The sequence below is a fragment of the Actinopolymorpha pittospori genome (genome assembly GCF_014873875.1).
Lineage (GTDB): Bacteria > Actinomycetota > Actinomycetes > Propionibacteriales > Actinopolymorphaceae > Actinopolymorpha > Actinopolymorpha pittospori.
Genome location: NZ_JADBEM010000001.1, coordinates 1 through 455,153 on the forward strand (window position 1 = coordinate 1; position 455,153 = coordinate 455,153).

At 67.8% G+C, this 455,153-nt stretch carries 426 protein-coding genes, 35 pseudogenes and 1 CRISPR repeat array (1 of these 462 running past the window's edge); of the genes and pseudogenes, 196 read left to right on the top strand and 265 right to left on the bottom strand.

The features are described from left to right. Positions 1–119: 119 nt before the first annotated feature. The 6 genes and pseudogenes from HEB94_RS00005 to HEB94_RS00030 all read left to right on the top strand — a co-directional run bounded on the left by HEB94_RS00005 (position 120) and on the right by HEB94_RS00030 (position 7,334). Positions 120–2,486: a glycoside hydrolase family 2 protein gene (locus HEB94_RS00005; RefSeq protein ID WP_192748043.1), complete on the top strand. Its 2,367-nt coding sequence runs from the start codon at positions 120–122 to the stop codon at positions 2,484–2,486. Positions 2,487–2,511: 25 nt separating this feature from the next. Further along, positions 2,512–3,324 (top strand): SDR family NAD(P)-dependent oxidoreductase, encoded by an 813-nt coding sequence (locus HEB94_RS00010; RefSeq protein ID WP_192748044.1) that lies wholly within the window; start codon positions 2,512–2,514, stop codon positions 3,322–3,324. Between the two features lie 169 nt (positions 3,325–3,493). Then, positions 3,494–3,817, top strand: a pseudogene (locus tag HEB94_RS54085) (GntR family transcriptional regulator); the annotation flags it as partial. A 73-nt stretch (positions 3,818–3,890) separates the two neighbouring features. Next, positions 3,891–4,181: pseudogene (locus tag HEB94_RS00020) on the top strand (FCD domain-containing protein); the annotation flags it as partial. After that, entirely contained in the window at positions 4,162–5,289 is a 1,128-nt protein-coding gene (locus tag HEB94_RS00025; protein ID WP_192748045.1) for an enolase C-terminal domain-like protein, read from the top strand. The pseudogene HEB94_RS00020 and the gene HEB94_RS00025, both read left to right, overlap by 20 nt. Before the next feature lie 77 nt (positions 5,290–5,366). After that, complete coding sequence (locus HEB94_RS00030; RefSeq protein ID WP_192748046.1) at positions 5,367–7,334, top strand: ABC transporter substrate-binding protein; 1,968 nt, start codon at positions 5,367–5,369, stop codon at positions 7,332–7,334. Between the two features lie 61 nt (positions 7,335–7,395). On the opposite strand, the gene HEB94_RS00035 is transcribed toward HEB94_RS00030, so the two are convergent. From HEB94_RS00035 to HEB94_RS00060, 6 genes are all read right to left on the bottom strand, one after another. After that, positions 7,396–8,553 (bottom strand): low temperature requirement protein A, encoded by a 1,158-nt coding sequence (locus HEB94_RS00035; protein ID WP_192748047.1) that lies wholly within the window; start codon positions 8,551–8,553, stop codon positions 7,396–7,398. Between the two features lie 296 nt (positions 8,554–8,849). Next, entirely contained in the window at positions 8,850–10,265 is a 1,416-nt protein-coding gene (locus HEB94_RS00040) for an aldehyde dehydrogenase family protein (RefSeq protein ID WP_192748048.1), read from the bottom strand. Further along, positions 10,262–11,368, bottom strand: a complete 1,107-nt coding sequence (locus HEB94_RS00045) for a tartrate dehydrogenase (RefSeq protein WP_192748049.1) — start codon at positions 11,366–11,368, stop codon at positions 10,262–10,264. The genes HEB94_RS00040 and HEB94_RS00045 overlap by 4 nt, the downstream gene beginning before the upstream one ends. Next, positions 11,365–12,201 (bottom strand): DeoR family transcriptional regulator, encoded by an 837-nt coding sequence (locus HEB94_RS00050; protein WP_192748050.1) that lies wholly within the window; start codon positions 12,199–12,201, stop codon positions 11,365–11,367. The genes HEB94_RS00045 and HEB94_RS00050 overlap by 4 nt, the downstream gene beginning before the upstream one ends. Next, positions 12,201–13,112, bottom strand: a complete 912-nt coding sequence (locus HEB94_RS00055; RefSeq protein ID WP_192748051.1) for an aldolase — start codon at positions 13,110–13,112, stop codon at positions 12,201–12,203. Before HEB94_RS00055 ends, HEB94_RS00050 begins: the two co-directional genes overlap by 1 nt. Positions 13,113–13,131: 19 nt before the next feature. Then, positions 13,132–14,046, bottom strand: coding sequence for a PfkB family carbohydrate kinase (locus HEB94_RS00060; protein ID WP_192748052.1), 915 nt, complete (start codon positions 14,044–14,046; stop codon positions 13,132–13,134). A 179-nt stretch (positions 14,047–14,225) separates the two neighbouring features. Here HEB94_RS00060 and HEB94_RS00065 point away from each other — a divergent pair, with 179 nt between their 5' ends. From HEB94_RS00065 to HEB94_RS00080, 4 genes are all read left to right on the top strand, one after another. Continuing rightward, on the top strand, positions 14,226–15,158 hold the full coding sequence (locus tag HEB94_RS00065) for a carbohydrate ABC transporter permease (RefSeq protein ID WP_192748053.1): 933 nt from the start codon (positions 14,226–14,228) through the stop codon (positions 15,156–15,158). After that, entirely contained in the window at positions 15,158–16,084 is a 927-nt protein-coding gene (locus tag HEB94_RS00070) for a carbohydrate ABC transporter permease (RefSeq protein WP_238361365.1), read from the top strand. The genes HEB94_RS00065 and HEB94_RS00070 overlap by 1 nt, the downstream gene beginning before the upstream one ends. Positions 16,085–16,140: 56 nt before the next feature. Beyond that, positions 16,141–17,496 (top strand): ABC transporter substrate-binding protein, encoded by a 1,356-nt coding sequence (locus HEB94_RS00075; protein WP_192748054.1) that lies wholly within the window; start codon positions 16,141–16,143, stop codon positions 17,494–17,496. Positions 17,497–17,562: 66 nt separating this feature from the next. Continuing rightward, entirely contained in the window at positions 17,563–18,579 is a 1,017-nt protein-coding gene (locus HEB94_RS00080; RefSeq protein WP_192748055.1) for a zinc-dependent alcohol dehydrogenase, read from the top strand. A gap of 42 nt (positions 18,580–18,621) precedes the next feature. On the opposite strand, the gene HEB94_RS00085 is transcribed toward HEB94_RS00080, so the two are convergent. After that, on the bottom strand, positions 18,622–18,933 hold the full coding sequence (locus HEB94_RS00085; protein WP_192748056.1) for a hypothetical protein: 312 nt from the start codon (positions 18,931–18,933) through the stop codon (positions 18,622–18,624). Positions 18,934–19,096: 163 nt separating this feature from the next. Between HEB94_RS00085 and HEB94_RS00090 the strand changes: the two genes are divergently transcribed. Further along, the gene (locus HEB94_RS00090; protein ID WP_192748057.1) at positions 19,097–19,426 is read left to right on the top strand and encodes a hypothetical protein; all 330 of its coding nucleotides are present in this window, start codon (positions 19,097–19,099) and stop codon (positions 19,424–19,426) included. Continuing rightward, positions 19,423–20,427: an IS3 family transposase gene (locus HEB94_RS00095; RefSeq protein ID WP_192748058.1), complete on the top strand. Its 1,005-nt coding sequence runs from the start codon at positions 19,423–19,425 to the stop codon at positions 20,425–20,427. The genes HEB94_RS00090 and HEB94_RS00095 overlap by 4 nt, the downstream gene beginning before the upstream one ends. Here HEB94_RS00095 and HEB94_RS00100 read toward each other — a convergent pair. From HEB94_RS00100 to HEB94_RS00110, 4 genes and pseudogenes are all read right to left on the bottom strand, one after another. Then, positions 20,424–20,918 carry a GSU2403 family nucleotidyltransferase fold protein gene (locus HEB94_RS00100; protein WP_337917399.1) on the bottom strand — a complete coding sequence of 165 codons (495 nt, stop codon included), beginning with the start codon at positions 20,916–20,918 and terminating at the stop codon, positions 20,424–20,426. The two genes, HEB94_RS00095 and HEB94_RS00100, sit on opposite strands and share 4 nt — an antisense overlap. Positions 20,919–20,952: 34 nt before the next feature. Then, positions 20,953–21,240 (bottom strand): hypothetical protein, encoded by a 288-nt coding sequence (locus HEB94_RS49965; protein WP_238363309.1) that lies wholly within the window; start codon positions 21,238–21,240, stop codon positions 20,953–20,955. Positions 21,241–21,471: 231 nt separating this feature from the next. Beyond that, positions 21,472–21,831: pseudogene (locus tag HEB94_RS54090) on the bottom strand (helix-turn-helix domain-containing protein); the annotation flags it as partial. Then, positions 21,828–22,064, bottom strand: coding sequence for a nuclease-related domain-containing protein (locus tag HEB94_RS00110; protein ID WP_192748061.1), 237 nt, complete (start codon positions 22,062–22,064; stop codon positions 21,828–21,830). The pseudogene HEB94_RS54090 and the gene HEB94_RS00110, both read right to left, overlap by 4 nt. Before the next feature lie 566 nt (positions 22,065–22,630). Between HEB94_RS00110 and HEB94_RS00115 the strand changes: the two genes are divergently transcribed. The 4 genes from HEB94_RS00115 to HEB94_RS00130 all read left to right on the top strand — a co-directional run bounded on the left by HEB94_RS00115 (position 22,631) and on the right by HEB94_RS00130 (position 28,240). After that, a complete protein-coding gene (locus HEB94_RS00115; protein ID WP_192748062.1) occupies positions 22,631–24,700 on the top strand; it encodes a helicase domain-containing protein in 2,070 nt (689 codons plus the stop codon). Positions 24,701–24,848: 148 nt separating this feature from the next. After that, positions 24,849–25,376, top strand: coding sequence for an SPFH domain-containing protein (locus HEB94_RS00120; protein WP_192748063.1), 528 nt, complete (start codon positions 24,849–24,851; stop codon positions 25,374–25,376). A 127-nt stretch (positions 25,377–25,503) separates the two neighbouring features. After that, positions 25,504–27,393, top strand: coding sequence for a rhamnogalacturonan lyase (locus HEB94_RS00125; RefSeq protein WP_202896019.1), 1,890 nt, complete (start codon positions 25,504–25,506; stop codon positions 27,391–27,393). 55 nt (positions 27,394–27,448) lie between these two features. Further along, positions 27,449–28,240: an SDR family NAD(P)-dependent oxidoreductase gene (locus HEB94_RS00130; protein ID WP_192748064.1), complete on the top strand. Its 792-nt coding sequence runs from the start codon at positions 27,449–27,451 to the stop codon at positions 28,238–28,240. Between the two features lie 123 nt (positions 28,241–28,363). Here HEB94_RS00130 and HEB94_RS00135 read toward each other — a convergent pair whose 3' ends face one another. The 10 genes from HEB94_RS00135 to ilvY all read right to left on the bottom strand — a co-directional run bounded on the left by HEB94_RS00135 (position 28,364) and on the right by ilvY (position 41,074). After that, on the bottom strand, positions 28,364–29,146 hold the full coding sequence (locus tag HEB94_RS00135) for a helix-turn-helix domain-containing protein (RefSeq protein ID WP_192748065.1): 783 nt from the start codon (positions 29,144–29,146) through the stop codon (positions 28,364–28,366). Positions 29,147–29,191: 45 nt separating this feature from the next. After that, complete coding sequence (locus tag HEB94_RS00140; RefSeq protein WP_192748066.1) at positions 29,192–29,950, bottom strand: ABC transporter permease; 759 nt, start codon at positions 29,948–29,950, stop codon at positions 29,192–29,194. A 9-nt stretch (positions 29,951–29,959) separates the two neighbouring features. After that, positions 29,960–30,808, bottom strand: a complete 849-nt coding sequence (locus HEB94_RS00145; protein ID WP_192748067.1) for an ABC transporter ATP-binding protein — start codon at positions 30,806–30,808, stop codon at positions 29,960–29,962. 65 nt (positions 30,809–30,873) lie between these two features. Beyond that, positions 30,874–31,770 (bottom strand): DUF6454 family protein, encoded by an 897-nt coding sequence (locus HEB94_RS00150; RefSeq protein ID WP_192748068.1) that lies wholly within the window; start codon positions 31,768–31,770, stop codon positions 30,874–30,876. Positions 31,771–31,860: 90 nt separating this feature from the next. Continuing rightward, positions 31,861–32,811, bottom strand: a complete 951-nt coding sequence (gene ligD, locus HEB94_RS00155) for a non-homologous end-joining DNA ligase (protein WP_192748069.1) — start codon at positions 32,809–32,811, stop codon at positions 31,861–31,863. A gap of 393 nt (positions 32,812–33,204) precedes the next feature. Beyond that, positions 33,205–34,728 (bottom strand): alkaline phosphatase D family protein, encoded by a 1,524-nt coding sequence (locus HEB94_RS00160; protein ID WP_238361366.1) that lies wholly within the window; start codon positions 34,726–34,728, stop codon positions 33,205–33,207. Continuing rightward, positions 34,637–36,421 carry a pyridoxal phosphate-dependent decarboxylase family protein gene (locus tag HEB94_RS49970; RefSeq protein ID WP_238361367.1) on the bottom strand — a complete coding sequence of 595 codons (1,785 nt, stop codon included), beginning with the start codon at positions 36,419–36,421 and terminating at the stop codon, positions 34,637–34,639. Before HEB94_RS49970 ends, HEB94_RS00160 begins: the two co-directional genes overlap by 92 nt. A 228-nt stretch (positions 36,422–36,649) precedes the next feature. Continuing rightward, complete coding sequence (locus HEB94_RS00170; RefSeq protein WP_192748071.1) at positions 36,650–38,626, bottom strand: ABC transporter substrate-binding protein; 1,977 nt, start codon at positions 38,624–38,626, stop codon at positions 36,650–36,652. A gap of 242 nt (positions 38,627–38,868) precedes the next feature. After that, a complete protein-coding gene (locus HEB94_RS00175; protein WP_192748072.1) occupies positions 38,869–40,128 on the bottom strand; it encodes an IS701 family transposase in 1,260 nt (419 codons plus the stop codon). Positions 40,129–40,189: 61 nt separating this feature from the next. Beyond that, positions 40,190–41,074 (bottom strand): HTH-type transcriptional activator IlvY, encoded by an 885-nt coding sequence (gene ilvY / locus HEB94_RS00180; RefSeq protein WP_192748073.1) that lies wholly within the window; start codon positions 41,072–41,074, stop codon positions 40,190–40,192. 74 nt (positions 41,075–41,148) lie between these two features. Here ilvY and HEB94_RS00185 point away from each other — a divergent pair, with 74 nt between their 5' ends. Continuing rightward, positions 41,149–41,865: a class I SAM-dependent methyltransferase gene (locus tag HEB94_RS00185; protein ID WP_192748074.1), complete on the top strand. Its 717-nt coding sequence runs from the start codon at positions 41,149–41,151 to the stop codon at positions 41,863–41,865. 69 nt (positions 41,866–41,934) lie between these two features. Here the strand turns inward: HEB94_RS00185 and HEB94_RS00190 are convergent, their stop codons facing one another. Both HEB94_RS00190 and HEB94_RS00195 read right to left on the bottom strand, forming a co-directional pair. Further along, a complete protein-coding gene (locus HEB94_RS00190) occupies positions 41,935–42,303 on the bottom strand; it encodes a cupin domain-containing protein (RefSeq protein WP_192748075.1) in 369 nt (122 codons plus the stop codon). 152 nt (positions 42,304–42,455) lie between these two features. Beyond that, positions 42,456–43,574, bottom strand: a complete 1,119-nt coding sequence (locus HEB94_RS00195) for a Gfo/Idh/MocA family protein (RefSeq protein ID WP_337917403.1) — start codon at positions 43,572–43,574, stop codon at positions 42,456–42,458. Between the two features lie 109 nt (positions 43,575–43,683). On the opposite strand from HEB94_RS00195, the gene HEB94_RS00200 reads away from it, so the two are divergent. Continuing rightward, positions 43,684–45,162, top strand: a complete 1,479-nt coding sequence (locus HEB94_RS00200) for an aminotransferase class I/II-fold pyridoxal phosphate-dependent enzyme (protein ID WP_192748076.1) — start codon at positions 43,684–43,686, stop codon at positions 45,160–45,162. 28 nt (positions 45,163–45,190) lie between these two features. Here the strand turns inward: HEB94_RS00200 and HEB94_RS00205 are convergent, their stop codons facing one another. Further along, on the bottom strand, positions 45,191–46,303 hold the full coding sequence (locus tag HEB94_RS00205) for a hypothetical protein (RefSeq protein WP_192748077.1): 1,113 nt from the start codon (positions 46,301–46,303) through the stop codon (positions 45,191–45,193). Between the two features lie 182 nt (positions 46,304–46,485). Here HEB94_RS00205 and HEB94_RS00210 point away from each other — a divergent pair, with 182 nt between their 5' ends. After that, positions 46,486–47,610: a sigma-70 family RNA polymerase sigma factor gene (locus tag HEB94_RS00210; protein WP_192748078.1), complete on the top strand. Its 1,125-nt coding sequence runs from the start codon at positions 46,486–46,488 to the stop codon at positions 47,608–47,610. 31 nt (positions 47,611–47,641) lie between these two features. Here the strand turns inward: HEB94_RS00210 and HEB94_RS00215 are convergent, their stop codons facing one another. Both HEB94_RS00215 and HEB94_RS00220 read right to left on the bottom strand, forming a co-directional pair. Next, positions 47,642–48,238 carry a protein kinase domain-containing protein gene (locus HEB94_RS00215; protein ID WP_337917404.1) on the bottom strand — a complete coding sequence of 199 codons (597 nt, stop codon included), beginning with the start codon at positions 48,236–48,238 and terminating at the stop codon, positions 47,642–47,644. After that, complete coding sequence (locus tag HEB94_RS00220) at positions 48,217–48,504, bottom strand: protein kinase (RefSeq protein ID WP_192748079.1); 288 nt, start codon at positions 48,502–48,504, stop codon at positions 48,217–48,219. The genes HEB94_RS00215 and HEB94_RS00220 overlap by 22 nt, the downstream gene beginning before the upstream one ends. 192 nt (positions 48,505–48,696) lie before the next feature. On the opposite strand from HEB94_RS00220, the gene HEB94_RS00225 reads away from it, so the two are divergent. The 4 genes from HEB94_RS00225 (at position 48,697) to HEB94_RS00240 (ending at position 51,329) form a co-directional block, all read left to right on the top strand. Continuing rightward, positions 48,697–48,891: a sigma factor gene (locus tag HEB94_RS00225; RefSeq protein WP_192748080.1), complete on the top strand. Its 195-nt coding sequence runs from the start codon at positions 48,697–48,699 to the stop codon at positions 48,889–48,891. Between the two features lie 149 nt (positions 48,892–49,040). Then, complete coding sequence (locus tag HEB94_RS00230; RefSeq protein ID WP_192748081.1) at positions 49,041–49,760, top strand: hypothetical protein; 720 nt, start codon at positions 49,041–49,043, stop codon at positions 49,758–49,760. A gap of 268 nt (positions 49,761–50,028) precedes the next feature. Next, the gene (locus tag HEB94_RS00235; RefSeq protein ID WP_192748082.1) at positions 50,029–50,646 is read left to right on the top strand and encodes a TetR/AcrR family transcriptional regulator; all 618 of its coding nucleotides are present in this window, start codon (positions 50,029–50,031) and stop codon (positions 50,644–50,646) included. Next, complete coding sequence (locus HEB94_RS00240) at positions 50,643–51,329, top strand: nitroreductase (RefSeq protein ID WP_337917406.1); 687 nt, start codon at positions 50,643–50,645, stop codon at positions 51,327–51,329. The genes HEB94_RS00235 and HEB94_RS00240 overlap by 4 nt, the downstream gene beginning before the upstream one ends. Here HEB94_RS00240 and HEB94_RS00245 read toward each other — a convergent pair. Continuing rightward, entirely contained in the window at positions 51,326–51,901 is a 576-nt protein-coding gene (locus HEB94_RS00245; RefSeq protein ID WP_192748083.1) for an SDR family NAD(P)-dependent oxidoreductase, read from the bottom strand. The genes HEB94_RS00240 and HEB94_RS00245 overlap by 4 nt on opposite strands. 204 nt (positions 51,902–52,105) lie before the next feature. Between HEB94_RS00245 and HEB94_RS00250 the strand changes: the two genes are divergently transcribed. Further along, positions 52,106–53,059 (top strand): MerR family transcriptional regulator, encoded by a 954-nt coding sequence (locus HEB94_RS00250; RefSeq protein WP_202896020.1) that lies wholly within the window; start codon positions 52,106–52,108, stop codon positions 53,057–53,059. Here HEB94_RS00250 and HEB94_RS00255 read toward each other — a convergent pair. Next, positions 53,033–53,722, bottom strand: coding sequence for a TetR/AcrR family transcriptional regulator (locus HEB94_RS00255; protein ID WP_192748085.1), 690 nt, complete (start codon positions 53,720–53,722; stop codon positions 53,033–53,035). The two genes, HEB94_RS00250 and HEB94_RS00255, sit on opposite strands and share 27 nt — an antisense overlap. Positions 53,723–53,830: 108 nt before the next feature. Here HEB94_RS00255 and HEB94_RS00260 point away from each other — a divergent pair, with 108 nt between their 5' ends. Beyond that, positions 53,831–55,030 carry a cytochrome P450 gene (locus HEB94_RS00260; protein ID WP_192748086.1) on the top strand — a complete coding sequence of 400 codons (1,200 nt, stop codon included), beginning with the start codon at positions 53,831–53,833 and terminating at the stop codon, positions 55,028–55,030. A 58-nt stretch (positions 55,031–55,088) separates the two neighbouring features. Here HEB94_RS00260 and HEB94_RS52045 read toward each other — a convergent pair whose 3' ends face one another. Together HEB94_RS52045 and HEB94_RS52050 are read right to left on the bottom strand one after the other, a co-directional pair. Continuing rightward, on the bottom strand, positions 55,089–56,315 hold the full coding sequence (locus HEB94_RS52045; protein ID WP_192756154.1) for an AMP-binding protein: 1,227 nt from the start codon (positions 56,313–56,315) through the stop codon (positions 55,089–55,091). Beyond that, entirely contained in the window at positions 56,225–57,007 is a 783-nt protein-coding gene (locus HEB94_RS52050; RefSeq protein WP_192748087.1) for an AMP-binding protein, read from the bottom strand. Before HEB94_RS52050 ends, HEB94_RS52045 begins: the two co-directional genes overlap by 91 nt. A 456-nt stretch (positions 57,008–57,463) precedes the next feature. Between HEB94_RS52050 and HEB94_RS00275 the strand changes: the two genes are divergently transcribed. Together HEB94_RS00275 and HEB94_RS00280 are read left to right on the top strand one after the other, a co-directional pair. After that, positions 57,464–58,306: an NAD-dependent epimerase/dehydratase family protein gene (locus tag HEB94_RS00275; RefSeq protein ID WP_192748088.1), complete on the top strand. Its 843-nt coding sequence runs from the start codon at positions 57,464–57,466 to the stop codon at positions 58,304–58,306. Positions 58,307–58,383: 77 nt separating this feature from the next. Continuing rightward, a complete protein-coding gene (locus HEB94_RS00280; RefSeq protein ID WP_238361834.1) occupies positions 58,384–59,400 on the top strand; it encodes a sigma-70 family RNA polymerase sigma factor in 1,017 nt (338 codons plus the stop codon). A gap of 123 nt (positions 59,401–59,523) precedes the next feature. On the opposite strand, the gene HEB94_RS00285 is transcribed toward HEB94_RS00280, so the two are convergent. From HEB94_RS00285 to HEB94_RS00295, 3 genes are all read right to left on the bottom strand, one after another. After that, on the bottom strand, positions 59,524–60,117 hold the full coding sequence (locus HEB94_RS00285; protein ID WP_192748090.1) for an isochorismatase family protein: 594 nt from the start codon (positions 60,115–60,117) through the stop codon (positions 59,524–59,526). After that, positions 60,114–61,493, bottom strand: coding sequence for an MFS transporter (locus tag HEB94_RS00290; RefSeq protein WP_192757176.1), 1,380 nt, complete (start codon positions 61,491–61,493; stop codon positions 60,114–60,116). The genes HEB94_RS00285 and HEB94_RS00290 overlap by 4 nt, the downstream gene beginning before the upstream one ends. 71 nt (positions 61,494–61,564) lie before the next feature. Beyond that, positions 61,565–62,044, bottom strand: coding sequence for a MarR family winged helix-turn-helix transcriptional regulator (locus tag HEB94_RS00295; protein WP_192748091.1), 480 nt, complete (start codon positions 62,042–62,044; stop codon positions 61,565–61,567). Between the two features lie 413 nt (positions 62,045–62,457). On the opposite strand from HEB94_RS00295, the gene HEB94_RS53215 reads away from it, so the two are divergent. After that, positions 62,458–62,922, top strand: a complete 465-nt coding sequence (locus tag HEB94_RS53215) for a cell division protein SepF (RefSeq protein WP_192748092.1) — start codon at positions 62,458–62,460, stop codon at positions 62,920–62,922. Between the two features lie 11 nt (positions 62,923–62,933). Here the strand turns inward: HEB94_RS53215 and HEB94_RS00305 are convergent, their stop codons facing one another. The 7 genes from HEB94_RS00305 to HEB94_RS00335 form a co-directional block, all read right to left on the bottom strand. Beyond that, positions 62,934–63,392 carry a YbaB/EbfC family nucleoid-associated protein gene (locus tag HEB94_RS00305; protein ID WP_192748093.1) on the bottom strand — a complete coding sequence of 153 codons (459 nt, stop codon included), beginning with the start codon at positions 63,390–63,392 and terminating at the stop codon, positions 62,934–62,936. Between the two features lie 19 nt (positions 63,393–63,411). Further along, a complete protein-coding gene (locus tag HEB94_RS00310) occupies positions 63,412–63,912 on the bottom strand; it encodes a WXG100-like domain-containing protein (RefSeq protein WP_192748094.1) in 501 nt (166 codons plus the stop codon). Then, positions 63,912–64,256, bottom strand: a complete 345-nt coding sequence (locus HEB94_RS00315; protein ID WP_192748095.1) for a hypothetical protein — start codon at positions 64,254–64,256, stop codon at positions 63,912–63,914. Before HEB94_RS00315 ends, HEB94_RS00310 begins: the two co-directional genes overlap by 1 nt. 5 nt (positions 64,257–64,261) lie before the next feature. Continuing rightward, complete coding sequence (locus tag HEB94_RS00320) at positions 64,262–64,750, bottom strand: YbaB/EbfC family nucleoid-associated protein (RefSeq protein WP_192748096.1); 489 nt, start codon at positions 64,748–64,750, stop codon at positions 64,262–64,264. 23 nt (positions 64,751–64,773) lie between these two features. Then, complete coding sequence (locus HEB94_RS00325) at positions 64,774–65,331, bottom strand: hypothetical protein (RefSeq protein ID WP_192748097.1); 558 nt, start codon at positions 65,329–65,331, stop codon at positions 64,774–64,776. Positions 65,332–65,350: 19 nt separating this feature from the next. Next, positions 65,351–65,812: an AHH domain-containing protein gene (locus HEB94_RS00330; protein WP_192748098.1), complete on the bottom strand. Its 462-nt coding sequence runs from the start codon at positions 65,810–65,812 to the stop codon at positions 65,351–65,353. A gap of 621 nt (positions 65,813–66,433) precedes the next feature. After that, entirely contained in the window at positions 66,434–66,871 is a 438-nt protein-coding gene (locus tag HEB94_RS00335) for a PPOX class F420-dependent oxidoreductase (RefSeq protein WP_192748099.1), read from the bottom strand. Positions 66,872–67,135: 264 nt separating this feature from the next. Here HEB94_RS00335 and HEB94_RS00340 point away from each other — a divergent pair, with 264 nt between their 5' ends. The 7 genes from HEB94_RS00340 to HEB94_RS00370 all read left to right on the top strand — a co-directional run bounded on the left by HEB94_RS00340 (position 67,136) and on the right by HEB94_RS00370 (position 76,130). Then, entirely contained in the window at positions 67,136–67,468 is a 333-nt protein-coding gene (locus tag HEB94_RS00340; protein ID WP_192748100.1) for a putative quinol monooxygenase, read from the top strand. Positions 67,469–68,252: 784 nt separating this feature from the next. Further along, positions 68,253–69,710, top strand: coding sequence for an ABC transporter substrate-binding protein (locus tag HEB94_RS00345; RefSeq protein WP_192748101.1), 1,458 nt, complete (start codon positions 68,253–68,255; stop codon positions 69,708–69,710). Continuing rightward, positions 69,707–70,678 (top strand): carbohydrate ABC transporter permease, encoded by a 972-nt coding sequence (locus tag HEB94_RS00350; RefSeq protein WP_192748102.1) that lies wholly within the window; start codon positions 69,707–69,709, stop codon positions 70,676–70,678. Before HEB94_RS00345 ends, HEB94_RS00350 begins: the two co-directional genes overlap by 4 nt. Continuing rightward, positions 70,675–71,553, top strand: a complete 879-nt coding sequence (locus HEB94_RS00355) for a carbohydrate ABC transporter permease (RefSeq protein ID WP_192748103.1) — start codon at positions 70,675–70,677, stop codon at positions 71,551–71,553. The genes HEB94_RS00350 and HEB94_RS00355 overlap by 4 nt, the downstream gene beginning before the upstream one ends. Before the next feature lie 16 nt (positions 71,554–71,569). Beyond that, positions 71,570–73,051: a sulfatase-like hydrolase/transferase gene (locus tag HEB94_RS00360; RefSeq protein ID WP_192748104.1), complete on the top strand. Its 1,482-nt coding sequence runs from the start codon at positions 71,570–71,572 to the stop codon at positions 73,049–73,051. Beyond that, complete coding sequence (locus tag HEB94_RS00365) at positions 73,048–74,931, top strand: glycoside hydrolase family 2 protein (protein ID WP_337917409.1); 1,884 nt, start codon at positions 73,048–73,050, stop codon at positions 74,929–74,931. The genes HEB94_RS00360 and HEB94_RS00365 overlap by 4 nt, the downstream gene beginning before the upstream one ends. 173 nt (positions 74,932–75,104) lie before the next feature. Next, positions 75,105–76,130, top strand: a complete 1,026-nt coding sequence (locus HEB94_RS00370) for a substrate-binding domain-containing protein (RefSeq protein WP_192748105.1) — start codon at positions 75,105–75,107, stop codon at positions 76,128–76,130. A 17-nt stretch (positions 76,131–76,147) separates the two neighbouring features. On the opposite strand, the gene HEB94_RS00375 is transcribed toward HEB94_RS00370, so the two are convergent. Further along, complete coding sequence (locus HEB94_RS00375; RefSeq protein ID WP_192748106.1) at positions 76,148–76,891, bottom strand: NAD-dependent epimerase/dehydratase family protein; 744 nt, start codon at positions 76,889–76,891, stop codon at positions 76,148–76,150. Positions 76,892–76,977: 86 nt separating this feature from the next. Continuing rightward, positions 76,978–78,096, bottom strand: coding sequence for a GNAT family N-acetyltransferase (locus tag HEB94_RS00380; protein ID WP_192748107.1), 1,119 nt, complete (start codon positions 78,094–78,096; stop codon positions 76,978–76,980). 365 nt (positions 78,097–78,461) lie between these two features. On the opposite strand from HEB94_RS00380, the gene HEB94_RS00385 reads away from it, so the two are divergent. From HEB94_RS00385 to HEB94_RS00410, 6 genes are all read left to right on the top strand, one after another. Next, positions 78,462–79,742 carry an enolase C-terminal domain-like protein gene (locus HEB94_RS00385; protein WP_202896021.1) on the top strand — a complete coding sequence of 427 codons (1,281 nt, stop codon included), beginning with the start codon at positions 78,462–78,464 and terminating at the stop codon, positions 79,740–79,742. Positions 79,743–79,744: 2 nt separating this feature from the next. Continuing rightward, positions 79,745–80,656 (top strand): dihydrodipicolinate synthase family protein, encoded by a 912-nt coding sequence (locus HEB94_RS00390; protein ID WP_192748109.1) that lies wholly within the window; start codon positions 79,745–79,747, stop codon positions 80,654–80,656. Positions 80,657–80,862: 206 nt separating this feature from the next. Beyond that, positions 80,863–81,069, top strand: a complete 207-nt coding sequence (locus HEB94_RS00395; protein ID WP_192748110.1) for an excalibur calcium-binding domain-containing protein — start codon at positions 80,863–80,865, stop codon at positions 81,067–81,069. A 126-nt stretch (positions 81,070–81,195) separates the two neighbouring features. Then, positions 81,196–81,837 carry a tetratricopeptide repeat protein gene (locus tag HEB94_RS00400; protein WP_192748111.1) on the top strand — a complete coding sequence of 214 codons (642 nt, stop codon included), beginning with the start codon at positions 81,196–81,198 and terminating at the stop codon, positions 81,835–81,837. Positions 81,838–82,058: 221 nt separating this feature from the next. Further along, a complete protein-coding gene (locus HEB94_RS00405; protein ID WP_192748112.1) occupies positions 82,059–82,622 on the top strand; it encodes a hypothetical protein in 564 nt (187 codons plus the stop codon). A 287-nt stretch (positions 82,623–82,909) separates the two neighbouring features. Further along, positions 82,910–83,428 carry a class F sortase gene (locus HEB94_RS00410; RefSeq protein ID WP_192748113.1) on the top strand — a complete coding sequence of 173 codons (519 nt, stop codon included), beginning with the start codon at positions 82,910–82,912 and terminating at the stop codon, positions 83,426–83,428. Between the two features lie 177 nt (positions 83,429–83,605). On the opposite strand, the gene HEB94_RS00415 is transcribed toward HEB94_RS00410, so the two are convergent. Continuing rightward, on the bottom strand, positions 83,606–83,803 hold the full coding sequence (locus HEB94_RS00415) for a hypothetical protein (RefSeq protein WP_192748114.1): 198 nt from the start codon (positions 83,801–83,803) through the stop codon (positions 83,606–83,608). On the opposite strand from HEB94_RS00415, the gene HEB94_RS00420 reads away from it, so the two are divergent. Next, positions 83,785–84,105: a hypothetical protein gene (locus HEB94_RS00420; RefSeq protein WP_192748115.1), complete on the top strand. Its 321-nt coding sequence runs from the start codon at positions 83,785–83,787 to the stop codon at positions 84,103–84,105. The genes HEB94_RS00415 and HEB94_RS00420 overlap by 19 nt on opposite strands. Positions 84,106–84,179: 74 nt before the next feature. Next, a complete protein-coding gene (locus tag HEB94_RS00425) occupies positions 84,180–86,327 on the top strand; it encodes a glycosyltransferase (protein ID WP_192748116.1) in 2,148 nt (715 codons plus the stop codon). Between the two features lie 47 nt (positions 86,328–86,374). Here the strand turns inward: HEB94_RS00425 and HEB94_RS00430 are convergent, their stop codons facing one another. Beyond that, the gene (locus tag HEB94_RS00430; protein ID WP_192748117.1) at positions 86,375–87,712 is read right to left on the bottom strand and encodes a hypothetical protein; all 1,338 of its coding nucleotides are present in this window, start codon (positions 87,710–87,712) and stop codon (positions 86,375–86,377) included. 356 nt (positions 87,713–88,068) lie between these two features. Here HEB94_RS00430 and HEB94_RS00435 point away from each other — a divergent pair, with 356 nt between their 5' ends. Next, on the top strand, positions 88,069–88,773 hold the full coding sequence (locus HEB94_RS00435) for a hypothetical protein (RefSeq protein ID WP_192748118.1): 705 nt from the start codon (positions 88,069–88,071) through the stop codon (positions 88,771–88,773). 260 nt (positions 88,774–89,033) lie between these two features. Continuing rightward, on the top strand, positions 89,034–89,693 hold the full coding sequence (locus tag HEB94_RS00440; RefSeq protein WP_238361838.1) for a class F sortase: 660 nt from the start codon (positions 89,034–89,036) through the stop codon (positions 89,691–89,693). A 37-nt stretch (positions 89,694–89,730) separates the two neighbouring features. Here HEB94_RS00440 and HEB94_RS00445 read toward each other — a convergent pair whose 3' ends face one another. The 10 genes from HEB94_RS00445 to HEB94_RS00490 all read right to left on the bottom strand — a co-directional run bounded on the left by HEB94_RS00445 (position 89,731) and on the right by HEB94_RS00490 (position 101,883). Continuing rightward, positions 89,731–90,291: a YceI family protein gene (locus tag HEB94_RS00445; RefSeq protein ID WP_192748120.1), complete on the bottom strand. Its 561-nt coding sequence runs from the start codon at positions 90,289–90,291 to the stop codon at positions 89,731–89,733. Positions 90,292–90,419: 128 nt separating this feature from the next. Then, positions 90,420–91,874 (bottom strand): exopolysaccharide biosynthesis polyprenyl glycosylphosphotransferase, encoded by a 1,455-nt coding sequence (locus tag HEB94_RS00450; protein WP_202896022.1) that lies wholly within the window; start codon positions 91,872–91,874, stop codon positions 90,420–90,422. 318 nt (positions 91,875–92,192) lie between these two features. After that, positions 92,193–93,572, bottom strand: a complete 1,380-nt coding sequence (locus HEB94_RS00455; protein WP_192748121.1) for a tyrosine-protein kinase domain-containing protein — start codon at positions 93,570–93,572, stop codon at positions 92,193–92,195. Continuing rightward, positions 93,569–94,891 (bottom strand): hypothetical protein, encoded by a 1,323-nt coding sequence (locus tag HEB94_RS00460; protein ID WP_192748122.1) that lies wholly within the window; start codon positions 94,889–94,891, stop codon positions 93,569–93,571. Before HEB94_RS00460 ends, HEB94_RS00455 begins: the two co-directional genes overlap by 4 nt. Beyond that, complete coding sequence (locus tag HEB94_RS00465; RefSeq protein WP_192748123.1) at positions 94,888–96,138, bottom strand: oligosaccharide flippase family protein; 1,251 nt, start codon at positions 96,136–96,138, stop codon at positions 94,888–94,890. Before HEB94_RS00465 ends, HEB94_RS00460 begins: the two co-directional genes overlap by 4 nt. Further along, positions 96,135–97,175 carry a CgeB family protein gene (locus tag HEB94_RS00470; protein WP_192748124.1) on the bottom strand — a complete coding sequence of 347 codons (1,041 nt, stop codon included), beginning with the start codon at positions 97,173–97,175 and terminating at the stop codon, positions 96,135–96,137. The genes HEB94_RS00465 and HEB94_RS00470 overlap by 4 nt, the downstream gene beginning before the upstream one ends. Then, a complete protein-coding gene (locus tag HEB94_RS52055; protein ID WP_192748125.1) occupies positions 97,172–98,272 on the bottom strand; it encodes a glycosyltransferase family 4 protein in 1,101 nt (366 codons plus the stop codon). Before HEB94_RS52055 ends, HEB94_RS00470 begins: the two co-directional genes overlap by 4 nt. Beyond that, positions 98,269–99,549 carry a glycosyltransferase gene (locus HEB94_RS00480; protein WP_192748126.1) on the bottom strand — a complete coding sequence of 427 codons (1,281 nt, stop codon included), beginning with the start codon at positions 99,547–99,549 and terminating at the stop codon, positions 98,269–98,271. The genes HEB94_RS52055 and HEB94_RS00480 overlap by 4 nt, the downstream gene beginning before the upstream one ends. Next, positions 99,546–100,616: a glycosyltransferase gene (locus HEB94_RS48835; protein WP_337917413.1), complete on the bottom strand. Its 1,071-nt coding sequence runs from the start codon at positions 100,614–100,616 to the stop codon at positions 99,546–99,548. The genes HEB94_RS00480 and HEB94_RS48835 overlap by 4 nt, the downstream gene beginning before the upstream one ends. 586 nt (positions 100,617–101,202) lie before the next feature. Further along, positions 101,203–101,883, bottom strand: a complete 681-nt coding sequence (locus HEB94_RS00490) for a maleylpyruvate isomerase family mycothiol-dependent enzyme (RefSeq protein ID WP_192748127.1) — start codon at positions 101,881–101,883, stop codon at positions 101,203–101,205. A gap of 320 nt (positions 101,884–102,203) precedes the next feature. Here HEB94_RS00490 and HEB94_RS00495 point away from each other — a divergent pair, with 320 nt between their 5' ends. Together HEB94_RS00495 and HEB94_RS00500 are read left to right on the top strand one after the other, a co-directional pair. Next, a complete protein-coding gene (locus tag HEB94_RS00495) occupies positions 102,204–102,950 on the top strand; it encodes a methyltransferase domain-containing protein (protein ID WP_192748128.1) in 747 nt (248 codons plus the stop codon). A gap of 783 nt (positions 102,951–103,733) precedes the next feature. Next, positions 103,734–104,186: a DsbA family oxidoreductase gene (locus HEB94_RS00500; RefSeq protein WP_192748129.1), complete on the top strand. Its 453-nt coding sequence runs from the start codon at positions 103,734–103,736 to the stop codon at positions 104,184–104,186. Here the strand turns inward: HEB94_RS00500 and HEB94_RS54095 are convergent. From HEB94_RS54095 to HEB94_RS00515, 3 genes are all read right to left on the bottom strand, one after another. Next, positions 104,133–104,618: a DNA-processing protein DprA gene (locus HEB94_RS54095; RefSeq protein ID WP_192748130.1), complete on the bottom strand. Its 486-nt coding sequence runs from the start codon at positions 104,616–104,618 to the stop codon at positions 104,133–104,135. The genes HEB94_RS00500 and HEB94_RS54095 overlap by 54 nt on opposite strands. Positions 104,619–104,946: 328 nt before the next feature. Then, positions 104,947–105,423, bottom strand: coding sequence for a VOC family protein (locus tag HEB94_RS00510; protein ID WP_192748131.1), 477 nt, complete (start codon positions 105,421–105,423; stop codon positions 104,947–104,949). Between the two features lie 96 nt (positions 105,424–105,519). Continuing rightward, positions 105,520–106,176, bottom strand: a complete 657-nt coding sequence (locus HEB94_RS00515) for a dihydrofolate reductase family protein (protein WP_192748132.1) — start codon at positions 106,174–106,176, stop codon at positions 105,520–105,522. A 211-nt stretch (positions 106,177–106,387) separates the two neighbouring features. On the opposite strand from HEB94_RS00515, the gene HEB94_RS48840 reads away from it, so the two are divergent. After that, a complete protein-coding gene (locus HEB94_RS48840; protein ID WP_273377550.1) occupies positions 106,388–106,735 on the top strand; it encodes a Tn3 family transposase in 348 nt (115 codons plus the stop codon). Here HEB94_RS48840 and HEB94_RS00525 read toward each other — a convergent pair. Continuing rightward, the gene (locus HEB94_RS00525) at positions 106,652–107,092 is read right to left on the bottom strand and encodes a MarR family transcriptional regulator (RefSeq protein WP_192748133.1); all 441 of its coding nucleotides are present in this window, start codon (positions 107,090–107,092) and stop codon (positions 106,652–106,654) included. The two genes, HEB94_RS48840 and HEB94_RS00525, sit on opposite strands and share 84 nt — an antisense overlap. 87 nt (positions 107,093–107,179) lie before the next feature. Between HEB94_RS00525 and HEB94_RS00530 the strand changes: the two genes are divergently transcribed. Beyond that, a complete protein-coding gene (locus tag HEB94_RS00530; RefSeq protein WP_192748134.1) occupies positions 107,180–107,593 on the top strand; it encodes a nuclear transport factor 2 family protein in 414 nt (137 codons plus the stop codon). Positions 107,594–107,810: 217 nt separating this feature from the next. Continuing rightward, positions 107,811–108,164 (top strand): hypothetical protein, encoded by a 354-nt coding sequence (locus tag HEB94_RS00535; RefSeq protein WP_192748135.1) that lies wholly within the window; start codon positions 107,811–107,813, stop codon positions 108,162–108,164. Positions 108,165–108,286: 122 nt separating this feature from the next. Here the strand turns inward: HEB94_RS00535 and HEB94_RS00540 are convergent, their stop codons facing one another. Together HEB94_RS00540 and HEB94_RS00545 are read right to left on the bottom strand one after the other, a co-directional pair. Beyond that, entirely contained in the window at positions 108,287–109,681 is a 1,395-nt protein-coding gene (locus HEB94_RS00540) for an amidase family protein (protein WP_192748136.1), read from the bottom strand. Between the two features lie 457 nt (positions 109,682–110,138). After that, complete coding sequence (locus HEB94_RS00545) at positions 110,139–110,996, bottom strand: hypothetical protein (protein WP_192748137.1); 858 nt, start codon at positions 110,994–110,996, stop codon at positions 110,139–110,141. Between HEB94_RS00545 and HEB94_RS00550 the strand changes: the two genes are divergently transcribed. Continuing rightward, complete coding sequence (locus tag HEB94_RS00550; RefSeq protein WP_192748138.1) at positions 110,983–111,777, top strand: hypothetical protein; 795 nt, start codon at positions 110,983–110,985, stop codon at positions 111,775–111,777. The two genes, HEB94_RS00545 and HEB94_RS00550, sit on opposite strands and share 14 nt — an antisense overlap. Before the next feature lie 250 nt (positions 111,778–112,027). Continuing rightward, positions 112,028–113,488 (top strand): hypothetical protein, encoded by a 1,461-nt coding sequence (locus HEB94_RS00555; protein ID WP_192748139.1) that lies wholly within the window; start codon positions 112,028–112,030, stop codon positions 113,486–113,488. Positions 113,489–113,631: 143 nt separating this feature from the next. Here HEB94_RS00555 and HEB94_RS00560 read toward each other — a convergent pair whose 3' ends face one another. Next, positions 113,632–114,705: an aldo/keto reductase gene (locus HEB94_RS00560; protein WP_192748140.1), complete on the bottom strand. Its 1,074-nt coding sequence runs from the start codon at positions 114,703–114,705 to the stop codon at positions 113,632–113,634. A 179-nt stretch (positions 114,706–114,884) separates the two neighbouring features. Between HEB94_RS00560 and HEB94_RS00565 the strand changes: the two genes are divergently transcribed. Then, complete coding sequence (locus HEB94_RS00565) at positions 114,885–115,739, top strand: helix-turn-helix transcriptional regulator (protein ID WP_192748141.1); 855 nt, start codon at positions 114,885–114,887, stop codon at positions 115,737–115,739. 34 nt (positions 115,740–115,773) lie between these two features. Here HEB94_RS00565 and HEB94_RS00570 read toward each other — a convergent pair whose 3' ends face one another. Beyond that, positions 115,774–116,601 (bottom strand): helix-turn-helix transcriptional regulator, encoded by an 828-nt coding sequence (locus tag HEB94_RS00570; RefSeq protein WP_192748142.1) that lies wholly within the window; start codon positions 116,599–116,601, stop codon positions 115,774–115,776. A 102-nt stretch (positions 116,602–116,703) separates the two neighbouring features. Here HEB94_RS00570 and HEB94_RS00575 point away from each other — a divergent pair, with 102 nt between their 5' ends. The 5 genes from HEB94_RS00575 to HEB94_RS00595 all read left to right on the top strand — a co-directional run bounded on the left by HEB94_RS00575 (position 116,704) and on the right by HEB94_RS00595 (position 121,160). After that, a complete protein-coding gene (locus tag HEB94_RS00575; RefSeq protein WP_192748143.1) occupies positions 116,704–117,321 on the top strand; it encodes an SDR family oxidoreductase in 618 nt (205 codons plus the stop codon). 68 nt (positions 117,322–117,389) lie between these two features. Beyond that, the gene (locus tag HEB94_RS00580; RefSeq protein WP_192748144.1) at positions 117,390–118,169 is read left to right on the top strand and encodes an SDR family NAD(P)-dependent oxidoreductase; all 780 of its coding nucleotides are present in this window, start codon (positions 117,390–117,392) and stop codon (positions 118,167–118,169) included. 141 nt (positions 118,170–118,310) lie between these two features. Next, positions 118,311–119,900 carry an alkaline phosphatase D family protein gene (locus HEB94_RS00585; RefSeq protein ID WP_192748145.1) on the top strand — a complete coding sequence of 530 codons (1,590 nt, stop codon included), beginning with the start codon at positions 118,311–118,313 and terminating at the stop codon, positions 119,898–119,900. A gap of 213 nt (positions 119,901–120,113) precedes the next feature. Further along, positions 120,114–120,554 carry a DUF402 domain-containing protein gene (locus tag HEB94_RS00590; RefSeq protein WP_192748146.1) on the top strand — a complete coding sequence of 147 codons (441 nt, stop codon included), beginning with the start codon at positions 120,114–120,116 and terminating at the stop codon, positions 120,552–120,554. Between the two features lie 96 nt (positions 120,555–120,650). Next, positions 120,651–121,160, top strand: a complete 510-nt coding sequence (locus HEB94_RS00595; protein ID WP_192748147.1) for a DinB family protein — start codon at positions 120,651–120,653, stop codon at positions 121,158–121,160. A 15-nt stretch (positions 121,161–121,175) separates the two neighbouring features. Here HEB94_RS00595 and HEB94_RS00600 read toward each other — a convergent pair whose 3' ends face one another. After that, a complete protein-coding gene (locus HEB94_RS00600; protein ID WP_337917416.1) occupies positions 121,176–122,912 on the bottom strand; it encodes a tyrosine-protein kinase domain-containing protein in 1,737 nt (578 codons plus the stop codon). A gap of 191 nt (positions 122,913–123,103) precedes the next feature. Here HEB94_RS00600 and HEB94_RS52060 point away from each other — a divergent pair, with 191 nt between their 5' ends. Beyond that, the gene (locus HEB94_RS52060) at positions 123,104–123,232 is read left to right on the top strand and encodes a hypothetical protein (protein WP_273374641.1); all 129 of its coding nucleotides are present in this window, start codon (positions 123,104–123,106) and stop codon (positions 123,230–123,232) included. 42 nt (positions 123,233–123,274) lie between these two features. Here the strand turns inward: HEB94_RS52060 and HEB94_RS00605 are convergent, their stop codons facing one another. Both HEB94_RS00605 and HEB94_RS00610 read right to left on the bottom strand, forming a co-directional pair. Then, the gene (locus HEB94_RS00605; protein WP_192748149.1) at positions 123,275–123,859 is read right to left on the bottom strand and encodes a sugar transferase; all 585 of its coding nucleotides are present in this window, start codon (positions 123,857–123,859) and stop codon (positions 123,275–123,277) included. After that, a complete protein-coding gene (locus HEB94_RS00610) occupies positions 123,856–125,019 on the bottom strand; it encodes a DegT/DnrJ/EryC1/StrS family aminotransferase (RefSeq protein ID WP_192748150.1) in 1,164 nt (387 codons plus the stop codon). Before HEB94_RS00610 ends, HEB94_RS00605 begins: the two co-directional genes overlap by 4 nt. Positions 125,020–125,148: 129 nt before the next feature. Between HEB94_RS00610 and HEB94_RS00615 the strand changes: the two genes are divergently transcribed. The 8 genes from HEB94_RS00615 to HEB94_RS00650 all read left to right on the top strand — a co-directional run bounded on the left by HEB94_RS00615 (position 125,149) and on the right by HEB94_RS00650 (position 134,148). After that, the gene (locus HEB94_RS00615; RefSeq protein ID WP_192748151.1) at positions 125,149–126,396 is read left to right on the top strand and encodes a glycosyltransferase family 4 protein; all 1,248 of its coding nucleotides are present in this window, start codon (positions 125,149–125,151) and stop codon (positions 126,394–126,396) included. Positions 126,397–126,407: 11 nt separating this feature from the next. Continuing rightward, positions 126,408–127,427 carry a polysaccharide biosynthesis protein gene (locus tag HEB94_RS00620; protein WP_192748152.1) on the top strand — a complete coding sequence of 340 codons (1,020 nt, stop codon included), beginning with the start codon at positions 126,408–126,410 and terminating at the stop codon, positions 127,425–127,427. After that, positions 127,424–128,533: a polysaccharide biosynthesis C-terminal domain-containing protein gene (locus tag HEB94_RS00625; protein WP_192748153.1), complete on the top strand. Its 1,110-nt coding sequence runs from the start codon at positions 127,424–127,426 to the stop codon at positions 128,531–128,533. The genes HEB94_RS00620 and HEB94_RS00625 overlap by 4 nt, the downstream gene beginning before the upstream one ends. Continuing rightward, the gene (locus HEB94_RS00630) at positions 128,530–129,150 is read left to right on the top strand and encodes a GNAT family N-acetyltransferase (protein WP_192748154.1); all 621 of its coding nucleotides are present in this window, start codon (positions 128,530–128,532) and stop codon (positions 129,148–129,150) included. The genes HEB94_RS00625 and HEB94_RS00630 overlap by 4 nt, the downstream gene beginning before the upstream one ends. Before the next feature lie 8 nt (positions 129,151–129,158). Next, entirely contained in the window at positions 129,159–130,304 is a 1,146-nt protein-coding gene (gene wecB / locus HEB94_RS00635) for a non-hydrolyzing UDP-N-acetylglucosamine 2-epimerase (RefSeq protein ID WP_192756158.1), read from the top strand. 47 nt (positions 130,305–130,351) lie between these two features. Then, positions 130,352–131,512, top strand: a complete 1,161-nt coding sequence (locus HEB94_RS00640) for a glycosyltransferase (protein WP_192748155.1) — start codon at positions 130,352–130,354, stop codon at positions 131,510–131,512. A gap of 76 nt (positions 131,513–131,588) precedes the next feature. Then, entirely contained in the window at positions 131,589–132,953 is a 1,365-nt protein-coding gene (locus HEB94_RS00645; RefSeq protein WP_192748156.1) for a hypothetical protein, read from the top strand. 7 nt (positions 132,954–132,960) lie between these two features. Next, positions 132,961–134,148 (top strand): glycosyltransferase family protein, encoded by a 1,188-nt coding sequence (locus HEB94_RS00650; RefSeq protein ID WP_192748157.1) that lies wholly within the window; start codon positions 132,961–132,963, stop codon positions 134,146–134,148. Here HEB94_RS00650 and HEB94_RS00655 read toward each other — a convergent pair. After that, entirely contained in the window at positions 134,115–135,326 is a 1,212-nt protein-coding gene (locus tag HEB94_RS00655) for an oligosaccharide flippase family protein (RefSeq protein WP_192748158.1), read from the bottom strand. The two genes, HEB94_RS00650 and HEB94_RS00655, sit on opposite strands and share 34 nt — an antisense overlap. A 197-nt stretch (positions 135,327–135,523) precedes the next feature. Here HEB94_RS00655 and HEB94_RS00660 point away from each other — a divergent pair, with 197 nt between their 5' ends. Next, positions 135,524–136,276, top strand: coding sequence for a methyltransferase domain-containing protein (locus HEB94_RS00660; protein ID WP_192748159.1), 753 nt, complete (start codon positions 135,524–135,526; stop codon positions 136,274–136,276). Between the two features lie 187 nt (positions 136,277–136,463). On the opposite strand, the gene HEB94_RS00665 is transcribed toward HEB94_RS00660, so the two are convergent. Beyond that, the gene (locus tag HEB94_RS00665) at positions 136,464–136,823 is read right to left on the bottom strand and encodes a nuclear transport factor 2 family protein (protein ID WP_192748160.1); all 360 of its coding nucleotides are present in this window, start codon (positions 136,821–136,823) and stop codon (positions 136,464–136,466) included. 284 nt (positions 136,824–137,107) lie between these two features. Here HEB94_RS00665 and HEB94_RS00670 point away from each other — a divergent pair, with 284 nt between their 5' ends. Together HEB94_RS00670 and HEB94_RS00675 are read left to right on the top strand one after the other, a co-directional pair. Then, positions 137,108–139,216 carry a HelD family protein gene (locus HEB94_RS00670; protein ID WP_202896025.1) on the top strand — a complete coding sequence of 703 codons (2,109 nt, stop codon included), beginning with the start codon at positions 137,108–137,110 and terminating at the stop codon, positions 139,214–139,216. A gap of 93 nt (positions 139,217–139,309) precedes the next feature. Beyond that, a complete protein-coding gene (locus tag HEB94_RS00675) occupies positions 139,310–140,542 on the top strand; it encodes an FAD-dependent monooxygenase (RefSeq protein ID WP_192748161.1) in 1,233 nt (410 codons plus the stop codon). A 40-nt stretch (positions 140,543–140,582) separates the two neighbouring features. Here the strand turns inward: HEB94_RS00675 and HEB94_RS54100 are convergent. Together HEB94_RS54100 and HEB94_RS00685 are read right to left on the bottom strand one after the other, a co-directional pair. Continuing rightward, positions 140,583–140,684, bottom strand: a pseudogene (locus tag HEB94_RS54100) (hypothetical protein); the annotation flags it as partial. 224 nt (positions 140,685–140,908) lie between these two features. Further along, a complete protein-coding gene (locus HEB94_RS00685) occupies positions 140,909–141,460 on the bottom strand; it encodes a TetR/AcrR family transcriptional regulator (RefSeq protein ID WP_192748162.1) in 552 nt (183 codons plus the stop codon). 120 nt (positions 141,461–141,580) lie between these two features. Here HEB94_RS00685 and HEB94_RS00690 point away from each other — a divergent pair, with 120 nt between their 5' ends. The 3 genes from HEB94_RS00690 to HEB94_RS00700 all read left to right on the top strand — a co-directional run bounded on the left by HEB94_RS00690 (position 141,581) and on the right by HEB94_RS00700 (position 144,743). After that, a complete protein-coding gene (locus HEB94_RS00690; protein WP_192748163.1) occupies positions 141,581–142,579 on the top strand; it encodes an aldo/keto reductase in 999 nt (332 codons plus the stop codon). A 579-nt stretch (positions 142,580–143,158) separates the two neighbouring features. Beyond that, positions 143,159–144,253, top strand: a complete 1,095-nt coding sequence (gene hemE, locus HEB94_RS00695; RefSeq protein ID WP_202896027.1) for a uroporphyrinogen decarboxylase — start codon at positions 143,159–143,161, stop codon at positions 144,251–144,253. Between the two features lie 208 nt (positions 144,254–144,461). Next, the gene (locus tag HEB94_RS00700; RefSeq protein WP_192748164.1) at positions 144,462–144,743 is read left to right on the top strand and encodes a DUF6221 family protein; all 282 of its coding nucleotides are present in this window, start codon (positions 144,462–144,464) and stop codon (positions 144,741–144,743) included. Between the two features lie 41 nt (positions 144,744–144,784). Here the strand turns inward: HEB94_RS00700 and HEB94_RS00705 are convergent, their stop codons facing one another. Continuing rightward, positions 144,785–145,060: a hypothetical protein gene (locus HEB94_RS00705; RefSeq protein ID WP_192748165.1), complete on the bottom strand. Its 276-nt coding sequence runs from the start codon at positions 145,058–145,060 to the stop codon at positions 144,785–144,787. Between the two features lie 395 nt (positions 145,061–145,455). After that, positions 145,456–145,632 (bottom strand): annotated as a pseudogene (locus HEB94_RS00710) (ATP-binding protein); the annotation flags it as partial. Positions 145,633–146,262: 630 nt separating this feature from the next. On the opposite strand from HEB94_RS00710, the gene HEB94_RS00715 reads away from it, so the two are divergent. Continuing rightward, positions 146,263–147,150: a phosphotransferase gene (locus tag HEB94_RS00715; protein ID WP_192748166.1), complete on the top strand. Its 888-nt coding sequence runs from the start codon at positions 146,263–146,265 to the stop codon at positions 147,148–147,150. Between the two features lie 601 nt (positions 147,151–147,751). On the opposite strand, the gene HEB94_RS00720 is transcribed toward HEB94_RS00715, so the two are convergent. Beyond that, positions 147,752–148,369: a TetR/AcrR family transcriptional regulator gene (locus HEB94_RS00720; RefSeq protein WP_192748167.1), complete on the bottom strand. Its 618-nt coding sequence runs from the start codon at positions 148,367–148,369 to the stop codon at positions 147,752–147,754. Between the two features lie 130 nt (positions 148,370–148,499). Between HEB94_RS00720 and HEB94_RS00725 the strand changes: the two genes are divergently transcribed. Together HEB94_RS00725 and HEB94_RS00730 are read left to right on the top strand one after the other, a co-directional pair. Further along, the gene (locus HEB94_RS00725; protein WP_192748168.1) at positions 148,500–149,651 is read left to right on the top strand and encodes a cytochrome P450; all 1,152 of its coding nucleotides are present in this window, start codon (positions 148,500–148,502) and stop codon (positions 149,649–149,651) included. A gap of 5 nt (positions 149,652–149,656) precedes the next feature. Further along, the gene (locus HEB94_RS00730) at positions 149,657–150,307 is read left to right on the top strand and encodes a class I SAM-dependent methyltransferase (RefSeq protein ID WP_202896028.1); all 651 of its coding nucleotides are present in this window, start codon (positions 149,657–149,659) and stop codon (positions 150,305–150,307) included. Here HEB94_RS00730 and HEB94_RS00735 read toward each other — a convergent pair. Continuing rightward, entirely contained in the window at positions 150,288–150,929 is a 642-nt protein-coding gene (locus HEB94_RS00735; protein WP_202896029.1) for a class I SAM-dependent methyltransferase, read from the bottom strand. The two genes, HEB94_RS00730 and HEB94_RS00735, sit on opposite strands and share 20 nt — an antisense overlap. 118 nt (positions 150,930–151,047) lie before the next feature. Next, entirely contained in the window at positions 151,048–151,365 is a 318-nt protein-coding gene (locus tag HEB94_RS00740) for an antibiotic biosynthesis monooxygenase family protein (protein ID WP_192748169.1), read from the bottom strand. A gap of 189 nt (positions 151,366–151,554) precedes the next feature. Between HEB94_RS00740 and HEB94_RS00745 the strand changes: the two genes are divergently transcribed. After that, entirely contained in the window at positions 151,555–152,568 is a 1,014-nt protein-coding gene (locus HEB94_RS00745) for a sigma-70 family RNA polymerase sigma factor (protein ID WP_337917419.1), read from the top strand. A gap of 267 nt (positions 152,569–152,835) precedes the next feature. On the opposite strand, the gene HEB94_RS54110 is transcribed toward HEB94_RS00745, so the two are convergent. The 8 genes from HEB94_RS54110 to HEB94_RS00785 all read right to left on the bottom strand — a co-directional run bounded on the left by HEB94_RS54110 (position 152,836) and on the right by HEB94_RS00785 (position 158,544). Beyond that, complete coding sequence (locus HEB94_RS54110; RefSeq protein ID WP_192748170.1) at positions 152,836–153,060, bottom strand: DnaB-like helicase C-terminal domain-containing protein; 225 nt, start codon at positions 153,058–153,060, stop codon at positions 152,836–152,838. Continuing rightward, on the bottom strand, positions 152,963–153,202 hold the full coding sequence (locus tag HEB94_RS55045; RefSeq protein ID WP_192757177.1) for a hypothetical protein: 240 nt from the start codon (positions 153,200–153,202) through the stop codon (positions 152,963–152,965). The genes HEB94_RS54110 and HEB94_RS55045 overlap by 98 nt, the downstream gene beginning before the upstream one ends. A gap of 110 nt (positions 153,203–153,312) precedes the next feature. After that, entirely contained in the window at positions 153,313–153,630 is a 318-nt protein-coding gene (locus HEB94_RS00760) for a hypothetical protein (protein ID WP_192748171.1), read from the bottom strand. Between the two features lie 154 nt (positions 153,631–153,784). Further along, positions 153,785–154,582: an SDR family oxidoreductase gene (locus HEB94_RS00765; RefSeq protein WP_192748172.1), complete on the bottom strand. Its 798-nt coding sequence runs from the start codon at positions 154,580–154,582 to the stop codon at positions 153,785–153,787. Positions 154,583–154,618: 36 nt separating this feature from the next. Continuing rightward, positions 154,619–155,794, bottom strand: a complete 1,176-nt coding sequence (locus HEB94_RS00770) for a DUF418 domain-containing protein (RefSeq protein WP_192748173.1) — start codon at positions 155,792–155,794, stop codon at positions 154,619–154,621. Beyond that, complete coding sequence (locus tag HEB94_RS00775; protein WP_192748174.1) at positions 155,791–155,991, bottom strand: hypothetical protein; 201 nt, start codon at positions 155,989–155,991, stop codon at positions 155,791–155,793. Before HEB94_RS00775 ends, HEB94_RS00770 begins: the two co-directional genes overlap by 4 nt. Positions 155,992–156,058: 67 nt before the next feature. Beyond that, positions 156,059–158,065, bottom strand: a complete 2,007-nt coding sequence (locus HEB94_RS00780) for a multicopper oxidase family protein (protein WP_192748175.1) — start codon at positions 158,063–158,065, stop codon at positions 156,059–156,061. After that, complete coding sequence (locus HEB94_RS00785) at positions 158,062–158,544, bottom strand: DUF6220 domain-containing protein (protein WP_192748176.1); 483 nt, start codon at positions 158,542–158,544, stop codon at positions 158,062–158,064. Before HEB94_RS00785 ends, HEB94_RS00780 begins: the two co-directional genes overlap by 4 nt. A gap of 264 nt (positions 158,545–158,808) precedes the next feature. Here HEB94_RS00785 and HEB94_RS00790 point away from each other — a divergent pair, with 264 nt between their 5' ends. Continuing rightward, complete coding sequence (locus tag HEB94_RS00790; protein ID WP_192748177.1) at positions 158,809–160,062, top strand: sensor histidine kinase; 1,254 nt, start codon at positions 158,809–158,811, stop codon at positions 160,060–160,062. Further along, entirely contained in the window at positions 160,059–160,754 is a 696-nt protein-coding gene (locus HEB94_RS00795) for a response regulator (RefSeq protein WP_192748178.1), read from the top strand. Before HEB94_RS00790 ends, HEB94_RS00795 begins: the two co-directional genes overlap by 4 nt. Positions 160,755–161,355: 601 nt before the next feature. Here HEB94_RS00795 and HEB94_RS00800 read toward each other — a convergent pair. From HEB94_RS00800 to HEB94_RS00815, 4 genes are all read right to left on the bottom strand, one after another. After that, positions 161,356–161,811: a class F sortase gene (locus tag HEB94_RS00800; protein WP_192748179.1), complete on the bottom strand. Its 456-nt coding sequence runs from the start codon at positions 161,809–161,811 to the stop codon at positions 161,356–161,358. Positions 161,812–162,106: 295 nt separating this feature from the next. Then, on the bottom strand, positions 162,107–162,868 hold the full coding sequence (locus tag HEB94_RS00805; RefSeq protein ID WP_192748180.1) for a hypothetical protein: 762 nt from the start codon (positions 162,866–162,868) through the stop codon (positions 162,107–162,109). Between the two features lie 642 nt (positions 162,869–163,510). Then, on the bottom strand, positions 163,511–164,764 hold the full coding sequence (locus tag HEB94_RS00810) for an IS110 family RNA-guided transposase (RefSeq protein WP_337917421.1): 1,254 nt from the start codon (positions 164,762–164,764) through the stop codon (positions 163,511–163,513). Positions 164,765–165,033: 269 nt separating this feature from the next. Continuing rightward, positions 165,034–165,588 (bottom strand): TetR/AcrR family transcriptional regulator, encoded by a 555-nt coding sequence (locus HEB94_RS00815; protein WP_192748181.1) that lies wholly within the window; start codon positions 165,586–165,588, stop codon positions 165,034–165,036. Between the two features lie 63 nt (positions 165,589–165,651). Here HEB94_RS00815 and HEB94_RS00820 point away from each other — a divergent pair, with 63 nt between their 5' ends. The 4 genes and pseudogenes from HEB94_RS00820 to HEB94_RS00830 all read left to right on the top strand — a co-directional run bounded on the left by HEB94_RS00820 (position 165,652) and on the right by HEB94_RS00830 (position 169,133). Next, a complete protein-coding gene (locus HEB94_RS00820; RefSeq protein WP_192748182.1) occupies positions 165,652–166,500 on the top strand; it encodes an alpha/beta fold hydrolase in 849 nt (282 codons plus the stop codon). 77 nt (positions 166,501–166,577) lie between these two features. After that, positions 166,578–166,817 (top strand): annotated as a pseudogene (locus tag HEB94_RS54115) (alcohol dehydrogenase catalytic domain-containing protein); the annotation flags it as partial. A gap of 295 nt (positions 166,818–167,112) precedes the next feature. Further along, complete coding sequence (locus HEB94_RS52065; protein ID WP_192748183.1) at positions 167,113–167,448, top strand: zinc-binding dehydrogenase; 336 nt, start codon at positions 167,113–167,115, stop codon at positions 167,446–167,448. Positions 167,449–167,996: 548 nt separating this feature from the next. Beyond that, positions 167,997–169,133 carry a class I SAM-dependent methyltransferase gene (locus HEB94_RS00830; RefSeq protein WP_192748184.1) on the top strand — a complete coding sequence of 379 codons (1,137 nt, stop codon included), beginning with the start codon at positions 167,997–167,999 and terminating at the stop codon, positions 169,131–169,133. Between the two features lie 80 nt (positions 169,134–169,213). On the opposite strand, the pseudogene HEB94_RS00835 reads toward HEB94_RS00830, so the two are convergent. Next, positions 169,214–169,754, bottom strand: a pseudogene (locus tag HEB94_RS00835) (transposase family protein); the annotation flags it as partial. Between the two features lie 168 nt (positions 169,755–169,922). On the opposite strand from HEB94_RS00835, the gene HEB94_RS00840 reads away from it, so the two are divergent. Continuing rightward, the gene (locus tag HEB94_RS00840; protein WP_037810084.1) at positions 169,923–170,126 is read left to right on the top strand and encodes a LapA family protein; all 204 of its coding nucleotides are present in this window, start codon (positions 169,923–169,925) and stop codon (positions 170,124–170,126) included. A 6-nt stretch (positions 170,127–170,132) separates the two neighbouring features. Here the strand turns inward: HEB94_RS00840 and HEB94_RS00845 are convergent, their stop codons facing one another. Together HEB94_RS00845 and HEB94_RS00850 are read right to left on the bottom strand one after the other, a co-directional pair. Then, on the bottom strand, positions 170,133–171,143 hold the full coding sequence (locus tag HEB94_RS00845) for an aldo/keto reductase (protein WP_192748186.1): 1,011 nt from the start codon (positions 171,141–171,143) through the stop codon (positions 170,133–170,135). 310 nt (positions 171,144–171,453) lie between these two features. Next, entirely contained in the window at positions 171,454–172,224 is a 771-nt protein-coding gene (locus tag HEB94_RS00850; RefSeq protein WP_192748187.1) for an alpha/beta fold hydrolase, read from the bottom strand. A 140-nt stretch (positions 172,225–172,364) separates the two neighbouring features. Here HEB94_RS00850 and HEB94_RS00855 point away from each other — a divergent pair, with 140 nt between their 5' ends. From HEB94_RS00855 to HEB94_RS00865, 3 genes are all read left to right on the top strand, one after another. Continuing rightward, positions 172,365–173,219, top strand: coding sequence for an MmyB family transcriptional regulator (locus HEB94_RS00855; protein WP_192748188.1), 855 nt, complete (start codon positions 172,365–172,367; stop codon positions 173,217–173,219). Positions 173,220–173,393: 174 nt separating this feature from the next. After that, positions 173,394–173,951 (top strand): dihydrofolate reductase family protein, encoded by a 558-nt coding sequence (locus HEB94_RS00860; protein ID WP_192748189.1) that lies wholly within the window; start codon positions 173,394–173,396, stop codon positions 173,949–173,951. Between the two features lie 148 nt (positions 173,952–174,099). Continuing rightward, positions 174,100–174,954, top strand: a complete 855-nt coding sequence (locus HEB94_RS00865; protein WP_192748190.1) for a sulfotransferase — start codon at positions 174,100–174,102, stop codon at positions 174,952–174,954. A 427-nt stretch (positions 174,955–175,381) separates the two neighbouring features. Here the strand turns inward: HEB94_RS00865 and HEB94_RS00870 are convergent, their stop codons facing one another. After that, complete coding sequence (locus HEB94_RS00870; protein ID WP_192748191.1) at positions 175,382–176,116, bottom strand: response regulator transcription factor; 735 nt, start codon at positions 176,114–176,116, stop codon at positions 175,382–175,384. A 258-nt stretch (positions 176,117–176,374) separates the two neighbouring features. On the opposite strand from HEB94_RS00870, the gene HEB94_RS00875 reads away from it, so the two are divergent. The 4 genes from HEB94_RS00875 (at position 176,375) to HEB94_RS00890 (ending at position 179,942) form a co-directional block, all read left to right on the top strand. After that, a complete protein-coding gene (locus HEB94_RS00875) occupies positions 176,375–177,766 on the top strand; it encodes a ferredoxin reductase family protein (RefSeq protein WP_192748192.1) in 1,392 nt (463 codons plus the stop codon). Positions 177,767–178,157: 391 nt separating this feature from the next. Then, positions 178,158–178,406, top strand: coding sequence for an FMN-binding protein (locus HEB94_RS48845; protein ID WP_273374657.1), 249 nt, complete (start codon positions 178,158–178,160; stop codon positions 178,404–178,406). A gap of 7 nt (positions 178,407–178,413) precedes the next feature. Then, positions 178,414–179,217 carry an FAD:protein FMN transferase gene (locus HEB94_RS00885; protein WP_192748194.1) on the top strand — a complete coding sequence of 268 codons (804 nt, stop codon included), beginning with the start codon at positions 178,414–178,416 and terminating at the stop codon, positions 179,215–179,217. After that, on the top strand, positions 179,214–179,942 hold the full coding sequence (locus tag HEB94_RS00890) for a response regulator transcription factor (protein WP_192748195.1): 729 nt from the start codon (positions 179,214–179,216) through the stop codon (positions 179,940–179,942). Before HEB94_RS00885 ends, HEB94_RS00890 begins: the two co-directional genes overlap by 4 nt. Before the next feature lie 473 nt (positions 179,943–180,415). On the opposite strand, the gene HEB94_RS52070 is transcribed toward HEB94_RS00890, so the two are convergent. Then, the gene (locus HEB94_RS52070) at positions 180,416–180,541 is read right to left on the bottom strand and encodes a hypothetical protein (protein ID WP_273374660.1); all 126 of its coding nucleotides are present in this window, start codon (positions 180,539–180,541) and stop codon (positions 180,416–180,418) included. Between HEB94_RS52070 and HEB94_RS54120 the strand changes: the two genes are divergently transcribed. The 4 genes from HEB94_RS54120 to HEB94_RS00910 all read left to right on the top strand — a co-directional run bounded on the left by HEB94_RS54120 (position 180,482) and on the right by HEB94_RS00910 (position 184,255). After that, a complete protein-coding gene (locus HEB94_RS54120) occupies positions 180,482–181,210 on the top strand; it encodes a sensor histidine kinase (protein ID WP_420481567.1) in 729 nt (242 codons plus the stop codon). The genes HEB94_RS52070 and HEB94_RS54120 overlap by 60 nt on opposite strands. Before the next feature lie 67 nt (positions 181,211–181,277). After that, entirely contained in the window at positions 181,278–181,814 is a 537-nt protein-coding gene (locus HEB94_RS00900; RefSeq protein ID WP_192748197.1) for a DUF2231 domain-containing protein, read from the top strand. A 221-nt stretch (positions 181,815–182,035) separates the two neighbouring features. Next, positions 182,036–183,199, top strand: a complete 1,164-nt coding sequence (locus HEB94_RS00905; RefSeq protein WP_202896032.1) for a Dyp-type peroxidase — start codon at positions 182,036–182,038, stop codon at positions 183,197–183,199. A 27-nt stretch (positions 183,200–183,226) separates the two neighbouring features. After that, on the top strand, positions 183,227–184,255 hold the full coding sequence (locus HEB94_RS00910) for a YVTN family beta-propeller repeat protein (RefSeq protein WP_192756165.1): 1,029 nt from the start codon (positions 183,227–183,229) through the stop codon (positions 184,253–184,255). A gap of 99 nt (positions 184,256–184,354) precedes the next feature. On the opposite strand, the gene HEB94_RS00915 is transcribed toward HEB94_RS00910, so the two are convergent. Further along, positions 184,355–185,089, bottom strand: a complete 735-nt coding sequence (locus HEB94_RS00915) for a maleylpyruvate isomerase family mycothiol-dependent enzyme (protein WP_192748199.1) — start codon at positions 185,087–185,089, stop codon at positions 184,355–184,357. Positions 185,090–185,295: 206 nt separating this feature from the next. On the opposite strand from HEB94_RS00915, the gene HEB94_RS00920 reads away from it, so the two are divergent. The 3 genes from HEB94_RS00920 to HEB94_RS00930 all read left to right on the top strand — a co-directional run bounded on the left by HEB94_RS00920 (position 185,296) and on the right by HEB94_RS00930 (position 187,341). Beyond that, positions 185,296–186,105 carry a metalloregulator ArsR/SmtB family transcription factor gene (locus tag HEB94_RS00920; protein WP_202896033.1) on the top strand — a complete coding sequence of 270 codons (810 nt, stop codon included), beginning with the start codon at positions 185,296–185,298 and terminating at the stop codon, positions 186,103–186,105. A 32-nt stretch (positions 186,106–186,137) separates the two neighbouring features. Further along, entirely contained in the window at positions 186,138–186,731 is a 594-nt protein-coding gene (locus tag HEB94_RS00925) for a TIGR03086 family metal-binding protein (protein ID WP_192748200.1), read from the top strand. A gap of 451 nt (positions 186,732–187,182) precedes the next feature. After that, positions 187,183–187,341, top strand: coding sequence for a hypothetical protein (locus HEB94_RS00930; RefSeq protein ID WP_192748201.1), 159 nt, complete (start codon positions 187,183–187,185; stop codon positions 187,339–187,341). A 522-nt stretch (positions 187,342–187,863) separates the two neighbouring features. Here the strand turns inward: HEB94_RS00930 and HEB94_RS00935 are convergent. Together HEB94_RS00935 and HEB94_RS00940 are read right to left on the bottom strand one after the other, a co-directional pair. Beyond that, positions 187,864–188,028 carry a hypothetical protein gene (locus HEB94_RS00935; RefSeq protein WP_192748202.1) on the bottom strand — a complete coding sequence of 55 codons (165 nt, stop codon included), beginning with the start codon at positions 188,026–188,028 and terminating at the stop codon, positions 187,864–187,866. A 309-nt stretch (positions 188,029–188,337) separates the two neighbouring features. After that, positions 188,338–190,083, bottom strand: a complete 1,746-nt coding sequence (locus HEB94_RS00940; protein WP_192748203.1) for a helix-turn-helix domain-containing protein — start codon at positions 190,081–190,083, stop codon at positions 188,338–188,340. 756 nt (positions 190,084–190,839) lie between these two features. On the opposite strand from HEB94_RS00940, the gene HEB94_RS00945 reads away from it, so the two are divergent. After that, positions 190,840–191,988: a serine/threonine-protein kinase gene (locus HEB94_RS00945; RefSeq protein WP_192748204.1), complete on the top strand. Its 1,149-nt coding sequence runs from the start codon at positions 190,840–190,842 to the stop codon at positions 191,986–191,988. 29 nt (positions 191,989–192,017) lie between these two features. Continuing rightward, positions 192,018–192,593, top strand: coding sequence for a hypothetical protein (locus HEB94_RS00950; protein WP_192748205.1), 576 nt, complete (start codon positions 192,018–192,020; stop codon positions 192,591–192,593). A 587-nt stretch (positions 192,594–193,180) separates the two neighbouring features. Here the strand turns inward: HEB94_RS00950 and HEB94_RS00955 are convergent. From HEB94_RS00955 to HEB94_RS01030, 17 genes are all read right to left on the bottom strand, one after another. Further along, positions 193,181–194,356, bottom strand: a complete 1,176-nt coding sequence (locus HEB94_RS00955; protein ID WP_192748206.1) for an SRPBCC family protein — start codon at positions 194,354–194,356, stop codon at positions 193,181–193,183. 14 nt (positions 194,357–194,370) lie between these two features. Next, positions 194,371–195,156 (bottom strand): hypothetical protein, encoded by a 786-nt coding sequence (locus HEB94_RS00960; protein ID WP_192748207.1) that lies wholly within the window; start codon positions 195,154–195,156, stop codon positions 194,371–194,373. 90 nt (positions 195,157–195,246) lie between these two features. Beyond that, positions 195,247–196,005: a GvpL/GvpF family gas vesicle protein gene (locus HEB94_RS00965; protein ID WP_192748208.1), complete on the bottom strand. Its 759-nt coding sequence runs from the start codon at positions 196,003–196,005 to the stop codon at positions 195,247–195,249. Next, the gene (locus HEB94_RS00970; protein WP_192748209.1) at positions 196,002–196,472 is read right to left on the bottom strand and encodes a gas vesicle structural protein GvpA; all 471 of its coding nucleotides are present in this window, start codon (positions 196,470–196,472) and stop codon (positions 196,002–196,004) included. Before HEB94_RS00970 ends, HEB94_RS00965 begins: the two co-directional genes overlap by 4 nt. A 37-nt stretch (positions 196,473–196,509) precedes the next feature. Further along, on the bottom strand, positions 196,510–196,893 hold the full coding sequence (locus HEB94_RS00975; protein ID WP_192748210.1) for a gas vesicle protein K: 384 nt from the start codon (positions 196,891–196,893) through the stop codon (positions 196,510–196,512). Beyond that, on the bottom strand, positions 196,890–197,105 hold the full coding sequence (gene gvpJ / locus HEB94_RS00980; protein ID WP_192748211.1) for a gas vesicle protein GvpJ: 216 nt from the start codon (positions 197,103–197,105) through the stop codon (positions 196,890–196,892). The genes HEB94_RS00975 and gvpJ overlap by 4 nt, the downstream gene beginning before the upstream one ends. Further along, positions 197,098–197,874: a GvpL/GvpF family gas vesicle protein gene (locus HEB94_RS00985; RefSeq protein ID WP_238361373.1), complete on the bottom strand. Its 777-nt coding sequence runs from the start codon at positions 197,872–197,874 to the stop codon at positions 197,098–197,100. Before HEB94_RS00985 ends, gvpJ begins: the two co-directional genes overlap by 8 nt. A 41-nt stretch (positions 197,875–197,915) precedes the next feature. Then, the gene (locus HEB94_RS55050) at positions 197,916–198,284 is read right to left on the bottom strand and encodes a gas vesicle protein (RefSeq protein ID WP_238361374.1); all 369 of its coding nucleotides are present in this window, start codon (positions 198,282–198,284) and stop codon (positions 197,916–197,918) included. An 11-nt stretch (positions 198,285–198,295) separates the two neighbouring features. Next, on the bottom strand, positions 198,296–198,616 hold the full coding sequence (locus tag HEB94_RS00995) for a gas vesicle protein GvpO (RefSeq protein WP_192748214.1): 321 nt from the start codon (positions 198,614–198,616) through the stop codon (positions 198,296–198,298). A gap of 837 nt (positions 198,617–199,453) precedes the next feature. Then, a complete protein-coding gene (locus HEB94_RS01000; protein WP_192748215.1) occupies positions 199,454–199,747 on the bottom strand; it encodes a GlsB/YeaQ/YmgE family stress response membrane protein in 294 nt (97 codons plus the stop codon). A gap of 910 nt (positions 199,748–200,657) precedes the next feature. After that, positions 200,658–200,864, bottom strand: coding sequence for a hypothetical protein (locus HEB94_RS01005; protein ID WP_192748216.1), 207 nt, complete (start codon positions 200,862–200,864; stop codon positions 200,658–200,660). 283 nt (positions 200,865–201,147) lie between these two features. Then, on the bottom strand, positions 201,148–201,276 hold the full coding sequence (locus HEB94_RS52075) for a hypothetical protein (RefSeq protein WP_273374668.1): 129 nt from the start codon (positions 201,274–201,276) through the stop codon (positions 201,148–201,150). 149 nt (positions 201,277–201,425) lie between these two features. Further along, positions 201,426–202,067: a hypothetical protein gene (locus HEB94_RS01010; protein WP_192748217.1), complete on the bottom strand. Its 642-nt coding sequence runs from the start codon at positions 202,065–202,067 to the stop codon at positions 201,426–201,428. Positions 202,068–202,189: 122 nt separating this feature from the next. Next, on the bottom strand, positions 202,190–203,179 hold the full coding sequence (locus HEB94_RS01015) for an ATP-dependent DNA ligase (protein ID WP_202896034.1): 990 nt from the start codon (positions 203,177–203,179) through the stop codon (positions 202,190–202,192). A 276-nt stretch (positions 203,180–203,455) separates the two neighbouring features. Beyond that, positions 203,456–205,813 carry a glycoside hydrolase family 65 protein gene (locus tag HEB94_RS01020; protein WP_192748218.1) on the bottom strand — a complete coding sequence of 786 codons (2,358 nt, stop codon included), beginning with the start codon at positions 205,811–205,813 and terminating at the stop codon, positions 203,456–203,458. Positions 205,814–206,884: 1,071 nt separating this feature from the next. Beyond that, positions 206,885–207,511, bottom strand: a complete 627-nt coding sequence (locus tag HEB94_RS01025; protein ID WP_202896035.1) for a hypothetical protein — start codon at positions 207,509–207,511, stop codon at positions 206,885–206,887. 109 nt (positions 207,512–207,620) lie between these two features. Then, on the bottom strand, positions 207,621–208,193 hold the full coding sequence (locus tag HEB94_RS01030) for a hemerythrin domain-containing protein (protein WP_192748219.1): 573 nt from the start codon (positions 208,191–208,193) through the stop codon (positions 207,621–207,623). 431 nt (positions 208,194–208,624) lie between these two features. On the opposite strand from HEB94_RS01030, the gene HEB94_RS48850 reads away from it, so the two are divergent. Together HEB94_RS48850 and HEB94_RS53220 are read left to right on the top strand one after the other, a co-directional pair. Beyond that, positions 208,625–208,849 (top strand): DUF6766 family protein, encoded by a 225-nt coding sequence (locus tag HEB94_RS48850; RefSeq protein ID WP_202896036.1) that lies wholly within the window; start codon positions 208,625–208,627, stop codon positions 208,847–208,849. Next, positions 208,764–209,188 (top strand): annotated as a pseudogene (locus HEB94_RS53220) (DUF6766 family protein). Before HEB94_RS48850 ends, HEB94_RS53220 begins: the two are co-directional and overlap by 86 nt. A gap of 410 nt (positions 209,189–209,598) precedes the next feature. Here HEB94_RS53220 and HEB94_RS01040 read toward each other — a convergent pair. From HEB94_RS01040 to HEB94_RS01055, 4 genes are all read right to left on the bottom strand, one after another. Continuing rightward, entirely contained in the window at positions 209,599–210,114 is a 516-nt protein-coding gene (locus tag HEB94_RS01040) for a hypothetical protein (RefSeq protein WP_192748220.1), read from the bottom strand. A gap of 1,114 nt (positions 210,115–211,228) precedes the next feature. Beyond that, positions 211,229–212,449: an IS110 family RNA-guided transposase gene (locus HEB94_RS01045; protein ID WP_192748221.1), complete on the bottom strand. Its 1,221-nt coding sequence runs from the start codon at positions 212,447–212,449 to the stop codon at positions 211,229–211,231. A gap of 1,051 nt (positions 212,450–213,500) precedes the next feature. Then, on the bottom strand, positions 213,501–213,821 hold the full coding sequence (locus HEB94_RS01050) for a GYD domain-containing protein (RefSeq protein ID WP_192748222.1): 321 nt from the start codon (positions 213,819–213,821) through the stop codon (positions 213,501–213,503). 256 nt (positions 213,822–214,077) lie between these two features. Beyond that, positions 214,078–215,163, bottom strand: coding sequence for a carboxymuconolactone decarboxylase family protein (locus tag HEB94_RS01055; RefSeq protein WP_192748223.1), 1,086 nt, complete (start codon positions 215,161–215,163; stop codon positions 214,078–214,080). A 113-nt stretch (positions 215,164–215,276) separates the two neighbouring features. On the opposite strand from HEB94_RS01055, the gene HEB94_RS01060 reads away from it, so the two are divergent. Continuing rightward, positions 215,277–215,903 (top strand): winged helix-turn-helix transcriptional regulator, encoded by a 627-nt coding sequence (locus tag HEB94_RS01060; RefSeq protein WP_337917430.1) that lies wholly within the window; start codon positions 215,277–215,279, stop codon positions 215,901–215,903. On the opposite strand, the gene HEB94_RS01065 is transcribed toward HEB94_RS01060, so the two are convergent. Together HEB94_RS01065 and HEB94_RS01070 are read right to left on the bottom strand one after the other, a co-directional pair. Beyond that, positions 215,806–216,420, bottom strand: a complete 615-nt coding sequence (locus HEB94_RS01065) for a hypothetical protein (protein WP_420481507.1) — start codon at positions 216,418–216,420, stop codon at positions 215,806–215,808. The two genes, HEB94_RS01060 and HEB94_RS01065, sit on opposite strands and share 98 nt — an antisense overlap. Positions 216,421–216,584: 164 nt before the next feature. Further along, positions 216,585–217,786 (bottom strand): annotated as a pseudogene (locus HEB94_RS01070) (IS110 family RNA-guided transposase). A gap of 250 nt (positions 217,787–218,036) precedes the next feature. On the opposite strand from HEB94_RS01070, the gene HEB94_RS01075 reads away from it, so the two are divergent. Further along, complete coding sequence (locus HEB94_RS01075; RefSeq protein ID WP_192748225.1) at positions 218,037–218,867, top strand: hypothetical protein; 831 nt, start codon at positions 218,037–218,039, stop codon at positions 218,865–218,867. Positions 218,868–219,155: 288 nt separating this feature from the next. Next, on the top strand, positions 219,156–219,719 hold the full coding sequence (locus HEB94_RS01080) for a hypothetical protein (RefSeq protein WP_192748226.1): 564 nt from the start codon (positions 219,156–219,158) through the stop codon (positions 219,717–219,719). A gap of 18 nt (positions 219,720–219,737) precedes the next feature. On the opposite strand, the gene HEB94_RS01085 is transcribed toward HEB94_RS01080, so the two are convergent. Beyond that, positions 219,738–220,610: a hypothetical protein gene (locus tag HEB94_RS01085; protein ID WP_192748227.1), complete on the bottom strand. Its 873-nt coding sequence runs from the start codon at positions 220,608–220,610 to the stop codon at positions 219,738–219,740. Positions 220,611–220,873: 263 nt separating this feature from the next. Continuing rightward, positions 220,874–222,049 (bottom strand): MFS transporter, encoded by a 1,176-nt coding sequence (locus tag HEB94_RS01090; RefSeq protein ID WP_192748228.1) that lies wholly within the window; start codon positions 222,047–222,049, stop codon positions 220,874–220,876. Positions 222,050–222,134: 85 nt separating this feature from the next. Here HEB94_RS01090 and HEB94_RS01095 point away from each other — a divergent pair, with 85 nt between their 5' ends. Then, a complete protein-coding gene (locus HEB94_RS01095; protein ID WP_238361375.1) occupies positions 222,135–222,593 on the top strand; it encodes a winged helix-turn-helix transcriptional regulator in 459 nt (152 codons plus the stop codon). Between the two features lie 15 nt (positions 222,594–222,608). Here the strand turns inward: HEB94_RS01095 and HEB94_RS01100 are convergent, their stop codons facing one another. Further along, positions 222,609–222,821, bottom strand: a complete 213-nt coding sequence (locus HEB94_RS01100) for a hypothetical protein (RefSeq protein ID WP_192748230.1) — start codon at positions 222,819–222,821, stop codon at positions 222,609–222,611. A gap of 66 nt (positions 222,822–222,887) precedes the next feature. Here HEB94_RS01100 and HEB94_RS01105 point away from each other — a divergent pair, with 66 nt between their 5' ends. The 3 genes from HEB94_RS01105 (at position 222,888) to HEB94_RS01115 (ending at position 224,496) form a co-directional block, all read left to right on the top strand. Next, positions 222,888–223,484, top strand: coding sequence for a Chromate resistance protein ChrB (locus HEB94_RS01105; protein WP_192748231.1), 597 nt, complete (start codon positions 222,888–222,890; stop codon positions 223,482–223,484). Between the two features lie 36 nt (positions 223,485–223,520). Next, complete coding sequence (locus HEB94_RS01110; protein WP_337917431.1) at positions 223,521–224,021, top strand: YkvA family protein; 501 nt, start codon at positions 223,521–223,523, stop codon at positions 224,019–224,021. A gap of 70 nt (positions 224,022–224,091) precedes the next feature. Beyond that, positions 224,092–224,496 carry a hypothetical protein gene (locus HEB94_RS01115; RefSeq protein WP_192748232.1) on the top strand — a complete coding sequence of 135 codons (405 nt, stop codon included), beginning with the start codon at positions 224,092–224,094 and terminating at the stop codon, positions 224,494–224,496. Here the strand turns inward: HEB94_RS01115 and HEB94_RS01120 are convergent. After that, positions 224,493–225,116 (bottom strand): phosphatase PAP2 family protein, encoded by a 624-nt coding sequence (locus tag HEB94_RS01120; protein WP_202896037.1) that lies wholly within the window; start codon positions 225,114–225,116, stop codon positions 224,493–224,495. The two genes, HEB94_RS01115 and HEB94_RS01120, sit on opposite strands and share 4 nt — an antisense overlap. 44 nt (positions 225,117–225,160) lie before the next feature. Between HEB94_RS01120 and HEB94_RS01125 the strand changes: the two genes are divergently transcribed. The 4 genes from HEB94_RS01125 to HEB94_RS01140 all read left to right on the top strand — a co-directional run bounded on the left by HEB94_RS01125 (position 225,161) and on the right by HEB94_RS01140 (position 230,678). Then, on the top strand, positions 225,161–225,535 hold the full coding sequence (locus HEB94_RS01125) for a BlaI/MecI/CopY family transcriptional regulator (RefSeq protein ID WP_192748233.1): 375 nt from the start codon (positions 225,161–225,163) through the stop codon (positions 225,533–225,535). Next, positions 225,532–226,536: a M48 family metalloprotease gene (locus HEB94_RS01130; protein WP_192748234.1), complete on the top strand. Its 1,005-nt coding sequence runs from the start codon at positions 225,532–225,534 to the stop codon at positions 226,534–226,536. Before HEB94_RS01125 ends, HEB94_RS01130 begins: the two co-directional genes overlap by 4 nt. After that, positions 226,533–227,021, top strand: a complete 489-nt coding sequence (locus tag HEB94_RS01135) for a DUF2127 domain-containing protein (RefSeq protein ID WP_192748235.1) — start codon at positions 226,533–226,535, stop codon at positions 227,019–227,021. The genes HEB94_RS01130 and HEB94_RS01135 overlap by 4 nt, the downstream gene beginning before the upstream one ends. A 903-nt stretch (positions 227,022–227,924) precedes the next feature. Next, positions 227,925–230,678: an alkaline phosphatase family protein gene (locus HEB94_RS01140; RefSeq protein ID WP_192748236.1), complete on the top strand. Its 2,754-nt coding sequence runs from the start codon at positions 227,925–227,927 to the stop codon at positions 230,676–230,678. A 176-nt stretch (positions 230,679–230,854) separates the two neighbouring features. On the opposite strand, the gene HEB94_RS01145 is transcribed toward HEB94_RS01140, so the two are convergent. After that, positions 230,855–231,835, bottom strand: a complete 981-nt coding sequence (locus HEB94_RS01145) for an alpha/beta hydrolase (RefSeq protein WP_202896038.1) — start codon at positions 231,833–231,835, stop codon at positions 230,855–230,857. Positions 231,836–231,940: 105 nt separating this feature from the next. On the opposite strand from HEB94_RS01145, the gene HEB94_RS01150 reads away from it, so the two are divergent. Genes HEB94_RS01150 through HEB94_RS01160 form a run of 3 tightly spaced genes read left to right on the top strand, consistent with a single transcriptional unit; the run spans position 231,941 to position 233,763 of the window. Further along, positions 231,941–232,612, top strand: coding sequence for a TetR/AcrR family transcriptional regulator (locus HEB94_RS01150; RefSeq protein ID WP_202896039.1), 672 nt, complete (start codon positions 231,941–231,943; stop codon positions 232,610–232,612). A gap of 38 nt (positions 232,613–232,650) precedes the next feature. Next, positions 232,651–233,310 carry a hypothetical protein gene (locus HEB94_RS01155; RefSeq protein WP_192748237.1) on the top strand — a complete coding sequence of 220 codons (660 nt, stop codon included), beginning with the start codon at positions 232,651–232,653 and terminating at the stop codon, positions 233,308–233,310. A gap of 33 nt (positions 233,311–233,343) precedes the next feature. After that, a complete protein-coding gene (locus HEB94_RS01160) occupies positions 233,344–233,763 on the top strand; it encodes a hypothetical protein (RefSeq protein ID WP_192748238.1) in 420 nt (139 codons plus the stop codon). Positions 233,764–233,911: 148 nt separating this feature from the next. Here HEB94_RS01160 and HEB94_RS53225 read toward each other — a convergent pair whose 3' ends face one another. The 3 genes and pseudogenes from HEB94_RS53225 to HEB94_RS54135 form a co-directional block, all read right to left on the bottom strand. Further along, the gene (locus HEB94_RS53225; RefSeq protein WP_337918594.1) at positions 233,912–234,076 is read right to left on the bottom strand and encodes a hypothetical protein; all 165 of its coding nucleotides are present in this window, start codon (positions 234,074–234,076) and stop codon (positions 233,912–233,914) included. Positions 234,077–234,467: 391 nt separating this feature from the next. Beyond that, a pseudogene (locus tag HEB94_RS54130) lies at positions 234,468–234,911 on the bottom strand (ABC transporter substrate-binding protein); the annotation flags it as partial. Next, a pseudogene (locus HEB94_RS54135) lies at positions 234,854–235,297 on the bottom strand (AfsR/SARP family transcriptional regulator); the annotation flags it as partial. The pseudogenes HEB94_RS54130 and HEB94_RS54135, both read right to left, overlap by 58 nt. Before the next feature lie 512 nt (positions 235,298–235,809). Here HEB94_RS54135 and HEB94_RS54140 point away from each other — a divergent pair. After that, positions 235,810–235,917 (top strand): annotated as a pseudogene (locus HEB94_RS54140) (DnaB-like helicase C-terminal domain-containing protein); the annotation flags it as partial. 186 nt (positions 235,918–236,103) lie between these two features. Here the strand turns inward: HEB94_RS54140 and HEB94_RS01175 are convergent. Continuing rightward, the gene (locus tag HEB94_RS01175; RefSeq protein WP_238361377.1) at positions 236,104–236,445 is read right to left on the bottom strand and encodes an SbtR family transcriptional regulator; all 342 of its coding nucleotides are present in this window, start codon (positions 236,443–236,445) and stop codon (positions 236,104–236,106) included. A 51-nt stretch (positions 236,446–236,496) separates the two neighbouring features. Further along, positions 236,497–236,628 carry a TetR family transcriptional regulator gene (locus HEB94_RS50000; protein ID WP_238361378.1) on the bottom strand — a complete coding sequence of 44 codons (132 nt, stop codon included), beginning with the start codon at positions 236,626–236,628 and terminating at the stop codon, positions 236,497–236,499. A 256-nt stretch (positions 236,629–236,884) separates the two neighbouring features. On the opposite strand from HEB94_RS50000, the pseudogene HEB94_RS53235 reads away from it, so the two are divergent. The 8 genes and pseudogenes from HEB94_RS53235 to HEB94_RS52100 all read left to right on the top strand — a co-directional run. Then, positions 236,885–236,974: pseudogene (locus tag HEB94_RS53235) on the top strand (hypothetical protein); the annotation flags it as partial. A gap of 92 nt (positions 236,975–237,066) precedes the next feature. Beyond that, positions 237,067–237,249 (top strand): NmrA family NAD(P)-binding protein, encoded by a 183-nt coding sequence (locus HEB94_RS53240; RefSeq protein WP_337917432.1) that lies wholly within the window; start codon positions 237,067–237,069, stop codon positions 237,247–237,249. Next, on the top strand, positions 237,234–237,635 hold the full coding sequence (locus HEB94_RS52085; protein WP_337917433.1) for an NmrA family NAD(P)-binding protein: 402 nt from the start codon (positions 237,234–237,236) through the stop codon (positions 237,633–237,635). The genes HEB94_RS53240 and HEB94_RS52085 overlap by 16 nt, the downstream gene beginning before the upstream one ends. A 559-nt stretch (positions 237,636–238,194) precedes the next feature. Next, positions 238,195–238,338 (top strand): annotated as a pseudogene (locus HEB94_RS50005) (transposase); the annotation flags it as partial. Positions 238,339–238,986: 648 nt separating this feature from the next. Continuing rightward, the gene (locus HEB94_RS53245) at positions 238,987–239,859 is read left to right on the top strand and encodes a reverse transcriptase domain-containing protein (RefSeq protein ID WP_202896041.1); all 873 of its coding nucleotides are present in this window, start codon (positions 238,987–238,989) and stop codon (positions 239,857–239,859) included. Then, positions 239,763–240,248, top strand: coding sequence for a reverse transcriptase domain-containing protein (locus HEB94_RS52095; RefSeq protein ID WP_273377564.1), 486 nt, complete (start codon positions 239,763–239,765; stop codon positions 240,246–240,248). The genes HEB94_RS53245 and HEB94_RS52095 overlap by 97 nt, the downstream gene beginning before the upstream one ends. A gap of 920 nt (positions 240,249–241,168) precedes the next feature. Beyond that, positions 241,169–241,759 (top strand): class I SAM-dependent methyltransferase, encoded by a 591-nt coding sequence (locus HEB94_RS01195; RefSeq protein WP_337917434.1) that lies wholly within the window; start codon positions 241,169–241,171, stop codon positions 241,757–241,759. A gap of 328 nt (positions 241,760–242,087) precedes the next feature. Further along, the gene (locus tag HEB94_RS52100; protein ID WP_273374680.1) at positions 242,088–242,219 is read left to right on the top strand and encodes a hypothetical protein; all 132 of its coding nucleotides are present in this window, start codon (positions 242,088–242,090) and stop codon (positions 242,217–242,219) included. A 341-nt stretch (positions 242,220–242,560) separates the two neighbouring features. Here the strand turns inward: HEB94_RS52100 and HEB94_RS01200 are convergent, their stop codons facing one another. From HEB94_RS01200 to HEB94_RS01225, 6 genes are all read right to left on the bottom strand, one after another. Beyond that, positions 242,561–243,364 carry an ABC transporter ATP-binding protein gene (locus tag HEB94_RS01200; protein WP_337917435.1) on the bottom strand — a complete coding sequence of 268 codons (804 nt, stop codon included), beginning with the start codon at positions 243,362–243,364 and terminating at the stop codon, positions 242,561–242,563. A gap of 52 nt (positions 243,365–243,416) precedes the next feature. Continuing rightward, on the bottom strand, positions 243,417–244,487 hold the full coding sequence (locus HEB94_RS01205) for a FecCD family ABC transporter permease (protein ID WP_192748242.1): 1,071 nt from the start codon (positions 244,485–244,487) through the stop codon (positions 243,417–243,419). Then, positions 244,484–245,416 carry a FecCD family ABC transporter permease gene (locus HEB94_RS01210; protein WP_192748243.1) on the bottom strand — a complete coding sequence of 311 codons (933 nt, stop codon included), beginning with the start codon at positions 245,414–245,416 and terminating at the stop codon, positions 244,484–244,486. The genes HEB94_RS01205 and HEB94_RS01210 overlap by 4 nt, the downstream gene beginning before the upstream one ends. 112 nt (positions 245,417–245,528) lie before the next feature. Next, a complete protein-coding gene (locus HEB94_RS01215; protein WP_192748244.1) occupies positions 245,529–247,262 on the bottom strand; it encodes an ABC transporter ATP-binding protein in 1,734 nt (577 codons plus the stop codon). Next, the gene (locus HEB94_RS01220) at positions 247,259–249,061 is read right to left on the bottom strand and encodes an ABC transporter ATP-binding protein (protein WP_192748245.1); all 1,803 of its coding nucleotides are present in this window, start codon (positions 249,059–249,061) and stop codon (positions 247,259–247,261) included. Before HEB94_RS01220 ends, HEB94_RS01215 begins: the two co-directional genes overlap by 4 nt. Before the next feature lie 7 nt (positions 249,062–249,068). Then, complete coding sequence (locus HEB94_RS01225) at positions 249,069–249,953, bottom strand: TroA family protein (protein ID WP_192748246.1); 885 nt, start codon at positions 249,951–249,953, stop codon at positions 249,069–249,071. 1,082 nt (positions 249,954–251,035) lie between these two features. Here HEB94_RS01225 and HEB94_RS01235 point away from each other — a divergent pair. Then, complete coding sequence (locus HEB94_RS01235) at positions 251,036–251,215, top strand: hypothetical protein (protein ID WP_192748247.1); 180 nt, start codon at positions 251,036–251,038, stop codon at positions 251,213–251,215. Between the two features lie 132 nt (positions 251,216–251,347). Here the strand turns inward: HEB94_RS01235 and HEB94_RS01240 are convergent, their stop codons facing one another. Further along, positions 251,348–252,244, bottom strand: coding sequence for a DUF72 domain-containing protein (locus HEB94_RS01240; protein ID WP_192748248.1), 897 nt, complete (start codon positions 252,242–252,244; stop codon positions 251,348–251,350). Between the two features lie 1,209 nt (positions 252,245–253,453). On the opposite strand from HEB94_RS01240, the gene HEB94_RS01245 reads away from it, so the two are divergent. Next, on the top strand, positions 253,454–254,170 hold the full coding sequence (locus HEB94_RS01245) for a class I SAM-dependent methyltransferase (protein ID WP_192748249.1): 717 nt from the start codon (positions 253,454–253,456) through the stop codon (positions 254,168–254,170). On the opposite strand, the gene HEB94_RS01250 is transcribed toward HEB94_RS01245, so the two are convergent. From HEB94_RS01250 to HEB94_RS01270, 5 genes are all read right to left on the bottom strand, one after another. Further along, on the bottom strand, positions 254,132–255,676 hold the full coding sequence (locus HEB94_RS01250) for an ABC transporter ATP-binding protein (RefSeq protein WP_192748250.1): 1,545 nt from the start codon (positions 255,674–255,676) through the stop codon (positions 254,132–254,134). The two genes, HEB94_RS01245 and HEB94_RS01250, sit on opposite strands and share 39 nt — an antisense overlap. Continuing rightward, entirely contained in the window at positions 255,673–256,500 is an 828-nt protein-coding gene (locus HEB94_RS01255) for an ABC transporter permease (RefSeq protein ID WP_192748251.1), read from the bottom strand. Before HEB94_RS01255 ends, HEB94_RS01250 begins: the two co-directional genes overlap by 4 nt. Further along, positions 256,487–257,422, bottom strand: coding sequence for an ABC transporter permease subunit (locus tag HEB94_RS53250; RefSeq protein ID WP_192748252.1), 936 nt, complete (start codon positions 257,420–257,422; stop codon positions 256,487–256,489). Before HEB94_RS53250 ends, HEB94_RS01255 begins: the two co-directional genes overlap by 14 nt. Before the next feature lie 25 nt (positions 257,423–257,447). Continuing rightward, positions 257,448–259,019 carry an ABC transporter substrate-binding protein gene (locus HEB94_RS01265; RefSeq protein ID WP_192748253.1) on the bottom strand — a complete coding sequence of 524 codons (1,572 nt, stop codon included), beginning with the start codon at positions 259,017–259,019 and terminating at the stop codon, positions 257,448–257,450. Positions 259,020–259,125: 106 nt separating this feature from the next. Next, the gene (locus HEB94_RS01270) at positions 259,126–260,094 is read right to left on the bottom strand and encodes an ATP-binding protein (protein WP_192748254.1); all 969 of its coding nucleotides are present in this window, start codon (positions 260,092–260,094) and stop codon (positions 259,126–259,128) included. A gap of 867 nt (positions 260,095–260,961) precedes the next feature. Here HEB94_RS01270 and HEB94_RS01275 point away from each other — a divergent pair. Continuing rightward, positions 260,962–261,606, top strand: coding sequence for an FAD-dependent oxidoreductase (locus HEB94_RS01275; protein ID WP_202896042.1), 645 nt, complete (start codon positions 260,962–260,964; stop codon positions 261,604–261,606). 1,050 nt (positions 261,607–262,656) lie between these two features. Then, positions 262,657–263,505 carry a methyltransferase domain-containing protein gene (locus tag HEB94_RS01280; RefSeq protein WP_202896043.1) on the top strand — a complete coding sequence of 283 codons (849 nt, stop codon included), beginning with the start codon at positions 262,657–262,659 and terminating at the stop codon, positions 263,503–263,505. Positions 263,506–264,828: 1,323 nt separating this feature from the next. Here the strand turns inward: HEB94_RS01280 and HEB94_RS01285 are convergent. The 4 genes from HEB94_RS01285 to HEB94_RS52105 form a co-directional block, all read right to left on the bottom strand. Further along, a complete protein-coding gene (locus HEB94_RS01285) occupies positions 264,829–265,122 on the bottom strand; it encodes a lysozyme family protein (protein ID WP_192748256.1) in 294 nt (97 codons plus the stop codon). Between the two features lie 240 nt (positions 265,123–265,362). Further along, positions 265,363–266,250: a fructose bisphosphate aldolase gene (locus HEB94_RS01290; RefSeq protein ID WP_192748257.1), complete on the bottom strand. Its 888-nt coding sequence runs from the start codon at positions 266,248–266,250 to the stop codon at positions 265,363–265,365. Between the two features lie 356 nt (positions 266,251–266,606). Further along, a complete protein-coding gene (locus tag HEB94_RS01295) occupies positions 266,607–266,999 on the bottom strand; it encodes an SCO5389 family protein (RefSeq protein ID WP_192748258.1) in 393 nt (130 codons plus the stop codon). 586 nt (positions 267,000–267,585) lie between these two features. Then, positions 267,586–267,708: a hypothetical protein gene (locus HEB94_RS52105; protein ID WP_273374688.1), complete on the bottom strand. Its 123-nt coding sequence runs from the start codon at positions 267,706–267,708 to the stop codon at positions 267,586–267,588. Positions 267,709–268,125: 417 nt separating this feature from the next. Between HEB94_RS52105 and HEB94_RS01300 the strand changes: the two genes are divergently transcribed. Genes HEB94_RS01300 through HEB94_RS01310 form a run of 3 tightly spaced genes read left to right on the top strand, consistent with a single transcriptional unit; the run spans position 268,126 to position 270,952 of the window. After that, positions 268,126–268,932, top strand: coding sequence for a transcriptional repressor (locus tag HEB94_RS01300; RefSeq protein ID WP_202896044.1), 807 nt, complete (start codon positions 268,126–268,128; stop codon positions 268,930–268,932). Continuing rightward, a complete protein-coding gene (locus tag HEB94_RS01305; protein ID WP_192748259.1) occupies positions 268,929–269,921 on the top strand; it encodes a CobW family GTP-binding protein in 993 nt (330 codons plus the stop codon). Before HEB94_RS01300 ends, HEB94_RS01305 begins: the two co-directional genes overlap by 4 nt. After that, the gene (locus HEB94_RS01310; protein WP_192748260.1) at positions 269,918–270,952 is read left to right on the top strand and encodes a WD40 repeat domain-containing protein; all 1,035 of its coding nucleotides are present in this window, start codon (positions 269,918–269,920) and stop codon (positions 270,950–270,952) included. Before HEB94_RS01305 ends, HEB94_RS01310 begins: the two co-directional genes overlap by 4 nt. Positions 270,953–271,165: 213 nt before the next feature. On the opposite strand, the pseudogene HEB94_RS54150 reads toward HEB94_RS01310, so the two are convergent. The 8 genes and pseudogenes from HEB94_RS54150 to HEB94_RS01350 form a co-directional block, all read right to left on the bottom strand. Then, positions 271,166–271,267, bottom strand: a pseudogene (locus HEB94_RS54150) (camphor resistance protein CrcB); the annotation flags it as partial. A gap of 480 nt (positions 271,268–271,747) precedes the next feature. Then, positions 271,748–271,897, bottom strand: coding sequence for a glycoside hydrolase family 15 protein (locus tag HEB94_RS01320; protein ID WP_192748262.1), 150 nt, complete (start codon positions 271,895–271,897; stop codon positions 271,748–271,750). 203 nt (positions 271,898–272,100) lie between these two features. Next, entirely contained in the window at positions 272,101–272,877 is a 777-nt protein-coding gene (locus tag HEB94_RS01325) for a hypothetical protein (protein WP_192748263.1), read from the bottom strand. Next, a complete protein-coding gene (locus tag HEB94_RS01330) occupies positions 272,826–274,853 on the bottom strand; it encodes an NEW3 domain-containing protein (protein WP_192748264.1) in 2,028 nt (675 codons plus the stop codon). The genes HEB94_RS01325 and HEB94_RS01330 overlap by 52 nt, the downstream gene beginning before the upstream one ends. A 455-nt stretch (positions 274,854–275,308) precedes the next feature. Next, positions 275,309–275,970, bottom strand: a pseudogene (locus HEB94_RS53255) (DUF6069 family protein). Positions 275,971–276,065: 95 nt separating this feature from the next. After that, the gene (locus HEB94_RS01340; RefSeq protein WP_192748265.1) at positions 276,066–277,064 is read right to left on the bottom strand and encodes an RNA polymerase subunit sigma-70; all 999 of its coding nucleotides are present in this window, start codon (positions 277,062–277,064) and stop codon (positions 276,066–276,068) included. Positions 277,065–277,280: 216 nt separating this feature from the next. After that, positions 277,281–277,970, bottom strand: a complete 690-nt coding sequence (locus tag HEB94_RS01345) for a response regulator transcription factor (RefSeq protein WP_192748266.1) — start codon at positions 277,968–277,970, stop codon at positions 277,281–277,283. Continuing rightward, a complete protein-coding gene (locus HEB94_RS01350) occupies positions 277,967–279,085 on the bottom strand; it encodes a sensor histidine kinase (protein WP_337917436.1) in 1,119 nt (372 codons plus the stop codon). Before HEB94_RS01350 ends, HEB94_RS01345 begins: the two co-directional genes overlap by 4 nt. A gap of 115 nt (positions 279,086–279,200) precedes the next feature. Here HEB94_RS01350 and HEB94_RS01355 point away from each other — a divergent pair, with 115 nt between their 5' ends. Next, complete coding sequence (locus tag HEB94_RS01355) at positions 279,201–280,772, top strand: DUF1349 domain-containing protein (protein ID WP_202896046.1); 1,572 nt, start codon at positions 279,201–279,203, stop codon at positions 280,770–280,772. On the opposite strand, the gene HEB94_RS01360 is transcribed toward HEB94_RS01355, so the two are convergent. Together HEB94_RS01360 and HEB94_RS54155 are read right to left on the bottom strand one after the other, a co-directional pair. After that, complete coding sequence (locus HEB94_RS01360) at positions 280,703–281,431, bottom strand: helix-turn-helix transcriptional regulator (RefSeq protein ID WP_420481568.1); 729 nt, start codon at positions 281,429–281,431, stop codon at positions 280,703–280,705. The genes HEB94_RS01355 and HEB94_RS01360 overlap by 70 nt on opposite strands. After that, positions 281,428–281,613 (bottom strand): annotated as a pseudogene (locus HEB94_RS54155) (AraC family ligand binding domain-containing protein); the annotation flags it as partial. The pseudogene HEB94_RS54155 and the gene HEB94_RS01360, both read right to left, overlap by 4 nt. Positions 281,614–281,786: 173 nt before the next feature. Here HEB94_RS54155 and HEB94_RS01365 point away from each other — a divergent pair. Further along, a complete protein-coding gene (locus HEB94_RS01365; RefSeq protein WP_192748269.1) occupies positions 281,787–282,920 on the top strand; it encodes a glycosyltransferase WbsX family protein in 1,134 nt (377 codons plus the stop codon). Positions 282,921–282,980: 60 nt separating this feature from the next. On the opposite strand, the gene HEB94_RS53260 is transcribed toward HEB94_RS01365, so the two are convergent. Together HEB94_RS53260 and HEB94_RS01375 are read right to left on the bottom strand one after the other, a co-directional pair. After that, complete coding sequence (locus tag HEB94_RS53260; protein ID WP_192748270.1) at positions 282,981–283,925, bottom strand: tetratricopeptide repeat protein; 945 nt, start codon at positions 283,923–283,925, stop codon at positions 282,981–282,983. Next, a complete protein-coding gene (locus HEB94_RS01375; protein WP_192748271.1) occupies positions 283,922–286,396 on the bottom strand; it encodes a tetratricopeptide repeat protein in 2,475 nt (824 codons plus the stop codon). Before HEB94_RS01375 ends, HEB94_RS53260 begins: the two co-directional genes overlap by 4 nt. 495 nt (positions 286,397–286,891) lie before the next feature. Between HEB94_RS01375 and HEB94_RS54160 the strand changes: the two are divergent. Then, positions 286,892–287,398: pseudogene (locus tag HEB94_RS54160) on the top strand (phosphotransferase); the annotation flags it as partial. A 678-nt stretch (positions 287,399–288,076) separates the two neighbouring features. Here HEB94_RS54160 and HEB94_RS54165 read toward each other — a convergent pair. The 10 genes and pseudogenes from HEB94_RS54165 to HEB94_RS01430 all read right to left on the bottom strand — a co-directional run. After that, a pseudogene (locus HEB94_RS54165) lies at positions 288,077–288,214 on the bottom strand (IS256 family transposase); the annotation flags it as partial. Positions 288,215–288,288: 74 nt separating this feature from the next. Next, complete coding sequence (locus HEB94_RS01390) at positions 288,289–288,705, bottom strand: DUF6098 family protein (protein ID WP_192748273.1); 417 nt, start codon at positions 288,703–288,705, stop codon at positions 288,289–288,291. A gap of 634 nt (positions 288,706–289,339) precedes the next feature. Continuing rightward, the gene (locus HEB94_RS01395) at positions 289,340–290,338 is read right to left on the bottom strand and encodes an SDR family NAD(P)-dependent oxidoreductase (protein ID WP_192748274.1); all 999 of its coding nucleotides are present in this window, start codon (positions 290,336–290,338) and stop codon (positions 289,340–289,342) included. Positions 290,339–290,410: 72 nt separating this feature from the next. After that, the gene (locus HEB94_RS01400; protein WP_192748275.1) at positions 290,411–290,638 is read right to left on the bottom strand and encodes a DUF2188 domain-containing protein; all 228 of its coding nucleotides are present in this window, start codon (positions 290,636–290,638) and stop codon (positions 290,411–290,413) included. Positions 290,639–290,694: 56 nt separating this feature from the next. Beyond that, positions 290,695–291,876 (bottom strand): zinc-dependent alcohol dehydrogenase, encoded by a 1,182-nt coding sequence (locus tag HEB94_RS01405; protein ID WP_192748276.1) that lies wholly within the window; start codon positions 291,874–291,876, stop codon positions 290,695–290,697. Between the two features lie 14 nt (positions 291,877–291,890). Next, positions 291,891–293,357, bottom strand: coding sequence for an Orn/Lys/Arg family decarboxylase (locus HEB94_RS01410; RefSeq protein ID WP_192748277.1), 1,467 nt, complete (start codon positions 293,355–293,357; stop codon positions 291,891–291,893). A 49-nt stretch (positions 293,358–293,406) separates the two neighbouring features. After that, complete coding sequence (locus HEB94_RS01415) at positions 293,407–293,574, bottom strand: hypothetical protein (RefSeq protein WP_192748278.1); 168 nt, start codon at positions 293,572–293,574, stop codon at positions 293,407–293,409. A gap of 317 nt (positions 293,575–293,891) precedes the next feature. Further along, a complete protein-coding gene (locus HEB94_RS48865) occupies positions 293,892–294,167 on the bottom strand; it encodes a Rho termination factor N-terminal domain-containing protein (RefSeq protein WP_202896047.1) in 276 nt (91 codons plus the stop codon). A 172-nt stretch (positions 294,168–294,339) separates the two neighbouring features. Further along, the gene (locus HEB94_RS01425; protein ID WP_192748279.1) at positions 294,340–294,672 is read right to left on the bottom strand and encodes a plasmid stabilization protein; all 333 of its coding nucleotides are present in this window, start codon (positions 294,670–294,672) and stop codon (positions 294,340–294,342) included. Between the two features lie 562 nt (positions 294,673–295,234). Next, complete coding sequence (locus tag HEB94_RS01430; RefSeq protein WP_192757178.1) at positions 295,235–295,513, bottom strand: DUF6328 family protein; 279 nt, start codon at positions 295,511–295,513, stop codon at positions 295,235–295,237. A 439-nt stretch (positions 295,514–295,952) separates the two neighbouring features. On the opposite strand from HEB94_RS01430, the gene HEB94_RS01435 reads away from it, so the two are divergent. Then, positions 295,953–296,174: a hypothetical protein gene (locus tag HEB94_RS01435; protein WP_192748280.1), complete on the top strand. Its 222-nt coding sequence runs from the start codon at positions 295,953–295,955 to the stop codon at positions 296,172–296,174. Between the two features lie 157 nt (positions 296,175–296,331). Continuing rightward, positions 296,332–296,427 carry a DUF2171 domain-containing protein gene (locus HEB94_RS53265; RefSeq protein WP_192748281.1) on the top strand — a complete coding sequence of 32 codons (96 nt, stop codon included), beginning with the start codon at positions 296,332–296,334 and terminating at the stop codon, positions 296,425–296,427. Positions 296,428–296,964: 537 nt separating this feature from the next. On the opposite strand, the gene HEB94_RS01445 is transcribed toward HEB94_RS53265, so the two are convergent. Further along, entirely contained in the window at positions 296,965–297,831 is an 867-nt protein-coding gene (locus HEB94_RS01445; RefSeq protein ID WP_192748282.1) for an alpha/beta fold hydrolase, read from the bottom strand. 41 nt (positions 297,832–297,872) lie between these two features. Beyond that, on the bottom strand, positions 297,873–298,079 hold the full coding sequence (locus HEB94_RS01450) for a hypothetical protein (RefSeq protein ID WP_192757179.1): 207 nt from the start codon (positions 298,077–298,079) through the stop codon (positions 297,873–297,875). A gap of 770 nt (positions 298,080–298,849) precedes the next feature. On the opposite strand from HEB94_RS01450, the gene HEB94_RS52120 reads away from it, so the two are divergent. Then, a complete protein-coding gene (locus HEB94_RS52120) occupies positions 298,850–298,984 on the top strand; it encodes a hypothetical protein (RefSeq protein WP_273374702.1) in 135 nt (44 codons plus the stop codon). Between the two features lie 209 nt (positions 298,985–299,193). On the opposite strand, the gene HEB94_RS52125 is transcribed toward HEB94_RS52120, so the two are convergent. After that, positions 299,194–299,328, bottom strand: a complete 135-nt coding sequence (locus HEB94_RS52125) for a hypothetical protein (protein WP_273374704.1) — start codon at positions 299,326–299,328, stop codon at positions 299,194–299,196. A gap of 354 nt (positions 299,329–299,682) precedes the next feature. Here HEB94_RS52125 and HEB94_RS01455 point away from each other — a divergent pair, with 354 nt between their 5' ends. After that, positions 299,683–301,269 (top strand): Na+/H+ antiporter, encoded by a 1,587-nt coding sequence (locus tag HEB94_RS01455; protein WP_192748283.1) that lies wholly within the window; start codon positions 299,683–299,685, stop codon positions 301,267–301,269. A 162-nt stretch (positions 301,270–301,431) separates the two neighbouring features. Here the strand turns inward: HEB94_RS01455 and HEB94_RS01460 are convergent, their stop codons facing one another. From HEB94_RS01460 to HEB94_RS01470, 3 genes are all read right to left on the bottom strand, one after another. Further along, the gene (locus HEB94_RS01460; protein WP_192748284.1) at positions 301,432–302,139 is read right to left on the bottom strand and encodes a transposase; all 708 of its coding nucleotides are present in this window, start codon (positions 302,137–302,139) and stop codon (positions 301,432–301,434) included. A gap of 24 nt (positions 302,140–302,163) precedes the next feature. Continuing rightward, positions 302,164–302,454, bottom strand: a complete 291-nt coding sequence (locus tag HEB94_RS01465) for an SDR family NAD(P)-dependent oxidoreductase (protein ID WP_337917437.1) — start codon at positions 302,452–302,454, stop codon at positions 302,164–302,166. Positions 302,455–302,588: 134 nt separating this feature from the next. Beyond that, the gene (locus HEB94_RS01470) at positions 302,589–303,512 is read right to left on the bottom strand and encodes an NAD(P)H-binding protein (protein ID WP_202896049.1); all 924 of its coding nucleotides are present in this window, start codon (positions 303,510–303,512) and stop codon (positions 302,589–302,591) included. A 478-nt stretch (positions 303,513–303,990) separates the two neighbouring features. Between HEB94_RS01470 and HEB94_RS01475 the strand changes: the two genes are divergently transcribed. From HEB94_RS01475 to HEB94_RS01485, 3 genes are all read left to right on the top strand, one after another. Further along, positions 303,991–304,245 (top strand): hypothetical protein, encoded by a 255-nt coding sequence (locus HEB94_RS01475; RefSeq protein WP_192748285.1) that lies wholly within the window; start codon positions 303,991–303,993, stop codon positions 304,243–304,245. 365 nt (positions 304,246–304,610) lie between these two features. Next, positions 304,611–304,940: a hypothetical protein gene (locus HEB94_RS01480; protein ID WP_192748286.1), complete on the top strand. Its 330-nt coding sequence runs from the start codon at positions 304,611–304,613 to the stop codon at positions 304,938–304,940. Continuing rightward, positions 304,937–305,941: an IS3 family transposase gene (locus HEB94_RS01485; protein WP_192748287.1), complete on the top strand. Its 1,005-nt coding sequence runs from the start codon at positions 304,937–304,939 to the stop codon at positions 305,939–305,941. The genes HEB94_RS01480 and HEB94_RS01485 overlap by 4 nt, the downstream gene beginning before the upstream one ends. A 254-nt stretch (positions 305,942–306,195) precedes the next feature. Here HEB94_RS01485 and HEB94_RS48870 read toward each other — a convergent pair whose 3' ends face one another. Next, positions 306,196–306,498, bottom strand: a complete 303-nt coding sequence (locus HEB94_RS48870; RefSeq protein WP_202896050.1) for a hypothetical protein — start codon at positions 306,496–306,498, stop codon at positions 306,196–306,198. 1,759 nt (positions 306,499–308,257) lie between these two features. On the opposite strand from HEB94_RS48870, the gene HEB94_RS01495 reads away from it, so the two are divergent. Next, a protein-coding gene (locus tag HEB94_RS01495; protein ID WP_420481508.1) for an IS3 family transposase occupies positions 308,258–309,555 on the top strand; the annotation gives its coding sequence in 2 pieces (ribosomal slippage) (positions 308,258–308,552 and positions 308,552–309,555; 1,299 coding nt in all). A 344-nt stretch (positions 309,556–309,899) separates the two neighbouring features. Next, a complete protein-coding gene (locus tag HEB94_RS01500) occupies positions 309,900–310,319 on the top strand; it encodes a hypothetical protein (RefSeq protein WP_192748288.1) in 420 nt (139 codons plus the stop codon). Here HEB94_RS01500 and HEB94_RS54170 read toward each other — a convergent pair. Continuing rightward, the gene (locus tag HEB94_RS54170; protein ID WP_192748289.1) at positions 310,247–310,591 is read right to left on the bottom strand and encodes a transposase; all 345 of its coding nucleotides are present in this window, start codon (positions 310,589–310,591) and stop codon (positions 310,247–310,249) included. The genes HEB94_RS01500 and HEB94_RS54170 overlap by 73 nt on opposite strands. A gap of 140 nt (positions 310,592–310,731) precedes the next feature. Between HEB94_RS54170 and HEB94_RS01510 the strand changes: the two genes are divergently transcribed. Continuing rightward, complete coding sequence (locus tag HEB94_RS01510) at positions 310,732–311,814, top strand: IS630 family transposase (RefSeq protein ID WP_202896051.1); 1,083 nt, start codon at positions 310,732–310,734, stop codon at positions 311,812–311,814. A gap of 96 nt (positions 311,815–311,910) precedes the next feature. Here the strand turns inward: HEB94_RS01510 and HEB94_RS01515 are convergent, their stop codons facing one another. Further along, a complete protein-coding gene (locus HEB94_RS01515; protein WP_192748291.1) occupies positions 311,911–312,687 on the bottom strand; it encodes an MBL fold metallo-hydrolase in 777 nt (258 codons plus the stop codon). A 374-nt stretch (positions 312,688–313,061) separates the two neighbouring features. On the opposite strand from HEB94_RS01515, the pseudogene HEB94_RS54175 reads away from it, so the two are divergent. Together HEB94_RS54175 and HEB94_RS52130 are read left to right on the top strand one after the other, a co-directional pair. Then, a pseudogene (locus tag HEB94_RS54175) lies at positions 313,062–313,583 on the top strand (HemK2/MTQ2 family protein methyltransferase); the annotation flags it as partial. Positions 313,584–313,818: 235 nt separating this feature from the next. Then, positions 313,819–313,941, top strand: coding sequence for a hypothetical protein (locus HEB94_RS52130; RefSeq protein WP_273374710.1), 123 nt, complete (start codon positions 313,819–313,821; stop codon positions 313,939–313,941). 158 nt (positions 313,942–314,099) lie between these two features. On the opposite strand, the gene HEB94_RS01525 is transcribed toward HEB94_RS52130, so the two are convergent. The 4 genes from HEB94_RS01525 to HEB94_RS01540 form a co-directional block, all read right to left on the bottom strand. Continuing rightward, positions 314,100–314,768 carry a hypothetical protein gene (locus HEB94_RS01525; protein WP_192748292.1) on the bottom strand — a complete coding sequence of 223 codons (669 nt, stop codon included), beginning with the start codon at positions 314,766–314,768 and terminating at the stop codon, positions 314,100–314,102. Between the two features lie 2,768 nt (positions 314,769–317,536). Continuing rightward, a complete protein-coding gene (locus HEB94_RS01530) occupies positions 317,537–318,202 on the bottom strand; it encodes a DUF3618 domain-containing protein (protein ID WP_192748293.1) in 666 nt (221 codons plus the stop codon). Then, entirely contained in the window at positions 318,172–318,600 is a 429-nt protein-coding gene (locus tag HEB94_RS01535) for a phage holin family protein (protein ID WP_192748294.1), read from the bottom strand. Before HEB94_RS01535 ends, HEB94_RS01530 begins: the two co-directional genes overlap by 31 nt. Then, on the bottom strand, positions 318,597–318,812 hold the full coding sequence (locus HEB94_RS01540) for a hypothetical protein (protein ID WP_192748295.1): 216 nt from the start codon (positions 318,810–318,812) through the stop codon (positions 318,597–318,599). The genes HEB94_RS01535 and HEB94_RS01540 overlap by 4 nt, the downstream gene beginning before the upstream one ends. 128 nt (positions 318,813–318,940) lie before the next feature. Between HEB94_RS01540 and HEB94_RS01545 the strand changes: the two genes are divergently transcribed. Then, the gene (locus HEB94_RS01545; protein ID WP_192748296.1) at positions 318,941–320,200 is read left to right on the top strand and encodes an IS701 family transposase; all 1,260 of its coding nucleotides are present in this window, start codon (positions 318,941–318,943) and stop codon (positions 320,198–320,200) included. Positions 320,201–320,332: 132 nt separating this feature from the next. On the opposite strand, the gene HEB94_RS01550 is transcribed toward HEB94_RS01545, so the two are convergent. The 4 genes and pseudogenes from HEB94_RS01550 to HEB94_RS52135 form a co-directional block, all read right to left on the bottom strand. Then, positions 320,333–320,635, bottom strand: a complete 303-nt coding sequence (locus tag HEB94_RS01550) for a hypothetical protein (RefSeq protein WP_192748297.1) — start codon at positions 320,633–320,635, stop codon at positions 320,333–320,335. A 235-nt stretch (positions 320,636–320,870) separates the two neighbouring features. Further along, positions 320,871–321,932, bottom strand: a pseudogene (locus HEB94_RS50030) (IS1380 family transposase); the annotation flags it as partial. Between the two features lie 140 nt (positions 321,933–322,072). Next, positions 322,073–323,273, bottom strand: a pseudogene (locus tag HEB94_RS01565) (IS110 family RNA-guided transposase). Positions 323,274–323,469: 196 nt separating this feature from the next. After that, complete coding sequence (locus HEB94_RS52135; protein ID WP_337917438.1) at positions 323,470–324,552, bottom strand: iron-containing redox enzyme family protein; 1,083 nt, start codon at positions 324,550–324,552, stop codon at positions 323,470–323,472. A 730-nt stretch (positions 324,553–325,282) separates the two neighbouring features. On the opposite strand from HEB94_RS52135, the pseudogene HEB94_RS53270 reads away from it, so the two are divergent. Next, positions 325,283–325,639 (top strand): annotated as a pseudogene (locus HEB94_RS53270) (NAD(P)/FAD-dependent oxidoreductase); the annotation flags it as partial. Positions 325,640–325,758: 119 nt separating this feature from the next. Further along, positions 325,759–326,016, top strand: coding sequence for a hypothetical protein (locus tag HEB94_RS53275; RefSeq protein WP_337918595.1), 258 nt, complete (start codon positions 325,759–325,761; stop codon positions 326,014–326,016). 48 nt (positions 326,017–326,064) lie between these two features. On the opposite strand, the pseudogene HEB94_RS54180 reads toward HEB94_RS53275, so the two are convergent. From HEB94_RS54180 to ku (HEB94_RS01600), 4 genes and pseudogenes are all read right to left on the bottom strand, one after another. Then, positions 326,065–326,304: pseudogene (locus tag HEB94_RS54180) on the bottom strand (methyltransferase domain-containing protein); the annotation flags it as partial. Then, positions 326,288–326,698, bottom strand: a complete 411-nt coding sequence (locus HEB94_RS01590) for a Dps family protein (RefSeq protein ID WP_337917439.1) — start codon at positions 326,696–326,698, stop codon at positions 326,288–326,290. The gene HEB94_RS01590 and the pseudogene HEB94_RS54180, both read right to left, overlap by 17 nt. 1,264 nt (positions 326,699–327,962) lie before the next feature. Further along, positions 327,963–328,109 (bottom strand): hypothetical protein, encoded by a 147-nt coding sequence (locus HEB94_RS01595; protein WP_192748300.1) that lies wholly within the window; start codon positions 328,107–328,109, stop codon positions 327,963–327,965. Between the two features lie 468 nt (positions 328,110–328,577). Beyond that, positions 328,578–329,609, bottom strand: a complete 1,032-nt coding sequence (gene ku / locus HEB94_RS01600; RefSeq protein WP_192748301.1) for a non-homologous end joining protein Ku — start codon at positions 329,607–329,609, stop codon at positions 328,578–328,580. A gap of 630 nt (positions 329,610–330,239) precedes the next feature. Here ku (HEB94_RS01600) and HEB94_RS01605 point away from each other — a divergent pair. The 5 genes from HEB94_RS01605 (at position 330,240) to HEB94_RS01625 (ending at position 335,153) form a co-directional block, all read left to right on the top strand. After that, entirely contained in the window at positions 330,240–330,833 is a 594-nt protein-coding gene (locus tag HEB94_RS01605) for a TetR/AcrR family transcriptional regulator (RefSeq protein ID WP_192748302.1), read from the top strand. A gap of 5 nt (positions 330,834–330,838) precedes the next feature. Then, complete coding sequence (gene gap, locus HEB94_RS01610; RefSeq protein WP_192748303.1) at positions 330,839–331,849, top strand: type I glyceraldehyde-3-phosphate dehydrogenase; 1,011 nt, start codon at positions 330,839–330,841, stop codon at positions 331,847–331,849. Between the two features lie 378 nt (positions 331,850–332,227). After that, entirely contained in the window at positions 332,228–332,740 is a 513-nt protein-coding gene (locus HEB94_RS01615) for a P-loop nucleotide/nucleoside kinase family protein (protein WP_202896052.1), read from the top strand. A 230-nt stretch (positions 332,741–332,970) separates the two neighbouring features. Then, positions 332,971–334,893 (top strand): ABC transporter substrate-binding protein, encoded by a 1,923-nt coding sequence (locus HEB94_RS01620; RefSeq protein WP_192748305.1) that lies wholly within the window; start codon positions 332,971–332,973, stop codon positions 334,891–334,893. 113 nt (positions 334,894–335,006) lie between these two features. Continuing rightward, positions 335,007–335,153, top strand: a complete 147-nt coding sequence (locus HEB94_RS01625) for a hypothetical protein (RefSeq protein WP_192748306.1) — start codon at positions 335,007–335,009, stop codon at positions 335,151–335,153. Here HEB94_RS01625 and HEB94_RS01630 read toward each other — a convergent pair. The 4 genes from HEB94_RS01630 to HEB94_RS01645 all read right to left on the bottom strand — a co-directional run bounded on the left by HEB94_RS01630 (position 335,143) and on the right by HEB94_RS01645 (position 338,036). Next, entirely contained in the window at positions 335,143–335,628 is a 486-nt protein-coding gene (locus HEB94_RS01630) for an RDD family protein (RefSeq protein WP_192748307.1), read from the bottom strand. The two genes, HEB94_RS01625 and HEB94_RS01630, sit on opposite strands and share 11 nt — an antisense overlap. A 149-nt stretch (positions 335,629–335,777) precedes the next feature. Further along, entirely contained in the window at positions 335,778–336,077 is a 300-nt protein-coding gene (locus HEB94_RS01635; protein WP_192748308.1) for a hypothetical protein, read from the bottom strand. A gap of 55 nt (positions 336,078–336,132) precedes the next feature. Then, positions 336,133–336,759 (bottom strand): hypothetical protein, encoded by a 627-nt coding sequence (locus HEB94_RS01640; RefSeq protein WP_192748309.1) that lies wholly within the window; start codon positions 336,757–336,759, stop codon positions 336,133–336,135. An 887-nt stretch (positions 336,760–337,646) separates the two neighbouring features. Next, positions 337,647–338,036: a YybH family protein gene (locus HEB94_RS01645; protein ID WP_192748310.1), complete on the bottom strand. Its 390-nt coding sequence runs from the start codon at positions 338,034–338,036 to the stop codon at positions 337,647–337,649. A 547-nt stretch (positions 338,037–338,583) separates the two neighbouring features. Here HEB94_RS01645 and HEB94_RS01650 point away from each other — a divergent pair. The 3 genes from HEB94_RS01650 (at position 338,584) to HEB94_RS01660 (ending at position 342,323) form a co-directional block, all read left to right on the top strand. Continuing rightward, positions 338,584–338,802: an MDR/zinc-dependent alcohol dehydrogenase-like family protein gene (locus HEB94_RS01650; protein ID WP_238361381.1), complete on the top strand. Its 219-nt coding sequence runs from the start codon at positions 338,584–338,586 to the stop codon at positions 338,800–338,802. A 56-nt stretch (positions 338,803–338,858) separates the two neighbouring features. Then, positions 338,859–339,731, top strand: a complete 873-nt coding sequence (locus tag HEB94_RS01655; protein ID WP_192748311.1) for an alpha/beta fold hydrolase — start codon at positions 338,859–338,861, stop codon at positions 339,729–339,731. 996 nt (positions 339,732–340,727) lie between these two features. Continuing rightward, entirely contained in the window at positions 340,728–342,323 is a 1,596-nt protein-coding gene (locus HEB94_RS01660) for a S1C family serine protease (protein ID WP_192748312.1), read from the top strand. A 226-nt stretch (positions 342,324–342,549) separates the two neighbouring features. Here the strand turns inward: HEB94_RS01660 and HEB94_RS01665 are convergent, their stop codons facing one another. From HEB94_RS01665 to HEB94_RS01680, 4 genes are all read right to left on the bottom strand, one after another. Further along, entirely contained in the window at positions 342,550–343,170 is a 621-nt protein-coding gene (locus HEB94_RS01665; protein ID WP_192748313.1) for a dihydrofolate reductase family protein, read from the bottom strand. Next, positions 343,170–343,676, bottom strand: coding sequence for an SRPBCC family protein (locus HEB94_RS01670; protein ID WP_192748314.1), 507 nt, complete (start codon positions 343,674–343,676; stop codon positions 343,170–343,172). The genes HEB94_RS01665 and HEB94_RS01670 overlap by 1 nt, the downstream gene beginning before the upstream one ends. Before the next feature lie 4 nt (positions 343,677–343,680). Then, complete coding sequence (locus tag HEB94_RS01675) at positions 343,681–344,022, bottom strand: ArsR/SmtB family transcription factor (protein ID WP_192748315.1); 342 nt, start codon at positions 344,020–344,022, stop codon at positions 343,681–343,683. Positions 344,023–345,901: 1,879 nt separating this feature from the next. After that, positions 345,902–346,459: a hypothetical protein gene (locus tag HEB94_RS01680; RefSeq protein WP_192748316.1), complete on the bottom strand. Its 558-nt coding sequence runs from the start codon at positions 346,457–346,459 to the stop codon at positions 345,902–345,904. A gap of 283 nt (positions 346,460–346,742) precedes the next feature. Between HEB94_RS01680 and HEB94_RS01685 the strand changes: the two genes are divergently transcribed. Continuing rightward, positions 346,743–346,982: a hypothetical protein gene (locus HEB94_RS01685; RefSeq protein ID WP_192748317.1), complete on the top strand. Its 240-nt coding sequence runs from the start codon at positions 346,743–346,745 to the stop codon at positions 346,980–346,982. 87 nt (positions 346,983–347,069) lie between these two features. Here the strand turns inward: HEB94_RS01685 and HEB94_RS01690 are convergent, their stop codons facing one another. Beyond that, entirely contained in the window at positions 347,070–347,510 is a 441-nt protein-coding gene (locus HEB94_RS01690; protein WP_192748318.1) for a hypothetical protein, read from the bottom strand. A 708-nt stretch (positions 347,511–348,218) separates the two neighbouring features. Here HEB94_RS01690 and HEB94_RS01695 point away from each other — a divergent pair. Then, entirely contained in the window at positions 348,219–349,127 is a 909-nt protein-coding gene (locus HEB94_RS01695) for an alpha/beta fold hydrolase (protein ID WP_238361382.1), read from the top strand. Positions 349,128–349,755: 628 nt separating this feature from the next. Here HEB94_RS01695 and HEB94_RS01700 read toward each other — a convergent pair. Beyond that, on the bottom strand, positions 349,756–349,962 hold the full coding sequence (locus HEB94_RS01700; RefSeq protein ID WP_192748320.1) for a hypothetical protein: 207 nt from the start codon (positions 349,960–349,962) through the stop codon (positions 349,756–349,758). 9 nt (positions 349,963–349,971) lie between these two features. Between HEB94_RS01700 and HEB94_RS01705 the strand changes: the two genes are divergently transcribed. After that, on the top strand, positions 349,972–350,394 hold the full coding sequence (locus HEB94_RS01705; protein WP_192748321.1) for a hypothetical protein: 423 nt from the start codon (positions 349,972–349,974) through the stop codon (positions 350,392–350,394). A 303-nt stretch (positions 350,395–350,697) separates the two neighbouring features. Here the strand turns inward: HEB94_RS01705 and HEB94_RS01710 are convergent, their stop codons facing one another. After that, a complete protein-coding gene (locus HEB94_RS01710; protein WP_192748322.1) occupies positions 350,698–350,991 on the bottom strand; it encodes an Imm31 family immunity protein in 294 nt (97 codons plus the stop codon). A 242-nt stretch (positions 350,992–351,233) separates the two neighbouring features. Between HEB94_RS01710 and HEB94_RS01715 the strand changes: the two genes are divergently transcribed. Together HEB94_RS01715 and HEB94_RS01720 are read left to right on the top strand one after the other, a co-directional pair. After that, entirely contained in the window at positions 351,234–351,425 is a 192-nt protein-coding gene (locus tag HEB94_RS01715; RefSeq protein WP_202896053.1) for a hypothetical protein, read from the top strand. Between the two features lie 191 nt (positions 351,426–351,616). Next, positions 351,617–351,772 carry a hypothetical protein gene (locus HEB94_RS01720; protein ID WP_192748323.1) on the top strand — a complete coding sequence of 52 codons (156 nt, stop codon included), beginning with the start codon at positions 351,617–351,619 and terminating at the stop codon, positions 351,770–351,772. Here HEB94_RS01720 and HEB94_RS01725 read toward each other — a convergent pair. Further along, positions 351,735–353,195, bottom strand: a complete 1,461-nt coding sequence (locus tag HEB94_RS01725; RefSeq protein WP_202896054.1) for a serine hydrolase — start codon at positions 353,193–353,195, stop codon at positions 351,735–351,737. The genes HEB94_RS01720 and HEB94_RS01725 overlap by 38 nt on opposite strands. On the opposite strand from HEB94_RS01725, the gene HEB94_RS01730 reads away from it, so the two are divergent. Next, positions 353,185–354,066: an AraC family transcriptional regulator gene (locus HEB94_RS01730; protein ID WP_238361383.1), complete on the top strand. Its 882-nt coding sequence runs from the start codon at positions 353,185–353,187 to the stop codon at positions 354,064–354,066. The genes HEB94_RS01725 and HEB94_RS01730 overlap by 11 nt on opposite strands. A gap of 765 nt (positions 354,067–354,831) precedes the next feature. On the opposite strand, the gene HEB94_RS01735 is transcribed toward HEB94_RS01730, so the two are convergent. From HEB94_RS01735 to HEB94_RS01750, 4 genes are all read right to left on the bottom strand, one after another. Then, positions 354,832–354,993, bottom strand: a complete 162-nt coding sequence (locus HEB94_RS01735) for a hypothetical protein (protein WP_192748324.1) — start codon at positions 354,991–354,993, stop codon at positions 354,832–354,834. A gap of 798 nt (positions 354,994–355,791) precedes the next feature. Beyond that, the gene (locus tag HEB94_RS52140; protein ID WP_273374739.1) at positions 355,792–355,923 is read right to left on the bottom strand and encodes a hypothetical protein; all 132 of its coding nucleotides are present in this window, start codon (positions 355,921–355,923) and stop codon (positions 355,792–355,794) included. A gap of 493 nt (positions 355,924–356,416) precedes the next feature. After that, positions 356,417–356,893: a hypothetical protein gene (locus HEB94_RS01745; RefSeq protein ID WP_192748325.1), complete on the bottom strand. Its 477-nt coding sequence runs from the start codon at positions 356,891–356,893 to the stop codon at positions 356,417–356,419. A 545-nt stretch (positions 356,894–357,438) separates the two neighbouring features. Beyond that, positions 357,439–357,576, bottom strand: a complete 138-nt coding sequence (locus HEB94_RS01750; protein ID WP_192748326.1) for a hypothetical protein — start codon at positions 357,574–357,576, stop codon at positions 357,439–357,441. Between the two features lie 488 nt (positions 357,577–358,064). Here HEB94_RS01750 and HEB94_RS01755 point away from each other — a divergent pair, with 488 nt between their 5' ends. Next, positions 358,065–358,364 carry a hypothetical protein gene (locus HEB94_RS01755; protein ID WP_192748327.1) on the top strand — a complete coding sequence of 100 codons (300 nt, stop codon included), beginning with the start codon at positions 358,065–358,067 and terminating at the stop codon, positions 358,362–358,364. Positions 358,365–358,552: 188 nt separating this feature from the next. Here HEB94_RS01755 and HEB94_RS01760 read toward each other — a convergent pair whose 3' ends face one another. The 6 genes from HEB94_RS01760 to HEB94_RS01785 all read right to left on the bottom strand — a co-directional run bounded on the left by HEB94_RS01760 (position 358,553) and on the right by HEB94_RS01785 (position 364,654). Then, the gene (locus HEB94_RS01760) at positions 358,553–358,777 is read right to left on the bottom strand and encodes a hypothetical protein (RefSeq protein WP_192748328.1); all 225 of its coding nucleotides are present in this window, start codon (positions 358,775–358,777) and stop codon (positions 358,553–358,555) included. Positions 358,778–358,788: 11 nt separating this feature from the next. Then, positions 358,789–359,736 carry a sulfotransferase domain-containing protein gene (locus HEB94_RS01765; protein ID WP_192748329.1) on the bottom strand — a complete coding sequence of 316 codons (948 nt, stop codon included), beginning with the start codon at positions 359,734–359,736 and terminating at the stop codon, positions 358,789–358,791. Positions 359,737–359,794: 58 nt separating this feature from the next. Beyond that, a complete protein-coding gene (gene istA / locus HEB94_RS01770) occupies positions 359,795–360,613 on the bottom strand; it encodes an IS21 family transposase (protein WP_238361384.1) in 819 nt (272 codons plus the stop codon). Between the two features lie 510 nt (positions 360,614–361,123). Next, complete coding sequence (locus HEB94_RS01775; RefSeq protein WP_192748330.1) at positions 361,124–363,010, bottom strand: phosphoenolpyruvate carboxykinase (GTP); 1,887 nt, start codon at positions 363,008–363,010, stop codon at positions 361,124–361,126. 419 nt (positions 363,011–363,429) lie between these two features. After that, the gene (locus HEB94_RS01780; protein WP_192748331.1) at positions 363,430–363,714 is read right to left on the bottom strand and encodes a hypothetical protein; all 285 of its coding nucleotides are present in this window, start codon (positions 363,712–363,714) and stop codon (positions 363,430–363,432) included. Between the two features lie 523 nt (positions 363,715–364,237). After that, positions 364,238–364,654, bottom strand: coding sequence for a CBS domain-containing protein (locus tag HEB94_RS01785; RefSeq protein ID WP_202896979.1), 417 nt, complete (start codon positions 364,652–364,654; stop codon positions 364,238–364,240). 473 nt (positions 364,655–365,127) lie between these two features. Between HEB94_RS01785 and HEB94_RS50040 the strand changes: the two are divergent. Then, positions 365,128–365,319 (top strand): annotated as a pseudogene (locus HEB94_RS50040) (transposase); the annotation flags it as partial. 235 nt (positions 365,320–365,554) lie between these two features. Then, a complete protein-coding gene (locus tag HEB94_RS01790; protein WP_192757180.1) occupies positions 365,555–365,848 on the top strand; it encodes a hypothetical protein in 294 nt (97 codons plus the stop codon). Between the two features lie 46 nt (positions 365,849–365,894). Here HEB94_RS01790 and HEB94_RS01795 read toward each other — a convergent pair whose 3' ends face one another. Further along, positions 365,895–368,168, bottom strand: a complete 2,274-nt coding sequence (locus HEB94_RS01795; RefSeq protein ID WP_192748333.1) for a bifunctional polysaccharide deacetylase/glycosyltransferase family 2 protein — start codon at positions 368,166–368,168, stop codon at positions 365,895–365,897. Between the two features lie 365 nt (positions 368,169–368,533). Continuing rightward, positions 368,534–369,553 (bottom strand): LCP family protein, encoded by a 1,020-nt coding sequence (locus HEB94_RS01800; protein ID WP_202896055.1) that lies wholly within the window; start codon positions 369,551–369,553, stop codon positions 368,534–368,536. 63 nt (positions 369,554–369,616) lie between these two features. On the opposite strand from HEB94_RS01800, the gene HEB94_RS01805 reads away from it, so the two are divergent. The 4 genes from HEB94_RS01805 (at position 369,617) to HEB94_RS01820 (ending at position 373,310) form a co-directional block, all read left to right on the top strand. Continuing rightward, positions 369,617–370,354, top strand: a complete 738-nt coding sequence (locus HEB94_RS01805; RefSeq protein ID WP_192748334.1) for a hypothetical protein — start codon at positions 369,617–369,619, stop codon at positions 370,352–370,354. Positions 370,355–370,585: 231 nt separating this feature from the next. Further along, positions 370,586–370,801, top strand: coding sequence for a hypothetical protein (locus tag HEB94_RS01810; protein ID WP_192748335.1), 216 nt, complete (start codon positions 370,586–370,588; stop codon positions 370,799–370,801). Positions 370,802–370,831: 30 nt separating this feature from the next. Next, positions 370,832–372,415 (top strand): GNAT family N-acetyltransferase, encoded by a 1,584-nt coding sequence (locus tag HEB94_RS01815; protein ID WP_192748336.1) that lies wholly within the window; start codon positions 370,832–370,834, stop codon positions 372,413–372,415. Positions 372,416–372,551: 136 nt separating this feature from the next. After that, the gene (locus HEB94_RS01820) at positions 372,552–373,310 is read left to right on the top strand and encodes a class I SAM-dependent methyltransferase (protein ID WP_192748337.1); all 759 of its coding nucleotides are present in this window, start codon (positions 372,552–372,554) and stop codon (positions 373,308–373,310) included. 743 nt (positions 373,311–374,053) lie between these two features. On the opposite strand, the gene HEB94_RS01825 is transcribed toward HEB94_RS01820, so the two are convergent. Beyond that, complete coding sequence (locus HEB94_RS01825) at positions 374,054–375,349, bottom strand: glycerophosphodiester phosphodiesterase family protein (RefSeq protein WP_192748338.1); 1,296 nt, start codon at positions 375,347–375,349, stop codon at positions 374,054–374,056. Between the two features lie 292 nt (positions 375,350–375,641). Between HEB94_RS01825 and HEB94_RS01830 the strand changes: the two genes are divergently transcribed. Continuing rightward, positions 375,642–376,457 carry an IclR family transcriptional regulator domain-containing protein gene (locus HEB94_RS01830; RefSeq protein ID WP_192748339.1) on the top strand — a complete coding sequence of 272 codons (816 nt, stop codon included), beginning with the start codon at positions 375,642–375,644 and terminating at the stop codon, positions 376,455–376,457. A gap of 135 nt (positions 376,458–376,592) precedes the next feature. Here HEB94_RS01830 and HEB94_RS01835 read toward each other — a convergent pair whose 3' ends face one another. The 4 genes from HEB94_RS01835 to HEB94_RS01850 all read right to left on the bottom strand — a co-directional run bounded on the left by HEB94_RS01835 (position 376,593) and on the right by HEB94_RS01850 (position 380,582). Next, complete coding sequence (locus HEB94_RS01835) at positions 376,593–377,780, bottom strand: mandelate racemase/muconate lactonizing enzyme family protein (protein ID WP_192748340.1); 1,188 nt, start codon at positions 377,778–377,780, stop codon at positions 376,593–376,595. A 231-nt stretch (positions 377,781–378,011) separates the two neighbouring features. After that, on the bottom strand, positions 378,012–379,169 hold the full coding sequence (locus tag HEB94_RS01840) for a Gfo/Idh/MocA family protein (RefSeq protein ID WP_192748341.1): 1,158 nt from the start codon (positions 379,167–379,169) through the stop codon (positions 378,012–378,014). Positions 379,170–379,537: 368 nt separating this feature from the next. After that, entirely contained in the window at positions 379,538–379,864 is a 327-nt protein-coding gene (locus HEB94_RS01845; RefSeq protein ID WP_202896056.1) for a TetR/AcrR family transcriptional regulator C-terminal ligand-binding domain-containing protein, read from the bottom strand. A 286-nt stretch (positions 379,865–380,150) separates the two neighbouring features. Beyond that, positions 380,151–380,582 carry a hypothetical protein gene (locus HEB94_RS01850; protein ID WP_192748342.1) on the bottom strand — a complete coding sequence of 144 codons (432 nt, stop codon included), beginning with the start codon at positions 380,580–380,582 and terminating at the stop codon, positions 380,151–380,153. Here HEB94_RS01850 and HEB94_RS01855 point away from each other — a divergent pair. From HEB94_RS01855 to HEB94_RS01870, 4 genes and pseudogenes are all read left to right on the top strand, one after another. Next, a complete protein-coding gene (locus HEB94_RS01855) occupies positions 380,543–380,737 on the top strand; it encodes an alpha/beta fold hydrolase (protein WP_192748343.1) in 195 nt (64 codons plus the stop codon). The genes HEB94_RS01850 and HEB94_RS01855 overlap by 40 nt on opposite strands. 141 nt (positions 380,738–380,878) lie before the next feature. After that, on the top strand, positions 380,879–381,568 hold the full coding sequence (locus HEB94_RS01860; protein WP_192748344.1) for a TetR/AcrR family transcriptional regulator: 690 nt from the start codon (positions 380,879–380,881) through the stop codon (positions 381,566–381,568). Between the two features lie 20 nt (positions 381,569–381,588). Then, the gene (locus tag HEB94_RS01865) at positions 381,589–382,038 is read left to right on the top strand and encodes a hypothetical protein (RefSeq protein WP_192748345.1); all 450 of its coding nucleotides are present in this window, start codon (positions 381,589–381,591) and stop codon (positions 382,036–382,038) included. Positions 382,039–382,065: 27 nt separating this feature from the next. Continuing rightward, positions 382,066–382,656, top strand: a pseudogene (locus tag HEB94_RS01870) (alpha/beta fold hydrolase); the annotation flags it as partial. A gap of 344 nt (positions 382,657–383,000) precedes the next feature. On the opposite strand, the gene HEB94_RS01875 reads toward HEB94_RS01870, so the two are convergent. After that, positions 383,001–384,590, bottom strand: coding sequence for an MFS transporter (locus HEB94_RS01875; RefSeq protein WP_202896057.1), 1,590 nt, complete (start codon positions 384,588–384,590; stop codon positions 383,001–383,003). Between the two features lie 25 nt (positions 384,591–384,615). Here HEB94_RS01875 and HEB94_RS01880 point away from each other — a divergent pair, with 25 nt between their 5' ends. Further along, positions 384,616–385,182 (top strand): TetR/AcrR family transcriptional regulator, encoded by a 567-nt coding sequence (locus tag HEB94_RS01880; RefSeq protein ID WP_192748346.1) that lies wholly within the window; start codon positions 384,616–384,618, stop codon positions 385,180–385,182. Between the two features lie 118 nt (positions 385,183–385,300). On the opposite strand, the gene HEB94_RS01885 is transcribed toward HEB94_RS01880, so the two are convergent. Further along, complete coding sequence (locus HEB94_RS01885; protein WP_192756182.1) at positions 385,301–385,531, bottom strand: Tn3 family transposase; 231 nt, start codon at positions 385,529–385,531, stop codon at positions 385,301–385,303. Positions 385,532–385,675: 144 nt separating this feature from the next. Beyond that, a complete protein-coding gene (locus HEB94_RS01890; protein ID WP_192748347.1) occupies positions 385,676–385,987 on the bottom strand; it encodes a hypothetical protein in 312 nt (103 codons plus the stop codon). A gap of 64 nt (positions 385,988–386,051) precedes the next feature. On the opposite strand from HEB94_RS01890, the pseudogene HEB94_RS50045 reads away from it, so the two are divergent. From HEB94_RS50045 to HEB94_RS01900, 3 genes and pseudogenes are all read left to right on the top strand, one after another. Then, positions 386,052–386,227, top strand: a pseudogene (locus HEB94_RS50045) (transposase); the annotation flags it as partial. A gap of 504 nt (positions 386,228–386,731) precedes the next feature. Then, positions 386,732–387,763, top strand: coding sequence for a non-homologous end joining protein Ku (gene ku, locus HEB94_RS01895; RefSeq protein WP_192748348.1), 1,032 nt, complete (start codon positions 386,732–386,734; stop codon positions 387,761–387,763). Positions 387,764–388,179: 416 nt separating this feature from the next. Continuing rightward, positions 388,180–388,752 (top strand): SDR family NAD(P)-dependent oxidoreductase, encoded by a 573-nt coding sequence (locus HEB94_RS01900; protein ID WP_192748349.1) that lies wholly within the window; start codon positions 388,180–388,182, stop codon positions 388,750–388,752. A 615-nt stretch (positions 388,753–389,367) separates the two neighbouring features. Here the strand turns inward: HEB94_RS01900 and HEB94_RS01905 are convergent. The 21 genes and pseudogenes from HEB94_RS01905 to HEB94_RS02000 all read right to left on the bottom strand — a co-directional run bounded on the left by HEB94_RS01905 (position 389,368) and on the right by HEB94_RS02000 (position 413,008). Next, positions 389,368–391,446: a maltotransferase domain-containing protein gene (locus HEB94_RS01905; RefSeq protein WP_337917440.1), complete on the bottom strand. Its 2,079-nt coding sequence runs from the start codon at positions 391,444–391,446 to the stop codon at positions 389,368–389,370. Positions 391,447–392,288: 842 nt separating this feature from the next. Next, positions 392,289–393,470, bottom strand: a complete 1,182-nt coding sequence (locus tag HEB94_RS01910; RefSeq protein ID WP_192748350.1) for an RNA polymerase sigma factor — start codon at positions 393,468–393,470, stop codon at positions 392,289–392,291. Beyond that, positions 393,470–393,817 (bottom strand): YciI family protein, encoded by a 348-nt coding sequence (locus HEB94_RS01915; RefSeq protein ID WP_192748351.1) that lies wholly within the window; start codon positions 393,815–393,817, stop codon positions 393,470–393,472. Before HEB94_RS01915 ends, HEB94_RS01910 begins: the two co-directional genes overlap by 1 nt. A 302-nt stretch (positions 393,818–394,119) precedes the next feature. Then, a complete protein-coding gene (locus HEB94_RS01920; protein ID WP_192748352.1) occupies positions 394,120–395,970 on the bottom strand; it encodes a hypothetical protein in 1,851 nt (616 codons plus the stop codon). Between the two features lie 268 nt (positions 395,971–396,238). Further along, a pseudogene (locus HEB94_RS01925) lies at positions 396,239–396,696 on the bottom strand (transposase); the annotation flags it as partial. After that, positions 396,647–397,073: pseudogene (locus HEB94_RS50050) on the bottom strand (transposase); the annotation flags it as partial. The pseudogenes HEB94_RS50050 and HEB94_RS01925, both read right to left, overlap by 50 nt. A 432-nt stretch (positions 397,074–397,505) precedes the next feature. Further along, complete coding sequence (locus tag HEB94_RS01930) at positions 397,506–398,747, bottom strand: hypothetical protein (RefSeq protein ID WP_192748353.1); 1,242 nt, start codon at positions 398,745–398,747, stop codon at positions 397,506–397,508. Between the two features lie 24 nt (positions 398,748–398,771). After that, positions 398,772–399,446 (bottom strand): hypothetical protein, encoded by a 675-nt coding sequence (locus HEB94_RS01935; protein WP_192748354.1) that lies wholly within the window; start codon positions 399,444–399,446, stop codon positions 398,772–398,774. Positions 399,447–399,450: 4 nt separating this feature from the next. Next, on the bottom strand, positions 399,451–403,494 hold the full coding sequence (locus HEB94_RS01940) for a LamG-like jellyroll fold domain-containing protein (protein WP_192748355.1): 4,044 nt from the start codon (positions 403,492–403,494) through the stop codon (positions 399,451–399,453). Continuing rightward, entirely contained in the window at positions 403,491–404,825 is a 1,335-nt protein-coding gene (locus HEB94_RS01945; RefSeq protein ID WP_192748356.1) for a baseplate J/gp47 family protein, read from the bottom strand. Before HEB94_RS01945 ends, HEB94_RS01940 begins: the two co-directional genes overlap by 4 nt. Beyond that, positions 404,818–405,327 carry a hypothetical protein gene (locus HEB94_RS01950; protein ID WP_192748357.1) on the bottom strand — a complete coding sequence of 170 codons (510 nt, stop codon included), beginning with the start codon at positions 405,325–405,327 and terminating at the stop codon, positions 404,818–404,820. Before HEB94_RS01950 ends, HEB94_RS01945 begins: the two co-directional genes overlap by 8 nt. After that, positions 405,324–405,701, bottom strand: a complete 378-nt coding sequence (locus HEB94_RS01955; protein WP_192748358.1) for a hypothetical protein — start codon at positions 405,699–405,701, stop codon at positions 405,324–405,326. Before HEB94_RS01955 ends, HEB94_RS01950 begins: the two co-directional genes overlap by 4 nt. Next, the gene (locus HEB94_RS01960) at positions 405,701–407,512 is read right to left on the bottom strand and encodes a hypothetical protein (RefSeq protein WP_192748359.1); all 1,812 of its coding nucleotides are present in this window, start codon (positions 407,510–407,512) and stop codon (positions 405,701–405,703) included. Before HEB94_RS01960 ends, HEB94_RS01955 begins: the two co-directional genes overlap by 1 nt. Beyond that, positions 407,503–407,865 carry a hypothetical protein gene (locus HEB94_RS01965; protein WP_192748360.1) on the bottom strand — a complete coding sequence of 121 codons (363 nt, stop codon included), beginning with the start codon at positions 407,863–407,865 and terminating at the stop codon, positions 407,503–407,505. Before HEB94_RS01965 ends, HEB94_RS01960 begins: the two co-directional genes overlap by 10 nt. 3 nt (positions 407,866–407,868) lie before the next feature. Then, positions 407,869–408,372 carry a hypothetical protein gene (locus HEB94_RS01970; protein ID WP_192748361.1) on the bottom strand — a complete coding sequence of 168 codons (504 nt, stop codon included), beginning with the start codon at positions 408,370–408,372 and terminating at the stop codon, positions 407,869–407,871. Then, positions 408,372–410,312, bottom strand: coding sequence for a hypothetical protein (locus tag HEB94_RS01975; RefSeq protein WP_192748362.1), 1,941 nt, complete (start codon positions 410,310–410,312; stop codon positions 408,372–408,374). The genes HEB94_RS01970 and HEB94_RS01975 overlap by 1 nt, the downstream gene beginning before the upstream one ends. A 5-nt stretch (positions 410,313–410,317) precedes the next feature. Then, complete coding sequence (locus HEB94_RS01980) at positions 410,318–410,461, bottom strand: hypothetical protein (RefSeq protein ID WP_192748363.1); 144 nt, start codon at positions 410,459–410,461, stop codon at positions 410,318–410,320. Positions 410,462–410,475: 14 nt separating this feature from the next. Beyond that, a complete protein-coding gene (locus HEB94_RS01985) occupies positions 410,476–410,883 on the bottom strand; it encodes a hypothetical protein (RefSeq protein ID WP_192748364.1) in 408 nt (135 codons plus the stop codon). Between the two features lie 7 nt (positions 410,884–410,890). After that, positions 410,891–411,994 carry a hypothetical protein gene (locus HEB94_RS01990; RefSeq protein ID WP_192748365.1) on the bottom strand — a complete coding sequence of 368 codons (1,104 nt, stop codon included), beginning with the start codon at positions 411,992–411,994 and terminating at the stop codon, positions 410,891–410,893. Between the two features lie 2 nt (positions 411,995–411,996). Next, a complete protein-coding gene (locus tag HEB94_RS01995; protein ID WP_192748366.1) occupies positions 411,997–412,173 on the bottom strand; it encodes a hypothetical protein in 177 nt (58 codons plus the stop codon). 13 nt (positions 412,174–412,186) lie between these two features. Further along, a complete protein-coding gene (locus HEB94_RS02000) occupies positions 412,187–413,008 on the bottom strand; it encodes a hypothetical protein (RefSeq protein WP_192748367.1) in 822 nt (273 codons plus the stop codon). Between the two features lie 502 nt (positions 413,009–413,510). Between HEB94_RS02000 and HEB94_RS02005 the strand changes: the two genes are divergently transcribed. Together HEB94_RS02005 and HEB94_RS54185 are read left to right on the top strand one after the other, a co-directional pair. After that, a complete protein-coding gene (locus tag HEB94_RS02005) occupies positions 413,511–413,951 on the top strand; it encodes a hypothetical protein (RefSeq protein ID WP_192748368.1) in 441 nt (146 codons plus the stop codon). Between the two features lie 20 nt (positions 413,952–413,971). After that, positions 413,972–414,262: pseudogene (locus HEB94_RS54185) on the top strand (transposase family protein); the annotation flags it as partial. Between the two features lie 74 nt (positions 414,263–414,336). Here the strand turns inward: HEB94_RS54185 and HEB94_RS02010 are convergent. The 3 genes and pseudogenes from HEB94_RS02010 to HEB94_RS48875 form a co-directional block, all read right to left on the bottom strand. Continuing rightward, positions 414,337–415,101, bottom strand: coding sequence for a phosphotransferase (locus HEB94_RS02010; protein ID WP_192748369.1), 765 nt, complete (start codon positions 415,099–415,101; stop codon positions 414,337–414,339). 185 nt (positions 415,102–415,286) lie between these two features. Beyond that, positions 415,287–415,523 (bottom strand): annotated as a pseudogene (locus HEB94_RS02015) (transposase); the annotation flags it as partial. A 105-nt stretch (positions 415,524–415,628) separates the two neighbouring features. Next, the gene (locus HEB94_RS48875; protein WP_202896059.1) at positions 415,629–416,108 is read right to left on the bottom strand and encodes a phosphotransferase; all 480 of its coding nucleotides are present in this window, start codon (positions 416,106–416,108) and stop codon (positions 415,629–415,631) included. A 476-nt stretch (positions 416,109–416,584) separates the two neighbouring features. Here HEB94_RS48875 and HEB94_RS02025 point away from each other — a divergent pair, with 476 nt between their 5' ends. Next, on the top strand, positions 416,585–417,676 hold the full coding sequence (locus HEB94_RS02025) for an IS630 family transposase (protein ID WP_192748371.1): 1,092 nt from the start codon (positions 416,585–416,587) through the stop codon (positions 417,674–417,676). Between the two features lie 273 nt (positions 417,677–417,949). On the opposite strand, the gene HEB94_RS02030 is transcribed toward HEB94_RS02025, so the two are convergent. After that, positions 417,950–419,512 (bottom strand): IS1380 family transposase, encoded by a 1,563-nt coding sequence (locus tag HEB94_RS02030; protein WP_420481569.1) that lies wholly within the window; start codon positions 419,510–419,512, stop codon positions 417,950–417,952. A gap of 573 nt (positions 419,513–420,085) precedes the next feature. Then, positions 420,086–420,479: a CRISPR direct-repeat array (repeat unit 28 nt; unit sequence GTGCTCCCCGCGTACGCGGGGGTGATCC). Between the two features lie 55 nt (positions 420,480–420,534). Between HEB94_RS02030 and HEB94_RS02035 the strand changes: the two genes are divergently transcribed. After that, complete coding sequence (locus HEB94_RS02035) at positions 420,535–420,846, top strand: tyrosine-type recombinase/integrase (RefSeq protein WP_337918500.1); 312 nt, start codon at positions 420,535–420,537, stop codon at positions 420,844–420,846. A gap of 269 nt (positions 420,847–421,115) precedes the next feature. On the opposite strand, the gene HEB94_RS02040 is transcribed toward HEB94_RS02035, so the two are convergent. The 10 genes from HEB94_RS02040 to HEB94_RS02085 all read right to left on the bottom strand — a co-directional run bounded on the left by HEB94_RS02040 (position 421,116) and on the right by HEB94_RS02085 (position 428,895). Then, a complete protein-coding gene (locus tag HEB94_RS02040; protein WP_192748373.1) occupies positions 421,116–421,511 on the bottom strand; it encodes an SRPBCC domain-containing protein in 396 nt (131 codons plus the stop codon). Positions 421,512–421,551: 40 nt separating this feature from the next. Continuing rightward, positions 421,552–422,370, bottom strand: coding sequence for a DUF4386 domain-containing protein (locus HEB94_RS02045; RefSeq protein ID WP_192748374.1), 819 nt, complete (start codon positions 422,368–422,370; stop codon positions 421,552–421,554). Further along, positions 422,360–423,100 carry a hypothetical protein gene (locus tag HEB94_RS02050; protein WP_192748375.1) on the bottom strand — a complete coding sequence of 247 codons (741 nt, stop codon included), beginning with the start codon at positions 423,098–423,100 and terminating at the stop codon, positions 422,360–422,362. Before HEB94_RS02050 ends, HEB94_RS02045 begins: the two co-directional genes overlap by 11 nt. A 187-nt stretch (positions 423,101–423,287) precedes the next feature. After that, the gene (locus HEB94_RS02055; protein ID WP_192748376.1) at positions 423,288–424,094 is read right to left on the bottom strand and encodes a DUF2306 domain-containing protein; all 807 of its coding nucleotides are present in this window, start codon (positions 424,092–424,094) and stop codon (positions 423,288–423,290) included. Further along, on the bottom strand, positions 424,091–424,843 hold the full coding sequence (locus tag HEB94_RS02060) for a hypothetical protein (protein WP_192748377.1): 753 nt from the start codon (positions 424,841–424,843) through the stop codon (positions 424,091–424,093). Before HEB94_RS02060 ends, HEB94_RS02055 begins: the two co-directional genes overlap by 4 nt. A 175-nt stretch (positions 424,844–425,018) precedes the next feature. Further along, positions 425,019–425,504 carry a hypothetical protein gene (locus HEB94_RS02065; protein ID WP_192748378.1) on the bottom strand — a complete coding sequence of 162 codons (486 nt, stop codon included), beginning with the start codon at positions 425,502–425,504 and terminating at the stop codon, positions 425,019–425,021. Between the two features lie 79 nt (positions 425,505–425,583). Beyond that, positions 425,584–426,387: an ABC-2 transporter permease gene (locus tag HEB94_RS02070; protein ID WP_192748379.1), complete on the bottom strand. Its 804-nt coding sequence runs from the start codon at positions 426,385–426,387 to the stop codon at positions 425,584–425,586. A 200-nt stretch (positions 426,388–426,587) separates the two neighbouring features. Next, positions 426,588–427,283, bottom strand: coding sequence for an ABC transporter ATP-binding protein (locus HEB94_RS02075; protein WP_238361386.1), 696 nt, complete (start codon positions 427,281–427,283; stop codon positions 426,588–426,590). Next, the gene (locus HEB94_RS02080; protein ID WP_238361387.1) at positions 427,280–428,347 is read right to left on the bottom strand and encodes an NAD(P)-dependent alcohol dehydrogenase; all 1,068 of its coding nucleotides are present in this window, start codon (positions 428,345–428,347) and stop codon (positions 427,280–427,282) included. Before HEB94_RS02080 ends, HEB94_RS02075 begins: the two co-directional genes overlap by 4 nt. Before the next feature lie 287 nt (positions 428,348–428,634). Continuing rightward, positions 428,635–428,895: an FAD-dependent oxidoreductase gene (locus tag HEB94_RS02085; RefSeq protein WP_192748380.1), complete on the bottom strand. Its 261-nt coding sequence runs from the start codon at positions 428,893–428,895 to the stop codon at positions 428,635–428,637. Between the two features lie 68 nt (positions 428,896–428,963). Between HEB94_RS02085 and HEB94_RS02090 the strand changes: the two genes are divergently transcribed. After that, positions 428,964–430,070, top strand: coding sequence for an IS630 family transposase (locus HEB94_RS02090; RefSeq protein ID WP_192748381.1), 1,107 nt, complete (start codon positions 428,964–428,966; stop codon positions 430,068–430,070). A 221-nt stretch (positions 430,071–430,291) separates the two neighbouring features. Further along, positions 430,292–430,450: pseudogene (locus tag HEB94_RS50055) on the top strand (IS630 family transposase); the annotation flags it as partial. A 123-nt stretch (positions 430,451–430,573) separates the two neighbouring features. Here HEB94_RS50055 and HEB94_RS02095 read toward each other — a convergent pair. After that, positions 430,574–431,260: a hypothetical protein gene (locus HEB94_RS02095; protein ID WP_192748382.1), complete on the bottom strand. Its 687-nt coding sequence runs from the start codon at positions 431,258–431,260 to the stop codon at positions 430,574–430,576. Positions 431,261–432,196: 936 nt separating this feature from the next. Here HEB94_RS02095 and HEB94_RS54190 point away from each other — a divergent pair. The 5 genes and pseudogenes from HEB94_RS54190 to HEB94_RS54195 form a co-directional block, all read left to right on the top strand. Continuing rightward, positions 432,197–432,922 (top strand): ABC transporter transmembrane domain-containing protein, encoded by a 726-nt coding sequence (locus HEB94_RS54190; RefSeq protein WP_202896060.1) that lies wholly within the window; start codon positions 432,197–432,199, stop codon positions 432,920–432,922. Then, positions 432,862–433,803, top strand: coding sequence for an ABC transporter ATP-binding protein (locus tag HEB94_RS02105; RefSeq protein WP_202896061.1), 942 nt, complete (start codon positions 432,862–432,864; stop codon positions 433,801–433,803). The genes HEB94_RS54190 and HEB94_RS02105 overlap by 61 nt, the downstream gene beginning before the upstream one ends. A 137-nt stretch (positions 433,804–433,940) precedes the next feature. Next, positions 433,941–435,623, top strand: a complete 1,683-nt coding sequence (locus tag HEB94_RS02110; protein WP_202896062.1) for an ABC transporter transmembrane domain-containing protein — start codon at positions 433,941–433,943, stop codon at positions 435,621–435,623. Positions 435,624–435,975: 352 nt separating this feature from the next. Next, positions 435,976–436,560, top strand: a complete 585-nt coding sequence (locus HEB94_RS02115) for a recombinase family protein (protein WP_192748384.1) — start codon at positions 435,976–435,978, stop codon at positions 436,558–436,560. A 366-nt stretch (positions 436,561–436,926) separates the two neighbouring features. Next, a pseudogene (locus HEB94_RS54195) lies at positions 436,927–437,166 on the top strand (DUF3560 domain-containing protein); the annotation flags it as partial. Between the two features lie 263 nt (positions 437,167–437,429). On the opposite strand, the gene HEB94_RS50060 reads toward HEB94_RS54195, so the two are convergent. Next, entirely contained in the window at positions 437,430–437,897 is a 468-nt protein-coding gene (locus HEB94_RS50060; protein WP_238361389.1) for a hypothetical protein, read from the bottom strand. Positions 437,898–439,185: 1,288 nt separating this feature from the next. On the opposite strand from HEB94_RS50060, the gene HEB94_RS02125 reads away from it, so the two are divergent. After that, positions 439,186–439,683: an N-acetylmuramic acid 6-phosphate etherase family protein gene (locus HEB94_RS02125; protein WP_192748386.1), complete on the top strand. Its 498-nt coding sequence runs from the start codon at positions 439,186–439,188 to the stop codon at positions 439,681–439,683. Between the two features lie 519 nt (positions 439,684–440,202). Here HEB94_RS02125 and HEB94_RS02130 read toward each other — a convergent pair. Continuing rightward, positions 440,203–441,696 carry a hypothetical protein gene (locus tag HEB94_RS02130; protein WP_192748387.1) on the bottom strand — a complete coding sequence of 498 codons (1,494 nt, stop codon included), beginning with the start codon at positions 441,694–441,696 and terminating at the stop codon, positions 440,203–440,205. Between the two features lie 615 nt (positions 441,697–442,311). Between HEB94_RS02130 and HEB94_RS02135 the strand changes: the two genes are divergently transcribed. Further along, positions 442,312–443,217, top strand: coding sequence for a phosphotransferase (locus HEB94_RS02135; RefSeq protein ID WP_192748388.1), 906 nt, complete (start codon positions 442,312–442,314; stop codon positions 443,215–443,217). A gap of 319 nt (positions 443,218–443,536) precedes the next feature. Here the strand turns inward: HEB94_RS02135 and HEB94_RS54200 are convergent. After that, positions 443,537–444,034: pseudogene (locus tag HEB94_RS54200) on the bottom strand (WYL domain-containing protein); the annotation flags it as partial. On the opposite strand from HEB94_RS54200, the pseudogene HEB94_RS54205 reads away from it, so the two are divergent. Both HEB94_RS54205 and HEB94_RS48885 read left to right on the top strand, forming a co-directional pair. Then, positions 443,973–444,509, top strand: a pseudogene (locus tag HEB94_RS54205) (IS630 family transposase); the annotation flags it as partial. The pseudogenes HEB94_RS54200 and HEB94_RS54205 sit on opposite strands and share 62 nt — an antisense overlap. A 52-nt stretch (positions 444,510–444,561) precedes the next feature. Beyond that, the gene (locus tag HEB94_RS48885; protein ID WP_202896064.1) at positions 444,562–445,002 is read left to right on the top strand and encodes a transposase; all 441 of its coding nucleotides are present in this window, start codon (positions 444,562–444,564) and stop codon (positions 445,000–445,002) included. Positions 445,003–445,258: 256 nt separating this feature from the next. On the opposite strand, the gene HEB94_RS02150 is transcribed toward HEB94_RS48885, so the two are convergent. The 4 genes from HEB94_RS02150 to HEB94_RS02165 form a co-directional block, all read right to left on the bottom strand. Further along, entirely contained in the window at positions 445,259–445,591 is a 333-nt protein-coding gene (locus HEB94_RS02150) for a hypothetical protein (protein ID WP_192748389.1), read from the bottom strand. Then, positions 445,573–445,983 carry an ATP-binding protein gene (locus HEB94_RS02155; protein WP_192748390.1) on the bottom strand — a complete coding sequence of 137 codons (411 nt, stop codon included), beginning with the start codon at positions 445,981–445,983 and terminating at the stop codon, positions 445,573–445,575. Before HEB94_RS02155 ends, HEB94_RS02150 begins: the two co-directional genes overlap by 19 nt. Before the next feature lie 67 nt (positions 445,984–446,050). Further along, on the bottom strand, positions 446,051–446,545 hold the full coding sequence (locus HEB94_RS02160) for a GNAT family N-acetyltransferase (RefSeq protein ID WP_192748391.1): 495 nt from the start codon (positions 446,543–446,545) through the stop codon (positions 446,051–446,053). A 214-nt stretch (positions 446,546–446,759) separates the two neighbouring features. Then, complete coding sequence (locus HEB94_RS02165; protein ID WP_192748392.1) at positions 446,760–447,692, bottom strand: P-loop NTPase family protein; 933 nt, start codon at positions 447,690–447,692, stop codon at positions 446,760–446,762. 94 nt (positions 447,693–447,786) lie between these two features. Between HEB94_RS02165 and HEB94_RS02170 the strand changes: the two genes are divergently transcribed. Further along, a complete protein-coding gene (locus HEB94_RS02170) occupies positions 447,787–449,025 on the top strand; it encodes an IS3 family transposase (protein WP_337917441.1) in 1,239 nt (412 codons plus the stop codon). A 37-nt stretch (positions 449,026–449,062) separates the two neighbouring features. Here HEB94_RS02170 and HEB94_RS02175 read toward each other — a convergent pair whose 3' ends face one another. From HEB94_RS02175 to HEB94_RS52145, 4 genes are all read right to left on the bottom strand, one after another. Next, positions 449,063–450,808 (bottom strand): helix-turn-helix domain-containing protein, encoded by a 1,746-nt coding sequence (locus HEB94_RS02175; RefSeq protein WP_192748393.1) that lies wholly within the window; start codon positions 450,806–450,808, stop codon positions 449,063–449,065. Positions 450,809–451,397: 589 nt separating this feature from the next. Continuing rightward, positions 451,398–454,244 (bottom strand): helix-turn-helix transcriptional regulator, encoded by a 2,847-nt coding sequence (locus HEB94_RS02180; protein WP_192748394.1) that lies wholly within the window; start codon positions 454,242–454,244, stop codon positions 451,398–451,400. Between the two features lie 73 nt (positions 454,245–454,317). Beyond that, entirely contained in the window at positions 454,318–454,566 is a 249-nt protein-coding gene (locus HEB94_RS02185; protein ID WP_192748395.1) for an integrase core domain-containing protein, read from the bottom strand. Between the two features lie 492 nt (positions 454,567–455,058). Next, positions 455,059–455,153, bottom strand: partial view of a phospholipase domain-containing protein gene (locus HEB94_RS52145; protein ID WP_192748396.1) — the final stretch only. Its footprint extends 1,144 nt past the window's final position; only the last 95 of its 1,239 coding nucleotides appear in the window; the start codon falls outside the window, past its right edge; the stop codon is at positions 455,059–455,061.

Here is a 455,153-nt window from a genome sequence, read left to right on the forward strand (position 1 = left end):
GAGGCGCGGGCGACCTACTGGGGTGACTCGCGGAAGGTGTCCGTGCGTACCCGCGAGGCCGCACTGGCCGCCGACCAGTCCCGACGTACCGACTCGACCACCTCGGAGGACTCGCCCCGATGAGCACAGCCACCCGATCGATCAGCCTCGACACCGACTGGCGGTTCGGCGGTGAGGTCCCGCTGCCGGGGATCGAGGACGCGCTCGACCCCGACGTCCTGGCCCGGCTGCGTTCCGAGGCCACCAAGGACGCGGACTGGACGGCCGTCACCGTGCCGCACACGGTCACGCCCCTGTCCTGGAAGCTGTGGAACCCGGAGAGCTGGGAGAAGGTCTGGGTCTACCGCAGGCACTTCGCGGTTCCGGAGGACTTCCGTGGGCAGCGGATCTTCGTCGACTTCGGCGCCGCCATGACGACGGCCGTGGTGAGCCTGAACGGCACCGAGCTGGGGCAGCACCGGGGCGGCTACCTGCCGTTCTCCTTCGAGATCACCGACCTGGTTCAGGCCAACTCCGAAAACTCCGACAACGTCCTGACGGTCGTGGTCGACTCGCGCTTCAACCTCAACGTGCCGCCCAACATCCCGGCGCCCGCGCTGAGTTCCTCCCTGGACTACCTCCAGCCCGGCGGCATCCACCGGTCCGTGCGGCTGCGCGCCGTACCGGCGACGTTCATCAGCCAGATCACCACCACCCATCACGACGCCCTCGACCCCGACCGGCGGCGCTCGACCTTCGGGGTGGCCATCGACGGCCTGACCTCCGGAGCCAGCGGCACGGTGCGCGTGGACCTGCGCGACGGTGAGCAGGTGCTGGCCAGCGCCGATGTCAGCCTCGACTCCGCGGCCGGCACCGGCGCGGTCGACGTCGAGCTCGGTGGGTTGCGCGACGTCCAGCTGTGGGACGTCGACGACCCGCGCCTCTACGACGTCGTCGTGTCCCTCACCCTGGACGGCCAGCCCGTCCACGAGGAGCGGCTGCGCACCGGATACCGCGAAGCGCGCTTCGAGCCGGACGGCTTCTACCTCAACGGCACCCGCCGCTACCTGCTCGGTGTCAACCGGCACGGCTACTTCCCCTTCACCGGCTTCGCGATGCCCGACCGCGTCCACCGGCAGGACGCGCAGATCATCAAGCGTGACCTCAACTGTGTGATGGTCCGCTGCTCGCACTACCCGCAGACCGAGTCCTTCCTGGACGCCTGCGACGAACTCGGGCTGCTGGTCTGGGAGGAGCCGCCGGGCTGGCAGTACGTCGGCGACTCGGCGTGGCAGGACCTCATCGCGCAGGACATCGAGGCCATGATCGCGCGGGACCGGCACCGGCCCTCGATCATCGTCTGGGGCGCCCGGCTCAACGAGACCCCGGACCGGCCCGACTTCTACGCCCGTACCGAGGCGCTGGTCAAGAAGCTCGACCCGACGCGCACCACGAGCGGGACGATGCACGGCGAGTACGCGCGGACCCAGGTGTTCCAGCACGACCTGTTCGGCTACGACGACTACCACACGACCGTCGACGAGCGGGGCGAGCGGCGACCGCTGCTCCTGGAGCCCATCGACGGCCGCCCCTACCTGTTGAGCGAGGCCATCTCGACCCGGAGCAGCCCGACCACGCTGTACCGGCGCGCGGACCCGGCTGACGTCCAGCAGCACCAGGCGCTGGACTACGCCTACTCCCACGACGAGGCGATGGGCGACCACCGCTTCGCGGGCCTGCTCGCCTGGGTCGGCTTCGACTACGAGGCCAACATGGGCAACCACCACCGTGGCGTGAAGACCTCCGGGCTGGGCGACGTGTTCCGGGTGCTCAAGCCGGGCGCGGCCATCTATCGCTCCCAGGTCGATCCGGCCCGGCGGGTGGTCATCGAACCGGCGTTCACGTGGAACCCGCCGGAGTTCGGCCAGGCGAACGCGTTCGGCGGTCGGGCCGAGGGCCGGCTCTGGTCCCCCGGGGCGGAGGCGATGATCTGCTCCAACTGCGACCGGCTCGAGGTGTACCTCGGTGAGCGGCACGTGGCCTCGATCGCACCGGACCGGGAGCGGTTCCCGCACCTGCCCTACGCCCCGTCCTTCGTCGACCTCACCCTCGCCGAGACCGACGACCCTGAGCTGCGCATCGACGGCTACCTGGACGGGAAGCTGGTCGGGACGCGGCGCTTCTCCGGCGACCGCTCCGGTGACTCGCTCGCCCTGACCCCGGACGAGACGGAGATCCTCGCCGACGGGGTCGACGCCGTACGGGTCGTCCTCGCGGTCGTCGACCGCTACGGCGAGGCCCGCGGCAGCTCCCGCGCGGTCGTGGACCTCGAGGTCAGCGGCCCCGGCGAGCTGATCGGTGACAACCCCTTCGACCTGGACGACACCGGCGCCGTGGCGGCCGTGTGGGTTCGCTCCGTCGCGGGGGAACCCGGCCGCATCATCGTGCGTGCGAGCACGCCGGAGTGGGGCAGCACCACCGCGATCCTCACAAGCCGCGCCAACTAAAGACCCGGAAGCTGGGGAGCAGGACATGCAGATCGATCTGTCGGGCAAGACGGCCATCGTCACCGGCGGGGGGCGCGGCATCGGCCGCGACCTCGTACTCCGACTCGCGGCCGAGGGCGTGCAGACCGTCGCGCTCGACGTCAACCAGGACGACCTGGACTCGCTGCAGGCGGAGCTGGCGTCCTCGCCGGTCGCCTCGCTGCAGCTTCGCTGCGACGTGACGGACTCGGCGCAGATCACCGAGGTGGTCGAGCAGGTGCGGCAGCGGTTCGGCCGTATCGACATCCTCGTGAACAACGCCGGCGTCACCGCCACCGGTCCCATCGACACGCTGCCCGAGGAGGCGTGGCGACGCTGCCACGAGGTGAACCTCACCGCCGTCTTCCTCATGTGCAAGGCGGTCGTGCCGGTCATGAAGCACCAGGGCTTCGGCCGGATCCTGAACGCGTCGTCGTTCGCCGCGATCGTCCCGAGCGTGGCGCACGCGGCGTACGCGTCCTCCAAGGCGGCGGTCGCGCACTTCACCCGCGCTCTCGCGGGTGAAGTCGGGCCGTGGAACATCACGGTGAACGCCTACGCGCCGGGCATGGTGCCGACCACGCTCAACCACTTCACCGAGCGCCCGCAGGAGGAGCAGGACCGACTCCTCAACACGCTGACGCTGCGGCGGTGGGGTTCGACCGAGGACATCGGCAACCTTTTGTGCTTCCTCGCCTCGGACCAGGCGAGCTACATCACCGGCACGCTCATCGACGTGAGCGGCGGCAAGCTCGCGACCCAGGTGCCGAGCGTGGCGTATGAGTTCGCGGCGGCGGGCGACGAGTCCACCATCATCTGAGCACCCACACACCCGCAACACCTGAACACCCTGATCGCCGGCGCCGGTTCATCGGCGCCGGCGATCAGTGCGTCCGCCTCCCGTTTCGTCTTCCGATTGGTCTTCCGATTCCGGTCGCGGGAGCGCCACCCCCTGTGACGACGCCCGTGGATCATGCATGATCCACGCCATGAGCACGATCCACCCGTTGGGGCGGGGGACGTTGACCGACGCCGTGTACGAGCGGCTCGGGGAGCTGATCTCCTCGGGCCAGCTGGTCCCGGGCCAGAAGCTCGTCATCGACAGGCTGGCCAGGCAGTTCGACGTCAGCATCACCCCGGTGCGGGAGGCGTTGCGGCGGCTGCAGCATGAGGGCCTGGTCACCGAGACCCCCTACCGCGGCGTGATCGTGTCCAAGGCGTCGCATGAGCAGTTGCGGGAGTTGTTCGCCGTCCGCGGGCTGCTGGAGGGGTACGCCGCCGCCGAGGCGTGCCGGGTGATGTCCGCGGCGGAGTTCGCGGTCACCGACGGGCTTCTCGCCGCTTTGGAGCAAGCGACCGCGGCGGGCGACGTCGGCGAGTTCCGCCGGGCTCAACCGGGAGTTCCACGACAGCTTCGTGCACCGGGCGCCGTCGCGGGCGCTGCAGGCGGCGATCGCCGACATCGCCCGAAACACCGAGCGGTACCGGCTCGCCGACACCGGTCTCGACAGCGCCTATCTGGTGGCCGCGCAGGCCGAGCATCGCCAGCTGTACACCCTGCTGCGGCAGGGGCGTGGCGAGGAGCTCGAACGGCTGCACCGTCGCCACGCCATGACCTATGTCGACCACCTGATCAGAGGACAGGAGAGCGAACCACGTGCGCATCACCAAGGTTGAGACGTTCAAGTTCTGGGCCGACTGGTGCAACTGGCTGTTCGTCCGGGTGTCCACCGACGAGGGGCTGGTCGGCTGGGGCGAGGGTTCGCTGCACGGGGCGATCGAGTCGGTCGAGACGGCGGTCCGGGAGCTGAGCCCGCTGCTCGTCGGCGCCGAGTTCGCCGGGCCGGAGGTGCACTGGCAGCAGCTGTACCACGGGTGGCGGTGGCGGGGCGGCGCGGTCCAGAACACCGCGCTGAGCGCCGTGGACCTGGCGCTGTGGGACCTGGAGGGCAAGCGGCTCGGCGTTCCTGTGAGCCGGCTGCTCGGCGGTGCGCTGCGGCCGCGGGTGCGCGCGTACGCGAGCCACTGGCTGCGCGAGGCGAGGTCGCCGGAGGAGGCCCACGCGGGCGCGGTCGAGGCGCTGAAGCTGGGCTACGGCGGGTTCAAGTGGTCGCTCAGTGACCGGTGGGACAACGCCGACGAACTCGGGTCGCTGGTCCGGGCGGCTGAGTTCATGGCGGCTGCCCGGGAGGGTGCCGGGCCGACCACGGAGATCTTCGTCGAGTGCGCGGAGCGGCTCTCGCCGAGGACCGCGCTGCGTGCGGCGGAGTTGCTCGCGCCGTACCGGCCGGGGTGGTTCGAGGAGCCGATTCCGTTCGAGAACGCCAAGGTGATGGCGGACCTGCAGCAGGTGCTGCCGGTCCCGATCGCCACCGGTGAACGGCTGCTGTCGCGGTGGGAGTTTCGGGAGCTGCTGGAGCGGAGCGGGTGCCGGATCGTGCAGCCAGACCTGATGCACGCGGGTGGTATCACCGAGGTACGCAAGATCGCGACCATGGCGGACACGTACTACGTGAGCGTCGCCCCGCACAACCCTGGCGGGCCGATCGCGACCCTCGCCTCCATCCACCTCGCGGCCGCGATCCCCAACTTCCTGGTCCTGGAGACGATGGCGCGCGAGTCCGGTATCAGGGATCGCATCTGCCCCGACGGCCCGAAGGTCGTCGACGGGCACTTCGAGGTGCCGTCCGCGCCGGGCCTGGGCGCCGATCTGGACGTCGAGGCGATGCGGGAGCTGGCCTTCCAGCCGCAGCCGCTGTCGAAGTCGAAGGCCTGGTGGGCCTGACGCGTTCGAGGTCGCGGCAGCGCCGACCAGCCTCTGCTCGCTGACCCTTCATCTCGTGAGAGGAACGGAGTGAGCTCGTGGATCACGCGGTTTCTCGGAAGAAGTTCCTGACCACGGCCGGGATGGCGATCGCCGCGGTGTCGCTGTCGGGCTGTGACGTGTTCTCGACGGAGCCGACCGGCAAGGGTGGGGACTCCCGCGCCACCGGCGCCCCCAAGGGCAAGGAGGCTCCGGCCCTGGCCGCCCAGGTGAAGCAGGGCAAGCTTCCTCCCGTGGAGCAGCGGCTCCCCAAGAGCCCGCTGGTGGTGAACCCCGTCGAACGGATCGGCAGGTACGGCGGGACCTGGCGGACCGCCCTGGTCGCGGACGCCGACCGGCCCTGGATGGAACGCACCCTCACCTACGAGGGGCTGCTGCGCTACAACACCGAGTGGAACAAGATCACCCCGAACGTCGCCGAGCGGTACGAGGTCAACGACGACGCCAGTGAGTACACCTTCCACCTGCGCGAAGGGATGAGGTGGTCCGACGGCGAGCCGTTCACCGCCGACGACGTGCTCTTCTGGTACGAGGACGTCTTCATGAACACCGAGGTCACCTCGGTGAAGGAACGCATGATGTGCGGCGGCCAGGAGCCGATGGAGCTGGAGAAGGTCGACGACCTCACCTTCGTCGTCCGGTTCCCCACGACGCCGAACGCGCTGTTCGAACGTCTCGTCGCCTCCGGCAACGGGAACGCCATCGCCATCGTGGCGACGCCGCGTCACTACCTTCGCGAGTTCCACGCGAAGTACAACCCGAACGTCGACAAGCTGGCCGGCGACGCCGGGTTCGACGACTGGGTGGGCCTGTTCTCCGCCCGGTCGGACTGGGCGATCAATACCGCGATGCCGACCCTGAACGCCTGGATCGTCACCAGCCCCTACACCGGCAACCAGCGCGTCGTCGCCAAGCGCAACCCCTACTACTGGAAGGTCGATCCCGACGGGAGCCAGCTGCCCTACATCGACGAGATCGTCTACACCTATCTGCAGAACGTGCAGACCTGCCTGCTCAAGGCGCTCAACGGCGAGTTCGACATGCACTCCCGCCACATCAACACCCTGGAGAACAAGCCGGTCATCGGGCAGAACCGGGAGAAGGGCGACTACCGGTTCTTCGACCTCAATGCCGACCCGATGAACGCCGCGATGCTCACCCTGAACCTCACCCACAAGGACCCGGTGAAGCGGGAGATCTTCCAGAACAAGAACTTCCGGATCGGGCTCTCGTACGCCCTGAACCGGGCCGAGATCATCAAGGTCGTCTACCGCGGCCAGGGTGAGCCCTGGCAGGGCTCACCGCGCCGGGAGACCGAGTTCTACGACGAGAGACTCGCCAAGCAGTACGTCGAGTACGACGTCGCCAAGGCGAACGAGTACCTCGACCGGGCCGGCTACCCGCGCCGCGACGGCGACGGTCTGCGGCTGGGCCCCAACGGCAAGCCCATCTTCATCCAGCTGGACACGACGGTGGAGGAAGGGCCGGAGTGGATCGACGTCGCGCAGTTCATCGTCCGGAACTGGCGGGCGGTCGGGATCGACGCGCGGGCCGACACGGTGGCCCGCACCCTGGTGGAGACCCGGCGGGACGCCAACACCCAGGACATCGCGATCACGCTCGCCTTCGGCGGCGTCAACGTGATCATGGACCCGCGCGAGTACCTCCCCGTCGCCGGCAACGAGAAGGGCACCTGGGTCGCGTGGTACGCCAGCTACGGGAAGGAGGGCGAGGAGCCACCGGCCGACGTACGGCGGCAGATGGAGCTGTACGAGGAGCTCAAGGCGACGCGGCAGGCGGAGCGGCAGCGGGACCTGATGAAGGAGATCCTGCAGATCACGACCGACCGGTTCCCCGCCATCGGCATCAACCTGCCCGCCAAGGGTTACGGCATCGCCCGGAACAACTTCCGCAACGTGCCGAAGCAGATGTACTCCAGCCAGGGCTGGACCTATCCCGAACCGGCGCCGAGCAACCCGTGTCAGTACTTCTTCGACGACGCGTGAGCCTGCCCGGGAGGTGAGGAGCAGTGGCTCCAGGCGTCACCGAGACCGACGACCGGTCATCTCAGCTCGTGCCCGCGAAGCGCGCCGGCATCCGGATGGGATAGCGCTCGAGCGTCAGGCAAACCATCAGAGCTGCGAGGAGGATGGCGGCGCCGACCGGGGCGTTGAGGCGCGCAGCGACAACGCTGAGGATGACGGCAGCCGCCACGCGGACTCTGACGGTGCGGTCGGGACCGGTGAAGGTCACCCGGATGGTGGCCTGGGCGGCGAGGAAGAGGAACGCTCCGCCGTACAGGCAGAGCCGCGCCACCGGCGGCAGTGGCGCGTCGGGGCGGTGAAGGGTCTGCTCAACCAGAAGGGCGCCGCCGGTGCCGGTGGCGGCGACGGCGAGAGTCAGCGGGATGTAGCCGAGGCTGAACACCTGCAGTTGGGCGAAGCCGCCGGTGAAGGCGGGTTGGGGTACGCGGAAGCCGAAGTAGGCCCACCACAGGCAGCCGGTGATACCGATGGCAAGGACTGCGGCGAGGACGACCCGCAGCGTGTCGGGGGCTTCATCGAGGGCGGTGGTGGGGCCGATGAGGGACTGGCCGAGCACGATGATGGTGAAGAGGTCGTAACGCTCGGACAGGTGCGAGGGTGAGCGGGGTGCGGCGGCGACTGCCTTGCTGTTGAGGAAGGGCAGGGCGAGTTCCACGAGGAGCGCGCCCGCCCACAGCGCCACGCGCGCGTAGCCATTGGCGACGAGCAGGCCACCGATCCACAAGGGTGCGGCCAGTAGTGACCCGGTGCAGAAGCTGAGGGTGATGCGCCGCAGGTGGCCCCGTCGGGCGGAGGCCCGCAGGTACAGGACCGCGGGTATCGCGCGCCCGGCGAGGTAGGCGGTCACGAACAGCGTGTCACCGTGGCCCGGCACATCGGTGGCGGCGGCCGCGAGCACAGCAACGGCGACTGCTCCAGCGAGGACGACGACGCGGTGAGGCAGACTGTCGTCATCCAGTCGGTCAGCAGCGAAGGTCTGCACCACCCACAGCCACCAGACCGCGACGAACAATCCGGCGAAGATCGCGACGTTGCGGCCTGTGGGGTGGTGGACGAGATGGGCCGACAGGCCGGCGACAGCCGCTGTGAAGGCGAGATCGAGAAACAGTTCCAGCGGTGTGGTCTGCCGTCTTTCCTGCTCTCCGCGGGGCTGTGGCTCGCCCGAGGTGTGCGTGGTCACGACGGCCGTCTCAGACGGTGTCCATCCATGCGGGAGCAGCTATCACCGCACGGCCATGGCACTGGCCTGGCCTGTCAAGCTGGGCGGGCGAGTGAGTCGGCACAACGTAGGTCCTTACGTGAAGCTAGGTGAGACCGCAGCTTGCCGGCCCGAGCCGCACCGGCAACGAGCATCGTAGGAGTACGAGCTGGAGCTGGTCCGGTAGGTCGCACGGGACCCGGCAGCCGGATGGCGCCGGGGCAGAACAAGCCGTGGCCGCGCCGTCGAGGCGGCCGACGCGACCACGGCTCGCCGGCTCAGGCGTGCAGGACCAGGAGCTTCTCGCGGACCAGGTCCGCGATCGCGTAGCGGACGCCCTCGAGGCCCTGACCGGATCCCTTGACCCCGCCGTAGGGCATGTGGTCGGCACGGTAGGACGGCGGCATGTTGATCAGGACCGTGCCGGCCTCGGCCTCGTTGGCGTACTTCATCGCGGTGGCGATGTCGGAGGTGTAGATCGAGGTGTTCAGGGCGTAGTCGGCCGCGTTGACCTGCGCGATGGCATCAGCGAGGCCGTCGACGGTGAGCACGCTGAGGACGGGTCCGAACGCCTCCTCACACACGAGGGGGTGGTCGGCGGGTACGTCGGTGAGGATGGTCGGAGGAAGCAGCCCATCGGCCACGGCACCACCGGTGAGGATCCGCGCGCCGCTCTGCTTGGCCGAGTCGATCCAGCTCTCCAGCCGCTTGGTCGCGTCGGCGGAGATGAGCGGGCCCACGACGGTGGACTCCAGTCGCGGGTCGCCGACCGGCATGGCCCGCACGATGTCGGTGAGCGCCGCGACGAACTCCTCCGCGACGGCCCGGTCGACGTAGAGCCGCTGCAGTGACACGCACGCCTGGCCGGCGTAGACGAAGGAGGCGTCAGCCGCGGCGCGTGCGGCCCGGGCGATGTCGGCGTCGGCCGCCACGACCATCGCGGTGTTCGAGCCGAGTTCGAGTACGTAGTCCTTGCGCGGGGCCTGGGCCTTGAGCGCCCAGCCGACCCGGCCGGACCCGGTGAACGTCACGACCGCCACCCGGTCGTCGGCTTGCAGGGCGCCGACGATCTCCGGCGGCGGGCCGGTCACGAGGTTGAGCCAGCCCGCGGGGACGCCGGCCTCCTCGAAGACCCTCACCATCAGCCCGGCGGTCAGGGGTGCGTGGTCCGACGGCTTCACCACGACGGCGCAGCCCGCGGCCAGCGCCGGTCCGAGCTTGTGCAGAAGGAGGTTGATGGGGAAGTTGAAGGGCGTGATCGCGGCCACGACGCCCTTGGCGACGGGCTGGGTGAACGCGAAGGTTCCCTCGCCGCTGGCCACGGCGTCCAGGGGGACCCGCTCCCCCGGCAGCCGCTTGGCTTCCTCCGCCGACCAGCGCAACGTCTCCACAGCGCGGGCGACCTCCCCGCGCGCGGCGGTGATCGGCTTGCCGACCTCCGCCGTGATGAGCTGGGCGAAGGACTCGGCGCGTTCGGCGACCAGGCCCGCCGCGCGGCGCAGCGCTTCGGCGCGGGCGTGCACCGGCCACGGCGTACGCATCGCGCGGTACGCGGCGTCGACGGCCTTCGTCGTGTCGGCGGCGGTGCCGACCGCGACGGTGCCGATCTGTTCGCGCGTCCACGTGTCGTACTGCGGTGTCCGCTCCGCGCGGTCGCTCCAGCTGCCGTCGATGAACAGGCCCTGGTCTGTCACGGTTGCCGTTCCTCCTGCTGTGCGTCGAGGGTGGGTCCGACGCTGTCGATGTTGGCCAGGACCGCGGTCACGAACTCCTCCGTTCCCGCGGTCCCGCCGAGGTCACGTGTGCGCACGCCGTCGGCCAGTGCCTGCTCGAACGCGGCGACGAGGTGCGCGGCGGCGCGGGGCTGGCCCAGGTGGTCGAGCATGAGCGCGCCGCTCCAGATCTGTCCGATCGGGTTGGCGATGCCCTGCCCGGCGATGTCCGGGGCGGAGCCGTGGACGGGTTCGAACATCGACGGGTAGCGGCGTGGCGGGTTGAGGTTGGCGCTCGGCGCGACGCCGATCGAGCCGGTGATCGCGCTGGCCAGGTCGGACAGGATGTCGCCGAGCAGGTTCGAGGCGACGATGACGTCGAAGTCCCAGGGCCGCAGCACCAGGGCGGCGGCGAGCGCGTCGACCAGGACGTTGCGCAGGGTGAGGCCCGGGTGGTCGGCGGCCACCTCGTCGACGACGCCCGCGACAACCTCGTCCCAGAAGGGCATGGTGTGGACGATGCCGTTGCTCTTGGTCGCCGAGGTCAGCGAGCCGCGGCGGGTGACCGCGAGGTCGGCGGCGAAGCGTGCGACGCGGGTGATGCCCGTCCGGGTGAACACGGCCTCCTGGATGGCCGCCTCCGCCTCGGTGCCGCGGGCGTAGCGGCCGCCGATCTCGGAGTACTCGCCCTCGTTGTTCTCCCGCACGATCACCATGTCGATCGGCTGGTCGGCGCGGAGCACGGGGGTGAGGCCCGGCAGGGTCCGCGCGGGGCGCAGGTTGACGTACTGCTGGAACTCGCGGCGGATGGGGATGAGCAGACCCCACAGGGTCTCGGTGTCGGGGATGTCGGGGGTTCCGACCGCGCCGAGGAAGATCGCGTCGTGCTTGGAGAGCTGGTCGATGCCGTCGACGGGCATCATCGCGCCGGTACGGCGGTAGAAGTCCGAGCCCCAGTCGTACTCCCGCCAGTCCAGGGAGACGTCGTAGTGGGCCGTCACCGCGTCGACGCAGCGGATCGCGGCGGGCATGACTTCCTGGCCGATGCCGTCGCCCGCGACGACGGCGATGCTCGCGCTGGTCATGACGCGGATCCTTCGAGCTCGAGGTTGTCTGGATGTGCGGAGCGGGTCTTCTCGATGGTCACCTCGTAGTGGGCGAGCATCTCCTCGTCCTCCCGGCGCAGCGCGTCGTCGGTGACCAGGACGTCGATCGCGTCCCAGCCGCACACGCGCACCATGGAGGACGTGGTGAACTTCGAGGAGTCGGCGAGGAGGACGACGTTGTCGGAGACGTCGATCAGGGCGCGTTTGGTGATGGCGTCGAAGCCGTTGCCGCAGAAGGCGCCCCGCTCGCCGAGGCCGCTGGCGGCGAGGAAGAGCGTCTCGACGTGCAGGTTGGAGATGGCGGCCAGGGTGGAGGGGCCGGAGAAGGAGAGCGACTCCGAGTGCAGGATGCCGCCCAGGCAGGTCACCTCGACGCCGGGATGGGTCGCGAGCGTGGAGACCACCGGCAGCGACGGTGTGATGATCTGCGCCCGCAGCTCCGGACCGAGCAGGCCGGCCAGCCCGGCGGGTGTCGTGCCGGCGTCGATGGCGATGACCGCGCCCGGCCGCACCATCCGGACCGCACGCGCGGCGATCGCCCGCTTGGCGTCGGCGTGGGAGTGGTGTCGGGCGGTGTAGTCGACGCCCAGGATGTCGGTGGGTACGAGCGACCCGACGCCGCCGTGGAAGCTGCGGAGCCGGCCCTCCCCGACGAGGCGGCCGACGTCGCGGCGGATCGTCATCTCCGAGACACCGAAGAGTTGGGCGAGTTCCAGGATGGTGCAGTAGCCCTGTCCGGTCACGAACTGGGCGAGCCGCTCGCGACGCTCGGAGGCCGAGGCGTAGGCGAACGAGGTGTCGGTCTCGGGCACTACAGCTTCCCCTTCGCGGTCTGGCTGTCGATCCGAGACGTGCGCACGATGTCGGACAGGGCATGCAGTCTCGGCACCGCGCGGTCGAGGAGTGCCGCCCGCTGGTCACCTTCGGCCACGGTGTCGGACCAGATGGCTCGGCCCGCGAGGAATCCAGAGGAGCCGCCGGCGCACGCCTCGGTGACAGCATCGGCGAAGTCAGCCTGCCGCACTCCGTTGGACAGGACAACCCACGGACCGTCGACCACCTCGGTCAGTGCGCGCGACTGGTCCACAACTCCGCTGACATCGCCCGCGACATAGCCCGGCACCTCCGCCTTGTAGACGCTCGCGCCGGGTGAGAGGTCGGCCGCCGCTTCGAGGATCGCCTCGTGACGATCGGCGGGGCTCTTCCAGTCGGCGTCGACCGGGGGCCGCACGATGCCTTCGACGAAGGTGCCCACCCCGGCCGCGGCGGCGAGTTCGAGGAACCGCTGGACGGTGCGGACGTGCTTGTCCTGGCCGCGTCGCCAGATGATGAGGAGCTTGATCGCCGTCGCGCCGGCGCCCTTGATGAACTCGGGGGTGACGTCCTCGTCGAGGTCGGTGTCGGCGACACCTGCTCCGCGGACGCTGTGCAGGACGTCGACCGCCAGCAGCAGCCCGCAGGTCGGCGCGATCCAGGTGGGGCGTTGCGCGGTGGTGACGGCGTAGGGGCGGTCGAGCAGGACGCCGGAAGCGTGGGGGGTGAGGACCTGCGCGGCAGTGCGCTTGAAGTCACGCAACGCGTCGTCTCCGACGAGTTCGCCTCCGGGCCCCGCGGGAAACATCTCGCGGAGGGACTCGCGCTGGTCGAGTGCGACCATGGCGAACCCGCCCTCCGCGGTCATGAGGGGCGCCAGGCGTTCGTCGACGGGCTTGTTCACGGTCACCGGTTTCTCTCTCCCTGGTTCATTGCGCGGATCCGGACATGGTGACGGATTCCGCACGCTTGGCGACGAAGGCGTCGAGCGCGTCCCGGCGGGGGATCGCCGATCGGCCGTCGAGTGCGCGGCAGGACATGGCCGCGGCCGCGTTGGCGTCCCGCACGGCGTCCAGCAGGGATCGGCCGGTGACAAGGCCGGCGAGCAGAGCCCCGTGGAACACGTCGCCGGCTCCCAGCGTCGAGACGACCTCGACGGTGAAGCTCGCGACGTGGTGGTTCACGCCGTCCGCGCGGACCCACGAGCCGCGTGCCCCGTCGGTCGCGACGACCTGGGCGGCGCCCTCGTCGGTCGCCGCGGCGAGGGCGGCCTCGATGGTCGGGGCGGCTGGGTAGCGGTGCCGAAGACTGGGCACCGACGGTACGTAGAGGTCGACCCCGGTCCAGTCCCGTGCGGTCATCGGGTTGCCGGCGTCGATGCTGAGCCGCGGCCGGTCGGGCGTGGCAGCGAGCGCGGACCGCACGGGGTCCAGCCCGGACTGGTCGACGTGGACCCATCGGGCGGCCTCGAGTGGGACGGCGCGGGGGTGGGGCTCGGGTGCGCGGGTCGTGACGATCGTGCGGCCGCCGCTGGAGGCGGAGGCGAGGACGACGCTGCGCGCGGTCTGCACGGTGTCGTCGACGTCGAGCCAGTCGACGTTGACGCCTTCGTCGGCGAGGCCGTCGCGGATGGCGCGGCCGGCCTGGTCGTTGCCGACGACGCCGCAGAACCCGACCCGGGCACCCAGCCGGGCCAGTGCCACGGCCGCGGTCGCCGCGGGCCCTCCGCCCGCGGTGACGAACGCGTCGGCGACGACCCGCTCATCGTCTGCGGGGATCGTCGCGACGGCCGCGATGGTGTCGAGGGTCGCCGCTCCGACGCAGATCACGTCGAGGGTGGACATGCGCGCTCCGTTTCGCGATCGGCGGGTCATCGGGGGTCACACTACACCCCGAATGTTTGAGAAACATCAACTCATGTTTGATTTAGAACACAGTTTGGTTATAGTGACTCAACCCAGCCTCCCCGGCCCATGGAGATTGAGATGGATCCACGCCTCGCTCAGCCCCAGAGCGGTACCGCATGGTGACCCCATCGCTTCCCGCCGCACACTCGCGTCACGCTCGCTCCGGCAGCCGCCGGTCGGGTGGCTCGCGGCGGTGGACCGGATGGGGCTTTCTCGCACCGTTCCTGGTGGTCTTCGCCTTCACCCTCATCGCGCCGGTCGTCTACGCGATCTACCTGAGCTTCTTCCAGGACCGGCTCGTCGGCGGCAACGTCTTCGCCGGGTTCGCGAACTACACCGCCGCGCTGCACGACCCGAAGTTCTGGTCCGCGCTTCGCCGGGTGGTCCTGTTCTTCTTCGTACAGGTCCCGATCATGCTCGCGCTCTCGACGTTCGCCGCGCTCGCGCTCGACAGCGCCCGGCTGCGCTTCCCCGCGTTCTTCCGGATCTCACTGTTCCTGCCCTACGCCGTACCCTCCGTGGTCGCGGCGCTCATGTGGGGCTTCATCTACGGAACCGACTTCGGGCTGGTGGGCAACATCAACTCGGCGTTCGGGATCTCCCTGCCGGACCCGCTGTCTAACACGTGGGTTCTCGCGGCGATGGGCAACATCGCGGCCTGGGGATTCATCGGCTACAACATGTTGATCCTCTACGCCGCGTTGCGGACCGTACCCAAGGAGCTCTACGAGGCCGCTGAGATCGACCGGGCCGGCACCTTCGCCGTCATCCGCGCGATCAAGCTGCCCGCGATGCGCTCGGCGTTCGTGGTGGCCCTCATCTTCTCGGTGATCGGCAGCTTCCAGCTGTTCAACGAACCGAACGTGTTGCGCACGCTGGCCCCGAACTCGATCAGCACCAACTTCACGCCCAACATGTACGCCTACAACCTCGCCTTCAGCGGTCAGCAGTTCAACTACGCGGCGGCGATCGCGATCATCATGGGGATCATCACCATGGTCGTCGCCTATGTCGTACAGACCGTCGGAATCCGGAAGGACGGTCGCTGATGGCTGCGACGACCTCTACCGACCTCAGCATGGAGTCCCCGGCACGGCCCTCGGGGCGACGTGCCGGCGCTCGGTCCTTCCGCGCTCCACGCAAGTCGGTCACCCTGACGGTGGCGATGGTGGTGCTCGTCGTCTACACGTTGCTGCCGCTGGCGTGGCTCGTCGTCAACGCGACCAAGACACAGTCGTCGTTGTTGTCGACGTTTGGACTGTGGTTCGCCCATCCGTTCGCGTTGTGGCAGAACATCTCCGACACCTTCACCTACGACAACGGCGTCTTCGGGCACTGGATGGTGAACACCCTGATCTACGTCGTGGTGGGTGCGGGCGGTGCGACCATCCTCGCGACGCTCGCCGGGTACGGGCTCGCCCGCTACGACTTCCCCGGCAAGCGGGCGGTGTTCGCCGTCATCCTCGGCGCGATCGCCATCCCTGGCACGGCGCTGGCCGTGCCGACGTTCCTCATGTTCAGCGCACTGGGGCTGACGAACGGTCCGTTCGCCGTCATCATCCCCTCCCTCATCAGCCCGTTCGGTCTCTACCTGATCTGGAGTTACGCCTCGGAGGCGGTGCCACCAGAGCTGTTGGAGGCCGCGCGGGTGGACGGCGCGGGCGAACTGCGGATCTTCTTGTCCATCGCGCTTCGCCTGCTCGCACCGGGGTTCGTGACGGTTCTGCTCTTCACCGTCGTCGCCACCTGGAACAACTATTTCCTTCCGCTCATCATGCTGAGTGATCCTCGGTGGTATCCGTTGACCGTCGGCCTCAATCACTGGAGTGCCCAGGTCGTCTCGGCCGGTGGTCGCCAGATCTACAACCTGGTCATCACTGGTTCGCTCCTCACGATCATCCCGATCGTCGTCATCTTCCTGCTCATGCAGCGGTACTGGCAGTCCGGCCTCACCGCCGGAGGCGTCAAGCAATGAGGACGGCGGATCGTCGTTGAAGCAGTAACCCATCCCAAGGAAGCGAAAGTACGATCATGATCCGAAGCTCCCGACGCCGATTCGCGGCCGGTATCGCCGCGGTCGCGGTCGCCGCGCTCCCCCTCGCGGCGTGCGGATCCTCCACGGAGGACGCACCGAACGCGAAGCCCAGCGCGGTCGCCACGCAGGCCGACATTGACGCGGCGCTCCAGAAGGAGACGACGCTGACCTTCTGGGCCTGGGGTCCGCAGTACGCCGACGTGGTCAAGGCCTTCGAGAAGGCCTACCCGAAGGTGCACGTCAAGCTGCAGAACAACGGCAGCAACAACACCGAGTACACCAAGCTGCAGAACGTCATCACCGCGGGTTCGGGCATCCCCGACGTCGCGCAACTGGAGTACACCGCGCTGCCGCAGTTCGCGTTCGGCAAGTCCCTGGTGGACCTCAACGCCTACGGTGTGGCGTCCATGAAGGACAAGTACTCCCCCTCCATCTGGTCGGAGGTGAACGTCAGCGGCGGTCTGTTCGGCCTTCCCCAAGACGGTGGACCGCTCGCGATGTTCTACCGTCAGGACGTCTTCGACAAGTACGACCTGAAGGTCCCCACCACCTGGGACGAGTACATCGCCACGGCGAAGAAGCTGCGGGCCGCCGACCCCAAGAAGTACATGGCGCCCGACGCCGGGGAGGCCGGACTCACCAACGCACTCATCTGGCAGGCGGGTGGCAAGCCCTACTCCGCCGACGGTGAGAAGGTAACCGTCAACCTGGCCGACGAGGGCTCCCTCAAGTGGGCGAAGACGTGGGACCAGCTCATCAAGCAAGGTCTCATTGACACCTCCTCGCCGTCGTTCTCCCCCGAGTGGTCGCAGGGTCTGGCCGATGGCAAGTACGCGACCTGGATCACCGGCGCGTGGGGCGCCGGCACCCTGCAGAACCGCATCCCGCAGGCCAAGGGCCTGTGGCGCGTGGCCCCCGTCCCGCAGTACGAGGCCGGTGGCAAGGCCAGCGGCGCCCAGGGCGGATCCGCGTCCTCGGTGCTCACCGCGAGCAAGAACAAGCTGGCCGCGATCGGGTTCGTCCAGTGGATGAGCGCGAACGAGGACGCGAACAAGATCTGGGTCGACGAGGGTGGCTTCCCCAGCACCACCAACATGCTGGGTGGCGATGAGTGGCTCAACCGCAAGGTCGACTACTTCGGTGGCCAGCAGATCAACACGATCTTCGCCGAGTCTACCGAGAACGTCTCCCCGGGCTGGCAGTTCCTGCCCTACGAGGTCTACGCCGACAGCGTGTTCAGTGACAACGTGGGCCCCGCCTACACCAAGAAGAGCGATCTGGCCGCCGGCCTGAAGCAGTGGCAGGAGCAGATCGTCAGCTACGGCAACCAGCAGGGATTCTCGGTCAATTGATCCGCCGGAGCCGGCACCCGCGTCGCTCGCGGGTGCCGGCTCTGTCCATGACGTGAGGGAGATCGGATGAGGGCGTTCGTTGTGCAGGCACGAGAATGCGGCGGCGTACGCGAGGTCGACTCCCCCACCCCCGGGCCGGGGCAGGTCGCCATCGACGTCCGGCGCGCCGGTGTCTGCGGGACCGACGTGTCGCTGTACTTCGGTGACGACGAGCGGATCCGACGAGCCCGAAGCCACCATCCGCTGCGCCTGGGCCACGAATGGGCCGGCGTCGTCTCCGCGCTCGGGCCGGGCGTCGAGGCGAGCTGGCTCGGCCGGCGGGTGACCGGCGACACCATGATCGGATGCGGACACTGCGAGCGGTGCCGGTCCGGATTTCACCACCTGTGCGAGGACCGGTACGAGGTCGGCGTCCGGCGTGACTGGCCGGGCGCGCTGGCCGAGCGCTTCGTGATGCCGGTCGACTCCCTCTTCGTCCTGCCCGAGTCGGTGACCTGGGAGATGGGTGCCCTGGTCGAACCGGGAGCCAACGCCTACCGTGCGGTGCACGCCACCCAGGCACCACCAGGCGCGCGGGTGCTCGTGATCGGGCCGGGCACCATCGGGCTGCTGTGCGCCTGGTTTGCCGACGCGGCAGGCCTCGACGTCGACATCGTCGGAGTCACGAAACCCTCCCTGGACTTCGCCCGCGAGGTCGGCATCGGCCGAGCGTCCACGATCGAGGACCTCCCCGAGACGGAGTGGGACGCGGTGATCGACGCCTCGACCGGAGCGGACGCCCCCGCCCTCGCCGTGCGGTCGGTCCGACCAGGCGGCCGGGTCGTGCTGATCGGGATCGCCGAACAGCCCAGCGAGGTCGACACCCGGGTCCTCGTCCGCAAGGAGGCCACCGCCACCGGCGTGCTCGGTGGGTCGCTCGGCCTGCAGGCGACGATCGACGCCTACGCCTCCGGCGCGGTGAACCCGCTGCCGCTCATCTCGCGGACCGTGGGACTCGAGGACCTCGACGCGCTGTTCGCCGCGGGTATGCCGCAGGTGGAGGGCCGGGGGCCCAAGACCCTCGTCGACCCCACCCGCCACTGAGCTCTTCGCCACGGCACTGGTTGCCGCCCGTGGCTGTCCGTCCTAGATGGCCTCCACCAGATCTCGGGAGAGTACGGCGACGGAAGCGGCCACAACCGCTGGGTCGCCGACACCTTCCTCCGCGCGCCCAGCCATGATCGAGCCCAGTGCGTCTGGGCCCGCAGCGAAAAGCTCGTCAAGGTAGCCGAGAGCCTGCTGCGTCGGATGGCCGGCCAACTGGTCGACATGAAGCCTCTTGATGGCTGCCGCCATGTCCGTTGTAGAGGTCGCGACAAGCAGCCGGTAGATGTCGTGGGCATCCTTGTCGTTCAGCCGCCCCGGCGTATCCCTCTTTGTCAGGCTGGTGTGAGACACCCCGAGTGAGTACGGGGGTTCCTGACCGAGGGCGGGATCGGAGATCCTTGTGCACGTGTCCCCACCACCCGACAAGCAGCCCAGGCCGTCCACCCCTCCGGCCGAAGAGACCGATCCGGCACCCCGACCGTCACGACGAGTGTTCAGCCCGGAGTACAAGCTGATGATCGTCGCCGAGTACGAGAACGCACCCAACGGCGAGAAAGGCGCGATCCTGCGCCGCGAGGGCTTGTACTCCTCCCACGTCATCGAATGGACACGGGCCCGCGACGCCGGCGCCCTGTCCGACGCGACCAACACACCAGTCCCGGCGGGCCGACCGAGGAAATCCGCCGAACAGGTCGAGTTGGAGAAACTGCGCCGCCAGAACGAGAAACTGAAATCCGAGCTGACGAAAACACGGATGGCGTTGGACATCATGGGAAAAGCGCACGCGCTCTTGGAAGGACTCTCCGAGAGCGCGGAGAACGAACCTCCGTCGAAGACGTCATGAAGGCCTCCCTCACGCAGTTGCGTGCGGCAGCGATCTCCGTGCAGAAGGCGTGTGCGCTGACCGGGATCTCCCGGGCCACCCACTACCGCCACGCCAACCCCAAGCCCGTGGTGCACGGTCCCCGGCTACCACGCACACCACGGCCGCAGACGCTGACCCAGGCCGAGCGCACCCGCGTGCTCGACCTGCTCGCGAGCCCTGCCTACGCGGACCTGGCGATCCCCCAGGTCTGGGCTCGTGAGCTGGACGAGGGCAGGTACTGGTGCTCAATGTCCACCATGTATCGGATCGCCCGCGCCGCCGGGCAGACCTCCGAGCGGCGCCGGGTAGCCACCCATCCACCACGAGTGCGACCGGAGTTGGCTGCCCGCGGCCCAAGTGAGGTCTGGTCGTGGGATATCACCGCGTTGAAAGGACCGGCCAAAGGCGTCTGGTACAAGTGTTACGTCATCCTCGATATCTTCTCCCGCTACGTCACGGGGTGGTTGGTCGCTGCAGCCGAGGACGCGGTGCTGGCCAGAGATTTCCTCACCGATGCGGTCAACCGTAACGGGGTCGAACCACACACAATCCACGCCGACCGAGGCGGGGCCATGGTCTCCAAACCCGTGTCGGAGCTACTGGTCGATCTAGGCGTCCTGCGGTCCCATTCCCGTCCCCGCACCTCGAATGACAACCCCTACTCAGAAGCCCAATTCAAAACCATGAAATACGTGCCAGACTTTCCGCAGCGATTCGGGTCCCTGCAAGACGCCCGCAACTTCTGCGACCGCTTCTTCGCGGCCTACAACCACGAGCACAGGCACTCCGGGATCGGCATGCACACCCCAGCCTCGGTGCACTTCGGCACCGCCGACCAGATCCGTATCCAGCGACAGCACACCCTCAACCAGGCCTACGCTGCGCACCCCCAACGGTTCACCCGGCGCCCCCGACCACCCCACCTTCCCGAGGTCGCCTGGATCAACCAGCCCCTCGAGCAGGAACAACCCATCCGCTAGGCACAACCTGTCTCACTTGACTTGACACCTTCCGTATCGGTCCGCTCCCCGACCTTGTGTAACTTCGCGATCAGCAGGGCAGCGGGCCCCGCCACGTGTGCTCTTACGACGCGGGTGTCACTCGGATCCAGCGCCTTGATTTGCATAGGCGTGTAATCCACTACAGCCGCTTCCAGCCCCGCAGCTCGACGTGCGACATGTTTGGCATGTGGAGGGATCCGGGCAGCACGGCGTCCACCTGGGCCTGCGCCTGCGAGTGATTCGGGAACCATCAGATCGACGGGTATACCGCGCGCGGTCACCCAGGCGCCGGGCTGGTTCGTCTCGGGGTTGGGGATGAAGTTCGCTGCCCTCAGCGCGACCTCGAGCAGCGGTTCGTTCGCCAGCACACGCTTGTCCAGGGCGAGATCACTGTCCTTGGTGGCTTCGGCCAAGGCCACGGCCGCACCTCCCGTGTGCAGATAGATCGCTTGCGCTCCGATGACAATCACCGCTTGAAGGTGATCTCGGAGTGCTTCAAGTGCGTCAAGGAGCGCTCCCCGTGCCTCCACCAGCAGGTCGGCTGCGCCACTCGGACTCATGTCTCTCCATCCAGTCAAGAAGGGCTTGACCCTCCGACGGGTTGCGGCCTGGGCCAGTGAGAAGGTCCACGGCGACCTGACTCGGGGCGGCGTACCGTATGTCGTCGACCTCCACCAGCCGGTCGAAGACTACGTTGTAGCCACCGACAGCCAAGAGAACGTTTGCTCCGGAATCGGCGACGCGAAGGCCGAGCTGATCGGCCGCATCGTTCAAGTCGTCCACGTAGAGCATTGCGGCTCGGGGTGGAGCGTATGGAGCTAGCCGATGGGCGGCCAACGATCCCGTCAGGGCGTAGCGAAGGTCGGGGTGTGATCGCAGCGTCTCGATGAGATGTGGCGCCCCTCTCGGCTCTAAGAAGCCACGGACAGCATTACTTGCCTGGAAGCCATAGTCCTGGCTCCACCTTTCCAGCACACGACGCCATTGCACGCCAGTTATGGGCCCGCGAGGCGAGCGCTCGATCAGCCCCTCGCTCTCGAGGAGGTCGGCTACTCGATAGGTAGCGCCAGTCGACACGCCGGACCTTCGCACCAGTTCCGGGAGCGTAAGTGGAGGAGCGTAGTCGACCAATGCACGAACAACCCGTGCCGCGGGAGCACCCTTGAGCGTGCCAACTGAGCGTCCTCGACCGCGCCACGGATCTCGATCTGCCCCGACATCACGGATGAACAGCGCTGGTTGTCCAAGCGCGATGCGCAGGTTTCCCGTAGCGTCCGCATAGCTGATCTTGTGGTCCTCCAGCCAGGACCTCGCCGACGAGGAAATGTAGCGTGCAGCAAAAAGCGGTGCTGAACATGCAACCTGTCGGGTAGCCGCGCTCAGCTCAGTTGCTCTGCCACCATTGGCAGGCGGCTAGTGACTACGGACTGGTTCTTGACCTCCACTACGAGGACGGCCCGGCCGCCTGGGCTTTCAAGATCCAGTAACGCGTCGACCTCATGGTCCCCGACAGTGGCGTTGAGTCTCACGGTAGGCACCGACCAGTCCGCCGGCAGACGCTCTTGCAGGAGCGCGACGACCCGGCGGATCACGTCCACTTCGCGCTCGGGAGCCATAGCTGGCACCCCCGACCTCCTCGGCGACCCCATCCCACCACCATCCAGTTTCGGGAAATTCGCAAGTTCGGCTACCAACCGAACTTGAGTTTATCCCGAACTTCCATGCCCGGTAGCAGCGGTCATGTCGCCCACCGTGTCGAACTGGATCCAGCGAACCATGACAAATGCGTCTAGACCGCCGTCGCGGACGACAGTGCTCCCACGCCGGGAAGCGGCTCGCATCCGTGCAGCGCTGCGCCAGCGGGATCGACACGGCCTGGTGGGCTCGTCGCGCCACACGTCACGACCGCTCGGCGCAGCGTTCCACGGGGAGACCTCAGACTGCAGCCCGGTGACCTGAGTAGCCTCTCGGCGGCTGTGCCACCCTGGGCAGCGCCACGATCCAGAAATTCGCTGGCGATGGCCTAGGGGGCCTGGTAGCGTCGCCGGTCTGTTTTCTGCGGCGGCTTTCCCTCCATGCGCCAAGGATCGAAACGAACCGGACCTCTCTCCGGGGCGGGACCCTGTCGATTGCTGCCAATCCTCGTTCCGCGCGTTTTCCACAGAGGAGCCCAGTGTCTCCCGTGACCGAATCCGCACCCAGCCATGCCGAAGATCCAGAACTCGAGACCGAGCGGGCCTTCCTCACCAGGGCACGCACCGCCCTCACCTACATGCACCAGGACGTCGTTGATCGCGAGACGCCGTTGATCGGCGGCGAGGACAACGACGAACGCTTCACCAACGAGTCCGCCATCCGGGCCCGATGGATGCGCGCGCAGGCCCTGGTCGACCTGCCCGACGTACCGCTGTTCTTCGGCCGGCTCGACTACGAAACCGGCACCATCGAGGACGCCACCGACCAGCTCTACATCGGGCGGCGGCACGTGCACGACGAGCTCGGCACGCCGCTCGTGATCGACTGGCGGGCGCCGGTGTCAGTGCCATTCTACCGGGCCACGCCCAGCGATCCCCAGCAGGTTCTGCGTCGGCGGCGCTACGGCTTTTCCGACGCCGCGGATCTGACCGCGTTCGACGACGAACTGCTCGACCAGGGCATCCCGTCCGGCGTCGAGGACGCGTTCCTGCGCGCCGAGATCGAGCGGCCGCGTACCGGCCCGATGCGTGACATCGTGGCGACCATCCAGCCCGAGCAGGACGATCTCGTACGTGCGCCGCTTCAGCCCTCGATCTGTGTGCAGGGCGCACCCGGGACGGGCAAGACGGCGATCGGTCTGCACCGCATCGCCTACCTGCTCTACACCGAACGCGAACGCCTCGGCCGAGGCGGCGTGGTCATCGTCGGGCCGAACCGCTCCTTCCTCTCCTACATCCGCAAGGTGCTGCCGGCCCTCGGCGAGGTCGACGTGAAGCAGACCACCGTGGACGAGCTGATCAGCCCCGATCTGGTCGCCGCCGCGGAGAATCCACGCGCCGTGGCGATCAAGGGCGACGCCCGGATGGCGGAGGTGCTGCTGCGCGCGCTGTGGTCCCACGTCGGCACCCCGACCGAGGGAGTCCTGTACGCCAAGGGCTCCCGCCGCTACCGCGTGCCCGACTACGAGGTCCAGGAGATCGTCTCCTCGCTGCGCGGCGCGACCCGGTACGCACCCGGCAGGAACGCCGTGGCGCAGCGGATCGCCCACGCCGTCCTGGTCCGGATGGAGCAGCGGGGCGAGTCTCCCGACGACCGGGTGCAGAACGCCGTGGCCAGGTCCAAGCCGGTCAAGGACCTCATCGAGGCGATCTGGCCCAGGGTCGCCCCCGAGCAGGTGCTGTTCCGGCTGCTCTCGGACGCGGAGTTCCTGGCGAGCTCGGCGGGGACGGATCTCAGCCCGCAGGAGCAGGCGGACCTGCTCTGGCCCAAGCCGTACCGCTCGTGGAAGTCGGCGAAGTGGTCCGAGGCCGACGCGGTGCTGCTCGACGAGCTCGCCGACCTCATCGAACGCCGCAGCGGCTCACTCAGCCACCTGGTGGTCGACGAGGCGCAGGACCTGTCCGCGATGCAGTTGCGCGCGCTGCACCGGCGCTGCCGTTCCGGTTCGGCGACCGTACTCGGAGACCTCGCGCAGGCCACGACGCCCTGGGCGACCGGCTCCTGGGCGGAGCTGCTCGACCACCTCGGCGTCCCCGACGCGCGGCTGGCCGAACTCGACCGCGGGTTTCGGGTACCCGCGCAGATCATCGACTTCGCCGGGCGGTTGCTGCCCGACATCGCGCCAACCCTGGCGTTGCCGACCGGGTTCCGCGAGATCCCGGGGGCGCTGCGGATCACCCCGACCGGCGAGGACGACTTCCTCGACGCGCTCGCCTCGGCCTGCCAGAAGGCGCTCGAAGGGGAAGGTTCGGTCGCCGTGATCGCCGCCGACGCCGAACTCACAGGGATCCGCGAAGGGCTCCTGCGGGCCGGGCTGGACTCCGCGCTCCTCGGCGCCACCGAGCACGCCATGGACAGCGCACGGCTGGTGTGTGTTCCGGCGATGCTCGCCAAGGGTCTGGAGTTCGACGCGGTCGTCGTGGCGGAACCGGCCCGCATCGTCGAGGCGGAACCACGCGGACTGCACCGGCTCTACGTCGTTCTCACTCGGGCGGTCACGAGCCTGCACGTCGTCCACTCCGCGCCGCTTCCCGGAGCGCTCGCGAGCTACGGCTGAGCCCGACGAAGATCAACGGAACGCACCCGTGAGCTTGGGTGGCGTTGTTAGGCTCGGCCTGCTCAAACGATCAGTATCGCGGCTCACAGCTGGCTGGACGTGGCGCCGAACGCGCTTGTCCAGCAGCGACCTCGGGGGAGGAAGCTGTATGGACTATCTGAGCATGGCGATCGTGGTGGTCGCACTCGTCGCGATCTTGCTGGCCCGGTCGGTGGTTATCGTCCCGATGCCCCACGCCGGTCTCGTCGAGCGTCTGGGGCGCTACCACCGGACTCTTCCGCCCGGGCTGTCGCTGGTCGTCCCGTTCATCGACACGCTGCGCTACAAGGTGGATCTCAGCGAACAGACGCACTCGTTCACGCCGCGCTACGTCGTCTCCAGGGACGACGAGATCGTGACGACCGAGATGCTCGTCCGTTTCCAGGTCGTCGATCCGGTGGCCGCGACCTATGAGGTCGCCAACTACGTCACGGTGTTCGACGAGCTCACGCAGAGACCGCTGGAGGACATCGTCGCTGAGATGGACCTCGAACGCGCTCTGGTCAGCGATCGGCAGATCACCGCGAAGTTGAACCGCGTCCTTCGCGACGCCGCGGCTTCGTGGGGAGTGCGTGTCAACGAGGTGGAGATCACCAGCATCCGGCACTCGCCGTCCACCCGGCAGCGGTCGACCTGAGCTGCTGACACCCATCGGCCAGACCGCCTCCGGTCAGCGCGTTGATCGGGCCAGGCACCCGGCATAGCTTCACGGCAAACGCTTTCCAACGGTAGCGACGTTGATGACGTCCGTACGGGGAGGCAGCATGCCGGCAGCACGGCTCGCGACGATGGCGGTGGTCGCCGCATCGGCGACGGCCATCGTGACGCTCCTCGCACCACCGGGGTCCGCCGCGACACAGCCGACGGCAGCGCCGGCCCACTCCCCCAGGCTGCCGGCCGAGAAGCTCGACCGCGGCATGCTCGCGGTCCCCACCGCGGACGGCATGCTGGTGAGCTGGCGGCTGCTGCCCTCCGACGACCCCGGGATCGCCTTCCACGTCTACCGGGACGGTCACCGGGTGACGAAGGAGCCGGTGTCGGAGCGCACCAACGTCGTCGACCCGGACGGCGCCCCGAGCGCGCGCTACCAGATCCGCGCCGTCGTCGCAGGGCACGAGCGCGGCATCGTCGGCCGGACGAGCGCCTGGAACGCCGACTACCTCGACATTGCGCTGGACAAGCCGTCCGGTGGTACGACACCGGACGGTGTCGCCTACACCTACAGTGCCAACGACGCGAGCGTGGGCGATCTCGACGGTGACGGCAGGTTCGAGATCGTTCTGAAGTGGGACCCCAGCAACGCCAAGGACAACTCCCAGGCCGGCTACACCGGTGAGGTGTTCCTGGACGCCTACGAGCTCACCGGCCAACGCCTGTGGCGCATCGGCATGGGCCGCAACGTCCGGGCCGGCGCGCACTACACGCAGTTCCTCGTCTACGACGGCGACGGCGACGGCAGGGCCGAGATCGTCGCGAAGACCGCCGACGGTACGCGGGACGGACGGGGCGTGGTCATCGGCGACCCGGGGGCCGACTACCGCAATGCGGACGGGTACGTGCTCGACGGGCCGGAGTACCTCAGCGTCTTCGACGGGGCGACCGGTCGCGCGCTCGCGACAACACCGTACGAACCGCCACGGGGCGACGTCTGCAACTGGGGTGACTGCTACGGCAACCGGGTTGACCGGTTCCTCGCCGGGGTCGCCTATCTCGACGGGCGGCGTCCGAGCTTCGTCATGGCGCGGGGCTACTACACCCGGACTGTGCTCGTCGCCTACGACTGGCGGGACGGGAAGCTGACCCGGCGCTGGACCTTCGACAGCGACCAGCCGGGCAACGAGAGCTACGCCGGCCAGGGCAACCACAACCTCAGTGTCGGCGACGTCGACGAGGACGGCCGGGACGAGATCGTCTACGGCGCGATGGCGCTGGACGACGACGGTACGCCGCTCTACAACACCGGGCTCGGTCATGGCGACGCGATGCACCTGGGCGATCTCGACCCGACCCGTCCGGGCCTGGAGGTCTTCCAGGTGCATGAGAACCGCACCTCACCGTATGGGATCGAGTTCCGCGACGCGAGCTCCGGCGACACGGTGTGGGGAGTCTCCACCGGACAGGACACAGGTCGCGGGCTCACCGGCGACGTCGACCCCGCCTACCCCGGTGAGGAGGCTTGGGCCAGTGCCGGCGGGATCGGTGGTCTCTTCAGCGCGCGGGGCCAGCTGATCTCCACCGCGCTCCCACCGGCCAACTTCGCGATCTGGTGGGACGGCGACCTCGGTCGGGAGATCCTCGACCACACCTACGACGCGGCGATCGGCGCCGGAACGCCCTACATCGGCAAGTGGGACCTGCAGACCCAGACGACCACCAGGCTGCTGGAGGCGGCGGGCACCCTGTCGAACAACAGCACGAAGGGCAACCCAGCCTTGCAGGCCGACCTGCTCGGCGACTGGCGGGAGGAGGTGCTGTGGCGGACGGCGGACAGCACCGCGCTACGGCTGTTCGCGACGCCATACCCGTCGGCGTACCGGTTTCCCACGCTGATGAGCGATCCGGTCTACCGGCTCGGCATCGCCTGGCAGAACGTCGCCTACAACCAGCCGCCGCACCTGAGCTACTTCCTCGGTTACGAAACGAGCGGTCGATGAACCGCTGAGGTTCACCGAACACGAACGGTAGAAACGACAGAGAGGAACAGCCCCCATGCACATCGATCTCGCGGGACGCGTCAGCATCGTCACCGGTGCCGCGCGTGGGATTGGCCGCGATCTTGTCCTTCGACTCGCGGACGAGGGCGTCACCACGGTCGCGATCGACATCAACGCGGAAGGTCTCGCCTCACTGGGTGAGGAACTCGCGAAGCTCGACGTACCCTCCAGCCAGCTCGTCTGTGACGTCACCGACGCCGACCGGATCCAGGAGGTGGTGGAGGAGACGCTGCAGCAGTACGGGCGTATCGACGTCCTGGTCAACAACGCGGGTGTGGTCGCGGGCGGCGCGGTCGACACGCTGGCGGAGGAGCGGTGGCGCCACTGCCACGACGTCAACCTCACCGGAACGTTCCTCATGTGCCGGGCGGTCATCCCGACGATGAAGAAGCAGCGTGCCGGTCGGATCATCAACGCGTCGTCCTTCGCCGCGATCATCCCGTCGATCGGCGGTGCGGCCTACGCCTCGTCCAAGGCGGCGGTGGCGCACTTCACCCGTGAGATCGCCGGCGAACTCGGACCGTGGGGCATCACCGCGAACGCCTACGCGCCGGGCATGGTCCCCACCCAGATGAACCACTTCGCCGAGCGCTCGCCGGAGCAGCAGGAACGGCTGAAGGACATGCTGACGATCCGTCGTTGGGGATCGACCGAGGACATCGCGAACCTGGTCTGCTTCCTCGCCTCCGACCAGGCCAACTACATCACCGGGACGCTCGTGGACGTGAGCGGAGGTAAGTTCGCCACCCAGGCTCCGCACCTGGCCTACGACCGCGCGGACCTGTGAGCGTGTCGACGAAGCCTCCGCGGCGTCTGCCGCGGAGGCCTTGGGGCGTGGGCATCTGAGCCTCTTGCCGACGCGAGCAGTCGACAGCCAGGTGGGAAGCGATGCCGGGGGTTGGGTCATGTCCTACTCGGCCGGCTCCGTCAGCCGCTCCAGCCGGGTCCAACCGGCCCAGCCACGCTTGCGCAGCAGTTCCAGCAGCCGCTCCGCTCCCGGGTTGGACTCGACGGGAAGTGCGTCCAGGAGACTGATCGCCAGGTCGTCGTGCGCCGCCTCGCCGAGGTCGACCTCGCCGGCGGTGTATGCCTGCTCGGCCAGGCCGGCCATGACGTCGGCGACTTCCTCCAGACGCGGGTCGTCCAAGCCTGGATCGCTTTCGAGGATCTCCGAGAGGAGACGATAGAGCCGAACGAGTTGGGGGTCGTCGAGCTGCCGGAGTTTCCAGGGCATCACCTCGCGGATGTGATCGGGCCAGCAGGCCGCGACCAGGATCCACCCGTCCCGCTCAGCCTCCACCATCCGCTCTGACGCCCCGATCTCCCGAAGCCGATCGAGATAGGAGGTCACCTCCGGTGGGAGCGCGAGACTGTCCCCGGCGGTGAGCTGCGCGATCTGTTTGCGGCTGGTCTCAAGCCGTTCGATCTCGTCGCGCAGGTGGCTGTCGATCCTTTCGACCGCATCGGCAAAGGTCGATGCGTCGGCTTTGAGCATCTGACGGATCTGCGACAGCGGCACGCCCGCGTTGGCGAGGGTGCGGATCTTGACGAGGGACACGACTGCCAGTGCGCCGTACCGCCGGTAACCCGACGCATCCCGCTCCGGCTCGGGCAGGAGCCCGATCTGGTGATAGTGGCGCACCGCCCGCACCGTGACGCCGGCATACGCCGCCAGTTGACCGATCGTCAGCATGCGCTCATTCTGCCCTCGACTCACCGCGATCCGGTCTCCGTCGGCTCAGGAGATCCTGCGACGGTAGGAGATGGTGGCGAAGACGTAGGCCGCGACGAGGATGCCGACGCACCAGGCGAGGGCGGTCCAGATGTCGCCGACCGGCTGCTGGGTGAGCAGGTCGCGGATCGTGTTGACGATGGAGGTCACCGGCTGGTGTTCGGCGAAGGCGCCCACGGGGCCGGGCATGGTGTCGGTGGGCACGAAGGCGGAGCTGATGAACGGCAGGAAGATGAGCGGGTAGGCGTACGCGCCCGCGCCGTCCACGCTCTTCGCGGTGAGGCCGGGGATGACAGCGATCCAAGTCAGCGCGAGGGTGAACAGGATGAGGATGCCGGCGACCGCGAGCCAGGCCAGCACTCCCGCACCCGAGCGGAAGCCCATGACGAGGGCGACGAGCACGACGACGACGAGTGAGATCACGTTGGCGACCAGCGAGGTCAGCACGTGCGCCCACAGCACGCCCGATCGGGCGATCGGCATGGAGTGGAATCGCTCGAAGATTCCGCCCTGCATGTCGGTGAAGAGGCGCAGTGTGGTGTAGGAGATGCCCGACGCGATGGTGATGAGCAGGATGCCGGGAAGCATGTAGTTCACATACGAGACCGATCCGGTGTCGATCGCGCCGCCGAACACGTAGACGAACAGCAGCATCATGGCGATCGGGGTGATCGCGGTCGTGATGATGGTGTCCAGGCTGCGTGTGACATGGCGCAGGGTCCGTCCGGTGAGGACAGCGGTGTCGCCCAGGAAGTACGTGGCCATGGTTGTTCCTTACTTCTTGGTCGACATGGTCAGGCGGTCTTGGCTGCCCTTGTCGGTGTCGCCGTTCGGGTCGTCTTCGCCGGCTTCGCCGACGACTGCGAAGAAGACGTCCTCGAGCGAGGGCTGCTTCTCCACGTATTCGGCCTGGGCGGGCGGGAGCAGGGCTTTGAGCTCGGCCAGGGTGCCGTTGACGATGATCCGACCCTGGTGGAGGATCGCGATCCGGTCGGCGAGCTGTTCGGCCTCGTCCAGGTACTGCGTCGTGAGCAGCACGGTCGTGCCGCCCTCAGCGAGTTTCTTGACGGCCTGCCACACCTCGATGCGCGCCTCCGGGTCCAGTCCGGCCGTCGGCTCGTCAAGGAAGATGACCGACGGATTCCCGATGAGACTCATCGCGATGTCCAGACGGCGGCGCATGCCACCGGAGTACGTCGCGACCCTCCGAGTACCGGCCTCGGTCAGGGAGAAGCGCGCCAGTAGGTCATCCGCGATCGCGCCCGGGTCCTTGAGGTGCCTCAGCCTGGCGACCAGGACGAGGTTCTCCCGCCCGTTGAGGATCCCGTCGACCGCCGCGAACTGCCCGGTGAGACTGATGGACTCGCGTACGCCGGCGGCCTGCTTCGCGACGTCGAAGCCGTTGACTCGGGCAGTCCCGGTGTCGGCCCTGAGCAACGTGGCCAGGATCCTCACGACCGTGGTTTTGCCCGCCCCGTTCGAGCCGAGCAGGGCGAAGATGCTGCCCCTCGCCACCTCGAAGTCCACGCCGCGCAGCACCTGCAGTTGCTTGTAGGACTTCTCAAGGCCCTGTACGTGGATCGCAGGACCCTGGACCTGATTGGTTGTCGAAGCGAAGCTCATGACAGTCAGCATGGAGGGCTGACGTAGCGTCAGGGTCAAGGCCGCTGGGCCGATAATTCGTCCACTCAGCTGGTACGGGCTTCGTAGACGAACAGCTCGGTCCCGGCCGGGTCCTCGCCGTCGTCGGGTGCGGCGAGGAGGCGCAGGGTGTCGTCGACGACCTCGAGCGCGACCGGGTTTCGGGTCAGCACGTGACCGGCGGTGGAGAAGTGTGGGAACGGGATCTGGTGCAGGATCCGGTCGTCGCGCAGGTCGCGGAGAGCGAGCCCGCCCAGTTCGTGGCGGCGACCGTCGGGGCCGGGTAGCACGGTGATGCCGGAGCAGATCTGCTTGCGCCAGCCGGCGTAGGAGCAGTCCTGGTAGTCGATCAGGTGGTCCTCGTTCGCCCGGCTGCGCAGCAGGCTGCCGTCCGGGGTCCAGGTGTGCAGGGTGCGGGCGCCCCAGCTCATGCCGTGCAGGTCGCCGGTGACGCGGTCGCGGACGATCGCGCCGACGTGGTCGGCGACCTCAAACGCGGTGGTGACGTCGTAGGTGTGGGGGTCGAAGCGGCAGACCAGCGCGCGGCTGTTCGGACGGTACTCCGCGACCGGCACCCACACCGTCTCACCGTCGAAGTCGACTCCGCCGGGGTGGTAGATGGTGTCGGCGCCGACTCGGACGTCCTTGTGCAGGTTTCCCTGCCGGTCCAGGACGAGCAGGTGTCCGATCCCGCTGCCGGGGGTGCGGTCGTGCCCGTCGACGGGCTCGGGTTGGCGCACCGGGGATTGGGTCACCTCGACGGTCGACAGCACGATCCGGTCGCCGACGAGGGTCATCCCCTGCGGGTGGTGGGTGGGGAAGCGCAAGGGGATCTTGGCGGCGAGCCGCCAGGGTGTCGAGCGGGTCGTTCGCGCGAACGCGACCGTGACGGAGTCGTCGTCGGGCGCCGGTCCGGACCTCTGGAGGGCCTGTTTGTCGGTCACGCGGACTCCTCTCCCGCCGGTCGGTCGACCGCGGTCGTCGCGGGTTCTCGCCTGCCCGTCGGCGCGGCCCCTCGGCGGCTCGGCGGCTCGTCAGGTCCGGCGGGCGCGGGCACGGCGCTTGCCCTCGTGCATCGCCTGCACCCGGGCGACCGGGATGGTGTGGCCTTCCTCGATGAGGTCGGAGCTGATCCGCTGCGGTTCGGGCAGCTGGTCGGCCCACGGGTCACGGTCGCCGATCAGTTCCGGCACCGAGTGGATGGTGAAGTCGGCGGGGGTCACGTCGTCCAGGTTGTCCCAGCCCACGGGGTAGGACACGGGGGTGCCGGGGCGGATGCGTGGGCTGTAGATGGCGGCCACCGTCGCCCCGCCGGCCCGGGTGGAGTCGAGGAACACCTTGCCCTCGCGGTCCTCCCGGATGAAGGCGGTGGTGGCGAGGGCAGGGTCCAGCCGTTCGGCTCGCACGGCGACGGCCCGGGTGGCGGCGGCGACGTCCCAGGTCGTCGCGCCCTCGGTGAGTGGGACGAAGACGTGCAGCCCCTTGGAGCCGCTGGTCTTGACCGCGGAGTCCATGCCGGCGTCGGCCAGAGCCTGCCGGACCAGCCGTGCCGCGCCGACAGCGAGGTGGAACGCGTCGGGGGTTGGCGGGTCGAGGTCCATCACGAGGTAAGTCGGGCGGTCCAGGTGCTCGACCCGCATCAGGGTCGGGTGGTATTCGATGGCCCGCTGGTTGGCGAACCACAACAACGTGCGGCGGTCGTCGCACAGGGCGTAGGAGACCTCGCGTTTGGAGCTCTCCGCCCACATCTTGATCGTGCGCACCCACGGTGGGGTGTATTTCGGGACGTTCTTCTGCATGAAGGGGTTCTGACCGCGCAGCACCCGGATCACCGACAGCGGCCGGCCGGCGAGCTCGGCGATGATGCGGTCACCAACCGCGTCGAGGTAGTCGACGAGGTCCCGCTTGGTCGCCTCGGCGCCGTCGAACAGCGGCTGGTCGAGGTTGGTCAGCGAGACACCGTCCCGCTCTTCGCCGCCGCTCATCAGGCCACCTTCGCCTCGCCGTTCGCCTCTGACGTCATCACCCCGAGCCTATGGGCTACCGCCGACGGGGAGGCCCACATCGAGGGCCCAGCATCGATGATCTCGACCAGGCGGGCCCGGAGATGACCGCGCACAGGCCTGGTCGCCTCTACCAGTCGGGCCTCGGCGGCAATCGTGGGCCGCGGGAGGACGGGGAGTCGAACAACTCGCGTTCAAGGTCACGTCGCGGTGACCCCGGAGTGAACCACCGTGAACATCCACCTGGGATTCCGCCCGGGTTCTCCGGACGAAGCGATCCCGTGGTCCCACCGCCGGGTGGTGGGGCCACGGGATCGTGTACGCCGTCAGGCCCGTGACGCGAAGGGCCTGGGTGGTAGGAACGGCCGGGAGGGCTCAGGCCTCCTGGACGCCGGGGACGCCGTCCTCGACCACGTAGGAGGCGCGGGTGCTGACCGGAGCGCCCTCACGGGTGACGTAGGGCACGACCCGGAAGTCCGAACGCCAACGGTCCTTGTTGACGTTCACCCGGACGTAGCCGCGCTGGTTGTTGAAGAACTTCATGTGCGGGTTGGCGGCGAGGAAGGTGCGGCCACCGTCGTCGATGTCCGCCCCGTCTCCACCGCTGGTGATGGAGGTGCCGACGAACTCGCTGCCCACCGTCGGGGAGTCGGGGTCGGCGTAGTCCTTCTTGAGGTCCCAGGCGTAGTTCTGGTGCCGGTCACCGGTGATCACGACGAGGTTGCGGACGTCGCGGTCGACGGCGGCGGCCAGGACCTTGTTGCGGTCGGCCACGTAGCCGTCCCACGGGTCGAGGAACACCAGCGTCTCCGGGCCCGGGTCCTGGTCGGTCTGGCCCATCGCGACCTGGTTGCCGATGGCCTGCCACTGGGCGCGGGAGCTCGAGAAGCCGTCCACCAGCCAGTTGAACTGCTCCTCGCCCAGCAGGGTCCGGTTGGGGTCGAGGCGGTCGGTGCAGTCGGCGGAGGAGCCGTCGCCGCAGGGCTGGTCGTCGCGGTACTGGCGGGTGTCCAGGATCGTGAAGTCGGCGAGCTTGCCGTACCTGAGCCGACGGTGCAGGCGGATGTCCGGGCCGGAGGGCAGCTGCGCGTGCCGGAACGGCTGGTTCTCATACAGCGCCTGGAAGGCGGCGGCCCTGCGCTGCTTGAAGACCTCGGGGTCCTGGTCAGGCTCGTTGTCGGCCTGGGACAGGTCGCCGGCCCAGTTGTTCTCGACCTCGTGGTCGTCGATCGTGACGATCCACGGGAAGCGGGCGTGCGCCTCCCGCAGCGGCGCCTCGGACTTGTAGAGGGCGTACTGCAGCCGGTACCGGGCGAGGTCGAAGGTCTCGGTGGCGAACTTCGGGTCGACGGTCACGCCGCGCTTGTTGTTGGCGACGCCGGACTCGTAGAGGTAGTCACCGAGGTGGACGACGAGGTCGAGGTCCTCCTCGGCCATGTGGGCGTAGGCGTTGTAGTAGCCGTCCTGCCAGGCCTGGCAGGAGGCGAACGCGAAGTTCAGCTCCTTCGGCGAGGACGAGGGCGGAGGGGTCGTCTTGGTGCGGCCCACCGGGGAGATCTCGCCGCCGGTGCGGAACCGGTAGAAGTACTCGCGGTCGGGAGCCAGGCCGTTGATCTCGGGGTGCACGGAGTGGCCGAGTTCCGGGGTCGCGACCGCCCGACCGTGGCGGATGATCTTGCGGAACCGGTCGTCGGTGGCCACTTCGTACTCCACCCGCACCGCCTTCGGCTCCATGCCGCCGGCGCCGTCTGCCGCGAACGGGTCGGGGGCCAGCCGGGTCCACAGCACCACGCCGTCGTGGGTGGGATCACCGGAGGCGATGCCGAGGGTGAAGGGGTTCGCGCCCTTGAGGCGGGCGGCGGAAGCGATGTTCTCGGTGAACGCCCCGGTGCCGAGCATTACCGCGGCGGCACCGGCGCCGCCGTAGCCGAGGAACCGTCGCCGGGACAGGGATGGGCCACGCGTGACCATGTGATCCTCCGGTAGTGGGGGTAACGCCAACCGGAAAGATTGGGCGGAGCGGCTGGACGGCAGGCCGCAGCCGGGTGACTCCCGGGTGAAGATCAGTGTTCGCCGGCCGGGCTCGGCATCTCACGATGCGTGACCGGCTCCGGGGGCGTCGGGTCCCGGGGTTTGATCCCTCGTCGTCGCGGAGCGATGGACCCCAGAGGTCTTCTGCCGCGGCCGTGATCAGGTCGAGCGCTTCGCCCACGCGGTCGCCGTGGGTGCGGTGCACGAGGATGCACAGGCGGATCGTCTGCCTGCCGGCGATGACGGTGCTGGCGAGCAGCACCCGCCGCGAGGCGTTGACCCGGTCCAGCAGGTGGCGGGTGGCCCGGTCGGCTTCCTCGGCGGCGGCGGTCCCGGTGGCCCGGGGGCGGACCCGAAACGCCACGGTGGTCAGCTCCGGCCGCCACGGGACTTCCAACGCGGGGACGGTCGACAGCTTGTCGTGGGCATGCTCGGCAAGGTCGAGCTTCTCCTCCAGTGCGTCCCGGAACGCTGTGACGCCGTGCAGGTGCAGGGGAAGCCAGGCGCGCAGGCCGCGCACCTCGCGGGAGAGTTCCGGCCCCATCCGGGCGTAGGTCGGGAGCCCGTCGGTGGTGCCGATGTCCTGCAGGTAGCCGGCGTCACCCGCGTGGGCGGCGTAGAGGGTGGCCGGGTCGCGGACGACGAGGGCGCCGGTGCCGTAGGGGATGAAGAGGGACTTGTGCGGGTCCAGCGTGACGGAGTCGGCGCGCTCGGTGCCGGCCAGTCGGCGGCGGCCGCGGTTGGTGAGCCGGAAGAAGCCTCCGCAGGCGGCGTCGACGTGGAACCAGAGGTTCTCCTGCTCCGCCAGGTCGGCCATGGCGGGCAGTGGGTCCACGCAGCCGGTGTTCGTGGTGCCGGCGGAGCCCACCAGCAGGAAGGGGTGCAGCCCGGCGGCGCGGTCGCTTCGGATCATTGCCGCCGCGGCGTCGACGTCCATCCGCAGGTCGTCGTCGCTGGGCACGATCCGGACGCCTCGCGCGGGGATGCCGGCCAGTCGGGCGGCCTTGGCCACCGAGTGGTGGGTGGACTCGGTGATGTAGAGGGTTCCCGACCGCAGGTCCTCACCCAGGTGGGCGTGGCGGGCGGCGACGACCGCGGAGAAGGTGGCCATGGATCCGCCGCTCGTCAGCAGGCCGGTGCTCCCGGCGGGGAGCCCGCAGACGTCCTGGGCCGCCCAGCGCAACACGCTCTCCTCCAGCGCCGACAGTGCCGGTGACTGGAAGGCGAGGCTGCCGAAACGGTTGGTGGCGCGGTTGTAGAACTCCGCGAGCGCGGCGGTGTAGAGGCCGCCGCCGGGCACGTACGCCATCATGCCGGGGCCGGCGATCTCGTGGGCGTGGTCGACGGCTCGGTCGACCCGGTCCAGGAGTTCTCTCAGGTCGCCGGGCTTCTCCGGTGGCGGAGCGAGGAACTCCCGCACCAGCGTCGCCGTGTCGCGATCGGCCACTCCGTTGGCCGGGCGGTCACGGAGTCCGGCGACGAAGTCGAGGACATGGTCGAGGACGAGGGTGCCCATCTCTGCCATCTCGGCGCGCCCGGGCTCCAGGGGAAACTGACTCATGGGTCTACACGCCGACTTTCGGGGTGCTCAGGGTGACCAGGTGGGAGGTGGATCACCACCATCCTCGCCAGCGCCAGTGGCACGGATGACCGCCAAGCGAACGCCTCAGGTGTGGGCGAATGACATCTTCGCCGCGGCCGCGGGCCGGCGCCCGGCGCGGCCGAGGGACCTGGATCCCCCGGCCGCGCCGGCTGGTCCGCGCGCGTGGGCCCGCGCGTCGGTCGAGGCCTACTCGATGAAGTACTGCTCGGGCCGGGTCATGCCCGGGGTCAGGCAGGTCACCGAGTCGCGCATCGTCTTCGGAACGTTGTGGAAGTTGTTCTTGACGACGCCGTAGCCGTTCATCGGCAGGCTGATACCGATCACGAAGAACATGTCGGCGTCGATCTCGAGGATCTGCTTCATCAGGGCCTGCTGCCTGGCCTCGTCGGGTTCGGACTTGACCTGGTCATAGAGCGCCAGCGTCCGGGCCACCGCCTCGGGCGGCTTCTGCCCGGTCGCGCCGCGGGAGTTGTACCACGCGCGCCAGGGTGGGCCGGGTGTGATCGTCCCGTCGATCGGCAGGTACCACATGGGGCGCAGCAGCACGTCGGCGTCCAGGCCGAGTTCGCCCTCCCACATCTGGATGTCGAACTCGTTGGCCTCGGAGCGTTCGAGCCACAGTGACCGGTCCTGTGCCTGCGGGCTGATCTCGACACCGACGGCCTTCCAGTACTGCTTGAGCAGGTCGGCCACGTCGGCCCACTGCGGCGTCCAGGAGGTGACGAACGTGACCTGGGCCGAGATCCGTTTCCCGGACGGGCCGAGGCGGTAGCCGGCGGAGTCGCGCTGGGTGTAGCCGGCGCGGTCGAGGAACTGGTTGGCCAGGTCGGGGTCGTACTCGAGGTACTGCGTGGCGAGCCGCTCGTTGTAGAAGACCGACTCCTTGCGTGGGCTGATCTGCCAGGGCTGTCCCTGCCGCTGGAATACGATCTTGATGATCTCCTCGCGGTTGATCGCGTGGGACAGGCCGATCCGGAAGTTCTTGTTGTTGAAGACCTCCCGCTTGACCGGGTCCTTGTGGGTGAGGTTGAACGCGATGACGGTGGTGTTCATCGACGTGGGCACGGTTTCGAAGAACTTGTAGTCGCCGCTTTCGCGGTTGCGGGACAGAACAGGCTTGTTCTTCGGTTTGCCGATGGTTCTGTTCTGCATGTCGATGTCGCCGTCCATCGCCTTCAGCAACATCACCTCGGCGTCGCCGACGATGGAGAAGTCGACCCGGTCGAGGTAGGGCAGCTGCCGACCGTCCGGATCGACCTTCCAGTAGTAGGGGTTGCGTTCGACGACTGCGCGGGTGCCGCTCTCCCCGAGCGGCTGGACGGTCCGCCAGGCGTACAGCGTGGGACAGTCCGGGTTCATGTACGCCTCGCCGGTACCGACACCGAAGCCCGCCTTGGACCCGAACAGTTTCATCCAGTCCCCGGCCTTCTCCTGCTGGACGAGGGTGTCGATGTCGGGGTTGTACTTCTTGTGGAAGCGTTGCAGGTAGTGCTTGGGGAAGCGGACGAAGGTGCCGGAACTGGCGGCCTGCCGCATGAGGAAGAGGCCGTCTGGATGCTCGTAGACGAACCTGACGGTGTGGTCGTCCACCTTCTCCGCGGTTGCCGGGTTGTCCGGCTCGTACGGTGAGAGCTCGCGGTTGTTGACGAGGTCGTTTTGGTAGAAGACGACGTCATCGGCGGTGAAGGGCTGGCCGTCGGACCACTTGATGCCCTGGCGGAGCCGCACGGTGTGCGTCCTGCCGTCCTCGCTCTTCTCGTAGGACTCCGCGACGTTGGGAATGATCTTCTTGAAGTCCGGGTCCCAACGGAACAAGCCCTCATAGCCGATGGTCCGGTCCATCCACACCGCGTCCGCGACGCCGAGGAGGGCGGTGTGCCAGGTGCCGCCGTAGACGCCGGGACGTTCGGTCGGGGTGATCACGAGCGGTTTGGCGGGTATCCGTTCCGCCAGTGGCGGAAGGTCGCCGCTCTTCACCAGCTTCGCGAGCATCGGCGCTTCCTTGGCGTTCGCGTCCCGCCCGCTCTCGGCGCCGTCCTCACCGGCCCGCTTGGGGGCGGTGGACAGGTCGCACCCGGTGAGGGACGCCGTGGTCAGGAAGGCGGCCGCACCACCCAGGCCGAGGAATCCACGTCGCGGTAGCTTTCCACCGTTGAGCGTCATGCGCTCCACCTCATGTTGTGCCGTGGGGTTGTCGTTCTCCGTTGGAAGGCACTGTGACGGTGCGCTGGGATCGCTTCCATAGCCAATACCGCCGAAATGGCATCTAGTAGGACTTTGTCATGTCGATCATGGTGGGGCGAGTGCTTCGATGTGGTCGATGGTGACTTCTTGTCGGCAGGTGGGGCATGCGCCGGCGATGAGGGCGAGCACGATTTGTAGCTCGTGTACGACTGCGTACAAGCTCAGGCCGGCGCATCCTGTTTTGGGTCGAGTCTGACCATGGTGCAGAAAGCTTGGGCGATCGCGACGAGTGTGACGTGGCGGTTCCAGCCGGTCCAGGAGCGTCCTTCGAAGTGGTCGAGTCCGAGCCCGGTTTTCAGTTCGCGGTAGTCATGTTCGATCCGCCACCGGATCTTTGCCAGGTCGACGAGCTGATCGATCGGTGTGTCGGCAGGCAGGTTAGAAAGCCAGTAGTCGGTAGGCTCGTTCGCCTCATCGGGCCATTCGACCAGCAGCAGCTTCGCCGGCAAGGTCCCATCGTCTGCGCGAGGGATGTCGCGGTTGGCCGGACGTACCACGAACACCGCGAACTTCGAGGTCATGGCAGCACTCGGATTACCTTTCGTTTTTCTGGTCCCCTGCCGCCACGCCACCTCCTGGTAGGCATCGCGGCCGGCCGCCATGGCGATCTCGCGCAGACTCGATGCCGGCTTCGGGTAGTGGGGCTTGGGACGTCTGCCACGACCACCGTTACGTGGCGGTCTCACCGGCTCCGCTTCGCCGGGGTGGGCGCTGGTGCCGGCTTTGAGTGCGACCACATAGTCCAGACCACGTTCTTCCACGCCGAGCCGGAACCTGGTGCAATCCCCATATCCGGCATCGGCAACGACGGGAAGCCTCGGCGACCCCCATTCGGTCTGCTCATCAAGCATGTCCAGCGCGAGCCGCCACTTCTCGACATGCCTCACGTCGTCAGGGACTTTGGATTCGGCTCGCTTCCGGCGGACCTTCTCGGCCTGCTCAGGATCATCCCAGGCCTTGTCGTCCCAGCTTTCCGGGCAGAACAACCGCCAGTCGACCGCCGCCGAGCAGGTGTCGTTGACCGCGTGAACACTCACCCCGATCTGGCAGTTGGCGGTCTTGCCCAACGTCCCGGAATACTGCCAGGCCACACACGCCGAGGCAGGCCCGTCCTTGGGGAATCCGGTGTCGTCGATCACGTATGCCCGCGGCCCAATCGCCTGCGCAGCCCACGAGCTCAACCTGCGCCGCACCGCGGTGAAATCCCATGTCGAGGAGGTGACGAACTGCTGCAACCGCTGATGATCCACACCCAGCCGCTCCGCCATCGGCTGCATCGACTTACGCCGACCATCAGTCAACAGGCCACGCAGATACAACTCACCCGTGGCACGCTGATCCGAACGCGCAAGACAACCCAGCATGTCGGCTGCGAACTCGCCAAGCCTCGGCCGCAACTCCGCTATCTGATCAGGAGTCATGCACCGACCATGTCAGAACATCAACCACAGAACACGAAACGACACACCTAACAAAGTACTACTAGTGCGCTGGCCGTAAGGGGCGACCGAGCCCGGTGACCGACCAGGCGGCGGCGACCAGGGGACGGCGTAGATCGGTGCGTCGGATACACGCGCCGATGGTGAGTTCACCGGGACTGGACGCGGTGGAGTCGGCGTGGAGTCGGTGGCGGAGGCTGCAGTGCTGGAGGACAAGGTCGGGGATGATGCCGGTGCCGTAGTCGAGCGCGACCAGGGTGAGCAGGGCTTCGTGTCCGTCGGCCTCGGCGGCTATGCGGGGTGTGATGCCGAGGCGGCGAAACCACCGGTTGGCGATCTCCCGGACCAGGCCCTGCCGGGGGAGCACGAACGGCTCGTCGGGAGCCGGCAGAAGCTCGCCTGATCGGGGTGGGTCGGCTCGGACGAGGACGAGGGGGGTGCGAGCAACGGGGCGGGCGAGGAGAGTGGCCGGAATACGGGAGGGCAGGGCCGCGACGGCGAGATCCGCCTCGCCTTCGTCGAGGAGTGCGAGGGCGGCCGCGGCGTCACCGGTCCGGACGGATATCTGAACGCGTGGATGGGATGTTCGCAGAGGTGCAAGCAGGTCGGGCAGGAGGCCCTGGCAGGCCGTGACCGAGGCGAACACGCGTAGGTGGCCGCTGAGCCCCTCCTCTGCGAGGTCGTCGTCGCAGTAGCGGTCCCACAGGTCCAGGGCTCCGGTCGCGTAGGTGCGGAAGCGGTGGCCGTGCTCGGTCAGCGCGACGCCGTGCGGGCCGCGGTCGAGCAGGCGATGCCCGGTAGCGGCCTCCAGCCGCTGCACGGTCCGAGACAACGTGGCGGGGCTGACGTGGCAGTCTGCCGCGGTTCGGGTGAAGTTCAGCGAGGAGGCCAAGTGAAGGAAAAGCCGGTACTGGTCGTGGTCCTGCATCTTTCACCTTCCGGAACGCCATGCTGCAGATGTTGCGGTTGCCGCCTGAACGGCACGGACCCTACTAATGGGTCATGCCACGAAGCGACACCACCACCCCGCGCCCCGCATGGTCCTTCCGCGAGTACGAACCCGTCGGCGTCGATCTGGGCAGCCCCGCGGCCGTTTCTGCCTACGACCGCAACCAGGGCACCGATCCTGACGCTGACGACGCGTTGCTCGACCGTCTCGGCGTCACCGCCGGCACGCGCCTGGTCGACCTGGCGTGCGGCACGGGCTCCCTGGTGGTTCAGGCGGCGCGACGCGGGGTCGAGGCGCACGGCGTGGACGTTTCGGAGGAGATGCTCGCCTTTGCCGAGGCCACCGCGGAACGGGCTGATGTCAGCGCACACTGGCACCGGGCCGGATTCCTGGACTACGACCATCGCGGCCGGCTCGCGGACGTCGTGACCACCAGGTCGGCCCTGCACCAGCTTCCAGACTTCTGGAAGCAGCAAGCCCTCCTCAATGCCGCCGCCATGCTCCGTCCGAGCGGAACCTTCTACCTGTGGGACGTCATCTTCAGTTTCGAGCCAGCCGAGTCCGCAGAGCACCTGCACCGGTGGATCGCCACCGCCGCACGCCCCGAGGGGCAGGGCTTCACCAGGGCCGACTTCGAGGCGCACGTGCGCGAGGAGTTCTCCACCTACGCCTGGATCCTGGAGGGCATGCTGGACCAAGCGGGCTTCGACATCCTCTCCCGTGCGTTCCCCGCCCCGACGCATGGCGAGTTCGTCTGCCGCCGCCGTTAGTCGCGGCCGTTCAGGCACATTTGGGACGGTAGCCCCCTGGGAGGCAGGGGGCTACCGGAGCGGGCAGGCTCAGTTCTCCCCGATGACCTGACGGTCGGGGGTGGAGAAGGAGATGACGAAGATGGCCACGTCGGTGCCGACGTTGCGGGCGTTGTGGAACACGCCCTGCGGGATGCTGATCGTGTCGCCGGCGTTCATCCGTACGGTTTCGTCGTCGAAGCTGTGGTCGATCGTTCCCTGCAGGACGTGGAGGATCTCGTCACAGTTGGGGTGGTAGTGCCGGGGATTCTCCATTCCTGGCTCGATATAGCACCTGCCCAGCGTCATCGTCGTGGAGTTGCCGAGCTTCCCCGACACCATCCAGACAAGGCGTCCCCAGTCGGTCTTCTCCGTCTCGTGGGTGTGGGTACGGGCGAGGGCCGTGGCCAGGTCCGGCATCAGGCGTCTCCGTTTCGTTGGTCAGCGTGTGCTGAGTCAGCGTGTGATCAGTCTGCGTGTGATCAGTCTGCGTGTGGTGAATCGGCGTTTCGTGAGTCGGTGTTTCATGAGTCGATGTTTCGTGAGTCGGCGTTCGGTGAGTCAGCGTGTGGTCAGTCGGCATCGGGTTGGTCGGGGAGCTTCTCGTCCAGCGGCAGGTCCACCGCCGTGCCGGCGGGCACGGTCCGGTAGGCCTCGAACAGTCGCATGATGGCGAGCGCGTCGTCCAGCGTGCCCTTGGTCGGTGCGGTGTCGGTACGGACGCTGTCGCAGAAGTGCAGGATCTCCGGCACGTACCCGAGGTAGAAGAGGTTCTTGTTGTAGAGCTGGCCGAGGGAGAACTCCGGCTCCCAGCGCAGCGGTGCGTGTTCCTCGTCGACGACGTAGGAGGGCGACCGGCCGTACCCGAGCCGCGCGCCACGTCGGTAGTAGGTGAGCCGGACGCTGTTGTCCACCACGATGTTGGCGCCCTGTCCGATCACCTCGACGCGTTCGAGGGGGCTGGTCGCGGAGCTGCCGGCGGCGAGGTTCAGGGTGCCGATCGCGCCGGAGGCGAAGCGCAGCGAGGCGGTGGTCCCGCCGGAGACGGGCTCCCACTCGTAGCTGAACCTGCTCACCTCGCCCATCAGGTAGTGCAGGACCGCGCCCGGGTGGTAGATGTGGTCGAGGAAGCCCCGCATCGCACGCAGGTCGTGGCGTTGTTCGAACGGCGGGAGGCTCTGCGGGTAGCGCACGGTGACCGAGGAGACGTCACCGAACTCCGGCGAGGAGATGATCTGCTTCGTGCGTTCCATCGCCGGGGTGAAGATTTTCTTGAGCCCGGTCATCACGAAACGGTTCGCCGCGACGGACGCCTTCTGGAGTTGGCGAATCTCGGTCACCGAGGCGGCGGTGGGCTTCTCCATCCAGACATGGACGCCGGCCTCGAGACAGTCCAGGGCGAGGTCGGTCGCCTGGACCCTGCCGTCCTCGGCGTAGGAGGTGACGATGAAGACCGCTTCCGGCTTCTCCTTCTCCAGCATCTCGTGATGGTTGGAGTAGGAGCGGGCCGCACCGAACTGGCGTGCGTAGTCCTGCGCCCGCTTGGCGTCGATGTCACAGACGGCGCGCAGATCGACAGGTGCGTACTGGAAGGACGGATAGACGTTTCGATAGGAGTGACCGCCCGCGCCGATGAACGCGACCGGGATGCGATCCTCGTATTCGAATTGGTAGGTGATGTGGTTCACCACGAAGCCCACTCCTTGCTCGACAGGCCAACTCCGGGCATTTGTTCAACAGTGCCGATCACGGTGTCTGGTCGCTATAGCCAAACCTTCGAAATTGGACTTTCCTTGAACGGTGAGATTCAGCGCGGATCACCTCGCCCGGATGCTGCTCGGGTCCGGTGCGCGCAGCGGCCCACTGCACCGCCGGCTGAGTGAGGGGCTCCGCGAACTCATCGACCTCGGGGAGATCCCACCCGACGCGCTGCTGCCCTCCGAACGCGCGCTCGCCGTCGCGTTGGCGGTCAGCCGCACCACCGTCGTCGCGGCGTACCAGACCCTCCACCACGAGGGGAAGCTGGTGCGCCGACAGGGCAGTGGCACGCGGGTGAGCAGTTCCGGACGTCCGGCGCAACGCGAGACGGTCTCGGCCAGTGCCCTGCGCGGTGACCACGCCGGCGCGCAGTTCCTCAACGGGCCCGTTCCGACGTTGGTCCCGACGCTGGACTTCTCCACCGCCGCGCTGCCGTGCCTGCGCCTGGTGCCCGAGGTGGCGGCGACGCTGACGATGAGCGAGTACGCCGAGTTGGGCACGTCGTACCACGGCTACCAGCCGCGCGGGCTCCCCGCGCTGCGGGAGTCGATCGCGGCGACCTACACCCGCGGCGGCGTACCCACGACCCCCGACCAGATTCTCGTCACCAGTGGTGCGCAACAGGCCCTCGAACTCATCACTCACGGTTGCCTCCAGCCCGGCGACAGCGTCGTCGCCGAGGCACCCACCTACCGTGGCGCACTGGAGGCGTTCAGCCTGGCCAACTGCCGGATCCGGTCGGTCCCCTGCGACGACAACGGCATGGACGTCGACCGGCTGGACGAGCTGGTGCGGGAGCGGCTGCCGCGGCTGATCTACGTCCAGTCCACGGTGCAGAACCCGACCGGCGCGGTCCTGGCCTACGGCCGGCGGTGCCGGCTGGCCCGTCTCGCCGAGCGGCGCCAGGTCGTGGTGGTCGACGACACGGCGCTCGCCGGCACGCTGATCGAGGGGTCGCCGCCGATTCCGCTGGCCGGGCTGACCAAGACCGAGCGGCTGCTGACGATCGGGTCGATGAGCAAGCTGTTCTGGGGTGGGCTTCGGCTGGGCTGGATCCGCGGTGCGCCCGAGGTCATCTCCCGGCTCGCCCGGATGAAGGGCATCACCGACCTCGGCACGTCCCTGGTGAGCCAGCTGATCGCCGTGCACCTGCTGGACCGGGTGGAGGAGGCGCAGGCGATCCGGCGGCAGGAGCTGGCCGGAGGGCTCGCCGACCTCACCGCGCTGTTGTCGGAGTACCTGCCGGACTGGACCTGGCGTACTCCGCGTGGGGGTGCCTCGCTGTGGGTGCGGATCCCCACCGACTCGGTCACCAACTTCGCCCATGTGGCGCTGCGGTTCGGGGTGGCGATCCTGCCAGGCACGGCGTTCTCCCCCGGCGGCGTCGCCGACGACCACACCCGGCTGCCGTACGCGGTGCCGCGGAGCGCACTGGTCGCCGGCGTCCAGCGGCTCGCGCGGGCGTGGGAGGTCTACGCCGAGGGCCACCGCGACGTACCCGTCGTCGCGGTGACGACGTAGCCGCAGGACGGGAGGCTCGGGTCGGGCCTCAGAAGAGAGCTGCCCGTACTTCCTCTCCGGCCAGTTGTGGGGAGCGCGGCTCCCAGTCGATGGCGACGAGCGTGCGCCCGTCGGCGTCGATGTCGAGCGCGCGTTCCTGGGCTGTCTGCGCCCATCTGTGCCGGGCGGCGACCGTACGCCAGGTCCGGCGTTCGGCCCCGTTGACGGCGAAAAGCATGCGTGCGGTGAGCGCGTCTCCGTAGGGGGACGGGATGTCTACCCACTCCCCCCGCCACGGCAGCTCCAGTCCCGGGACCGGCCCGGGAGCCGTCTGGAGGTACTGCCGTTCGATCTCGCTGGTGACCCGGTCCAACAGAACCGCTCGCGGGTTGGTCTCCTCGGTCGAGACAGCGTCGCGGTCCGAAGGGGACGGTGGTGCGTCACCGGGACCGGCCGGGTGTGCGGACAGAGCGGCCTTCACCTGCGTCCGCGCGCGGCCGGACAACGCGGCTGGTGCCGGTGGCGGGAAGCTGAAGAAGTCCACCGTCGTACCGGTCGGCTGCACCCAGGTCCATCCCATGCAGACCTGGTCGGCGCGCTGGGAACGCGACCAGGTGAGAAGTTCGGTCAGGCGTCGGCGCTGGATCGCTGTCGTGAGGGTGTTCTTCGGAGCCGGCGCGTCTCGCCCACGGGCCTCACCGGCCACGACCACTCCGGGAAAGGCGAACCGCAGGTCGGGTCGGATCCCTCTGCCCCCGCCCGCGTAGAGCTGCTGCAGGTCTGAGGGCAGCGCGTCGAAGTGTGCGACGTGCCCCGCTCGTCCGTGGGCCCGCTCGACCGCGGCCGTCAACGTGCCCAGAGCCACGACCTCGGTGGTGAACCTTCGGATGTGGGGTGAGCACTCGGCGAAGGCGCTGTTCCTGGTCACCGGAGCCCCGACGCGGTCGCGGTCGAAGAGGGTCATGGCCAGAGCGAGTTCGCGGGTGACCAGACGCATGAGCTTGGGTCCGCGGTACCGGACGGCGAGCGCGTTGTGTCGGATGGTCGCCGCGAGCGAGACCTCCAGCGGTTGGTCACATCGCAGCGTGATGTCTTCTGGCCGGATCGAACGCGCCCTGTCCCGCGGCGTGACGTCGAAGTGTCGGAAGCGAACCAGTCCCATGGCCACCCCCAAGAGGCACAACCGTTCACACCAGGATCTCCCACGGGTGAGGCACAAGGGCCCTTTTTGATCAAGAACGTCCGGACCGAGCCGCGCGGCCGGTGTCGGGCGCGGCCCGCGACGACTTTCCTGCTCGTGTCATCGACGTGGGCCGCCCGCACGTGTATCAGATGATGACGACGATGCGAGGTGGCCGGGACGAGGAGCGGGAAGCCGCCTATACCGCGGCCTTCCAGGAGCTCTTTCCCCGTGCCGTACGCCTGGCGGCGCGGATTCTTGGTGACCGTTCGGCGGCGGAGGACGTGGCCGCGGAGGCGATGACCCGGGCCTACTCCGCCTGGGACCGGATCGGCTCCGCGCCCGCATACCGGACGGGCTGGACGTTGCGGGTGGCCACGAACCTCGCCATCGACGTCGTACGCCGACGCGAGCGGGTCTTGGACCTGTCCGGGGGCTCGGAGGATCTGGCCGGCGGCCCGTTCGGCGTGGACGGGCCTGGGGGGCGGGGCTCGAGCGTCGTCCCCGACATCTCCGAGGAGCTGGTGCTGCGGGTCGCCCTGGTCGCCGGGTTGCGGGAGCTGCCGCGCCGGCAGCGGGAGGCGGTCGCGCTGCGGTACCTGGCCGGGCTGAGCCAGGCGGAGGTCGCGGAGTCGCTCGGGGTGAGCCCGGGCACGGTCGCGCGGCACGTCCACCGAGGTCTGGCGGCGCTGCGCGGCCGGTTCGAGGAGCTCGCGCCGCGTGGGTCGGAATGGCTGGATGTCACTGAACTTCTCACCGGAAAGGACAGGCCGATGAAGATCGAGATGTTGCGGGACGCTGTTCCGCTGCGGGGAAGCGACACGCTGGTCACCGCGCACGTGACGGGTGTCATGCCGGGCGGGTGGGGCTGGATCGTCGACATCGGCGTTCCCGCCGTCCTGCGGCGCGGGGACCGGGAACGCGAAGGCGGGGACGACCCGACCATCCTGATCGGTCAGGAGGTGGAGTGCCTGGTCGCCGAGGTGGACCTGGAACGGGAACGGGTGCTGGTCACGGCACCCGGTGACGGGGAGGACGAGGAGTCCCTGCGCCGCCGGGAGGTCATCGGCCGGCTGCGTCCGGGCGAGGTGCGTTCGGGGCACGTGCACGCGCTGGTGCCCTTCGGCGCGTTCGTGGACATCGGCGGTGCGTACGGCCTGGTCCACGTCCGCGACCTCGGCGCCTCGGTGGGGCATCCCGGTGAGGTGCTGACGGTGGGGCAGCCGCTGCGGGTCGAGGTGGTCGAGGCGAACGCCGAGACGCAGCAGGTCTCGCTCCGCCCGCGTTAGGACTCGACCTGGATCGGACGAAGGTCGAGCTTCAGCGGACCAACCAGGTCAGCATCGCTGTCACCAGGAACACGACGATCGCCGCGAGCCAGACGAGGAGGGGTGCCGGTCGCCGGGACCTGGCCGGCACCCACGCCCCTCCCCCACGTGACAGGAGGGCATCCGCGAACGCCTGCGCCGTCGGTGGTCGTTGCGCGGGATCCACGGACAGCGCGGCACGAAGGAGGGTGTCGATGCCGATGGGAACAGCCAGGTCCCTGGGGATCCTCGGCAGCGAGGCCGTCGACGCCGGCGCCGTCGTGATGGTCGCGCGACCTGCCGAACCGAAGGGCTTGTGGCCGGTCAGCAGCTCGAAGGCCACGACACCGAGGGCGTACACGTCGGCTCGACCATCGAACCCGCCGCGCTGGAAGGCCTGTTCGGGTGCCATGTAGGCGGGAGTGCCCGTCGTCACGGTCAGCCCCGACGCGTCCGCGAGTTGTTTCGCGCTGCCGAGGTCCGCGACGAGGACGGCGGTGGCGGCACGCTGGCCGAGAAGATCGGGCACTGCCGGCCCGCGGAGGCGCTCCACCTGGCAGCCGAAGCCGGCTACGCCGTCCAGGTGCTTCATGACACCGGCGTCATCCACCGCGACATCAAGCCGTCCAACCTCCTCCTCGACGCCGGCCGCACGCCGACGTCGTGGACTTTGACGACCCGGGGGCTGTCGATCCTGCGGAGCAGTCTCGCCTCCGCGAGAAACCGTTCTCGTACATCAGCGTTCGACGCCCAGTTGTCCGCCAGCACCTTGACCGCGACGTTCGTGTCGAGTTCGGGATCGTATGCTCTCCAGACGGTGGCGAACGACCCGGCTCCCAGCCTGTCCTCGAGGAGGTAACGACCCAGCTTCTGCATGGCGGGCACCATTGTGCCGGAGGTGCGGGGCGACAGGCTCCGGCGCGGCACGGCCAGGCCGGAGTCGGGTCAGGGGAGAACAGGAGGCGGCAGGGTGCCCAACGACGACGAGCTCGCAGACCTCGTGGCCTCCGCCAGGCCGGTGACCAGGCGTCCCTGGACCGTCTCCTTGCCAGGCTCCAACCCACGGTCATGCGCCGCTGCTCCAGGTTCCTTCCGCATCACGCCGACGCCGAAGAGGCCGCACAGGACGCGCTGCTGTCCATCAGCACACATCTGCACGAGTACGCCGGACGAGGTTCGTTCCTCGGATGGGTGACAGTGATCGCCTCGAACGCCGCCCGGTCCACCTACCGCTCGATCGGCGCGGCCCTCACCCAGCTCTGACCTATATCCCGCAGCCGAGGTGAGCCGGCTCACACCGATCACGTCGAAATTGCCACCCAACAATTCTGCCGAGTCCCGCATCTCCCCAGGTGTACGAAGACGCACACCGCGTCGTGACCACACCGCGTCGTGACCACACAGGGGATGAGATGTTCAGCAATCAAGCAGCCAGCAAGAAGTTCCTGCGTCGCGGTCGTACCGCGGGCGTAGCAGCCACCGTCGGCGCCTCGGCCGCTCTGATCGCGATTGGCTTCGGCGGATTCGCCGCCGCCAACGCGGACACGGGTTCTGCGAGCCTGACGGCATCCGCGTCCTCGCCGAGTGGGCCCCTCACCGCCACTCCCGCGCGAGCCGGTCTCGGCTCCGGGAACCTGCTCCAGAAGGACGACTTCTACCAGACGGGCCTGGGCCCGGTCAGCGCGACCGTGGGGACGACCGGGACCCAGGCTCTCTCCGCGTGCTCTGGTGAGGAGACGATGCGGGATCTGACCAAAGGGAAGGCCAGCGCCTACGCCGAGGAGATCTGGACCTTCGACACCAGCGACTTCTTGCTGATCGAATCCATCGCGGAGAGTGCTGACAACGCCGCGGCAGCCTCGTACGAGAAGAAGCTCAACAATCTGGTGCGCGGCTGCCAGCATGAGCCGGCCGGCCACTGGTACTACGGCAAGGGACACTCGCTCACCGTCAGGGGTGGCACAGGTACGTGGTACCCGAGCTTCAGTGGCGACGGCGAGGCTGCCGGTGGCGTCGCGGTGATCCGTAGCGGTCACAGGTTCGGCATCGTCGAACTCTCCGGCCAGCCCACCGACGACCCCAGCTACATGCAAGGCATCGCGGCCGCGTCGATCAACCGGATGGCCGGTTGATCCTGCCGAACAGCACCGCACGTCCCGCGTTGTCCCACAAATCCTCGCGGGCGTGCGACCTGCTCGGCTGATCTTTGACCTGGGGGTGTTTCGACGTGTGCCGGCACGGGGCGGCACACGTCGAAACACCCCCTGAGCACCATGATCCCGATTCGCGAGGTTCATCACCCGCCCCGCGAGGTCGTCACGTTGGAATCGGCGGTGATCCGCATGCGCCGCCTGCCAGGGTGCCTTGCGTTCGGATGGGTCGCGAGCAACTATGGAAACTATGGAAACCCAGATAGTTTCTCCAGTTTCCATGAGGCGCCAGGAGTTGATCGTCGAGGCGGCCAGCCGGCTGTTCCTATCGCCGGGTCCCGGGCGGGTGAGTATGGACGATCTCGCCCGTGAGCTGGGGATGAGCAAGAAGACGATTTACCGCCACTTCCCCGACAAGCACAGCCTGCTGACCGCGGTGGTGGACCGGCAGTTCGCGGCGATAGAACGCACGCTGATCACGGCAGCCGAGAACCCGGAGGACACGCCGTTCAGCGAGCAGGTGCAGCGGTTCCTGCTCGCGGCGTTCAGCGCGCTCGGGCGGATCGGCGCGGCTCAACTCGCCCTGGGGCGCGGCGACGCGGTGCTGCGCCAACGCGTGGAACAGCGCATCGACGCGGTTGTCTACCAGCGGCTCGACGAGCTGTTCCGGAACGGGCACCGGCGCGGGCTGCTGTCGGCGCCGCCCGAACTGTTGGGCGAGATCACCCGCGGCGCGCTGGAGCGGCTGCTGAACTCGCAGGTGCCGCGCGAGCTCAACTACACCGTGGCCGATCTGCTCCGCGCGACCGTCGACACGGTGCTCTACGGCGCGATCCGCCCCGACAGCGACAAGGAGGCAGGCTCGTGACTGACGCAACAGCCACCATGGATGTCTATGAGGCGGTCACGAGCCGACGGGCGGTGCGCAGATTCACCGACCGGGAGGTCCCGAGGGAGGTGCTGGAGCGCGTGCTGTCGGCCGCGGCGTGGTCGCCATCCGGATCGAACCTCCAGCCGTGGCATGCCTACGTGCTGACCGGCGAGCCCCTAGCCGAGCTCAAGAAGCTCACCGGCGAGCGTGCGGCCGACGGCGACCCCTGGGACGAGCCGGAGTTCCAGATGTACCCGCCGGACCTGAAATCTCCCTACCGCGAACGCCGCTCCGACTTCGGCGAGAAACGCTACGGCGCGCTCGGTATCTCGCGCGAGGACTGGGACGCGCGCCGCAGGGCCGCCACCGATAACTGGGAGTGTTTCGGAGCGCCCGCCGCCCTGTTCTGCTACATCGACCGCGACATGGGCCCGCCCCAGTGGTCTGACGTTGGAATGTATCTGCAGACCGTGATGCTGCTGCTCCGCGCCGAAGGGCTGCACAGTTGCGCGCAGATGGCATGGTCGGTGTATCGCAGGACCGTCGCGGAAGTCCTGTCCCCGCCGAGCGGGCTCATCCTCTACTGCGGCATGTCGATCGGGTACGAGGACGTCACGGCCGCCTACGCCCGTACCGGCCGTGCGCCACTCCATGAGACGGTCACGTTCCTCGAGAGTTAGTCGGGGCAGCCGTCGGGGTGGGTGACCCGCAGCAGCGCTCGCTCCTTGCTCTCCGGCCGTGTCAGCACGAGGAACCGGTTGGCGCGCAGACCCGTGACCACGATGTCGGCGACCCTCGCCGGGTCAAGGGCTCTGCCCCCTGGACCGAGCAGACGCCGGTCGCCCTCGCCGGGTCCGCCGATCCGAGGCGTCTCGACAACGCGGCGCAGGAAGGTGAGGCGATCTCCGGGGCCGTGGTAGAGGACGCCGAGGATGTGCCAGCGTTCACGTCCGCCGTGCTGGGCCTTCCCACCCTCGACCGGCGCCGCGACTCCGCCGTTCGCACAGAACAGGTCGATCGCGCCGTGCCGAGCCTCGATCTGCCTGATCACTCGCGCGGCCTCAGCCTCACTGGTCAGGTCTGCGACGATCGCCGAACCACCCACCCGGTCGGCGACGGCCCGAGCCGCCGCGCCATCTCGGTCGACCACGGCGATACGACTCGGGCGTTCCCGGGCGAACCGCGCCACCAGGGCCTGGCCCGCGCCGGCGCCTCCATCCGTCACCACGATCACCCGATTCGCGAGCTCCATCGCACCTCCTCCCGAGGTTGCCGACTTCTGGTACAGATGTCCGAAGTCCTTCCGCGCCGCCGAGTTCGGACCAGTCCCGGCTGGGTTGTGGCGACCTGAGCGGTCGGGCGGAGCGTGCTCGGGCACCGGTGGGCCGGTGGCATCGCTCCGACGTGACGGGGCTCTTACCGTAGGAACTCCAGCCAGATGGAGGTTCCAGCGAACGTGACCGAGAACACAGCCGACCGAGCGCTCGCCATCGGCGAGGTGGCGCGGCTGACCGGTGTACCCGTTCGCACCATTCGCTTCTATTGCGAGGAAGGAGTCCTCGAGTACCGACGCAGTACGGGCGGGCACCGCAAGTTCGACCCCGCCGCCGTCGAGCGGCTCAGCCTTCTGCGGCGGCTACGAGGCCTCGGCCTGAGCCTGCCCGCCGTCACCGATGTCCTCACCGGCCGGCGCTCGGTCGCCGACGCGGTCGCCGCCGAACGCGCTTTGGTCGATGTCGAACTGGCCGCACTGTCCTGGCGCCGCGCCTCGCTCCGCGCGGTCGAGGACGCCAACCCGGCCGAGCGGTCCGCACACCTCGACCTCCTCGCCGTGGTCCAGGACGGTCACGCCGTCTACGAAGCCCTCATGACCTGGCACCGACACCTCGTGGGTCCGCTCCCGCGCGAGATGGGCGAAGCACTCGCCGCCGTGATCGTGCCCGCCCCACCAGCCGACCCGACCCCGGCGCAGGTGGTCGCGTACGCCGAAATGGCCAGCCTGATATCGGATCGGTCCCTGGCCCGCCAGATTCGCACCGCGCCGCTGAACAAGGACCTGGTGGCCGAGGAGCGCGCGGCGCTTCTGGTCCGCGTCAGGGAAGCGTGCGACCTTGCCGCACCACTGCTGCTCGCTGGCCGCCAGCCCCGGCTCGGCCGTGCGGTCGACCATTTCGTGGAGGCGTACGCCGACGCTCGGCGCGTCCCGGACTCGCCGGTCTTTCGGCGGGACCTGGTGATCGGATCCGCCGCGTTTCGCCAGCCACGTGTTCGCCGTTACTGGGACCTCGTGACCGAGGTGAGCGGTGATCGAGCGCCCATCGGCGCGGCCCACGCGTGGTTGCTCGATGCGCTCGAAGGGGCGGTCGGATCCAGCCCCTCAGGCCTACGTCGTTCCGTCGGCTCGGTGTGAAGCGACTCGGGCTGGCTCCAGGAGTCCGCGCAGGACCCGTTCGAGGATGTCGGCGAACCGGTCCTCGCCCGTGCCGGCCGCGTCCAGGTTGAGCGCGGCGATGTGGGGATGGGTGCCGGCCTCGACGACGTGGGCGAGGTAGCGGTTGACGCCGGCGACGTGCGCGGTCTGTTCTGCGCGGGCGAAGGAGACGACGACGAGGGTCAGCACCGCGAACGCCTCGAGCTTGGTCTGGTCGTCGGCCGGGTGCTCGGCCAGGACGGACAGGACCCACTCGAGCACCTCGACGCCGGCCGGACCGAGGACGGGGCGGGTGGCGACAAGCTCGGTGAGCCAGGGGTGGCGGCGGTGGACCTCCCGCGCCCGCAGGCCGAGTTGGACGAGGTCGGCCAGCGGGTCCCCGGTCGGTGCGGGCAGCTCGTAGTCGGCGGCCGCGGAGTCGCCCATGAGGTCGAGCAGGTCGTCGCGTGAGGTGACGTAGCGATACAGCGAGCCGGCGCCGGTGCCGAGTTCGGCGGCGACCCGGCGCATGGAGACCGCGTCGAGGCCGTCCCGATCGGCCAGCGCGAGCGCGGCGGCGGTGATCTCCGCCCGGCTTCGTTGTGCGGGACGCCCGACGCCTCCACCTTCGGGCCGGAGCCAGATCACCTCGTCGCTCGCCATCGACCTGCCGCGCCTCACTTCCGGAGCTCGTTTGCGAACAGCGTACCCAAAGGGTAGGTTCGCGTACGACGTTCGCGAACGGCGTACGCATTAGCCGAAGAAGCCTCCATGACCGCCACGGCTGACCTCGCACCCACCCTGTCCGACGAACCAGCCCTCCTCGACTGGCTCGCCGCCATGCGACGCGACCACCCCGTGTGGCGCGACCGCTGGAAGATCTGGCACGTGTTCGGCCACGCCGACGTCCAGACCGTGCTGCGGGACACGACCACCTACTCCTCCGACGTCAACCGCGCGATCGAGGGTGCGCCGCCGGCGCGCGGAGTCATCACCCACATCGACCCGCCCGACCACCGCGCGCTGCGCGGCGTGGTCAGCGCCGCGTTCACCCCACGGACCGTCGCGGACCTGGAACCCCGCATCCGCGTCCTCGTCCGCGACCTGCTGGATGCGGCCGGGCAGCGCTTCGACCTCGTCGACGCGCTCGCCTTCCCGCTCCCGGTCACCGTCATCGCCGAACTCCTCGGCCTCCCGGCGAGCGACCACGGCAGGTTCCGTGACTGGGCCGAGACGCTGTTCTCCGTCTCGATCGAGGACCCCACCGACCCCGGCATCGTCACCAAGATGGCCGCCGTGGTGCAGCCGATGACCAGCTACCTCGGCCAACGCGTGCGGGAACGCCGAGCCGAGCCACGCGAGGATCTGATCTCGGCGCTGGTCACCGCCTCGGTGGAGGGCCGCGCCCTCGACGACGAGGAGGCCGCGAACTTCTCGATGGCGCTCCTGCTCGCCGGGCACATCACGACGACCGTCCTGCTGGGCGCGATCGTCCGTACGCTCGACGAGCACCCGCACCACTGGGCCGCCCTGGCCGCCGACCCCGGCCTGGTGCCGGCCGTCGTGGAGGAGGTTCTGCGCTACCGGCCGCCGTTCTCCCAGCTGCAGCGCATCACCACGGCAGCGGTCGAACTCGGCGGCATCACCATCCCGGCCGGAGCGATGGTCAACTGCTGGTTGCTCTCGGCCAACCGCGACCCACGCGCCCACGACGAGCCGGACGTGTTCGATCCGGGTCGCGGTGTCCGTGGGGCGGCGCAGCTCTCCTTCGGCCACGGCATCCACTTCTGCCTGGGCGCTCCCCTCGCCCGGCTGGAGGCACGCGTCACACTCGAGGAGATCCTCGCGCGTGGGCAGCGGCTGGAGGTGGAGTACGACGAGACGGCGGCGAACGGTGGCCTGCTCCCCTTCGAACAGATCGTGCTCGGCACCCGCCGGTTGCCCGTCCGGGTGGTACCGATGGGGGTCTGAGCGGGCCCTGGTGATGTTCGTTGGTTCGCCATGTCGACGAGCCAACGGTGGCATCGCTTCAGATGTCGCCCCCGAAGGCCTCCATAGCGGTGTACAGCGCCTCCAGCCGCGCGCCGTAGCGCTCCTGGAGCTTGTGGCGCACGGGTTTCCTCACGTCCGTCGCCAGACCGTTCTGGGGCGTGAACGGCTCGGTCTCAAGCAGGAATGCCTGGGGGATTTCGTACGCGTGGAGGTCGGCTTCCGCTGCGAGTCGCCAGATGGACCAGGCGATCCGCGGCCTGAGCACCGCCGGATCTCCACCGACCGACTCGACCGCCTCCTGGGCGGGAACGACGACGGCAAGAAGGTAGGACTGATCGCTGGTGCCGTAGACGAAGATCTGCTGGATCACCTCTGACGTCGAGAACAGGCCCTCCAGTCGCGACGGAGCAACGGACTCGCCCCGCGAGAGTTTCACAACGTTCTTGACACGGTCGACGTAAACCAGTTCGTCCGGAGCGATCTCGGCAATGACGTCGCCGGTGTGGAAGTAGCCGTCCTCGTCGAACACCTCGGCGGTGGCATCGGGCCGGTTGTAGTAGCCGGGCACCACGGACTCGGATCTGAGCAGGAGTTCGCCCCGCGGGTGGGGGAGATCGATGCGAGAGTAGCCCAGGTCCGGCAGATCAAGGAGCTTGTAATCGAGCACGGGCGGCCGAATCGGTCGGTGGTCGATCATGAAACCACCGCCCTCTGACGAGCCGTAGGCGTCGTGCAGCGGGAGGTCGAGGACGGACTCCATGAACTCCACCATCCTGGCCGGCAGCGGCGCCGCCCCGAACGCCGCCCACACGATGCGGCCGCCGAGGAAACGTTCGCGCATCTCGGCCCGCACGGCGGACTCCAGTGCGACCCGGTCGTCGACGTGGGCCGACAGACGGCGTAACTCGTTCTGGAACTGCTGGTAAACCAGGTCACATATGCGCGGCACCACCATCAACTCGGTGGGTCGCACGAGCGCGATGTCCTCCAACAGGGTGGACAGGTCACTCTGTCCGACGAAGTTGACGGTGCCACCCTTCATCAGGGCCCCGAAAAGGAGTGCGCGGCCCATGCCGTGGCACAGCGGTGTGCAGCTGAGCTGGATGAATGCGTGGCCCTCGACCCTCGGAAAATACCCGTGCATCATCCACATGGTCACCCGGTCGGTGAACATCACCCCTTTGGGCCTGCCGGTACTTCCGGAGGTGTAGAGAAGGCATGACAGCCGGTCTGGGTTCGCCGCCGGCAGCGGCGGTGGTTCCAGTGCCCGACTCGCTCGAGGACCTCGGCGAGAGTGACGAGCTCGATGTCACGGCCGGACTCACTTATCGTGAGGCGGGCCGCGTCCAGCCGCTCCCGGTGGTCGTCGACCTCCGGGTGGTGGTCGAACACGAGCACGCGTCGTACTGTGGCGCTACCCACGGCCAGGTCGACGACGTTGTGCAACAACTCCGTGGACGACGCGATGAGACGGGGGCCCGCCTCCTCGACGACCGGTCGCATGTTGGCGACGGACGCGCTGGTCTGCAACGGCAGGGCGGTGGCGCCCAACCGCGTACACGCGATATCCACTGTCAGGAGGTCTACGCTGTTGGTGCCGAGTAGGGCGACAACATCACCGTCGCCTATCGCGCACTGCTCGCAATGATGGAACTCCGCCGCGACCGCGTCCGTACGAGCACCGAACTCCTGATAACTGACCGTCTCGAAACGGGGCAGCAGGCGGCGTGAAGTACGCCCCCTTGAGTCGGTGACCGCGATCGCGGCGCGCTCGCCCAGTGCGGGGCGGTCAGCGTATCCCTCGATCGCCGTCCTGATGGTCGTCGCGACGCTCAACCCCGGCCGCGCGAGCGCCGCTGTGACCACCGGGTCCGGCTGGGCATCGAGAATCTGCTGGTCACGCTCACACAGAACGGCAAGAGCGCGCCGCTCCCGCTCGTCAGAACTGATATCCATGAAACAAGCATTTCCGATGTAACGAGCTCCTACGGCAAGTGGACGCCAGTGATGTGCTGTTGGACAACGACTCGGCGCTCGGCTGTGCCGTATTGCTGAGGTCGCATTGACTTTTATTCCTTCACACAGGAGAGACCACGGGCAGGGCCGAGCACCAGGGATAGTCCAATGGGTGGACGTTCCTCGCTGGCTGCACAGTATGAGTTCCTGTGTGGAAGCACGGGGCCGTGCACATTTCAAGGCTGCGATGTCGTTGAGGAACTGATCGCAGCGCAAAAAGCATCGTTGTCCGCGCGTTGACGGACTCGACCGCCCCTCATTGCTTGGCGGGGGGACGAGCTGACGCGCATACGGTCTTGCCGATCTTCGTTCGCGTCCCGCCCTGCCACTTGGCTGAGCAACGCCTGCGATGATGCTCGTGAGACAGGGGCAGCGATCAGGAAGGGTTGGGCCGGTTTGAGGATTCTCGTCGCGGGTGGTTCTGGCGTCCTGGGTACACGGGTGGTGAACCGGCTCGTTCGCGCGGGGCACGAGGTGTGCGCAACGACCCGGCGCGCCGACCGGGAACCCCTGGTCACGGCGTCCGGGGCCAAACCCGTCGTGATGGACGCGCTGGTCGCGGACGACGTCACCCGCGCGGTCGAGGTGTCCGCACCGGACGTGATCATTCACGAGCTGACCGACCTCGCGAGCCTGGACTTCGCCGGCAACGCCCGGCTCCGCGTCGAGGGGACCGCCAACCTCGCGGCCGCCGCGGCCGCGCACGGCGTGGAGCACCTGGTCGCGCAGAGCATCGCCTGGGTGTACGAACCAGGTGAGGGGCCAGCCGAAGAGACGGCCCCGTTGGCCCGCACCGCGGACGGCGCCGCGGCGTTCCCCTCCGTCGAGGCGCTGGAGGAAGCGGTACTCGGCCTGCGGAACGGGGTGGTCCTGCGATACGGCCTGCTGTACGGGCCGGACACCTGGTACGCCCCCGACGGAGACGCCTACCGCCGCGCCGCCGAAGGTGAGGTCGTCGCCACCACGGCGTGGACGAGCTTCGTCCACGTGGACGATGCCGCCGAAGCAACGGTGGACGCGCTCACCTGGCCGGCCGGCGTCGTCAACGTCGTCGACGACGCACCCGCCCACGTGGAGGAGTGGGGACCGCGACTCGTCGCATTCGCGGGCGGCTCGGTCCGATCGATCTCGGCGCGCGCGGAAGGGCGGACGGCGAGCAACGCCCGGGCGAGGTCGCTGGGCTGGACGCCGCGCCACCCGTCCTGGCGTGACTCCTGGCTCGAGGAGTTCGGCGCCTGATGCGGCCACGACCTTCTCCGCAGAAAATGTCGCTGGGTTGTGTCATCGAAGCGAGGAGGACCACCGTGTAGGTGGTGATGTCCTTCCACGATGCCTTCACCCCGTTGCTGTCACGCAGCAGGCGGCTCGCGTATCGGCTGCTGGGCGACGACGATGCTGCCCGTGACGTCGCGTGCGAGGCGCTGGCACGGCTGCTCGAACACTGGGACAGTCTCGGCCACGATCTCGATCACTGCACGGCCTGGACCCTGCGGGTAACTCGCAACCTGGCGGTCGACGTTCTGCGGAGGCGTGCGCGGGAGCGCGAACTGTCAGAGCCGGTCCTACACGTCGCCGACACCGGCTCGGAGTTACTCCTTCGCATGGCCATCCTCGACGCGGTACGCGGCCTCCCCGAACGCCAGCGACGGGTCATCGCGCTGCGGTACCTGCTCGACCAGAGCCAGGCCGATGTCGCTCGCGCGTTGGGCGTGACCCCCGGGACCGTGGCGACGCATGCCAGCAGAGCTCTGAGCAGTCTGCGGGCGGCGTTGGAGAAGTCCGGCATCAGGCCCTACCCGCCGAGGGAACGAACGGAGCGAAGTGCTGTGAAAGTCACCTCCATGGAACAGGTCGTTGGGCTCATCGGCACCGATCAGCCCGTCACCGCCCACATCACCGGACGCCAGGCACCGTTGGTCTTCATCGCCGACATCGGCGTACCCGCCGTCTACCGGCCGCGGGGGCAACGCCCACCACGCTGGGGAGAGAAGTCGCCGGACACCCTCATCGGAGCGGAGTTCGACTGTGTCGTGCTCGATGTGGACGACGAGTACCACCCGGTCATCACCGACGCACTGACCGGCGAGGCCGCCGAACGGTTCAACCGGCGTCAGGAGGAGGTGTCCGAGCTGCGAGTCGGCCAGCGTTTCACCGGCCGTGTCGCGCAGGTCCTCCGCTTCGGAGCCCTCGTGGACTTCGCGAACCTGCGTGGTCTCATCCACGTCTCCGATCTCGACCCGGCCGTCCCACTCACGTCCGGCCAGGCCGTTCAAGTCGAGGTCAGCCGGATCGACCCGAGACTCGCCCGCGTCAACTTACGCATCGCGCAGTGATCGCCGGAGGATCCAGAAGGGTGCGAGATCGGCCGCCACACGGGGGCAGAGAGCGTGGCGGCCGATCCGCGTCCAGGGGGCGACCGGCGTCGACAGTGCGGGGTCAGCCCAGGTATCGGGGGTTCAGGCGGACAGGAGGCTGCGGAACTCCGCGGTGTCGATCACGTACGCGCTCCGTGCGAAGACCTTGTTGACAAGGACGTCGTGGACCTCGGGGTCGGAGTCGGCGACACCGTCGGAGAGCACGAACAACCGGTAGTCCTTGTCGGCCGCGTCGGTCAGGGTCGACAGGACCACGCCGCTGGTCGCGACGCCGGACAGGACCAGCGTGTCGATACCGCGCTCCCGCAGCTGCTGGTCCAGGTCGGTGGTGGACATTCCGCCGATCCGCACCTTGCGGACGACGATGTCGCCGGACTGCGGTGTCAACTTCTCGTGGACAGCGCTCACGGCGTCGTCGCTCTGCAGCACTCTTGCCTTGCCCAGCTGGGAGAAGGCCTTGTTCGTCTCGGGAATCGCCGCGTAGTCGGCGTCCTCGAAGGCCACCCGGACGTAGCCGATCGTTCCACCCTTGGCCCGTACGGCGGCGATCGTGTCGGCCGTGCGGTCCAGGAGGGCGTCGGCGTCGGGGAGGGATCCGACGATCGCGGGCTGGAAGTCCATCACGAGCAGGGCCGTGCGCTGAGCATCGATGCTCGGAAGGGACGTGCTGGTCACGTTGCTTCTCCTTGCGGTTGGTTGAGCTCCGTGGGCCGGCGGTCGTCGCCGACCGTGGAGCGGAGGGGGTTTCGCAGCGCCCGGTCGGTGAGGACCATCACCAGGACGACGACGCTGACGGCGATGAGGACGAGGGCGATGCTGTGCAACCCCCTGTCGGTGACGTTGTCCTTGAAGACGATGCCGGTCAGCGTCGAGGACGCGATGGAGCCGACGTAGCCGAACGTGCGGAACAGCCCGGACGCGGTGCCGACCCGGGTGATCGGGACCTGGGTGTAGAGGGCGGTCTGGTTACCGATGGACGTCGTACCGACGGTGATCCCGAAGACCAGCGTGACCGCCACGATCGCGATGACCGGCGCGTCCACCCCGAGGAACAGCATCCCGGCCGACCCCGCCATGAAGGACAGCGCTGAGACGATGAGCGCCTCGCGGACGAGGTTTCGGCGGGCGATGGGCCGGGTCACGAGGACGGCGAGGGCACTCATCGGCAGCACCAGCAGGCCCGCCTGCTCCGCGGAGACTCCCCGCCCGGCCTCCAGCCACTGCGTGACGCCGTACATCACGGTGTAGACGCCGAGCTGGGTCAGCCCCTGGCGCAGGTAGGTGCGGGTCAGTGCGAGGTTGGAGGCGAGGAGCCGTACGTCGAGGAAGGGCGCGGCTGCCCGCAACTCCCAGTTGACGAGGGCCACGGCCAGAACGACCGCGACGACCAGCGCCACCCAGTTCACGTCCGGAAGTGAGAGCAGGAAGACGAGCAGGGCGGCCATCGCGCCGCCGAAGCCGAGGATCCCGGCGACGTCGATGCGGGTGACGATGTCTCGGAGGCCGCGATGGTGGACGGCACCGTCACGGGGAATCCAGGCCAGCGTCATCGCGAGGGTCACGAGGGTGACAGGAATGTTGATCAGGAACGTCGCACGCCAGCCGGCCGTCCCGACCAGGATCCCGCCGATCGGTAGTCCGAGCGCGAGTGTCGCCTGTCCGGCGATTGACAGCGCGCCGAGGACGCTGCCGGGCGGTGCCTGCAGGTGGGCCGCGGCGGCGCGGCGCCGGATCATCAGCATGGCGGTCGGGTAGCCGGCCGAGGTGCCGATGCCGATCAGGACGCGGGACACCACCAGGGTGGGGATGTTCTGGCTCAGCGAGCCGAGGACGCCACCGATGAGGACGAGGGTGGCGCCGGTCAGGAAGGTTCTGCGGGGGCCGAACTCCTCCGCGATCTTTCCGGCCGTTGGTTGGGCGATGGCGCTGGCCAGGTAGAGGGAGACCAGGAGGACGGCGGTACGGCCGACCGAGACGTGGAACGACAGTGCGATCGGGGCCAGCGCGGTCGCGATCAGGGAACTGTTGATCGGGTTGAGGGCGGAGCCCATGAGTAGCGGTGCGGTGAATCTCCACGAGAACGGGTGGGCTCCCGCTTGCCCCGTCTCGGCTTCTTGGGCGTTCAGAGGTTCTCCCCTCGTTCGGAGTCCAGGTCCGCCGCCGCCAGGCGTTCCAGAAGCTGGATCGTCTTGTCGAGGTTGTCGCGCTCCTCCGGGCCGACCAGCGCGTCGATCGCCCGCGTCAACCATGCCTTGCGGGACGCCTCGAGGGTGCGGAGCAGTTCGCCGCCGGAGGGTTTGGCGGAGATCAGGGTCTTGCGGCCGTCGTTGGGGTCACGTTCGGTCTGGACGAGACCGGCGTCCTTGAGCGCCGTGACGTTCTGCGCGATCGACTGGGGGGTGACGTGCTCCACACCGGCCAGGTAGGCGGCGGTCACCGGTCCCTCGTTGAGGATCCGGCGCAGCACGGCGAGTTGGGAGATCGAGAGTCCGGTCCTGGTGGTGCCGGCCTCCACCCGTAGCCGCGACCGCAGCCGGGTGATCGCCACACTCAGTCTCTGTGCCGTCTCGGCGGTGGGCGGCGAGCCTTGGGGTTCGTCCATGTCGCCGTCACGCTACCACTTAGCCAAGCTACTTGTTCAAGTTACTTGTCTATGTTCGTCTGGCTCTGGGGAGTGACGCGCGGCGAGCCGACTGGCTGCCGGGAGGAGTTTCGAAGTAGTTTCAAAGTCATGCGTACGCCGGACGTGGTGACTCTGTCGGAGCTGATCAACCATCCCAAGGACACCGTGGCCCGACTGCTGGCCTCGCGCCGCCGCGCTCTGCGGCTGACCCGGCGGGACGACGAGGACCTGCTGCTCACCACCGCGGCCCGGGCCGAACAGGACGCCGAGGTGGTCGCGGCGGCGACCAGGATGCTCGCGGCGCCCTCCGCGACCCGGGGGTCCGGGCCCAGCCGCTCCCGAATCTCGTCCGTGCCGCCTTCCCGTGGGTCGACCTCCTGTCGGGCGAGGAGGTGGAGGAGTTCGTCAGCGCGCTCGCCGCGGCATTCGAGGTGGCGCTGGACCTCGAGTCCTCCGCGCCCGTCGTCGCGGTCCTCGACCAGTGGAAGGACGCGGCGGCGGCACACGCGGACCCCGAGATCGCCACCCAACTCCTCACCCAGCGCACCGGCGACGTCGGCGCCGCCGCACCCATGCCGCGGGTCGTCACCATGCGGCTGCGGACGTACAAGGACACCACGCAGATGGCAAGGCACCTGCGATCCCGCGCGGCCGTCATCATGGACGTCTCCGGCATGGACGGCGCCGAGGCCACCCGGGCGCTCAACTTCGCGTCCGGCATGGTGTTCGGGCTGCGCGGCAGGATCGAGCAGGTCACCGACACCGTCTTCCTGCTGACTCCCGAGGGCACCACGGTCGAAGGTGCCCTGTCGGACCCGGCAGCGACCGGAGGGGGCCGGGACTCCGCCCGCCGGTGAAGTAGGCCGACCTACTGCCTCCGGTCGGATGCCCCACCTGGCTCGGCCGCCTGCCCCGCGGCGTCCATCATGGCGCTCAACTTCGCGATCAGGGATCCGACCTGTGTGGCGGCCGCCTGCTGGTGCCTCATCATTCGGGTGGGGTCCCACGCCGCGGCCGAACGGGAACGGGCGGTCTCGCGGCTGAGCTGGACCAGCTGCGCCTGGGCGGCGTTGACGGCGACCACCACCGCGGCGGCCAGGTCTTGCGAGGGCAGCCGGAGTGCCCTGGGCGCGATGTCCACACTGACCACCCGACCGTCGGTTCCGATGGTCGCGCGTACGTGGCCTTCGGGGTCGGCCCCCTGGACGGTCGTCGACTCCTCCTCCGCTCCGGCCCCGTCGGCCTGACGCCACTCGGCCAGGGCGTCGTGGGCGACGTCGAGCACACCGGCGAAGTCGCGCGGGGTGATGTGAGGATGGTCGGGCATCGAGTGACCTCCAGTGGGTTCAGCCGAGCAGGGCCTCGATGACCTGGCTCAGGGCGAGGTTGATGGCCAGACCTGCCAGCTTCTTGGCCACGGGGATCCACAGCAGCGAGACTCCGAGCGTCGCGACCGACGCGGCGATCGCCTCGATGATCTGGATGATCAGCAGCGCCACCTGGACGATGACCGCGATCTTCAACGCCAGGACGAGGCCCGCCGCTATGTAGAGGCCCGGACCGACCAGGGTCGTTCCCTGGCTGGCGTCCTTCAGCACCTCCGCGCCGTGGTCGCGGTCGGCCCACTGCAGGTTGAAGCTGTCGATGTCGGCCCCGGCGTTCGTGCTCGACACCGCCTGGACGGGCTCGTTGGTGCGACCGTGGGTGCTCGCGGCCTCGCCGCCGAAGTCGACCCAGGCGGAGCCGAGGTCGAACATCTTCATCTCGTCGGACTTCGGCCAGATGTAGCCGAGCTCGTTGAGGAGGTCCGCCGCCCAGCCGGGCAGCATCAGCGGCGAGCCGGCCATCAGACCTCCACTCCGGCCTGGTCGACGCTGGTCCCGATGTCGGACAGCAGCGTCACGTGGGTTTCTTCGGCCTGGTCGTTGCTGTCGCCGACGTACTTCAGTTTCTCGCCGAACGCGACCAGGTCGTCCGACGCGCTGGTCAACGAGCCGTCGGCGAGGGCGTAGATCGCGCCGTAGGCCGCTCCGATCAGTCCACCGACAAGGTCGTCGCCGAAGATGTCACCCATGCCCTCGGACTTCTGCTTGAGCCTGGCCCACGCGGTATGGCTGTCGTCCCCGATCCGCATGAGGTTCTTGCCGTGGTCCCGCAGCCCCGCCGAGTCGTACTTCCTCTGATCGGACATGGCTGTCACTCACCTCCAGCCTGTCGAGCGATCTGTCTCATGGCGTCGTCGAACCTCTCGGCGAGCATCACCGCCCGCTCGGCCAGCTCGTCCTGCACCCGGGTCAGGTCGTCGGCGACCGTCAGCGGATCGACGTCAACTCCACCGGTCTCCTGGGCGGCGTTGGTACGCAGATCGTCCAGAGCCGCGTTGATCGCCTCGGTGAGTTGCTGCCCGAGCAGCTCCGTCCCGCCGCGCAGTGCTCGGGGGTCGAGCTCGATCGATGCGAGGGTGCCTCCGACCTGCACGGTCGCGACGACGCGTCCGTCGGCGGCCTGACCGATGCCGTGGAGGCGCTGGGCAGGGTCGTCGGCGACGTCTTCCTCGGCCGCCCCGGCCGCGGTCGGCTCTCCCGCGAGCAGGCCGTCGAGGGTCGTTCTCGCGGCCTCGAAGCCCTCGTTGAACTCGGTCGTGTCCGTCAGCTCAACATCGTCATCGTCCAGGGGGCGGCTCATCGACTCATCCTTCCGACGAGCGGCTACATTCCGTCCGAGTCCCAGACCAACCTGAAGTCGAGGCCGGTCAGACCGAGCGCTCGCAGGTCGTCGACCACGGGCTCGGTGTAGAAGAGGGGTCCGAGCTGTTCCTGTGGAATCTTGAACACGGACCGCTCGGGGATCATCTCCGGCCGGAAGCCGTGCTTCTCGATCGCCATGATCCGTCCGCTGCTGGGGAACCGCACGATCTGCGACCGGCTCTCGTCCAGGGCGTCGATCAGCTCGAGGCCGTTGAAGCACGTCACCGCCGCGTCGGCGCAGGTCAGTGGAAGGAACTCACCGAACGGCGCCAGCACGGGACCGGCAAGGTCGATCGCGCGGTCACGGAGCACCAGGGCCCAACTTCCGAGCCAGGGAAAGTCCGCACGCTGCAGCGGCGCGCCCGTGTCGTCGTCCTCACTGAAGATTCGGACCTCGACCGGGGACCAGTCCGCCGTCCTGGAGGTGGCGTCGAGTTCGCCCACCAGCTCCAGATCGTCCTCATCCACGGTCGAGATGAACTCGTATTCGCCGACCGGGTACAACTGGAGGATTCGCACGCCGGATCTCCGTCTCTGCCTAGGGCGGCCAGATGCCCTTGTCGAGTTCGCCGCGAACGTAGTCTAGGACATCGAGGACTTCCTTCTCGTTCTTGCAGTTCTTCAACAGGTTGTAAAGCGCGTCGTAGTACGCGCGCCTGTGTGTCGCCTGGTGCGGCGACTTTCCGTGCGGGTTCGGGTACCGAGTCGCGTCCCGCCCGTGCGGGAGCCAGCTTCCGTTGATCGGCTCGTCGACGTGGATGCCGAACTTCTTCAGGATGGCTCGCGCGGCCTTGGCGGAGGCGTAGTTGGAACCCTTCGGCACCAGGTGTGCCGCGTCGTCGGTGGCCTTGCCGGCGACCCTGGTGGGATGCCGTCCGGCGACTCTCAGGTTGTGACCGAGGTTCCTCGACGAGGGCTTCTTCGCCAGGCGCAGGAGTTTTGCGGCCGCACGAGTGATCTTCGCTCGCCTCGCCGCCTCCAGCAGGGCCTTCCTAGGCACCGCCACCATCACCCGTACCCCCAGGCCACCGGAGTCCCCGTCAATTCCGAGTCGATCTTTGGGATGAGGGTTGAGTATTACACTCCGGGCCGGAAGTGATCCACGACTCTTGTCGAATGCTTGGACAAGTCTTGAACGAATCATCCGCGCACGGACTGCCGGCGGGACGGAGAAGGGGAGCCTCGCGGTGCTTTACGGGTGAGGACGACACGGCCGTGCGATCGCGGCGCACCCGCGGTCCGACCACATCAGGTTGACCTATCGGCCGGTGGTCGAACCACGGCCTGGCTGGCCTCCTCCTGCGATCGGGCCGAAGCCAGGATCTGCTGCCGGGATGGTTCCCCGACGACGCTCGCGCGGTGCGCTCGGATGAGACCGGTTTACGTCGGGCACCTGACGCAGCAGCCCTGCCATGGCGAACGCGAGAAGCGCGAGCGCCAACCAGACGAGGGCGACCGCACCGACGAGAGCTTGCATCAGTTCCTCCCCCGGACGCGAACGCGACGGTTGTGCAGGTCGTGGATGCCACCGCCAACCGGCTGCTCCATCCAACGCCCCTGCCGTGCGACACCGTGGCGTGCCATCCGCCGACCACCCGAGGATTCCCTTTCTCAGCAGGGGCTAAGAGGGCTGTGCCCGGGTTCGGGAATGAACGGTCCGCCTCGCCTCGTACCACGCCTCACCGACGGGTTCGGCCGCCATGTTCCAGCTCCAGGAGATGGTCGGGGTGATCCGCATGTAGAGGCCCGGCCCGACGAGTCCGACCCGCTCGATCGGCGGCTCGGCGTCACCGTAAACCCGCACGCAGCGGGTGATGAACGGGTCGAAGGACACCGTGTCGTCGATGACCAGCGCCACTTTGCGATGTCCGGCTTCGACATTGCGGAACTTACGGGTGCGGGCGACCGAAGGGCCGCTGCCACCGACCCAGAAGTAGGTGCCGTCGAACTCGAACGCCAGCGGGACGACGTCTGGTTGCTCACCGTCCGGGGACAGGGTGGCGACGCGGGCGATCGGCTGGGACCGCATGTAGGCGATCTCCTCGTCGGTGAACGACATGAACGCACCTTCCTCTCAGTCGCGAGCTGGGTCCGTCCGCACGGAGGGGCGGCGACCCGATCGGCTCCACCCTCTACACGAACAGCGCACCTCCAGATCGACACCACACCGAACGGGTCGAGAGGCGAGCGAGCCAGAGCCCGGTGTGGTCCTGTTCCGGCCGGTGCGGGTTGCGGGTCTACGGTTGCCGGTGGTGCGAAGCTGTGTCACACCGAGCGATCAAGTGTCGTAGAAGTCGTCCGCCAGCGCCTGAAAGGACCTCACATGATCTTCATCACCGCCAAGTTCCGGGTGCTTCCCGAGGACGCCGACCGCTGGCCGGAGATCGTCTCGGAGTTCACCCAGGCGACCCGCGGTGAGCCGGGCTGCCTGTGGTTCGACTGGTCGCGCAGCCTCGACGACCCGAACGAGTACGTCCTCGTCGAGGCGTTCCGCGACGACGACGCCGGCGCCGCCCACGTGCAGTCCGCGCACTTCAAGACCGCTCAACAGACGTTGCCGCCGCACCTGGCCGAGACGCCCCGCATCGTGAACTTCAAGGTCCCGGCCGACGACTGGTCCCTGCTCGGCGAGATGGAGGTCCCCCCGAAGGGCTGACGCCCCTCGGTAACTCCGCGGCCGTTCTCGCAGGTGGTAATTCTCTTTACCACTTGTGAGAACCAGTCTGACCGGCGAGGGGCCCCCGACCCACTCCATGCGGCTGTTCGAGGTGAACGAACTCGCTGTCGACCTGCCCGACGAAGGATGGCCCTTCAGAGGAGCGGCTGGAACGATCGTCGCGATCTACGAGGTCGTTCTCGAAGCGCAACCCAAGGGTCCGCTGTGCCAATCAGGTCCAGACCGGCATTGCCTCGATGACCTTGGCGGCCGCGTCGAGGACATCCTCCACCTTGGGAAGAGTCTCGGTAACCTCCTGTGGACTGACTGGTGGCACGCTCGAATCGGGATGCTCGACCCGGTTGCGGCTCGCATGCGGTCCACGGGCCGCAGGACACTCCCAAGCGGTGGGTCCCCAGCTGGCTCTCACCGCATCGATCAATGCCACATGCCCGCCACGGCTGGTGGGACGTAGCCCCTGGTTCTCGAGTACTGCCGTCAGCGCTTTTCGAGCCGCGTCGTATGCGAGAACGTAGGCGAGCCGGGCCTCATTTCCCCTCATCACCTGACCGCCGAGGTGAACGTTCGCACCTCTCGCCGCTTCCGCCGGCCCTCGGCGCACCACTTCGTCCCGGCCTGGACTGGCAGGAACCGGACATCTCCTCGCTAGCCGTTGACAGTGCGGACGCAGCTGCGCTGTTCTGGGCGAACGTTCGCTTAGGTGAACGTTCGCCCATGAGGTCCGACAGTGGACCCGAGCGTTCCGGCCAGGAGGCACCCACCCATGACGACGTTCGACCGGCGCCGCTTTCTGCGGGTGGCCGGCGCTTCGATGGCGACGGCAGCACTCGGTGTGTCCGGGTGCGCCCGCACCTCCAGCAAGGAGGAGCGCGACACCCAGTCCGAGAGTCAGCACCTGCTGCGGTGGTGGGACCAGTTCCAGCCGCTGAAGGCGCTGCAGGAGAAGACCTTCCGTGGATTCGAGTCATCCCACCGCGGTGTGCGCGTGGAGTACACCGTCTACAACCCCAACGAGATGGGTCAGGCGCTGCAGCTCGCGTACAAGAGCCGCAAGATCGCCGACGTGCACAGCATCGCGGGGTTGAGCACACCACCGGCCAGGCTCGTCAAGGACGGCTGGTTCGCGCCGGTCGACCTGCCCGACAACGCTCGCTCGACGCTGCCGGCCGACGCCCTGCTGGACGGGCTGCACGTCTTCGACGACAAGCTCTACAGCTTCCCGATCTTCAGCTTCCGCCAGTACACCACCCTCAACTGGTTCAACAAGGAGCTGGTGGAGCGCGCGGGCGGAGACCCGGAGAACGGCCCCGCGACCTGGGACGAGTTCCGCACCCTCGCCCGCGCGATGACCAAGGGTGGCGTCTACGGGTGGATCCAGGGACTGCAGTTCGCCGAGCGGATGCAGGCCCATCTCACCGACCTGGCGAAGGCGGCCGGCGCTCCGGGTGAGACCGATCCCCGTACCGGTGAGTACCTCTACGGTGGTGACGCGTTCGTGTCGGCCGTTGAGTTCCTGCGCTCGCTGGTGAAGGACAAGGTGGTCTTCCCGGCGTCGACGTCGCTGGATGCCCGCACCGGCCGGGCCCGCTGGGTCACCGGTGTGGCGGGCATGTTCTTCGACGGCTGCTGGAACATCGGGGTGGTCGCGGGCGACTTCAAGGAGTTCGCGGACAAGGTGGGGGTCGGCTCGATCCCCTCCCCCGAGGGTGGTGCGGTGCTGCACAACCCGCCGACCGACGGGACGTTCTACATCTCCTCCCAGTCCGCGCAGCCCGAGCTCGCCGGGCAGCTGCTGGCTCGGCTCGTCACCGACGACTACCAGGCGGGCCTGGCGACACAGATGGACCAGCCGCCGCTGAACCTCGACGTGGTCCAGCAGGCGGACGTCCATCCCACCTACCGTCGCGCGATCCAGCTCTTCCAGGACGGTGTGCGGCTCGCCCCCACGCCGGTGGGCAGGAACGCCGCCACCGCGCAGGTCGTCGCGGCGATGCGGGCGCCACGGCCAACGCTGGGCGAGCTCGTCCAGGGCATCCTGTCCGGGCAGGTCGCCGACGCCCGCAAGGCGCTTCGTGAGTACGCGGCGAAGCAGACCGCCGAACGCGATCGTGCTATCGCGGAGGTCGTCAAGAGCGGCGCCAAGGTGGGCGTCGAGGACTGGACCTTCGCGAACTGGACGGCCGGCAAGGACTACACGGCCGATCTGTACGGACAGGCATGACGGCTCAGACCGAGGTGGTCGACCGCACCGCTGAGGGAACAAGGTCGGGTGCCAGGTCGAGGCGGCTCGGCTCCCGGCTGTGGGCCGACCGCTGGGTGTACGTCTTCCTGCTCCCGACCGCGGTGCTGTTCAGCGCGTACACGATCTGGCCGATCATCTCCAGCTGGTACTACTCGATGCTGGACTGGACCGGGCTTGGTTCGGACCGGTCCTTCATCGGGCTCGACAACTACCTCGAGGCCTACCACGACCCGCTGTTCTGGAGTTCGCTCAGCATCACGCTTTTGTTCGTGGTGGTGACCGTCCCGATCCGGGTCGCGTTGGCGCTGGCGGCCGCGCTCGTCCTGAACAACCCGCGGCTTCCCTTCGCCCGGCTGTTTCGCACGGCGTTGTTCGTGCCGGTCGTCACCACGACCGCGATCATCGGAATCGTGGCCGGCTTCGTCTTCGATCCCGGTGGCGGCCCTGTCAACTCCTTCTTGCAGGAACTCGGGATCGTGGACGAGCCGATCGACTTCCTCGGCAGCCCGCACGCGGCGCTGGCCACGGTGATGGGTGTCCACATCTGGAAGTGGCTCGGTATCACGCTGGTGTACTGGCTCGCGGCTCTGCAGACGGTTCCGACCGAGTTGTACGAGGCGGCTCAGGTCGACGGTGCGTCCCGCTGGCGTGCGTTCCGCCACATCACGGTCCCCCTGTTGAGGCCGTTCACCGTCATCATCGTGTTGTTGACCGCCGTCGAGACGCTGCAGGTCTTCGACCTGGTGTTGACGATGACCGCCGGTGGGCCGTTCTTCGCGACCAACGTCACGGAGGTCTACATCTACAGCCAGGCGTTCGCCTCGTCGTCGCCGCGGCTTGGCTACGGCGCGGCTCTCGGGGTGCTCTTCGGCATCGTCACCCTAGTCCTCGCGCTCGTCCAGGCGGTCGGGCTGCGCTACGTTCAGCGGACAAGGAGCGCGACATGAGTGCCGTCCCGAGCGCGGCCCGGGTCGCGACTCGCCCCGCCCGGAAGACCTCCCGCCGTCTGGGCGTGTGGCTGCAGGTCCTCATCCTCGCGGTGATCTGCCTGGTGTGGATCTATCCGCTGCTGTGGATCGCGTCCGCGTCGTTCAAGAGTCCCCTCGAGGTCTTCTCCGGGGGGCTCGGGCTGCTCCCCCAGGAATGGCATCCCGAGAACTACCTGCGGGCGTGGCGGGACGGCGGGTTCTCCGGCTACATGCTGAACAGCATCCTGGTGACCGTGGGGACCGTCGTGGTGACGGTCGTCCGCTGCGCGTTGGCGGGGTATGCCCTTGCCCGGCGCGACTTCGTGGGCCGTCGGGTGGTGATCGGCGTCCTCGTCGCGACGCTGTTCGCTCCTGCCGGGCTGACCATCATCCCGGTCGTCGAGCTGTCGGACCTGCTCGGGCTGCTGGACACCCGGACCGGGATGGTTCTGGCTCTGTCCGGCGGTGGGCACGTCGCCGCGGTGTTGTTGTACGCGGGGTTCTTCCGCCGGATCCCGCGTGAGCTGGAGGAGGCGGCGGTCATCGACGGTGCCGGCTTCCTGCGGACGTTCGTGCAGGTGATGTTGCCGGTCGCGCGTCCGGTCACCGCGACGGTCGCGGTGATGACGTTGTTGTCCAGCTGGAACAACTTCTTCGTCCCGTTGGTCTTCACCTTCAGCCGCCCCGACCTGCGGACCCTCTCCGTGGGCATGCTCGCCTTCCGGGGTGTCAACTCCACCGACTGGTCAGGTCTGGCGGCCGCGGCGACGTTGTCCCTCATTCCGATCCTGCTGGTGTTTTTCGCCCTCCAGCGCTACTTCGTCGAAGGCGTCGCCGGCGCCGTGAAGTCCTGAACGAACAGGAGAGTACGTGAGCGGTCGTCCCAACATTCTGTTCCTGTGCACTGATCAGCAGCGCGCGGACTCACTCGGCTGTTACGGAAACGCCGCCGCTCAGACGCCGGTCCTGGACGAACTGGCCTCCCAGGGGGTCCTGTTCGACCAGTGCTACGTCCAGAGTCCGGTGTGTGGTCCGTCGCGGGCGAGTCTGATGACGGGCACCTACCCCCACGACCACGGGCTGTGGGCCAACGGTGTGAGCCTGCCCGAGAACGCCGCGGTCTTCATGAAGAACCTCGCCGACGGTGGGTACGACTGTGGCCTGGTCGGCAAGCAGCACCTCGCGCCGTGCTTCGGCGGGCGCACCGAGCCGCGCCGCGACGACGGCTACCGGGTCTACAAGTGGTCGCACGACCCGGGCCACGGCTCACCGGAGAACCGTTACCACGCGTGGCTGCGGGAGGAGCATCCCGCGCTGTACGAGCAGGCGGTCGGGCACAAGCGCAAGGGAACCGCGGGGGTGTTGCCTGACACCGACGTGGTCACCTTCGACGTGATGCCGACCGAGGCGCACTACACCCACTGGGCGGCGCAGGAGGCGATCGAGTTCCTGGGCGAGGACCGTGGCGAGCAGCCGTTCTTCTTGTGGGTGAACTTCTTCGACCCCCACCATCCCTTCGTCGCGCCGCAGGAGTACCTCGACCGGTTCGACCCCGACACCCTGCCCGATCCGCTCGGTGGGCCGGGGATCCTGGACGACCGGCCGGCCGTGCTCGCCGAGGCGTCGAAGGAGAGCTACGCGGGTACGTTGCCCGGTTTCCAGGACCACACCCCCGAGCAGATCGCGCAGATCGTCCGCGCCTACTACGGCATGGTGTCGCTCATCGACGACGAGGTGGGCCGGGTCCTGCAGGTGTTGAAGGAGCGAGGGCTGGAGGAGAACACGCTGGTCGTGTTCACCAGTGACCACGGCGAGATGTTGGGCGACCACCAACTCCTGCTCAAGGGGCCGATGTTCTACGACGGTGCCGTTCGTGTTCCGCTGCTCATGCGCTGGCCCGGGGTGCTGCCGGCCGGCGAGCGGCGGGAGGACCTGGTGCAGTGGATCGACCTGTGCTCGACGCTGTGTGCGGCGGGTGAGGTGTCGGAGCCGCCGCGGTCGCAGGGATCCAGCCTGTTGCCGTTGGCTCGCGGTGACGGTGGGGACGCCGGTGCCGCGGGCCGGGGCTGGGCGATCTGTGAGTACCGCAACTCCGGTCACGGCTACGAACCGCCCGTCCACGCGACGATGCTGCGCCGGGACAGCTGGAAGCTGGTCGTCCACCACGGAGAGCCGGCGAGCAGCCGCGGTCGCGATGGTGAGCTGTACGACCTGTCGACCGACCGCGACGAACTCCACAACCTGTGGAACGATCCGGACCACCGCGAGACCAGGTACGACCTGCAGGAGTTCCTGCTCGACGTCCTGGTGGCGACCGAAAACCGCAGTCAGACCCGAGAGGCGCACTGGTGACCGTTCTGCATCCCCGACCCCGGCTCACCCGCCCGCGATGGACCGACCTGGGTGGGCAGTGGGAGTTCGCGCACGACGACGACAACATCGGATTGACACGGCGGTGGCATGCCTCGGCGGAGGCGTTCGACCAGGAGATCACCGTGCCCTACCCGCCGGAGTCCGCACGGTCCGGTGTCGCCGACCCGGGCCCGCACCCGGTGGTCTGGTACCGACGCACCTTCCGCGTGGCCGAGTCCTCCGGCCAACGTCTGATGCTCCACTTCGGCGCGGTCGACTACGAGGCGCGGGTGTGGGTCAACGACGTCCTGGTGGCTACCCACACCGGCGGGCACACACCGTTCAGCGCCGACATCACCTCCGCGCTCCTGCCCGGTGAGGTGGATCAGGTGGTGGTCGTCCGCGCGGCGGATCCGCTCGATGATCCCGACCAGCCACGCGGCAAGCAGGACTGGCAGGTCGAGCCGCACGGTATCTGGTACCACCGTACGACGGGCATCTGGCAGCCCGTCTGGCTGGAGCCGGTGTCGGCGCTGCACGTCTCCGAACTGCAGCTGACGCCCGACCTGGCGGGTGCGCGGGTGGGTCTGGAGGCGCAGCTCAGCGCACCCGCGGGCGCGGCGACCAGGGTCGAGGTGCTGCTGCGCCTCGGCGAGGAGGTGCTGGCGCAGGAGTCCTACCGCGTGAGTTCGGCGACGCTGCGAAGCGACGTCGGCGTACCGGCGCTGCGGCACGGCACCGACGTCCGCCGGCTGCTGTGGTCGCCGGAGTCGCCGACCCTCATCGACGTCGAGGTGCGGTTGTACGAGGGTCAGGACCTGGTCGACGAGGTGCGAAGCTACCTCGGTCTGCGCTCGGTCCGGGCGCGGGACGGCAGGTTCCTGCTCAACGGCCAGCCGTACTTCCTGCGGATGGTTCTGGAGCAGGGGTACTGGCCGGAGTCGCACCTGGCCGCCCCGGAGGAGGACGCGCTGCGCCGGGAGGTGGAGCTGGTCAAGGAGCTCGGTTTCAACGGCGTCCGCGTGCACCAGAAGGTGGAGGACCCGCGGTTCCTGTACTGGTGCGACCGGCTCGGCCTGCTGGTGTGGGGGGAGATGGCCAACGCCTACGCGTTCTCCGCGCGTTCGGTCGAGCTGCTGACCCGGGAGTGGCTGGAGGTGCTGCGCCGCGACCGCAGCCATCCGTGCATCGTCACCTGGGTGCCCCTCAACGAGAGCTGGGGTGTGTCCGGGATCGCCGAGGACGAGGCGCAGCGGCACTATGCGACCGGGCTCTACCACCTGACGCACGCGGTGGACCCGACCCGGCCGGTGATCTCCAACGACGGTTGGGAGCACACCGAGAGCGACGTGTGGGGTGTGCACGACTACGGCCCGACGGGTGCCGGGCTGAAGGACCGTTTCGGTACCCCGGAGGCGGTTCACCGCACGCTCCGTTCCGCTGGCCCCGGCCGGCGGAAGGTGCTCCTCGGCTCACCCGAGGACCGCGGGCAACCGGTGCTTGTCACGGAGTTCGGTGGCCTGTCCTACGCGCCGTCGACGGGTGAGAAGTGGGTCGGCTACGCCACGGTGGACTCCAGCGAGGCGTTGCTGGCGGCGTTCGAGGACCTCGTGTCCGCGCTCCTGGAATCCCCGGACGTCGCCGGATTCTGCTACACGCAGCTGACCGACACCGAGCAGGAACGCAACGGGCTGTTGACCGAGGACCGTCAGTTCAAGCTCGCGCCGGAGGCGGTGCGGGCCGTGCTGAGGCGCCCGGCGGCCGCGGCCCCGGCGGAGCAGGTCGACCTACACCGGGCGCGGGCCCAGGCCCGGGTCCGAGGTGAGGCCGAGGACGGACCGTCGGCGGCGACCACCAGAGCGGCCGGGACGGCCACCTGAGTGAGACATCGGGAGCCGCGCCCAGACCCGCGCGGCTCCCGGTGGCGCCGGTTCGACGAGCGGGAATCACGCGAACGCTCGCCTATGCTTGCTGGTCTGCGGCATCCGTCCGGATGGTGGACGGGAGATGCCGCGGGGGATGACTCTGGGAGGTCCGCAACACTGTGGCGCGCGTGTCGATCAAGGATGTCGCCGCGCGGTCGGGAGTGGCGTTCCAGACCGTCAGCAAGGTCCTCAATGGCAAGGGCTCGGTCACCCCGGCGACCCGGGAGCGCATTCTCGCCGCGGTGGCCGAACTCGGTTATGTTCCCGACGCCCAGGCGCGCAGCGTGCGGACCCGCACCACCGCGACCATCGGCGTCATCACCATCGACTTCAGCAACACCACGATCGCCCAGCACGTGGTGGGCATCGAGCGGGAGGCCCGCCGGCACAACCGCGACGTGATCATCACCAGCGTCGACGAGCAGGGCTCGGACTGCGAACGATCCCTGCGCATCCTGCGGGAGCGACGCGTCGACGGCATCATCGTGAACGCGCCGGCGGTGGAGGATCGGGAGGACATCGCCGAACTTCTGCGCACCGGACCGCCGACGGTGAGCCTGCACCACCTACCCGGCGACAACCACACCCTCGTGCACAGCGACGGCAGGGCCAGCGCCCTGCTGCCGGTGCGCCACCTCCTGGCGCTGGGTCACCGCCGGATCGCGATGGTGACCGGCTGGTCGGCGCGCCGGATCAGCCACGTCCGCCATCAGGCGTACGTGCAGGCGCTGGAGGAGGCCGGCATCGACTACGACCCCGCCCTGGTCGAGGAGGGCCGCTGGGACGTGGACGAGGCCTACCGCGCCACCCACCGCCTCTTCGATCGTTCCGGCGACATCACGGCGGTGTTCGCGCAGAACGACCAGATGGCGATCGGCGTGCTGTCGGCCCTGCACGATCGTGGGCTGCGGGTGCCGGCCGACTGCTCGGTGATCGGCTGCGACGACATCCCGATCGCCACCCAGACCATCCCGCCACTGACGACGGTGCGGGTGCCGTTCTACGAGGCGGGCGAGACGGCCGTGCGGGTGTTGCTCGCCCTCCTCGCCCAGGACACCTCCCAGCCCCAGACCGACAGCGATCAGGCTCCCCGCGACGTCGTGCTGCCGGTGCACATGGTCTACCGATCCTCCACCGGTCCCGTACCGGAGTGAGCCGATAACACTCCTCCTCAGGCCTGTGACCGCGCCGCGGCGACGACCCGGGCGGAGTCGTCCTGCGGCTCATAACCGAGTTCGGCGCGGACGTTGGACAGGTCGTAGCGCATCGGGGTGTTGTTGGAGACGCCGTAGTAGATGCCGAACTTCACCGGCGCGGTGACCGCGGCGTTGAACAGCCGACCGAGGTCAGGTTCGCTGATCCACATCCGGACCCAGTCGGGGTTGTCGACGAGCGGGCGGTCGTGGAACCAGCCGATCCGCAGGCAGACCACCGACAGGTCGCTGTTCTCGGTGAAGTAGCGGCCGAGCGCCTCGCCGAAGGCCTTGGTCACGCCGTACAGCGAGTCCGGCGCGAGTTCACCGTCGGGGCTGATCGGCCACTCGCCGCGCTGGTCCAGCATTCCGGTCACGTGGTTGGTGGTCGCGAAGACGACCCGGCGGACGCCGGCCTGCCGCGCGGCCTCGAAGACGTGGTAGGGCCCGTCGACGTTGGGCGAGCGGAGTTCCCACCACGAGGCGCTCGGCCGGGGGTCGCCGGCCAGGTGGATCACCGCGTCGCAGCCCTCGACGGCCTGCCGGATCCCGGCGAAGTCGGCGAGGTCGCACTCGGCCGCCTCCTCGTTCGGCTTCAGCTCGACCCGGCGCAGGTCGCGGTCGTGCAGGCGCAGACGGTAGTGCGAGAGGGCGGAGCGCAGGGCGGTTCCGATCCGTCCGGCCGCGCCTGTGATGAGCACCAAGGGAGCGCCGTCGGTCATGAGTGCACCTCACCTTTCGTTGTCGTGCTGCGGGTCGTGCTGCGGGTCGTGCTGGGGGTCGTGCTGCGGGTCGAAGCAGATCCGGGTCAGAAGGAGTCAGCCTGCCAGAGCACGCCGTCCTGGCGGGGGAACAGCGACCGGAGCAGAGGGGCGTCGGGGCGGGTCGCGAGGTGGGGTTCGAGCCGGTCGGCCGCGCCCCACAGCAGCAGCGCGGTCAGCAGGCCCGGACCGATGGGCGCGGTCGGCGCGGTGGTGGGGGTGCGCAGGAGTACGTCGCGCCCGCCGGCGGGATGCACGCTCAGGTCGGGGTGGGTGTCCGGGCGCGAGTCCCGGAGGGCGGCGGCCAGGTTGTCTATCCGCAGGGGTCGGCCCATGAGTCGCCAGGACTCCTCGACGTGGGGCGCGGCGTCGAGCAGGCCGATGGCCGATTCGGGCAGCCGGCCGGTCACCCGTCCGCCGACCGGGGCCGCGGCGACCGTGAGCAGGTGCCGGGCGGCGGCCGTACTGGCGCTCGTCAACTCCGTCACCTCCAGGGCGGTGCCGTCGCGTCGGGTGCGGACGTAGCCGACGAGTGCGTCCCCGTCGAGGGCGAGCAGGAAGTCGCCGGGCTCCTCCCGCCGGAACGCGAGGTTGGCCCGCCAGTAGGGCTGGTCGCGCACGACCGTTCCCGGGCGTTGGCCGTGCACCTGTTCATAGAGGCGGGCCACGGCGGGGAGGTCGGTGATCTCGAAGGGCCGGACGACCACCGGCCGGGCGTTCGCGGGCAGTGACCCGTCGGGTGCGGCCGCGACACCGGTGACGACCTGTTCGGGGGCCGCCCCGTATCCGTGCCGCTCGTAGACGAACGGGCTGTTCGTCCACAGCAGTGAGTACGCGAAACCGCGGTGGGCGGCGTCGGCCAGGGCGGCGTCGAGCACTCTCCTGTTGTAGCCGCGCCGGCGGTGTTCGCGGTGGGTGACGACGTTGCCAATCCCGGCCACGGTCACGGTGGTGGCGGGCAGCCGCAGGGTCTGCTCGTAGACCCGCACGTGGGCGAGCATCCGGCCGTCCTCCTCCCAGACGAAGGACTGCCGCGGCCGGTAGGTCGGGTCCTCCTCGTAGCGGGGACGCAGGAACTCACGGGGCCGTTCGAAGTGGGTGAGCAGGTCGAGAATGGCCGGTACGTCAGCCTCGGTTGCCTGGCGTACCCGCCCCTGGACGTTCACACTCCGTCGCCTTTCGTTCCTGCCGTGCCACGAGTCGCGCCGCATAGGGCGGAACTCCACCGGCGACGGTCAGTGTCTACCACACGGCACCTTCGCCGGACACGGGACTTCGGCCGCGTTGGCCACGGCGCGCACCCACCTGGTCATGGCTGGTTACGGACAACGGGGTGGCGGCTCCCCCGCCGCCCTTGACTGCGTGTGCCGGGTTGGGCAGCGTCGAGAGCGGGGCCGGAACTCGAGGAGGCCGCGGTCGTCGACGCGATGGAGCCAGGCCGCCCGTTTCTCCTGCCGCATCAGCGCTCACGACCCAGATGGGAGTTGCGGAAACTGTGTCAACTACCTCCGAGGCAGACCGACTTGGCCAGGTGGAGAACGCGATCTCCACGTCCTCACGTGCGAACGACCTGAAGATCACCGACGTACGGATCGCCGTCGTCGCGAGCAACTACGACTACCCGATCATCCGGATCGACACCAACCAAGGGGTCTACGGTCTGGGCGAGGGACGCGACGCCGGGCACCAGGAGAACATCCTGCAGTTCAAGAGCATGTTGCTCGGACAGAACCCGTGCAACGTGGACATGATCTTCCGGGCCATCAAGAAGTTCGGCAACTGGGGCCGTGAGGGCGGCGGCGTCTCGGGCATCGAGCTCGCGTTGTGGGACCTGGTGGGCAAGGTCTACGGCGTTCCTTGTTACCAGTTCTTCGGTGGGAAGTACCGCGACAAGGTCCGGATCTACGGAGACACACCCGCTCCCGCCGAGTCGAGCCCGGAGGCCTACGCCGCGGCCGTGCGCGGCCGGAAGGAACTCGGACTCACCTACATCAAGTTCGACATCCGTCCCCGGACGTTCCAGGTCGACGGCGGTACGTCGGGGCAGCCGACGAAGCACGAGTACAGCCTCGGCGCGCGTTGGCGCGCCCCTGGCACCGGCGAGGGTGTCAAGCTCACCGACCGTGGCATCGAACGGACCGTCGAGATCGTCGCGGCGATCCGCGAGGCGGCCGGCTGGGACGTGTCGTTGTGCACCGACCACTTCGGTCACGGCTACCTGACGGCCAAGGAGGTGATCCGGCTCGGCAAGGCGCTCGAACCGTTCGGGCTGGCCTGGCTGGAGGACCCGATGCCCTGGTGGGACATCGAGGGGCACAAGACGGTCACCGACGCGCTCGCGACGCCGATCGCCGCGGGCGAGGAGCTGTTCTTGTGGGACGGTTTCCGGGAGTGGATCGAGAAACGCGCCGTTGACATCCTCCACCCCGACCTGCTCACCTCCGGCGGCATGCTGGAGACGAAGCGGATCGCCGACTACGGCGAGCGCTACGGCATTCCCACCGCGCTGCACTTCGCGGGTTCGCCGATCGCGTTCATGGCCAACGTGCACTGCGCCGCGGCGATCCCGAGCTTCGTTGCCCTGGAGCACCACGGCCTCGACATGCCGTTCTGGGACAGCCTGACCACCGGTCACGAACCCATGGTCGACGGCTATGTGAAGGTGCCGGACCGGCCCGGACTCGGCGTCGAGCTCAACGAGGAGGCGATCGAGGCGAACCTGCGCACGCCCGGCACGATGTTCCTGCCGACCGATGCCTGGAACACGCCCAAGCTCGGCTTCTGGCGTCCCGACAACCGGTGGGCGGAGTAGTCATGGCGCCGCGCTTCGACCATCTCAAGGGTGTCTTCGGCCTGCTGCCCACGCCCTACACCGAGGACTACGAGATCCACACCCCCGACCTGCAGGCCGCCGCGGAGTTCTGCTGCTCCACCGGTCAGCACGGCATCGTCTGGCCGGTCATGGTCGGTGAGTTCTACTTCCTCGGCGAGCAGGAACGGATCGCCAACCTGGACGCCGTTCTGGAGACTGTCAACGGACGGTTGCCGGTGATCTTCGGCTGTTCGGGCGTCTCGGTGCCGCAGGTCCTGACGTTCGCCCGGGCGGCTCAGAGCGCGGGTGCCGACGCCGTGATCGCGATGGCGCCGGCGCGGACGACGGCGGCGATCGCGATGGACATGTACCGGCGGATCGCCGACGTCTACGACGGGCCGATCGTGCTGCAGAACGCCATCGACTACGCGCCGCTGACCGGCGAGCAGGTCGCGACGGTCGTCGAGGAGATCCCACAGGTGGAGTACGTCAAGGAGGAACGCCCGCCCGGACCCCGCCACATCAGCGAGATCCAGCGGATGGTCGGTGACAAGGTCAAGACCATCTTCGGCGGCATGGGCGGACGCGTGCTCCCCGAGGAACTCAGCCGGGGCGCGAACGGGTGCATGCCGGCCTGTGAGTTCGCCGACGTCCTCGCGAAGGTCATGGAACTGTGGTGGGCGGGCGACGAACGGGGCGCGCGGGCGTTGCACCAGCGGCTGCTGCCGCTCATCATCCGCGAGAAGCACTCGTTCATGCGGTACGTCCTCAACCGGCGAGGCGTGTTCACCTCGCTGCACGAGCGGGCACCGTCTGGCATCAACGCGCTCGACACGGACGACAAGCGCGAGATCGCTCTGCTGGCCCAGGAGATCGCCGGGGACATCGACGCCTACCCGTTCAAACCCGAGTAGCCCTCCGAAACCGAGTACGACCTCGCGAGAGGGTTCCACCCGAGGCGCGGCCGCGCCGGCGTAGGCGGCCGCGCCTCGGGCAGTCCGCCCTCCCCCGGGGGTGGCCGGGAGCGGTCAGACTCCCCACTTGCCCAACCGCGCCGGAAGGATTGCGGGAGGCTCTCGTCGGTCCATGAGGCTTACGACGAGAGAGGAAGCATCCGAGGATGAAGAGGCTGATCCTGGCGGCCGCTGCGGTGACGCTGGTCGCGGGATGTGGAGGGTCGTCCACAGACGAGCCGGCGCAGGACAAGCGGTACGACACCTGCGGGGAGGCCGTCGCGGCAGGGCTCGGGCCCTACACCAAGGATGAAGACCCCGAGTACGCCTGGTACGACGACAACGACGGTGACGGCGTGGTCTGCGAGTCGTAGTTTGGTCGCGGCTGGTCGTCGTTGACTCCGCTGTTGACAGTGATCCGTTCATCAACTGCTGGCTGGTTTCCGCAAGCTAGACTCGCGCCCGCGAATCCAGGATGGCGGGAGCGAGCGGAGGCCGCGATGAGTGCTGAGGACCGGATCGAGAACGCCAAAGTGCACTACGAACGCTCCATCTTCGGGGGCGACGCCAGCGGGCTGCCGATCGCCGAGCGGGAACTGGACGGGGTCGAGGCGGATCTTGCCTTGGCGCGCGGCCGGATCCTGCACGCGCGGTTCTTCGAGAAGCACGAAAAGGACCCGCGGGAACTAGCGCTGTTCGAACGTGCGGCGGAGCTTTATCGGGCGCTCGGCGACTTACGCAGTGAGGGTGAGGCACGGTTTTGGATCGGCACTTATCACCAGGTCGTCGAGCGCGACAATGACGCCGGGATTTCCTTTTTCGAAGCGGCGGAGGACCTCGCGTCCCGGGCCGGCGATTTGTTGACCCGGTCTTATGCCCTTCGGCATCTTGCTTACGTGTCGCACATGGCGGGTCGGCTGGACGCGGCGCGTGAGCGGATGGAGGAGTCGACCGAACTTCGCCGCAAGCTCGGGTTTCTTCCCGGTGTCGCCGCCAACCTGGTGGGGCTCGCGTACATCGCCGCGGCGCAGGGAGATCGGGTGGAGGCGCTGGCGTTCCTGGACGAGGCCCAGTCGACCGCCGAAGGAAGCGGGGCCCACGGCATCATGCGCCAGGTCGAGGAAGCGCGCGCCGAGATCTGACCGACACGCCGCCCCGCCTCTCCGCTTTTGCATCAGTTTTAGCCCGTCTTGTTTTGCGGCTTTGTAATCTTTGATCATTGTTTTTAACTAGTGACCTCGGATTCGTCGGGTAGTCCAAGTGGTGCGCCATAGGCGGCTCACGCCGCACTTGTTCGGTATGGCTCGCAGCTTTTCGGCGCACGGAAAATTGGTTCACCGACAAAGACGACGGGGGAACTCCGGTGGGAATTCGTAAGACTTTTGGTGTCCGGGTCGGCGCGGCCGTGGTCGCCGCCGGACTGGTGACGGTGGTGGCTCCGACGGCCGCGATGGCCGACGGTGGCGACGCCAACGGGCACGACCGCCGCGTAGTGGCGGATCGGCCGATCATGGACAAGGACAAGAAGGACGCGAAGTACGACGACCTCATGGACTGCATCAAGGCAGCCCGCGAGGCCAAGGCGGCCGACGGCAAGGACCGCGGCGACAAGGCCGCCGAAGAGGGCAAGGACCGCGGCGACAAGGCCGCCGAAGAGGGCAAGGACCGGCGCGGTGACAAGGCCGCCGCCGGCAAGGACGACCGCCGCGGGTGGGTCATGGGACCCAACACCGGCGGCGGTTCGACGGCCTCCGACAAGGCCGACTGCAAGTACATCGCCAAGCCGGGCCCGGGCACGGGTGACGGCTCGACTGCCACCGGCGGAGCGGGCTCGGCCACCGCGGTGGGCGGGGCTCTGCTCGGCTTGGCGCTGACGGCGGGCATCGTGGTGCTGCGCCGGCGTAACGACGGCGCTGCTGCGGCCTGATCGTGTGGTCGTACCTGCGGAAGGTCCTCTGCCCCTGCCTGGGGCAGAGGACCGCCACCGCACTCATCCTCCTCCCCGCGGTCAGCGGGCTCGGCATGATCTCCGCCGACTTGATGGCACCTGCCGCGCCGCCGCCCATGCCCACGGCCGCCGCTGCTCCACCGGTGGTCGCGCCCGTTCCGGCTCGACCCGTGGCCGTGCCCAGCATGGCGGACCTCATGCCCGTCCGGTCGCGACCCGCCCCAGCCGTGCCGCCCTCGACCACGGCGGCTCCGACACCACAGCTGTTGACGTCACCGTCGGCGCCGACCCGGGTGGACATCTCCGCGATCGATGTCGCGGCACCACTCATCCCGCTCGGCGATGCGAGCAACGGTGCGATCGACGTACCGCCGTCGAACAGGCCCTATCTGGCCGGCTGGTACGACAAGAGCGTGACCCCTGGCCAGAAGGGTCGCACCGTGATCCTGGGCCACCTGGACTCGAGCTACAGCGGCCCGGCCGTCTTCTACTACCTCGGCGCCCTCAAACGCGGTCAGACAGTGACCGTCACCCGACAGGACGGGATCGTCGTCGTCTACCAGATCGACGGCTCCTCGATACAGGGGAAGAACGAGTTTCCCGTCGAGCAGATCTACGGGCCGAGCGAGCGGCCCGAACTCCGGCTGATCACCTGCGGTGGCAGCTACGTCAAGGGAACCGGCTGGTCGGACAACATCATCGTCTACGCGCACATGGTGTCGTGGCACAAAGCCACGCCCGCCGAGGCGCGGCGACCACTGCGTCACGACACCCCCAAGCGCTAGCGCGTTCAGAGCGTGACCGGACGGGTGTCGCCCACACCAGTTCGGCGGTGGACAGGTCGACCTCGATCTCCGGCCGCGACGTCGCGACCCACGAGGACACTGCGGGAGCGCGGCGTCGCCGACCGTTGATCTGTCCAGCGACGCACGCGGGTGCTCTACAGACGTACCGGTCCGCACCTACACTGGGCCGCCGTGAGGAATCAGCCAGCTGGACAACACGCCGTGTTCGTCGACGACACCGGACGCCGACATCGGCGGCTGCGCCGCGCGGGTGTGGTCCTCGGCGGCGTTCTCGCCGCGACGCTCGGGGTGTTCTGCGTCAGCATCCTCACCGGCACCGGCCCCAATCCCACCCCGTGGAGCCTTGGTGGCCACGACGCGCCCTCCTCCGCGACGCCCTCTCCCACCACGACCCCAGGCGGTGGACAACGATCCGGCCGGGACAGCGACGACAGTCCGAGTCCCAGCAAACGGCCGGCGACACCTTCGCCTACCACGACCTCGACGTCGACGCCACCCGACGCTCCGACACCCACCCCGACCAGATCGACCACCGCCACGCCGCGTACCACGACGGTTCCGACCACGCGTCCCACGACCGTTCCGACCACTGGTCCCACGCCGACGCCGTCACCCAGCAAGACACCCGGCCGGCCGGACCGTTCCCCGAAGCCTGACGAACCGGGCGGTCGGGGCTCCCATTCCCCCGCACCCGAAACGCGACCGCTCGGCCCGACCGAAACTCGCTGACGTGGGACGGCACATCAGGCGTCGGGAGCCGCGGCACCACTGGGTGCTGGTCTCCCTCCTGATGGCCGCCCTCGTCGGGGTCCTGCTGATTCAGGGGTACGTGCAGCGAGGTTGGGGGGACCTCAACGCCACGCAGCCGAGCGCCACCGGGCCCGCGGGGCCACACCTGAACAACGCCCGGCCGGTCGTGAACCTCAGTGGTGCCCAGCCGACCGGCGCCGGGATGCCGGACCATACGATCGCGCTCACCTTCGAGGACGGGCCCGATCCGCGCTGGACTCCGCGGATCCTCGACGTCCTGCGCCGCCACCATGCCCGCGCGACCTTCTTCGTCCAGGGGTCGAAGGTGGCACAGCATCCGCAGTTGGCGCGGCGAATCGTGGCCGAGGGACACGAGCTCGGCTCGCACACCTACACCCACGTCGACCTGGCTGGAGTCCCGTTCTGGCAGCGGCAGCTCGAACTCACCCTCACCCAGAAGGCGCTCGCGGGAGCCACCGGTCTGCACACCCGACTGATTCGACCGCCGTACTCCTCGCTGCCAGCCGAAGTGGGAGCGTCGGAGTACGCGGCCGCACAGTCCGTGGGACGCGACGGCTACCTCGTCGTCCTCACCGATCACGACACCCGCGACTGGTCCGGGCGGACGCCCGAGCGGATCGTGGCGGCGGCCACCCCCGCCGGGCCCCGCGGCGCCGTGGTTCTGTTGCACGACTCCGGCGGCGACCGGAGTGCGACGGTCGCCGCCGTCGACCGCCTGCTGACCAGGCTGGACGGGGAGGGCTACCGCTTCACCACGGTGAGCGAGGGTCTGGGCCTCACCGAGACGCACACCGCGGTGACGCTCCCGGAGCGCATCGCCGGACTGGTCCTCGTCGCCGGCCAGCAGACCGGGCGAGGCGCCGCGGTGGCGCTCACGTTCGCGCTCGCGATCGCGGGCGTCCTCACGGTGCTTCGATTGCTCATCCTGTCCGGGTTGGCCCGACTGCACGCACGACGCGTACGACGCGCCCAGAGCGAACCGACCAGCGGACCGCCCTACCACCCGCCGGTGTCTGTCATCGTGCCCGCCTACAACGAGGCCGCCGGGATCGCCGCCACCGTCCGCTCCCTGGTCCACACCAGCTATCCGGGCCAGGTCGAAGTAGTCGTGGTCGACGACGGCTCAGACGACGACACCGCGGCGATCGCCGCCAGTCTGGACCTGCCCGGCGTCACCGTCCTCCGGCAGCCCAACGGGGGCAAACCTGCCGCGCTCAACACGGGGATCGCCCGCGCCCGACACGACATCCTGATCCTCGTCGACGGCGACACGGTCTTCCAACCCGACACCATCGAACGCCTGGTCGGCCCGTTCGCCGACCCGAAGGTGGGAGCGGTGAGCGGCAACACCAAGATCGGGAACGCCGGAGGCATCCTCGGCCGATGGCAGCACATCGAGTACGTCATCGGATTCAACCTCGACCGACGGATGTTCGACGTGCTCGAGTGCATGCCCACCGTGCCCGGCGCGATCGGTGCTTTCCGCCGGCAGGCGCTCCCCCGTGCGGAAGGCCCGGTCAGCACCGACACTCTCGCCGAGGACACCGACCTGACGATGGCCGTGTGCCGGGCCGGCTGGCGGGTGGTCTATGAGGAGAGCGCCCGGGCCTGGACGGAGGCACCGACGTCCCTGCGCCAACTGTGGCGGCAGCGTTACCGCTGGTGCTACGGCACGCTCCAGGCGATGTGGAAACACCGAGGCGCGTTGGTCGAGCGTGGCCCGGCGGGGCGGTTCGGGCGTCGGGCGCTGCCCTACCTCGTCGTCTTCCAGGTCGGGCTCCCGCTGCTCGCCCCGGCCGTCGACATCTTCGCGTTGTACGGGCTGTTCTTCGGCCAACCCGTCCGGGTGGCGGCCGTCTGGGCGGCGTTCGTGGTGGTCCAGGCGTTGGTGGGTGCCTACGCACTCCGACTCGACGGTGAACGCCTCACGCCGTTGTGGACGCTGCCGTTGCAGCAGTTCGTCTACCGGCAGCTCATGTATCTCGTGGTCATCCAGTCCGTGGTGACCGCGCTGGTGGGTGCACCGCTGCGCTGGCACGCCATGCGCCGGCATGGCACGTTCGCCGCGGACAGCGGTGCACACCCGGTGGTCCGGTCAGGACGTTAGGTTTCGTCTTGGCGCCGCCCCACCGTCCAGCTGTCAGGATCGGTCGGTCAGGGCCCGGTGATCGCGTGGATCGTGTAGGGGTAGGACCGCTGCTGCCAGATGATGGTCGAGCGGCCGGTCGGGCTGGCGTCGACCTGGGGCACCCTTCCGTCCGTGGTCACGGTCTTGGCCGTACCGAAGGAACCGGTGCGCGTGACCGTCCGTGACATGACCTGGGTTGGCGTTGAGGGCGGTCCGGGTGTGTGCCAGGCGACCATCCCGTCGCCGTCGTCGTCCAGGGTCAGGTCCGGCCGGTCGCCGACGCCGAGTGAGGTGATGGCACCGAGCGCGCCGGTCCGCGAGATGCTCCGGCCGAACACCTCCGTCTTGGTCGTGGTGTTCTGGCGGGTCCACACCAGCATGGAGTCGCCCTCGAAGTCCGTCGCCAGCGCGTGCTGCTGCGCGGCGTTGTCCGTCACCGGTGACACCGCGGTCACGGTGCCCAGTGCGTCGGTCTTACTCCACTGTCGGACCCACACGCGGGTCTGTTCGCCGGTACGCCAACGCCGGAAGCTGACGATGGCGTCGCCGTCACGGTCCACCGCCACGGTCACCCGGCCGAAGCCCGCACCGGAGCCCGGCGAGGTGAACGCCCGCAGCGGCAACGGCGCACCGTACCGGATCCGCCGGGCCACGACCCGCTCGTAGTTTTCGGCCCACGCGACGACCGCCTGGCCGTTGCGGTCGACGGCGGCGGAGGGCTGGTCGGCCGATCCGGAGCCCAGATCCCGGACGGGCCCGAGGGAGCTGTCGAGGTCGAGGTAGCGCGCCACCGTGTAGTAGCCGCCGCCGCGATACTCGGTCCACGCGGCCAGGGCGCGCCCGGACGGATCGACGACCACCGTCGGGTTCATCCCGCTGGCTCCGGTGGTGGACAGGGTGCGAAGCGCGCCGAGCGTTCCGGTCGAACTCACGCGGCGCCCGACCACCCGGCCCTCCTGCTCCCAGACCACGGCGGAGTCGCCGTCGTCGTCGGTGGCCACCTCGGGCCAGGCCACGTTCGCACCCAACGGCGAGAGGTTCTGGGTCGCGGTCATGCTGCCCGACGCGGGCTTGATCCGGGCCTGGATCTGGTAGTAACAGGCCGGCTGCGCACCATCGCATGCCTCCCACACCAGGATGGCGTCACCCTGCCGGTCGACCGCCACCTTTGGCGAGTCGGTCGCCTCCCACCCCGGGGCGGAGACGTTCCAGGGCGCGGTCCACGCGGCCTGCGCCGGCGCTGAGACGCCGACCGTCACGGTCAGCGCACTCGCGGTGATCGCGACTCCTGCCGTCAGTGTGCGACGTGTCAGGAACCGGCGGTCTGACGTGAAGGGCCGCCTCGACCAACGCAATACGGACATAAAGTGCTCCAGGGGCGAGAGAGTCACAAGCCGCACATGTCTACAGCATGCGGAATGTCTGCGTCCAGACGGACGTGGCCCTGCCGTCACACGCGGCCTGTATCAGCTCCCCACAGGCTGTGACAACCTCCCGAAGTCCCTCGTTCGGTGACATCGAGCCTTTTGCGCTTGTTGCTTTGTGGCTTTTTAATTTCTGATCATCGTTTGGGATAAGTGACCACTGATTGTGTGGGTAGTCCAAGTGATGCGCCGATGGCGGATGAGACCTCATTTATTCGGCATGACAGAAGTCTCGAAGTCTTTTCGGCGCGACCCAACATTCGTTTACCGACCGACAAAGACGATGGGGGAACTCTGTGAGAATTCGTAAGGCATTTGGTGCTCGACTCGGCGCGGCCCTGGTCGCTGCCGGGCTGGTCGCGGCGATAGCGTCGACACCCGCGAACGCCGCCAGCACTGACACGGCCGCTCGCTCCGCCGTGGGGGAGCAGTCGCTCCCCATGCACAAGAAGCCGCCGAAGCCGCCTAAGAACGCCTTCAACGGCTGCATCGACTCGAGCCAGCAGAACAACGAGAAGTTCGTCGCCTATGTCCCAGAGCCCGGCCAGCTGTGGATCTGGAAGGAGAACCGGGGCGCCGGCTCGGTGGACCCCTGGGTGCAGTTCACTGACACGCCGGCGGATGTGGACGTTGTATGCGCGACGATCACGGCGCACGGCAACAACGTCGCTGTCACGATCGTGACCCAAAACGAGGAGCAGCAGGTCTGGCAGGCCGACTGCACCGTCAACCCCGACAACGCCAACGACCCGTTCGACCCGAACGAGCGGTGCGGGGACTTCGAAGAGCTCACCCCGCTGCCGGACGCCGCCGCGGCTGGTGACAACAACGGTTCTGGCCCCATCATGCGGCCGGGTGGCCCCAGGGCCGGTGACGGTGCTGTCGCTTCCAGCGGACCGGGTGCGGCCACCGCGGCGGGCGGAGCTCTGCTCGGCCTGGCGCTGACCGCGGGCACGGTGGCGCTGCTGCGTCGACGTGGCCACGGCGCTGCTGCGGCCTGATCGTGTGGTCCTACCTGCGGAAGGTCCTCCGCCCCCTCGTGGGGCGGAGGGCCGCCACCACCCTGCGGAAGGCTCTTCGTCCCCTCGCGGGGCCGAGGGCCGCCACCACCCTGCGGAAGGCTCTTCGTCCCCTCGTGGGGCGGAGGGCCGCGACCATGCTCATCGTTCTCGCCGCTGTCAGCGGCATCGGCCTGATCTTTGTGGACACCTTCGGACAGGCCGCGCCCCCGCCCATGCCCACCGCCACCGCGCCTCCTCCCATGCCCACCGCCACCACGCCCTCACAGTCCGCCTCTCCGGCAGCCCCCCAACCCGCGCGCGAACCCACGCGTGCTTCGTCTCGACCAAGCCCGTCTGCGACGCCGTCGAAGGCGACAACAGGAACGTCCCTGTTGACGTCGGCTTCGAGGCCGACCCGCGTGGACATTCCCGCGATCGACGTGGCCGCGCCGATCTACTTCGTCGGCGATGCCAGCGACGGCACCATCGACGTACCGCCGACGAACAGGCCCTACCTGGCCGGCTGGTACAACAAGAGCGTGACCCCCGGCCAGAAGGGTCGCACCGTGATTCTCGGCCACCTGGACTCCAACTACAGCGGCCCGGCCGTCTTCTACTACCTCGGCGCCCTCAAACGCGGTCAGACGGTGACCGTCACCCGACAGGACGGGATCGTCGTCGTCTACCAGATCGACGGCTCCTCGATCCAACCGAAGAACAAGCTTCCCGCCGAGCAGATCTACGGGCCGAGCGAGCGGTCCGAACTCCGGCTGATCACCTGCGGTGGCAGCTACGACAAGAAGACCGGCTGGTCTGACAACATCATCGTCTACGCCCACATGGTGTCCTGGCACAAAGCCACACCCGCCGAGGCGCGACGACCACTCCGACATGACACCCCGGACCGGTCCGGCGAATAGGAACGCAGGAGCCCCGTGGCCGAAGGGGTGCCGCCTCCTACATCCGTTCGGCTGTGGACAGGTCAACCTCGATCTCGACCTCCACCTCGTCGCGCAGCTTCAGTGCGCCCAGGAACGCCGAGTACGGCTTGATGCCGTACGCCGACTGGAGCAACGTCCCGACGGCGCGGTAGCGGTCGGCGCCGAGGTCACTCACCTGGAACTCGACCGGCGCGGAGCCGTTCCGCAGCGCCAGGGTGCCGCTGATCGTGCCGCCACCGTCGGTGGGTGTCACCTGGGTGGACTCGAAGGTCGCCATGGGGTTGCGGTCCACGTCGAGGATCTGCCGCGCGTTGCTCTCGATCTCGCCACGGTCCTTGTCGGTCAGTGGCTTGACCCCACCGGTGCCCTCTCGGACGTGGAGCGAGCCGAGTTCGGCCCGTGCGGTGAGGCTCGCTCCGGCGGGTGTGTCCGTGGTCAGGACGACCTGCGCCGACCAGTCGTCCACCTCGAGCAGCAGGTCGTGTCCGACCTTCGAGGCGACGCCCTGGCGGCGGGTGCGCACGAGCATCCGGCCGGAACTGGGTCCGATCCGGAACTGGCCGGCGGAGAGTGCCATGTAGTCGAGGCTAGAAGGCCGCCAGTCGTCCGATCCGGCGTTTCCCGAAGCCTGACGCCGACGTACGTCAACACGTCCTTGGCGACGACTCGCCGGTTCGGGAACGGTTTGTCGTGGATGTGGCGGCCTCACCTGCCGCCGGCGAAGATGACCTCCCGAATCGTCCGCAGCACGATCTTCAGGTCGAGCCACAGCGACCAGTTCTCGATGTAGAAGTTGTCGAACCGGGCCCGCTCCGAGATCGGGGTGTCCCCCCGCAGGCCGCTGACCTGGGCGAGCCCGGTCAGTCCAGCCGGCACCCGGTGGCGGTGCGCGTAGAGGCTGTGCTCGGCGGAGAAGACCTCGACGAAGTGCGGGCGCTCCGGCCGGGGCCCCACCAGGGTCATGTCTCCACGCAGGATGTTCCACAGTTGCGGGAGTTCGTCGAGTGAGGTGCGGCGCAGGAGCCGTCCGACCCGGCCGACCCTGTGGTCGTGGGCGATCGACCAGGTGGTCCGCGACTCCGCCTCGTCGAGTGGACGCAGGGAGCGGAACTTCAGCACCTCGAAGTGGCGGCCGTCGCGTCCGACCCGCTGTTGGCGGAACAGGATCCCGGGACCGCCCTCGATCCGCACCGCGATCGCGCAGGCCACCAGCACCGGGCTGAGCGCGACGATCGCCAGGGAGCTGACGGCCACGTCGATGCCCCGCTTGACGAGCCACCGCCAGCCGCTCATCCGCAGCGTGCGGAGCCGCACGACCGGTATCGCGCCGATGTGGTCCGGATGGGCGGAGGGGATGTGGAACTGGTGCATGCGGGGGACGACCACGAGGTCGCGGCCGACGCCGACCGCCTCGCGGATCAGCTCGTTGAAACGGGCCTCGGTCGTGTCCGGATCGGCGACGATCACCAGGTCCGCCTGCGCGGCGGTGATGGTCTCGGCGAAACCGGACAGGTCGCCGAGGCGGGGAGCCGCGACGTAGACGGGATCGGCGCGGTCCGGGTCGTCCACGTAGCCGAGGACCTCCAGACCGTAGCGCGGATGGCGAGCGAGTACCTGGGTGAGCTCGGCCGCGACCTGGCCACCGCCGAGCAGGAGGGCGCGGGAGGTGGACAGGCGCCGGCATCGGACCAGCCGGATCCCCCACATGGACACCGCCCGGCCGCCCAGCAGCAACAAGAGCATCAGGGCTTCGGACCGAAACAGCGTGTCGAACCCGTCGAAACTCTGATGGCGGACGGCGGCGAGAAGGACGACCGCCCACGCGGCGACGAGGAACCGTCCGGTCAGTGCCGGGAGCTCGTCCAGGACGGACAGGTGGAACCTCGGCCGGTACAGACCTCCCGCGGCCAGCAGGACGATGGTCAGGGCGGCACTGACCATCAGACCCCGAACGTAGGTCGAGTTGGACAACGCCAGCGGCACCAGCGCGAGGAGGTCCAGCACCAGCAGGACCACCCAGTCGCGTTGGGGGCGCCGAGATTTACGCTGCCTCGTCCGGGTGTTCGCGACGACGCGGTTGGCGATGTCTTCGATGTCTTCGACGTCGAAGACATCGAAGGTGTCGTCGGTGCGGTCGGTGCCGGCCCGCGCTGTTATCACGGGTAGTTCGATCGTCGCGGCACCATCGTTGTGAGCACTGGGCCCTTGACCCCCCAAGGAACCTCTCCCCCCACTATTCAGGTCAAGACGACGAAACCAGTTTCGGAATATCGTCCGACCCCAACTGATCCAGAATTTAGTCGCCGCGGAAAGGCCGTCAACCGCGATCTGTGTGAACAGCCGAAGAACTGCTGACCGAACGAATTCGCCGGCCACACTTCGTGTCGAGACGCGGGAAATGCGAGCACACCAAAGTCCGCCGCCGCTTCCCGCGCGGCAATGAAAGGCACGTGTGGTAAGGGTTTCCGCTGATCCCGCCTACCGGTTTCTCCTGGCACGGTTACGCCCTGGCGGGGAGGCGTGATAGTACTCCGAGTACGTAGTCTCCTTCTCTTTCTTCACCCGGTTGACGACGACGCCGAGGACCGTCGCGCCGACTGTTCGCAGGTTGTCCACCGCCGATGCGAGCTGGTCGGTTCGGGTGCTGCCGACGCGGTTCACCACCACCACGCCGTCGACGATCTGGGCGAGGACGGCCGGATCGGTGACCGGCAGCAGGGGTGGTGAGTCGATGAGGAGGGTCGTTCCGGGGCTCTCCAGCGCCCGGACGAGCTCCCTCATCGCGTTCGAGGTCAACAGCACGGTCGGGTTCGGTGGTGGTGGGCCGGCGGTGAGGACGAACAGCGGCAGGTCGGGCCGCCATTGTTGGAGTGCGGTGGTGAGCGGAGCATCGCCCATCAACACGCTGCTCAGCCCGACGCTTTTCGACAGGCCGAAGACGTTGGCGACCGCGGGTCGGCGCAGGTCGGCGTCGATCAGCACGACCCGCTCGCCGGCCTGGGCCAGTGCGACGGCGAGGTTCGCCGCCGTCGTGGTCTTGCCCTCTTCCGGCAGCGCGCAGGTCACGAGGAGGCTTCTGGCCTGACGTTCGACGCCGAGGAAACGCACGTTGGTGGCCAGGCGCCGGAACGCCTCGGCGAAGGGGGTCGTTCCTTCGTCGGCGATGAGCCGCCCCGAGTACTTCGCCTCCTCCGCGACGGTTCCGATCACCGGGGCGACGGCGATCTCGGCCGCCGCGTGGGCGCTCGCGACGGCCCGGTCGAGGTGGTGACGCAGTACGGCGGCGGCGACGCCGAGGGCAAGTCCGACGAGGAGGCCGAGGGCGATGTCACGCACCCGGTCGGGTGCGGCCGGTGACGTCGGCAGCACCGCGGGACGGGTGAAAGTGACCCGCACCGGTGAGGATGCCTGCCCGCTGGGGGTTTCCAGCGCCCGGACGAACGTCGAGAAGCGGGCGCCGACGGCGTTGGCGATGTCGCGGGCGCGGCGCGGTGAGGAGTCGCTGACCGTGATGTTGAGCAGGACCGTGTCCAGCGGTGAGTCGACGGTGATGCGTCCGGCGAGCTGCTCGGGTGTGTCGGGCAGTCGCAGGGACGCGATGACCGCTGTCGTGACGGTCGGGCTGGTGACGATGTCGGCGTAGGACTTCACCCGCTGCTGGCTGAAGCTTCCGCCCTGGTTCAGGTCGCTGTTGTCCGGGTTGGCGGTCGTCGCCGACACGAACAACTGCACGCTGGCGTCGTAGACGGGGGTGCGGGTCCAGGTGTAGACGGTGGCGAGGACGCCGGCGAGCAGCGTCACGGTCACCACCAGCAGCCAACGGGTGCGCAGAATGTGCAACAACGAAGCGATGGTCATCGATCCCCCGCGATTCCGAGGCGGGCTGGTGTTCCCGCGTGGGGCCGGTGCGCCTCCGCTGACGCGCATCGGTTGCGCACCGCCCGGCGAACGCCGCCGAAGAGCAACGACGCGGCGGCCACCACGAGTGCGATCTGCAGCCCTTTCCCGGTGACGTCGGCGATGCCGAGCACGCCGCGTTCCTGGATCGCGGGCTGAAGGACGAGGCAACAGGCGAGGGCGAAGACGAACGTTCCACCGCAGGCGAGCGCGGCGGCGCAGGCCAGGGTGAGGACCGCCAGGAACGCGCACTCGGCCACCACCCCGGACAGTCCGGCCACCGCGTTGCCCTCGGCGACCGGACCTTCGGCCAGGGAGACCCCGGGGACGGAGTTCCTGGACAGGCTCCGCACCTCGATCGCCCAACGCTCACCCGCCGAGTGGGTCTTGTCGTCGGCGACCGCGCGCGGGACCAGGGACGTCGCGGCACGCCGGGCGACCTCCCCGGCGGAGATCCACCTGCCCTGCGCATAGGTCGAGTCGGTGACCGCCGCCAGCAGGTCGAACCGGCGCGCGAGCGGCAGCAGCGGCCGGACCAGGGCGGGATAGCGCTGGTCGACGACCTGCAGGTCGGAGATGACGGTCGAGTCGTGCTTGACCGACTGCAGGACGGAGAACCCGAGCACCAGGCCCGGGACGGCCAGCACGCCCACGACGAGGTGTCCGCGGCGTGGCCGCCAACCGCGCGACGCGGCCACCAGCACCAGGCACACCACCAGGCTCAGGACCGGGGTCTTGGACGCGAAGATCACCGACCAGCTGACCTCGGCGAGGACCAGCAGGCCGACCAGGAGCGCCAACCGGCGCGGCGGATGGGCCGGGAACAGCATCAGCGCCACCACGACCGGGGCGAGGGTGAGCAGACTGGCGACCACCGCGGAGTGGACACCGCTCATCCAGGCCAGCCGCGCGCCGAGCAGGATCGCGAACAGCACGAGGACCAGGGCGGGTGAGGCCTGCAGGGCGCGGAAGTGCGGCAGCCGAGGACCCACCAGCAACACGAGCAGCAGGTAGACGGCGTGGCCGACGATCACGGGTACCAGGACGGCCGGCAGGTGGGCGTCGTAGCCGCCGTAGGCCAGCCGGTCGTCGGCGAGGGAGTCGTTGACGACCGGCGCCGGTGAGACGAGCACCAGGATCACCGGACGGAGGACGTAGGCGAGGAACCAGTAGACGGCCTGCACCCGCAGGATCGACCTGAGCGGCTCCGGCGTGGTGCGGGCGAGGACGAACTGGCCGGCGAAGAGGGCGAGCAGCGCGAGGAGGCAGAGGGAGGTCACGTGCCCTCCAGACGCCGAACGGTCCGGGCGACCCGATGCCACGCGGCCACGAACGCGCAGCCCTCGGCCGCAATCGAGCCGACGGCGAGGACGAGCAGCGAGCCGGTGAGGTAGGTGCAGCCCAGTGCCGCCGCGGTGGCGGCCAGGCCCGCGACCGAGGTGAGCAGGACGGCCCTGGTGTCACCGATCACGTTGAAGAACGCCGAGGTCACCATCGTGTTGCCGACGCCCAGGGGCAGCAGGAACGCCTGGACGCGCAGGATCGTGGCGGTGTCGGCGAACTCCTCGCCGTACAACACGTGCGCGACCGGTGCCGCAAGCAGGGCCAGCCCCAGCGACCCAACCAGGGCGGCCGCCATCGCGTAGAGGGTGTACCGGCGGGCGGTGCCGGCCAGTTCGGCAACCCGGTCGCGGTCCTTGGCGACGCTCGGCAGGATGGCCAGCGACACCGGGTTCGCCAGGCCCTGCACCGCCCGCACCACCCGGTCGCTGGCAGAGTAGAGGCCCAGGGCGCCTGGGGTGAGGACGGCGGCGTAGAGCACCGGCGCGGCCTGCCCGTACGCCGAGACCAGCAGTCGGCCGAGGACGGCGGGCGCGCCGAGTCGCACCATCGCGGCGAGGTCGGGTGTGGACGCGCCCGCACCGGCCGTGTTCACGGTGGCCAGCAGCCTGGACACGGTGTTGGTCGTCAGCGCCCCGGCGCACAGGCCGGCGGGTATCCACACCGTTGACGGGGCCAGGGTGAGTCCTGCCGCCAGCACGGCGAGGTTGACCAGTCGTCCGGCCCAGTCGGAGACCGCGACCCGGCCGAACTGCCGGCGGGCCACGAGTACCCACTGCTCGTGGAGGGAGGACGCGCCGCCGGCGACCGCTCCGAGAAAGGCGAGCTTGACGGAGTACGGCGCGGCGACGGCGTAGGCGCCCGCCGCGGCCAGGACGAAACAGGCGAAGACCAGGACCCGCAGCCGGGTGTACCTGCGCCGGAGCAGCGTCTCGTCGTGGCTCGCGGTGACCAGCCGCGCGGCCAGGGGCAGGGAGATGCCCGCGTCCACGACGATCGAGCCCACGAAGTACGTCGCGGTCGCCAGCGCGGAGTATCCGAAGCCGTGCGGGCCGAGGGTGCGCGCGATCAGCGGCAGGGTGAGCAGGGGGATGAGGTACTGCCCGTAGGAGGAGGCGGTGAGCACCGAGGTGTCGCGAAGGGTCTGGAATCGGCGCGGTTTCCGTGGCGGGCTCTGCAGACTCACGCCGGCACCTCGAGTTCGGTGCGGCCGGTGAGGGTGCCCATGATCTGTCGCGCCCGGTCGGCGTAGGTGTGCCCGGAGGTGGTGACGCGGTGGTGGCCGGCGGCCGCGACACGGGTCGCCGCGGCCGGTGCCAGGCTCCCCAGGATGTCGAGGAGTTCGTCCTCGCCGTCGAAGAGGAGGCACTCACGCCCGTCGGTGAGGAGCTCCTGGTGTTCGGTGGTTCGTTCACCGACGAACAACCCGCCGGCGGCGGGCACCTCGAAACTGCGGCAGGTGTGGGTGTCGCGGTTGTCGGAGTTGAGCAGGACCAGGTTCGCCTGGATGCCGGCCACGGTCGTGGAGAAGTCCTCCGCGTAGCGGCCCGCCGACACCGCGACACCGGGGATGCCGCGCGGGAGTGCGCGTCGCCAGTACGGCCCGTGGATGACGCACCGGCCGGGAAACGCGGCGCCCAGACGCCGAAACACCTCCACCCGGTCCGGCCGGTAGTTGCCGATGAAACCGATCGGCCAGCGTCGCGGCGATGGCCGGTAGCTGAGGTGGTGCCAGGCGGGGTCGTAGGCGCTGCGCACGAACGCGACGGCGCGGGCGCCGCGGGCACGCAGTTCGCCGACGTTGTGCCGTTTCGTGGTGACCACGAGGTCCCAACCGGCCTCGGCGGCCAGGTAGGCGGGTGTGGTGTTGGCGGGATTCGACACGTCGTCGGGGCTGTAGTGGACGGTGACCGGGTTCCCGGGCAGGTGCAGCAACAGGTCCTGGTCGAGATGGATTGACTTGAAGCAGACCAGGAACTGCGGCCGGAACGCGTCCGCCGCCGCGTGGATCCGCGCGTGCACGCGGTTGAGCAGCCAGGGCGCACGCCGCCCCTTCACCTTCCGGTACACCCACTCCGGTGAGCCCAGAGCGGGTGAGGCGACGCCGGTGGTGTCGACCGTGACCACGTCCGCTCCGGCGGCGGCGAACCCGTCGGCCAGGGACTTGGCGTTGCTGCCACGCCAGAGGTCACCGACGAACAGGACGCGCGCGTGCTTGTTCATCGGCACAGCTCCGCGAACCGCGCTTCCATGCTCAGCGCGCACCGCTCCCAGGAGTTGGCGGCGGCGTGGGCGAGGAGCAGGTCCCTCGCGGGTGCCTCGTCCTCGACCCGTTCGATCAGCCGGAGCAGCGCGGCGGTGTCGCCGGCGGGATAGACCCACTCGGGTGCGAACGGGCCGAGTGCCTCGGGGAGCCCACCGACGTCGGAGGCGATGACCGGGGTGCCACAGCTCATCGCCTCCAGCGCCACCAGGCCGAAGCCCTCCAGCGCACGGGAGGGGATGACGCTGCAGTCCAGCGCGCTGTAGAAGGTGGGCACCCGCGGCTGGTCGAGCCGGCCGAGGAACCGGACGCGGTGGGCGATCCCGAGGTCCTCGGCGAGGCGCCGCAGGTCGGCGTCCTGCGGGCCCGCGCCGGCGATCGCCACGACGACGTCGCGGTGGCCCACGACCGCCCGCAGCAGGACGTCGAGGCCCATCCGGTGGACGAGACGGCGCAGCGAGCCGACGACGAACGCGTCCGCCGGCAGTCCCAGTGCCGCCCGGGCGGCCTGTCTGTCCTGCGGGGTGAAGGACGCGGTGTCGACACCGGGGTAGACCAACGCGACCCGCTCCGCCGGGATGCGGAAGCTGTCGAGCAGGACCCGCCGGAACGCCGTGGAGTGGGCGGTGAACGCGGTGAAGCGGTGGTAGGTGCGCCATTCCACGACGAACTTCGCCAGCGCGCGGAGGGCGGACTGGCCCTGCACCCGGCCCTCACTCGCCCACGGTCCGTGGAAGTGGAACACCGCCGGGGTTTCGGTTCGCCGGTCCCGGGCGGGCAGCAGCGCGGACGCGGTCTGCGCGAAGTGGTACTCGCGCAGGACCATCGGAGCGGCCGGGTTCGCCTCCGGTGTCCGGGTGGCCGGAGGCTGCTCGGCGGGAACCTCGAGGGTGTCGTAGGTCGTCGCGTTCGCGATGTTGTGGACGATCTCGACCCGCATCCCCAGCCGCGCCTGCGCCGCCGACAGACCCTTGATGACGCCGTGCAGGCCGCCCGGGGTGTCGATCTCGGCGCGGGTGCCGATGTGGACCCGTCGCGGGACCGGGTACGTCGTCATGGCCGGGCTCCCTGGCTGGACGTGGAACGGGGGATGTCGCCGCCGGTGGCGAGGGCCGCGCAGGCGGCGCGGGTCGCCGCCTGCGCCAGGGACGGTGGACGGTCCGGGGTGAGCGGCGCGTCCGCCGGGCTGGTGGTCGGCGGCGCGCCCGAACTCGTGGTCGCGGGAGTGCTGGTGGCGAGCAGGTCGGCCAACGTGGCGGCGGCACCGGGCGGGTCGGTGAAGTCGGCGAAGGCGTAGGGCGTCCCGGACAGGGCGGCCGCCTCCGGTAGCCCACCCTGCGGCGAGACCAGGGCGGGAACCCCGCGCATGCCGACCTCCACGGCCACGCGACCAAACGGTTCCAGCCAGGTGGAGGGAACGAGCGCGACGTCCACCCTCGCGCAGAACTCCTCGATCGGCAGCCAGCCGCGAACGTCGACCCTCAACCGGTCGTGGACCGGGCGGGTACGCAACTCCTCGACGTAGCGGGGGTCACCGTTCCCGGCGAGGAGCAGGGTGACCGGGTGCCTGCTCGTCTCGGCGAACCGGGAGGCCACGTCAATGGCGTGTTCGATGCCTTTGACCGGTGCGAGCCGGCCGACGTACCCGAGGGTGGTCCGCTCGGGCCGGGGACGGTTGCGGCGGATGCCTCGTGCCGGATCCGGTGGGTTGAGCGCGGGGTAACCGACACTGGTCCGCTCCGGGCGGGTGAGGCCCCGCGCCAGGAGGTCCTCGCGGACGAAGTGGGACACACAGACCGACCGGGTGCCGGTGGGCGTCACCGACGCCATGATCGCCGCCTTCGCCCCGCAGGGCGGGCAGGGTGTGTGGCAGTTGCGTCCGTTCCTACGGCGGGAGCGGAGCCAGCAGGTGTCGCTCAGGTCGTGGTAGACGCGCACCGTCCGGTAGCGCCGGCGTTTGAGGAACCGCAGCAGCCAGGGGCCGGTCCGGGCGGTGTTGGTGACCACCACGAGGTCTGGATCGACCGCGCGGATCTCCCTGCGCATCGCGGCGCCGCTGCGGGGATTCAGCCAGGTCGTGAGGAGTTCGACGACCCGGCTCACCCTGCTGCCGGGATGGTGGGCGCGGGCGAAGCGCCTGCCGGCCGCGACGACGCGGAGGGGGCCGTCGGGGTAGCGGTGCGAACTGGCCGCGGGGATGACCACGGTGACCTCGGCTGCGTCGGCGAGGGCCAGGGCGATGTCGCGCGCTGAGTGTTCCGCGCCGCCGACGAGGTTCGGCCACCACCAGTCCGCGGTGAGGACGATCCGTGGCCGGGTGGGCTTCGCGGTCACGCGACCGCTCCTGCCTCGGCGCGCAGCCAGGCCTCGACCCGGTCGCGGAAGACCTGCGGGGAGAATCGCTGCGCCTGCCGCTGGATGTCCGTACGCGACAGCCCGTGCAGCCGGGCGATCGCGTCCACGTACGACGATGTCGCGGTGGAGTCGAGAAGGTAGCCGGTGCTGCCCCCGACCACCGTCTCGAGCAGCCCGCCGGACGCCTGCCCCACGACAGGGGTCCCGCAGGCCTGCGCCTCGACCGGGATCATGCCGAAGTCCTCGTGGGCGGGGTAGAGGAGGCAGCGGGCACCCCAGTAGAGCTCGCGGAGGCGTTCCTTGCTCGGGCGTACCTCGAAGGTCACCGGCACGCGCGCCTTCTCCGCCTGGCGGCGCAGCGCCACCTCCGCCGGACCAGAACCCGCGAGGACCAGCGGGAGACCCGCCTGCGCCGCGATCTCGACCATGAGGTCGAACCGCTTGTAACCGACCCACCTGCCCACGCCGAGGAGGTAGTCGCGGCCCTGTGCCCTCGCCTGAGCCGGCGCCGCACGGAAGTAGTCCACGTCGACGGGCGGGTTGATGACGCGGGCGTCACGGTCCCAGTAACGGCGGATACGGGACCGCACCTCGCAGGAGTTCGCGGCGTAACTGTGCACGTGCCGGCTCAGCCACCGGTCGCAGGCTCGCAGGGTCGCACGCGCCGGCGTGAGCAGCCCGCCGGAACCGCGTGCGTCCAGGTCAGGGCTCCAGACGTAACGGGCCGGGGAGTGGACGTAGCTGAGGTAGCGGGTGCCTTCCGCCGCACCGAGCTTCGCCGTGTGGGCGAAGGCGTGGCTGGAGGAGACGACGACGTCGTAGCGCCTTCGGGTCAACGTCCGCCACGTCAGCGGCATGACCGGCAGCGCCAACGCCTTGCTGTGGCGAAGCGGTGTCCGCGACATCCACGACTCGGTCAGGTGATGCCCGTCGCCGACCCCGCGGTCCTTCCACAGCACGAAACGCTCGGCGTGTGGGACCAGGTCGGCGATGGCGAGGAAGACCTGCTCGGACCCGCCCGTGGCGCCGAACCATTCGTGGATCACGGCTACGGAGCGGTTAGACAGAGGTGAATTACTGGCGACGTTGGTGAAGGTCTTCCCGTTCACCTACGGCCGCCGAGACGCACAGGCCTGACCTGGGCGACGACAATTCTCAAGGCTGTCCGCTGTGGTGCTCCACGGACGGCAGCATGCATTGACCTGCACATGGGGGATCGCATCGCGATGCCTCCGCTTTCAGTCCCACCCCGAATGTGCGCCCACCCCCCACTCATCCCCGGTGGCGCACACAATCAGACGGCGGAAAAGATCACCGCCGCCGATCATGTAGCAGTAGACCCGACAGGGGTGAGGAAAGTCAATGCGGATCAGGCGTGGTTAGACCGCGGAGAACGTATCCGGCCGACCAATAGTGGATTCTCGAAACTTTGCCAAGTATCCGGTAATGGCCACGTCGCCCGGCGGTTCGTCACGCGCGCGTGCGCGTGAAGAAAGGGATCCATTTCGCATGCCGCAGCGACGAAGGGATCCCTTTTCCGTCCAATTTCCGTCCGCGCGAAGGGATCCCTTTAGTCGCCGGGACGTAAACATTCGCCCAAGAGTTGATGTTAGTTGTGGGGCTACCCGCGACTCAGCCGGTGGCAGACTTTGGCCGGTCCATCCTGGTGGCGACCTCGTCCGCGCCCGCTCCGGTCAGGCCGGTCAGCCCGGCGCCGCGACCGGTGGCGAGCAGGAGGATGTCGTCGACCGGGCCATGGACCTCGGGCACACCGACCTCCGCCGCGCCGGACGACCAGTCGGCGTCGGTCGCGACGAACCGTAGACCGGCAAAGCGCTTCCGGGCGCCGTAGAAGGTCGACTTCCACACGTAGTCAAGGACCGGAACGACCCGCTCGCTCGGCATGGTGCGTTCACGTCCGAGCGGCCGCGCGATGTCCTGGCCGTGGACGAGGATGTCGGTCAGTGGGTCCAGCGCACCGCTGAGGGGAAACCGATACGGCGAGCCCGCGGTCTCCCGGAGCTGCGCGATCAGTTGCCTCGGCTGGTAGGCGCGGCCGTACTCCACGGCCAGGGCCGCCTCCACCCGGTGGAAGTCGCCGCGTGCCCGGGCGACCCGGATCATCGTCGAGAGGAACGGCTGCCGGGTCGAGAGCGCGAGGTGTGCCAGCACGTGGTGGACCGTCCAGTCCGCGCACAGCGACGGTGTCTGCCACTCCTCCTCCTCGAGTGACTCGAGGAACACGGCCAGGTCGAGCCTTTCCGCTTCGACGTCGGACAGCATGGCGGCGCGCGGGCGACCGAAGGATGTCATGAGCGTTCTCCCCGTTGCAGGTGATGGCCGGTCGTAGGAAGAGACTCCCGGCCACGGGGCCCATCATCGCGTTCGACGGAGTTTTCTCGTTCCGCCTCGCGGGCCGGTCTCGTTCCGGCTCTGCGGCGGCCAGGTCGACTCGCCTCGGGCGTACGACGAAAAGCGCTCGCCCAGGCCGGCGCACGGCCCTAAGTTTGGCCCCAAGGTCGTTCCGACTACGTCTGAAGAGGGTGTTTTGATGCTGGTCCGTGTTCTGCCGGCGCTGGCTGGCCAGCTTCCTCCCCCAACCGCGGAACACTCAGACATAAGGACCTTCACCAGTGGATCTTCCACGCAGCTTCACCATCCGCGAGCGTAGCCACCGCATCCTCGACCCCTTCACCAGCGAGAAGCTCGCGATCCTGGGCCGGGCGCTGCGCCCGCGTCCGGGCACCACGATCCTCGACCTGGCCTGCGGCAAGGGTGAGATGCTGTGCACCTGGGCTCGTGACCACCAGATCACGGGCACCGGTGTCGACATCAGCACCGTCTTCCTGCGGGCCGCGGGTGAGCGCGCCGAGGAGCTCGGCGTCGCCGACAGGGTGCGGTTCGTTCACGCCAACGCCTCGGAGTTCGTCGCACCCGAGCCCGTCGACATCGCCTCCTGTTGCGGGGCGACCTGGATCGGTGGCGGCGTCGCGGGAACCATCGAGCTCCTCGAACGCAGCCTCCGCCCCGGCGGCGTCGTCCTCATCGGCGAGCCGTTCTGGCGGAAGGACCCGCCGGACCAGCAGGCCGTGCAGGCCTGCCACGCCATGAGCAAGGACCAGTTCACCACCCTGCCCGGCCTGGTCATGCTGTTCCGCGACTGCGGCTGGGACCTCGTCGAGATGGTGCTGGCCGACGAGGACAGCTGGGACCGCTACGTCGCGGCGCAGTGGCTCAACATCCGCACCTGGCTGGACGACAATCCCGACGACGAGCTCGCCGAGCAGCTGCGGGAGGAGTTGGACACCGCTCCCCTGTCGTACGTGACGTACCAGCGGAACCACCTCGGCTGGGGTGTCTTCGCCCTGATGAAGCGCTGATCTGTGATGCATGGGTGGACCCGGGCGATCAAGCCGGATCCACCCACATCCCCCGCCTCCGCCCGGACCGCTCGTGTTGGTCCGGGTTTTCCGAGCACGCCACGGTGCCGGATCGCGGCCCGAGCGTTCACCAACGTGGCGCCTTCCGGATGCAGAGAACGTTGTTGTCGACCTCGGTCGGGATTCCCCTCCAGAGCAGCCACCGCGGCTAACGATCTTGGGACCAACTCCCAGGGACCGCGACCTTGCTACACGGAAGACCCTTGCACTCTTCGGCCGCGCCGAGGGGCGGGATTTTGCTGACGTCTTCCAATTGGCCGCCAGGTTTGGTCGGGACAGGCTCATCGGATGGGCACACGACCAGGATCCCGGCTTCGTTCGCTCCGTCTTCGCTGACATGCTAGCCAGCCTGGAACGCCGTCCGGATCGCGATCTCCCCATGCACTCCAGCAAGATCAAGGAGCTGCGAGCCAACGTCTGTGGCGGTGGTGTCCGCGCTGGGCGTGGCCCCTGCACCGGTGTTTCGGGTTGAGCCGCCGGTAGTGCGTGGCCCGCGACACGCCGGTCAGCGCGCACGCCCGCTGCACCGCCACCCAGGCCCTCCCGGCGCAGGATCGCGCCTTTCTCACCGTTGGGCGCCTGCTCGTACTCGGTCACGATAGCGAGCTTGTACTCCGGGGTGACCGCCGTGAGGGCTCCTCGCACACATGGATGTGCCTTTTGTAAGCGCTTCGATTCTGACTCATCATGGGGTTACACACAAATAGTGAGAAAGGAAGCATGATGCGGATCGAGATGTGGTCGGACATCATCTGCCCCATCTGCGGCATGACCCAGCAGCGCCTGCGCAAGGCCGTGGCCGACTTCGAGCACGGTGACGAGGTAGAGATCATCCACCGTTCGTTCCAGGTGCACCCCGGCATCCCGCCTGAGGGCATCACCCAGACGCAGCTGAGCCTGAACGCGGGGATGACCATCGCGCAGATGAACAACGTGCTGCGACTGGTGGAGATCGCCGCCGACGAGGAGGGCTTCGGCGGGTACCACGCCATCGACCGCACCCTCGGCCCCACGGACCTCACCCACGAGCTCCTCGCGTACGCCACCGATCAGGGCAAGCACCACGAGGCGTGGACTGGGATGTTCAACGCACACTTGGAGGCGGCGTGGACCGCGCCACCCTCACCCGCGCCCTGCGTCAGGCCTGGGACGAGAGCCACCCCACTCCCGCGTTGAGCATGCCCTTCGGAGAAGGAGATCAGTGCGGATCGGACGGAGCCTGCGCCGTCTGAGTGACAGATGTACCAGGAGAGATCGTCTTGCTCCGAGCCTGTAGTAGCTCGGAGCAAGACGATTAACTTTGCGGTAGCTCCCATCACTTTTGACCGCATCAAGATGATCTTCGTCAGAGGAGGCCCAGCGGTCATTTACATCAACACCGTTAGCAAGCCCTGACACCAGCGTTATCCGGTACGCGGCCATGGTGCGAACCACAGCTTCGGTCGCCTTGACTCCTGATGGTGACGGCTGCCGCGTCCCGACGACCGCCACACGTGGAGACTGATATAGCGCTTCTGGATTCCCCTCGACAAACAGCCACCACGGCCGGCCAGGCGAATCCGCCAGAGGCGAAGGTATTTTTTTTCGATGGGCGAATGACGGAGACATCCACCGCCTGCAGCGGCCCGTGCGTCACAAGAACATCATCGCGTATCTCGACACCCGCGTGCCACGAGGCACCCAGCAGCGACGGGCTTTGATGCCTTTACCATCCCGTCTGCCGTCGACCCGCCCACCTGGGAAGCAGGCCGCCGCCCGGCCCGCCACGTCAAGCGGACCTTGACGGTAGTTCGGACGCTGGCGGGGCGGGCGGGGTCTGCTCGGCTTGCCGGGGTCGATGGCAGGCGGGATGGCTCCTTCCGCAACCACCTACGGACCGTGACCCGCCGGCGGAGCGGTGTCTTCGGTGGTGGGTGCTGCTCACATGCGGGCGTGATCAGCCGGCGTGCGCCTGCTCCAGGGCGGCGATGTCGAGCTTGCGCATCTGGAACATCGCCTCGGTGGCCCGCCGCGCCTTCTCCGGGTCGGGGTCGGTGAGCAGGCGCGGCAGCGCCGTGGGAATGACCTGCCAGGAGACCCCGAACTTGTCCTTCAGCCAGCCACACTGCCCCTCCTCCCCTCCCTCGCAGAGCCGGTTCCAGTAGTAGTCCACCTCGTCCTGGTCGGCGCAGTGGATCTGGAAGGAGATGGCCTCGGTGAACCTGAACTCCGGCCCGCCGTTCAGGCCCACGAACCGCTGCCCGTTGAGCTCGAAGTCGACGGTGATGGCGGTGCCGGGGACGCCGGGTCCGGCCTCGGTGTAGCGGGCGATGTTGCCGATCCTGGAGTCCTTGAAGATCGTGGTGTAGTGCTTCGCGGCTTCCTCGGCCTGCCCGTCGAACCACAGGCACGTGGTGAAGGGTTCGGTGGTCATGGGGGTTCCCTCCTCGTTGAGTGGAGTTGTTACCCATACCGACCGATCTCCTCGCCCAAACTCATCGGCGGTCGGCGGCTGGGCACCCGTTCGCTGTCAGTCGGTCAGGCTCGCCCTGCGCCGAAGCTCGGCCTCGGTCGGCTCGGCGAACTGGAAGGACCCGACCGGCACCTCGCCGGCCCGCTCGTACTTCGCGATCGTCACCCCGGTCGTGGAGGTCACGCTGTCAAGCAGGCGCAGCCCGCCGGGCGTGGTGCCCTCACCGAAGAGCCGCTTGCCCGGTCCGAGCAGGATCGGGAACGTCCAGATGTTGAAGACGTCGACCAGGTCGCGTCGCAGCAGCGTCTGGAGCAGATCGCTGCTGCCCTGGACGTTCAGGTCAGGCCCGTCCTGGTGCTTGAGTTCGGCCACCGCGTCCCCGGCGTCGCCCTTGAGGAGCACCGCGTTGTTCCACGTCACCTCGTCGAGGGTGCGTGAGGCGACGTACTTCGTCGCGTTGTTGAGCTGGTCGGCGATGGGGTCGTCGCTGATGTAGGGCCAGTGCGCGGCGAAGATCTCGTAGGTCTTGCGCCCCAGCAGCAGGTCGGTGGGCGGGTCGAACTCCTTCGCGATCGCCTGGCCCATCACGTCGTCCCAGAACGTGGCGTTCCAACCGCCGAGGGTGAAGTTGCCGGTCGGGTCCTCCGCGGGCCCTCCGGGGGCCTGCATGACTCCGTCGAGGGAGACGAACGTGTTCACTGTCAGTGTGCGCATTGCTCACGGCCTTTCGTGCGGGTCTACGGGTGCATAGACCGTCCGGGCGCGCGGAACTCATCGCTGGGGAAGGACCGACGTCGACGTGGCCTCGATCACACCCGGACTGACGACGAACCGTGTTCCCGCGGGCGGAGCCGACTAGGCCTGTCGGTAAGGGAGCTACCCAGGCGTCATCTGTGACGTTTTCGCCACACTGTTCCAGCGGCTGCTGCTGGTGGTGTACGCCTACGGCACCAACACCGGCATCCGTGCCGTGGCCGCCGGCGAGCACGGTCACACCGAGGACGAGCTGCGGTACGTGCGCCGCCGCTATATCACCGTGGAGTCGTGCCGTCAGGTCGCCCGCGTCATCGCCAACGCCACCTTCGCCACCCGCCAGCCCTGGCTGAGGGGCGAAGGGCCCACGGCGGCGGCGTCGGACTCCACCGAAGACTGGGCATCCTTTGAGGCTCGGCAGCTCGGGCCGGGCGCCTCACTCCCGTTGGTGGTGCGTGAGCAGTTGGGTGAGCAGGCGGGTCAGGATCTGCCTGTCCTCGGCTGGAAGCGGTCCGAGTAGGTCGTCCTGCACCTTGTCGAGTGCTCGGTCCATGCGTCGCAGTTGCCGGTGACCCGCGTTGGTAAGGGTCACGATGTTGCGCCTTCGGTCATCCGGATCCGGCGTCCGCTCGACGAAGCCCTGCTGGGCCAGTTCGTTGATCGCCGCCACCACATCGCTGCGGTCCATGCTGCTCCGGCGACCGAGCTCGGCCTGGCTGGCCGCCCCAAACTCGTCCAGCGCGGCCAGGATCCGGTAGTGGTACCCACGCGCGCCCACCCCGCCGAAGCCGTCAGACGCCAACCGGTGGGCGTGCACTGCCAGCTGGCCGAGCAACCAACTCGGCTTCGCGGTCAGGCGTGCGGGGGTCTGTTCCACGGCAGCCACTCTACATCGTTGGCGGAGCCAATGAACCTCTGTATAGTTGGCGTCGCCAATGTTGGAGCCGCCAACGAAAGAGATGTCATGTCCACGGATACTCTGATCGCCGACCGTATCGAGATCGCCGACCTGTTCACCCGCTTCGCGCTGCTGCTCGACGAGACGCGCTGGGACGATGCGGACACCGTGTTCGCCGACGATGTGGTGGTGCACTCGCCGCGCGGGGGCGAACTCCGCGGCATCGACAAAGTCGTCGACTTTATGCGACAGGGGGAGGTCGAGGGGCAGCACGCCCAGCACACGACCACTGACCTCTTGGTGGACGTCGACGGCGACCAGTCGGCTGCCTCGGCGAACTCGATCGTGTACTACTACCGCGACGGCCAGGCACCCCACTTCACAGGCGGCCTGCGACAGTACTGCACTGCAGTACGGACGCCGGCGGGCTGGCGCCTCCGCGAGGTACGGATCGCGCCCGCCTGGACACGCGGGGACTGATCTCTTCCCCGGGAAGTTGTGGACGCCACGGCGCACCACCGGCAAGCGTGTCCTCTGGGTAGCGATCGCGCTGCGGGGGCGCAATCAGTCGATTGCGCCCCCGCAGCGGATGGGCGCCGGAACCCATTCGGAACCGATGCATCGCCGCGGATCCGTTCAGCGCTATTCGCTTTTCGCCCGCGGCAGGAGCACACGCTCGACGCCTACCTGTCCGCCGGTGCGCGGGCGTTCGAGGACCCGGCCACCTCCAGCCGCGTCCACCCGCGCCGAAGCCGAACAACCAGACCCGCCCAAGCACGTGTCCGACAACCGGCCGACGACACTCGACGTGCCCGGGCTGCTCGCCGAACACCTGCAAAACGCCCCGGACGACGCGGTCCGCGACGCACTGGGGGCTGGGTGGGTCATCCGCCGCGGGCAGGGCTACTCCCTGCGCCTCACCGCCCCGCTCACCGTCCACCAGGCCGCACTTCAGCAGTGCGCGGCCCTTGCCGGGGACGGAGCCACCCCGGCCGGGCGCAAGGCGTATCGCACGTACGCCGACCGGATCGAATCCGCCATGCGAACGTAGGGTAGTGAAGCTGCCCAAGAGTTACTTGGCTCCTGGTGTCGGAGATCGGGTGAACCCAGGTCATCTAGCTGCATGAACGTCGCAGATGACGTCTGGTGGTAGCTCCCTTACCGACAGGCCGACTACCACCGCGCCTCGAGCGCGCGGCCGATGCGGTAGAGGCGCGCCTCGCTCCATGCCGGGCCGCTGAGCTGCATCCCGATGGGCAGGCCGTCGCGGGAGACGCCGCAGGGGACGGACAGGCTGGGGAGTCCGGTGACGTTCATCGGTACGGCGAGCCGGGTCAGCGCCCAGCGGACGGTCTCCTCGACCCCGGCCGCGTCGGTCTGGACCTGGCCGATGGTGGGGGCGGTGATGGCGACGCTGGGCGTGGCGAGGGCGTCGACCTCACCGAGGACGTCGGAGAACGTACGCCGTGACTCCTGCAGCAGCCGGAGCGCCTCGGCGTAGTCCCAGCCGGTGACGGCTCCGCCGTCGAGCAGCCGCTGGCGGACGGTCGCGTCGAAGAGGTCGGGGTGTTGTTCGAGGCGGTCGCGGTGCACGGAGTACGCCTCGACGCTGATCACGGTCCGGTGCGCGTCGCGGATCGCGGCGAGCCCGAGCACGGTGACCGGTTTGACGAGGGCGCCGAGGTCCTCCAGGGTCTGGATGGCGGCCCGGACCTGACGGTCGACGTCGGGGTCGAGCTGGTCGAAGTAGTAGTCGTCGGGGACGCCGATGGTGAGGCCGCGCACACCAAGGTCCAGCTCGCGGGTGAAGTCCTCGGCGTCGCGTCGCACCGAGGCGGGGTCGCGGTCGTCGTGGCCGCACAGGACGCCGAGGACGTGCGCGTTGTCGCTGACCGTGCGGGTGAGCGGGCCCATGTGGTCGAGGGTCCACGACAGCGGGAAGACGCCGTACCTGCTGATCCGGCCGAAGGTCGGCTTCATGCCCACGACTCCGCACAGTGAGGCGGGTACGCGGACCGAGCCGCCGGTGTCGCTGCCGAGCGCGGCGACGCACATGCCGGTGGCGACCGCGACCGCCGATCCGCCGCTGGATCCGCCGGCCATCCGCTGCGGGTCGTGTGGGTTGCGGACGGGCCCGAAGCAGGAGGCGTCTCCGGTGGGCCCGTAGGCGAACTCGTGGGTGTGCAGCTTGCCGATCACGACCGCGCCCGCTTCGCGGATGCGGTGGACGACCTCGGCGTCCGCGTCGGGCACCCGGTCGCGGTAGATCGCGGATCCGACGGTGGTGCGGATGCGGGCGGTGTCGATGATGTCCTTCACCCCGACCGGGATCCCGTGCAGGGGTCCGCGCCAGCGCCCGGCCCGGATCTCCTGGTCGGCGGCCTCGGCCTCCCGTAGGGCGGCGTCGGCGAGGAGGGTGACGACGGCGTTCAGGCGCGGGTTGTCGACCTCGACGCGTTCGAGCGCGGCGGCGGTGAGGTCGACGGAGCTCGTCGCTCCCTGGCGGAGGCGCTCGGACAGGACGGCGATGCTTTCGCCGTTGTCGGGGGACGTCGCAGAGGTGGCCACAGGTTCTCCAGGGTCGGGCGGATGCGGGGCTGTGCCGTCCGCCTGGCGCGTCCACGCCGACGTCCAGGAGCGGTGGACTCCGCCGAGTCTGGCGAGAAGATCGGCGCCGGGTCAAGGTGTGCGCGTGGCCGCACCCTGCCCCCGCGGCCCCGGAACGCCTGCGGGCCGCCGCGGACCGAGGTTCATGCCGTCGGGCTGTCCATCGATGCACCAATCGTTTTGGACACCAGTAGTGGGGCGGCACAGGGCCCGGACTTCCCCCGACACATCTTCAACGACGGCTACCTCGAAGTGCTGTAGACCCGAGGGACCGGGCGACCAGGCCAACCCAACCAGCAGCAGCGTCAAGGTTTACTTGCGGGCCTTCTCCCTCACCGTGACCCACGCCGCGCAGGCGGACTGAACGCGATGACCAGCCGCGCCAATTCTGGCCGGCTCGTTCACGCTTTTGGGTCATTCACTTGTCAGGCGTGATGCGACTGGCCGAGTGAATTTCGCGCATTCGGCAATATCGCTGGCTATCGGCAGCTTCGCAGTTCGTGGGGGGATTATGTACGTTGGTCGACGCCAAACGAAACGGCCCTGGTTCAGCGCCGCGCGCGGTCTGGCGGGTGTGACAGGTCTCGCGGCGGTCGGCGTCGCCGGCGGCGGGTTGGCCGGCCTGGGCTCCCCTTCTGACATGCGCATCGTCGAGTCGCGGCAGCTGATCCCGGCGGCGGTGTCGGCTGACGTCTCCGAAACCATGGACAGGAACGTCGAGAAGGGTGCGGGCAGGGACCACGACGGGGACAACCGGTCCGACAGCCGGGAGGTGGAGGTGCCCTGTGATCCGGAGGAGTTGGTCGCCGCGCTCGTGCACGCCAACGCCGACGGCCGCGCCACCCTGAGCCTCGCCACGAGATGTACCTACACCCTCACCGCCCACCAGGACGGCAACGGCCTGCCACTGATCACCCAGCGCGTCGCCATCGAGGGCAACGGAGCGAGCATCGTGCGTGCCGCCAACGCCGAGGACTTCCGCATCTTCGAAGTCGGCTTCGGAGGTGACCTGAAACTGCGCGACCTCACCGTCAAGGGTGGCGTCGGCACGGAGCTCACCGCCGGCGGCAGTGGCGTCGGGGGTGGCGGACTGCTCGTCCAGGAAGGTGGGCGAGCCACCATCAAGGCGTCCACGTTCACTCTCAACCGATCCGTCACCGTCGGCGGAGCCATCGCCAACTATGGGGTCACCAACCGGCGGCGACGAGCACGAGAACGAACGCAGCTCCGAGCACGACGATTCCGACAAGCCGTCGGGGAAGATGGACCAGACCAAGGACGACTCGTCCTGGACTCACGTCACGAAGAACAGCGCCGTGATGACCTTCGCGCAAGGTGCCGGCGGCGGGGTCTTCAACGCCGGGAAGCTGACTGCACAGCACACCCGACTCGCGCACAACAACGCCATCGACCAGCCGAATCCCATCCTGGGCACTGGCGGCGGTGGCCTGCAGAACACCGGCGGCACAGCCGAGCTGAAGGGCGTCCGGATCGACCACAACCACGCGGCCGGCGCGGGCGGCGGAGTCGCCGGCAGCGAGGGCGAGGGCGGCGAGCCCGGAACGATCCGGCTCGAGTTCAGCTCCGTGAGCGACAACTCCGGCCTCGTCGGTGGCGGCATCAGCAGCTTGGGTGCCACCGTCTACCTGACGCACACCGCGGTCCGACACAACGCGGCGGCCTCCGACGGTGGCGGGATCCTCAATGCCCTCGGACCTGTGAGCATCGACGGGAGCCGGATCGAGGGGAACACCAGCGGCGGCTTCGGCGGTGGCGTCACCAACACAGACTTCGGAACGGTCGCCCTGCGCCGTACGGACGTCAACGAGAACAGGGCGATCGGCGCCACCTCACGGGCCGGCGGCGTGAGCAACATCGAGGGTCAGGTCACCCTGACCGACTCCCACGTCATCGGGAACTTCTCGGTGAACGCGCCGGGTGGAGTGGAGAACGGCACCGGGACCGTCGCCGTGGACGACGAGTCGACCATCATCAGGAACCGGCCCACCAACTGCGCGGGAGTACCGGGCGCGGCGATCCCCAACTGCTTCGGCTGAGCCCGACGCCGAGGGGAGAACACGAGCGACCAGACTTCTTCCCGGCCGGCGCCGGTTCGCGCATCGAAAAGGGTGGGACACAGCCGACCACGGCATTTCGTCGAACACCATTAGGGCCGGCCTCGGATGCTTTTCGTGAAGCCAATGTGAATTCGGTCGCTCACTTGTCGTTCAGATTTGGATACAGGACTTGATCGGGCGTTATTGGCAACCTCCCTCCTGTCAGGACTTTTAGTCCCGAGGGGGGAATATGAAGTTGAGTCGAATTCGCCGGAAGCGAACCTGGTTCTGTGTCACGGTGGGCGGGCTGGCCGGGGTGACCGGCCTTGCCGCAGTGGGAGTCGCGGGAGGTCTGACCGGGCGGGACGCCACCGCGGACGCCTCGGCCGCCGCTCAACGGCAGGCTCGACCGGCCGCGGTCGCGCAGGACGGCAAGGCGCACGGCAAGGAGGAGAAGGAGGTGCGCTGCGACCCGGACAGGCTGATCGCCGCCCTCGTGCACGCCAACGCCGACGGCGGCGCCGTTCTCAGCCTGGCCAAGAAGTGCACCTACACCCTCACCGCCAACCAGGACGGCAACGGCCTACCCTTGATCGTCCAACCCGTCGCCATCAAGGGGAACGGAGCCACCATCGTCCGCGCCGCCAACGCCGACGACTTCCGCATCTTCGAGGTCGGCTCCGGCGGGAACCTCAAGCTCGCCGACCTCACCGTCAAGGGCGGCGTCGGCACCACCACCACAGCCGGCGGCACCGGCACCGGAGGAGGCGGCCTGCTCGTCCAGGAAGGCGGCAGAGCCACCGTCCAACACGCCACCTTCACCTTCAACCGCTCCACCACGACCGGTGGTGCCATCGCCAACTACGGCACCACCAAAATCAGCGGCGAGGACCAGCACAAGACCGACGACAAGGGCGACCAGAAGGACGGGTCCGACAAGAAGTGGACCGAGGACGACTGGAGCGAGAAGGACGCCAGCTACACCAGCATCGACAGCAACAGCGCCGAGGGAACCGGCAGCGACCACGGCGGTGGAGGGCTCTTCAGCTCCGGATCTCTGAGCGTGAAGTACACCCGGATCAGCTACAACGACGCCGTGAACCTCGACGGCGGCGGGGTGCGCGTCGCGGGCGGAACGGCGACGCTGCGCAACGCCCACGTCGACCACAACCGGGCGGCCGACGACGGCGGTGGCCTGGCGGTCAGCAACGGTGCGACCGTGACGCTGGAGCGCAGCTACGTGACGGACAACTCAGGCGGCGACCTCGGCGGCGGCATCTTCAGCCAGGCTTCTGTCCTGTACCTGCGCCAGAGCACTGTCGGGCACAACTTCTCTGCTGACTCTGGCGGTGGCGTCTTCAACAGCGATGGGCGGCTGATCGCCGACCGGAGCAGGATCAACGAGAACACCACCCTCGGCAACGGCGGCGGGATCGGCAACGACAGCGGCGGCGAGGCTGTGTTCCGCGACAGTGAGATCAACCGGAACAGGGCGATCGGCGCCAGTTCCGTCGCCGGCGGGGTCAGCAACGTCCTGAGCGACCTCACCCTGACCCGCTCCACCATCGTCGAGAACTTCTCGACCTTCGAGCCCGGTGGCGCCTTGAACATCGCCGGCACGGTCCTCGTCGACGACGACTCCACCATCATCAAGAACCGCCCCACCAACTGCTTGGGAACCACCACGGCGGTCCCCAACTGCTTCGGCTGATGCCGGCGTTGGACGGCGAGCCGTAAGCGTCACCGGACGACGAAACCAACCGGTCGCGCCGAGGCTGAGCAACTGCTCAGCCCCCGGCGCGACCGGTTCCCGTTCCTCGACCAGGAGAGCCGGCACCCGTCGGCGCCCCGGCCTCAGGAGGCGGTGGGGATCTTCAGGTCGCCGAACATGACGGTGCGGGTCATGGGTCGGGCCAGGAAGTCGTGCGGGAAGCCGAGTTCGATGGCGCTGACCTTCTCCAGGCTGGCGAGCTGTTCCGGGGTGAACCGCACGTCGAGCGCGCCCAGGTTGTCCTCCAGCTGGGCCAGGGTCCGGACCCCAAGGATGGGTGCGGTCACCGCGGGGTTGACCATCGTCCAGGCGAGCGCGACCTGGGAGGGCGTCTTGTCCATCTCGATGGCGACGTCCTTCACGACGTCGGCGATGGTCAGGCTCCGTTCGGTGAGGGACCCGTTGGACGCGGCGACGTTCTTGCGGCTGCCTTCCGCGCCCGCCGTGCCCGCACCGAGGTCCAGGTCGGCCAGGCTGTACTTGCCGGCGAGCACGCCGCTGGCCAGCGGCGACCAGGGCACAACGCCCAGGCCCAGCTCACGCGCCATCGGGATGAGCTCGCGCTCGACGGTCCGCTCGACGAGGGAGTACTCGATCTGTAGGGCGACCAGCGGCGACCAGCCCCGCAGGTCGGCGATCGTCTGCATCCGGGCGATCTGCCAGGCGGGTGTGTCGGAGATGCCGACGTAGAGCACCTTGCCGGCGCGGACGAGGTCGTCCATGGCCCGCATGATCTCCTCGACGGGTGTCGTGAAGTCCCAAGCGTGCAGGTAGAGCAGGTCGATGTAGTCGGTGTCGAGCCGCCGCAGGCTCGCCTCGACCGAGCCGACCATGCTCTTGCGGTGGTTGCCGCCGGAGTTCGGGTCGCCGGGGCGTTCGCTCACGGTGTACTTCGTGGCGATGACCAGGTTGTCGCGCCGGTCGCGAGCGAACTCGCCGACCAGTCGTTCGGCTGTGCCGTTGGTGTACTGGTTGGCGCTGTCGATGAAGTTGCCGCCCCGGTCGAGGTAGGTGTCGAAGATGCGGCGGGCCTCGCCCTTGTCGGCGCCCCAGCCCCAGTCCGTTCCGAAGGTCATGGTGCCCAGGGACATCGGCGAGACCCGCAGGCCCGAACGACCGAGCAGCCGGTAGGTGTCGAGGGAAAGGGTTCCAGCCACGAGGGCCTCCTGACGTGTCGTACGCGTGTGGAGGAACCGGTGTGGTTCCGTCCCGGTGGTGCGGCGCCCGGTCGGCGTGCGCACCGCCTGGTACAGAGTGCGACGAGCCAGGTGTGGTGAGTAAGGGAAGGCTTATCCTGGGACCGGCCGTCCCACCTTCGGCCGGTACGATCGGGCCGATGACAGGAAAGATCGACGCCACCAATGAGCTGGCGGCCTTCCTGCGCACACGTCGTGAGCGTCTGGCGCCGGAGGACGCCGGCCTCCCGCAGCGTCGGCGCCGCCGTACTCCCGGCCTGCGGCGGGAGGAGGTCGCCGAACTCGCCGGCGTCAGCGTCGACTACGTCGTTCGCCTCGAGCAGGGTCGGGGGCTACGTCCGTCCCCAGAGGTGCTGGAGGCACTGGCTCGCGCGTTGCGGCTCAGCGAGGACGAGCGGTCCTATCTCTTCGATCTCGCCCAGCAGCGGCCGGCCAGCCGGCAGCCGTCGACGAGTCAGGCGGATTCGCTCGCCCGGCTCGTGCACGACCTGTCCCCGCTGCCGGCGATGCTGGTCAACCACCGCCTCGACATCCTCGGCTGGAATCCCGAGATGGCCGGGCTGATGATCGACTTCGGTGTGGTCCCCGAGCAGCAGCGCAACTCGCTGTGGGTGTGCCTGATGCATCCGGCGTTCCGCGACTTCTACCGCGACCGGGAGCGCATCATCCGGGAGGGCATCGCGGATCTGCGGGCCGCGTGGGCGGCGCGACCCGACGACGACGGTCTCGCCAAGCTCGTCGGCGATCTCAACGCACGCAGTGAGGAGTTCGCCCGGTGGTGGGCGCTGCGTGACGTCCAGGTGCACGGCCGGGGCCGCAAGGAGCTGCTGCACCCGCGGGTCGGCGAGCTGACGATCGAGTACGAAGTGCTCTGCCCGCTGCAGGAACCCGACCAGCGGTTGGTCGTCTACCGCGCGGCGGACGCTGCTTCGCAAGTCGCCCTTGACGCGATTGTGCGCGAGGTGGGCGAGCGCCGGCGGCTTCGCGCCATGTAGGTCACCGCGCCGGGCCGCGGTGGTTCGGTCGCGCTCACGCCTGGCGTGACGTGGCGGCCAGGGATCCGAGCAGGCTCAGTGCCTGACTGCTGGCCGAGGCCGGTTCGGCGTGATAGACGACGAGTTCCTGCCCGGGGCTGGAGCGTACGTCGAAGGTCTGCATTGTCAACGTCAGCTTTCCGACATCGCGGTGATGGAAGCGTTTGCGTTCGAGCGCCTTCCCACGCGCGTCGTGACGGGCCCACAGTTTCGCGAACTCCGGGCTCTGGTCGAGAAGTTCGGTGAGCACCTGGCGGACGCGTGGGTCGTGGGGCGCCTTGCCGTAGCCGAGCCGGAAGCCGGCGACGGAGTTGCGGGCGACGTCGTGCCAGTCCTGGTAGAAGGTGCGTGCGGCCGGGTCGGTGAAGACGACGTGCATGAGGTTGTGCGAGTGCGACCAGTCGTGGAAGAGCGCGTCGGCTATCGCGTTCGAGGCGAGGACGTCGTAGGCGCGGTTGTAGACGATGGCGGGGTTGTCGGGCCAGGCGGCCATGAGCTGCAGGAGGCTCGGGTCGACCCTGTCGTCCACGGCGGCGACCCGTGCGCGGGGGCTCATCCCGGCCAGGCGGAACAGGTGCTCGCGGCCGTCCTCATCCAGACGCAGGGCGATGGTGAGGGCGTCGATCACCTGCGCTGACGGCGTGCGCTCGCGACCCTGCTCGAGCCGGATGTAGTAGTCGACACTGACGCCGGCGAGCAACGCCACCTCTTCGCGTCGCAGTCCGGGAACCCGCCGGTAGCCGGTGCTGGGCAGGTCGGCCTCACCAGGTGTGACCTGGGCTCGCCGGGCGCGCAGGTAGGCGCCGAGGTCGGAGCGTGTCATACCGGCATGGTAGGCAGGGGCACCGGTCGACTTCCTGGGTGCGGTACTCCCAGGAAGATCTATCCCTCCCCCGCGGCGCCGGCGTCGGTCAGTGTCGAGGCCATGTCGACGAACCAGCTCGAAGAACCTCCGCGGGAGGACCAGAAGGTCGTACTCGTCACCGGCGCCAGCAGCGGGATCGGCGCGGCCATCGCCGCTCGCCTCGTACGCCAGGGCCACCACGTACTCGCCGGCGCCCGGCGTACCGGCCGTCTCCATACGCTCACAGAACGCACCACCGACGTGGCCTCGCACTCCGGCGGGTCCCTGCATCCGGTGCGACTCGACGTGACGAACCGGTCCGGCGTCGAGGCTTTCGTCCAGATCGCCCTGGACCGCTTCGGTCGGGTCGACGTCCTCGTCAACAACGCCGGGGTGATGCCGCTGTCCCGGCTGGACTCCGTGCTGGTCGAGGAGTGGGACCGGATGATCGACGTGAACGTCCGCGGGCTGCTGCACGGGATCGCCGCGGTCCTGCCGCACTTCACGCCCGGTGTGGTCAGCTCCGAACTCGCCGCGACCATCACCGACCCCGGCGCCGCGCAGGCCATGCGCACCTACCGGGCGCACGCGATCGAGCCGGACGCCGTCGCCGAAGCCGTCTCCTACGCCGTCGCGCAGCCCGCCGACGTCGACGTCGACGTCAACGAGATCGTCCTGCGTCCGGCCCGCCAACGCTGACCTCCAACGCTGCTGACCTCCAACGCTGACCTCCCCTGCCCACCACACCAACACGACCGAGGGAATCCATGACCACCGTCCAGAACCACACCACCCTGCCCGCGTCCTGGGACCTCACCGGAAAGGTCGCCGTCGTCACCGGCGCCGCACGCGGCATCGGGCACGCCACTGCCCGCCTGCTCCGCGACCGCGGCGCCCAGTTGGTCGTCACCGACCGCTCCCCGGCGGTCCAGGAGCTCGCCACGAACGATCCCGACAACGTGGCCGCGCTCGTCGGCGACGTCGCCGACGAGGAACTCGCGCGATCAACCATGAGACTGGCCACCGACCGGTTCGGTCGCCTCGACATCCTCGTCAACAACGCCGGCCGCACCCTCAACAAACCGATCACCGAGACCACCGTCGAGGACTTCGAGAACATCCTGCGCGTCAACGCCGGCGGCAACTTCGTCCAAGCTCGCGAAGCGTTCCGCGTGATGGAAGGCGGTGGTGGCGGTGCGATCGTGTCGATCGCGTCGGTCTCCTCTGTCGTCGCGTTCGCGACGCAGACCGCCTACGCCGCGTCAAAGGGTGCCCTGGCCCAGATCACCCGGGTGCTCGCCATCGAGGGCGGCCCCAAGGGCATCCGCTCCAACGCCGTGCTTCCCGGAGTGATCGACACCGACATCATGGAAGGAGTCGTCGACAACGGCCGCGCCATGCTGGCGTCGTTCGGCGGAGCTCACCCGGTCGGGCGGATCGGGCGGCCCGAGGAGGTCGCCGAAGCCGTGGCGTTCCTCGTGTCCGATGCCGCAAGTTTCGTCACCGGCGCCCTCGTGGCCGTCGACGGCGGCTGGACCGCCCAGTGAGTGGTCCGGTGAGCAGCTGGCGCCGCCACAAACCCGTTGTAGGGCACAACAAACGAGGTTCCGGTACGACACGGAGCCGTCACCTCGTCGTCGTCGTTCGTTGCTGGAGGAAGTTTCGAGCGGCCCCCTAGCCTCCTCCGCATGACGTTTCCGACCGAACAGAGCGCTCTCTCCGCGATGAAGCGACGCCGCTTCCTCAGCGCGGTCGGAGGTGTTGCCGGACTCGCCGCCCTCAGCCAGGTGCCCGCGGCGGGGACCGCCCTGGCCGCGCCCCGCCCGCGAGGTGGCGCATACCCCTTCACACTCGGCGTGGCCTCCGGTGACCCGACCCCGGACGGCGTGGTGCTGTGGACCCGGCTCGCTCCCGACCCCTTCGCCCCACACGGCGGTATGCCCGGTCGCCCGGTGCCCGTCGACTGGCAGGTGGCGACGGATGAGGGAATGCGGCACCTCGTGCGGTCGGGAACCGCGCAGGCGCTGCCCGATCTCGCCTACTCCGTCCACATCGAGGTCGGTGGCCTGCAGGCCGGCCGGCACTACTACTACCGGTTCCGTTACCGCGGTGACCTCTCCGAGGTCGGCCGGACCGTCACCACCCCCGAGCACGGCGCCCTCGCCAACTCGCTGACCTTCGCGTTCGCCTCCTGCCAGGACTGGTCGCACGGCTTCTACTCCGCCTACCGGCACATGGCCGAGGAGGACCTCGACCTCGTCGTCCACCTCGGCGACTACGTCTACGAGTACGGCCTGCCTGCCGACGGCGGCAACCGGCACACGCCCGTCCCGGACGTGCTGCAGGAGGGTCCTCGGGACCTCGAGCGGTGGCGGATGCAGTACGCGCTGTACAAGAGCGACCCGGACCTGCAGCGCACCCACGCCCGGTTCCCGTGGCTGGTGACCTGGGACGACCACGAGTACCAGAACGACTACGCCGGCGCCTACGACGACACGGTCACCGCCGCCCGCGCCGCCGCCTACCAGGCGTGGTACGAGCACCAGCCGGTGCGCCGCCGTTCGCTGCCCCGCCCGGACGGGTCGTTGAAGCTGTACGGGCGCAGCCAGTGGGGTCGCCTCGCGCAGTTCGACGTGCTCGACACCCGCCAGTACCGCGACGCCCCGCCGTGCGGCTGGGGTGAGGCCGCGGCGTGCGCCGCGGCCTACGACCCGAAGGTGACCGTCCTGGGCACCGCGCAGGAGAAGTGGCTGCTGGACGGGCTACGCGAGTCCGACGCGCGGTGGAACGTCCTGGCCAACAGCGTCATGATGGCCCGCCTGGACCACGACGGCCCCAGCGGCGACATCCTCTGGCACGACGCCTGGGACGGCTTCCCCGCGGCGCGTAAGCGCATCACCGACACGTTCGTGTCCGGGCGCGTCCGCAACCCGGTGATCGTGACCGGTGACTGGCACTCCACGTTCGTCAACGACATCAGGCGCGACTTCGACGTCCCGGACTCCGCCGTGATCGCCACGGAGTTCGTCGGCACCTCCATCACCACCAACGGGGACGGCGAGGTGTACGGGCCGTACTACGGGCCGATGATCAAGTACAACCCGCACATCAGGTTCTTCGACGGTGACCGTCGTGGGTACGTGCGGTGCAGCGTCGACAAGAAGGAGTGGCGGACCGACCTGCGCATGGTCGAGCGGGTGGCCCGCGCCGACGCCCCGGTCTCGACGTTCGCCTCCTTCGTCGTGGAGGACGGCCGACCCGGCGCGCAGCGGGTGTGACGTGAGGGCCGTCCCACGACGATCGTGGGACGGCCCTCCTGGTCTGGAATCGCCTGCCTGCCTGGTCGGTTGATCAGCAGGCAACGCTCGTGCGGCAGACTGGTCGCGGCGGCGGAGCAGGCACCGAGGGGACGGATCATGGCGACTCAGTGGAGATCCGTTTCGGTGGTCTCGACCAAGTGGAACGGCGATTTCCATCGAAGGACGCCATCGTTGGAGCTTGGGTCAGATGCCGCGGGCACGTGGCTGTGGATGCCGCAGGGCACCGTCGCGGAGACCCCCTCTGGTCCCTACAACGCCATCCCCGGTCTCCGCGTGATCCCGGTCGGCAAGATGTGGTCGGCCTACTTCGTGCCGTCGTCTCCTGTCGGGCAGCGGCCCGCGAGTGTGTATGTCGACATCGGCACCGCGATTCGGCGGGACGGCGATGTGTTCGAGTTCGTTGATCTTGATCTCGACCTGGAGCAGGGCGACGCGGGGCCGGTCACGGTGTTGGATCGTGAGGAGTTCCTGGAGCGGTCGCAAGCATGGTCCTACCCGCCAGAGCTGGTCGTTGCCGCGGAGGAAGCCTGCGCTTCGGTCGTGGCCGCACTGTCCGATGGCATCGCACCGTTCGACGGGTCCTACGTCTCCTGGTGGCAACTGGTCAGCTGAAGAGGCGGTAGCTCTCCAAGGGGATGCTCCCGCCGTCGTCGACGGGCCCGTGGAAAGCAATCGACGGAGCGCTGATCGAGCGGGCAGGATCGCGGCATGACGACAAACCGAACCGACGTGCCGAGCAGCTTCGACGAACGGACGACGCTGCTGACCATGCTGGACTACACGCGCAAGACCGCGATCGCGAAGTGTGCGGGCATCAGTGAGGAGAACGCCCGGAAGGCCCTGCTGCCGGGGTCACCGTTGATGACGGTCTCAGGGGTGATCAGCCACCTGCGCTGGGTGGAGTACTCCTGGATCCAGTCGCGGCTGCTGGGTCACGCGGACGAAGGGCCCTGGACCGAGGAGGACCCGGACCGGGAGTTCCACTACCGCCTCGACCTGCCGATCTCGGAGGTCCTGGCCGACTACGAGGCGCTGGCCCGCGAGCACGACGCGTTGATCGCCGGGTGGGACCTGGACATGCCCGCCGTGGAGAGGATGCGTGACGGAACCGAGTTCAACCTGCGCTGGATCCTGCACCATCTCGTCGAGGAGAACGCGCGCCACAACGGGCACCTGGACATCCTCCGCGAACTCCTGGACGGGACGACGGGAGACTGAACCGCATCGACGCCATCAGCCTCTGCGACCCTCACCCGGCCGCTCCGTCGCAAGGTCGCGTCTCCCGGGGCCCACAGCCTCTGGCGCGTCGGCGGGCACGACTGTGTCGGTGACGAGCGAAGAGTCGAACCGGTCACTCGGGGCGAGCTCTCGTGCCTCCCTTTCAGCGTTGGCGCGCTTTCGCGCCGCCCGTCCGCCGTTGGCGGGCTTTCGCGCTGACACTTCTTCGGGATCGGCGGACTTTCCGGCCGTCCGTTCGCTGTTGGCCGACCGGGTGGCGGGAGGGCGGTGCCTCCCTCGCACCGGTGCGTATTCGTAGCTGTAGGCGTAGCTGGTGACCTGCCGTTTGGGGCTTCTGTTGAGCACGGTGCCGACCAGTCGTGCATGGACGGACGTCAACCGCTCGAGCGACATACGCACTTGCTCGCGCGACGTCGCGCCGTGCCTCACGACCAGAATCGCCCCGTCGGACTGCGCCGCGAGCAGGGCGGCATCGGTGACTGGCAACAGCGGTGGCGCGTCAATGAGTACGACGTCGAAGCTCTTGCGTAGGTCCGCGAGGACGTCGGACATGGCTCGGGACTGGAGCAACTCGGCGGGGTGGGGAGGGAGCGCGCCACTCGTGAGCACCGACAACCCATCCTCACCCCACTTCTGCATGACCTGCGCGACGTCGAGCCTTCCGATGAGGACGGTGGTGAGCCCGGCGGCCCGTTCGAGGCCGAGACCCGTGGCCACACCGGGCCGGCGGAGATCGCCCTCGACCAGGGCGACCCGATAACCGGCACGTGCCAGTGAGATGGCGAGGTTGCACGCAGTGGTGGTCTTGCCGTCGCCCGCGACGGCGCTAGTGACGACGAACATCTTGCTCGGCTGGTCGACCCGGACGAACTGGAGGTTGGTGCGGAGCACCCGGAACACCTCGACCAGCGGGTCGCGCGGGTTGAACGACGTGATGAGCCCCTTCTTGGCCACGGCGTTGTCGAAGTGCACTGTGCCGAGCAATGGCGCGTTCGTGAACTCCATCAGTTCATCGGGGTCACGCACCTTGGTGTCGAAGGCCTCACGTAGCGCGGCGAGCCCGACGCCCAGCAGCAGGCCGAGGACGGCTCCGAGTCCGACGTTGCGGGGCGGTACGGGGGAGACGGGCGTGCTCGACGTGACCGGCGCGCCCAGCAGGCTGGCGTTGATGGGCGAGCCCGCTCGGTTAGGTGACCGCTCGAGCTTCTGGACGAGCGCGATGAACTCCTGGGCGACCGCCTGGACGAGCACCCGGGCCCGGGCCTGGACGGGGTCGGTGATCGTCACCTTCAGGATCACGGTGTTCGGGACCACACTCGCGTCCGTCCTGCTCTGCAGCGAGGCCGGACTCTGTTTCAGGCCGAGCCGGTCGACAACAGCCCTGGCGACCTCCGGTCCGGTCACGATCTCGGCGTAGGACGCAGCCCGCTGCTCGGAGAAGAGGCCGCCTTGGTAGGCGTCGGAGCTGGTGGAGTTGGGCGTAGACACGAACAGTCGCACGGTGGATGCGTACTGCGGTGTCTGATTGAGGGTCACACCGACCGCGGCAGCTGTTGCCAGGACTGCGCAAGCGACGATGATGGCCCATCGGCGCCGTAACACTTTGAGGTAGTCGCGTAGCTCCACCGAGCTGTCCGTTCTCGAGTCTGCAATCTCGCGCCGCGCCGTGGTCGGGCGGCCCCTTACCAGGCAGGAGATGCTGTCAGTGAGCATGTCGTCACTAACAGGCATCCCTTTCGGGCAACCATGCCATATCTACAAGAGTTTGGTGCTTACATAGCGACTTAACAGGTTCGTCGCGCACACATGCGACGTCAGGGGGTGCCGGCGTGGAGCATCAGTGGAACCCCGCAGCCGAGGGGGCCTTATCGCGCTCGGAGCATGACAACGGACGACCAGTTCTCGGAAGTGACCACGGCGCGGTGGGAACGACCGAGTTCGACGAAGGGGCCGAGTATGAGCGCTGGGCGAACAGCCTGGGCCACTACGTCGACATCCCCGGCGTCGGGCTCGCTTTCGTGCCTGCAGGCCGTGACGAGCAGGACCATTAGGCGCTGGTTCATGAGGCCGCCGCCATTGAACGAGTGGGGAACTCACCGGCCGACGACCGCGCATGCGGTCTGCGCGAGGATCCGTAGGTCGCCGAGCCAGGTCCGGTCGGCAACGTAAGCGAGATACATCTCTACTTTCCGGGGCAGCACAACGGACAGGTAGTACTCCTCGGGATCTGGGGCCAGGGCGAGCTCGGCGGACTCGTTTCGGTAGGCGATGGAGGCGGGGTCGGTGATGCCTGGTCGCACCGACAGGATCCGTGGTCGCGCCGCGGGCGGCCAGTGTTCGACGTACCGCGGGACTTCCGGTCGGGGCCCGACGAGGCTCATGGTCCCCGCCAGGACGTCGAAGAGCTGGGGAAGCTCATCCAGCTTGGTGGCGCGCAGGATTCGGCCCACGGCGGTGATGCGCGGGTCGGTGTCGGAGGTGACCGCGAAGCCTGGCACCTTACGCATCGTTCGGAACTTGTGGATGCGGAAGATCCGTCCGTGTCGGCCGGCCCGCTCCTGCCGGAAGAACGCCGGTCCTGGACTGCTGAGCTTGATCAGCACCGCCACGACGAGAAGGAGTGGGCTGAGCAGGACGAGCATGACGGCCGATACCACCACGTCGAACAGTCGTTTCATCGGGTGAGGACCTCGACGACGGCCTCGACGACACGACGTACTTCCTCATCGGTCATCCGGGAGTAGAGCGGCAGGCTGACGACCCGTTCGAACTCCCTGCTGGCGACGGGGAACATGCCGTCGCGTAGGTCGTAGCACGTGCGCCAGAACGGTTGCAGATGCAGCGGGACGAAGTGCACGCTGCAGCCGACGCCCAGCTCGGACATCTCGACGATGAAGTCGTCCCGGGTCACCGGCGCGTCGGGCAGCAACCGGATCACGTACAGGTGCCAGGCGTGCAGGTCGCCCCAGGCCACCTTGCCAGGCAGGTCGAGCGGAAGGCCGGCGCCGACGAAGGATTCGTTGTAGTACGCCGCGATCTCCCCCCGGCGCAGCCGCATCTTCTCGGCCCGCTCCAGCTGGACGAGGCCCATGGCCGCGGCGGGGTCGGTGAGGTTGTACTTGAAGCCAGGGGCGACCACGTTGTAGCGCCAGGCGGGACGGTCGCTGCGGTATCGGTCGAAGGCGTCCCGGTCGATGCCGTGCAGCCGCATGCAGCGCGCACGCCGGGCTATGTCGCCGTCCCTGGTGACGAGCATGCCGCCTTCGCCCGTGGTGATCGTCTTGGTGGCGTAGAAGCTGAACACGGTCGCCGCACTCTCACCCGAGCCGACGAAGACGCCCTCGCTCGCGGCCGGGAAGGCGTGGGCGGCGTCCTCCACCACCGACAGGGCGTGAGCGTCGGCGAACGACCGGAGCTCGGACGGCGAGACCGGCTGGCCGGCGAAGTGGACCGGGAGGATGGCCGCGGTCCTGGCCGTGACCTTGCTGTCGGCGTCGGCGAGATCGAGGTTGAGGGTGGCCGGATGAGAGTCAACCAAGACCGGGTCCGCGCCCAGGTGACGCACCACCTCGGCGGTCGCGGTGAAGGTCCAGGTCGGTACCAGCACTTCCATGCCTGGACCGATGCCGAGCGCCTCAAGCGCGAGGTGTAGGCCGGCCGTGGCCGAATTCACCGCGACGGTCTCGACACCGGGCCCGCAGAACTCGGCGAACTCTTTCTCGAACGCTCGGACGAACGGTCCGCTGGACACCCAGCCGGATCGGAGCGCCTCGGTGACGGCCGAGATCTCAGCGTCACCGATGTCGGGAAGCGCGAATGGAAGCAAGCCCTCTGACATGAGCGGGCACCCCACGTTTTCACAATGTGTAGCAGTCGGTTGACTTTGAGTGAGTATAGACTGCCGCTTACGCTGATTGCGTACGTATTGAAGTCACTCAAGCACTCTTCGGGAGGAGTTGAGCTCGTTATGCGGGTCGGTCTGTTGAGCCAGTGGTTCGACCCCGAACCAGGGCCCGCGAGCCTGCCTGGTGTCCTCGCCCGCGGACTCGCCAAGCGTGGGCACGAGGTACGGGTACTGACCGGCTTCCCCAACTACCCGACCGGCCGGCTCATGTCGGGCTATCGGATGGCCCGCCGGATGGAGGAGACCCTCGAGGACGTCCGGATACGTCGCGTAGCCCTCTATCCCAGTCACGACGCGTCCCCGGTACACCGGGTCGCGACGTACGGGTCTTTCGCGATGTCCGCGATTGTGTCCGGTGTCGACGCACTGCGCGACCTCGACGCTGTGTGGGTCAGCAATTCCCCCATCACCGTCTCGTTGCCGATGTGGTTCGTTCGCTATGTCCACAAGGTGCCGGTCGTGTTGCACGTTCTGGATCTCTGGCCCGACAGCGTCCGGGCGAGCGGGCTGGTCGCCCCTGGCCGCACCCTGCGCGCTCTCGAGCGCGGCATGTCGGCGTGGTGCCGTGGCATGTACCGCTCGGCGGGGCGGATCGCCTACATCTCACCGGGCGTCGGCGACCTTCTCCAACGCCGCGGCGTGGCGAAGGAGAAGCTCGTCTACATACCGATGTGGGCAGACGAGAGTGCTCTCACGCCGGCGGCGAACGACATGCGGGCCGAGCTCAGCATCGGTCCGGACCAGACCGTCCTGGTCTACGCCGGGACCCTCGGGGAGACGCAGGGCCTCACCGCGTTGGTGGACGCGTGCGCGGCGGTCGTCGACGATCGACGCCTCGTCTGCCTCGTCGCGGGCTCCGGCGTGGCCGAGGAGTCTCTGCGGCAACGCGCACGCACGTCGGGTGCGACGAACATTCGTTTCCTCGGGCGCCTGCCCAAGGAGCGGATGCCAGCGCTGATGGCGACCGGTGATGTTCACTTCGTCGGCCTCCGGCCCACCAGCATGGCTGCCTACACGATGCCGAGCAAGGTGCAAGCCACCCTTGCCTCTGGTCGGGCGATGTTGGTTGCCGGGGAAGGCGATGTCGCGACCGTCGCGCGGCAGAGCGGCGCTGCAGTGACTGTGCTCCCCGACGATCCGGTGGCCATCGCCGCGGGCATTCGCGCGATGTGCGACCTGGGTCGTGACGAGCTTCGTGACATGGGACGGCAAGGACGCGCCTACTACGCACGCACGTTCTCGGTGGAGGCAGGCGTCGAACGCGTCGAGGCAGCCTTGCTCCACGCCAAAGGCATGAGGGTCCACTTGTGAATGCCAAAGTCATGGAAGACGTCACCGTCACGATCACCGGGGGCACGGGGTCGTTCGGCTGCACCATGGTCGAGCGCCTGCTCACCCAGAACGTTCGCGCGGTGCACGTGTTGAGCCGCGACGAGACCAAGCAGGACGCCATGCGGCGCAGGTTCGCCGATCCCAGGCTGAAACTGTTCCTGGGCGACGTTCGCGACCTGACAAGCGTCCAGGACGCGGTGGCCGGTGCGGACTATGTGTTCCACGCCGCCGCTCTCAAGCAGGTGCCGTCGTGTGAGTTCTTCCCGCATCAGGCGGTCCAGACGAACATCATCGGCAGCAGCAACGTGATCCACGCCTCCGCCGCGGCCGATGTCCGTTCGGTGGTGTGCCTCAGCACCGACAAGGCGGTATATCCGGTCAACGTCATGGGTATGTCGAAGGCCCTGATGGAAAAGGTCGCGCAGGCCTTCGCGCGTAACTACCCGCGGTCATCGACGGTCGTGTCGATGACGAGGTACGGCAACGTGATGTACTCCCGCGGTTCGGTCATCCCGCTGTTCGTCGACCAGTTGAGGCGCGGCGAGCCGCTGACCGTCACCGAGCCGAGGATGACCCGCTTCTTGATGTCCCTCCAGGAGTCGGTAGAGCTGGTCGAGCACGCCTTCCTGCATGCGGAGCCGGGCGACCTCTTCGTTCGGAAGGGGCCCGCCTGCACGGTGGAGACGCTGGCCCGGGCCGTCGCCAAGCTGCTTGGCTACGGCGAACCGGAGATCAGGGTGCTCGGAACGCGGCACGGAGAGAAGCTGCACGAGACCCTGCTCAGACGCGAGGAGATGGCCACCTCGATCGACGAGGGCCACTACTACCGCGTGCCGCTGGACGCGCGCTCCCTGGAGTACGAGCTCTACTTCGACCGGGGGGAGCACCGGTCGGTCGAGGTATGCGACTACTCCTCGGACACCACCGAGCAGCTCGACCTCGACCAGACGCTGGACCTGCTGCGCACCATTCCGGAGATCGCGTCCCAGGCGAGCCAGGTGCCGTCATGAAGATCGTGGTCACCGGAGGTGACGGTTTCCTCGGTTGGCACCTCCGCACCCGGCTGCGCGCGCTCACGAGCCATGAGGTCATCGCCCTGACACGACGCGACTTCTCCCGACTCGCGACGGAAGCCCGAGATGCCGAGGCGATCGTCCACGTTGCCGGCGTGAACCGCGGGACCGACGCGGAGGTGGAGAAGGGCAACGTCGAGTTGGCAGATGCCGTGGGCAAGGCCGTGGGGGCAAGCTCTGGCGCACCTCGGCTGGTTTTCGCCAACTCCATCCAGTGCGGGAGCGACTCACCCTACGGGCGGGGCAAGGCCGAGGCGCGGGACATCCTCGCCACCGCGGCGAGGTCGACCGGCTCCACCTTCGTCGACGTGGTGCTGCCCAACCTGTTCGGCGAGCACGGACGCCCCAACTACAACTCCTTCGTCGCCACCTTCGCCCACGCTGCCGCGCTGGGGCAGGTCCCCGACGTACAGGACCGTCCCGTCGAAGTCCTGCACGCCCAGCAGGCGGCGCAAGAACTCATCAACGGTGTGGACACGCCAGGCGACGCCACCGTCGAACCCGCGGGCGAACCCACCACCGTGCAGTCCGTGTGGCAGACACTGCAGGACGCGTACCGGCTCTACCGGAGCGGTGACATTCCGCCGTTGACCACGCAACTCGACGTCGACATGTTCAACACCCTCCGCGCAGCGATGTTCCCCCATGCCTATCCGGTCCGCCTGACCGTCAACCGCGACCAGCGCGGCGGTCTCGTCGAGTGTGTTCGCTGCCACGGTGGCCAGGGGCAGAGCTTCGTGTCGACATCGCTGCCAGGTGTCACACGAGGGAACCACTTCCATTTGGCCAAAGTCGAACGCTTCCTCGTGCTGCGGGGACGCGCGCGCATCAGCCTGCGGCGGCTGTTCCACGAGGAGGTGGTCAGCTTTGACGTGTCCGGGGACGAACCCACGGTGGTCGACATGCCGACGATGTGGGCGCACAACATCACCAACACCGGGCATGAGGAGCTGGTGACGTTCTTCTGGACCCACACGCTGTTCGACCCCAACTCCCCCGACACCTTCGCCGAACAGGTCGAACGCGAGGCCAACGACACATGAGCCCACCCGACCTCGACTCGCTGGCGGCCGCGGATGTGTCTGAGGCCGCCGCCTTGCACGCGCGTGCTTTCGAGACCTTCTTCCTGACCAGTCTCGGCGAGCCGTTCCTGCGGGTCTTCTATTCGGGGTTCGTTACCGACCCGGACGCGGTGACGGTAGTGACGCGCGACGACGCCGGGCACGTCGTGGGGCTAGTCGTCGGCACCGTCGCGCCCGAGGGGTTCTTCCGGCGATTGGTGCTCACCCGCGCACCGCAACTTGCGGTTGCGAGCCTGCGGGCCGTCGCGCGACACCCCCGCACCGCCATGCGGATCCTTCGCGGGTTGGCCTACCGGGGCCAGACTCCGGTCGAGACGACGGGCGCGCTGCTCAGCTCGATCTGCGTGGATCCCGACGTCGAACACACCGGCCACGGCCGGCGTCTCATCGACGAGTGGTGGTGCCGCGTGCAGACACGTGGCGCGGACAGTGCTCACCTCACCACCGACGCGGACGACAACGAGCGCGTCAACGACTTCTACCGGAAAGCGGGCTGGACGCTGATCGGCGAGTACGCGACTCGAGAGGGCAGGCGAATGAAGTGCTACGGCATCTCGGCTGAGAAGGTGGTGCGGTAGTGAAGGTGATGACCATCGTCGGCACCCGCCCGGAGATCATCCGGCTCTCACGGGTGATCGCCCGTCTCGACGAGTCCCTCGAGCACGTTCTCGTGCACACGGGCCAGAACTACGACCGCAGGCTCAGCGAGATCTTCTTCGAGGAACTGGAGCTCCGTCGACCCGACCACCATCTCAACGTGGACACCTCCTCGCTCGGCCGGGTTCTGGGGGAAACCCTCATCAAGTCCGAGGAGGTGCTCCGCGCCGAGCGACCCGACGCGGTTCTTGTACTTGGGGACACCAACAGCTCCATCGCCGTGGTGATCGCCAAACGCCTCCACATCCCCGTGTACCACATGGAAGCCGGCAACCGGTGTTTCGACGAGAACGTGCCCGAGGAGACCAACCGCCGTCTGGTCGACCACGTGGCCGACTTCAACCTCGTCTACACCGAGCACGCGCGCCGCAACCTGCTGGCCGAGGGACTCCATCCGCGCCGCATTCTGCTGACCGGCTCGCCCATGCGGGAGGTCATCGAGCACTACCGTCCCCGGATCGACGCCTCGCAAGTGGTGGACGGACTCGGACTCACCGACGGCGGCTACTTCCTGGTCAGTGCGCACCGGGAGGAGAACGTCGACAGTCGGGAGCGGCTGCGGATGCTGCTCGACACCGTCGTGGCGGTCCGCGATCGATGGAACCTGCCGGTGCTGGTGTCGACGCATCCGCGTACTCGGAAGCGACTCGAGGCGCTCTCGGGCTGGGAGGAGCCGCAAGGCATCGACTTCCACGACCCGTTCGGTTACTTCGATTACGTGAAGCTCCAGACCCAGGCCGCGTGCGTCCTGTCAGACTCGGGAACCATCTCCGAGGAGTCGGCCATTCTCGACTTCCCCGCTGTCACGATGCGCGCAGCGATCGAACGGCCGGAGTCGTTGGACTCGGGATCGATCGTGACGGCGGGGATCGCACCGACGCCGGTGTTGACGGCCGTCCAGCTTGTCACCACGCAACGCCACCGCTTGGAGGAGCGGATGATCGCCGCAGAGTACGACATCACCAACTGCTCGGCCCGGGTCGTCAACTTCGTGGTCTCCACGGCGCACTCGCACCACGAGGTCGCGGGAATCCGGCGGCCGAACTCCGATGGACACGCGAAGGAATGTTCGTGAGTGAATCTGGCCCAGGAAGGCCCACGACGACTCCTCCTACGGTCCTCGTGTTAACCGACTACTACCTCCCTGGTTACAAGGGCGGCGGGCTGACCCGTTCGGTCGCCAACCTCGTCGACGACCTCAAGGGCGCGTGCTCCGTCTGGCTACTGACCCGAGACAGGGACCTGGGTGATCGTCGGTGTTACGCCGGTGTGCAGACACGACAGTGGACGCGCCTTGGCTGGGCCAACGTTGCATACGTTGACTGGTATTCTCCGGCAGACGTTGTCTGGGCGGTAGCGCAGGCTCGGCGACTACGGCCGGACCTGCTGTACCTGAACAGCTACATGTCCCCCTTCTCCTCCATCGCGCCGCTGCTTGCCAGACGGGTGGGACTGACTCGTTCGAGAACCCTGCTGGCGCCCCGGGGTGAGCTGTCCTCCTCCGCCCTTGCCATCAAGTCGACCAAGAAGAACATCTACCAACGGGTCGCTCGTTCACTTCGACTCCATCGCGGCGTCGTCTTCCATGCCTCCACCCAGTTGGAGGCGGCCGATGCCCGGCGCCACCACCCGAACAACCTGGTGTTGATCTCGGCGGATCGGCTGCGCGCGGGTGGCCCTCCGACCCTGGAGGTGCCGCCCGCAGCTTTGAAGATCGTGCAGGTGTCCCGCATCGCGCCGATCAAGAACCTGCACAGGATCATCAGGGCCCTGCGGCAGGTGACCTCACCCCTGCTGTTCGACATCTGGGGGCCATTGGAGGATCACAGCTACTGGAACGCCTGCCAGGACGAGATCAGCAAGCTGCCGCCGCACATAGGGGTCACCTACCGAGGGCCGCTGGAGCCTGAGAAGGTTCACGAGACGTTCGCGCAGTCCCACGCGTCGATACTGTGTTCCCTGTCGGAGAACTTTGGCCAGTCCGTGGCCGAATCTCTCGCCGCGGGCTGTCCAGTCATTGTCTCCGACAGCCTGCACTGGGCGGAGTTCGTGGACGGGACCGCTGGCTGGGCAGTCGATCCGCTCGACGAAACCCAGCTGAGCTCGACGCTGGCTCAGGTTGCGACCACGAACCAGGAGACGTGGAGGTCGCTGCGTCACGGTTGTTCGGACGCCCTCAGGAAGGCGGAGGACGCTCACGGCGGCCTTCCGACCTGCGAACTCATCGCCTCGGCGATCCATACGGTCACCCGTCCGAACCTGAGCGACGGCCCTCGTGAGTGATCCACTGTCGATGCACACCGCGTGGCCGAAACCACAAGACCGCGCTGATCGGGCCGGAGATCGCCATGCCGTCCCGGTGCGGGCCCATCACCACTGGGCCGCCGTCGCGGCCCTGTGGTCAATCCCTCTTGTCATCGTGTGGATGTACGCCGGAGGTCCGGGCGGCATGGACACCGCGCAACTGATCGTGTCCTCACTGGCGCTGGTCTTCGGTGCGTGGGCGTTCTGGCAGCACGGCGGACGCCAGATCACGGCGGCGGGCGTTTTCTCGATGTCCTCAGCCATCTTCGTGGGCTACGCCGGCCTCTACTGGTGGTCTCAGGCGGGCGTCGTCGACGCGACCATGGTCGCCGCCACAAGTGCCTGCTACTTCACCCATGTCCTGCTGTACTGCGGATTCTGGCGCCGTCACGGGTTGGCGATCCGTCAGGAGGCCACCCCGGCCGCCGATCCCGCAATCCTGCGGGGTGGTGCCGTGACCGGTGCCGCCCTGGCGCTGATCGGTGCCGCGGCGGCGGCCGGCGGCGTTGGGCCACCCATCCTGGCGGGGTCCGTGTCGTTCGTTGGCGTAACGCTCCTGTGTGTCTGCGTCTTCAACCTCCCACACGCGCCGGGCGGAACTCCCGGGCTGCGCCGGATCCTCCTGGTCGTCGGAGCGTTCGGTCTCTATGCCCACTACGTCTTCGGAGGTTTCGGGCGACTGGTTCTGGCGTCGCTGGCGTTCTGCATAGTCGCCGCGGCCTGCGTTCACGTGAAGGGTCGGGGAGCCAAGGCGCTCGTCCTGGCCGCCACGGCCCCGGCCTTGTGGGTGCTGGTGCAGGCAAGGGAGGCGCTGGGTCGCACGATGTACGGCGAGACCGGCCTGGACGGACTAGGATCGATCACCGCCCCGCTCCACCTGTTCGCCCGCATGTTGGCCGAAGGTGACGACCTGCCAAGGGCGTACGGCTCGACATTCTGGGCGGCCCTGGTCACCCAGGTGCCCAGAGAGCTCTGGGCGTCCAAGCCGCCGGGGCTCGGGCTGGTGCTGGCAGAGCACTTCGCCCCACAGCTCGCCAGCATCGGTGGGACACTGGCCCCACTCAGCGCTGGGGAGTGGTTCTACAACTTCGGCCTGCTCGGCGTAGCGTTGATGATCCCCGTGCTCGGCCTCGCGATCCGGCTCGCCGACACCTGGCTCATCCGCGTCGTGCGGCGTCCCCTTCAGACTCGGACCCGGCTGCTGTCGCTCACGGCCGCAATCATCACTGCTGGCGGCATAGGTGACCTCCTCTGGGGCGGAACACACACCTACAACGGCAGAACGGGCACCCGCCTGCTGGTGTTGCTGGCGATGGCACTGACCTGGGCGCGGCTTCGCACACGTGAGCCCGGCACGCCAGGTCATGGCGCGCCGACCGATGGCAGGCGCTGGCGCGCGGGCCTGCGACACGGGAGATGAATTTGGTATGACTGATGAACTCGTCAACGTTTCCGAGCCGACCACGGCCCACGTCACAGATGGCCGCAAGCTTCGGGTCGGCTACGTCGTCACGTTCGATCCGGCTGGGCCGATGGGCCTGTGGGAGAAGCTGCAGGACCGGCTTGCGCTGTGGGCAGACAGCGGGGTGGTGGCGGATGTAGCCGTGTGTGTTCGAGACACAAGCTCCCTCGCGCGGGCGGAGATGGCAGGACCTCACAAGCTGCATCCGCTCATCGCCTCACGGAGCTTTCTGGCCACCCGGCATCTGGGGGGCTGGGCGAAGCGCGTCCGGCCGGATGTCATCTACGCCCGCTACGCACTGCCTTGGCCGGGGCTGAGGTCCTTGGCCAGGTACGCGCCGGTCGTGCTGGAGCATCACGCCGACGAAGCCGTCGAGCGGCGGTGGCGCCCATGGGGGGTCAAGGTGGTCTCGTGGCTGGGATCGTCCTACGTGCTCAAGGCGGCGAGCGGATTCGTCTACATCGATCCGGCCCTGTCGGACAGTCAACACCTCAGTCGGTTCCCCGCGGCCAAGATGGTCCTCACCAACGGTGTGCGCATCGATCGGTCGGTCCAGTTCGGCAGCGTGCGGGACAGGAAGCCTGGACCTCCGCGGCTGGTCATGTCCGTCGGTGTGCCCGAACGCTGGCACGGCCTGGACAAGTACGAGGCACTCGCCGAGCTCTGCCCCGATCTCGAGTTTCACGTCATCGGTGCCGAGGGGCTGGCGGCGAGCAGACCTAATCTCATCTACCACGGGCGACTCGATGTCCCGGCACACGACAGGCTGCTGCACCAGATGGACATCGGCGTCGGCAGCCTCGGCCTGGAGCGGATCGACTGCGAGTTCGCCTCGCCTCTGAAGGTTCGAGGTTACATTCGGGCGGGATTGCCGGTGGTACTCGGGCATACCGACCCGGACCTACCGGCGTCAGAGGAGTCTGTCCTCAGTCTGGGGTACGGCTTCGCTGTCACGGTCGACATCGCCAGGCGGCTTCAGGACTTCGCGGCGCGACAGACCGGACGCACCTGCAGTCCGGCGTTAGCTAACAACGTTGACGCGAGAACGAAGGAGGACCGGCGCCTTGCATTCCTGCGCGAACTGGCCGCCCCACCTCGACGGCCTTCCAATCCGAAGCGTCAGTCCGCTCCTGAGCGGCGGCCGGCGCCCTGAACGACCCGCCGCGCTCCGACCAGAAGCAGCGCGTAGGAGACCGCCAGTGCCAGGGACTGAATGCTGAGAAGGTGCTTGGGCGTCCATGCGTAGAGGTGACCGAGCAGAAAGCTCACCATGGTCAACGACAGGATCCCGATCTGCCAACACAGAAGCGCACGCTGCTTCCCGTAGACCAGGTACACCGTGCTCAACGGGCTGGAGACGAACCGCGCCCACATCAGCGGGACGAGGGCCGCCGCAAGCGACCCGGCGTAGCGCCACGTCTCCCCGAGAAACGTCGCGAACAAGGCATCGGAGAACAGCAGCAGGACCGCGAAGGGGGGCAGCGATACCGCGACCAGAACCTTGACGACCCTGTCGAACGCATGCAGTGCCGCCATCGTCGAGTGGGTGCGTCGCGCGGCTTCTCGGAAGTAGACCTGCGAAATCGCCGTACCAACCAACGTCACGGGCAGCACGACGATTCGGTACGCCAACGCGTAGCTTCCCACTGTCGCAGAGGTGTAGAGCGTCGCGAACCCGAACACCGCGAGGTTGTAGGACAGCGCATTCGCAAGACTGGACCACAGGTCGTATTTGGGGAAGTCCTTGTACCGGCCCGCCAGGTCCCGATACCGGGCCAGGTCGCAGCCGACCGGGCGTGCGGCGTTGCGGTAAGTTCTGAGCAGGCGCGCGTTGGCGGTCGCGAGAGAAGCGAGATTGCCGGTCACCAGCCCGGCCACGCCCATTCCCGCAACGCCGAGGCCGATCTGGGCAAGCGATGCCACGAAGGCCTTGATGACCCCCGCGCGAGTGACGTCCACGTACCGATCACGTCGCATGCTGAAGTACGACAGCGTCTCGAAGGCGCTGCCCAAGAACACCATCAACGGCACGACCAGCAGCCATTGGGAGGACTCCGCCAACGGCTCGAGTCTGCCGGCCTGCCCGCGCAGGAAGAAGATGGGGACAAGCATCACAACCGAGACGACGCTTGAGAACACGAGCGCCAATGACGCGAGCCTGACCGCATCTGCCTCTGCCGCCGGCAGCATGATGGCCATGTGATAACGGCCCGCGGCGACAACCGTCAGGATCGCGCCGACCGACACCAGGATCGTGAACGTCCCGTACTCCGCCGGAGAGTAGACACGCGCAAGCAATGGGTAGGCGAGGGTGGGAACCAGCTGTGCCAACCCTGCCCCGGTCGCCAGTATGGCGACGCGACGTCCGAGCGGACCCAGAGTCGTCGTCACCCAGCTCAGCCACCTGAACCGAGGGCGCATCCGTTCTCCAGCAAGATCATCACGGTCGTCACAGCGTGGTCGGCGGAGCGCGCCCCGACGATAACAGATCGGCTGGGAAGACCCGTTCCATTCCGTTTCTTAACGGTGTGGGACACCCAGGCTATAACGTATCGTACTGGTTCCACTACAGACAGCACGGAGGCCCTGAGATGCAGCACACCAACGGCGACACGCTCGTCACGCAGATCAAGAAGACCCCGGTAATGCAGCAGGTCAAGAAGGCTGTCTGGGGTTTGCGTAAGAAGGTGCTCGTCGCGCGGGGCGGTGCACCCAGCGGCTGGTACGACGACGTGTACTCGCACGGGCACGAGGATTACGTGAACCACTACTCAGAGTCGAGGTACCTGCCGGTATGGGAGGCGCTCTGCGAGCGGATCGCCCCCGGTAGCTCGGTGCTCGAGATCGGCTGTGGCCCCGGCCAGTTGGCAGAGATGATGCTCGACAAGGGCGTCGGCTCCTACGTCGGCTTCGACTTCAGCCCGACGGCGATCGAACTCGCGAGGAAGAGGCTGCCGAACTGTCGTCTGGAGGTCGCCGACGCCCGGACCACCGACCTCTACACTTCGGAGAAGTTCGACGTGGTGGTCGCTACAGAGGTGCTCGAGCACATCATCGACGACCTCCCGGTCCTCGAGCGCGTCCCGCGTGGTGCGATCATTCTCGCTACTGTTCCGAACTTCGACTACGCCAGCCACGTGCGTTTCTTCGGCACCGTTGAGCAGGTGCGCGAGCGGTACGGGCCCCTGTTCGAGAGCTTGGAGGTGGCCACACACTTCCATGCGGGCGACCCGGACGGCTCACACGGGATCTTCTACCTCCTCCACGGGCGTCGCGCCTGACGATCTGCTCACATCGGTCGAGCTCAGGAGACCAGGCCCCGCACCCCGCCGACAGTTCCCTACCGAGAAGACTGCAGATCAACAACACCCCCTCGAGCCAAGACCCTCAGCCGGGTCCAGGTCTAGCCGCCCAAGTGGGGCCAACCGAGGTTGACCTATCCACTGTGTGCCTACTTCACGTCATCGGTCAGGCGAATACTGGTGTCAGGTCGATGAAAACCCGGTAGCTGTCGATCCGTGCGTGGTCGTCGAGGTGCCACGTTGTCACCGCTGGGATGGTGACGGTCTTGCTGTCCAGTCGGACGTACCTCACCGAAAGTTCGCAGATGGTGTCTGGCCCGACGACCCATTCGTTGACAAGGGTGTGGTGCAACTCCTTGATCGTGCCGTAGAAGTCGCTCAGTCCGGCTTCGATGGCGGCGGGACCGACTTGTGGCTCGGCGTTGCCGAAGATCATGCGTCCGTCCGGGGCGAAGAGCCGACTGAACGGGGCCGCGTCACGGGCGTCGACCACTGCGAACACGTGCTTGGTGAGTTCACTGGGCATGAAGGCTCCTCAGGGCTTTCGTTGGAGGTCGCACCGTTTCACCCAAAGACGGCGGTGCTGCTTCACCATACGACGTTGTCGATCATGAACGGCTGGACGCGGACGAGATGGGCGGCGCGTTCGACAAAGGTTCAGCGCGGCGTTTTCGAACGGGTCGGCGCCGGCCAGCCGGACCACACCACGACCGCGCGGGAACAAGGCCAAAAACAGCGAAGTAAGTCAAGCCTTACTTTCATCTGTTCTCCTCCGCATACTGGGTGGTCGACAAGGGGGAGATGCCAGGCATGCAGATGGACAACGGCGTTACGCGGCAGGTCGAAGTCGAGCGGCAGCGGGTGGACGCCATGTACGAGCGACTCGATCTTGCCGTCACCGAGGCGCTCGCCGCGCACAGTCGGGTGCTCGCCGCGCCGGCCGAGAGCGCGGCGGAGTTGTACGCCCGCGACGTCGAGGTCGCCCGCCTCACGCGCACCGTTGGTGAGCTGCGCGCCGCCGAACGCTCACTGTGCTTCGGCCGGATCGACAGCGCGGCGGGTGGCTCGCTGCACATCGGACGCATCGGGCTGCGCTCAGAGGACGGCGCGGTGCTGCTGGTGGACTGGCGCGCGGACGCGGCGCGTCCCTTCTACGCGGCGACACCTGCGTGGCCCATGGGGCTGCGTCGACGTCGGCACCTGCGGCTGAACCATCGCCGGGTCGCCGACGTCAGCGACGAGATCCTCGACGGCTCGGGCCCCACCTCTCACGACATCGTGGGGGACGGGCCCCTGGTGGCCGCGCTGGGGCGTGCGCGGACCGGCCGGATGCGCGAAGCGGTGGCGACGTTGCAGGCCGAGCAGGACGTGATCGTCAGGTCACCGCATCGAGGCGTGACCGTGGTGGAGGGAGGTCCCGGAACCGGTAAGACGATCGTGGCGCTGCACCGCGCCGCCTACGTCCTCTACGCGTTTCCGGTCCTCGCCGAGCGAGGCGTGCTGGTGTTCGGCCCGAACCGGCGGTTCCTCGACTACATCTCTGAGGTGCTGCCCTCACTCGGTGAGAACGATGTGCAGATGGCGACCCTGGCCGATCTCGCTGGCGTGGCACCGTCAGCGGCCGACTCCGATCCGGTCGCACGGATCAAAGGACAGGCGCGGCTCGCCGCAGCCCTCGCCCGGTGGGTGCGTGACCGGCAGCCGCGTGGGGTGCCCCTTGCCGTACGGGTCGGGCAGGACACGCTCGTCCTGGAACCGGAGACCGTGATCGACGCCCACCGCGTCGCCACCTCGGGTGGGCTCGCCCACAATCCGGCGCGGGAAGCTTTCAAGGAGCATCTCGTCGAAGCCCTGGTGAACCTGCTGGAGAGGCGCACGACCGATGCGCTCAACGAGATGGACGCGGAGGTCGCGGCCATCCTGGGCGTCGACCTGGACCAGGCGGTCGCCGGGGACCTGCGCAGGCTCGGCCTTGATGAGGCGGTCGCACCCGCGGGACCCGAGTTCGACTGGGACAGCGTTCGGGACGGGCTCATCGAGGACCCCGCGGTCGACTTCGCGATCGAGGCGGTGTGGCCCCGGCTACGTGCCGCGGACGCGCTCGAGCAGTTCCTCACCGACCGTGAGGCACTCACGACCTACCTGCCTTCGGCGTCCGTCGATGAGGTCGCACACCTCGTACGCGACCCCGGCTCGGGGCTTACGGACGCCGACCTGGCCTTGCTGGATGAGGCGCGAGCACTGATCGAGGGACCGCCTGCGGAGGTGTACGGCCACATCGTGGTCGATGAGGCGCAGGAACTCTCCGAGATGCAGTGGCGCATGCTCATGCGCCGCTGCCCGGGACGTTCGATGACCATCGTCGGCGACTTCGCCCAGGCCGGGTCAGCGACCACGGTCCGGACCTGGCCGGAGGCTGTCGGGCCGTTCGTTGGGGAGCGGTTCGATCGCCACACCCTGACCATCAACTACCGCACGACGGCCGAGATTCTGGACTCGACCGCTCCCCTGCTCGCGCGGATCGCACCAGGGCAGGTGCCGTCCCGCTCGATCCGGCACGGCGAGCGCCCGCGCACGATCCCGGTCACCGACGCCGACATCCCTGCTGCCCTGCTCGAACTCGTGGAGCAGACGAACCACGCCCACACCGGTGAGCTCGTCGGCGTCATCGGCCCTACTGATCGGGTCGCCGACCTCACGAGGGTGCTGGACGGGACGGGTGCTGTCATCGTCGCGGCTCCCGATGCGCGCGGGCTGGAGTTCGACACCGTGGTCGTCGTCGATCCCGGCGCGATCGAGGCTCGGCGTCAGTCCGGCACGCGTGACCTCTACGTCGCCCTCACCCGTGCCACCAAGCGGGTCGCCGTACTCCGACTCGGTGGCGGGACAGGCGACCGCGGGGCGGGCTCGCGCTCCTGAGGGGGCCGCGTCGTTACGATCATGAACGGCTCTGCCGCGCGGACCACGTGCCCGTGCGGGCCGGTGTGCTGAGACGTCCAACGGGGAGGACGAATGAGGTCGAGCGAAGGCGGCTCACCCAGTTCAGGTGTTTCGCGGTCGGCGGTCGTCGTCGGTGCGGGGATCGGCGGGCTGACCGCCGCGGTCGCGCTGCGCCGGATCGGCTGGCACGTCACGGTGCTCGAACGGGCAACGGCCATCGCGACCGTGGGCGCAGGACTGTCGCTGTGGCCGAACGCCGTGCGGGTTCTCGCGCTGCTCGACCTCGACGAGGCGGTGGCCTCCCACGCGGTCAGCGCGGTGATCCGCGCCAACATGCGCAACCCCAACGGCCGGTGGGTGCGCCACGCACATCCCTGCGACGTGAAGGTTCTCGTCGTTCACCGCGCGGACCTGCACCAGGTGCTGCGCGGTGCCCTCCCCCAGGAGGCGCTGCGCACCGATGCCACGGTCGTGGCGGTGACCGAGAAGGACGGCGAGAAGGACGGCGCGCAGGATCGCGTCACGGTGACGTACGAGTCGCAGGGCGCGCGGCAGGAGGTGACCGCGGACCTGGTGGTCGCCGCGGACGGGATCGACAGCGCGATCCGCCGGCAGCTGTGGCCCGACCACCCGGTGGCGCGGTTCCAACGCCGCACGATCTGGCGCGGGGTCACCGAACCCGATGGCGTCTGGCCCATCACCGAAAGCCTGACGCTCGGTCGTGGGGCGCAGTTCGGCCTCCTCCCCCTCACCGACCACCGGGTCTACTGGTTCCTCGTCGTCAACGCCGACCAGCCGGGCCAGGGCTACGGCGACGAACACGCCGAGGTCCGCCGCCGCGTCGACGGCTGGCATGACCCGATCCCGGTGCTCGTTGAGGCCACCCGCCCGGACCGCGTGTTGCACAACGACAACTTCGACCTCGACCCGCTACCGACGTTCGTACACGGGCGCACGGTTCTGCTCGGCGACGCCGCGCACGCGATGACCCCGGACCTCGGACAGGGCGGCTGCCAGGCCATCGAGGACGCCGTGGTCCTCGCCGACGCACTCCTCACCAACCGCGACCTGAGCGGCGCGCTGGCCTCCTACGACCAGCAGCGGCGTACCCGCGCGCAGGCGGTCGCGGCTGCGGCCCGTCAGTCGAACGCCCGGAACTGCAACGACAGCGCCGTGGCGTACGCGATGACCAACCTCGTCGCTCAGCTGACGCCACAAGGCCTGTGGCGCAAGTTGACAGCCGAGTGGTCCACCTGGACACCTCCCACTGCTCTGCGGACCGGGGCATCGCGCCGCCGGACCTGAACCGGCGGGACCGGCACCGCCCTCGCAACCACGGGCGCGGTCACGGCCGGCGTTGCTGTTGGGCGACCCAGGCGACGATCTGCGTCCGGGAGGTGAAGCCGAACTTAGTGAGAATGTTCTCGACGTGAGTTTCGGCAGTGCGCCGGGATAACCCCGTTGGTCGCGATCTCCTTGTTCGTCATGCCTATGCCGGATCGTCCTCGGGAGCTGTGGCCGAGCCTCACTCCCCACACCTGCGACAGGCGATGCCCGCCCGTGTGTGCCCAGGTGGGCTAAAGAGACGTCCTGATTGATCTGGTCCTGGGCGAGTGGCTGCCGGACGTTGTCTCAGTTGATCTGGCCAGGTTCAGGGGTCCGGTCCGCCGTTCAAGGCCGTGGGGCGCGTAGGCCGGCACGGACGACGGCGAGCATGCGAGCGCGGGCGGCCGGATCCGCGGTGTGACGTTCCCGGTCGAGACAGCCTGTCAGCAGGGCCTTCACATCGGCGATATCGACGTCGGCGCGTATCGCACCAGCTTGCTGGGCGTGGTCAAGGAGGCGGCGCCAGGCCGCCATGACGTCGTACTTGGGCTCGGCGGCGTCGGCTTGGAAGTCGTATCCGGCGCCCGCGAGGGCGTCGACCACACCGCGGTTGGCCGCACCCTCCTCAACCATGAAGGAGAAGAAGACGGAGAACGCCTCGCCGGGGTCCTCGCCTTCCGTCAGTGCGTTGGCCCGTTGCACGACCTGTTCCATGCGGTTGAGCAGCACTGCCTGGAACAGAGCTTCCTTGGTCGGAAAGTGCCTGCTGACAGTGCCGGTGCCCACCCCCGCGCGGCGGGCGATCTCGTGGACCGACACCGAAAGGCCCTCCGCGGCGAAGGCCGTGGCCGCCACTTCCAGGACCCGTTCCCTGTTACGCCGGGCGTCGGAACGCATGGGCCTGCTCATCGAGCGGTACTCCAGCCGTAGTAGGCAACCGGGACAGGCGTCCCGTATAGTCTCCGCTTAACCGGGACGGCCGTCCCGATTTTATCCCGTGCCGAACGGAGACCTGCCATGCGCACCGTGAAACTCGGCGACACCGGACTCGAAGTCCCCGCACTCGGCCTCGGGTGCGCCGGGCTCAGCGAGCTCTACGGCCCGACCCGCCCGGAGGAGGCCCTCGCCACGCTGCGCACAGCCGCCGAACTCGACATGACCTTCCTGGACACCTCTGACTACTACGGCATCGACTTCGCCAACGAGCGCCTGATCGGCGAGTTCCTCGCGCAGGACGGGGGCCAGCGGCGCAGGTTCAGCGTCGCCACCAAGTTCGGGGCCGTCCGCGCACCCGGGACCGGCGAACTCACAGGGGTGCGCAGCGACCCCGCCTACGTCCGCACCGCGTGCGAGGCCAGCCTGCGCCGCCTGGGCACCGACTACATCGATCTCTACTATCTGCACCACCCCGACTTCATCACTCCCATCGAGGAGACCGTCGGGGCCATGGCCGAACTCGTCGCCGCCGGTAAGGTCCGCCACCTGGGCCTGTCCAACGTGTCCGCGGCGCAGCTGCGCGCCGGCCATCAGGCGCACCCCATCACGGCCGTGCAGAACGAGTGGTCGCTGTTCACCCGCGAGTACGAGGATTCGGTGGTGCCGGTCTGCGCCGAGCTGGGCATCGGCTTCGTCGCCTACTCGCCCTTCAGCCGTGGCTTCCTGACCGGACGCCACACCTCAACCGACGGGTTGGCCGAGGATGACCTCCGACGCAGCATGCCTCGCTTCGACACCTCCAACGCCCAGCACAACGCCGCCCTGCTGGCACCGATCCGCCGCATCGCCGAAGCCCGCGGAACGACCATGGCCCAGATCGCCCTCGCCTGGCTGCTCCAACGCCCGGACGCGCACGGCATCGCCGTCGTCCCGATCCCCGGCACCCGCAGCCCCGCCCGGCTACGGGAGAACGCGAACGCTCTCGACCTCACCTTGACCGACGACGAACTCTCCACGCTCGACCCCATCGCGCAGCAGGTCAAGGGGGACCGGATGTCCCCGCCGCCTGATCTCGACTGAAGCCACGTCGCCGTCGGCGACGCGCAGGAGGAGCCGGGTGCTGAGCGCGGCAATCGCCTCGGCCCTGACGATCACCCCCCGATGGCCTCCGGGTCACCCGCTTCTTGCGTTCCCGCCGCGTTGGGCGAAGCACGCCGACGGCGACCAGGCGGCGCACGGCCCGAATCCTGGCCCGACAGCGCATAAGGAAGGAGGTTGCCAAGGACCCGTCAATGCCACGTTGATATGAAAGTTGGTTACCGACGCTTGACGGAGTGGACGACCTCTCCGGGCTCACGCGCTGGCTATGGGGTGTAGGTGACCCGAACTCCCGATGAACCTGTTGATTTTGTCAAGCTGTTGTGGCCCAGGGTTGTCGCTCTGATTTTGCCCAGCGGTCGAGACCAGAGCAGTTGTGACCGTGCGGATCGGGTTGGCCTTATCGCTGGTTGAGCAGTCGAGTGTGCTGGTCTCAGCCTTGATCTGACGGCCCTAGGTAGGCTGTCGGCGCGCCGTCGCCAAAGCTGGCGGTGCGTGCCGACCGGGCCGAGTGGTCCGTGCATCTGAACAGGACTGGTGAGCGTGGAAGCCGTTGCTCGAGTGGACGCGGATCTGGATCATGTATCCGAGGGGGCGCGGCCGAAAAAGTTGATGTTGCGTGCGCTCGCGGGTGAGCGTACGGAACGGCCGCCGATCTGGTTGATGCGGCAGGCGGGGCGCTATCTGCCGGAGTACCACGGCGTTCGGGAAGCCGCCGGCGGCATGGTGGGGTTGTGTAACTCGCCCAAGCACGCGGTGGAAGTCACTTTGCAGCCGCTCCGCCGCTTCCCCTTGGATGCGGCGATCTTGTTCGCGGATCTGCCGCAGATCGCAGCCGCGTTGGGTCAGACTTTGGACTATCGGGTCGGTGATGGCCCGGTTCTCTCGCCGTCGATCCGTTCCGGGTCGGACATCACGGAGTTCTTGAGCGCATCCCGCCTCCACGAGAAGTTGGCCCCGATCTACGAGACCGTTCGGCAGCTAACGCTCGCGCTGCCTGACGAGGTCGCGCTGATCGGCTACGCGGGTGCGCCCTGGACGGTTGCCACATACATGGTCGAGGGACGCGGCGGCGGGAGCTCGGAGCACGCCATCGTGAAACAGTGGGCGCTGAGCGACCCGGACGGCTTCCAACCCCTGATCGACCTGCTGACCGGGACCATCATCGAGTTCCTGGACCGGCAGATCCAGGCGGGTGCCGAAGCGATCCAACTGTTCGAGAGCTGGGCAGGTATCCTCCCGGACCCACTGTTCCAGCGCTGGTGCGTGAAGCCGGTCGCCGCCATCGTGGCGGCGCTGAAGGCCAAGCATCCGGGCGTTCCAATCATCGCGTTCCCGCGCGGGGCCGGGCTGGCCTACGACGGGTTCGCCCAGGCTACGGGCGTGGACTGTGTCGGGCTCGACTCGACGGTTCCGCTCGGATGGGCTGCGCAGAAGGTGCAACGCGAACTTGGCCGGTGCGTGCAGGGCAACCTTGATCCACAGCTCTTGGTTGCCGGCGGTCCGGCGCTGCACTCCGAGACAGATCGCATCCTGCGTAGCCTGGGTGGGGGCCCGTTCGTGTTCAACCTCGGCCACGGCATTGTCAAGACCACCCCTCCCGAGCACGTGGCGGCCCTTGCCCAGCAGGTGCGCTCCTGGACTGGGGCGCAGTAGAGAGTTGAGACGTGCCGGCATCGGCTGGCGCGCTGCGCTCAGCACGGCCTGATCATGGCCGAGGGACGCCGATCCCCTGCCCAGGTGCGGCGGCCCCGGCCAGGCCCGCATGGCTGATCGTTCGCACACAACCCCCAAGAGCCCACAACCCTACGGGCCGAGAGTCCCTGACCTGACCAGCGAGGCCGGGCCTAGGTTAGGGAGTGGGGTGATCGATGACTTCATACTCAAGCGGCTCGCCGAGGATGAGCAGAGCGCGCGGCGCAGGTATCAACAGGACTACAACCCCGTGGATCTCGAACGCGCCCTCGGAACCTGCCGTGCACGCCGTCAGGTCGTTAACATCTACCGGATCTTGAAGGACCGGCCACACGGCGACATCTGCCTACTCATGATCTTGGTGATAGCCGAGCTATACGAAGACCATCCCGACTATCAAGAGGAGTGGCGGCTCGCCCACGCGAAGCTCCCGCACCCAGACGACGTCTAGAAACAGAAGGCCCCAGGGGGACGATCCCGGGGGCTTCTGCGTCACAGCGCCAGTGCCGCCCACTCGCCAGTGTCGGGGTCCTGGATGAAGGCCTTGTCTGCCCCCTGCTTCCGAGCCCACGCCAGGACGAACTCCCAGTCCTGTGCCTGGATGGCGCCGCCCCACGGGCCGCAGATCCATTGGCACTCCCACCACGGCCCAGGCTTGCCGAACGCGTTGACCAGGGTGAAGGTGAACCCCATGGACCGCTGCGGTCCCAACGCCGTAGAGATGGTTGCCTGCTCCAGGTCGCCGTCTCCCCGCTGGTTGTAGATCATGACCCGGTTGGTGCTATCGCCGGGCAGTACGGCGTCGACAGTGATCGAGCCGGCCAGAGGCTCGGCCTCGAGCTGGAGGTCCTTGTAGATCTTCGGCTCGGTGGTCCGAAAGCATCTTCCCGAAGGTGATGAACCCCTCGGAGACCAGCTCCTCCTCGTCCTGGTACCAGTACGGTGCCGGCGTCTGCACCGGGTAGGCGCCGGAGCTGAAGGCCGCCACGACGCGCCCCCTCCTCGGTGACCGTGAGGTCGGAGAAGTAGCCGGCGGCACTGGTCTCCACGTCCTTCGCCCAGGCGAAGCTGCCGTCCGCCAGCTCCTGGCCGGCGTCCACGCGGTAGAGCACAGCCTTGCTGTCGGTGGTCTGCCAGGCCAGATAGAAGAACCTGTCCCAGGTGGTGCCGGTCTCGATGATGGTGCCGTGGAAGGTGAGCCGGTCCACGATCGCGGCGCACAGGCGCGGGTCGGTGAAGGTCTTCGCCCATCCCGAGAAGCTCTCGTTGGAACCGATCGCGATCGAGGCCTTCTCCTCCCTCTCGGTAAGAACCTGGAACAGCAGCTCGGCGCCGCGCCGGTACGCCAACGAGGCCACCCTCACCCCTGGGCCAAATCAGACCGACACGAACACCCGGAGCGTCGGTTAGGCCAGATCAGAGCGACAACCCTGGGCCAGATAAGACTGACAGCGCTACCTGTTGCGCGCCGCGGTCCAGGTCCGCCCTCGAGGATGACCCGCGTTCCTCGCTTGCCACGGCGCGGGATCTCCCGTTCCAGCTGCAACTCTCGGACGCGCCTCTGACCACCGACGCATCCATCCGCATCGGACCCGACAGATACAACGCAAGGGCATCCGCCTCGAACTCACCTGGACGGCCCCCACGGCCATCACGGCCATCGACGCCGCGGTGTCTCGCCGCCAGACCTGAGCCGGCAGAGCGCCGGCCTCCTTCCGCGAGGTAAGCTTCCCTCAGTACGCCGCTTCGTAGGCGTCCGGCTGTTCGCGTGAACGCGCAGCCGCACAGGTCGAACTCTTCTCACGCACGACCGAACTCCCGCGGCCAGGCGATTCGCCCGTTGACCACCCGCACACATCTCCGCGCCACTCGCCGCTGGTCTGTGGTGGTGCCATCACCCATCCCCACGGTGCCGATCGTCGACCCCAGGTCGACGGCGTCTGACCCGTCCCGTCCGAAGCGAGGAACCCTTGAACGATCCAGATGATGTCGACTACACCCGCCGGGTGGCGTTGGAGGTCAAGGCGGCCCACAGTCTCCAGCTCACAGTTCAGGGCCGCTGCGACAGCGGACTCCAAGGCGGCGCCTGGCACGTGGCTGATCCGGCCGGCAGGCCCGCGATCCTGAAGTGGAGCCACCCGAGCACGCCATCGAAGGTACGCGAGGTGGCGGAGGTCATCCGCCGCGTTCGAGCCAAGGGGTATCCGACCCCGGCCTGGCTGGCCGCCGGTGTCACGCGTGACGGAGTGTCCTACCACGTCCAGGAGTTCGTACCCGGGGACGCATCGACGCCCCTGACGCCGCCCAAGGTCGAGCTTCTGCTCGACGTCCTCGAACGTCAAGCGAACCTGGATCCAGCCCTCACCCACGACTGGTCGCGACGGGTGGAGATCATGGCGCTCGAGGATCCACCGGATGGTCCGCGGCGCGTCGTCCAGCGCCTTGGTGCGCGTGGCCAGGTGCTGCTGGACCACTTCGACCGGCTCCTCGCCGGCTTCGGCACGGTCCAGCTACCGAGGAGCGACCTGGTTCACGGCGACTTCAACAGCTGCAACATCCTCCTGCGGCATGGCGCGGTGAGCGGCGTGATCGATGTCGAGGCGGTCGGCCGCGGGACCCGCGCCTTCGACCACGCGTCGCTGCTGCGGGAGGCCTACGTCGAGGGATACGGACCGGAGGTGGCAGGGCTCATCCGGCGAGCCGGTGAAGCCGTCGCCGGGCCGGGGGTGCTCGCGTTGTGCGCCGCCGCGGCGTCCTTCGACATCGTGGGGTTCAAGCTGAAGCACGAGCCGGACCGCATCGACCAGATCCTCGACCGGCTGCACCAGCTCGCCGACGATCTTGCCGAACGCCTGTGACAGCGCGGCGATTCGCCGCGCATCGAGGGTCGGTCCACTTCCGCGAGATCGGTCTCGGTGAGGTGATGCCTCTCGTGGTTACACGCGACGTCCGCATGTACGACGCTCCCGGCGAGATCCCACCGTCGCGGTAGCGCGCCAGATCGCGTCGCCCGACGCACGCGTGCTCTTCACGAGCATGGGCTCAATCGGGCCTACGGATACGCACGGCGGACCTCGGGTTATGCGGTATGACCGCGTCACCGTACGGTGCAGCTCACCCCGGCGCTCCCAGCGGTCTGACAGAACCACACCGAGGGGACGGGGTCTCCCGCTGCCAGTCACGCGTCAACAAGCGGGGCGTACCACGGGCTGCGCGTCCAAACCATCTGCACCCGCCCGGCGGTGCGGGACACCGCCCCGACCTCCGCCACCTGCGCCACGCCCGGCGATCCGCTTATCGGCTTGGCGTAGGCGGCCTCCGCGCTCAGGGTGCAGCCCCATCGCTCTCGTCAAGGGGTCGTCTGCTTGGCGTCCCCTGGCGCGTGGCAGGTGTGAACTTCGTATCTGAGGCTGCCTGGGCAAGCATTCAGCGGCAAGGGCGATGACCGATGGGGCAGGCCTAGAACCTCGGGCTGGCGACGAGCATGACGGCGTGGACGGCTTGGCTGATGCGGTTCGCGGCCTGTTCGGGGTTGGGTTGGCCGGCGTCGAGCCAGGCGATGACGGCTTCGATGGTGAGGGTTGGAATCAGACTTGAGGCCCAGTCCAGCCAGGGGCCTGAAGGAATGGTTTTGGCCAGGTTGCGGCGGGCGGTCTCGCGCGCGGTCGTGGTGAGGGCACCTGTCAGGTCGCGGAACTCGTTCTCGCGGGCGGCATAGCGGAACAGCAGCCGGAAGCCGTCCGGCTCAGCGGCGGCGGCGCGCACCAGGGCAGGGATGGCTTCCTCGCCGAAGTCATCGGTGCCGGTTGCCTCAGCCAGGCGAGTGCAGGCCCGGTCCAGCACGGCCCGATAGAGATCGGCCTTGGAGTCGAAGTGCCGATACAGCATGGCCTGGGTCAGGTTCGCTTCGGCGGCGATGTCCTCAAGCCCCGCTTCGGCGTAGCCAGCGCGGGCGAAGGCGCGGGTGGCAGCGTCGAGGATCTGTTCGCGCCGCTCGGCCCGGCGCATCCGGCGTACCGGCGCCGATGGAGGTCCGGCGCCGACCTGCCGGGATGTGCCGGGGCTTTGCTCCTTCATCCCGCCTCCTCTTGTAGAAGTCTGCTTATACAAATATGGTAATACATGAGTGAATATACAAGCCCGGTGCCTACTCCTGGGGGAAGCCGTGTCCGATTCTGTACGACTGCCGTTCGAGCAGCCTGATCCGATGCGACCCGCGCCTGCGCTGCGTGAGTTGCAGGCGCAAGCCTCCGTCCACGCGGTCCGTACCGCGGTCGGCGATCCGGCTTGGCTGGTGACGGGGCATGAGGAGGTACGCCGACTTCTGGATGACGACCGTCTCGGCCGCGCCCACCGCGAGCCCGAACGTGCTTCGCGTGCGGGTGAGTCGGCTCTGTTCGGCGGTCCGCTGGGCAACTTCGACACCGAGCAAGCCGACCATCGCCGGATGCGGTCGCTGCTGCAGCCGCACTTCTCGCCCAGGCGCATGCGCGCTCTGCGCGCCCGAGTCGAGACCCTTACAGCGAACCTGCTGAACGAGCTCGCCGCCGGCGGGCCGCCAGCCGACCTGCACGCCGCTTTGGCGGTGCCGCTGCCGATCGCGGTCATCTGCGAACTGCTCGGCGTGCCCTACGAGGACCGGGCACAGTTCCGCGCCCTGACGCAGGCCGCCGCCGATATCACTGACCGGGCTCGCTCGGAGTGGGGGTTGGCCGAGCTGTTCGACTACGGCATGCAACTGGTCGCGCGTAAGCGCGCCGAAGGTCGGCTTGGCGACGATCAGGATCCTGACGTGATCTCTCGGTTGGTCGCGACCGAGGGTGTGAGCGATGGGGAGTCTGCGGCGATGGGCATGTTCCTGCTGTTCGCCGGGCACGAGACCACGGTCGTAGCCATCGGGACGGGTGCGTTGTGGCTGCTGGCCAACCCGGAGCAGTGGGAGAGGCTGGTGAACGAACCGTCTCGGATCGACGCAGTGGTGGAGGAGATCCTGCGCGCGCCGATGCTTGGAGGAAACGGCATTCCTCGCTACGCGCGTACCGACCTGGAGATTGCGGACGTACAGGTGCGGGCTGGCGATCTGGTGCTGCTGGACACTGGCGCAGCCAACCACGACCCGAGCGTGTACGTCGAGCCCGACCGGTTCGACATCCTCCGCCCACCGGTGCCGCATCTGACCTTCGGGCACGGCGCGCGCTACTGCATCGGCGCGCCACTTGCCCGCATCGAGCTGCAGGTGGTCTTCGCCCAGCTCGCTGCCCGCTTCCCCACCCTGAAGTTGGCCTGCGAGGCGAAGGATCTGTCGTTCAACCTGAACGTGCTGACCGGCGGGCTCACCGCGCTGCCGGTCACCTGGTGACCGCCATGCGTGCCACGATGCGAAGCAAGAGCCGACCCCTCTTCGCCAGGGTCTATCCGATGATGGCGCGGAGCATGGAGGCCGGCGGCATGGGCGATCGGCGGTCGACGCTACTGGCGGGCCTTCGTGGGCGAGTGCTGGAGGTCGGGGCCGGAGACGGCGCCAACTTCGCCCACTATCCAGCCACGGTCGAGCGCGTGCTGGCGATCGAGCCGGAGCCGCACCTGCGTGTTCTGGCCAATGCATCTGTGGCCAGGGCACCGGTGTCCGTCGAGATCCGCGCCGGCACTGCCGAGCTGCTGCCGGCCACCGACGCGAGCGTGGACGCCGTGGTGTTCGCCATGGTGCTGTGCTCGGTTCCGGATCAGCAGACCGCTCTGGCCGAGGCCGTGCGAGTGCTACGGCCCGGCGGGGAGATCCGCTTCCTGGAGCACGTACGCGCCGACACGCCGGGCCTGGCGCGGGTTCAGGCCGTGCTGGACGCCACCGTCTGGCCGCATCTGGTCGGCGGCTGCCACACCGGCCGAGACACTCTGGGCGCGCTCGAGCGGGCTGAGTTACGCGTCGAGCGGCTGGAGCGCTTCTTGTTCCCCGAGGCGCATACGCCGGTCTCCTTCTACGTGCTCGGCTCGGCCGTCAGGGGCGGCGCTGCGTGATGCGCCACAGCTGGCGGGGTAGGTCGCCCTCCGTGAGCGGGTGCACCTGCAGACCACTCCAGCCTTCGGCGAGGGCGTCGACTTGGGCCCGGTCGAAAAAGTGCACAGCGAAACCGCCGTGCTCGTAGATGTCGTTGCCGTGGTAGGTCCCCGTGCCGTAGTGGGCGTCGCCGACATGGCGGACGGTGTAGACGAAAACACCGGCAGGGCGCAGCACGCGCCGTACCTCACCAACCAGGGCATGGATCTGCTCAGTCGAGAGCGCCATGCACAGCAACATGTGTGCGAACACGGTATCCACCGACCCATCTCGCAGCGGTAAGGGTTGGCGCACGTCGTGCACACTCGTCTGGATCACACCGCCCAAACCGGCCTCGGCGGCGTCGCGGCGCAGTTGATCCAGGGCCTGCGAGCTGAAGTCCGTGGCATGGACAGCCAAGCCGCACCGAGCGAAGTACAACGCGTCGCGACCATGCCCGGCACCAAGCTCCAGCACCGTTTCGGCACCACTGGCGAGGAACACCTCCGCGGCGTACACGGCCACGTCCGAGGGCTGGCGACCGTACATGCCCGGATGATCGGCATAAGTGCGCTGCCAATGCTCACGCTGGGCGCCGCCCAAGTCTGCAGGGTCCGTCACGCTCCCACTCTGCCTGGCGGCCGTCGAAGGCTTGCGCTGGGTGTCCGTTGGGTTCGGCTAACGGACGCCCGGATTCCGGGCGATGCTGGTGGTGCCTGGTCTAACCAGGGTGGCTGAACACGACCTCGTAGAGAACGGGCTCGAAGGTTGCCAGGTCGCGCGCCCGGCGCATGTGCACAGCTGCCTCGGGATTGCCAGCGAGCCCTTCGAAGTCCTTGCGGCTTCGCCATTGCGCATGGACAGCGACCTTGGCTCCGTCCAAGCTGCGGTGGATGCGGGCCGATTTGTAGCCAGGTTGTTTGCTCATTATCTGCTGGGCTGCCTGCACCAGGAGCTCGACGAGCATCTGCTGGTTGTCTGGCTCCACCGTGAACACGTTGATCACGGTCACCTCGTGGTCAGCAGTCGTCTGGGGCATTTCGTCATCCTCCTGGGAGTAGAGCAGTGGTGGGATCGCTCAGACGTCGAGGTAGGGGTCTCGGGCCAAGCAGGACGTGGCCCGTCCATCCATAGTCAAGACACCCGCAGCCACGCGAAGGGACCGGTCCGTCCCGGCTATGTTCGGTGTCCCTACCTGTGATGGATAGGAGAAGGATGGTCTCGGGGTGTGGCCGTGCTGAGCGAGCACATGATGGACCGCGCACGTTCGGGCGATCAGGCGGCGTTTGGCGAGCTCGTGGACCCCTATCGCCGGGAGCTTCAGCTGCATTGCTACCGCATCCTCGGTTCGCTGCAGGACGCCGAGGACATGCTCCAGGAGACGCTGTTGGCCGCCTGGCGCGGGCTCGAAGACTTCGAAGGCCGAGCTTCTCTGCGCGGCTGGCTCTATCGCATTGCGACCAATCGCTGCCTCAACGCGCTACGCGACCGCGGCCGCCGGCCACGCTCGGCCGACCCGATAGCGGGGCTGCCAGAGCCGACCCGGCGCAGCGAGACGATCTGGCTCGAGCCCTACCCCGACGTCCTGCTCGAAGGCATCCCCTCGACCGCGCCTGGACCGGATGCTCGATATGAAACCACGGAAGCGGTTGGGCTGGCCTTCATCGCGGCACTGCAGCACCTTCCGCCACGGCAACGGGTGGCACTCGTGCTCTGCGACGTCCTCGGATACAACCGCGCCGAGGTCGCCGCCATGCTCGACGCCACGGAGGCGTCGGTCAAGGCCGGCCTGCAACGCGCTCGGGCAACCCTCAATGAACACCGCCCTGCCCTGTGCCGCGAGAGTGCGCCATTGGCACGTTCGGCGCGTGAGCGGGAGGTCGCGGGCCATTTCGTGGTGGCGCTCGAAAACGGGAACATCGAAGGACTTGTTTCTTTACTCACCGACGACGCCTGGCTGACGATGCCGCCCGAGCCGCACGAGTACCAGGGCCACACCGACATCGCCACATTCCTCCACCACCGCGCACCACTGCTCGGCGGCCACCTGCGGCTCGTGGCCACTCGCGCCAACGGCCAACCCGCGTACGGCTGCTACCTAACAGACCCCAAGGCTGAAATCACGCGCGGCTACGGGCTGTTCGTGCTCACCCTCCAGGGCAGCCGTATCTCGGCCATAACCTGGTTCAACGACCGCAGCCTGTTCCCTCACTTCGGGCTCCCACGCGCCATCCGTGACTAACCAGGCCTCCTTCTGCGCCCGCTCGTGCGGCAGGAGGTCGAGCCCGGCGAGGTCGACGCTACTTACGGGTCGGCGAAGTGCCCTTGAAGGAGGGTCACGCCACTCCGGCCATGTTACGGACGGTCGACCGGTGTAGGGCCGCCGCGACCGCGACGGTCCCGGCCGGGCCCGAGCGCTTCTTCGCGACGATCAGATCTGCCTCACCGGGCCGCGCTTCGGTGTCCAGTAGTCATGCCGGTGCATCAGGATCACGACGTCGGTGTCCTGCTACAAAGGGCTGCTCTCGCGTAGGTCTGAGAGCAACGGCCGCTTGTCGGACCGACGACCGGTTGAGCTGGCACACTGCGACCACCGGCCCGTTGAGGTCCCTCGCCAGGAGCTTGAGCTGGCGGGACTACGTCGACACCTCGACCTGACGGCTCTCGGCCTCCACGCCGGGAGGAGCTGCACGTAATCGACGATGACCAGGTGCAGGCCGCTCGACGCCGCCATACGGCGAGACCCGGCACGCACGCACGCTCGCGAGCGTCGTCGACGCGTCGTTGATGATGTCGAGATTCCAGCCAGGGATCGGCGACCGGCCGATGCGCTGCCAGTCGGACTCCGTCAGAGCCGACTCCCGCAGATGCGTCAAGCCCACGCCGCACTGCGATCGCGACCAGGCGCTGGTTGACCTCTTCTTCCGACATTTCCGGCGACACGGATTGCGACGACCAGAAGGCCAACGGGGCGCGGCGTGCCCGATCAGGCGGACGCCCACCGTTCTTCGACCTTTCCGCGGCATCCGGCTCGCCCTCCCTTGGAGATCTCGTTGACAGCGTGCAGGGTGCACGCCAGCGCGAGCTGGGCGGCCGCATCCTGCGCAAGGTCAGTGGTGGGCGGCGCTGGACCAGGGCCCGAATTGTTCAGCAGGCTGAAGTCGACGTCCAGGTGCGGGTCGTAGCGCCTCGGGCTGGAGACCGAGCGCAGCGGGCGGCGCTGGCGACCGAGCTGACCGAGGGGCGGACCGCCGTAGGAGCCGAGACGCTCGGCGAGGTCGCGGCCTGGTTCGACCGGGTGCAAAGCATCCAGCGGGCCGTCGAGGTCGGCTCGGTCGACGCGGTGATCAGCGCGAGCGAGTTGCGCCCCGGCCGATCGAGGCGATCGAGCGTGGCCTCGCGGCGCTCGGCCGAGCGCGCAGCGAGAGCTGCGCTGGCGAACCGACTGACTGTCGCAGTCAATGGGCATAGGGGTCTTCGATGACGCCGTGAACGTTGGCCCGTGAGCGCAGGTACTCGTCGAAGGTCACGCTGCCGCGGTCGCCGTCAGTAAGCAGGTGTTCGCCGAGGCCGAGACCTGCGCCCAGTCTGCCTGGCACAGGAATCTTGACGACCCGGCGGCGCCGGTTCGCCGCGGCGAGGTAGGCGCGCATCAGGTCCTCCATGGCCTCCACCCGCGGTCCGCCGAGATCGCGCACCCTCCCGGCCGGCGGCGCCATGACCAGGTTCGCCATCCGGTCAGCGACCGCGCCCACATCGACCGGCTGGAAGAATGACCCACGCGGCACGACAGCGATCGGCCCCTTCGCCAGCCGCATCAAGAACATGAGGAGAAGATCGTGGAACTCGGTAGCCCGTAGCACCGTCCACGGCAACCCCGACGCCTCGACCACGCGCTCGGCCTCCAGTTTGGCGCGGAAGAACCCGACCGACGCCCGGTCAACACCTACGATCGAGATGTACGCCAGGTGCGGTCGCGCGCTACCCACAGCATCGAGAAGTTGCCGGAGCTGGATCACGTCACGCTGCGGTCGACGATAGTCGGCCGCACTGGCACAGTGCGCGATCGCATCCACGCCCTGCACTGCTGCGGTCAAGCCATCACCAGTCTCGAGATCTCCCTGGACGAACCCAGGACCGCGCGGTGGACGACGCGTCAACACCCTCACCTCCGCCTGATCCTGCAGTCGGCGCACCAGCTCGCGCCCCAGCACGCCGGTACCACCAGTGACGAGTATTCGCTCTGGACGTCCCATAGCTCCTTCTTTCAGCCTGTGATGAGTTAGCCCAAGCTAGCTGGGGAAACGGGCGTTGGTGGCGGACCGCAGGAGCCACTCGACCGGCCCGTACGGGTGGCGTTGGAGCCACCACTTGCTGGCAACGAGCTGGGTCAGGTAGGTCGCCACCGCGATCGCGACCACGCCGAGGAGCGGCATCCGGTCGACGAGCGCGAGGCCGTAGCCGGTGTAGATGAGCACGAAGATCAGCGACTGGGCGATGTAGTTGCTGGCGGCCATGCGGCCGGCAGGGGCGAGCGCGGCCAGCAGCCGCGCGCCGCCGCGGCCCCGGGTCAGCCGCAGGAGCGTGGCGACGTAGGCGGCGGTCAGCAGCGGGTTGGTGAAGGTCGTCAGCGCGCCGACGTACCCCGGGGGCGACTGGGATCCCTCGGCCGCCAGGGCCGACCAGATGGCGGCCGGGCCGCCCACCAGGAAGCCGGTCCACTGGATGCGCGGGAGCCACCGGGCCAGGGCCGGCACGTCCTCCAGCAGGCGGCGTTTCCCGGCGGCCAGGCCGAGCAGGAACATGGCCAGTGCGGGTGGTCCCTGAGTGAGCCAGATGATCATCACGAAGAAGGGAGCGATGGTGAGCTGCGCGTTGAGGGTGTCCAGCGGGCCGCCGCGGTAGCCATCGAGGGCTTGGACGTCGAACGGTGGCTCGGCGTTGCCGCCGCCGGATGTCATCTGCAACTGCACGGCGGCGACGCTCAGCAGGACGCAGCCGGCGGTGATGACGGCGGTGCGAGGCGTGAGAGTGCGCAGCGCGACCAGCAGTAGGCCCAAAGCGGCGTACAGGGTGAGAATGTCGCCGAACCACAGCAGCGCGGCGTGTACCGCGCCGATGGCGAACAGCGCTGCCGACCGGCGCAGCAGGCGCGGCACGGCCGGGGCCTGGACGCGTGCGGCGGCGTCAAGCTGCAGGGTGAACGAGTAACCGAACAGGAACGAGAACAGCACGAAGAACTTGTTCACGAAGACGGCGTCCACGACCGCGGACACCGCTTGGTCGACCGGGGTGTCGAATGTAAAGGTGAAGTCGAACGTCCCGCCCTGCATGCTCCGGATCCCGGTCACGGCGGCGACGACGTTGGCGATGAGGATCCCGAACAGCGCGAAGCTGCGTACGGCGTCCACTTCGCCGATGCGGCGGCCAGTCCGCACGCCGGGTTCACGGTCAGAGGTCGTGGTCATGGGGTGTCCGCGAAGAGACACCTCAGCAGCGATGCGGTGGCCTGCGGCGTGTCGCGCAGTCGGGCAATGATCAAGGAATCGGCGAGTTCCTCCAGCGTCGCGTCGATGACGTCCAGGTCGGCTCGACGCAGGGAGGGCGCTCGGCGGGCCAGCCGCCGCAGTTCGGCGTGGATGACGGTGCGGCTGTGCTGGTGCACCTGGGCAACGAGGGCCGACGTGGGGTCGTCGGGGCCTTTCGCTGGGTGCGGAGCGGGGCACGGTGGATCAGTGGCCATGGCTTGGGCTCGTGTCCGTACCGACGGTGTGGGCAGTGTGCGAGCGACCGAATGGCGTGGTGACACCGTCGTAGCGGAGCAGCAGCATCATTCCCTGGTGTGCGTGCGGCAGATTGTGGCAATGGTTCATCCAGATCCCGGGGTTCGCGGCCTCGAATGCGACCTCCCACACCTCTCCTGGGCGAACATCGAACGTGTCCACCCACAGAGGGCTGCCGGACGAGGGCGTTCCGTCCCTGGAAAGGATCAGCACGGGATGGCCGTGTAGATGCCAGGGGTGGGTTTCCAGGCTCCGGTTGACCACGGTGAACCGGACGAGGTCGCCTTCGGCGACGAGCTGGTCCGGGATCGACGGGTGCCCCCGGCCGTTCACCGTCTGTGCGTACGCCAGCCCTCCGTCGACCATGGCCAGACCCCGGTCCAGGACGATCGTGAACTGCCGGTCAGGGGCGTCGGGATCGAACGGCGCGGCGACGGCAGTTCCGTAGTGAAGAAGGTCGAGCTCCGGCCAGCTCGTGGTGTCCTCGACGGCCGGTTCTTCACCGGCCGGTTCGCCATGCGGGTGCAGCCACACTCCGTTGTCGCGATCGTTGTCGAGGATGAGCGCCACGGTCCTGTCCGGCATGACGAAGACCAGGTCGTGTCGCCCGCCCGCAGGCAATCGGAGCTTGACGCCACGGATCTCGTCGGGCTGGTTGAGATCCCGGCCGTCGACGGCTGCCACCCGGAACGGCGTTCCAGCGAGCGCGAACCAGTGCGGATCTGAGTCGGTGTTGATCAGTCGCAGCCGCGTCGGCGTACCGGCTGGTGCGGTGTGTTCGATCCGCCCGTCCTGGTCAGCGATCACCATGGTGCCGTCGAAGGTGTGCACGGGCAGAGTCAGATCCAGCCGCTCTGGGTCAGCGGCCTCGTCCACCTGCTGTCTGTCGCGTGGTGTCACGACGAGGGTCCCGTACAGCCCTCTGCGCACGCCGTGGTGGGAAGCCTGGTGGGTGTGGTACCAGTAGGTCCCCACCTGGTCGGCACGGAACTGGTAGCCGAACTCCTGCCCGGGGGCAACGACGTCCTGCGTCACGCCCGGTGCGCCATCCTCACCGCACGCCACGTCGTAGCCGTGCCAGTGCAGGGTCACTCCGTCCTCGATGTCGGTGTTGCGCAGCGTGACCTCGATCAGATCGCCCTCGGTGGCGGTGATCGCCGGACCAGGCACCTGCCCGCCATAGGTCCATGCATCGATCTCACGTCCGGACGGGAGTCCGACGCTGGCCGTCTGCGCGGTGAGTGCGTACCGCCTCCTGGTACCGCCCGGAGCCGGTCCGTGGGCACCGCGCAGGTCGGCCACCGACACGGCCGCCCGGGAGCCGGACCTGGGTCCCGGACCGCCGCCGGTGGTGACTGATTCGGCTCGTGTGATCGACAGGCCGACGCCGGCACCCCCTGCACTCACCACGACCGCTCCACCTGCCAGGCTGACGAACCGGCGACGCGAGATCCCAGGAGGACCGCCTGGTGCCTGTGCCGCGGCCGGTGCCGCGAGCACCCGCGCGGTCAACAGCGCGGCAGCGCACACGAGCGAGAGCGCGATCAGCACGGTGTTCAAGGTCAGCGGGTGCCCGGCCAGGAAGGTCACCACGAGACCGGCCAGTGCCGCGTAACCGGTCGTGAACAGCGCCACAACGCTTCCTGCCAGTCGCCCCTCGGCTGGCGTTCGCCTCGCTTGGAGCAGCCGCGGGCCAGCGATCAGCACCGCGGCCAGTCCGGTGACAGTGAGCAGCGGCAGCCCCAGCAGAACCTTCTCCTGCACGAACCACCAGCCCCGTCCGGCCAGCATCGCCACCGTGGCCACCCGGGCAAGGGTCACCAGCACGGCCACCACCAGGAGAGTGCGCGCGAGCCGGGCGCGTCCGACGGCCAGGGTGACGCCGGTCGCGAACCATGCGGCGACGCTCAGCAGTGCGACGACATGATCCAGGAGGATCAACTGACTCGTTGTCATGACGTCGGCTGAGCGGATCCCGCTGCTGAACCGGACGCCCTGGCGTCGTCGCCCGTGCTGGCCCGCCAAGTAAGTGCTGGCGGCCTGGACAGTTCTCGCGCCCGCCGGACGATCCTCCCGACCACGGCGAGGATGACCAGTCCGTTGACCGCGTGCAGGCCGAAGATGAGCTGGCCGGCCGTCGTCGTGCTGTCACCCGTGTCGCCGAACGCTTTGGCGATCGCCCCGATCACACCCTGGACAACCACCAGCCCGGCGACCAGCCCGACCATCCCGATGAGTCGCCCGGGCATCCGCGCCAGCGCGGCAACCAGGATCGTCAGGACCGCGAAGAGGACGATTCCGTACCCCAACGTCCGGTGCGTCTGGAAAGACTCGTCGTTCGGCGCGGTGTCGAACGCGCCGCTCGCGGCGAAGAAGAACTGCGCCACGACGGTCAGCATCAACAGGGTCGCCAGTCCGACGAAAGCCTTACGCATGTGAGAACTCCTTAAGATCACTTGAATCGCGAGGTGCTCGTGCTGCCGGGGGACCGGAGTCGTGGTGCCGAGGTCACGGAGGCCTCTGTCGGCGGGTCCACGACAGCGATCCTCGCGCCGACGATGGGGTCACCGCCTCCGGCGACGGACGGCAGTGTCTACGCGGTTCTGCGTAGACAACTCGGGCAGGATCGCGCTCGTCGTCGTAGTTGGCCGCGCGTCTGACACGAGCCCGGCCCCGCGCGGGAGCCCTACGATCCCGGTATGCAACGCCGAGCCACGTCGTTCCGCCTGCCTGTCCTGGCGCAGGACGCGTTGCTCGCGCTCTTCATCACCGTGATGCAGGTGCAGGGCGTCATCGTGAGCGCCTCCGACGACGCTGCGGCGCGGCCCCTCGCCGATCTCGGGCAGGTGGGATACGCCATGCTGATCGTGAGTGGCGTAGTCGTTGCCCTGCGCCGCCGGTGGCCGGTTCCGGTGTTCGTCACGACCGCGCTCGCCAGCCTGGTGTACTACAGCTTCGACTTCCCGGACGGGCCCGGCTGGCTCGGACTCTTCGTCGCCCTCTACACGCTGACCGCTTACGGTGACGGGCGCCGGTCGTTGGTGAGGGCTGGCGTGGGTATCTCGGTGTTGACCATCTGTTGGCTGGTCGCGGCGGCCGACATCGAGCCGCGGGCCGCCATCGGATGGGTGTTCTTCCGGATCGGGGCATCGGTCATGAGCGCTGCCCTTGGTGAGTCGGTCCGGTCTCGGCGGTTCATCGCGGCCGAGGCACAGGAACGTGCTGAACGCGCTGAACGCACTCGGGAGGAAGAAGCGCACTCGCGGGTCGACGCCGAACGGCTCCGGATCGCGCGCGAGGTCCACGACACCGTCGCGCACGCCATCGCGGTCATCAATGTCCAGGCCGGTGTCACCGCGCACGTGCTCGACAAGCGACCGGAACAGGCGCGCGAGGCGCTGGTAGCCATCGAGCAGACGAGTTCGCGGGCGTTGCGGGAGATGCGGGCCATCCTCGGGGTGCTTCGTGACGCCGACGACGGGCGAGTGCCGCACCTGGACCTGGGGCAGATCGACGAACTCACCGCGAACGCTCAAGATGCCGGACTCGACATCAAACTCGAGGCAAACCCGCCAACGACGCCACTGCCGAGCGCGGTTGGCAGCGCGGCCTACCGAGTCCTGCAGGAGTCGATCACCAACGTGATCCGCCACGTCGGCCCGACCCAGGTGACGGTGGCGCTGCACTACGGAATCGATGTCCTGGAGGTCCGGGTGATCGATGAGGGTCGCCGAGGCGCGGCAGTTGGCGGACCTTCGGACCGGCACCTTCGGGTCCATGATCCGACGAGCAACGGCGCCGGTAGCTCGGCCGAGCCAGGCCGCGGGATCCTCGGAATGCGCGAGCGCTGTCAGCTCCTAGGGGGAGAACTCACCGCCCGGTCGCTGCCGACCGGAGGGTTCGAAGTCAAGGCAAGGTTGCCCCTGGCGCCGACCGGAACGGCGCACCTGTGAACGCGGCAGCCGCGTCGTCCTCGCCCGGCAACGCTCCGATCAAGGTTCTGGTCGCCGACGATGAGCGTCTTGTGCGATCCGGGTTCAAGGTCCTGCTCGACGTCGAGGACGACATCGAGGTGGTCGGGGAAGCCACCAACGGGGCCGAGGCCATCGAACGAGCCCGCGCCACCCGCCCCGACGTTGTGCTCATGGACATCCGCATGCCTGAGCTGGACGGGATCCAGGCAACCGGCCAGATCGCCAAGACGCACGGCCTGCAGAAGGTCCGAGTCCTGATCCTGACCACCTACGACACTGATGCCTACGTCTTCGAGGCACTGCAAGCCGGCGCGAGCGGCTTCCTGCTCAAGGACGCCGGACCGGCCGAACTCCTGCAGGGCATCCGGGTCGTCGCCGCCGGAGACGCCCTGCTCGCACCGCGGATCACCCGACGCCTCATCGCCCAGTTCACCGCGCAACGAACAGCCACCCAGGCAGGGGAGGACGGGCTGACAGTGCTGACACAGCGCGAGCGTGAAGTGGTAGCCCTGGTGGGGCGCGGTCTGAGCAACGACGAGATCGGCGCCGAGCTCTTCGTCAGCCCGGCCACCGCCCGCACCCACGTCAGTCACGCGATGGTGAAGCTTGGTGCGCGTGACCGCGCGCAGCTGGTCGTCATCGCGTTCCAGACAGGACTGGTCAGTCCTTGACCTTCCATGCGACTGGGAGAGCGCCTGATGACACCAAGGCCTGCGGTCGATCACGTGGTCAGCCGAGTTTTCGCTGCGTACATGCGCTCGGTGAATCGCCGGACAAACGGCTTCGCCGTCATCCCGAAACAGGCGATCACCTCATGCACCCGAGCGCCACGGTCCAACGCTACGATCGCGTGAGCCACCGCGAGGCCGCGATCGAGCGATCGCACCGTGTGAGCAAGCAGAGTTTTTCTCGAGTATCCGCGGCCTCGCCGCCGGTGTTCGCGCCCCGAGCAGCCGCTCACGGAGCACATCACCGTCGCGACCCCCACAGCTCACCGAGGCCGACCATCGAGCCAGTGACCGCCGGGATTGGGAAAGGGAAGAACGGGAGCACGCCACCCATCCTGAAGTACATGCACATGATCGCCCGGGATCCAGTACGACGTCGATGTCACGCGCCTTCGTCACGAAGCCAGTGGTGGTGTAATCGCTGAGATCGTCGGCGCCCAGACCCACGGCCGGCCACAACGCTATCCGCCGGTCTCGGCGTCCGGCGCGTACGGCAGCCCACCGCCTCCGGCCGGGCGTGCCGGTGCGGCAGAGAACGCCCCTCCTACAGAGGTTCGGCGAACACGAAGGTGTTGCCGGAGAACCGGATGCCGTCGTACCAACAGGTGATGAGGACGAGCCGTCCATCCGGGAAGTCCCGGTCATCGATGCTCTGAGCGTCCTTCGCCACCTTCTGGTAGCTCCAGTCCGGCGCGACTTTGGTGACGCTGTAATGGATGGTCCCGCCGTCTGTCGTGACGTCGATCCTGTCTCGGGGGCGCAGCCTGCTGATGTGTCCAAGTGCCCCGTCGCCGACGCCCACCGCACCTGGGACCTTCTGGGTGTGCCCCAGGATCAAAGCGCTGCCCTTAGGGGCGCCCGGCCTGGGGCCGTCTCGCCACCACCCGACCGCCGCAGGATCTCTGGGCGGAGTCAGCGTGCGGTACTTCGGGTCGTTCTTGTCGGTGACCATGCCGATCTCGTAGATCCGTGCACTGACGTGCAGACGGGGTATGACCAACCGGACTGGAAGGCCTGGCCGGACCTTCGCGGTCGTCCGGCTACCGGTTATGGGAGGGCTGGCTGTGGTCTTCCGGATCGTGCGTCCCCGTGGGATGGGGCCCGCGGAAGGTGGCCCCGATGGGATGGACCCCGCGGAAGGCGGACCCCATGGGATGGGGCCCGCCTTCCGCGGTTGGGGCGCGGCAGCGAGAGTGGCTTCTCGCCGCGGGGCGGCCTCTGAGCCGGGCTGGATCGCCAGACTCCCTGAGACCGCCACCGCTACGCCGACCAAGAAGAACAGGCGGCGACGCCACCTACGCATCGCGGGTAGGCCGACGGACCGACTTCCGCAGCTGGACGAGCACAATCGCGGCCAATGCGAGGCCCGCGAACAGAGCGATCCAGCCGGACCTGCCTACCGGACTGATGCCGCCGGCCGAGTCGCTGGCGGGTGCGGAGCCGGGCCGTGCGGCTGCGTCGCTAGTGCCGGCAGCCGACGAACCGGGCCCCGCAGCTGAGTCGATGCCGCCGGGGAACTCAGTCGGTCCAGGGGTCGGGCTCGGCGACGGCACGGGCGGGCACTGCTCTGTCCAGAAGACCTTGAACTTGTGGAACGCCTCGTCACCGCTGTCGTCGGTGACGAGTACGTCGAGCCTGACGTGCACTTCGCCCTGGTTATTGGGCTCCAGGCCGGTGGTGTCGAGTTCGTAGGCCTCGGTGTGGTTGAGGGTGTTGCCTGGTGGGGTCTGTCCCTCGAAGGTGAAGGTGGTGCGACCGGTCGTGGGCTGGACCGGGGTCATGTTCCCCGACGGTGGCATGGCCTCGAACCCGACGACCGCCGTATTGGTGCCGGCGTCGAAGCCGAAGAACTGTACGGAGAAGCGGCAACCGACATGCGGCTCGTTGCTCGGCCCGCTGTCGACCGGGTCTCCGTCAATCTGGACGAAGCCGTTGGCGCCCGGCGGCTGCTGCGTGACGCTCGCGTCGGCCGGTTGGGTCAGGCCAACGGCGCCGACCATTCCCAGCAGAAGACCGAAGAACAGGGCGAAGACACCGCGGCCCCGCGCGCGGCGCATCCTGTGACGAAGCTCGGGACTTGGATCCATGATTCCCCCATTGGTCGGGATGAGTTCCATCGCCCGTACCCGGGGGAAGCCTGAAGAATCAGGCTATCGTTGGATTGGAAAACTTTATCCGTAAGGTGACGATAGAAGAAGGTCTAGAGGTACTTTGAGCGGCTATGCCTTCTTCCGTCTGCTTTATGAGAAGAGAGCTGAAAGCTTTAATGAGAATTTGAACCGAGACGCTGGTGTTCTGGTGGACTTTGACGCACCAGCACGCGTCCTCCAGGAGGCGGGCTCAGCTCGGGCACGGCGAGCGGGGCGATCCGATCCCGATAAAAAAGCCGCGACATACGTACCTGCAGCCGTTGCGCCAACCTGTCTCGAAGACTTCAGCCAGTCAGAGATGCCCGTGACGTTGCGTGCGGACGCGGTTCGTCATCCTCATGGGATATTCATGAACCTCGGCTGGGGGAGATCGTGAACGAAAATGGCCTGTGGATGGGGAAATACTTGAGCGTCGACACAGGAACACCGGGAACAGAATTAGAGAGGGAACATCCAGCGTCAGGTCATAGGCAATGAGGCGGCCCGCTTGGCGGGCTGTCACGCCCCGTCCCCCTGGGGTGTCGTCGCATGAGTTTCCTGAGTCAACCCCTATGTCGCGAGAGGCTTATCCGCGGGCGTGTTGATCTTCCTGTTGGCCTGGTGGGTGGCGGGGTCGTAGCAGGTGCCGTCGCGCCAGCAGGCCCACATCACCCGCAGCCAGGTGCGGGCCAGGATGCGGATCGCGTGGGGGTGTCGCTTCTTGCGGGCTCTGGCGTCGTTGTAGATCTTCGCTGCCCAGGTACTGCCGTGGCGGCTGTTGTCGGCGAAGGTGGTCAGCGCGACGCGGGCTCGGCGGTTCGTCGCGAAGCGGAAGGCGACCGTGCGGGACTTGCCCGAGGCGCGGGTGAGGGGGACGACACCGGCCTCGGCGATGAGCTGTTCGCAGGTCTGAGCGCGTTCCAGGATCGGGCCGATCTCCCCGATGACCTGCCCGAGGCTGACCTTGCCGATGCGCGGCATGGTGGCGAACAGCGGCGCGTAGGGGTGGGCTTTGGTGGCCTCGGCGATGGTCTTGTCCAGTGTGCGGATGGTTCCGCGGATGCCCTGCACGAGCTGGACCTGCACGCGGACCAGCTGCCCGGTTATCGCCTCGCTGAGACGCGAGGCCGCCTTCGGCGTGGCGCGCAGACGTTCGATCAGGACGCTTCCGGGCTTCTTGCCGGAGTAGCCGCGGCGCTTGCACCAGGCTTCCAGGCGCCCCGCGGTGAGCGTGGCGGCCGAGGCCGGGGTGGGGTACCGCTCCAGGAAGGCCATGGCGATGTCGCTGTCCAGGCTGGCGAAGACCGTCTTGCCGCCGGGCCAATGCTCGTCCAGCAGCGCGGCGAGCTGGTTGACGGCGGCGACCTTGGCCTCGACGTGGTCGGCCCGCTGGCGGGTGAGGGCCTGCAGGTCGAGGGTGGCCTGCTCGGTGGGCTCCAGCCTCGGCAGCAGGTGGCCGTCGGTGCGCAGGTAATCGGCGAGCTTCATGCTGTCGCCGGCATCTGTCTTGGCCTTCGAAGCGCCCCAGCGCGCCCGCATCGCGTGGAAGGCGTTCGGGTGGACCGGCACGACCGGGTGCCCGGCGGCCAGCAGCCGGTCGACGGCCAGGCCCCGGGTGGTCTCAATGGCCACGGGCAGGCCGGCCGGGTTGCCGTGCTTGCGCAGTCGGGCCAGGGTCTTGGCGAACCCTTCCTCGGTGTGGGCCAGTTCCCACCGGTCGATGCGCTTGCCGGTGTCGTCCATGACGGTCACGTCATGGGTTTCGCTCGCCCAATCCCATCCGATGAACACCTGCGTCGTACTCCAAGGCGGTTCGAGGAGCACCTGCCCGGTGGTGAGGTCGTCTGCCGGGAGCTCATTAATCGGCCCTCTGCGGGGCGTGTCCCTGAAGCCGATCAGACGACCTCGGCCCGGCGGGGCTGGCGGAACTCATGCTGGCCGTCGAACAGCTCGCATTACTGGCCATGCACCCACCGGGACCGAGAGGTCACAACCCTACCCGTGAGGGCTGCAGAAGGGATGGTCCTCTAATGAGCATAAGTGTTTTCGCAGGTCCCGTTGGGAGACGCCGGGGACGCGGGCCGCGGGGTTGTTCAGATCCCGAGGAACCGCTTCAGCACGCGACGTGATGCCGGCAGCCGGTGGCCGGCATCGAATTCCAGTACCGAGATCTCCCGGGTCATCGCTGCCAGCAACCCTGCCGCCTCTTCGGCGTCGTCCCAGCCCATGACCTCCAGGTCGGCGACGCCCGCTGCCGCGAGGCGCTTGCGCCGGGCCTCCATCGAGCCCTGCACAGCCGGGTCGGAGCGGGCATCGAGCGACAGCGCCTTGACGCCCCTGTTCGCGAGCGAGACGTCGAGGTATGCCTCCGCACTGCGGAAGAGTCGCTCGGCGCCGGGCGGCAGTCCCGCGATCGCCTCGCCGACAGCGGCCTCGACCCGGGCGTGGAAGCGTGCGTGCATGGCATCGACGAACGCCGCGCGGTCCTTGAAGTGGACGTAGAAGGTCCCCTTGGCGACCCCTGCCCGGGCGACCACCATGTTCACGCTGACGCCGGCCAGGCCGTGCTCCTCCGCCAGTGCCGCGCCGGCGTCGAGAAGTGCCTCGCGTGTCTGCAGCGCGCCGGAGGCCCTCGTTCCTTCTGTCATCGCTCGGGAGTCTATGCCCGGAGTCACTGACCGACCGGTCGGTCAGTGAGCTAGGGTGCGTCCATGCCCACACTGTCGACATCCGTTGGGACGGTCGCCTACGACTCTCGCGGCCGCGGCGACCCGATCGTCCTGCTGCCCAGCGGCGGCCATGACCTCCATGACTACGACGAGCTCCGCGAGCTGCTCCCCGACGGGTTCCGCAGCATCGGCGTCGACTGGCCGGGTCACGGCCGGTCCCCGGCGGGTACGGCGCCCGCCACCGAACTGCGGCTGACCCAGATCGTCGAGGAACTTCTCGAAGCTCTCACACCCGACGGCGCCGTCCTGGTCGGCAACTCGGTCGGCGGCAACGTCGCCGCCCGGCTGGCGATCAGACGACCTGACCTGGTCAGGGGCCTGATGGTCATCGACGGCGGCGGCTTCGAGGCCTCCACGCTCGCAAGCCGCGGGTTCTGCGCGCTGATGAGCCGTCCCTGGTTCGTCCGCCTGATCTATCCCCTGTTCTCCCGGGCATACATGCGCCCGCGTACCGCGGCCGACCACCGGGCGCGGGCCGGTGCCATCGCGATCACGCGCACCACGCGGGGGGTGACGGCCGTCACCGAGATCTGGCACAGCTTCAGCCTCCCCGAGCACGACCTCCGGGCGCAGGCCGGGAGGATCACCGCCCCCACCGTGCTGGTCTGGGGGCGACACGACCCCGTCCTCTCGTTCCGCGCCGCCGAGACGGCCAGGGACTTGATCCCCGGATCGAGGCTCGTGGTCATCGACAGCGGCCACCTTCCGTACACGACCAACCCGGCCGCTGTCGCCGCCGAGCTCATCGACCTCGCGAACGTCGCGTTCGACGTCGCGACCAACCACGCCCAGTACCGCCCATCCGCCACGAAGGAGCAGCAGCAACCATGAAGGCCGCAGTGATCGACACTCTTGGCACCGCACCGCGCGTGACCGACCGTCCCGACCCATCGCCGGCCACCGGCACCATGGTGCTTGTCAGGGTGGAGGCGGCGGCACTGAACCCGCTCGACGTGCACCTCGCCTCGGGGCATCACAGGGCCGGGCCACCGAAACTCCCCTACGTTCCCGCCATCGAAGCGGTCGGCACCATCGTGGCGGGACCCGACCAGGGTCTGCGAGTCCGCGCCATGGCCCCGGCGGGCCTGGTCCCGGGCGTCGACGGCGGGCTGGCCGAGTTCCTGCTGACCGACCGCGCGACGTGCATCCCGGTCCCGGAGGAACTCGACAGCGTCGCCGCCGCGGCGATCGGCGCCGTGGGCACGAGCGCGGACCTGTCGCTGCGTAAGGCCGGTATCCAGGCCGGCGACAGCGTTCTGGTGCTTGGCGCCACCGGCCCGCTGGGCACGGCCGTCATCCAGCTCGCACGACTGGCCGGCGCCGAGCGCGTCATCGCGGCCGGCCGTACCCGAGCGCCTCGCCCAGGTCTCCCCTGCCGCGGACGGCGTGGCGGTCCTTGGCGGGATACCGCTGTCGGAGCAGCTGGCTTTCCTTGGCGGTCCTGTGGACCTGGTCGTGGACCCGGTGTGGGGGCCGTGGGCAGAGTCGGCGCTGGCATGCCTGAAGCCAGGCGGGCGCTACCTGAACGTCGGCGCGGCCGGCGGCGACGGGACGCCATTCCACGTCGAATGGCTTCGCGCCGCGCAGTTGACGCTCATCGGCTTCAGCGCGACACGCGCGGCGCCGGCCGACATCGTCGCCAGCTACGGGCACGTCGCGTCCCTGGCCGCCGCGGGCTCTCTGACGCTGCCGACGGCCACCTACTCCCTGGAGGAGGCCACGCAGGCGTGGGAGGCGCAGGTCTCCTCACCCGGTAAGAAGATCGTCGTGATCCCCTGACCTGCGGGGCACCGCGTGACCAGTGGCGGGTACCAACAGCTGCTCCGCCTGTGCTGAGCCTCCGGCATCACACCGGACTGCCGGCACGTCTGTATCGACTCCGCCACAGTGCTTGCACTCGCCGGCGCCGGACTCGGCGCCGGCATCGTGCCCAAGCTGTCACTTGCCTACCTGCCACGCGCCGGGGTCCGCGTGTGAATAGCGCGATTCAACCTGGCGCACGCGTCCTCACCATCTGCCATCGGCGCAATGCGGCCGAGCCGGATTCCGTCATTGCCGTCGTACTCTACGAGGAGTGGGGTCAGCCCTCTTGGCATTCCCGTCTCGGATGAGGCGCTCGCCCGTATCTCAGGTGTTGTAGCGATCCGGGGCCGATCCACGGGAGGTCGCCTCCACACCGAGCGGAACGGGTTCTGCGGTTTTCGTGATCTTCGAATGTTTCGTCATTGCCTGGGCGGGAACTGGTCCGGTCGTCTCGGGATTCCGTCCAGCCTCACCCCGCCCATGCGGACCGACGGCCGGAGCCCTCCAAACAGAAGCGGGGAACGATGAGGAGGACGCGTGTCTGGTCGACGCGAGTCTTGATCATCGGCGCCGCGGTCGTCTGGACGTCCGGAGTGGTCGTACTCCGGCTGCTGGATCAGATCGATTCAGCTACGACGGCCGCGCTTGTCGCCCTTGGTCTGCTCGCGGGCGGACTGTTCCAGATGCAACGGCTCAACCGATCTCTCGATCGCAGGCACCAGCTACAGGCCGCCGCCCTAACGCGACTGTCCAGTCAGTCGGACCAGCACAACGCCGCATTCGCGGCGCTACGTGCAGAGCTTGACACCCTCGCGGGGCGCAGCCTCAGCTACCTCGCGGGACTGACCGTGCAATTGCATCAGCACAACGGAGAGTTCTCGGCGCTGCATACAGAGCTTGACACGCTCACGCAGCACAGCATCAGTCGAGACGAGCTCCGCAGTGATCTCCTGACCACCTATCACCAGCTCGAAGCGTTGCAGAATCTGTATTCGGTGATCGAACTCGACCAACCGATTCCCCAGACTCGGGGTTTCGCGACCTCACCGGACCTGCTCCTGCTCCTTGTGGATCTGGTGCGGGTTCGCAGGCCCCACCTGATCGTCACGTGCGGGAGCGGGATGTCCACAGTGTGGCTCGCACTCGCGCTCCGCAAGTTCGGGATCGACGGGCGGGTCGTAGCGCTCGAACACGATCAGCGTTGTCACGATGAGACACGCGCCCTAATCGAAACGCGTGGCCTGGGAGATCTGGCAGAGGTCAGGCTCGCGCCCCTCGAGCCGGTGGACGTCGACGGAGACTCGTTCCGCTGGTACACACGGTCGGCCTGGGAGGACCTTACCGACATCGAGATCCTCTTCGTCGACGGGCCGCCACCGGCTTCCAGCGGAAGGCTTGCCCGCCTTCCCGCGCTCCCGCTCCTGGCCAAACACCTTCGATCCGACCACGTCGTCGTGCTCGATGACACCTACCGCACCGACGAGCGGGAGATCGCAGCCTCGTGGCTCCAGATGTTCCCCGAGTATTCGCCAGACGGCCTCTCCCTGGAGAAGGAGGCGGTTGTGCTGCGCTCGCAATCGACCAACAGGGCACCAGAACTCACCGAGAACGAGGCCCAAACCCGAGCGCCACGTGAGCGTCGAAAGGTACGCCGACGGTGAGGCTTTCGCCGCGCATCGAGCGTCGGCCCGCTTCCGCGAGATCCGCAGTGGGTTTCGGGTAGTCCTGCGCCGCCGCATGATCAGCACGAGTTAGAGATTCCGCGGGTAGAGGACGAGGCGTCATGGTCGGCGGGCTGGCCGTGTGTCCCAGCGTTGGCTGGTCCAGGCTTCGCGGATGAGGCGTCGGATCACGATGATCGCGGTCAGCAACGCGAGCAGTGCGTTGATGACGACCGCTCGACGTTCCGTGCAGGACAGGGTGAAGTTGAAGCCGCGGCTGTACCAGGAGTTGGTGCGCTCGACGACCCAGCGGCGAGTGTGGTTGATCGGGATCACGACGCCTTTGGGCTGGATCCGCCACTCGCAGCCGAGCTCGGTCAGCAGTTTGCGGGTGACCGTGGAGTCGTAGCCCGCGTCAAGGTGCACCGTGATCTGCTCAGGCAACGCGAGCTCGGTGATGTCGGCCAGGTCCAGGCCCACGACACGGTCGTAGGTCTCCAACACGATCTGCTCCAGCCCTGCGAAGACACCGGCCGCGATCCACTCGTTGCGTCGGGTTCTCATCGTGGTTGCCGAGCACGATTGATCGGCGTGCTTCGCGTACGAGCCGCCGAAGACGAGTTTCGAGGCTCGATCGCCCATGCTTCGACGGCGGGCACCGGTGCTCCGTTTTCAGATGTAGAGATGTAGGAGTCCCACATCAAAACGGATCCCGGTGCCCGCGTCACATCAGCCTGACGCCCCTACCCGCAAAATCTCTTAGGAATTGACCAAACTCAGGAGCAGTCGGTGGACGTCAGCTACTTCGGTGCCCACGGGCACGTTCCGCTGCGCGTGGCCCTGCTGCTGGCCGCGGTGGCGGGCATCCTGCTCACCGCGCTGGCGGGCAGCGCGCGGATCATGCAGTTGCGCGCGACCGCCCGCAAGCACCGCCGGGCCGACCACAGGGCTGTGAAGGCCGAGGCCAAGGACTCGTCGAAGGCCCGGCGGTAGCCCGGACTACCGGGAGCCCGCCACAGGCTGCTGCTTGTAGAAGGACTCCCCCAGGTAGGCGGCCTCGTGCGGCTGGTAGGGCTCCTCCAAGTAGGCGGCCTCGTCCTCGTCGAGTTCGACGTCCACCGCGGCGACCGCGTCGGCCAGCTGGGCCGGCTTGGTGACCCCGACGATGGGCGAGGTCACCACCGGGTTGCGCATGACCCAGGCCAGGGCGACGTGGGCCGGGGACAGACCCCGTTTGCCCGCGATCTCGTGGACGCGCTCGGCCACTACCTGGTCCTCGTCGCGGTAGAGGATCTTGCCGCCCTCGTCGGTCTCGGCACGCGCCGTGGCGGTGTCCCGGGCCCGCGTCAGCCTGCCCCGCGCCAGCGGGCTCCACGGGATCACGCCGATGCCCTGGTCGGCGCAGAGCGGGAGCATCTCCCGCTCTGCTTCCCGGTGGATGAGGTTGTAGTGGTCCTGCATCGACACGAACCGGGTCCAGCCGTTCAGGTCAGCCAGGTACAGGGCCTTGGCGAACTGCCAGGCGTACATGGAAGAGGCTCCGATGTAGCGGACCTTCCCGGACTTGACCGCGTCGTGCAGCGCCTCGAGGGTTTCCTCGATCGGGGTGTCGTAGTCCCAGCGGTGGATCTGGTACAGGTCGATGTAGTCGGTCCCCAGTCGCTTCAGGGAGGCGTCGAGCTCGGCGAAGATCGCCTTGCGGGACAGCCCGGCGCCGTTCGGGCCGGGGCGCATCCGCATCCAGACCTTGGTGGAGAGAACGACCTCCTCGCGCCGGGTGAACTCCTTGACCGCCTGGCCGACGATCTCCTCGCTGCTTCCGGCGCTGTACCCATTGGCCGTGTCGAGGAAGTTGACGCCGCCCTCGAGGGCCTGCTTGATGATGTCCCGGCTGGCGTCCGCGCCCAGCGACCAGGGCTCGCCGCCCCGGTCCGGCTCGCCGAAGCTCATGCAGCCGAGGGTGATGGCGGAGACGTCCAGTCCGGTCGTTCCGAGTTTGATGTATCGCATGCTTCCGAACCTAGGAGTTGGAGTGCGCTCTAACACAATACGTCTCGGTTCGGAATTCGGAGGCGTGGGGCATGTGCGCCCTGTCAGGTTTCGACCGTTTCAGCCAGACGTACCAGAGAACCCAGTGGTAGCGAGTAACAAACTGTCAATTCTCGGCCGAGCGCGTGGGGCACTACTCAGCCCCCCGACAGCAAACCGCCCTCGCGGGTCCGTCGCCACGACCGATCACCGCTCGATCACTAAAGAGATTCCACTGGTCCGGGCGGCGGTATCGCGGCGCTCGCGACGGCGCCCCTACCCGCGGGATCTCTTAGTTGATAAAGTCGCGGACGAGCTTCACGAATTCCTTTGGCCGCTCGGCCATCACGATGTGTCCGCTGTCCATTTCCTCATACGACGCGCCTGGGATGGCGGCGGCCAGTTCACGGGAGTTCTCCACGGGAGCCATCGCGTCGCGGGCGCATCCGATCACCAGCGTCGGCGCTTGGACCCGCGGAAGCAGATCGCGAACGTCCAGCCGCAGGTCGAGGTCGATCTGCCGGAGCCTGCCCGCGTTCGGCCGATAGGCCGCGGCGAGCTCCTCCACGGACGCCCGGCCGATGGAGCCCAGATGCTCACGACTGAAGACGAGGAGCATCGCGAACCGAGCGAAGGTGTCGCCATCACCGGCGAGATCACGCATGACGATCAGTGCGTTGCGAAAGTATTCGTCGCCCTGTCCGGCAAAGCCCGCGACCAACACGATGCTGCGGACCAGGTCGGGCCGGACGGCGGCGAGCGCAGCGACCACCGGAGCGCCCATGGAGTGCCCCACCACGTCGGCGGGCCCCTCCCCGAGATCGGAGATCACGGCGGCGAGCTGCCCCGCGAGCAGTTCGACCGTGAGCGCCCTCCCGTCGTCTCGCGTCGCGTCGCTTCCCGACAGGTCCGGCAGCACGACCCTGCTGGTGCTCGTGAACGCCCCGGCCACGCCGTCCCAGGACTTCGAACCCGCGTTGGTCCCGTGCACCAGGAGGAGCGGGCGGCCCTCGCCCATCACCCGGTACGGCACGCGCGCGGCGCCCACTGTGATCTCTGCCATGTCTGTCTCCCATCTCATCGCTGGACGTCAGCGACGATGCCAGGAGCGTGGGGAGATGAGGAGCGGAGCGGATTCCCTAGGAGCGGCTCTCCTAGGGTGCGCGGCACGAGCAGTGGGCCGGAACGCCGAGGATGGATGACATGAAGATGGACCACGCCAAGCTGGCGGACTTCCTCCGCCGTTCCCGCGAACGGCTCCGGCCGCAGGAGGTCGGTCTGGCTGCCGGGCGGCGGCGCCGCACGCCCGGCCTGCGCCGCGAAGAGGTAGCCCAGCTGGCTGGCGTGTCGGCCGACTACGTGATGCGGCTCGAGCAGGCGCGCAGCTCCCAGCCGTCGGTCCAGCTACTGGCCGCGCTCGCCCGGGCACTGCGGTTGAGCGAGGATGAGCGAGATCACCTTTACCTGTTGGCGGGCCACCGTCCGCCCGAAGGGGCGCGCGCGGGTCATCACGTCCGTCCCGGCCTGCTCTACCTGCTCGACCGGCTGGGCGACACGCCCGCTCAGCTCCTCACCGACCTCGGCGATCTGCTCGCGCAGAACGCTCTGGCCGAGGCTCTGTTCGGGTGCGTGTGCACGGTTGACGAGCCGGACCGCAACATCGTGTGGCGTTGGTTCACCGATCCGTTCGTGCGCGAGGCGTACCCCGCTGAGGAGCACGACCGCCTCAGCCGCTTGCGCGTCGCGGACCTGCGTGCCGCCGCGACACGTCGCGGCTACGACCGGCCCTCGACCTCGTTGATCGACCGGGTTGGGGCGGCGAGTGAGGAGTTCGCCGCCCTCTGGCAGCTGCACGAGGTCGCCGTGCGCCGGGAGAGCCGGATGCGCGTCCTGCATCCGTCCGTCGGGGCCATCGAGTTCGACTACGAGATGCTGCAGACGCAGGCCGCGGACCAGCGGCTGCGTCTCTTCACTCCGCCGCCCGGATCCACGAGCGTCGAGGCTCTCGAGCTTCTGCGTGTCGTGGGCCCGGAGACCGCGCACCGCAGTCATCGGTGAGGACTGCCTACAGCTGGCGGAGGTCACGGGGCGGGCGGGCCGAGGTGCGCTTCGTCCGGGATCGGATGGTTGACGGGACCGGGCGGCCAGCCGATCGATGAGTTCCGGGTCGTGCGGACGTCGCAGTCTGTAGGACCGCCGGCAGAGCGACGCGCTCGTACCCGGAGGAGACGTATGGCAAAGCTCATCTACTCGATGATCACCTCGCTCGACGGCTACGCCGAGGCGCCGGAGGGCGACCTCGGCACCGGGGCCGACGATCCGGAGGTGCACACCTTCATCGGCGACGTTTTCCGCCACGTGGGCACCTACCTCTACGGCCGGCGGATGTACGAGACGATGCTCTTCTGGGAGACCGTGCATACCAAGCCCGACGTGCCGCCGCACCTCCTGGAGTACGCCCGCGACTGGCAGGCCGCGGAGAAGATCGTGTACTCCACGACGCTGGAGTCGGTGTCGAGTGCGAGGACCAGGATCGAGCGGAGCTTCGACCCCGACGCGGTGGCCAAGCTCAAGGCCGAGGCTGATCACGACCTCACCGTCGACGGACCGAACCTCGCGGCCCAGGCGATCGCGGCCGGCCTGGTGGACGAGTACCACCTGTTCATCACCACGAGCGTGGTCGGCGGCGGCAAGCGGTTCTTCCCCGACGGCGTGCGCCTGGATCTGCAGCTGGTCGAGGAGCGTGCGTTCGACAGCGGGCTGATCTACGCGCGCTACCGGACCCGCTGAGCCGCACCGGCGGGTCGGCTGTCGGCTGCCGACCCGCGCTCCGCCTGCGTCCTCGGCCGTCCTCGCGGCGGGAGTTAGCACATCTTCCTGAGGTGGTGGCTGCGTAGGCCAGCGGTTACGCGGTTGGTTGTTCCTTTACTCTTCCTAGATGGGCAAAGGGTTCCTTGCCGCGGCCGCGAGCGCCGCTGTTCCTCCCCTGAAACGGCTCGTCGCGCACCGTGACCGCCTCCTCGACCAGAACGAGCGCCTGCGCAAGGAAGTCCTCCGCCTCACCCTGGACCTGGAGTCGGCCCGTGGCGCCGCGAGCCCACTCCGCGCCATTGCTTCCGGAGTGGACGGCGACGCCGCGGACGCCGGGGCGGATCTTGGTTTCCTCTTCATCGTGACGTACGGCCGGTCGGGTTCGACCCTGTTGATGGGGCTGCTCGACGGGACACCCGGGTACTGCATCCGCGGGGAGAACTCCGGGGCCCTCTACAAGCTGTTCGAGTACCACTCGGCCGCCATTCAGGCACGCGCGCAGTGGACGGGTGACAAGCCGCTGACGGCGACTCACCCGTGGTACGGCATCGACGGGTATCCCGCCGCGATCGCTGCCGCCCACATGCGCCAGCTGGTGATCGACACCCTGCTCCGCCCAGAGCCCGGCACCCGCGTGGCTGGTTTCAAGGAGATCCGCTGGTGGCAGGCCCGCCCCGATGAGTACCTCGCCTTCATCGAGACCCTCTTCCCGGGCGCGCGGTTCATCCTGAACACCAGGAACCTCGAGGACGTCGCCCGCAGCCGCTGGGTGCGCTACAACCCGAACGCCCTGACCGAGCTCGCCGACGTGGAGACCCGGCTGCGGGAGGCCGTGGAGAAGCGCGGCGACCGCGGCTACCAGGTGCACTTCGACGACTACGTCAAGGACCCGTCCTCGTTGCGCGGGCTCTATGACTGGCTCGGCGAGGAGTACGACACCGACCGCGTGGCGAAGACCCTCTCCGTGCGGCACTCCTTCTGACAAGCCTTCTGACCAGTGCGGCCGGCGTGGCCCAGGGTGAGAAGTCACTACGAGGCGGCCTGTAACGAGCCACGCCGCGGGAGGGCAACCCTTCGGCGGGCATGCTTCTGATCAAGCCATCGTGGTGAGCCAGGGTCGGAGTCGGCACCCAGCACCCACTTGACAGATCCCGGGCGTCACACCCACGAGCGGTAGACGATTCGCGAGTCGCAACGGGCGCCGAGTGACCGGCGCCAACCCTTCCAACCAGCCCCAGGCCAGCCACCAAGAACACTTACAGGCGATTCAGTCGCTGAGCTTGACATCATCCCCTGATCGCCGCGCCTAGTGGATGCCAGGCAGTCGACGCACGGATCGGCATCGAGCCGAGAGAGCCGTTCGACCTGTTCCTACGACGGCTGGTGTAGGAACGGGTCGGCCCATCGACCTAGCGACCATTCATCGGCGTCTGGTCAGGAACGGGCGGACGGACGACGTAGCCCACACCCCGAACCGTATGAATGAGTGGATCTCTCCCATTGTCCATCTTGCGGCGAAGATAGGAGATGTAGAGTTCGACCACATTGGTGTTCCCACCGAAGTCGTAGCGCCACACGTGATCAAGAATCTGCGCCTTGGAGACCACGGTCGGGCTGTTACGCATCAGGAAGCTCAGCAGTTCGAACTCCGTCGGAGTGAGTTCGACGAGACGCTCGCCGCGGCGTACCTCATGAGTGCCTTCGTTGAGCACGAGGTCGTCGACCTGGAAGCGCGAAGGGCGGTGCCCCGTTGTGGTGGCGCCCCGCCGCAGGACGACCCGCAGTCGGGCAACGAGTTCCTCCAGATCGAAGGGTTTGACGACGTAGTCGTCCCCACCGACGGTTAGTCCGCGCACCCGGTCCTGGGTCGTCCCCAGAGCGGTCAGGAAAATCACTGGCGCGTGGACCCCCATGGCACGGAACTTCTCGAGCACTGCGAACCCATCCGCATCCGGCAGCAGGACGTCCAGGACGATCGCGGCCGGATCGAAGTCGCGGACCTGCTTCAGCGCCTCCTCGGCGCTCGTCGAGACCGTCGTGTCCCACCCCTCGTATCGGAGGGCGGAAGCGATCATCTCGGCAAGATCTCTTTCGTCGTCCACCACCATGATCCGCACCGAATGTAACGAGACCCCGTCCGCCATCCCACCCTCCCTCGCGCAATGATCGGTTGACCGGTCCAACAAGGTCCTCCGGGCTCGATGGAACATTCTCGACGTCGAACCTGAGCCTTTCCTGTGCCCCCGGATATCTGTGCCCAGATGCCGCCTGACCCCGAACTGTGACCGTTTCGGAGCGATCCGTCCACTTCGACCACGGGCAGATGTCCAACCCGCGGCTTCACAGGGTTTCCACAGGGTGCACGTATTGATACGCGGCGCTCCACCGGAGACCGTAAGCCCATGCGCTCCTCCCCCACGTCCGCCGGGCAACGTCACCGCGCGACCCTCGTCTCCGGCGCTGGGACCGAACTGCGGGCGTACTGGGCCCACCACGCGCCAACTGTGCTCTGGGTCCTGATCATCACAGGCGGGCTCGCTCCCACATGGTTGTGGTGGCACAGCACCCATCCCCCGACGTCGCTCGGAGGTGAGCTCAGCGAAGCCGGCCGCGTCACCGGCCTTTACGCCGGGTACCTCGTCATGGCACTGCTCGTCCTGATGGCACGAGTCCCCTTCCTGGAACGGAGTGTGGGCGCCGACCGCCTGGCACGGCTCCACGGCGTCCTCGGGAAGTACGTCGTAGGCGTCGCCGTCATGCATGGTGTACTCATCTGGTGGGGCTACGCGGTGACCCAACACGCGGATCCTCTGCGGCAGGCCGGAAGACTACTGACCGAGTACGCCTACGTTCTCTGGGCGACGATTGGCGCGGCCCTCCTGGTCGTCGTAGGCGTGGTCTCCGCGAGGGCGGTCCGCCGCCGGGTCAGGTACGAGACGTGGTACTTCCTTCACCTGTTGACGTACGCCGCGATCGCGTCGGCGTTCCTGCACCAGATCGAGACCGGTGCACAGTTCGTCACGAACGCCACCGCACGCGTCGTATGGACAATCCTGTATTGCCTGGCCGCCGCCACCCTGGCATGGTTCAGGCTGGTCGTTCCACTGCGGAACGCCTGGAGACATCGATTCATCGTCGCTGATGTCCGCGACGAGGCGCCAGACGTGGTCTCGATCTATCTCGTCGGCACACGACTTCGGGAACTCGAGGCCGAAGCGGGCCAGTTTCTACGACTCCGGTTCCTGACTCGCGGCAGTTGGTGGCAGTCGCACCCCTACTCCCTGTCGGCCGCACCAAATCCGCACTGGTTACGTATCACCGTCAAGGCTCTCGGCGACCACACTCGCCAACTACAGAAGGTACCTCCGGGCACAAAAGTCATGGTGGAGGGCCCCTACGGAGCGCTCACCGCGCGCCGGCGCAGCCGGCACAGCGTCCTGTTGATCGCCGGAGGTGTGGGGATCACACCGCTGCGTGCACTGTTCGAGACGTTGCCCGCCGAGGCCGGCAATCTCACCCTCCTCTATCGGACCAGGTCGTCTGTCGACCTGGTGTTCCGACAGGAAATCGACACGATCGCCGTCGCTCGAAAGGCGACGGTGCGATACATCGTCGGCCCCGCAGGGGACCACGATCCCTTGCACCCGGTCTCCATTCGTCGACTCATACCTGACGTCTCCACCCGCGACGTGTACGTCTGCGGTCCTGCCGGGATGACTGCCACGGCCATCAGGTCGCTACGAGCGTGCGGTGTTCCGCGCTGGCGGATTCATCACGAGGACTTCAGTTTGTAGCGAGGCCGAGGCACGAGCAGGCGCCACCAGCGCTGCTTTCTTGGCTGCCGGACGAAGGAAGGAATCCATGAAGCGAGTGGTGATCACCGTGGTGTCGACCATCGCCGGACTTGGCGTCCTGCTCGGTCTGAGGACCCAGACCGGGACAGGCCGAGCCCCCTCGTTCGCCGAGGGCGGCGCTTCGAACACCCAACCGGATTCCTCCACCGGTCCACAGGTCCGTGCCCCCTCACCTTCGGTGGATGGTAGAGCCACGAGCGGGAGTACCAAGGCCAGTCCTGCAGCCGCCAGTTCCAGCAGCGCGAACAGCAGCAGGACCCCGGACGTCCAGGCAACGCGCCCGGCGGGTAGGACGCCGGCCACCCGACGGAAGTTGGCCGGCCAGACGGTCATGACGGCGTATGGTCCCGTGCAGGTTCAGGTGACGATGGTTGACAGCAAGATCACCGACATCTCCACGCTTCAACTACCCAACGGCAACCAGCGCGACCTCGACATCGCGAGCTATGCGGTGCCCGAGTTACGGAGTGAGGCGCTCGCCGCCCAGTCCGCGCAGATCAACGCGGTCTCCGGCGCCACCTACACCAGCGAAGGCTACGTCGAGTCGTTGCAGTCGGCGCTGGACCGTGCCCGTGTCTGAACGACGGATGCCTGGCCAGGTTGGTCTCCGCCATGTCGAACCCGTCATGGGGACGGTGGTGACGATCGATGTGCGGGACCCCTCGATCGGGCAGGGTGCGGTTCTCGCCGTGACGCGTTGGCTGCACACCGTGGACGCGACGTTCAGCACCTACCGCGACGACAGCGCGATCAGTCGACTTGACCAGGGAACGATCTCTTTGGAGGATTGCCCTGAGACGGTCGCGATCGTGCTCGATCTGTGTGACGAACTCACGAAGCGCACGAACGGCTACTTCGACGTCTGTTACGCGGACCATCTGGATCCGTCCGGTGTCGTCAAAGGTTGGGCGGTCGACCAGGCCGACGCGATCCTGCGTGCCGCGGGATCTGGGGACCATCTGATCAATGCCGGCGGCGACATCCTTATGGCGGGGACTGCTGGAGCCGACTCTCCGTGGCGGGTGGGGGTGATCGATCCGTTCGACCGGACTCGGCTCGCTGCCGTCGTAGCCGGAACAGACCTCGCGGTCGCGACGTCGGGCGTCGCTGAGCGCGGTCTCCATGTCGTGGATCCACACACGAGGCAGGCGGTGAAGGAGCTGGCCAGTGTGACGGTCATCGGTTCAGACCTGACCCACGCCGACGCCTACGCCACCGCTGGTCTTGCGATGGGACGGGAGTCACCGACCTGGCTTGACACACTTACCGGATTCGAGGCATTTGTCGTTTTCGCCGATGGCTCCAGCTGGTGCACTCGCGGCTTCCACAGCGAGGTCTCGGTCAAAGGACGCGAGTTGATCGAAGACCACGCTCGGGGGAGATTCCGATGAGACGGGCCGACGGAACGCTGGCGGGTACGGCCCGGGCAGAGGCCGGTCAGCCCGTGCCGCTGCTGCTGGTCGAAGATGACCCGGCCCTTGTAGCGATGCTGGTTGGGCTGCTTACGGAGGAGGGCTACGCGGTCGACACAGCCAATGACGGACAACGAGGCCTCCACCTCGCTCTGTCTCGCGGGTATGAGGTTCTTCTCCTCGACCGAGGCCTTCCTGCGATCGACGGTCTGGACCTGCTCGGCCGACTACGCCGGAGCGGTGTCGTGACCCCCGTCATGGTCCTTTCTGCGCTGGGGAATCCAGCCGACCGGGTGGAGGGCCTCGACGCCGGGGCCGAGGATTACTTGGCGAAACCTTTCGACGTCGAAGAGTTGCTGGCTCGGCTGCGCGCCCTGCGCCGCCGCCATCTGGACGCGGCACGTATCCTCCCGGTGGGCGACCTGCGGCTGAACCTCGACAGTCGAGAGGTGTCTGGTCCAATCAGCTCCACTACACACGAGGTGCCGCTCTCGAGACGAGAATGTGACCTGCTGGCGTTGCTGGCAAGGCGACCCTCGCAGATCTTCAGCCGCTCCGAACTACTGGCTCGGGTCTTTCCCCGAGCCGAATGCGAGGTCATCGTCGACACCTACGTTCACTACCTACGCCGCAAGCTCGGTCGGCAGATCGTGTCAACGGTCCGCGGAGAGGGCTACCGGCTCGGCCGGCGTCCGAGCCGGTGAGAGCAGTCTTCCGGCCACGGCCGGCCGGCGCGGGGAGGACACCGGAGACAACGCTCCTACGTCGCGCGGCGTTCCGCCTTGGCCTCCAGGCTGGCCTGATCGTCGCAGCCGTCGTGGCGGTGCTCGTCACCGCCGCGGTCCTGGTGGTCCTGAGAAGCCAGCATGCAGCCACCGAAACGCTACTGTCTGAGGCCGTTATGCGAGCCGAGGACGTCAACGACCCTCCCGCCAGCGTCTGGCTCGTCCTGGCGAAGCCGGACGGTCGCACGTCGACGCCTGGCCTGCCACCGGGGCTGCTTGACGACGCGACACTCACCCGGGTGACTCGCACCGGGGTCGCTGAGGCCCACGACGTCCAGGCCGCTGGGGAGGAGTACCGCATCGATGTCGTACGCCGGGGCGACGTCACCGTCGGAGGAGCTCTCGATCTACGAACCGCGCATGCCGAGAGCAGGCGTCTGGTCCTGGCACTTTCAGTGGTCGGTGGGGTCGGACTGTTGTTGGCCGCCGCCAGCGGCGCCCTCCTTGGTGTCCGGGCCGTGCACCCCCTCGCCGTCGCCCTGCGACTTCAACGTCGGTTCGTCTCCGACGCCAGTCACGAACTCCGAACGCCGCTGACGTTGCTGACGACCCGCGCCCAGCTCCTACGACGCCATGTCCAACGAGGAGCGAACCGCAAGGCCGTACTCGCCGATATCGACAGCCTGGTCGCCGACGGTGACAATCTGACGGCGGTACTCGAGGATCTGCTGCTGGCCGCTGATCCGCGCAGCGGCTCCGGCTGCGAACACATCGACGTGGGCCTTCTGGTTAGTAGCGTCGTGACGACCTCCGTGGCGGCCGCACGCGCATCCTCTGTCAACCTCAGCATGCTCGACGCGGAACCGGCCTACGTCGGAGGCAACCCCGTCGCGCTCCGCCGCGCAGTGACCGCGCTTACTGACAACGCCGTCCGGCACGCCCATAAGGCCGTGACACTCACGGTGGGCTTGCGCGACCGACACGCTGTCATAGAAGTCGCTGACGATGGCGCTGGCATCGACCCAGAAGTCGCGCCTCGGCTTTTCGAACGTTTCACGTCGAGTGGACCTTCGACAGCCGAAGGCCCTCGACGTCGTTACGGTCTCGGGCTCGCCCTCGTCGGTGAGATCGTCGCTCAACACGGCGGCCGAATAGAGGTCTGTGGCACCGACGTCGGTGCGACGTTTCGGATCACTCTGCCCGCAGCCGCGGCACCCCGAAGTCTTCCAAGCAATCTCTCAAACTAAGGAGGAATCGTAGAGCCGTCACAGGGTCGAACGCCGACGCAAGCTTGACTGACGGAAGGTCCCCTCAATGCCTACTTTCTTCAGTGGTCTGCCCCTTCATGTTTTGGTCGTGCACGCGACTGTCGTCCTGGTTCCGCTGGCGGCTGCCGGCTCCGGCGTGATCGCGATCTCCCCGGCCATACGACGACGCTACTGGTGGCTCGTGGTGGCTGCGACCGGCGCCGCGGTGATCTCGGTTCCCCTGGCCACCGAAACGGGAGATGGCCTGCGCGCGCGCCTGGAACCCAGCACCAAGATCGCCCGACATGCCGACCTCGGCGGGGAACTGGTGTTCTTCGTCGTTCCTCTCCTGGTAGCCGTGACCGCGCTCGCGTTGCTCGACCTCTACCAACGCCCATCACGGCGCAGCGACGGAGGAATCATGACGACGGAGGGCGCGGCGACTGGTACCGCGAGATGGATCCGACCAGTCAGTCTGATCCTGGCGGTAGCCACCCTTGTCCTTGCGGTTGGCTCAGCAGTTCAGGTCATCCGCGTCGGTGACGCAGGCGCCCGTGCCGCCTGGGGCGACGAGCGGTACGTCACGCCCACAGGCGGCGACTGAGACCAGACCATAGCCACCACCGAGGCACGTTCTGCCGAATCTCACCGTTCGGGATCGGGAGGGGATTGGCGCGGGCTGTGTGCGGGGATTCGTCAAGTATGGCCGGCGAGTGGCCCGCTGCCGGCGATGACGACGGCGGCGGGTGTCCTGGATCGTGGATTGGGCGGCGCTCCTTTTTGCAGGGCTCCGCCGTGGCCGGCCTTGGCGCGACGAGCGCAAGCATGATCAACAGGGACCTGGCTGTGCCCGCCGCCGGCAGCGACACGCCGCGTTCGCGGAGGATTCCGTTCCACGGCTACCACCAGGCCGGCATCGCCACCCCTCCGCAGCGGGTCGCGACCTTCCTGTCCTTCGACCTGGTTGCCACGAGCCGCGGCGAACTCGTCGACCTGTTCCGCACGCTGACGTCCCGTGCCCGCTTCCTCACCGCAGGCGGCACGCCGCCCAAGCGGCCAGGTTCGCCGCCCTCGGACAGCGGCATCCTGGGGCCCAACCTCGTACCCGACGGCCTCACCGTCACCGTGGGCCTGGGCGCGAGCCTCTTCGACGGCCGCTTCGGCCTGGCCCCCAGCAAGCCAGTCCAGCTGGTCACCATGACGCCTTTCCTCCATGACGACCTAGACCCCGCGCTGTCGGGCGGGGACCTGCTGGTCCAGCTGTGTGCCGACAACCGGGACACGGTGGTGCACGCGGTGATCGACCTGGTCACCCACACCGCAGGCGCCTTGGCGCTGCACTGGCGCATCGACGGCCAACGCAATCCACCCCGACCGGTCGGCGTCAGAAGGGACTGGTTCGGTTTCAAGGACGGCATCGCCAATCCCGATATCAGCGACCCCGCCCAGCTGAACCAGGTGGTCTGGGTGCAGCCTCATACGAAGGAGCCCTCCTGGGCCGCCGGGGGCACCTACCAGGTCGTACGCATCGTCCACTTCAACATCGAGGACTGGCAGAAGGTGCCCGCAGCCGCACAGGAACGCATCTTCGGCCGGCGCAAGGTCAGCGGCGCCCCCTTGTACGCAAACTCTCCCGACGCCTCCGACCTGCTCGATCCCATCTACACCAACGACCCGCAAGGACTGATCACACCGCTGGACTGCCACATCCGACTGGCCAATCCCCAAACCCCGCAAACCGCCTCAACCAGCACCATCCTGCGCCGCAGCTACGACTATGACCGCAGCCCTCAAGAGGACGGCAGCCTCGACCTCGGCCACGCCTTCGTCTGCTACCAGCGCGAACTCCACACCTATATCGCCATGCAGACCCGACTCGAAGAAGAACGCCTCGTCCCCTATGTCAGCCCACGCGGCGGAGGCTACTTCTTCGACCTTCCAGGCGTCCGCGACGACCAGGACTACTACGCACGTGGACTCCTGACCTGACCGCGACCAGCACGGGAGGCGAGCGACATGCCTAGGCTCCGACAAGGCCTGGCCCGCACCATCAGCCCGCCACACCTCAAGGCGCGCCGGGGGGCACTGGTCGCCTGCGTCGGGCTGATGTTGACCACGTTGTTGACCTCGTGTAGCCCAGACCCCGACCCGGATCCCCCGAGCGGCCATGTGTACGTCACCAACCAACTCGACAACACGGTCTCGGTGATCGACGCCCGAACCAACAAGGTCATCGCCACCGTCCCCTCAGGTGTCGCACCCGAAGGCATCGCCGTCTCCCTGAAGAACCGCAACGCCTACATCGCCGACAACGGCTCGGCCAGAGTCTCCGTACTCGACACCCGCACCCACAAGATCCTCACCAGCGTGCGAGTCGGGAAGAACCCCACCGGCGTCGACCTGAGCCCCGACGGGAAGACGCTCTACGTCACCAACGGAGGCTCCAACAGCCTGTCAGTCATCGACACCCGCACCCACCGTGTCATCGCGACCATCCCGGTCGGCGTCTCCCCCGTCAGCGTGGCCGTCAGCCACGACGGCGCCAGAGCCTACGTCGCCAACTCCGGATCCCACAGTCTTTCGGTGATCGACACCCGTACCCACCGAGCCGTCCGCTCCCTACCTGCCGGCCGTTTCCCGATAGCTGTCGCGCTCTCTGCGGATGGTCGGTCGGCCTACGTCGCCAACGAAGTGAGCGCCGGGATCACCACGCTCGCAACCCAGACCGGCGCGATAACGGCAAGCGTGCCGGTCGGCGAAGGTCCCTTCGACGTGGCCCTCGGACCCGACGCCCACACCGCCTACGTCGCCGTACTCGGCCCTGGTCGCATCGCCGTGATCGACACCCGAAACCACCGCGTCTCCACGACGATCTCCGTGGGCCAGCCCGGGACCGACCCGTTCAACCTTGCGGTCACCCCCAGCCGGATCTACGTCACCAACCAAGGAAGCGGCAACGTCAGCGTCATCGACCCCAACGCCGGCAAAGTCATCGCCACCGTACCCGTCGGTAACAGCCCCTACGGTGTAGCCGTGAAACCGTGACACGTCCGCACCAGGGCATAAAGTCCGCCGCCTGACTCGCAGCCCCGGGCATTCTGGCTCGCGGCGTTGTCGGCGTCACGCGTAAAATGCTGCTGCGCGCTAGTCGGTGGAGCTGAGCCCCCGGAACTCCGCGACCCGCTCCGGCTGGGTGGTGGGCAGGTCGGCGCGTCCGTAAATCCAGAGCAGCAGTTCGGCCGTCGTACCTGCGACCGTGGTTGGGCCGTCCGCGCGCGGCACCCACAGCAGCGCGGCCTCGGGGTGGGACTGGGCGACCGTCCAGGACAACTCGGTGTCGGTCGCGGACAGTACGACCGGCCCGGACAGGGACCGGCCCAGCTGCTTGACGTCGTTGGCGTCGGCCAGGGAACAGGTGAGGAACTCCTCGATCGAGTCGGTGGCGACCTCGGTCTCGATCTTCCACTCCGCCCCGGTGGCGTTGGCGGCGTCCCAGTGGTGGACGGCGGCCTCCTGGACCTGGTGGCGGGTGATGAACCCGATGTCCTGGCGGTCGGGGTACCAGGTCCACACCGGCGCTTCCTGGTCGGCGGCGCTGAGGACGGCGGTGAGCTCGAGGGCTCCCCGCTCGAAGGTGGCGAGGAGGTCCTCCCGCTTCGGACGCTCGGGCCTGCGCTCGCTCTCCGGCGGTGCGGTGAGGCGTTCGGCCGCGATCGTGCGCCAGAACCAGTGCACCTCGGTCAGGTGCCAGACCAGGTCGGCGAGGTTCCAGTCGGGACAGTGCTCGACGGGGGCGTCCAGGTTGTGGCGGACGGCGTCGGCGAAGCCGGCCGAGTGCTGCGCGATGGCGGCGATGCACGCGTCGGTGGCGAGGGTCATGACAGACACCCTAGGGGTGGTCTCCGACAGGCTGACATTCCTTTTCGCGGGACATTGCCGAAAGTTCGCGAGCCAATCTCCGAGAGTTCGCGGCCCTCGCGCAGAGCCAGGTCATCAGCCGTGCCCGCCACCTGCCACTCCGTGCCGGGTTTTCGGCGGAGGAGTCCCCTGGACTTATGCAGGTATTTACCTGCATAATCGCCCGGGTGAGCCTCGAAGCGACAGAGATGGACTCGGCCTTCAAGGCGCTGGCCGACCCCACCCGACGCCTCCTGCTCGACCGGCTGCGGGAGCACAACGGCCAGACGCTGCGCGAGTTGTGCGACCGGCTGGGGATGGCACGCCAGTCAGCGACGCAGCATCTCGACATCCTCGAGCGGGCCAACCTCGTGACCGTGGTGCGACGCGGACGAGAACGGCTCCACTACCTCAACCCGGCGCCGATCCACGAGATCGAGGAGCGCTGGATCTCAGGGTTCGACAAGCCCCGCCTGCAAGCCCTCAGCGCCATCAAGAAACATGCAGAGGAATACGCCATGACCAGTGAGACCACATCCGTGCCGACCTACGTCTACGTCACCTACATCCGCGCCAGCGCGGCACAGGTATGGCAGGCCCTGACCGACGCCGACCTGACCGCGCGTTACTGGGGACACGCCTGCGTCTCCGACTGGCAGCCCGGCTCACCCTGGCAGCTCCAGGGCGTCGACGGGTCAGGCAAGGCCAAGGTCGTCGGTCAGGTGATCACGACCGAACCCCCGACGCGCCTGGTCATCACCTTCGACGACGCCCCCGACATCGACCCGCCGCGCGAGCCGTCACTCGTCACGTTCCTCGTCGAACCGCACGAGGACATCGTCCGCCTCACCGTGACCCACGAGAACTTCCCGAACCCGGAGATGCGCGTCGGCATCTCGCGCGGCTGGCCGGCGGTGTTGGCGAACCTGAAGTCCCTGCTCGAAACCGGCGAGGTCCTTCCGCAGGCGCCCTGGACGATGTCCAGCGCGAACGACTGAACCGACCACCTGACCAGCTGAAAGGCACCTCCGTGGCCGACTCTCCCCCTCCCCTGCCGCCGCTCGCCGAGAGTGTCGGGTTGTTCGAACGCTCCGCCACCTACGCGCTGGAGGAGCTGTACGGCCTCACCGACGCCGGCCTGGACCGACCCACGCCATGTACCGGCTGGGACCTGCGCAAGCTGGCATTGCACCTCGCCGCCTCCGCCGACGGCCTCGCCGATCTGGGCACCACGGGCAAGCTGAGCTTGTCGACGCCCCCGCAGGACCCGGATCCCGTGGGCCTCGCGCGGGACCGGATGCACCACCTGCTCGACACCTTCAAATCGGTGATGCACGGCGAGGCGGCCCCACACGTCGGCGATCAGGCCCGGTGGGCATGCTCCGCAGCGCAGGCCGGCGCGATCGAGTTCGCGGCACACGGCTGGGACATCGCCACAGCCCGCGACGCGGACCGCGGGATCCCCGACGGGCTGGCGACCGAACTTCTGGCGTTGTCAGCCGCGCTGCTCGACGACCAGGATCGCCGGCCGCAGTTCGGCCCACCCGTGGACGTCCCCGCGAGCGCGCCCGCGAGCGATCGTCTCGTCGCCTTCCTCGGCCGGGATCCCGCCCCGCGTTCGTGACGCGCGTCGTCACGAGGTCCGGGCGACTGCAGCGCCCGGGCGGCGGGAGGAGCGGCTGCTGGCTCAGGTCACGCCTTGCCGGTGCGGTTGGTCAGCGCCCGTCGAGAGCGTCCAGGGCGCCGAGCGCGTCGCTGTAGCCGGAGGGGGTCGGAAGTCCCTGTCATGACAGGCCTGTCGTGGCGTGGCCGAGCCACCCTTGCCATGCCTACGGTGCAGGTGCTGGGGAAGTGAGCAGGGTGGGCCGGCCAGCCCCATCCCAAGCTGTAGACGCTCGGCCCGCACCTCCTCGCAGCGGCCGGTGTAGCCACCTAGCAGGCGCGACCCACGGCTATACCGGCCGCCACCACTCTCTGACGTCTGGATGATCGGCGTAGCGGAGCGTCGCCTCCTCAGGAACGCCGTCAGCCTAACCGCCGCAGTGGACGCCGCTCCCAACTGAGAGGAACCACTGATGGCCCTGGCCGAGGACACCCACCACCTGCTCGACCTGCTGTCGATGCTGCCCGAGCCGACTGATGACGCCTGGCCGGCGCTGTGGGATCTGATGGCGAACGCATCGAAGGCCGAGCGGTCAGCCCGCAGTTCCGCGACCGCATCGCTCACCACCTGAAGCAGGTGCAGAGCAAACCCGAAGATGACCCTAGCCGGCTGACGACGCGTACCACCTGACTGGGCATGTGCTTATGTGCTTGGACGTCGACGACGATGCGAAGCAGCGCTTGGTGCCCGTCCTTGCGCACGGGGTCCGGTTGGAGGAACGCTCACTAAAACGCGACTGGCCGCCGCTGGCTCGACGACATCCTGGACACTGCCTGGCGAGTCGTAGTCGCCTCGGTGGGGGCGCAGACACCCGAGGAACGCCGCAAGGATTACCGGGTACGCCGCCGCTTCATCCTGCAAGACCGAGCCGAGCTCGGCTGAGAATCGACGCCGATGCCGCTCCCAGAACCGCTGAGCGAACAGGCCTCCAGCCCCAGCTCCAGCGGACTGACAGCACAGGTCAGCGACAGTGGCATGGAGTGACTCCAACGTGCCTGTCGTGGTGTCGGAGGCCTGGATGCGCTGGATCAGTTCAGGGTCTGCCACGGCGCCAGGTCCTTGCTGGCCACGACATCGAGCTGAGCGGCGCCGATCAGGTCGCCCCGAGCATGCAGCGCTGGTCGCAGCCGCGGCGCAAGCTCCTCGGTGGGTCGTTCTTGCCGCGTTCGACGTTCGGCCGGTGGCCCTTGCTGTAGTGCACCTGCTCTGAGAGTTGCGTCGATGACAACTCCCGCACCGTCCGCGGGTCACCAAGCATGTCTCCGAAGCCCGTCGTGACTCGATTCTCAGCCCGATTCGCCCGGTGTCCCCGGTCGCGGCGGACCAGCTCGGGCACAAGGGGTGTCGATGACGCAGGAGCGGTGCACGGGTCGTGGGGTGGTCCAAACGGCGCCAAGAACGCTCGAACAGCTCGTGCAGACGACCGGTTGCCCTGAACTGTGGGAGCAGAGTGTCAGGCCAAGAAGGCGGCACCGTCACGGCAGCACTTCTAACCTGCGACTTTAAGCCAGCGAGGGACTTGAACCCTAACGCTGATTCTCGCGCAGCGGATTCAACCCCAGCTTGATCACTCGTATTCGTAGCGGAGGTGTCGTCCGCCCCACCAGGGGACTTCGGTGGTGGGGAGGTCGGCGTGGCGGAGGACGGGTGAGTAGGCGCGTCGGTCGAGGCGGACGATGGTTTCGTTATCGCGGTTTTCGATTGTGCCGCCGGTGGAGAGGAATCGGCGTTGCAGGGTGTCGGGTGTGGCGGTGGCGTAGCCGGGGAGGCGTCGGCGGAGCGCGGCGCAGATGGTGTGGGCGAGTACGGAGAGCACGACGTCGAGGTCGATGTTGAGGGGGACCGCGCCGGCGAGGGCGTCCAGGCCGAAGGAGCGGATGGCTTCGGCGAGGCGTTGTTCGATGTTCATCCGCCTGGCGTAGGCCTCGATCACGTGTTTGGTCGGGGTGGTGCGATTGTTGGTGATCAGGATGGTGGGTTCGTCGTGCCCGAGTCCGGTGATGGCGAGTTGGCGTAGCGTGCTGGGGTAGGCCGAGAGTGTGGCGGCGGGGTCTTCGATCACGCGGACACGGCGGGTTTTCCCGCCCGCTCGGGCGATGGTGAGTGGTGTCCAGTCCTTGGCGGGCAAGGCATGTAGGTGTTCGGTGAGTTTCGGGGTGCGGGCGCGCAGGGTGATGAAGGCGATGCCGCGGGCGTCGAGGTCGGCGAGCTGGGCCTGGGTGGTGACCTTGGAATCGAAGATCAACAGTTTCGGGTCCGCTCCGGAGGTTGTGCGCCAGTGGTCGGCGAAGGCGAGGATTTCGTTGTTCTGGTTGGCTTTGGCGAGGTCGGCGTTGGCGTAGAGCAGGGTGTGGGTGGCCGCGTCTTCGGCGAAGAAGGTCAACACTGAGCGGGTGCGTTGCGAACGTCTGGGCACGTAGTGTTTTTCCAACGCGGGGTCGGCGCCCCAGTGCATGACGGCGTGGAAGTCGAGGTTGATCGCCTCGCCGTGCGCGAGCCCTGCGGCGAGGCTGGCTTTGTCCAGTGCGGCAAGGAATCGTTGTTGCCGGGTGTGGTCGAGCCGGTAGGAGTAGGTGGTCAGCGCGGTGGCCTTGGGCAGGCTGGTCAGCCCGGCGAACAACGCCGCACCGGGGTCGGTGGCGATGTCGTCGATGTGGGAGACGCGGCGGGTGGTGGTGAGTTTGATCGCCAGCAGCGACAGGATCGAGCTGATCGCCGGGATCACAGACGTGCCGGGATAGCCCGCGGCCCGCACCAGGCCGGGCAGGTCCAGTGCCACCAGATCGGGGATGGTCAGCAGTAGCCCGGCCATCCGGGTGTCGGCGTGGGCGGGCAGGACGGCGAAGTCGATCACCTTGGTGCGGGGCTGGGATTCGCGTCGGGGTAGGCCGCGCTCGGCGTGCGGACGGGGCCACAAGCGTGGGAACCCTTCCTCGGCCAGGACTTCGGCGACCCCGGTGCGGTTGAGCGGAGTGTCCTCCTCGGCGAGCGCGGCAGCGATCTCGTGGGCCGAGTGGCCCAACCGGCGCAGCTCGATGATCCTGGTGCGGGCCGCTTCCTTGGCCGGGGCCGTCTTCGGGCCCGGACGCGAGCTCTGGAAGAACTCGCAGCGTCCGGCCCGGAAGTCCCGCACCAGCGACTGCAGCGTCGTCAGGGTGTAGCCGAAGCGGGTCGCCGCCTCCGCCGCTGAGACTCCCTCGAACAGGTACGCGCGCAGTGCCTCGTAACGACGCTGGTTCGCCGCTGCTGGGGCGGCGAAGTACTCACTGCCCCGACGGGCCGCTTCGGGGGTGGATATCGCTGCTTGTTCCACGATTCAACTACAGCAAGCGACACGATCGCGGTCAACGTGACACGCCGATCACTGGCGGCGACAGAGCGCAACGGCAGCCATCGCTGCGTCTCTCCCGCCGTCGTACTCCAAGTGAGATCGTGCTCGCTCATCACATCCGGGTCGGACGACAATCCGAAATCCGCCACAACAGGCAGTCAGATCGACCCTGACCGATCACCCGCTTCGGGCGCAACGACCATCACAATCACATGCCCATAGGCGAAAGCAGCCCGGAGCCGCCCAACATCCTGGAGCCACCGACGCGCCACCGCTAGACACGAGAATCGGCGCTAACCGCCCGATTACAAGTCCTCTAACGATCACGTCTGAGGATCGTCAGCGCAAAGCATGGCTGCCTTGCGAATATGGGAACTGCGTCCGCGGTGTCCGAGGCAGTGTAGACGTGTGCGCACCTCCTTGTGACAGATCTGTGACACCGCGCGGCCGATGTCGGGCTGGCTCACCGAGATACACGGTGGTGCGTCTTCCGCCGGCCTCCTGGCGCTTGTAGCGCGACGGACGGGACAGTCGAGACACGGTTTGGGAAGGTGCTCGGCGTTTTCCGCCAGGACCGGCCTGTGCGTCGGGAGATTGCGGCGGGGACCGCCGGGCCCCGAAAAGCGTGATCTGCGGGAGGACCAGGAAGTCGGTACCGTGCCCACGTGTGCTTGGCCGGGGCGGCGTGCCGAACGCGGCACATCGTCGCAGGAGAGGAGCCAGGTGAGGGATCCGTCGATGGGTGAGTCGGTTGTGCTCGGCGGCCGCTACGAGCTGTGCTCCCTGATCGGTCAGGGTGGCATGGCCGATGTGTACCGCGCACACGATCGAGTCCTGGACCGCGAGGTGGCGGTCAAGCTGCTGCGGCAGGCTTCGGTGGGGGCAAGCGACCGGGCGCGGTTCGCCGACGAGGCGCGCATGCTGGGCAGGCTGAGCCACCCGGGGTTGGTGACGGTTCTCGACGCCGCGACCAGTGAGGAAGAGCCCTACCTTGTGATGGAACTGGTCAACGGGCCCAGTCTGGCCGACTGTTGCCGTGGGGTGGCGCTGGAACCGACGCGGGTGGCGGCGATGGGCGCGCAGCTGGCGGACGCCTTGAACTATGCCCATGACAACAGCATCGTCCACCGCGACGTCAAGCCGGCCAACGTGCTCCTCGGCGGGGATGACCGAGCGCTACTGACCGACTTCGGCATCGCCAAGTTGCTGTCAAACCCGACTGGTCACACCGCGACCGGGACGGCCGTGGGAACCGCCGCCTACCTGGCTCCCGAGCAGGTACGCGGAGAGAACGTCACCCCAGCCACCGACGTGTACTCACTGGGCCTGGTGCTGTTGGAAGCCCTGACCGGTGAGCGCACTTATGGGGGTTCACCGACCGAAGCTGCGCTCGCCCGGCTGACGACGCCACCTCCGCTACCACCAACCCTGCCCGTCGGCTTACATGACCTCCTCCGAGCCATGACGGCCCTAGACCCCGCGGACCGTCCGTCCACCGTGCAGATCGGAGACGCTTTGCATCAGCTCGCCGCTGGTGTGGAGCCGTCGGTGGTGGTGCCGACTGGGCAATCTGACGCCAAGGCCGCCGATCCTTCCACCCCACCAGTGAACGGTTCGTCGCACGGTGCCGCGACCGCCGAGAGCATTGAGCTGCGCGCAACCGGTCACCGGGGACCGGCTTCCCGATCGGGTCGTCTCACACGAAGGGTCGGCAGGTCCTGGAGGTGGGCGGCGGCCGTGGCGCTCGCGATCTTCCTCGTCGTAGCTGTGGTCCTTGTGAGCGACGCCTTCGTCACCCGGCCACAGCCGGATGTTCCCGCTGGTGTGCCCGAGCAGCTGCGGCAGCCTTTGCAGGACCTGCACGACGCGGTGGAGGGAGGCCGATGAGACTCCTACATGGTCTCCAACAGCATTGGGTGCGCGTCGCCGGCCTTGGGCTGTCCCTGCTGTTGGTTGCTGGTTGCAGCGGTGCGAGCGCGCCCGCTGAAGCGGTGCCCGCCCTCGGCTCGATTCTCGGCAGGGTCGACCGCGCCATCGCCGGCAAGCAGTTCGACCAGGCGCGCCAAGAACTGGACCGGTTGGTGCAGACCACGCTCGAAGCCCGTGAAGCTGGTGATCTCGACAGTGCCCAAGCCGAGCCCATCCTGGCCGCGGTGATCAGCCTCACCACCAAACTTCCCCGCCCGCAGCCGGCGGACGACAAGATGCGCGAAGAGCTGGAAAAGGAACGCGAGAAGCTCGAGAAGGAGCTGGAGGCTGAGAAGAAGAAGCTGGCAGAGAGCAAGGAGGAAGCGGCGAACAAGCAGGAAGAGACCCGCCAGGGAGACCCCCAGCAGGGCGAGCCTCAGCACGAAGAGCCCCAGCACGAAGACAAGAACAAGGAAGACAAGAAGAAGCAGGACAAGCGTGGCGGAGATGAAGGCGGCAAGGAGGAAGGCGGCGGCAACGGTCGCTCCAGCAAGCACCGGCCAGACGATGGGCATGGGAACTAACTCTCGGCCCCATGGACACTCGCCGGCCCTACGCGGCCGTCTCCGGTGGCTGGTTCCCTCTGTGCCCTCGTAGGCGGGACGGGTCCAGTTGGCCGCGACCGGGCATGGGTGCGTTCTCGGGGGTCCGCCCTTGCGCCATCGTATGGAGCACCAGGTCGACGGTGTCTTCGGTGCGTGCAGTCGGCACAGGTTGGAGTAGATCGAGCCCAGTGCCGACGTAGAGCACTGCGCCGGTTCGGTGGCGGGTGAGCATGCGGCATGAGGCGTAGCGATGGCTTGCCCTGCGTCCTCAAGCTGTTGCCGACTCCCGCCGGGCCTGCACCTCGGTCCAGAAGCGGTGCAAGCACAGCCACGCTGAGGATCAGGCAGCGAGTGGATACGCTGCGGCCACGCCCACCGGCGGCGAAGAATGAGCGGCCAGGAGCCATCTCGCTCAGTGCGTCCGATGCGTGACAGCAGGCTAGCTGTCCGGCTGGGCCACCGGGAGTCGAGGCGAGACGTGGTGCGTCGGCGCGTGGTGACCCCCCGGTGCGGTCCGGACCGGTCGCAGCGCCGTAGTGGCGCCGCGACCGGTCCGTGCCGAACAGTCAGCGGGCAGGCGCGCCGCTCCGGCTCCGTCCACGCCGGGAGCTCTCCCGGCCACGGGAGACCGAGCGTCGCCCGTTTGGCGGTCGACCGTTGCGCGACCGAGGTGAGGTGTCCTCCTCCGGCTCCTCCGCGCTCTCGGACTCCTCTCCGTCGGAGTCGTCGTACTCGTCCTCGAAGTCGCCGTCCTCCTCGTCGGAGTCCTCGGCGTCCTCGGCGTCCTCGTCGGAGTCCTCGTCGGAGTCCTCGTCGGAGTCCTCGTACTCGTCAGCGTCCTCGTCGTCGAGGTCGCTGGCGGCCTCTTCGTCGGAAGAGGAGTCCTCGAACTCCGCGCCGTCGTCCTCGGTCTCCTCGGTCTCCTCGGTCCGGTCCTCGAGTTCGTCGGGTTGCCGCACGACCTGACCGTCCTCGATCTCGCCACGCCAGGAGCCGGTGGCCTCGCCGCGCATGGAGACGAAGCGGCGGAAGTGCTTGAGATCCAGACGGACCCGGCGACCGAAGGCGCGCCAGAGGTTCGCGGTCTTCTCCACGACGCCACCGGGGTAGTACTCCAACACCAGGAGCACCTTGGTGAGGTCGTCAGCCAGAGGATGAAAGGTCACGACGCCCTTGGTCGTGCCCTTGGCGCCTTCAGACGTCCAGGCGATCTTGCGGTCGGGAACCTGCTCGGTGACGGTCGCCTTCCAGGACCGGTGCGACCACCACACCTTGCCGCGCCAGTTGCTCTCGACCTCATCCCTCTGGTCGATGCTCTCCACGCCTTTCATGAACAAGGAGAACTCCTGGAACTGCGTCCACTGGTCATAGACCACCGATACCGGGGCGCCGACGTCGATGTCCTCGATGATGTTGGTCATCTTCGGCTTGCCGCTGCTGCCTCTGCTGAACAGCGACTTCACCTTGTCCTTCACCCCGGTCACCGCGGCGCTCGCGCTGGCATGCAAGGGTGACTTGCCCTCGGCCAGCTTCTTCAGTCCCACCCCCAGCGCGCCGGGGTTCTCGGCGTGGTCTTCCAGCCGCTGGGTGGTCTGCTCCAGCCGTTCGCCCGCGGACTTCATCAGGTCGTTACCCCGGGCCAGCGCGTACTCGCGTGCCTCCTTCGCCAGCCGCTCGGTGGCCGGACTGCGCACAAGAGCGGATCCCACGTTGGAAAGGACAGACGCGTGCTTGTCAGCCATACCTTCTCCTCTCCTCAGCGCCGCGTCCGGGACGCGGACCGGCTCGAGCTGGAGGACTGCCGACCAGACGACGAGGACCGGCTGGATCCATTGGTGGACTTGCGGCCGGCACTGGTGGACTTGCGGCCCGCACCCGTGGAATTGGCCGTACGGCTGGTGCTCTTGGCGGCGGTCTTCTTCGCCTCTCCGCTTGCTCCGGCTGCTGCCCTGCCACTATTGCTCGCGGCCTTCTTGGCGGTACCGCTCGCCTTGGAGGTGGCCGAACGCGCCCTACTGGTCCCTTCCCCGGTCGCCTTACGAGCCCTCCGGGTGCCCTCGCCGGCGGCCTGCTGGGCCTTGCCAGCGCTCTTCCGGGCCGGGCGGGAGGCACGGCGAGAGCTGTCGTCCTCCGCGCTCTCCGCGGAGCCTTCGTCCTGCGCCTCGTCGGCGTAGTCGTCGTCATCGTCGCGGTCGTCGTCATCGTCGCGGTCGTCGCGATCCTCGATGGAAAGCCGATCGCCGAGGCTGCGCGTCCGGTCCTGCAGGTTGTCGGCGAGCCTTCCCAACTGCGACTCGAGGGTGGCCACGGCTGCCCGCCGGCCGGCGTCCTTCACCGGCCCGCGCAGCTGTTCACCAAGCTGGGCGACCTGCGGCGTACTCGCGAGTTTCAGAACACCCTCGCGCAGGAGTTGGCGTGGCTGCAGACCGAGTTGGCTGCCTGCCAGCCACAGAGCCAGGCTCAACGCGGCCTTGCCCTTCTTGGTGCGACCGAGGAGGTAGCCTCCCGCGATCGCCATGCCAATCTTGGCCTTGTCATCCACGATGTCTCCTCTCGTTGCGTCCAGGCACCCGGCCTCGGACCGGGCTCGATGGCACTGCCAATCGGCCCGTTGCGCCTGGACGGTTGGGCCTCAGAATCCCCAGCGCGAACTCTCTGCGGCAGCGTGCGCGGGGGCGGCGGAGGCCGCGGGGTCGAAGCTGTAGATCGGCAACGGACCGACGTAGTCGATCAGTGCCTGTTCGTCGATCTCCTCGGAGAGTGTGGCCACGGCGGAGTCCATCTCCCCGAGTCGTTCCCTTCGGAGGAGGAACGCGACCTGTTCCCAACCCTCGTCGGAGCTGCTGAGGGTGTGCGCCTCCTCGGCGACGTCGTCCAGTGCCGCGACCCACTCCGCGACGAGGTGCGAACGTTGGGCCGCGAGTCGTTCCGCCACCAGGCGGCCCAGCTCGACCCGCTCCGACATGTCCGCACTGGGACGGCCACGGGAGGCGGCCGCGCGAAGCTGGGCATCCTCGTCGAAGAGCGTCTGCAGGGCGTCCTCGTTCAGCGTGAACGTGATCCGGACCTCCACGAGCTCTGCTATGGCATCCATCCGCGCGCGCAGGTCGTCCCCGGCCGGTGGACCGAGAACCTCCGAGCGCACCGAGTCGGCGTCCGGCGCGACGGTCCCGAACCGCAGCGGCAGCACAGGACCGACCTGCACCGCACTGACCAACACGTCGAGGAACGAAACACCGTCGTCCTCGGTGAGCTGCTCGTCGTCGGCCAACTCCCGGACAACAACGGCAAGTCCGTCCTGCTCTACGAGTTTGACGTCGAGCTCGTCCGGTACGCCGGAGGCGACGAACGGATGGTCCTGGCGCACCACGCCGTGCAGAAGAAGAGTCACGAGTCCTCCGCTGTACGTCGGCTGGAGCGACGCGTGCTCGAGCTACCACGGGAGGCTGGCGCCTTGCGGCGCCTGGTGCCGCGGGGCTCGTCGTCGGCCTCCTCCTCGTCGTCCCGGTCAGGTCCGACGGAGGAGAGGAGGTCCTTGGCGCTCTCCTTGACGCCCTCCAGGGCGCCTTTGGTCTTGTGCTGGGCGCCGCCCTCGGTGACCTCGTGGACCAGCCCTGGCAGACCCGCGACCTGTTCCTGGGGTTGGATGTCGAGTCGGTTGACGGCTTCGGCGAAGCGTAGATACGTGTCCACGCTGGCGATCACGATCCGTGCGTCGATGGTGAGCAGTTCGATTCCCACGACCGCGACCCGGACGTATGCGTCGATCACGATGCCCTTGTCGAGGATCACTTCGAGAACATCGGCGAGGCTGCTCGGGCGGGGTGCGCGGTTGATGCCCTGTGTGGCTACGGCCATGTGCTTTTGCCTCCACTCCTGTCGGTCACGTCTCCGATCAGTCGGACCCCTTGGGTGTCAGGTCTCTGATCGGCCACGTCACCGATTGGTCGTACGTCTGCTTGGTCAGTCGGTGTTCGTCCCCCAGTAGTTGGTCCACGTCGATCGGGAGTCGGATGCCTTCCCGGCCCACGCCGAAGATCTCCCGGAGTTCGACGAACTTCTCCTCGAGTTCGAGGAGGGCTTGGCCGAGGCGTTCGATCTCGTCCTCGGACAGCTCGCCGCCCTCCATACGCCGGATCGACTGCCGCTCCAGGAGGTCGCGGACGAGTTCGAGCAGCGCAACCACGAGCTGGCCGAGCCCTCGCCCGAGGTCTTCGGCGTCCGCGGCGATCCGAGGCGTCCGACCGAACGGCTGCGACGGCGAGGTAGGAGCAGTCATGCCTCGTCCCTCCCGCCACCCACGCTGTGGTCCAGTTCGTGCGCCGTCTCGATCCCGACCAGCAGAAGCCGCAGGTCGAGCCGGATCAGGTCGATCCCGGCCAGCTGGATGATCACGTCGCCGGAGACGAAGGCACCTCGGTCGACGACGCGGTCGAGCAGGTCTGCCAGACTCGTTCCCTGGTTGGACGCGAGTGTGTTCCGCTCAGGCATCGGCCACCCTCCGGCTGCGCAGTTGGGCGAAGCTATACGGCGGCCAAGGGCCGGTGACGTCCACCCTGATGCCGTGGGGCGCTAGTGCGCGGACCTGGCTCTGCGCCGCCACCAGGAACGCTTCCTCGGCGGCGGCGTCGACGAGGTAGGCGGCGTTCAGGACGACGTCTGCACTGGCACCGGGTTGACGGTCCATCTCGCTGGCGAAGGCGCCCAGCGTGGTGAAGACGTCCTCGGTCAGTGCGCGCTCCTGTTGCCGGGCCTCCTCCCCGGCGCGCAGTGCATGCCGGCGACGTTGCAGGTATGCGGTTCCCGTGGGCCGGGCACCACCGTCGCCGTCGAGTTTCGGGCTCGGTGTCTGCGTGGCTTGTTCTCTGCACAGGCGGATCCCCCACTCGCGGTGGCCGTCCAACCGATCCAGTCGAAGGATCGCCTCATCGTGGTATTGGTCGAGCGCTCGGACAGCAGACTCGTCGTCTGCGACGACAGTGGCGAGCCGCAGCGGAAGAGCCGGTGCCTGGTCGAAGATCGCCCGGACCACGGCGTCGTGTGTCATGGCCAGCTCCGCAACTTTGCCGTTCTCAGAAAGCTCTTCCTCAGGAAGTTCCAATGCGTCGCGAGCGACGTCGCTGACGGCTATGGCGAGGTCGGCGTGTGAGACCAAACGCACCTGACCGGACTCTCCTACACCGTGCAAGCCGGCCACGTCGACCGATTCCGCTCGCACAATCGCATAGAGGTATCTCACCTGACGAGGATCCTGACGCATTTTCCACTCTCCGTGAACCGACAGCGTGGAACGCACCGGCTCTACGCGTCACCTTGTTTGTCGGCGACGGCCCGCGCTTCCGGACTGGCGACGAGCCGCTCGAGCGCTTCGAGCCGCTTTCGTAGGTCGTGGTTCTCGGCTTCCAGACGCGCTCGCTCACCCCGGCGCTGCTCACCGGAGGAGTCCAGCTCGCTTTCGCGCCCCTGTGAAGTGAAGAACGGGTCCCGGGTCCACCAGTCCATGCCCATCTCCTGGGCGGTCTGCGCCGAAGCGACGAACAGCCGTAACTTGAGCGACAGCAACTCGATGTCGAGCACGTTCACCACAATGTCGCCCACGATGACAATGCCCTTGTCCAGAACGCGTTCGAGGACGTCCGCCAGCGAGTCGGGCTGGCCGCGGCCACTCATTGGTTGCATCGTCATGTTGGATCCACCGCCCCTCGGACATAACGACGGAGCCGCTCATAGCCCATAAGCTCGCCGTCTTCGTCGACCTCGATGCGGTAAGTGGCGATCACTGTCGTCGTGGAAGGGACTCGCTCCAACTCCACCACGTCGAGCAGAACGGACCAGCCGGTGTCACTCTTACGAACGCCGGTCACTCCCTCGGGCTGCTTCGCCGTCAACTCGAAGAACTGCTGCGCTGCGCGCTTGACGACCGCCGCAACGCCCGACTTCGCTGGACGCCGACCTTCCTCGTGTGCGGTATCACGCTTGGGAGCATGCTCGCGCTCACTCATAGGCGCTCCGCAGGACCCGGGGCACGTGTTGCATACCGACTCCCCTCCATCGTCCCCCGTGTCGATCACCCGACGCTAGCTCATGCTTCGCCTTATGTCGCATCGGCGACTTCTCGCCACGGCCGCGCGGCCCTTCGACTGTTCCGCCCCGACCGCTGATTCCTCGAATACGTGCCCCGGCGCCTGACGTCGCACCTCGTATGGGCGGGGGTGGGGGCCCAGTAGCCTGCGGGCTGCGGCGAATCTCCTTCCAACGCTCGGCCTACGTAGGCATGAACTGCTTGCGCCGAACGCGGACCGCCGCGAGCTTCTCTGCGATCGCGTTCGCGGTGGCACCTCCCGCGATCGGTGGACCTACCTGGCAAGGGACCATAGCGCCGTGTCCCACTCGCACTCGTAAGCCCACCGGCGAAGCTCATGACCGAGCCATTCGGACAAGCCGAGGACGCCCCCGAGGCGGCCCTGGGCGTGCCAGGGCCGCCTCGGCCGGTCGCGGTGAGGGGTGGTCGCAGTCGATCTCGGTCCGGGTCTCGTCGTGGGGAGGTGGCTGCCGCTGCCCCTTCTCCACCAAGCCCAACCGGGAGTGGAGCCGCTGGGCCAGGGTGGTTCCTTTCTGCCTCAGGCTCCCTCGACCAGGTAGGCGTCCAACCTGGCCTCGACTCCGATCGTGGTGGTCTACCGACGTAGCCGCGGCTTCTCCGTGCAGTGCGCGCGTGCCGTGAGCTCGATCAGCTAAGAGTCTGAGTCAGGTGCGGTTGCTGGGCTGCGTCTGGATCTGGCGCAATATTCACCTGAACTTGTTGGGCTTGGAAGCGCGGGTTTGCGTCGTTCCGGGGTTCAGATGGCCTTGCCGCGTTTGCCGGTGAGCCTTCCCCGCGGCCTTCCGGTAATCATGGCGGCGATCATGACGAGCACTGCCGCGACGATGATGCTGACGATCCACCGCACCCAGTCGACACCAGGCGTGGCGGCGACACCGAGCGCGGCGGCCGCGTAGTAGCCGATGAGCACTCCACCGATCCCGCAGATAACGGTCAACCAGAGGGGGATGTTGTCCCGGTTACTCGGAGCGACCCACTTGCCGAGTATGCCGATGATGATGCCCGCGATGATGACGCCAACGATTTCCATCTGTTGCCCCTTCCGGGTCAAGGACGGCCCCAGGCCCGGTTGTGCGTGCCAGTCCCGGGGCCGCCGGAGTCGGGCACCCCCGAGGACGCCCGGCCTACGACGACCGACCGTAGCAACGGTCGCCGGTTAAGTCGCGGCGAAGGGCGAGGTCCTGCGTCCGCCGCTGTTAGACCTCGCCCTCGCCCCGCAAAGCACTCGCGCGAGAGGGTTTTGGGGCCGCCGCCACCGACGCCCGAGGGTTGTTGGAACTAGAGAGCCCAGCGCGTCCACACGAGCGGCGGGCCGCCTCGCAGTGACCGCACGAACGGCGACGGCCGCAGGACCCGTCACGCCGCACGGCCTGGTTCGCAGCCATGGGGTCGCAGGAGCGAACCCGAGACGGACCGTCCATCTGCAGGCCCGGGTCAGCGCGCGGGCATCGCGGCTGCGGACGACCATCGAGCCGCAACGGGCCGCGCGAGCGAACGTGGGTCTCCGCCTCGCCCTTCCGCTGTCAGTTCGGTCGCCCTGCCGCCACCAAACGACTGGTGTGTTACGCAGGACTGGTGACATGGACGCTCGGCATAGTCGATGGGTGGCCATCGTGGTGGTCTCGGTAGGCCATCTGATGAGCGAGGACCGACCAGCACAGCCGGGAGATGAGAGACCTCGGCGACGCCCTCGAGGCTCCTCGGCGAGGCGGCGGCTGGTGTCGACCTGCCCGGCCTGGTGGCGCAGCGAGGTCGTGAACTGGCCCACTGGCTAAGGCCCCGGCGCCGAGGCCCGAGTGGGACCGGCTCGTCGCGGTCAACCTGCCCTGGCAGTCGACGGCGTGTATGCCCTCGCGGAGGTCCTGCACGCCGCCCGGGATCTGGTGGCGCCTCGACCACGCCCCCGCGGGCAGGTCGTCCGCCGCGGCGGCGCCGTGTGGCTACTCGTCCCGCTCGCGCAGCTTCTCGGCGATCAGCTCTTGGGCGGATTGGATGCCGGCGCGCACGCCCATGTCGATCAACTGCAGCTCGCGTTCGGTGAGGTTGTCCCGGCCGCCCGCCGCCTCTATCGCCCTGGTATACGCATAGGGGCATGTCTCTTCCTGCATGTCGCCGCCCTTCCCCGATAGTTGAACTTTCATTTCCATGCTGCGCACAGTTCGGCGCGCGGCGCCGCCTTCGTTTGGCCAGGAACCACTTACATCCGGACAGTGAGGCCGCCCGGCACGCCGGAGGGTTCACAGGCTTATGCACAGGGATCGGACAACAGGGCGAAAGACCCTGTGCCCGTGTGACCTTGGACTGGTCACTCGCGGGTCACGCGGCGGGTACGAGGCCGACACGGCACCTGCACACGGTCCCGTCGGCCGCCTACGTGGTCGCCTCCCGCGTAGGCGGCCACCCCGGCCCGCCGCGCCGACAGGCCGCCGCCTAGCGGCTCGGCCTCGCGGCGAGGAGCTCGGCGCACAACGCGAGGTCGGCGCGCACACCGGCGTCGAGCATTCGCAGATCCTGGTCGGTGAGCGCGCTCGGCCCGCCGGCCTCCTGCACCGCACTCAAGAGCGCGGAAAACAATCACCTTGTCTTGCACGCCACAACACTGCGCGCGACCGGTACACCACACAAGGCCGAGCCCGTCCAGGCGGCGTCAAGACGCGGCCCCGGCGTCCGCCGGGGAGAGGGCGGGGCCTGCGCCCATGTTGATCCGGTCAGAGCACCCATTTGTGCTCGTCGTACTCTTTGCGTTCGCCCGCCGGGGGTTTGACACCTGGCGCTGTGCACATGGCGCGACCTCGCTTCGCTGCTTCTTCGGCGGCTGCGGTCCATTCGCCGGCCGGTAGCCCCAGCCACTGGCGTAGGCCCTGGCCGTTTGCGGCGAGCATCCGCGGATGTAGTCGACCGTGTGCCATCGCTTGGAGCACCAGGTCCACGGTGTCGTCGACCTGGGCGGCTGGTACGGGCTCGAGCAGGCCGGCGCCGATGCCTGCGTAGAGGACCTCGGCGATGCGGTGGCGGGTGAGCATGCGGGGTGAGGCGTAGTGCCGGGACCGGTACAGCCGGTCCTGGATGTCCTCACGGGTCTCGGTGGGATGGGCGGCGAGGATGGTGTCAGTGCCGTCGACGCGCTCGCCGCGGCGTATCCGGTCCGGCCCCTCGAGCATCGGGGCGAGCAGCTGGTCGGTGGCGGCTGCGCGCCAGGTCCCGTCACCGGAGTAGATCCCAGCCTGCCCGGTCCGTCGCACGTGATCGTAGATCGCCTGCACAGCGACCTCGAGCTGCTGCCGGCGCCCTCCGGTCGGCACCTCATACCCGTCCACGCCCTGCTTCCCGTACCTGCGCTGCTGCCCCACACCCGCATTCTTACTCGAACAGACGTTCGAAGGAAGCCGGTGCGGCCCCGGTCACGCTGCGGCGAATCCGGGGCCGCCGAAGGAACCTAGCAACGATCACCGCTTACGTCGCGGCGTGCGGCTCACGCCTCCAGGTCGAGGTCGAACGGCACCTCGTTGGGTGCGATGTCGCGCACGCGCAGCATGCGGACGGCGTGCCGCCACCGCCGTCCCTGGTCGGTGGCGATGTCGGCGCGGATCTCCACCACGACGAGTGGGGCGACCTGGTGGTAGCCGGTCGGCTTGGACCGCCAGTTCACGGTGAGTTGCGCCGGCCACGGGTGGCCGCCGATCGCAGCGACCAGCAGCGGCGCGACCGTGGCGGCCTGCGCATCGGTCAGGTGAGTGGTCCGGCCCGCGTAGTGGAGTCGGCCGGTGTCGGAGGCGTATCGGCCGAGCAGCAGTGCCGCCGGCCGGTGGAGGCTGCCGGTGACCCCGCCGATCACGGCGTCGGTGGTCTGCCGCGACTTGTACTTCAGCCACACCCGCGCGCCGGAGACGTACGGGCTGTTCGCCGGCTTGATCACCAGCCCCTCGACACCGGCGACAGCCATCGTGTCGAACCACTCCGCAGCCACCGCCGGGTCCGATGTCTGCATGGCCAGGGTCAGCGGCGACCGGGCGGGGATCCGACGGAACAGCCGCTCCAGCACGGCACGCCGCTCTCGAAGCGGACGGCGGCGGAGATCACCGTCCTGCGCCGTCTCGAGCACGTCGAAGACGACCAGGTGGACAGGCTGGGTGACCGCGAGCTCGCCGGCATGACGGCGCTGGGCATAGCGGCGCTGCAAACGGTTGAAGTCGAGCCGTCCCCCGACCCAGCAGACGATCTCCCCGTCAACGACCGTCCCTGCAGGCAGGTAGGCGTACAGCGCGCCCACCAGCTCGGGGAAGGCGTCGTCGAGTGGTGTGCCGCGGCGGGAATGGATCTGTACGGAGCTGTCTGCCCGGATTGTGGCGAGCGCGCGGTACCCGTCGAACTTCGGTTCGTAGCGGAGGCCACCGGCAGGTGAGCGAGGTAACCGGTCGATGCTCTTGGCGAGCATGGGCACGATCGGCCCTGTGATGCGCACTGCGGGACCTTCAGGTGATGCGGTCTGACCGCACCACCGTACGGCGCCGCCTGTGCAAACGGCACCAACGGGCCCGCAGCTGACGACCGGGAACTCTCGGCGGGGCATTCGCGTTTCGCAGCTTGTGCGGCCGGAAGCGGCCGGAACCGCACAGGTGGGTCGGCCGGGCCGCGTGCGGCGGCCCCGGCCGGCCTATTGCCCCAGCGTCCTGAGTGCCGTTCCGACGGGCCCGCCCCGCCCACCTCCCCCATGGGCGGGTCCGGCGGACGCAGAGGGCTACGCGCGGCCGGGTCGGTGACGGACGGGTTCGCGGCCCGGCGGTTGGCTGGGTCGTGGACCGGGTGCGGCCGGAGGGATGGGGTTTGTGACGGGCTCGCCGGCCGTCAACTGGAACGTCCGACCGTGGTGGGCGAGCTCGACCGAGGCATCACCCTCCAGCGAGTACGTTGCGTTGGTTTTGTTGATATTCACGCATAATCTCTGCCCGTGCCACAGCACGCTGAAGGTGAGGCGGGTCAGCGGCGCGGGCAGACGTGGAGCGAACGTCAGTGACCCGCCGCTGTCGCGCATGCCGCCGAAGCCGGCCACGAGCGTGAGCCAGGCGCCGGCCAGCGATGCGATGTGCAGCCCGTCACGCGTGTTGTGTTCGAGGTCGTCGAGGTCCATCCGGGCGGCTTCGCCCAGGTAGTCGTAGGCGAGATCGAGGTGCCCGACTTCAGCGGCGAGCACTGCCTGGATGCAGGCCGACAGCGACGAGTCGCGGACGGTCAGCGGCTCGTAGTACGCGAAGTCGCGGGCCTTCTCGTCGGCGGTGAACGCGTCGCCGCGCTTGAACAGCGCCATCACCAGGTCGGCCTGCTTGACCACCTGCTTGCGGTACAGCTGCAGATACGGGAAGTGCAGCATCAGCGGGTACTGGTCGGGGCGGGTCTGCGCGAAGTCCCAGACCGCGAGGTCGGTGAACTGCTCCGCCTGTGGATGTACGCCGAGCTTGTCGTCGTAGGGCACGAACATCGCGTCGGCGGCCCGCGCCCAGGCGGCGATCTCGTCGCCGGTCACTCCCAATCCGGCCGCCTCGTCTGGGTGGCGCTCCGCGGCCTCGGCCGCGCCCCGCAGATTCCGCTGCGCCATCATGTTGGTGTAGACGTTGTTGTTGGCGAGGGCACTGTATTCGTCAGGGCCGGTGACGCCGTCGATCCGGAAGCTCCCGTCGACGTGGTGGAAGCCCTGCGAGGCCCACAGCCGGGCGGTCTCCACGAGCAGCGGCAACGCGGCCGTCCGCTCGAACGCCTCGTCGCCGGTCGCCTGCACCAGCCGGATCACCGCGTCGGCGACGTCGGCGTTGATGTGGAGCGCGGCCGTGCCGGCCGGCCAGTATCCGGAGCTTTCCTCGCCGTTGATCGTGCGCCACGCGAAGGTTGCGCCGTCGAGCGTGAGCTGCCGAGCCCGCTGCCGGGCGGCCGGCAGCGTCAGGTGCCGCCACCGCAGCGCATCGGCGGCGGCGTGCGGGGTGGTGTAGGTCAGCGTCGGCAGCACGAACGACTCGGTGTCCCAGAACACGTGACCGTCGTAGCCGGGACCGGTCAATCCCTTGGCGGGGATCGGCCGGCGCTCGGCCCGGGCGCTGGCCTGCAGTACCTGGAACAGGGCGAACCGGACCGCCTGCTGTACCTCCGGGTCGCCATCGAGGTCGACGTCGGCGCGGGCCCAGTAGTCGTCGAGGTACTGCCGCTGCTCGGCCAGCAGGCCCTCCCAGCCGCTCTCCCGCGCCAGCGTCAGCGCCGCCTCCACCTGCGCCGAGATCGCCGGGATCGACCGCATGCTGGACCAGCCGTACGCCAGGAACTTCACCACCCGCAGCGACTCTCCACGCGCCAGCCGGGTGGTGAGCGTGAAGCGAGCGGTGTCCGGCGAGCACTCGATTTCTGTTCGTACATTCGCGGGGCAGTGCACCGTATGGTCCATCGCCGCGCCGATCCGGCGCCCGCTGGCCCGCGTGCAGTGCACCAGTCGTGCACGCGCGTCGTGCGCGATGTGCTGTTCGGGTTGCAGCGGTGATTCGAGGGCGGCCGCCGCCCGCGGGTCTGCCGACGTCGCTGGTAGCTGCTCGTTGGCCACGAGTTCGGACTGGAGCACGATGTGCAGCGGCGCGTCAACCGGCCGCACCTCGTACGCGATCGCGGCGGTCGCGCGCTGGGTGAACGACACCAGCCGCGCCGAGGAGATCTGCATGCAGTGACCCGACGGGGAGACCCAGTCCGCGGTACGGCGCAGCACGCCGTCGCGCAGCGACAGCACCCGCTCGTGAGCGCCCAGCTCGCCGTAGCGCACGTCGAACGGTTCGTCTTCGACCAACAGCCGGATCAGCTTGCCGTTAGTCACGTCGATGACACTCTGGCCCGACTCCGGGAAGCCGTAGCCGGCCTCGGCGTACGGCAGAGGCCGGAACTCGAACACCGAGTTCAGGTAGGTGCCCGGAAGCCCGTGCGGCTCGCCCTCGTCGAGGTTGCCGCGCAGCCCGATGTTGCCGTTGGACAGCGCGAACACCGACTCCGACTGCGCCAGCACGGAGAGGTCGAGACCGCGTTCACGGATGTCCCATGGCTCGGGCGAAAACGCCGGATGCGTGATCATCGCTTGGTCTCCGATTCAGCTCGGTCCAAGACGTCGTCGGGGTCCTGCACCACGATGTCGGCACCGTGCGCACGTAGCTCGTCGGCCTGGACCGCCCGTCCACGCCCACGACGTACCTGAATATGAGACCTCCACTGCCATGGCGAGCGAGGCCAGGTCGTGGCATCACGGTAGGCACGGGCACGCGCTACCTGCAGGCAACAAAAGACCCGCGCCACCCAGGACCGACGGGTAAGCCTGCCCCGCTCGGCGCGGATCGCCAGTGACCCTGCGATGGTAGATCAGCGGTGGGCGAGGAGGGTCCAGTCGATCAGAGCAACGGCATCGATGACCACATTCGGCTCTTCGACGACAAAGCGCGCTCCACCGGCCATCGGCACTGCTGCTTGGCCGGGCCACCTCTGACATCGGCCGCCTCCATTACGCGGGCCGCCCCACGCATCTGACCGACGCGCAGGCGAGCCGTGGTCGCCCCTGTTGCTCGTCACGTCCACGTCGACACCCACCTCTTGACATGGGGCCGGACGCGCGACGGCCCGGGCTGAGACTCCGCGACCGCCGGAGGGATTCCCTCCAGGCGTGATCAGGCAAGGCACGATGCATGAGCAGATCCTCACCACAAATGAGGTGAGAGGACCAGACGTCCGTGGAATTGTCTGACAGGGCCCGTCGTCAAGGTTCGATCATCATCTCCGGCTCGGCGGGCTCCGTCACCTGTCGCGGTGCATGCGTCCGTACCCGGCATAATTGAGGTGGGCACCTCATCCACGATGTGGCCTGCACCAGGGCCCAGCAGCACCTGGTGCAGGCCGCAGCCGTTCATAGCGCAGCCCCGCGCACATCCCACCCCGCAATACTCAGTGTGCGTCTTGTAATGCAGGGCAAGGCATCTCATCGCCGTTATGAGCCCGCTAGTTCATCGCTGGGCGATCCAGAACTCGATGCAAGCTGCCACGCGACCGCCGCACCAGGGACCAACGGCTTGACAATCGTGGTGTGGGTCGCGCTCGATCGGCAGCTTGACGCTCGGGGAGGGGCTCCGAGACTGCCCGTGAGTAAGGCGGACGTTGGCTAGCAGGGACGGGTCATCCGTCTCATGGCTGGGCGGTGTTCGCCGGGAAACCACGTGGGCCATGACGGTACGGATGGTGTCAGACCGGAGAACAGCCGTCGGGCTACGCCGCTGACCTGCTGGGATGGGCGCTGCTGTTCGCCATGCAGTGCGTTGAGAACCTCGATCGCGCCCGTCAGCACCGGGATCGTCCACTTGACAATACGCAACTGCCTTTGCGCGGTTCCTACCGACCGCGGATCTGCCTTCTCCGCCTTCTCCGAGTCAGGCGAGCTCGCTTTCTCGATCTTCTTTCCCAGCGCTCGGGCGTAGGCAGTTGCTCCCAGTGCGGCGCACGTGAGGACGGTCTTGCCGATCGTGGAAGCGAGTACACCCTTCTGTGCGCCAATCCGCTGTCGGTTCGCCATGGCGAGTCCAGCGCCGCCGATGAGGTGGATACCGATGGCCACGGCGTTGATCGGGGTCCATTTGGACCATCCCGAGCTGGCCATACGAGCCGTATCTGTCTGGGTAGGCAGTTCTTCGGCCGCCGGATTGAGCGCGGCGGCACCCATCATCGAGCCCCCGAACCATGCCGCCAAGCCAAGATCGTGCATCGCGCGCAGGACAGTGTTGCGGTCTGACATAGTTCCTCCTCGCACTGCGCCAAGCTGGCGAAGACTTCCGTATCTGACAGCGCCCGCTGCTTCGTGGTCAACACACGAGCGTCATGAGATCCGTGAATGGACTGAGCGACTATGATCCTTTGTTTGTCTTTCCCCAGTCGCGGAAAGCGTCCCGCACCCGGTCGAAGACTGCGACCGGCGGTCCAAGGAGCATCTGGGCTACTGCGGATTCACCCGCGGCTGGATGGGGCCGGGTGGGAGCGACGGCCTCCGCCGCCCGCACGGCGCCTGCCATCTTCTGCAGGTCATCGGCGGGAAGCTCCCGACGTAGTCCGGGGAACTCTTCACTCTCCTCGTGCGAGGCATGCTTCTCCACCGCGTCGGCCAACGCCGCAAACCGTGTGTCGAACTCCGAGTGGTCCACTCCAAGGTCATACAGCTCCGAGAGCTCGTCCTTGGCCTGCGACTCCTCGTTCAGCCGAGCATCCACCACCCGCTCGCCATTGGCGATCTTACGGCGGGCCGTCGGGTGGACGACCTCTTCCTCGGCAGTCTCATGCACCGCGAGCAGGCGCAGCAAGTCCTCGAAGCTCTCCCGCTTGACATCACCCGTCTCGGTCCTCACCTGGGTGATCAGGGCCCTGATCTGCTCATGCTGCACAAGAAGCAACTCGATGACATCCTGATCTGTCGTGCCTGCCATGTACACGATCCTTTCTCGGCAGCCGTTACGGTCGCTCCGTCCTCCTCATGCACTACCTCTTCTTGCCTCGACGCTTACCGCAGTACCCATGCGGATGTGCATCGCAAGCCCTCTCACGATAGACCCGCGAGACGCTTAGCTCTACTTGCTAGCCCGCCCACGCCGGGCCAAGGACCGTCAAGGCGCCATCGCATGAGTAGATCCTCACTGGCTTGGTGAATCCCTAGGGACGCCAGAAATCTCTGCAGGGAGTTCGAGGCGAATCCTGGACCTGGCGCGCCGTGGAACCGATACGTTGACTCCTTATGCCCGGTAGCTGTCAACGCTTCGCGAAAACTGACCCCGTGTGGTTCCGTGAATTCTAGTGCTTCTCCCAACACCACCTGGTGGCGCAGGCGTTCGTTGGCCTGGCCGATTTCAACGAATAGCAGGTGGCGGAAGGGCTGCAGCAGATCTCGCTGGGCGCGTATGTCACCTCCTCGGACTTCGGCGTCGACGTGACGGAGAACTGGCAGTCGGAGTATCTCCAGTTCTTCCTCTACATCGTCGGGACAGTCTGGCTCGTCCAGCGTGGGTCGCCGGAGTCCAAACCGGCCGAGGACGCCGGTCCGCAAAGCGACAGAGAACAAGAGGTCGGCCCCCTACGCCCGCACTGAATCGCCGAGGTGGGCCAAGGACCGCGGCTTCAGATTGGGGATCTACTCCCACTCCCTCGGACTGACCATGGCCTTGCTCTTCCTCGCCTCATGGTTAGCCCAGTCCGTCACCGGCGTGGTGGCCTACAACGAACAGCAGCTCGGTCAGTTGCAGGCACCGATCTCCTGGTCGCAGTATCTTCTTGCTCCCGACTTCTGGAACCGCACCCTGCAGAACTGGCAGTCCGACTCCTCGGGTTGGTGTCGATGGCCGTGTTGGCCGTCTTCCTGCGTGAGCGCGGCTCACCTGAGTCCAAGCCTGTCGGCATGCCGCACGACGGCACCGGCAGCACCGGCTGACAAAGGAAATGGCGGGTCCGTAGCCGGCGAGATGATCGACCTTTCCGGCGGGGGACCCAGGCCCCCGCACGGTCATCCTCGGCAGGAGCAGTCACCGATCAGTTGATGAGAAGTCGCGCATGTAGCGGGTTGCGCCCGTTGGCACGAAGCGAGCAGGACGATACCCGGCACGACACGCCGTCGAAGCCGACGGTGGGCGTCGACACCGCGAGCAAATGGTGGAGGCCGGGGAACGAAGGACCGGTGTAGCCTCGCGCTCCTGGAAGTGGGCTGCACCGGCGCTATCGTGGGGGGCCCGCCGGGAGCTCGAACAGGTCTCGCCCTGCACCGCTGGACCCCTGCTCCGCGGTTACTGTAGGCACCATGCGATGGCTGAGACCACGCCAGCGATACGCCCGCCGTGGCGTGACTTACGGCCTCGGCTGGGAGGGCTCGCTCGCCTTGCGCGGCCGCTCGGGCTTCCGCTTCCACTTCGACAGCCATTCCTCCACCTGGGACCGGACCCGCAATGGACCAGACAGAGTCTCGACGACCGCCGGCGGGAACCCCTGCAGGGTGGCGAGCTCGTGGGCGCGCTGGCGGGAGACATCGGCGATCTCGGCGATCTCTGCGTCCCCGACAAGCGCTGGGATGCTGGGCTTGGCGACCCGTGCGACGAAGGTCTCCTCGTCGAGGACCTCGACGCCGAGCGGATTGAAGCGCCGGCCAGCTTCCTGAACAGCGTCACGCACCAGGCGCATCGCGAGGTCGACGGCTTGGCGCAGGGTGTTCGACTCGACGACCAGACACGCCGATGCGCGGTCCGGCTCCAGCTCGCGTCCGACCGCGGCGCGGTGCGGCTCGAGCGTCTCGGCGATCGTGGCGAGACCATTGGCGGTCGTCTCGCCGGCCTCGTACCACTCGACACGTGCGGCCCACATGACCATGATGGCCCTTCCTTCCCTGTTGCTGGCCGTTCGAGGTCGAGGACGGCGCCCCAGTCGGGGGCCGGTGGCCATGGAAGGGAGCGGCGCATGAAATCCTCACCCCAAGCTGGCGGTGGACCGGACGTCGGTGCAAGCGTCTGCCTGAGTCCCGTCGTCCACAACGGTTGATCATCACCTCCGGCTCGGCGGGCCCTGCCACCGGCTGCGGTGCGTTCGTCCCCCGTCCGTACCCGACATGTGTGGTGGCACCTGATCCACGAGGCGAGGCAGCCCCGGGGTCCCAGCACTCTGGTGCAGGTCGCCGTTCAGCGCGAAGCTCCAGGCACATCCCACCCCGCGCAATACCCAGCGCTCGCCTTGTAGGGCAGGGCATCTCATCGCGGTAATGAGCCCGCGTAGTTCGTCATTGGGCGATCCAGAGCTCGATGCGACCTGCGCACGAGCGCGTTCGTACTCGGCGACAACCTGCCGTTTCGCCCAATGTCCACCATCGCCTTCGGCGGCATGCCACAGTCACATGCCGGCGGCGACAGCGGCGTTGACACTTCGTCAAAGGTCTCGCACGTCTCGTGATGGACGTAACCAGCCCGCTCGCTGTCCTCGGCGAAGCGGGCCACCAGGAACCCAGCAAGGTCACTCATCCTTGACTGCCCTTCAGGTAGCAGACATCCCGAAGTCGGAAGCACCATGACGGTCACCTCCACCATCGCACAGAGGCCCAGATGCCGGTCACGACCGGCGCACCGCCGTACAGGAGGCAGACTCTGGGTCCGTGAGCCCGGCAGCGCTGCTCGCCGCGTTCCTTGACGTCCCCGCCAGCATCCAGCGCTGGTAGCGCGTTGAAACGCGGTTGATCTGGCGTCTGGATGCCAGGAAGTTCGAAATGGTGCGGATGCGAAAGATCGCCCAACGACTGCGTAAGCGAGCGGTGGAGTTGCGCACTCGCCGCGCGGTTGAGCAGGATTGCGCCTGAGAACCGCGCGTGGGTACGCCTCTTTGGTGGGAATCGATGATCGCCTCCGCCCCAGCCTGGCCGGGTTGCCGCGCTGAGGGTGACTCACCCTGCTACGAACGCCTCGCTCTGGGTCTGACAGACATCCCAAGTCGAAAGTTGTCAAGCAGCGACTTGTTCCGTGCGATGTGACCATGCGGTCGCTTCGTCGTACGTGGTGCCGGTCCTGAGGCAGCCGTGCAGGATGCCGACCAGCCGGTTGGCGAGCTGGCGGACGGCGGCGTGGTGGCCGAGGCCGCGGGCTCGCTGCTGGTCGTAGTAGGCGCGGGAACCGGGCGAGCAGATCATCGCGGCGTAGGCCTGGCGGCCGAGCGCGTCGATGAGGCGGTCGTTGTGGACGTATCTGGCCGTGACGACATGCTTCCTGCCGGAGGCGCGGGTGATCGGGCTGGTCCCGGCGTAGTTCTTGCGGGCTTTGGCGCTGGCGTAGCGGTCGGGGTCGTCACCGAACTCGGCAAGCACCCGGGCACCGAGGATCATGCCCAGACCGGGCTGAGACACGATGATCTCAGCGTCCGGGTGCCGCCCAAAATGTGCTTCCACCTGCTCCTGCATGCTCTTGATCTGCTCATTCAGCGTGGTCAGGATGGCCGCTTGGGCGCGGACGGTGGCTGAGTAGGCCGACGTCACGATGGCCGGCTGACCGAGCTGCTCGGCGCGCAGCGCCGCCCGGATCTTCTGGGCCTTGTCGGCCACATGGTGGCGACGGGCCCGCTTGAGCGCCGCGGTGATCTGGGCGGTCGTCAACCGGGCCGCCGAGTCCGGGTCGGGCGCCTTGGCCAGCAGTTCGAGAGCATCAGCTCCGGCCAGATCACCGAACGCGGCCAGGGCAGAGGGAAAGAACTCCCGCAGCGCGTGCCGCAGCCGCAGCATGTGACGGTTACGTTCCCAGATCAACGTCTTGTGCGCCCGGGCGACCACCTTGATCGCCTCGGCCTCAGCGGTGTCCCCGGCAACCGGCCGTAGCTGGTGATGCTGCAGGCGCACCATGTCGGCGATGGTGTGGGCATCGGCGGGATCGCTCTTGGCCCCCGACACCGACGTACTCTCCCGGAACCGGGCAACCTGCAGCGGGTTGATCGCATAAACCCGGTAGCCGGCCGCGATCAGCGCCTGCACCCACGGGCCCCTGTCGGTCTCGATCCCGATCACGACCTGGTCGGCCTCGGCGTTCTCATCCAACTGCCGCCCGATCAACTCGTGCAGCCGTGCGATCCCAGCAATGCCCTCCTCCAGCCGGGCCTTGGCCAGCCGTCGCCCCTGCACGTCCTGCAATTCGACGTCGTGATGATCCTCAGCCCAGTCGTCCCCGACGAACAGCACCTGTTCTCCCGTCCTCGACAGCCACCATCAGCAGCCCGCGGGAGAACCTCCGCAACCTAATGATCAAGTGCTCACGCCACACGACGGCGGGCACGACATCCCATCAGCGGTCCATCCTCCCGACCACCGGCAGGGGCACGATCTGTCAATAGGACTTCATGTCCTGGCTCCGAGAGTGCTCACCTGCCGACGGCTACCGGGCACCGAGTCTGCCAGCGGCTGACCCGGTAACTCTCATTAGGCTCCCGGCAGAAACTCTCGCGCGAACTCCGCCGGCAGCGGTCGCGTCACGCGCTCGGCGGGTCGACGAACTTCGACCCTACGCCGGCAGTCGCGAGCCCTCCGCCGTCAGTTTCAGCGCGATGTCGAGGTCGGGGGCGTGCTGGTCACCCTCGACGAACAGGACCGCGGCGCGTGGGACGCATCCCTGGTCGCCGGTCTAGAGGCCTGAGGCGACAACGTCTGGCACGAACGAACGTTCATTCGACCGGCCAGCGCCCCGTCGTGGGCCAGCCGGGACTTCGTGCGCGAGCTGTTGGTGATCAATCCGAGCCTGACATGGGCTCTACCATCTCTGCTTTGGCAGAAAAATTAGCGGACAGCCCCTCGGCCTTGTACGGACGGCCCGCCGGGAGATCCCGGCGGGCCGTCGTGTGTGGGGTCTGCCCCGCGGAGGCCAGCCGTCGGTGTCCGGCGCCGGCATGTACGACCCGGCATTTGGTCCGGCGTGAGGATCTTCTTGTCACGCTGATGACCTGGATCGGGCCACGCTGGCCGTCGACGTGGTCGACGCCGGACCAGCTTTGGCCAGGAACGCTCACAACTCCTTGGGTCCCTCCTGGAACACAATCCACGGACCCCTCGGCCCGGACGACGGAGCTGACACGCCGGCCTGGTTGCCGCCCGTACTGGAAGGACTCCGCGATCTTCGTGGTCGAGGACGACACCCAGACCGTTCGGCGTCGAGACTGGTGAGAATGGCACCGCAGATCGTCTCCGAGCTGGAGACGAGACTTCTGTCGACCCGACTGCTCCACCTACCAGCATGTGGTCAGACACCCGGCGGCTGGAACGAAACGGGTTTCCCCGCGGCAGCGTCGAGGTCCTCAGGCGTCAGTAGGACGACCGTCTTCGTAGTGACAGTTCCACTGGCCGCGACGGCCAGACTCAGGGCTGCGATCGAGGCGTTGTCCGGAGCCTCGATGATTGTGTAAACGTCGTCTGATCCGAAAGCGAAATACATGGATTCGATGACGCAGCCCAACTGCCTTGCGACATCTTCGACGGCCGACCGGCGCGCACTACCACCTTTGTCAAGCAAGCCTTTCGTGCCAGACTCGGTGTAACTCCCCTGCACCAAGAATTTCGGCATCGATACACCTCCCTTCGTCCTACGCCCAGTTTACGTGTCCACTACCGCCGAATCCGGGGCTCCGGTCACGCTGCGAGCGGTCATTGGTCAGTCACACCTACGACCTCCACATCCCGGACATGGGCGGGTCTCGCAGGGGCGCGCAGCGGAGACTGCCCAACCTCCTCGGCGCTCTGCAGCGCACCCCCCTGAACTACGCGTCCCCTGCGCTCCCGAGTCCGTCAGCGCCGTGTGAATGCAATGGGCCAGCACGCCATCAAAGCAGGTGGTCGCGCTTCTCCTGAGCAGTCACCGCTCTAGCGATCATCCGCTTCTGCCCCCTCGGCTGGGGACGCCGCGGCGGGGCCAGCCAGGTCCCGACTCGGCGGGCGGCGGTGAAGCTTGCCCATGCACAGGCGGCGACCAGCGGCTCGTCTGCGGCAGGGCCGAGGTGGGCGCGCGCCTCGCCGATCAGCCGCTCGTCGATTTGGTAGGGAGCGAGAGCGGTCAGCAGGGTGAGCCGGCCGAGTGGCCGATGGTCGGTGGCGAGAGGTCGGACCGCGTCCTCCAGCCAGGCACGCGACAGGCCAGGATCCTCGCCGCGCCAAACCGTTACCCATTCGGTGACCATGCTCCGCACCGGTTCCGGAAGCGCGTTCGCACCGGCGGCGTCGAAGGCGGCCGCGGCCCGGCCGAACGCGTCGGCGATGACCGCGTTGCCGCGAGCCCAGCCGAGGTCGTCAGGTAGTGAAGAGGGCGGCAGCAGTTGGACGGCGGCACCGGGGCGTACGTCGTGACGCGTCTGGCGGGCGAACGCCAGAACCGCCAACCGCCTCAATCCCGCCTTAAGCGGCGCCCACTTAATCAGGAACGGCGAGGGAACGACGAAGAGGGCCACCATGCGGTTGATGTAGTGGTAGCTCACCGCGACGCCAATCAACTCGGCTACTTCGTGGTCGGCGAAGGGCGGCTGCCGCAGGATCGCTGCGTCCGGATCCCGTGTCGCCCGCGCCCAAGCGATCAGTGCGTCGAGTTCCGGATCCGAGCTACCACTCCCGCGCCCACCCGCGAGGTCACGTGCCTGGGCGTCCACGCCGAGGGCGTGGAGCACGGTCGTGTGAACCTCGACGCAGTAGGGGCAGGCGTTGATCGCCGACACCGCCGCGGCGACCGCCTCCTTCCTGGCGCGTGAGACGTGGATCCCGTGGGTGGGCTCGCGGACGATCGCCCAGTAGGCGCACAGCGCGGCGGGCGAGGGCAGGTGAAGTAGGAACGGCGGCACCAACGCTCCGACGTCTCGCCTGATCTGGCGTCGTACGGCCTGTGTGCGGGTGTCGTCCAGGACGAGCTCAAGATGACGCACCTGGCGACGGAACGCCCTGTCCGGAATCACCATGGCTGGTCTCCAGATTGACGGCGAAGACAAGATTTCCAAGTAGTAAAACATCTTCTGGGACTTCTTGCTAGCCTTTGGTTGTGTCTCCTCGTCGGTACGCGCAGTTCTGCCCACTCGCCAAGGCGCTGGACATCCTCGGCGAGCGGTGGACCCTGCTGATCATTCGAGAGCTGCTGGCCGGGCCGAAGCGATACACCGATCTGCGCGCAGGGCTCGCCGGCCTCGCGACCGACCTGCTGGCGACGCGCCTGCGCGAACTGCGGGCACACGGACTGGTCGAACGCCGTGACCTACCGCCGCCGACGCCGGCGACCGTCTACGAACTGACGGAGCGAGGCAGGGCACTCCGACCGGCCATCCTCGAACTGGCCAGGTGGGGGCGCCCATTATTGCGTGAAGCCGCCCACGATGCCCTGCCAGACAGCGCCCTGGTGCTCGGGTTAGAGGCCGCCTTCCACGCCGCGGCGGCGGTTGGCGTGGACGAGACCTACGACATCGAGGTCGACGGCCAACGTGTCGCGGTGCGGGTTCGCAACGGCACGCTCACAGTCCTGCCCGGCGGCACCGGTGACCGGGCGAGCGTGCGGATCAACACCGACCGCGAAGGTTTCATGAGCCTTGCCCGGAGCGACAGCGGCACCCGGCCGCGGATCGACGGCGATCCTGACGCGCTGGCCAGGTTCCAGCGCATTTTCGCGCTCGACTAGCGTCCTGCGTCAACGGTTGGTTGACATTCTGTGGGCTGGTTCTACGGCCGGCGATCTTGGTGTGCCCGAAACTCGCGCCCTGCTTGGCGTGCCCGTAGACCGGGCGCAACAGCGAATCGATATCGACGAACACCTGATCCTCGATACCTGGTAGCAGCCCGCTGGCCTGGACGAGGTTGACCAGATGGGCCCGCGCGACCGATGCCAGCTGCAAGGTGTGGCCGTGGGTGAACTCGCGCAGAAACTGGCCCAACGTCGCTCGAGCGTATACGCCGTCGAACAGCCGACGCATCCCACCCGAGCGGATCACATCCAGATCATCGATACAGTCCGCACCCGCAGCCATCCCCGCGACGATCGAAGTCACCTTGCCCGCCGGGTTCACCGCCGCCGACCTCACCATCGTGGTCCTGATCGCGACCCGCTCGCCCACCAGCTCCGACAAACCCGCCCGCTCCGCCAACGCCATCACCGGCACCAGCCCCGCACACGACACCAGGTTCTGCTCATCGAACACCGGCGTGGCCCGAGACCACCCATACGGTAGTTTCACTATCAGTGCCTTTTGGATCGGGTTGGATCAGGACCTAGACACTCCAGATTCTCCCGATCCAGAAGGCATTTCTTCTGCTCCGACCCGCCGACGATCAGCTACCCGTCCACGGATTCTCAATGAAGTTGTCAAGCCGTTCGAGCTGCAGGCGTGTCGAGTTCGAAGAGCCGGTTGTCGCGGAGTAGAGCCCACAGGACGTCGACGCGGCGTCGGGCCAACGCGATGAGTGCTTGGGTGTGTTTGAGTCCCTGTCCACGCTTCTTGAGGTAGTAGGCGCGGTTGGGTCCCTCGCGCATCATGGCCGCGGAGGCGTAGAGGTAGAACACTCTGCGCAGCTTGCGTGAGTAGCGCATCGGCCGGTGCAGGTTCCCGGTGCGTCGTCCGGAGTCACGCGGGACGGGGACGAGCCCGGCAGCTGAGGCGAGCCGGCCGGCGTTGGCGTAGCCGCTCAGGTCCCCGGCTGCGGTGATGAGCTCGGCGCCCAGGATCGGGCCCATGCCGGGGAGGGACTCGATGATCTCGGCCTGAGGGTGCGCGCGGAAGGTGGTGGTGATGCGAGCGTCGAGATCGGAGATCCGAGCGCCGATCGCCAGGATCTGGACGGCGAGGTCGGCCACGATGCTGGCCGCGACGTCTTGCCCGGGCACAACGGTCTGCTGGGCCTTGGCCGCGGCCAGGGCAGCGGCTGCGATCTGGTCAGCGCTGCGGACGTTGCGCTTGACCAGCCATGCCCGCAGCCGCGACTGCCCGAGACGGCGAATCGCCTCGGGGGTCTGGTAGCCGGTCAGCAGAGCCAGCGCGCCGCGGCTGTGGGCGTAGCCAAGGACCGTTCCAGGGCAGGGAAGTAGCCGCTGAGCACGTCGCGGAGCCGGTTGACCATGCGGACCCTGTCGCCGACCAGGTCGGTGCGGTGAGTCACCAACAACCGCAGCTCGCTCACCAGCGAAGTGGAGACCTCCACCTCCTGCAGATCGCTACGGTGTCGAAGCGTCTCAGCGATGACGTACGCATCGCGGGCATCGGTCTTCGCCTCGCCCCGGTAGGCGCCCGCCATCTGGTTCACGGTTCGACCAGGCACGTACCTGCCGCGCTGACCGTGCGCCGCCAACAGTGCCAGCAGGAGCCCCGACATGGTCCCGGTGACGTCGACTCCCCACACGACCTCCTCAGCCCGAGCGAGCACGCTGCCAACCGCGTCGAGGATCGCAGCCTCGTCGTTGATGACCCTCGCCGACCAGACGGTCGCCCCGTTTTCGTCGATCAGACAGACCCAGTGATGACCCTTGCCGACATCGACGCCCACCCAGCCGAACGGGATCCGCTTCTTCATCAACTTCTCCTTCGAGCACACGAACATTGCCGTGGCCCGAAGGACTCCCCGCCGACAGATCCGTAAACAGCGACCAGAACGCGCATCTCAATCAGCAGTCAAGGCGCCCCAGGAGGAGCCGGGCGGCCAATCCATGGGAGCCATCAAGGGCGATCAAGGCTCAGCCACACCCAGCCCTCCCGGGCCAACCAAGAACTTACGGATCGAGGCTAAGGTCGTGCGGGTGGGACGTTCTCGGCGGGTCGCGGGCATGGCTGTACCTTCGTGGGCTCCTGAGCGGTGGCCAGGTTGGTTCGCGCCACGGGCGCAACCGTTCGTCGTCGACGGCCTGCCGCCGCACGACCGTGCGGCTCTTCCCACCGCCGTCGTTTCACCGACCAGTGGCGAGGTTCGTGACTCGTTCTGGATCTACGACCATCGCCCTCGGGTCTGGTTGACCGAGGCCGACTTCCACGGGCTCGACAAGGGGCTGAGGACGCGCCTGGTACGTGGCCAACTTGGCGTCCACGAATCGGTTGGGGTGGTACGCATGGCGCCGGTCGCGGTACGGGATCGGGCACGCGCCCAGGCCGACGGCCATCGGTTCGTCTGGTGGCCCACCCTGGTGAAACTGGCCGGGCTCGAGCCCATCATCAGGCTGATCGAGTGCGGTGTGGTCTCGAGCCGGCACCGAGAGGTGCCCGCTCGGGTCTGGCGTCAGGCGGCGGCTGTCCTACCCCACGCCCGCGACCTCGCGGGCACTGTGCCGGAGGGCTCCGGTCCCAACTGCTTCGGCACCGTGATGGCCGCCGCGGGCGTGCCCGGTGCGGCGCGGGAGTGGATGCGGCAGGAACCGTTCGCGGAGTGGCTCAGCACCCACACCCGCCCCGGTGGCCGTGACGAGGACCCTGGAACGGTGTTGGTGTGGCACGACCAGAAGGGGGCCCCTGTCCACGCGTCCGTCACCCTCGGCGGTGGCTGGGCACTCAACAAGCCCTCCCAGGCGTGGGTCAGCCCTCGCTTCGTCTGGACGGTAAGGGACGTCGTCAACCATTCCCGTCGACCCGGCTGTCGCCTCAGGCGACGCACTCTCACCGGCTGATCCGGGTTCTAAGTGAGACACGGCGCGTGATTGCCTCATGCATCTCCTGCATGCGCGACGGTTCTGCGTCGCCCGGTGCGCCAGAGCGCATCTTGGTGGGTGGTGTTGCGGTCGGCCGCGCCGTCGATGGCGACGGAGTTTGCGTGGCCGAGCGCGATGGACTTCCCAAGACCGGACATAATACCCCCTCACCACTCGGGGTCGGCGGCGCGAGCGGGAGGGACGTCCGACCCTGGGGCGACGAAGGAGATCATCATTTCGAGGCACCAGCGCCACAAGATCGGCCACATGGCAACCCGCGAGGACCTGGTCGCCCGGCAGCTACCGGTGGCCGACGAGGCGCTGCCGGTGGTCCAGCACCAGACGGCCGGACTTCACTGGCCCCAGTACGTCAACAAGCACCGACTCATCGGCGGACTCGTGGCGGGCTTCGCGGCCCTCCACATCGCCGACATGATCGGCTACTGGCTGCCCGGCATCGGCCTGCCGAAGTTGGACTTCGCCTCCTTCAACGGCTCCATCCTCATGCCCACCGCCGCCGCTACGCCGCAGTGGTTCGAGGGGCACATCTTCCACACCTTCAACGGCATCGTGTTCGCGCTCGGCTACGCGCTGCTGATCTTCCCGCGGCTAGGTAAGACGCTGACGACCGCGCGCAACGTCGGCCGTGGAGTCGCCATGGGTATGGTCCTGGCAACGCTGAGCTGCCTGTGGTGGATCCCGACGCAGTTCCCGGATCTGCACGCGGGCTTCATGTCACACAACCTCGGCTGGGACCTCGTCCTCGGCGTCTACGTGTGGCACCTCGCCTGGTCGCTCGCACTCGGCTTCTTCTTCAACCCGCAGGACTGAACACCACACCGACGACGCTCACTCGGCTGCCGGCCACGCCTCGAGCAGGCCGGCGCCACCCGCACGCAGATCCGCGTGGAGGCGTACGCCGGCGGCCGGGTCGGCGTCCGACCGCAGCGTCAACCGCCGCTCGCCGGGATCAACGGACGCGAGACCCCCACCGAGCACCAGAGAGTCAGTGACAATCTCGGCCAACAGGACCACCTCGAGGACACTCCCGCCCTCGGCCACCTTCGTACGCTCGAGCGGGGTTGCCCAGATCAGCCGGCTCTCGACGACCACGAGACGCCGCTGAGTAACCAGCACTGTGACCTCGCCACCGGCACGACATACCAGCTCGGCGGCGAACGCGATCCGCTCGTCATCCTCCATGAACGTTGCGAGCGCACGGTCGACCACCTCGGTCGGCAGCGGCTCGACGGTCTCGGCCCTGCGTGGCACGGGTGGTCGCGGCACCTCGCCTCCCCAGCTCGTGTCGACCTCGGGCAGGGCGCCCGCGGTCCGAGCCGCGTCCAACAGCGTGGGGAAGAAGTCGTGGAACGCCTCCGCGTCACGGATCCGCATCGTCGTGGTGAGCTCACCGCCCGCGGGCCCGCCGGCCGTCCTCGCCGTGACGACGAAGTCGCCGAGGCTGGGCTCGATCGGCCGGCCCGCGAAGACGACGTACGCGAGCGCCACCGCAGTCACGCGCTCGCGGGCCTCGAAGATGACCCGCCGGTCGGTGACGAAGGCGAAGCCCGCGGCGTTCCCCTCGTGCGGGAAGCGCACCGCAACTCGCGCACGCGGTCGCTCCCCGGGCTGCATCACCGACTTCACCAGCAGCCAGTCGCGCAGCTCCGCCGCGATCGCTCGGCCACGCTGGGTAGCTGCCCGGACGTGGAGATCTTCCAAGGCACGGTCACCTACCGCGATACTGACTGATTTCCTGCGGAAACGCACGGGCCAGCAGGTTAGACCGTCCGCGTACCTCCTCGAAAGGCGGCCGAAGGGGCGGCGGTCACGGCGTCATGCTCAGATGGTCGCCGCGTGCTCGATTGGCGGGACTCAGACGCAGCCCACCCGCCTGGCCCGGACCATCGCCAACGACGACGACGACGCCTTCGCCGATGCCTTGGCATGGATCGCTGAGCACGCCCCGGGTCCGCGTGTGGTCGTCACGTTGGAGACAGGTGGGGAAGGGTCGCCGCGCGACGGCTTGCCGCCCAGACCGCGAGTGCACAGGCGGCGAAGGCTGCGCCGAGGATGCTGGAGCCGGCCCATCCGGAGCCGGCGAACACGGCGGTCGTGGTGGTCGCGCCGATGGCGGAGCCGAGGGAGTAGAAGACCATGTAGCCGCCGATGACGCTGCTGGTGCGGTGCGGGTGGGCCATGGTGAGCAGGTGTTGGTTGCTCACGTGCACGGCCTGGACCGCGAAGCCGAGCACGACCACGCCGATGACGACGAGCCACAGCGACCACGACGCCTGCCCGATGGCCAGCCATGAGGTGGCGAGGAGGACGAGCGCTCCGCCGGTCACGGCCCTCGCGAATCCGGTGTCGGCCCAGCGTCCCGCCCGGGCGGCGCCGAGAGCACCGGCCAGTCCGGCAAGACCGAACAGGCCGATCTGCGCCGTGCTCAGATGCCACGGGGCGGCCGCCAGGGGCAGCGCCAGGCCGCTCCACAGCGTGCCGAAGGAGGCGAACAGGAAGAACGCGATCAGCCCGCGCGAGAGGAACAGGCGCTCGCGGAACAGTCCGCCCAGCGACCTCAGCACCCCTCGATACGTGGCGGGGTCGGCGCGCGGGTCCGGCGGCAGGGCTGTCAGGACGAGGCACGCCAGTGTCACCAGGAGCACGGCGAGCGCGAGGTACACGCTGCGCCAGCCCCACATCGTGGCGAGTGCGCCGGCCGCGACACGTGCTCCGAGGATGCCGATGACGACGCCGGAGGTCACCACGCCGAGGTTGCGTCCACGTTCCCCGGGTGTGGACAGGGCAGCGGCGTAGGCGACCGTGGTCTGCACGACGACCGCGAACAGGCCCGCGACCACCAGCCCGACAAGCAGCGCCCAGGTCTGAGTGGCGGTCGCGGCGAGCACCGCCCCCACCGCGGTCAGCAGAAGGTGCCCCGCGATGAGCTTGCGCCGATCGACCATGTCGCCCAACGGGACGAGAACGGCCAGCCCTGCCAGGTAGCCGAGCTGCCCGGCAGCGACGATCCATCCCAGGCGAGCGTCCACGCCCAGATCGCTGCCGATCTGGGCGAGAACCGGCTGCGCGGCGTAGATGCTCGCGACGGCGACCGCGCAGACCGCGGCGAACAGCGTCCTCCGGCCGTGGGTCAGGCCCATCCGCCCTCCTCGAATCAGTAGCAGTTTGCAACTGATTCGAGGGTAGGCAAGAATGGTTTCAATCAGCAACTCTTCGGGAGGCGTGATGACTCAGGCCGCGATCAGTGCCGAGGATGTGACCTGGACCGACCCGACCTGCCCGGTGGGGCGAACCCTCGACCTCGTCGGTGACCGTTGGAGCCTGCTCATCGTCCGCGACGCCATGGACGGCGCGCGAGCGTTCACCGACTTCCAGCACAGCACCGACATCGCCCGCAACATCCTCACCGACCGGCTCCGCCGGCTGGTCGAGCGCGGCATCCTCGACCGGCAGACCGCACCGTCAGGCAGGCGGCAGATCTACACACTCACCCCCGCCGGGCGCGACCTGTTCACCGTCATCGTCGCCCTGCGCCAGTGGGGCGAACGCCATGCCTTCGCCCCCGACGAGGCCCACTCCGTCCTCGTCGACGAGCGCGATCTCCCGCTTGCGGAGCTTCGGCCGATCAGCTCAGGCGGCAACCCCGCCGACCTCGACACGACCTCGGTGCGAAAGGTTCGCTGACCCGAGGTTGGCTGGTCAGTCTCGGTCGCCGCCCTTGCGGGAGCGCGCGTCGCGGTACGGGGGCCGCCAGGCGGGGAGGCGGCGTGTCTGCGCGTCCGATGAGTGGCGCGCAGGGGCAGACCGGTCGGTGAGATCGTCCTCCAGTCGCGGCAACACGATTATCAGCAGGACGATGCCGCCGATGAGCGCCCCGAGAAGTTCGAGGCTCTGGTCGAGATCGCTCCACATCGAGGAACTCCTAGCCAGTCGACCATCTGTGCTTTCAACGTATCAGGTTAATGTAACGTACGTAACATGAGCGTGGATGGGTCGGAGCGAGACTGGCTGCTGATCACGGTGTCCACCGGGTCGGCCGGGTCGCTGCGGGTTCACGTCTGGCGCACCCTGCGCAAGCTCGGCGCGGTCTACCTGCAGCAGTCGGTGTGCCTGCTGCCCGACCGACCACCGGTCGCCAAGACCATCGCCCGGCTCGCTGCCCGGGTGCGTGACCAGGGCGGCCAAGCCCGCGTACTGCACATCAGGGTGAGCGACGACAGTGAGTTGACACGGCTGATCGAGCAGCAACGCGCCGACCGCGACACCGAGTACGCCGAGGTCGTCGAACGCGCCCCAGAGTTCCTGGCAGAACTGGAACACGAGACCGCCCGCGGCCGGACGACCTATGCCGAGGTCGAAGAATCCGAAGCCGACCTCGAGCGGTTCGACAAGTGGCTGGCCAAGATCGCCGCCCGCGACTACTTCCACGCCGACAGCGGCACCGCCGCCCAGGCCGCAGTCGAGCGATGCCGGCAAGCCCTGGCCCGCTTCGAAGCCGCGGCCCTCGCCACCGAGACCAGTGAACCGGTCGGCAACCCACCCGCCCACCTTCACGCCATCAACAACGACGACTAGAAGCCGCGAGCAAGCCCAGGAATCCAGGAGGACATCGTGCCGACGTGGCTGGAGATCGTCATCGGAATCGTGGCAGCGGTCCTGGTGTGCTGGCTCCTACTCGTCGCCGCGATGTGGACGGCCAAACCATCCGGCCCGCTCCTCAAGGAAGCGCTCCGGCTGCTGCCCGACCTGCTCCGACTGCTGCGGCGCCTCGCCGCCGACAACACCCTGCCCCGCGGTGCGCGAATCCGGCTGGCCCTCCTCATGGTCTACCTGGCCATCCCCATCGACCTGATCCCCGACTTCATTCCCATCCTCGGCTACGCCGATGACGCCATCATCGTCACCCTCGTCCTACGCTCCGTCGTGCGCCACGCCGGTCTGGACGCCGTTCACCGACACTGGCCCGGCACGCCCGACGGCTTCACCGCCCTCACCCGACTCACCCGTCTGAACCACAGACACGTCCCATCCGACGGCGACGCCGCCAGCTCTCACCCCAGCGGCGCCAACGACAGTGGCGTGCAGGCTTCCCGGCCCGATCTCGACGCATGAGGCGCGGCTTTGCGCGGACTGGTGCACGGGTTCGATCCCCAGGCGGCCCGCCGTCACCCGACTAGGGCACATGCCGCGATTGGCGGCTTGGGTCACCGATCTGTTGTCAATGGTTGTGTTGGCGGCCAGGCCGGCGAAGGCGCGCAGTGGGTGGCGTACGCGCAGCTCCGTCCGCCGGCGCGGCAACTCGTTTCGGGTACTCGTCCACGCCGAGCGGGACGCGCTGACCGGAAAGGACAGCCACCTCACCGAGTCGATGCACCCAGTCCAGCCCGTGGTCGAGTCTGGCGACGACCGGCTCGCGAAGGTCAGCGCTCGCGTCCTGGAACAGTTCTGGGCGCAGCTGCGACGCCGCCGAACCCGGTGCAACGGCAAGGCCTACCTCGAGCACTTCACGGATCAGTCGCACGAGTGCAACCGGCTCGGCAGGATGTCGCTACGTCAGACCTCGCATCTCGTGGCGCTCCCGAGCTAGTGCCGACCGCCACCTGAGGTAGCTGCGGCTAGTAGGAGTGGTCGCAATCGTGTCTTGCTTGCTGCCTGGACCAGATTGGTGGCGGACCGGCGAAAGACCAGGTTGACGATGATCGTGACGGCGGCTCCGAGGAGGAGACCGGCGGCGACGTCATGTGGATAGTGCGCGGCGATGTAGACCCGCGCGAAGGCGAGGCTGAGTGCGGCGATGCCGGCGAGGATGCCGAGTCGGCGGGAGACCATCCACACTCCGGCCATCACCGCGCCGGCCATGACCGCATGGTCGGACGGGAAGGAGAAGTCGGCGCTGCGGTGTGCCAGGACGAGGATGCCGGGGTGCGTCGTGTACGGGCGAGGCTCGTGGATCGATGTGACGATGGGTTGGTTGAGGGCGACCGCGGTCAGTGTGGAGACGCCGGCCAGGACCGCGGCCGCTACCCGTTCTGGAGGACCGGCGCGTCGGGCGGTCCACCAGCCGGCGAGCAGCAGTAGCCCGAAAAGGACCGGGGCGAAGTTGGCATAGCCGGAGACGACGCCATGTAGCCACGGGGTGACCACGGCTATGTGGTTGATCTTTTCGAACAGGGACTCGTCGACGGCCATCCGACCACCTACAATCATCGTAGTAGGCTACTACTACATTTTTTGTAGGTTCAGGAGGGCATATGGCTGTCCCGCGACGTCGGCACGGTGACCTCGAGCAGGAGATCCTGGCAGTCCTTGCCAGCGTTGACGCCCCGATGACCCCCGCCGAGGTGCGCGAGGAGTTGGGTGACGCCTTGGCATACAACACGATCACGACCGTGCTGAGCCGGCTGTTTCGTAAGGGTGAGGTCACCCGTGAACTCGTTGGGAGGGCATACGCCTACCGCGCCGTCCAAGAGCCGGCGGCGGTGACGGCGTTCCAGATGAGGCAGCTACTGGATCATGACCAGAACCGAGCCGCCGTGCTCACCCGCTTCGTCGGAAGCCTGTCCACCGAGGACGAGGCACTGTTGACCCGGTTACTAGGCCCGACCGGCGAGGACGACGCATCGTGACTGACGCCGTGCTCTTGGTGCTTGCCTGTGTCGGCTCATTCGCCGGATGTGCGCCCCGGCTGGCTCGCAGCCTGCACCCCGCGCTGGCGATCAAACTGCTGGTGCCAGCCAGCGCGATCATGACACTGGCTGGATGGTTCGTGCTGGCAGTCTCCGCGTTCACCTGGGTGGGGCAGCAACCGGAAGTCGCCGAGCTGGGTCCATGGTCGCCGCGGGCTCTGCACGTGCAGACACCGATCGGGCGCGGACCGGCGATCGGCGCTCTCGTCGTCCTTGCCGCGACCGGTGCCTGGGCGCTCCCACGTGTGACGCGAACGATCCAGGCACTGCGAGCCGTGCGACGCGCGGAACGCGAACTCCCCACGACCGCCGCGCTGGTCGTGCTGGACACAGACATCCCGGACGCCTTCACGACCCCCGGTGCCGGCGGGCGAATCGTCGTCACACGAGGGATGATGCGGCGTCTGAGCGCCGATGAAAGGTCGGCGCTCCTGGCGCACGAGCGATCCCACCTGGGGCACCGGCACAGTTGGTGGATCCTGATCATGGACCTGACCGCGGACGCCAACCCTCTCCTCACTCCAACTGCCCGGGCGGTGCGCCTCACGACGGAGCGGTGGGCCGACGAGGACGCGGCGGCCGAACTGGGTGACCGGCCACTGGTTGCCCGCGCCCTGGGCCGCGCCGCCCTCGCACGCTCCTCCTACAAGGCGCACGCCGCGGCCGGGACGACTGCGGCCACAGGCGGTGATGTGCCCAGCCGGGTCCAGTCGCTGCTTCACCCGCCCGTCTTCCACCTGCGGAGGGGACTTGCTGTCCTTGCATCCTTGTTGATGTTGGTCTCGGCTGGGAGTGTCACCGTCGAACGGCAGGGTGAGCATCTGTTCGAGAGTGCCGGCGCATCCTCCGCCCATGACAGGTTCGGCACCCATGGCACCCGACTGGTGAGTGAGCACCCTCACATCCCGACGAGCCAGCCGGGAGGGGCGGTGCGACCGTGACGACGTTCAAGCCACACGACTGGCTCGATCGGACGTTCGAAGTTGGGATCATCCTCAAGGGACTTGACGGCCTCCTCGAACTCGTCGGGGGCGTGCTCCTCCTCCTGGCGGCACCAACGACCATCAACCACCTCGTCATCGCCATGACCCAGCACGAGATCTCCGAGGACCCACACGACCTGGTCGCCACCCACCTTCTGCACATGGCGGCTGCGATGAGGACCTCGACAGTGCACCTCGCCGTCGCCTACCTGCTGGTCCACGGGATCGTCAAGGTCGTCCTCGTAGCGGCACTGCTGCGGGGCAAGCGCTGGGCCTATCCCTGGATGATCGGCGTCCTCATCGCGTTCATCGTCTACCAGCTCTACCGCATGGTGTTCGCCCCCACGGTCGGACTCGCCGCACTGACCGTCTTCGACGCGGCCATCGCATGGTTGACCTGGCGCGAATACCGCAGAGGACCCGTGGCGGATCGAAGGCGGTGACCACTGCCCATCGCGGATGGCCCGCAGCGTCGTGGCGCGTGGGCCGCCAAGTGCGGTGTGGTGTCGGTGACTACGAGGTCGCTCGTGCCCTCGCTCCCGGTGATGTAGATCCGATCGTTGGCATCGTCCACAAGAATCTCACCGGCCCAGGAGGGTGAGTCGAACGCCGGCAGCGGAATCCGGATGTCGGCACCGGCATCCCCGTCAGCAGCCGAGAACCGAGCCGACAAGTGCCCGAATGAGTTAACGGCGCCCGAGTCGATATGGTCACGCGGAGCCCGGAACCGGACAGGTCGCAATCTAGGCATGGCGCGGCTGAGTGATCAGCGCAGGTTTCGGCTCAACCGGTCTTGTCGAGGTCGGTTTGGCTCGTCGGGTCGATGTGGTTGCCTGGTGGCGTTACACCGTCTGGCTGCGCTCGACGGATGATCGCGCGATGTTTGCCGCCAGTGGATAGCGATGTTTGCCGCCAGTGGATAACAGGGGCGGTTCGTCGTCGGCCGGACGCATTTCTATGCCCAGGCACACGTTCCGATGGCCCCCGCCATGCCCAATTGGAATCGGCGGACAGCCGGCTGGCTCCGGCCTATGACCGTTTCTGGTCGCCGACGCGTCACGTTGTTGTGCAGGTGAGTTCACCGCGGTCGAACGGCATTTGCCGAACGTTCGACTGCTCGCGTCTTCAGCGCCATCCGCTCTCTCTACGTTCCTTTTTGCCCGCCAAGGCATAAAGGGGATCGACATGGACAGAACTCCCGCGGTCCAAGCCCGTGGCATCGCGAAGTCCTTCGGCGGGTGAACGGCTACTTCCAGGTGCGGACCCCGTACGGGGACGCACCGAACCCTCTGTGGCAGTTCGACGGGAACGTCGATCTGCTCGCCTCTTCCCGGAAGGGATGATTGATGCAAGTCACACGTCAGCGCCGGCGCGCCCCGAAGGTCCAGTTCGGACTCTTCGGTGGACGCACCGGAAGCCGAGTCCGCCTGGTGGCGGCCGGCACCGCTACTCTGGCCGTCGCCGGCGGGGGAATCTCCTACGCCTCGACCGACGCGTTCGGTACGCAGCATGTCGGTGAGGAGACCGACAAGGGCCTGGTCGTCTCCAGCGACCAGTACGTCAAGCCCATCGGTGAGCGTCTGGTCATCAACAACGGCAAGATCATGTCGTCCTCCCTCAGCCCGGACGGCACCCACGTCGCGGCGTCGGTCACCGATGGTGGCTCGGCGCTTGCGATCGTGGATCTGAAGGACTGGAAGGTCCAGCAGTACGTCAGCAACGCGGCGTCCTCGACCCCGCGCCTGGGCGGTAACGACGTGGGCCAGGAAGGTCCGACGTACTCCCCTGATGGTTCGCAGCTGTGGCTGGGCCAGACCGACGGTTACACCAAGCTGACCGTGAACGCGGACGGCAGCGTCGCGAACCCGACGTCGATCAAGATTGCGGCGGACGGGGCCAAGCACGCGCTGGTGGCCGAGGCTGTGTTCTCCCCCGACGGCAAGACCGTGTACTCCGCGGTCAACGGCCAGAACCGCGTGGTCGCCATCAACACCGCGACCGGCGCCATCGAGCAGAGCTGGGCCGTTGGTATCGCCCCCCGTGACATGGTCATGGTCGGGAACAAGCTCTACGTCAGCAACGAGGGCGGCCGCCAGGCCAAGCCCGGCGAGACCACACTCAACTCCTACGGCACCGAGGTGCCGGCCAACGCCGAGACCGGCGCGACCACGACCGGTACGGTCAGCGTCATCGACCTGGCGACCCCGGATGCCACCCCGACCAGCATCGACGTGGGTCTGCACCCCACCGCTCTGTACGCCAAGAACGGCGCGGTCTTCGTCACCAACACCAACAGCGACACCGTGTCAGTCATCGACACCGCGGGCGGCGCCGTCGTGCAGACCGTCGCCACGCAGCCGTGGCCGGAGGCCTCGGTGGGCTACCAGCCGAACGCGGTGACGCTGACCGACGACGGTCACCTGCTGGTGACGCTCGGCCGCGCCAACGCGGTCGCCGTCTACAAGTACACGTCCCCGCTGGAGCCGGTCAGCTACGTCGGCCTGCTCCCGACGGACTACTTCCCCGCGGAGATCACCACCGTCGGCAACGACGTGCTGGTCTCCAACACCCGTGGTATCGACGCCCGTCGTAAGGCGGACCCCGCCGGCCACGGCACGCACGACACGACGTCGAGCCTGCAGCGGTTCACCCTGCCCGACGACAACACCATCAAGGCCCAGACCAAGGTGGTCTTCGAGCAGAACGGCTGGGACAACAACCCGTTCAAGGAATCCACCAGCAGCTCCAAGCGGGCCGTGCCGGTCCCGAAGAAGCTCGGTGACCCCTCGACGATCAAGCACGTCTTCCTGATCGTCAAGGAGAACCGGACCTACGACCAGGTATTCGGCGACGACTCACGCGGCAACAGTGACCCGTCGAAGCTCCAGTACGGCGAGAACGTGACGCCGAACCAGCACGCGCTGGCCAAGCAGTTCGGGCTCTACGACAACACCTACGACGTCGGCACGAACTCCGCCGAGGGTCACAACTGGCTGATGCAGGCCGACGACCCGGAGTACACCGAGTCCAGCGCCGGTGAGTACCTGCGCAGCTACGGCACCTCCGACGACGCCCTGGGTCGCCAGAAGTCGGGCTTCATCTGGACCGGTGCGCAGTCGGCGGGCCAGACGGTCAAGGACTACGGCGAGTACCACTCGAACCTGCGCAAGCCGTCTGGTGCGAGTTGGCAGAACCTGTACTGCGACACCAAGAACATGCGGGCCACCGGCGCAGGCACCGCCTACCCGATGGTGTCGGGGTCGTCGATCCCGTCGCTGAACAAGGTGTCGGTGACGGACTATCCGCAGTACGACCTCAGCATCCCGGACATCTATCGGGCCGAGATCTTCAAACGCGACTTCGAGAAGAACGGCCCGGCGAACCTGAACCTGATACGGCTGGGCGACAACCACACCGGTGGTCCGCCGAGCGGTCCGGCTCAGGTCGCGGACAACGACCTCGCCGTCGGCCAGGTCATCGACGTCATCTCCCACAGCAGGTACTGGAGAGACTCCGCGATCTTCGTGGTCGAGGACGACACCCAGGCCGGCACCGACCACATCGACGGCCACCGTGGCCCGATCCAGGTCATCAGCCCCTGGGCCAACCACGGCAACGTCGACAGCCACTACTACACCCAGATCACGATGATCCGCACCATCGAGCAGATCCTCGGGATCAAGCCGATGAACCAGAAGGACACCGCCGCCACCCCTATGGCGTCGGCCTTCACCACCAAGCCCGACTACCGCCCCTACAAGGCGCTGCCGAACCGGACCTCGCTGACGCTCGGTCTCGCGACTCAGCCCAGCTGTGGCCCGGACACCCCGGCTCCGCAGAACCTGAACGCCGCGCCCGTACCGTCGGGGACGGTGCCGACGGCCATGAAGGCGACCGCGGCGAAGTGGGACGCCTGGAAGAAGCACCAACGGCTCACCGGACCCCTCGCCAGGGCCGACTGGGCCAACCCCGACCAGATGAACCGCTTCTCATGGTACGAAGCGCACGACTGGACGAAGCCCTACCCCGGTGACAAGAAGATCCTGACGCCGGAGCAGGTGCCGGGACGGTACATGCCGGCACCGGACACCGACGGCTGATCTCAGGACACACCTACAACCGACACGACGGCCCGCCGGAATCTCCGGCGGGCCGTCCGTACAAACCGGGCCTGATCCAGGAGTTCGGCGACGGCCGCGGTCACGTACAGGTCGAGGGTGGCCAGGTTGCGACTGCGGGGCTGAATGCCTCAAGGGTGGAGTGCATCGCTCCTCCGTCACCTGGCAAGCGCCGTCACCTGGCAAGCGCCGTGCGGAGGAATGCGAGGACCTCCGCACGGGCGGCCTCGGGCCTGTGGTTCCACACCGGGCATGGCGAGGAACGCGTGCTTCGCGCCCGGGTATTCGGAAAGCCGCACGGGCGTCCCGGCCGCGCGCAGCCGTTCGGTGTAGCGGCGGCCGTGATCGGCGACCGCGTCCTGGGTGGGCACCACCACGAGCGCCGGGGCGAGCCCGCTCAGGTTGTCGGCGTACAGCGGCGAGAACGCGCCGGCGTCGGTTCCCGGCGGGACGGCGAGCCGCTGGAAGAGCCGCAGTTGCGGCAGAGCGCGGGTCGGGCTGTATGCGTACTCGGCGACCGAGGCGTAGTCGAACATCGTCTCGGTCACGTCGACTGCGGGGTTGACCAGCACCTGCGCCTTGAGCTCCAGGCCGGCCTCCCTGGCGCGGATGGCCGTCAGGGCGCTGACCAGCGCCCCGAAGCTCTCGCCGAAGACGGCCGTGCGCGCCGGGTCGACGCCCCACTGCGCGGCGTGCCGCAGCAGGTGGTCGAGCACGTCCCAGCCGTCGTCGGCGGCGTTCGCGAGTGGGCTGTCGGGGGCGAGGAGGCGGTGCTCGACCGAGACGACGAGCGCGGGCAGTCGGGCGGCGAGGTGACTGTTGGTCCAGTCGCACTGCACCGCTGTGCCTACGAAGCTGCCGCCGTGGACATGGACGACGAGCGGCAGGTCGGTTCGGGGGGCGGCTTCGTCGTCTCCCGTCGGTGCTGGCCGGTACACCCGGACCGGGAGGTTGCGGGCGGGCAGCGCGATCCCCTGCCAGTCGATCGCGGCGCCGGGGTCCGGCTCTCCGGTGAGCGCCCGCGCCGCTTTGGTGGCTCGGAAGCGATTCTCCGCGTCGCGGTAGGCGATCAGTTCCTCAGCCGTTAGCGCCTGCGAGTCCGGCTCCTGTGGCCGCGTCGCGGCAGTGGCCTCGCTCATGTATTCGTGTCCTTCCTCGACGGGCAAACTCGACGTCCCCATTACGCGCGCGGTGCGTGCAACGGCAAGTGCATAGGTTCGGCTGAGTCCGTTGAGAGGGGCGAGATGGCAGGCAGAAGGCGCTGGTCGACCGAGGAGATCCTGGACGCGGCGGCGGAGCTGCTGCGCACGAGCGACGCCGAGTCGTTCAGCGTGCGCAAGCTCGCCGCGGCGCTGGGAACCGACTCCTCCAGCCTCTACCGGCACTTCCGCAACAAGACCGAACTCCTGCGCGCGGTCGCCGACCGGATCCTGCTGGCCGCCATGGACGGCTACCGCCCCGAGGGCGACTGGAAGCAGCGGATCACCGGCCTGGCCATGCGCCTTCGGGAGGTCTTCGGCGAGCAACCTCAACTCGCCGCGATCTGGGGACGCTATGCGTCAGGCGGCACCGGATCCCGGCTGGTCATGGAGCACCTGCTGCAGGCCCTGCGCGCGTCGGGCCTGCACGAGGAGGAGATCTCGGTGCGCTACCACCGGATCGTGGTCCTCCTCGCCGCGCTGATCGTCTCCGACGCCGGTGTCAGCACCGTTACCCCCGAGGAGTACGAGCAGGGCATGGAGCAGTTTCGCGTCGCGGTCCTGGGCGCCGACCCGAACGCTTCCCCGCCCTGGCCCACTTCGCCCGCGACGTCCACCCCCTCGGCGCCGACCGCCGCGCCGCGTTCGAAGAGATCCTCACGGCCCACCTCGCCCACATCGAGGCCCAGATCCCCTGACGGACAAGACCCTCCGTGAGGTCGATACGGTGGGCACACGTTCGATCGTGGAAACTCATGAGCGGGGCCGAGTTGTCGGGTGACAAGAAGCAGGACCGGGCACAGATCGAGCAGGCGGCACGCAAGATCGCCGGCAGGGACTATCCGCGCTTCAAGGCAGCGGTCCAGTACGCGAAGGAGTACACCACCCTCGGTTCACACGCGTTCGGCTATGCCGCATCCGCGCTGCTGGCGTCGCAGTACCGGCTCGCGCGCGACAGTCAGGTCCAGAACCTCGAGGACGGACTGAGGAGGCTCGAGGAACTGATCGCGGGCATGACCGAGGTGGCCTATCGGATGTCGGTCACCGAGGCCGCGAACACCATCGACCTCACGAAGGTCCGGCAGGTCAGGGTCGGGAGACCAGTTGCCAGCGTCACCGAACCCGCCCCGACCGGGGGTTTCGGCCTCCGCGCGATGGGGACCGCGCTGCACCTCCTTCCGACGTGGCAGGTCCCGGCGGCGCTGAAGTCCTCCTTCGGCCGACTCATGATCAGCGGCCCGACGTTCACCACCATGGCCTCTGTGTCACTGTGGTTGGGCGTCCTCCCGGACGACCAGGAGATCTCCGAGGTCCAGTCCGCATGGCACTCGGTCGCCACCGAACTCGAGATGGTCGTGGTCCTTTCCTACTCGCAGGCGAGCCTTGAAGAAGGTGTGCTGCCCCGATCGGTCTGAGACGATCATGCTCGCGACGCCTTCGACGCCTGGGTGGCAGGCTTCCAGCTCGAGGTCGTCCAGGCGGGCACCGAAGCACGCCAGGTCGTCAGTGCCCTCGAAGACACTCTCGAGAACATCCGTGAGATCCAGTCGATGATGAGCAGCTTTGACTGGGGGACGGCGGGGGCGTTGTTCGCACTCTTCGTAGCGGGCATGGTTCCGGCGTACACGGCGCCGGCACGGATTGCGCAGCAGGTCATCGCGGTTTTGAACGGCGTCGCGACCGGCGTCACCGTCGGCGCGCTGGTCACCGAGGTGGGCAGCTACGGCTCAATGATCGTCGGGGTCATGAAGCCCGGGAAGTTCCACAAGCTCAAGATCTACAACGAGCCCGGCCAGAAGTACGGCATCGACCCGGTGAACGACACCTTCGTCGATCTCGACATCGACTGGCTGACGTCGTCGTCCTGACCAGACGACGCACCCATGAACGTCGACCGAGTCCTCCTGGGCTGCGACCGCGGACACGGCGCCGGCCTCTACGTGCACGACCTCGGCTACCACGCGATACTGGACGAGGCCACGGGGTGAGCGACGGCGTCTCCGTCAGTTCTCGCGTTCAGTCGTGCTGGCTGGGGTCCTGCCAGAAGAAGGTCTCCGGGTCGTAGACCGCGGGGGTGGGGTGGTGCCACGGGTTGGTCCATCCGCCGAGGGCGAGGTTCTCTCGCCTTGGTACGTTCCTGAGATCGTCGCGGCCCAGGAGGACGGTCGGATAGTTCGCCACGCAGCCCATCAGGAACGGGCCCTCCCCGATGTGGATCTTGAAGACGTCCCAGAAGAGCTTCGTACGCTTCAGCTCGTCGACCTCGACCTGCGCCCGGCTGTACAGGCTCCACAGCCGGTCGATCGTGTCGCCCGTCTTCCGGGAGCAGCCACGGCGGGCGCCGCTTCCACGGGTCGACGGCCTTTTCCTTCTCCATCGCTTCCGGGTCCCGGGCCTTGAGCATGAACGCCTGACCGTGCAGCGGCGCCCAGTGCGCCGGCTCGCCCGGGATCACCCATCCCGGGTAGACGAGGGGCGCGTTGTCGCCGACCTCCCAGGCGGGCTGACTCATCAGTTCGCCTCTCCTCCACTGATCGGGGTAGGTGGCCGGTGGGAGCGGGTTGATCTGGACCTTGATCCCGACGGCCTCCCAGTCGCGCCTGAGTAGGTCGTTCTTCTGGACGTGCTCGGTGCTGGCGTCGGCCGGGTAGTCGATCCGCACGACGAGCTTCCCGCCGCTGAGCAGCTCTCGGTACCCGTCGCCGTCCTTGTCGACGACGCCGATCTCGTCCAGCATCGCCTTCGCCGTCGACGGATCATGTGCGATGTAGGAGTCGCGCCACTGCCGGTAGATCTGACGGCCCTGGTCGTCGATCTGGAACGTGGGCCCTTTGGGGCTGAGCGTGCCCGTTGTGGTCTCGCCGGTGTTGAAGTAGATGGACTTGCGGGCCTCCTCGCGGTTGAATCGGCCTCCACCCGGTCCTCGACGGCGGCGAGCCGTAGCTCCTCCAACCGGACCACGACCGCGGCGGCGTACGGCACCTCCGACACCTCCGCCAGCGCCGGCCCGCGCCACAACGCCAGCGCTTCCCGCAACCGTCGTCCGGCGAGACCAGCCTCGCCAGCACGCAGTGCGCGTCGCCCCTGCGACGCCAACCGCTCGAACCGATGGACGTCCACGTCGTCGGGCCGAACCTCCAGCAGATATGCGCCGCCCTCGAAGCGCAGAGCGGTGCCGTCGGGCAGCGCCTGCCTCAACCGGGAAACCGCCGAATACAGCGCCGCACTCGGATTCGCCGGCGAGCGCTCCGGCCACAGGGCCCGCACCAGGGCCTGCGGCGGCACCGGGCGCCCGGCGTCCAGCGCCAACCGGATCGTCAACGCGCGCAGCCGGGCACCGCCAAGCTCGACCAGACAGTCGTCGGCCCTCACCTGCAGCGGTCCTAGCATCGCGACGCGCATACGGTCACTGTGCCAGCATCACACCAGCCGACACACTGTGGAGGGCCGGAACATCACGCCCGCAGGAAGCGCAAGATCCGCTCGGCAATCACGGGATAGTCACTGCCCCGCTCGCCCGCCGAACCTCAGCCCCAAGCCGCTCGATCCGGCTGGCCACCGTCACCGGGTTATGCCGAGCCCCAGACGCCGCGGCCGCCGTCGTGGCCGTCGCCGGCGCCCGCTCGGCGCGCTCCTAGTGCTCGATGCTGGCATCGATATGTGAACGGATCTGCTCCGCGTCCTGCTCTGCCCGCCGCTGCGAAATGATGACCGACCAGGATCGGCTGACCGAAGAGGGATGTGGTCGGGATCCCAGGGTAAGCAGCGTGCCGGACATCCGCCTCCGCCTGCGAGTACTGCCACGGCCAGATGTGGGTCGACGACGAGAACGGTGACCTTGTGCGTTGCCCTGCCTGCGCCCCCACGACCGCTGAATGGAGCCCGACCGCATGACCGCGATCGAACCGATCACCGAGCAGGACGCCGACGTCGTGATCCTGCTGCACCGAGATGACTACTACAACGCCGAGGACCATCCCGGTGAGGCCGACCTGACCGTGGCCAAGGACCGCTCGGGACCGGCCGGGGGCCGCCTCGGTCGCAGCGGCCCTGCACCGGTCGACGTTCCGCAACATGACGAGCGCGGCTTGACCCTCCGGGTCCTGTGTTGTTTCCCTTACGCAGCACCCGCGGCAGATATCGCCGCAACTCGACACCGGTCCACCGGTCCGCCCTCTACTTTCTCGGCGACGGGCGCAGGCCGTCCATCATGAAGCGAAGCGCAGCAGTCGCTCACCCTGCCGAGGAGAGGTCTGTTCGCCGGCCCACGCGAGCGCGTTGACGAGGGTGAAGAGATCCAAGGCGGTGGCGTCGTCGCGCACCAGCCCGGACTCCTGGGCGCGGGCCAGGAGTCCTTGTCCGGCCGCCGTGACCTCCTGGCACCCAGCGTGCAGCGCGGAGTCCTCGTCGTCGATTCCATGCAGCAGCGACGTCGCCAGACCTCGATAGTCGGTCGTGTGCTCCACCGCCGCCCGCACCCAGATGATCAGAGCTTCCTGCGGCGACGCATGATCGAGCAGTTCACGTCCGGCGGTGGTCAATGACCGCATGCGTTCGCACATCAGAGCCTCGAGGAGCGCGTGCCGGGTTGGGAAGTGACCTTAGAGCGTGCCGATCGCCAGGCCCGCACGCCGAGCGATGTCCTCCAGCGACGCTTCCGTGCCGCGTTCGGAGAAGAGGGCTGCGGCCTCCGCGAGGAGCCGTTCGCGGTTTCGACGCGCGTCCGCGCGCATCGGGCGACGCGGTGCCGTCTGTACCCATTCGTGCCCACCTTTTCGAGGCCGCCTCAAATAAATTCCGAGGCATCCTCAGATTAGTTGCTCGGCGCACTGATAGGCCACCCATGGACATCGCTCAAAAGACGAGCAGGACGATCCTTGTGACGGGGGCTACCGGGCGCCAGGGCGGTGCCACCGCCGCCCAACTCCTCGCGGCGGCTGGCCGGTCCGCGCCCTCGTCCGAGACCCGGGAACGCCCGCGGCGGAGGCCCTGGGCCGAGCGGGTGCCGAACTGTTCACCGGCGACCTCGACGACCTCGATTCACTGGCCGCGGCGACGGCCGGCACCTATGGGGTTTTCGGCGTCACACCCGACGACGACGATCCAGAGCGCGAGACACGCCGCGGCCGCGCCCTCGCGGAGCCGCCGCGGCGTCCGGCATCGCCCATCTCGTGTTCGCCTCCGTCGGCGGCGCCGAGCGTGGAACCGGAATCTCCTACTGGGAGAGCAAGTGGCAGATCGAACAGCACATCCACGCGATTGGGCTGCCCGCGACGATCCTCCGTCCAGTCCGTTTCATGGAAACCACACCATCCCGCGCCTGCCCCTGGGCGACATCGTGGACGGCGTCCTGATTCATCTGTTCGCCCCCGACGTACCGGTTCAGCTCATCGCCGCCGACGACATCGGCGCCTTCGCCGCCCTCGCCTTCAACCATCCTGCGGCCTACCTCGGGGAGTCGCTGGAGATCGCCGGTGACGAACTGACCCCACTTCAGACGGTCAGCTTGATCAGCAGCGTCCTTGACCGGGAGATCACCTACCGCCAGGTCCCGATCGATGATGCCGCGGGATTAGGCGGGGACGCCGCGCGTGCCTTCGCGAACAGGCGCGGTCTGTGGCGAGCCGACATCCCGGCCCTGCGCGAACGTCACCCCGACCTCCTGGGCTTCCCCGCGTGGCTGAAGCGCGGCGGAGCAGCGCGAATCGAGAAGCTCCTCACCGCAGCGGCCACCGCCTGAACGAGCAAGCGCGCCCGGTCGCGGCTCGACCGGCGCGCCGATCTCTATGGCTGGGCGGCCGCAGGAATGGACGAGCTACCGCGGCGGATCCGTCGGCCCGCGCCGGGTGTAGCGGGCAATGCCCACGATGACGGCCACGGCGAGCAGGACCGGTGTCTCAGCGACACCGCATTGGGACGCTTTCGCCGCCGGCTACACCGAGATACGAGGGGCTGGGAGCAGCCGACCTCGCCGCGCTCCCCGTGGTTCCGCGTCATCAGCGGGATCTTCGACCTTCGGTTCCACCTCGTCGACAAGCCCGCAATGCGTGGCACGGGGTCACTGAGCGAAGGATGGGTGGACCATGGCCTGGACGGATTGCGCAGCGCAGCCAGCGAACTACTTGCCTGAGGGGGCTTCCCGACCGAGCCTCCGGCTCATCTGCCGGCGGAATGGTCCGGTGTTGTGATGGCGAGGTCTGCAGTTCGCAATGCCTGGTATTCAGCGGGGGTGCGTTCGACTTCCGCGCAGCCGAGTCGCGCGCACTCACAGGCGAACGGCAGAAGTAGTGGACCCGACCCCCGCACCACGCGACTCCGGCAAGGTCGTCGGCAACCTCCACCGACCCCAGCGCTACCACCGGCGCCTGCAGCGGGTCTTCTACGCCTCCGCGCTGGTCAGCATCCAGTTCGACCCCAACTCGCGGAAGTTCTACGACCGCAAAGTGCGCCACGAGGCGCTTGATGTTCGAGTGGAGGTGAGAGACCGTGCGCCACGAGGCGCTGTGATCCGTGTGCGGGTGTGAGACCCGCTCCGTCGTCCTGTCGCAGCGGGACGGTAGAAGCAGGGGGCAGTCGGGTTCGGTGAGTCGGCCGGGTCTGATGGAGAGCAGCCCCGACAACGACGGGACGCACCGGCACTACCGGACGGTGCGGGTCCGGCAAGCGAGACGGGAAGGTGGACGCGAGGAACCAGCGGTGTAAAGCCCCTCAAGACCTCCGCCAGCTCAAAACCCGGTGGATCTGGGCTGGATCGCGGTGCGCACCGTCCGTACGGGCGGGAACTCCTGGATCGGATTGATCTTGCCGGTCGGGAGGCCACGGTGAAGGACTGCGGCTTAGCCGTGGCGATGCCGCAGGGGCAAAGCTGGCCGCCTCACCCGACGAGCGGATCACAGTGAACGTGGGAACCAGCCCGGAGCTCTCGTCCCAGCGCGCTCTCCAGGTGTGTCGGGCGGGAAGGCGCGTCGTCCGCCGACGGCCCGGGATGGGGCGGAGGGCTGGTAGTAGTCCGGGGGCGGGAAAGCCGTCCACATGGCGAAGCAGCCCAGCGGATTCAGGTAGTTGAGGGACTGCAATGGACGGAGACGCTGGTGAACACCGGTGATCTGTGGCCAGATCCCGATGGGGCCTGGCTGCGGGTACGACGGATGCAGACCAAGCTGCACCAATGGGCGGTCGAGGATCCCGACCGCAGGTTCGATGATCTCTACAACCTCGTCCATCACCCCGATTTCCTCACGGTTGCGTGGGAGAGGGTGAGGGGCAACAGGGGGGCACGCACCGCCGGCGTGGATCGGGTCATCCCGGCCTTCATCGCTGACGACGCCGACGTCGTGGCCTTCCTGAAGAACGCGCGTGAGCAGTTGAAGGCTCGCACGTTCACTCCGCTACCGGTCCGGGAGCGCATGATTCCCAAGCGGGGCAGCGGGGGGAAACTCAGGAGGCTGGCGATTCCCACCGCGATGGACAGGCTCGTGCAAGCCTCTCTCGTGCTGGTCCTGGAGCCGATCTTCGAGGCGTCCTTCAAGCCGGTCAGCTACGGCTTTCGCCCCGAACGACGAGCCCACGACGCGATCGCTGAGGTCCACCACTTCGGCACCAAGGGCTACCACTGGGTGCTGGACGCGGACATCGAAGCGTGCTTCGACAACATCGCACACTCCGCTCTCCTGGAACGGATGCGCCGACGAGTCGAGGACAAGCGGGTTCTTGCCCTGGTCAAGGCATTCCTGAAGGCGGGCATCATGTCCTCCGACGGCGCGGCCAGGGACACGAACACCGGCACGCCTCAAGGCGGCATCGCCACGCCCCCAACGCAGTTGGGGGCGTGCTCTCCCCGCTGCTGGCCAACATCGCCCTGTCGATCCTGGACGAGCACTTCGCCCAGGTCACGGGCGGACCGGCCACCCGCGAGTGGGAGCGCCGCAAACGACGCCTGCGTGGCCAGGCCAACTACCGGCTGATCCGGTACGCGGACGACTTCCTGGTCATGGTGTCCGGAGACCGCGAGCACGCCGAACACGTGCGCGACGTGGTGGCGGCGGTCCTGGCACCGATGGGTCTGCGCCTGTCGGAAGCCAAGACGATGATCACCCACATCGACGAGGGCCTCGACTTCCTCGGCTGGCACATCCAGCGCCACCGAAAGCGAGGCACCAACCGGCACCACATCTACACCTACCCGGCCAAGAAGGCCCTCAAGGCCGTCATGGCCAAGGTCAAGGTGATCTGCCGGCAGAACAACGGAGAACACGCTTACCTGGGACGGCGGCTCGGACCGTACCTCAGACCACGATCTCCCCCAAACACGATGGCAAACACGGGGACAAGCCCTGCGGCAAGCACCTCGTAGCACTTACGGCGCACTGCGCCTGAACACCATCGCCGGGAGGCGGAGACCCCGCCTCCCGGCAAGAGCTGACACCTAACAGCCTGAAGACTGACGCCAAGACGATCGCCCACTTCCCGTACTCGCCGTACGTAGCTAGGGCGATCGACTGCCGCGGCCCGCCTCCGTCGGTCGGCTGGACGTGGAGGATCCACCCGCTCTGCTCGCTGTGCAAGGGCAGTGCCGCGACCTGATGGCTCTTCTACCGGCGCATCACTCCGCTGAAAAGCGGAAGGTCGGCGGTTCGCCCCACCCCACCACCCTGACCAGGTCATACGGCGGAGCGCAACTGCCAGTTGACCACCCTCTTTGCTGACTTTCTTCGAAACACATTGGAGTTTCTGATTGGCCAGGCTCGAGGTCGGGAGATTGCCGCCGAGTCGGCTTCGCCTTGCGTGCGGGAGATGGACGCCGAGGGTTGACGACGACGTCCGCCCCGTGAGCACTGCCCGCCGGTCCGGCACTCCTCCACCTTGGCATCGGCGCCAACTGTTCTGAGGTCCAACGCGCCATCATGCTGGCGGTCTCCAGCCGCTCCGGATTGATGTCGTGGACGGCGATGGTGGACCCGTGCAGTTCTGGGAAACGACAGGATGTCGATCAGAGATTCTTGGTGAAGACGACGCTGCCCGCACCGATCAGCGCGATCTGTTGGTCATGTGCGCAGTACCTCCAGTGATCGTTTGTTCGACTCACTTCGGAATACGCTGCTCGCATGGGCGCCAGACGTACGCCGCTGCCGCTGACAACCGCCCGCGCTCACACTCGAATCAAAACTGACGGAGCTGCGTCGATAGGGTGAGGCCGTGACTCTTTCATCGAGTGCTCAGCCGACGGATCTTGAAGTCGTCCGCGACTCCTACGACCGAGTGGCCGACAACTACGTGCACCTGCTCGCCACCACAGGAATGGGCGACATTCGCACCCACCCGTGGCTGAAGGCAGCCATCGACGCGTTCGCTGGCTCGGTCCGCGGACTTGGCCCCGTGCTCGATGTCGGCTGCGGCCCCGGGACCGTCACGGCGTACCTCCACGAACGTGGTATCGAGGCCTCGGGCGTCGACCTGTCGCCCCGCATGATCGAACATGCCGAACACCTTCACCCCGAGTGCAGCTTCGCCGTCTGCTCGTCCACCGAACTTGACCTCGAGCCCAGGTCCTTAGGGGGGATCCTCGGATGGTGGTCGCTGTTCAACCTGCCACGCGAGATCCTGCCGAACGTCCTTGCCGCCTTCCACGACGCCCTCGTGCCCGGCGGGCATCTGATCATCGCGACGCATGTCGGCGATGACGATGTAGCGCGGACCGAAGCCTACGGCGGCGTCGCGGTGACGTGGACGACATACCAGTGGCGACCCGAGCAGCTGACCGTTCTTCTCGATGACGCCGCGCTACGCGTTGTGGCGGAGTTGCGGCTCCCAGCCGAGGGGCAACAGGGTCCCGGCGTCGTGCTCGTAGCTCGACGCGATACCTGACCAGCACGCGCGGACGTATCGCGCGTCATCGACTCCAGGAGTGCTGGGGTGGGACTGCCTGGTCTTGGGGTCGTGCGTCGGCGGACAGCGCGACATGCAGCATCGTGCCAACTGCGCCAGCCGGCTCCCAGCGGTACCGGCTGAACGTGAACACGTTCTGCGTGACCCGCAGGTACCGGCCGTCGGAAATGGTCGTGAAGTCACCCTTCGCGGCCGGCTCCTGTCCTCGTCGTACCGACCCATCTCGATCGGGAGTGTCAAATAAACGGCGGATCTGCTGATCAAGACAGAGACGCCACATGACCGAGACCGCGGTTACGCTGAGTCGGTGAAGCAGTCTGCCGAGACGCTGTTGAAGACCGTGTCGGAGGAGCAGTTGATCGCAACGCTCGTGGACCGGGCCCGCAGCGAGTGGCTGCAGGGCTCGCTCCCGCTGGTCGGGCTGTCGGTCGCGAGCTGACCCAACAGCGCGGAGAGCTTTCCCTGGACCTCGATGACGTTCCTTGCCTTGTCAAGTTGCGCAGCCAGCCGTCCTTTTTTACGCAGCTTGGCGTTCTCCCGGTCTCTGGCATCACCCTGCGGGCCCGCCGGCTTGGCCGACGCCACCAGGGCGCCGCTGTCACGCTGATTCCGCCACGCCGAGATCAGGGACGTATGCCCTCCCGCCGCAACAGGGCACCCTTACCGGCCTTGTCCAACTGCTCCTACCAAGGCGAGATCGTCGCCTTGTACGACGCCGAGTACCCCCGCGTCGTCGCCTTCGCCGGAAGGTGGTCTATACGAAACCGGTTGGGTCAGTGTTCAGGTGCGTTGGTATGGCCAATTCTGGGTTATCGGGATGACCAGTGGCGTCCCTGCGACGGGGTCGGGGATGGTCATTGCTTCGACGTCGAACACGTCGCGGAGGAGTTTCGGGGTGACAACCTCGGCGGGTGGGCCGACCGCGACGACTGCGCCGTCGCGCATTGCGATGAGGTGGTCGGCGTAGCGGCAGGCGTGGCCGAGGTCGTGCATGACAGCGGCGATGGTGCGGTCGCCGTCGTGGGTCAGGTGCCGGCACAGGTCGAGGACTTCGAGTTGGTGGGTGAGGTCGAGGAAAGTGGTGGGCTCGTCCAAGAGGAGGATCGGAGTTTCCTGGGCGAGGGCCATGGCGATCCACACCCGCTGGCGCTGTCCGCCGGAGAGCTGGTCGACGGGCAGACCTGAGTAGGTGGCGACGCCAGTGCGTTCCATGGCGTCGGCGACCGCGGCCTCGTCGGCTTCGGTCCATTGTCCGAAGGGGCCTTGGTGGGGGTGGCGGCCGCGGGCGACTAGTTCGGCGACGCGGATCCCGTCCGGGGCGATGGAGTGCTGAGGAAGCAGCCCGAGCCGCTGCGCGACCTGGCGGGTGGACAGTTCTCGGATGTCGCGTCCTTCGAGGAGGACGGTGCCGGTCTTCGGCGCGAGCAGTCGGGCCATCGCGCGTAGGGCGGTGGATTTACCGCAGCCGTTCGGCCCGATCACCATCGTGAGCTTGCCCGCCGGGATGGCCAGATTCAGGTTGGTGCTGACGGGTTCGCGGCCGTAGCCGAGTGTGACTCCGGCTAGTTCGACGGGGGCGGGCACGGCTGCATCATGTCGGGAGGACGTGGATGCGGCGGTGTCGGATGTAGGGGCCTCAGCCACGGGGGCGCCTCAGTTTCCAGGTGATGAGCCAGAGGAGGTATGCGCCGCCGGCGACGACGGTGACGACGCCGACGGGTATCTGGACGGTTAGCAGGTGTTGGGCGGCAAGGTCACAGCTGCTCAGCAGGAGCGCGCCGGCCGCGGCCGCACTGGTCAGGCTGGTGCCGGCCGAGCCTGCGACCAGGCGGGCGAGGTGTGGGGCGGCGAGGGCGATGAACGCGATCGGTCCGCACACGCTCGTCACGACGGCGGTGAGTGCGACACCGACGGCGATGAGGGCGAGCCGCACGGGTTCGACGCTTACGCCCGTCGCGCTGGCGGCGTCGTCACCGAGTTCGAGCTGCCGCATTCTGCCGCCGAGAGCTCCTGCGCCCACGATGACGACGGCCAGGATCAGGCACATTGGCGTGACCTGCTGCCATCGGATGTTCTCGAGGTCGCCTTGGCCCCAGGTCATGGCCACGGTGGCGACCTGCTGTTCCATCCGCAGGACGAGGAGGCTGTCGAAGGCGATGAGTGCCATCGACACGGCGATGCCGATGATGACGAATCGGGTGCCGGACACGCCGCGGCGGGACGCCAGCGCGTACACAGCGAACGCGGCGGTGGCGCCGCCGACGAGGGCGAGCAGCGTGGTGGTGGTCTGGGAGCCGCCGAGGTAGCCAATGGAGATGATGGCTCCGGTGAAGGCGCCGGCGTTGAACCCGATGACGTCGGGACTGCCGAGGGCGTTGCGGGTGACGGACTGGAAGATCGCGCCGCTGATGCCCAGGGCTGCGCCGAAGGTGACGGTCGCCACGGCGCGGGGCAGCCGCCATTGGAGCACGACGGTGTTGGCGAAGCCGAGGTCGGCACCGGAGAGGATCGGAAGGATCCGGGTGACCGGTACGGGGTAGTCGCCCAGCGCGATCGCGGCGATCGTCACCAGGATGCAGCCGACCACACTGGCGAGGACCAGCAGGACGGCGCGGGTGTTGACGATGCCGGAGACCCACCCGCGGAGCCGGATCGGCTTGCGGCCGGCGCCGAAGTCGACTCGGCCTGTCGGTGGTGTGGCGGTCATCGCAGTGCTCCTCGGGCCAGGGCGGCCAGGACGGGTGCGCCGATGATCGCGGTGAGCACCCCGGCGGGTGCTTCGGCGGGCCAGATGACAAGCCGGGCGGCGATGTCGGCGGTGACGAGGACGAGGGCGCCAGCGATGCCGCTGTAGGCGAGGGCCCATTTGAGGTTGGGTCCGACGAGGGCGCGGGCGAGGTGGGGGACCATGAGTCCGATGAAGGCGATCGGGCCGGAGGTGGCGGTGCCGACACCGGCGAGGACCAGGATCGCCGCACCGCCGGCGACCCGGGTGGCGCCTACGCGCACGCCGAGGGAGCGGGCGAGGTCGTCGCCGAGGGCGAGCTGGGACAGGGGCTGGGCGACCAGGAACGCGATGAGGAGACCGATCGCGATGAGGACCGATGCCTGGCCGATCGTGCCCAGGTCGCGGCCTTGGACGCTTCCGGCCATCCAGATGCGGAGCGTGTTGAACCGGGCGGGGTCGATCAGTGCGAGGCCGGTCGCGATCCCGGTCAGTGCCGAGGTGATTGCCACCCCTGCCAGGACAAGGGTGGCGTGGGAGTCCTTGCCGGCGCCGAACCCGATGGCGTAGACCGCAAGGGACACGACAAGTGCGCCGAGGAGCGCCGGCCATACGTTGGGCAGGAAGGCGGTTACTCCGAAGACGCCGGAGGTGACGACCACCGCGAGCCCGGCGCCCGCGCTCACGCCGAGCAGGCCGGGATCGGCGAGCGGGTTGCGTGTCATCGCCTGCATGAGCGCGCCAGCAACACCCAGTGCCAGCCCCACGATCGCGGCGACGATGGTACGGGTGAGCCGCATGTCCCACACGATGATCGCCGGCTGCGATGTGCCGGGTCCGGCCCGCAGTGTCTCGAGGACGTCGGCGGGGCTGAGTTCGCCCGCACCGACGAGCAGGCTCACTGCCCCCATCAGGACCAGGAGCAGGAGGCCGGCGACGAGCACAGCGCATCGGCCTGGCCGTCCGCCCAGTCTCGCGGGTGCGTGTCGGTGTGGCGCGCGCCCGGCGGGGCGGGTTGGGGCGTCAGTGAGCATCGATCGTCCAGCCCATGCTCTCGGTGCGCTCGGCCCAGAACCGAGCATAGGTCGGGCTCGCGGTCAGGAGTGTTTCGTGGTCGCCGACCGCCTCGACGCCGCCGTTGCCGTCGAGCACGACGACCTGGTCGGCCTGGCGGATCGTCTGCAGCCGGTGGGCGATCACGACCAGCGTCTTGTCACCCGACAACTGGGCGAGTCCCCGCTGGATCAGCATCTCGCTCTCGATGTCGAGGGCTGCGGTGGCTTCGTCGAGCAGCACGATCGGGGCGTTCTTCAGTAGCGCACGGGCGATCGAGACCCGTTGCCGTTCACCGCCGGACAGCGTGCCGCCGCTTTCACCGACCTGCGTGGCGAAACCGTCGGGTAGGCGGTCTGCGATCTCGGTGACCCCGGCACGCTCAGCGGCTTCTCCTACCTCGTCGTCGGTCGCGCCGGGCCGCCCTAGCCGGATGTTCTCCATCAGGGTGTCCTCGAAGAGGTACACGTCCTGGAACACCATCGACACCTGCGCCATCACGTTGCGGGTGCCGAGTTCGCGCACGTCTACGCCGCCGATGCGGATCTCGCCGGAGTCGACGTCCCAGAACCGTGCCATCAGCCTGGCCAGGGTGGTCTTGCCCGAGCCGGAGGGACCGACGATCGCGGTCATCGTGCCCGGTTCCATCCGGAAGTTCGCCCCGCTGATCACGGGCCGGTCCGGGCTGTAGGAGAAGGACACGTCCGCCAGTTCGATCGAGGAGTCCGCGGGAGTACGGGGGTGCTCCGGCTCGGGCAGGAGCGGTGCGTCGAGGATCGACCGCAGCGCATCCAGCGCCCGGTTGGCGATGCCTACTCCCACCCCGAACGGCAGGGCGTTTCTTGTCAGGGTGCTCATCGCCACTGCGAGGATGAGCACCGCGACGAGGGCGCCGGGTTGGAGTCGTCCCGCGCCGGTCAGGGCCACGGCGACGACGAAGATGAGCAGCAGGCCGGCGAAGCCGGCGGCTGTGTATGCCTGTGTGCCCCAGTTGCGGGCGATCAGTGCTGCCCGTTTGGCGGTGCGCTGCTCGGCAAGCGCGGTACGGACGCTGCGTTCGCCGAGCGAATCCGGTCCGGCTGCCCGGACTGCCGGTTGTGCGGCGGCGAACTCGATCACCCGGGCCGCGCCCTCCTCGTCGCTGGCGTCGACTGCCTGTTCGAAGCGCCCGTCGCGGGCCTGCGCCCACCGGTAGACGACGGCCACCAGACCGGCCGCGAGAAGGAAGCACAGCCCGAGTCGCCACTCGACCCTCAACATCGCCAGGCTGACCAGCGTCGGGGGCACGAGCCCGTACAGCATCGGGCGGATCATCGACTCGGGTGCGTTGGCGGCGAAGGTCACGCCTCGGGTGGTGACGTTGCTGATCGACCCGGTGCGTTCGGCGTCGAACCAGCCCAGTGGCAGGCGTGCGGTCCGTTCGGCGATCAGCTGGTGCATACGCAGGATGAACCGGGCACCTGCCCGCTGACCGATCAGTGTCGCGGTGACGTCGCACATCCCGGCGAGCACCGCGAAGGCCACGAGCAGTCCCAGCGGCGCCAGCATCGACGCGGGTTCATCTGACAGCAGCGCCGTCGTCAGCGGCAAGAGCGTCACGAACGCCGCGGAGGTCAGGAGCGTCGCGACGGTCACGACCACCAGATAGGCGGCGAGCATCCGCCGCGCGCGGGTGTCGCCGATCCGCATCAGGAACCTGATCATGCCTCGCTCCTTTCCTCGGCCGCCCGTGGTGCAAGCGTGCGGGCCGCCTGATATGCCTCCCACATCCGGGCGTAGACGCCGCCTGCTGCGATGAGTTGGTCGTGGGTTCCGGCTTCGGTGATGCGGCCGCGGTCGAGGACGAGGATGCGGTCGGCGTGGGCCACCGTGTGCAGCCGGTGGGCGATCACCAGCAGGGTGCGCCCGTGCGTGAGCGCGGCCAACGCCTGCTGGATGGCGGCTTCGGAGTCCGGGTCGGCGAAGGCGGTGGCCTCGTCGAGCACGAGCAGCGGGGTGTCCATGAGCACCGCGCGGGCGATGGAGAGCCGCTGCCGCTCACCGCCGGACAGGCGCGCGCCCTCGCCGACGATCGTGTCGTAGCCGTCGGGCAGTTGCATGATGCGCTCATGGATCTGTGCGGTGGTTGCCGCGGCGATCACCTCGGCATCGCCGGCCCCCGGCTTGGCCATCGCGATGTTGTCGCGGATCGACATCCGCAGCAGATACGGCTGCTGGAACACGAACCCGACCACCGCGTACAGCTCCTCGGCAGAAAGCCGCCGGGTGTCCGCATCACCGAGGGCGACGGTCCCGTGATCGGGGTCGATGAGCCGGGGCAGGAGTGCGGCGAAGGTGGACTTGCCCGACCCCGAGGGTCCGACCAGGGCCGTCACCGTTCCCGGCTCCAGGTGGGTCGTGACGCCGTCCAGGGCGAGCGGGCCGCTGTCGGCATAGGCGAAGTCGACCTGCTCGATCGCCACGCGGTGCCCGTCGGGTGTCCTACCGGCCTCCGGTTCGGCCGCGGCGGGCAGGGCGAAGAACGTGTGAATGCTGCGGGCTGCGCCGTTGGCCTCGCGCATGAACTGGCGCATCTGGATCAGCAGGGACAGTGGTCCGGCGATGTTGCCGGACAGCAGCACCGCTGGAACCAGCGCGAGCGGTGAGAGGCCTCCGCCGACGATGAGCAGACTCGCGCCCGCAGCCGCGACCAGGACGGCGAACACCGGCGAGGTGAACACATGCAGCAGCGCGCCCCCGCGAATTGTCGCCTCGGACCATTCCTGGTAGAAGCGGTGATGCCAGGCGGCTCGCTCGACGAAGCGGCGGGGGCCCCTGCCCTCGACCTCGAACACCTTGATCGGCGCAATGCCCCGCACGAACTCCACGACCGCTGCGCTCAGTGCCGCCAGTCCGGCGTTGTAGCGGGCGTACTGGGCCGTCACGTCCCTGAGGAAGAACGGGAGAGTCGCTGCGGACAGCGCCAGCGGGAGCAGCGAGACGAGACCGAGCCGCCAGTCCACGACGAAGAGGAACACCAGGGCCGACGCCGGGCGGACCGTACCGTTGACGAAGTCGGGGATCGCGTGCGCGATCAGGTAGTGAACCTTGTGCAGGTCGTCCTGCACGGTCTTCTTGATCCTGCCCGAGGCGTTGCGGGAGAACCACACCAGCGGTAGCCGCAGGAGATGTGTGATCTGTCGCTGCCGAACCGCCTCCCCCAATGTGGCGTCGGCGAAGTGGCTCGCGATGTAGCCGGCGGTGCTCAGCGCCTGGGACACGAGCAGCGAGGCGACTAGGGCCGCGACCAGCAGCCACGCCTGCCCCGTCGCGCCCGGATCCCCGCCCGCCGCGGGGACGAGGGTCTGGATCAGCGCCATCGCCGCGGCGACCGGTAGCAGCCCTGAGGCTGCGCCGGCGGCCATCAACACCCCCGACCACACCAGCTGCGTGCGCACCGGCGCGGCGAGCTGCCAGAACGACACGTGCCGGTCGTTGTCCGGCGCGTCGATCGACTCATCCATCGCCGGGTCAGCCTTCGATCATCGTGGTGAAGGCTGACCAGCGTTCGCGGGCCTGCGCGGCGCCGCCGGGCTTGTAGTCGTCGTGCACGAAGTCGTGCAGGTCGGACAGCACCCAGTAGGCGTAGAACAGCGACCCCCCGGCCCAGAAGTCACCGTCGACCTCCACCGCGCGGCCCTTCAGCGAGTCGAACAGTGGTAGCCCGGTGACGCCTTTCGGGTCGAACAGCGTTGAGGAGAGTATCGCGATGACGTCGGCATCGTGTTTCGCCAGCGTTTCGGGCGAGAACGGAACCCACCCGCCGTACTTCTTGCCGTCGGCGGTTACAGCGTCCTGCGGGGCGGGCTGGAGGAAACCGGCGTCGGCGATGACGCCGTGCAGCGAGTTGACCGCGTCCATGTGGTACAGCGAGGCGTCGCCCGACCCGCCGTAGGACTGCAGCGCCGACAGCGACAACGGGGACTCCGGCTGCTGGGCGGCGATCTCCTTCGCGAACTTCGTCAGCCCTTCCTCGACCGCCGTGGCCCGCCCGGGCACGTCGAAGTACGCGCCCCAGGTCTTCGCGAGCTCGCTCGGCCGGGCGCTGAACTCCGCGCGCAGGGTGGGAGCGATCGAGGCGTAGTCGGGCAGCTCCTTGACCCTGTCAGGGCTGGTGGAGATCACGGTGAGGTCGGGATCCAGCGACGCCACCTCTTCAAGCTTCGGGTAGTAACTGGAGGTCTTCTCCACCTTGACGCCGAGGTCCTTCAACAGCTGTGCGGGCACGACGGTTTTCCACCCCTGGAAGGCGACGTCGGGTTTGATTCCCATCGCCAGCAGATTCAGCGCCGCCGGCTCGTCCAGCGCGACCACCCGCTTCGGGGCAACCGGAAGGTCAACCTTCGTGCCGGTCACATCCGTCACGGTTCGTGTTCTCTCCGACGACCCACCCGGCTTGCCCGCATCGCTTGTCGGGGCGGAGCACCCGACCAGCGTGAGGGCGGCGGCGACGCCGAAACCAACCAGCGGCGTGAGCCGAGACTTCCTACTGAGGGCCACGGGCGCCCCTTTCCAAGAACGTGGCTTCGCGACCGCTTCCGCACAGAGGACCTCTCGCCAAGGGCTGGGCGTGCCGTCGCCGAATCGGAACGACGTTACGATACCTCCAAAACGTAAATGATAACCGTTGCCATCAACGTGCGGTGACCCAGGACCCCGCGCGGAGGCGCCTATGGGTGTCGAGCCGGAGACGTCCAACGTGCGGCGTCGTGATCAGTCCCCAGCAGCAACGGGACCTCTGCGCCGAGCGCGGCGGCCGTCAGTCGACCCGAGCCCCGGGTAGGAGAAGACCGTCTCGGCGAGGACGGAGCCGCCGAACAGCTCTACGACTCAGGCGAACTGCAGCGTGACCGCCGGGACGATCGAGACGCGCAGACCGTGCTTCCAAAAAGAGGGAAACGGCCCCGCTCGGGTGGGCTCTGACGAAGGCCCGTAGTCGCGTGCAAGACGTCGGTCATCCTCTCCCGGGTGTGCATGGCGATGTTCGCGACTCCGATCAGACAGAGCGTGAGCCGTCGTTGTAGCCGACGTAAACAGTCTCACCGCTGATGGCCGGAGAGGAGATGATGCCCTCCACCAGTTCGGTGATTCCAGCGGACCTCGCCGGTCCTTGCGTCGAGGGCAGTGACGTTGCCGTCCGAGAAGCGGCACCGTCGGCAATGGCGGGAGACGAGCCGGTGGGATCGCCTCGCACGTCGGGACTGCTGTAGCGCCAGACAAGGTTGCCGTTGGAGGCGTCAAGAGCGGGGCAGATGTCCCCAGCATGTAAGCCGGCTGCTTTCGCCATACCTCGGCGCCTGTCCTGGCGTCCAGGGCCACCCGCCAGTTGGAGACTCCCGCTACGTGGAGCCGGCCGTCACCGAGTCCAGGAGGCGTCTCGGCTATCCATCGGCCGAGTTCGGCGGTGCCCAACGCTCTGGCCGCCCTTTCTCCTGCGTGTGCGCGACCTGACCCGCCAACCGCCGCACATCCACTTCGACTGGTCCGCGGGAAATCCGGTCGCCAACCTGGTGAGCTTACTTCTCTTCGGCGTCGGTGAGGTCGCACCGGTTACCCACGAGGTGCTATGCGAGGCCGAGCCCGACGACTACCGTCGACCTCACGTGCACGTGGGCTGAACACCTCGACGCGCCGACGTTACGGATCGTTCCGGATGTTCCGGTGCGCGCTCGCGCAGGTCGCCTCGAGCGATTCCGCTTCATCGCCGGTGATGGACAAGGACCTGACCGGGCGTATCGGGATGCTCATGGTCAGGACGAACTGGTCCGGCGTCGCTCGCCCGCGGCACCGAGGAGGCGGGCGAGCTGTTCGGCGTTGGTTTGGGCGTAGTCGCGGTAACAGTTGTTCATGACCACGTGCATGGTTTGTGCCTGGTTTGCCAGGTCACGCAGTCGCGGTGCCCAGTCAGAGAGTTCGTCCTCGGAGTAGAGATACCCGAAGCGTTCGTAGATGTTGCGGCTGGTCCATTTGTCGCTGTGGCCATGGAAGCGCACTACTGCGAGGTCGGCTGTCGCGGCGAGCACCGGGGGCACCGAGCTCCGATGGCCCTGTGGCATATCGACACACACCAACGGCACGGTGTACGACGTGAGGAACTCTAGGGTTTCCGCGCGGTTTTCGTCGGAGAGCCAGCTGGCGTTGCGGAATTCCACACACATGGGAAAGGGGACACATCTCTCCTTGGCGTGGAGGATGTATTGCTTGTTTGACTTGTTGATGCCGAACCATGGCGGAAACTGGAACAGCAACGCACCAAGCTTGTCCGCGTCGAGCAACGGCCCAAGTGCAGCAAGGAACTGTGTCCAGATCACGTTGATTACCTCTGCGTCGAAATCCTTCAGGTAGACGTTCTTCTTCTCCGTTTCCGGCCGCAGGACCTTGTACAACGCGCTGGGCCTGGTGGGATGCTGGGTTAGGAGCGAGAATGCTTTGACGTTGAATGTGAAACCGACGGGCTGCGCGATACCCAGCGCGCGCTGTTGCGCTCGTTGGGCGGGGTGTAGTAGGTGGAGTGCCACCTCCACCAGCGGGAACTTGGTGCCGTAGTAGCGCAGTCGCTTTTCCGTGGTATCAGCCTCAGGCGGGTACCAGCCCGACTCCAGCAGCGTCTTGTCGGTCCACGACGCCGTACCGACACGGATGGTCACGGTAGCGATCTAGCCATTCTTACGGCCTATGAAACCGGGCTGGCCGTCACCCATCCGCGGCGCTCACTGCTCGCGGACGACGTCCTCGGGGTTCTTGCCGGCACGGAGCCCGACAAATCCGCCAGCTGGCTCAGGAGGCCCTCCAGCAAGTCGGTCAGCTGCTCGTCAGATAGAAGCGCTCTGCGGTGAGGGCCGCCGGACAGTTCAAGCAATGTACGGCAGAGCGACCGGACAGCCACCGCACAGTGTTCCAAGGTGTCCATGCGGCTGCGCAAGCTCAGCCGGGTATGCAGTAGCTGACGGCCGCGGGGATTCATGCGCAGGCTGTCCTCGGCTTTGACGAGGGCGAGGTCCACCCCGACGAATTCCCGATCGACCCGACGGGCCTCAGACAGCCATGAGTCGGCGTTCTCGGCGCTCGCTCCCTGCTGGACTTCACGTGCCATGCGGCGCAGCAGCTCGCGCGGTCACGTTGGGCGGTCGGCGGGTGCCGGTCGAGCAGCCGCGGGTGCGCACCGCCGACGGCTCCGATGAGCTGCCGGTACCGTCGCCGCCCTGGCGCCCGCCGCTCTGCCCAGCCTGCGACCGGGGGCCACGTCGCCACCGCGGAGCTCGATCCGAGTCGTGACGAAGACATCGACTATGCGCTGGCGCCTGCTGCAGGCGGGTGTGGCGGTCGCGCTGCACCACCCGGTTCCTGTCGTCCTGCGTGTACTCCGCGTTCGTCTTGACCGGCTTCGGTGGGGGATCCGCTCGGCGAAGAGCCCGCCCGCTAAAGGATGTGCTTACACCCTGCCGACGGCGGCAGCGTCGCCGCGGACGGCGCTCACCACTGGCCACGTCCTAGGGAGCGCGTTGAGAGCGCCCGAGCGCTGGAAGCCGGCTGGCGTGACGCGAGTGCCGGCCGCACGAAGCTCCGCCGCCGTCCGCCGCGCCTGATGGCGCCGCGGGAGGTTGTGAGATACGGATCTCGAGGTCCTCGCTGGGACGGCTCTCCCGCCAGTTCGCCACCGCGCGACCGATCCAGGTCCGCAAGTAGCGACGGCATGGGCGACCAGTTGCCTGCCACCTTGGTTGTTGAAAGTGGTTTTCAGATACTCTATGGTTCCGGCGAGCCGGGCGAACACCAGATGCCGTTGACGACGCTCACCTCAAGCGAGCGCCCGGCCACCGAGGCGCCCACGCCCAGCCGAGTTAGGAGAAGAGCAGGTGACTGACCTCTACGCCGCTCAGGGTGAGCTCTACGACGTGTTAACGGCGGAGTCATGGCGGTCCCTCCGCGAACCCCTGACTAGCGCGCTCAGGGGCACTCCGACAGGCCAGGGGCCGATCCTTGATGTCGGGGCGGGCACAGGGTTTGGGGTCGAAGTCATCGCCGACGTCCTGCCTGACGCCAGGATCCTCGCCATCGAACCCTCGCTCAGTCTCCGACCGGGCCTCTTCACTCGGATCATGCTCCGGCCGGGCCTGCGCGAACGAGTCACTGTCCTGCCCACGGACGTGGCGGGAGCCCCACTGCCTGACCGGCTTGGGGGAGTCGTCGCGCTGAACATGGTCGGCCACCTGCCACCGGCGCAACGACACGCGCTCTGGCAGGTCCTCGGCACCCGTCTTGCTCCCGGCGCACCCGTCGTCATCGGCCTCCAGCCACCGGAGCAGCCGGCATCCGTCCCGGACATGAGGTTCGCCAGGGTCAAGGTCGGCGTGCGAACCTACGAAGGGTGGGGCTCGGCCGAGCCAAGCGGCTCTGACACTGTGCGTTGGCACATGCGTTTCCGGGTTCTCCACGGCGAGCAGTTGCTCGAGGAACGCGCCGCGAGCTACCAGTGGTGGACCATCAGTGAGGCCGATCTCACCCGCGAGTTGGCCGAAGTCGGCCTACGGACCTCACGTGGGGGTGCCGGGTTGATGGTCGCCCGCTCCTAACTGGCCTTCCGATCGATTTCCTGAAGTCTTGCTCACTGCCGCGGCACTTCCGGGTTCCTGGACCAGTCGTCCGTCCTGGACGCGGAATGTCCGATCGGCCAGGCTCCGCAAGCGGGCTTCGTCGTGGCTCGCGATGACGAGTGCGAGACCTCGACCGGTCAGTCTGGTCAGAACGGTGAGAACATCAGCGGCCACAATCGGGTCCAGCTGCGCGGTTGGCTCGTCGGCCAGCAGGAGCGCGGGTGCGGCGGCGAGAGCGCGCGCGATCGCGACCCGCTGACGCTGACCTCCCGACAGGCGCAGCGGGCGCTCATCCGGGTCCACGTCCTCCAGGCCGAGCTCACAAAGAAGCTTCGTAGCCGGTGGTTTCAGGGCCACAGTCAACCGGGCGTTTCCTGCGAGCCCTTCAGCGACGGTCCGCCAGATCGGCCAGCGTGGATCCAGGCTTGCCGTCGTGTCCTGAAAGACGGGCATGACGTAGCCGGATCTCGGCGGCACGAGGTGTCGGGTGGACCAGATGTCGGTGCCTGCGAGACGTACCGCTCCCGACCGCGGGCGAAGGATCCCCGCAAGCGCTCTCAGCACAGTCGTCTTCCCGCTGCCAGAAGGCCCTAGCAGACCGATGATCTCTCCCGCTCGGACGTCGAGGCCGAGCTCGCGAACGACTGGCGGGTTTCGAGGATAGCCGAGCGTGAGGCCTTGAAGTTGGGCGACGACCGGTCCGGGCTCTGCACGGCTGGCTCGGCTCGGTCGCGCCAACGCGCTCAGGAGCTCCTTGGTGTAAGGATGACGAGCGTCTCGCCTCAATACCTCAACGCCGCCACGGCCCACTTCGACCTCCTCGACCACCTGTCCAAAGCGCAGGACAAGAATGCGGTCGGCGTATCTGGCGACAAGTGACAGGTCGTGACTCGCGACCACCAGCGAGCGTGCCTCCCGCACAAGTACCTCCAGTGCCGCTGCGGCGAGATCCGCGTCCAGCGCCGAGGTGGGCTCATCGGCCAGCACCACCGCAGGATCGTGGGCGGTTCCAGCGACCAGGTCAGCGCGCTGCAGCATTCCACCCGACCACGCGGATGGGCGGCGGCGCATCCAGTACGCGGCGTTGGACAAGCCAAGGGTGCGCAACCGCCGCACCTGTTCCCCCTCACTTGGTCGCCTGCCATGCGCGTACCACGCGGCCGCGACGTGATGACCCACGGGCCAGACCGGGTCGGCGGAACCGAACGGGTCCTGGGCGACGTATCCAACGACGGGCCCGCGAAGCCGACGTGAAGACTGCGGGCGCATACCGAGCACCGGACGACCCTCGACGAGAACCTCACCGAACGTGCGCGAGCCGTCCGGCAGCAGACCGAGCACCGCGCGAAGCAGCGTGGTCTTGCCCGACCCTGACTCGCCCACGACCGCGACCACCTCCCCCTCAGCCACGACGACAGAAAGGGACTCGAGGCCGATCGTCCCGTTGGCGTAGCGGACGCCGATCTCTCGGATATCCAGCGTCATCCCCGGCTCCTGGCGTCAAGATGCTCCTCCAGCGCGTCTCCCAGCAGGGACGCGCACGTCACAGTGCACACGACCGCCACACCAGGAACAACGATCAACCACGGGGCCTGGGCGGCGTATGTGCGCGACTCCGTGACCATCTGCCCCCACTCCGCGACCGGCGGGGCCACCCCCAAGCCCAAGAAGGACAACGCCGACAAGCCGAGCACCACCTCTCCAACGCCGAGCGTCGCGACGGCGAGCAGGCGTAGGACCGTGGGCGGCACCACGTGGCGCGAGGCCACTCGCCAGCGACCGGCACCAGCCAGCTGAGCCGCGAGAACATACGGACGATCGAGCCCCGCACGGGCGAAGGTTCTCGCATATCTGGCGAACGGCGCCCACCCCGCCACCATCATCGCCACGATGAGGTTACGCAGGCCGGGTCCGAGAACTCCCACGATCGCGAGGGCCAGCACCAGGTGCGGTACGGCGAGCGCCACGTCGACCACCCGGAAGGTCATCGTCTCCAAGGCGCCACCGACGAGCGTCGCCGCCAACCCGACGACTAGGCCGAGCAGCAGGGTCACCACCGAGACGAGGATCGCTGCTCCCAGCGAGATCCGCGCGCCGGCCGCAAGCCTCGCCAGGACATCCCGGCCGGCATGGTCAGTTCCGAATGGATGGATGAGACTGGGCGCGGCGAGCTTCTCCGCGTAGTTCGTGGCATCGGGGTCCGGCGTCAACCACGGTACGACGAAGACAAGTGCCACAAGCACAACCAGCAGCAGAAGGCCGACGCCGAGTCCGACGCTGACTCGTGCTGCGTCCTTATCGGCGCCCATCAGCGGCTCCCGGCTCGATGAGCGCGGCGACAGCGTCGGCGAGGGTGCTGGCCAACACGTAGGCCAGCACCCCGAACAGCACGCATGCCTGCACGACCGGCACGTCCCTGGCCGCGATCGCCGCGACCAGGAAACGGCCGATGCCCGGCCAGGTGAAGATGGTCTCGACAACGGCCGCCCCGGCCAACAGTCCTCCGACACTGATTCCCACGGCGGTGAGGAGGGCCGGCACGGCGCCGGGAAGGAGGTGGACAACGAGTAGCCGCAGCCGAGAAGAGCCACGAGCGTAGGCGACCTCGACGAACCTCGATCCGGACCGCTCGACCATCACCGTTCGAAGCACCCTCGCCCATGTCGCGGCCGTGGCCACCGCGATCGGCAACGCGGGCAGCAACACCGCGCTCCACGAGCCATCCGCCAGGATCGCCCCCACCCCCAGGCGCACAGCCACGACGTCCAACAGGACCGTACCGAGTACGAAGGTCGGCACCGCCGCACCCCCGAACATGAGGAAGCGGGCGGCAAGGTCTGCCGTGCGCCCTCGACGGGCGACCGCCAACAAAGCGAGTGGCATCGCGAATGCCAGGGCCAACGCCAGCGCGACCGACGTGAGACGCACCGTCGCGGGCAGCCTCTCAGCGATCTCCACCGAGACTGGGCGACCGGTGCTCCACGACGTGCCGAGGTCACCCTGCACCACACCGACGAACCAGTGGCCAAGACGTGCGTACGCCGGGTCCTCCAGCCGCAACTCGGCCCGGGCAGCCGTGACCTGAGCCACGCTCGGGCTCTCGATGCCGCGGGCGATGAGTACTTGGCGGGCCGGATCACCGGGCGCCAGAATTTGGAGGGCCCACACCAGGGCCGCCGCTCCTGCCAGTGTCAGCGCCGCCTGACCGACGCGGATCAGGATCGCGCTCACCACCGCCTCGTACCCCGCTGACCAGTCAGCCGGACCGAGTCGTCGCCGTCAGATGGTGCAGGACCGAGGATGGCCGATAGCTGCCGTAGGTGGCACTGACCACGGCCGGAGACGATCGCTGGGCGACGATCACGGTGTAGCACTGGTCGGCGATGATCCGCTGGACGTCGGCGAGCAGGGAGGACCGCTCGGCCGAACCGGTTGTCGCCGACAGCCTGGCCACGAGCGCGTCGAGATCCGGATCGGCGACGCCGCCAAAGTTCCTCGAGCCGTGTGTGGTGAGGAAGTCGTGCAGAGGGGCCACCGGGTCGTAGGTGTAACCGAGGGTACCGTCGAAGGATAAGCCCACATCCCATGCCCGCCGGTCCTCCATCGCCTCGTAGTTGTTGGGGACCTCGCTGATGTCCACGTCGAAGCCGAGCGGGCGCAGCTGTGACTCCATCGCGACGGCGATCGTTCTGGTGTCCGGCTGCTGGGGATATGTCAGCAACCGGATCGCAAGCGGTACGCCGCCCTTACTACGGACACCGTCGGTGCCGACGCGCCAGCCGGCATCCTCGAGAAGGTCGCGGGCTCTGGCGGTGTTTGTCTGCTGGGTCGGCTGAGCGAAGGACATCGACTCTGGGAACAGCCCTGTGGGAGTGCTGTAGATGCCGTCCAGCACCTCCTCCGCGATCGCCTGATAGTCGATGCCGGCCGCGATTGCCTGCCGGACGGCGCGGTCACGCATCGGCAGCTTGTGCAGGTTGAGGAACGCCCGGAGTTGCTGGAGCGGCTGACGAGCGAGGGCCATGCGCGGACCCGCTTTCGCGGTCCGCAACGGTCCGAGCAACTCCGTCGGTGGATACAGGGCGACGTCGGCCTCACCGCCGCGAACGGCCAACACCCGTGCCTGCCCGTCCGGAACGAACCGGACGCGAGCGCCGGCGAGCACCACCTCGCCACCCCAGTAGTCCTCGTTGCGTTCGAGGACCATCTCCTCCGCGGAAAGCTTGGTCACGTCGAAGGGGCCGGTGTAAATGCCCTGTCCGACAAGCTCTTGGACGTCCTGCCCTGCCCGTGCGACCGCCTCGACGTCGAACACCGAGATCATCTGTTCGTCCGCGAGCAGATTCGGCAGGTCAGCCACCGGCTCGGCGGTGGTGAGCCGCAAGGTGCCTCCATCGAGCACTTTCACCTCCACCCCGGGGATCCGCTCCTCCACGAGCGGGTTGGCTGCGATGTGCCGATCGAAGACCGCCTTCAATGTCCTCGCGTCCAGCTTCCTACCGTTGGCGAATGTGACGTTCGGCCGCAACACCAGCTTCCAGGATGTCGGGGACTCAGGGGTCAGTCTCTCCAACAGCCATGGTTCGACCTGACCTTCCTCGGTGGCCCGCATCAGCATCTCGCCGTAGCCCCACTCCGGTGACCAGAAGCCCTGCTGGATGGGATCAAGGCTCCTCACCACGAACGGGGTGACGAACCGTACGACGTCTTCGCGAGTGGAGCTGGCCGTGCGAGGGCCTTCGGCCGCGGGCGGGCCGGCCGCCGAACACGCGGCGAGGACGCTGACCAGGGCGACGGCAAGGGCACACCACAGTCGCGTACGCGACATCTGACCACACTCCGGATGAGAAGGCACTTGCCGTGGGGGCGACCGAGTTCCCGTCAGAGTGTAATGAAAATCGCTCTCATTTGCGATAGGAGCGCCCCTAAGATCCTCATGTCGGCGACGGCGCCAGGGTCGCCGGGCCGAGTACGAAGTCCGGGTCGATCTGCGCGGCGAGATCCCGGCCCGTGGCGGCATTGGCCCAGGCTTCGGCGTTTCGCAGATGGAACTGCACCGCCTGCCTGGTGAAGCGCTCCCAGTCCTGCACCGTGCACTCGACCTCCTCACGCATGCGCTGGAGTACAGCGACGTTGAACGGCTCCAGATCTTCGATGGGGCGGCTACATCCCTGCTCGGCAGCTCGCACATGCGCCGACATACCAAGGCAGGCGAACAGGTCAGCGCCGATCTCCTCCTCGAGGAACGCCCTGTCCGCAGCGTCGCCGACCTTGTTGCCGAGGACCGAGAGCGCGACGTCGTACTCGCGCGCGTAGTCCAGGTACTGCCGATACACCCCGACGCTTCGCATGGTCGGCTCACACACGACGAACGTGCGGTCGAAACGGGTGAACAGGCCGGAGGCGAAGGCGTCAGCTCCTGCTGTCATGTCCACCACGACGTACTCGTCCGGGGCGTCGACGAGGTGGTTAAGGATCAACTCCACCGCACCGACCTTGGAGTGGTAGCAGGCCACACCAAGGTCGGACTCCGCGAACCCACCCGTCACCGCGAGGCGAACCCCTCCCCACCCGCGCAGGCATCGCTCCCAGATCGGATTCTGCTCCGTTATCCGCAGCAGCCGCGAACCCCGGCCAGGCGGAGTAGTCTTCACCATCTCAGCCGCCGAAGCGATCCGGTGGTTGTCACCTCGCAGGTACTCCTTGATCTCGGTGAGATATTCACCCAACGGAAGAACCTCGGCGCCCTCCCCAGATGGCACCCCCAGTGCGGCGGCGAGATTCTGGTTGATGTCCGCGTCCACGGCGAGCACCGTCCGCCCCTGAGACGCGAAGTAGGAACTGACCAGCGCGGCGAGCGTCGTCTTCCCAGCGCCACCCTTACCAACAAAAGCGATCTTCATAAGCGGGCTCTTTCGATTCGCGAGGCTGCTTGCAAACCGTTTTCATACCCATGTTCGCTGTGGGGTGTCAAGCGGTCGCTGCGCGTTTCCGGCAACCTGCCATTGCGGGGATGGTGCCGAAGCTAGATCTCTGCCGACATCGAGTGGACGAGCGGGTCGCCCGTCAGTTCCTCGGTCATCACAACGGGGTCGAGGACGTCGGCAGCGTAATGCGCACCGACGGCTGTCCGGCCAGTCAGGACGGACCGGACCGCGGCAGCCATCGGCGGCCTCAAGCACGCGGTCGACGTGGTCCTCGACACCGAGACGGAAGCGTCTGCCCATGCCATCGCGAGCGCCACGCCGGGTAGTCGCCTAGGCTGATCAGCTTCCCCGTTGCCGTACGACACAGCGGCACAGGCGTAGGCGAAAGCCCCAGGCGAGCGCCCAGTACCTGTCGTAGCGCGGTCCTCGTCGCGATCGGCGCCGACCGAGTCGGCTCGTGACGGATCTTCGCGAACTCGGCCCGTTCGACAGCACTGAGCGTGTCTTCGTCCACCGCCCACCCGAGCGGATCGAAGCTCCATATCCGCCCTAGGTCACCCTAAAGGGAGGACAGTCCTGCCGGGCCTAGCCTAGGATACATGGAGTCGATAACGATTTTCATTAGCACGAATGGGGCGCCCGGACGCGTGACGGACTTTGATGTGGTCGTTCTTCGTGGCGGCCAGACCGGACTGAGCGCGGCACTGCTCCTTGGCCGCCAGAGCCGCCGGGTTCTCGTGGTGGACGCCGGCAACGCACCGGCTCAGGGGATGCACACGCTGGTGAGCAGACTTTCCCGCTGCGGAGCTGCTTCAAGTCGGTCGCGCCGATCTCGCCGCGTACATGACGGTGGAGGTCCACCACGGTCAGGTCGACGCTACGAAGGGCACGCCTGGCGGCTTCACCGTGGAACTGGCGGATCGTACGAGGGTCGAGGCCGGCCGGCTGATCCTCACCACGGAGCAGGTGGACGAAGTTACCGGCGTATCGGGCCTGACCGAACGCTTCGGGTCCAGCGTGTTCCGCCGCCGCTTCTGCCACGAATGCGAAGCGCGCGGCAAGACGCTCGCGGTGGTCGGTCAGACGCCTCCGCAGGCGACGCAGGCCCTCTACGTCGCCGACCGGCTCACCAGGCATGGGATCGCCATACGTCACGCACTGCTGGTCAAAGTTGAGAGGGAACTCGATGCGTTGGTCCTGTACTTCGAAGACGGCGCCCAACTGGCCAGGCAGGCGATCTTCCACCGGCCGACCCGCCAGCAGGCGTCCCTGGCGACCGATCTCGGGTGCGAACTGCTTCCGGACGGATGTGTGCGTGTCGACCAGTTCCAGCGCACAACCGTTCGTGGTGTGTTCGCGGCGGGAGACATGGCCCAGCTGGCGGCGCTGCCGGATGCGCTCACGTTCGTCGTGATGGGGGCCGCCGACGGCGTATGTGCGGTCGGATCATTAGCCGGTCCGGGAGCCGTGCGGGCCACCCAGGGCTGATCTGCCCTCGATCCTGGCGCCGGCAGGGTAGGGGGCCATGACCGACCCGCCACCAACCGGCACACCACTGGGTGGTGGTGTCATGACGGTCGTCACGCTGGACAGGACGCCCACCCCGCGAACGGCTGCCGGCAGGCCGACCAGTGTAGGAAGGCCGAGAAACTCCCGGACGGGAACGACCACCCAACCTCGGTCGCCACCTGCCGCAGCGCCCCGGATGGCGAGGAGGAAATCACCGCCTAGGTCGAAGAAGTCCGCGGCTCGGTCGCTTCGCGGCCGCCTCGCCACAGCACCACATCCCAGACCGCGGCGCTTCTTGCTGGCGCAGCCACAGCGACAACTCGGACCTGCGTGCCTGCGGGCAACCCACCCCGAACCCGAGTCCCCGCCGCGCGGATCACCCACTGACGCGGCGACCCGAGCATCACCCCGAGCCTCACGACGATAGCGCTTGGCTGAGGCGCCGGGAGGGCGTGAACGCGTACAAAGCCAACACGTCCGACGGCTCTACCAAGCCAGGACCACCGGCCCGAACCCAGGCAGCGATGACGTCCACGACCTCGAGGTCGTTGACCAGTCCCAACCACATTGGGCGACCCCCGGCAGTCCGGCCCGTCGCCGAAGGTTGCACCACAAGGACGTTGCCGTACGCACAGACGTCAAGGCAGCCGCTGAGTCGTACCCGTACGTCGCTGCCCAGGGCATGGCACAGCCTGGCGAGCTGGGCAGCATGGTCGATCCGCGACACCTTTGCGGTTCCACAGCAGCAGCCCCGGCACACGGTCACCGTGCACGACGCGCCCACGTGCGCAGCCGGACTGGAGATCTCTCTACGAGCCATGAGCTAGGTCCTCCGAAGATCAGTGGCAGACGAGGCGTCACCGAGCCGGATCGGCCTGGCAGAGTGCGCCTAAGCTAAGTGAGGACGCGAACGTCCTTACTCTCGACATCCACGCGCCGGCCAACCGGCACCCGCGTCGTAGTAGTTCCTTCGGCTCTATTATAATGACAATCGTTATCAATTACCGTCGAAGGCGCGGGAGTACTCACGTGGAGCGGCTCGACCCCAGACTTGAGGCCTACCTTCAAACCAATCGGGCTTTCATGGCACCGGCTGTGGAGCTTGCCATCGCTTCGCTGCAGCTGACGCAGGCATCGCAGATCCTCGACGCCGGCACAGGTGGGGGCGGGGCGCTGGCACCACTGGTGAGGGCGTCTGCCGCTGACACCACCGTGCTGGGGATCGATCTGAACCCTGGCGTCATCTCCATGGCGGCCGAACATGCCGAGAAGAACGGCGTGAGCGAACGGGTGGAGCTCAGCGTGGGTGATCTCCGGGATCTCCTGACAGAGTCCGCTAACGCAGACGGAACGTTTGATGCCATCTGGGCCAGCGACGTGGTCTGGCCCGGCAACTTCAAGAAGCCCCTCGATGTGGTACGGAAGATGGCAGCCGCCCTGAAGTCGGATGGCACCCTCGCGCTCTTCTACAGCAACTACTACCAGGCGATGTTCTTGCCCGGTCACTCCCGTCTCGAACGGCAGCTTCGGACCGCTTCGGAACTGCGCTGGGGGCTTCCCGGGGCTGGTCCCACACACTCTGAACGCCATGTCGAATGGCTGATCCTAGCCGGGCTGAACGACGTCGACGTCCGCATCTTCCCGAGGGTCGGGTTCCCCGTCGACAGCGACCCCACCGTCCGCCCCTACCTGGAACAGACGGTGTTCCCGGAACTACTGGAGTCCGCCAGATCATGCGGCAGCGAAGCCGGCATGTCAGCCACCGACATCGCGGATGCCGAGGAACTACTCTCCCCTGAGAGCGCACGCTACCTGCCCGAGCAGCCCGGCTACTACGTAGTACATCCGACGATTCTTGTGACGGGTCGGCGTCGTTAGTCTAGGAAGGGACAGAGCGTCCACCTCGTTGGTTGCGGCAGCGTTGGTCACGGCAGTCTGGCGCATTCGCGTGTGGCCGCTTCAGCTCTGTTCAGTCACCGAGTCGCAGCGGCCCCAACGATCACTCCGGAAAAGATTGCCAAAAAGCGAGCGGGATCGACACGCGATCGCTCGCTGCCCAGCATGACGGCCTGACCCGGCCCCGGATACCACCGATCTCGGAGCAAGCAAGCGCACAGGACCGCAAATGACCGACCAGCCAGCCGTCAACAACAGCTCGGCCCTCGACTGTGCGGAAGCATGAGCGACCTCGAGCGCGGCACATGATGACGCATACGCCGACTTGGCCGCGACACTGACCGAACCGACCGACACACTGGCACTCGTCGGCTGCGGGAACCGGCATGGCGAAGGCTCTCGCCTTGGACTACCGCCGGGCGGCAAGATCGTCGCTCGACGCCACGCCGGGGATCCTCGAGGCAGCCCTTACCAACCTCGCCGAGGCCGATTCGACTCCACCCGCGCGGAGGTCGTCCACCACGACCTCGAGCACAGGCTCGAGGGGCTCCGCCCCGTGGTGACAGGGACGCCTGAACTCATCATCTGGGCACCTGCCGTCGTTCACCACATGAGTGACCAGCAAGCTGCGATAGACGCGCCCTCGCAGGCCCGCTGGCCCGCCGGTGGCCGACTGGCACTGGCTGAAGGTGGTGCGGGGGTTCCCACCTGCCCTGGGAGGTCGGCGCCGGCGCGCCGGGGCTGGAGATGCGGCTCCATTGGGGATCAAGGCCAAACGGCTGGCCCGGGCCGCGGCGGACGGACGATCGTCTCCGAGGTCGACTTGGCTGTCACCGTCGGCGAGACCGTCGCACTGATTAGCCCAATGGCTCGACGAAGTCGTCGTTTTAGCGCTCCTCGGCCGCCCTGTGCGCGCCGGCGAGTGGCGCACACTCATGCGACAGGCGCTACCAGGCAGGGTCTCGATGCCGTACAGATGGACCGACGCACTCAACCGGGCTGGCCTGATCGACATTACGACACGCTCCGCGCTCCTGGAACGACCCGCACCCTCACTCCCCCAGGACACTGAACGCGTCGTGGACTCCCTCCACTCCCGTGTCGACCGGCTTCGCGGGACCGGCCCGCTCACCCAGACGGCCTCGTCACCTGGGAGCTCGACACCGGCCACTCTTCATGGCTCGGTCACCGCATTTGATCTCTTCATCCTTGAAGCCGTCCCGTCATGTCGGACGCCGACCGCGCACGCCCCTGTGCCCGTGAAATCGTCGACATCGAGCAGCATCCGGGCCATCGTGTCATCGCTCACCTCACGGTCGCATGGTGGTTCGCGGCCTTCGCGACTCGGTTGTCGTCGTCCACGCTGGCGTTGTAGGCGGCGATCGCGTTGATCCAGTTCGCGGCGACGATGGGGGCGCCGCCGGCCTCGCACAGGTAGGAGGCGACGGTCAGTGCGGCGTCTTCGATCTGATTGATGTTGGTGACGCCGACGCCGTTGCCATCCCGGGCGGCGTCGGTCCAGGTGGAAGGGATGGCGGCCGCGTCTCGCGCAGGTTGCGTCGAGGGTCTCGATGACGTTGTGCTCTTCGAGCGGGGCATAGTTGGACAACGTGACATCCGCATAGACCACGTTGCGGGGCCACCCAGCAGATGGGTACAGCATCACCCCGCGATCGACGAGTTGACCGGCGAGCTACTGCGGCGACGCCGGCTCGTCGAGCAGCGCAGGCATCGTCCGCACTCATCTGGTCCATTCGGCACGCGCGGCCCCCCTCGATGGAGCGGAACCGCGCCAGAGACCCCCATCTGGTCGATACGCACATGGGGGTATCTATGTGATCAGGTGATCGACGCCCGGTAGATCGACTCGATGGAGGCGTCGAGGGTGCGGTCGAACTCCATTTCGCTCTGCTGCGCCGTGAGACCATCGAGGAGCGCTCGACTGAAGCTCGCGATGAGGCCGGGGTTGCGGGCGAGCCGTACATTGGCGTCCTCACGGCTGTAGCCACCGGACAGGGCGACGACCCGCGCGACCTTGGGATGTGCGATGAGATCCGCGTAGAAATCGTCGACCGTGGGGATCGTCAGCTTGAGAGCGACCTTCCGGTCACGGAGCGAGTCGAGACGCTTCAGGATCTCCGCCTTCAGCAACGCCTCCGCCTCGTCCTTGTCGGGCGCGTTAATGTCGACCTCGGGTTCGACGATCGGCACCAGCCCTGCCGCCAGGACGCGCTCGGCTAGCTCGAACTGTTGCGCGACGACGCGTGCGATCCCCTCTGGATTCGCGGCGTGAACAACCGAGCGCTCCTTCGTGCCGAAGACGGCCTTGGCCCCAGCCCTGGCCAGGAGCTCGTCGAGTCCTGGAATGTCGCGGAGCAACCGCACGCCCTCGCACTCGTCCTCGAGCCCCTTGTCGATCTTCAGAATGGGGATGATCCCCTTCTCCTCCCACAGGTACTCGGCGAAGCCCCTGCCATCGATCTCACGGTCGAGGGTCGCCTCGAAGAGGATCGCGCCGAGGACGCGGTCACTTGTGAAGGACGGGCTCATCACGATGCGGGCGCGCGCGGCGTGGATGAGGTCGAACATCTCCGCTTCCGTCGAGTACCGCGACTCGTCGATGCCGTACGCCCGGAGCGTCTTGGGAGTGCTCCCACCGCTCTGATCGAGGGCGGCGATGAACCCCTTGCCGCTTTCGAAGCTGGCGATCTGCTGCTGAACGGGCATGTCGGCCTCCTGGAACGATACGCTCGCCGGAACGCGAGCGGCGACCGGAGTCTAATTGGGATCGATTTTCATTACTGCGCCGGCTCGCCACCGTGGCTCCCTATCCTCGGCTCATGTGGGTCCACGTGTGTTGCAGCGGTCCTAACCTCAACCTGCTCGCCCCGCACGTCACGAGGCTTCTGCCAACCATGGAGAACTAGACTCGCGCACCAGGATCGACTCAGCGAGCGCCGCCACCGACGCGACATGACCTGCCGCTCTCGTCCGGATATCGCACAGCCGGTGAGCATGATGCACAGGAGCCCCGCAGGGGAGGGCCGGCGAGCCCGTCGCCGGCCCTCTCCGTGCCGTCCCAGTCAGCAGTCGCGAAGTTCTGGGCTCTGGTTCAGCAGTTGACCCCGTGGCGAGATGAATGCGGCGTACTGCTCACCACCGACGGCAGACTGGCTGAACGCCGCGACTCGGTGGCAGTTCTGGAACGCCAGCCGGACACCGAAGTGTCGCTCCAGGCCACCGCGGATCGCGTCAGAGGCGAGAGCGCGAAGCAGTTGACCACGACACTCCTCATTGGGTGGCGGGATCGCGTGATCAGCGAAGGGCGCAGGGGCGGTGCTGAGGTCGGCGGCTACCGCGCTGACCACCTCCCAGGCGTAGGGAAGCGAACTACGAACGACGTCGACGAACTCCGCGTCGTCGACGTCACCGCGCTCAGCTCGTTCCAGCAGCGCGGTTGATACTTGCAGCGACATATCTGGTTCTCTCCTAAGCTACTTGGATCGATAACCGTTTTCATAACGGATAGTCCATCTATACACACGGGAGGTGACTGCTGCAACCCTTGCGGCTCGGGCAAGTGCGGAGGTGGGAGAACTGTCACCTCGCCGCGGCGAGGACGTGATGACAGCAAGGACCACGAGGCCCCGGTGGTTGGACGAGTGCGATCGACCACAACCAGCAACCACACCCACCGGGCGCGGGACGCGGCACGCAAAATGGAAGTTCGCTCCTACGAGGGTGGGAGAAGAGAGAAGACCGACAAGCAGCCCGTGAGGCAACATCGACTTCGCGCGAGGCGACGGGACCTTCCTCAACGCCAGGAACGCTGGGCGGACCAGCGACCCTCGACACCCAGGGCCCCGGCAAAGTCGCATCAGCTTCACAGACGCGGCGCCACCGGCGTCCCGTTCGCCGACGCCGTTGATCTCGAGTCCAGGAGGCTGCCCGCGCTGCCATGGCCCGCCTCGCCGAGCCCTCGCGACCCAACTTCGCGAAGGGCAGGCCGCCAGACGGGTAGGCACGGACCTTGACGCCGAGGCCGGCGCCTGATGGCTCCTGTCACTCCTGGCCGGCCACCGCTTCCGTATGCGCGCGAACCCCCGGTCCACGGAACTCGATCGAGCAGGGCACCGCCAGGCTCGCGGTGGAGTCGCTCACCCGCAGCTCTTCACCGCCGGCCATCCGAGCGTCCTGCCCAGATCATCGCGACGAGATTCGCCATTACAGGCTGCACCTGTCGGAGCCTTCGGACTGCGGCGGTTGCCCAGGCGACACGTGCAGCGAAGCAGGCGACCACATCCACATCGAGGCTGACTCGCGCAGGATGTTGGAACCAACTTTGGATCTCTAGATCCGGAGAGACTAGCCCGTCGTTGGAGTGGAGACGTTATCCAGAGCCGCCTGCCGACCGCCGACCGCCCTACCTGGGTGGGTTGACCTTCAGTGGTTGGGACGCTGGAGTGACGTCGTCGCCGGCGGCGAGTGGCGTTGCGGCTTGAGATGGGGTGTGATGTGGCGGCCTGGATGGCGCGGCGATGGACTCCGCGTAGCCTGTAGCCTCTATTGAACATAGTTTTCGTTTTCGCTTATCCTCTTGGGGTGAGAGCCGCTGACCGGACCGCCGACGAACTCCGTGCCGCCGGCCTGGCGCCCACCATGCAGCGCCGGGTCGTTTTGGCCGCCATGGAGGGCCGGCAGCGACCGGTGAGCGCGCTCGAGGTCCACAGACACCTGCGCACGCAGGGTTATGCCGTCGGGCTGACCACCGTGTATCGGACCCTGCACGCGCTCGCGGATGCCGGCGTCGCGCACTCCTTCACCCGAGATGGTGAGCAGACGTATCGGCACTGCCGGTACGGACCACACCACCACCTCGTGTGCGAGGTGTGCGGGCTGGTCATCGAACGACCCGTCCGCAACACCGCCGCCTGGATGGAGCAGATCGGCGCGGAGGAGGACTTCGTACCTAACCCGCAGCACTCCGACCTGCTTGGCGTGTGCGGCGCCTGCCGCCGCGGGGACCCCTGTCACCACCAAGTCGGCGGCGACCACCACAACAGCCAAGCCACCGGCGCCCTATCGAACGAAGGTGAAGCACCCACCATGACCGACCGACCTCCTGGACCCGTGCCCCTCACCGCCCGAACCCGCCCCGACCTGATGCACACCGCCGCGCTCAAGGAGACCGTGCGGGACGCACTCGACCTCGGCCTCGACCACACCGTGGTGATCCAACAACTCGCGTGCGCCGAACCGGACTGCCCACCGATCGAGACCGTCGTCGCGGTGCTCTCCCCCACCGAACCGCCGCGGCGCTGGACGCTACACCAGCCGCTGAGCGCAGTCACCGCAGACGACATCCGTACGATCATCCGCACAACAGTGCCCCAAGGAGAACACCAATGACCGACAGCCGGGTACCCGTCACCGTCCTCACCGGCTTCCTCGGCTCGGGCAAGACGACCTTGCTCAACCGGATCCTCACCGAACAACACGGCATGCGCATCGCCGTCATCGAGAACGAGTTCGGCGAGGTCGGCATCGACGACGCACTCGTCCTCGATGCCCAGGAAGAGATCTTCGAGATGAACAACGGATGTATCTGCTGCACCGTCCGCGGTGATCTGATCCGCATCCTCGGCGCGCTCATGCGCCGGCGTGAGCGCTTCGACCGCATCGTGGTGGAGACGACCGGGCTCGCCGATCCCGCACCGGTCGCCCAGACGTTCTTCGTGGACGACGAGATCCGCGAGCAACTTCGGCTGGACGCGATCATCACCCTCATCGACGCCCGCCACATCCACGCGCACCTGGACGAGCTCAAACCGGAGGGCGTCGAGAACGAGGCCCTGGAACAGGTCGCCTTCGCGGACCGCCTGGTGCTCAACAAGACCGACCTCGTCGACGACGACACCCGCGCCGGCGTCCAGCAGCGGTTGCGCGAGATCAACGCCCTCGCCGAGATCATCCCCGCCCAGCACGCGAAGGTGGATCTCGCCGACATCCTCGACGTCGGAGCGTTCGACCTCTCCCGCGTCCTGGAGACGGACCCGCTCTTCCTCGAACAGACCGACCACCAGCACGACGCGACGGTCGGCTCGGTCGGGTTCGAGGTTCCCGGCGAGGTGAACGTCGACAGGCTCAACACCTGGCTCGGGGAGCTGTTGGCGACCAAGGGCGTCGACATCTTCCGCTCCAAGGGGATCCTGGCGGTCTCCGGGCAGGCCAACCAGTACGTCTTCCAGGGCGTCCACATGCTTTTCGACGGCGACGAGGGACGGCCCTGGCGCGCGGACGAGGCGCGGGTCAACCGGCTGGTGTTCATCGGCCGTAACCTCGACCGCGCCGAGCTGGAGTCGGCGTTCTCCACCTGCCTGGTCGGAGCCGACGCATGACGGCCGCGACCAGTACCACCCAAGGATCCCTCAACGGTGCCACCGTCCACTGGCAAGCGGACCTCGACGACGCACCCGTGGCCGTCACGGCCGCTTCTGGACTGCTCGCGGTGGCGGGTGCGAGTGGCCTGTGCGGCGTCTACGACACCGAGCGCGGTGAGTCCGTCGCCACCCTCGCCATGGCAGAAGGGCTGCTCGATGTCGCGTTCTCCCCAGACGGATCCCACCTCGCCCTCGTGGGACCTGCCGGCCACGCCGTGTGGCACGCGCGCGACGGACGCCTGGAGGTGACCGAGACCGGCGAGTGGTCGGCGCGGGCCCGCTGGTTCGACAACGACCGGTTGGCGGTCGCCTCCGGACGGCGGGTGAGCGTCCTGTCCACCGGCGGGGCTCCACTGTGGAGCACCGGACCGGCGCCCAGCACCGTCACCGACATGTGCTGGCTTCGGCAGGGACGCGAGATCGCCGTCGCGGCGTACAACGGCGTCTACCGCTACGCCCGTCACCAGCCCGCCCCGATGACTCACTTTCCCTACAGTGGTTCGCACCTGGCAATCGCCGCCTCGAGCAACGGTCGCTGGATCTGCACCGGCAACCAGGACCGCAGCGTGCACATCTGGCGTACCCGGGACGGAGACGAGCTGGAGATGGCCGGCTTCCCCGACAAAGTGACCCGGATCGCGTTCGACGACGGTGACCGCTGGTTCGCGAACGACGGTGCGCCAGAGGTCACTGTGTGGGACTTCGCGGGCAAGGGCCCCTCCGGGCGGGCGCCACGCCTGCTCGCGGGCCATCGAAGCGTGACCGCGCTCGCCTGGCGGCCCGGTGGAGCGGGCGTCCTGGCCACGACCGGAAGCGAAGGCGACCTCGCCGTGTGGCGGGTCGAGTCGGGCTCGCCCGGCCGGCCGACGATTCCGCTGCACACCATCGGCCTCGACGGTCCCGGGGTGGCGCTGCGCTGGCTCGACGCCCACCACGTCGCCGCGGCCGACCGTACGGGCTCCGTCCGCGTGGTGGCCTTCGATGTCTAGTGTCGTGTCGCTTTCGCCGACGAAGACGGTCAGGCGTAGCGCGGTGCCGGTGAGCCTGGTCATCGGGACGACCTCCGGGTGAGGATGCGTTGGGTGAGTGTGGCGGTGGCCCAGGTGGCGGCGAGCGCCGCGAGGACGGTAAGCCCCCAGGTGGGCCAGTCCCGTGGTGGCGTGGCCGAGAGCGACCAGGCGCTGGATGTCTGCGGCGTAGGTGGAGAAGGTGGTGTAGCCGCCGAGGATGCCCGGGCCGACGAAGGGCCGCAGCAGGCGGCGGCCTGGCCAGACCTCGCTGACCAGGACCATCAGAATGCCCATGACGGCGCGGCCGGTGATGTTAATTATCCGCCAGGATGGTCCACGGAACTGGCGGAGGCGGTCGGCCAGAGCAGGGATGCTGCGTAGCGGCGCAGGCCCCGATCGCCCCGCCGACCGCGATCACTGCGAGGACCGGGGCGTCCTGGCGTGGGCGCCCGCGCCGGGACGCGGGCGCGAACAGATCCGACACGGCGCTGTCCTCGGTGGTGTCCGGGCGGGGTGTACCCACATGTGTCTCCTAATCGTGCGGCGCCGTGTTGGGCGCGTGATGTCACAAGTAGGGACTGTTGGCGGCGGATGTGCCGCGGTTCGGGTCCGGGAGCCCAACCGCCGTCACGGCCCGACCCGTCACACCGACCCGATCGTCGCTGACCGCCAGCTTAGAACACCAGCGCTGGCCCGTTCCTCCCGATCGCCGCTCACATAGCCAGGTCCTGTTCCGCTGTGTGGACGCAGGGCAGCCTTAACGCGGGGCAGCCTTTAGCTGAGCGCCTGGGCCGTACGGATCAGCTTGATGTGGGTGAACGCCTGGGGAAAGTTGCCTAGCTGGCGTTCCAGGACCGGGTCGTATTCCTCGGCCAGCAGAGCTACGTCGTTGGTAAGGGCCAGCACCCGCTCGAACACCTCCATGGCCTCGCTCTCAACATGCTTCCGCGACCAAGGTGCCGGCTCGCGGTCCGTGCCCTGATCCGCCCGAGCGCTGGAAGCCGGCTGGCGGGACGCGAGTGCCGGCCGCACGAAGCTCCGCCACCCGCCCGCCGCGCCTGACGGCGCCGCGAGCGGTGCGAGCCGTAGCCGACGCGGCCGGGTGGTTGAGATGTGGCGGAGTGCGGCTACGGAGCCACGGTCAGGGCGAAGAGGTGGAACAGACCGTTGGTCGGCATGGTCAGCGAGGCGACCGTCTTCCCCGCGGGGATGGGTGCACTGAGCAGGTACACGTCGTAGTGGTTGGTGGGGTTGGCTGGGCCGGTGGTCTTGTTTCGTCCCAGGGACTGTACGACCGGCACGGCGCTACCGGTCGCCTGGCCGCTGTAGTACCAACTCGGCACGGACAGGTCGGTCGAGGTTGTCGACCCGTCGGTGTAGGTCACGGTGAGGGTGCCGCTGGTTGCTCCCGCGCCTGCGGCGAGCAGGTCCACCGCCGAGCCCGTGCCGGAGATCTTGATCGTCTGGCCGGATCCCACGACGTTGTCCACCGTGCCGGCGGGCACGTCCGGCATCCTCAGCACCGCCCCGCTGTACGTGATCGTCGCGCCCGGGGACGCGCCGTTGGACAGGACGGCCCCGTTCAAGCCGGTCGCCGCGTTCAGGGCCTGCTGGTCGAAGGTGTTGCCGCCGCCGTCGAAGCCGCCGTTCAGGCCGGGCGGGTTCGGCGCCGACTCGTCGGTGATCGCGACGTTGTCCAGTGCCTGCTCGAAGCTGGAGAAGACCGGAGACACCGGCGTCTGCGGTGCCACGGCGATCGCGAACACGTGGAGCAGGTCAGCGTTGGGCAGCGTGACGGAGGCGACGGACTTGCCCGCGGTGATCGGCGCGGTCACGTCGTACACGTCATAGGTCAACGTGGGATTCGCGTGACCCTTGAGCGCGTTCTTGCCCAGCGACTGCACGACCGGCACCGCGGGCCCGTGGACTGGCCGTGGTAGTACCAGCTCGGTACGGAGATGGTCGCCGAGGAGGACGTGCCGTCGGTGTAGTTGACGGTTACCGTGCCCGAGGTCGCGCCCGCGCCGCTCGCGAGGAACGCGACGGCGCTGCCCGTACCGCGCAGCGCCACGGTCTGCCCTGACGCGACGACGTTGTCCTTCGTGCCCGGTGCCGCGTCGGGCATCGTGAACACGGTTCCCTGGTAGTCGACCGTGGCGCCGGCGGACGCGCCGTCGGACAGCTTCGCGCCGCTCACCCCGGTCGCGGCGTCTAGCGACTCCTGGCTGAAGGTGCCGCCCGCGCCGTCGAAGCCTCCGTTCAGCCCGGCCGGGCTGGTGTCGGAGTCGGCGGTGATGGCGACGTTGTTGAAGGCATCAGACAGGTGCGTGTAGGGGGTCAGGGACGGGGAGAACTCGGCTCCGCGCACCTGCTGCCTCCGCCCGGAGGACGCCGTTCGCGTCGGCGGGACACGGTAGGTCGCCGTGGCGTCGATCTCCACGTCGTGCCCGGCCGGGGCGTCGCCCATGGTGAGGGAGAACGTGGCGGTCGCCGAGCCCCCCGGTGCGATCTCGGGGACGGTCACCGGGGAGGTGGCGGTGACCGTACCGCCGGACGGCGTGGTCACGGACACTTCGACGTCCTTGAGCCACTGGACGCCGTCGTTGGTGAGGGTCACCTTGACCGGTCCCGTGCTACCGGTGCTGAATCCGGAGCCCCTGACCATGAGGTCGGTGGCGGGCGCGGCCCCTGGTGCCGCCCTGCGCAGCGGTGTCACCCGGTACATCGTGACCCCGTGCGGCGCCACGTCGGCGGAGATGGTGCCCGCCGACTGGGTGGTCTGCCCCGTCCACAGGTTGCTCAGCGAGTAGGCCGGGGCGTCGATCGAGAAGCCGGCCTGGGAGGCGGTCAGGCTGGCCCGCTCGTTGGTGTCGCCGCTGTTGGAGAAGAGGACCGAGATGTCGCCGTTCGCGAGCGGCTTCGACCACACTGTGACGTTGCCGTACGTGCCGACCGAGGTGCCCTGCGCGCCGTAGGGGTCCTGGTCGACCGCGATCACGGCCGGGTTGGAGATGGTCTCGGCTTCGGCGGCGGTCAGGGTCGCCGGGTCGGCGCTGAAGACCAGCGGTGAGGCCAGCTGGGCCGCCATGCTGAACTCTGCCTGCTTCTCGATGGTGCTCGTCGAGTCCTGCGGCTTCAAGGTCGTGTAGAAGTTCCAGTGTCCCGGCCCGGCGTACTGGGCCGACTCTGCGCTGCCGTCCTGCGGGGAGTACCAGAGGTTGCCGATCTGGCTGGCCCAGGACAGGACGGTCGGGAGGTCGGTGGCGTAGGCGGGCGCGGACTCGAAGTAGACGATGGGTCGACCGGTGGCCTTCAGGGCTTCACTCATCTGGGTGTAGGCCGTCTGGAGCACCTGGTCGGAGGTCTGCCCGTCCATCGAGGGCATGTTGCAGCCGTCAAGCTTGAGGAGGTCGACGCCCCACGAGGCGAACGTGTCGGCGTCCTGTTCGAAGTGGCCCCAGCTGCTGGGGTAGCCGGCGCAGGTCTTGGTGCCGGCGTCGGCGTAGATCCCGAACTTCAGCCCGCGCTCGTGGAGGTAGTCGCCGAGCCACTTCATTCCGTTCGGGAACTTGGTGGCGTCTGCCACGAGGTTGCCGTCGGCGTCGCGCTCGGCCGCCGACCAGCAGTCGTCGATGTTGATGGAGTTGTAGCCCGCGGCGGCGAGCCCTGTGTCGACCAGGGTGTTCGCGGCGTCGACGAAGGTCTGCTGGGAGATGTCGCAGCCGGTCACTGCCCAGCTGTTGAAGATCATCGGCGGCGTGAGCGCCAGGCCGTTCTCAGAAGGTGCGTCGTTGGGCTTGGGCAGCCAAGTGTCGGCCGGGCTGCCCCAGCCTGCCTCCGCGGGCTTGGGCGGCGACGCTTGCGCCGCGTTCGCCGGCAAACCGGTCGTGAGTGCGACGGCGAGGGTGAGGGCCGGGACTGACCAGCGCCGCAGCGCCGAACGGCGACGAGCAACTTGGGACGTGCTTCAGAACATGCAGACCTCATCACTTGAACTTCCGCCGGGAAGGCGGTAACAGCTCAGGCTTGTGGGCACCAGTTGCGGCAGGTGAAAGGCGGGGCGAACGCGAACTGAACCGGACATTGCCTGCAAGATCAAGTTCCCGAGCACACCGTAGCGCCTTCAGCGGCGGCATGATCCGACGGACGAGGGGACGTCCGACTCCGAGCACACGCGGACGTACGGGGGTGCTGCGCATCGCCGCTGCGGACTACACCGACATGCAGCAGGCGGGGACAGCGTGGCTTGGCCTCCCGCAGGCGTAGGTGTCAGGGCTCGGCTGCGAGCGGCCTCGCGCGGCTTGTGCGCCGCGGGTTGTCCCCGTTGCGGGATCGTCAATCGGTCCGGGTGCGGAGGCTCCGCGCCAGGGTGGGGATCATCACCGCCGCAGGGACGAGGTGGAGCACGACGAGGGCGGTGGTGGTGGCGGTGTTTGCCCCGGAGAGGAGGGGCGGGACCAACGAGATCGCGGTCAGTGGCACTACCGTCCACACGAATCGCTCGGCGGGAAGCGAGCGCTCGAACGAAGAAGAGCGACGGCGATGACGATGCCCACGACCGAGAAGAAGTCGGTCACCACGGCGAATCCCAACAACGGGATCGTCTCACCAGCATCGGGGACCTCGAAGTCGACGCCCACGGCCTGGGCAAGCGCAGCGGCGAGAGTGGTGGCCACCATCGCTGCGAGCGTGGCGATGAAGCCGGTGCCGGCGAGCCCGCGGAGTCGGTGGCTGTGGCTGGTCTGGCCCGATGCCGGGCCTGCGACGACCCCGGTGCCATTCATGTTGTTCATGTCGTTCCTCCACCATTCGGTAACTGGCGTACGGGGTGTGGTGACTGGCATGTGACGGTCTTGGCTCTGTGGGGTGACGATGCGCACCCTCGCCGTACGACGGCCGAGGTTGTGCAGGGCGCGGACGCTGGTGCCGCGGATCCAGAACCCAGCGTCGCGTCCGAGGACCGGCCCGGGCTCGCCGTCGCGCAGCTCCAGCTGCATCCGCCCGCGGGTGACGACGCCGAACGCGTCGCGCCACTCCGCAGCGACCACCGCGACACGCGCGCCACCGCGCAGTACGAGCGTCCACACCGGGACTACTCCGTGCCGTCCGCCTCCAGGCGCTCCGGTAGCCCGAGCCGCGGGAACTGGTCGTCGTGGAACGTGACGATCTCGGTGATCGCCCCGCCGGTGACGCGCAGGACGTCGATCGTCAGCGGCAGGTACGCGCCCTCACGCTTCCGCCACTGGTAGAAGGCGACGGCAGGCTGCCGGTTCACGGAGGTGGGGAGGGCGCGCAGGTTCTTCGTGCCCTCGAAGCCGCTCTCGACCCAGTCGTTCACCACCGTGTCGCGGCCGACGTACAGGCCCGGCGTGGGCGGCATCGAGCAGCGGACGTCCTCCCGCAGCAGTGCGGCGAGCCCGTCGACGTCCGTGGCCACGCTGGCGTCGGTATAGCGGCGCACCAGCTCGCGCGTCCCGGCGTCCTCCTCGCCGCCGGTCCAGTCCTGCCGCTCGGCGGGCAGGTGCTCCCGCATGCGGGCGCGGGCCCGCTGCAGCGCGCTGTTCACCGAGTTGACGGAGTCCCCGAGGAGCTCCGCGACGTCCTTCGCCGGCCAGCCGAGCACGTCATGCAGGATCAGCACGGCCCGCGGGCGCGGCGCGAGGTGCTGGACTGCGACCAGGTACGCCAGCTCGATCGTCTCCCGCGCGACGGCGACAGTCTCCGGCTCGTCCGCGTCGCCCGCGGGCAGCTCGTCGAGCAGCCGGTCCGGGTATGGCTGCAGCCACAGCACCTCGCCGTCGGTCGCAGGCTCCGGGCGGCACTTGGCGAGCAGGTCTAGGCAGGCGTTGGTGGCGATCCGGTACAGCCAGGCCCGGAACGTCGACCGCCCCTCGAAGGTCTCCCGCCGCCGCCAGGCACGGAGGAACGTCTCCTGCACGGTGTCCTCGGTGTCCTCGAACGACCCGAGCATCTGGTAGCAGTGCACGTGCAGCTCCCGCCGGTGTCGCTCCGCCAGCCCCGAGAACGCCGGCTCGTCGACCTCGCCCAGACCGCTGACGCCCTGCTCCTCCAGCCGCGTGTCCGCACTCATCACTTCATCCTTCCGTCTCGTCGTGTCCCGTCGTAGGTGTGACGGGTGCGGGCGCGAGAACTCATCATTTCGGTCAGTTGGATGGCTGATCCAGTGAGCGTTTCTCATCTTTGGTGGGTCGGGTTGTCGGCGTGGGTGGAGAACGAGGATGGCCTTACCGTGCTGGCACGCCGGTGTTCGTGTGTTGACTAGGCGAGTTGGGGTGTAACGCTCGAGTCATTCGCCTGCGCGCCGGTGCGGGTCGGTGGATTGTGCGATCCGGTAGCCGACTCCGGGCGTCGTGGCGATGGCTGGCGGGCCGCCGAGCTTGCGTCGCAACCGGCCCACGGTGACCGTGACCGTGTTGGTGAAGCGATCGGCGTTCTCGTCCCAAACCTGCTCGAGCAGAGCCTCGGCGCTCAGGAAGCCCGGGCTCGCCCGCAGCAGCGCCTCCAGCACGGCGAACTCCTTCACCGACAGGTTGAGGTGCCGCCCGTCGCGGACGGCGGTCCGCCGTACCGGGTCCAGCTCGATCCCGGCCGCGCGCAGCGTTCGGGGCCGCGCGTCCGGTTTGCGGCGGGCCAGCGCCTGGATGCGCAGGATCAGCTCCGGGAAGTGGAAGGGCTTGGCGAGATAGTCGTCCGCGCCCAGGGTCAGCCCGCTGACCCGGTCGCCGGGGGCGCTCGCCGCGGTCAGCATCAGCACCATGGGCCGGACGCCGCGCTCGGTGATCATCTGGCAGAGCGTGTCGCCGTGCAGGCCGGGCAGGTCCCGGTCCAAAACCATCACGTCGTAGGCTGTGAGGTCGAGTTTCGCGCAGGCGGCCGGCCCGTCGTGCGCGAGGTCGACGGCCATCCCCTGGTCGCGTAGCCCTTCGGCGACGACCTCGGCGAGGGCGTGATCGTCTTCGACGACGAGGATCCTCATACCGTCACCGGCATCTTCGCGGCCGGGAGCGTGATCGACACGCGCAGGCCACCTTCGAGCAAGGGACGCAGGGCGAGTCGGCCACCGTGGGCGGCGACAACGGCGGCCACGATGGACAGGCCCAGTCCGGAGGAGCCGACACGCTCGCTACCGAGCCGCTCGAAGGGCTGCGTCAGCCGGTCGACCTCCCGCTGGTCGAGGACTTCTCCGCCGGTCTCGACGACCAGCACCGCCTCCTCCTCGCCTGCCGAGCCGGTGATCCGGATCCATCCGCCGTTCTCGTTGTGGGTCACGGCGTTGTCGACGACGTTGCCTACCAGCCGTGCCAGCAGTGCCGGGCTGCCCTGGGTCGCGGTTCCCGCCGGCACGTCCACGGTGAGGCTCAGTCCCTTTGTCTGCATGTCGGTGGACCTTTCCTGCAGTGCCACGCTGATGAAGTCGCCGAGGTCGACCGGGGTGGCGTCGGCCAGGGCGCCGTGTTGCGCCCGGGCCAGCACGAGGAACCCGTCCAGCAGGTGATCGACCCGGTCCAGCTGGGTACGCAGACGGTCCGCGAGCGCCACCGTCGAGGCGGCCGGGTCGGGCTTGGCGACTGCGACGTCAAGCGATGCCCGCATGGTCGCGAGCGGTGTGCGCAGCTCGTGGGAAGCGTTGGCGACAAAGCGGCGCTGCGCGGCGAAGGACGCCTCGAGGCGTTCGAGCAGCTCGTCGATGGTGTCGGCGAGGTCCTTCACCTCATCGGCCGGGCCGGTGACGGCCAGCCGCCGATCGAGGCTGTCGGCGGAGACGCGCCGCGTGGCGCTCGTGATGAGCCGCAGGGGCCGCAGGACGCGCTGAGCCAGCATCCGGCCGAGCAGCAGCGAGACAACCGCCATGACGATCAGCGACACCAGCGAGCCGGCCAGGAGCTGGCGTGACTGCTGCCCGGTCACCGCGGCCAGCTGGTCCTCCAACTGCGCGATGCGTTGCTGCGCCACGGCGAGGCTGCCCTGGGCGGAGGGATGCGGGGCTGGTTCGACGCTACTCAGGCTGCCGCCGGAGAGCAGAAAAGTCAGGCCCAGCAGCCCGATGCCGGACAGGAGGAAGACGACGGCATACAAGATTGTGAACCGCACGCCCACGGTCCCGCTGCGCAGCCTGGTCATGCCTCAGCATGCCCTGGGAGACCTAACAACAGCATGACAAAGCCAGTTCGGGCGGTGTGAGGTGTCGATCTGTAGAACCGAGGGCATGTCGACGACCGAACTCCTGCGGCGGGAATGGACCGCGTTCCGCCGCCCGGGCCGCCTGATCGCCCTGGCCGCCGCAGCCCTCACCGTCGTCGCGGTGGGCCTGCTGGTCGCCTTCGGCATCCGCTCGTCCTGCGACGGTCCCTGCCCGACCACTCCGGTCGCCGGCGACGGCTCCGCCGTCAGTGACACGCTCTGGTTCCTGCATCGCGACCTTGGCCGTGAGGCCAGCATCACCGTCCGGATGACCTCGATGACCGGGACGATCACCTATCCCCCGCCGAACCACGATCAGATCGTTCCCGGCCTGGTGCCGTGGGCGAAGGCCGGGGTCATCGTCAAGGACGGCATGCGGCAGGGCTCGCAGTACGCGGCCCTCATGATGACTGGCAGCCACGGCGTGCGTTTCCAGTACGACTACAAGCACGACGTCGCTGGAAGCGCGGGCGGCGTCTCGGAGCGGTCCCCGCGCTGGCTGCGCCTGACCCGCTCAGGCGACACCATCACCGGAGCCGAGTCGGGCGACGGCAAGCAGTGGCACACGGTCGCCACGGCGACGCTCGACGGTCTGCCGGACACTGCACAGGTCGGCGTCTTCGCCACTTCCCCCGGCGACCTCACGCTCCGCAGGATCGGCCTTGGCGGCACGATCGAGGAGGTCCGGTTCACTCAGGCTGTCGGTGTCTTCGACAACGTCGCTGTCGAGGGCGGCGTCACCGGCACGTGGGACAGCGATTCGGTCGGCCAGATGAACCACACCGACTGGGAGAAGTACCACAACGCGTCGGGAGCCGTGGAGAGGGACGGCGTCCTCACGGTCAGCGGTACCGGCGACGTCGGGCCGGTGAGCGAGGAGGGCGCGCGCACCGTCGAGAACATTCTGTTCGGCCTGACGGTCGAGCTGATCATCGTGCTCATCGTCGCGGCCCGTTACGGTGCCCGCACGGCTCACGAGAGGGCCGCTCGGCGGGTGATCGCTGCCCGGGCGGCCGTCGTCGGGGCGGCCACGTTCGTCACAGGTCTGGTCGCCGTCGGGCTCGTCCTCCCGGTAGGCGTCGCGATCCTGAAGGGCAACGGCATCCCGGTGCAGCCGATGCCGGCGTTGACGGGCGCTCGGGTGATCGTCGGTGTCGCGGCGGTGCTCGCACTCTGCGCCGTCTTCCTCTACGGGCTCGGGGTGTGGCTGCGTCGTGGCTGGGCAGCGATCCTCATCGGAGTGTCGCTGGTCGTGCTGCCCTACGCCGTCACGGTGGTCCCGCTGCTGCCCGACGCGGTCTCGGATTGGCTGCTGCGGCTGACCCCGGCCGCCGGCTTCGCCGTCAGGCAGACGATGGTGGAGTATCCACAGGTGAGGGCGCACTACGTGCCGGCCGCCGGCTACTTCCCGCTTCCCTGGTGGGCCGGGCTCGCCCTGCTCTGCACATACACGGTCGTCGCCGTGCGCATGGCACTCGGCCGGAAACCCGCAGCTCGGCCCGGCGTTTGGGGTCGGTGCGCTGGCCGTCAGTTCGGGTTGTCGAAGCGTGCGCCGCTCACTGGCAGGCGTGGCTCGGCGGCGGTTATGGAGGAGTGATGTCGGGTGGCACCGGTGAGTGCGCGGCTTCTGTAGGCGGAGGGGCTGAGTCCGTAGGCGGTCTTGAACCGCCGGGCGAAGTATCCCGCGTCGTCCCAGCCGACTCGTACACCGATGTGGCTGATCGGAGCGTCGGTTTGCACCAGCAGCCTGGCTGCGGCCTGTCCTCGTAGCCGATTGAGGTAGGCGATGGGCGGTACTCCCAGATCGCGCTGGAACAACCGAACGAGGTGGTTCGCTCGGTCGCGGTCGCGGCGGCGAGGTCCGCGAGGGTCCAGGTGCGTGCTGGTTCGTTTTCCATCAGATGTGCCGCTCGAGACACCGCGGGATGGAGTCGGGCGATCGAGCGAGGGTGTATCGAGTGGTCGGGTGCCCAGGAACGGCTGAGGATGTCGAGGTAGATCAGTAGGTGGCCGACGACCTGGATGCGTGAGCGCCGTGAGCGCGTCATGTCGCTCATGCTGTGCAGTTCGGCGATCGCCAGGCTCAGGTCGTAGGCGCTCAGTTGGATGCGCTGCGGCAGCGGCAGGCTCGAGGTGTGCACCGTTTCCATCAGCGGCAGTTCCGCGTCCAGGAACGACAGGGTGCTGTCGATGAGCTCTGGAGCGATGAAGCTGTCGAAGACCACGAGGTCTTCGCACTGGGCGTAGGCGTGCCACTGGTTCGGGGGAATCACGATGGCGCTTCCCGGCTGAATGGGCTGGTCACCGTCACATGCGATGTGAAGTCCGTGGCCCTGGGTGACGAGCGCGATCTCGAAGAAGTCGTGGTCATGGGCGGCGACGTCAGCGCTGAGTCGGTGGCGGTCCGCCCAGACCGGTAGGCCGTCGGGGTTGAACACCGCTGCCCGCTCGTAGCGCGGCCTCGATCGGCGGCGTGCCAATTTCGTCCTACCTTCGCCTACTCAGCGTCGGGTTGGGTCAACTTCTCGACCAATATCATCACAGTCATGACTGAGCAACGGTACTTGTTCGTCGACCGAAGGGGCACTTCGCACGGACGGACGTGCGGCGCATGAGCGAAGCTGAGGTGATGATCGCGGCTTACTACTTCCCGAACTATCACCTCGACCCGCGAAACGAGAAGTGGCATGGCGAGGGTTGGACGGAGTGGGAGCTGGCGAAACGGGCCACTCCACGGTTCGAGGGACACGAGCAGCCTCTCGTTCCGCTCCATGGCTATGAGGACGAGGCCGATCCGGAGGTGATGAAGAAGAAGATCGCGATGGCCACCGATCACGGTGTCGACGCGTTCATCTTCGACTGGTACTGGTACGGGGGTCGCCCTTACTTGGAGCGTCCGCTCGAAACCGCGTTCATGCCCAACGCACCTGCCCGCGACATGAAGTTCGCGCTCATGTGGGCCAACCATCACTGGACCAACATTCATCCCTGGAAGTCTGCGACGCCGGCCACACAACTGGAGTCGGGTAGCGCCGACGCGGACCAGTTCCGGGCCGCGACCGACTACCTGCTGGAGCGGTACTTCAGCCACCCTGGATATCTGCGTCTTGACGGCCGTCCCTATCTCTCGATCTATGACCTGCACACCCTTGTGGAAGGTCTCGGCGGCCTGGACCGCACGAAGGCCGCGCTGGACGACCTTCGCCTGCGCGCCGCCCGAGCGGGCCACGGTGAGATTCACCTCAACGCCATCGCTCAGGAACTGCCGGTTCTTCCGCAGGAAAGTGCCGATCTCGACGTAGCGGCGGTCGTGAGTCGCCTCGGCTTCGACAGCGCGACGTCCTATGTGTGGGTGCACCACTATCCGCTGCCGACGCTTCTCACCCCGTATGCCGACGTCCTGAACGAAGCCGAGAAGGGCTGGGAGACACTCGCGGCCCGCTTTGACCGCCCGTACTTTCCCAACGTGACGGTGGGGTGGGACTCATCGCCACGGACTGTGCAGTCCGACCGTCACAACCCTGACCTCGGCTATCCGCACACCAACATCATCTCCGACAACACCCCAGAACAGTTCGGACGCGCACTGGAGAAGGTGCGCGCGTTCGTCGAGAAGACCAACGCTCCCCTGGTGACTGTCAACGCGTGGAACGAATGGACCGAGGGCAGCTACCTCGAGCCGGACACGGTCCGTCGATACGGTCATCTGGAGCAGATCCGCCGTGTGTTCGGGAGCCGAGGCTGACGCAACGCGGGCGATGACATCGGCAGACGAAGGTGCGGCCCCCGGCGCTGCGGTGCCTGGCTACTGCGGCTGTGACAGCTGCTGCAGGCGTCGCAGCCGGTCCGGTTCCTGCGCGACCAGCCACGGGTCCTGGGCCAGCCGGGCATGGGCCTCGGCGAAGAAGGGACGGCTCTCCTCCACGCGGCCGGCGGCGTAGCGGCATTCGGCGATCTCCTCGGCGACGTAGCCGGCGTCCTGCTCGCCGCTGCGCCGCCACTCCTCGCGCAGCGCCTCCTGCGCGGACAGGGCCTCCTCGAGCCGGTCGAGAGATCGCAGCGCTCGCCCGACCGCCCACCGGGCCACCCGGACCTCACGTGCGCTGCCGTGCTCCTGCTGCCAGGTCAGCGCGCGCTGGAAAGAGGTCAACGCCTCCTCGAAGTCGCCCTGGTCGTGGTGGGTCCAGCCCAGGTTGTTGTGGAGCGACCCGCACCAGCCCCGTGCCCTGTCCTCCGGCGCCGACTTCTCGGCCCGCTCCAGCGCTGCCTCGTTCCAGGTGATGCTCTCGGCCGGTGAACGAGCAACGATCGCGAGCATGTGTGCGGCGTCCACGGCGTAGAAGGCGACCTCGGGCGCCGCACGGGACAGGTCCCATGCCTGCTGGAAGAGCGGCCGGGCGCTGTTGGCAGCGCCTGAGGAGTTGAACACCCGTCCCCGTTCCAGGAGGTAGCGCAGCCGGGCCAGGAGTGGGGCATCGTCGAGCTGGGTCTCCACGACGTCGAGGGTCTCGTGCGCGGCGTCGAAGTGGCGTTGCAGGCCCTGGGCCCGGGCGATCTGGGTGAGCAGTTGCAGGTGGGAGGAACGGTCCGGGCCACGCTCGGCCTCCGGCAGCAGCGCCCGGAAGGTCGTCTCGGTCTGCTCCGGTCGCTGGTGGTCCCACAGCGTGTCGAAGTCCGGCTGGGTCATGTGGTCCTCCCAGATCGAGTCGAGCGCTCCGGTCTGCCGCTGGTGAGCCTGATGATTGTTCACTGGTCGGAGCTGGTCTCAACGGTTCTGGCCAGTACTTCCTGCGCCCGGTTGACGCCTGCCTGGTGGCCGAGGCTGCGGTAGATGTCGAGGGCCTCTTCGGCGTGTTCCTGCGCGTCGGTCTGCTGGTCGCTGGCCAGGAGGGCCTCGGCCAGGGTGCGCAGGCTGCGCGCCTGCCACCACCGGTCACCGAGGTCGCGGAACGATGCGACCGCGTCCCGTAGCACGTCGACGGCCTCGTCGATTCGGTCGAGCCGGGTCAGGGCGGTGCCCTCGGCGATCATGGCGCGTGCGACTCCCCAGGAGTCGCCCTGCCGTTCCAGCATCGTTTTGGCCCGCCGGACGAAGGCGAGTTCGCGTAGTCCGTTGCCGGGGGCGCCGACGTCGCCGGCGGCACGTAGGCAGCGTGCCTCCTCCCACTGTTCGCCGCGGGTGCGGAACATCTCGGCTGAACGTTCGAGCATGAGGCCGGCCCTGATCGAGATGCTGTCGGCCTTCGCGTGTGCTCCCTGGGCGCGCAGGGCCTGGGCCTGGGCGGCGAGCACCTCGCCGAGCACCCGCTGGGTCTGGGCGTTGGAGTATCGGTTGCCGTCTCGCTGGAACACCTTCTGCGCCTGCTCCAGCAGCTCGAGCGCTTCGTCGTAGCGGCGCTGGGAGAGTCGCAGGTCGGCGAGGTTGCGTTGGGCGCGTGCATGCCACCAGTCATCGCCTGCTTCCTTGAACGCGGTGATCGCGTCCAGCAGGTACTGCTGCGCGCTGTCGAGGTTTCCCGCGTCGCGCAGGCTTTTGCCCACCGTGCGCAGCGCCCGTCCCGCCCACCAGGTCTCGCGCAGCTCACGAAAGATCCGCAGTGCCTCCTCGGCGTCGCTGCGTGCGTGCTCGAGCTGCCCGAGGCCACCGACGACCGCGGCTCGTTCGAGCAGGGCGATGCCGATCGAGCGCTGGTCGCCCAGCTGGACGGCCGCCTCGTGGGTGACCTCGGCCACCTCGCGCCAGTCGGACCAGAAGATCCGCAGCGAGTGGCACAGCGAGCAGAACGCCCGGCCGAGGCGCCACGTGAGGCTCCACATCTGCAGCTTGGCGGCTTGGTCCACACACGCCAGCAGCGCGAGGCGTTCGCTGCGCAGCCAGTTCATGGCCGCAGGCTCGCCGGTGCGGCCGCCGCCGCCCTTGCGATGCCAGTCCTGTGGCCAGCGGGCGGCCGCGACCGACTCGGCCCGCTCTCGATAGCCGTCGATGACCCGGGCGACGGCGGCTTCACACCTCTCCTGGCTGTCCTCCCTGTCTGCCCGTTCCTTGGCGTAGAGGCGGACGAGTTCGTGCAGCCGGAAGCGCCTGGTCGGGGTTCGGTCGGCGCTGGAGTACTCGACCAGTTGCGCGTCCACCAACGCGTCGAGTTGGTCGGCGCCCTCGAGTTCGGAGACGCCCAGCAGCGCGCCGGCCGCCCAGTCGGGTACGTCGGGCAGGGCGAGGAGCCCGAGCGAACGCAGCAGGCGCCGCTGCATCTCGGTGGCCTCGTCGTAGCTCAGCTGGAGGCTCGCGCGGACGCTCATGTCGATGCGGTCGGTGATCTCGAGTTCGTCGAGGCGCGTGCGTCGCTCGTCGCCGAGCCGGTCGGCAAGCTCGCGAAGCGTCCAGTGTCCGCGCGCCGCGAGCCGGCCGCCGCAGATGCCGATGGCGAGGGGAAGATGGCCGCACAGCCGGACGATGCTCTCCGCTGCTTCCAGGTCGTCGGCGACGCGGTCGTCGCGGGCGAGCCGCGCGAGCAGCGCCACGCCCTGGGACTCGCTGAACTCCGAGAGCCGCTTGTCGTAGGTCGTCTGCACGTACAGCGGTTGCCTGGACGTCACGATCACCGCGCAACCCGGCTCGGATGGCAGAAGGGCACTGACCTGGTGGTCGTCGACGGCGTTGTCCAGGTAGATGAGCAGCCGCTTGCCGCTGACCCAGGTCCACCAGAGTTTCTGCAGCTCACCCAACCCACCCGGGTCTGTGGTGAGCCGGACCCCCAGCGCGAGCAGGAAGCCCGTGAGCACGTCCTCCGGTTGTACCCGGTCCTCGGCGGAGCCGCGCAGGTCGACGTAGAGCTGGCCATCCGGGTAGCTGTCGGCGATCTCGTGCGCGAACCTGGTCGCGAGGGCCGACTTCCCTACCCCGGCCGGACCGTGAAGGGTCACCACCAACGACGTGCCGGCAGCCGCGCGGCCGCGCCTCTTCGGCCGGTTGGCGGCGAAGACCTTGTCCAGCTCGCCCAGGATCTCGGTCCGGCCGGTGAAGTGAGCCAGTGCCGGTGGCACCTGCCGCGGGGGCACGTACTCCGGGGAAGGCGCCGGCCCGGGTGGCTGCTCTGGACTCGTTCTTTCACCTGCCCACGCGATCAGGCCCGCGAGCAACGAGAGTCCGCACACGATCGCGAGCCCGATCCGAACCGAAGGGTCGAACACTTCCAGCACGGCACCAAGACCGGTGAGCACAGCCGGTCCTACGACGAGGAGCGTGAGGTTCCTGGTCGCTCTGCGCTTTCGGATCGACCCGCCCGCCATCTCGGGGCCCTTCCCCTCAGCTGTCTTCGACTGGGACGTACGACCTATGTCTCTATGATCAAGGACCGGCCCAGGTGATCACGAGACCGAGTCCGGCGTTTCGCTCCCCGTTGCGCCGTGGCGAGCGGCCGCCGCCTGCAGCCGACCGAGCGCCCCTCGCTCGAGCCACAGACCGAATCGGACGAACCAGAAGACGTGCACGAACGTCAGCACAGCCCTGATGGTGGCGATCCAGAGATGATCGTTGATGAACAGCAGGCGCCATCATGGCGAACCCGAGGAGTGCACAGCCCATGATCGTTGCATGGCCGGAGGATCGGCCCGATCTCGCCGACCTGACCGACTGACTGGCCTCAGCCCTTCCCGGACACCCGGCGGTGCGCGGACCTGCGCGTCCGGCGCTTCAAACGCTGCGGCGTCACCGCGTTGTTCGAAGCAGACGGTGCGCCGGTCGTCGTCAAACACCCCAAGTCGGTGCTCTACCCGCACGCTCCAGCGATCCACGGGACGGTGCGCCGTGCCTGCCCAGGGGCGAGCGCGCCGCTGCTCGCGCACGGCACCGGAAACAGCTGGCGGCGCACCGCTTCCGCGCTGGTTCCCGGTCGTACCGCCGCCGAGGCTGGACCGGACTCGCTGCCCGCTGTGGCCGCCGCGCTCGGTGAGGTCCAGGCCGCCATCTCCCGCACGGATCTGACCGGTTTGCCTAGCTATCGGGTCGCCGGGGTGTCCGACACCCTCGTCGAGCATCTGCGCTCGGAGCGCGACCAGGCCGCCGAGCTGCTGACCGAGTACACGAACGCCCTGCCGGCGCTGCGCGACCACGCCGCGGCGCTCGCCAGCGTGCCCGCCTCCCTGCATCACCCGGACATGAACGACGGCAATGCGATCGTCGACCAGGACACAGTGGTGCTGCTCGACTGGGAGGAGGCCGTGGTCGGTTGTCCGCCGCTCTCGTTGGACAGGTTGCTCGCTGGATCCGACGACACCGACGCGGTGATCGGCGCCTACTTCGACACTGTCGGCGCACCAAAGGACTTACTCGGCTCTGCCAGCGTCATCGCACCGTTGAAGCTGGCGATCGAGGCCCGCGCCTACGCCAGGGGCCTGGACATGCCGCACCCGCGCACCTGCCTCACTGCGGACAAGGTGCGCCACTGCCTGGACCGGCTCGGCGTACCCAGCTCAGCCGCCTCCGGGAGCACCGGCAGGTCGGCGTGGACATGCACGCATCGCGGCAGGAGGCGTGGATGGCGCAGCACCTGCCGGCCCGCGATCTTGGTGTGCCCGAAACTCCCGCCCCGCTTGGCGTGCCCATACACCGGGCGCAGCAACGAGTGGATATCGATGAACACCTGATCCTGGATACCGGGCGCTAGGTTGGGGCCTGGACGAGGTTGACCAGGGGCGCCGGGCGGCCGAGACCAACTGCAGGGTGTGGCCGTGGGTGAACTCCCGCAGAAACTGACCCAACGTGGCCGGCGCATACACCCCGGCGAGCAGCCGACGCATCCCACCGGACCGGATCACATCCAGATCGTCGAGAAGTCCGCGCCCGACTTAGCCAGGGGGCGGGGCGGGACTATCTCGTTGACGGTGTTTCGGCGATCTTGGTTAGTAGGTTTCGGGCGCCGGGGATCGGTCGCTGAAGGTGATGGCGAGGGCGTTGAGTGCTGGTTCCAGCGCATCGTCCATCGGGTCCTTCCGGCCCCGGTCGGGTCGAGGGAGCGGGGTGAGCAGGTAGAGGCAAGCGTGCCTTGACTTTGCCCAGTCTCTCCAACTTGTTGATCGCTCACAGTTGCGCGGAGGTCCGCGCGCCGACCCGACTACCCCTGCTGCGCACGGCCCCGGTGGAAGTGTTCGTCGTAGCGGGCCTGCGCCTCGGCGAGCAGCAGATCGCCCAGCCAGGCGAACGGTTCCACGTCGGCCAAGAGCGGCTCGTCATCGGGGCCTCGACCCACCATGGTCCCGGTGAGGACCCAGCCTCGGAGACTTTGCGACCGCTCGGCTAGGTGCAGGTACTGGCAGACTTGCCGCGCAAGCCAGTCCTGCAGCGGACGGCTCCACCATTCGGGCGGGTCGAGCTTGTTGACCGAAAGGCCGGGCAGGGGCAGGTCGCTTTCGTAGTCGATGCTGGCCTCGTGGATGTCGTGCTCGGGTCCGTCGGAAAAGCGGACGTACAGACGCGCCCGCTGGGAGGACACCAGGTCCGCAAGCTCTTCCAGGTTGTCGAGGACTCGCATGGGTGCCCCTTTCTCCCCATGGTCAGCGTGCCTACTCCGATGGGGGCGCCGACATCGGCCGGTCGCTAAGTGACGTGGCGACGGCGTGCAGATTACGTGCCGTGACGCGGCCGGTTCGCTCCTAGCCATGCCCGTGATCGGTCTCGCTGTAGGAGGGGCCCGGGGCCGGGCCTGGGGTTCCGGTACGTCCACGACTGAGCTGGGACGGTGAAGCCGAGGTCTGTCAGGGCACTGGAGAGTTCGGTGATGACATGGTGGGCGCCGTCCCGTGCCGACCAGGCCCATGGCCGTGTTGTCGGCGACCGGCCGGCCGTCGTCGCGGGTCTCCGACACCATCGCGTCCATTCGTTCCAGGACTCGTTGCGCGACAGAGTAGGGACGGGCGAGCCAGGTTGGGGAGGCCAGGACGAGGATCTTTGCCGCCAGGATCTGTTCAGGCAGGCACGACCACTCGTCTTTCGGCCCGAGTTCCGTCTCCACGCCGGGTGGTATGTGAAGGATGACGACTCGAACGTGCTCGATGTCCGCCCCGAGGTGCCTGAACTCGTTCATGACCATGGGCGGCAGGCTTCGGATGTTGGATCCTTCGGTGGCCGTCTCACGGTGCGGTTCAGTACCACCACGCGCATCCGGTTCACCCTCCTCGAGGACGGGGTATCTGGTCCCGCCCAGTGACCTGGTTGTACTGCTGAGCGGCGCGGCGGCCCCACGTGGTGAGGACGTCGTGCAGCCGCGAATGGAGCTCCTGCCTGGCCTCCCGCCCCGTTCTGCTCCTGGGGTCTGGGGGTGGCTTCGGAAGTAGCCGGTTGACCAGGCCGAGCAGGCGGGTCGTCGGACCGGGCGCGAGGCCGGCCATGCGGGCGGCAGTGACGGCGAGCGGAGTGAGGGTCAACTCCGGTTTGCCGGCGATCCCGGCGGTGATGATTCGGCGTGCCGCGCGTTCGGCGTGAATGGAGACGAGGGGCAGGCTGGCGCCGGCGGCGAACCAGGCGTACTCCCTGGCGGGGTCTCCCCTGAACGTCGCGCGTAGATGGGAGCCGGTGCGCATCAGTCCCGGGACGACGGTGGTGACCGTGATGCCGGTACCAGCCAGTTCGGCTCGAAGCCCTTCGGAGAAGCCTACGACGCCGAACTTCGCGCACGCGTAGGGCAGGATGTGAGGGGCGGCGATCTTGCCGCCGATCGAGGTCACGTTGATGATGTGTCCGAAGCCCTGCTGGCGCAGGTGTGGAAGGGCGGCCAGGGTGACGTGGATGGGGCCGAGGCACATCGCGGCGAGCGCGGTATGGAAATCCTCGACCGTCATTGCCGCGAGCGGTCCCACCTGGATGATGCCGGCGTTGTTGACCACGACGTCGAGGCGTCCGAAGTGGGCCACGGCTTTCTCGATCATCTGCTGCGCGGCGGCCGAGTCACTCACGTCACAGGGGAGGGTGAGGAGGTCGGTGCCACGTTCCCGGAGGTCGTCGCATGCCCTGGCGAGATCATCGCTTGACCGAGCGCAGATCACCAGTCGCATGCCGCGGTCGGCCAGTTCGCGGGCCAGGAGCAGCCCCAGTCCTCTGGACCCACCGGTCACCAGGGCCACCGGGTCGGACAGATTGCCTTCGGAGTTTTGGCGAGGCTCACTCATGACTCATAGCTCCCCCCGGAACCGAAGCGGTCATGTTGATCTCATGGCGGGACGGTGCGCTCCTGCGGCGTGTCATCCCCGTGGTGGGAAGGGGTTGTCCTGGTAGGTCGATTCCGTCTCGATCTTGTCAGGGTGATCATGGACGACCAGTTGGCTGGGCTGGGAGGCCCGAGCTGCCTGGCGGCCATCCTCCACGGCTGCGGCCTGTGTCGGGAAGCGCCGGATTCGTTCCCGGTACTTGGTCAGTTTCCATTCATGAGCCTCCGGTTGGACGCGGTAGACGGTTCGGTCGCTGGCCATGATGTCTCCGGTAGTCGGTTCTCCTTCGTAGGTTCGGCTTTCAGGAAGTCGGCGGCTCAGGGGGTCAGGAGCACCTTCACAGCGCCGTCCCGCTTGTGCTGGAAGGTGTCGTAGCCCTCCGAAGCTTGGTCGAGCGGAAGGCGATGGGTGGCGAGTTGCTCAACCCCGAGTGGATCGTCGTCTCCTAGCCGCGGCATAAGCGCGTCGACCCAGCGGCGGACGTTCGCCTGACCCATCCGGATGGACACCTGCTTGTCGAACAGTTGCATCATCGGCATCGGATCGACCATCCCGCCGTAGACACCGCTGATAGAGATCGTCCCTCCGCGGGCGACGGTGTCGATGGCGGTGTGTAACGCGGCAAGTCTGTCGACGCCGGCCTTCTCCGTGAGCTGCTCGGCGACGGGCTGTGGCAGCAGGCCGGTGAGCCGGTGGGCGATCTTGCCGACCGGATCACCGTGTGCCTCCATGCCCACGGCGTCGATCACCGAGTCCGCGCCCTGCCCGCCGGTGCGGTCACGCACGGCTGCGGCGACGTCGTCGGTGCCCCGCAGGTCGACGACGTCGATGCCGTACTTCTGGGCCAGCTGTAGCCGCTCGGGCACCAGGTCGATGCCGATCACCGTGCGGGCGCCGCGGTGGGCTGCGATCCGGCAGCACATCTGGCCAATGGGGCCGAGTCCGAAGACCGCGACCGTGCCCTGAGGTGGGACGTCTGCGTAGTCGACCGCCTGCCAGGCGGTGGGAAGGACATCGGAGAGGTAGACGAACCGTTCGTCTCCTGGCCCCTCGGGTACTTTGATGGGTCCGAAGTGTGCCTGCGGTACCCGGAGATACTCCGCCTGTCCTCCCGGCACCTGGCCGTAGAGCTTCGTGTATCCGAAGAGAGCCGCACCCTTGTCGTACTCGCGGACCTGCGTCGTCTCACACTGGCTGTAGAGCTGCCGGCCGCACATGGCGCAGTGCCCGCAGGAGATGTTGAAGGGGACGACGACGCGGTCGCCGGGCCGGATGGCGGTGACCTGCGCCCCGACCTCTTCAACGACTCCCATGGGCTCATGCCCGAGGACGTCGCCTTCGGTCATGAAGGGTGTGAGCACCTCGTAGAGGTGGAGGTCGGATCCGCAGATCCCGGTCGTGGTCACTCGGATGATCGCGTCGGTGGCTTCCTCGATCCGTGGGTCGGGGACCTCCTCGACGCGGACGTCGCGTGTGCCGTGCCAGACGACTGCCTTCATGCTGTATCACCTCTTCATTGGCGGGATACCACCCGGAGGACGTCCAGATTCGGTGACGTCGCGTCCGGAACGTACATGCCGGCGGCGAGGCCGCTGCGGAGATAGTCGATGACCGTCTGCGTGATCACCTCACCGGGCACGACGGTCGGTGCGCCGGGTGGGTAGGGACTGAGTGTCTCCGCTGCTATCCGTCCGACCGCCTGCTCGGCCGGAACCTTCTCAACCGGCCCGAAGAACGCGTCCCGAGGCAGGATGGCCTGTTCGAGTTCGAGGGCGCCCGGAGGTGGTATCTCAACGCGTCTTGCCGGGGGGACCTCCTGGACACGCTCGGCGAGATCACTTAGCGCCGTGACCAGCCGGCCGACTGTCTCCTCGTCGTCAGCGACGGTGATCTGGGCGACGACGTGCCGATGGTCGGACAGGCCAAGGTCCACCCGATGGTTCGCCCGCAACCACTCGTTGGCCTCATAACCCGAGCGGCCCAGGTCGTACAGGTCAATCATCAGCTTGAGTGGGTCGTGATCGTCTGCCAGTTCGGGGCCGACCAGGTCCTCCCTGCTCAGGACGTGGAGACCAGTGATGCTGGAGATTTCCTGCCGAGCCTCCTGGGCGAGTCCGAGTGCTCGGTCGAGAAGACCGTGCCCGTGTTCGACCATCTGGCGACGCCAGCCGTCCATGCCGGCGTAGATGAGGACTGATGGGCTGGTGGTGTCGAGCAGGTCAGCCCGAGCCTGTAGGACCTCCGGTGCGATCCGGTGACCCTGTAGGTGATAGACCGAACCCTGTTCGAGACCGTTCCCCATCTTGTGCACACTGGTCACGCACAGGTCCGCGCCGGCGTCCATCGCCCAGGACGGCAGACCGTCGTGGAAGGGAAAGTGTGCCCCCCACGCCTCGTCCACGACCAGAGGCCGGTCATAGGAGTGGCAGACGTCCGCGGTCTCACCAATGGCGGCGCACGAGCCGTAGTCGGTCGGCGTGATGAGCAGCATGCCCTCGGCGTCAGGCTCGGCTTCGAACGCCCGCCGGACTGCATCCGGTCCGGGTGAGTGTGCGATCTCCTGTTTGGGGTCCCAGCGAGGATGGACCCAGACGGGCTCGACGCCGCTGATGATCAGCCCCGCGACTGCCGACTTGTGGATGTTGCGGGACACGAGCAGCTTCTCACCCGGGCAGGCGACGGCGAGCAGGGCCGCCTTGACCGACAAGGAACTCCCGCACGTGGAGAAGTAGGCGTGGGCGGCGTCCACCGCGTCGGCCATCAGGGCCTCTGCTCGGGCAAGGACACCTTGTCCCATGCGCCGGTCATCGAGACCGTTCATGAGGATGATGTCAGAGGCGAACACGTCCTGACCGACGACGGCAACCACTCGAGGATCCACCCCTCGGCCCTGCTTGTGGCCCGGGGGCAGAAACGTGACATAGTCCTCCGCGCGGTAGTCCCTGATCGCCTGCAGGACCGGTGCTTCAGAGTGCTCCACGTGGGTGGCCCCTCTCCTCCTGAAGATTCTTTGGTGCTAACGGGTTATGTCAGCCTTGGCGTAGGCGTGGGAGGACTTCCTTACCGTAGAAGTCGAAGAAGTCCTGCTGCCTCGGGCCGATCTGGTTGACGTAGACCTCGTCGTATCCCGCGTCGAGATACTCGCGGACAGCCGCGACGTGGGCGGTCGAGGTCGTCGCCGCAGACGATGGCGTCACCGACCATCTCCTCGGTGATCAGGGTGGAGGCCTGCACGAACTGTTCGGGGGTGGGCAGCATCTAGGCGAGTTCGCCGGGCGGTTGCTCGTGGCCCACAGCCGGTGGGCGGTCACACGTTCTTGCGCGGCGTCCGGGCCGTAGCAGACCTTGAAGCCGGCCTGGCTGGTCTTACCGTTCCCGCCGCATTCCGGAAGGCTTCCAGCAGTGCGGGATCGGTTTTTCATCCGTGGAACGACGAGTCGGATCCGTACCGTCGGGCCGGTCACGTGGAGCTCGGGCGAGAACAGACACGACCACAGCTGCAGCCCTCACAGTGCTAGCCGGCCCGTCGGATGGCCGCGATGAGCTCGGACTTGCCCATCTTCGAACGGCCCTCGATGTGCTTGGACTTGGCGACCTCGTACAGGTCCTGTCGGGTGCGGTCCTCCAGGTTGTGGCCGGGCTGCCCGCCGCGTTGCCGCGACATAGCGGCCTGGTGCCCCAGATCCCGCCTCGTCTGCTTCGGAAGCTTCGTCAACGTTTTCTTGGCGCGGGCCGCCTTCTGCGCCTTCTCGACGTTCCGCCGCGCCGCCTCGGCCTGCCTACGGGTCATGATGCCTCCCGTCTTAGTGACCTTGTGAGCCCTACGGTCAGGAGGATGTGGTCTTTCAACCAGGGAACCTACATACAGTGGGCTACCCTTGGACCTTCGATGTCCGTACAATCATGAGCACTAGATCACGCGGACGGGCGGACGGTCAGTCGAATCTGCTTCGGCAGGTTGCTCAGCGGTAGCCGAGGGCGTTCTCCAACTGTCGCTTGGACATGGACGAGCGTCCCTTGACGTTGCGTCGGCGGGCCTCACCGTAGAGCTGCTGCTTGGTCTGCCCACGGGGACCGGACTTTCCTGAACGTTGACCGCCACGCCGCTGCGGGGGAATGTCCCGCACGGATTCCTTACTGGCCTGCTTGGACTCGCCGGATTGGGCGCGGCTCTTGTTGACGGTCCGCGCGGCGATCTCCTCGGCTCGGTCCTCGCCGGCGCCGCGCTGCTTCGCCGAGCTCTTTACGTGTTCGTACTGTCGTTCCCGCTTCGAACTCCAAGCCCGTTGAGGCATCGGAACCTCCGACTCCGCTGACCTCGTGTCGCCGTCACCCGCTGGATGTCGACAACTCCGTCATCGTCGACGCTACCGAGGACATTGTTTAGCCGCAACGACTGGCCGCCGCGCCGGATCGCCCGATCTGTCAGGTTTGGTTGCCTAGGTGGTCGCGAGATCCTCGAGGACCGTCAACACGTCCACCCCAGCGCAGGGACAGCCTGCCTCGTCCGACACCGGGTCGTTCGACGGTGACACAGGCTGGGGTCTTTCGGCGTAGGTGCTGCTTCCTGGGCTGCGCCGTCCGGAGCCGCCACTGGAACCCGACACCTGACTACCCATCGGCCCTTAAGGGGCACTTGGCGGGATCTGAACGCCTATCCAGAACGGGCCGTACGGCGACGCACGGGTGGCTGGGTTGCAAGCCTCTCATAGGTGCAGACCGAGGCCAGACGAGGAAAGGTAGCCATGGAGGCGGCCAGCCATCCGGGCCCGCACACCGGCGTCCCGCATCCCACGCCGGATCGTTCGGCCGACTCCGACCACGGGAGATCACGCACCCGACCCCCGCCGCATTGGTCTATCGGGCGATGAGGGTCCCGGTCGATGCGTCCTTCAGTGACCAGCCGGGGCCCAAGTCTGTTACCCATAGGTCACAAGGCCACAACGTGGTCGGATCGGCGAACCGGGCCTGCACCGCCAGGATCAACAAGAAACCGAACAGGAACTGCACCCCGGTCTGCAGCACCCGCAACTCCGCGATCAACTCGGCGAAGTTACGGTCGGCACGCTGCACCGGCGACTCACCCGGACGCGCCGGCCCGTGCTCCTCACCACCGCTGACCGCTGGGAACTCCATAGCCGCATCATGCCGAGAAGAGCGGCCTCTGACCACCGTTAGTCAACCGCAGGGTCCCCGCGGCTTTCCAGCTCTCGACTCACCTTTGACGCGACACGGCGTCCATCCGGAAGACAGATGTCCCCCTTCCAACGATGAACATCCGTCGCAGCAGGAAGCCGCCTTGTCGAGCCCCTCGGCGGTTCGCAACAAGCCCGGTTGCGCGGTAGTTTGCTGTACGAGTGAGCAGCCATTGAAGGGCCGGGAGGACAGGGTCAGGTACGAAACCGCCCAGTTCCCGCCCGATGACACCGAGCACCAGAGTCACGACGACCAGCCGGATAAGTCACGGCGCCAAACTGTGAGCTCCCTCAGTTCGCGCCAGCGAGTCGTTTCTGTCAGGTGATTCGCTCGCTTGATCGGGTAGGAGTACCGCAAGAACCAACCCGAGGAGGAACAGATGTCCCAGGAAACTGGTCAGATAACCGGCACGAAGGACAAGGACTACAACATAGTCTGGTTCGTCGAGCGGTGCCTGAGCAACGCGCTGCGGCTCGAGACCTATGCCCAGGACGCAGAGCGTGCGGGCGACAGCGAGCTGGCGGAGTTCTTCCGCCGCGCCCAAGGCGAGAGCCGCAAGGGTGCCGAGCAGGGCAAGGAACTTCTGCGCAGTCGACTGTAGCCCATATTCCTACGCTCTGCAAGCCCCCTATCCGAACCGCTCAAGTACATCCCAGCACGAAGACACGAAGGTCCTTATGACCTAGGACTGCCCGCGCTGTCTGAAAGGGGAGCGATATGGCGACACCCCTGGAGGCAACGAGGGCCCTATCACTCTAGTGCGTGAGGACATGCCCGTGGTTGATGCCGAGGGCAAGCGGCTTGGCACCGTCGACGAAGTCAAGATGGGCGAGTCCGACGCGGCCACCGAGTAGGGCTAGCAGATGACGTCACGCAAGGACATCGCCTCCACCATCCTCGCCACCTTCGGCGGCAAGGAGCCCTCGCCATGCCTTCCTGCGAGGCCGGCGACTTGCTGCGTAAAGCTTCGTCCAGATCGATCCCTGAGGGTGGTTCAAGCGGGATGCCTTGGTCGTCCTTTCTCGCAACGGCTTAGGGGCACCGCGCCGCATCTTTCGAAGACACTCCCGCCTCAAACGCGGAGTTGCGCTCACCCACCGCGACCGAAGCTCCTTCCATGCGCTCGCCCGTGTGGTCGCCCTGATCTCGCTACTCATCGGAGTACGGTGCCGGCCACTGCCGTTACCAGGAGGGGTTCATCGCGCCAAAACTGGCACACACCAGTAATTCACATCACAGACGAAACTCTGCGGTGCCACCCGCCCCGGGCTCCGGCTTCATCGCGGAGGAACTCCTCACCTAAGCCAGAGACGGTTGTTGCCAATTAATTACTACTTCTTGTGTTGGCGGGCGGTCCGCCGCGCTGGTTAGGGCATCGCGGAGCCGAGAAGTCACGACGCTACGAAGCGCGAGATCTGCTCGGCGATGGCGGGATAGTCGCTGCCCAGCCAGATGAAGTGGCTGGCTGCCTCACTCGCCACCAGCACGGCGTTCGGAATCCGTGCGACGAGCGACTCGGCGTGCGCGAACGGCACGGAGCCGTCCTTGCGACTCGCGACGACCAGCGTCGGCTGGCTGATCTCCAGCCCGTCAGTACCGACCTGGCGAAGGTCGTTGCGAAAACCGCGCCCCGACCGCATCCGGGAGAACAGCCAACGCAGCAGGTCCCGATGCTCGGTGCCGAGACTCGCGAAAGCGACGTTCACCGGTTCGCTGGACAGGTCACCCACCAGCGTCCGGAGGCCGAGCGCGGGCACGTGGCGCATCATGGCTGCCACGGCCGCCCACGTCGCGCGTTCGGTCACCGGGTTGAAGGCGACGGAAGCCATCAGCCGAGTACGCGGGTCCGGCCAGGGCAGGAAACCCACCGAACTCTGCAGGATCAGCCGTCGGACAAGCTCCGGGTGCCGCGCGGCCATCGCCATCGCGGTCCGTCCTCCCGCAGAGACGCCCACCACGGCGGCCACGCCTTCGATGCCGAGGTGGCGGCACAACTCCCGGCTGGCATCGGCGAACCCGGCCGGAGATCTGCCGGTGCCGACGGGCGTCCGCCCGTATCCGGGGCGGGACGGCACCAGCACCGTGCACCCGAGTTCCGCGAAGACCTCCTCGCCCAAGGGGAGCCCGGCCCGCATGTGACCACCGTGGAACACCAGCACGGACGTCTCGCCACGTCGATCCAGCCGGTACTCCACCACCCCCGCGTCGAGTCGCGCCACCGCCGTCTCGCGTTCCGCCGCGATACCAGGACGCCCCATTCGCTCCTCCACCTTTCGTCGTCCGTACGCCCTCACCGGGATCAGAGGAGGTACCGGAGCCAGAGGTAGGGCACGGCCAGGGCGATGGTGACGGCGGCGACGACCAGGCCGTAGCGGGTGAACTCCCAAAAGGAGCGGCCCCGGACCTGTTTGCGCAGGCCAGGGGCCGTTTCAGCCGGTGTGGCAGGTACTGGATTCGAACCAGTGTAGGCGAAGCCGACGGTTTTACAGAAGGACGCCAAGGGCACCGTCGAGGATCGGCATCAGGTTGCGCCCGCCACCGCCGATGAGGAGGTCGAGATCGTCCACCGCCGCGTCACCGACCCCTAGTACCGCTGATCCACCCGTAGCACCCTAGAGCCAGCACAACTCGCGCCACCCGTCGAGATCGAGATCGGCGGCGGCACGGTGAACGGGAGGGCTGCGTAGCCGCGCGTATCACGTGTCGCTGAACGAATAACGCGTTAAGCGCACCCGACGGTCCGTGTCTCCACCCAACCCACCACCCTCTGACCTGCAGGTTCGTCAGCGGAACGAGAACTTCGCCGCGTATACGCCGCGCGGGTTACCTGCCGCCGCGCTGACCCGCACGAAGCCAGCACCACTTCGCGGCCACGTGGACTTCGGGCAGCGACGGCGCTGGCGCCGACCAATCACGTCCTCGCGCTACCGCTCACCCAGCTCGATCACTATCCAGTTCTGTCCCGGCACCCGATGGCACCTGGCTCTGCCTGCGCTTCTCCGTGGAGAGGTCGCGGGCCTGCAGTGGTCAAGCGTCGACCTCAAGACAGCCATACTCCTCCTGGAGGAGTCTCGCCTCTCCGTCGACGGCCAGGCGGTGAGCTCGCAGCCGAAGTTGAAGCGCAACACCCGGACTCTGCCGCTGACGCCGGAGCTGGTGAAGGTCCTGTGGGCACGCCGGCGGCAGTCCGCGGAGCAACTTGGTCCTCTTTGTTGGCGAGGGCCAAGGTGCGGAGGATCCGGCCGCACGACGCCCGGCACACGTGCGGAATCCTTGATGCACCGCCAGGACGTCCCGATCGCGGTGATCGCGGCCTGGCTCGGTCACGCGGACGCGGCCTTCACGAAGCGGACCTATGTGTACTCCCAGAACGAGCACTGCGAAACGCGGCTGTTGTGCTCGGGGATGTGACAGGTCTGTAACACCTACTCGGATCGCCGGCGTCGACCTCGCGTTTCCCCAGGTCAGAGCCGGTCGAGGTGACAGAGTGACAGCTGTGACAGCGGTCCGGTGACGCCCGGACAAGTTCTAACCGACGCCGTGGTGGCCCCGAGGCCGGAGAGGGCGCATGCTTCTGGAAGTTCGCTAGCCACGGCCGCGAACATGCGTCGGCGCGGGCGTTAGGAGTAGCGGGCCGCGAGCTCGGCGCGCAGCGAAGTTGGCCTTCTGGTCGTCGAGCCGAGCTCCCCATCAGGGAACGTCAGTGGGTCGACGCGGGACGGGCGGGGCAGGGTCGCCGACACGGCGGTGCTCACCAAAGAGGGCGCCGCCGTAACGACCCGCCTGCTGCCCGTCGAGGCGCCTGGGCTCGTCAGTGGACAGGCTCTGGGTCGGCCACGTCATTCGCACCCAGGTCCGCGCCGGTGAGGGACTCACCATGCTTCCGCAGTCGGACCGGCCCGACAGCCAGGGTAGTCGAGTACACCCTCATGGACCGGAACGGCACGAGTCGGGCGGTCCCCGAGGGTGTTTCGAGAACCACCGAAGGGGCAGTAGATGGCGGACCAGGCTGAGCTCTTCCAGCAGACCGGGCAGATGATCCCGGCCTTGATGCCAAGGCCGGATCGGTAGGTCGCGCTCGCGGCATCGCCGGTCGGACCGGCAGACGCATGGAAGGGCTCGAGCTTGTCGTCATATTGGGCGCCACGATCCTCGTCGGCGGCGTGATCGCCCGAAGGCTTCAGGTGGCGGAACCGCTGGTCCTGCTCCTCCTCGGGGCGTTCCTCGGCTTCGTCCCGCTCCTTTCCGGCATCCAGCTCCCGCCCCAGGTCGTGCTCCTGCTCTTCCTCCCGGCGATTCTCTACTGGGAGTCGCTCAACACCTCACTACGGACGATCCGGCGGGATCTTCGCTCGGTCCTCCTGCAGAGCGTGGTGCTGGTTCTCGCCACCGCCCTGTTGGTCGCCGTCGTCGCGCGAGCGTTCGGGCTGCCCTGGCCAATCGCGCTCCTGCTGGGAGCGATCCTCGCACCGACCGACGCGACCGCCGTGGGAATCGTGGCGAGCAGGCTTCCACGCAGGCCGCTCACGATGCTCCGCGCGGAGAGCCTGATCAACGACGGGACCGCGCTCGTGTTGTACGCCGTCGCGGTCAGCGCCGCCGTCACCGAGCGGCCGATCACGATCGGCGGTTCCGCAGTGCGCTTCGTCGTGTCGTACGGGCTCGGCATCGTCATCGGTCTGGCCGTCGCCCTGGTCGTGGTCACCGCCCGCCGGGCGTTGCGCGTGCCCGTCCTCGAGAACACCCTGAGCGTCCTGACACCGTTCCTCGCCTACCTGCCGGCCGAGCTGGTGCAAGCCTCCGGCGTCGTCGCGGTCGTCACCTGCGGTCTGACGCTGAGCCAGCTGGGTCCGCGGTTCATCTCGGCCCGGACGCGACTGCAGGGGTTCGGCTTCTGGCAGGTCACAACCTACATCCTGAACGCCTCGTTGTTCGTCCTGATCGGCTTCCAGCTGCACAGCGTGGTGGCGGTCTTCGACACCACCGCCTGGGGGCGCACCCTGGCGCTGACCGGTCTGGTGGTGCTCGCGGTGATCGGTGCCCGCTTCCTGTTCTTCTACACGCTTCCCTACCTGATTCGGACCGTCGACCGCCGTCCGGCGCAACCGCTCCGCCGGGTGTCCGCACGGCATCGACTCCCGCAGGCTTGGGCCGGGTTCCGGGGAGCCGTTTCCCTCGCGGCCGCACTCGCGTTGCCGCTGGTGACCGTGACCGGGCGGCCCCTCCCCGGCCGTGCGGCGATCATCACGGTGACGTTCGGGGTAATCCTGTTCACCCTGCTCGTCCAAGGACTCACCATCCCGGCGGTGGTGAACTGGGCACGGCTGCCGGACGATCCGACCGAGGCCGAGGAGGAGCGGCTGGCCGAGGAAGCAGCCCTGCGAAACGCGCTCGACGCGCTGCCCGACGCGGCCGACCGGCTCGGTGCGCCGCCGGAGGTGCAGGACGCGTTACGACGATCGTATGAGGCACAGCTGCGTCGCGTCGCGGCAGGCGAGGGCGCCGAGGTGACGGTCCGGGCGGAGATGGGGTTCGATCCCGAGTCGGCGCTGCGGTTGGCGCTGCTTCCGATCAAGCGGGACACGATTCTGCGGCTGCGCGACCAGAGGGTCATCGACGACCTGGTGCGGCTGCGATTGGAAGCCCGCCTGGACGCGGAGGAGGTACGCCTATCCGGCTTCGCCGACAGCGACTAACCGACGCGCCCGACGGATGTTCGTCCGTCAGTCGCGTGCGGGACGGCCCGGATGTGTATGCGCTGCCCCGCGCTCGAACGGCCAGTGAAAGGCGGCCGCGGAATCGCGCCACCACACCGAAGCAGGGTGTCCCTCAGTCCTTCCAGATGCTTCTATGTCGTGTCAAGCCGTTGACTCGATCTCCTCGGGTGCGCGGTGGGCTGCTGCCAGGGCACGGAAGATCTGGCGGCTGACATAGCGCTTCAGACAGCGGCGGATTTCCTTGGTCGTCTTGCCCTCGGCCAGGCGCCGCTTCATGTAGGTGCGGGTGTCGGGGTCGGTGCGCATCCGGGTGAGCACGATGGTGTTGAGCGCCCGGTTGAGGCGTCGGTCGCCACCGCGGTTGAGCCGATGCCGGACTGTCTTGCCCGAGGATGCCGGGATCGGGCAGGTGCCGGCGATCTGAGCGAACGCGGCCTCGCTACGGATCCGGCCGGGGTGGGACCACACGGCCAGGATCACCGCGGCAGTGATCGCACCGACACCGGGCAGGTCGAGCAGTTCGGTTGTCTGCGCGGCGACGATCGTGGTGATCTGGTTGCGGTTGTCGACCAGCTCGTGATCAAGGTCAAGGATCCTCTTGGCCAGGCGAACGGCTTCGGCTCGCGCGGTCGCCGCTCCGAGGGGCTCCTCGCGTCGACGCCAGCTCGCGATCATGGTGATCTGTGAGTCGGTCAACGCCCGACGTGCATCGACGCCCAAGTCGTGGCCGCGGATCAGGGCGGTGAGCGCGTTGATGCACCGCAGCCTGTCGGCGTTGAGCTGGTCTCGAGCAATGGTCAGCACCTGCAGGGCCGTCTGCGCTTCACCTGCGCGACGATCCCGCAACATCCCCAGCGGCATCATCGACGCCGTCTAGCCCTTGCACCGCAACGTCACGAGCCGGGATCTTCTGGTCGTCCGGGACGCTAGCTGCCATCTCGGTGTCGATGAATCCGGCATGAACCCGGCGTGGATGCCGATCACCAGCGTCCCCTGTGCCCGCAACTCCATCCGCAATGAGTTCGTCAGCGCCCACTGAGCTGCCTTCGACGCTCCATAGCTGGCGTTGAAGGGCACAACCTGGAAGCTCACCACTGACAGCATGTTCACCAGCGCTCCACGGTGCGTGTCAAGCCCAGGCGAGACGGGAGGAGGAGAGTCCACCGTGAGCCGGACGGGGAAACGGTAACTGACTGTCGTCTAGGAGAGATCCCACCCGCTCCCCGGATAGAGTTTGGTGGTGGGCAGAGGCTCCTCCGATGGGCGTAGTTCGACGCCCTGCCTACCGGAGAACGGGCTCATCGGAAGTGGCGGCTGATCTCGCTCGCGTAGCGGATCCCGAGTGCGTCGGCGTTGCTCGCGATCCACTCGCTGAGCCGCACCGTTCCTGTGGTTGGGCCTTCGGTGTCGGCCAGCCCGGCGGCCATGGCGCGATACTCCTCGGCGGTTAACAACACGTCCCGCAGTGCAAGGCCGAGGGCTGCGGCCAGTGGCGGGATCAAGGTTTCGGGCACCGGGACGATTCGGGCCCTGCTGCGTACCGCCTCGGCGATAGTGCGGACCAGATCGAGGAAGGATGGCCGTTCCGGACCGACGGCGTCGGTGATGGAGGTGACGTCCGACGCCCCTGCCGCAACGCACAGGCGCGCCAGGTCGTCGACGTGGATCGGGCGCACCGGGTAGCCGCCAGTGCCGCCGACCGCGAATATCGGGAAGCGCCTGAGCAGCCAGGCGATGTTGTTCAGCAGCACGCCGTCCCCGCCGAACAGGATCGCCGGGCGCAGCACCGCGTAGCTGATCCCTGTCTCGGCGAGCGCGCGTTCGGCCAGCGCCTTGCCCCGAAAGTACGGGTAGGGGGAGGCGATGTCTGGATGGGTGATCGAGAGGTGCACGATCCGGTCGACACCTGCCGTTCTGGCGGCGTGGAAGAGGGTGCGGCAGTTGGCCCCCGCCACGTCGTGGTTGATCCGTCCGCGAGGGAACCGCACCCAGTAGGTGTTGTACAGGGTCTGGGCGCCGCGCAAGGAGTCGACCAAGCCAGTGGGATCGTCAAAGTCGAGCGGCCGGACCTCGACGGGTGTTCCGGTCTGCGCGCGGTCGGGATGGCCGGTCAGGGTGCGGACCCGCCGCCCGGTGGCCAGCAGCGCCGCAGTGATCGCCGCGCCTGAGTAGCTGAACGCCCCAGTGACCACGTCCAGGTTGGCTGGATGCTGTTGGCCCACCTACCCAGTATGCGGCCCGCGCTGGCCGTGCGATCACGAGTCCGCAGCGGGCACCTCAGTTTGGAAGATCGCTGGACATCCTTGGCGCGCCCACCCCGACCCGCCGGACACGATTGGACAGATCACTGCGCCGCCGCAGACTGCGGTGCGGTGCGGCTGCGTCGCCGAGCAGCGCGCATGGCACGAGCGATGTTCAAAGGCGCCCTCACCCGATCGGGGTGAGGTCGAGCGGACCGCCAGCTACCTAGCCTGAATCGGGGGGGTGAGAGCAGTGACCACACGTACGGCGACGGGCGGAGGGACCCGCCAAGCCGAACGGCGTGCTTCGCGGCCGCGGAGGGCGCCGAAGCGATCTTCCCAGGAACAAGGTACGCCCGCTCGGGGCAGAGCCTCCCATACGACACGGCCGGCGCCTTCTGGACGGTCCGGGACGAGCCGCCCATCGCAGCGCCGGGCTTCCGCGCGGGCACAGCAGCCATTGAGCGGATACCGGGCCGCAACGGAGCGCGCGATCGAGCGTAGGCGTCTCCACCTCACCCTTCCGCTCGTCGGTTCGGTCGCCCTGCCGCCACCCGAACGACTGGTGTGGTACGCCGGACTGGTGACCATGGGGGCGCTCGGCATCATTGAGTGGCCGGTCGTTGCCGTGATCTCGGTGGGCCATCTCATGAGCGAGGACCAGCACAGCCGGCTGACTCGAGACTTCGGCGACGCCCTCGAGCAGGCGGGATGACCCGCCCCCTGGGGGCCCTGCCCCGGTGCGGATCTCCACCTGCATTCCCAAAGAGGGCTACACGGACCGTTGCGAGCGTGCGAGAGGGCCCTGAGCGGTGGCTACGCCGGATCGGTGTAGCCACCGCTTGCTGGCCGACCTAGCCAGGCCGACGCCAGCCGTCGCAGGGTTCCCCCCTCTTTGTCAGGCTGGTGTGAGACACCCCGAGTGAGTACGGGGGTTCCTGACCGAGGGCGGGATCGGAGATCCTTGTGCACGTGTCCCCACCACCCGACAAGCAGCCCAGGCCGTCCACCCCTCCGGCCGAAGAGACCGATCCGGCACCCCGACCGTCACGACGAGTGTTCAGCCCGGAGTACAAGCTGATGATCGTCGCCGAGTACGAGAACGCACCCAACGGCGAGAAAGGCGCGATCCTGCGCCGCGAGGGCTTGTACTCCTCCCACGTCATCGAATGGACACGGGCCCGCGACGCCGGCGCCCTGTCCGACGCGACCAACACACCAGTCCCGGCGGGCCGACCGAGGAAATCCGCCGAACAGATCGAGTTGGAGAAACTGCGCCGCCAGAACGAGAAACTGAAATCCGAGCTGACGAAAACACGGATGGCGTTGGACATCATGGGAAAAGCGCACGCGCTCTTGGAAGGACTCTCCGAGAGCGCGGAGAACGAACCTCCGTCGAAGACGTCATGAAGGCCTCCCTCACGCAGTTGCGTGCGGCAGCGATCTCCGTGCAGAAGGCGTGTGCGCTGACCGGGATCTCCCGGGCCACCCACTACCGCCACGCCAACCCCAAGCCCGTGGTGCACGGTCCCCGGCTACCACGCACACCACCGCCGCAGACGCTGACCCAGGCCGAGCGCACCCGCGTGCTCGACCTGCTCGCGAGCCCTGCCTACGCGGACCTGGCGATCCCCCAGGTCTGGGCTCGTGAGCTGGACGAGGGCAGGTACTGGTGCTCAATGTCCACCATGTATCGGATCGCCCGCGCCGCCGGGCAGACCTCCGAGCGGCGCCGGGTAGCCACCCATCCACCACGAGTGCGACCGGAGTTGGCTGCCCGCGGCCCAAGTGAGGTCTGGTCGTGGGATATCACCGCGTTGAAAGGACCGGCCAAAGGCGTCTGGTACAAGTGTTACGTCATCCTCGATATCTTCTCCCGCTACGTCACGGGGTGGTTGGTCGCTGCAGCCGAGGACGCGGTGCTGGCCAGAGATTTCCTCACCGATGCGGTCAACCGTAACGGGGTCGAACCACACACAATCCACGCCGACCGAGGCGGGGCCATGGTCTCCAAACCCGTGTCGGAGCTACTGGTCGATCTAGGCGTCCTGCGGTCCCATTCCCGTCCCCGCACATCGAATGACAACCCCTACTCAGAAGCCCAATTCAAAACCATGAAATACGTGCCAGACTTTCCGCAGCGATTCGGGTCCCTGCAAGACGCCCGCAACTTCTGCGACCGCTTCTTCGCGGCCTACAACCACGGGCACAGGCACTCCGGGATCGGCATGCACACCCCAGCCTCGGTGCACTTCGGCACCGCCGACCAGATCCGTATCCAGCGACAGCACACCCTCAACCAGGCCTACGCTGCGCACCCCCAACGGTTCACCCGGCGCCCCCGACCACCCCACCTTCCCGAGGTCGCCTGGATCAACCAGCCCCTCGAGCAGGAACAACCCATCCGCTAGGCACAACCTGTCTCACTTGACTTGACACCTTCCGCCCCAGACCTGCTGAGAGGGCCGCTGCTGCTCGCCGTGCAAGGAGTTTAGTACCTCAATCCCGCCGGTCAGTGCGGGTATGGCCCACTGGACGAGGCGCAGTTGACCTTGCGCGCCTTCCACGGAGATCGGGTGCTTTTCAGCCTTCTTGGCCTTCTCCTGATCGGAAGAGCTTGCTAACTCGATCTTCTTCCCGAGGGCTCTCGCGTAGGCGGTAGCGCCTAGTGCCGCCCCGTGAGAGCGGTCTTGGCGAGTGTGGATGCGAGGACTCCCTTCTGGGCGCCGATGCGCCGCCGGTTTGCGATGGCAAGCCCCACCGCTCCTACGAGATGAACGGCGATCGCCGCGGCGTTCACTGGTGTCCATTTGGCCCATCCGGAGGACGCGACGCGCGCCTTCTCCACCTCAGTGCCTTGTTCCTCGGCGGCCGGATTGAGGCCAACCGCACCCATCACTGACCCGCCGAACCAGGCGGCCAAACCGAGATCGTGCAGCTCACGCATGACGGTGTTTCGCTCCGGCATGATTCTCCTTCCAGTTCCAGGGCCTGACTCGATGGGCTCTCCGAGAGATCAAGATGCCCGCCCACAGCCGCCGACGAGCAGACGACGGCGAGGTGGGCCGACATTGGCTCGACGACTAGGCCGCATTCTTGCGTGCTTCTGGCCGGCACCGGGACCGTGACGGGCGGCGAGTGAGTCGGCGACGACGCCGGTTGTAAATCCGTACACGGCCTTGTGTACCAGGTCCAGCACAAGTTCAGGCCGTGGCCAGGTCTGGGGCGGAGCACCGATACCGGTCGCGTTCTCCAGGATCTGGTCGTTGGTCAGACGTAGGACGGTAAACATCGCCGACGACCACGGTCCCCGCAGGCCCACATTGGCCATCACTCCGCGAACTGGCCCAAGCAGTATGCCCTGGCCCAGGTGCATGGCCCAGTTAGCAGCCTCTCGCCGCTTATCCCCCCGCATGAGCCGCCGCATGGTGTCTGCGGGTACATAAGAATCGGGGCGGCCAGTCAGTCTTTGCTCTAACTTCTCACTCGCCGTCATGACGATCGCCCCGACCGCTCCTGCGATAAACCCCTGCCACATCACTCGCCTGATCATCGGTATCAACCTTCCCGGGCCACAAGCACGCAATATCGTCGCGGCCGGTTGCGACCAAACTGTAGGCACTGGCATGCGCACAGCACAGGAGACAATGAGCCCCAAGCGACCGGGACTGACGTGTACCACCGGCTCGGCGTGGTTCGTCTATAGCCGCGTCCTTGCGCACCCGTCCGAGCTCGGCCCCGTTCGACGGTAAAGCGCCCGGACCACACATCAAACCCGCCGCAGGCAGGACTTGCGGCCCTTGGTCTGCGGAAATAGGCCTGTGGCGCTGCTGCCATGCGTGCCTTACCGGCCCGTCGTGTGCGTACGGCCCGCCACGGGCCCGGGACCGGCGCTATCATGAGCACCGATTTCACTCGGCGGCAAGCTGGGTTGTCATGCTGGGATCCACTCTTTCCGTTAGGGCTGTTCTGACGGATGGAGCGAACCGGCCGGGCGGGCGACAAGTCTGTGACGGGGCTTCTGGTCCAAGCTCCTATCAGGTCAGTTCCGCCTGGCCGGTGCGCACCACAGCGTTGCACCGGAGCCGGCCGACAAATCAAACGCAGGACACCACAGATATCGGCGGGTCATACCTTGACCGGGGTCAGACCGGTCCGGTGCAACGCCGAGGTAAGTCTTCACAGACCTTGCCGTTGTGGGCTGGGGTGTAGGCGTGGATGCGTTGGTGGCGTGAGACGAAGCCGGACACGCTGCGGGCGAAGTTACCGGCACGGTAGTTTCCGCCGTTGAGTTCCTAATGCAAGGGGTTCGCGGGGTCGTAGCGTGGGTGGTGGGCGGGCCGGTCGACGGAGCGCGTTGCGACCTCTTACTTCGCCGGCCCGTTCCCTTGCGGGTGGTGGTTGTGGTGCGTCTGATGGCGCGGAGTTCGTTGGAGATGGTGTAGCGCTCAGCGATGATGGTGCGGGCTTCGCTGAGGGTGAGCGCGCGTCCGTCGGTGTCGCGCGGTGTGTAGTGCACGCCGCGCGGCGCCAACACGCGGCGATGCGGGCGAGCAGGGCGGTCGCGACGTGGCAGAGCGCGGAGGTGTGGTGTTTGCCGGCCTGGGTCATCAGGCGGTGGTACTTCGCGGCCAGGGACGGGTCGCTGCGTCCTGACGGCGCTCCGGGAGGGTCTCTGAAGCGCCCCGGGTCTGGTGGAGGCTCTCAATCCATGGAGGATGAGAGTCATGGCGGCACCGAGGAAGTACGGCGACGAGCTGCGTGAGCGGGCCACCCGGATGGCGGTGGAGGCGCGTAAGGACCCGGCGAGTCGGCCGGGTGCGATCGCTCGGATCGCGGAGCAGTTGGGGATGCATCCGGAGACGTTGCGTGGATGGGTGCGCCAAGCCGAGATCGACGGCGGGGTCCGGCCCGGCACGAGCAGCGACGAGTCCAAGCGGATCGCGGACCTGGAGCGAGAGAACCGTGAGCTGAAGCGAGCCAATGAGATCCTGCGAACGGCGTCGGCGTTTTTCGCGGCCGCGGAGCTCGACCGCAAGATCAAGTAAGCGTGCCGACAGCGGTGCTGGTCGACTACATCGACGCCCACCGCGACAGGTTCGGGGTCGAGCCGATCTGTGAAGTCCTGTCCTCTGGCGGGACCAAGATTGCCCCGAGCACCTACTACGCAGCCAAGACCAGACCGGCCTCGGCCAGAGCGATCCGAGACGCCGAACTGGTGCCCGTGATCCGTCAGGTCCACACCGACAACCTCGGTGTCTACGGCGCCCGCAAGGTCCACGCCGAGGTCAACCGGCAGGGCACCCTGGTCGCCCGGTGCACCGTCGAACGCCTGATGAAAGCCGAGGGGCTGGCCGGGATCAGGCGGGACAAGACCCGCAAGACCACGCTGAGCGAGGGCGCCGAGACCAAGCGTCCCGAGGATCTGGTCAAGCGTCAGTTCCTCGCCCAGGCTCCCAACCAGCTCTGGGTGGCGGACCTGACCTATGTCCGCACCCACTCGGGCTGGGTCTACGCCGCGTTCGTGCTCGACGTGTTCTCCCGCATGGTCCTGGGGTGGCAGGTGTCTACCTCACTGCGCACCGACCTGGCCCTGGATGGGCTCGACATGGGTCTGTGGGCCCGGCAGCGAGCCGGGCAGGACGTCACCGGGCTCACCCACCATTCAGACCGCGGAGTTCAATATCGAGCCATCCGCTACACCCAGCGGCTGGCCGAGGCCGAGGCCGTCGCCTCGGTTGGTTCCAAGGGCGATTCGTATGACAACGCGATGGCTGAGGCGTTCAACTCGCTGTTCAAGGCCGAGTGCATCCGCAACCCGGCCATGCGCCCCAGCGGGGGCTGGAAGTCCGTCGGTGACGTCGAGATCGCCGTCGCCGAGTACATCGACTGGTTCAACCACCGACGCCTCCACGGCGAGATCGGACTGATCCCGCCGGCAGAGTTCGAGGCCAACCACTGGGCCAGCCTCACGACCGAGCACTACCCTGAAACACCCGTCCCCGCAGCGGTCGGATCCAAGTAACCGAGTCTCCACGAAACCCGGGGCGCTTCACTCGGTGGGGCTCGGTGTGGCTCGCTTCGTCCAGGCAAATCTCGGCGTCGGGGGCTTCGGGGCCACGCCGTGGCCTGTCATGTGGCTCTCTCGGGTGCTTTCGAGAGGCGTTGCGCCGCTGTTCAAGGGTCCCGTCGCTCGGTTGCGTCCCATTGATCACCACGGCCGTCGGGAGGACACTCGGGCCATGATTGGCGTGGAGCGGCTGCGCCGCTGGTGTCGGATCTGCGGTCCATGCGGAACGGTTGCGAACCGAAGACGACGCGGCACTCCCGTGGGATCTACAGATGCGCGCAGCTGGGAAGGGACTACCCGTGACCGACGGACTTGACGAGACCGGCCGACGTGATCCCGAGCCGCGGCAGGACCTGGTGCAGCGCTCGGCACCGTTTCTGCCTGCCGGCAGTGAGATACAGCAGGCGTTCATCTGTCAGAGCGCACCGCACTTCTTCTTCTTCGTCATTACCTATCTGACCGGCCTGACGATGTTCTGGAACAAGTACCGGTGCGTGGTGGTCACCCGGGACGCCATCTACGTGTTGGACAGCAGCAAGCTGTCCGGTGGCGCCAGCCCGCAGCGTCTGGCGGCCACGGTGCCGCGCCCTACCCGACTCGGTCCGGTATCCGGGCGTTGGGGGGAGATGAACCTCCTCGGCGAGCGTCATTGGGTCCACAAACGCTTCCACGACCAGATCGCTGCCGCAGACCGGGAGATCGGCTTTGCCCAGGCATGAGGATCACGATCAATGGCTGGGGTACCAAATTGAGGGCGGCGTTCTCCAGGCGGGGCTCGAGGGGCGGAGTCCCAGGTGCCATCCAAAGACCAGTGGCGGTGCCGGTTGTAGACGGTCTTCCAGTTGCTATAGGCGGCCGGAAGGTCCCGCCACGGGCACCCCTGCCCGCGTCCGATGGAAAATCCCATCGATGACCCTGCGGTGATCAACTCAACGGCGGCCCTGTCGCGGATGAACCGGAAGCAGCGGCTCCAACCGCCGCCACTCCTCATCGCTTAGATCATGACGGTTCAGACGCTCATCCACACCAGACCATCTACACGTTGCCCCAGCGGGACACGTCCTAGTGTTGCGTGATTCTGGTTGCGTTACTTTTCGTGTTGTGGCTCGTTGACTCGGTGTGGAGCTTTCGGTGGAGCAGGACGCTGAGTTGCGGGCGTTGGTGAACAGTCGGGATGTGTCGGCCGTGCTGGCGACTCGGGCGCGGATCGTGTTGTGGCATGGGGAAGGTCGGCGTCGTAAGGACATCGCGGAGTTGGCGGGGGTGTCGTTGCCGACGGTGGATCGGTGGGTCCGCCGCCACGCCGAGCATGGCCTGGCCGGGTTGGACGATCGTGATCGGGCTGCGCCGCGGGTGCAGGTTCCACCGCGGGTGCGGGCTCGGGTGGTGGCGTTGACCAGGACTTCTCCGCCGGTGGAGACGGGGCTGTCGCACTGGTCGACCCGTGGGTTGGCTGGGTATCTGAAGCGGGTCGAGGGGATCTGTGTGTCGTGGAGCTATGTGGCTCGGGTGTGGCGGGAGGAAGGGCTTGCGCCGCACCGGCATGCCACGTTCAAGTTGTCCAAGGATCCCGCGTTCGCGGAGAAGGTCTCCGATGTGGTCGGGTTGTATCTGGACCCGCCCGGTGGGGCGGTGGTGCTCTCCATCGATGAGAAGACACAGATCCAGGCGTTGGACCGGACTCAGCCGCTGCTGCCGTTGGACTTCGGCGTGACCGAGAAACGCACCCACGACTATGTGCGGCACGGTGTCACGAACCTGTTCGCAGCCCTGGATGTGGGCACCGGCCAGGTCGTCGGGGAGTGCAGGCCGACCCGGGACGGGGTGAACTTCCTGGCCTTCTTGAAGAAGGCCGTCAAACCTCATGCGGGCAAGGACATTCATGTGGTGTTGGACAACCTGTCCACCCACACCACGCCAGAGGTGGAAGCCTGGCTGGAGGAGAATCCGCACGTCAGGTTCCACTTCACCCCGGTCGGATCGAGCTGGATCAACCAGATCGAGACGTGGTTCGGGATCCTGACCCGCCAGTCGATCCGCCGCGGCACCTTCACCTCGGTGAACGTGCTGATCAAACAGATCAAGGACTACATCGACACCTGGAACATCGACGCGAAGCCGTTCGCCTGGACCGCCACCAGCGAAGAGATCCTCGCCAAGGTCCGCCTCGTCCAGACCAACATCAAGAAACTCGTCGACAACAACGCGAAATAACACAACCAGAATCACGCAACACTAGTGGCTTGGTCGCGGGTTTCGCCACACGATCCAGATTGGCCAGAAGGTTGCTCGCAGAGGTCTTCGTTCGTCTCAGCTGAGCGGCGTCCTCTCTCCTCGATCGAGGTAAGTGACACAGCTGCCCAACCCGCGCCGTTCGACCTCCTCACGGAAGTCCGACAGGGATGACGTCATCACGTCGTAATCGTCGTAATGGACCGGGACCGCGCGACGCGGCTTCAGCAATGTCAGCAGGTCAACTCCCTGACTGGCATCCATCGTGACTATCAGGCCACCCGGCAGTTTGGCGCCGCCCAGGTGGAGCACCGCGAGATCCGCCTGCGGGTAGCGACGTGCGATCTCAGTCAGAGCGTCGTGCATCAGGGTGTCGCCGGTGATGTAGAGCCGGTGCAGGACCCTCCCGTCCTTGCTGAGCTCCAGCATCGTGCCCATGACCGGCGGCAGTAGTAGACGGGCCGGGCCAGGGGCGTGCAGGCCTGGTAGGGCGGTCAGGCGCAGTGTCGTGCCGTCCTTGCTGAGTTCGTGGTGTTCCCACGTGCGCAGGCCAAGTGCCCGACGAAAGCCGTGCCAGCCCTGCAGTCGCCGCGACGCGTGTGGTGTCGTGATGATTGGGAGACTGCGGTCCAGACGTCGGCGCGCGATCCGGTCCCAGTGGTCGCCGTGCAGGTGTGACAGAACGACGGCGTCGAGTTCGGGTAGCTCGTCGATCGATAGCGCCGGGTTGGTCAATCGTTTGGTGGACAGTCCGTGGCCGAGATAGGCCCTCTGGCCGCGGTGCAGGAAGTTCGGGTCAGTAAGCAGCGTGAACGAGCCATAGCGGATCAGCGTGGTCGCGTTGCCGATGAACATGAGCTCGCCGAACTGACCCGGCCCATCACTTACCAGCACGGGTCCAGGTTGCGAGTCCACGCCGTTCCCTTACCCGACGCCGCGTGATCATCCACCCGCCCGGACCATGAGGAGCGACCTTGAGGGCCCTGAGTTCGCTCGTCAGAGGCCGGGGACTCCTCAACCATCTGAAGGCCCACGATGGGCGCGAGGTCCGTCCTGACCACATGAGGTCGGGCGGCTCGGCGCGGCGCCCGAGCCTGAAGGCTCTTGACAGGATGGCTGGACGGGACGGGCTGGGGCTGGTTCCCGGCGGGGGGCCGGTGTGTGTGGTAGCCAGGAAGAGGTCGGACACATCTCCATGACGCAGGGACGACGGGGGTGGCGCGGTGTGGATGCTGAGACTTCCAGGTGTTTACGCGCCTCAGGACGACTCGTGGCTCCTGATGGCTGCCCTGGGCCGGGAGCGGCTGCCGAGCGGAGCGCGGGTGCTGGATCTGTGTACCGGCAGTGGGCTGCTGGCCGTGGCGGCGGCGCGCGCGGGCGCGGAGGAGGTCATGGCGGTGGACATCTCCCGGCGGGCGGTGTGGACGGCGTGGACCAACGCGAGACTTCGCCGCCTTCGGGTCGCGGTGCGCCGTGGCGATCTCGGTGCACCCGTTCTCGGCCAGCGGTTCGACCTAGTCCTCGCGAACCCGCCGTATGTCCCCGCCCTGCGCACCGTCCCGGAAAGGACGAGCCGGGCCGGGCTCGGCTGGGACGCGGGGTGGGACGGTCGGGCCCTGCTCGACCCACTGTGCGCGCTGCTGCCGCGCATGTTGAGTTCGCACGGCGTGGTGCTGCTGGTCCACTCCGCGCTGTGCGGGGTCGGCCGGACGATCCGGCGGCTACGGGACGTCGGTATGCGGGCCCACGTGGCCGACCGTCTCGTGATTCCCGTTCGGCCCGGTGATGTGGGCGCGGGCGTCCTGGTTGGAAGAACGCGGCTACATCCGACCGGGACAGCGCGAGGAGCAGCTAGTCGTGATCCGGGGAGAGATGCCATGAGCTGGGGGGTTTTAGAGGACGGGCAGGTAGTGAGGATCTTCGCGGGCGGTCCCATCCTCGTAGGCCCCGATTCCCGCGTAGAGCACTTCGGCGATCCGGTGGTGGGTGAGGGCCGAGCATGTCGCCGGCACCCTGTTCGCCGCTCGCCACACCGGCGAGGCCCTTGGTCGTCTCGCCCACCTTGCCGCCGAGCTTGCCCAACATCTGCCCCCCTTCGCCGAGACGTAGGCCTGGCCCGCCTCGACCAACCGTTGGGTCGCCGGGTTCTCCGATGCAGCCTTGCGGACGCCATCTCCGATGTCGGAAAGGTTCACCGCCTCCGGCCGCACACGGCCGCTCGATGTCTGACTCATGTCACTCCCCCTTTCGACTCGGCACCTGCCGAGTCAGCCACGGCTACCGCCGCGCCGTCCGGTGCCCGTCGGCGTACGGGACTCCTCCGGCTCGCGCTGCCTTGGCGGCGACGCCCGGCGTCCGCGTTCCGGCGCGCCACGACGTTGATCGGAGTGGTCCCGCCCCCGACCAGCAGCTGACGGGCGCCGCTCCTCCTCTTCGCCTTCCTCGGGCTCCTCCTCGCGCTGCTCGGCCTTGGGAGCGCCCTCCTCCTCTTCCTCGCGCTGCTCGGCCTTGGGAGCGCCCTCCTCCTCTTCCTCGCCTTCCTCGGGCTCCTCCTCGCGCTGCTCGGCCTTGGCAGCGCCCTCCTCCTCTTCCTCGCCTTCCTCGGGCTCCTCCTCGCTTTCGCCCTTCGACCGCGCACCGGCTAGCCTCGCGGTGCGCTCCTCCAGACGATCCGCCAGGCCCTCAAGAGGCCGGCTGAGGGCAGACATCGCCGCAGCCCGGCCTGTCGACATCAGCTCGCCGCGAACATCGCCGACGATCCGGCCGACCTCGGGCGACTCGGACAGCCGACCCACCACTTCCTTCCCGAGCGCACGCATGTCGAGACGTTTACCGACGAGCACCGACCCCAACAAGAGAGCCAACTTGACCTTCTTCCGCCGGCCAAGGATGTACCCGCCTATCACAGCCAGGGAAATCTTTGTCGAGTCGTTCATGTTCCTCCTCTTCAAACGGTCGCCCCAGCCACGGTCAGGCAGGTGGGCGCCCTCAAACTGGTCAAGGAGTACGCCCTCCTCACCAAAACGACGTCACCGGTTTTCGGTCGGTGTAGCCCAACCCTGATGAGCTACCCGACCGCGGGCAATGCCCGGCGCCACGCTTGCCGGCCCGCGCCACTTTGGTGGATTTCGCGCCCTCGCACCGCCTTCGGACCGTGGACCGAGTTCACCATTCGCCGCTACCCGCCGGAACCGCGACCACTTCGGTCTGACTCAGCGGATCCCCGCGACAGATGTCGATCAGGTATAACCCGAGTGCGACACTTCCAGACGCCCGACGACACGGATCCGTTGTTGATCCTCTGTCGCACCGTAGGCACCGAAGTCGAGCGCCCAGACCACACATCAGACCGCCGCAGGCAGGACTTGCGGCCCTTAGCTTGCGGAAATAAGCCTGGTGGCGCCGCTGCCGGGCGCGCCCTACCGGCCCGTCGTGTGCGCGGCGCGCCACGGGCCGGGGACGGCGCTATCATCGCCCGCAGCAATCGGTCGCCCTCGAAGCTGCAGACATCCCGGCGATCCCACCGTGGGACCGGCTGGGTCGGTCCTTCTGCGCGCGAGCTCTAACGACACCCTGGATCCTCGAGCGTTGGCAGATGACGGCACGGTCCGGCGCCGGGGGGGTGTGGTGGTCAGCCTGGAATACCTTTGCGCCCCGCGCCCGGCCTAGGCGGTGGGCAAGATCAGCTTGCACTTCAAACTTGAGGCCGACGTCGAGCGGCACACGACGAACCCAGCGCCGTGAGCGAGCTTCACATCGATGCGAAGGGCAACTTGGACAGAGTACTGGAGCCCGGCTTTGTGCCGGCCCGCCGCTAATGGTGCCCCTCTCAGAGAGACGGTGGCCGGTAGCCTGTCTGCTGCAGGGACGACACCGGCCTTACCGGATGCAAGGCACTGCGCCAAGGCCTACCAGCGAGGGCGATGTGGCGCTGTCCTCGGAGGCCCTCGCATCGCTTTGGGACCGGGCCGGCCCGGGATGGGGACTTGTGGCCGCGCCCGGCCCGCGCAAGGGGTCGCTGTCATGACCCCTGCTGCCATTCAGATTTTACGCGCGGTAACTGGCAGGGTCGCAGAGACAATGGGCCCCCAGCAGCAGGGACCTGAAACGTATGCTTCTGGCTTGCCCTCCGCGGCCGTCCCGGCTTCCTAGCCACGCCTCGGCCTGCGAGCGGCTCCCCAGCGCCCCGGAGTATGTACAGCAACCGCAGGCGGGCAGCCAGGTTCGCGAGTTCGCGGGCTGGCTAACGGCTCGACTACCGGCAGCTCGGCGTAGCGGAATCGTAGGGCTGCAGGCGCGCGGCGAAAATAGTCCTCGTCGAGCATCTTGACGCCGCACTCGAACTGGTGGCCGGTGCCCCGGACGGAGTCGCGCACCAGCCGCAGGACAGTGGTCGGTGGCCTGCGCAGCGTGCTCGCCACAACCGACAAACCGAGGCACCTCCCGGCTCCAACTCGCGGCCGACCGCACGATGTCACCCAGCCCAGAGCAAGCAAGGGCCGCTCGGCGATACCTCTGCATGTGGTGGGTCCGCGTCGAGGGGACGAGACTGGAGGCCAGGTAGGTAGCGAAGGCGGGGCGCTCACGCCGCCACCCACCGGATGTTCGTGATGCGCCCGGTCAGACGCAGACCAGCGGCGACGGATCACGAAGCCTTCGAGCCTCGTGCGGCAGGAACCGGCACGGACCGTGGACCGGCCGAAGACCAAGAAGGCGGCGACGCAGCGAAGGCGCCAACGCTCATGGGTGCCAGGGCGCTGGGGTCCACGTGCAGTTCCGGCTCCCCTCCCGCCGTTCGGGGGCTGCACCGAAGGAAGGTGTGGCGAAGGGAGCGCCTGTGGCGCCGGAGCGGCGAGGATGCGGTCCCGAACATCCGCGGGGCCGGGGCACAGGGGACGAACCCGATGCTGATCCTGGCCCCGACGGATGACAGGTTGAGGGTGTCGGGAACCACTCCGACGCTGGTCTCAACCCGGGGAGTCGGACGAGTCCGACCGGGCCCAAGTTTAGGGCCAAAGGGGGCGACGGATCCGGACTCGATGTGGGTCATGCTCGGCTCCGGTGCCCGACGAACTCCGGAGCAGGGGCGGCAAGCTCCGGCCGGGCACCGCCGGGGTGGAGGGCATCGACGGCGACTCAACTGGGTGCCCGCCGCGTAGCTTGGGAAGGCACACCCTCCAGCGCGAGGGAGGGCTGGACCGGGATCGAGAAGAGCACCGTCGTCGCGAGGGTCCTCGAAGTGGGGAGCCTCATTTCGGTGCGAGTCAACTTGGGCGGGGCCGACTGGTTCCGACTGCGGGCCGCCCTGCCAGTAGTGCCGATCCTAAACAGGCGGCGGCCGGTGTAGTCCCGCACACTCCTGGAGGGGCTACACCGACCGTTATGAGCGGTGCAGTCTCGCACCGCTTGTGGACTGACCCGGACAGGCTCACGGCGGGATGCCCGATCCAGGTCAGCCGCGTTCAATCCGCGAGGGATTCTCCTGCCGTCGCCCGCAGCGTAGGCACAGGCATGCCTCCGGAACAGGTGACAATTGGCCCTCGCGACAAGGACTTACGGCGTAAGCTAGCCTGCCTTCCTCGGCCCGAGTGTGTGTCCGGTCTTGCCTGAAGGTAACCGACGGCGCCCCGCTCGGGAGGAGCGGGTGTGTGCCTGCCCCGACTCCCACTACGGGCTCGCCTCCGGTCAGTCGCGGCCCCTTCGATCAACCTCCCTGATCAGAGACGTGACCTTTCTCCTCGCGCACCTTCTGGCTCGTGGCGTTGGCGGCTTGCTTCGCAGTCCCCTTGAGTTCCTCGCCGGCTTCGCGAGCCTGGCCCTTGGCTTCCTCCGCCACACGCTGTCCGGATTCCTGAACGGCCTCCTTGACCGGCTCCACTATGCCTTCCCCGCGTTCTCTCAACTGCTGCCCGGCCATCTCCTCGCGTTCGGTGGTTGGCAGCACGGACGCCAAGAGCAGGCCGGCTCCGAAGGCAACCACTCCGGCGGCGAGTGGGTTGCCCTGCGTTCGCTGCGACACCTGGCCAGGTGTCGACCGCACTGTTTCGACGGCCTGTCCGGTCGCACGCTCTATGGTGTCGGCGGCGTGGCCGGCCCTCTCCCGCATCGCGTCGGCCGTCTGGTCGGCCCTCTCCCGCGTGGTCGCGGCGACGTCGTCCAGCTGCCTACCAGTCAGCGCCGTGGTCTGCTCGGCGCTGCCCATGACTCGCCGCCCCGCACGCCGCACCGATCGTTTCAGGCGGGCACCGCGACGCCGCACGACATGGCTAGGTCTGACACGTTCCGCCAGTCGTTCGATGTCGTCGGCGAGTTCCGCGCGAGTCTGGTAAATGTCGTCCTTCAGCTGATCCGGCTCGGATGGCGTAACCACTCCGCGTCCTCCTTCAACGTCTCGACGGTCCGCTCCGGCTTCGACGGGACACGACGCAACCGGACTCGACCTGATGCGTACAACGTCAGGCTGACCAGCAGCCAGATGCCGGTGACGACAAGCGCTGCCCAGGCTGGATCCAACACATGCGCCAACGCGAACACCGCGGCCAACGAGCCGAACAGCAGGACCATGTGGGCAGCGACTCCCGCGCCGCCGAACATGCCCGCCGCCTTGCCCGCCTTCGCGGCTTCGTCCCGTATCTCGATCCTGGCCAGCTCTGCTTCCTGCCGGAGCAGTCGGGAGGCGTCTCCACTGATGCGGGCCAGAAGCTGCCCGGTGGAGGCCGAGTCCTCGGCCGCCCTCCGCTCGATACGCCGCAACTGATCGGTCGTCATGGGAGATCCTCAGGGGCACGGTGCAGCGGGTCGCTGTCGCTTCCCATGCGCATGTCCCGGCTCGTCGGATCCGCCGTCAGCGGTCGAGTCTGTCCTTTCGTGGCGGCGCGGGCCAGCCTGCCCACCGCGAAACCCGCCGCCGCGGCACCAACCAGGAAGGCCACCGGCCTGCGACGCGCGAACCCCTCGACGTCCTGGAGAATTCCGTCCATGCCGCGGTCGTCCAAGTGGTCAGCGGCCCTACGCCCACCGTGAGCGACATCCCGCACAAGGCCATAGTAGTACTTTGTTAGGTGTGTCGTTTCGTGTTCTGTGGTTGATGTTCTGACATGGTCGGTGCATGACTCCTGATCAGATAGCGGAGTTGCGGCCGAGGCTTGGCGAGTTCGCAGCCGACATGCTGGGTTGTCTTGCGCGTTCGGATCAGCGTGCCACGGGTGAGTTGTATCTGCGTGGCCTGTTGACTGATGGTCGGCGTAAGTCGATGCAGCCGATGGCGGAGCGGCTGGGTGTGGATCATCAGCGGTTGCAGCAGTTCGTCACCTCCTCGACATGGGATTTCACCGCGGTGCGGCGCAGGTTGAGCTCGTGGGCTGCGCAGGCGATTGGGCCGCGGGCATACGTGATCGACGACACCGGATTCCCCAAGGACGGGCCTGCCTCGGCGTGTGTGGCCTGGCAGTATTCCGGGACGTTGGGCAAGACCGCCAACTGCCAGATCGGGGTGAGTGTTCACGCGGTCAACGACACCTGCTCGGCGGCGGTCGACTGGCGGTTGTTCTGCCCGGAAAGCTGGGACGACAAGGCCTGTGATGATCCCGAGCAGGCCGAGAAGGTCCGCCGGAAGCGAGCCGAATCCAAAGTCCCTGACGACGTGAGGCATGTCGAGAAGTGGCGGCTCGCGCTGGACATGCTTGATGAGCAGACCGAATGGGGGTCGCCGAGGCTTCCCGTCGTTGCCGATGCCGGATATGGGGATTGCACCAGGTTCCGGCTCGGCGTGGAAGAACGTGGCCTGGACTATGTGGTCGCACTCAAAGCCGGCACCAGCGCCCACCCCGGCGAAGCGGAGCCGGTGAGACCGCCACGTAACGGTGGTCGTGGCAGACGTCCCAAGCCCCACTACCCGAAGCCGGCATCGAGTCTGCGCGAGATCGCCATGGCGGCCGGCCGCGATGCCTACCAGGAGGTGGCGTGGCGGCAGGGGACCAGAAAAACGAAAGGTAATCCGAGTGCTGCCATGACCTCGAAGTTCGCGGTGTTCGTGGTACGTCCGGCCAACCGCGACATCCCTCGCGCAGACGATGGGACCTTGCCGGCGAAGCTGCTGCTGGTCGAATGGCCCGATGAGGCGAACGAGCCTACCGACTACTGGCTTTCTAACCTGCCTGCCGACACACCGATCGATCAGCTCGTCGACCTGGCAAAGATCCGGTGGCGGATCGAACATGACTACCGCGAACTGAAAACCGGGCTCGGACTCGACCACTTCGAAGGACGCTCCTGGACCGGCTGGAACCGCCACGTCACACTCGTCGCGATCGCCCAAGCTTTCTGCACCATGGTCAGACTCGACCCAAAACAGGATGCGCCGGCCTGAGCTTGTACGCAGTCGTACACGAGCTACAAATCGTGCTCGCCCTCATCGCCGGCGCATGCCCCACCTGCCGACAAGAAGTCACCATCGACCACATCGAAGCACTCGCCCCACCATGATCGACATGACAAAGTCCTAATAGACAGGTGAATTGGGATTCGTCTCCGCCATCGATGCTAAGTCATCCGCCCAGCCACGGAAATTTTGCGTCATCCGCTCAACCTGAGCTTGCGTCTCGCCGCCTACCTGCTCACGCAGCCGATCAGTCGCCTGCCGCGCTTGCGCCTTGGTCTCCTCAGTCACCGCCTGCGCCTGCTGGCGCGCCGTTCCACCAACCTCATCGGCGGCCTCGCGCACCCGTCCGCCGGTCGTCGGAGGCCTTTGTTGAGGGATCTGGCCGGTCCGTTGCTCAACGCCCGCCTCTCCTTGCTGGCTCACGGGTGCCTCCCAAGTCATCGCCCTTGACATTGCCAACCGGGACATGGGCCGGGTACCCGCGCAACAGGCAGCAGATCGCCGAGAACGTAGCATCGGCCCTTCTGTCATCTAGCGCCGAATCTTCGGCCCTGCCACTCAGCCTCTCGAGTGACTTCGGGCACCGCCAGGGACCTTGTTCCTTGTGGCCGTCGGTCCGATGTCGTGGGCGGGCGAGGTACGCCTACGATCTGCGACTGTCCGCGGTCACCAGGTCCATCACACCTGGATCGGTGGTGGTGAAGAACGCGTGGAACCGCCAGGTGGTGAAGATGGTGTCCTGGCCCTGTCCGGCTTTGGTGTTGAGGTCGGGGATACGTCGCACGATCAGCCGGCCCGGAACCTGCTCGGACTTCTTGGCCGAGGAGAACGCGGTGAAGTCGATTTCTGCGACCTCGGCGCGGGAGATCCACTGTCGGGTCGCTTCGTCGAAAACTGCGTCGGTGTATTCGATGGTCTGCCAGGCGGCCTCGCTGATGGAGGCGATGACCTTCTTGACCGTCGCGTCGAGGCGGAGGGTGACCGACACGTCCGCGCCAGCGGCGACCGCGGTCAAGACGGTGTCACGCCCGTAGAAGCCGGAATCGCCTCGGAGTAGCGGTTTGGCCCGCGCGTTCGGGCCGCGCAACTGGTGGAGGGTGGCCAACGCGTCAGCGACCAGCCGTTCGCGCCTCGTGCGGACCCGCATGAGCCCTTGCGTAGCCGCTGCGCCATGATCACCGGCGCGGCTTGGCTGGTAGTCACGGTCGCCAGCAGCGCGTTGAGTCCACGCACCCCGGAGTAACCGAATCCTGCGCCCTGCTGGGCATAGCCATGGACCTCGGTGATCGTGTCATCGATGTCGATCAGTGCGTACTCCTCGATCCCGGCGACCAGCGGCGTCTTGTTCGCCAGACCGACCAGCATCCTGGAGGTGACCGCATCGAGCTGGCGGACATGGCCGAAGGCGAACGAACGCAGGAACGACCCCAGCGTCGACGGCGCATACACACCAGTGAAGAGGCGGCTCATTCCACCGTGGCGGAGCAGCCCCATGTCGGCGATGCTGTCCGCCCCCGCGGCCATCCCCGCAACCAGGCAGGTCACCTTCGACCCGGCGTTCGCGCCCTTGTCGCTCGGCACGCTCAACTGCGAATCGGCAAGATCCTGCAGGCCGACCGACTCCGCCAACCCCATCAGCGGAACCAGCCCGGCCGCCGACACCATTTTTCGGCTCGTCGAACACCGCAGACACCGCCGCGCCAGTATGAGAGAGTTGCACCCCAGAGATGCCCTTCCGTGCGGGACAGATCGAACCCTAGACAAGTCCGATCATCCCAACATGCAAGGGCATTCTCACGTCACGACCCGCCAACCACACGCCCCACACCCTCGCTCATCGGTGGATTCTCAATGAAGTTGTCAAGCCTCTTGAGCAGTTGGTGGGTCGAGTTCGAAGAGCCGGTTGTCGCGGAGTAGAGCCCACAAGACGTCGACGCGGCGACGGGCCAACGCGATGAGTGCTTGGATGTGTCCGAGCCCCTGTCCACGCTTCTTGAGGTAGTAGTCGCGGTTGGGTCCCTCGCGCATCATGGCCGCGGAGGCGGAGAGGTAGAACACTCTGCGCAGCTTGCGTGAGTAGCGCATCGGCCGGTGCAGGTTCCCGGTGCGTCGTCCGGAGTCACGCGGAACGGGTACGAGCCCGGCAGCCGAGGCGAGCCGGCCGGCGTCGGCGTAGCCGCCCAGGTCCCCGGCTGCGGCGATGAGCTCGGCGCCCAGGATCGGGCCCATGCCCGGCAGGGACTCGATGATCTCGGCCTGAGGGCGCGCGGAAGGTAGTGGTGATGCGAGCGTCCAACTCGCTGATCCGAGCGCCGATCGCCAGGATCTGGACGGCGAGGTCGGCCACGATGCTGGCCGCGACGTCTTGCCCGGGCACAACACTCTGCTGAGCCCTGGCCGCGGCCAGGGCAGCGGCTGCGATCTCCTCCGCGCTGCGGACCTTCGCCCTTGACCAGCCATGCCCGCAGCCGCGACTGCCCGAGACGGCGAATCGCCCCGGGGGTCTGGTAGCCGGTCAGCAGAGCCAGCGCGCCACGGCTGTGGGCGTAGCCAAGGACCGTTCCAGCGCAGGGAAGTAGCCACTGAGTACGTCGCGGAGCCGGTTGACCATGCGGACCCGGTCCCCGACCAGATCGCTGCGGTGAGTCACCAGCAGCCGCAGCTCACTCACCAGCGAAGCCGAGACCTCCACCTCCTGCAGATCGCCGCGGTGTCGAAGCGTCTCGGCGATGACATATGCATCGCGGGCATCGGTCTTCGCCTCGCCCCGGTAGGCGCCCGCCATCTGGTTCACGGTCCGACCGGGCACATACCTCACCCGCTGACCGTGCGCCGCCAACAGCGCCAGCAGCAGCCCCGACATCGTCCCCGTGACGTCAACTCCCCACACGACCTCCTCAGCCCGAGTAAGCACGCTGCCGACCGCGTCGAGGATCGCAGCCTCGTCGTTGATGACCCTCGCCGACCAGACGGTCGCCCCGTTTTCGTCGATCAGACAGACCCAGTGATGACCCTTGCCGACATCGACGCCCACCCACCCCAGTCGGACCTGCCGCTTCATCTCATCCTCCTCCGAGCAAACGACATCGCCGTGGCCCGAAGGACACCCCCGCAGACAGATCCGTAAACAGCGACCAGGACACGCATCTCAATCAGCAGTCAAGGCGTCCCAGGAGGAGCCGGGCGGCCAATCCATCGGAGCCATCAAGGGCGATCAAGGCTCAGCCACACCCAGCCCTCCCGGGCCAACCAAGAACTTACGGATCCGGGCTAAGGAGCGGCAGAGTCTGGATCGGCTGTCGCAGCGACGTCGTACCGGTACGCCAGGCGCCGAGCAGCTGGTCGGCGAGCCGGTCCTCCAGGAAGGAGGTCGCGTCGATCCCGAAGATCACGTCGGGTGTCAGGTCGGGTTCGCGTCCGAGCAGATCGCCGATCACGTCGTGGCGCATCACCTGTTCGTGTACGGCGTCGGCCTCGACGTGCTCGGTGTAGAACGACACGCACTGCTCTGGAAGCTTCAGCCGACGGAGCGCCTGCACCATCCGGTGTGCGCTAGGTGCGGTGGTGATCTCCGCCGCGGCGAGGTGGCCGACCAGGGCGCCCCGCAGGGAGCGGTGGAGGCCGAGTAGCGACATCAGGTTGACGGTGGCGAGCATGTGGGCCGGTGCGGCGTCGAGGTAACGGCCGTATCGCGGGTCGAGCCCGAGACCGGCCATGAGGTCGGCGAAGAGCTGGGAGTGCGCCCGGGCGGCCCGACCCGCACCGAACTCGTCGTACTCGACCGCGACGAGCGACGCCTTCGCCTGCCCCAGCAGGCGAGGAATCACCCAGGCGTGCGGGTCGGCCTCCTTCAGGTGGTACAGCGAGCGCATCGCCACGAACTCGCGCACCTGCCACAGTTCTCCGCCGCGTTCCAGGAAATGGGAGACGCCGTCGCCGTCCACCGGTTCGTGGACGAGGGGCTCGAGGGCGCTGGCGACGTCGGAATGGTGGGGAAGGTCGTGGCGGAGCGCCGCGAGGAAGGCACTCTCCAGATCCCCGCGCAGGCGCAGCAACTCCGGGTCCCACTCCCAGCGTCCGTCCGTGCCGGCGAAGGCGCGGTAGTGCAGTTCGTAGCAGGTGTAAAGCGCGAGTTGCAGGTCCTCGCCGTAGGCGTCCGCGGCGGCCACGGTGGCCCGGGGCGGTAGGACTCGATGGCGGTCGCCGGACAGCGTCTCGATGACCGCGGCGGACAACGGGCCGCGAGGTGTGGGAAGCGCCGGAGAGTACGACGTGGCCGCGTGCGTGCCGGCGGCTCCCATCGCCGCACCGCGCCCGTCGTCCGGCGGCGGCGTGGTCACCCGCACCACCTACCCGGGGGGGATGTCGGCCGAAACGGGTGGTGGTCGTGGGTGCCGCGGCGGGTCATGCACCCTCACCAACCGCGCAGCCCGCGGCGGTCTGCGCGACCAACATGTCCACGACCGCCTGGGGCCCGGCCGTGGCCGTCCCGCGCTGCCGCGCCGCGCCGGTGCCATGCCGCCGCAGGAGCCACGAGGAGGACCTCCTCCTCACCTCGTGGAAGGAGGAGGGTCGACGGGCGGTCCGAGTGCCGGGCGATCAGCGAGAAGGCGCAGTGCGAGCGGATCGTGCAGACGACCGTCGAGGAGTTCAATCGGCTGGATATTCTCGTTAACAACGGGCCTCCAGATGACCTTCGACGGCGTGGAATCGATCCCGGAGGATCTTCTCCTGCACACGTTCCGAACCAAATCGTCGCGATGTTCTGGTTGTGTCAGGAGGCGGTGCCCCATATGAAGGGGCTCCGCGATCATCAACATCGCATCCATCCAGGCCTTTCGGGCCTCGCCTCCACTGCAACCGTACGCCACCACCAAGGGCGCCATCGTCACCTTCACCAAGGGGCTGGCGGAGGAACTCAGCGAGCGAGGCATCCGGGTCAACGCCGCGGCACCGCGACCCGTGTGAGCCGATCACCCATGCCTCCATGGGTGCGGAGAAGACCGCGAAGTTCGGTGGCCGTTCTCCCACCGGGCGTCCCGGCGGACAGCCGAACTTGCGCGGGCCTTCGTGTTCCTGGCGTCTGGCACCCTCGATCCACGACGCAGGCGCGAGTTGGAGAAGGAGGCAGCCGCAGCCCGTCAATTCGGCCTTGCCGCCACCGTGTCCGACAGGCCCGACTCCACGGATCTGCCCTTCGACGTCGCGGCGGCCGTCCGCTTCGACGACCAGTTCCACCTTGATCCGGTGCGTTACCTTGACGGGCTTGCCCACGAGCTGACGAGGATCGGTGGCATCATCCTCGAGCACACCCGGGCCACCTCGGTCGAGGAACGCAGGGACCACACGGTCGCGGTCTCCACCAGCGCGGGAACCGTCCGCGCCGACCAGGTGGTCGTCGCGACCCTGCTGCCCATCAACCTCATCGGCGGCTACTTCGCCCGGACCAGGCCGAGCCGCAGCTACGGCCTCGCCGCGCGACTGAGGACCCCCGCACCCACGAGTATGACCATCTCGATCGACTCGCCCACCCGGTCGACACGGCCGTGGCTCGCCGCCGGCCCCGGCGGCTCATCGTGGTCGGCAACGGTCACGAGACCGGTGCTGTCGAGGACACCATGGCGCTCTACCAGGACCTCGAGGACTGGACGCGGTCGACGTTCGACGTCGAAGCCGTCGACTACCGCTGCGCGGCCCAAGACTTCGTCACCACCGACAAGATCCCCTACGTCGGGACGAGCCCGGGCCATCGCGGAATCCTGGTGAGCCACCAGCTCAGCGTGTCGCGCCGGAAACACCGTTAGATGCACAGTCCCATCGGTCGAGCTTGCCTGTATCGGCAGTGCCTCCGCAGCACCTACCGCGTAGAGCGCGTCCGGATCGAGGTGACGTGCGTGACGCAGCATGAGCGCTGATGGCTCTATGCCTATGCGTCGGAGCGCGAGGTGTGCGAGCGGCACGGTCGAAAGTCCCACGCCGCATCCAACGTCGAGGGCACACGAGACTGAGCGGTCGAGATCGAGATTGCGTGCAACGCGTTCGATGACATGTCGGTGAACAGGTGGTCGCGAGTGCTCATAGCCATTGACCATGTGCGGCACATCGAACGGGTTGAGCACGGCACGTCGCGGTGGCGCGAGAGTGTGCGGGCCGCAAACGCACCCCTGTCTGACCCCAAACGAGCTGCACCGCCGAGCGATGATGAGCACCAGGCGGCGACCTTCCGAGCGCGGACGAGTCGGTCGGCGGCCGGCCGTCGCCGGGTACGCCGAGGGCGACCAGCCGCTCGGCCACCTCGTCGGCGAAGCCGCGGGCGTCCTTGATCACCTTGTCGAGACGCTGGTGGATCGGCAGGAAGAGCCGGCCCTGGACGTGCCAGTGCAGCTGCTTGCCGTTGAGTGCGAGTCCGAGCAGATCGACGAGTACCGGCTGCATGACCCGGGCGATGTCCTTCGCGGGCAGCGTGCCCGTTGACTTGGCGTTCACGACAACCCTCCCTCTCGTGTCTTCGGTTGGGAGATCGAACAAAACCTGGTTCCAGCCTGCGCGCCCATTGATCGATATGCAGACATTCGGTCGGCAAAGCGAAGCGTAGGAATCGAGGACTGCGAGGAATTTCTGATCTAACCGGAATATCATGGCAGCGGCGTTCACTTGCCCCCGTCTAATCACCGCAGAGGCCAAATACATTACAGGTGGCGGGCTTCGAGTGACGTCAGTGATGAATCACAGGATGTGACAGGAGCTGGCGTTAAGCCGAAGTCGGGGCGCGTGGCGCAGGCGTACGCCGTAGGTCCCGGCTCAAATGGCCCATGGTCCCGTGTTCCGGCCGTATGTCAAAGCTAACGTGCCTGTCGAGACAACAAAAACACCATGACTGCGGATCCTCGGATAGAGCCAGATGCGGCTCCGCGTGCTTCCGGGACAGGCTCACTGGTGGGAGCCTGAGCGCGCGGCCTCGCGTCTCATCTGTTCGGCATCTGGCGGGGATCCGCCAAGCGAGGCTGACCCGGCGGGCCGCGCTGCCCCTGGGGGTGGCGGCGCCTTGTGAGGGTCAGTCGACATGCGGTGCGGGTGCCCTTTCCTAGAAGGCCGCGCCAGATGCGACGCTGCAGGACTCTGGCGCGGCGCTCCGCACCGCTCATAGCGGCCGGTGTAGGTTCCCTTTCGTGCCGTGGGCGGCCACACCGGCCGCCACTAGTCGCCCCACTCCCGACAGCGCTGTCGGGAGTGGGCCGTGCTATGGCTTCGTCGGCCCGTGGTCAGCGGACTGATTTCGTCCTGTTCGGGTGCTGCTCCGCACCTGATTTCTCGTGCCTCGGCTCCGCCCTCTCGTATGGTCACGACCGATCGTGAGGAGCCTGCTCCCACCCCGTCGACCCCGCGGTTGGTGTCGGTGTGCGGATGATCGTCAGCAGAGTTCCCTACCGGCGGGCCCTCGTGAGTGGACCTGAAGTCGGCCTCTGCTCGGTCAGGGGTGGTGGTCTATTGGCATGTCGATGATGAGAATAGTCGGGGACGGGTCATCCGAGGGCCTTCAGTGCCGCGGCGTAGCGGACACGGCTGAGCAGTTCTCTGATCATCGCTGCCGCGACGGCGTCGCGTAGGCCGTTCTCGGTGGGGTCTCGGACGAGTTGAGTGGTGGCTTGGCGCAGTTGGGCGTGTGCGCGTTCCCGCTCCGGATCGCCTCATGCATCACCTGCCTGAGCGACGGCTCTGCGTCGCCTGGTGCGCCGGGCTCATCGTGGACTCACAGCGCTGCACTGGTGCGACGTTGCAGGTCATCGCAGGTCGCCTCCCACGCGTTGCGCTGCGCGGCGCCGTCGACCGTGAAGCCGGTCAGGCCGCCCACCAGCCAACCCACCAAGGTGCGAGCGGTGCCCACCGCACTGGCCACCGCCCGCCTCGATTGGCCAGCGTCGGCAACTCGCCACCCTCCTGCCCCGGCTCGGCGAATACGTCTGACACCCGCAAACCCACAACAAGCGCCCCGGAGATGCTCGCAGGGACGCCGACGTTGCTCATGCTCCGAAGGTTCTCTGGTCACCCGAGTCTCGGCTACATGCGTTCGCTCGACGACGTTCTGCGAGCCCCCACCGACGCGCACAGGAGTCGGCGTCGCCGCTGGGAGAGGGTGGTGCACCAGTTCGGCGCGCGAGCAGCCGGGCCCTGGTCGGACCCCATCCGTAGCTAGCCCCCGACCCTGACGCTCGATGAGCGGCTACGATCCCCAGCGAACCGGGATGCCAGGAATGTCGAACCGCGCGACCCGCGGCCGGCGATCCTCCTGGCGAGCGCCCTGCGCGAGCTGGGTTTGCCTGCTCTGGCGGCTTCGCCTGTATGCAGTGACCTCGAGGAACCCGGGTCAGGACGCCTTCTCGACCGCCTTCTGGAGCTGGGCCCTGCTCATGTTGGAGCGGCCGTCGATGCCGAGTTTCGTCGCGCGCTCGTAAAGCTCCTGTTTGCTGAGCGCTCCGACGGTCGCGGACTTCCGGCGCCCTCCGCCGGAGGCACTCGACCCCCGACCGGACTTCTTCGCCGCAGCGTCCGTGGCGCTGCGCTTCGACGCACCGGACTTCGATCCGGCCTTCTTGGCCTGGCCGGGGCCGGCCCGGCCGCTCTTGGCCTCCTCCACGCTTCGCCGGAGGGCGTCCATGAGGTCGACGACGTTGCTCTCCTCCGGTTCGACCTCCTCGAGACTGATCTCGCGGCCCTTCGCCTTGTCCTTGACGATGCCGAGCAGACGCTCGCGGTAGGTGTCCTCGTACTTCTCGGGCTTCCAGGGTGTCGCGAGCTGCTCGATCAGGTTGACGGCCGCCTTCATCTCACGCGAGGTGCTCTTGCGCGCCGCAGGCAGATCGTCGTTCACGTCCTCCGGGTCACGCACCTCGTCGGCGAACAGCAACGTCTGGAGGACGAGGACCTGCTTCCACGGCCGGATCACGGCGAGGTATTCCTTGCCCCGCATCACAAAGGACCCGACTCCGGCCAGACCGGTCTGCTCCATCGCGTCCCGCAACAGGGCGTAGGCCTCGTGCGCGCTCTCCTCACGCGGGGCGAGGTAGTAGGTCTTCTCGTAGTAGACGGGATCGATCTCCGCGAGGTCGACGAAGTCGGTGATCTCGAGCGACCGGGACCGACCGAGGCTGGCGGCGTCGACCTCCTCCTGCGTCAGGGTGACGAACTTGTCTCCAGGCAGCTCGTAGCCCTTGACGATGTTCTTGTAGTCGACCTCGCGATCGGTGCCCTCGGCCACCCGCTTGTAGCGGATCCGGGCGTTCGTCTCGGCCTCACGCTGGTGGAAGGACACGTCCTTCTGCTCGGTGGCGCTCACCAGCCCGACCGGGACGTTCACCAGCCCGAAACTGAGCGAGCCACTCCAGATCTGTCGCGCCATGCTCTCATCCTTGTCCTTGTCGCCGTCCTTGTCGCAGCCGCAGGGAAGCCGTTCCTGTGCTCCGCCGCGGAAGAGGCACCCAGGTGGCGGACACCCAGGCGGACACCCAGATCCGGCCCCTTTTCATAGGCGCCATCCACCGATCCACCGTACGCGGAGCATGGGGTGATCCGCCGCCGCGACGGCGTGGTTGCGGCGGTCTACCAGCGCGTACGGCGGTGGCCGCCAGAGTGGTGTAGTGCATCGCGACGCGGCCACCCGGGGCGTCGATGACATGGCCGAGACCGCGCCCAGCCTCTCGGCCAGTTGGTCGGGACGGTGTCGGGTGAGCCGACGGTGTGGGGAGCAGGTCCAGCCCGGTTGCGCGCGTACGGGGCTGAGGAAGATCGGTACAGGATTAACGCTAGAGAGGATCTTGGTTGCCTGGCTGCCTGGTCGTGGGGTGACGTGATCAGACGGCGCCCCTTCGCCGGGGGGCCTTCGGATCTGCGGCGTGTCGAGGATGAGCTGGCGCCAGGCGAGGGCTGCGTTGACGGGTGCGCATGGCGAGCACCGAGTCCAGTGGGTGCGTTGATGAGCAACTGAGTGGGGCAAACATGGGCTGTACCTTTAGGTATGTACACTCGCGTCATGGACTCGCGGCAGCTTCTGGTCGAGACGATGGGCGAGCTCATGTGGGAGCGCGGCTACGCCGACACCAGCCCGCGTGAGGTCCGCCAACGCTCTGGTGTGGGCCAGGGCAGCATGTACCACCACTTCCCGACCAAACGCGACCTGGCGCTCGCCGCCCTCGAGCGCAACGTCGCCGACCTGCTTCCGGGCGCCTCTGAACTCGACGGTCCGGGCGACCCGATGGCCCGGATCGAGGCCTACCTGATGCGTCCGCGCGACGCCCTCAAGGGCTGCAAGGTCGGCCGGATGACCCAGGACCCGCAGGTCCGGGAGGACCCGGTGCTGCTGGCCCCGGTGGCACGCGCGTTCGCTCAGGTCCACCTCAGCTGGGTCAACGTGCTACGCGAGGCAATCGCCGCCCGCGAACTGCGGGACGACCTCGACCCCGAGCGCCTCGCCCACACCCTGATGGCCGTCCTGCAGGGCGGCTACGTGCTCGCGATCGCACAGCAGGACCAGGGCCCCTTCGACGACGCCCTCGCCGGCGCCCTCGACCTGCTCCGGGCGGCGAAACCATCCGTGCCCAACCACAAGACCAACAGGAGTAACTGAACGCCATGACTGTACGCATCGGCATCAACGGGTTCGGGCGGATCGGGCGCAGCTACCTGCGCGCGGCCCTGGCGAACAACGCCGACGTCGAGGTGGTCGCGGTCAACGACCTCACCGACGCCCGCACGCTGGCCACCCTGCTCGAGTGGGACTCTGTTTCCGGCCACCTGGACGGCGTCGCCTTCGACGGCGACGCGATCACCGTTCAGGGCACGTCCATGAAGGTCTTCGCGCAGTCCGACCCGGCCAGCATCCCCTGGGGTGACGTCGGCGCCGACGTCGTCATCGAGTCAACCGGCCACTTCACCGACGGCGTCGCGGCGGCGGCCCACCTCAAGGGGGGCGCGAGGAAGGTCATCATCTCGGCGCCGGCCAAGGGAGACGTCCCCACGTTCGTTCTCGGGGTGAACGACGACAAGCTCGACCCGGACAGCCATGACGTCTTCTCCAACGGCTCGTGCACCACGAACTCGCTGGCGCCGCTGGCGAAGGTGCTCAACGACTCTTTCGGCATCGAGTCAGGACTGATGACGACGGTCCACGCCTACACCGGCGACCAGCGGCTCCACGACGCGCCGCACTCCGACCTGCGCCGGGCCCGCGCGGCAGCCGTGTCGACCATCCCGACGTCCTCGGGTGCGGCGAAGGCGATCGGCAAGGTCATCCCCGAGCTCGACGGGCGACTCACCGGTGCCGCGCTGCGCGTCCCCGTCCCGGTGGGTTCGATCACCGACCTCACCGTGGTCCTGCGGCAGAGCGCCGACGTCGAAGACGTCAACGCGGCGTTCCGTGAGGCGGCCGGCTCCGAGCAGCTGCGGCACTACCTGCAGTACTCCGAGGCGCCGCTGGTCTCCGCGGACATCGTCGGCAACCCTTACTCCTCGATCTTCGACGCGCCGCTGACCGAAACCGTCGGCAACCAGGTCAAGGTGCTCGGCTGGTACGACAACGAGTGGGGTTTCTCCAACCGCCTCGTCGAGTTCTCCGAGCGGATCGGAGCGACCGCGGTGGCCTGACGCCGATGACCACGACGGACCTCCGGCCGGTAGCGGGTCTACCGGCTGGAGGTCCGTTCACGTGGCGTGGCCGTCCGCACAGGATCGACTGTCCGCTACGATCAAGGCATGTGCTGCTGCGCTCCCATGACTACAACCGCCGCTTAGCGGCGGTACCGCGGTTCCTGTAACCGCGGTCATTGCCTGCCCCACGTGGGGCAGTGCCAGGACGTACCGCCGGATCAGTGCCCTGCTGGCAGTCACTCATATTCCTGTGACGCCAGGTCGTCCTGCCTGATCAGGGAAGTCATGTCTCAGTCGCAGCGTTTCGATTCACAGCACCCGCATGCAGCCGGACCCAGCGCTACGCAGCACCCGCGTGCCGCCACCCTGTTCCTGATGGTCGGGCTGCCCGGGGCTGGGAAAACCACCCACGCCAAAGAGCTCGCCGCAACCCACCGGGCACTGCGGCTGACCCCAGATCACTGGATGATCCCGCTGTTCGGCGATTCGATGGCCGACGGAAAGCGCTGGGTGCTCGAAGGGCGGCTCATCTCGGTCGCCCTACAGGCGCTGCGGCTGGGGACCAGCGTCGTACTCGACTTCGGGCTCTGGAGCCGCGACGAACGGTCGGCACTGCGCTGGCTCGCCCGGTCGGTCGGGGCATCATGCCAGGTGGTCTACCTGCCCGTGGACAAGGACGTCCAGCTAGCCCGCATCGCGCTCCGCCAGGAAACAACACCGCATCAGACGTTCCCGATGAGCGAGGCCGACCTGGATGCGTGGCGGGAGCAGTTCCAGGTGCCTGGCGCCGCCGAACTCGCCGGCGGCGAGATTCCCACCCCACCGGCGGGCTGGTCGAGCTGGCCGGAGTGGGCGGTAGACACATGGCCCACGTGCGCCGACAGCTAAGGGGTCCAGCCGAGCGTGACCCGGTTCGGCCGCGGTCTCGGCGTTGTCGCTCACCGAAGCCGTCCCTACAATCCTGGAAAACGCTATCCCAACTTGTCTCTGCGGCCTCTCCGCAGCAGGTTCGGCGGACATGACGCAGAAGGAGCGAGGGCGTCATCGGCGGCCGGGCGTGGGATCGAAGCGACATCACCAGGCGAGAACTTTTGCGGGTAGGCGGCGGAGCGTTCCTCGTGACAGCCACCGTGAGCGGCTGCGACCTCCTCTCAACCGACCCCAGCGGCGAGCGGGAGGGACAGCCGCGCGAAAGGGGCGCCTCGACGGCCAAGGGCAAGGAGGCGCCGACGCTCGCGGCCCTGGTCAAGGAGGGCAAGCTCCCGCCCGTGGCCGAGCGGCTACCGGAGGATCCGGTCGTCGTCCAGCCCAACGACCGCATCGGAGTGTACGGCGGTGAATGGACGAGCGGCATCCTCGGCCCGTCCGACGCCGCATGGCTCACGCGCACGGTCGGCTACGAGAACCTCATGCGCTGGGATCCGGCGTTCCAGGAGGTCATCCCCAACGTCGCCCGGAGCATCGAGGTGGAGGACGGCGGCCGGGCGTTCGTCGTCGCCCTTCGCAGGGGGATGAAGTGGTCGGACGGCGAGGACTTCACGGCTGAGGACCTCGTCTTCGCCTACAACGAGGTCCTCCTCAACGAGGACCTCTTTCCCATCCCTCCCTCGATGTACGTCCCAGGGGACACCGCGGGCAAGATCGAACAGGTGGACGCCACGACGGTGCGTTTCACCTTCCCCCGGCCCAACAGCCTCTTCGTCCGCCTGCATGCCACGCCGGACGCCTCCGACATTCTCGGCTTCCCCCGGCACTACATGGAACAGTTCCACCAGAAGTTCAACCCCGGCGTCGAGGCGCTGGTGGACAGCGAGGACCAGCCCAGCTGGATGGAGCTCCTTCTCGCCAAGTCGGACCAGTGGCAGAACAAGGAACTGCCGCGCCTGCACGCCTGGGTGCCGCGGACGGTGTTCGGGGAAGGATCCCGCTACATCTACGAGCGCAACCCGTACTACTGGAAGACCGACCCCGAAGGCAGCCAGCTGCCCTACATCGACCGGCTCATCTACCGCTACATCGCCGACCCGCAGGTGATGATCCTCGCGGCGAGCAACGGTGACTTCGACATGCAGGACCGCACGATCAACACGCTGCGGGACAAGCCGGTCCTCGCCGCCGCCCGAGAGAAGGGCGGCTACCGCTTCTTCGACGAGATCCCGTCGGATTCCACCGCCTGCGTCATCGCGCTGAACCTCAACCACCGCGATCCGGTCAAGCGAGAGATCTTCGGCAACCGCGACTTCCGGGTGGGGCTCTCCTACGCGATGAACCGCCAGGAGATCATCGACTCCGTTTACCAGCGGCAGGGCGAGCCGTACCAGGTGGCGCCGCGCGACTCCTCGCCGTACTACGACGAGGAGATGGCCAAGCAGTACACCAAGTACGACGTGGATCTGGCCAACGAGCACCTCGACCGCGCCGGCTTCGCCAAGCGGGACAGCGCGGGGTTCCGGCTCGGTCCGGACGGCCGGCGGATCTCCTTCGCGGTCGAGGTACCCACCGCCTACCGCGCGGAGTGGCCCGACACGATGCAGCTCGTCCGCGGCCACTGGCGGGCTGTCGGCATCGACATGCAGGTCAAGAACGAGGACCGCACGCTGTGGAGCGAGCGGGTCGATGCGGGCCACCATGACGCGGTCGTGTGGCAGGCCGAGGGCGGCGGGTGGATCGAGCCGCTCATGCGTACGGACTGGTACTTCCCGTCCACGAGCGAGTCGGTCAACTACGCGGGCCAGTGGATGGAGTGGTACCAGACCAGAGGTGAGGGCGGTGAGGAGCCACCGCCGCCGGTGCGGCGGCAGATGGAGTTGTACGACCAGATCCGGGAGACGGTGGACGAGGGTGCTCGCGACGAGCTGCTGCGTCAGCTCCTGCAGATCGCGAAGGAGTTCTTCTTCCACATCGGGACGATTCTGATGCCGCCGTCGTACGGCATCGTCAAGAACAACTTCCACAACGTGCCGCGTGAGATACCGCAGTCGTTCCTCTATCCGACGCCCGGGCCGACGAACCCCGAACAGTACTTCATCAGCGACGAGTAGAGGGTCGAGGCTCAACTGGCCGCCTCCACCGCCCATGTCCGCCTCGACGCGAAGCAACGCTCGCCTCTCTAACGTCCTGGTAGCAGTGAGCATGGCGGGGGTCCGGGGCCGGTGTGCAGTTCGCTGACGGCGCCGCATCCGAGACCGCGGCCGCCGTCCGCTTCCTCAGCCAGCTCCGGGTGGTCAGCTCGATGAACGACGGCCACATCGTCGACGGCTTCGGATCGCACACCCCGGCAGTGCACGCGACTACCGGGTGACCACGCGGGTGCCCGCCACCAGGTCGTGCAGCGCGGCCCGATCGGGGCGTAACAGCATCAGCGCCACGGTGGCAACGATCAGTCCGTAGCAAAGCACCAAGGCAACCACCGCGACCACCGAGTCGTCCTCCCCCGTCCAGAATCGCAGCACGGCAAGGTGGGCGAGCTCCCACGGCAACAGTTTCACGGCGTTGCGGGCCATGACGCGGACCTGCCCTGCCCTGCCGCTGCCGCTGCCGACGGTCACAATCAGCTTGGCGCGCCGCTTTCCCCACGTGGCTTGTACCGTGCCGGCCTCGGTCACGACCAGATAGACCCATACGGGCACTACGCTGAGGCCGGTGATCGCCAGGTCGGCCACGACCAGAGGTGCACCGGCCAACCGGTCCAGCGGTCTCAACCCCAGCAGATATAGCCCGGCCAGCAGCGCCAGCCAGCCAACGATCAGCAGGTAGTCCCATCCCAGCGCGACCATCCGGCGCACACGAGGACTCGCCTCGCCTGTCATCCTCACGACCTCCCGCTCGCAAGCGACCTCAAGCTCGACAGCACCCTCACCGGTGGCGATGTGCTCACGTCCCAGGCGTAGAGGTGTTCATGGATCGCTTCTTGTGCCCGATCCACTCACTTGTGCGCTTTGTCCGTGCCTGGCCGGCGTCGTCGCCCTCCGCCACGAGGCGAGCGAGCTCTGTCACGTCTCGACTCCCCTGCCGGTGACTTCGTCGTAGAGGGCGGGAACTCGCGCTTGACCCAGGCGCGGGTGTCCGCCGAGAGGAGCCGCCAGCGCCGGCGCACGTACCGGGTCAGGTCGGCGTGCACCACCGCGGAGTCGGTCTCGGCGCGCGCGGCGATCTCCTGCGCTGACACCCAGATCCCGTCGGGGATCCGGATCGGCCGGTTCGGTGTCTTCGGCTGGTTAGGCACCTGGAGCTCCGTGGCTTGGGTGTCGTGGGTGGGGTTACGGAGGTCCGGCGCTCGATCAGGCCTGCGGCCCGTCCGGGTCAGCCTCCGTGACGGTCAGCTCCTCGCGCTGGTAAGCCTGGGCGCGGCGACCGTTAGCGAGGTCGACCCAGATGTTGCCCTCCCAGTACGAGGGGTCTGGAGACGGGACGACGACACCGACTTCGCCGGCGTGGGCGCCGGTCCCGATTCTGACAGTGTCACCAGGTTTCGGCTCCCTTGGCTGAGCTGCCGCCGGCGGCGGCTGGTTGAACACCTCAGCCGGGACGGCGAACGGCGCCTCGTGGTCCTGGATCTGGTCCTGCCTGTGAATCTCGTCGACCTTCTGCTGCAAAGCCGTCTGTGCGACCATGCGAGCCTCGTCGGTCAGGTCGCCCGCCGGGACGTCCCAGCTGATGCCGGCGTCGATGATGGGCTTCGCGGCGGCACGAAGGTCGTCGATGTCGAGAAACCCGAACTGGTTCACCTGCTGGCCGGACCGGATGTGGATGAGGGACCAGTAGCCGGTGAACCCATCCAGTCCGACTGCCGGCGTGATCGCGAGGCCGGGGGCGATGACCTCGCCGACCAGAGTGAGTCCAGGAACCGGTGTCCTGATTGCGACGAACTTCGCTGCGAAGGCCTCGGCGGCGGTGGTGGTCGACAAAGCGTGGTCCCCGTTCTGTGGTGGTGGGAACCTCAAGTATCACAGGTGCATATGCACCGTGCGAAAACTTCCGCCGCTGCATCTACCTAGTAACGGGCTGGAAACGGTGCGTGCAGCGACGCTTCGGCCTCACGAACCAGCAGTGGTTCATGCCGTACGCCCTGCCTCGAGCGGCCCCTGCGCACGCCAGGGCGTAGAGGGTGACCAGCGCGAACTCCTTGCCCTGATCTCAGGTCAACGTCCGGCGTAGCCAGGCCAGGAGAACCCCCAACGCTGTCGCGATGCCCCCCGCATCGCCGCCGCGGTCGGCCTGCCGGTAGGAACGTGAACGAGGATCACGGAGCGGGTGCGTCGCTCGACGAGCGTGCCGATAGCGGGCGCCGAGGCGGCGTGATCGTGTGTCGACCACGCCGCATCGTCTCCGTGCGACTGGTTCCCTACCGCTTACCCCAATGCCGTCTTCTCGTCGGTGCGCACGACGTAGTACGGCTGTTTCGACAGGTCCCCATCCGCTCGATCGCGTGCAGGCGATCCCCAATGGCGCGTTCGGCGACCGGGCAGCCATCTCCAAGCCCACACCGTCAGCGAGGTGTGTGAAGAGCCGTGTCCCGGGCCGATGACCTGACGTCGGTCGTCACCATAACATCACGTCATGGCGGGGTAACACCTGTAGCCGCCCAGCTTCCTCTTGAAGCGTGATAAGAAAGCCTTACAAGTATGGAGTGATTTTGGAAATCCAATCACCTTAGGTTTTGTTCGAAGGAATCGAACGCGTGAGTTGAGCGTGAGACTTGATCTCGGTGATACAGGCAGTTTCACCACGTGGTGATGATCGTCGACGCCACGCTGAAGAGTGGATCCATGCCGGGAGCTGCCGTGGCCACGTGTCACGCGGCCTGTCGCACCGCCGTCCCAAGACGATTGTCGATCAGGTACCGCCAGTGTCCATCGGCGCCGCGGCGCACGGTATCGCTTGCTGTGCCTTCGACGTGCACGTGCTTGCCGTCGGGACCTGTGCCATCAACTGCCCAGTCCGCCACGATCTGGGCGGTATCGCCGGCAACGAACACATGGCGCGCGCTGGCCTCCAGTCGCAGGCCGAGGTGGAGTTCGGCCATGATCTCAGCGGGATCAGTGACGGTTCGCCCGTCGTCCGCGACGAGCACGGCCCCCTCGTACAAGCTCTTCAGCGCGCTGACCTCGCCGGAGTTGAATCGCTCAACCAGCGACGGGATGACGCCTTCGGGTTCAGTGGGGAGTGAATAGGACTCGGACATCACGGTCTCCTATTCGCGTTCGTATTCGTGTTGGTTGAACTGCGATGCGGTCATCCTAGCGCGGGTGAATCGACATTTGCTTGACGATCACGAGGAGAGCTCGATGCCACTGCTCAACCCAGAGAAGCCCGCTCCCGCCCCGCCCTGGGGTAGCCATGGCTAGTCGGCACAGGCCGTGCGGCACGACGACACGATCTACATCTCCCGACAGTTCTCACATTGGCGCGCACAGCTCCACGCGCCCGAACCAGCCGACACGAACAACGCGATCACCGACTTTCTGCGATGGCGGAGCAGATGCGGCAGACGTTAGCCAACGCCGAAGAAGCGCTGAACCGCTCGTAGGTCCCGCGAGCCCATGAGGTTCGGCCTCTTAGCTGAGAGAAGGTCGGTCCTGGCAGCCCCGCTGGTGATGTGCTCACGATGGGGCCATGGACAACCAGACTGTCTGTGCGTCCGACTGGCCCAGGCGCCGGGGTCTGGTGCCTCTCACACTGGTGAACCGAAAGTGCCGTGCAGGCGAGGACTGTGGAAGGGAGGGTGCCCGATGAAGGCGATTGTGGTGACGGATGAGGCTGCGGGAACGGCCAGGATGACGCTGGTGGAGCGGCCTAAGCCGCCCGGGGCGATCAACGACGTCGTTGATCAGGTTCATGTGTCGGGCTTCGTCCCGACTGAACTGGAGTGGCTCTCGACCTGGACCGATCGCGTCAACCGTGACCGAACGCCGTCGATCCCCCGGGATTCTCTCTCGCTCAGAGAATAAGGTAAACACTCGAGGGCTATCCGGTCCTGCCATCGAACAACATCATGGATGGACTCATGGCTAATCAGAAACTCACATCGGCAATCCGCAGCGTGGATACGGCGTCCGGCCGCATCGGCTACGCCGAAGAGGGCTCTGGCCCTGTCGCACTCTTCGTCCCTGGGGCGGTGCTCAATAAGCACGTGTGGCGTCATCAACTTGCGGGGCTTTCTGACATCCGCCGCTGCATCGCGGTGGACTTGCTTGCGCACGGCGACACCGAGATCGAACCTAGCCAAGACGTATCAGTCACTGCCAACGCCCACATGATCAGGGAATTCCTCGACGCTCTCGGGATCGATCAGGTCGACCTGGTTGGCAATGACAGCGGTGGCGGCATCTCGCAAATCTTCGCGGCGCTCTACCCAGAGCGGGTACGGACCTTGACCCTCACCAACTGCGAAACTCACGACAACTGGCCCCCCGAGACGTTCCAACCCTTCCTCGATATGGCCGCCAGTGGTCACCTTAGTGATACTTTGCACGCTATGTTGGCCAACAAGGAGAACTTTCGTTCCCCCGATGCACTCGGTGTCGCCTACGAACGACCCGAGGACGTCTCAGACACCGACATTGAGACCTATCTTCGGCCGCACTTGCGTAGCGAACAGCGCACCCATGACTTGGAGCGTTTTTTGGCGGCGTTCGACAACAGCCACACACTTGCGATCGAGTCTCAGCTGCGTCAATTGCAGGCCCCGACCTTGATTGTCTGGGCAACAGACGACGTCTACTTCCCAGTAAGATGGGCTTACTGGCTGGCGGAGACCATACCTGGGGCAATGCCCCCAATCGAGCTAGCCGGCGCGCGACTCTACTTCCCCGAAGAACGAGCCGACGAATTCAACGAACTCTTGCGCAGAAACTGGCTAGACGATTTTTCGTCGTGAACGCGGTCCTCGATGCAGTCCGCTCCAGCGGCCATTCCAGCGACTATCGAGGTCACCCTGCCCGCAGGATTGGCCGCTGTCGATGCTACCGGCGCGGCCGTGATCGCGATCTTGCTCGAGATCAGCTCCGACAGGCCCACCCACTCGGCCGCCCCCGTCACAGGGAGCCTCGCCCCCTCAGGGGAGTCCGGCTCGTTCTCGGTCCCGCCGAAGGCGACATTCGCCTTCCAGCACCACCCACGCTATGAGAAGCCCACAGTGATCCGGCTGTTCGACAACGGCAACAAGATTTTCGCCCGACCCGGGTCGTCTGGTTGCGCGTCAACCCGGCCGCCCGGACCGCCTCGCTCGTGTGCAGCATGAGCATCCCCGGCATCCAAGCCAACGCCATGGGCAGCGCACAACGCCTGCCCAACCGCAACGTTCTCGTGTGTTGGGGTTCGGCTGCCCGGCTGACGGAGTTCTCCCCCACCGGCGAGGTCCTTTTCGACGCCACCCTGCCGCACCCGTCCTACCGCGGCTTCAAATACCCGGCGCCGCTGAACCCAGGCAACCGCCGCTGTCGCCCTCGCTTGGCCGCCACGGTCTGGGCGGGCAAGCGAGGGCCCAGATCGCGGAGCTGTCCGCGACGGTCAGCGCCGCCGCACGGATCTGGTCATCAACGACCCGATCGCCTCCCGCCACGGCTCACCGCGCTCATCGAGGAAGTACACAAACGGCTGGAGGCCCTCGCTGCACGGGACGGCCGGACGCCACCGGGCGGCGATCGTCGCTGCCCGTCACGCCCACGACGCCGCGCACTGACGGCGAATCACCCAAAGCATCTTCGACGCGGGAGTTCGCGTTTCGGGGATTCCGGTCTGGTCGGGGGAGCGTTGCCTTTCCGTGCGCGATCGGGTGAATCTCGGCGCGGACCCGAGGAGTTTGGCAGGTTTCTCCGGGATCTTTGGGGCAGCTCTCAGAGTGGTCTCAGCTGACGGGGAGAACCTTGGGGCCATGACCGAGACCACACCTTCGGGACAGCCGGACCGCACTGACGGATCGGCGCCCTCCGCGCATCAGCCGGCTGAGCCCCGGTCCGTGGGCCAGCCGATCCCGTCCAGTAACTCGGGCGGTTCTGGTAGCTCGGGCGGTTCTGGCGGATCCCCCGTCGGCGCGGGTTCCAGCGCTGAGGCGGAGTCCGACGGTGCTTGGGAGCACACCCGGCCGCTCCCCGACTTCGTCCCGCCGTACGCGTACGGCCAGCAGCGGCCGCCTGGACAGCCGCCGTTGCCGCCGTACGGTCAGCGGCCCGGCGGTGGTTGGTCCGGTGGTGACCGGCCGGGGGGAGACGGGCCGGGGAGCGGGTCCGGCTCGGGGCGGCCCCGTCGGCGCGGCGCGGCGGCCGTCGTCGCGCTCGCGCTCGCGGCTGGCCTGGTCGGCGGAGGGGCCGGGACCGCCGCCACGTACTTCCTCACCCGTGGTGAGGGTGGTTTCAACTCCACGGCACTTGACCAGCCGGTGGCGAGGTTCGAGGGCGCGTCGAACGCTCCGGCGGGCAGCGTGCAGCAGGTGGCGAACAAGCTGCTGCCGAGCGTCGTGTCGATCACGATCGCGACGTCGCAGGGTTCGGGTAACGGCAGCGGGATCGTGCTCAGCAAGGACGGCCTGATCCTCACCAACAACCACGTCGCCGCGGCGGGCCAGGGGGGAAGCCTGAGCGTGACGTTCAACGACGGGAAGACGGTGAAGGCGTCGGTGGTGGGGACGGACCCGGTCACCGACCTGGCGGTGCTCAGAGCCAGCCGAACCTCCGGGCTGACCCCCGCGGTGCTCGGTAGCTCCGGGGATCTGAGCGTGGGCCAGAACGTCGTCGCGATCGGGTCGCCGCTCGGGCTCTCCGGCACGGTGACCTCGGGCATCGTGAGCGCGCTCGACCGACCGGTTCCCAGTAGCGACTCGAGTGAGGACCAGAACACCGTCATCGACGCGATCCAGACCGACGCGGCCATCAACCCCGGCAACTCCGGCGGCGCCCTGGTCAACATGGCCGGTCAGGTCGTGGGGATCAACAGCTCGGCGATCCTGAGCGGCTCCGGTGAGCAGGAGGGCGGCTCCATCGGCCTCGGGTTCGCGATCCCGATCGACGAGGCCAGGCCGATCGCCAAGCAGTTGATCGACGAGGGACGCGCCGAGCACGCCCAACTGGGTGTGACGGCCGGGGCGTCCGCCAGCAGCAACGGAGTGACCAACGGCGCGCAGGTGCAGAACGTCACCGCGAACGGCGCGGCCGACAAGGCCGGCCTGCGGGAGGGCGACGTGATCACCAAGGTGGACGACCGCAACATCACCGACGCGGACGCCCTGGTCGCCGCGGTCCGGTCGTACCGGCCTGGTGTCAAGGTGAAATTGACGTACGTGCGGGACGGTCGGACCCTCACCACGCAGGCGACCCTCGGGACCGACGGTGGCAAGGCCCAGCAGCCTGTGCAGCCCGAGCAGGGAGGCCAGGACCAGTCGCCGGGACAGGAGCAGTCGCCGGGGCAGGGGGAGCAGGTCCCGGGACAGGACGGTGGGAACCAGGACGAGCTTCCCTTCCCCGGGAATCGCTGACCAGTCGACTGACACGGCCAAGGGCGGCGTTCCGCGGGGAGGGAACGCCGCCCTTTTGTCTGCGCGGAGGTAGGCGGCCAGACTTCGGTCGCCGGCGCGATGGCGTGCGTTGCGGGGGCGATGCGGATCTGCGGTGCTGACCTTCCGCGTCCGAGAACCGTCTGTGTGCCAACCGCCCGGGTGTTCCTTCGCGTCCGCGGTCCGCCGTGTGTCGTCGGCCGTGCGCCTACCGCTCCCGGACTGCGTAGGTCAGATGCGTCACCCTCGGGGAGTGTTCCGTGCGGACCGGCTCCAGGGCCACGCGGCCCGCGTCCACGCCCTCGAACAAGCGGATCCCGGAGCCGAACAGCACGGGCGACAGCGCGATCGTGAACTCGTCGACCAGGCCAGCGTTCACATACTCCAGTATCGTCGCGCCGCCGCCCGCGAGGCGGACGTCTCGGTCGCCGGCGGCCGCGCGGGCCTGGTCGAGTGCGGTCTCGATGCCGTCGTTGACGAAGTGGAAGGTTGTCCCGCCCGGCCGCTCCCAGGGGTCACGCTTCTCGTGCGTCACGACGAAAACCGGCGTGTGGAACGGTGCCTCCTCCGGCCACATCTGCTCGCCGGCGTCGAACATGCGCTTACCCATGACGCTCACGCCGGTGCGCTCGAACGTCTCCCGCACGATGTCGTTGTCGCGGCCCTCCTCGCCGCCCCCGCCGAGCTTGAGGTTCTCCCGGAAGAACCGCGTCGGGAAGACCCACCGCTGCAGCTCCATCCACTGCCGCCCCATCAGCTCCGTCGAGGACTCGGGCGCGATGAACCCGTCCAACGACATCGACACGCTGAAGAACACCTTGCCGGCCATCAGCCCTCCGCTCCCTTCTGGACGATCTCGGTGACGTAGGCAGCCAGGTTGCTCAGGGTCTGCTGGCCGCCCTCGATCGCGTGGTACTTCTCGGCGGCCTCATCGCGTAGTTCCTTGGTGGCGAACACCGTGCGCATCTGGATCCGGGTCGCCACACCGTCGGGCTCGAAGGTCAGGACCGACTCGAAGGCGTTCGGGTCGCCGCGAGACTCACCGTGCAGCATCGCGATCCGCTCGGGCGGGGCGATGTCGGTCCAGGTGATCCACTCGTCATAGTCCGTCCCGTCCGGTCCGTGCATCACGAAGTCCCACTCTCCGCCGACGCGGAACTCGAAGGACTGCGTGGTCGTGGTGAACCCCTTCGGTCCCCACCACCGCGACAGGTGCCGCACCTCGGTGAACGCCACGAACACCATCTCCCGTGGGGCGTTGATGACCCGAGAGATGACAATCTCCCGGTCTGCCGTCGCGGACTGCTCCGGCGTTCCTCGTCCCGTCGTGCTCATTCAGCTACTCCTCTTGCCTTGCCTGCTTCAGGTCCTGCACATACGCGTCCAGCCGGTCGAAGCTCTCGTTCCAGAACTGCTCGAACCCGCCGGTCCACTCATGAACCGGCCGCAGCCCCCGGGCATCAAGGCCGTACAGGCGCTGCTTGCCCGCCTTGCGGTCCCGCACCAGCCCGACCTCCCGGAGCACCCGCAGGTGTTTGGACGCGCGCGGCTGGTCCATCCCCAGCTCCCGCGCCAGCTCGGTCACCGGCCGCTCACCCGCCCGCAGCAGTACCAGGATCTCCCGGCGCTGTGGCTCGGCGATCGCGTTGAAGACGTCCGACGTCGTTGCTGCTCGCGCCATGACGCCATCATATGCCCATATCGGCACGCGTCAAGCGAAGACGAACCTGATGGGTCTTGTCAGATGACGATCATGACCAGATGGGCCTCCGCATCTCGCGCGGTGCCAGCCGAGCGTCGCGTGTCAACAGAAGGCCGAAGGGGTTGGGAACGCAGCCACCCCAGAGCCGACGCCAGTCTCCGGCGGTGCCGCGCACGACAACAGGTCGCGCGATGGTCTGGGATCCGCGACGCCAGCCCGCTCATCGACGGGCAGGCGCGTACCCGACGACCCGGGAACCCTTGACCTCCACATCGATCGCCTTCACCACGAGGTTTTCAGGGCCGGCCCCGCGCCCAGCGTCGGCAGCGTCGGCAGCGTCGGGGACACCTACGGCAACGCCCTGGCCGAGGCTCAGACGGACCTCTACGAGACCGAACCCATCGGCCCACAAGGCCTCTGGCGCGACCTGGACCACGTCGAGATCACCACCGCCGGAGTGGATCCACTGGTTCGACACCGACCGCCCGCACGAGTCCCTCGACAACCTGACACCTGCCAGGTCGAAGACCCACTACGCTCACCGAAACGACCCGACCAAGACCGCCGTCTGGCACACAAAACCGAGCAGCGAGGCAGGACTGGGCAGCAACCCGTCGATAAGCGCCCACTGCTCATCCGTCGTATCGAGGGACAACGCCGTCGAGGGCAACTTCGCGGCTGCTGGTGGAACGACGCCAGACTGCAACATCCAGCCCCTGAGGCGACACCGACAACGACAGCGCGGCAAGATAGCGCCCGACTCCTGGTGGAACGGCGACGAAGCCGACGTCGACCAGGCGTACCGAGAGCGCGCAGTCGCTATCGACGGAGCGGGCGCGCTGCGTGTCCGAGCCCAATAAACAACACGAGTGCCAGTGCGAGCGGGAAGACGCCGGTGAACACGAATTGCTGAGCGCGCTATTGCGTGGGGTGCATCATCTGCTCCCCGGAAGCTAGATGGTGAGGCTAGCTCAGGCGTGCGCCGGTGTGCGAGCGAACCGCTGGACCAGCCGCACTATGAGCGCCTCGATCAAGAGAGCCGCCACATTGGCGAGCACAGTTCCGAGGATCTTTTCCATGACACGAAACTACGGAGCGGGCGCAAAGTCGCGGGGACCCTGACGGAAACACGGGGTGACCATCTCTTGGCCGGTAGGTGAATGGAGGTGCCGATCCCCGTCGCGTCCGTGCGGGCGGGTCACCGCCGAAGACCGGCTACCACGCCCGGAGGGGCAGCCCCGACCGGCGCTCCCCAGCACGTGGCCCACGCCATCCAAGCTTTGCAATCGGACCGTGTCTACATAATAGGCCATTTTCGGCCGCAAAGGAGACGACGAGCTCGTCGGCGCTGCCAACTACGTGTCGTAGCTCGCAACCGGCGGTGGCTGACCATCGGATGATCGGCTTGCAACTCAACCGCGGTCATGTGGGCACCTTCGGGCAAGCCCAAGGACGTTTGCCAGGACCCGGACCCCGGCTCGAGCACCTCATGGCCGCGGAGTCTGGCCTGCTTCGTCACACACGCCGCGCCCAAAATGAGCATCCACGCCTTGAGCACATCGCCGCACTTACGCAGTGCGACCATCCGAAGGCGAGCGCCTTCTCCTCATTGGACTCGTGGGAAAAGGGTCGCTTGCGACGTGACTGTCGCAGCAGCCCAGTCACGGGCGGCGGAGTAGGGCTTCATGGTGAAGCCGAGGGTGTCAGGAAGTGGCAGCCGCGCGGACATGCGGGGGTGCACACGAGGTCGCGACCACGGCGTCGGAGCACCGCTCGGCCCAACCGGGCGCGGATCGTGCCTCCCACCGGTTGGTGGGAGGCACGATCCAGGTGATCCAGGTGAGGTGCGGGGGCGATGTCAGCCGAGGACCGCCAGGATCTGGTTGAGCAGCAGGACGAGCTGGTTGAGGATGACGCTCAGCCCGGTGTTCTGGTCAAGCAGGCCGGCAACCGCGCACAGGAGGTTGCCGAGCAGGTTGCCCGGCCCCTGCTCGGCGGTGATGTTCAGGTGCACCGTGTCGAGGTGGACCGTGAGGCCAAGAAGGTCGAGGTCGACCGGGCCGAGCACCAGGTCGAGGATCTCGCAGCTGCCCGTCGACGCGTCCGTGTCGACCGGCATCGTGACGGACCTGTCGACGGCGGTAGTGCTCCCGTCGGGCCGGGTCAGGGTCCCGTCAGCCGTTCCCACCGCGACGAGGTGACCGTCCCTGGTGGCGAAGCTCGTCGGCGTGAACGTACCGGTGAAGGTGCTGCCGTCGTCGGCGGTCCCGGTCAGTGCTCTGGTGGTCGCCGCCGCGCCGTTGGAGCGGGCGACGTTGTCCGTGGCGGTCGCGGCCGATGCTGCTCCCGCGCCCACCAGAATAAAAGTCCCCAGCGTCACGAGTAAGGCGATCGGCCGGGTTAGTCGTCCGGACATGAAAGGACGTCCTTTCTCAGTTCTGATTGGGGACGATCACGACCTTGGCGACTTCGGGCACGCGTCGCAAACTACCGCCGAGTACTAATCGGTTCGACACGACCGCGAATCCTGTGAAGCGCTTCACATCACCGTGGCTACTGTGCGTGCACTATCGCGGCGCACGCTGGGCAAAGGCCGATCCTCGGTGACTACCGACATGCGTGAATCTCCCGAAGTCGCTAATGTCCCGCGCGGAGGAGCCGACTTCCGGTGGAGCCTGTGGATCTGGGGAGCACAATCGATGAGTGACACGCCCTTGTACGACCAACTGATCAACGAACGTCTCGGGCGAGGACCCAGCGAGTTCGACGGCCACGACACATGGGACGAGTCCGAGGAAGCCAAGGCGGCCTATGCGCGTGGAGTCGCGCAGGCGCGGGCGCAAGCCCAGGTGGAGGCTCGGGCCCAGGCCCGTGAGCATCCTGGTCGGCAGATGCCGGCCGAAGGGGTCAGTCGGCTGGCGGGCCGCAGGACCAGATGACCTCCGACGAGTGCACCGGCACTTCCGAGCGACCGCCTTTGCGTGACAGCTCGGGGTCGTGGTGCGCCGTAGGACTGGCAAGGTCGTTTATCGGACCCACTCCCTGGCTTCGTCTTGGTGCTCAGAAACCCACTCGTAGATACGCTCAGTTAGTGCGTCGGCGAGTGAAGCGGGGAGATCGAGGATCGTGGATGGGGGCGGCGCGTCCAGGCTGGGGGCGCCTGGCTCTTGTGCGGCGTCGAGGACAGCGCGTTCATAGTCGTACCAGTTGTCCTGCCAATGGTGGCCCTTGAACAAGGAGTCGGTGCCACGGCCAGCGGCCAGGATCTCTTCGGTGAGGAAGTCGCGGATCTGCCAGGCGATGATCTCTCCGCCGTTGCCATCGGGGCGGAGTTCGGTCTCTTGACGAATGACGACGATCCGATGGCCGCCAGCCTGAAGGTTGTCGAGGAACTCGTCGTCATGCTTCTCGCGGGCATCGAAGGCGGCGAGGCACGTCCGCACGTAGTCCTTGATCCATCCGGTCATGCGCTTCTCCTGGTGACTTAGCGTGTCCCTTGGGCACGGCCTCGCCGGCGGCGCATTGGCGCGCTGCGATGTCGGTGTCCGACGACTGTACGACCTGGATCCCGACCGTGATGACGCGATCGAGCTGATCAGGGTTCAACGCCACGACAGGCCAGTTCAGCCCTGGCTCGTTCAACGCAGCGCGGGTTCCAGCGGTGTGGGGCATACCAGAGGGCCCGTAGCTGGTCGGCCCTCGCAAGCTGGTCCCGGCGGTGAGCGAGCGCATGTCCGCGAGCGGTGTCGCCTGGACCGACACGAAGGCCGCGGTCCAGACGACGCTCTGCGAGGGCTAACCCTCTCCCTAGTGTTCAGCTACCCACCCCCCTCGACAGCGATCACGTTGCCGTCGAGAGTGCGGAACTTGACAGATGCGCGGCGGAGGTCGATCGGGGTGTCACCACGCGGCTGCCCCCGCTCCGGACGTGCGACCTCCCACACAGCCGCGTCCGTACTCTCGTGCACGGCCAACCACACCGACATGCAACGCGAGCCCGACTGACCGGAATATTTGTACAAGCCACCAGTGCGCACGGACGGCGACAGTGGGCCCATGGCTATTTCCCCGGGCTCGAGAATCCCGCCAATCCGGACGACACCGATCCGCAGACTCCCCACCTGCAGGCTGACGTGAGCCGCGCGGCAAGCCGCCGACGGCGCCGCCTGATCGCCTTGACCGTCCCTCTCGCCGTTGTCGGTCTGCTCCTGGTGAACGCCTTGGTAGTGCCACGGCAGAGCGCTGAGGCCACGGCAGGTTCGGCCCTGCATCTAGATGGCGGGGACGTCCATGTCCGTCAGGACGGGCCCCGCGATGCCCCGGCGCTCGTACTGATCCACGGGCTCGCCGGGTCGACCCGCTGGTTCGACCCGCTGGTTCCGATGCTGACGAGATCCCATCGAGTCATCCGGATCGACCTGCTCGGGCACGGTCAGTCAGCCAAACCGGCCAGTGGTGGCTACGAGGTCCCCGAACAGGGACGCCGCGTCGGCGCCGCACTGGACGAGCTCGGCGTGAGACACGCCATCGTGGTGGGCCATTCGACCGGTGGCTCGGTCGCCACCGCCCTCGCCGAGCAACGCCGCGACCTGGTGACCGCACTCGCGCTCATCGACACCGGACCGCGCCTGGACGCCTTCATCTCCGATGGGCCCGTCGGCCAGCTCATGTTCACCCCGGTTGTCGGGCCGCTGCTGTGGCGGCTTCGGACCGACGGTCTGCTCCGCCAGGCTTCGAGCACCGCCTTCAGCAGTCCGGGCTACCAGATCCCCCAGCAGCTCGTGGATGACGTGCGCGGCATGACCTACCACGCGTTCACCGCGACGTCGCGCGCAGCTGATGAGTACCTGAAGCGACGTGCGCTCCCCGATCGACTGGCGCCCCTGGGCAAGCCGATGCTGGTGATCTTCGGCGAGGACGACCGGCGATGGCGATCGTCCTCCGCCGCCGACTACACCGCAGTTCCAGGCGCGAGAGTCGAGCTGCTGCCCGGTCTCGGACACTCACCCATGCTCGAGGATCCACCGCGGACCGCCGCACTTCTCCTGGCCTTCACGGCGCTCCACGCCACGCAGGCGGACTGAACGAGACGATGAGCCTGCGAATGTGATCAGACAGTGGTGTCCAGCCGTCGCGTCTGATGCGCAGCTGGGCGGCGATCACGCGGGCTTTGCGAGGGTCGGTCATGTTCTCACCACCGTCCCCTGCCTGGCTCGGTTCACCGCCGAACCGGGCACATGCACGCGGTTGATCCCAGCATCCTCGATGCATCGCGATCAGCAGCCCGGCGATACCGTGTCTCACATCGACACCGACCGTGACCGGGCCCTCGTCGAGGTCACGCACCCCTCAGTCAGCGCACCGATCGCGGTCGGCGTTCTCCAACTTTCTGTTGATCAACACTCGTCCGTCATCAGTGATCGCCACCACCCGGTCTAGGCGCTTGGGCACGTCGATGCCGACGTTGACCGCTGCAGTCCACCTCGCTTCTGCGGCTCCGGCCCGACGACGCTGGCCTGTTCTCCCCGACCTGACCCTCACAGCGATCAAGCGCCCAGCCCAATGAGTGGTCAAGAACGAGGGACAGGGCGGCGGTCGAGGGAGGCGCTGATCTCAGCCTCCACCGCACTGATGCGTCCGCGCGGTGATGGCGTCGACTGCGACCTCGCGCAGGAACGGTGCGATCCTGGCCTCGCCAGGTACTTCCGCTCCCTACCGCTGGGTGGCGTCGACCGCCGCGGTGGCGATGCGGGCGGCTCGGTCGCTGGCGACTCCGGCGCGACGAAGGTAGGCGACGACGCGAGCGCGGCCGGCGTGCCGGATCTGTGCCGGAGTGGCGTAGCGGGCCAGCAAGGGCAGCTCTGCGAGGTTGGTCAGGTCGAGGGCTCGTTCGAGGCCAGGGAAGATGCTGGCGACCATGTCGCGAGCATGGTTGATTCGACGCGTCTGTTCGGCAACCAGATCGGGTCGCCGCGCCACCCGGCGGAACTGAGCGGCAGGATTCCCGTGGAGGATGGGTTGACCCTCGCGATGTACTTCAGGACGATGCCTGTCGGCACGCAGGCGTGGGCAGAGGTCCGCAATGGCGAGATCGCGACTGGAGGACTCATGTCATCCCCCGAAAGCTCCCTGCCGCCGGATCAGGAGCTACTCACGTCCAGGCAGGCGTTCCTCGCGATGAGCGACTTCATTTGGCAATTCGCGCAGCGGGCTGGCGACGACCTGCTGACCCTCATCGGCGATACCACGCTCGAGGCGGACGGTGGGCCTACGGACCCGGCTGCCTGGGACGATTGGCTGGCAAGCGTGGCCAAGATCAAGGCAGGGAAGACGCCGCGGAGCGAACGGTGATCTCTGTCCATCGCATGTCGGTGGATGAGGTGCTCGGCGTGCAGCAGCTGCTCCGCGCAGAGATCCAAACCGGCATGGTGCACCGGAGCAGGCCTCGCGTGCAGGCACGAGGGCCGGAGGGTTTGGCCGGTGTCAGCTCACCGAGCGATGTGGTGGCGCTACTCCTGCCCGTTGTCCTGACGCTCGGGGTGCGAACGACGGACTTGGTCGGCGGAGCCGTTGGTCGCGGTCTGAGCAAAGTCCGCAGGTCAGCAGGCCCGGCGCTTCGGCTTGTACAAAGGTGCGCGGTGGCGGCCCCCGTTCCTAGCCGAGCAGGTCACCATCAACGGAGGCGCGGATCGATTCTCCGGGGTAGATATCCGCCCGAGCGACGCGGCGGCCTGTTGGTCTCAGCTCGGACTCCTCGAACATGGTCGCCAGGCCGTCTGGTAGCAATGCCACCGCATAGGAGCGTGAGCCGTCCGCTTCGTTCTGCGACTTCCCCAAGACCACGCCTTCGATCGGTTCCGCTGCCGACGTGCGCGTGCGGGTCGATATCTCCACGACATCGAAGAAATCGAACTCATACGGTTCGCCTGGGTCTGAGGGGCTGTCCATGTGGGGCAGCATCCCACGACAGCTGGTCGGGCGCCTGCCAGATCCGGACGGCCCCAACCGCGGGCGGGTTCGACCTCCTTGCGCGTCGGGAGGGTCGGACTTGTGCTTGCCGCCACGGTTGGCGTGACGGGTACGGTTCACGGCCAGGCCGGGGACGTGCACCAGCGCTCGGCGTCGGGCGGCATCGGGTGATCAGCCCTGCGATCCCACCCAGCACGTCGATTCCGACGGTGACCGGGGCCATGTTCGTCGATGATGCGGGCGAGCTCGGTGAGGAATTCGGCGATCGCCTCAGCAGTCAGCAAGCCGAGACCCGTCGGATGCACGGCATCGGCGAATACAGCATCACCGACCTCACCGGGCTGTTCTCCATGTCCCGGCCGACTGTGGACCGCACGCTACAGCGAGACTCGGCATCCGCCAAGACTCGCTGAGCGCTGGTCCTCTTGCGGCTCGGGGTAGCTTCGGGAGTTCTGGGCCTCGACACGGTGATGCGAGCGGTGGCCGAGGGGCGGTTGCGCCCCGGGACGCTCGCGAGCTCCTCGTCGGCGCGGACTCTTACGCCGCCACCGTCCTTGACTGGGGTAGCTCGGCCGGTGATGACTGGCCGGACAACGTCGTGGTCATGCCCTGGCCGACCCCCGACCTGGCCAAGCGGGGCGCCACCGTCGCCGCCGACTACAACTGGGTCGTGATCGACACGGGCGGCGAGTGCGACGTGGTCGTCGGCCAGGCACTGATGGTCACCGACGAGACTCCCTCGCCTTGGCATGGTCGGTAGCGTTAGCCGTCGCCTGTGGTTTTCCGTTAGCGCACATCGCTTGCTGCTGGAAGGCCGACAACGCGTGGTCGATGGGGTGCGGCTGCGGGATCCCCGAGGAGTCCGGCATGTTCCACCTCGCGAGGTTCATCGCGACGGACATCTGCCGCTTGCCATCAGCGCGGGTCCAGGACATCGTGACGGCCCCCCATGCCGAGCCGTCGTGGCCCCAGAGGATGCCGCAGGGGGACGTGGCCTTCGTCAGACCGAGGCCATACTCGATCGGGTACCCTTCCTGGCTGATGACCGGGACCACGCGCTTCATCTGCGCCAGCGACGACCGGTTGACGATCCTGCCGGCGAGCAGCTGGTCGTAGAAGCGGTTGAGATCCTCCATGGTCGAGACCAGACCGGCCCCCATCATGACCCAGGACATGTTGTAGACGCTGTAGTCGCGCGGCGGGTCGATCAAGCCGAAGAACGCCTCGTACATCCGGGAGTGCGGCCCCTTGATGCGGGGCCTGTCCGGGAACTCGGTGTGCTTGAGCCCGGCGCGCCTGATGACGTTCTTGGTGATGTAGTTCTCTGCCGTGGTGCCGGTCACCTTCTCCAGGAGTTGGCCCAGGAGCAGGTAGTTGGTGTTGGAGTACACCCCCGGAGTGCTTCCCGGTTCGCCGGCGGCGGGCGCGCCCAGCCCCATCTTGATCAGCTCAGCCGGGTCGAACTGCCTGAACCGGTTGTCGTCCAGGCTCTCAGGCGACATGTCCGGCAGTGAGGGCCACTCCTTGAGTGAGGGGAACGCATAGGGAAGGTATTCGGGGATGCCGCTGGTGTGGTTGAGCAGCATCCGAACTGTGATCTTCGCGCCGCGCTCCCCCGGCACCAGCTGCGGCAGGTAGCGGCCGATCGGCGCGTCGAGCTGGATCCGACCCTGCTCGACCTGCTGCATGACCGCGGCGGCGGTGAAGGTCTTGGTGATGCTGCCGACACGGTGCCGCATGTGCGGCCCGACGGGACGGCCGGTCCTCACATCGGCGACCCCGGAAGCGCCGCGCCATACCTGGCCGGCATCGCGCACCTCGGCGAACACACCCGGCATCCCCGCGCGGTGGACATTGTCCAGTGCGGACGTCAGCTCCGCAGGAGCGAGGCTGGTCGACGGGCTCGTGCTGGCAGCCAGCACCGCCGCGGCCGCCTCGGGTGGGGGAACTGCCGTCGCCGTGCCCGCACCAACGCCCAGCAGGGCGACGCTTGCACATACCACCAGTCGGATCTTCAAGACACCTGTCCTCTCCTGATCAAATGCGTGCAGCGGTGCCGGCGTAGGTCGACGTTGCTCATTGACGAAGGGGGTCATCGGCCCACTGTCGCCATCCCGGCGTGCCATGGCTTGGACGAATGTTCCGGCCGGTCGGCTCGCATAGCATGTGACGATGCGGTCCACCGTGTACCAACGCGACAATGTGGCTGCGTGGGACGTCGCACGTCCTGAGCGGGCCAGCCGGGTGGCTGGTGTCACCATGGCTGGCTTCGGTGTCCGTAGCTTGACCGCGCTTCGGATGGTCCCGCACCCGGCCTTGACAATGATTCTGGAGTTCGGTGCGGGTCAGCCCATCGTGGACGATGCCGCCGGAGGGCAGCAGCGGGGAAGTCTCGTCGCCGGACTCGGTTTCGGGTTCGGAGGGGCGGTTCTGGCGCGGGGCGAGAACGTCGTGTGCGTGCAGGTGCGCCTGTCTCCGCTGATCGCGCGTGCGGTTCTGGGCGCATCCCCGGCCGATCTGCAGGGCGCCGTGGTGTCCGTGGACGATCTGTGGGGCCGGGAGGCGTCGCGGATCCGGGAGCGACTGGGCGAGGTCTCCTCGTGGGAGGAGCGCTTCGCGTTGACCGACGCGTTGCTCGCCCGCCGGAACGAGGCGGCGTCGGCCGTCGACGCGGAGGTGGCCTGGGCCTGGCGCCGGATTCTCACCGGCCGGGGCCTGGTTCGGGTGGACAGCCTGGCGGCTGAGGTCGGATGGAGCCGTAAGCGCCTGTGGTCCCGGTTCCGTTCGCAGCTTGGTATGCAGCCCAAGCTCGCCGCGAAGCTGGTCCGCTTCGACCATGCCGTCCACCGACTGGTCGCGGGTGAAGGCGCAGCCCGCGTCGCGGCCGACGGGGGCTACGCCGACCAGTCCCACCTGCATCGCGACGTCGTGGCGTTCACTGGAGTGACCCCGACGACCGTGGCCGGTGAACCATGGCTGACGGTTGACGACACCGCATGGCCGGCCACGAAACATCCGCCCAAGGCGCGTCACGAACGCCTGGGTGATCGATAGCTCCCGATTGGCCGGCGGGGCCACTCTGTCACCACACCACGGGGTACGCCCCACTCGCCGCTGATCCTCGTCATTCACGCGGACCCAGCATCTCCCTTGCCCGCGTGGTGGCCTCCCTGTGAACTCGCCGTTGGCAGCTGTAGCGGGCCGCTGCCGCCACGCCTGGTACGGCCCCAGGCACGGGTGACGACGCCACCGCGGCGGCGCTCGCCGTTCACAGCGGGGCGATGGGCTTTCAGCGGCGGTGGGTCGACCGCAGCAGATGTACCGACCACAGGAAGACCAGACCGCCGGCGGTGAAGACGACGTCGTAGAGGGCGCCGACGCCGACTCGTTGATCATGAAGGCGTCCTGCACCAGGCCGAGTCCGCCGCGCAGTAGTGCGAGGACGCCGCCGACCACCGCGGCCCGAAGCAACCAGACCTGGGTCGTCGGCTGTCCCGGTCCGCTGCGAGGACCGCCCCAACGGCGGTGAACACGACGAAGGCCAGGCCGGCAAGGATGTCGTAGATGAGGAACCAGGTCCGCTCACTGATCGGACCGACGGGGGGAAGTCCGAGCCGACCTCCCGCGGCCCAGTCGAAGTGCACGAGACCGAACACCAGGGCGCGGAGCGCGCCCGCCCCCGGCCCAGCCCCGCGCGGTCGCGAGTCGTCGTTGCTCCAGGCGGGCCGAATGCGATGTCGGCCCGTCAGTGGGCTCGCGGTTGGAATCCTTGTGTGTGCCGCTGGCCTTCGCGTCGTTTCACGCTAGCGGCATTGCAGATCAGCGCAGGCCCGCCTCCCACGCGTTGCGCCGCGCGGTGTTGTCGGCGTGGAAGCCGGTCAGGCAGGCCACCAGCCGGCCGACGACGCTGCGAGCAATGATGACAAGCCTGGCCCATACGTGCCGTAACAGCCTGGTAGGTCCACGGACATCTTCAGCCATCTCTACCCCAATCCCCTCGCCCACTCACCCACCGCCTGGCCGTGGCCTCCTGGGCTGCGACATCCCAACCCCTTGCCGCTGACGGTGTGCCCGTCCGGGTCGCCTCCCACACCCTTGGAGAGACGTCGCGCTGGTAGGGATTCTGCGCGTTGAAGAGGGCGGCACCACGCCTCCCCGCGCATGGTCACCCGAGCACGGATCGCCGACGTCCTCTACGCCGGCATCGGAGCGGGATGCCTTGAGCCAGTGACCGCTGAACGGGTCGACGACACCGCACCCCGACCCAGCGGGTGGTCGGGGAGCACTGGGCGGCACGCCCCTTTGGCCTGCCGAGAGCCCTCCATGTGGTCCCGCACCGGCGTGCTCCACCCAGAGCCAATCCGGTGCGGGACCACCATCGGCTTCCGCGAGCTGGTCGACACCCCGGTGCGCAACGACTCGGGCGCCGCGAGCCGGCAGTCCGCGTACTCAAGCACTCAAAGCGCACTACCGGTGCCGCGAAGGAGCAGCTTCCTTCGTCGCCGCCGCATGACCACAACGATGCCGGCGATACATACGCCGGCCATCCCCGTGACGATCCCTTTCGTCGCCGCCTTCATGGGAGACTTTCGCTTCCTCGCCCACATCCGCAACCGGGCCTCCTGCCTAACTCGTGGTCAGCCTTTCCCAGCCCGCTCCGCTTACCCCATGCGCGCGCGTCTCACTTGTCGCGGACGTCGCCAGCAGGCAGGCGACTTCGACCAACGCCGTACCGCTCGTCCGAGGCGCCGCACTGGTCGCCGCCCGGAGCCGGACGCCTCAGTCGGTGACACTGACGCTGTGGGCGACCGACGTGACCGAGAGGTCACCGTTGTCCACCCACTCGGGGAACGCCAGGGTCTTGTGCGTGGTCGCCACGGGCGGGGTCACCTCGAGGTAAGCGGCGTGCATCCCGCCCGAGGGTGCCCGCGTCTACAGGCATGGCTTGCTTTCACGCCTGCTGACCTGGCTGTTGCGTGTCTTGGATGTCACCAATGGCTATCCGTGACGGCGTTTCGTTGACAAAACCATTGACAGATCTCAGCACGGATCGAGACGCGGCGCCGGGCTCAGCCAGCCTCGCGCGAGCGCGAGGAGGTACTCCGAGTGGCCCGCAGACGATCCGACGCTGCACCATCCGGCCGAGTGCCGGCCGTCGGCGTCACTGCCCGGGTCCATCAGGGCGGTATCCCCAGGCTCCTTCAGGCCCACCTCGACCAGGTAGGCGTCCAGCCTGGCTCGACCTCGGTTGTGGTGGTCTGTTGGGCCGGCAGGACAGAAGAGTCTCCCCCGACGTAGCTCGCGGCATCTCCGTGCCGCCGCGCCCGTGGCGTTGGTCCCCTACACGAGAACCTAACGCCACGGCACTTCCTGCCGAGTGGGACGATTCCCGCAAAAGCGGGGATCACTCGCTCGTCTCCCCGGAGGGCTCGGCACCTTCCGCGGCGCCCTCTTCAGTCGCTCCCTCCTCGGCAGGTGCTTCCTCGGCAGGTGCTTCCTCAGCAGGTGCTTCCTCAGCAGGTGCTTCCTCAGCGGGTGCCTCCTCGCCAGCAGGCTCCTCCTCGGCAGGCTCCTCAGCGGGTGCCTCCTCGCCAGCAGGCTCCTCCTCGGCAGGCTCCTCCTCGGCAGGCTCCTCAGCGGGTGCTTCCTCAGCAGGTGCCTCCTCAGCGGGTGCCTCCTCGCCAGCAGGCTCCTCCTCGGCAGGCTCCTCCTCGGCAGGCTCCTCAGCGGGTGCTTCCTCAGCAGGTGCCTCCTCAGCAGGTGCCTCCTCAGCGGGTGCCTCCTCGCCAGCAGGCTCCTCCTCGGCAGGCTCCTCCTCGGCAGGCTCCTCAGCAGGTGCCTCCTCGCCGGCAGGCTGCTCGACTTGGCTCTCCTGAGCCATAGGTTCTTCCTGAACTTCGTTCACAGTGTTCACCTCCCTTCCCTGTTCGTGATGTGTTGGGAAGCTCTGGGGACGGACTGTTGGTAAGGCGCGACGACATCGATCTCACGCCTTCGCGTGGCTTTCGGCCTCACTGTGCGTCGACCAGCGGAACTGCTACTGGGCACATGACATCTGACGCCGGATGGACGGGGGCCTCTTCCGTTGTCCGTATATCTGACTTCCGTGCTCGTGGGGCTGTGACTGGAAAGGCGCCCTCCGCCGACCTGCTGCACGGGCCACGGCCAGCCTGCTGGTAGCCGCATCCAGAAAGGTCCCGCCACAACCAATACTCGTCGGCCTGCAAAGGTTGGGGAAGGGGCAGGACCGGTTTGCAAGGCGACCATTCGTCCGCCCGACCGGCTTCCCCCTTTTATCCTCCGTGACCGCTGCCACGCGACAGCAGTGCGCCGCTAGCCCTCGGGCCCGGAGTCCTGCGTCGGGGTCGAGACGGGGCCGGCTCCATCAGTCTGCAGCTAGCTGTCGGCCGGATCCGGTACGTCTCGTCACTTGAAGCCGAGCGGATGGTTCGTCGCGGGGCCGTAGTCAGGCGACCCTGCGCACTCGCGATGACGTGCGCCGCCGAGCATCCGTCCGGTGCCGGGCTCGGCGCCGAGCTTCATCGGTGGTTGACCAGGGCCCACGGGACCGACCGTACGCAAGGGGCACGACGCGAAAGTCGCAGGCCAGGTCCCGCGAGGCAGCTTGGCGTAGGTGAGACCGGCGGCGATGACTGGTGGTGAAGGTGACCTGGGGCAGGTGACGGTAGTCCAGGGTGCGCCCGGCTCCGTCAGCGGCGGGTATCCGTGGCCACGATTCGTGAGCGGCGATGAGGTCGTCCTGCTCGGGATGCCTTTGCGGCCGGGTCCCTGAACCAGGCGCCGTCTGCCTTGGCCGACCCGGGCACCGGCGGGCCTACACCGGCACCTGGCGCGCCCTCCTCGAGCACCCGGTCGCCCGCCTTCGCCGGGCGGCGGGGCCGCGGTTGGCTCTGCCAGCGAGAAGCAGCACCGTTTTTAGGCCGGTTCGGGCGTTGGTGATCATCAGGCCAGAAATGTTGATGAGTTTGAGCACCGCGTAGCCGACCATGCATGCCGGTCTCGTCTGGTCTGTGTCCAACATCCTGATCAGAGTGGGCGTCCTACAAGGAGTGACCAACAGCTTCGAGACCGCCCACCCCTACCGGGAGGGAATCCGGGCTGTTCAGCTCCGGCTCTTGGTGGGGATGCGTAACAGCGAGGCCATGGTGGAGCTGGCTCTCCGGCAGCTCGGCGCTGACCAGTCGGAGATGGAACGCTGCCGGACCGCCACTGGGAACATCTTCGCGCCCACAGGCCGGTTCGAGAACGTCACTTCGATCCTGGGGCCGCCGCTGGCCTCGGAGACCGTGCACTATGAGCGAGGCGAGGCCACTGATGCCCTGACTGGTTAGGACGGTCTTATTTGGCCCGCCCGGACGGCTTGATCTGGCCCCACCGGGTGCAGGTTCCGCGCTGTTGTGACGGCTTGAAGTGGCCCCGCCTTTGCGGTTTCAGGTGTCGAAGGGCCAGCGGCCGTCGGCGACCGGGGAGTCGGGGTCGAATCGCAGGCGGGCCTCGTCGGGGCTTGTGGCCAGGGCCCTCATCGACCAGGCCTGGCGGTCAGGCTGATGGCGGTCAGCTTCGCCGATGGTGAGCTACCGTCAACGGCGGCCAGCCATGTCGCGCACATTCGACGCTCTGTCTTGCAGCCGGCCGGAGCGACGGCGTAGGCAACCCGGCACCCGTCGGGCGAGATCACCGGCTGCGACGGCACGACGCCGTCCGCCACCAGTTCCGCGGTCAGCTCCGGCGCGTCTTCACTCATGCACCGCGCCCTTAGAGGTTGCCTGCCGCCGGCAGCGCGGGCCGATGGATCCAGGCGGCAAGGTCCGCGGGCGCGCATTCGGCGACTCGGGCGGCGTACCGGGGAAGCTCCTCCTCGCTGAGGACCTGCCGCCACTGGCCTGTTGATCCGCTGTGGAAGAACTGGCTGTGGTCGTGATAGAAGCCGTCGTGGCTGGCTTCGGACGCGAGCTCGCCGGCCCGGCCCTTCATGACCGCGAACGTGGCGGCCTGGACTAGGTCCGGCCAGGCTGTCTCGGTGATGGCGATCCCGAGCCGGGCTGCTATGTAGCGCATCTGCCCTTCGAGGTCATCAAGGAGGTCCTCGTAGCGCAGCAGCACGATGTTCGGCTGGTCGCGGACCTGCCAGAACGTGTCTAGATGGTGAAGCATGATCTCCAGGTCGGACACGGCCTTCCCGGGCGCGGCCGGATTGACCCAGGACCAGAAGCGCTCGCGCGCGGTCCCGCTCGGCAGGGACGGAGCGGCGGCCAGCAACTCGTCAAGGACCACGGCGCCCACGGCATCCTCCCGCAATGCGAGGGACACGGCCCGGTCGGTGTTGCTGGCATGGCTGTCCAAGGACACGGCCACATCCCGGGGGTCCCGGCTTGCGCAGAGGTAGGTGACCCGGTCGTCGAAGGGCAATCCGTCGAGGGGCGCATGGGTCTTGATGAACCGCCGGTGCGCCTGTGCCTCGAGGTCGGCCAGCACTCCGGTGAGCGGGCGCAGCAGGACGTCCAGCCACGGCGAGATCTGGTCGAGCGGCCGGTCGAATGTCGCGCTCTTGAAGATCTCCAGGGCGCAGATCATCTGCAGCCAGGTCGTGCCGCACTTCGCTGGGGTGCTGATCACGATGTCGCCGGGACGGAACACGAACCCATCCCAGCGGGCCGAGTCCGTAAAGGAGGTCTGGTAGCGAACGCGTTCCCCCAAGCCCATGCGGGGAGAATGGCAGCAACCAGATCGGGCCGTCAACCGTGCCGTGAATGAAGGGAGTTCACCTCGGAACGGGGACCAGATGGTTGCGGCGGAACCAGCCGATATCGCCTTCCACCCCGCCCTTCTCGTGTGCTCCCTCGATGCCGGGCTGACAGTAGAACGCTTCAAAGCCCATGTGGGAACGGAACGCGATCCACCGGGCGGTCTCCACGCGGGCGCGGGTGAATCCCAGCACCTGCGCGACCGCTGCCTTGAGGTTGTCGTAGCGGACCTTGCCCGTGAGCATCCCGCCCAGCACCCTGAAGGCGTGGACGTGGCCCTCCAGGAACGCTTCCTGCCCGCCGGAGGCGAAGATGCGGTGCACGGCCTTGCCCGAATACGACAGCCGCAACGCGAACAGCACCAGCTTGACCTGCTCACCGGCCAACCGGACGGCGACCTCCCCGAAATCGACCTCCGCCTCAACGCCAGGCTGGTGCGACTGGGGCACGAATCCCTTCGGCGGCCCGCGTCCGGCCTCAGTACGGATCTCCGGACGACGCCAAGCGACGTAGGCCCGGACCATCGGGTACGACACCTCGGGCGCACCGTGCTCCTCGACCAGCCGGTCGAAGATCCGCTTCACGGTGTGCCGCTGCTTGCGTGGCGCGTCCAGATCCGCCCGCAGCATCTGGTCGATCAACGGCTTGAACGGATCCAGCCTGGTCTTGCGCGGCGGAAGCTTCTTCCGCGGCTCAGGCCACACCGATGCCAGCGCCTTGGCCACCGTCCGCCGGCTCACCCCGTACTTGTGCTCCAGCGCACGCCCCGACATCCCAGCCCTGGAGTCCCGCCGAATCGACGCATACAACGCGACCTTCTCGGCCTGGGATGCCATGGCGCCTCCTCGGCTGGCACCACGACCCTCCCACTGCAACCCCACCCGTGGTGCCCAAACTCATCAACACCACCAAACCCTGCACGGATCCGCGGTCTCAACTGACCGACAAACGGTGCCCCTTCCCACATACAAAGCCACGCGGTCGCGGGCGACCTGAAACCGGAACCTCGATGCAGTCCGGAAGCAGCCACGACTGGCGCGACTAGGACTGGCTCGCCGGCGACCCGAGCCGGCCGCTGCGACGGTGTGGCGGATGTTGTGTGAGATAGACGCCTTGCCGACGGCCTCGGCGAAGGCGACGCACTGGGGGCTACCGCCCGCGGGGTGTGCACTGCCTCGAGCCCGCCGTCTCCCCCTGCGCCAAGCTCCTGAAGGCGGCGCCCTCGTCAGCACACAGATTTGTGGGATCGGCTGCCCTGCCAGAAACGGACAACCTCCAACAAGTCACGACCGGCCGGCCAGGGACTCGGGCGACGTGTAGGCCAAGGAGTCACGACCCGCGGGCGCTCAGCCGGTGTCGAGCCGCCCCTTCAGGCCGGCGAGCTCGCCAGAGAGCGTCGCGGGGAGGGTGTCGCCGAACTTGTCGAACCACTCAGCGATCTGCGGCAGCTCGTCCGTCCATTCGGCGGGGTCCACGCGGAGCAGGGCCTCCACGTCGGCCTGGTCGAGCTCGAGGTCGGCGACGTCGAGCGCCTCGCGCGCCGGCACCAGCCCGATCGGCGTCTCGACGGCGTCCGCCTGCCCTTCGAGGCGTTCGATAGCCCACTTGAGCACCCGGCCGTTCTCGCCGAAGCCCGGCCACAGGAACGAGCCGTCGTCGGCGCGCCGGAACCAGTTGACGTAGAAGATGCGCGGGAGCTTCGCGGCGTCGTGCTCATCGCCGACGTCGAGCCAGTGCTGGAAGTAGTCGCCGGCGTCGTAGCCCATGAACGGAAGCATCGCCATCGGGTCCCGGCGTACGACACCGACCTTGCCCTCGGCGGCGGCCGTCGTCTCCGACGACAGGGCCGCGCCCATGAACACGCCGTGCGCCCAGTCGCGTGCCTCCGTCACGAGTGGCACCGTCGTGGCGCGCCGGCCGCCGAAGAAGATCGCGGAGATAGGTACGCCGCGCGGGTCGTCGTACTCCGGCGCCAGGATCGGGCACTGCTTGATCGGCGTGCAGAAGCGGCTGTTGGGGTGGCTCGACGGTTCGCCCGTGGTGGCCGCACCCGACGCCGGCGGTGAGCCGGGCGGTGTCCAGTCGCGTCCCTTCCAGTCGGTGAGGTGGACGGGCGGCTCGCCGCTGTAGCCCTCCCACCACACGTCGCCGTCGTCGGTGAGCGCGACGTTGGTGAAGATCGAGTTGCCACGCTCGATGGTGCGCATGGCGTTCGGGTTCGTCTTCCAGCCGGTGCCGGGCGCGACGCCGAACAGCCCGTACTCCGGGTTCTGCGCGTAGAGCCGACCGTCCGGACCGAACCGCATCCAGGCGATGTCGTCGCCCAGCGTCTCGACCTTCCACCCGGGCAGCGTCGGCTCGAGCATCGCCAGGTTGGTCTTGCCGCAGGCGCTCGGGAACGCCGCCGCGATGTAGTGGACGCTCTGCTCCGGCGAGGTCAGCTTGAGGATCAGCATGTGCTCGGCCAGCCAGCCCTCGTCGCGGGCGATCGCGCTCGCGATCCGCAGCGAGTAGCACTTCTTGCCGAGCAGGGAGTTGCCGCCGTAGCCCGAGCCGTAGGACCAGATCTCGCGGGTCTCCGGGAAGTGCGAGATGTACTTGGTCTCGTTGCAGGGCCACGGCACGTCGGTGTCGCCCGGCTCCAGCGGCGCGCCGACGGAGTGCAGGCACGGGACGAAGGCGCCATCCTCGCCCATCCCGTCAAGGACGGCTTGCCCCATCCGGGTCATGATGCGCATCGACGCGACAACGTAGGCCGAATCGGTGAGTTCCACGCCGAACAGCGGCTCGTCCGCCTCGAGGGGACCCATGCAGAACGGCACGACGTACATCGTCCGGCCACGCATGCTGCCGCGGTACAGGTCGATCATCGTCGCCTTCATCCGCTGCGGGTCCATCCAGTTGTTGGTCGGACCCGCGTCGGCCTCGCGGCGGGAGCAGATGAAGGTGCGTTTCTCCACCCGCGCCACGTCGCTGGGGTCGGTACGCGCCCAGAAGGAGTTGACCTTCTTCGCCGGGTTGAGGCGGACCAGCGTCCCGGCATCGACGAGTTCGGCGGTGAGCCTGGTCCACTCATCCTCCGAACCGTCGCACCAGTACACCTGGTCCGGCTCGCACAAGTCAGCGATCTGCTGCACCCACGTACGGAGCCGGGCATGCCTGGTGGGATGGGCCACGGCCGTTTCGCCGCAGGGACTGATCACGTGGCCGCTCGGTGTGGTGGTAGTGGACATGCGGATTACGTTAAGTGGCCCCTTGCGCTGTGTGCTACGGCCAAAGGTCTGCCAGACAATCCCGGGTCATAGTTGATCTACGTACACAGACGATCTGACACGCCCCCCGAACCGCTTCGCCAAGGCGTTGATCGACAACCCCTCCACGCCTGCGATATGGCGGATCTCCGCGAACTCTTCCACCCTCGACCTCAACGGCCCCTCCTCGTTGCGTACGCCAACGAGGCCACCCCTAGCCCTGGGCCAAATCAGACCGACACGAACACCCGGACCGTCGCAAGTTGGGCCAGATAGAGCGAAACCCTAGGCCAGATAAGACTGACAAAGCCACCGAGAGGCGGATCCGCGCCCTGTGACCACGGCGGGCCGTCGGCTGGCTGGATGCCCGCAGCAGGGTGAGCCTTGCCGTTAGTGGTAGCTCAAGGGCGGTGTTCTTCGGGGGCTTCAATGAGGAGATGGTCGGGGACTGGCCACCCCACGCCCTTCAGCGCCGCGGCGTAGCAGACACGGCTGGCCAGCTCTTTGATCATCGCAGTCGCAACGGCGTCGCCCAGGTGGGCGTCGGCGGGCTCCTGGAGGAGTTGGGCGGTGGCTGTGCGCATCTGGGCGTGTGGGCGTTCCCGCTCACGGGTCGCCTCATGCAACTCCTGCATACGCGACGGCTCGGCATCACCGGGCGCTCCGGAGCGCATCGTCGGGTTCACGGCGTTCCACTGGAGCGACGTTGAAGGTCAGCGCAGGTCGCCTCCCACGCATTGCGCTCAGCAGTGCTGTCAACCCTGAACCCGGTCAGGCTGCCCACCAGCCAACCCACCACACCGCGAGTGGTGCCGACGACCGTAGCCACCGCTTGCACGGACAACCCGGAAACACCGGCCCCAGCAACATCCTCCCCGATCCCCAAACCGCTGCTCACTTACTAACCTCCTTGCCTGCAGTTATCACCGGCAACATGCCAAGACATACCCCTATACCGCACCAATCAAGCAGTCGCCTGCGATGGCCCGTTCATCCGTCGAGGGCATGAGGCAGGAGACCGGAGGTCGGAAGCGGTGACCCTACCTACATACCCACAGGCAAGGAGACGTAACTGGAGCCGCTCGCGACGCGGAGTCGTGGACACGGGCGGTGTGAATCCGCAAGGCTAGCGCCCTTGGATATGGGTCGACGACGTGCTGATCTCGAAGCGGTGCTTAGCCGTTTGGAGTCGAATCCCCTGCTGTGAGGTCATGCTGCCGGAGGCCCGGTCAGTTCCGCGCTGACGACCTCGACGAACTGGCCCAGCCGCCGCCCTGAAACGTGCCGGGCGAGGTCGGCTTCGCTGATCATGCCGGCGACACGTTGGCGGTCGAGCACTGGCAGCCGATGGATCCGGTGCTCCTCCATCGTCTGCAGCACCTCGTCGACGTCGGCGTTCGCATCGACCGTGTACGGCTGGCCTTGCGCTAGTTCGCCAGCGGTCACGTTCGCGGGGTCGCCGCCGGTCGCGACACACTCCACGACGATGTCGCGGTCGGTGATGATGCCCTGTAGGCGGTCATCCTCGCCACAGATCGGTAACGCACCGATGTTCAGCTCGCGCATTGTGCGTGCAGCGTCCTGCACTGTCTCGTTTTCACCGACGCAGACGCACCCGGCATGCATGATGTCTCTTGCGTTTGTCACGATAACCCTTCCATTTCTTGCTTGAAATTAGACGCTCTTCCGAGATGCCTCGTCGACGCGACAAAGGGTCGCCACCACGAACGGTTTGAGCCGCGCGCCGAAGAACCGGTTCCGTGGCATCTTCGACTTCAGCGAATTCGATCCGCCGACCTCCTGTGCAGTGCCGGACGCGGACTGTTCGCGGGACCTTCGCCCGGCACAGGTGGCCGCCGCAAGCGATCCCCAGCACACACTCCCCCAGCGGCCCGGAAGATCAGCGGGGTCGCCTCGACCTGCCGACGCCGGGGCGGCGGCCCCAGCCTCCTTGCTGCGAGTCAAGCGAGGCGGCAAACCCGGATATCCCGGGACGGCCGAGACCATGCGACGCCGCCGTACCACCACGCCGTCGGCCGCGGTCATCGACTCCGCCTCGATCAAGGGGGCCGAGGCCGTCGCCAGGCACAGCAGAGGCTATGACGCCGGGAGGAAGATCAACGGACGGAAAACGTCACATAGCCGTGGACACCCTCGGCCTGTTGCTCTGCGTCGTAGTGACCGCCGCATCGGTCCAAGACCGCGACGCGGCACCTGCCCTCCTGCGCCAACTGGCGGCCTGCTGCCGACGGATCAGGCCGGTCTGGGCCGACCGCGGCTACGCCGGCAAACTCCTGTCTTGGACCAAAGAGCAACTCGGGCTGCGCTTCGATGCCCCACGATGGCGTTCCCGCTCGTCAGTGCTGTGGTCTACGGCTGACCGAACGACGACACGATCGCCGCGGCGCTCGAGGTGTTCCGTCCGGGCAGTCGGACCGAGGTTGCCCAGCAGCAGCCTGGCCCCGTCCTCGTCCACTCTCAGGTCGACGACGGGGAAGTACGGCACTGGGCGCGAGCTGGCCGGCAGTGCTGCGCCGAGGCGAGGATCCGGCCGATGCCGGCCCCCACGTGCAGTGGCGGGAGGACCCGGTTCAGCCGTCGACGGACCCGAGGTTCGCCAACCCGCGCAACGAGATCTGGCTCGACTTCACCACCGACCGCAACGGCGTCGGCGTCGCGGCGAGCGTGGTGCGCTGGCCGGTCTGCCAGAAGACGGCCGGTTCGGTCGTGCTCCACGTGCACACCAGCACCGAGCCGGGTCAGGCCGGGATGGCCGGTGCTCGACTCGCCTGCGTGAACGTCGACTTCTCGGCTGGCTGACAGACGCACGGCGCTTCGCCGCGATTGCGAACGCGGAAGGTCGCCGTCAACTCCGGCGCCGGACCTCCACCTCCGGCACGGAGGCCCTGGCGAACGTCCCTTCCCGGCGCATGGCGTGCCAGCGCAGCGGCGCGCCGACCACCGCCGTCACCACGGACTGGATGACGACCATGTACATGAGTTGGCGGTACACGAACTGCTGAAGTGGCAGGGTCCACAGCGACGTGAGACGCTCCCGATCCAGCCGGAGCGCATAGGCGCCCACGACCATCTGCAGAATCACGAACGCCACCCAGACGGCCAGCACCTTCGACGGTCTGCCGAAGAGCACGGCGTACAGCGCGTAGACATCAACGGCCGGCGCGAACAGGGGCAGGGCGACCTGGAAGACGGCGAGGTAGGTGAGGCCGCGCCGACCGAACCGGCCGGCGGCACCGCCTTCGATCACGGCTCGGCGGTGCTTCCACATCGCCTGCAACGTGCCGTAGCACCAGCGGTAGCGCTGCCGCCAGAGCTGCTGGAGTGAGCCCGGCGCCTCCGTCCACGCCCGGGCGTTCTGCCTGTAGACCACCCTCCAGCCGACCCGGCAGATCGCCATGGTGAGGTCGGTGTCCTCGGCGAGGGTGTCGTCACTAACCCAGCCCACGCTTGCCAGCGCACGGTAGCGGAACGCGCCGATGGCACCCGGCACCGTTGGCATGCATTCCAGTAGGTCGAACATCCGCCGGTCGAGATTGAAGCCGATGACGTACTCGATGTGTTGCCACTTCCCGAGGATCCCTCCCCGGTTCCCGACCTTGGTGTTGCCGCTCACCGCGCCCACCTCCGGATCGGCGAACGGCTGGACCAGGCGGCGGATGGCGGCGGGCTCGAATACCGTGTCGGCGTCGACCAGGACGAGAATGTCGTGATGTGAGTACGCGATCCCGGTGTTCAGCGCGGCGGGTTTCCCGGCGTTCCGTTGACGGATCACGGTGACCCCGGGCAGCCCGAGGCTGGCGGCGATGTCCGCCGTGTCATCGGTAGAGCCGTCGTCGACGACGATCACCTCGATCTCGCCGGGGTACTCACTCGCCACGAGGGACCGCAGCGTCGCCGCGATCCCGGCCGCCTCGTTGTAGGCGGGCACGATCACCGACACGGGCGGGTGGTACCACGCCTTCGTGTTCATGGAACCCGCCCGCCCGTGCGCTCGGGACGCACGCGTCCGCGCGCCACGGGTGCGCAGCCGTATCGCCCGGGACCGGGAGCGAAGCGCACGAGCCTGGGCTCGCAGAGCGCGGGCCTGGGCCCGGAGAGCGCGCGCACGGGCCCGGCGGTTCCCCAGCTCATGGCGCCACGCGAGGAAGACCATGACAAGGAGCCGCCCGAGCGTGAGGAAGCCGGCAGCCGTCGTGGCGACCGCGAGAGCGATGGCGGCGATCGCACCCGCGTGCTGCGCGCCCACCAGGACGAAACCCGCGGACCGGTCGACAGCGCTCGCCCGCGGGTTGACCTCCGGCAGATGAAGGGCGTCGGAGACGGTCGTGAAACGGTACGCGCGCTGTTGGAGCTGCGTGATCAGCTGGTCGAGCGCGCGGAGGACCGCGGTCCGGTCACCACCGGCGTCGTGGAGGCGGATCACCGCACCGCGACCTTTGGTCGGTGTGGCTGCTGCCAGGATCTGCTTCGTCGTACGACCCGAGGAGTCACCCGTGTCGTGGTCGGCGAGAACGACGAGATAACCCCGGCGGGCCGCGTCGCGGGCGGCGTCGTATTCGGTGGCGTCAAGCGCCGACGGCACTGAGGTGTATGGCGGTCGGAACAGGTAGGTGTTCACTCCGGCAACCCCAGCGAGGGCTCTCTGGGTGAGGGTCAACTCCAGCGCACGCCGCCAGCCAGGTGCTCCCGCGAGGTCGATGTGGGTGTAGGTGTGGCTGCCGATGTCGTGACCCTCCGCGAGGATCCGGTGGGTCAGCCCCGGATGCGCGGCGGCCTTCGAACCCACGAGGAAGAACGTCGCGTGGACGTTGTGCCGGCGAAGGAGTGCGAGGACCTGCGGCGTCCAACGGGGGTCGGGCCCGTCCTCGAAGGTCAGAGCGATGGTACGCGCGGGCATCCCGGTCTGAGCTGGCTGGGAGCGGCGGAGATCGAGGACCCCGCCGGTGCCCGTGAGTGGCGCCTTCCGCGCGGCGGCGTCGCCCCCCGACCGCCCGGTTCGGTGCTCCGATGCCTTCTCGATGTACCCATTGACCAGGAGGACGGCGCCCAGGGACACGAGCAGGATGCAGACGAGCGTCCAGTGATGGCGCGGTTCGCGGAGTCTGACGTGTCGGGGCATGCGCGCTAGCGGCCGGCCTCGAGACCGGGCTGGGTCGTGACCGTTTCTGGTGCGCCTTCGACCGGGTGTTGGATCGCGGGCCGGGGAGTGAGTCGCCGGAGCATTGCCGCCTTTCGACCGTAACCAGGTGGCGTTTCTCTCGCTGTGTCCCCCGAACGCAGCCGACGGTGTCGGCCTGTGGCGACGACGTGTGTCGCGGCCTTGAGCTGACCACCATAAACCGTGCGAAGGCGCACTTCGCGGCGGGACTTGTTGTGGGGGGAGGTCGCAGCTCTACGCGACCGTGTCCTGTCGGGTGGTAGCCAGATCTCGGGTCCTGGCGACGTCCGTCGCTGGAGCGTGGGGAGACGGCAGAACTCGTCTTCTCACCTCGCGCCCTTCGAAACCAGGCCCTGGGGGATCGGGTCGCCGGAGCGCAGCGCGTCGAACAACGCCTGCGCCTTCGGGCGATCCCACACCACCGCGGTGCCGGCCGGTGTCCGCGCGAACGGGTCCGCGACCGGCACGGTCAGAGTCGTCCCTCTTCCCGCGGAAACCGCGAGCATCGCCAGGCTGAACCGCGCGAGGTCGAAGCCACCTGTTGTGTCGCCGACGGTGAGCGCATCGCCGTAGGCCAGTCCGACCCGCGTGTAGCGGATCGGGTTGCCTACCGTCGACCCCGTCAGGGTCTCCTTCATCACCGTCGACATGAACTCCCGCTGCCGTTTGACCCGGCCGAGGTCACCAAGCGGGTCGAAGTGACGGGCTCGGACATAGCCGAGCGCGTTCGCGCCCCGCAGGTTCTGGCATCCGGCCGGAAGATCGATGTGTGCCTTCGCGTCCTTGACCGGCCCGGGGAGACACATCCGGACACCGCCCAGCCCGTCGACCACGTCGACGAACCCGCCGAAGCCGATCTGCACGTAGCCGTCGATCCGTAGTCCGGTGGCGTCCTCGAGGGTCCGTGCGAGCAGCTTCGGGCCTCCGAAGGCGTACGCCGCGTTGACCTTGTTCCGGCCCGCGCCCGGGATCGGCAGGTAGGAGTCTCGCGGAATGGAGAGCAGCGTCGGGGACGACGGCACGGTCGGTACGTGCAGCACCATGATGGTGTCGGTACGCCGGCCGCTGGCGCTGCCGGTGCCGAGCTTGACCTTCTCCTCCGCGGTGAGCCCTTCACGGCTGTCGGAGCCGACGATGAGGTAGTTGGTGCCCGACGCGTCGACCGGCCGCTCACCCGCCGGCTCGAACGCCACCTTGTCGACGCGGTCCCACACCAGGACAGGAACGCCGATCAGGAACACGACGTAGGCGAGTACCAGCAGGAGCGCCCACCGGAGGACCCGGAGTGGACGGCGGCGCTGGATGCGGGGGAGCCTGGGGTAGCCGGACCCGTCCGGGGGCTGCAACGGCGGGTCGCCTGGTGGCAGATCGTGGTAGCCGCGCGGCGGCAGCCGGTAGGGACCGCTCAGGTGACCGCTGCGCCCGACGACGCCCCGCTGGTCGTGCTGGTGGTCGACCGGCTGGTCGTGCTGGTGGTCGACCGGCTGGTCGTGCTGGTGGTCGACCGGCTGGTCGTGCTGGTGGTCGACCGGCTGGTCGTGCTGGTGGTCGACCGGCTGGTCGTGCTGGTGGTCGACCGGCTGGTCGTGCTGGTGGTCGACCGGCTGGTCGTGCTGGTGGTCGACCGGCTGGTCGTGCTGGTGGTCGATGCGCTCGTCAGTGTCACGGTCTCGGACGCGCCAGTCGCCCTGGTCGCCCTCCGCGCGGCCGCGGGGATGGCGGGGCTGGCCGCTCGGTCGCGCCGGGGGACTCGGGTACGCAGGGCCGCCGTCGCGTGGCGCCGGTGCATACCCGCCGTCGCGGCGTGGCCGCCTCTGCGTCTGTGTCGGGTCGGGCTGGCCGCGCGGAGGGCCCGCGTGCCTCGGACGAGACGGCGGTCCCATGGCTCTGTGCCGCCCGGCCCCGTCCTCGACCCGGTCGTGTCTCGAGTCGCGCCCGACGTCTTCGTACTCCTCGGGTCCTGGGTGGTGTCCGCCGTTCGGCATCCGTGCACGTTACCCGGCGGCCCTTGGTACCGATACCGTCGATCACGGCTGGTGGCCCGCTGGCTGACGGATCTCCGAGGGCGTCGCGAGCGCACTACTACGATCGCCGTTCTGGTGCCCACCGACCGGTTGCTCGCGTTCGCGGCCTGTCCTTCCTGCTGATCGTGGTTCCCGGACCCAGCCCGCTCTTCGTGGTCGGGAGAGCCCTGGCGCACGGGCGCCGCGCCGCGCTGACCACCGTCTGGGGGAACGCGCTCGGTCACCCGGTCTGATCCCCACCCGGCGGGAGCGTGGCAGCCGCGCGCGGGCTCGGCTGCCGCAGCGAATCCCTTCCTCGTGGGCCTTCCGACCGAAGATCCACGGCTCCCACCCCTTCGAACGGAGCGATTCGCCATGAACGACTACCTGCTCCACAAGCTCGCCGAACAACGCCGCAACGACCTGTACGCCTCCGCACGCCAGCGCATGCTCGCCCGCGAGGCCGGCTTACGTGGCTGGCGCCTTCTCCGCATCGCGAGGCCGGTGTGCGCGCGGACGCTGCGCCGCCTCGCCGACAGGATTGAACCGACGCCCCGCCGGATCTACGAATGCTTTCCGGCTGACCCATGAGATCAGCGCTCGAGGTAATGGAGGACATGGATGCCTGCCACACCGTCCGCGACCGCGCTCACGTGCGTGGTGCTCGAAGGTCGTCTTATACGTCTGGAACCGCTCGGGCATCGGCACGCCGCCGACCTTGCCCGCGCATGTGAGGAGGACCGGAGCTCGTACGCGTACACCTGGGTGCCCACCGCGACCGAGGTCGATGCGTACATCGATACGCAGCTCGCGCGAGCAGCAGCCGGGAAGCTGGTGCCGTATGCCGTCGTGGAGAAGACAACAGGACGAGCAGTAGGAGCGACCGCCTACTGGGACCCGCGGCAATGGCCCGACGGTAGCGGGCTGTGCGCGGTCGAGATCGGTTTCAGCTGGTTGGCCGCGTCGGCGCAGGGCCGTGGGATCAACGCCGAGGCCAAGCTACTGCTCTTCGACCACGCCTTCACCGCGTTTGGCGTGGCCCGGGTCGATCTGAAGACGGATGCTCGCAACCGCCGCTCGCGCGCGGCCCTCGAGAGGGCGGGGGCGACGTTCGAGGGCGTGCTGCGCCGCTGGTCGCGTTCGTGGGCGCCAGGAGAGGAGGGGCGGCTGAGAGACTCAGCGATGTACTCCATCGTGGCCGAGGAGTGGCCAGAGCGCCGTGCCCGGCTGACCGCCCGCCTGACCGGGCACGGTCCGGCATCGATCAGCATGTCCGGATCAGCACCCGCATCCTCAGCGGCTGCAGCAGTATCGGCGTCTACACCTGACGATGTGGGTGAGGTGATTCCGCTGGAAGGTGCGCTCAACGCACGGGCCGTCGCCGGTTTCCGCATCTCGGACGGACGGCGAATCAAGCCCGGCATCGTGTACCGAAGCTCCGCCCTGTCGTACCTGATCGACAGAGACCGTGCCACGCTGCAGCGCCTCAACATCCGTACGGTCATCGACCTCCGCGGCCCAGCGGAACAAACGAAGGCCCCCGACCGCCTGCCGGCGGGAACGGTCTCGCTCAGTGCACCGGTCGACCAGGACGACCTGGACTTCACCAGGATCGATGCGCTGTTGGATCGGCAGGGCTTCTCCTCCCAGATGCGCAACCGGGAAAAGGTCAACGCCTACGGCCCGTTCTATCGGATGCTCTCCCTGGTGAACAGTTACGGCGAACCCGGATTCCTACCGAAGCTGGCCGCCTACAAGACGTTGTTCGACCGGATTCTCGACGCCCGGCGCGCGGGTGCGATCCTCCTGCATTGCACCGGCGGACGTGACCGCACCGGAATCGCCACTGCGATCCTGCTGCGCACTCTCGGCGTCTGCGAGCAGACGATCGAGGCCAACTACCTCGCGTCGAACCTTCTCCTGCAGCCAGACCGCGACGACCCCGCCAGCACGTCGTTCCAGCGGTTCACGTTCTCCAACGTCTACGTCCAGCCCACGAGCAACCATTTGTTCCAGAAGGTCGCCGCCGACCTCGACGAGACGCCGCAGCACATCTACGACGCCGTCAAGCTCCAGCCCGAGTACCTGAGGACCCTGTGGGCCCACATCGACCAACAGCACGGCTCCTTCGGGACCTTTCTCGCGACCGAGTACGGCCTGACCCCCAAGCGGATCGAGCAACTCAAGGACGTCATGACCTCCTGACACCCAGTCCGGGCGTCGAGGCCAGGAAACGCAGCACCTGGCCGCAGGGGGCTCGCGCACGTCAGGACCCATCGCACGTTGCATGAACGCGCGGGCCACATGCATGTCAAAGCGGCTACTCGAAAGGATGCACGCCATGTCAGAAGTGGTCTCACACTATGAGGAGCTGCTGGCGCAGCACTACACCTGGATGCTTGGTGCAGATTTCGACGAACTCGTCACCGAGCAGCGTCGTCTGCTCTCCTCGTGCGGAGCCACCTCACCCCAGGAGCAGAACACCGTCGCCTTGGACCTCGGCTGCGGATCGGGCATTCACTCAGTCGCGCTGGCACACTTGGGGCACGACACCGTCCTCAGTGTCGACATCAGCGCGACCCTCATCGCCGAGCTGGCGGACCGGGCCTCCCGCTTCCCGGGGATACGGCCCATTCGCGCTGATCTGTGCGCTGGCCTGGACGCCATCGTCGAACCACGGTCGATCGCAGCCGCGGTGTGCATGGGCGACACCCTGCCGCACCTTCCGGATACCAGTGCGGTCCGGCGGCTACTTGACGACACCTTCGACGTGCTCCTCCCGGGAGGTGTCTTCGTTCTTTCCTTCCGTGATCTGACCACGCCTCTGGTCGGGCTGGACCGGTTCATCCCGGTGCGCGCCGACCAGCACCGGATTATGACGTGCTTCCTGGAAGACGAGGGAGACGCAGTACGCGTAACCGACCTCATTCACATGAAGGACCCCGACGGGTCCTGGCGGCTGGGCAAGAGCAGCTACCGCAAGCTCCGCCTGCCCCCAGTTTGGGTCGCGGGGCAACTACGCGAAGCGGGATTCGCCGTGGCCCACCTTGAGCCGGGGCCTCGTGGAACGTGCGTCATCACCGCTCGTCGTCCTGAGTAGGTGGCATTCGCGTGTCGCAGCCCGGTCCTGCGGGGCGGCCGCGACGTGGTGAGGGGCGCGTTCTGCTGGTCACCTCGCCAGCCTTCCGGCCTGCGTACGTGCTCGCGCCATTGCTGACCGCTCTGCTGGCCGGTGCGCTTGCGTAGATGCTGGCGGTAGTGCCTGCTCCCCCGCTTGCCTTGTCCCTGGCTTTTCTTTTGCGTAAATGCTTGCGGAATCGTCAGCAGAATCGCTCGCCGGTGCCCTGGCAGGCGTGCATGCTGGAGTGCCTGCGGCCTTGCTGGCTCGCCTACCTGCGGGGCCGCCGGCCGGTCGGCTGGCAACTTCGCCAGCTACCGGGCTTGCCTCGACGTCAGCAGCCTCGCCTCCCTCCGCGCGCTCGACGGCCGCGCCGTTGACGTCACCTCGTACGGCCGGAGCGCACTTCGCCGAGATCCCGAGTGCACTGACGCCAGCTGTCAGAGCCGCTCGACCACCTATTCGAAGCGGGCGGTGAGGGCGGCGGCGTCGCTGGCGGGCCGCGACGACGCCCCGGGCCCTGCCGCCGCGAAACCCTGACAACATCTCTCTGCTCTCCCGCAGGCTCACCAAGGCGGTGCTCGGTGGCAAGGAGGCGTCCGTCCGCGAGCTCGTCGCCGGCATGACCCACCCCCAAGCGGTCCCACGCCCGAGGGAGCGCCGGTCGATCGGTGGTGGCTGCGATCGACCGGCGCTCGTTGCTCATCGGGTTAGGAGGTGATGGGTCAGGAGGCGATGTAGGAGTAGAGGTCCTCCATGACCTGGTCGGGGTTGTAGAGGTAGATGTGGTCGGTGACCGTGTCGGCGAGCACCGGAGTAGTCAGGCCGTTGAAGTGCGCGTTGGGCCGGTCGGTGCCGGGGCCGACGTAAACCTTGTGGAGGCTGCCCGGTTCGATGACAGCATCGTCGCCCACCCGCAGGAGGGTGTTGCCGAACTCGCGCAGGGTGTAGCCGCTGATGTTGATCGGCTTGTCGGTGGTGTTGCGCAGCGCGACGTACTCGCCCCCGTTGACCGCGACGTCGCTGCCCTCCGGGTTGTACACCACGCTGTCGACGATGACGCCGCGGTTGGTGCGCAGCGGCTTCTTGTCGGCGAGCACTGCCTTGGCGACGTTGGGCACGTCGGTGAACATGTAGTCATAGCCCTGGTGTTCGATCATGCTCAGGAGCGAGGGACCGTCCTCGACCTCGCTGACGACCTGCAGCCCGAAGGACTGGACCCGCCTGACCTGGGAGGCGGTGGTCTGCACCGGGTTGCCGGCGACCGCGGTGGTCCAGGTGGCGAGCTCGGTGAGCACCTCGTCGCTCGCCGTCATGAAGGGGTAGCCGCTGCGGAGCAGCAGGGTGGGCACCTCGGGCAGCAGCGCGTGGAACTGGCGCAGGCCGGCCTCGTCGAAGGACTGGACCCAGATCTGGGGGGCGCGGTTCTTGGCCTTGAGGTCGTGGGTGTAGCCCCAGGCGCGGAGCTCCTTGGCCAGGTTCTCCACCATGCCGGGGTAGAGCGTCGGGGACTTGAGCTCGGGGGCAAGGCCGGCTCGACCGTGGTTGAGCTCGAACCACTCGTGCAGGGTGAGGATCTGCTGCCCGGCGAAGGCGGGGTCCCACCACGAGCCGGCGTCGAGCTGCTTGATCTCGGCCAGGGTGAAGTCAGCGACGTTCCACGGGGCACGGTCGGGGAAGACCTCCTCGACGTTCGTCGTTCGCGCGAGGGTGTTGTCGTGGATGACGACGAGCACACCGTCCTTGGTCTGGGCCAGGTCACCTTCGAGGACGTCCGCCCCATCGGCCAGGGCACGTTCGTAGGCCGCGGTGGTCTCCTCCGGCGCGTTCTTCGATGCGCCGCGGTGTGACCACACGACCGGCCCGCGGGGGTTCGCGCGGTGGACGGCACCCTGGTTGGTGTCGGTGGCCGATGCCGGCGAGGCCTCCGCGGGAGCGATGGCTGCTGCCGCGGCGGCCAGGGCGACGACGAGGACGAGTGCCGATCGCAGATGGTCGACGATGAACGCTGGGCGTTGCATGGGGGCCTTCCGAGTAGTAGGCAGCACACGAGTGCACTTTTCCAGGCGAGGGAAACGTAAAGACCCGCCTCATCCAGCGGATGAATCCCTAGCGACGATGCGACTGACGGCCAACAAACGCCGAGAACGCGACAAGAAGCCGGCATACCGAAAGGGGTCTGCCGTGGCCCACGGACCGGCCACTCCCCGCATTGCGCGTTCCCGCAGGGGCTCGTACCGTTACACGTATCGAAGTTCGGCTCCACTGAGCGGAAACATCAGTGGGTGGCAGGTCGACAAACAGGAGGGCAGCGTGGAGGACGAGCCCGGGGTGACGCTGCGCCGTGAGCGCGGGGGCTTGCAGGGCATCGACCGTCTGGTGCGCATCTTCGAGGCGGTGGCCGCCGGGCCCGCGCCGCTGTCGAAGATCGCCTCCGAGTCCGGCCTGAGCGATGCGACGACCTTGCGCTACCTCGGCAGTCTCGTCTCGCACGGACTGCTGGAGCGCGACCCGGACAGCCGGCTCTATCGCATGGGGATGCGGATGTTCCTGCTCGGCCGTAGCGCGATCGGCGGCCGGGACTTCATGGCTGTGGCCACCTCGGCGATGGCCCAGCTCGTCGACCAGATCGATGAGACCGTCAACTTCGGTGCCCGTGTGGGCGTGGATCTCGTGATCGTCCGCGTGCTCGAGAGCTCCCAGCCCATCCGGATGGGCGCTGCCGTAGGAGACAAGGACAGATGGCACTCCTCCGGTCTGGGCAAGGCGATTCTGAGCACCTTGCCGGCAGAGGAGATTGGAACGCTGCTCACCGAACACGGGATGGCCGAGCTGACGCCGAGGACACTCATCACGCCAGAGGATCTGCTGCGCGATCTGGCCCGGGCTCGGACACGTGGGTTCGCCACCGACGACGAGGAGTCGGTCGAGGGCCTGCGGTGTGCGGCCGCACCGATCAGGGACGCGAGAGGCACCGCACGGTACGCCCTCAGCGTGAGTGCACCCGCCTACCGCCTGCCACACTCCCGACTGCTGGAGGTGGGTGAGGCTTTGCGCGCCCAGGCCGAGGTGCTCGAGGCGCTGCTCGACCACGCCCCCGCCGGCCCGCGAGCAGACGCGGCGCGGTGAGGATCGCCGACGCCTCTTACTCGACACTGCTGCGGGATCGGCGCCACGCGGACTACCCGGCCTGGTCGCCTGGCCACACCTCAGGTGTGAACGGACCTCGGCCCTCACCCCCGCCGCGGCGGCGCGCACCTAAGGTCAGGAGCTCTCCCGCTTCTCCCAGCCGGGTGCGAACATGTTCCAGAACCCCTCGGTCGGCGGATGCTCGGCGAAGACGGCATCGTCGAGCTCGACTCCGATACCTGGGCGTTCCGGGAGACCGACCCTGCCGTCGGTGATGGGGAGGGTTCCCGGAAGCGCGTCGAACACGAACGGCTCGAGGAGCCCGTCGAAGGTCTCCAGTACGAGCAGATTCGACAGGCCGAGCGCGGCGTGGACGGATGCAGTGGTGCAGAACGGCGAGTTCGAGTTGTGCGGCGCCACCAACATGCCGTGCATCTCCGCGATGGCGGCGATCTTGCGTAGCTCGGTGTACCCCCCCGCCATGGACAGATCCGGCTGGATGATGTCCACCGCGTTCGAGGCGAACAGCCGGGCGTACTCGTGCCGGTTGTGGAAGTGCTCGCCGCCGGAGATCGGCATGCTCGCCCGCTGCCGTAGCTCGGCGTAGCGCTCGATGTGGGTCCACGGCAGGGGCTCTTCGAACCACCCCACGTCGAATGGTTCGAGCTCGCGCACCAGCCGCGCCGCGGTGGGGAACGCGAATCTCGCGTGGCCCTCGACATAGAGCTCGACAGCTGGACCTACGGCCTCCCGGACCGCTGCGACGATGTCCAGGGACAGGCGCAGCTCCGTCTTGTCGAGGCTACCCAGCCCCGCGCCGAACGGGTCGAACTTGAGCGCGGAGTACCCGCGGGCCACTGTCTCTTTCGCCTTTTCGGCGAAGATCTCCGGGACCCGATCGCCGGTGTACCAGCCGTTGGCGTAGACCGGGACGCTCGCCCGACACGCGCCGCCGGTGAGTCGGTAGACCGGCAGGCCGAGCGCCTTTCCCATGAGGTCGTACAGCGCCTGGTCTATACCGCTGACGACGATCCCTCCGATGTCGCCTCCGCGGAGGAAGTCGCCCTGGTACATCCGCAGCCAGATCTCCTCGACGTCGAACGGGTCGGCTCCGAGGAGATGCCGCTTTGCCATGGACACGGCCAGGTCGCAGGTCTGCTTTCCGCGGTAGGGGTGGGTGATCTCGCCTACGCCGGTGAGACCCGCGTCCGTGTGGACCCTGACGAAGGAGAAGTCTCGCCATGTGGTGCCGAGCGTGAGCGTCTCGACCTTGCTGATCCGGCCGGCCGAGGTGGTCGGCCGCTCCGTGTCGACGGTCAGCATCAGTCGCTCACGCCCGTCGTCGCATCCGCGACGTCCACGTGGTCGACGCCTTGGCCCATGTTGAGTCTCCTCGGTGAGAGTTGGTCTGTGCTCATTCAGTCCTTCAGTCCTCCGACAACAGAGCTGAGGGGAAGGAGGTTGACTGGTCTGATCGGCAGGCGGTGAGCGCGGCGCCACCGACTCCGGCCGCCAGGGACAGGAAGGTACGGCGCGAGTGAAGACGTGACGGAGTCATGCGAGGGGACTCTCCGCGCCGGGCTCGGTCCCGATGCCTCCTGTCATCCGTCGCGGATTGGGTACGGAGCACCAGGCCCCGCCCATGTTGATGGAGGTCTCGGACACGATCGCGGGCAGCGACATGTCGAGGGCGTCGTACACGTCGATGGTCGTCGCCCCCGCCGGGGGTACACCGTCACCTCGGATCGTCTCGACGAAGTCGAGAATCGGCCACGCGTCAGCGCCCCAGTGGCCCGCCTCCGACGGGATCCTCTGATACCTCTTCGGCAGGAACGTCTCGGCATGGGCGTCGAGTGGTTCCCAGGCCAGGTCGGGACTCTGCCCACGTAGGTAGAACCGTGGGCTCTGGTCCGGAGCGCGGGCCGCCTCGTAGGCGCCCTCCGTTCCCTGGAGGCTGTAGTAGTCCATCAGATGCGGCCGGTTGGAGAGCATGTCCAACCGGACCCGCAGAAGAGCACCGCGTGAGGTCTTCCCCAGCATCAGCACGGTGTCGTCGAGCTCATGCTCCGGGGCCGTGTGGCGGCCGGTGCCGACGCAGCTCAGGGAGGTGATTCGGTCCCCGAACCACTGCAGGAGCGGGCCGACACTGTGCGTGGGGTACGTGACGCCGTTGCGGCCGGTCTGCCAGTAGTAGCGCCAGGTGGGATCACCGGACTCCGTGCGCTGGAGGGTGTGCAACTCGTGCAGATATTCGCCTTCGCCGTAGTAGAGGTCTCCGAAGATGCCCGCACGAGCCATCGCACGCACAACGAGGTTCGGTCTGATGTAGCAGTAGTTCTCCGCCATCGCATACATCGCCGAGCTCCGGCGTACGGACGCCACGAGGGCATGTGCCTGCTCGAGGCTCACGACCGCCGGGACCTCGGAGAGGACGTGGACGCCCGCGTCAAGGGCAGCGACGGCTTGCGGTGCATGGTGGTGCTGCGGTGACGACAGGACGACGACGTCAGCGTGGTCGAGCAACTCGTCAAAGGTTTCACATCGTACGGGCACGTCGTACTCGTCAGCGAACTTCGCGATCGTGCTGGAATTGGGGTCATAGGCCGCATGCAGCCTCGCCATTCCGGCCACCTCGGCTGCGCGAGCTCCGGCGACGAAGCCAGCGCCGCGATGGGCACCGGCGATTCCAATGCGAAGAAGTCCATCACCCATGCGGGGTCACTCCGCCTTCCGTCTGCAGACCAGCCGCGGCTTCTGCTCTGCCGTGAGCACTCTCACTCAGTGAAAGAACCTTTCACTGGCAGGGATCTACTCATTGATCCACACCCCGAATCAGGTGTCAAGACAGGAGGGTGTCCGGTCGGCGTCGTTCAACGAGGGGCAACACCCAGGACGGCGCCGTCCCCGCTTCACTAGTACCTCGCCCACCCTGCCGGGTCGGCGTCCGCCAACTGGGGAAGGGCGTGAGCGCGGCCCGGAGCGAACTGCTCGAAGGCGGCGATCTGGTCCGGGTTCCGAACGGTGCCGATGACGGTATGGCCGGGCCTCGAGGGCCGCGGCGGCGAAGGCGCGGCCGCTGCTCACGCCGGTGATGAGAAACGTGCGGCGTCTCTTCGTTGGAATCGGAAGTGGCAGACGGTGGAGCGCATAAGCCCGTCGAGTGCAGTGCGCGCGAGCTTCTCGGCGTGTTCGTCCGTGAGGTCGTAGTGGCCGGCGAGCCTGCGGAAGATGAGTGGCCCGAAGAGGATGTCGGTGACGTCGTCCACGTCGGTGTCGGGCGAGGCGTCACCGCGGTCGACGGCGCGTTGCCACAGTGTCGACGGCCTCCGGCGGGACGTCTCCCGGCCAAGGTCGGTGTCGCCGTCAACGGCTGTTCGCGGATGCCTCGTTCGAGGTGGTGACCGCACCTGGATCGGTGGAACGTTGCGGCGCCGCGGAGCCTACCGCGGGCTTCGACCTCGCCAACCACAGGTTGGGGACCAGCCCCTACGCCTCGTCCTCGGTGAGCTCGAGCATGTCAGGCATCGCAACCCTTGCATCCGGACGGCCTTGGCGTAGGCTTCCCGCGTCTCGCCTGATCGAACCGTCACAGAAAACTCGCGGGGTGACGAAGGGAATTAAAGTTAGGGTCTGACCCGAAAATCTCACGGTCACCAGTCAGGCGGCAGCGAACCCCCGACCAGTGATGACCGGTCAGGGCTGGAGTGGTGGGTGGCTGTTAGGCGATTTCGGGTTCGATGACAGCTTTCCCGTTGCGGATGAGGATCTTTGGCCGGTGGCCGCCTGTAGCTGGGTGGCCAGGTTGCGGGCGTGGCGTTCTTTGCTGATGCGGGATTCGTAGTGGTCGACGCCGAGGTCGTGGAAGCGGGCTTCGGGTTCGGCGAGTAGGTGGTAGGCGATGGTGAGCAGGGTGTTGCCGATGGCGACGATTGCTATCTGCTTGCCGCGGCGGCGGGCCAGGCGCCGGTAGCGGGCGCCGAGGAAGGTGTCGGTGCGGGCTGCTGCGGCGGCGATGTTGCCGAGCGTGGCGGCCAGCCATGGGTTGCCGCCGCCGCGGCCCCTGTTCTGCCTACGCGCGAGTCGCCGTGCCGACCCTGCTGCTGGGCGGCGACCGCAGCCCGGCACGGAACACCGCGGCGCTGGACGCCATCGAACAGGCGATGCCGCACGCCGAACGAGTCGTGATGCGTAACCGCGATCACGGCGCCGACGTAAAGCACCCTGCGGACGTCGCGCACGCCATCGAAACGCTCGCCAGCAAGGCCCTGGACGCACAGTGAGCCGGCTTGCCTCGAAGGCTCCGCCTGACCTTGGGGCCGTAGGCCCTGCGCCCGAGAAGACCGCCCCTCTTGCCGCGGGATCGCCGCGCGCCTATTCTTAGACCGGCATGCGGTTTATCAATGGCGGTGGGGCGGCGACGGATGGCTCGAACGGTAGATCGGGCGGCGTACGCGATGCGGCGAGGGGAGATCCTCGATGTCGCACAGTCGTTGGTGCAGACCCGCGGATACGAGCAGATGAGCATCCAGGACGTCCTGAGCGAGCTGGACATGTCGAAGGGTGCCCTCTACCACTACTTCCGTTCGAAACAGGATCTCCTCGCGGGCATCGTCGATCGGATGGCGGATCAGGTCCGGGCCCGGCTCGCGTCAGTTGCCGAGGACCCACACCTCGACGCCCTCGACAAGCTGAACCAGATCTTCCAGGCGCTCGCGGGCTGGAAGGTGCAGCGCCGCGACCAACTGATCGCTCTCCTTCGCGCCTGGTGCTCCGACGGGAACGCGCTCATGCGCCAGAAGGCGCGCGCCGGAATCACCGATCGCCTCGCGCCACTGTTCGAGCTCGTGATCGAACAAGGTGTGGAGGATGGCAGCTTCACCTTGTCGGTCGACGTCGGGTTCGGACGGGTCCTGGTCTCGCTCATCCATGAGCTCAACGACCGTCTCGGCGACCTGTTCCTCGCCCACGAAGCTGGCACCAGCGACCCCGCCGCCATCGAGCAGAACGTCGCCGCCTACACGACCGCCGTCGAGCGGATCCTCGGAGTCGCCGAAGGTTCGGTCACACTCGTCGACCTGACCGTTCTCCGCGCATGGTTCGACCCGCACTGACAAGAGAAGGGAAACCCTTCATGGAACTCGCGCTGAAGGTTCTGCTGATCCTTTACTGCGTGCAGTCGCTCGTCAAGTTCGCGGTCCACTTCCTCCTGCCCTACGGCACGAGGATTCGACAAATGGAGAAGAACTACGCCAAGGATCACAAGGTCATCGCCATCTACGACGAGATCACACTGCTCGTCCAGCTCGTCCTGGTGGCGCTGTTGCTCGCCACCGGCATGGAGTACCTCAGCTTCTTCACCGGACTGTTCGTCGGGATGAGCGTCATCCAGGTCTACATCCATCGCTTCATCCGACCGCTCCCGGACGACAAGATGCCGGCGAGCCCGATGCCACCAGTCAAACTCGTGTCGTTCGCCATCCAGGCACAGCCAAGCCTGGCCTGGCGGGAGTACGTTCTCATGGCCGCCGCCTCCGTCTGGGGCCTGTACGCCCTCATCGCCTACGGCCTGGTTGGCGCGTAGGCGGTCTTCGAACGACGCCGCGTCGACGCCGCACTGGACGAACTCGGCGTGAGACACGCCATCGTGGTGGGCCATTCGACCGGTGGCTCGGTCGCCACCGCCCTCGCCGAGCAACGCCGCGACCTGGTGACCGCACTCGCGCTCATCGACACCGGACCGCGCCTGGACGCCTTCATCTCCGATGGGCCCGTCGGCCAGCTCATGTTCACCCCGGTTGTCGGGCCGCTGCTGTGGCGGCTTCGGACCGACGGTCTGCTCCGCCAGGCTTCGAGCACCGCCTTCAGCAGTCCGGGCTACCAGATCCCCCAGCAGCTCGTGGATGACGTGCGCGGCATGACCTACCACGCGTTCACCGCGACGTCGCGCGCAGCTGATGAGTACCTGAAGCGACGTGCGCTCCCCGATCGACTGGCGCCCCTGGGCAAGCCGATGCTGGTGATCTTCGGCGAGGACGACCGGCGATGGCGATCGTCCTCCGCCGCCGACTACACCGCAGTTCCAGGCGCGAGAGTCGAGCTGCTGCCCGGTCTCGGACACTCACCCATGCTCGAGGATCCACCGCGGACCGCCGCACTTCTCCTGGCCTTCACCGCGCTCCACGCCACGCAGGCCGACTGAACGAAACGATGAGCCTGCGAATGTGATCAGAGAGTTGTGTCCAGCCGTCGCGTCTGATGCGCAGCTGGTCGGCGAGAAACGTGCGGCGTCTCTTCGTTGGAATCGGAAGTCTCAGACGGTGGAGCGCATAACCCCGTCGAGTGCAGTGCGCGCGAGCTTCTCGGCGTGTTCGTCCGTGAGGTCGTAGTGGCCGGTGAGCCTGCGGAAGATGGGTGGCAAGAAAGAGGATGTCGGTGACGTCGTCCACGTCGGTGTCGGGCGAGGCGTCACCGCGGTCGACGGCGCGTTGCCACAGTGTCGACGGCCTCCGGCGGGACGTCTCCCGGCCAAGGTCGGTGTCGCCGTCAACGGCTGTTCGCGGATGCCTCGTTCGAGGTGGTGACCGCACCTGGATCGGTGGAACGTTGCGGCGGCGCGGAGCCTTCCGTGGGCTTGGACCTCGCCAGCCACAGGCCGGTGAACACGGCGGTGGCCAAAGTGACGGTGCCGGCAGCCAGGAAGGCGCTGTTGAGGCCGGTCTCGAAGGAGGCGCCGCCGGATTGCCGGGTGCGGACGATGGCTCCGAGTACCGCCACGCCGAGTACCGCGCCGATCTGCCGGGTGGTGCTGCTGATGCCTGATGCGAGGCCGCCTTCGGCCGGGCTGACTGCTTGGATGGCGGCTCCCGTCAGTGGGGACATGGTTAGGGCGAAGCCGACGCCGACGACTCCCAGCCGCCACCACACGTTCCCGTAGCCGGTGTCGGCGTGCACCATGCCGAGCGCCAGCAGTCCCAGGCCGGCCAGGGCCAGGCCGGTGGTAACCACGATTCGGAAGCCGTACCGGGCGGCGAGCCGGCCCGCGTACGGGCTGAGGATCACCATGGCGAGGGATGCCGGCAGGGTCTGCAGGCCGGCGCGCAGGATCGAGCTGCCCTGGACGTACACGAAGAACTGGGAGAAGAAGAACGACGAACCCATGAGCGCGAACCCCACCACGACCATGGCGGTGTTGGACACGGTGAACAGCTGCTGCCGGAACAGCCGCAGCGGCAGCATCGGAGTGGAACGACGTGCTTCGACGGCGACGAAGGCGGTGAGGAGGATCACCGCGGCGGTGTAGCTGCCCAGGATCACCGGCGACGTCCAGCCGCGGGCACCACCCTCGATCAGCCCGTAGGTCAGCGCCCCCAACCCCAGAACGGACAGTACCGTCCCCGGGATATCGATCGCCGGGGCGCTCGGATTGCGGGCCTCTTCAAGGCTGCGCAGACCGACCAGCAGAAGGACCACGCCGATGGGCAGATTGACCAGGAAGATGGCGGGCCAGCCGAAGGCATCTGTCAGCACGCCGCCGGCCACGGGGCCTGCGGCCAGACCGATTCCGCTGAATCCGGCCCACAGCCCGATCGCCTTGATTCGTTCTTGCGGCACGGGATAGGCGGCGGCGAGCAGGGCCAGCGAGGCAGGGCTCAGCGCCGCGGCCCCGATGCCCTGCAGCACCCGGCCGGCGACCAGCCAGCCGAGCGAGGGTGCGAGGCTGCACAGCACCGACGCGGTGGTGAACACAGCCACGCCGGTCAGGTACACCCGTTTGCGGCCGAACCGGTCGGCGAAGACACCGCCGGACAGCAGCAGCATGGCGACCAGCAGTACGTACGCGTCGACGATCCATTGCAGACCGGTCAGCTGAGTGTGCAGCCGGTGCTGCATATCGGGCAGCGCTGCTCCAACAATCGTGTTGTCGAGCAGGACCATGAACTGGCCTAGGCAGGTCACCGTGAGCAGCACGGCCCGGTTTGGTCGAGTGCCTACGGCCGGAGGCGATGCAGCCATTGGATTCCTCTCAATCGTTAGTTGCGCCTCTCCACGGCCGACGCGGTCAGCCTCCGGACGCTCTAAAGCAGCCAGGAGCTGCGTTAGGCGATGGTACGGAGGATTGCCTCGCAAACGCAAGTCGCGACTGCGTTAAGGTGGGGGCATGAACGAGCGGCAGCGAGCCCGGCGGCCCGGCGGGCGCAGCGCCCGCGTCGGCGCGGAGGTGCACCAGGCCGTCACCGACCTGATCAGCGAGCGCGGCTACGGCAACTTCACCGTCGGCGAGGTCGCAGCCCGCGCGGGCGTAGCCGACAGCAGCATCTACCGCCGGTGGGGCAGCCTGGAAACGCTGCTCGCCGACGTGGCGCTCACCCGCCTCAACGCGCAGTCGCCGATGCCCGACACCGGGAGCCTGGCCGGCGACCTGCGTACTTACGCGGCCAACGTGGCCCGCGAGATCACCGGACCCGACGGTCTGGCGTTGCTGCGCCTGGCCGTCGCCCTGTCCAGCAACGGTCACCAGGGCCTGCAGGCGCTTGACGACCTCCTCGCCGAACGCGCCCGGCAACTGCAGTCCATGCTCGATCGCGCCCGCGAACGCGGCGAGCACGCACCCGACGCGTTCGGCGTGCTGGACCACATTCTGGCCCCGATGTATGTCCGCGTCTTGCTCGGCATGGGCCCGCTCACCCCGGACTACGTCGACGGGCTGGTCGACCGTTTGCTGTGACCTCACCCAGGTCCCCGGATCAGCCCTCGGACGCGGTGCCAGGGTTCCGCGGTGCCAGGGCTCCGTGAGGTGCTCTACTACATGCCATCCCACCTCAGGCATCCGGCCCTCGGCTGGCTCACGCGGCCTGGCCGAAGCCGTCGGCCGGCGGGCCGTCGCCGCGGATCGGGCTCAAGTCGACGTCCAGGCGCGGGTCGTACGCCTCCGGCTCAAAGCCGAGTTCGTGGGTGGAGTACTCGCCGAAGCGGCGGATGTGCTCGGTCAGGTACGGCGAGATGTGGGCCGGGTCCTCGGGGTCGATCGTGTGGCCCTCTTCCTGGAGCTGGCGCACGATCTCGGCGATGTCCAGGGCGTGGTGGCGAAGGAACTTCTCATCGCTTCCATCGCTTTAGCACACTGCGCGGAACAGAGCACCGTGTGGGTTCGAGCCGGGTCGACAACGGCCGCGGCCAACTGCTCCTTGAACAAACGCATCCGCTCTTGAAGGTCCGGATCACGGACAAAGCTCTTCAGGATCGTCTCGCCAGTACTGGCCCTCGAACACATTGCCACCGCGTGGCACCGGCTCGTCCGGGTAGAGGTCCCGCCACAGCCGCCGCAGGAGCTTGTCGCCGCTACCGTCGCTGTGCATCGCCGCGTCGAAGAGCGCCCCATCAGGTACCTGGTCGAGGTCCACGATGGCTGCGATCAACTGCTCCTTGAACGGTGCCATCGTCTCGGCGAGTTGGGGGTCACCTGCGTTCTCAACCAACGCGTCGTACGCCTCACCGCCTGCATCTGACGGCTCGACCTTCTGCACGCTCACCGCCGCGGACCTCCGCCAGGACGCCACTTTCCCCGAGCTGGCCGCACTCTGGCACCTATGACCCCTGACCCGGTTCCTGCACGAACAGCTGGCGTCTGCGTCGCCGGACCTGCTGCGCGAAATGCTCGCCACGGCGATGTGCGGCGCCCCTACGGGGTGTCCAGCCCGGACCGGATCAACTCCCGCAATGGCTACCGGCACCGTGACTTCGACACCCGCGCCGGCACGATCGAGGTGGCGTCCTTGCGCGAGCGGAACCTCGGCGGGGCGACCCTGCGGCCCTTGCGCTTGCCGGACAGCGAGTTGAAGAAGTTGGCTGCCCGAGCAGGCCGGCGCAGGTCGGAGTGCGCGGGCCATCGGGTTCCTCAGCCCCGTACGCGCGCAACCAGGCTGGACCTGCTCCCCACACCGGCGGCTCACCCGACACCGTCCCGACCAACTCGCCGAGAGGCCGGGCGCGGTCTCGGCCATGTCATCGACGCCCCGGTGGCCGCGTCGCGATGCACTACACCACTCTGGCGGCCACCGCCGTACGCGCTGGTAGACCGCCGCAACCACGCCGTCGCGGCGGCGGATCACCCCATGCTCCGCGTACGGTGGATCGGTGGATGGCGCCTATGAAAAGGGGCCGGATCTGGGTGTCCGCCTGGGTGTCCGCCACCTGGGTGCCTCTTCCGCGGCGGAGCACAGGAACGGCTTCCCTGCGGCTGCGACAAGGACGGCGACAAGGACAAGGATGAGAGCATGGCGCGACAGATCTGGAGTGGCTCGCTCAGTTTCGGGCTGGTGAACGTCCCGGTCGGGCTGGTGAGCGCCACCGAGCAGAAGGACGTGTCCTTCCACCAGCGTGAGGCCGAGACGAACGCCCGGATCCGCTACAAGCGGGTGGCCGAGGGCACCGATCGCGAGGTCGACTACAAGAACATCGTCAAGGGCTACGAGCTGCCTGGAGACAAGTTCGTCACCCTGACGCAGGAGGAGGTCGACGCCGCCAGCCTCGGTCGGTCCCGGTCGCTCGAGATCACCGACTTCGTCGACCTCGCGGAGATCGATCCCGTCTACTACGAGAAGACCTACTACCTCTCTCCGCGTGAGGAGAGCGCGCACGAGGCCTACGCCCTGTTGCGGGACGCGATGGAGCAGACCGGTCTGGCCGGAGTCGGGTCCTTTGTGATGCGGGGCAAGGAATACCTCGCCGTGATCCGGCCGTGGAAGCAGGTCCTCGTCCTCCAGACGTTGCTGTTCGCCGACGAGGTGCGTGACCCGGAGGACGTGGTCGGCGACCTGCCTGCGGCGCGCAAGAGCACCTCGCGTGAGATGAAGGCGGCCGTCAACCTGATCGAGCAGCTCGCGACACCCTGGAAGCCCGAGAAGTACGAGGACACCTACCGCGAGCGTCTGCTCGGCATCGTCAAGGACAAGGCGAAGGGCCGCGAGATCAGTCTCGAGGAGGTCGAACCGGAGGAGAGCAACGTCGTCGACCTCATGGACGCCCTCCGGCGAAGCGTGGAGGAGGCCAAGAGCGGCCGGGCCGGCCCCGGCCAGGCCAAGAAGGCCGGATCGAAGTCCGGTGCGTCGAAGCGCAGCGCCACGGACGCTGCGGCGAAGAAGTCCGGTCGGGGGTCGAGTGCCTCCGGCGGAGGGCGCCGGAAGTCCGCGACCGTCGGAGCGCTCAGCAAACAGGAGCTTTACGAGCGCGCGACGAAACTCGGCATCGACGGCCGCTCCAACATGAGCAGGGCCCAGCTCCAGAAGGCGGTCGAGAAGGCGTCCTGACCCGGGTTCCTCGAGGTCACTGCATACAGGCGAAGCCGCCAGAGCAGGCAAAGCGAGCTCGCGCAGGGCGCTCGCCAGGAGGATCGCCAGCCGCGGGTCGGCGGGCACTCCTCTTTCAGCGCCGACGGCGACATTCCTGTGCGCGTCTGTGGGGGACCTCGCAGAACGTCGTCGAGCGGGCGCATGTAGCACGGGCATACGTGGTGCAGGCCTTTGCACTGGCGAGGCATTCCTCGACGCAGCGTGCAACACTTCACGGTCCACCCCGCCCAGATCGGCTGGATATTCGCGGATCCGGGGCAGGACGGTGGCGAGTTCCTCGATACACCGGCCGCTATGAGCGGTGCGGAGCGCCGCGCCAGAGTCCTCCAACGCCGCATCTGGCGCGGCCTTCTAGGAAAGGGCTCCCGCACCGCATGTCGTTCGAGTCGAAGTTCGGCACCAACCACCTGGGCCACTTCGCGCTGACCAACCTGCTCCTGGAGCACATCACCGGCCGGATCGTGACGGTCGCCTCGCAGGCCGAGCGACTCGCCCGCCTCGACTTCGACGACCTCAACTGGGAGCACCGGCCCTACCAGCCGTCCCGCGCCTACAACGACTCCAAACTAGCGAACCTGCTGTTCACCGCCGAACTGCAACGCCGGCTGAGCGCCACAAGGTCGGACGTGCTGGCGACCGCAGCGCATCCCGGCCTGGTCGCGACGAACATCTACCACCACCCCGGCCCCCGCCGACCCGCCGACCTCCTATGGGCGGTCGCGATCCGACTGCTGGCACAAGGCGCGGACCACGGCGCGCTCCCGGTCCTGTACGCCGCCGCCGCCGCCGATATTCCCGGCAACAGCTTCGCCGGGCCTAGCCATTTCGCCCACATGCGCGGCGCCCCAGAACTCATCGACCGCTCCGCCGCCGCGCAGGACCCGGATCTCGCGCGCCGCCTTTGGACCGTCTCCGAGCAGCTCACCGGCGTCCGCTTCCCGATCTGACCACGGGCCGCGCACCCGACCAGATCGCTGGCAACTCTCACCGCAGGTCTCTCGCAAGGGACTTCGCTAGCAGTCGAACATCCTCGTCTGCCGCGATGCGCGCGCTGCCGCACGCCCAGCGGTGTAACCCTCCGTCGACCTTCACGCTAGCTCACATGCGCATGGCCCGGCCGGGCATGGGCGCAGCAGCGCGTGGTGTCGAAACTCGGGAGCGTCGCCCCTTGCCGGATTTTGGGCGGTGCCCGAACTCCCGAAGAGCCGGTTCCAAGCCTCGTGCACAAAGCCAAACTGGTCCAGGGCGAACCCGCTGGAGGCCCTGTGTATAGACCGAACGCGGCCGGGATCGGGCCGGCCTGAGCGATCAAGCCCGAACCCTGCTGAGCCGTGAGCAGCAGGCCAAGCCCGACCATGCCGATCGGTAGGGCTGCCGACAGGCCGAGGAGGAACGAGGTCGTTCTCGTCCCGCTTCTTGATCAGCTGCACCTGCGGGGCCGCGCAAATCGAACGGACCGCTCTGAGGCCCGCCGGTCGAGCGCATTCCCCGCAGTGGCAGCTCGATTGCCTTGTGCCAGCTCTACTGTCGTGTGCCAGCTCTACGGTCTGCTGAGTTGACCGCTATGAGTTCAGGGGTCGGGCGGCCACGATGTGGAGGGGGCGGTCTGGGCCGAGGCGGATGTAGACCGGGTGCGGGCCCCACCGCCAGGTCTCGCCGGTGAGGAGGTCCTCGGCCTCGAAGTGCCGGGTTGGGTCGATGTGGGCTCCGAGCCGTCGAGTGTCGAGCTCGATGGTGGTTTCGCGGGTGTGGTGCGGGTCTAGGTTGGCGACGACGATGACGGTGTTTTGCTCGGAGGCGTCGTCGCGTCCTCCGCCGGTCTTTGAGTAGACGAGGAAGTTCTCGTCAGCGGCGCGGTGGAAGGTTATGTTCCTGAGCCAGTGCAACGACGGATGCGAGCGGCGAATCATGTTGAGTTGACGCAGGTACGGTGCAAGGTTCGGCCGGTTGCTAGCCGGCGCGCCGTCGATGTGCCATTGACGGTCCTTATACCCGTACTTCTCGTTGTCCAGCTGTTCCTCGACACCCGGCCGGGGCGCGTTCTCGCAGTGCTCGTAGCCGGCGTAGATGCCGTAGGTGGGAACGAGGGTCGCCGCCAGGGCCGCCCGGATACGGAAGGCCGTTTCCCCGCCATGCTGCATGTATGGGGTGAGGATGTCGTGCGTGGTGGGCCAAAAGCTGGGGCGTAGGAAGGGCGCCGTTTCCTGGGCGAGTTCGCTGACGTACTCGGTGAGTTCTTCGGCAGTGTTGCGCCACGCGAAGTAGGTGTAGGACTGCTGGAATCCGACCTTGGCGAGGACGTGCATCAAGGGAGGCCGGGTGAACGCCTCGCTTAGCCAGATGACGTCGGGGTGGTCGGTCGCGATGTCGGCGATCAGCCACTGCCAGAATTCGACCGGCTTCGTGTGTGGGTTGTCGACCCGGAAAATCTTCACACCGCGGTCGATCCAGAGTCGGATGATGCGGCTGAACTCGAGGTACAGGGTCGCGGGCGCGGTGTCGAAGTTGATCGGGTAGATGTCCTCGTACTTCTTCGGTGGGTTCTCGCTGAAGGCGATGCTGCCGTCGGCTCGCTTCAGGAAGTACTCGGGGTGCTCGGTGACCCAGGGATGGTCCGGCGAGGCGTTGAGCGCGATGTCCATGGCGACCCGTAGGCCCAGGTCCTCCGCTGCGGCGACGAAGTGCTCGAAGTCCTTGACCGTGCCGAGGTCCGGATGGATGGCGTCGTGTCCCCCGTCCGGGGATCCGATCCCGTAGGGCGAGCCGGGGTCACCCGGTGAGGCGGCCGTGTTGTTGTTCCAACCCTTTCGGTTGGTGACACCGATGGGGTGGATCGGGGTCAGGTAGACGACGTCGAAGCCCATGTCGGCGATGGCGGCAAGCCGCTGCGCCGCCGTACGGAAGGTCCCGCTGTGCCATGTGCCGGTCGCGGGATCGCACCGGGCTCCTTCGGAACGAGGAAAGATCTCGTACCAGGCGCCGGTGAGCGTCAGCTTCTCTTCGACGAGCCAGGGGTAGTCACTGCCGGCTGTGGTGAAGTCACGTAACGGGTCCGCGACCATGAGTGCGTGAGTCGGGCTGCCCTCGGCGACCTCGGCGAACCGGGCGCTCGCTGCCAACGTTTGGTCCCTGAGCAGCGTGCAGGCCTTCTGAAGTGAGGCGGCCCGGTCGGCGGGCTGGCCGCGATGACTAGCTGCCCGCTCGAGGAGTCGGGCACCCTCCTCGCACATCAGCTCGACATCGATCCCAGCGGGGACCTTGATGCCCGCGTCGTGAATCCAGGCGGCCCAAGGGTCGGCCCACCCTTCGACGCGGTACGACCACAATCCCGCGGACTCGGCGGAGATCTCGCACTCGAACACCCCGAGGCCGTGGTTGGTCTGCGTCATCCGCACGCGACGTTCGGTTCGGTCGGGGGCCGTCAGCACAACTTCCGCGCCCACCGGGTCATGACCTTCGCGGACGACCACAGCAGTCACCGCGAACAGTTCCGCGACGACGGACTTGACCGGCCAGCGCCCCTCTTCCAAGGACGGCGTCACATCCATCATCTGGATACGACCGACGGGTCGTTGACCGCGAGAAGCGAGCACCGCCCGGTCGACCGAATCGCGGACGTTCGGGGCACCTGGAGTCGTCACACGTCAACCGTAACGGCTGCCGCGGACTGGATCGACGAGGTCGTCACTGACCGCTGCTCGAATGCGCACCAGCGCGCGTTTGTAGGAAATCTCGTCGCTCACGATCCGCCGTCCCGTTCCGCTGGAAGAACCACCGGTCGTCCTGCCCACTGATCGATTCCCGCTTGTGCGACGGCACCTCCAGGTCGCCGTCGTGCTACTTAAATTTGATCATCGCTCGGGTCCTCATCCGACAGTAGGAACGAAACGACGAACCCACCGCAGCTCCCGCACACCCGCCGCCGCAGGTGTGCCTCGGCCTGATGGAACGCCACCGGCGCCTCCTGAGCGTCCCGCGTCGAACGCTTGAGAGGCCGCGCCAGCGGGATCGTCGCCAACGAGATGGCGAGCGGCACGGCGGGGATGATCCAGCGGAAGAGGTCAAGCGCTGGCGGCCTCCTGCAGGTGCGACTCCAGGTGCTCGGCGTCCTCGGTGGGCTGCGTCGGGCTCCCCCGCCGCCTTCCACGCGTCCACGATGTCCCGGGCCACGAACCGACCCTGCGGCTTTTCCTCAGGTCCCCGTTCCCCGGCGGCAGGCGGCCGGCAGCCGCTCCGGCGCGGCGTCGTGGACGGCGTCCCCGATCAGCTTGACCCATGCTTCGCTGGCCGGGGTCCTCACACGGTATGAGGTTCACGCTCCAACGCCGTCCACTGAACGATCCCCTGCGGACGGGCGAGCTGGTCAGGTCGTGACGGACAGACGCGGCGAGGTTCGCCAGGTTGCTGCGCGTCTGTACTGACAGCTCCCGGACTCGACACGCTCGTCTGGCGCCAGACATCGATCGGCAAGGCCTGTTCGGAGTCAACCTGAGCGAGTGGCGGCTGCCAGCTCCGTCAGCCGGCGTTCGAGGAAGCGCTGTTCGGCGCGGTCATCGGTGAGTTCTCTCGCACACCGATAGGCGTCACGCGCCTCGTCGGTCCGCCCGAGGCGCCGCAAGAGTTCGGCCCTGGTCGAGTGCAGGTAGCAGAAGTCGTCGAGACCGAGTTCGGCGAGCAGGCGCAGGCCGGCCTCGGGGCCTTCGGTCTCGGCGATTGCAATGGCACGGTTCAGCTCCACGACGGGCGAGCCGGTCAGGCGGGCGAGCTCGCCGTACAACGCCGCGATCTGCGCCCAGTCGCACGGCGTCTCGGCGTGCAACGAGGCGATGGCGGCCTGCAGGACGTAGGGCCCGCGGCCGCCGAGGGCGAGTGCCCGGTCTAGTTCGGCGCGTCCATCGGCGATCTGCTCGGTGTTCCAACGTGACCGGTCCTGATCGCCGAGCAGCACGAGTTCGCTGTCGCGGAATCGCGCCTTGTGACGGGAGTCGTGCAAGAGCATCATCGCCAGCAGCCCGTGAACCTCGGGGTCGTCCGGAAGCAGTTCGGCGAGCGCGCGTCCCAGCCAGAGTGCTTCTGCCGCGAGTTCGTCGCGTCCGCTGTAGCCCTCGTTGAAGATCAGGTAGACGACGGCGAGAACGGCGTCGAGTCGGTCGCGGAGCAGGTGAGGGGGCGGCACTCGAAACGGGATCCCCGCTGCTTTGATCTTGCGCTTGGCCCGCACCAGCCGCTGCGCCATCGTGCGCTGCGGTACGAGGAAGGCGCGGGCGATCTCGTCAGTGGTGAGGCCGCCGAGGGTGCGCAGGGTGAGCGCAACCTGCGCCTCGACCGCGAGCGCCGGATGACAGCAGGTGAAGATGAGTTCCAGGCGCTCGTCGAGAAACGTCGTGGCGTTCATTGACACCTGGGCAGGGTTGCCTGCGGTGAGCAGGCCGGACTTGGCGGCGAGGGCCTGCTCGCGGCGGATGCGATCCGTGGCTCGGTTCCGAGCCGTCGTTATCAGCCAGGCGCGCGGGTTGCTGGGGATGCCGTCGCGTGGCCATCGGTCCGCGGCGATCGCAAAGGCCTCCTGTGCGGCTTCCTCGGCGAGGTCGAAGTCGCCGAGGAAGCCGATCAGGGTGGCCAGCACCCGGCCCCACTCCTCGCGGAAGACCTGATCGAGTGTCATCACCAATAGGTCTGCGCGGGTCGAATCTCGATGGCACCGCCGAGGCGGGCCGCCGGGACGCGGGCGGCCACCTCGATGGCCGCGTCGAGGTCGTCGGCCTCGAGGACGAACCAACCGCCGACGGCTTCCTTCATTCCGACGAACGGACCGTCGGTTGTCAGGGTCTTGCCGCCCTCAACGCGCACCGTGGTCGCGTTCTCGGGGAGACCCATGGGAACGCCGGGGGTGACGCCTGGCGTCTTGTTGATCGCGCCGTAGTCGGCATAGACCTGCTTCTGCTCCTCCTCGGAGAGCGCGGCCCACTCATCGGAGCTGGTGCCCTGGTAGATCAGCATGACGTACTGCAACGCTCCGCCTCCTCATCCAGATGGTTACACCATGAGACGAATGGCGAGCCGCGAAATCGACAGGTCGACATCGGAAATCTTGAGTGGCCCACAGGAGCGGCGCCCGCATGCCAGCCAGAAGCGGCGCCACCAACTCGGGTCGCCGTCACTGGACCCCTGGGGACGCGCGGAGTCCTCTGCGGGGCCGGCGCGGCCTCGGCGCGCAACGAGAGCGAGCCGGGTCGGAGGGCGTAGACGCCGAGGCGATCAATGTCGGCGTACGCCCCCCCGAGCACCGGGTCAACCTGACGAACTGACCGGCCTCATGGCCGGTCGCGGTCATGAGGCCGGTAGGCGAACCCGCGCGCGGCGGGGATGTGGATGCCGCCGCCGGGCGGCAGCACCCAGAGCGGATTGCCCAATCCGATCAGCACGTCGGCGGAGTTGTAGACCTCGACACGCAGATAGCGGCCGTTCTCGCGGTCCAGGCGGAACGGCAGCCGGCCCTGCGTGAAGGCGTCGGCCGGGTACGGGTGCTTTTCGAGCGAGGGTGAGGTCTGCCCCGTACGGTCGCAGACGCCGACGATGATCTGCACCGTCGAACCGGCGGGCAGGTTCTCGGCGGTGAGGTCGACAGGAACGCTGCCGGCGGCTGTGCGGATGACCCGGCCCATCGCGCGCTGGCCGCCGACTGCGAGGTCGAGTTGCCCGGTCGGCCACAGCTTCAGGTCGTACAACCAGGCCTGCCCGGACGCCAGCGCCGCCATGAGGTCCCGCACCTCCGTCGAGGCCGCCCACACCGACGTGCCGAACAGATGGCTCATGCCCAGCCAGTTGCGGCCGACGTGGTCATCGTTCTGGCTCGTCGCGGTCAGGAAGATCGCGTTGCGCGCCGCGACGTCGTACATGTTGAGGCGACTGTGGATCACGTCGTAGTCGCCCCCGGCGTTGGCAACCTCCATCAGATCGGTGCCGAGGGCCCGGGTCTGCACGAGTTCGGCGACGGCGGCGGCGTTCGTGGGCGGGTGGTTGTACTGGACCAGCGCGCCGCGCTCGTGGTACCAGCGGACCACCTTTTCGATTCCCTCGACCGAGTTGTCCAGCGTGGGCGCCTTGCCGGTCGGCGGGTAGGGGTAGAGCTCGAAGTCCTTCATGAAGACGTTCAGGTGCCGCACCATTGACACTTCGGTCGACATGTGTTGCGTCACGTTCGGATACTGCTTGGTCAGACTGTGCATGATCTCGCGCTGGGTGCGGACCGGCCAGCGCAGCGGATCGCGGGTGCGGTCGATGCGCAGGTGGTCGAACACCGCCTGCGCGGTGGCGTTGTTACGGGCCCGTACGCCGAAGCGCAGCCGGGCGAGCCCGGTGTCCTCGGCCAGGAGGTCCGGCCAGAACGCCCGGATGTCCTCCAGCGGGCGTATCGTCAGGGTCTGCCAGCCGCCGGTCGCCGCGACTGTCACGACCCCGGTCAACGGCTTCTCCAGCCCACGCGCCGCCTTGGCGCCGACCCGGTATTCCAGGACGTAGAGCCCGGCGGGCCGGCCGGCGGTGGCGGGACGGTTGGAGGTCTCGAGCTGCACCACGAGCTCGGCGTCCGGGCCGATCCGCTCACCCAGCACGTCGATCATCAGCGTGGTGTCCGACAGGTTGGTCGAGTAGAAACTGTTGCCGGGCTTGCCCCACAGGTAGGAGACGCCCCAGTCGGGGGCCGGACCGGTCGCCGTGACGCGCATCGCCTTGCCGGGCTCGTCGGGACTGTGCGGCTCGTCCACGAAGGCGTGCTGGGTGCCGGTGACAGTGCCCTGGTTCTGCTCGAACCACTGCAGGCCACCGTCCTCATCGGTGCCGTCGAACCCGATGCCGTCGTAGTAGCCGTACGCCTCCATCCGCCAGTCGTGATCGGTCCACCAAATAACGTCGACATTGTTCGTCGTTGCCTGGTCCAACTGGGCCATCATGCTGGCCCCACCGCCGCCGTCGGCCCAGCTGCCGCCCTCGCTGAAACAGGCGTGGACGTGCATCGCCATGCTCACCGGTCGGTACGCGGTGGATTGCTCAGCCGCTTCGGCCGCGGTCGCATTCCGCAGATCCATTCCGCTGACCGCCGCGGCGACGCCGAGCCCCAGACCCGTGCCCAACACACTACGACGCGAGACACCATTTGCTGCCATGCAGCGTTCCTCCTTATTTAGCGAATGCCCTTAAACCCTACGGAAACTGCGATAACGCGTGATCGCTGAGTGCGAGATTTACTCGACTGGGAGGGCGATGTTCACCGCGGGATGAGCCGACCGTCACTTGCGAATAGCGCAGCGTGAGCGGAGGCACGGGCCGCGGCTTAATGGGCCAATTCCGTGACGGTCAGGTAAGTGTGTCTGGCAGACAACGAGGGCGTTTTCTATCAGCAAAGCAATAGTCAAAGGCTTGTGGATCAGGTTCTTAGGCGGCTGCTGGTCGGTCGTCGGTGCGTTCGACGAGGTGGCCGTTGACGAAGCCGCGGGCCCCGGCGCGGACGAGGGCGACGAGGTGGGGTGCGTTGACCGCCCGCCACCGGGCCTGGGCGGACTCGATGAGCTTGAAGGCCATGGCCAGGCGGCCGGCCCGGGAGCCGGGACCTTTGGTGACCTTGGTGCGGTGCCGGACGGTCGCGAAAGTCGACTCCAGATAGGCATCGGGTTGGTGGTGCGCAGGTGGATCCAGTGCTCGGCCGGGTAGTCGTAGAACGCGAGCAGTTCGTCCAGGTCGTCGGTGACCTTAGCGACGGCCTTGGGGTGCTTGGCACCGTAGGCGGCCTCGAACGCCTTCACCGCTGCTAGGGCGTGGGTCTTGTCCTCGGCGTTCCAGATCTCCGCCAGGTGCTTTTTCGCCCCGGGGTGCGCGGACTTCGGGAGGGCGGCTGATCGTGCGACGGGTCCGCCCGGTCCCTGGGGTCTCCAGGCCGATGTCGCCGACCTCTGAGGCCACGGTCTTCGAGGTGGTGCCGTTGGGAGAGTTCGGGCTACCCCGCCCCGCCGGGTCGGCCTTGGCATAACCCAGATGCCCGGTCAACTCCTCGGCCAGGCCACGCTCCAACACAGCCTTGACCAGCCGGGCCAGAACCCGCCCTGCCCGGTCAACGCCAGACCATCCCCTCGACCCGACCCACCAGATCCTCCAGCAGACCAGCATCGACCATCTCGTTCACCACCGCACGAGCCGAACCCGACGGCCGCTGCGAGGACTCACCGAACGGGTGCTCGACATGTCCAGGACACCGCGGAGCTGGCCGCGTCATGACCATCACCGGGCTCGCTGTCCCCGTCGAGTTCTACAGCCGACGGATCGACCGATGACCCCAGAGCCTGAAGTGCGTAAATACCAGTTACAGGAACCCAGCAGCGAGAGCTCGGTGGAGCTCACCAAGGCCGACTGGGGCGCGGCTGCTCGGACTGCAGGCCGACGGCTACGCCTGGATCGCCGCCGCGGCTCGCGAAGTGGAACGCACTCCGCACCGTGCGCCAGGGCTCTCGACCGGGATGGCGACTCAAGGCGGCCTCGCCGGCCTCCACACATTCGCACCCGCCACCCCCACGGCAACACCCGAGGCGTCCTTTCGAGCGGAAGGCGCATCGGCCGGCGGACCACGGCCGATTGCAGCGGTCCCATCCGCCTGCAGCGGAGGATCCCTGAAAGCCAGCGCGGACTGTCGCCAAGCCTGGACCGAGGATCAGTAGCCCAGCCAGAGGCTCTTGGTATACAGCGAGGTGTGGAGGTCGCCGGTGTGCGTGTTGACGTAGACGTCTTGCCAGGCGCTGCGGACTTGGTAGTACGGGTGGAACGGGCTCGCGCCCTGGCCGGGGTGCCAGACCCACGTCTCGCTGATCTCGATGTCGTCCGGGCGCAGGATCAGCCGGTCCCGCGGCGTGGCGTGGCTGGTCAGCGCGGTCCGCAGGAGCTTGCTGAGCTCGCTCGACCGGACCTCCCGGCCGGCGGGGGCGATCGCGTCCATCAGCCGCATCGTCGCGGACGTCGCCGACTCAAACAGCGGGATCGGCTTGCGGGTCACGATGTCGACGACCTCGTCCCGGTCGATCTTCCAGAGCGGGTACGGCTCGTCGGCGGCCGACACGGTGAGCACGTCGCCGAAGCGCCCGTCGATCATGATGGTAGCCAGCGGCTGCTCCTCCCGGTCGACCGACACGGTCACCGGCACGAGGTAGTAGTACGACCCGCGCCGGTCCAGCCGCGCCACCAGCTGCGGCGTGCCGACGCGCCCCGCGTCGACCGCCTTGCGCAGCCGGCGGTTCTCCTTCGCGAACGACAACGCGCCTTCGATCGCCAGGTCCGCCGCCTCCTCCGGCGGGATGATCGTCCGGCCGGGCCGGACGATCTTCCGCGTGGCCCACGGCACCTCGGCCTTCGCCGGGTCGGGATCCCCCACCTCGACGATCTTCCCGTTCCACTTCGTGCCGCCGTTGACGGGCAGGTACGCGGCGTCCCAGGCGGCCGGCGCCACCTGCAGGTCCGCGCCGCCACCGACGTACGCCGGGTCGTTGATGATGAAAGCGGTCCGGGCCATGGTGGCGTCGTCGAAGGTGTAGCCGTTCACGCAGACCCAGTGCCCACCGCTGTAGAGCAGGCACGCCGCCGGCACCTTGTAGGTGTCCAGGGTGTACTGGATCTGGTTGTCCGCGCTCGCCGCGACGGTGTTCTGGTAGATGACCCAGTGGTCGCCGCCGCGCGGGTCGTAGTCGACGATCGTGCGCTCCAGCGCGCCGGGGTCGATCGCCCAGAAGTCGCCCTCGCCCGGATCGTTGTAGGCGACGGCGTGCGCGTACATATCCTCGACCGTGGGGATCACTGCCGCGCCGAGGAAGCCCAGGATCATCCGGGCCACGCGGGCACCGGCGTAGGTGTCCGGATCGGAGATGCTCGTCTCGAACGTGACCGGGTAGCGGACCTGTCCCATCGTCGGTTCCTCTCGTTGCCGCGACTACGCGGCAGGTTGGTAGGTGATGGCGAAGCCGCGCAGGACATCGCCCGCCGCTGCTCCGACGAGGGTGGCGCGCAGGTAGAACAGGTGGGTGTCCGAAGTGAACACCGAGGTTCCCGGGACCGGCACCGAGACGAAGCCGGTGACGGTGACCAGCGTGGACTTGGTGAACGGGGCGTTGCGCTGCTCCCGGACCAGCTGGGTCTTCATGTTGGCGGGCGTCGCGGCCTGTCCGAGCACCGCGATGTTGAGCAGCGTGACGCCCTCCGGCAGCGTCAGGGGCAGCACCCCGTCGGCGGCGCCGCCGTTCGCAGTCGGGACCTTCACGAACGAGCCGTTGGGCTGGCCGAGGACGACGGTGCTCCAGTAGACCTGCGACCAGCTGCTGTTCGTCGCGTCCGGGTTGAATGGCTGCATGGTCGGCGTCAGGCCGAGCGTGACGGGCGCGAGCACCACCCCGCCGAGCGCGGCGACCTGCTGTTGCAGCACGCCGATCTGCCCGGACTGGGTGCCCAGCTGGGTGTCGGCCTGCTTGACGACCCCGGAGAGCGCGTCGAACTCGGCCTCGATGCCGTGGAACCGGCCGTTGAAACCGTTGTCGCCGCCGGCCTGGACGCGGTCCACCCGGTCGATCCAGTCGGCGTGGGAGAAGCTTCGGGTATACGAGATCGGCATGGCGTCATCCCTGGGTCGGACCGGGCGCGGGCAGGCCCGGGAAGCGGTACTGCGGGAATGTGTAGGCGGGGGCGAGGTCCGCGTCGGCGGAGCCGAGCTCGACGACGTGGGCGCGCAGCCGGTCGGTGCGGACCTCGACGCCGATCGGGTGGAACCAGTTGAGGATGTTCATCACGAGGTCGTACTGGTCCTTGGTCAGCGTCACGGTCGGATCCGCGTCTAGCGCGGGCACCAGCCGGACCTCGAATTGGTATGGCAGCAGGTGGTCGCCGCGCACCGAGACGACCCGCACCAGCGTGCTGCCCGGCTGCGCCCCGGTGACCCGGATCGTCGGGCTCACCACGGAGGAGAGCTCGACCTGGCCCCGGCTGAACGGCACGGTGGCCCAGGACAGCTGCTCGCCGGCACCGGAGCCGAGCCGGACCGCGGTCATGACGCGCGGCGCGCGCTGCGGCGTCTGACCGAGTGGCGCCGGGTCGCCGAGCACGACCGTGCCGGCGGAGACCGCGACGACCGCGGCCGGGTACGCCGCGCCGGCCGGGCTGGTGGCCGGCCACCGGGTCGGTCCGGCTGGCGTGAAGACCGGCGCCAGCAGCGTGTCCGTCGCCGCGTCCAGCACGTGCACCCGACCGGGACCGGAGGTGGCGACGTAGAGGAACCTCCCGTCGGCGCCGATGGCCATGGCGCCCGGTGCCGCGTCCGCCGGGAAGCCGTCGACGACCTTGGACTGGGTGTTCGTCGCGGTCTGGTAGATCCGGACCGTCCCCGTGCGGTCGGCCGGATCGTCGGCGGCGCACGACACGTACAGCTTCGCCCCGTTCGGGCTGACGACCGCGTGGGCGGCGCCGGCGCCGGTGGCGATCGCCGCTCCCGCCACCAGCGTGGTCAGGTCGACCCGGCAGAACCGGTTGCCGGCGAGCACCGCGTAGAGCGTGCTGCCGCCGGGGACGACCGCCAGTGACAGCGGGGTGTCCGGCACCGTGCCGGTGGCGACCTGCGCTCCGGTGCCGGTGTCGTATGCCCGGATCGTCCGGTCGCCGGCGCAGCCGACGAACAGCCGGGTGCCCGCCGTGGCCAGCGCGACCGGCTGCGGTCCGGTGCTGATCTGGGTGCCGGTTGGGGCGAGCGTGACCGGGTCCAGCACGGAGACCGTCCCGGGCAGCTCGTGCGCTACGTACAGCTTGCCGGCGGCGAACGCCAGCGCGACCGGGGTGGCCTGCACCCAGGCCGAGCGGTCCAGGGTCAGGGCGGGGAACGCCGTCGCGGTGCCGGCAAGGGTCAACGCGGTGACCCGGGCGCTCGCCCGGTTCGCGACGTACGCCCGGCTGCCGTCGGCGGCGAACGCCACCGCCGACGGATCGGCCTGCGGGCTCGCCGACGCGGTCACCGCCGTGCCGACGGCGACCTCGGCCGGGCCGGTGACACCGATCTGCTCGCCGGCCGAGACCGCGACCTGCACGGTCTGCGGCGGCCCGGCGTCGACCCGGACGAAGTCGAACCCGGCCGCGAACGCCCGCGCCGCGAGCGCCGGCGCGGTCAGCGTGGAGTGGCGCAGCCACAGCGCCCGGCCCTGGGCGAGCAGGCCGGCGCCGGCGGGGTCGTACGCCTTCACCACGGTCACCGCGCCCGCGCCGGTGAGTAGGCCGAGCAGGCGGTCGAGCGCCAGCCCGGTGACCCGCTGCATCCGGCGGTTGGCCGGGTCGGTGCCGTACGCGACGTTGGGGTGCTCGCCGGTCAGGTCGTCGGTCCGGGTGACCAGGTAGACCTCGTCGAAGTCGTCATGCGGCGCACCGGCGGCCGCGGCCTCGGCGACGCCGCGGGTGCCGTCGCCGGTGATCGATCCCCCGACGCCGAGCGCCGTGTCGGACAGTCCGATGCGGACGGTGCGGCTGCCGCCGGCCGTGTGCCGCCGGCGGACGACCTCGGCGCGGACGGACAGGGTGCCGGCGGCGACGCCCTGCAGCACGGCCTTCTTCCCGGCGAGCGTCACGGCCGCCTCCCCCGGTCCGCACCGGGACACCGACCAGCGCACCTCGGCGTCCGCGAGGGGGCCGGGGTCCGGGTCCAGCGACAGCGTCAGGGTGCCGCCCTCGATCAGGTCGGGAAGGGCCGTGCCGCTGACGGCCGGCGCCGGCAGGATCCGGAACGAGTCCGCGGCGGCCTGCGCGACGTGCACCTCGCCGGAGCCGGTACGCCGGACCCAGCCGAAGCCGGCGGCGAAGGCGTGCACGGCGAGCTCGCCGGGCGGCAGCGTCTCGTGCGCGAGCAGCAGCGCGCGGCCAATCCGGGACAGGTCGCCGGCCTCCGGGTCGTACGCCCGCAGCACCCGCAGGCTGCCTGTGACGGGAGCGAGCCGGTCTAGCAGCCGGCCCAGCGCGGCCCGCACGCTCCACTGCATGAGCCGGTGCTCCGCCACTCCGCCGAAGTCGAGCTTGGGCCGGTTCTCGTGCGGGCGCAGCCACGCCGGGTCGAAGCCGGACTCGTCCTCGACCACGCCGACCGCGGCGGCCTCGGTGCTGTGCACGTCACCGTCCGCGGCGATGCCGGCACCCGGCGCGAACGGCCCCGGCAACACCCGCATCGGCAGCGTCCCCGTCGTCAGCGGGTCGACGCCCTCGTCCAAGACGAAGGGCCGGGGATCGCCGCCGACCGGGCCGACCAGCTCGGTCAGCGCGTTGAGGAGCGCGTCGGGGGTGGGCAGCAGCCAGCGCTGGAACACCCGCAGCCGACGGCGGTACTCGTCGTCCCCCTCGCCGACCACCGGGTGGAACGACGACCGCGCCACCGTGGACAGCCGCACCTCGTCGATCAGGCCGGCGTACTGGGCGTCGGTCGGGGTGTTGGCGACGAGCTCGTTGCCCCGCCCGAGCCGGAGCGGCTCCGCGCTGGTCAACGCGCCCAGCGGCTCGAACCGGCTGTTGGCGACCAGCGCGCCGTCGAGGTAGAGCCGGCCGGTGGTACCGCCGGTGCGGTCGAGGACGCCGGCCACGTGGTGGGACCGGCCGTCGGCCAGGTCGACGTCGGCGAACAGCTCGTACTCCCGGCTGCCGTCGGCCACCGAGAACCGCACGTTGTGGTCGATGCCGCGGTAGGAGCCGACGGTGAGCGCCCAGCCCGTGCCGGCGGGGGCGTTGAGCGGGTTGCGCTTGGCGACCACGGCGCCGGGTGTGGTCACGGCCCGGTCCGGCTTGACGACCGCCTCGACGGTGAACCCGCTGCCGGCCGGCAGCGCGAAGTCGGCGTGGTCCGGCACGGTCACCTGCGCCGGCGACCTGGTGCTGAAACCGAAGGCGTACGAGAAGCGTCCCGGCTGGCCGGACCGGCCGCCGCTGTTCGTGCCCGGGTGGCTGGTGGACTCGTACCGGGCCCGGTCGTCCGCGACGGTGACCACCTCGGGCTGGCCGCCGGACGGCCGGTCGTCCAGGTGGTAGAGCGCGATCGTGTCCGGGTCCCAGGCGTACGGGCGGGGCGGGAACCGCGGCACCCATAGGTCCCCGCCGAGCAGGTCGAGGCTGGCCCCGTGGGCGGTGGCCGCGTTCCGCTGGGCGGCGACGTCGGTGAGCAGCGCCCCCAGCTCGGCGTGCTCGGCCCCGATCACCCAGAGCAGCTTGGCCAGGTTGCCGAGCAGCCCGACCAGCTGCCAGGCGGCGGCCGTCTGGTCGGCGGGCGGCTGCGGCTGGAAGCGGGTCAGCCGCAGCGTGGGCGTGATCGCCGCCGCCGCGCCGAGCGGCACCGCCACCCCGGCCGCGGCACCGGCCGGCACGACGACGTCGACCGACTCCTCGGGCAGCCCGGCGTCCCTGGTGAACCACACCCGCACGGTGGCCGGCACCGTCGGCGGAGCCTGCGGAACCACCAGGTAGCGCGGGGACTGCGGCAACCGGCCGGCGTAGCGGCTCCGGTAGGAGCCGAAGTCGTACGCCGGAACCGTCGTGATGCCGGCTCCGTCGGTCCCGCCCAGCGGCAGGGTCAGGCGTTCCATGCCGCGCTGGTACGCGGCGGTCAACCCGAGCTGCATGCTGTCCAGCACGGCGGTCGGGCCGGTCATGGCGCGCTGACCACGATGTCGATGAGCTGGGAGTCGATCGACAGCTGCGCGACCTCCTGCGGCCGCAGCGTGAGGTTGTCTCCGATCGCCAGCTCGACGGACTGGCCGAAGGCGGGATCCCCCAGGGCGACCGCGTCGAAGGCCGGCGGGCAGCGGCGCAGGTGCAGGTTCTGCACGTCGATGACGCCCGGCGCGGTGCGGGCCAGCAGCAGCACGTCGGAATACTGCACGCCGCGGCCGAGGCGCAGGCTGCCCACGCTCGCCCGCAACGCGTCGAGCAGGTTGGCGCGGATCGCGTCCTCGTCGTGCCCGGCCTGCACCACGACGGTGGCGCGGATGCCCACGTCCACCACGTCGGCCTGGGTGATATTCGGGAACACCGACGCCGGACGGAACTGCCGGACGGTCTCGAGCACCGTGTCGTACACGCCCGGCACCGGGCCGCCGCCGGTACGCCACGGCCAGCCGGGCTCGGTGGCGACCAGGATGTCGAAGTAGTACGGCGAGCCGACCTGCCGCGGCTTGGCGAACGCCCGCCCGCCGAACAGGAACATCGAGAAGTAGCTCTGGGATACGTCGACACCGCCGAGCGGGTCGAACAGCGCGGCGTCGCGCACCCCGTCCAGGTCGAGCACCTGGGCGGCCACCGCCTCGGGTGTCCACAGTGTCCTCGGCAGGCCGAGCAGCCTGGCCCGGTAGTCGGCGTCCGGCTCGGTCAGCTCGCCGCCGCCGAACGGGTTCGGGTTGGTGGCCGTGACGGTGGCGGTGCCCAGGTTCAGGTGCAGCGCCGCCCAGCCAGGGTCGAGCTGCAGTGCCTGCTGGGCGGGCAGGTTGCCGGCCGCGCCCCGCGGGACCGCCCGGACGCCGACCGTCGCCGCCGGGACGGCCGCGTCGAGGACGACCGCCTCCACCATGCGGAACGCCCGGGTCGGCGCGGCGGTCGTCACGATCACCGAGCCCTCGGGCAGCACGTACCGGCGGCCGGGTCCGCCGCCCGCGAGGGTCAGCAGCACCTCGCCGACGGCCGGCAGGTCGCGCCGGGACAGCCCGAGGTCGGTGCCGAGCAGGTCGAGGCCCGCGCCGGAGGCGGTGGTGACGAAGTTCGCGTAGAACTGCGCCTCCATGCCGCGCCACAGTTCGTGCGTGTCCCAGGACACCGCGTCGAGCACCTTGCGCAGCGCGCTGCCGGAGGTGACGTCGAGGTCGACGTCCTCGCCGAACATCTCCCGGGCGCGGGCCTGCTGGTCGGCAACGATCCGGTCAACGCCCTTGAGGACGAAGCCGTCCTGCGTCACCCCGAACGTCGGGCGGGCGTCGTTCTGGCTAGCCAAGGGTTGCCTCCGCATCCACCGTCAACGGCTGATTGGTGACGGTCTCGATGACCACGAAGACCGTGTAGTCACGACTGGCCCGCACCGCGGCGACGACCTGTTCCTGCGCGACGGCGTCCAGTTGCGGCTGCGCATCGAACGCGCGGGGATCGTCGGAGAAAAACACCTCGTGCACGTCCCGGACCCGCGCGTCGAGGCCGACGCACCGGACGAGCTGCATCTTCACGTACTCCTTGCGGGTCGTAAGGTTGTACGCGTACGCCCCGATGGCGAGCCGGTCGAAGCCGAACTGGACGTTGAGCCGGTCGGTGCCGAGCTGGGTGTTGATCGATAGCCGCAGCGCCTGGCTGAGTGCGTCCAGTTCCGTGACCTCGGCGAGGTCGTGGGCCTGCTCGTCGAAGACCAGGTCGCCGTCGTCGAGCCGGAGGCTGTGGCCGAGGCTGGGCTGGCCGGCCGGCGTCACGGACGACGGGAAGATCGGCGGGATGATGGGCGCGGTCATGTGCTGTCCAATGTGGACTGGCCGGCCTGCGCGACGCTCCAGGTGCCGGGGCCGGCCCCGCTCACGGTGGTCCCGCGCGCGTTGCCCAGCAACGCCGGCTTCCCGCCGAGCGCCAGCAGCCGCGCCTGCCCCGAGAAGGCCGGGCTGGTCACGCACGGCAGGAACGTCGGGGGCGTGCTGGGCGTCTGCGCCGAGCACGGCGCGACCATGCCGGAGACCGGCGCCGAGGGTGAGCCGAAGGTCAGCCCCGCCTCCATGCCGAGGGTCACCGCGCCCTTGCCGTCCACGGTGAGCCGGACGTCACCGTCCGCCAGCTTGAGCTGCCCGCCGTGGCTGCACTTGAGCACGGCGCCCTTGACCAGGACGAGTGCCATCAGGAGATCGCCACCTTCCCGTCGCCGACGGTCAGCGTGACGCCGCCGGCCTTGAGCACGACCTTTTTCTTGCCGTCGACGGTGACGTTGCCGTCGGCGTCGATCTCCACCGTGGAACCTGACTTGTGCGTGATCAGCAGGACGTCGGCGTCGCCCTCGGCCGGCCGGCTGCCCAGTGCGGTGAGGGCGTCCTTGCCCACAGCGATCTTGAGTCCGGCGGCCTCGATTACCCGCCGGCCGTCAGCCGCCGTCAGGTCGTTGGCGCTCTTGCCCTTCGGGGCCGGCGGGTCCCCGCCGACCTCGGTGGGCAGGCACAGCCACCAGTCGCCGTCTTTGGCCGGCGGCGGCTCCATCTTCGGCTCGTCGGACCACAGGTAGCCGGTGACCACGGTGTCGTCGCGCGAGCCGCGGATTTGGTTCAGCACGGCGCGCATCCCCGTGTACGCCGGGACGGTCAGGCCGACCTGGTGCCAGGCGAACGGCGAGACCATCGGCTTGTCCGCGAGCTTCGGCCCGTCCTTCTTCTGCGGGATGTCCAGGCTGACGCTGGGCGTGTTCGTGAAGCTGCTCGCCTGCTGTCCATATTGGACGGTGACCCGGTGCTCGGCGGCCTTCGACGCGCTGACCCGGCCGACGTCGGTGGCCGCGGAGCTCCCGGACGTGGCTTCCTTCACCTTGTCGGCGATCTTGTCGGCGACGCTGAGCGGGCTGGCGTTGCGCGCCAGCTCGCTCTGGCCGCGCTCGGACTTGCCGGAGCCGAGGAGCGCGACCGCCCGCCCGGCGGAGGCGAAGCCACCGGTCGCCTCGGAGGAGTACGTGTGCGTCAGCTTCAGGATCCGGAACGGCGAGAACGGGTTCTCGTACCCGGTGAAGTTCGCGATGAGCAGCTGCCCGGCGCGCAGCTCCGCCCGGCCGGCGGCGGTGAAGTCGAAACCGCCGACCGAGTCCGCCGGCGGCCGTTCGAAGACACCCTTCCGCTTGCTGGCGCTGAGCTGGAACGGCTTGAAGTCGGCGAGCTGGGTGCTCACCATGCCCTTGTCGCTGTTGAGCGCGACCAGGTTGTCGCCGCGGGCGAGGAACGCGAGCACCGCGCCCGGGTTGGGCAGCGCGGGCAGCGGCCCGGCATCCGGCGGGTATTTCAGGTTTGAGCCGAGCAGCACCTTGCCGTCCTGCACGATCGCCTCGGCGTTGAACCGCTCGGCCAGCTTGGTCAGCAGGACGAACGCGTCCGCCCCGAACAGCTGGAGTTCCTTGAACGGCGGCGCGCCCTCGGCGGAGACCGTCTTCACCTCGCGCGGCACCGGGATCTTGGTGACGGCGCCGGCGTTGACCGCGGTGAGGATCCGTTCCAGGGCGTCCTTCGCGGTGGCGTCCGCGGCCACGCTGAGGATCGCCTGCTTCGCCGTCCCCTCCTGGTCGGCCAGCGGGTCGACGACGGTGGTGGCCTTCAGGGCGAATGCCGCCTGCTCCGTGCCGGACAACAGCACCGAGGTGGGCACGACGCGCCCGGTCGCCTCCACCGACTCGATCCGGCCGGCGAAGACCTCCGCGTGGTTCCACGGCTCGTCCAGGTAGCCGAGCCGGACGACGACCTCCAGACCGTTCTTGCCCTTGTCGTTGAGCGCGGTGACGAGCTGCTCCTGCACCGAGACGTGCAATTCCTTGAAGGAGATCTTGACGGTGCTCGGCCGGCCGATCTCATACGTGATCTTGATGACCGGGTCCACGATGACCGAGCCGCTGTAGACGTCGTTCGACAGCTTGAGCTTGATCTCGGGGAACTCGATCTGGTGCCACAGCACTATGCCCACGGGGCCACCTCCACGGTGATCCGCGAGCCGAAGCTGCCGAGGCCGTTGAGGTTGCCGCGGGCCACCGTCGCCGCCGTCAGCCGGACGGCGAGTGCGCCGGCGCGGTGCACCAGGCCGGGCTCCGGGGCCAGCTTGCGGAGCAGCAGCACACCGGCGCCCTGCTGGACGACCCGGAGCACCAGGAAGCCGGGCGCGTCTGGAGCCGCGAGGTCGTACCGCTTCTCGGCCGGGTCGGTCTCCGGCACGGTGAGGTTGGCGTACAGGCCGAACTCGTAGGCGACACCGGCGATGTCACAGGCGAACGCCTGCGGCAGGCCGAGGTCCGGCAGCACCGGAAGCGGCGTGAAGTCCATCGCCTAACCGCCGAACTGGCGCTTGAGCGGCACCATGTCGCTCACGGTGGGAACCGCCGCGATGCCGCCGGCCAGCGCCAGGTCGGCCGCCTCGCCGACGATCGCGGTGACCACCGACCGCGGCACCTGGACGAGGGTGATCTTCACGTCGATCGCGTCCCGCTGCTTGTTGGACTGGGTGAACGTCAGCGACGTGATCTGCATGTCGGTGGAGATCACCATCGCGGACACCACCGGGATGCCGGCCAACGCCATCAGCGGCGCGGTCGCGGCCGCCAACAGGCGCGAGGTGAGCGCCATCGCCTCCAGCCCTTTCCGGTACACCAGGCGGGTACGCCCGACCAGCGTCGCGTCGATCGTCATCCCGCGTTCGGTCGGCGTGGTGAGCTGGGTGAGCCGGCTGCCGGCCAGCTGCGCGGTCTTGTAGCCCTCGGTCAGCACGAGGTTGGTGACCGTGAACAGCGGCACGACGCCGATCAGCACCGGGATGTTGACTCCACCGGGCATCACTCACCTCCCGCGTCGAGGGCGAGCAGGGCGTCCACCGCCGCCGCGTGCAGGTCCGGGGCAGTCACCGCCAGGTCGGCGAGGCTGGCGCCGGGTGCGACCGGGATCCTGGCCAGCACGCCGCCGAGGCGACGCAGGGACGCGTCCGGCAGCGCGGCCAGGCGCGCGACGACCTCGTCGGTGCCGCCGATGTCCGGGCGCACGGCGGCGAGCACACCGGCGAGGGTGACCAGCCGGGCGGCCAGCGTGCCTGGGTTCACCGGCACACCGAGCCGGACCAGCGCGCTGACGGCCGCCAGGACCGCGGTCGCGTCGCCGGAGACCTCGCCGCCATCCGCGGAGGTGGTGCCCTGCGGTCCGTAGGCGAAGGCGATCTGGAGGATCGCCCGCCACTGCAGCCGGCGCAGGGTGTGGTCCGGGACGGCGAGGCGTTCCCCCCCGCGGACGGCGACCAGCAGCTCGATCGGGAGCCGCTGGAGGAACCGCTCCAGGTTGCGGACCGCCGGGCGGACGGCGAGGCCGGCCAGCCGGGCGGTGACCAGGAGTTGCGCCAGCGCCTCCCGGACGCGGGCCTGCTGCTGCGGCGAGCTGAACAGGCTCGTGATCGACTCGCCGAGCGCGGCGCCGGCCCGGATGAGTGCCGCGGCCGACTCCCGGGCCAGGGCCAGCATCTCCGCCGGCACGGTGGTGCCTTGCGGTCCGACCGCGACGCCGAGCAGCGCCTCCTCGTGCAGGCGGCGTGGGAGCAGGTCGAATCGGCGCAGCAAGACCGCCAGCGCACCGACGCTCAGCGGGCCCGGCTCCAGCGGGAACCGGGTGCCGACGTCGCGCAGCAGGTCGTACACCTCCGGGCTGGGATCGTCGAACAGCCGCCCGTGCAGGCCCGTCTCGCGCAGCGCGACGACCAGGGCGTCGAGGTAGGCGCCGCCGGTGGCAGCGGCGATGAGCTCCATCGCGGTACGGATCTGCTCCGCCCACGGGGTCGCCGCCAGCACCTCGGCCAGCCGGCGGGCCCGGTCGGCCGGCAGGAGCGGCGTGGACGGAGCATCGGCGAAGGGCAGTTCGGTCTCCGCGATCGAGCGCAGCCGGGTGAGCAGCGGGTGGTCGCCGACCGGACTCGGCACCTGGCCGCCGGCCGGTGCCGTCGTCCCGGCCTCGGCGGCGAGCTGGCGCAGCCATTCCACTCCGGACTCCCGGTCCGGCCACACCGGGCGCCGGTCCCGGGTGATCAGGACGCGGATGCGGGAGCCCAGACCGTCGGCCGTGCCCGCGGACGCGAGCACGGCGTCCGGCAGCAGACCGGCGGACAGCTCGGCGGCGTCGACGGCCGGGTCTGTGGCGACCGTCCAGAACACGCCGGGCGGGCTCTCGATCACCGCGAACGAGCTGCCCGTGAACAGCACCAGTCCGAATTGGACGGCCAGCGTGAGGGTGCCGGAGACCGTGTGCCGGGGCGATCCGACCAGCACGGGCGCCGATCCGCGCAGCGTCGCGAGCGGCAGACCGTCGAACGGGCTGCCGCCCTCGAGGATCTCACCGGACGGGCCGATCGCGCCGGGCCCGATGATCCGCCGGCCGCCCGGCAGCGGTCGCCCGCCGCGGTCGAGCCGTCCGCCCGATGCGGAGATCCTGCCGAGGGCTGATGCCGGCACGGCACTCGCCGGCATCGCCGGCGACCAGACCCCGGTCAGCGCACCGGCCGCCCGGGCCACCGCGGCCAGCAGGGCCTCGGCGAGCCGGGCGCGGTCGGGCTCGGCGATGTCCCCGCTGAACCCGACCGCCGACGGCGGATGCACGACCACGGCCCCGTCGGGCAGCGTCCGGCCCGCCTCGGCCAGCCGTGCTGCCACGGCGACCTCGACCGACTCGGCGAGCCGGGCCAACCGGTCGTCGCCGAGCCGGCCGACGACGGTGACCGTCACCGGGACGTGGCAGCTCAAGACGTTCAGCTCAGTGCCTCGTCCAGCTGTTGCCAGATCTGCTCCTCGACTTGCCACCGAACCTCCTCCCCGATGTCGCCGACCACGACCACCTCGATCGGGAAGTGGTAGTGCACGGTGGTCGCCGGCAGGTCCTCGTCGTCGTCCATCGCCGCGTGCCCGATCAGACGTTCGCCGTGGGCACGACTTGCAGGCAGATGCCGCTGATGGTGGTCACCGGCGGCCCGCTCGGGGTCGTCTGGTTAGCCAGCGAGGTGATGAAGCAGTCGTTGAACTTCAGCGAGCTGAACGTCCAGTCGTCGCCGGACTCCTGGGACGCCTCGATCGTGAACGGCTTCCGCTTCAGCGCGAGGTCGGTCAGCTTCGCCACCACCGGACCCGACGCCTGGACCTCCATCGTGAAGGTGAACGTGGCGGGCTGCGAGACGAACGCGACGTTGTCGCTCTCCAGCGAGTGCAGCGGGACCACCGGCACCGAGAACGTCGGGTTGAACTTGCTGATCGGCGTCACCGTCTCGTTGTCCACCTTCACGACGAGCTTGGTGTTCCAGTTGGTCGGTGGTGTGGTCATGGCTTCCTCACTTGAAGACGAGGTCGATGTGCAGCCGGTGGATGGCACCGGCGTAGACGACCGACACGACGATGTCGAGGTTGCGATCCGCCCGGTGCTGCTGGATCTGCAGGAGCTCGGACGGCGAGAGCGTGACCGGGTCCTTGTCGAAAAGGACGAGCAGCGGGATGTGGATCCTGAAGTCCTCGATGACCTGCCGGGTCACCAGCGGCGCGAGGACGGACTGCACGATCGTCTCGATGCCTCGCAGCCCGGACCGGCTCACCCGCAGCGTGCCGATCGCTCGGACGAGCGCCGCCTTGATGCGGAAGTTGACGTCGTCGATCGTGCGGACGATGTCGATGTACTTCTTGTTGGCGCCCGGGTTCGCCGTGTAGCCCTCGCCGAGGAAGTTGGCGCGGCCCGGGATCAGCACCGGGCTGGTCACCCAGTTGATCGACGCCGTGTTGAACGTGTCGATCTCGGTGTCGGAGAACACCGCGGACTGGTTGATCGCGATCGGCTTGAGCACCATCGAGACGTGCGGCTGGTAGCCGGCGATCACGCCCGCAGCCGCGGCGGCCCCGTCGTCCGTCGCGGACTTGTGGGCGATCAGGAACATCCGCTCGTTCTTCACGTCGCCCGTGTTGAGCGCGGCCGCGGCACCCGCGGCCAGCGCCGGGTCGAGCGCGGCCACCCCGATGCGCTCCTTGCCATCGCCGCCGGTGTTCGACACCGACGAGACGTGGTCGGCAAGCTTGCCGATCGTGGCCGAGTTGGCCGTGTTCAGCGGCAGATTGGCCAGCACGACGATCTGGACGTCGAGGTTCGCGACGGCAGCCAGGCCGGCGTCCCAGTCCGGCGTCGTCGCGGCCACCTGCACGCCCCACACCCGGGTCGGCGGCGGCGTCTGCTTGAACGCCGTCCGGATCGCGGCGGCCAGGTCGGTGAAGGTTCCCGGCGTGCCCGACGGGTACGCGGTCACTGCGTCCGCCGGGTTGGTGAACTCCTTCGGCGCCGACGCGACCGTGCCGGTCCCGCCCTTGCCGACGATCGCGATGTCGCCGAAGGCCCGGGTGGCGGGGACGAACAGGTCACTGATCGCCGTGACGTCGATGTACGTGACCGGCATCGTCATCGCCTCCCGCGATACTGCGCGATCAGCCGGCCCCGGAGCTCTTCCAGCTCGGCGGGATCGGGTGGGGCCTGCTCCTGCTCCTCGGCGGCGGCCGCCGGCTCCGGTTCCTCGGCCGGCTTCCGGCGCCGTTGCCGCTCGGCCGCGCCTGGTGTCGCGGCATCCTTGTCCGGCATGCGGGATCTCCTCTCAGACCGTCTCGAACGCGGCCACGACGTTGTCGGCGCCGAACAGCGCCTCGATCTGGGTTCGGGTGGCGGTGTCGGCGCCGATTGCGCCGTCCGGGAAGACGGCCAGCCAGGCGCTGGCCCCCAGCACGGCACCGCCCTCGTACTCGGCGCGGGTCGGCTGCGCCGCGTCCAGCGCCCGGCGGGTGCGGGTCAGCCGGCGCAGCGCCTCCATCAGGTCGAGCGTGGGGAAGAACAACGTGGAGATCCGCAGCCGGTAGGTGCGCAGCACCGACGGGTCGTCCGGGTCGTACACCGGCGGGTCGGCGTAGTGCAGTTTGAAGAGCTGGGGGAAGCGGCCCTGCAGTTCCGGGTACGTGTGCACGCCGGAGGCCGCCATCAGCGCAGGCAGGTCGAGGAACTCGAACCGGGCCACGAAGTCCGGCTCACTCAGGGCCGAGACGTCCTCGGCGGCGACGCCCGCGAGCAGCGCCGCGCTGGAGGACACCCTGACCCGGACGACCGCGTCGATCATCAGGTCGAGCCAGAGGGTGTCGGCGAGCGCCGGCAGTTCAACGCTGAGCTGCGTCCGGCTGCCCGGCGACGGACTCAGCTGGTCGAGGATGCCGTCGGCGCGGGCCGGCTCGACGACCGGCACTTGGAACCTGGTCGCCGACACGGTGACCTCGTCGACCGCCTCGACCTCGAGCAGCTCGGGCCGGTAGACGCCGGCCAGCAGGGCCCGGATCCGCTGCTTGCCGGTGTCGGCCGGCGGTACGAGCAGCGCCTCGACATCGGCCGGATCCACGAAGCGGACCATGAGCTGGTCGGTGAAACTGGTCATACTTCACCCACCCTTCTGGTCGCGTTGCGCAAGCCGCTCAGCCCGCGCCCCGGCCACCCACCGCGGCCGCGACTTCTGTGGAGGCCGGCGCTGTGAATCAATCGTCGACCTTCGCAATGCTCGCACGGGGCCAGGAACATTCGAGGAAAATGCCCGACCTCTTGCCCGATGGTGCATCGGGAGTGCCCGCAAGAATCGCACCGACCAAGGCGATCCCCTTAACCCCACCACCTTCGAGGACCAAATCAGCGAACAACACGGTTTCCCTTCCTGCCTTCAGCGCATGTGCCCGTGAGAATGAGCCTCGCTCTGCAGGCTGTCAAGGTCCCCCACTGCCCAGCGTGCAGACACGCGCAGGGCTTCGTGCGGTGCCAGCTCGTCGGCATTGAGTGATTGAGTGAGGGTGCTTGGCGCGGCGAGATCTGGTACTGCGACGACTAGATGATTGGCAGCGAGGAGCCAGCAGGCGCCAACCGGCGCGCTCGTGCCGGGTTCGCGTGGGTTGTCTGCGGACGTAGATGCGGCTCTGGTCGAGGTGGACGACCCTGGGGACCTCGTCGCCTTCAGCAACGGCGACGGCGGCGCGAACAACTGTCTCGTGGACGCCGACGGTGGGGATGGGCGCCTCATCAACTTCGAGCACGCATGCTGGCGCCATGCTCTCCTAGACGCCGCGGCGCTGCGCGTCCCAGGCTCAATGTGGATGACGGTCGCCGACCCGGTGCCGCTCGGCGTCGAGGCCACCTATCGCGAGGCTGCCGGTGCTGGACTGCCGGCTGTGCTCGACGATAAGCGGTACGGGTTTGGGCTCGCCGCCGCATGTGCCATCAACGCGATCGAGACGCTCCAGCGCTTCGACAAGCTCGACGGCCGCGAGCCCGGACACCACAGTCGCCCCCAGCTCCCGACCTGTTCTCCGGCAAGGCCGGCTACGGCGGGATGAACATCCAGATCGCCGCCACCATGGACGGAACACTGGTCGGCGTCGGCGCCACACCGGTACACGGTGCCCGCCACGACGCCCACGCCTACTCCGCGTCCGGACTCGCAGAGACACTCACTAACATCCACACCCTCGCCGACCTCGGCTACATCGGAGTCGACGGCATCGACATCACCCCGATCAGAAAACCCGCCAACGGCGAACTTCACCAAACCCAGGCCGACTTCAACACCCAGCTGTCCAAAATCCGCACCACCGTAGAACACGCCATCGCACACCTCAAAACATGGCGAATGCTCAGCGAAGAAGGCGGCCGCTACCGGCCACCAATAATCAAATACACCAGCATGCTGAAAGCCGTCACCGGCCTATTCTTCTTCAGCACTTACAGTATGAATAAGCCCCAGGAATGGAGATCTGGCTCGACCCGGGCTGCGGCTACGAGATCCCACCAGCCACGATCAGTCAACCGTACGCCGATCTGTGCCTCATACGCTTCCAGGACCAGATCGCCGGCGTCCAGCCCGAGCACCAGCGCGACGTTTAGTCGACAGAAGGACACCTCGGACGCTGGGTGACCCGCCGCTGCGAGGGTCCAGTCCACGACCCCGCTGAGTCGGTCGCCAACAAACAGCGTGTTGTGCGGGGCGAAGTCGTTGTGGATCAGCGTTTTCGGACCCATCTCGGATCGGGCCGGCTGGTCGCGAACGAGGCCCCACATCGTCGCGCTTGGGCTTTGATCGTGCAGGTCGGGGCACTCCTCGGAGAGCGCACTGAGCACGAGCCCGGTCGCATCGGGAAGCCCATCGTCGAGGGCCTGCGGCGAAGTGTCGTGGATCGTCGCCATCGTCCGAGCCAGCCCGGCGGCAAGGGTTCGCGGATCGCCGGGGACTTCACGACTACCGTCCATGAACTCAGTGAGCACGCTCGGCGTGCCGCAATGCTCACCTCTCCGATCAACGGCGACCAACCCCGGTGCCGCCACCGAGGTGAGCTTCAGGGCGCGAAGCACCTCCGCTTCCCGACAGGCCAACGCGATCGCGCTGTCGGGCGAGCCCTTGTCGAGGTAACGACGCATCACGACTGGCTTGCCTCGCTCGGGCACCAGCACGTCGATGGTGCTGTCCATACCGCCGGTGAGTGCTCGCACCGAACGGATCGGACTGCCGAGGACCTCGGATACCCATCCGACGGCACTCTCGGGTAGGGCCTGCTGCTTACGGCACATCTCGCCTGCTCTCGACACATCTCTCATGAGAAGCCATCCGGGCCATTGCCTGTGACCGCAAGGGCTACGTCGTCACGGCAGGTCATCCGACGCGTTAGCAGCCGCTGGGTCTGTTCGGTGATCTGTTGGTGCAGCGCGAGCTCTTTGCCCTGATCCCAGGTCAACGTCCGGCGGAGCCAGGCCGGGAGGACACCCAACGCTGTCGTGATGCCTTCGCGCATCGCGTCCGCGGTCGGCCTGCCGTTAGGAACGTGAACGAGTATTAGGTAGCGGGTGCGTCGCTCGACGAGCGTGCCGATCGCGGACCGGTTCCCGGCGCCCATGATGCAGTCGCCCTCCCAATGGCACTCTTCGGGGTCCAGCGCGTACACGCCGTGTCCGTGTCATGCCGGGGTGCGACAGGTCACGACTCCACAAGTTCCTCAGCGTGCTGTTCCACCCATGCGATCTCAAGCGCCCCCCTCGTCGAGCAAGCCGCGTCGAGCGAGCTCCACCTCCCACGCAGAACCGTCGTCGGCGGCCTTCGACATGTGTTCCAGAAGTTCCCGGGTCCGCTCGATCCCCGCGTACACGATGCCAATGTCAGGTTCGAGCCCGTACGCGTCGAGCAGCAGGCGAAACCGGCGCGCCTTCTCGGCGATGCCGGTCGGGAGTCCGATTGCTCGGCACTTCTCGTCACGAAAAAACGGCACCCAGCGCCACGCGGCGAACCCGAGGTCCCAAGCGCGAGGCCCCGGCGCCGCGGTGTCCCAATCGATGAACCCCACCGGCACACCCGACCGAAAGACGGTGTTCCACGGGAAGAGTTCGTTGTGACAGACAGTCTCAACAGGCTGCCGGGGCTCGAACAGCCACTCACGGCCGGCCCACGGGAACGTTGCGGCAGCATCGTGATACGCACGGAGGAGCCCGCCGAGTTGCACGAGCACCTCGTCACGCCAGACGAAGTCTGGGAGACGAATGTCGAAGCGGGCCCCCTTGGTCCGGGATGAAGGTCTCGCCTCCCCCGACCTCTCCTTCGATGTAGGTCAGCACCTCTCGCCCTTGATCGTCAAAGCCCAGCGCACCCGGCGCGCCAGCAAACCCTTCACGCTCGAGGTGCCGCAGCAGATCAAGGACGGCAGGAGACCACGAGTTACCTGTACGCCGAACTGTCTGACCGACTCGAACGCGGACTCTGTGAGACCCGGCGACGAGGGGAATCTCTGGCTCAACCATGCGTGCGGGTGGCTCCTCTTCTGCAGATCTACGTGCCACACGTGGCGGCCACGTCTCGGTGATAGCGGTCAACCACGATCAGTTCGTCCGCCCTGCCCCGCGCGCCGGGCCACGCTGAGCGTGAGCGCACACCTTCTCAACTAGTGTCGTCCGCCGGAAATTCGTGCGGTAAGTCTATGCTGGGTGGGTGGCGAGGACTGGGCGGCCGAAGGCTGAGTTGGTTTTGACCGAGGTGGAGCGTGCGACGTTGACGCGGTCATCGCGACGGTCGAAGTCGTCGCAGGCGTTGGGATTGCGGTCGCGAATCGTTCTCGCGTGTGCTTCGGGTGTGACGAACAAGCAGGTTGCTGAGGATCTTCGGCTGGCGCCGAACACGGTGAACAAGTGGCGCAGGCGGTTTGTGGCCAAGCGATTGGACGGGTTGGTGGACGAGCCACGGCCAGGTCGTCCACCGTCGATCCTGTTGGACAAGGTCGAAGAAGTCGTGACCGCGACACTGGAGCAGGCGCCGGCGCACGCGACGCATTGGTCGCGTGCGTCGATGGCCCAGCGCAGTGGCTTGTCGGCATCGACCATTGGGCGGATCTGGCGGCGCTTTGAGCTGAAGCCGCATGTGGTAGACGGGTTCAAGCTCTCCACCGATCCATTGTTCATCGAGAAAGTGGTCGATGTTATCGGCCTGTATCACAACCCACCGGAGAAGGCGGTGGTGTTGTGCGTGGACGAGAAGTCCGGCGTGCAGGCCCTGGACCGGTCCCAGCCAGTGCTGCCTGCGATGCCTGGGATGCCGGAGCGGCGCAGCCACGACTACGTCCGCCACGGGGTGACCAGCTTGTTCGCCGCGTTCAATATCGCCGATGGCACGGTCATCTCTCAGACTCACCGACGACGCCGTGCGACAGAGTTCAAGAAGTTCCTCGTCGCGATCGACAAAGCGGTACCCGACGGACTCGACGTCTACCTCGTCTGCGACAACCTGTCCACGCACAAGACGCCCGCCATCAACGACTGGCTGGCCCGCCATCCGCGCTTCCACATGCACTTCACACCTACCGGAGCATCGTGGATCAACCAGGTAGAGCGCTGGTTCGCCTTCCTCACCGACCAACTCCTACGCCGTAGCGTCCACAAGAGCGTTCAAGCGCTGGAAAAAGACATCCGCGCCTGGATCAAAACCTGGAACACCGACCCGAAACCGTTCGTCTGGACCAAGACAGCCGAGGAGATCCTCAACTCTCTCGCCCGATATATCGCACGAATTTCCGGCGGCCGACACTAGTCCTCAAATAAGCGAGTCGGCTCGATGGCGGTGGCCGAAGGCGATTTGATCATGTCGGCTGTCGTGTCGGGCATGTCGGTGGGACGTCTGAGGGTGTCGGTGGGGGGTCGGAGAGGCCTGGTCGGGGGCTGTGTGGGGGTGTTCGGCGCCGGTTTTTGGTGTCTGGGCAGGCGTGGTCGCCGCCGGTTTTTGGTGTCTGGGCAGGCGTGGTCGCCGCCGGTGGTGGTCGGCGGTGTGAGGCGCTGTCGGGCCGGGGGTGGGGGTTGGGGTGGGTCAGCCGAAGCGGGTTCGTTCGGTGGTGTTCCAGGCGGTGAAGAGCCGGTCCAGGGCGGGGTTGTAGCCGATGAGTCGGATGGTGATGGCGCGGGCTCGGCGGGTCACCATGGCGGGGATGAGGATGATGGTGTTGAAGAAGCGCCGGAATTCCATGCGGATGTAGTCGCGGCGGTCAGCTTTGCGGTGCATCATCATCGCGAACCAGGACTTGATGTTCCAGGCGAGCGCGGCGATGACCATGTAGGCCCAGTTGGAGACCAGGTCGTGCAGCGGCACCCGCAGTGCGCCGACGCCGGACTTGAGGCTTGCGATGATGTTCTCCTGGTCGCAGCGCTGGTTGGCGCAGGCCACGACCTGTTCGGCGCTCAGGTCGGTGCGGGTGGTGATGTAGAAGAAGTAGCGGACCTCATCGATGAGCACCTGCTCACCGCGGCTGCGGCTGATGTTCTTGCGCAGCGCGACCACCCGGTAGGAGCGGTCGCACTTGCCGGGCTGGTAGTCAAAGCAGGCGACGTCTTCGTAGTTGAGCTCCAGGTTGAGGTAGCCGCGTTCGGCCACGATGGCCTGCTTGTGGTTGTCCCGGCGAGCCCGGATCTGGCCGGCGGCGTTCTGGCCGGCGGCGTTCTGGCCGGCGGCGTTCTGGCCGGTGGCGTTCTGGCCGGTGGCGTCTCGACGCATCCGGGTCCAGCAGGTCTCGGCCAGCGCCTCGGCGCGGGTTCGTAGCGCGTGGTTGTTGTCCATGCCGAAGACGAAGTCGACCCGCTCGGCCCACCGGTCGAAGTGGGCGGTCAGGGAGAAGTCGGTGTCACCGCGCAGACACACCCGTGGTGCGTGCGGTTGCACGAGGTCGATGGCCTTGTCGATCCAGGTCGCCGCGTCCTGGTGGCTGGGGGCGTTGCCGGGCCGGTTGACCAGGTAGAGCACTTCCTTGGTGTTGGCCAGCGACACGATCAGCGGCGCATACCCCCAGATCCCTTTGTAGGACATGTCCATGCCGGCCTTACGGCACCCGGAGGTGGGGACGATCGTGCCATCGGCGTCGATGTAGGCGAGTGGGCCGAGCAGATCGCCTCCCCGACCCGCCCACAACTGTGGGCGGACCGCGTTGATCGCTTCCATCAACTCCACCACATCGGTCTCGGCGAAGCGGCGGCAGAAGTCCCCGGCCGTGGTGGGGTCTGGGATCAGGTCCGCGCCTAAGGCGTTCATGTAGGCGGTGTCGTGCCGGAGGCCTTCGATGTCTTCCAGGCGGGTGCCGCCACACATCACGTTGTAGGTCAGGTTCAGCACATGGTCGGACTCGTGGTAGGGCAGGTGCACCTTCAACAGGTGCAGACCCTCGTTGATCTGGTCAACCAGGCCCAGCTTGGTCACCAGCCGGTGCACCGCGGCGATCCCGCCGAAACAAGTCGCGTCGAGGTTCCCGCCGACCTCATAGGACACAGTCCCCGAGCCCAGCATCGGGGACGGCTGTTCGCCCCAGTGCCCCGCCAACCCGTGACGCGCCGCAACCCGGCGTCGTCGACGCGCCGCGTTCCGCCGACTCTGAACATGCGATATCTTCTTCACCACAAAGGCCTTTTCTTGCCGGACTGCGTTGTGAGCGCTAACCCAGCAAGATAAGGCCTTTGCCTATGAAAACGGCCATCCAGCCCAGCCGACACGCTTGGTCAAGGACTAGTGGCCCGTAGGTGGCCCGATGGGCGACCAGGGGAGATATGAGAAGGCCCAGATCGAGCTGGTAGCGACTCTGACGTGGGCCTTCTGTGGTGGAGCGGGTGACGGGAATCGAACCCGCATGACCAGCTTGGAAGATGTGGAAACGACCACGAACGGCTCGGGTACGCGCGGGGATGAACGTCCCGCAACGGCCTAGAGTGACCTTCATGCGCCTTGGCAAGTGGCCCAAGAGTGGCCTGCTGCTGGCGGCGCTTTCGGCGCGGATTGCTTGTCCAAGTCCGCTTCTGCCTGCGATGTGTCAGCCCTGGCCGACGTCGTGTCCGCGAAGCAGCACGTCGCGGTGCATCCCGCTATGCGGGACCGCGCGCGGAGCGGCTACCTGGGTCCGGGCGGCGGTCGACTAAGGCGAATGAGAACTTGCTGCATCAGCTGCAAAGCTGCAGGTCAACAAGTGTGCTCCCCGCGTACGCGGGGGTGATCCGTTTGTCAACGCGCCCAGCGCGTTGCGGTGCACGTGCTCCCCGCGTACGCGGGGGTGATCCAGATCAGCGACTGGCACCAGGTCGCGAAGGTCTGTGCTCCCCGCGTACGCGGGGGTGATCCGCGGAAGGGCCGCAAGGCCGACGACCTACCCCGGTGCTCCCCGCGTACGCGGGGGTGATCCGGACCACGACCCGCACGTGCGGGCCGCGGCTGAGTGCTCCCCGCGCACGCGGGGGTGATCCGCGGAAGGGCCGCAAGGCCGACGACCTACCCCGGTGCTCCCCGCGTACGCGGGGGTGATCCGGACCACGACCCGCACGTGCGGGCCGCGGCTGAGTGCTCCCCGCGCACGCGGGGGTGATCCGTACGAGCGCCTGTACTGCCACATCGCCACCAGTGCCATATCCAGAACGCACGGGATCGGCCGCGACCACCCACTGTTCACCACCTCCGCCGGCACCCCGATCTCCCGCAACACCTTCCGCACTCGCATCTGGCTGCCCGCCGTGAAAGCCAGCGGCGTCGACTTCGCCGTCCGCATGCACGACCTGCGCCACGCCCACGCCTCCTGGCTGCTCGCCGAAGGATCCGACCTCAAGTCCGTCGTGGAGCGGATGGGTCACGCTCAGATCCAAACGACCCAGAAGTACATCCACGCACTCCCCGAGGCCGACCAGAAGAACCTCGACGCCCTCGCTCGAGCACGCCAACGCCCTAAACGGCCTCAATGAACCCCTCGACCTCGCAGGGTCGCTCACCCACGGAGGCTCAGATGTACGACCCGGACGATGAGGCGCCGATCCTGGAGCTTCAGCCGGTGCTGGAGCTCGACCACCAGTACACCCGCTTTGTCGAAGCATGGAACGAGGACCCAGGGCTCAAGACCGACGCGCGTGAGTGGGGTTACCCCTGCAGGAATCACCACCGCGGTGGGCGTCAGTGCGTCGGTACCCCTTCGGTCCGGTCTGATCTTTCTCGAGTCGGGTGAGCAGTGCCGCGTTCATCGCCTCGAAACCCGCCTCCGTCTTCGCGAGCACGCTTCCTGCCAGCGGCACGAGGACGCCGGTGAAGTCCTCTGCCTGCACAGCCGGGTGCGGCCCCTGCCGACGGGGGTCAGCGTGAACGAGTGGCGGCCATCGAAGAGTCCCGGAACACCCATGGTGCCGAGCCACTCCAGGCGCTGGCCGGGGTCGACGACGGTGACCCGCGGCTTGAACGTCATCGGCCTTCCCCCGACGGGCGCGATACGCACCTTGAGCCGCTCACCGACGGCCAGCACCCCCGACAGGGAGGTGATGAACGGATTCCAGCTTCCCATCGCCTCCGCGTCCACCAGCTGCTGCCACACCACCGACGGCACGGCCGGAAGGTCGACCTGGGTCTCGAGCCGCTTCATGAGTTCTCCTTCGGGTGTGCTGCTGGCAGCTGTGGACGGCTCACGCTGTGACTGGTTCGGGGAATGTGCGTGGTGGTGTCCTGACTCCCTTGATGAGCAGGTAGGCCAGGAGCGCCACCTCGCACACGGTCTCCGGCAGGACGAAGATGGCCGCCGAGGTGTCCGCGAAGGACGGGGACAGGAACTGGGTCAGGGCGTCGATGACGTAGCAGACCGTGCCGAGCATGAGCAGGAACGAAAGCCATCTGGGGAACATGCCGGAGCGGTAGCCGAGCAGACCGAGGGCGAACAGCCACAGCCACGCGAGCTGGGCAATCAGGTACCCGTAGTGCTGCAGATCCATCAGCAACAGGACCAGCGCGTGGGAGCCGTCGGCACCGAGGGCGGTGACGTAGGAGTGGTTCGTCGCGACCAGCAGGGCGCCGAGCTGATGCACCATGTTGAGGGAGGTGATCGAGGCGGAGACCGCCACGAACACGACCATGGCGCGTGCGGTGTTCCGCCCGGCGTGCGCCAGCAACCGGTACAGCGTCACAGCCAGGACGAGCCACACCAGCGCCTGGATCAGGTCGGCGACGAAGCTGAGCCGGACCAGGGTCGCGTTCGAGACGAGGTTCGCCGCCGTCGCGGCGGCGTTCCCGGGCTCGTAGACCTTGACCCGTACGATCTGCGCGAACGCGCCGAGGATCGCGACGACGAGGTAGAGCAGGCCCGCCGTCCTCGCGAGCCGCACGGACGAAGCCGGCGGTCGATCGGTCCCCTCGGTGTCGGGTCGGCCACCGTCGGCCCGGTGGAGGCGGGAGGCCGCCGTTCCCCTCGGACCGGTGGAGTCGGCTCCGGATCGCAGTTCAGTGGTCATGGTCGTTGCCTACCCGGATGTGCCGGATGCCGCCGCGCTGCGACATCACACCGCAGCCTTCGGGCGCTCGTCCCTGCGGTGGCAGGACAGCCACGACGCCTTCGGTGCGCCGTTCCGACAGGAGCGCGAACCCGAGCCAAGCCAGAGCCATCCCGAACGGCACCGCTATCTTCGGCTGGGCCGCGTTCGGAAGCAGCGCGGCTACTGGAGCCAACGCCACCGAGAGCGCAAGTAGTGCGCCCGCCCAGCGCGGCAGGATACCGGCCCGGAACGTCGCGATGCCGAACAGCAGGCCACCGCCGATGTACATCGGCGCCGTCGACGTCCAGATCGTGGGGAGGATGCCGAGGTCGAACGTGCCGGCAGGGCCGTTGAACATGCCCATCCACGACTGCACGAACGTCGGGACCGCGCTCGCCACGTGCGGCAGGATGAAAGCCTCGACGAAGCTGAACCCCATGACGATCGTCAGCCACAGGCTCAGCAGCAAATAGCCCGCCAGCCCGAGCCAACCGGTCTTCACCGCCTGCCTGGCGTAGAGCCCCGCCATGCCGAGCAGCCCGAAGAAGCACATCGCGCAGGCAAGAACGTGAACGACCTGCCAACGGGTGGTGGTGACCGCCGAAGCGACATTGGCTGGATGGAAGAGCCCGACGAACACGTAGCAGATTCCGGCCAGCAGAGCTGCCAAGCCTGCCAGCCGAAGCAGATTGTCATTCGATGTCTTCACTGTTCTTCACTCCTTGGTTCACAGCTCCGTCGTGCGGCGACGACTGGCGACCACGGCCCCACGCACGGTGGTGGTGCCGAGTAGTTCGCGGGTGAGGGCGAGCCGTCGAGCCAGCTGGACCGCCGCTCCTCGAGGTGCCTGTCGACTCGTTGCTCGTGGTACGCGAGCGTGGCGGTCCCTAGCCGGTTCACGGTGACCCGACCATCAGAGCGCGGGTCTGCGCGTCGGCAGCCCGACGGCCTCTGCGTCGAGCGGGGCGGCGGATGATCAACTCGGCGATGGCGATGTTGATGAGCCACCCGGAGGTCATGGAGAGGGCTTTGGGTAGGTCGCCGGTCCCGAATACGGGCTCACTGATGCCTTGGGTGAACAGCTGGGTGCCGGCGCCGGCGGCGAGGGCGTAGGCGCGGATCATCCACGCTCGGTGGGTGGGGATGTCGCGACGGCGGATCGCGGTGAACGCGAGAACGATGCTGGCAGCCATGGCGGAGCCGACCAGGAGCCGGACCGCCCACAACAGGTAGCCGCCGGGTGCGCCGGCGTAGAACAGCGTCATCCACAGCCCGGAGCCGGCGACGCCCAGGCCGGTGACGACGAGCACCCGACCGGACCTGCGGTGCCAGCCCGGGCGACGACGACGCAACCGGGTGGAGAACTGGAACGCACCGAGAAGCGCGAACAGCGTCACGGCGACGACGTGGACGACCACCGGTGTCGGTGAGGCGTCGATCCGTGGGTTGGTGGGCAGCAGCACGGGGCCGCCGGCGAGCTCGAGAAGCCGGAGCGAACCGGCGATGACGGGGATGACCGTCAGGGCGATCAACGCGGTGGGGACGCGCCACGTCGAGCCGCCCGGACGCCTCGACCGGCCGCGCGGTCCCGGTCGGGTCCTCGACGCCGCAGGGGCGGCGACGCCGCCGTCGACCCCCGTGCCGGTGGGGAAGACGGGGAGGTGCTCCGGTCCGGGGTTCTCCCGCCCGCTCGACGCGGTCATTCGGGACCGACAGTGGCTACCCGCGGGAGCGCGACAGCCGCCGGCAGCGTCACGGTCTCGTTGACCTCGGTGGTCTCGGTGGTCTCGGTCGTGTGGGTGATGTCGGTGGTCCCAGTGCGCTCGGCGCCCACGATGCGCCACAGGGAGTAGCCCAGGGCGATCATGGCGATGCCGTTCGGGACAGCCAGCAGCCGGAACCAGGGGTCGGGCAGCAGCGCGAGCCCTGCAGCCGCGAGGCCGCCGACGGCCAAGAGCGCGGCTGCCCAGCGCGGCAGGACCCGAGCCCGATACAGCGCGATACCGAAGAGCAGTCCACCAGTGACGTACAAGAACCCCCCGAGCAGGAGCACGGTATACAGCGAGCCGGTGTCGCCGGCCGGGTGGTGACCGGAGGCTGCGACCAGGACGTTGGTGACGTAGGTGGGGCTTGTGTCGGCGATGGCCGGCAGGACGATCGCTGCGACGAACGAGGTGCTGACGATGACGAGGTAGTTGGCGGCAAACAGAACGAAGCCGATGAGCCCCAGCACGCCCATCTTTCTGACCTGGTACAGGTACATGCCGTTGATGCCGACCAGGGCTAGGGCTCCCATCAGCATCTTCAAGGAGCTACGGATCGCCCACTCGGCCGGGTGGACCCCGGCAACGGTCAGCGGGGGATGGTTGAGCTGGACGGCGATGAAGGTGGCGCCGGCGGCGACGGCCGCGATGCCCGCCGATCGGGTCAGGGTGCTGGGGGTGATGGTCATGTCGGGTCCTGTCCGGGTTCGGTCCTTGCGCCTCTTGTGGGGTTGTCGCGAGCGTGGGTGGCGACCAGGGGGTCTGGCGTCACACGATGATGTGACCGGCTTGGTGATTGCGCCGGCCACGCCGGGTCGCGCGACCTCGGTTCGCAGGCTCCACGAGTAGTCGCTCGTGACGTGTTCATCTGCTGCGGCGCCATGGGTCGCCTGGTGTCATCACGTACTGGTTGACCACGTGGCGCCAGGGGATGACGGCGATGACGATGACGACCCAGAGGATGGCGCCGGTCTGGGTGCGGGTGGCGCCCTCGAGCTGGTCGTTGGTCCACAGCGGGAGGGCGACCACGCCGAGCCAGAGCAGCTTCCAGGTGACCTCGAACAGCAGGATCGGAAGCATCCGCTGGGGGTAGCGCAGGCCGACCAGTGCCAGGAACGACATGGCGATCAGCAGGCACTCCTTGGTGCCCTCGGCGAGCCCCCAGGTGCCGTGGTCGAAGAGCAGGTGCCACTTCGTCACGGCCAGGCCGACTCCCATGACGAGGTAGCCGACGCGCACCAGGTTGAGCTGCCACACCGCGAGCTGCCCTGGGCGTGGAGCGCCCCTTCCCAGCGAGGTGTCCGGCTGCGGTGAGATGGCGAACGAAGGTTCTGGTACCTGCTGCTTCATGAGTGCTCCTCCATGAGCGTCGGCGGGTGGGGTGGCGCGGAAGTGGTGACCGGTCCGGATGCCGAGGTGCGCGCGGCGGCTACTTCACCTCGGTCCTCATCACGAGACGGAGCCCGACGAGCAGCGGGATGAGCAGCCAGGTGATCCCGGTGACGAGGATCTGGGCCCACTCCTGGCCGGTCAGGGCATGGGCGAAGACGAAGAGACCGGCTTGGGCGAACTGGATGTCGACCCAGGGCTGCAGCTGGTGGAACCAGTGCTGGCTCTGCGCCAGCAGGCCGAACACGGTCGGGACGAGGAACGTCCAGATGAAGTAGGCCACGAGAGCGCCGGTGGAGGCGCGGATGAGCACGCCGAGCATGAACCCCATCAGCAGGCTCAGGACCATCCCGAGGACGTAGTACCAGCACTGGATGACGCTGACGTCCCACACCAGCGGGACCCCCCTGACAGCGGCGCCGGCCAGGTTGCCGAGCGCTCCGACCACGAACGCCAGCACCATCGCGGCGATCGCGATCGCGACGGAGGAGATCGCCTTGGCGGTGATGATCCGGCTGCGGTGCGGCACCAGGGTGAACGTCGTGAGCCCGGTGCGTTGGCTCCACTCGCTGGTGACCGCGAGGATCGCGATCACCGGCAGGATGATGACGACCGGGAACCGGATGGCGGTCGCGAAGGTCGAGTAGGTGAGGTTTTCGTCGGAGGCCCACAGCACGACGCCGCCGGTGGCGAGGAGCGAGGTGATCGCGATGCTCGCGATCAGCCAGAACCCGGAACGGGTGTCGAACATCTTGCGGAGCTCGACCGTGGTGATCCGAGACAGGGGAATCGGCTTCACGCTCACGCGGGGGGCTCGGAGGTGGGCTGCTGCGGTGGCGGTCATGCCGGCGCTCCTTCTCGTTGGGTGGCGGCGGTTAGCTCGAGGAACATCTCCTCGAGGCCGGCGCTGGTGGCGGGCCGCAGCTCGGTGAGCGCGATGCCGGCGTCGAGGGCGACCTTCCCGGCCAGCGCGGGGTCCGCGTCGATGCACAGTGCCCCGCCGCCCAGGTGGGTGACGCTCAGGCCGCCGGCGGTCAGGGCGAGCTAGAGGGCGAGGAGGTCGGCGGCGCGGACCACGGTGCCGGCCTCGTGCAGCAGCTCGGTCTTGGTGCCCATGGACACGATTCGGCCCAGCCCGATCATCACGATGTCGTCGGCGATGACCTCGATCTCGTGCAGCAGGTGCGAGGAGAGCAGGACGGTGCCGCCGCGGTCGGCGTAGCCCCGGAGCAGGTCGCGCATCCACCGGATCCCGGCGGGGTCCAGGCCGTTGGCGGGCTCGTCGAGAATCAGTACTTCGGGGTCACCGATCAGGGCGGTGGCGATGCCGAGGCGTTGGCGCATGCCGAGGGAGTAGTCACCGACGCGACGCGACGCCTCGGTGGGGGTGAGGCTGACGGTCTCCAGCATCTCCTCCACCCGAGCCCGCGGCAGTCCCATGAACTGCTGCGCCAGGGTGAGGATCTCCCGGCCGGTGCGGCCGGCGTGCTGGGCCGAGGCGTCCAGCAGGACGCCGACCTCGAGTCCCGGGTTGGGGAGGTCCACGTAGGTGCGTCCGGAGATGGTGGCGCTGCCGGTGTCGGGCCGGGTGAGCCCGACCATGATCCGCAGGGTGGTCGACTTCCCCGCCCCGTTCGGTCCGAGGAAGCCGGTGACCCGGCCTGCTTCGGCGGTGAAGCTGACGTCGTCGACCGCCAGTGTGGTCCCGTACTTCTTCGTGAGTCGCACGATGGTGATCATGGGCGGTCCTGGTTCCCTGAGGTGTGGCACGGCTCCTGCTCGGCGGCGCTTGCTCCGATGCTGATGACGACCTTCCCTCGGACGTCGCCACTCTCGAGGTGGCGGAGGGCGTCCGCGGCCTCGCGTAACGGGTAAGTCCGTTCGACGCTGGGGGTGACCTGCCCCGTCCGGATGAGGGCGCTCAGTCGTTCCAGATCGCTGGCGCGCTGCTTGGCGATGAACATGGTGAGCCGTTGGCGCAGGAACGGTGAGAGCGCCAGGGCCCGAAGCTGACGGTTCATGCCGCCGGAGAACGGACCGCCTAGCTCGCCGCCGGTGATCACCGCCGTACCGGACGGGGTGAGCGCTCGGCGCAGACGGGACAAGGTGGGGTTGCCGGCGATGTCGACCACCAGGTCGTAGCGCCGCCCACTGCTCGCGAAGTCGTCACGGGTGTAATCCAGGACGTGGTCGGCTCCCAGGGAACGCACCAGGTCGAGCTTGTGGGTGCTGGCCACACCGGTCACTTCTGCTCCGAGGGCCTTGGCGATCTGCACGGTGTAGCTCCCGACACCGCCGGAGGCGCCGAGGACGAGCACCGTCTGTCCCTGGCTGAGGCGGCCTACGTCGGTGAGCGCTTGCAGCGCGGTGGCACCCGAGACCGGCACAGCCGCGGCCTGCTCGAAGGTCAGGTTGCTCGGCTTCGCAGCGAGCCTGTCCTCACGAGCGACGGCGTACTCGGCGAAGGAGCCCGCCGCGAACCCGTACACCGCGTCGCCGACCGCGAACCGGGTCACTGCGGAGCCGACGGCGTCGACCGTCCCGGCGACCTCGGTGCCCAGCACGGGGTTCCTCGGTGTCCGCAGTCCGAACGCGAGGCGCCCGAGGTACGGCCGGCCCGTCATCATGTGCCAGGCACCCCGTTCCACACCCGCGGCGTGCACACGCACCAGCACCTCGTTCTCCGAGGGCACCGGTCGGGCGATGTCCGTCAGGCCCAGCACGTCGGCCGATCCGAACTCCTCGTAGGTGATGGCCCGCATCGTCGTCACGGTCCCGGGAGTTGGTGTGGGCGTTGTCGTCATGGTGGGTCCTCTGCGGGTCAGCGATCCTGCGTTGTTGGGTTGAGTCGCGATGCGACATGGGCGGTCAGCGTGGTCCCGGCACTACGCCGGTGACCCCGGGTGTTCCCGGGCTGCTGGTGGTGATGCCGGGCATGAGGCGCAGGTGGGCGGCGTCCGTGCGGTTGCAGGGGTGTGCGCTGCGAGCTGGCCGCAGGGACCGACGGTGGCGGGGAGGTGGGCGGGTGAACTCATGGCGATCCCGAACTGGGAGCCAGGAGCGGTGCCGAGGCGAGGTCCTCGAGCCGGAGTCACTGACCGGACTTTGTCGTTCTCACACTACCGCTGACGGTCGAGATCCGCTGCCCGTCGTCCAGGAGGACCCAGAAGCCACGAGGCCCGTCTGCCAGGATCTCGCTGACGGTCCCGGTGACCACCTCGCCGCCGTAGCCCACGACTTCGGCTCTTCCTGCCTCGACCACCAGGACGGCCCGGCGGGCGCGGGACAGGACCAGGGCTGCGGACAAGCCAGCGGCGCCTCCGCCGATGACCACGACGTCGTATCTGCTCATGCCCTCAGGCTGCTGTGTGGGCCTGCGGTGGCCTAGTCCGTCTGCGAAATAGTGCGGTAGTATGAGGCATGCCGATCAGGAGTGCGCCGGCGTTGCCGGTAAGTGAGGAGCAGCGTGTTGAGCTGACCCGGATGGCGACCTCGACGGTGCTGTCGCACCGGAAGGTGGTGCAGGCGAGGGCGCTGCTGTTGGCTGCGGACGGGGTGGCGAACGAGGAGATCGCACGCAGGTTCGGAGTCGATTCCGACACGGTGCGTCGGTGGCGGAGGCGCTATGCCGAGAAGGGTCCGGCTGGTGTTGGTGTGATAGCGAAGGGCCGCGGTCGTAAGCCCTCGTTGCCGGAAGGTGCTGTGGCCGAGGTGGTGCGGTTGACGATGACGCAGACGCCGCCGGATGCCACGCATTGGACGACACGCTCGATGGCGCGGCGGGTCGGGATTGGCAAGGACGCAGTCGCCCGGATCTGGGCAGACCATGACCTCAAGCCGTGGAAAGTCGCCACGTTCAAGGTCAGCAACGACCCGCGGTTTGAGGAGAAGCTCGTTGACGTGGTGGGCCTGTATCTGAACCCTCCGGCCCGGGCGGTGGTGTTCAGCTACGACGAGAAGACCCAGTGCCAGGCCCTGGACCGCACCCAACCGAGCCTGCCGCTCAAGCCTGGCCGCGCCGGCACGATGACCCATGACTACAAGCGCCATGGCACGATCGACCTGTTCGCCGCGATGAACATCGCCACCGGTGAAGTCCTCACCGACCTACGCAAAGGCCATGCCGGCAAGGACGTGCTGCGGTTCTTCAAACAGATCGACGCCTCGGTACCGCGCGGACTGGGTATCCACGTGGTCCTCGACAACCTCTCCGCGCACAGTGCCCCCGAGATCACCAAGTGGCTGGCACACAAGGACCGGCGCCGCTGGCACCTGCACTTCACCCCGACATCGAGTTCGTGGCTCAACCTCGTCGAACGTTGGTTCAAAGAACCCACCGACAAGCGGCTGCGCCGGGGACGATTCACCAGCGTCGCCGACCTCACCGATGCCATAACCGTCTGGGCACAACGCTGGAACGACGACCCCAAACCCTTCATCTGGAAGCCCACCGCAGAATCCATCACAGAGAAAGTGCAACGCGGACGGGCCGCCCTGTCCCAGATCAAATCGGCGACGAACCACTAGTGTCGTCCGCCGGAAATTCGTGCGGTAAGTCTATGCTGGGTGGGTGGCGAGGACTGGGCGGCCGAAGGCTGAGTTGGTTTTGACCGAGGTGGAGCGTGCGACGTTGACGCGGTGGTCGCGACGGTCGAAGTCGTCGCAGGCGTTGGCATTGCGGTCGCGAATCGTTCTCGCGTGTGCATCGGGTGTGACGAACAAGCAGGTTGCTGAGGATCTCCGGCTGTAGCGTCCACAAGAGCGTTCAAGCGCTGGAAAAAGACATCCGCGCCTGGATCAAAACCTGGAACACCGACCCGAAACCGTTCGTCTGGACCAAGACAGCCGAGGAGATCCTCAATTCTCTCGCCCGATATATCGCACGAATTTCCGGCGGGCGACACTAGTACTACAGGAACAGTTAGTTGTTGATCATGAGGAATCCGCAGGTCCCGGGTTCGCCGCCGAACGGCCGCACGCGGCGTCGTCGCAGGTCGCTCAAACAAGTGTCTCTGTAGTACTAGCCTCGGCTATTCACGTGGGTCGGCGGCACGGGGTCTAAATGCGGCGGAGTGCCTTGTCTGTAAGGAAGAATCGGTGTTTGAGGACGACGATCTTTCTTGCAGAAAGGCACTCCGTAGGTGAAGCGTAGCAAGGGTTTGTCGGGTTGGAAGAAGGTACGCCGAGGTAAGGGTCGTTCGGCTGGCGGCAGGGGTTGCGTGGCGCCCGTTCTTCGTGTTGAGGATGTTCCCCGGGTGCGGCTCGCCGTGCAGCAGCTGTTCGGGGGCGCGCCGGTTGACGATTGATCGCCCCAGATCGCGCAGCGTGTTGGCGAGCAGCGCCCGGTCCGTCGTCGTGACCTCGATCCGCCGCAGGCCGGCATGAAGACATGCGAGCGCCTGCGCGTACTCGGCTCGCGGAAGCATTCGAGACTGCACAGGTTCGAAGTAGGCCCACATGGCGATCTTGAAGCCGTCATGCACGAAGACGCGTGGTTCGACCCGAGCCTCGAGCGCGGCGACCGGGCTGTCCGTCTGCGCTAGCCGTCTCACGAGTTCAACTTCTCGCTCTGCGCTTGCGAAATGCGTCATGGGCGTGATTCGGGCGACGATGTCGCATGGCCTCAGGCGGATGACGAGTCGGTTGGAGTCGCTGAGAACGATCGCGTCGTCGACGGCCAAGTCGAGTTCTGAGGCGGTCGACATCGCCGCAGCCACCGCACGCCGCGCCTCAGCTGCTTCCATCTCCGTGTCCCCTCCCCGCCTGCGCAGTCGTAGCACCAGGGCGATCTGTGTCCGGCCAGCACGATACGAGGTCGATGGATTGGCGAGGGCGACTGACCCAGACCGCCGCGTCCCGGACGGACTTCTCGCGTCGACAGGTCCCCGAATCCTGGGCTCTATCGGTCTCGAGGTCCCGATGTCCTCGGCGATCCTCTGACCCCCGCTCCGCGCACTCAGTGATCGGATGGGCCGAGTTTGCTGGTGTCCGATAGGGGATCCCTAACCGGACGTTCGCGACGGGCAGGAGCGAGAGCACCCTGTGCTGCGACGAGGGAGCCTGCTGGAGGTAACCAGCTTCACACTGGCAACGCCAGCTTCTTGCGCGATCTTGGTCGCTTGAGCGCCGCGACTCAGGCCCGACGCTCGGAATTCTGAGCCGTTATCACAACCCAGATCGCGCCGACGGGAGTGCTACCCGACCGCGAACGGTCTGGACCCGGCTTTCGTGCGTTTCGATGTGCGCTGGTCGCCCCCATGCGTGCCCCCGTCACGGAGGTATGCTGCGGCCAGCGCTCAGCGAAGGGCTGAACGATCAGCGAAGTGGATGGAGGTGTCGCCGATGACTGCAACACGTGTTGGGCGTACCTCCTTGCGCCTTCTTTGATTGCCCACTTCGTTCCGCCTGCCGGCTGGGTCGTTGTTCACTCGTGCCCGGTAGGCGCATCCTGTTCAGGAGATCTCTGCTGTGCGCGAACGCTCGACTCTGCGTTCTCTGTTGTGTCTATGGCCGTACGTGCGGCCCGTACGTCTGCGTCTTCTCTTCGCCTCCCTTCTGGCGACTACTGCCTCGCGTCTCGGGCTCGGCATGCCGTTGGTGCTGAAGTGGATGGCAGATGGCCCACTTACAGGCGGTGATCTGTCCGGTGTGTGGTGGGGCGGTTTGGCGTTGTTGCTGTTGGGGCCGCCGAGGCGGCCATCTTCGGCGTGCGGCGCTGGCTGGTCGCGCGACCACTGGCTGAGGTCGAGGCGTCGATGCGGGAGGCGCTGTACTACCACGTGCAACGGCTGCCGATCTCCTTCCACGACCGGTGGTCATCAGGCCAACTCCTCTCCCGCGCCACGTCAGACCTGGGCCTGATTCACGTCTTCCTGGTGCTCCCCCTGACGTTTCTTGTGGTCAACGCCACGACGATCCTCGTCGGCTGCCTCATCCTGCTGTCCCAGCAGTGGACACTCGGGCTGGTGTTGCTGGCACCGGCCGTGCCGCTGATGGTGGTGAGCTCGTTCTTCGAGGCCCGTTACGCGCTGGCCTCGCGCCAGGCCCAGGACCACAGCGGCAACCTGACTACGGTCATCGAAGAATCCGTCATGGGCATCCGCGTCATCAAGGGCTTCGGCCGCATGAGAGCCAGGCTTACGCGTTCTGGGAGCTGGCCCGCCGGGTCTCCGTGGTGCCGAGCTTCACAAGGCTCGCCTGCTGGCTGGCGTGTCAGCCCAGTTCGTGGCGTTACCGGAGATCGCGGTCGGGGCGACGCTTGTTGGGGGCCTACCAGGTGGCCGATGGGACGCTATCGCTGGGTACCTTGCTGGCGTCCTTGGCGACGGCCCTGGTCCTGCGGCCGGTGGTGGAGTCGACGGGCTCGTTGCTCGCCCTGAGTCATGAGGCGGCGACCGCCGCCGACCGCTACCTGGACGTCATGGCAGTCCCGATGCTGCCCGAACTCGAGCCCACGCCTACCCGACGGCCGACGACTGAACCGGGACCTGCCGGACTGACGTTCGAGAAGGTGGAGTTCGGTTACCCCAATGCTCCCGCCGTCTTGCGCGGCGTCGACCTGCACGTCGCTCCGGGGGAGACCCTGGCCCTGGTTGGAGCGACCGGCAGCGGCAAGACGACCCTCACCAGCCTGGTGCCGCGGCTGTACGAGCCAACCGGAGGGCGCATCACGCTTGACGGCCGGGACATCGCCGACATGCCGCGGGCCGAGCTGCGCGGCTGTATCGCCGTCGCCTTCGAGGACTCGGCGCTTTTCTCCGCGACGATCGCCGAGAACGTGGCCATGGGCGCGGAGACGGCGACCGACGCCGACGTCGCGCGGGCGCTTCGGGTGGCGCAGGCCGACGGCTTCGTCCCCCTGCTTTCCAACGGGCCGGACACGATGGTGGGCGAGCAGGGGCTGACCCTCTCCGGCGGCCAGCGTCATCGGCTCGCCCTGGCCCGCGCCGTCATCGGCCGGCCACGCCTGCTCGTCCTGGACGATCCCCTGTCGGCTCTGGACATCCACACCGAGGCCGCGGTCGAAGCCGCGTTGCGTGAGGTGCTCGGCACGACGACCGCGCTGATCGTCGCCCACCGCCCCTCGACCGTCCTCCTCGCCGACCGAGTCGGCCTGCTCACGCAGGGCCGGATCACCGCCGTCGGCACGCATCAGGAGCTGTTGAAGACGAACGCCGAATGCGCCTGGCTCATGTCCGGTCTCGAGCCCCTGACGACGCCGCCGGCGGCCAGCCGTGGGGAAGGTGGGAAGACATCATGAGTTCCTCGCTAACGACCTCTCAGGCGGCTGACGCCCACCCGGGCGCCACGGGCGAGCAGAAAGAATCGGCGCTGGCTGCCGCGGCGCCGCGTCGCGGTGACCGGCCTTGGCCGATCCCTTCGCCCAGGATGGACTCCGTGCTGATCCTTCAGCGGGGGATCTCGCAGGTGAGCCCGCTGCTCGTCGCGTACACGATCGACCAGGCGGTTTCGGCTCTGCGGAACAACGATCGCGGCCCGATACTGGCCGTCTGCCTAGGCTACCTGCTGGTCGCGGCAGGCTCGGCGGCGCTGCAGCACCGATACGTCCGCCTTTCGGCACGCGTGGGCCAAGACGTGATCCTCGACCTCCTCGGGAGCATCTTCCGCCACTCCCAGGCGCTGAGCATCGACTTCCACGAGCGGTACACCTCCGGCCGGCTCACCTCCAGGGCCACCAGCGACGTCGGAGCGCTCCGCAGCCTGCTCACCAAAGGACTGGAGGACATCGTTAGCGCCGTGCTGACAACGGTCTACATCACCGGCCTACTGCTGTACCTCGACTGGCAACTGGGCCTGGCTGCGGTGGCTGTGGGAGGGCCGCTGTACCTGGCCGTCCGGTCCTTCCGCCGCCGCGCCGCGCGCGTCTATCGCGCACGCTCAAGCGTGATGGCCACGGTCACCAGGAAGTTCACTGAGACCTTTCACAACATCCGTGCGGTGCAGACCTTCCGGCTGGAAAGGTGCAACGACGAGTCCTTCAGACGGATCAATCGTCAACACGCGCACGTCAACGGTGACGCCGCCCTGGAGATGGGCCGGTACGCGACATCGTCTCGACTCATCGCCAACGCCGACATCGCGCTCCTCGTCATGTGGGGTGCCTACCGTGTCGCCTCCCACAGCCTGGAACTCGGTGTCTTCGCCGCCGCGGTTCTCTACCTGCGCCGTCTGTATGACGATCCACTCAAACTCGGAGGCGTGCTGGACGCCTACCAGTCAGCGGTCGCCTCCCTGGAGAAGATCGCGGCCCTGCTGGCACAGCGGCCTTCGGTCCCCGAGCCCGACGCGCCCCAACAGCTGCCGGCGAAAGCCCCCGGTCGACGCGGCCGCCAGGTCGTCTTCGAGAACGTGGCCTTCACCTACCGCACCGGCGGCGAGGTCCTGCCCCGCTTCGACCTCTGTCTCGCTCCCGGCAAGACTGTGGCCGTTGTCGGAGCGACCGGCGCCGGGAAATCAACGCTGGCCAAGCTGCTGGCCCGATTCCACGACCCCTCACCCGGCCGCGTCCTCCTCGACGGCGTAGATCTGCGTCACCTCGCCACGGCTGAACTGCGACGCAGCGTCGTGATGGTGACCCAAGACGCCTTCATCTTCTCCGGAACCATCGCCGACAACATCGCGATCGGCCGCCCCGAAGCCGACCGGGAAGACATCGAACGGGTGGCACAAGCGATCGGCGCACACGACTTCATCAGTGCGCTGCCAGACGGCTACGACACCGACGTCCGCACCCGCGGCACCCTCATCTCCGCGGGGCAGCGGCAACTGGTAGCACTCGCCCGCGTCTTGCTCGCCGATCCGAGTGTGGTGATCCTCGACGAGGCCACATCCTCCCTCGACATCCCGGGCGAAGGGCTCGTCCAACACGCCATGAGCACGGTATTGGAGGGGCGCACAGCCCTGGTCATCGCACACCGCCTCTCAACGGTCCGCATCGCCGACCGGGTGCTGGTGATGGCCGACGGGCGCATCATCGAAGACGGCACGCCCGACGAACTCATCGACAGGCGAGGGAGGTTCGCAGACCTACACGCTGCATGGAAAGACAGCCTCACGTGAGCGACCCGTCCCTCGTCCGGGGCCGTCTGGCAATCGTTGCGGACGCTGTTTCAGGCGTTCACAGGTCGGGCTCGTCGCCAAAGTCTTCTGTGCAAACGCCTGATGCGGCATGCCTGCCAGGCGGCAGGCCAGCTCCTCGATGTCTCTCCAGCTTCTACCGCGAACGCGGTGATCTCGGGCGAGCGACTGGTGCAGCCGTTAACGATTCCTTCGCGGGGTGTCCGTAAGAGGAACCCCCAACGGACACCCGGCGTGGCAAACCGCGGCCGGCGTCGACCAGCACGGGCGCCGTCTCATTTACCCCGTCCGGTGATCGTCTCAGTTGTCGGGGGCTATTCGTACGCTGCCGGACATGACCGCCACGCCGATCGGGTGCGCCCGCTGCTCCACCGACGCCCAGGACCTCACCGCCCAGCGCCAGACTCTCGCCGGACTCGGCGTCGCCGCCGACCGGATCTACCTGGACAAGGGGCTGACTGGCACCAACCGTCGCCGGCCTGGCCTCGACCAGGCCCTCGCCGCCGTCCGGGCCGGCGACACCCTCGCCGTGCCGAAGCTCGACCGGCTCGCCCGGTCCGTCCCCGACGCCCGCGACATCGGCGACTCCCTCGTGGACCGCGGCGTACGGCTCTCCCTCGGCGGCACCATCTACGACCCCGCCGACCCGCTTGGCAAGATGTTCTTCAACATCCTCGCCACCTTCGCCGAATTCGAGGTCGACCTACTCCGGCTCCGCACCCGCGAAGGGATGGCCGTCCCCCGCGCGAAGGGCAAGCTGCGCGGCAAGCAGCCGAAGCTCACCACCCGGCAGCAACGCGAGCTGGTACCGATGCACGACACCGGCGAGTACTCCAAGGCCGACCTCGCCGAGCTGTTCACCGTCTCCCGCGCCACCGTGTACCGGGTCCTCGAACGCCACCGCGCCACCGCAGCCTGATCCAGGCGCGGAACTCCAATCGTTGCTTTTGTGCTGGAAGCTACGGCGACCCCGAATGCCCGCTGCTGCGCCGAGTGAACCAGTGGGGGTATCACCGAGACGTGGCCGCCACGTGTGGCACGTAGATCTGCGGAAGAGGAGCCACCCGCACGCGTGGTTGAGCCAGAGATTCCCCTCGTCGCCGGGTCTCACAGAGTCCGCGTTCGAGGCGGTCAGCCGTCGGGGTGTCGATTGACGCGACCGTCGGGGACCGTGAGGAGGCCGAGGTGCGGCGGGGGCAGAGGGCCCAGGACCGGGCCAGGCGGCTGACCGGGCGCGCCGAGAGGCGGAGCAGGCGCGGGCGGAGGCGCGGCACGCTGCTTACCGTTGGAATCGCCGATCACATCCCCCTTTGGTCAGCCGATTCTGGTCGGTCATCACTCGCAGCGGCGGGCAGAGCGGGACGCCGAGCGGATCCGTTCTCACATCGATGCCAGCATCGAGCACCAGGAGCGCGCCGCGCGGGCGCGGGCGGCGGCCGGGACGGCGGCCGCGGCGTCTGGGGCTCGGCATAACCCGGTGACGGTGGCCAACCGGATCGAGCGGCTCGAGGCTGAGGTTCGGCGAGGCGAGCGTGAGCTCGAGCGTTTCGACCAGGCGCAGGGAGACCCGGGGAGCAGGCACCGCAGGGGGCTTCTGGACCGTCTGGCGGTCGCTCGGGCCGACATGGAGCATTGGCGGTTGGTGCGGGCGCAGCAGATCTTCGATGGTGTGGCGAGCAACTCGCCCGGATGGTCCGTCATCTCGCTGGCCCGAACACTGACCGGCGCTGACACGACGAGGCCCCCAGCGCGGCGACGCCGGGGGCCTCGGACTGAGTGCACGTCAGGTCATCCGGAGGTGCCCATGGTGAAGGTGTTGGACTCCGGGGCGACCCACTTGCCGGTGTTGCCGTTGTACCGGGTGGCCCGCCAGGTGATCTGGTGGCCCTCCGCGAAGTCCTTGTTGCACTTGGCCCAGGTGCCGTTCCCGTGTGCGTTGCGGCAGGTGCCCCAGCGTCCGTAGTCGGTGTACCAACGCATGACGGCCGAATAGCCGTCGGCCTTGATGTCCTTGACGTAGATGACGTCGCCGACAGGATCGAAGCACGCCGTCGCGCCGGTCGTCCCGTTGCAGTAGTAGCCGTGGTAGTACAACGGCGCGCCCGACTTCACGGCCTCGTTCCACTCGTAGGTGTACGCCGCCTGCGGGCCACTGGGCGCGACCCTGGCCTGTGCCGGTCCGGCGAGCATCGGTGTGGCGGCCATCAGTAAGCCGCATGTCGCGGCCGCGGCTGCCTTGGCGATGGTGGCGAACATGACGGATCTCCTCCTACGTCGCGGACCGACCCTGCGTCAGCCCAGCCCGCCAACCCTAGAGGTCGGACCTGTATCCCCCGACCACCTACCTGACCGACGCGCACGCAGGGGCCCGCCAGGCGCCGAGCCCCGAAGCATCGTCTACGCGCCTGAGCTCTACACCTCGGAACGGATCAGCGGCCCAGACACCGCCAAACTCATCGCGGAGAGCCCGCAAGACAGGGCAGCTCGCGACGTAAGCCTCGGCCCCCGACCCACACAGGGGGTACGTCGACGCGGTTCCCCACGAGTCGGTTGCATCCGAAGTCGGCGCCGAGTCGATGGGGCTGAGGGGCGGGCGAGAGGGATAGCCAGATGGCCGGCGACGCGCGAACCATCGGTGGAGGCGGGCGGCATGAGAATGACAAGCCCATCTGGCACCGTCGGCGGCGGCGCAGACACCATCACGGCTGCCGGGATGACCAGCGGCGACAGCAGGCAGACGGCCCCAAGCGGCAACGCAAGGACGAGCATGAGAAACCTGCGTGGTCGAAGCCGCGACTGACGAGGCAAGGTGCCAGCCAGCGCGCATGCCTGTCCCCCATGAGTCGACCCGCGCTCACCGCTGGACAACCAGACGGTGCCCGCCACCAGCAGCGTCGCGCAGATCGTTCCGTCTGCGAGCACCACGAGATTCTCCGGCATCTCTCCGGCGATGTGATCAAAGGTCTTGAGGATCATGGACTTCACCATCCAAAGATCTAACACCTGAAGTTCTGAACTGCCACCCGTCAGTCACCAGAGATCTCAGCTCCGGTGGGCAGCTGACCACGGCTGCCTTGCAAGAAAGTCCCGGACGAGGTTGCATGGCCGGGCCTCCTGGGTTGAAGCACGTATGACGAGTTCGGTGGCGAGTTCCATGTGGTGGGATACGAGTTCCTTCCCGCCGGCCAGACACAGCGCGAGGCGCAGGGCGACGGCGCCCTACCGCGCAGCGGCTGCGCACGCGGGCCGGACGTGCGCGGGAAGCCCGTCGTCCGCGCCCGCGGCAGTGAGGCAGGGCGGCTTCCGCGGGTGGAGCGGTTGAACGACACGTCCGAGGTCCTTACCCTCATGGCTCGCGGCGACCAGGCACCCGGAACGCGGGGAGGACTTGAGTACGAGTTCCTCGGTGTGCATTCAACCTACCAACATGATCATTGGGAGCCTCGCCCTCAACGCCGGTGAGCCGGTCGGGTGTCGGCCTGGATTTGCGCCTCGATCTGGGCCCGACACAGCCGCAGCATGCGCAGCTCGTACGTTCGCGGTGGTGCCGCGGGGGAGCCCCCTGCTCACCGTGACCGGTCCCGGCCCAGTGGGGGTGAGCTGCAACACCGCCACGCCGTTGTCGGCGCGGGTCGACCGTCCCATCGAGGTCTCCGTGGGCGCGGAAGTCGTTGCCGGGTCTACCCGGCTGCGAGCCGGCACCGCGCAGAAGCTCGTCCTCAACATGATCTCGACCATCACAATGGTCCGGCTTGGCAAGACCTACGGAAATCTGATGGTCGAGATGCAGACCAGCAACAACAAGCTCATCGCGCGGGCGGTCCGGATGGTTAGTAAGATCACCGGCGTCGCGCCCGACGTCGCCGAAGCGGCTTTGGAGCAGGCCGGCCGGGACGTCAAGACCGTCGTCCTCATCCTCCAACGCGGAATCGACGCCACCGAGGCCCGGAAACAGCTCGAGGCGGTCGGCGTCAGGCTCACGGAGACCCTGGATGCCGGGGCTGCGGCGCGTCGGAACGGGCGCGGTGGGAGACGGCAGTAGGGTCGCGTCACGGCCCGGTTCTCGTAGTGATTCCTGACCAGCTGGTGATCGCGGTGGGCGACCCTGCGGACGGCGCCGTACTTGGGAGTCGGTGACAGCCACTACAGAGTTCGACCGCGAGTGCTCGTCGGGTGGCCCGGACCCCGGAAGGGCGGCGGACCCCGGCCGAGCAGGGTGGCGGCGTGGGTCGGTGCCATCCCGTCCGTAATGGCGGCCCGGTCCGGGCTGAACGCCGCGCCGAACAGGGACCGGCACCGTGACGCAACCGAACTGCGGGAGCCGGTCTTGGCGGTAAAAGGGTGTCAAGCCGGCTGGCGTATCCCATGAACGTGGTCAGCCCCCGTTGTGTCCTGCTGTCGCGAGAGCGTCACTCACACAATGCCCGTCTGGCCTGGCTGAGCCCACTGCCGGGGCGCGGCCGGGTATCGGCCGCACTCCGACGGTGGTGGCTGGAAGGCTCACAGCCAGAACCACGTTACTACTTCCGCATGAGAAATGGCCTGCGAGCCGGGGTGAGACTCAGCAGGACATGGACGGAGCATGAAGCGGAAGGTCAAGGCGAAGGAGGCTTGCGGGCGCGGGTTTGCCTTTGTCCGACCAGCGGACCTGGTTGTCCCCGACAAGATAGAGCTTACGCTCCGGAGCTGACTTCAAGGAGATCGTCAGGTCCTCGTTGTACAGCACGGGCTCATAATAACCACCACCCAACCCCCAGTCGGCATAACCGTCATGTCCCTCTCCTAGGTCCCGATCAATCCCCTCCGTTTCCTTCCTCAGGTACAGGTCACCGTCCTTGAAAACCCACCGGACGCCATGGGCATTCTTTTCGTCCGTTTCGACAGAGACGTAACTGTTGTAGCCAGCTCCCAGCCACCCCAGGAACTGCCCGGTTGAGAAGCTGTAGCACTTCGCGTGCTCCCATGCGTGGGTCCCCTCGAGCAGGGCGTAGGTAGACCAGCCCCACCAGTCTTTCGTCCAGCTGTAGTCCTGCCGGTCGGCCACATTCTTGCGCCGGGCGACAACGCCGTCCTGCAGCCGGAACAGCGGCGAGAAGTTCTCCTTAGACGTCACGTCCCCGACTCGGGCAAGGTCCGGGATGAACTCCAACGCCCGGTAGAGGTCTGGGCCGCCCATATATGCCTTCCACACGTCGTCGGCGGATGCCTGGACAGCGCGCACGGCCATGTCACGGTTCGCTCCGCTGACCGAATCGAGTAGTCGCTTGTCTCCATACACGGTCCAGGAGTCACCGACCGCGTTGTGCACCTTCAGGCCGTGGTAGCAGTCTTCATCGTGCATGCAGCGCACAAGAAGGCTGCCTAAAGTTCCGCTGTAGCCGGGGAACGGCGTCGTGACCTGGTCGTACAATTCCTTGCGCGGTGCCCGCAGGTGGCCCGCCGAGAACAGGTCCGTCAGGAAGTGGTCGGCAAACGCATTCATCGCGTAGGCTTGCGCGAGTCGCGCCCTCCGTGCCGCGGGATCTACACCGGCCGAAGCCCGCGCGTCGCGGGCTTCGCGCATCGCGACCGCGTGCCCGGCCCGGTAAGCCACTATCGCGTAATTTGTGAAATGATCCCAGTTCTCTGCAGCGAGCGACAGGTAGCGCCCCGGCGGGAAGAAGTCCGAAATGGCGGAGCCTCCCCCGGTCAACCTGTTCCACCTTGCAGAAAGCGAGTCGCCAAGAGCGGCATACGCCAGCGAAGGCTCCCGGCCGGCTTCCAAGGCCCGCTCCACTGCCACGATCTCCTCTGCCATGATCTCGAGGATCTTAAGTGTCTCCTTCCATGAGGATGTAAGGGCCTTGAAGGCGGCGGTGAAGGCAGCCACTGGATTGCGAGACGTGCTGATGGGTGCGCCCACAACGCCATAGAAGTCCCCTCCCAAGGCGATGCATTGCCCGTAGGTCAGGGGTCCCGCCCCGGTGTACAACGGCAGTCCCTTGGCCGGTACAACGTCCGATTCGAACTCCAACTCGATCTGGTCACCGATCCATGCGTGCTCTGCACTCTCCATGAAAGCCCCTTCGAAATGCTCGAATGAACGGTTGAAAATCCGGTTGGCTTAGCACTGCCCTTTCAAGGCCCGCAGTCGTGGTGCCAACCTGGCGTGTGGACATCCAACAGAGTCAGTTGTCGCTGCCCCTCGACCGATGATCGCGGGCATCCGAAGGTGGCGCGACGGTAGCCCTACCGTACGGACCGTCCATGCTTTTGCGGTGATCCACCTGCCCTTACACCCCGGTCAGCTCATCAAGGGGACGGTAGGGAAGACCTGCCTTGTCCTGTGGCACCCAGGCGGACGTGCATTGACCAGTTCCACTCGACCACTTGGCTAGGCTCGTCCCGGATATCTTGACTGGCGATCTTGGTCTGAACGGATGATCAAGAGCGATGAGCGGGGACCGAGGGCGGCCCGACCGCGATGGCTGACAGCACGATCATCAACGTCGGCCCCGACGGGGACGACCACTCCAATGCCCCGCCGGGCCGCCGTCCTCCGTCCCGCCGCACGGCGTCTCTGTGAGCGGCGTCAGGCCCGCATGCGTGGTCCAATCGGGCTCCGTCACGTGGGACCACTCGATCCGAAACCGCGTTGACAGCGGACGGGTCCGACCGTTCGGATGGCCTCGTGAGCCCCCGCAAGAACCACGCCGACCAGGCCGACATCGACACACCGCTCGTCCGCGAGCTGGTGGCCGCGCAGTTCCCGCAGTGGGCCGCGTTGCCGCTGGAGCCGGTCGACTCCGGCGGACTGTGCAACGCGATCTACCGCCTCGGTTCCGACCTGTCCGTACGGCTGTCGCTCTGGCCCGCGGGCACCGACGTAGTCCAACGGGAGCAGGCGAAACTCGCGGCACTCGCGCCGTTCCTGCCTATGGCCATCCCTACTGTCGAGGCGATCGGCTCACCCACCGACGCGTTCCCGGGCACGTGGTCCGTCCACCGCTGGCTCGCCGGTACGCACCCCTCCCCCGGCGCGCTGGTTGATCCGCGTGGGCTGGCGACGGACCTCGCGGCGTTCGTCGACGCGTTCCGGCGGATCGACCTGCCAGACCGGCCGCCGGCGTATCCGGGCGAGCGCCGGACGCGCGCTCCGATGGTCTCGATGGACTCCTCGACACGGAAGGCGATCGACGAGCTGGACGGCCTGATCGACACTCGCGCAGCATCGGCGTCGTGGGAGGAGTCGCTCGCGGCGCCCTACGACGGGCGCGAGGTGTGGGTGCACTCGGACCTGACGCCGAGCAACCTGCTCGTGTCGGCGGAGGGCCGGCTGACCGCGGTGCTCGACTTCGAGACATGCGGTGTCGGCGATCCGGCGTGCGACCTGTTCCCCGTGTGGTACCTGCTGCCCGCGAACCTCCGCGACGAGTTCCGCGCGGCGCTGGACGTGGACGACGCGACGTGGCTCCGCGGCCGCGGGCGCGTGCTGTCCCAAGCGCTGATCGTGTTGCCGCACTACAAGGACGCCAACCCGGCGACGGCGAACTACGCGCGGCACGCCATCCGCGAGGTGCTCGCAGCTCCTCGATGAGGTCTCCGAGCTGGCGCGCGGCGTCGGTGGGGTCGGCATCGGATCGCATCCAGCGCTGTTGCGCGGTGGGGAATCTGCCGGGGTACAAGGAGGCGTAGGCGAGCACGTTGCGACAAGCGAGCTGGGTGTCGAGGTGTGTCGTACAGCAGCCGCTCGAGGTCGTCTGCTGGTGCGACGCAGCGGAAGCCATGTCGTCGTCACACATGGTCACGGCCGCGTCGTTGCTCAACGTTGGCGTGGCTTGGTCGAACGGGCTGGTCAATGCGCCGCCATCGGTGAAGCTCGCTGCAGCGGCGTGGCGGGCGGCTATCTCCAGCGCCCGACGTCGCAACTCGGCGCGTAGTTCGGGAGGGTCGAGCACCTCAAAGTCATAGGACAGCCCGGCGGCGTAGGACGCAAGTCCCGCCAGATCGTTGGAGGCCACCCGCAAGATGGCCCGACCGTCCGGCGCCGGCTCGACGATGCGACCGCGGAATGCCTGCACGGCCGTCTCGTACTCCAAGTCGAGCAGGATGCCTGCCTCGTACCGGTAGACGGCCAGCTTCGTTGCCTCCAACACCATCGCGGCGGCGTCGAGCGAATCTGTGATCTTCTGGCGGTGCCCGGTGAGTTCCGGCTCCGCGATCCGGTCGCTAGTGTTGCGTGATTCTGGTTGCGTTACTTTTCGTGTTGTGGCTCGTTGACTCGGTGTGGAGCTTTCGGTGGAGCAGGACGCTGAGTTGCGGGCGTTGGTGAACAGTCGGGATGTGTCGGCTGTGCTGGCGACTCGGGCGCGGATCGTGTTGTGGCATGGGGAAGGGCGGCGTCGTAAGGACATCGCGGAGTTGGCGGGGGTGTCGTTGCCGACGGTGGATCGGTGGGTCCGCCGCTACGCCGAGCATGGCCTGGCCGGGTTGGACGATCGTGATCGGGCTGCGCCGCGGGTGCAGGTTCCACCGCGGGTGCGGGCTCGGGTGGTGGCGTTGACCAGGACTTCTCCGCCGGCTGGGACGGGGCTGTCGCACTGGTCTTGTCGTGGTCTGGCTGGGTATCTGAAGCGGGTCGAGGGGATCTGTGTGTCGTGGAGCTATGTGGCTCGGGTGTGGCGGGAGGAAGGGCTTGCGCCGCACCGGCATGCCACGTTCAAGTTGTCCAAGGATCCCGCGTTCGCGGAGAAGGTCTCCGATGTGGTCGGGTTGTATTTGGACCCGCCCGGTGGGGCGGTGGTGCTCTCCATCGATGAGAAGACACAGATCCAGGCGTTGGACCGGACCCAGCCGCTACTGCCGTTGGACTTCGGCGTCACTGAGAAACGCACCCACGACTACGTGCGGCACGGTGTCACGAACCTGTTCGCAGCCCTGGATGTGGGCAACCGGCCAGGTCCTCGGGGAGGCCACGCCGACCCGGGACGGGGTGAACTTCCTGGCGTTCTTGAAGAAGGCCGTCAAACCCCATGCGGGCAAAGAGGTCCATGTCGTGTTGGACAACCTGTCCACTCACACCACGCCGGAGGTGGAGGCCTGGCTGGAGGAGAATCGCCACGTCAAGTTCCACTTCACCCCGGTCGGATCGAGTTGGATCAACCAGATCGAGACCTGGTTCGGGATCCTGACCCGCCAGGCGATCCGCCGCGGCACCTTCACCTCGGTGAACGTGCTGATCAGGCAGATCAAGGACTACATCGACACCTGGAACGTCGACGCGAAGCCGTTCACCTGGACCGCCACCAGCGAAGAGATCCTCGCCAAGGTCCGCCTCGTCCAGACCAACATCAAGAAACTCGTCGACAACAACGCGAAATAACACAACCAGAATCACGCAACACTAGCGCGGCCGGCGCCGCGTCAGCACTGCGGTCAACGAGGACAGATCTGCGGACCGATAGGCTTTGGTCAGTGGCCTGCATCGGGTCGCGGAGGCCGGGCGCCGTAAGCTTCCCCGGCTCGGGCGGGTTCCTCGCTTGCCCGCAGTGGCCCGAGGCGGCCCCCGGTCGTTCGGGCGGCCCGACAAGCTCGAGCTCACTCTGGGCAGGGATGAAGGACTCCCCAGTCCGGGCGCCCTAACCCGTTCCGCGCAAGGAGGGGAACGCTGCGTTCGGGCCTAGCCCCAGGGCATCTAACGCCTGTTCCAGGACCTCAGCAGCCGATGCCATCGCGTCCAACTCTACGATCGGCCAGCCCGCCGACCGCATGGCCGCGAGCTCCTGTTCCCGCAGCCCGCCCAGCTGATCTCGCGACCACGCCACGATCCGCTCAGCGATGCGCCCAGACGTGTGACCGGCGTCGCTCGCAATGCGTGCATAGCGCTTCGCCCAGACGTCACCGCGCTGGGCAAGCGCGCGTTCGGTCGTCGTCCGCACATCACCGGCCAGGTCTAGGAGGACGGGATCCATGTCCTCCGCGAGCTCTCGTACATCCAGGCAAGCCGCGTCAGCCGAGCGTGGTCCCGCATCGCCCATGGAAGGTCGGCCGCCATGCCTGCACAGTGCCAGTCGAACACACCCCAGGCGTTCGCGGCCCGGAAGCCGTCGAAGACCCGCGTGTACGTGGGCAGGAAGAGCTCGGGTGTCGGAAACTCCCTGCTGCGGGGCGCCTCCGCGACGTCGACGAAGTCGGCTCGGGCGAAGATCTGGTGCTCGCCGAACAGGTCGACGGTCGCACCTGCTTCCTCCAGCCTGTGTGTGAGCCCTTCGGCAAGCGTCGACTTGCCGATGCCCGCACAGGAACCGGAAAGCATGACCAGGCGGGGCTTCGTCTGGTCGCGGGTGTTGAACGCCGAGTTCATCCGGACACTGTGACAAGACCAGACTCGATTCGTCACCAGGTTTGCCGCGCGGTGGACGGAAGCCTCCCTAGTGCGGAATCTCTGCTCCGCGGTAGTCCGTGAGATCGATTACCAAGGGATAGACCATGGCTGCGGGCCAGTCGGGCTGGATGCCGAAGTCGCGGGCTGGGAGGAACCCGAAGCGCGGGTAGTAGTCCGGCTCTCCGAGGAGGACGATGAGCGCTTCCTTCCCCCGGTGCGTGGCGACTTGTTGAGCTGTGGACACGAGTTGACTGCCGATGCCGCGTCGCTGCCATGACGGAAGAACGCTGAGCGGACCGAGGGCCAGCACCGGTGGGGCAGTGACACCGAGCAGGGCCTTGCGGCCGAGCATGCAGTGCCCGACCACGGTGCCGTCCACCTCGGCCACGAGGGACAGCTCTGGAACGTACTCGTCCGACGTCCGGATCGCGGCGACCATATCGACCTCGATCTGGCGCTCACCGAAGGCAAGGCGGGTGACGTCGGCGATGCGAGCGATGTCTGCAGCTGTCTCCGGTCGAACTGCGCAACTAATCGTCATGGCGATCACGGTAGGGAGTTGGGCTTGCACAGACCAGGGATTAACTCATCCGCCGCAGCGCGACCAGCGCCGCGTCGCTTACGGCAGCCAACGAGCACGTTCTAAGGGCCGACAGGCTTTGGCCGATGTCGTGCATCGGGTCGCGGAGACCGGGGGCCGTAGTCTTCCGCGGCTCGGGCGGCTCCTGGCCTGCCCGCTGTGGCCAGGGGCCAGACTACGACCGCACCTCTGGCTTGTCGGTGGGCGTCGCATGATGCGGGGCTGTGATGAGGCCATCTGCCGTTCGCATTGCCTGGTATTCGGCGGGGGTGTGTTCGACTTCGGCGGTGCAGCCAGGCCGCGCGCATTCACAGACGAACGGTAGGGGTAGTGGGTCCGGCGGCGTACGTGGTGCGATGTCGGCAAGCCAGGCTTTGACGTTGGTGACCATCGCGTCGTTCTCAGTGCGGCGCAGTGTCTGGCGCTGCCGGCCGTTGTGTGCCCGGGGGGCGTTGGTGAGTGCGGGCGTGAGTAGCTCGGTGACGTGCTCGATCATTGTCGGCAGGTCACGCCTGCCGTCGACGTCGACGACTCGTAGGCCAAGTGTGGTCGCCTCTGAGCGCGTTCGGCCGTCGAGAATGCTGTTGCGGGTCAGAAGCTTCTCCTGGGCACGTTCGGCGTCCGACGTGGATTGGGAGGCATTGAAGCGTGCCGCCAGGGCTGTGCGTCGGAACTCCGGGGTTGGCAGCAGCCACAGCCCCCAGCCCGGATCAGACAGGTACGGTGCGACGAGCTGAGGGAACAGTTGCGGGCCTTCGACGATGACGGCGATGTCGGCTGCCATGGTGCGCAGGTCTTCGAGGATCAGCGGAAACTCCCTCTCGGCGCCCTCGATGAACCTGATCGCCAGGTCTTCGGGTGTGGGTTCGAGCCACCGTTGGTCGTGGGTCTCGGCTGCCGCGTCCGCGCTCAGCTCGCCGATGGCGATGAGTCGGTCTCTGTGTGCGTAGCCATGGGCGTCGACGCGGTACCACGCGAGGTCGAAGCGGTAGGCGATGGCGCGGGAGATGGTCGTCTTTCCCGCGCCGCTGCCTCCGCCCAGCCAGATCACGGGCGGTAGATCGGTGCGCCTGGACGCGGCGTTCGATGCAGCCGGCTGGAAAACCATAACGAAACCCTGACTCCTTCTTCGAGAAAGTCCAAGTCTTGTTCTTTTCATGCCACTTCTGGTGTATTGGAGAGGGTGAAGCGCCCCGGGTCTGGTGGAGGCGCGTAAGGACCCGGCGAGTCGGGCGGGTGCGATCGCTCGGATCGCGGAGCAGTTGGGGATGCACCGGGAGACGTTGCGTGGATGGGTGCGCCAGGCCGAGATCGACGGCGGGGTCCGGCCGGGCACCAGCAGCGAGGACGCGAGCCGGATCACGGAGTTGGAGCGGGAGAACGTGAGCTGCGGCGGGCGAATGAGATCCTGCGAACGGCGTCGGCGTTTTCGCGGCCGCGGAGCTCGACCGCAAGATCAAGTAAGCGTGCCGACCGCGGTGCTGGTCGACTACATCGACGCCCACCGCGACACGTTCGGGGTCGAGCCGATCTGTGAAGTCCTGTCCTGTGCTGGGACCAAGATCGCCCCGAGCACCTACTACGCCGCCAAGACCAGGCCGGCCTCGGCCAGAGCGATCCGAGACGCCGCACTGGTGCCGGTGATCCGCCAGGTCCACGCCGAGAACCTCGGTGTCTACGGTGCCCGCAAGGTCCACGCCGAGGTCAACCGGCAGGTCAGGATGGTCGCTCGGTGCACCGTCGAACGCTTGATGAAAGCCGAGGGGCTGGCTGGGATCAGGCGGGACAAGACCCGCGCCACCACGCTGACCCACGGCGCTGAGACCACCCGCCCGGCCGACCTGGTGCGGCGTGACTTCACCGCTACAGCGCCGAACCGGTTGTGGGTGGCGGACCTGACCTATGTCCGCACCTACTCGGGCTGGGTCTACGCCGCGTTCGTACTCGACGTGTTCTCCCGCATGGACCTGGGCTGGCAGGTGTCCACCTCGCTGCGCACCGACCTGGCCCTGGACGCTCTCGACATGGGCCGGTGGGCCCGCCACCGCGCCGGGCACGACGTCGCCGGGCTCACCCATCACTTCGACCGCGGAGTTCAGTATCGAGCCGTTCGATACACCCAGCGGCTGGCAGAGGCCGAAGCTGTGGCCTCGGTCGGGTCCAAGGGCGACTCCTACGACAACGCCATGGCCGAGGCGTTCAACTCGCTGTTCAAGGCCGAGTGCATCCGCAACCCGGCCATGCGACCCAAGCAGGGCTGGAAGTCCGTCGGTGACGTCGAGATTGCCGTCGCCGAGTACATCGACTGGTTCAACCACCGACGCCTACACGGCGAGATCGGGCTGATCCCGCCGGCCGAGTTCGAGGCCAACCACTGGGCCAGCCACAACATCGACCACTACCCTGAAACACCCGTCCCCGTAGAGGCCGGATCCAACTAACGCTGATTCTCGCGCAGCGGATTCAACCCCAGCTTGATCACTCGTATTCGTAGCGGAGGTGTCGTCCGCCCCACCAGGGGACTTCGGTGGTGGGGAGGTCGGCGTGGCGGAGGACGGGTGAGTAGGCGCGTCGGTCGAGGCGGACGATGGTTTCGTTATCGCGGTTTTCGATTGTGCCGCCGGTGGAGAGGAATCGGCGTTGCAGGGTGTCGGGTGTGGCGGTGGCGTAGCCGGGGAGGCGTCGGCGGAGCGCGGCGCAGATGGTGTGGGCGAGTACGGAGAGCACGACGTCGAGGTCGATGTTGAGGGGGACCGCGCCGGCGAGGGCGTCCAGGCCGAAGGAGCGGATGGCTTCGGCGAGGCGTTGTTCGATGTTCATCCGCCTGGCGTAGGCCTCGATCACGTGTTTGGTCGGGGTGGTGCGATTGTTGGTGATCAGGATGGTGGGTTCGTCGTGCCCGAGTCCGGTGATGGCGAGTTGGCGTAGCGTGCTGGGGTAGGCCGAGAGTGTGGCGGCGGGGTCTTCGATCACGCGGACACGGCGGGTTTTCCCGCCCGCTCGGGCGATGGTGAGTGGTGTCCAGTCCTTGGCGGGCAAGGCATGTAGGTGTTCGGTGAGTTTCGGGGTGCGGGCGCGCAGGGTGATGAAGGCGATGCCGCGGGCGTCGAGGTCGGCGAGCTGGGCCTGGGTGGTGACCTTGGAATCGAAGATCAACAGTTTCGGGTCCGCTCCGGAGGTTGTGCGCCAGTGGTCGGCGAAGGCGAGGATTTCGTTGTTCTGGTTGGCTTTGGCGAGGTCGGCGTTGGCGTAGAGCAGGGTGTGGGTGGCCGCGTCTTCGGCGAAGAAGGTCAACACTGAGCGGGTGCGTTGCGAACGTCTGGGCACGTAGTGTTTTTCCAACGCGGGGTCGGCGCCCCAGTGCATGACGGCGTGGAAGTCGAGGTTGATCGCCTCGCCGTGCGCGAGCCCTGCGGCGAGGCTGGCTTTGTCCAGTGCGGCAAGGAATCGTTGTTGCCGGGTGTGGTCGAGCCGGTAGGAGTAGGTGGTCAGCGCGGTGGCCTTGGGCAGGCTGGTCAGCCCGGCGAACAACGCCGCACCGGGGTCGGTGGCGATGTCGTCGATGTGGGAGACGCGGCGGGTGGTGGTGAGTTTGATCGCCAGCAGCGACAGGATCGAGCTGATCGCCGGGATCACAGACGTGCCGGGATAGCCCGCGGCCCGCACCAGGCCGGGCAGGTCCAGTGCCACCAGATCGGGGATGGTCAGCAGTAGCCCGGCCATCCGGGTGTCGGCGTGGGCGGGCAGGACGGCGAAGTCGATCACCTTGGTGCGGGGCTGGGATTCGCGTCGGGGTAGGCCGCGCTCGGCGTGCGGACGGGGCCACAAGCGTGGGAACCCTTCCTCGGCCAGGACTTCGGCGACCCCGGTGCGGTTGAGCGGAGTGTCCTCCTCGGCGAGCGCGGCAGCGATCTCCTGGGCCGAGTGGCCCAACCGGCGCAGCTCGATGATCCTGGTGCGGGCCGCTTCCTTGGCCGGGGCCGTCTTCGGGCCCGGACGCGAGCTCTGGAAGAACTCGCAGCGTCCGGCCCGGAAGTCCCGCACCAGCGACTGCAGCGTCGTCAGGGTGTAGCCGAAGCGGGTCGCCGCCTCCGCCGCTGAGACTCCCTCGAACAGGTACGCGCGCAGTGCCTCGTAACGACGCTGGTTCGCCGCTGCTGGGGCGGCGAAGTACTCACTGCCCCGACGGGCCGCTTCTGGGGTGGATATCGCTGCTTGTTCCACGATTCAACTACAGCAAGCGACACGATCGCGGTCAACGTGACACGCCGATCACTGGCGGCGACAGAGCGCAACGGCAGCCATCGCTGCGTCTCTCCCGCCGTCGTACTCCAAGTGAGATCGTGCTCGCTCATCACATCCGGGTCGGACGACAATCCGAAATCCGCCACAACAGGCAGTCAGATCGACCCTGACCGATCACCCGCTTCGGGCGCAACGACCATCACAATCACATGCCCATAGGCGAAAGCAGCCCGGAGCCGCCCAACATCCTGGAGCCACCGACGCGCCACCGCTAGACACGAGAATCGGCGCTAACCGAGCCTCCACAAAACCCGGGGCGCTTCAGGGTCGTGCGGCACCAAGGCTGAGCAGGGCAATCACGGCGTGGAGGCGAACCGCGGCGCCGTCAAGGATCAGGACGGGGGCGCCAGGCAACGGCAAGATCGACCTCGACGTCATGGAGGCCACCACGTTCTCGCCGTCAAGGGGCAACGCCGGCGGCGGTGGCTGGACCATCCTCGGCCAGTCAGTGGCGCACTCACCTTGTCGAAGCACCGGCTATCCCGGTACGACGTCTACCGTGAGGGCCTCACGGCGTATGAGTGGCGCGACTAGCTAGATCATCGGGGAGGCTGCGTCGGGATGTGACGCCGAGCTTGCGGTAGGCATTCGAGAGGTGCATCGCGACGGTCTTGGGCGTGATGAACAGAGCTTCACCAACCTCGCGGTTCGTACGTCCCTCGGCGGCGAGGGCCGCCACCCGCCGCTCGCTCGTCGTCAGGGCATCGACGCCGGCGAGCGCGGTGCGGCGCGGTCGTCCGCCCGACGCGTACAACTCGCTGCGCGCCTGACTGGCGAGCGTCTCGGCTCCGCACCTGGTCGCAATGTCGAGCGCCTCACGCAGCGGTGCACGCGCTTGGGCGGGACGTCCGCTACGGCGTAGCGCTGCACCGAACGCGGCCAGCGCCTTGGCATGCTCAAGGCAGGCGGGAGAGCCGGCGACGACTGTGACGGCCTCCTCCAGGTGCTCCAGCCCGTCCCCGCGCTCGATCGTTCCTAATGCGCGGAGGCTCCTGGAAACCGTGCTCGGCGCTCCCCAGGCGCGCGCGAGTTCCAGCTCCGCCAGCACAAGCTCGGCCGCACGGTCGCGCTGGCCGAGCCGGTCGAGCGCGAGCGCCTTGAGCGAGCGCCACGGTACGTCCATCGGGTTGCGAACCACGTGATCGAAGCGGCGGGCGTAGTCGTCGGCGGTAGCGATCACTTGCTCAAACGAACCCTCGGCAAGGTGGAGCTCGAGCCGACTGCCCAGCCACTGGCGAGTGCCCTCGTCACTTCGACCGGAGTCCGAGCTATGGGCGAGCGCCCGATGGGCACCGGGAAGATCACCGCGTTCGCGGAGGACCGCCGCCAGGTGCGCATCGCAATAGACCTGCGCTAGCGGCTCGCGGTACCCCCACTCGTGAACAGCTGCGTAGCAGGTCTGCAGGGACTGCTCTGCATCAGCAAGTTCCCCCCGCCTGCGCAGGGCAACGCCGCGCCACATGCTGATCGCTGCCATCGAGAGAAGTGACCCGCGCCGGTGGACGTCTGAGCTGACGTACTCCCACCAGCGCTCGGCCTCCTCCTGATCCGCGAATGTCAGGTTGCTGATCGCGAAGGTCGCTGCCCAGCCACTATCCGCCTCGATCAGCTCGCCGCCCAACAGCGCCGCACTCGACAGCTTGCTGACCGCTTCACTCGGGCCGCAGGCATGCATCCACGCTTGCGCAGCGATCGCCGCGAGCATCTTGGCACCGATGCCCGCTTCCACAGGCGGTGTTCGGTAACGCTCCAGACGGTGCAACGCGGCGCGCTCACCACCAATGAAAAGGCCGCAGAAGTGCTCCAGTGCCTCCAGCTGCCGCTGCGTCTCGCCGAGCTGGGCGGGCAACGCTGCCGCGGCCTCGCGCACGATCCGCACCGCTTCGTCGCCATCGCCGGTGAAGAGGAGTACGCGACCCAGTAGTTGTGCTGTGATCGCGCGCTGCTCGGGATCGGTGAGCAGCGCGTACGCCGCGCGTAGATGCGCGATGGCGGCAGGGCCGCTCTTCGGCGTCTGAGCCCGGCCCAGCGCCAGGGTTAGGTCTGCGCGACGCTGCGGTGTCGGCGGTTCGGCAAGTGCGCGTTCGAGATAGGCCACCGCGCTGTCCGGCGATCCCTTACGCGTCGCCTCGGCTGCGGCTCGCTCGAGTTGGTCAACCACCCACTTCGCACCACGCGCGGGCGCGTGCAGTAGATGGGCGGCCACCTGCTCGACAGGCCTGTTCCCGGCCGCCAGCAGTTCTGCGGCACGGACATGGAGCGGCTCGCGCTGGCCGGGCAGCAGGTCACTGTAGATCGCATCGGCGACCAGCGGATGCACAAAACCGAGTGGTAGCTCGTACCTAAGGATTTCTGCCCGGGCCAGTGCCGTCATGGCGTGCCCTGCCTGGTCAAGGTCCAAGCCCGCGAGCGCTGCCGTCACGGCCAGGTCCGCACCGTCGCCGAGAACCGCGAGCGCTTGCGCGACGGCAGTCGCGTCCGTGCCCAACTGCCGCAACCGCAAGAACACCGTCCGCGCCACCGATCTGGGTCCGACGTCCCTCAGCAACGCGAGGTGAGCGGAGTCGGGGCTTGCCCCTTCGAGTGAGAACGCCTTCGTGAGCTCTTCCAATAGCAGCGGGTTGCCACCGGTCGCACGATGGCATTCTGCCGCGAACTTCGCCTCGGGTCGCGTTCCCAGGCGTTGCTCGATCAGGGCGCAAGTGGCAGCTTCACTGAGCGCCCGTGGACGCACCACTGCGGTATCTGGATGGCCGAGAATGGCGTCCATGAGCACCGTCTCGACACTGGGCTCTGAGGAGCGGACACTGCCCACGGCTAGGACGGGCAAACCGCCCAGCCGCGCGCGTAGGTAGGCCAGGAATCGCAGCGAGGGCAGATCGCAGGCGTGCATATCGTCGATGGCGAGCACCAGCGGCTGTTGCTCGCTCAGGCGCACGGTGAGCCAGTACAGCCCATGCAGTGAGGCGAACGAGGGATCTTGACCCGACTCCTCGCGGTGTGGTCCCAGGATCGCGCGCGCGGGGGCGGCCGCGCCGCCTAGCAAGCCATGGTCGCGGTGCACCGCCGGCTCGAATAGCTGGGTGACGACCCCGAACGCGTGCCCGCGTTCCAGTTCGCTCGCAGACGCGGACAGGACCAACGCCCCCTGCTCGGACGCACGTGACCTCATTGCAGCGAGCAGCCGTGTCTTGCCGATCCCTGCCGGTCCCTCCAGCACGCACAGCCCCCCTCTGCCGGCAGTCACGTCATGAATCATTGCGCCCAGAGTCGTGAGTTCATGGTCTCGCTCCAACAGCATCGCCGCGCGTACCCCCAGTTTGTCCGGAATTCCTGCTGTCGAGACACGTTCCATCGTTTGCAGTATGGGCCAAGGCGGCGAACCCGGGAATGATGAGGTTCCCCCCAACGGGGTGGACACTCAACTTCTACGCGGCAAGGGATGTGTCTGGACCGTATCTGAGGCGTGCTTCGAGCGGTGTGACGTAGCCCAGTTCGGGGTCCTTGCGGAGCCTTCGGTGGTTGTAGTTCACCTCGATGAAGGTGAACACGTCGGCACGAGTAGCCTCCTTGCTGAGCCAGACCTCGGTGCCGATCTCTGCTTTCAGGATTGCGAAGTAGCTCTCGGCGGCAGCGTTGTCGTAGCACGATCCGACTCGACCCATGCTCTGGCGCATGGTCAGCTTGTCTATCTCGCTGCGGAACTCGCGTGAGGTGTGCTCCGCTCCGCCTTCGCGGTCCGAGTCCCGCGGGCTGGCGCTATGCGTCTCCCCTCGTCAAGGCGCCGAAGCCCAGTCGACAGGATGCCTTCGGCCAGACGAGCGTTCGGACATGTCCATGGCAGTCCCCACGTCAAGCCCACCCTCAGAGCATCTCACACCAACTTGTCCGCACCGGAGTCGGAATCAGCCAAGCGCAGGTCTCGCGGATGGAGAACGAACTTCCGGTGTGAGGGACCTCGACACGCTCAGACACTGGGCTCAGGCGCTACGAATGTCTTGCCGACGCCGCGTGGTTCGATCTCTTTCCCGCTTGTAAGTGCCGCGGTCTATGGCTGAGCGAACGACGACACGATCGCCGCGGCGTTCGAGGTCTTCCGCTCCGCGCAGACCGGTGGCGTGGAGGCACGGTTGGTTGTGTTCGGCGAGAAGGCGGGGTGTGGGTCGGGCTCAGCGGCTGAGCGAGGGCTTGGTGCCGGCGTGCAGGTGACCGGCATACTCCTGCACCCATTCCTGGTCCGCGCTGGTGGTGACGCTGAGGTCGT

Coding starts and splice junctions, on each gene's coding strand:
- HEB94_RS01515 (WP_192748291.1), bottom strand. CDS start 312,687: ATGTTCATCGGCAACGCGACCACGCTGATCCGCTATGGCTCGTTCACG.
- HEB94_RS00185 (WP_192748074.1), top strand. CDS start 41,149: ATGCCACGAAGCGACACCACCACCCCGCGCCCCGCATGGTCCTTCCGC.
- HEB94_RS01120 (WP_202896037.1), bottom strand. CDS start 225,116: ATGATTGTAGGTGGTCGGATGGCCGTCGACGAGTCCCTGTTCGAAAAG.
- HEB94_RS52055 (WP_192748125.1), bottom strand. CDS start 98,272: ATGACGACGTACCCGGTCCCGCGACGGGTCCACATCGGCACCCGCGCC.
- HEB94_RS01485 (WP_192748287.1), top strand. CDS start 304,937: ATGAAGGCCTCCCTCACGCAGTTGCGTGCGGCAGCGATCTCCGTGCAG.
- HEB94_RS01310 (WP_192748260.1), top strand. CDS start 269,918: ATGACGGCCGCGACCAGTACCACCCAAGGATCCCTCAACGGTGCCACC.
- HEB94_RS02165 (WP_192748392.1), bottom strand. CDS start 447,692: ATGGTTTTCCAGCCGGCTGCATCGAACGCCGCGTCCAGGCGCACCGAT.
- HEB94_RS02130 (WP_192748387.1), bottom strand. CDS start 441,696: ATGGAGAGTGCAGAGCACGCATGGATCGGTGACCAGATCGAGTTGGAG.
- HEB94_RS01140 (WP_192748236.1), top strand. CDS start 227,925: ATGCAAGTCACACGTCAGCGCCGGCGCGCCCCGAAGGTCCAGTTCGGA.
- istA (WP_238361384.1), bottom strand. CDS start 360,613: ATGGCATCCCAGGCCGAGAAGGTCGCGTTGTATGCGTCGATTCGGCGG.
- HEB94_RS00375 (WP_192748106.1), bottom strand. CDS start 76,891: ATGACCGACGGCGCTCCCTTGGTGCTCATCACAGGCGCGGCCGGACGG.
- HEB94_RS00705 (WP_192748165.1), bottom strand. CDS start 145,060: ATGATCTACAACCAGCGGGGAGACGGCGACCTGGAGCAGGCAACCATC.
- HEB94_RS00010 (WP_192748044.1), top strand. CDS start 2,512: ATGCAGATCGATCTGTCGGGCAAGACGGCCATCGTCACCGGCGGGGGG.
- HEB94_RS00765 (WP_192748172.1), bottom strand. CDS start 154,582: ATGGGACGTCCAGAGCGAATACTCGTCACTGGTGGTACCGGCGTGCTG.
- HEB94_RS01030 (WP_192748219.1), bottom strand. CDS start 208,193: ATGGCAGGCACGACAGATCAGGATGTCATCGAGTTGCTTCTTGTGCAG.
- HEB94_RS02115 (WP_192748384.1), top strand. CDS start 435,976: ATGACCGCCACGCCGATCGGGTGCGCCCGCTGCTCCACCGACGCCCAG.
- HEB94_RS00045 (WP_192748049.1), bottom strand. CDS start 11,368: ATGACCAGCGCGAGCATCGCCGTCGTCGCGGGCGACGGCATCGGCCAG.
- HEB94_RS01390 (WP_192748273.1), bottom strand. CDS start 288,705: ATGCGAGTCCTCGACAACCTGGAAGAGCTTGCGGACCTGGTGTCCTCC.
- HEB94_RS01340 (WP_192748265.1), bottom strand. CDS start 277,064: ATGAGTGCGGACACGCGGCTGGAGGAGCAGGGCGTCAGCGGTCTGGGC.
- HEB94_RS01545 (WP_192748296.1), top strand. CDS start 318,941: ATGACTCCTGATCAGATAGCGGAGTTGCGGCCGAGGCTTGGCGAGTTC.
- HEB94_RS00820 (WP_192748182.1), top strand. CDS start 165,652: ATGCCCACACTGTCGACATCCGTTGGGACGGTCGCCTACGACTCTCGC.
- HEB94_RS00130 (WP_192748064.1), top strand. CDS start 27,449: ATGCACATCGATCTCGCGGGACGCGTCAGCATCGTCACCGGTGCCGCG.
- HEB94_RS00605 (WP_192748149.1), bottom strand. CDS start 123,859: ATGAAACGACTGTTCGACGTGGTGGTATCGGCCGTCATGCTCGTCCTG.
- HEB94_RS01005 (WP_192748216.1), bottom strand. CDS start 200,864: ATGGAAATGAAAGTTCAACTATCGGGGAAGGGCGGCGACATGCAGGAA.
- HEB94_RS02055 (WP_192748376.1), bottom strand. CDS start 424,094: ATGACCGCGTCGAGCGGGCGGGAGAACCCCGGACCGGAGCACCTCCCC.
- HEB94_RS01940 (WP_192748355.1), bottom strand. CDS start 403,494: ATGACCGGCCCGACCGCCGTGCTGGACAGCATGCAGCTCGGGTTGACC.
- HEB94_RS00790 (WP_192748177.1), top strand. CDS start 158,809: ATGCAACGCCGAGCCACGTCGTTCCGCCTGCCTGTCCTGGCGCAGGAC.
- HEB94_RS00225 (WP_192748080.1), top strand. CDS start 48,697: ATGCGCCGCTGCTCCAGGTTCCTTCCGCATCACGCCGACGCCGAAGAG.
- HEB94_RS00930 (WP_192748201.1), top strand. CDS start 187,183: ATGGCCCTGGCCGAGGACACCCACCACCTGCTCGACCTGCTGTCGATG.
- HEB94_RS00080 (WP_192748055.1), top strand. CDS start 17,563: ATGAGGGCGTTCGTTGTGCAGGCACGAGAATGCGGCGGCGTACGCGAG.
- HEB94_RS00340 (WP_192748100.1), top strand. CDS start 67,136: ATGATCTTCATCACCGCCAAGTTCCGGGTGCTTCCCGAGGACGCCGAC.
- HEB94_RS00305 (WP_192748093.1), bottom strand. CDS start 63,392: ATGCCCGACCATCCTCACATCACCCCGCGCGACTTCGCCGGTGTGCTC.
- HEB94_RS00885 (WP_192748194.1), top strand. CDS start 178,414: ATGCCTGGCCAGGTTGGTCTCCGCCATGTCGAACCCGTCATGGGGACG.
- HEB94_RS00510 (WP_192748131.1), bottom strand. CDS start 105,423: ATGACCACCGAACCCTTCACCACGTGCCTGTGGTTCGACGGGCAGGCC.
- HEB94_RS01080 (WP_192748226.1), top strand. CDS start 219,156: ATGGCAACCCGCGAGGACCTGGTCGCCCGGCAGCTACCGGTGGCCGAC.
- HEB94_RS01105 (WP_192748231.1), top strand. CDS start 222,888: ATGAGCGTGGATGGGTCGGAGCGAGACTGGCTGCTGATCACGGTGTCC.
- HEB94_RS54110 (WP_192748170.1), bottom strand. CDS start 153,060: ATGGCGGCGTCGAGCGGCCTGCACCTGGTCATCGTCGATTACGTGCAG.
- HEB94_RS01145 (WP_202896038.1), bottom strand. CDS start 231,835: ATGAGCGAGGCCACTGCCGCGACGCGGCCACAGGAGCCGGACTCGCAG.
- HEB94_RS00060 (WP_192748052.1), bottom strand. CDS start 14,046: ATGTCCACCCTCGACGTGATCTGCGTCGGAGCGGCGACCCTCGACACC.
- HEB94_RS00500 (WP_192748129.1), top strand. CDS start 103,734: ATGCGGATCGAGATGTGGTCGGACATCATCTGCCCCATCTGCGGCATG.
- HEB94_RS00945 (WP_192748204.1), top strand. CDS start 190,840: ATGGGTGAGTCGGTTGTGCTCGGCGGCCGCTACGAGCTGTGCTCCCTG.
- HEB94_RS01320 (WP_192748262.1), bottom strand. CDS start 271,897: ATGGAGGTGTTCGAGCGGGTGCTGGCCCTTACCAACGACGTAGCTCTG.
- HEB94_RS01965 (WP_192748360.1), bottom strand. CDS start 407,865: ATGGACTTCACGCCGCTTCCGGTGCTGCCGGACCTCGGCCTGCCGCAG.
- HEB94_RS01765 (WP_192748329.1), bottom strand. CDS start 359,736: ATGGGCTTGGGGGAACGCGTTCGCTACCAGACCTCCTTTACGGACTCG.
- HEB94_RS01970 (WP_192748361.1), bottom strand. CDS start 408,372: ATGCCCGGTGGAGTCAACATCCCGGTGCTGATCGGCGTCGTGCCGCTG.
- HEB94_RS01290 (WP_192748257.1), bottom strand. CDS start 266,250: ATGCCCGTTCAGCAGCAGATCGCCAGCTTCGAAAGCGGCAAGGGGTTC.
- HEB94_RS00470 (WP_192748124.1), bottom strand. CDS start 97,175: ATGAACAAGCACGCGCGCGTCCTGTTCGTCGGTGACCTCTGGCGTGGC.
- HEB94_RS01025 (WP_202896035.1), bottom strand. CDS start 207,511: ATGTCAGACCGCAACACTGTCCTGCGCGCGATGCACGATCTTGGCTTG.
- HEB94_RS01955 (WP_192748358.1), bottom strand. CDS start 405,701: ATGGCACTCGTCCTGGTCAAGGGCGCCGTGCTCAAGTGCAGCCACGGC.
- HEB94_RS01980 (WP_192748363.1), bottom strand. CDS start 410,461: ATGGACGACGACGAGGACCTGCCGGCGACCACCGTGCACTACCACTTC.
- HEB94_RS01775 (WP_192748330.1), bottom strand. CDS start 363,010: ATGTCCACTACCACCACACCGAGCGGCCACGTGATCAGTCCCTGCGGC.
- HEB94_RS00090 (WP_192748057.1), top strand. CDS start 19,097: ATGATCGTCGCCGAGTACGAGAACGCACCCAACGGCGAGAAAGGCGCG.
- HEB94_RS50060 (WP_238361389.1), bottom strand. CDS start 437,897: ATGTTCGCCACCATCGCCAAGGCAGCCGCGGCCGCGACATGCGGCTTA.
- HEB94_RS00575 (WP_192748143.1), top strand. CDS start 116,704: ATGTCGACGAACCAGCTCGAAGAACCTCCGCGGGAGGACCAGAAGGTC.
- HEB94_RS02065 (WP_192748378.1), bottom strand. CDS start 425,504: ATGAAGCAGCAGGTACCAGAACCTTCGTTCGCCATCTCACCGCAGCCG.
- HEB94_RS01155 (WP_192748237.1), top strand. CDS start 232,651: ATGAGCGGGGCCGAGTTGTCGGGTGACAAGAAGCAGGACCGGGCACAG.
- HEB94_RS01650 (WP_238361381.1), top strand. CDS start 338,584: ATGAAGGCGATTGTGGTGACGGATGAGGCTGCGGGAACGGCCAGGATG.
- HEB94_RS02185 (WP_192748395.1), bottom strand. CDS start 454,566: ATGCGCCAGAGCATGGGTCGAGTCGGATCGTGCTACGACAACGCTGCC.
- HEB94_RS00955 (WP_192748206.1), bottom strand. CDS start 194,356: ATGGCTGACAAGCACGCGTCTGTCCTTTCCAACGTGGGATCCGCTCTT.
- HEB94_RS00065 (WP_192748053.1), top strand. CDS start 14,226: ATGGTGACCCCATCGCTTCCCGCCGCACACTCGCGTCACGCTCGCTCC.
- HEB94_RS01255 (WP_192748251.1), bottom strand. CDS start 256,500: ATGGGCGCCGATAAGGACGCAGCACGAGTCAGCGTCGGACTCGGCGTC.
- HEB94_RS00205 (WP_192748077.1), bottom strand. CDS start 46,303: ATGGGACTGGTTCGCTTCCGACACTTCGACGTCACGCCGCGGGACAGG.
- HEB94_RS01150 (WP_202896039.1), top strand. CDS start 231,941: ATGGCAGGCAGAAGGCGCTGGTCGACCGAGGAGATCCTGGACGCGGCG.
- HEB94_RS01760 (WP_192748328.1), bottom strand. CDS start 358,777: ATGAGTGAAGACGCGCCGGAGCTGACCGCGGAACTGGTGGCGGACGGC.
- HEB94_RS01605 (WP_192748302.1), top strand. CDS start 330,240: ATGGACTCGCGGCAGCTTCTGGTCGAGACGATGGGCGAGCTCATGTGG.
- HEB94_RS01835 (WP_192748340.1), bottom strand. CDS start 377,780: ATGCTGACCGTCGACACGGAGCGGCCGACCACCTCGGCCGGCCGGATC.
- HEB94_RS00235 (WP_192748082.1), top strand. CDS start 50,029: ATGGAAACCCAGATAGTTTCTCCAGTTTCCATGAGGCGCCAGGAGTTG.
- HEB94_RS02180 (WP_192748394.1), bottom strand. CDS start 454,244: ATGGAACGTGTCTCGACAGCAGGAATTCCGGACAAACTGGGGGTACGC.
- HEB94_RS00855 (WP_192748188.1), top strand. CDS start 172,365: ATGAAGATGGACCACGCCAAGCTGGCGGACTTCCTCCGCCGTTCCCGC.
- HEB94_RS00230 (WP_192748081.1), top strand. CDS start 49,041: ATGTTCAGCAATCAAGCAGCCAGCAAGAAGTTCCTGCGTCGCGGTCGT.
- HEB94_RS00490 (WP_192748127.1), bottom strand. CDS start 101,883: ATGACATCCTTCGGTCGCCCGCGCGCCGCCATGCTGTCCGACGTCGAA.
- HEB94_RS00555 (WP_192748139.1), top strand. CDS start 112,028: ATGAAGTTGAGTCGAATTCGCCGGAAGCGAACCTGGTTCTGTGTCACG.
- ku (WP_192748348.1), top strand. CDS start 386,732: ATGGCGCGACAGATCTGGAGTGGCTCGCTCAGTTTCGGGCTGGTGAAC.
- HEB94_RS01295 (WP_192748258.1), bottom strand. CDS start 266,999: ATGTCGCTGCAAGTATCAACCGCGCTGCTGGAACGAGCTGAGCGCGGT.
- HEB94_RS01840 (WP_192748341.1), bottom strand. CDS start 379,169: ATGGGTGATGGACTTCTTCGCATTGGAATCGCCGGTGCCCATCGCGGC.
- HEB94_RS00725 (WP_192748168.1), top strand. CDS start 148,500: ATGCGACCCGCGCCTGCGCTGCGTGAGTTGCAGGCGCAAGCCTCCGTC.
- HEB94_RS02040 (WP_192748373.1), bottom strand. CDS start 421,511: ATGAAGCGGCTCGAGACCCAGGTCGACCTTCCGGCCGTGCCGTCGGTG.
- HEB94_RS00670 (WP_202896025.1), top strand. CDS start 137,108: ATGCAGATGGACAACGGCGTTACGCGGCAGGTCGAAGTCGAGCGGCAG.
- HEB94_RS01115 (WP_192748232.1), top strand. CDS start 224,092: ATGCCGCGATTGGCGGCTTGGGTCACCGATCTGTTGTCAATGGTTGTG.
- HEB94_RS00830 (WP_192748184.1), top strand. CDS start 167,997: ATGAGGAGGACGCGTGTCTGGTCGACGCGAGTCTTGATCATCGGCGCC.
- HEB94_RS02070 (WP_192748379.1), bottom strand. CDS start 426,387: ATGACCGCCACCGCAGCAGCCCACCTCCGAGCCCCCCGCGTGAGCGTG.
- HEB94_RS01735 (WP_192748324.1), bottom strand. CDS start 354,993: ATGGCTGAAGATGTCCGTGGACCTACCAGGCTGTTACGGCACGTATGG.
- HEB94_RS00125 (WP_202896019.1), top strand. CDS start 25,504: ATGCCGGCAGCACGGCTCGCGACGATGGCGGTGGTCGCCGCATCGGCG.
- HEB94_RS01645 (WP_192748310.1), bottom strand. CDS start 338,036: ATGTCCGAGTCCTATTCACTCCCCACTGAACCCGAAGGCGTCATCCCG.
- HEB94_RS02155 (WP_192748390.1), bottom strand. CDS start 445,983: ATGAACTCGGCGTTCAACACCCGCGACCAGACGAAGCCCCGCCTGGTC.
- HEB94_RS00315 (WP_192748095.1), bottom strand. CDS start 64,256: ATGTCCGATCAGAGGAAGTACGACTCGGCGGGGCTGCGGGACCACGGC.
- HEB94_RS55050 (WP_238361374.1), bottom strand. CDS start 198,284: ATGAGTGGCCGCGGCCAGCCCGACTCGCTGGCGGACGTCCTCGAACGC.
- HEB94_RS00075 (WP_192748054.1), top strand. CDS start 16,141: ATGATCCGAAGCTCCCGACGCCGATTCGCGGCCGGTATCGCCGCGGTC.
- HEB94_RS00455 (WP_192748121.1), bottom strand. CDS start 93,572: ATGACCATCGCTTCGTTGTTGCACATTCTGCGCACCCGTTGGCTGCTG.
- HEB94_RS00355 (WP_192748103.1), top strand. CDS start 70,675: ATGAGTGCCGTCCCGAGCGCGGCCCGGGTCGCGACTCGCCCCGCCCGG.
- HEB94_RS00390 (WP_192748109.1), top strand. CDS start 79,745: ATGGCGCCGCGCTTCGACCATCTCAAGGGTGTCTTCGGCCTGCTGCCC.
- HEB94_RS01820 (WP_192748337.1), top strand. CDS start 372,552: ATGTCAGAAGTGGTCTCACACTATGAGGAGCTGCTGGCGCAGCACTAC.
- HEB94_RS00570 (WP_192748142.1), bottom strand. CDS start 116,601: ATGACACGCTCCGACCTCGGCGCCTACCTGCGCGCCCGGCGAGCCCAG.
- HEB94_RS01285 (WP_192748256.1), bottom strand. CDS start 265,122: ATGCCCCGCTCGAAGAGCACAACGTCATCGAGACCCTCGACGCAACCT.
- HEB94_RS01660 (WP_192748312.1), top strand. CDS start 340,728: ATGACCGAGACCACACCTTCGGGACAGCCGGACCGCACTGACGGATCG.
- HEB94_RS00890 (WP_192748195.1), top strand. CDS start 179,214: ATGAGACGGGCCGACGGAACGCTGGCGGGTACGGCCCGGGCAGAGGCC.
- HEB94_RS00140 (WP_192748066.1), bottom strand. CDS start 29,950: ATGGCCACGTACTTCCTGGGCGACACCGCTGTCCTCACCGGACGGACC.
- HEB94_RS00515 (WP_192748132.1), bottom strand. CDS start 106,176: ATGCGCACACTGACAGTGAACACGTTCGTCTCCCTCGACGGAGTCATG.
- HEB94_RS00350 (WP_192748102.1), top strand. CDS start 69,707: ATGACGGCTCAGACCGAGGTGGTCGACCGCACCGCTGAGGGAACAAGG.
- HEB94_RS01920 (WP_192748352.1), bottom strand. CDS start 395,970: ATGGCAGCAAATGGTGTCTCGCGTCGTAGTGTGTTGGGCACGGGTCTG.
- HEB94_RS00565 (WP_192748141.1), top strand. CDS start 114,885: ATGACAGGAAAGATCGACGCCACCAATGAGCTGGCGGCCTTCCTGCGC.
- HEB94_RS01395 (WP_192748274.1), bottom strand. CDS start 290,338: ATGAGTGAGCCTCGCCAAAACTCCGAAGGCAATCTGTCCGACCCGGTG.
- HEB94_RS01405 (WP_192748276.1), bottom strand. CDS start 291,876: ATGAAGGCAGTCGTCTGGCACGGCACACGCGACGTCCGCGTCGAGGAG.
- HEB94_RS01000 (WP_192748215.1), bottom strand. CDS start 199,747: ATGGAAATCGTTGGCGTCATCATCGCGGGCATCATCATCGGCATACTC.
- HEB94_RS01715 (WP_202896053.1), top strand. CDS start 351,234: ATGTTCGTCGATGATGCGGGCGAGCTCGGTGAGGAATTCGGCGATCGC.
- HEB94_RS00255 (WP_192748085.1), bottom strand. CDS start 53,722: ATGGCGAGCGACGAGGTGATCTGGCTCCGGCCCGAAGGTGGAGGCGTC.
- HEB94_RS00430 (WP_192748117.1), bottom strand. CDS start 87,712: ATGTCCGTATTGCGTTGGTCGAGGCGGCCCTTCACGTCAGACCGCCGG.
- HEB94_RS54095 (WP_192748130.1), bottom strand. CDS start 104,618: ATGTCTCCGTCATTCGCCCATCGAAAAAAAATACCTTCGCCTCTGGCG.
- HEB94_RS00595 (WP_192748147.1), top strand. CDS start 120,651: ATGACGACAAACCGAACCGACGTGCCGAGCAGCTTCGACGAACGGACG.
- HEB94_RS00335 (WP_192748099.1), bottom strand. CDS start 66,871: ATGTCGTTCACCGACGAGGAGATCGCCTACATGCGGTCCCAGCCGATC.
- HEB94_RS02090 (WP_192748381.1), top strand. CDS start 428,964: ATGCCGATCAGGAGTGCGCCGGCGTTGCCGGTAAGTGAGGAGCAGCGT.
- HEB94_RS00070 (WP_238361365.1), top strand. CDS start 15,158: ATGGCTGCGACGACCTCTACCGACCTCAGCATGGAGTCCCCGGCACGG.
- HEB94_RS01355 (WP_202896046.1), top strand. CDS start 279,201: ATGTCGACGACCGAACTCCTGCGGCGGGAATGGACCGCGTTCCGCCGC.
- HEB94_RS01935 (WP_192748354.1), bottom strand. CDS start 399,446: ATGCCGATCTCGTATACCCGAAGCTTCTCCCACGCCGACTGGATCGAC.
- HEB94_RS01430 (WP_192757178.1), bottom strand. CDS start 295,513: ATGGAGTTCCCAGCGGTCAGCGGTGGTGAGGAGCACGGGCCGGCGCGT.
- HEB94_RS00720 (WP_192748167.1), bottom strand. CDS start 148,369: ATGAAGGAGCAAAGCCCCGGCACATCCCGGCAGGTCGGCGCCGGACCT.
- HEB94_RS00860 (WP_192748189.1), top strand. CDS start 173,394: ATGGCAAAGCTCATCTACTCGATGATCACCTCGCTCGACGGCTACGCC.
- HEB94_RS00910 (WP_192756165.1), top strand. CDS start 183,227: ATGCCTAGGCTCCGACAAGGCCTGGCCCGCACCATCAGCCCGCCACAC.
- HEB94_RS00160 (WP_238361366.1), bottom strand. CDS start 34,728: ATGCTCGGCACCGGGGCGTTCACCGAGAACATCGCTTCCGCCGCCCGC.
- HEB94_RS01425 (WP_192748279.1), bottom strand. CDS start 294,672: ATGCCTCAACGGGCTTGGAGTTCGAAGCGGGAACGACAGTACGAACAC.
- HEB94_RS00290 (WP_192757176.1), bottom strand. CDS start 61,493: ATGGGCTCCGCCCTCAACCCGATCAACAGTTCCCTGATCGCGACCGCG.
- HEB94_RS00875 (WP_192748192.1), top strand. CDS start 176,375: ATGCGCTCCTCCCCCACGTCCGCCGGGCAACGTCACCGCGCGACCCTC.
- HEB94_RS01265 (WP_192748253.1), bottom strand. CDS start 259,019: ATGTCGCGTACGCGACTGTGGTGTGCCCTTGCCGTCGCCCTGGTCAGC.
- HEB94_RS00675 (WP_192748161.1), top strand. CDS start 139,310: ATGAGGTCGAGCGAAGGCGGCTCACCCAGTTCAGGTGTTTCGCGGTCG.
- HEB94_RS01795 (WP_192748333.1), bottom strand. CDS start 368,168: ATGCCCCGACACGTCAGACTCCGCGAACCGCGCCATCACTGGACGCTC.
- HEB94_RS00440 (WP_238361838.1), top strand. CDS start 89,034: ATGCCCACCGCCACCACGCCCTCACAGTCCGCCTCTCCGGCAGCCCCC.
- HEB94_RS01880 (WP_192748346.1), top strand. CDS start 384,616: ATGAACGAGCGGCAGCGAGCCCGGCGGCCCGGCGGGCGCAGCGCCCGC.
- HEB94_RS00970 (WP_192748209.1), bottom strand. CDS start 196,472: ATGGCCGTAGCCACACAGGGCATCAACCGCGCACCCCGCCCGAGCAGC.
- HEB94_RS02045 (WP_192748374.1), bottom strand. CDS start 422,370: ATGACCACTGAACTGCGATCCGGAGCCGACTCCACCGGTCCGAGGGGA.
- HEB94_RS01100 (WP_192748230.1), bottom strand. CDS start 222,821: ATGTGGAGCGATCTCGACCAGAGCCTCGAACTTCTCGGGGCGCTCATC.
- HEB94_RS02085 (WP_192748380.1), bottom strand. CDS start 428,895: ATGAGCAGATACGACGTCGTGGTCATCGGCGGAGGCGCCGCTGGCTTG.
- HEB94_RS00190 (WP_192748075.1), bottom strand. CDS start 42,303: ATGCCGGACCTGGCCACGGCCCTCGCCCGTACCCACACCCACGAGACG.
- gvpJ (WP_192748211.1), bottom strand. CDS start 197,105: ATGCCTGAGCGGAACACACTCGCGTCCAACCAGGGAACGAGTCTGGCA.
- ilvY (WP_192748073.1), bottom strand. CDS start 41,074: ATGCAGGACCACGACCAGTACCGGCTTTTCCTTCACTTGGCCTCCTCG.
- HEB94_RS00585 (WP_192748145.1), top strand. CDS start 118,311: ATGACGTTTCCGACCGAACAGAGCGCTCTCTCCGCGATGAAGCGACGC.
- HEB94_RS00110 (WP_192748061.1), bottom strand. CDS start 22,064: ATGGCTCCCGAGCGCGAAGTGGACGTGATCCGCCGGGTCGTCGCGCTC.
- HEB94_RS00615 (WP_192748151.1), top strand. CDS start 125,149: ATGCGGGTCGGTCTGTTGAGCCAGTGGTTCGACCCCGAACCAGGGCCC.
- HEB94_RS02150 (WP_192748389.1), bottom strand. CDS start 445,591: ATGGATCCCGTCCTCCTAGACCTGGCCGGTGATGTGCGGACGACGACC.
- wecB (WP_192756158.1), top strand. CDS start 129,159: ATGACCATCGTCGGCACCCGCCCGGAGATCATCCGGCTCTCACGGGTG.
- HEB94_RS01995 (WP_192748366.1), bottom strand. CDS start 412,173: ATGCCGGACAAGGATGCCGCGACACCAGGCGCGGCCGAGCGGCAACGG.
- HEB94_RS01810 (WP_192748335.1), top strand. CDS start 370,586: ATGAACGACTACCTGCTCCACAAGCTCGCCGAACAACGCCGCAACGAC.
- HEB94_RS01040 (WP_192748220.1), bottom strand. CDS start 210,114: ATGGTCATGTGGGCCGCACGTGTCGAGTGGTACGAGGCCGGCGAGACG.
- HEB94_RS00395 (WP_192748110.1), top strand. CDS start 80,863: ATGAAGAGGCTGATCCTGGCGGCCGCTGCGGTGACGCTGGTCGCGGGA.
- HEB94_RS00600 (WP_337917416.1), bottom strand. CDS start 122,912: ATGCCTGTTAGTGACGACATGCTCACTGACAGCATCTCCTGCCTGGTA.
- HEB94_RS00210 (WP_192748078.1), top strand. CDS start 46,486: ATGCGAGGTGGCCGGGACGAGGAGCGGGAAGCCGCCTATACCGCGGCC.
- HEB94_RS01930 (WP_192748353.1), bottom strand. CDS start 398,747: ATGGGACAGGTCCGCTACCCGGTCACGTTCGAGACGAGCATCTCCGAT.
- HEB94_RS00345 (WP_192748101.1), top strand. CDS start 68,253: ATGACGACGTTCGACCGGCGCCGCTTTCTGCGGGTGGCCGGCGCTTCG.
- HEB94_RS01680 (WP_192748316.1), bottom strand. CDS start 346,459: ATGTCCGGACGACTAACCCGGCCGATCGCCTTACTCGTGACGCTGGGG.
- HEB94_RS01745 (WP_192748325.1), bottom strand. CDS start 356,893: ATGGCTCAGGAGAGCCAAGTCGAGCAGCCTGCCGGCGAGGAGGCACCT.
- HEB94_RS00170 (WP_192748071.1), bottom strand. CDS start 38,626: ATGACGCTCAACGGTGGAAAGCTACCGCGACGTGGATTCCTCGGCCTG.
- HEB94_RS01525 (WP_192748292.1), bottom strand. CDS start 314,768: ATGAACGACTCGACAAAGATTTCCCTGGCTGTGATAGGCGGGTACATC.
- HEB94_RS00400 (WP_192748111.1), top strand. CDS start 81,196: ATGAGTGCTGAGGACCGGATCGAGAACGCCAAAGTGCACTACGAACGC.
- HEB94_RS52120 (WP_273374702.1), top strand. CDS start 298,850: ATGCACCGCCAGGACGTCCCGATCGCGGTGATCGCGGCCTGGCTCGGT.
- HEB94_RS00610 (WP_192748150.1), bottom strand. CDS start 125,019: ATGTCAGAGGGCTTGCTTCCATTCGCGCTTCCCGACATCGGTGACGCT.
- HEB94_RS01125 (WP_192748233.1), top strand. CDS start 225,161: ATGGCTGTCCCGCGACGTCGGCACGGTGACCTCGAGCAGGAGATCCTG.
- HEB94_RS00785 (WP_192748176.1), bottom strand. CDS start 158,544: ATGCGTAAGGCTTTCGTCGGACTGGCGACCCTGTTGATGCTGACCGTC.
- HEB94_RS50000 (WP_238361378.1), bottom strand. CDS start 236,628: ATGCGCGCGGACGCGCGTCGAAACCGCGAACGGCTCCTCGCGGAGGCC.
- HEB94_RS00145 (WP_192748067.1), bottom strand. CDS start 30,808: ATGAGCTTCGCTTCGACAACCAATCAGGTCCAGGGTCCTGCGATCCAC.
- HEB94_RS49970 (WP_238361367.1), bottom strand. CDS start 36,421: ATGAGTCAGTTTCCCCTGGAGCCCGGGCGCGCCGAGATGGCAGAGATG.
- HEB94_RS01205 (WP_192748242.1), bottom strand. CDS start 244,487: ATGACCGCCACACCACCGACAGGCCGAGTCGACTTCGGCGCCGGCCGC.
- HEB94_RS00550 (WP_192748138.1), top strand. CDS start 110,983: ATGGACCAGACCAAGGACGACTCGTCCTGGACTCACGTCACGAAGAAC.
- HEB94_RS01705 (WP_192748321.1), top strand. CDS start 349,972: ATGGTTGATTCGACGCGTCTGTTCGGCAACCAGATCGGGTCGCCGCGC.
- HEB94_RS01655 (WP_192748311.1), top strand. CDS start 338,859: ATGGCTAATCAGAAACTCACATCGGCAATCCGCAGCGTGGATACGGCG.
- HEB94_RS00815 (WP_192748181.1), bottom strand. CDS start 165,588: ATGACAGAAGGAACGAGGGCCTCCGGCGCGCTGCAGACACGCGAGGCA.
- HEB94_RS49965 (WP_238363309.1), bottom strand. CDS start 21,240: ATGCTCTACGTGGACGACTTGAACGATGCGGCCGATCAGCTCGGCCTT.
- HEB94_RS01860 (WP_192748344.1), top strand. CDS start 380,879: ATGGCTCGAACGGTAGATCGGGCGGCGTACGCGATGCGGCGAGGGGAG.
- HEB94_RS01685 (WP_192748317.1), top strand. CDS start 346,743: ATGAGTGACACGCCCTTGTACGACCAACTGATCAACGAACGTCTCGGG.
- HEB94_RS00625 (WP_192748153.1), top strand. CDS start 127,424: ATGAAGATCGTGGTCACCGGAGGTGACGGTTTCCTCGGTTGGCACCTC.
- HEB94_RS02060 (WP_192748377.1), bottom strand. CDS start 424,843: ATGACCATCACCCCCAGCACCCTGACCCGATCGGCGGGCATCGCGGCC.
- HEB94_RS01700 (WP_192748320.1), bottom strand. CDS start 349,962: ATGGTCGCCAGCATCTTCCCTGGCCTCGAACGAGCCCTCGACCTGACC.
- HEB94_RS00175 (WP_192748072.1), bottom strand. CDS start 40,128: ATGACTCCTGATCAGATAGCGGAGTTGCGGCCGAGGCTTGGCGAGTTC.
- HEB94_RS01985 (WP_192748364.1), bottom strand. CDS start 410,883: ATGACCACACCACCGACCAACTGGAACACCAAGCTCGTCGTGAAGGTG.
- HEB94_RS01910 (WP_192748350.1), bottom strand. CDS start 393,470: ATGACACTCGATCAGGTCTTCCGCGAGGAGTGGGGCCGGGTGCTGGCC.
- HEB94_RS00310 (WP_192748094.1), bottom strand. CDS start 63,912: ATGGCCGGCTCGCCGCTGATGCTGCCCGGCTGGGCGGCGGACCTCCTC.
- HEB94_RS00530 (WP_192748134.1), top strand. CDS start 107,180: ATGTCCACGGATACTCTGATCGCCGACCGTATCGAGATCGCCGACCTG.
- HEB94_RS01825 (WP_192748338.1), bottom strand. CDS start 375,349: ATGCAACGCCCAGCGTTCATCGTCGACCATCTGCGATCGGCACTCGTC.
- HEB94_RS00985 (WP_238361373.1), bottom strand. CDS start 197,874: ATGCGTCAGGATCCTCGTCAGGTGAGATACCTCTATGCGATTGTGCGA.
- HEB94_RS01540 (WP_192748295.1), bottom strand. CDS start 318,812: ATGGACGGAATTCTCCAGGACGTCGAGGGGTTCGCGCGTCGCAGGCCG.
- HEB94_RS00445 (WP_192748120.1), bottom strand. CDS start 90,291: ATGGCACTCTCCGCCGGCCAGTTCCGGATCGGACCCAGTTCCGGCCGG.
- HEB94_RS00295 (WP_192748091.1), bottom strand. CDS start 62,044: ATGGACGAACCCCAAGGCTCGCCGCCCACCGCCGAGACGGCACAGAGA.
- HEB94_RS01535 (WP_192748294.1), bottom strand. CDS start 318,600: ATGACGACCGATCAGTTGCGGCGTATCGAGCGGAGGGCGGCCGAGGAC.
- HEB94_RS01900 (WP_192748349.1), top strand. CDS start 388,180: ATGTCGTTCGAGTCGAAGTTCGGCACCAACCACCTGGGCCACTTCGCG.
- HEB94_RS00320 (WP_192748096.1), bottom strand. CDS start 64,750: ATGAGCCGCCCCCTGGACGATGACGATGTTGAGCTGACGGACACGACC.
- HEB94_RS01275 (WP_202896042.1), top strand. CDS start 260,962: ATGACGGTGGAGGTCCACCACGGTCAGGTCGACGCTACGAAGGGCACG.
- HEB94_RS01950 (WP_192748357.1), bottom strand. CDS start 405,327: ATGACCGCGCCCATCATCCCGCCGATCTTCCCGTCGTCCGTGACGCCG.
- HEB94_RS00935 (WP_192748202.1), bottom strand. CDS start 188,028: ATGCTTGGTGACCCGCGGACGGTGCGGGAGTTGTCATCGACGCAACTC.
- HEB94_RS01075 (WP_192748225.1), top strand. CDS start 218,037: ATGGCTGTACCTTCGTGGGCTCCTGAGCGGTGGCCAGGTTGGTTCGCG.
- HEB94_RS01020 (WP_192748218.1), bottom strand. CDS start 205,813: ATGATCACGCATCCGGCGTTTTCGCCCGAGCCATGGGACATCCGTGAA.
- HEB94_RS00805 (WP_192748180.1), bottom strand. CDS start 162,868: ATGCGCCGCGCGCGGGGCCGCGGTGTCTTCGCCCTGTTCTTCGGTCTT.
- HEB94_RS48870 (WP_202896050.1), bottom strand. CDS start 306,498: ATGCCGGAGCGAAACACCGTCATGCGTGAGCTGCACGATCTCGGTTTG.
- HEB94_RS01305 (WP_192748259.1), top strand. CDS start 268,929: ATGACCGACAGCCGGGTACCCGTCACCGTCCTCACCGGCTTCCTCGGC.
- HEB94_RS00095 (WP_192748058.1), top strand. CDS start 19,423: ATGAAGGCCTCCCTCACGCAGTTGCGTGCGGCAGCGATCTCCGTGCAG.
- HEB94_RS01460 (WP_192748284.1), bottom strand. CDS start 302,139: ATGTTGCGGGATCGTCGCGCAGGTGAAGCGCAGACGGCCCTGCAGGTG.
- HEB94_RS52140 (WP_273374739.1), bottom strand. CDS start 355,923: ATGCACGCCGCTTACCTCGAGGTGACCCCGCCCGTGGCGACCACGCAC.
- HEB94_RS01090 (WP_192748228.1), bottom strand. CDS start 222,049: ATGGGCCTGACCCACGGCCGGAGGACGCTGTTCGCCGCGGTCTGCGCG.
- ligD (WP_192748069.1), bottom strand. CDS start 32,811: ATGAGCGGCGGCGAAGAGCGGGACGGTGTCTCGCTGACCAACCTCGAC.
- HEB94_RS00780 (WP_192748175.1), bottom strand. CDS start 158,065: ATGACAACGAGTCAGTTGATCCTCCTGGATCATGTCGTCGCACTGCTG.
- HEB94_RS00280 (WP_238361834.1), top strand. CDS start 58,384: ATGTCCTTCCACGATGCCTTCACCCCGTTGCTGTCACGCAGCAGGCGG.
- HEB94_RS52050 (WP_192748087.1), bottom strand. CDS start 57,007: ATGGATATCAGTTCTGACGAGCGGGAGCGGCGCGCTCTTGCCGTTCTG.
- HEB94_RS01720 (WP_192748323.1), top strand. CDS start 351,617: ATGCCCTGGCCGACCCCCGACCTGGCCAAGCGGGGCGCCACCGTCGCC.
- HEB94_RS01615 (WP_202896052.1), top strand. CDS start 332,228: ATGGTCGGGCTGCCCGGGGCTGGGAAAACCACCCACGCCAAAGAGCTC.
- HEB94_RS00005 (WP_192748043.1), top strand. CDS start 120: ATGAGCACAGCCACCCGATCGATCAGCCTCGACACCGACTGGCGGTTC.
- HEB94_RS00865 (WP_192748190.1), top strand. CDS start 174,100: ATGGGCAAAGGGTTCCTTGCCGCGGCCGCGAGCGCCGCTGTTCCTCCC.
- HEB94_RS00850 (WP_192748187.1), bottom strand. CDS start 172,224: ATGGCAGAGATCACAGTGGGCGCCGCGCGCGTGCCGTACCGGGTGATG.
- HEB94_RS00120 (WP_192748063.1), top strand. CDS start 24,849: ATGGACTATCTGAGCATGGCGATCGTGGTGGTCGCACTCGTCGCGATC.
- HEB94_RS01345 (WP_192748266.1), bottom strand. CDS start 277,970: ATGAGGATCCTCGTCGTCGAAGACGATCACGCCCTCGCCGAGGTCGTC.
- HEB94_RS01630 (WP_192748307.1), bottom strand. CDS start 335,628: ATGGTCGCGCTGGGATGGGACTACCTGCTGATCGTTGGCTGGCTGGCG.
- HEB94_RS00220 (WP_192748079.1), bottom strand. CDS start 48,504: ATGCAGAAGCTGGGTCGTTACCTCCTCGAGGACAGGCTGGGAGCCGGG.
- HEB94_RS01435 (WP_192748280.1), top strand. CDS start 295,953: ATGTCCCAGGAAACTGGTCAGATAACCGGCACGAAGGACAAGGACTAC.
- HEB94_RS01710 (WP_192748322.1), bottom strand. CDS start 350,991: ATGGACAGCCCCTCAGACCCAGGCGAACCGTATGAGTTCGATTTCTTC.
- HEB94_RS00580 (WP_192748144.1), top strand. CDS start 117,390: ATGACCACCGTCCAGAACCACACCACCCTGCCCGCGTCCTGGGACCTC.
- gap (WP_192748303.1), top strand. CDS start 330,839: ATGACTGTACGCATCGGCATCAACGGGTTCGGGCGGATCGGGCGCAGC.
- HEB94_RS01050 (WP_192748222.1), bottom strand. CDS start 213,821: ATGCCGAAATTCTTGGTGCAGGGGAGTTACACCGAGTCTGGCACGAAA.
- HEB94_RS54170 (WP_192748289.1), bottom strand. CDS start 310,591: ATGAGGAGTGGCGGCGGTTGGAGCCGCTGCTTCCGGTTCATCCGCGAC.
- HEB94_RS00975 (WP_192748210.1), bottom strand. CDS start 196,893: ATGACTGCTCCTACCTCGCCGTCGCAGCCGTTCGGTCGGACGCCTCGG.
- HEB94_RS00665 (WP_192748160.1), bottom strand. CDS start 136,823: ATGCCCAGTGAACTCACCAAGCACGTGTTCGCAGTGGTCGACGCCCGT.
- HEB94_RS00770 (WP_192748173.1), bottom strand. CDS start 155,794: ATGACCACGACCTCTGACCGTGAACCCGGCGTGCGGACTGGCCGCCGC.
- HEB94_RS02075 (WP_238361386.1), bottom strand. CDS start 427,283: ATGATCACCATCGTGCGACTCACGAAGAAGTACGGGACCACACTGGCG.
- HEB94_RS01220 (WP_192748245.1), bottom strand. CDS start 249,061: ATGGATGAGTCGATCGACGCGCCGGACAACGACCGGCACGTGTCGTTC.
- HEB94_RS01250 (WP_192748250.1), bottom strand. CDS start 255,676: ATGACGCTGGATATCCGAGAGATCGGCGTCCGCTACGCCAACGGGACG.
- HEB94_RS01990 (WP_192748365.1), bottom strand. CDS start 411,994: ATGCCGGTCACGTACATCGACGTCACGGCGATCAGTGACCTGTTCGTC.
- HEB94_RS02080 (WP_238361387.1), bottom strand. CDS start 428,347: ATGACGACAACGCCCACACCAACTCCCGGGACCGTGACGACGATGCGG.
- HEB94_RS00995 (WP_192748214.1), bottom strand. CDS start 198,616: ATGAGTGAGCGCGAGCATGCTCCCAAGCGTGATACCGCACACGAGGAA.
- HEB94_RS48885 (WP_202896064.1), top strand. CDS start 444,562: ATGTGGGCAACCGGCCAGGTCCTCGGGGAGGCCACGCCGACCCGGGAC.
- HEB94_RS01730 (WP_238361383.1), top strand. CDS start 353,185: ATGCGGTCCACCGTGTACCAACGCGACAATGTGGCTGCGTGGGACGTC.
- HEB94_RS00730 (WP_202896028.1), top strand. CDS start 149,657: ATGCGTGCCACGATGCGAAGCAAGAGCCGACCCCTCTTCGCCAGGGTC.
- HEB94_RS00690 (WP_192748163.1), top strand. CDS start 141,581: ATGCGCACCGTGAAACTCGGCGACACCGGACTCGAAGTCCCCGCACTC.
- HEB94_RS48845 (WP_273374657.1), top strand. CDS start 178,158: ATGACGGCGTATGGTCCCGTGCAGGTTCAGGTGACGATGGTTGACAGC.
- ku (WP_192748301.1), bottom strand. CDS start 329,609: ATGGCGCGACAGATCTGGAGTGGCTCGCTCAGTTTCGGGCTGGTGAAC.
- HEB94_RS01445 (WP_192748282.1), bottom strand. CDS start 297,831: ATGGGGCGTCCTGGTATCGCGGCGGAACGCGAGACGGCGGTGGCGCGA.
- HEB94_RS01785 (WP_202896979.1), bottom strand. CDS start 364,654: ATGCATGCCGGGTGCGTCTGCGTCGGTGAAAACGAGACAGTGCAGGAC.
- HEB94_RS01480 (WP_192748286.1), top strand. CDS start 304,611: ATGATCGTCGCCGAGTACGAGAACGCACCCAACGGCGAGAAAGGCGCG.
- HEB94_RS00845 (WP_192748186.1), bottom strand. CDS start 171,143: ATGCGATACATCAAACTCGGAACGACCGGACTGGACGTCTCCGCCATC.
- HEB94_RS00905 (WP_202896032.1), top strand. CDS start 182,036: ATGATCAACAGGGACCTGGCTGTGCCCGCCGCCGGCAGCGACACGCCG.
- HEB94_RS52105 (WP_273374688.1), bottom strand. CDS start 267,708: ATGGCCGGCGGTGAAGAGCTGCGGGTGAGCGACTCCACCGCGAGCCTG.
- HEB94_RS01665 (WP_192748313.1), bottom strand. CDS start 343,170: ATGGCCGGCAAGGTGTTCTTCAGCGTGTCGATGTCGTTGGACGGGTTC.
- HEB94_RS00260 (WP_192748086.1), top strand. CDS start 53,831: ATGACCGCCACGGCTGACCTCGCACCCACCCTGTCCGACGAACCAGCC.
- HEB94_RS01670 (WP_192748314.1), bottom strand. CDS start 343,676: ATGAGCACGACGGGACGAGGAACGCCGGAGCAGTCCGCGACGGCAGAC.
- HEB94_RS00630 (WP_192748154.1), top strand. CDS start 128,530: ATGAGCCCACCCGACCTCGACTCGCTGGCGGCCGCGGATGTGTCTGAG.
- HEB94_RS00685 (WP_192748162.1), bottom strand. CDS start 141,460: ATGCGTTCCGACGCCCGGCGTAACAGGGAACGGGTCCTGGAAGTGGCG.
- HEB94_RS01815 (WP_192748336.1), top strand. CDS start 370,832: ATGCCTGCCACACCGTCCGCGACCGCGCTCACGTGCGTGGTGCTCGAA.
- HEB94_RS01455 (WP_192748283.1), top strand. CDS start 299,683: ATGGAAGGGCTCGAGCTTGTCGTCATATTGGGCGCCACGATCCTCGTC.
- HEB94_RS01865 (WP_192748345.1), top strand. CDS start 381,589: ATGGAACTCGCGCTGAAGGTTCTGCTGATCCTTTACTGCGTGCAGTCG.
- HEB94_RS01675 (WP_192748315.1), bottom strand. CDS start 344,022: ATGGCGCGAGCAGCAACGACGTCGGACGTCTTCAACGCGATCGCCGAG.
- HEB94_RS00740 (WP_192748169.1), bottom strand. CDS start 151,365: ATGCCCCAGACGACTGCTGACCACGAGGTGACCGTGATCAACGTGTTC.
- HEB94_RS00915 (WP_192748199.1), bottom strand. CDS start 185,089: ATGACCCTCGCCACCGACGCGTGCATCGCCGCCATCGCGCAGCACTCG.
- HEB94_RS01095 (WP_238361375.1), top strand. CDS start 222,135: ATGACTCAGGCCGCGATCAGTGCCGAGGATGTGACCTGGACCGACCCG.
- HEB94_RS01365 (WP_192748269.1), top strand. CDS start 281,787: ATGAGCGAAGCTGAGGTGATGATCGCGGCTTACTACTTCCCGAACTAT.
- HEB94_RS01270 (WP_192748254.1), bottom strand. CDS start 260,094: ATGAAGATCGCTTTTGTTGGTAAGGGTGGCGCTGGGAAGACGACGCTC.
- HEB94_RS01690 (WP_192748318.1), bottom strand. CDS start 347,510: ATGACCGGATGGATCAAGGACTACGTGCGGACGTGCCTCGCCGCCTTC.
- HEB94_RS01215 (WP_192748244.1), bottom strand. CDS start 247,262: ATGATCAGGTTCCTGATGCGGATCGGCGACACCCGCGCGCGGCGGATG.
- HEB94_RS01175 (WP_238361377.1), bottom strand. CDS start 236,445: ATGCGGTCATTGACCACCGCCGGACGTGAACTGCTCGATCATGCGTCG.
- HEB94_RS00245 (WP_192748083.1), bottom strand. CDS start 51,901: ATGGAGCTCGCGAATCGGGTGATCGTGGTGACGGATGGAGGCGCCGGC.
- HEB94_RS02000 (WP_192748367.1), bottom strand. CDS start 413,008: ATGACCAGTTTCACCGACCAGCTCATGGTCCGCTTCGTGGATCCGGCC.
- HEB94_RS01210 (WP_192748243.1), bottom strand. CDS start 245,416: ATGGGGGCAGTGAGCCTGCTCGTCGGTGCGGGCGAACTCAGCCCCGCC.
- HEB94_RS00650 (WP_192748157.1), top strand. CDS start 132,961: ATGACTGATGAACTCGTCAACGTTTCCGAGCCGACCACGGCCCACGTC.
- HEB94_RS00900 (WP_192748197.1), top strand. CDS start 181,278: ATGCCTACTTTCTTCAGTGGTCTGCCCCTTCATGTTTTGGTCGTGCAC.
- HEB94_RS00870 (WP_192748191.1), bottom strand. CDS start 176,116: ATGGCGGACGGGGTCTCGTTACATTCGGTGCGGATCATGGTGGTGGAC.
- HEB94_RS48865 (WP_202896047.1), bottom strand. CDS start 294,167: ATGACCCGTAGGCAGGCCGAGGCGGCGCGGCGGAACGTCGAGAAGGCG.
- HEB94_RS02160 (WP_192748391.1), bottom strand. CDS start 446,545: ATGACGATTAGTTGCGCAGTTCGACCGGAGACAGCTGCAGACATCGCT.
- HEB94_RS00135 (WP_192748065.1), bottom strand. CDS start 29,146: ATGCTGACGATCGGTCAACTGGCGGCGTATGCCGGCGTCACGGTGCGG.
- HEB94_RS01400 (WP_192748275.1), bottom strand. CDS start 290,638: ATGGCCAGCGACCGAACCGTCTACCGCGTCCAACCGGAGGCTCATGAA.
- HEB94_RS00620 (WP_192748152.1), top strand. CDS start 126,408: ATGGAAGACGTCACCGTCACGATCACCGGGGGCACGGGGTCGTTCGGC.